Annotated in this window: 417 protein-coding genes, 16 tRNA genes, 1 other RNA gene, 8 pseudogenes and 1 riboswitch (1 of these 443 only partly in view); of the genes and pseudogenes, 229 read left to right on the top strand and 213 right to left on the bottom strand. The window is 71.7% G+C overall.

What is annotated here, in order from left to right; translation table 11 throughout:
• Positions 1-1,788, bottom strand: a 1,788-nt coding sequence (locus ACFY7H_RS03205; RefSeq protein WP_388932358.1) for a DEAD/DEAH box helicase, incomplete at its 3' end; no start/stop codon positions are given.
• Between the two features lie 335 nt (positions 1,789-2,123).
• On the opposite strand from ACFY7H_RS03205, the gene ACFY7H_RS03210 reads away from it, so the two are divergent.
• Positions 2,124-2,396, top strand: a complete 273-nt coding sequence (locus ACFY7H_RS03210) for a hypothetical protein (RefSeq protein WP_388932361.1) — start codon at positions 2,124-2,126, stop codon at positions 2,394-2,396.
• Between the two features lie 439 nt (positions 2,397-2,835).
• Here ACFY7H_RS03210 and crcB read toward each other — a convergent pair whose 3' ends face one another.
• The 3 genes from crcB to ACFY7H_RS03225 are packed head-to-tail and all read right to left on the bottom strand — an operon-like array spanning position 2,836 to position 4,030.
• The gene (gene crcB, locus ACFY7H_RS03215) at positions 2,836-3,210 is read right to left on the bottom strand and encodes a fluoride efflux transporter CrcB (protein ID WP_388932364.1); all 375 of its coding nucleotides are present in this window, start codon (positions 3,208-3,210) and stop codon (positions 2,836-2,838) included.
• A complete protein-coding gene (locus ACFY7H_RS03220; protein WP_388932367.1) occupies positions 3,207-3,683 on the bottom strand; it encodes a CrcB family protein in 477 nt (158 codons plus the stop codon). Before ACFY7H_RS03220 ends, crcB begins: the two co-directional genes overlap by 4 nt.
• The gene (locus ACFY7H_RS03225; RefSeq protein WP_030225620.1) at positions 3,680-4,030 is read right to left on the bottom strand and encodes a metallopeptidase family protein; all 351 of its coding nucleotides are present in this window, start codon (positions 4,028-4,030) and stop codon (positions 3,680-3,682) included. Before ACFY7H_RS03225 ends, ACFY7H_RS03220 begins: the two co-directional genes overlap by 4 nt.
• A 124-nt stretch (positions 4,031-4,154) precedes the next feature.
• Here ACFY7H_RS03225 and ACFY7H_RS03230 point away from each other — a divergent pair.
• From ACFY7H_RS03230 to ACFY7H_RS03240, 3 genes are all read left to right on the top strand, one after another.
• Positions 4,155-4,227: transfer RNA gene (locus ACFY7H_RS03230), tRNA-Glu, on the top strand.
• Between the two features lie 38 nt (positions 4,228-4,265).
• Positions 4,266-4,339: transfer RNA gene (locus tag ACFY7H_RS03235), tRNA-Asp, on the top strand.
• A 22-nt stretch (positions 4,340-4,361) separates the two neighbouring features.
• Positions 4,362-4,435 (top strand) — tRNA-Phe (locus tag ACFY7H_RS03240).
• A 41-nt stretch (positions 4,436-4,476) separates the two neighbouring features.
• On the opposite strand, the gene ACFY7H_RS03245 is transcribed toward ACFY7H_RS03240, so the two are convergent.
• The 3 genes from ACFY7H_RS03245 to ACFY7H_RS03255 are packed head-to-tail and all read right to left on the bottom strand — an operon-like array spanning position 4,477 to position 6,513.
• Positions 4,477-5,313, bottom strand: coding sequence for a cytochrome c biogenesis CcdA family protein (locus ACFY7H_RS03245; protein WP_388932371.1), 837 nt, complete (start codon positions 5,311-5,313; stop codon positions 4,477-4,479).
• The gene (locus ACFY7H_RS03250; protein ID WP_388932374.1) at positions 5,310-6,020 is read right to left on the bottom strand and encodes a thioredoxin domain-containing protein; all 711 of its coding nucleotides are present in this window, start codon (positions 6,018-6,020) and stop codon (positions 5,310-5,312) included. The genes ACFY7H_RS03245 and ACFY7H_RS03250 overlap by 4 nt, the downstream gene beginning before the upstream one ends.
• Positions 6,021-6,072: 52 nt before the next feature.
• Positions 6,073-6,513: a hypothetical protein gene (locus ACFY7H_RS03255; protein ID WP_388932376.1), complete on the bottom strand. Its 441-nt coding sequence runs from the start codon at positions 6,511-6,513 to the stop codon at positions 6,073-6,075.
• Positions 6,514-6,624: 111 nt separating this feature from the next.
• Between ACFY7H_RS03255 and hrpA the strand changes: the two genes are divergently transcribed.
• Both hrpA and ACFY7H_RS03265 read left to right on the top strand, forming a co-directional pair.
• Entirely contained in the window at positions 6,625-10,548 is a 3,924-nt protein-coding gene (gene hrpA, locus ACFY7H_RS03260) for an ATP-dependent RNA helicase HrpA (RefSeq protein ID WP_388932379.1), read from the top strand.
• Positions 10,549-10,619: 71 nt separating this feature from the next.
• A tRNA-Asp gene (locus ACFY7H_RS03265) sits at positions 10,620-10,693 on the top strand.
• Positions 10,694-11,305: 612 nt separating this feature from the next.
• On the opposite strand, the gene bldC is transcribed toward ACFY7H_RS03265, so the two are convergent.
• Together bldC and ACFY7H_RS03275 are read right to left on the bottom strand one after the other, a co-directional pair.
• Positions 11,306-11,512 (bottom strand): developmental transcriptional regulator BldC, encoded by a 207-nt coding sequence (gene bldC, locus ACFY7H_RS03270; RefSeq protein WP_003949541.1) that lies wholly within the window; start codon positions 11,510-11,512, stop codon positions 11,306-11,308.
• Positions 11,513-12,131: 619 nt separating this feature from the next.
• A complete protein-coding gene (locus ACFY7H_RS03275; RefSeq protein ID WP_388932381.1) occupies positions 12,132-12,971 on the bottom strand; it encodes a hypothetical protein in 840 nt (279 codons plus the stop codon).
• Positions 12,972-13,155: 184 nt separating this feature from the next.
• On the opposite strand from ACFY7H_RS03275, the gene ACFY7H_RS03280 reads away from it, so the two are divergent.
• Both ACFY7H_RS03280 and ACFY7H_RS03285 read left to right on the top strand, forming a co-directional pair.
• Complete coding sequence (locus tag ACFY7H_RS03280; protein ID WP_388932383.1) at positions 13,156-14,265, top strand: Leu/Phe/Val dehydrogenase; 1,110 nt, start codon at positions 13,156-13,158, stop codon at positions 14,263-14,265.
• A 278-nt stretch (positions 14,266-14,543) separates the two neighbouring features.
• Entirely contained in the window at positions 14,544-14,804 is a 261-nt protein-coding gene (locus ACFY7H_RS03285; RefSeq protein WP_125602468.1) for a DUF3073 domain-containing protein, read from the top strand.
• A 117-nt stretch (positions 14,805-14,921) separates the two neighbouring features.
• Here the strand turns inward: ACFY7H_RS03285 and purM are convergent, their stop codons facing one another.
• From purM to purS, 7 genes are all read right to left on the bottom strand, one after another.
• Positions 14,922-15,992: a phosphoribosylformylglycinamidine cyclo-ligase gene (gene purM / locus ACFY7H_RS03290; RefSeq protein WP_388932387.1), complete on the bottom strand. Its 1,071-nt coding sequence runs from the start codon at positions 15,990-15,992 to the stop codon at positions 14,922-14,924.
• A gap of 112 nt (positions 15,993-16,104) precedes the next feature.
• The gene (gene purF / locus ACFY7H_RS03295) at positions 16,105-17,622 is read right to left on the bottom strand and encodes an amidophosphoribosyltransferase (RefSeq protein ID WP_362582099.1); all 1,518 of its coding nucleotides are present in this window, start codon (positions 17,620-17,622) and stop codon (positions 16,105-16,107) included.
• 407 nt (positions 17,623-18,029) lie between these two features.
• The gene (locus ACFY7H_RS03300; protein WP_388932392.1) at positions 18,030-18,524 is read right to left on the bottom strand and encodes an META domain-containing protein; all 495 of its coding nucleotides are present in this window, start codon (positions 18,522-18,524) and stop codon (positions 18,030-18,032) included.
• A gap of 38 nt (positions 18,525-18,562) precedes the next feature.
• Positions 18,563-19,354 (bottom strand): sterol carrier family protein, encoded by a 792-nt coding sequence (locus ACFY7H_RS03305; RefSeq protein WP_388932394.1) that lies wholly within the window; start codon positions 19,352-19,354, stop codon positions 18,563-18,565.
• A gap of 161 nt (positions 19,355-19,515) precedes the next feature.
• Positions 19,516-21,789, bottom strand: a complete 2,274-nt coding sequence (purL, locus tag ACFY7H_RS03310; protein ID WP_388932396.1) for a phosphoribosylformylglycinamidine synthase subunit PurL — start codon at positions 21,787-21,789, stop codon at positions 19,516-19,518.
• Positions 21,786-22,490: a phosphoribosylformylglycinamidine synthase subunit PurQ gene (gene purQ, locus ACFY7H_RS03315; protein ID WP_388932398.1), complete on the bottom strand. Its 705-nt coding sequence runs from the start codon at positions 22,488-22,490 to the stop codon at positions 21,786-21,788. Before purQ ends, purL begins: the two co-directional genes overlap by 4 nt.
• A 2-nt stretch (positions 22,491-22,492) precedes the next feature.
• Positions 22,493-22,738: a phosphoribosylformylglycinamidine synthase subunit PurS gene (purS, locus tag ACFY7H_RS03320; RefSeq protein WP_042801325.1), complete on the bottom strand. Its 246-nt coding sequence runs from the start codon at positions 22,736-22,738 to the stop codon at positions 22,493-22,495.
• 349 nt (positions 22,739-23,087) lie between these two features.
• Here purS and ACFY7H_RS03325 point away from each other — a divergent pair, with 349 nt between their 5' ends.
• The 6 genes from ACFY7H_RS03325 (at position 23,088) to ACFY7H_RS03350 (ending at position 26,066) form a co-directional block, all read left to right on the top strand.
• Positions 23,088-23,405, top strand: coding sequence for an Lsr2 family protein (locus tag ACFY7H_RS03325; protein ID WP_388932402.1), 318 nt, complete (start codon positions 23,088-23,090; stop codon positions 23,403-23,405).
• 167 nt (positions 23,406-23,572) lie between these two features.
• Positions 23,573-23,644: transfer RNA gene (locus ACFY7H_RS03330), tRNA-Gly, on the top strand.
• Between the two features lie 77 nt (positions 23,645-23,721).
• Positions 23,722-23,794: transfer RNA gene (locus tag ACFY7H_RS03335), tRNA-Gly, on the top strand.
• A gap of 326 nt (positions 23,795-24,120) precedes the next feature.
• Positions 24,121-25,362 (top strand): sensor histidine kinase, encoded by a 1,242-nt coding sequence (locus ACFY7H_RS03340; RefSeq protein WP_388932405.1) that lies wholly within the window; start codon positions 24,121-24,123, stop codon positions 25,360-25,362.
• Positions 25,359-25,970: a response regulator gene (locus ACFY7H_RS03345; RefSeq protein WP_388932407.1), complete on the top strand. Its 612-nt coding sequence runs from the start codon at positions 25,359-25,361 to the stop codon at positions 25,968-25,970. Before ACFY7H_RS03340 ends, ACFY7H_RS03345 begins: the two co-directional genes overlap by 4 nt.
• 23 nt (positions 25,971-25,993) lie before the next feature.
• Positions 25,994-26,066: transfer RNA gene (locus ACFY7H_RS03350), tRNA-Gly, on the top strand.
• Positions 26,067-26,111: 45 nt separating this feature from the next.
• Here ACFY7H_RS03350 and ACFY7H_RS03355 read toward each other — a convergent pair.
• The 6 genes from ACFY7H_RS03355 to ffs all read right to left on the bottom strand — a co-directional run bounded on the left by ACFY7H_RS03355 (position 26,112) and on the right by ffs (position 34,637).
• On the bottom strand, positions 26,112-27,029 hold the full coding sequence (locus ACFY7H_RS03355; RefSeq protein WP_388932409.1) for a phosphoribosylaminoimidazolesuccinocarboxamide synthase: 918 nt from the start codon (positions 27,027-27,029) through the stop codon (positions 26,112-26,114).
• Between the two features lie 76 nt (positions 27,030-27,105).
• On the bottom strand, positions 27,106-28,575 hold the full coding sequence (locus ACFY7H_RS03360; protein WP_388932411.1) for a N,N-dimethylformamidase beta subunit family domain-containing protein: 1,470 nt from the start codon (positions 28,573-28,575) through the stop codon (positions 27,106-27,108).
• Between the two features lie 243 nt (positions 28,576-28,818).
• Positions 28,819-30,630, bottom strand: a complete 1,812-nt coding sequence (locus tag ACFY7H_RS03365; RefSeq protein WP_388932414.1) for a hypothetical protein — start codon at positions 30,628-30,630, stop codon at positions 28,819-28,821.
• 288 nt (positions 30,631-30,918) lie between these two features.
• Positions 30,919-32,172, bottom strand: a complete 1,254-nt coding sequence (gene purD, locus ACFY7H_RS03370) for a phosphoribosylamine--glycine ligase (protein WP_388932416.1) — start codon at positions 32,170-32,172, stop codon at positions 30,919-30,921.
• A gap of 60 nt (positions 32,173-32,232) precedes the next feature.
• On the bottom strand, positions 32,233-34,470 hold the full coding sequence (locus ACFY7H_RS03375; RefSeq protein ID WP_388932418.1) for a DNA polymerase III subunit gamma and tau: 2,238 nt from the start codon (positions 34,468-34,470) through the stop codon (positions 32,233-32,235).
• 68 nt (positions 34,471-34,538) lie between these two features.
• An RNA gene (gene ffs, locus ACFY7H_RS03380) (signal recognition particle sRNA small type) lies at positions 34,539-34,637 on the bottom strand.
• Positions 34,638-34,756: 119 nt separating this feature from the next.
• Here ffs and ACFY7H_RS03385 point away from each other — a divergent pair.
• Positions 34,757-34,841: transfer RNA gene (locus ACFY7H_RS03385), tRNA-Ser, on the top strand.
• Between the two features lie 381 nt (positions 34,842-35,222).
• The gene (locus tag ACFY7H_RS03390) at positions 35,223-35,756 is read left to right on the top strand and encodes a hypothetical protein (RefSeq protein ID WP_388932421.1); all 534 of its coding nucleotides are present in this window, start codon (positions 35,223-35,225) and stop codon (positions 35,754-35,756) included.
• A 111-nt stretch (positions 35,757-35,867) separates the two neighbouring features.
• Here ACFY7H_RS03390 and ACFY7H_RS03395 read toward each other — a convergent pair.
• Positions 35,868-37,629, bottom strand: a pseudogene (locus tag ACFY7H_RS03395) (tyrosine-type recombinase/integrase).
• A 68-nt stretch (positions 37,630-37,697) separates the two neighbouring features.
• On the opposite strand from ACFY7H_RS03395, the gene ACFY7H_RS03400 reads away from it, so the two are divergent.
• Genes ACFY7H_RS03400 through ACFY7H_RS03410 form a run of 3 tightly spaced genes read left to right on the top strand, consistent with a single transcriptional unit; the run spans position 37,698 to position 40,108 of the window.
• Entirely contained in the window at positions 37,698-38,306 is a 609-nt protein-coding gene (locus ACFY7H_RS03400; RefSeq protein WP_388932423.1) for a DALR domain-containing protein, read from the top strand.
• On the top strand, positions 38,303-38,872 hold the full coding sequence (locus tag ACFY7H_RS03405) for a 2OG-Fe(II) oxygenase (RefSeq protein ID WP_388932426.1): 570 nt from the start codon (positions 38,303-38,305) through the stop codon (positions 38,870-38,872). Before ACFY7H_RS03400 ends, ACFY7H_RS03405 begins: the two co-directional genes overlap by 4 nt.
• 54 nt (positions 38,873-38,926) lie before the next feature.
• Positions 38,927-40,108 carry a serine hydrolase domain-containing protein gene (locus tag ACFY7H_RS03410; RefSeq protein ID WP_388932428.1) on the top strand — a complete coding sequence of 394 codons (1,182 nt, stop codon included), beginning with the start codon at positions 38,927-38,929 and terminating at the stop codon, positions 40,106-40,108.
• A gap of 535 nt (positions 40,109-40,643) precedes the next feature.
• On the opposite strand, the gene ACFY7H_RS03415 is transcribed toward ACFY7H_RS03410, so the two are convergent.
• Positions 40,644-42,680: an N-6 DNA methylase gene (locus ACFY7H_RS03415; protein ID WP_388932430.1), complete on the bottom strand. Its 2,037-nt coding sequence runs from the start codon at positions 42,678-42,680 to the stop codon at positions 40,644-40,646.
• Entirely contained in the window at positions 42,677-45,229 is a 2,553-nt protein-coding gene (locus ACFY7H_RS03420) for a DEAD/DEAH box helicase family protein (RefSeq protein ID WP_388932433.1), read from the bottom strand. The genes ACFY7H_RS03415 and ACFY7H_RS03420 overlap by 4 nt, the downstream gene beginning before the upstream one ends.
• Before the next feature lie 648 nt (positions 45,230-45,877).
• Here ACFY7H_RS03420 and ACFY7H_RS03425 point away from each other — a divergent pair.
• Genes ACFY7H_RS03425 through ACFY7H_RS03435 form a run of 3 tightly spaced genes read left to right on the top strand, consistent with a single transcriptional unit; the run spans position 45,878 to position 48,993 of the window.
• Entirely contained in the window at positions 45,878-48,301 is a 2,424-nt protein-coding gene (locus tag ACFY7H_RS03425) for a helicase-associated domain-containing protein (RefSeq protein WP_388932436.1), read from the top strand.
• Positions 48,302-48,358: 57 nt separating this feature from the next.
• The gene (locus tag ACFY7H_RS03430; RefSeq protein WP_100202944.1) at positions 48,359-48,574 is read left to right on the top strand and encodes a type II toxin-antitoxin system VapB family antitoxin; all 216 of its coding nucleotides are present in this window, start codon (positions 48,359-48,361) and stop codon (positions 48,572-48,574) included.
• On the top strand, positions 48,571-48,993 hold the full coding sequence (locus tag ACFY7H_RS03435) for a PIN domain nuclease (protein WP_388932439.1): 423 nt from the start codon (positions 48,571-48,573) through the stop codon (positions 48,991-48,993). Before ACFY7H_RS03430 ends, ACFY7H_RS03435 begins: the two co-directional genes overlap by 4 nt.
• Positions 48,994-49,697: 704 nt before the next feature.
• Here the strand turns inward: ACFY7H_RS03435 and ACFY7H_RS03440 are convergent.
• Positions 49,698-52,286, bottom strand: coding sequence for an AAA family ATPase (locus ACFY7H_RS03440; protein WP_388932441.1), 2,589 nt, complete (start codon positions 52,284-52,286; stop codon positions 49,698-49,700).
• 212 nt (positions 52,287-52,498) lie between these two features.
• Between ACFY7H_RS03440 and ACFY7H_RS03445 the strand changes: the two genes are divergently transcribed.
• From ACFY7H_RS03445 to ACFY7H_RS03460, 4 genes are all read left to right on the top strand, one after another.
• Entirely contained in the window at positions 52,499-53,050 is a 552-nt protein-coding gene (locus ACFY7H_RS03445; protein ID WP_388932443.1) for an NAD(P)H-dependent oxidoreductase, read from the top strand.
• A 76-nt stretch (positions 53,051-53,126) separates the two neighbouring features.
• Positions 53,127-53,570 (top strand): luciferase family protein, encoded by a 444-nt coding sequence (locus tag ACFY7H_RS03450; RefSeq protein WP_388932445.1) that lies wholly within the window; start codon positions 53,127-53,129, stop codon positions 53,568-53,570.
• Between the two features lie 450 nt (positions 53,571-54,020).
• Positions 54,021-54,863: an NAD(P)H-binding protein gene (locus ACFY7H_RS03455; protein WP_388932448.1), complete on the top strand. Its 843-nt coding sequence runs from the start codon at positions 54,021-54,023 to the stop codon at positions 54,861-54,863.
• 126 nt (positions 54,864-54,989) lie between these two features.
• A complete protein-coding gene (locus tag ACFY7H_RS03460) occupies positions 54,990-55,286 on the top strand; it encodes a hypothetical protein (RefSeq protein ID WP_388932451.1) in 297 nt (98 codons plus the stop codon).
• Positions 55,287-55,319: 33 nt separating this feature from the next.
• Here ACFY7H_RS03460 and ACFY7H_RS03465 read toward each other — a convergent pair whose 3' ends face one another.
• A complete protein-coding gene (locus tag ACFY7H_RS03465) occupies positions 55,320-56,168 on the bottom strand; it encodes an aminoglycoside phosphotransferase family protein (RefSeq protein WP_388932453.1) in 849 nt (282 codons plus the stop codon).
• 397 nt (positions 56,169-56,565) lie between these two features.
• Between ACFY7H_RS03465 and ACFY7H_RS03470 the strand changes: the two genes are divergently transcribed.
• Positions 56,566-57,594: a helix-turn-helix domain-containing protein gene (locus tag ACFY7H_RS03470; RefSeq protein ID WP_388932456.1), complete on the top strand. Its 1,029-nt coding sequence runs from the start codon at positions 56,566-56,568 to the stop codon at positions 57,592-57,594.
• Positions 57,595-57,624: 30 nt separating this feature from the next.
• Here ACFY7H_RS03470 and ACFY7H_RS03475 read toward each other — a convergent pair whose 3' ends face one another.
• Positions 57,625-58,437 (bottom strand): VOC family protein, encoded by an 813-nt coding sequence (locus ACFY7H_RS03475; protein ID WP_388932459.1) that lies wholly within the window; start codon positions 58,435-58,437, stop codon positions 57,625-57,627.
• Between the two features lie 139 nt (positions 58,438-58,576).
• On the opposite strand from ACFY7H_RS03475, the gene ACFY7H_RS03480 reads away from it, so the two are divergent.
• A complete protein-coding gene (locus tag ACFY7H_RS03480) occupies positions 58,577-59,161 on the top strand; it encodes an HhH-GPD-type base excision DNA repair protein (protein ID WP_388932461.1) in 585 nt (194 codons plus the stop codon).
• A gap of 77 nt (positions 59,162-59,238) precedes the next feature.
• Here ACFY7H_RS03480 and opcA read toward each other — a convergent pair whose 3' ends face one another.
• Positions 59,239-60,162, bottom strand: a complete 924-nt coding sequence (gene opcA, locus ACFY7H_RS03485) for a glucose-6-phosphate dehydrogenase assembly protein OpcA (protein WP_388932464.1) — start codon at positions 60,160-60,162, stop codon at positions 59,239-59,241.
• 84 nt (positions 60,163-60,246) lie between these two features.
• Positions 60,247-61,908, bottom strand: coding sequence for a helicase HerA-like domain-containing protein (locus tag ACFY7H_RS03490; RefSeq protein ID WP_388932466.1), 1,662 nt, complete (start codon positions 61,906-61,908; stop codon positions 60,247-60,249).
• 88 nt (positions 61,909-61,996) lie between these two features.
• Between ACFY7H_RS03490 and ACFY7H_RS03495 the strand changes: the two genes are divergently transcribed.
• Together ACFY7H_RS03495 and ACFY7H_RS03500 are read left to right on the top strand one after the other, a co-directional pair.
• Positions 61,997-62,293 (top strand): type II toxin-antitoxin system VapB family antitoxin, encoded by a 297-nt coding sequence (locus ACFY7H_RS03495; protein ID WP_008740979.1) that lies wholly within the window; start codon positions 61,997-61,999, stop codon positions 62,291-62,293.
• Positions 62,294-62,373: 80 nt separating this feature from the next.
• The gene (locus ACFY7H_RS03500) at positions 62,374-63,057 is read left to right on the top strand and encodes a LytR C-terminal domain-containing protein (protein WP_388932469.1); all 684 of its coding nucleotides are present in this window, start codon (positions 62,374-62,376) and stop codon (positions 63,055-63,057) included.
• 22 nt (positions 63,058-63,079) lie between these two features.
• Here ACFY7H_RS03500 and upp read toward each other — a convergent pair whose 3' ends face one another.
• Positions 63,080-63,715, bottom strand: coding sequence for a uracil phosphoribosyltransferase (gene upp / locus ACFY7H_RS03505; protein ID WP_388932471.1), 636 nt, complete (start codon positions 63,713-63,715; stop codon positions 63,080-63,082).
• Positions 63,716-63,899: 184 nt separating this feature from the next.
• Here upp and ACFY7H_RS03510 point away from each other — a divergent pair, with 184 nt between their 5' ends.
• The 12 genes from ACFY7H_RS03510 to ACFY7H_RS03565 all read left to right on the top strand — a co-directional run bounded on the left by ACFY7H_RS03510 (position 63,900) and on the right by ACFY7H_RS03565 (position 73,093).
• Positions 63,900-64,862 carry a universal stress protein gene (locus ACFY7H_RS03510; protein ID WP_388932473.1) on the top strand — a complete coding sequence of 321 codons (963 nt, stop codon included), beginning with the start codon at positions 63,900-63,902 and terminating at the stop codon, positions 64,860-64,862.
• Positions 64,863-65,010: 148 nt separating this feature from the next.
• Positions 65,011-65,211: a hypothetical protein gene (locus tag ACFY7H_RS03515; RefSeq protein WP_388932475.1), complete on the top strand. Its 201-nt coding sequence runs from the start codon at positions 65,011-65,013 to the stop codon at positions 65,209-65,211.
• A 253-nt stretch (positions 65,212-65,464) separates the two neighbouring features.
• Positions 65,465-66,013 (top strand): hypothetical protein, encoded by a 549-nt coding sequence (locus tag ACFY7H_RS03520; RefSeq protein WP_388933677.1) that lies wholly within the window; start codon positions 65,465-65,467, stop codon positions 66,011-66,013.
• Positions 66,014-66,075: 62 nt separating this feature from the next.
• A complete protein-coding gene (tadA, locus tag ACFY7H_RS03525) occupies positions 66,076-66,504 on the top strand; it encodes a tRNA adenosine(34) deaminase TadA (protein ID WP_388933680.1) in 429 nt (142 codons plus the stop codon).
• Positions 66,505-66,563: 59 nt separating this feature from the next.
• Positions 66,564-66,648: transfer RNA gene (locus ACFY7H_RS03530), tRNA-Ser, on the top strand.
• Between the two features lie 83 nt (positions 66,649-66,731).
• Positions 66,732-67,025, top strand: coding sequence for a hypothetical protein (locus ACFY7H_RS03535; protein ID WP_388932477.1), 294 nt, complete (start codon positions 66,732-66,734; stop codon positions 67,023-67,025).
• 395 nt (positions 67,026-67,420) lie between these two features.
• Positions 67,421-67,582 carry a hypothetical protein gene (locus ACFY7H_RS03540; protein ID WP_164720920.1) on the top strand — a complete coding sequence of 54 codons (162 nt, stop codon included), beginning with the start codon at positions 67,421-67,423 and terminating at the stop codon, positions 67,580-67,582.
• Positions 67,583-68,051: 469 nt separating this feature from the next.
• Positions 68,052-68,864 (top strand): RNA polymerase sigma factor SigF, encoded by an 813-nt coding sequence (locus ACFY7H_RS03545; RefSeq protein ID WP_388933683.1) that lies wholly within the window; start codon positions 68,052-68,054, stop codon positions 68,862-68,864.
• Positions 68,865-69,093: 229 nt separating this feature from the next.
• Positions 69,094-69,933: an RNA polymerase sigma factor SigF gene (locus ACFY7H_RS03550; protein WP_388932479.1), complete on the top strand. Its 840-nt coding sequence runs from the start codon at positions 69,094-69,096 to the stop codon at positions 69,931-69,933.
• A 50-nt stretch (positions 69,934-69,983) separates the two neighbouring features.
• The gene (locus ACFY7H_RS03555; RefSeq protein WP_388932481.1) at positions 69,984-70,817 is read left to right on the top strand and encodes a hypothetical protein; all 834 of its coding nucleotides are present in this window, start codon (positions 69,984-69,986) and stop codon (positions 70,815-70,817) included.
• 169 nt (positions 70,818-70,986) lie between these two features.
• Positions 70,987-71,418 (top strand): MarR family winged helix-turn-helix transcriptional regulator, encoded by a 432-nt coding sequence (locus ACFY7H_RS03560; protein ID WP_388932483.1) that lies wholly within the window; start codon positions 70,987-70,989, stop codon positions 71,416-71,418.
• A gap of 13 nt (positions 71,419-71,431) precedes the next feature.
• Positions 71,432-73,093: an MDR family MFS transporter gene (locus ACFY7H_RS03565; RefSeq protein ID WP_388932486.1), complete on the top strand. Its 1,662-nt coding sequence runs from the start codon at positions 71,432-71,434 to the stop codon at positions 73,091-73,093.
• Between the two features lie 43 nt (positions 73,094-73,136).
• Here the strand turns inward: ACFY7H_RS03565 and ACFY7H_RS03570 are convergent, their stop codons facing one another.
• From ACFY7H_RS03570 to ACFY7H_RS03615, 10 genes are all read right to left on the bottom strand, one after another.
• Positions 73,137-73,784: a TetR/AcrR family transcriptional regulator gene (locus ACFY7H_RS03570; protein WP_388932489.1), complete on the bottom strand. Its 648-nt coding sequence runs from the start codon at positions 73,782-73,784 to the stop codon at positions 73,137-73,139.
• A 179-nt stretch (positions 73,785-73,963) separates the two neighbouring features.
• On the bottom strand, positions 73,964-74,731 hold the full coding sequence (locus tag ACFY7H_RS03575) for a response regulator transcription factor (protein ID WP_388932492.1): 768 nt from the start codon (positions 74,729-74,731) through the stop codon (positions 73,964-73,966).
• Positions 74,732-74,803: 72 nt separating this feature from the next.
• Positions 74,804-75,685 (bottom strand): amidohydrolase family protein, encoded by an 882-nt coding sequence (locus ACFY7H_RS03580; protein WP_388932495.1) that lies wholly within the window; start codon positions 75,683-75,685, stop codon positions 74,804-74,806.
• Positions 75,669-76,007 (bottom strand): antibiotic biosynthesis monooxygenase family protein, encoded by a 339-nt coding sequence (locus ACFY7H_RS03585; protein ID WP_388932498.1) that lies wholly within the window; start codon positions 76,005-76,007, stop codon positions 75,669-75,671. The genes ACFY7H_RS03580 and ACFY7H_RS03585 overlap by 17 nt, the downstream gene beginning before the upstream one ends.
• A 156-nt stretch (positions 76,008-76,163) precedes the next feature.
• Complete coding sequence (locus tag ACFY7H_RS03590) at positions 76,164-77,054, bottom strand: DUF2797 domain-containing protein (RefSeq protein WP_388932501.1); 891 nt, start codon at positions 77,052-77,054, stop codon at positions 76,164-76,166.
• Positions 77,051-77,485 (bottom strand): Lrp/AsnC family transcriptional regulator, encoded by a 435-nt coding sequence (locus tag ACFY7H_RS03595; RefSeq protein ID WP_388932504.1) that lies wholly within the window; start codon positions 77,483-77,485, stop codon positions 77,051-77,053. The genes ACFY7H_RS03590 and ACFY7H_RS03595 overlap by 4 nt, the downstream gene beginning before the upstream one ends.
• Before the next feature lie 403 nt (positions 77,486-77,888).
• The gene (locus tag ACFY7H_RS03600; RefSeq protein ID WP_388932507.1) at positions 77,889-78,254 is read right to left on the bottom strand and encodes a PH domain-containing protein; all 366 of its coding nucleotides are present in this window, start codon (positions 78,252-78,254) and stop codon (positions 77,889-77,891) included.
• Positions 78,255-78,673: 419 nt separating this feature from the next.
• Positions 78,674-79,432 (bottom strand): hypothetical protein, encoded by a 759-nt coding sequence (locus ACFY7H_RS03605; RefSeq protein WP_388932510.1) that lies wholly within the window; start codon positions 79,430-79,432, stop codon positions 78,674-78,676.
• Positions 79,433-80,195: 763 nt separating this feature from the next.
• Positions 80,196-80,888, bottom strand: coding sequence for an HAD family hydrolase (locus tag ACFY7H_RS03610; RefSeq protein ID WP_388932513.1), 693 nt, complete (start codon positions 80,886-80,888; stop codon positions 80,196-80,198).
• A complete protein-coding gene (locus ACFY7H_RS03615) occupies positions 80,875-81,741 on the bottom strand; it encodes a GntR family transcriptional regulator (protein ID WP_388932517.1) in 867 nt (288 codons plus the stop codon). Before ACFY7H_RS03615 ends, ACFY7H_RS03610 begins: the two co-directional genes overlap by 14 nt.
• A 153-nt stretch (positions 81,742-81,894) precedes the next feature.
• Here ACFY7H_RS03615 and ACFY7H_RS03620 point away from each other — a divergent pair, with 153 nt between their 5' ends.
• The 13 genes from ACFY7H_RS03620 to xerC all read left to right on the top strand — a co-directional run bounded on the left by ACFY7H_RS03620 (position 81,895) and on the right by xerC (position 89,284).
• Positions 81,895-82,224 carry a hypothetical protein gene (locus ACFY7H_RS03620; RefSeq protein ID WP_388932520.1) on the top strand — a complete coding sequence of 110 codons (330 nt, stop codon included), beginning with the start codon at positions 81,895-81,897 and terminating at the stop codon, positions 82,222-82,224.
• A 2-nt stretch (positions 82,225-82,226) separates the two neighbouring features.
• Complete coding sequence (locus ACFY7H_RS03625; protein WP_388933685.1) at positions 82,227-83,576, top strand: FtsK/SpoIIIE domain-containing protein; 1,350 nt, start codon at positions 82,227-82,229, stop codon at positions 83,574-83,576.
• 78 nt (positions 83,577-83,654) lie between these two features.
• Positions 83,655-83,846: a hypothetical protein gene (locus ACFY7H_RS03630; protein WP_388932523.1), complete on the top strand. Its 192-nt coding sequence runs from the start codon at positions 83,655-83,657 to the stop codon at positions 83,844-83,846.
• Between the two features lie 65 nt (positions 83,847-83,911).
• Positions 83,912-84,577: a DUF2637 domain-containing protein gene (locus tag ACFY7H_RS03635; protein ID WP_388932525.1), complete on the top strand. Its 666-nt coding sequence runs from the start codon at positions 83,912-83,914 to the stop codon at positions 84,575-84,577.
• A gap of 19 nt (positions 84,578-84,596) precedes the next feature.
• Positions 84,597-84,785, top strand: a complete 189-nt coding sequence (locus ACFY7H_RS03640) for a mobile element transfer protein (RefSeq protein WP_388932527.1) — start codon at positions 84,597-84,599, stop codon at positions 84,783-84,785.
• A 19-nt stretch (positions 84,786-84,804) separates the two neighbouring features.
• Positions 84,805-84,960, top strand: coding sequence for a hypothetical protein (locus ACFY7H_RS03645; RefSeq protein WP_388932529.1), 156 nt, complete (start codon positions 84,805-84,807; stop codon positions 84,958-84,960).
• Positions 84,961-84,972: 12 nt separating this feature from the next.
• On the top strand, positions 84,973-85,317 hold the full coding sequence (locus tag ACFY7H_RS03650) for a SpdD-like protein (protein ID WP_388932532.1): 345 nt from the start codon (positions 84,973-84,975) through the stop codon (positions 85,315-85,317).
• A 90-nt stretch (positions 85,318-85,407) separates the two neighbouring features.
• Entirely contained in the window at positions 85,408-85,593 is a 186-nt protein-coding gene (locus ACFY7H_RS03655) for a hypothetical protein (RefSeq protein WP_388932534.1), read from the top strand.
• 5 nt (positions 85,594-85,598) lie between these two features.
• A complete protein-coding gene (locus ACFY7H_RS03660; RefSeq protein ID WP_388932537.1) occupies positions 85,599-85,793 on the top strand; it encodes a hypothetical protein in 195 nt (64 codons plus the stop codon).
• A gap of 62 nt (positions 85,794-85,855) precedes the next feature.
• Positions 85,856-86,455 carry an SAM-dependent methyltransferase gene (locus ACFY7H_RS03665; protein WP_388933687.1) on the top strand — a complete coding sequence of 200 codons (600 nt, stop codon included), beginning with the start codon at positions 85,856-85,858 and terminating at the stop codon, positions 86,453-86,455.
• Entirely contained in the window at positions 86,452-87,864 is a 1,413-nt protein-coding gene (gene repSA, locus ACFY7H_RS03670; RefSeq protein ID WP_388932540.1) for a replication initiator protein RepSA, read from the top strand. The genes ACFY7H_RS03665 and repSA overlap by 4 nt, the downstream gene beginning before the upstream one ends.
• A complete protein-coding gene (locus ACFY7H_RS03675; protein ID WP_388932543.1) occupies positions 87,852-88,058 on the top strand; it encodes an excisionase family DNA-binding protein in 207 nt (68 codons plus the stop codon). Before repSA ends, ACFY7H_RS03675 begins: the two co-directional genes overlap by 13 nt.
• Positions 88,046-89,284, top strand: coding sequence for a tyrosine recombinase XerC (gene xerC, locus ACFY7H_RS03680; protein ID WP_388932546.1), 1,239 nt, complete (start codon positions 88,046-88,048; stop codon positions 89,282-89,284). The genes ACFY7H_RS03675 and xerC overlap by 13 nt, the downstream gene beginning before the upstream one ends.
• 79 nt (positions 89,285-89,363) lie before the next feature.
• Here the strand turns inward: xerC and ACFY7H_RS03685 are convergent.
• Together ACFY7H_RS03685 and ACFY7H_RS03690 are read right to left on the bottom strand one after the other, a co-directional pair.
• Positions 89,364-89,436, bottom strand: a tRNA-Arg gene (locus tag ACFY7H_RS03685).
• 355 nt (positions 89,437-89,791) lie between these two features.
• Positions 89,792-89,882 (bottom strand) — tRNA-Ser (locus tag ACFY7H_RS03690).
• Positions 89,883-90,059: 177 nt separating this feature from the next.
• Between ACFY7H_RS03690 and ACFY7H_RS03695 the strand changes: the two genes are divergently transcribed.
• The 3 genes from ACFY7H_RS03695 to ACFY7H_RS03705 all read left to right on the top strand — a co-directional run bounded on the left by ACFY7H_RS03695 (position 90,060) and on the right by ACFY7H_RS03705 (position 94,425).
• Positions 90,060-90,482: an SSI family serine proteinase inhibitor gene (locus ACFY7H_RS03695; RefSeq protein ID WP_388932549.1), complete on the top strand. Its 423-nt coding sequence runs from the start codon at positions 90,060-90,062 to the stop codon at positions 90,480-90,482.
• 119 nt (positions 90,483-90,601) lie between these two features.
• Positions 90,602-93,835: a PAS domain-containing protein gene (locus tag ACFY7H_RS03700; RefSeq protein WP_388932553.1), complete on the top strand. Its 3,234-nt coding sequence runs from the start codon at positions 90,602-90,604 to the stop codon at positions 93,833-93,835.
• A gap of 14 nt (positions 93,836-93,849) precedes the next feature.
• Complete coding sequence (locus tag ACFY7H_RS03705) at positions 93,850-94,425, top strand: antibiotic biosynthesis monooxygenase (protein ID WP_388932556.1); 576 nt, start codon at positions 93,850-93,852, stop codon at positions 94,423-94,425.
• 18 nt (positions 94,426-94,443) lie between these two features.
• Here ACFY7H_RS03705 and ACFY7H_RS03710 read toward each other — a convergent pair whose 3' ends face one another.
• From ACFY7H_RS03710 to ACFY7H_RS03780, 15 genes are all read right to left on the bottom strand, one after another.
• Positions 94,444-96,093 (bottom strand): long-chain fatty acid--CoA ligase, encoded by a 1,650-nt coding sequence (locus ACFY7H_RS03710; RefSeq protein ID WP_388932559.1) that lies wholly within the window; start codon positions 96,091-96,093, stop codon positions 94,444-94,446.
• A 276-nt stretch (positions 96,094-96,369) separates the two neighbouring features.
• Positions 96,370-96,903 carry a SigE family RNA polymerase sigma factor gene (locus ACFY7H_RS03715; RefSeq protein WP_388932562.1) on the bottom strand — a complete coding sequence of 178 codons (534 nt, stop codon included), beginning with the start codon at positions 96,901-96,903 and terminating at the stop codon, positions 96,370-96,372.
• Between the two features lie 135 nt (positions 96,904-97,038).
• Positions 97,039-98,205 carry a lipid-transfer protein gene (locus tag ACFY7H_RS03720; protein WP_388932564.1) on the bottom strand — a complete coding sequence of 389 codons (1,167 nt, stop codon included), beginning with the start codon at positions 98,203-98,205 and terminating at the stop codon, positions 97,039-97,041.
• Positions 98,202-98,591, bottom strand: a complete 390-nt coding sequence (locus ACFY7H_RS03725) for a MaoC family dehydratase (protein ID WP_388932567.1) — start codon at positions 98,589-98,591, stop codon at positions 98,202-98,204. The genes ACFY7H_RS03720 and ACFY7H_RS03725 overlap by 4 nt, the downstream gene beginning before the upstream one ends.
• On the bottom strand, positions 98,588-99,622 hold the full coding sequence (locus tag ACFY7H_RS03730; RefSeq protein ID WP_388932570.1) for an acyl-CoA dehydrogenase family protein: 1,035 nt from the start codon (positions 99,620-99,622) through the stop codon (positions 98,588-98,590). Before ACFY7H_RS03730 ends, ACFY7H_RS03725 begins: the two co-directional genes overlap by 4 nt.
• 1 nt (position 99,623) lies before the next feature.
• Complete coding sequence (locus ACFY7H_RS03735; RefSeq protein WP_388932572.1) at positions 99,624-100,598, bottom strand: bifunctional MaoC family dehydratase N-terminal/OB-fold nucleic acid binding domain-containing protein; 975 nt, start codon at positions 100,596-100,598, stop codon at positions 99,624-99,626.
• Positions 100,595-101,746 carry an acyl-CoA dehydrogenase family protein gene (locus tag ACFY7H_RS03740; RefSeq protein ID WP_388932575.1) on the bottom strand — a complete coding sequence of 384 codons (1,152 nt, stop codon included), beginning with the start codon at positions 101,744-101,746 and terminating at the stop codon, positions 100,595-100,597. Before ACFY7H_RS03740 ends, ACFY7H_RS03735 begins: the two co-directional genes overlap by 4 nt.
• A 149-nt stretch (positions 101,747-101,895) precedes the next feature.
• Positions 101,896-102,144 (bottom strand): hypothetical protein, encoded by a 249-nt coding sequence (locus ACFY7H_RS03745; RefSeq protein WP_388932578.1) that lies wholly within the window; start codon positions 102,142-102,144, stop codon positions 101,896-101,898.
• Positions 102,145-102,460: 316 nt separating this feature from the next.
• Complete coding sequence (locus tag ACFY7H_RS03750) at positions 102,461-102,862, bottom strand: DUF6344 domain-containing protein (protein WP_388932580.1); 402 nt, start codon at positions 102,860-102,862, stop codon at positions 102,461-102,463.
• A gap of 220 nt (positions 102,863-103,082) precedes the next feature.
• Positions 103,083-103,170, bottom strand: a tRNA-Ser gene (locus tag ACFY7H_RS03755).
• A 60-nt stretch (positions 103,171-103,230) separates the two neighbouring features.
• Positions 103,231-104,208, bottom strand: coding sequence for a trypsin-like serine peptidase (locus ACFY7H_RS03760; RefSeq protein ID WP_388932583.1), 978 nt, complete (start codon positions 104,206-104,208; stop codon positions 103,231-103,233).
• Positions 104,209-104,396: 188 nt separating this feature from the next.
• Positions 104,397-105,443 carry a YeiH family protein gene (locus tag ACFY7H_RS03765; RefSeq protein WP_388932585.1) on the bottom strand — a complete coding sequence of 349 codons (1,047 nt, stop codon included), beginning with the start codon at positions 105,441-105,443 and terminating at the stop codon, positions 104,397-104,399.
• On the bottom strand, positions 105,443-105,991 hold the full coding sequence (locus ACFY7H_RS03770; RefSeq protein WP_388932588.1) for a cysteine dioxygenase: 549 nt from the start codon (positions 105,989-105,991) through the stop codon (positions 105,443-105,445). The genes ACFY7H_RS03765 and ACFY7H_RS03770 overlap by 1 nt, the downstream gene beginning before the upstream one ends.
• A 119-nt stretch (positions 105,992-106,110) precedes the next feature.
• A complete protein-coding gene (locus ACFY7H_RS03775; RefSeq protein ID WP_388932591.1) occupies positions 106,111-107,016 on the bottom strand; it encodes a LysR family transcriptional regulator in 906 nt (301 codons plus the stop codon).
• A 122-nt stretch (positions 107,017-107,138) separates the two neighbouring features.
• A complete protein-coding gene (locus ACFY7H_RS03780) occupies positions 107,139-108,710 on the bottom strand; it encodes a S1C family serine protease (RefSeq protein WP_388932594.1) in 1,572 nt (523 codons plus the stop codon).
• A gap of 289 nt (positions 108,711-108,999) precedes the next feature.
• On the opposite strand from ACFY7H_RS03780, the gene ACFY7H_RS03785 reads away from it, so the two are divergent.
• From ACFY7H_RS03785 to ACFY7H_RS03795, 3 genes are all read left to right on the top strand, one after another.
• Positions 109,000-109,800 carry a glycerophosphodiester phosphodiesterase gene (locus ACFY7H_RS03785; RefSeq protein WP_388932597.1) on the top strand — a complete coding sequence of 267 codons (801 nt, stop codon included), beginning with the start codon at positions 109,000-109,002 and terminating at the stop codon, positions 109,798-109,800.
• A 183-nt stretch (positions 109,801-109,983) separates the two neighbouring features.
• Positions 109,984-110,499 carry an ATP-binding protein gene (locus ACFY7H_RS03790; RefSeq protein WP_388932600.1) on the top strand — a complete coding sequence of 172 codons (516 nt, stop codon included), beginning with the start codon at positions 109,984-109,986 and terminating at the stop codon, positions 110,497-110,499.
• A 135-nt stretch (positions 110,500-110,634) separates the two neighbouring features.
• Positions 110,635-111,609, top strand: coding sequence for a DUF5926 family protein (locus tag ACFY7H_RS03795; RefSeq protein ID WP_388932603.1), 975 nt, complete (start codon positions 110,635-110,637; stop codon positions 111,607-111,609).
• 180 nt (positions 111,610-111,789) lie between these two features.
• On the opposite strand, the gene ACFY7H_RS03800 is transcribed toward ACFY7H_RS03795, so the two are convergent.
• Together ACFY7H_RS03800 and ACFY7H_RS03805 are read right to left on the bottom strand one after the other, a co-directional pair.
• Entirely contained in the window at positions 111,790-112,350 is a 561-nt protein-coding gene (locus ACFY7H_RS03800; RefSeq protein WP_388932605.1) for a hypothetical protein, read from the bottom strand.
• 172 nt (positions 112,351-112,522) lie between these two features.
• The gene (locus tag ACFY7H_RS03805; RefSeq protein ID WP_388932607.1) at positions 112,523-113,251 is read right to left on the bottom strand and encodes a bifunctional DNA primase/polymerase; all 729 of its coding nucleotides are present in this window, start codon (positions 113,249-113,251) and stop codon (positions 112,523-112,525) included.
• A 420-nt stretch (positions 113,252-113,671) separates the two neighbouring features.
• Between ACFY7H_RS03805 and ACFY7H_RS03810 the strand changes: the two genes are divergently transcribed.
• Both ACFY7H_RS03810 and ACFY7H_RS03815 read left to right on the top strand, forming a co-directional pair.
• Positions 113,672-115,273 carry a PP2C family protein-serine/threonine phosphatase gene (locus tag ACFY7H_RS03810; RefSeq protein WP_388932609.1) on the top strand — a complete coding sequence of 534 codons (1,602 nt, stop codon included), beginning with the start codon at positions 113,672-113,674 and terminating at the stop codon, positions 115,271-115,273.
• A 167-nt stretch (positions 115,274-115,440) separates the two neighbouring features.
• Complete coding sequence (locus ACFY7H_RS03815) at positions 115,441-116,907, top strand: aminopeptidase P family protein (protein WP_388932611.1); 1,467 nt, start codon at positions 115,441-115,443, stop codon at positions 116,905-116,907.
• Positions 116,908-117,012: 105 nt separating this feature from the next.
• On the opposite strand, the gene ACFY7H_RS03820 is transcribed toward ACFY7H_RS03815, so the two are convergent.
• A complete protein-coding gene (locus ACFY7H_RS03820) occupies positions 117,013-117,516 on the bottom strand; it encodes an ATP-binding protein (RefSeq protein WP_388932614.1) in 504 nt (167 codons plus the stop codon).
• A 443-nt stretch (positions 117,517-117,959) separates the two neighbouring features.
• On the opposite strand from ACFY7H_RS03820, the gene ACFY7H_RS03825 reads away from it, so the two are divergent.
• From ACFY7H_RS03825 to ACFY7H_RS03865, 9 genes are all read left to right on the top strand, one after another.
• Positions 117,960-118,784, top strand: coding sequence for a hypothetical protein (locus ACFY7H_RS03825; RefSeq protein WP_388932616.1), 825 nt, complete (start codon positions 117,960-117,962; stop codon positions 118,782-118,784).
• A gap of 114 nt (positions 118,785-118,898) precedes the next feature.
• The gene (locus ACFY7H_RS03830) at positions 118,899-119,639 is read left to right on the top strand and encodes a YcnI family protein (RefSeq protein WP_388932618.1); all 741 of its coding nucleotides are present in this window, start codon (positions 118,899-118,901) and stop codon (positions 119,637-119,639) included.
• Positions 119,640-119,706: 67 nt separating this feature from the next.
• Positions 119,707-120,360, top strand: coding sequence for an SCO family protein (locus ACFY7H_RS03835; RefSeq protein WP_388932620.1), 654 nt, complete (start codon positions 119,707-119,709; stop codon positions 120,358-120,360).
• Positions 120,357-120,899 carry a copper chaperone PCu(A)C gene (locus tag ACFY7H_RS03840; protein WP_388932622.1) on the top strand — a complete coding sequence of 181 codons (543 nt, stop codon included), beginning with the start codon at positions 120,357-120,359 and terminating at the stop codon, positions 120,897-120,899. The genes ACFY7H_RS03835 and ACFY7H_RS03840 overlap by 4 nt, the downstream gene beginning before the upstream one ends.
• A gap of 22 nt (positions 120,900-120,921) precedes the next feature.
• On the top strand, positions 120,922-122,970 hold the full coding sequence (locus tag ACFY7H_RS03845) for a copper resistance CopC/CopD family protein (RefSeq protein ID WP_388932624.1): 2,049 nt from the start codon (positions 120,922-120,924) through the stop codon (positions 122,968-122,970).
• Between the two features lie 5 nt (positions 122,971-122,975).
• Positions 122,976-124,259, top strand: a complete 1,284-nt coding sequence (gene efeB, locus ACFY7H_RS03850; protein ID WP_388932627.1) for an iron uptake transporter deferrochelatase/peroxidase subunit — start codon at positions 122,976-122,978, stop codon at positions 124,257-124,259.
• 42 nt (positions 124,260-124,301) lie between these two features.
• Positions 124,302-125,237, top strand: coding sequence for a prephenate dehydratase (gene pheA, locus ACFY7H_RS03855; protein WP_388932630.1), 936 nt, complete (start codon positions 124,302-124,304; stop codon positions 125,235-125,237).
• A 559-nt stretch (positions 125,238-125,796) separates the two neighbouring features.
• Complete coding sequence (gene serS, locus ACFY7H_RS03860) at positions 125,797-127,074, top strand: serine--tRNA ligase (protein ID WP_388932633.1); 1,278 nt, start codon at positions 125,797-125,799, stop codon at positions 127,072-127,074.
• Positions 127,071-127,883: an HAD family hydrolase gene (locus ACFY7H_RS03865; RefSeq protein WP_388932636.1), complete on the top strand. Its 813-nt coding sequence runs from the start codon at positions 127,071-127,073 to the stop codon at positions 127,881-127,883. Before serS ends, ACFY7H_RS03865 begins: the two co-directional genes overlap by 4 nt.
• A gap of 457 nt (positions 127,884-128,340) precedes the next feature.
• Here ACFY7H_RS03865 and ACFY7H_RS03870 read toward each other — a convergent pair whose 3' ends face one another.
• From ACFY7H_RS03870 to ACFY7H_RS03885, 4 genes are read right to left on the bottom strand one after another with little or no spacing between them, the layout of a single operon-like run.
• Entirely contained in the window at positions 128,341-129,060 is a 720-nt protein-coding gene (locus ACFY7H_RS03870; RefSeq protein WP_388932638.1) for an ABC transporter permease, read from the bottom strand.
• A 14-nt stretch (positions 129,061-129,074) separates the two neighbouring features.
• Positions 129,075-129,986 carry an ABC transporter ATP-binding protein gene (locus ACFY7H_RS03875; protein WP_388932640.1) on the bottom strand — a complete coding sequence of 304 codons (912 nt, stop codon included), beginning with the start codon at positions 129,984-129,986 and terminating at the stop codon, positions 129,075-129,077.
• Between the two features lie 49 nt (positions 129,987-130,035).
• Complete coding sequence (locus tag ACFY7H_RS03880; protein ID WP_388932645.1) at positions 130,036-130,923, bottom strand: ABC transporter permease; 888 nt, start codon at positions 130,921-130,923, stop codon at positions 130,036-130,038.
• Positions 130,913-131,902 (bottom strand): ABC transporter ATP-binding protein, encoded by a 990-nt coding sequence (locus tag ACFY7H_RS03885; protein ID WP_388932649.1) that lies wholly within the window; start codon positions 131,900-131,902, stop codon positions 130,913-130,915. Before ACFY7H_RS03885 ends, ACFY7H_RS03880 begins: the two co-directional genes overlap by 11 nt.
• A gap of 210 nt (positions 131,903-132,112) precedes the next feature.
• Between ACFY7H_RS03885 and ACFY7H_RS03890 the strand changes: the two genes are divergently transcribed.
• The 3 genes from ACFY7H_RS03890 (at position 132,113) to ACFY7H_RS03900 (ending at position 135,885) form a co-directional block, all read left to right on the top strand.
• Entirely contained in the window at positions 132,113-132,982 is an 870-nt protein-coding gene (locus tag ACFY7H_RS03890; RefSeq protein WP_388932652.1) for a M24 family metallopeptidase, read from the top strand.
• Entirely contained in the window at positions 132,979-134,751 is a 1,773-nt protein-coding gene (locus tag ACFY7H_RS03895; RefSeq protein ID WP_388932655.1) for an SDR family oxidoreductase, read from the top strand. Before ACFY7H_RS03890 ends, ACFY7H_RS03895 begins: the two co-directional genes overlap by 4 nt.
• Positions 134,752-134,970: 219 nt before the next feature.
• Positions 134,971-135,885 carry a MerR family transcriptional regulator gene (locus tag ACFY7H_RS03900; RefSeq protein ID WP_388932659.1) on the top strand — a complete coding sequence of 305 codons (915 nt, stop codon included), beginning with the start codon at positions 134,971-134,973 and terminating at the stop codon, positions 135,883-135,885.
• 115 nt (positions 135,886-136,000) lie between these two features.
• Here the strand turns inward: ACFY7H_RS03900 and ACFY7H_RS03905 are convergent, their stop codons facing one another.
• Positions 136,001-136,786, bottom strand: a complete 786-nt coding sequence (locus ACFY7H_RS03905) for an aquaporin (RefSeq protein WP_388932661.1) — start codon at positions 136,784-136,786, stop codon at positions 136,001-136,003.
• Positions 136,787-136,919: 133 nt separating this feature from the next.
• Here ACFY7H_RS03905 and ACFY7H_RS03910 point away from each other — a divergent pair, with 133 nt between their 5' ends.
• The 3 genes from ACFY7H_RS03910 to ACFY7H_RS03920 all read left to right on the top strand — a co-directional run bounded on the left by ACFY7H_RS03910 (position 136,920) and on the right by ACFY7H_RS03920 (position 142,606).
• The gene (locus tag ACFY7H_RS03910; protein WP_388932664.1) at positions 136,920-137,459 is read left to right on the top strand and encodes an RNA 2'-phosphotransferase; all 540 of its coding nucleotides are present in this window, start codon (positions 136,920-136,922) and stop codon (positions 137,457-137,459) included.
• Between the two features lie 150 nt (positions 137,460-137,609).
• Positions 137,610-139,526, top strand: coding sequence for an HSP90 family protein (locus ACFY7H_RS03915; RefSeq protein WP_388932666.1), 1,917 nt, complete (start codon positions 137,610-137,612; stop codon positions 139,524-139,526).
• Entirely contained in the window at positions 139,523-142,606 is a 3,084-nt protein-coding gene (locus tag ACFY7H_RS03920) for a tetratricopeptide repeat protein (RefSeq protein WP_388932669.1), read from the top strand. The genes ACFY7H_RS03915 and ACFY7H_RS03920 overlap by 4 nt, the downstream gene beginning before the upstream one ends.
• A 63-nt stretch (positions 142,607-142,669) precedes the next feature.
• On the opposite strand, the gene ACFY7H_RS03925 is transcribed toward ACFY7H_RS03920, so the two are convergent.
• A complete protein-coding gene (locus ACFY7H_RS03925; RefSeq protein ID WP_388932673.1) occupies positions 142,670-143,572 on the bottom strand; it encodes an LLM class flavin-dependent oxidoreductase in 903 nt (300 codons plus the stop codon).
• Positions 143,573-143,849: 277 nt separating this feature from the next.
• Between ACFY7H_RS03925 and ACFY7H_RS03930 the strand changes: the two genes are divergently transcribed.
• Entirely contained in the window at positions 143,850-144,731 is an 882-nt protein-coding gene (locus ACFY7H_RS03930) for a Cof-type HAD-IIB family hydrolase (protein WP_388932675.1), read from the top strand.
• Positions 144,732-144,759: 28 nt separating this feature from the next.
• Here ACFY7H_RS03930 and ACFY7H_RS03935 read toward each other — a convergent pair whose 3' ends face one another.
• Genes ACFY7H_RS03935 through ACFY7H_RS03950 form a run of 4 tightly spaced genes read right to left on the bottom strand, consistent with a single transcriptional unit; the run spans position 144,760 to position 152,729 of the window.
• The gene (locus ACFY7H_RS03935) at positions 144,760-146,496 is read right to left on the bottom strand and encodes a GAF domain-containing sensor histidine kinase (RefSeq protein ID WP_388932677.1); all 1,737 of its coding nucleotides are present in this window, start codon (positions 146,494-146,496) and stop codon (positions 144,760-144,762) included.
• Between the two features lie 37 nt (positions 146,497-146,533).
• Positions 146,534-150,157 (bottom strand): thiol reductant ABC exporter subunit CydD, encoded by a 3,624-nt coding sequence (gene cydD, locus ACFY7H_RS03940; protein ID WP_388932680.1) that lies wholly within the window; start codon positions 150,155-150,157, stop codon positions 146,534-146,536.
• Between the two features lie 46 nt (positions 150,158-150,203).
• Positions 150,204-151,205: a cytochrome d ubiquinol oxidase subunit II gene (cydB, locus tag ACFY7H_RS03945; RefSeq protein WP_388932683.1), complete on the bottom strand. Its 1,002-nt coding sequence runs from the start codon at positions 151,203-151,205 to the stop codon at positions 150,204-150,206.
• Positions 151,206-151,223: 18 nt separating this feature from the next.
• Entirely contained in the window at positions 151,224-152,729 is a 1,506-nt protein-coding gene (locus ACFY7H_RS03950) for a cytochrome ubiquinol oxidase subunit I (protein ID WP_388932686.1), read from the bottom strand.
• A 200-nt stretch (positions 152,730-152,929) separates the two neighbouring features.
• Here ACFY7H_RS03950 and ACFY7H_RS03955 point away from each other — a divergent pair, with 200 nt between their 5' ends.
• Positions 152,930-153,298, top strand: a complete 369-nt coding sequence (locus tag ACFY7H_RS03955) for a cyclophilin-like fold protein (protein ID WP_388932690.1) — start codon at positions 152,930-152,932, stop codon at positions 153,296-153,298.
• Positions 153,299-153,311: 13 nt separating this feature from the next.
• On the opposite strand, the gene hisC is transcribed toward ACFY7H_RS03955, so the two are convergent.
• Positions 153,312-154,391 (bottom strand): histidinol-phosphate transaminase, encoded by a 1,080-nt coding sequence (gene hisC, locus ACFY7H_RS03960; RefSeq protein ID WP_388932692.1) that lies wholly within the window; start codon positions 154,389-154,391, stop codon positions 153,312-153,314.
• Between the two features lie 362 nt (positions 154,392-154,753).
• Here hisC and ACFY7H_RS03965 point away from each other — a divergent pair, with 362 nt between their 5' ends.
• The 3 genes from ACFY7H_RS03965 to ACFY7H_RS03975 all read left to right on the top strand — a co-directional run bounded on the left by ACFY7H_RS03965 (position 154,754) and on the right by ACFY7H_RS03975 (position 158,297).
• Positions 154,754-155,869 (top strand): LacI family DNA-binding transcriptional regulator, encoded by a 1,116-nt coding sequence (locus ACFY7H_RS03965; protein ID WP_388932695.1) that lies wholly within the window; start codon positions 154,754-154,756, stop codon positions 155,867-155,869.
• A gap of 214 nt (positions 155,870-156,083) precedes the next feature.
• Positions 156,084-157,331: a metallophosphoesterase gene (locus ACFY7H_RS03970; RefSeq protein WP_388933690.1), complete on the top strand. Its 1,248-nt coding sequence runs from the start codon at positions 156,084-156,086 to the stop codon at positions 157,329-157,331.
• A gap of 150 nt (positions 157,332-157,481) precedes the next feature.
• Positions 157,482-158,297, top strand: coding sequence for a hypothetical protein (locus ACFY7H_RS03975; protein WP_388932698.1), 816 nt, complete (start codon positions 157,482-157,484; stop codon positions 158,295-158,297).
• Positions 158,298-158,420: 123 nt separating this feature from the next.
• Here the strand turns inward: ACFY7H_RS03975 and thiC are convergent, their stop codons facing one another.
• On the bottom strand, positions 158,421-160,208 hold the full coding sequence (thiC, locus tag ACFY7H_RS03980; protein WP_388932701.1) for a phosphomethylpyrimidine synthase ThiC: 1,788 nt from the start codon (positions 160,206-160,208) through the stop codon (positions 158,421-158,423).
• A riboswitch (TPP riboswitch) is annotated at positions 160,203-160,347 on the bottom strand. It overlaps the preceding gene by 6 nt.
• Before the next feature lie 39 nt (positions 160,348-160,386).
• Between thiC and ACFY7H_RS03985 the strand changes: the two genes are divergently transcribed.
• Entirely contained in the window at positions 160,387-161,841 is a 1,455-nt protein-coding gene (locus ACFY7H_RS03985) for a YibE/F family protein (protein ID WP_388932704.1), read from the top strand.
• Positions 161,842-161,878: 37 nt separating this feature from the next.
• On the opposite strand, the gene ACFY7H_RS03990 is transcribed toward ACFY7H_RS03985, so the two are convergent.
• The 4 genes from ACFY7H_RS03990 to ACFY7H_RS04005 all read right to left on the bottom strand — a co-directional run bounded on the left by ACFY7H_RS03990 (position 161,879) and on the right by ACFY7H_RS04005 (position 164,221).
• The gene (locus ACFY7H_RS03990) at positions 161,879-162,328 is read right to left on the bottom strand and encodes an SsgA family sporulation/cell division regulator (RefSeq protein WP_388932706.1); all 450 of its coding nucleotides are present in this window, start codon (positions 162,326-162,328) and stop codon (positions 161,879-161,881) included.
• A 94-nt stretch (positions 162,329-162,422) separates the two neighbouring features.
• Entirely contained in the window at positions 162,423-163,169 is a 747-nt protein-coding gene (locus ACFY7H_RS03995; protein WP_388932709.1) for an IclR family transcriptional regulator, read from the bottom strand.
• Positions 163,170-163,454: 285 nt separating this feature from the next.
• Positions 163,455-163,682 (bottom strand): DUF5326 family protein, encoded by a 228-nt coding sequence (locus ACFY7H_RS04000; RefSeq protein ID WP_388932712.1) that lies wholly within the window; start codon positions 163,680-163,682, stop codon positions 163,455-163,457.
• Between the two features lie 221 nt (positions 163,683-163,903).
• Complete coding sequence (locus tag ACFY7H_RS04005) at positions 163,904-164,221, bottom strand: cupin domain-containing protein (RefSeq protein ID WP_388932715.1); 318 nt, start codon at positions 164,219-164,221, stop codon at positions 163,904-163,906.
• Between the two features lie 93 nt (positions 164,222-164,314).
• Here ACFY7H_RS04005 and ACFY7H_RS04010 point away from each other — a divergent pair, with 93 nt between their 5' ends.
• The 4 genes from ACFY7H_RS04010 to ACFY7H_RS04025 all read left to right on the top strand — a co-directional run bounded on the left by ACFY7H_RS04010 (position 164,315) and on the right by ACFY7H_RS04025 (position 167,554).
• A complete protein-coding gene (locus tag ACFY7H_RS04010; protein WP_388932717.1) occupies positions 164,315-164,695 on the top strand; it encodes a phage holin family protein in 381 nt (126 codons plus the stop codon).
• A 61-nt stretch (positions 164,696-164,756) separates the two neighbouring features.
• Positions 164,757-165,935 carry a cystathionine gamma-lyase gene (locus ACFY7H_RS04015; protein WP_388932719.1) on the top strand — a complete coding sequence of 393 codons (1,179 nt, stop codon included), beginning with the start codon at positions 164,757-164,759 and terminating at the stop codon, positions 165,933-165,935.
• Between the two features lie 182 nt (positions 165,936-166,117).
• Positions 166,118-167,014 carry a LysR family transcriptional regulator gene (locus ACFY7H_RS04020; RefSeq protein WP_388932721.1) on the top strand — a complete coding sequence of 299 codons (897 nt, stop codon included), beginning with the start codon at positions 166,118-166,120 and terminating at the stop codon, positions 167,012-167,014.
• Positions 167,015-167,074: 60 nt separating this feature from the next.
• A complete protein-coding gene (locus tag ACFY7H_RS04025; RefSeq protein ID WP_388932724.1) occupies positions 167,075-167,554 on the top strand; it encodes an NUDIX domain-containing protein in 480 nt (159 codons plus the stop codon).
• A 31-nt stretch (positions 167,555-167,585) separates the two neighbouring features.
• Here the strand turns inward: ACFY7H_RS04025 and ACFY7H_RS04030 are convergent, their stop codons facing one another.
• Positions 167,586-168,770 (bottom strand): globin domain-containing protein, encoded by a 1,185-nt coding sequence (locus tag ACFY7H_RS04030; RefSeq protein WP_388932727.1) that lies wholly within the window; start codon positions 168,768-168,770, stop codon positions 167,586-167,588.
• 141 nt (positions 168,771-168,911) lie between these two features.
• Positions 168,912-169,562 (bottom strand): HAD family hydrolase, encoded by a 651-nt coding sequence (locus ACFY7H_RS04035; protein ID WP_388932731.1) that lies wholly within the window; start codon positions 169,560-169,562, stop codon positions 168,912-168,914.
• Between the two features lie 314 nt (positions 169,563-169,876).
• Here ACFY7H_RS04035 and ACFY7H_RS04040 point away from each other — a divergent pair, with 314 nt between their 5' ends.
• Genes ACFY7H_RS04040 through ACFY7H_RS04050 form a run of 3 tightly spaced genes read left to right on the top strand, consistent with a single transcriptional unit; the run spans position 169,877 to position 172,434 of the window.
• Entirely contained in the window at positions 169,877-170,725 is an 849-nt protein-coding gene (locus ACFY7H_RS04040; RefSeq protein ID WP_388933693.1) for a GNAT family N-acetyltransferase, read from the top strand.
• Between the two features lie 17 nt (positions 170,726-170,742).
• A complete protein-coding gene (locus ACFY7H_RS04045) occupies positions 170,743-171,204 on the top strand; it encodes a GNAT family N-acetyltransferase (protein WP_388932734.1) in 462 nt (153 codons plus the stop codon).
• A gap of 54 nt (positions 171,205-171,258) precedes the next feature.
• A complete protein-coding gene (locus tag ACFY7H_RS04050; RefSeq protein WP_388932738.1) occupies positions 171,259-172,434 on the top strand; it encodes a winged helix DNA-binding domain-containing protein in 1,176 nt (391 codons plus the stop codon).
• A 33-nt stretch (positions 172,435-172,467) separates the two neighbouring features.
• On the opposite strand, the gene ACFY7H_RS04055 is transcribed toward ACFY7H_RS04050, so the two are convergent.
• Both ACFY7H_RS04055 and dnaB read right to left on the bottom strand, forming a co-directional pair.
• Positions 172,468-173,853, bottom strand: coding sequence for a serine hydrolase domain-containing protein (locus ACFY7H_RS04055; protein ID WP_388932741.1), 1,386 nt, complete (start codon positions 173,851-173,853; stop codon positions 172,468-172,470).
• A 9-nt stretch (positions 173,854-173,862) separates the two neighbouring features.
• Positions 173,863-175,326, bottom strand: coding sequence for a replicative DNA helicase (gene dnaB / locus ACFY7H_RS04060; protein WP_388933696.1), 1,464 nt, complete (start codon positions 175,324-175,326; stop codon positions 173,863-173,865).
• Positions 175,327-175,779: 453 nt separating this feature from the next.
• Between dnaB and ACFY7H_RS04065 the strand changes: the two genes are divergently transcribed.
• Complete coding sequence (locus ACFY7H_RS04065; RefSeq protein WP_388932743.1) at positions 175,780-177,117, top strand: MATE family efflux transporter; 1,338 nt, start codon at positions 175,780-175,782, stop codon at positions 177,115-177,117.
• A gap of 193 nt (positions 177,118-177,310) precedes the next feature.
• Here ACFY7H_RS04065 and rplI read toward each other — a convergent pair whose 3' ends face one another.
• From rplI to rpsF, 4 genes are all read right to left on the bottom strand, one after another.
• A complete protein-coding gene (gene rplI, locus ACFY7H_RS04070) occupies positions 177,311-177,757 on the bottom strand; it encodes a 50S ribosomal protein L9 (RefSeq protein ID WP_125594108.1) in 447 nt (148 codons plus the stop codon).
• Between the two features lie 18 nt (positions 177,758-177,775).
• Entirely contained in the window at positions 177,776-178,012 is a 237-nt protein-coding gene (rpsR, locus tag ACFY7H_RS04075) for a 30S ribosomal protein S18 (RefSeq protein WP_005315025.1), read from the bottom strand.
• A 42-nt stretch (positions 178,013-178,054) separates the two neighbouring features.
• Positions 178,055-178,642 (bottom strand): single-stranded DNA-binding protein, encoded by a 588-nt coding sequence (locus ACFY7H_RS04080; protein ID WP_388932747.1) that lies wholly within the window; start codon positions 178,640-178,642, stop codon positions 178,055-178,057.
• Between the two features lie 74 nt (positions 178,643-178,716).
• Positions 178,717-179,007, bottom strand: a complete 291-nt coding sequence (gene rpsF, locus ACFY7H_RS04085) for a 30S ribosomal protein S6 (protein ID WP_004950685.1) — start codon at positions 179,005-179,007, stop codon at positions 178,717-178,719.
• A 250-nt stretch (positions 179,008-179,257) separates the two neighbouring features.
• Here rpsF and ACFY7H_RS04090 point away from each other — a divergent pair, with 250 nt between their 5' ends.
• The 3 genes from ACFY7H_RS04090 (at position 179,258) to ACFY7H_RS04100 (ending at position 181,907) form a co-directional block, all read left to right on the top strand.
• Positions 179,258-179,581 carry a hypothetical protein gene (locus ACFY7H_RS04090; RefSeq protein ID WP_388932749.1) on the top strand — a complete coding sequence of 108 codons (324 nt, stop codon included), beginning with the start codon at positions 179,258-179,260 and terminating at the stop codon, positions 179,579-179,581.
• 141 nt (positions 179,582-179,722) lie between these two features.
• On the top strand, positions 179,723-180,841 hold the full coding sequence (locus ACFY7H_RS04095) for a lipid II:glycine glycyltransferase FemX (RefSeq protein ID WP_388932752.1): 1,119 nt from the start codon (positions 179,723-179,725) through the stop codon (positions 180,839-180,841).
• A gap of 34 nt (positions 180,842-180,875) precedes the next feature.
• A complete protein-coding gene (locus ACFY7H_RS04100; RefSeq protein ID WP_388932755.1) occupies positions 180,876-181,907 on the top strand; it encodes an alanine racemase in 1,032 nt (343 codons plus the stop codon).
• A 37-nt stretch (positions 181,908-181,944) separates the two neighbouring features.
• Here the strand turns inward: ACFY7H_RS04100 and ACFY7H_RS04105 are convergent, their stop codons facing one another.
• Positions 181,945-183,429 (bottom strand): glycosyltransferase family 87 protein, encoded by a 1,485-nt coding sequence (locus ACFY7H_RS04105; protein ID WP_388932757.1) that lies wholly within the window; start codon positions 183,427-183,429, stop codon positions 181,945-181,947.
• An 87-nt stretch (positions 183,430-183,516) separates the two neighbouring features.
• On the bottom strand, positions 183,517-186,111 hold the full coding sequence (locus ACFY7H_RS04110) for a transglycosylase domain-containing protein (RefSeq protein ID WP_388932760.1): 2,595 nt from the start codon (positions 186,109-186,111) through the stop codon (positions 183,517-183,519).
• 272 nt (positions 186,112-186,383) lie between these two features.
• Between ACFY7H_RS04110 and ACFY7H_RS04115 the strand changes: the two genes are divergently transcribed.
• From ACFY7H_RS04115 to ACFY7H_RS04125, 3 genes are all read left to right on the top strand, one after another.
• Positions 186,384-186,986 carry a PadR family transcriptional regulator gene (locus ACFY7H_RS04115; protein ID WP_249766869.1) on the top strand — a complete coding sequence of 201 codons (603 nt, stop codon included), beginning with the start codon at positions 186,384-186,386 and terminating at the stop codon, positions 186,984-186,986.
• A gap of 50 nt (positions 186,987-187,036) precedes the next feature.
• Positions 187,037-188,119 (top strand): inositol-3-phosphate synthase, encoded by a 1,083-nt coding sequence (locus ACFY7H_RS04120; RefSeq protein ID WP_388932763.1) that lies wholly within the window; start codon positions 187,037-187,039, stop codon positions 188,117-188,119.
• A gap of 103 nt (positions 188,120-188,222) precedes the next feature.
• On the top strand, positions 188,223-189,503 hold the full coding sequence (locus ACFY7H_RS04125; RefSeq protein ID WP_388932765.1) for an MFS transporter: 1,281 nt from the start codon (positions 188,223-188,225) through the stop codon (positions 189,501-189,503).
• 73 nt (positions 189,504-189,576) lie between these two features.
• Here ACFY7H_RS04125 and ACFY7H_RS04130 read toward each other — a convergent pair whose 3' ends face one another.
• Positions 189,577-191,028 (bottom strand): CCA tRNA nucleotidyltransferase, encoded by a 1,452-nt coding sequence (locus ACFY7H_RS04130; RefSeq protein WP_388932768.1) that lies wholly within the window; start codon positions 191,026-191,028, stop codon positions 189,577-189,579.
• A gap of 185 nt (positions 191,029-191,213) precedes the next feature.
• Here ACFY7H_RS04130 and ACFY7H_RS04135 point away from each other — a divergent pair, with 185 nt between their 5' ends.
• From ACFY7H_RS04135 to trxA, 7 genes are all read left to right on the top strand, one after another.
• On the top strand, positions 191,214-193,481 hold the full coding sequence (locus ACFY7H_RS04135) for a DUF6049 family protein (protein WP_388932771.1): 2,268 nt from the start codon (positions 191,214-191,216) through the stop codon (positions 193,479-193,481).
• A gap of 46 nt (positions 193,482-193,527) precedes the next feature.
• The gene (gene murJ / locus ACFY7H_RS04140) at positions 193,528-195,705 is read left to right on the top strand and encodes a murein biosynthesis integral membrane protein MurJ (protein WP_388932774.1); all 2,178 of its coding nucleotides are present in this window, start codon (positions 193,528-193,530) and stop codon (positions 195,703-195,705) included.
• A 117-nt stretch (positions 195,706-195,822) separates the two neighbouring features.
• Positions 195,823-197,538 (top strand): serine/threonine protein kinase, encoded by a 1,716-nt coding sequence (locus tag ACFY7H_RS04145; protein ID WP_388932777.1) that lies wholly within the window; start codon positions 195,823-195,825, stop codon positions 197,536-197,538.
• Between the two features lie 25 nt (positions 197,539-197,563).
• Entirely contained in the window at positions 197,564-198,265 is a 702-nt protein-coding gene (sigM, locus tag ACFY7H_RS04150) for an RNA polymerase sigma factor SigM (RefSeq protein WP_388932780.1), read from the top strand.
• Positions 198,262-199,245 carry an anti-sigma factor family protein gene (locus ACFY7H_RS04155; protein WP_388932783.1) on the top strand — a complete coding sequence of 328 codons (984 nt, stop codon included), beginning with the start codon at positions 198,262-198,264 and terminating at the stop codon, positions 199,243-199,245. The genes sigM and ACFY7H_RS04155 overlap by 4 nt, the downstream gene beginning before the upstream one ends.
• Before the next feature lie 147 nt (positions 199,246-199,392).
• Positions 199,393-200,352: a thioredoxin-disulfide reductase gene (trxB, locus tag ACFY7H_RS04160; RefSeq protein ID WP_388932786.1), complete on the top strand. Its 960-nt coding sequence runs from the start codon at positions 199,393-199,395 to the stop codon at positions 200,350-200,352.
• A 51-nt stretch (positions 200,353-200,403) separates the two neighbouring features.
• Positions 200,404-200,736, top strand: coding sequence for a thioredoxin (trxA, locus tag ACFY7H_RS04165; RefSeq protein WP_388932789.1), 333 nt, complete (start codon positions 200,404-200,406; stop codon positions 200,734-200,736).
• A gap of 93 nt (positions 200,737-200,829) precedes the next feature.
• Here the strand turns inward: trxA and ACFY7H_RS04170 are convergent, their stop codons facing one another.
• The 9 genes from ACFY7H_RS04170 to rpmH form a co-directional block, all read right to left on the bottom strand.
• Positions 200,830-201,453, bottom strand: coding sequence for a GNAT family N-acetyltransferase (locus tag ACFY7H_RS04170; protein ID WP_388932793.1), 624 nt, complete (start codon positions 201,451-201,453; stop codon positions 200,830-200,832).
• An 85-nt stretch (positions 201,454-201,538) separates the two neighbouring features.
• Positions 201,539-202,615: a ParB/RepB/Spo0J family partition protein gene (locus ACFY7H_RS04175; protein ID WP_388932796.1), complete on the bottom strand. Its 1,077-nt coding sequence runs from the start codon at positions 202,613-202,615 to the stop codon at positions 201,539-201,541.
• Positions 202,612-203,739 carry a ParA family protein gene (locus tag ACFY7H_RS04180; protein ID WP_388932798.1) on the bottom strand — a complete coding sequence of 376 codons (1,128 nt, stop codon included), beginning with the start codon at positions 203,737-203,739 and terminating at the stop codon, positions 202,612-202,614. The genes ACFY7H_RS04175 and ACFY7H_RS04180 overlap by 4 nt, the downstream gene beginning before the upstream one ends.
• A gap of 256 nt (positions 203,740-203,995) precedes the next feature.
• A complete protein-coding gene (gene rsmG, locus ACFY7H_RS04185; RefSeq protein ID WP_388932801.1) occupies positions 203,996-204,733 on the bottom strand; it encodes a 16S rRNA (guanine(527)-N(7))-methyltransferase RsmG in 738 nt (245 codons plus the stop codon).
• A 128-nt stretch (positions 204,734-204,861) separates the two neighbouring features.
• Positions 204,862-205,374 (bottom strand): protein jag, encoded by a 513-nt coding sequence (locus ACFY7H_RS04190; RefSeq protein WP_388932803.1) that lies wholly within the window; start codon positions 205,372-205,374, stop codon positions 204,862-204,864.
• A gap of 14 nt (positions 205,375-205,388) precedes the next feature.
• Complete coding sequence (gene yidC, locus ACFY7H_RS04195) at positions 205,389-206,495, bottom strand: membrane protein insertase YidC (protein ID WP_388932806.1); 1,107 nt, start codon at positions 206,493-206,495, stop codon at positions 205,389-205,391.
• A 3-nt stretch (positions 206,496-206,498) separates the two neighbouring features.
• Positions 206,499-206,780, bottom strand: a complete 282-nt coding sequence (gene yidD / locus ACFY7H_RS04200) for a membrane protein insertion efficiency factor YidD (RefSeq protein WP_388932808.1) — start codon at positions 206,778-206,780, stop codon at positions 206,499-206,501.
• Positions 206,777-207,151 carry a ribonuclease P protein component gene (gene rnpA, locus ACFY7H_RS04205; protein ID WP_388932811.1) on the bottom strand — a complete coding sequence of 125 codons (375 nt, stop codon included), beginning with the start codon at positions 207,149-207,151 and terminating at the stop codon, positions 206,777-206,779. The genes yidD and rnpA overlap by 4 nt, the downstream gene beginning before the upstream one ends.
• Positions 207,152-207,172: 21 nt before the next feature.
• Complete coding sequence (gene rpmH / locus ACFY7H_RS04210) at positions 207,173-207,310, bottom strand: 50S ribosomal protein L34 (protein WP_018547628.1); 138 nt, start codon at positions 207,308-207,310, stop codon at positions 207,173-207,175.
• A 399-nt stretch (positions 207,311-207,709) separates the two neighbouring features.
• On the opposite strand from rpmH, the gene dnaA reads away from it, so the two are divergent.
• From dnaA to ACFY7H_RS04265, 11 genes are all read left to right on the top strand, one after another.
• Positions 207,710-209,464 (top strand): chromosomal replication initiator protein DnaA, encoded by a 1,755-nt coding sequence (dnaA, locus tag ACFY7H_RS04215; protein WP_388932814.1) that lies wholly within the window; start codon positions 207,710-207,712, stop codon positions 209,462-209,464.
• Positions 209,465-210,328: 864 nt separating this feature from the next.
• Positions 210,329-211,459, top strand: coding sequence for a DNA polymerase III subunit beta (dnaN, locus tag ACFY7H_RS04220; protein WP_388932817.1), 1,131 nt, complete (start codon positions 210,329-210,331; stop codon positions 211,457-211,459).
• A 192-nt stretch (positions 211,460-211,651) separates the two neighbouring features.
• Positions 211,652-212,527 carry a phosphogluconate dehydrogenase (NAD(+)-dependent, decarboxylating) gene (gnd, locus tag ACFY7H_RS04225; protein ID WP_388932821.1) on the top strand — a complete coding sequence of 292 codons (876 nt, stop codon included), beginning with the start codon at positions 211,652-211,654 and terminating at the stop codon, positions 212,525-212,527.
• Positions 212,528-212,582: 55 nt separating this feature from the next.
• Positions 212,583-213,719, top strand: a complete 1,137-nt coding sequence (gene recF, locus ACFY7H_RS04230) for a DNA replication/repair protein RecF (RefSeq protein ID WP_388932825.1) — start codon at positions 212,583-212,585, stop codon at positions 213,717-213,719.
• Positions 213,716-214,243: a DUF721 domain-containing protein gene (locus ACFY7H_RS04235; RefSeq protein ID WP_388932827.1), complete on the top strand. Its 528-nt coding sequence runs from the start codon at positions 213,716-213,718 to the stop codon at positions 214,241-214,243. The genes recF and ACFY7H_RS04235 overlap by 4 nt, the downstream gene beginning before the upstream one ends.
• A 476-nt stretch (positions 214,244-214,719) precedes the next feature.
• Positions 214,720-216,741, top strand: coding sequence for a DNA topoisomerase (ATP-hydrolyzing) subunit B (gene gyrB, locus ACFY7H_RS04240; RefSeq protein WP_388933699.1), 2,022 nt, complete (start codon positions 214,720-214,722; stop codon positions 216,739-216,741).
• A 40-nt stretch (positions 216,742-216,781) separates the two neighbouring features.
• Positions 216,782-219,418, top strand: a complete 2,637-nt coding sequence (gyrA, locus tag ACFY7H_RS04245) for a DNA gyrase subunit A (RefSeq protein WP_388932829.1) — start codon at positions 216,782-216,784, stop codon at positions 219,416-219,418.
• Between the two features lie 3 nt (positions 219,419-219,421).
• Positions 219,422-220,078, top strand: a complete 657-nt coding sequence (locus ACFY7H_RS04250) for a DUF3566 domain-containing protein (protein WP_388932832.1) — start codon at positions 219,422-219,424, stop codon at positions 220,076-220,078.
• Between the two features lie 95 nt (positions 220,079-220,173).
• Positions 220,174-220,247 (top strand) — tRNA-Ile (locus tag ACFY7H_RS04255).
• A 144-nt stretch (positions 220,248-220,391) separates the two neighbouring features.
• Positions 220,392-220,526 (top strand): DLW-39 family protein, encoded by a 135-nt coding sequence (locus ACFY7H_RS04260; RefSeq protein ID WP_208809277.1) that lies wholly within the window; start codon positions 220,392-220,394, stop codon positions 220,524-220,526.
• A gap of 144 nt (positions 220,527-220,670) precedes the next feature.
• Positions 220,671-222,062 (top strand): hypothetical protein, encoded by a 1,392-nt coding sequence (locus ACFY7H_RS04265; protein ID WP_388933701.1) that lies wholly within the window; start codon positions 220,671-220,673, stop codon positions 222,060-222,062.
• On the opposite strand, the gene ACFY7H_RS04270 is transcribed toward ACFY7H_RS04265, so the two are convergent.
• Positions 222,059-223,246 carry a serine/threonine-protein kinase gene (locus ACFY7H_RS04270; RefSeq protein ID WP_388932834.1) on the bottom strand — a complete coding sequence of 396 codons (1,188 nt, stop codon included), beginning with the start codon at positions 223,244-223,246 and terminating at the stop codon, positions 222,059-222,061. The genes ACFY7H_RS04265 and ACFY7H_RS04270 overlap by 4 nt on opposite strands.
• A 32-nt stretch (positions 223,247-223,278) precedes the next feature.
• Complete coding sequence (locus ACFY7H_RS04275) at positions 223,279-223,827, bottom strand: DNA-binding protein (protein ID WP_362456741.1); 549 nt, start codon at positions 223,825-223,827, stop codon at positions 223,279-223,281.
• A gap of 161 nt (positions 223,828-223,988) precedes the next feature.
• On the opposite strand from ACFY7H_RS04275, the gene ACFY7H_RS04280 reads away from it, so the two are divergent.
• Positions 223,989-224,061, top strand: a tRNA-Ala gene (locus ACFY7H_RS04280).
• 81 nt (positions 224,062-224,142) lie between these two features.
• Here the strand turns inward: ACFY7H_RS04280 and ACFY7H_RS04285 are convergent.
• Entirely contained in the window at positions 224,143-225,594 is a 1,452-nt protein-coding gene (locus ACFY7H_RS04285) for an MFS transporter (protein ID WP_388932838.1), read from the bottom strand.
• A 116-nt stretch (positions 225,595-225,710) separates the two neighbouring features.
• On the opposite strand from ACFY7H_RS04285, the gene ACFY7H_RS04290 reads away from it, so the two are divergent.
• Positions 225,711-226,193, top strand: coding sequence for a MarR family winged helix-turn-helix transcriptional regulator (locus ACFY7H_RS04290; protein ID WP_388932841.1), 483 nt, complete (start codon positions 225,711-225,713; stop codon positions 226,191-226,193).
• Between the two features lie 115 nt (positions 226,194-226,308).
• Positions 226,309-226,818, top strand: a complete 510-nt coding sequence (locus ACFY7H_RS04295) for a LysM peptidoglycan-binding domain-containing protein (RefSeq protein ID WP_388932843.1) — start codon at positions 226,309-226,311, stop codon at positions 226,816-226,818.
• A 92-nt stretch (positions 226,819-226,910) separates the two neighbouring features.
• On the opposite strand, the gene ACFY7H_RS04300 is transcribed toward ACFY7H_RS04295, so the two are convergent.
• Positions 226,911-227,609, bottom strand: coding sequence for a DUF5324 family protein (locus ACFY7H_RS04300; protein WP_388932846.1), 699 nt, complete (start codon positions 227,607-227,609; stop codon positions 226,911-226,913).
• Between the two features lie 174 nt (positions 227,610-227,783).
• Here ACFY7H_RS04300 and ACFY7H_RS04305 point away from each other — a divergent pair, with 174 nt between their 5' ends.
• Both ACFY7H_RS04305 and ACFY7H_RS04310 read left to right on the top strand, forming a co-directional pair.
• On the top strand, positions 227,784-228,311 hold the full coding sequence (locus ACFY7H_RS04305; protein ID WP_388932849.1) for a peptidylprolyl isomerase: 528 nt from the start codon (positions 227,784-227,786) through the stop codon (positions 228,309-228,311).
• Positions 228,312-228,416: 105 nt separating this feature from the next.
• Complete coding sequence (locus tag ACFY7H_RS04310; protein WP_388932852.1) at positions 228,417-229,286, top strand: rhomboid family intramembrane serine protease; 870 nt, start codon at positions 228,417-228,419, stop codon at positions 229,284-229,286.
• Between the two features lie 126 nt (positions 229,287-229,412).
• On the opposite strand, the gene crgA is transcribed toward ACFY7H_RS04310, so the two are convergent.
• Entirely contained in the window at positions 229,413-229,667 is a 255-nt protein-coding gene (crgA, locus tag ACFY7H_RS04315) for a cell division protein CrgA (protein ID WP_388932855.1), read from the bottom strand.
• Between the two features lie 92 nt (positions 229,668-229,759).
• On the opposite strand from crgA, the gene ACFY7H_RS04320 reads away from it, so the two are divergent.
• The 6 genes and pseudogenes from ACFY7H_RS04320 to ACFY7H_RS04345 all read left to right on the top strand — a co-directional run bounded on the left by ACFY7H_RS04320 (position 229,760) and on the right by ACFY7H_RS04345 (position 233,758).
• Entirely contained in the window at positions 229,760-230,539 is a 780-nt protein-coding gene (locus ACFY7H_RS04320; protein WP_388932857.1) for a DUF881 domain-containing protein, read from the top strand.
• Positions 230,508-231,269: a class E sortase gene (locus ACFY7H_RS04325; RefSeq protein WP_388932859.1), complete on the top strand. Its 762-nt coding sequence runs from the start codon at positions 230,508-230,510 to the stop codon at positions 231,267-231,269. Before ACFY7H_RS04320 ends, ACFY7H_RS04325 begins: the two co-directional genes overlap by 32 nt.
• 102 nt (positions 231,270-231,371) lie before the next feature.
• Positions 231,372-231,548 (top strand): hypothetical protein, encoded by a 177-nt coding sequence (locus ACFY7H_RS04330; protein WP_030011120.1) that lies wholly within the window; start codon positions 231,372-231,374, stop codon positions 231,546-231,548.
• The gene (locus tag ACFY7H_RS04335) at positions 231,545-232,183 is read left to right on the top strand and encodes an aminodeoxychorismate/anthranilate synthase component II (protein ID WP_388932862.1); all 639 of its coding nucleotides are present in this window, start codon (positions 231,545-231,547) and stop codon (positions 232,181-232,183) included. The genes ACFY7H_RS04330 and ACFY7H_RS04335 overlap by 4 nt, the downstream gene beginning before the upstream one ends.
• A gap of 152 nt (positions 232,184-232,335) precedes the next feature.
• Positions 232,336-233,013, top strand: a pseudogene (locus tag ACFY7H_RS04340) (class E sortase); the annotation flags it as partial.
• A 13-nt stretch (positions 233,014-233,026) separates the two neighbouring features.
• Complete coding sequence (locus ACFY7H_RS04345; RefSeq protein ID WP_388932864.1) at positions 233,027-233,758, top strand: class E sortase; 732 nt, start codon at positions 233,027-233,029, stop codon at positions 233,756-233,758.
• A 61-nt stretch (positions 233,759-233,819) separates the two neighbouring features.
• On the opposite strand, the gene pknB is transcribed toward ACFY7H_RS04345, so the two are convergent.
• The 6 genes from pknB to ACFY7H_RS04375 all read right to left on the bottom strand — a co-directional run bounded on the left by pknB (position 233,820) and on the right by ACFY7H_RS04375 (position 241,851).
• Positions 233,820-235,862, bottom strand: coding sequence for a Stk1 family PASTA domain-containing Ser/Thr kinase (gene pknB, locus ACFY7H_RS04350; protein ID WP_388932866.1), 2,043 nt, complete (start codon positions 235,860-235,862; stop codon positions 233,820-233,822).
• A 156-nt stretch (positions 235,863-236,018) separates the two neighbouring features.
• Positions 236,019-237,482: a peptidoglycan D,D-transpeptidase FtsI family protein gene (locus ACFY7H_RS04355; protein ID WP_388932868.1), complete on the bottom strand. Its 1,464-nt coding sequence runs from the start codon at positions 237,480-237,482 to the stop codon at positions 236,019-236,021.
• Positions 237,479-238,903 carry an FtsW/RodA/SpoVE family cell cycle protein gene (locus tag ACFY7H_RS04360; RefSeq protein WP_388932870.1) on the bottom strand — a complete coding sequence of 475 codons (1,425 nt, stop codon included), beginning with the start codon at positions 238,901-238,903 and terminating at the stop codon, positions 237,479-237,481. Before ACFY7H_RS04360 ends, ACFY7H_RS04355 begins: the two co-directional genes overlap by 4 nt.
• A 31-nt stretch (positions 238,904-238,934) precedes the next feature.
• Positions 238,935-240,392 (bottom strand): PP2C family protein-serine/threonine phosphatase, encoded by a 1,458-nt coding sequence (locus tag ACFY7H_RS04365; RefSeq protein ID WP_388932873.1) that lies wholly within the window; start codon positions 240,390-240,392, stop codon positions 238,935-238,937.
• A 141-nt stretch (positions 240,393-240,533) separates the two neighbouring features.
• A complete protein-coding gene (locus ACFY7H_RS04370; RefSeq protein WP_388932877.1) occupies positions 240,534-241,034 on the bottom strand; it encodes an FHA domain-containing protein in 501 nt (166 codons plus the stop codon).
• Between the two features lie 10 nt (positions 241,035-241,044).
• Positions 241,045-241,851 (bottom strand): FhaA domain-containing protein, encoded by an 807-nt coding sequence (locus ACFY7H_RS04375; protein WP_388932879.1) that lies wholly within the window; start codon positions 241,849-241,851, stop codon positions 241,045-241,047.
• A 293-nt stretch (positions 241,852-242,144) separates the two neighbouring features.
• On the opposite strand from ACFY7H_RS04375, the gene ACFY7H_RS04380 reads away from it, so the two are divergent.
• The 6 genes from ACFY7H_RS04380 to ACFY7H_RS04405 all read left to right on the top strand — a co-directional run bounded on the left by ACFY7H_RS04380 (position 242,145) and on the right by ACFY7H_RS04405 (position 247,682).
• Positions 242,145-242,227, top strand: a tRNA-Leu gene (locus ACFY7H_RS04380).
• A 217-nt stretch (positions 242,228-242,444) separates the two neighbouring features.
• Positions 242,445-244,136: a sensor histidine kinase gene (locus tag ACFY7H_RS04385; RefSeq protein ID WP_388932882.1), complete on the top strand. Its 1,692-nt coding sequence runs from the start codon at positions 242,445-242,447 to the stop codon at positions 244,134-244,136.
• Between the two features lie 10 nt (positions 244,137-244,146).
• Positions 244,147-244,806, top strand: coding sequence for a response regulator (locus ACFY7H_RS04390; protein WP_388932884.1), 660 nt, complete (start codon positions 244,147-244,149; stop codon positions 244,804-244,806).
• Positions 244,807-244,874: 68 nt separating this feature from the next.
• On the top strand, positions 244,875-246,335 hold the full coding sequence (locus tag ACFY7H_RS04395; RefSeq protein ID WP_388932887.1) for a DUF2252 domain-containing protein: 1,461 nt from the start codon (positions 244,875-244,877) through the stop codon (positions 246,333-246,335).
• Positions 246,336-246,440: 105 nt separating this feature from the next.
• The gene (locus ACFY7H_RS04400) at positions 246,441-247,271 is read left to right on the top strand and encodes a J domain-containing protein (protein WP_388932890.1); all 831 of its coding nucleotides are present in this window, start codon (positions 246,441-246,443) and stop codon (positions 247,269-247,271) included.
• Positions 247,272-247,337: 66 nt separating this feature from the next.
• A complete protein-coding gene (locus ACFY7H_RS04405) occupies positions 247,338-247,682 on the top strand; it encodes a rhodanese-like domain-containing protein (protein WP_388932893.1) in 345 nt (114 codons plus the stop codon).
• Between the two features lie 24 nt (positions 247,683-247,706).
• Here the strand turns inward: ACFY7H_RS04405 and ACFY7H_RS04410 are convergent, their stop codons facing one another.
• From ACFY7H_RS04410 to paaA, 6 genes are all read right to left on the bottom strand, one after another.
• On the bottom strand, positions 247,707-248,849 hold the full coding sequence (locus ACFY7H_RS04410; RefSeq protein WP_388932895.1) for an acyl-CoA dehydrogenase family protein: 1,143 nt from the start codon (positions 248,847-248,849) through the stop codon (positions 247,707-247,709).
• Between the two features lie 114 nt (positions 248,850-248,963).
• Positions 248,964-250,064 carry a 2Fe-2S iron-sulfur cluster-binding protein gene (locus ACFY7H_RS04415; protein WP_388932898.1) on the bottom strand — a complete coding sequence of 367 codons (1,101 nt, stop codon included), beginning with the start codon at positions 250,062-250,064 and terminating at the stop codon, positions 248,964-248,966.
• Positions 250,065-250,571: a 1,2-phenylacetyl-CoA epoxidase subunit PaaD gene (paaD, locus tag ACFY7H_RS04420; protein WP_388932901.1), complete on the bottom strand. Its 507-nt coding sequence runs from the start codon at positions 250,569-250,571 to the stop codon at positions 250,065-250,067.
• On the bottom strand, positions 250,565-251,302 hold the full coding sequence (gene paaC, locus ACFY7H_RS04425; protein WP_388932904.1) for a 1,2-phenylacetyl-CoA epoxidase subunit PaaC: 738 nt from the start codon (positions 251,300-251,302) through the stop codon (positions 250,565-250,567). The genes paaD and paaC overlap by 7 nt, the downstream gene beginning before the upstream one ends.
• On the bottom strand, positions 251,299-251,583 hold the full coding sequence (paaB, locus tag ACFY7H_RS04430) for a 1,2-phenylacetyl-CoA epoxidase subunit PaaB (RefSeq protein WP_125813338.1): 285 nt from the start codon (positions 251,581-251,583) through the stop codon (positions 251,299-251,301). The genes paaC and paaB overlap by 4 nt, the downstream gene beginning before the upstream one ends.
• Entirely contained in the window at positions 251,580-252,560 is a 981-nt protein-coding gene (paaA, locus tag ACFY7H_RS04435) for a 1,2-phenylacetyl-CoA epoxidase subunit PaaA (protein ID WP_388933703.1), read from the bottom strand. Before paaA ends, paaB begins: the two co-directional genes overlap by 4 nt.
• 171 nt (positions 252,561-252,731) lie before the next feature.
• On the opposite strand from paaA, the gene ACFY7H_RS04440 reads away from it, so the two are divergent.
• The 3 genes from ACFY7H_RS04440 (at position 252,732) to ACFY7H_RS04450 (ending at position 255,532) form a co-directional block, all read left to right on the top strand.
• Positions 252,732-253,445 carry a DUF5819 family protein gene (locus tag ACFY7H_RS04440; RefSeq protein ID WP_388932907.1) on the top strand — a complete coding sequence of 238 codons (714 nt, stop codon included), beginning with the start codon at positions 252,732-252,734 and terminating at the stop codon, positions 253,443-253,445.
• Entirely contained in the window at positions 253,430-254,695 is a 1,266-nt protein-coding gene (locus ACFY7H_RS04445) for an HTTM domain-containing protein (RefSeq protein WP_388932910.1), read from the top strand. Before ACFY7H_RS04440 ends, ACFY7H_RS04445 begins: the two co-directional genes overlap by 16 nt.
• A gap of 78 nt (positions 254,696-254,773) precedes the next feature.
• Positions 254,774-255,532, top strand: coding sequence for a TrmH family RNA methyltransferase (locus ACFY7H_RS04450; protein WP_388932913.1), 759 nt, complete (start codon positions 254,774-254,776; stop codon positions 255,530-255,532).
• 140 nt (positions 255,533-255,672) lie between these two features.
• Here ACFY7H_RS04450 and paaN read toward each other — a convergent pair whose 3' ends face one another.
• Complete coding sequence (gene paaN / locus ACFY7H_RS04455) at positions 255,673-257,355, bottom strand: phenylacetic acid degradation protein PaaN (protein WP_388932915.1); 1,683 nt, start codon at positions 257,353-257,355, stop codon at positions 255,673-255,675.
• A gap of 167 nt (positions 257,356-257,522) precedes the next feature.
• On the opposite strand from paaN, the gene ACFY7H_RS04460 reads away from it, so the two are divergent.
• Together ACFY7H_RS04460 and ACFY7H_RS04465 are read left to right on the top strand one after the other, a co-directional pair.
• Positions 257,523-259,061, top strand: a complete 1,539-nt coding sequence (locus ACFY7H_RS04460; RefSeq protein WP_388932918.1) for a 3-hydroxyacyl-CoA dehydrogenase — start codon at positions 257,523-257,525, stop codon at positions 259,059-259,061.
• The gene (locus tag ACFY7H_RS04465) at positions 259,058-259,651 is read left to right on the top strand and encodes a TetR/AcrR family transcriptional regulator (RefSeq protein ID WP_388932921.1); all 594 of its coding nucleotides are present in this window, start codon (positions 259,058-259,060) and stop codon (positions 259,649-259,651) included. The genes ACFY7H_RS04460 and ACFY7H_RS04465 overlap by 4 nt, the downstream gene beginning before the upstream one ends.
• Before the next feature lie 85 nt (positions 259,652-259,736).
• Here ACFY7H_RS04465 and ACFY7H_RS04470 read toward each other — a convergent pair whose 3' ends face one another.
• Positions 259,737-260,291 carry an Lrp/AsnC family transcriptional regulator gene (locus ACFY7H_RS04470; protein WP_388932924.1) on the bottom strand — a complete coding sequence of 185 codons (555 nt, stop codon included), beginning with the start codon at positions 260,289-260,291 and terminating at the stop codon, positions 259,737-259,739.
• A 176-nt stretch (positions 260,292-260,467) separates the two neighbouring features.
• Here ACFY7H_RS04470 and pdhA (ACFY7H_RS04475) point away from each other — a divergent pair, with 176 nt between their 5' ends.
• Genes pdhA (ACFY7H_RS04475) through ACFY7H_RS04485 form a run of 3 tightly spaced genes read left to right on the top strand, consistent with a single transcriptional unit; the run spans position 260,468 to position 263,927 of the window.
• On the top strand, positions 260,468-261,601 hold the full coding sequence (gene pdhA, locus ACFY7H_RS04475; RefSeq protein WP_388932925.1) for a pyruvate dehydrogenase (acetyl-transferring) E1 component subunit alpha: 1,134 nt from the start codon (positions 260,468-260,470) through the stop codon (positions 261,599-261,601).
• Entirely contained in the window at positions 261,601-262,599 is a 999-nt protein-coding gene (locus ACFY7H_RS04480) for an alpha-ketoacid dehydrogenase subunit beta (protein WP_388932927.1), read from the top strand. The genes pdhA (ACFY7H_RS04475) and ACFY7H_RS04480 overlap by 1 nt, the downstream gene beginning before the upstream one ends.
• Positions 262,599-263,927, top strand: a complete 1,329-nt coding sequence (locus ACFY7H_RS04485) for a dihydrolipoamide acetyltransferase family protein (protein ID WP_388932930.1) — start codon at positions 262,599-262,601, stop codon at positions 263,925-263,927. Before ACFY7H_RS04480 ends, ACFY7H_RS04485 begins: the two co-directional genes overlap by 1 nt.
• Before the next feature lie 118 nt (positions 263,928-264,045).
• Here the strand turns inward: ACFY7H_RS04485 and ACFY7H_RS04490 are convergent, their stop codons facing one another.
• Complete coding sequence (locus tag ACFY7H_RS04490; protein ID WP_388932933.1) at positions 264,046-265,158, bottom strand: FAD-dependent monooxygenase; 1,113 nt, start codon at positions 265,156-265,158, stop codon at positions 264,046-264,048.
• Between the two features lie 94 nt (positions 265,159-265,252).
• Between ACFY7H_RS04490 and ACFY7H_RS04495 the strand changes: the two genes are divergently transcribed.
• Positions 265,253-265,810 carry a TetR/AcrR family transcriptional regulator gene (locus ACFY7H_RS04495; RefSeq protein WP_388932935.1) on the top strand — a complete coding sequence of 186 codons (558 nt, stop codon included), beginning with the start codon at positions 265,253-265,255 and terminating at the stop codon, positions 265,808-265,810.
• Positions 265,811-265,853: 43 nt separating this feature from the next.
• Here the strand turns inward: ACFY7H_RS04495 and ACFY7H_RS04500 are convergent, their stop codons facing one another.
• From ACFY7H_RS04500 to ACFY7H_RS04545, 10 genes are all read right to left on the bottom strand, one after another.
• Positions 265,854-266,831 carry an NAD(P)H-quinone oxidoreductase gene (locus ACFY7H_RS04500; protein WP_388932937.1) on the bottom strand — a complete coding sequence of 326 codons (978 nt, stop codon included), beginning with the start codon at positions 266,829-266,831 and terminating at the stop codon, positions 265,854-265,856.
• A 19-nt stretch (positions 266,832-266,850) separates the two neighbouring features.
• Positions 266,851-267,951 (bottom strand): potassium channel family protein, encoded by a 1,101-nt coding sequence (locus ACFY7H_RS04505; protein WP_388932939.1) that lies wholly within the window; start codon positions 267,949-267,951, stop codon positions 266,851-266,853.
• Positions 267,939-269,237 (bottom strand): molybdopterin molybdotransferase MoeA, encoded by a 1,299-nt coding sequence (locus ACFY7H_RS04510; RefSeq protein WP_388932941.1) that lies wholly within the window; start codon positions 269,235-269,237, stop codon positions 267,939-267,941. Before ACFY7H_RS04510 ends, ACFY7H_RS04505 begins: the two co-directional genes overlap by 13 nt.
• Positions 269,234-270,112: an NTP transferase domain-containing protein gene (locus ACFY7H_RS04515; RefSeq protein WP_388932944.1), complete on the bottom strand. Its 879-nt coding sequence runs from the start codon at positions 270,110-270,112 to the stop codon at positions 269,234-269,236. The genes ACFY7H_RS04510 and ACFY7H_RS04515 overlap by 4 nt, the downstream gene beginning before the upstream one ends.
• Before the next feature lie 383 nt (positions 270,113-270,495).
• Entirely contained in the window at positions 270,496-271,038 is a 543-nt protein-coding gene (locus tag ACFY7H_RS04520) for a bacterial proteasome activator family protein (protein ID WP_388932945.1), read from the bottom strand.
• Between the two features lie 82 nt (positions 271,039-271,120).
• The gene (locus ACFY7H_RS04525) at positions 271,121-273,874 is read right to left on the bottom strand and encodes an FtsX-like permease family protein (RefSeq protein WP_388933707.1); all 2,754 of its coding nucleotides are present in this window, start codon (positions 273,872-273,874) and stop codon (positions 271,121-271,123) included.
• A gap of 101 nt (positions 273,875-273,975) precedes the next feature.
• Entirely contained in the window at positions 273,976-274,728 is a 753-nt protein-coding gene (locus ACFY7H_RS04530; protein ID WP_388932948.1) for an ABC transporter ATP-binding protein, read from the bottom strand.
• Positions 274,729-274,753: 25 nt separating this feature from the next.
• Positions 274,754-275,485: a PadR family transcriptional regulator gene (locus ACFY7H_RS04535; protein ID WP_388932953.1), complete on the bottom strand. Its 732-nt coding sequence runs from the start codon at positions 275,483-275,485 to the stop codon at positions 274,754-274,756.
• A gap of 95 nt (positions 275,486-275,580) precedes the next feature.
• On the bottom strand, positions 275,581-276,084 hold the full coding sequence (locus ACFY7H_RS04540; RefSeq protein WP_388932955.1) for a hypothetical protein: 504 nt from the start codon (positions 276,082-276,084) through the stop codon (positions 275,581-275,583).
• A 237-nt stretch (positions 276,085-276,321) separates the two neighbouring features.
• The gene (locus tag ACFY7H_RS04545; RefSeq protein ID WP_388932957.1) at positions 276,322-277,971 is read right to left on the bottom strand and encodes a protein kinase; all 1,650 of its coding nucleotides are present in this window, start codon (positions 277,969-277,971) and stop codon (positions 276,322-276,324) included.
• 225 nt (positions 277,972-278,196) lie between these two features.
• Here ACFY7H_RS04545 and ACFY7H_RS04550 point away from each other — a divergent pair, with 225 nt between their 5' ends.
• Complete coding sequence (locus tag ACFY7H_RS04550) at positions 278,197-279,798, top strand: protein kinase (protein WP_388932960.1); 1,602 nt, start codon at positions 278,197-278,199, stop codon at positions 279,796-279,798.
• A 63-nt stretch (positions 279,799-279,861) separates the two neighbouring features.
• On the opposite strand, the gene ACFY7H_RS04555 is transcribed toward ACFY7H_RS04550, so the two are convergent.
• Positions 279,862-280,305, bottom strand: a complete 444-nt coding sequence (locus tag ACFY7H_RS04555; protein WP_388932963.1) for a pyridoxamine 5'-phosphate oxidase family protein — start codon at positions 280,303-280,305, stop codon at positions 279,862-279,864.
• 227 nt (positions 280,306-280,532) lie between these two features.
• Entirely contained in the window at positions 280,533-281,192 is a 660-nt protein-coding gene (locus ACFY7H_RS04560; RefSeq protein ID WP_388932966.1) for a response regulator, read from the bottom strand.
• Between the two features lie 325 nt (positions 281,193-281,517).
• Here ACFY7H_RS04560 and pdhA (ACFY7H_RS04565) point away from each other — a divergent pair, with 325 nt between their 5' ends.
• From pdhA (ACFY7H_RS04565) to ACFY7H_RS04585, 5 genes are all read left to right on the top strand, one after another.
• Complete coding sequence (gene pdhA, locus ACFY7H_RS04565) at positions 281,518-282,726, top strand: pyruvate dehydrogenase (acetyl-transferring) E1 component subunit alpha (RefSeq protein WP_388932970.1); 1,209 nt, start codon at positions 281,518-281,520, stop codon at positions 282,724-282,726.
• Positions 282,726-283,706 carry an alpha-ketoacid dehydrogenase subunit beta gene (locus ACFY7H_RS04570; RefSeq protein WP_388932973.1) on the top strand — a complete coding sequence of 327 codons (981 nt, stop codon included), beginning with the start codon at positions 282,726-282,728 and terminating at the stop codon, positions 283,704-283,706. The genes pdhA (ACFY7H_RS04565) and ACFY7H_RS04570 overlap by 1 nt, the downstream gene beginning before the upstream one ends.
• A gap of 13 nt (positions 283,707-283,719) precedes the next feature.
• Complete coding sequence (locus ACFY7H_RS04575) at positions 283,720-285,216, top strand: dihydrolipoamide acetyltransferase family protein (protein ID WP_388932976.1); 1,497 nt, start codon at positions 283,720-283,722, stop codon at positions 285,214-285,216.
• Between the two features lie 179 nt (positions 285,217-285,395).
• Positions 285,396-286,334 (top strand): GNAT family N-acetyltransferase, encoded by a 939-nt coding sequence (locus ACFY7H_RS04580; protein WP_388932979.1) that lies wholly within the window; start codon positions 285,396-285,398, stop codon positions 286,332-286,334.
• A 17-nt stretch (positions 286,335-286,351) separates the two neighbouring features.
• Positions 286,352-287,116, top strand: coding sequence for a hypothetical protein (locus tag ACFY7H_RS04585; protein WP_388932982.1), 765 nt, complete (start codon positions 286,352-286,354; stop codon positions 287,114-287,116).
• A gap of 21 nt (positions 287,117-287,137) precedes the next feature.
• On the opposite strand, the gene ACFY7H_RS04590 is transcribed toward ACFY7H_RS04585, so the two are convergent.
• Positions 287,138-287,824 carry a TetR/AcrR family transcriptional regulator gene (locus tag ACFY7H_RS04590; protein WP_388932984.1) on the bottom strand — a complete coding sequence of 229 codons (687 nt, stop codon included), beginning with the start codon at positions 287,822-287,824 and terminating at the stop codon, positions 287,138-287,140.
• A 267-nt stretch (positions 287,825-288,091) separates the two neighbouring features.
• Between ACFY7H_RS04590 and ACFY7H_RS04595 the strand changes: the two genes are divergently transcribed.
• Positions 288,092-289,507, top strand: coding sequence for a DHA2 family efflux MFS transporter permease subunit (locus ACFY7H_RS04595; RefSeq protein WP_388932986.1), 1,416 nt, complete (start codon positions 288,092-288,094; stop codon positions 289,505-289,507).
• Positions 289,508-289,514: 7 nt separating this feature from the next.
• On the opposite strand, the gene ACFY7H_RS04600 is transcribed toward ACFY7H_RS04595, so the two are convergent.
• The 3 genes from ACFY7H_RS04600 to ACFY7H_RS04610 form a co-directional block, all read right to left on the bottom strand.
• Complete coding sequence (locus tag ACFY7H_RS04600; RefSeq protein ID WP_388932988.1) at positions 289,515-289,793, bottom strand: hypothetical protein; 279 nt, start codon at positions 289,791-289,793, stop codon at positions 289,515-289,517.
• Positions 289,793-290,995, bottom strand: coding sequence for a DUF1266 domain-containing protein (locus tag ACFY7H_RS04605; RefSeq protein ID WP_388932990.1), 1,203 nt, complete (start codon positions 290,993-290,995; stop codon positions 289,793-289,795). Before ACFY7H_RS04605 ends, ACFY7H_RS04600 begins: the two co-directional genes overlap by 1 nt.
• 70 nt (positions 290,996-291,065) lie before the next feature.
• Complete coding sequence (locus ACFY7H_RS04610; protein WP_388932993.1) at positions 291,066-292,325, bottom strand: serine hydrolase domain-containing protein; 1,260 nt, start codon at positions 292,323-292,325, stop codon at positions 291,066-291,068.
• A gap of 363 nt (positions 292,326-292,688) precedes the next feature.
• Between ACFY7H_RS04610 and ACFY7H_RS04615 the strand changes: the two genes are divergently transcribed.
• From ACFY7H_RS04615 to ACFY7H_RS04625, 3 genes are all read left to right on the top strand, one after another.
• Positions 292,689-293,894 (top strand): FAD-dependent monooxygenase, encoded by a 1,206-nt coding sequence (locus ACFY7H_RS04615; RefSeq protein ID WP_388932996.1) that lies wholly within the window; start codon positions 292,689-292,691, stop codon positions 293,892-293,894.
• A 432-nt stretch (positions 293,895-294,326) separates the two neighbouring features.
• Positions 294,327-296,213, top strand: coding sequence for a C1 family peptidase (locus ACFY7H_RS04620; protein ID WP_388932999.1), 1,887 nt, complete (start codon positions 294,327-294,329; stop codon positions 296,211-296,213).
• 19 nt (positions 296,214-296,232) lie between these two features.
• Positions 296,233-296,586, top strand: coding sequence for a protease inhibitor I42 family protein (locus tag ACFY7H_RS04625; RefSeq protein WP_388933001.1), 354 nt, complete (start codon positions 296,233-296,235; stop codon positions 296,584-296,586).
• Here the strand turns inward: ACFY7H_RS04625 and ACFY7H_RS04630 are convergent.
• Entirely contained in the window at positions 296,570-297,745 is a 1,176-nt protein-coding gene (locus ACFY7H_RS04630) for a DUF418 domain-containing protein (RefSeq protein ID WP_388933004.1), read from the bottom strand. The two genes, ACFY7H_RS04625 and ACFY7H_RS04630, sit on opposite strands and share 17 nt — an antisense overlap.
• 146 nt (positions 297,746-297,891) lie before the next feature.
• On the opposite strand from ACFY7H_RS04630, the gene ACFY7H_RS04635 reads away from it, so the two are divergent.
• Positions 297,892-298,608: a GntR family transcriptional regulator gene (locus ACFY7H_RS04635; protein ID WP_388933007.1), complete on the top strand. Its 717-nt coding sequence runs from the start codon at positions 297,892-297,894 to the stop codon at positions 298,606-298,608.
• On the top strand, positions 298,605-299,960 hold the full coding sequence (locus ACFY7H_RS04640) for a nitrate/nitrite transporter (RefSeq protein ID WP_388933010.1): 1,356 nt from the start codon (positions 298,605-298,607) through the stop codon (positions 299,958-299,960). Before ACFY7H_RS04635 ends, ACFY7H_RS04640 begins: the two co-directional genes overlap by 4 nt.
• Positions 299,961-300,012: 52 nt before the next feature.
• Here the strand turns inward: ACFY7H_RS04640 and ACFY7H_RS04645 are convergent, their stop codons facing one another.
• Positions 300,013-300,840, bottom strand: coding sequence for a maleylpyruvate isomerase family mycothiol-dependent enzyme (locus tag ACFY7H_RS04645; RefSeq protein ID WP_388933013.1), 828 nt, complete (start codon positions 300,838-300,840; stop codon positions 300,013-300,015).
• Between the two features lie 139 nt (positions 300,841-300,979).
• On the opposite strand from ACFY7H_RS04645, the gene ACFY7H_RS04650 reads away from it, so the two are divergent.
• Entirely contained in the window at positions 300,980-301,777 is a 798-nt protein-coding gene (locus tag ACFY7H_RS04650) for a carbon-nitrogen family hydrolase (protein ID WP_388933016.1), read from the top strand.
• A gap of 35 nt (positions 301,778-301,812) precedes the next feature.
• On the opposite strand, the gene ACFY7H_RS04655 is transcribed toward ACFY7H_RS04650, so the two are convergent.
• The gene (locus ACFY7H_RS04655; protein WP_388933019.1) at positions 301,813-302,331 is read right to left on the bottom strand and encodes an LURP-one-related/scramblase family protein; all 519 of its coding nucleotides are present in this window, start codon (positions 302,329-302,331) and stop codon (positions 301,813-301,815) included.
• A gap of 32 nt (positions 302,332-302,363) precedes the next feature.
• On the opposite strand from ACFY7H_RS04655, the gene ACFY7H_RS04660 reads away from it, so the two are divergent.
• The 4 genes and pseudogenes from ACFY7H_RS04660 (at position 302,364) to ACFY7H_RS04675 (ending at position 305,262) form a co-directional block, all read left to right on the top strand.
• On the top strand, positions 302,364-303,179 hold the full coding sequence (locus ACFY7H_RS04660; protein ID WP_388933021.1) for a hypothetical protein: 816 nt from the start codon (positions 302,364-302,366) through the stop codon (positions 303,177-303,179).
• 186 nt (positions 303,180-303,365) lie between these two features.
• Positions 303,366-303,884, top strand: coding sequence for a DUF6879 family protein (locus tag ACFY7H_RS04665; RefSeq protein WP_388933023.1), 519 nt, complete (start codon positions 303,366-303,368; stop codon positions 303,882-303,884).
• Between the two features lie 12 nt (positions 303,885-303,896).
• Positions 303,897-304,745, top strand: a pseudogene (locus tag ACFY7H_RS04670) (helix-turn-helix domain-containing protein).
• Between the two features lie 286 nt (positions 304,746-305,031).
• Positions 305,032-305,262 carry a hypothetical protein gene (locus ACFY7H_RS04675; RefSeq protein ID WP_388933025.1) on the top strand — a complete coding sequence of 77 codons (231 nt, stop codon included), beginning with the start codon at positions 305,032-305,034 and terminating at the stop codon, positions 305,260-305,262.
• 5 nt (positions 305,263-305,267) lie between these two features.
• Here ACFY7H_RS04675 and ACFY7H_RS04680 read toward each other — a convergent pair whose 3' ends face one another.
• Complete coding sequence (locus ACFY7H_RS04680; RefSeq protein ID WP_388933028.1) at positions 305,268-305,984, bottom strand: hypothetical protein; 717 nt, start codon at positions 305,982-305,984, stop codon at positions 305,268-305,270.
• A gap of 74 nt (positions 305,985-306,058) precedes the next feature.
• Here ACFY7H_RS04680 and ACFY7H_RS04685 point away from each other — a divergent pair, with 74 nt between their 5' ends.
• Positions 306,059-307,897, top strand: coding sequence for an NHL domain-containing thioredoxin family protein (locus tag ACFY7H_RS04685; RefSeq protein WP_388933031.1), 1,839 nt, complete (start codon positions 306,059-306,061; stop codon positions 307,895-307,897).
• Between the two features lie 55 nt (positions 307,898-307,952).
• Here the strand turns inward: ACFY7H_RS04685 and ACFY7H_RS04690 are convergent, their stop codons facing one another.
• From ACFY7H_RS04690 to ACFY7H_RS04710, 5 genes are all read right to left on the bottom strand, one after another.
• Positions 307,953-309,245: a M18 family aminopeptidase gene (locus ACFY7H_RS04690; protein WP_388933034.1), complete on the bottom strand. Its 1,293-nt coding sequence runs from the start codon at positions 309,243-309,245 to the stop codon at positions 307,953-307,955.
• Positions 309,246-309,346: 101 nt separating this feature from the next.
• Positions 309,347-310,081 carry a hypothetical protein gene (locus ACFY7H_RS04695; protein WP_388933037.1) on the bottom strand — a complete coding sequence of 245 codons (735 nt, stop codon included), beginning with the start codon at positions 310,079-310,081 and terminating at the stop codon, positions 309,347-309,349.
• Positions 310,082-310,214: 133 nt separating this feature from the next.
• Positions 310,215-312,041: an acyl-CoA dehydrogenase gene (locus tag ACFY7H_RS04700; protein WP_388933711.1), complete on the bottom strand. Its 1,827-nt coding sequence runs from the start codon at positions 312,039-312,041 to the stop codon at positions 310,215-310,217.
• Positions 312,042-312,135: 94 nt separating this feature from the next.
• The gene (locus ACFY7H_RS04705) at positions 312,136-312,528 is read right to left on the bottom strand and encodes an ATP-binding protein (protein WP_388933039.1); all 393 of its coding nucleotides are present in this window, start codon (positions 312,526-312,528) and stop codon (positions 312,136-312,138) included.
• Complete coding sequence (locus ACFY7H_RS04710; protein ID WP_388933042.1) at positions 312,525-312,731, bottom strand: hypothetical protein; 207 nt, start codon at positions 312,729-312,731, stop codon at positions 312,525-312,527. The genes ACFY7H_RS04705 and ACFY7H_RS04710 overlap by 4 nt, the downstream gene beginning before the upstream one ends.
• A gap of 102 nt (positions 312,732-312,833) precedes the next feature.
• On the opposite strand from ACFY7H_RS04710, the gene ACFY7H_RS04715 reads away from it, so the two are divergent.
• From ACFY7H_RS04715 to ACFY7H_RS04725, 3 genes are all read left to right on the top strand, one after another.
• Entirely contained in the window at positions 312,834-313,751 is a 918-nt protein-coding gene (locus ACFY7H_RS04715) for a helix-turn-helix transcriptional regulator (RefSeq protein WP_388933044.1), read from the top strand.
• A gap of 16 nt (positions 313,752-313,767) precedes the next feature.
• Complete coding sequence (locus tag ACFY7H_RS04720; protein WP_388933047.1) at positions 313,768-313,899, top strand: DUF397 domain-containing protein; 132 nt, start codon at positions 313,768-313,770, stop codon at positions 313,897-313,899.
• Positions 313,900-313,990: 91 nt separating this feature from the next.
• On the top strand, positions 313,991-314,452 hold the full coding sequence (locus ACFY7H_RS04725) for an SseB family protein (protein ID WP_388933050.1): 462 nt from the start codon (positions 313,991-313,993) through the stop codon (positions 314,450-314,452).
• 25 nt (positions 314,453-314,477) lie between these two features.
• Here the strand turns inward: ACFY7H_RS04725 and ACFY7H_RS04730 are convergent, their stop codons facing one another.
• Complete coding sequence (locus ACFY7H_RS04730; RefSeq protein WP_388933053.1) at positions 314,478-314,906, bottom strand: hypothetical protein; 429 nt, start codon at positions 314,904-314,906, stop codon at positions 314,478-314,480.
• Positions 314,907-315,087: 181 nt separating this feature from the next.
• On the opposite strand from ACFY7H_RS04730, the gene ACFY7H_RS04735 reads away from it, so the two are divergent.
• The gene (locus ACFY7H_RS04735) at positions 315,088-316,092 is read left to right on the top strand and encodes a pirin family protein (protein ID WP_388933056.1); all 1,005 of its coding nucleotides are present in this window, start codon (positions 315,088-315,090) and stop codon (positions 316,090-316,092) included.
• 34 nt (positions 316,093-316,126) lie between these two features.
• Here the strand turns inward: ACFY7H_RS04735 and ACFY7H_RS04740 are convergent, their stop codons facing one another.
• Positions 316,127-318,370, bottom strand: a complete 2,244-nt coding sequence (locus ACFY7H_RS04740) for a SpoIIE family protein phosphatase (protein WP_388933714.1) — start codon at positions 318,368-318,370, stop codon at positions 316,127-316,129.
• 147 nt (positions 318,371-318,517) lie between these two features.
• On the opposite strand from ACFY7H_RS04740, the gene aspS reads away from it, so the two are divergent.
• Positions 318,518-320,335 (top strand): aspartate--tRNA ligase, encoded by a 1,818-nt coding sequence (aspS, locus tag ACFY7H_RS04745; protein ID WP_388933058.1) that lies wholly within the window; start codon positions 318,518-318,520, stop codon positions 320,333-320,335.
• A gap of 104 nt (positions 320,336-320,439) precedes the next feature.
• Here aspS and ACFY7H_RS04750 read toward each other — a convergent pair whose 3' ends face one another.
• On the bottom strand, positions 320,440-321,828 hold the full coding sequence (locus ACFY7H_RS04750) for a VWA domain-containing protein (protein WP_388933060.1): 1,389 nt from the start codon (positions 321,826-321,828) through the stop codon (positions 320,440-320,442).
• 291 nt (positions 321,829-322,119) lie between these two features.
• On the opposite strand from ACFY7H_RS04750, the gene ACFY7H_RS04755 reads away from it, so the two are divergent.
• On the top strand, positions 322,120-324,204 hold the full coding sequence (locus ACFY7H_RS04755; RefSeq protein ID WP_388933063.1) for a PhoX family protein: 2,085 nt from the start codon (positions 322,120-322,122) through the stop codon (positions 324,202-324,204).
• A gap of 47 nt (positions 324,205-324,251) precedes the next feature.
• Here ACFY7H_RS04755 and ACFY7H_RS04760 read toward each other — a convergent pair whose 3' ends face one another.
• From ACFY7H_RS04760 to ACFY7H_RS04775, 4 genes are all read right to left on the bottom strand, one after another.
• Entirely contained in the window at positions 324,252-325,508 is a 1,257-nt protein-coding gene (locus tag ACFY7H_RS04760) for a sensor histidine kinase (RefSeq protein WP_388933065.1), read from the bottom strand.
• Entirely contained in the window at positions 325,496-326,206 is a 711-nt protein-coding gene (locus tag ACFY7H_RS04765; protein WP_388933068.1) for a hypothetical protein, read from the bottom strand. The genes ACFY7H_RS04760 and ACFY7H_RS04765 overlap by 13 nt, the downstream gene beginning before the upstream one ends.
• Positions 326,207-326,298: 92 nt before the next feature.
• The gene (locus ACFY7H_RS04770; protein ID WP_388933071.1) at positions 326,299-328,296 is read right to left on the bottom strand and encodes an FUSC family protein; all 1,998 of its coding nucleotides are present in this window, start codon (positions 328,294-328,296) and stop codon (positions 326,299-326,301) included.
• 87 nt (positions 328,297-328,383) lie between these two features.
• Positions 328,384-329,211, bottom strand: coding sequence for a hypothetical protein (locus ACFY7H_RS04775; protein ID WP_388933074.1), 828 nt, complete (start codon positions 329,209-329,211; stop codon positions 328,384-328,386).
• A 163-nt stretch (positions 329,212-329,374) separates the two neighbouring features.
• Between ACFY7H_RS04775 and ACFY7H_RS04780 the strand changes: the two genes are divergently transcribed.
• Positions 329,375-329,788, top strand: a complete 414-nt coding sequence (locus tag ACFY7H_RS04780; protein WP_388933077.1) for a hypothetical protein — start codon at positions 329,375-329,377, stop codon at positions 329,786-329,788.
• Between the two features lie 65 nt (positions 329,789-329,853).
• Here the strand turns inward: ACFY7H_RS04780 and ACFY7H_RS04785 are convergent, their stop codons facing one another.
• The 5 genes from ACFY7H_RS04785 to ACFY7H_RS04805 form a co-directional block, all read right to left on the bottom strand.
• On the bottom strand, positions 329,854-330,099 hold the full coding sequence (locus tag ACFY7H_RS04785) for a hypothetical protein (RefSeq protein WP_388933079.1): 246 nt from the start codon (positions 330,097-330,099) through the stop codon (positions 329,854-329,856).
• 57 nt (positions 330,100-330,156) lie between these two features.
• Entirely contained in the window at positions 330,157-330,456 is a 300-nt protein-coding gene (locus ACFY7H_RS04790; RefSeq protein ID WP_388933081.1) for a hypothetical protein, read from the bottom strand.
• A gap of 148 nt (positions 330,457-330,604) precedes the next feature.
• Complete coding sequence (locus ACFY7H_RS04795; protein ID WP_388933083.1) at positions 330,605-331,189, bottom strand: hypothetical protein; 585 nt, start codon at positions 331,187-331,189, stop codon at positions 330,605-330,607.
• A 209-nt stretch (positions 331,190-331,398) separates the two neighbouring features.
• Positions 331,399-332,409 (bottom strand): PucR family transcriptional regulator, encoded by a 1,011-nt coding sequence (locus ACFY7H_RS04800; RefSeq protein ID WP_388933717.1) that lies wholly within the window; start codon positions 332,407-332,409, stop codon positions 331,399-331,401.
• A 129-nt stretch (positions 332,410-332,538) separates the two neighbouring features.
• Positions 332,539-332,784, bottom strand: coding sequence for a hypothetical protein (locus ACFY7H_RS04805; protein WP_388933085.1), 246 nt, complete (start codon positions 332,782-332,784; stop codon positions 332,539-332,541).
• Between the two features lie 306 nt (positions 332,785-333,090).
• Here ACFY7H_RS04805 and ACFY7H_RS04810 point away from each other — a divergent pair, with 306 nt between their 5' ends.
• The gene (locus ACFY7H_RS04810; RefSeq protein ID WP_388933087.1) at positions 333,091-333,414 is read left to right on the top strand and encodes a histidine phosphatase family protein; all 324 of its coding nucleotides are present in this window, start codon (positions 333,091-333,093) and stop codon (positions 333,412-333,414) included.
• Between the two features lie 78 nt (positions 333,415-333,492).
• On the opposite strand, the gene pucL is transcribed toward ACFY7H_RS04810, so the two are convergent.
• Together pucL and ACFY7H_RS04820 are read right to left on the bottom strand one after the other, a co-directional pair.
• Complete coding sequence (pucL, locus tag ACFY7H_RS04815) at positions 333,493-334,410, bottom strand: factor-independent urate hydroxylase (protein ID WP_388933089.1); 918 nt, start codon at positions 334,408-334,410, stop codon at positions 333,493-333,495.
• Between the two features lie 271 nt (positions 334,411-334,681).
• Positions 334,682-336,043: an aspartate aminotransferase family protein gene (locus ACFY7H_RS04820; RefSeq protein WP_388933092.1), complete on the bottom strand. Its 1,362-nt coding sequence runs from the start codon at positions 336,041-336,043 to the stop codon at positions 334,682-334,684.
• A gap of 484 nt (positions 336,044-336,527) precedes the next feature.
• Here ACFY7H_RS04820 and ACFY7H_RS04825 point away from each other — a divergent pair, with 484 nt between their 5' ends.
• Positions 336,528-336,977 carry an ATP-binding protein gene (locus ACFY7H_RS04825; protein WP_388933095.1) on the top strand — a complete coding sequence of 150 codons (450 nt, stop codon included), beginning with the start codon at positions 336,528-336,530 and terminating at the stop codon, positions 336,975-336,977.
• An 81-nt stretch (positions 336,978-337,058) separates the two neighbouring features.
• Here ACFY7H_RS04825 and ACFY7H_RS04830 read toward each other — a convergent pair whose 3' ends face one another.
• Both ACFY7H_RS04830 and ACFY7H_RS04835 read right to left on the bottom strand, forming a co-directional pair.
• Entirely contained in the window at positions 337,059-337,880 is an 822-nt protein-coding gene (locus tag ACFY7H_RS04830) for a SigB/SigF/SigG family RNA polymerase sigma factor (protein WP_388933097.1), read from the bottom strand.
• Positions 337,881-338,194: 314 nt separating this feature from the next.
• Positions 338,195-339,385 (bottom strand): MFS transporter, encoded by a 1,191-nt coding sequence (locus ACFY7H_RS04835; protein WP_388933100.1) that lies wholly within the window; start codon positions 339,383-339,385, stop codon positions 338,195-338,197.
• A gap of 96 nt (positions 339,386-339,481) precedes the next feature.
• Between ACFY7H_RS04835 and ACFY7H_RS04840 the strand changes: the two genes are divergently transcribed.
• Complete coding sequence (locus ACFY7H_RS04840; RefSeq protein ID WP_388933102.1) at positions 339,482-340,447, top strand: DUF5937 family protein; 966 nt, start codon at positions 339,482-339,484, stop codon at positions 340,445-340,447.
• Between the two features lie 25 nt (positions 340,448-340,472).
• A complete protein-coding gene (locus tag ACFY7H_RS04845) occupies positions 340,473-340,865 on the top strand; it encodes a molybdopterin-binding protein (RefSeq protein ID WP_388933105.1) in 393 nt (130 codons plus the stop codon).
• A 54-nt stretch (positions 340,866-340,919) separates the two neighbouring features.
• Here ACFY7H_RS04845 and ACFY7H_RS04850 read toward each other — a convergent pair whose 3' ends face one another.
• Entirely contained in the window at positions 340,920-341,636 is a 717-nt protein-coding gene (locus ACFY7H_RS04850; protein ID WP_388933109.1) for a TetR/AcrR family transcriptional regulator, read from the bottom strand.
• 106 nt (positions 341,637-341,742) lie between these two features.
• On the opposite strand from ACFY7H_RS04850, the gene ACFY7H_RS04855 reads away from it, so the two are divergent.
• Entirely contained in the window at positions 341,743-342,786 is a 1,044-nt protein-coding gene (locus tag ACFY7H_RS04855; RefSeq protein WP_388933112.1) for an aldo/keto reductase, read from the top strand.
• 25 nt (positions 342,787-342,811) lie between these two features.
• Here ACFY7H_RS04855 and ACFY7H_RS04860 read toward each other — a convergent pair whose 3' ends face one another.
• Together ACFY7H_RS04860 and ACFY7H_RS04865 are read right to left on the bottom strand one after the other, a co-directional pair.
• Complete coding sequence (locus ACFY7H_RS04860; RefSeq protein WP_388933115.1) at positions 342,812-343,711, bottom strand: sigma-70 family RNA polymerase sigma factor; 900 nt, start codon at positions 343,709-343,711, stop codon at positions 342,812-342,814.
• Complete coding sequence (locus ACFY7H_RS04865; protein WP_388933117.1) at positions 343,708-344,721, bottom strand: GlxA family transcriptional regulator; 1,014 nt, start codon at positions 344,719-344,721, stop codon at positions 343,708-343,710. Before ACFY7H_RS04865 ends, ACFY7H_RS04860 begins: the two co-directional genes overlap by 4 nt.
• Positions 344,722-344,860: 139 nt before the next feature.
• Here ACFY7H_RS04865 and ACFY7H_RS04870 point away from each other — a divergent pair, with 139 nt between their 5' ends.
• Positions 344,861-345,454, top strand: coding sequence for an MBL fold metallo-hydrolase (locus tag ACFY7H_RS04870; RefSeq protein WP_388933119.1), 594 nt, complete (start codon positions 344,861-344,863; stop codon positions 345,452-345,454).
• A 44-nt stretch (positions 345,455-345,498) separates the two neighbouring features.
• On the opposite strand, the pseudogene ACFY7H_RS04875 reads toward ACFY7H_RS04870, so the two are convergent.
• The 3 genes and pseudogenes from ACFY7H_RS04875 to ACFY7H_RS04885 all read right to left on the bottom strand — a co-directional run.
• Positions 345,499-345,717: pseudogene (locus tag ACFY7H_RS04875) on the bottom strand (AraC family transcriptional regulator); the annotation flags it as partial.
• A complete protein-coding gene (locus ACFY7H_RS04880; protein WP_388933121.1) occupies positions 345,717-346,127 on the bottom strand; it encodes a VOC family protein in 411 nt (136 codons plus the stop codon). The gene ACFY7H_RS04880 and the pseudogene ACFY7H_RS04875, both read right to left, overlap by 1 nt.
• An 84-nt stretch (positions 346,128-346,211) precedes the next feature.
• A complete protein-coding gene (locus ACFY7H_RS04885; protein ID WP_388933124.1) occupies positions 346,212-346,550 on the bottom strand; it encodes a DUF3040 domain-containing protein in 339 nt (112 codons plus the stop codon).
• A 154-nt stretch (positions 346,551-346,704) separates the two neighbouring features.
• Here ACFY7H_RS04885 and ACFY7H_RS04890 point away from each other — a divergent pair, with 154 nt between their 5' ends.
• Complete coding sequence (locus tag ACFY7H_RS04890) at positions 346,705-347,541, top strand: L-threonylcarbamoyladenylate synthase (RefSeq protein WP_388933127.1); 837 nt, start codon at positions 346,705-346,707, stop codon at positions 347,539-347,541.
• Positions 347,542-347,664: 123 nt separating this feature from the next.
• Complete coding sequence (locus ACFY7H_RS04895; protein ID WP_388933130.1) at positions 347,665-348,090, top strand: hypothetical protein; 426 nt, start codon at positions 347,665-347,667, stop codon at positions 348,088-348,090.
• A gap of 55 nt (positions 348,091-348,145) precedes the next feature.
• Here ACFY7H_RS04895 and ACFY7H_RS04900 read toward each other — a convergent pair whose 3' ends face one another.
• Entirely contained in the window at positions 348,146-348,484 is a 339-nt protein-coding gene (locus ACFY7H_RS04900; RefSeq protein ID WP_388933132.1) for a MerR family transcriptional regulator, read from the bottom strand.
• A gap of 699 nt (positions 348,485-349,183) precedes the next feature.
• Between ACFY7H_RS04900 and ACFY7H_RS04905 the strand changes: the two genes are divergently transcribed.
• Positions 349,184-349,543, top strand: coding sequence for a hypothetical protein (locus tag ACFY7H_RS04905; RefSeq protein ID WP_388933134.1), 360 nt, complete (start codon positions 349,184-349,186; stop codon positions 349,541-349,543).
• Between the two features lie 125 nt (positions 349,544-349,668).
• Here the strand turns inward: ACFY7H_RS04905 and ACFY7H_RS04910 are convergent, their stop codons facing one another.
• The 5 genes from ACFY7H_RS04910 to ACFY7H_RS04930 form a co-directional block, all read right to left on the bottom strand.
• Positions 349,669-349,980 (bottom strand): SCO5918 family protein, encoded by a 312-nt coding sequence (locus ACFY7H_RS04910; protein WP_388933136.1) that lies wholly within the window; start codon positions 349,978-349,980, stop codon positions 349,669-349,671.
• Positions 349,981-350,029: 49 nt separating this feature from the next.
• Positions 350,030-350,428, bottom strand: coding sequence for a CBS domain-containing protein (locus ACFY7H_RS04915; protein ID WP_388933138.1), 399 nt, complete (start codon positions 350,426-350,428; stop codon positions 350,030-350,032).
• 46 nt (positions 350,429-350,474) lie between these two features.
• Entirely contained in the window at positions 350,475-351,992 is a 1,518-nt protein-coding gene (locus ACFY7H_RS04920; protein WP_388933141.1) for a DEAD/DEAH box helicase, read from the bottom strand.
• 297 nt (positions 351,993-352,289) lie between these two features.
• On the bottom strand, positions 352,290-352,493 hold the full coding sequence (locus ACFY7H_RS04925; protein ID WP_072489439.1) for a cold-shock protein: 204 nt from the start codon (positions 352,491-352,493) through the stop codon (positions 352,290-352,292).
• Positions 352,494-352,805: 312 nt separating this feature from the next.
• Positions 352,806-353,072: a hypothetical protein gene (locus ACFY7H_RS04930; protein WP_388933143.1), complete on the bottom strand. Its 267-nt coding sequence runs from the start codon at positions 353,070-353,072 to the stop codon at positions 352,806-352,808.
• 584 nt (positions 353,073-353,656) lie between these two features.
• Between ACFY7H_RS04930 and ACFY7H_RS04935 the strand changes: the two genes are divergently transcribed.
• Positions 353,657-354,154: a DUF5994 family protein gene (locus ACFY7H_RS04935; protein ID WP_388933146.1), complete on the top strand. Its 498-nt coding sequence runs from the start codon at positions 353,657-353,659 to the stop codon at positions 354,152-354,154.
• Positions 354,155-354,223: 69 nt separating this feature from the next.
• Here the strand turns inward: ACFY7H_RS04935 and ACFY7H_RS04940 are convergent, their stop codons facing one another.
• From ACFY7H_RS04940 to ACFY7H_RS04955, 4 genes are all read right to left on the bottom strand, one after another.
• Positions 354,224-354,424, bottom strand: a complete 201-nt coding sequence (locus tag ACFY7H_RS04940) for a hypothetical protein (protein WP_388933151.1) — start codon at positions 354,422-354,424, stop codon at positions 354,224-354,226.
• A gap of 149 nt (positions 354,425-354,573) precedes the next feature.
• Positions 354,574-355,638 carry an HTTM domain-containing protein gene (locus tag ACFY7H_RS04945; protein ID WP_388933153.1) on the bottom strand — a complete coding sequence of 355 codons (1,065 nt, stop codon included), beginning with the start codon at positions 355,636-355,638 and terminating at the stop codon, positions 354,574-354,576.
• Positions 355,625-356,164, bottom strand: a complete 540-nt coding sequence (locus ACFY7H_RS04950) for a DUF5819 family protein (protein ID WP_388933155.1) — start codon at positions 356,162-356,164, stop codon at positions 355,625-355,627. The genes ACFY7H_RS04945 and ACFY7H_RS04950 overlap by 14 nt, the downstream gene beginning before the upstream one ends.
• Before the next feature lie 383 nt (positions 356,165-356,547).
• Positions 356,548-357,813, bottom strand: a complete 1,266-nt coding sequence (locus tag ACFY7H_RS04955) for an ice-binding family protein (protein ID WP_388933157.1) — start codon at positions 357,811-357,813, stop codon at positions 356,548-356,550.
• Positions 357,814-358,186: 373 nt separating this feature from the next.
• On the opposite strand from ACFY7H_RS04955, the gene ACFY7H_RS04960 reads away from it, so the two are divergent.
• The 3 genes and pseudogenes from ACFY7H_RS04960 to ACFY7H_RS04970 form a co-directional block, all read left to right on the top strand.
• Positions 358,187-358,876, top strand: a complete 690-nt coding sequence (locus tag ACFY7H_RS04960) for a helix-turn-helix domain-containing protein (RefSeq protein ID WP_388933160.1) — start codon at positions 358,187-358,189, stop codon at positions 358,874-358,876.
• 125 nt (positions 358,877-359,001) lie between these two features.
• Positions 359,002-359,421, top strand: coding sequence for a hypothetical protein (locus ACFY7H_RS04965; protein ID WP_388933162.1), 420 nt, complete (start codon positions 359,002-359,004; stop codon positions 359,419-359,421).
• Positions 359,422-359,598: 177 nt separating this feature from the next.
• A pseudogene (locus ACFY7H_RS04970) lies at positions 359,599-359,787 on the top strand (TetR/AcrR family transcriptional regulator); the annotation flags it as partial.
• 178 nt (positions 359,788-359,965) lie between these two features.
• On the opposite strand, the gene ACFY7H_RS04975 reads toward ACFY7H_RS04970, so the two are convergent.
• From ACFY7H_RS04975 to ACFY7H_RS04985, 3 genes are all read right to left on the bottom strand, one after another.
• On the bottom strand, positions 359,966-360,364 hold the full coding sequence (locus ACFY7H_RS04975; protein ID WP_388933164.1) for a VOC family protein: 399 nt from the start codon (positions 360,362-360,364) through the stop codon (positions 359,966-359,968).
• Positions 360,361-360,888 carry a cupin domain-containing protein gene (locus ACFY7H_RS04980; RefSeq protein WP_388933166.1) on the bottom strand — a complete coding sequence of 176 codons (528 nt, stop codon included), beginning with the start codon at positions 360,886-360,888 and terminating at the stop codon, positions 360,361-360,363. Before ACFY7H_RS04980 ends, ACFY7H_RS04975 begins: the two co-directional genes overlap by 4 nt.
• Before the next feature lie 76 nt (positions 360,889-360,964).
• Positions 360,965-362,203, bottom strand: a complete 1,239-nt coding sequence (locus ACFY7H_RS04985; protein ID WP_388933169.1) for an MFS transporter — start codon at positions 362,201-362,203, stop codon at positions 360,965-360,967.
• A gap of 115 nt (positions 362,204-362,318) precedes the next feature.
• Between ACFY7H_RS04985 and ACFY7H_RS04990 the strand changes: the two genes are divergently transcribed.
• Complete coding sequence (locus ACFY7H_RS04990; protein WP_388933172.1) at positions 362,319-362,825, top strand: MarR family winged helix-turn-helix transcriptional regulator; 507 nt, start codon at positions 362,319-362,321, stop codon at positions 362,823-362,825.
• 579 nt (positions 362,826-363,404) lie between these two features.
• Here the strand turns inward: ACFY7H_RS04990 and ACFY7H_RS04995 are convergent.
• On the bottom strand, positions 363,405-365,333 hold the full coding sequence (locus tag ACFY7H_RS04995; RefSeq protein ID WP_388933175.1) for a hypothetical protein: 1,929 nt from the start codon (positions 365,331-365,333) through the stop codon (positions 363,405-363,407).
• Positions 365,334-365,870: 537 nt separating this feature from the next.
• Here ACFY7H_RS04995 and ACFY7H_RS05000 point away from each other — a divergent pair.
• Together ACFY7H_RS05000 and ACFY7H_RS05005 are read left to right on the top strand one after the other, a co-directional pair.
• On the top strand, positions 365,871-367,019 hold the full coding sequence (locus tag ACFY7H_RS05000) for a magnesium and cobalt transport protein CorA (RefSeq protein WP_388933177.1): 1,149 nt from the start codon (positions 365,871-365,873) through the stop codon (positions 367,017-367,019).
• A 264-nt stretch (positions 367,020-367,283) separates the two neighbouring features.
• Positions 367,284-367,760, top strand: coding sequence for a cupin domain-containing protein (locus ACFY7H_RS05005; RefSeq protein ID WP_388933179.1), 477 nt, complete (start codon positions 367,284-367,286; stop codon positions 367,758-367,760).
• Between the two features lie 133 nt (positions 367,761-367,893).
• Here ACFY7H_RS05005 and ACFY7H_RS05010 read toward each other — a convergent pair whose 3' ends face one another.
• Positions 367,894-368,454 (bottom strand): hypothetical protein, encoded by a 561-nt coding sequence (locus tag ACFY7H_RS05010; protein ID WP_388933181.1) that lies wholly within the window; start codon positions 368,452-368,454, stop codon positions 367,894-367,896.
• Positions 368,455-368,872: 418 nt separating this feature from the next.
• On the opposite strand from ACFY7H_RS05010, the pseudogene ACFY7H_RS05015 reads away from it, so the two are divergent.
• Positions 368,873-369,458, top strand: a pseudogene (locus ACFY7H_RS05015) (hemolysin III family protein).
• Positions 369,459-369,686: 228 nt separating this feature from the next.
• Here ACFY7H_RS05015 and ACFY7H_RS05020 read toward each other — a convergent pair.
• Positions 369,687-370,043: a MerR family transcriptional regulator gene (locus ACFY7H_RS05020; RefSeq protein WP_388933184.1), complete on the bottom strand. Its 357-nt coding sequence runs from the start codon at positions 370,041-370,043 to the stop codon at positions 369,687-369,689.
• Between the two features lie 817 nt (positions 370,044-370,860).
• On the opposite strand from ACFY7H_RS05020, the pseudogene ACFY7H_RS05025 reads away from it, so the two are divergent.
• Positions 370,861-371,132: pseudogene (locus tag ACFY7H_RS05025) on the top strand (hypothetical protein).
• 36 nt (positions 371,133-371,168) lie between these two features.
• Entirely contained in the window at positions 371,169-371,528 is a 360-nt protein-coding gene (locus ACFY7H_RS05030) for a hypothetical protein (RefSeq protein WP_388933186.1), read from the top strand.
• A gap of 396 nt (positions 371,529-371,924) precedes the next feature.
• Here the strand turns inward: ACFY7H_RS05030 and ACFY7H_RS05035 are convergent, their stop codons facing one another.
• The 10 genes from ACFY7H_RS05035 to ACFY7H_RS05080 all read right to left on the bottom strand — a co-directional run bounded on the left by ACFY7H_RS05035 (position 371,925) and on the right by ACFY7H_RS05080 (position 383,621).
• Complete coding sequence (locus tag ACFY7H_RS05035) at positions 371,925-373,439, bottom strand: DEAD/DEAH box helicase (protein ID WP_388933189.1); 1,515 nt, start codon at positions 373,437-373,439, stop codon at positions 371,925-371,927.
• A 315-nt stretch (positions 373,440-373,754) separates the two neighbouring features.
• A complete protein-coding gene (locus tag ACFY7H_RS05040; protein WP_069920952.1) occupies positions 373,755-373,958 on the bottom strand; it encodes a cold-shock protein in 204 nt (67 codons plus the stop codon).
• A 593-nt stretch (positions 373,959-374,551) separates the two neighbouring features.
• A complete protein-coding gene (locus tag ACFY7H_RS05045; RefSeq protein ID WP_388933193.1) occupies positions 374,552-376,048 on the bottom strand; it encodes a hypothetical protein in 1,497 nt (498 codons plus the stop codon).
• Positions 376,049-376,162: 114 nt separating this feature from the next.
• A complete protein-coding gene (locus ACFY7H_RS05050) occupies positions 376,163-377,896 on the bottom strand; it encodes a type IV secretory system conjugative DNA transfer family protein (protein WP_388933196.1) in 1,734 nt (577 codons plus the stop codon).
• Positions 377,897-377,982: 86 nt separating this feature from the next.
• Positions 377,983-380,025 (bottom strand): peptidoglycan DD-metalloendopeptidase family protein, encoded by a 2,043-nt coding sequence (locus ACFY7H_RS05055; protein WP_388933199.1) that lies wholly within the window; start codon positions 380,023-380,025, stop codon positions 377,983-377,985.
• A 7-nt stretch (positions 380,026-380,032) separates the two neighbouring features.
• Positions 380,033-380,719: a hypothetical protein gene (locus ACFY7H_RS05060; RefSeq protein WP_388933202.1), complete on the bottom strand. Its 687-nt coding sequence runs from the start codon at positions 380,717-380,719 to the stop codon at positions 380,033-380,035.
• A 191-nt stretch (positions 380,720-380,910) separates the two neighbouring features.
• Entirely contained in the window at positions 380,911-381,300 is a 390-nt protein-coding gene (locus tag ACFY7H_RS05065) for a DUF4913 domain-containing protein (protein ID WP_388933205.1), read from the bottom strand.
• Complete coding sequence (locus tag ACFY7H_RS05070) at positions 381,297-382,487, bottom strand: hypothetical protein (protein WP_388933208.1); 1,191 nt, start codon at positions 382,485-382,487, stop codon at positions 381,297-381,299. Before ACFY7H_RS05070 ends, ACFY7H_RS05065 begins: the two co-directional genes overlap by 4 nt.
• The gene (locus ACFY7H_RS05075) at positions 382,484-383,122 is read right to left on the bottom strand and encodes a hypothetical protein (protein WP_388933211.1); all 639 of its coding nucleotides are present in this window, start codon (positions 383,120-383,122) and stop codon (positions 382,484-382,486) included. The genes ACFY7H_RS05070 and ACFY7H_RS05075 overlap by 4 nt, the downstream gene beginning before the upstream one ends.
• 40 nt (positions 383,123-383,162) lie before the next feature.
• Positions 383,163-383,621 carry a hypothetical protein gene (locus tag ACFY7H_RS05080; protein WP_388933214.1) on the bottom strand — a complete coding sequence of 153 codons (459 nt, stop codon included), beginning with the start codon at positions 383,619-383,621 and terminating at the stop codon, positions 383,163-383,165.
• Between the two features lie 272 nt (positions 383,622-383,893).
• Between ACFY7H_RS05080 and ACFY7H_RS05085 the strand changes: the two genes are divergently transcribed.
• The 13 genes from ACFY7H_RS05085 (at position 383,894) to ACFY7H_RS05145 (ending at position 397,925) form a co-directional block, all read left to right on the top strand.
• Positions 383,894-385,543, top strand: a complete 1,650-nt coding sequence (locus ACFY7H_RS05085) for a conjugal transfer protein (RefSeq protein WP_388933217.1) — start codon at positions 383,894-383,896, stop codon at positions 385,541-385,543.
• Positions 385,544-385,627: 84 nt separating this feature from the next.
• Positions 385,628-385,888, top strand: a complete 261-nt coding sequence (locus ACFY7H_RS05090) for a hypothetical protein (RefSeq protein ID WP_388933220.1) — start codon at positions 385,628-385,630, stop codon at positions 385,886-385,888.
• Between the two features lie 106 nt (positions 385,889-385,994).
• Complete coding sequence (locus tag ACFY7H_RS05095; RefSeq protein WP_388933223.1) at positions 385,995-386,549, top strand: hypothetical protein; 555 nt, start codon at positions 385,995-385,997, stop codon at positions 386,547-386,549.
• Positions 386,550-386,556: 7 nt separating this feature from the next.
• On the top strand, positions 386,557-389,550 hold the full coding sequence (locus ACFY7H_RS05100; RefSeq protein ID WP_388933226.1) for an ATP-binding protein: 2,994 nt from the start codon (positions 386,557-386,559) through the stop codon (positions 389,548-389,550).
• 51 nt (positions 389,551-389,601) lie between these two features.
• Positions 389,602-390,144 (top strand): hypothetical protein, encoded by a 543-nt coding sequence (locus ACFY7H_RS05105; protein WP_388933229.1) that lies wholly within the window; start codon positions 389,602-389,604, stop codon positions 390,142-390,144.
• Between the two features lie 118 nt (positions 390,145-390,262).
• Complete coding sequence (locus tag ACFY7H_RS05110) at positions 390,263-390,820, top strand: hypothetical protein (RefSeq protein WP_388933232.1); 558 nt, start codon at positions 390,263-390,265, stop codon at positions 390,818-390,820.
• A 59-nt stretch (positions 390,821-390,879) separates the two neighbouring features.
• Entirely contained in the window at positions 390,880-393,198 is a 2,319-nt protein-coding gene (locus ACFY7H_RS05115) for a hypothetical protein (RefSeq protein WP_388933235.1), read from the top strand.
• Between the two features lie 13 nt (positions 393,199-393,211).
• Complete coding sequence (locus ACFY7H_RS05120) at positions 393,212-393,835, top strand: hypothetical protein (protein ID WP_388933238.1); 624 nt, start codon at positions 393,212-393,214, stop codon at positions 393,833-393,835.
• Between the two features lie 29 nt (positions 393,836-393,864).
• Positions 393,865-394,491, top strand: a complete 627-nt coding sequence (locus ACFY7H_RS05125) for a hypothetical protein (protein WP_388933241.1) — start codon at positions 393,865-393,867, stop codon at positions 394,489-394,491.
• 38 nt (positions 394,492-394,529) lie between these two features.
• On the top strand, positions 394,530-395,540 hold the full coding sequence (locus ACFY7H_RS05130; protein ID WP_388933244.1) for a hypothetical protein: 1,011 nt from the start codon (positions 394,530-394,532) through the stop codon (positions 395,538-395,540).
• On the top strand, positions 395,540-396,157 hold the full coding sequence (locus ACFY7H_RS05135) for a hypothetical protein (RefSeq protein WP_388933246.1): 618 nt from the start codon (positions 395,540-395,542) through the stop codon (positions 396,155-396,157). The genes ACFY7H_RS05130 and ACFY7H_RS05135 overlap by 1 nt, the downstream gene beginning before the upstream one ends.
• A gap of 160 nt (positions 396,158-396,317) precedes the next feature.
• Positions 396,318-397,661: a WhiB family transcriptional regulator gene (locus ACFY7H_RS05140; protein WP_388933719.1), complete on the top strand. Its 1,344-nt coding sequence runs from the start codon at positions 396,318-396,320 to the stop codon at positions 397,659-397,661.
• 12 nt (positions 397,662-397,673) lie between these two features.
• Positions 397,674-397,925: a hypothetical protein gene (locus tag ACFY7H_RS05145; protein WP_388933248.1), complete on the top strand. Its 252-nt coding sequence runs from the start codon at positions 397,674-397,676 to the stop codon at positions 397,923-397,925.
• Positions 397,926-398,368: 443 nt separating this feature from the next.
• Here ACFY7H_RS05145 and ACFY7H_RS05150 read toward each other — a convergent pair whose 3' ends face one another.
• Together ACFY7H_RS05150 and ACFY7H_RS05155 are read right to left on the bottom strand one after the other, a co-directional pair.
• Positions 398,369-398,506, bottom strand: coding sequence for a hypothetical protein (locus ACFY7H_RS05150; protein ID WP_388933250.1), 138 nt, complete (start codon positions 398,504-398,506; stop codon positions 398,369-398,371).
• A 78-nt stretch (positions 398,507-398,584) separates the two neighbouring features.
• Complete coding sequence (locus tag ACFY7H_RS05155; RefSeq protein ID WP_388933253.1) at positions 398,585-399,010, bottom strand: TetR/AcrR family transcriptional regulator; 426 nt, start codon at positions 399,008-399,010, stop codon at positions 398,585-398,587.
• 36 nt (positions 399,011-399,046) lie between these two features.
• On the opposite strand from ACFY7H_RS05155, the gene ACFY7H_RS05160 reads away from it, so the two are divergent.
• The 5 genes from ACFY7H_RS05160 (at position 399,047) to ACFY7H_RS05180 (ending at position 402,667) form a co-directional block, all read left to right on the top strand.
• A complete protein-coding gene (locus ACFY7H_RS05160; RefSeq protein WP_388933256.1) occupies positions 399,047-399,340 on the top strand; it encodes a hypothetical protein in 294 nt (97 codons plus the stop codon).
• A gap of 53 nt (positions 399,341-399,393) precedes the next feature.
• On the top strand, positions 399,394-399,579 hold the full coding sequence (locus ACFY7H_RS05165) for a hypothetical protein (protein WP_388933258.1): 186 nt from the start codon (positions 399,394-399,396) through the stop codon (positions 399,577-399,579).
• Positions 399,580-400,276: 697 nt separating this feature from the next.
• A complete protein-coding gene (locus ACFY7H_RS05170; protein ID WP_388933260.1) occupies positions 400,277-401,278 on the top strand; it encodes a hypothetical protein in 1,002 nt (333 codons plus the stop codon).
• A gap of 438 nt (positions 401,279-401,716) precedes the next feature.
• Positions 401,717-402,385, top strand: a complete 669-nt coding sequence (locus ACFY7H_RS05175; RefSeq protein ID WP_388933262.1) for a DUF998 domain-containing protein — start codon at positions 401,717-401,719, stop codon at positions 402,383-402,385.
• A 66-nt stretch (positions 402,386-402,451) separates the two neighbouring features.
• Positions 402,452-402,667 carry a DUF4287 domain-containing protein gene (locus ACFY7H_RS05180; RefSeq protein WP_388933264.1) on the top strand — a complete coding sequence of 72 codons (216 nt, stop codon included), beginning with the start codon at positions 402,452-402,454 and terminating at the stop codon, positions 402,665-402,667.
• A gap of 48 nt (positions 402,668-402,715) precedes the next feature.
• On the opposite strand, the gene ACFY7H_RS05185 is transcribed toward ACFY7H_RS05180, so the two are convergent.
• The 3 genes and pseudogenes from ACFY7H_RS05185 to ACFY7H_RS05195 form a co-directional block, all read right to left on the bottom strand.
• Positions 402,716-403,516 (bottom strand): alpha/beta fold hydrolase, encoded by an 801-nt coding sequence (locus ACFY7H_RS05185; RefSeq protein ID WP_388933266.1) that lies wholly within the window; start codon positions 403,514-403,516, stop codon positions 402,716-402,718.
• Positions 403,517-403,543: 27 nt separating this feature from the next.
• Positions 403,544-404,119, bottom strand: a pseudogene (locus ACFY7H_RS05190) (RNA polymerase subunit sigma-70); the annotation flags it as partial.
• A gap of 169 nt (positions 404,120-404,288) precedes the next feature.
• Positions 404,289-404,359 (bottom strand) — tRNA-Gly (locus tag ACFY7H_RS05195).
• 468 nt (positions 404,360-404,827) lie between these two features.
• Here ACFY7H_RS05195 and dcd point away from each other — a divergent pair.
• Positions 404,828-405,415 (top strand): dCTP deaminase, encoded by a 588-nt coding sequence (gene dcd, locus ACFY7H_RS05200; protein WP_388933269.1) that lies wholly within the window; start codon positions 404,828-404,830, stop codon positions 405,413-405,415.
• Entirely contained in the window at positions 405,412-405,909 is a 498-nt protein-coding gene (locus ACFY7H_RS05205) for a phosphoribosyltransferase (RefSeq protein ID WP_388933271.1), read from the top strand. Before dcd ends, ACFY7H_RS05205 begins: the two co-directional genes overlap by 4 nt.
• A 92-nt stretch (positions 405,910-406,001) precedes the next feature.
• Here the strand turns inward: ACFY7H_RS05205 and ACFY7H_RS05210 are convergent, their stop codons facing one another.
• From ACFY7H_RS05210 to ACFY7H_RS05220, 3 genes are all read right to left on the bottom strand, one after another.
• Positions 406,002-406,958 (bottom strand): YIP1 family protein, encoded by a 957-nt coding sequence (locus ACFY7H_RS05210; RefSeq protein WP_388933273.1) that lies wholly within the window; start codon positions 406,956-406,958, stop codon positions 406,002-406,004.
• A 278-nt stretch (positions 406,959-407,236) separates the two neighbouring features.
• Positions 407,237-409,975, bottom strand: coding sequence for a (Fe-S)-binding protein (locus ACFY7H_RS05215; RefSeq protein ID WP_388933276.1), 2,739 nt, complete (start codon positions 409,973-409,975; stop codon positions 407,237-407,239).
• A 110-nt stretch (positions 409,976-410,085) separates the two neighbouring features.
• Complete coding sequence (locus tag ACFY7H_RS05220; protein WP_388933278.1) at positions 410,086-410,679, bottom strand: sugar transferase; 594 nt, start codon at positions 410,677-410,679, stop codon at positions 410,086-410,088.
• A gap of 220 nt (positions 410,680-410,899) precedes the next feature.
• Here ACFY7H_RS05220 and dnaK point away from each other — a divergent pair, with 220 nt between their 5' ends.
• The 4 genes from dnaK to ACFY7H_RS05240 are packed head-to-tail and all read left to right on the top strand — an operon-like array spanning position 410,900 to position 415,087.
• Positions 410,900-412,744, top strand: coding sequence for a molecular chaperone DnaK (gene dnaK / locus ACFY7H_RS05225; protein ID WP_388933281.1), 1,845 nt, complete (start codon positions 410,900-410,902; stop codon positions 412,742-412,744).
• The gene (grpE, locus tag ACFY7H_RS05230; protein ID WP_388933285.1) at positions 412,744-413,406 is read left to right on the top strand and encodes a nucleotide exchange factor GrpE; all 663 of its coding nucleotides are present in this window, start codon (positions 412,744-412,746) and stop codon (positions 413,404-413,406) included. Before dnaK ends, grpE begins: the two co-directional genes overlap by 1 nt.
• Before the next feature lie 39 nt (positions 413,407-413,445).
• On the top strand, positions 413,446-414,621 hold the full coding sequence (gene dnaJ / locus ACFY7H_RS05235) for a molecular chaperone DnaJ (RefSeq protein ID WP_388933287.1): 1,176 nt from the start codon (positions 413,446-413,448) through the stop codon (positions 414,619-414,621).
• Position 414,622: 1 nt separating this feature from the next.
• On the top strand, positions 414,623-415,087 hold the full coding sequence (locus ACFY7H_RS05240) for a heat shock protein transcriptional repressor HspR (RefSeq protein WP_388933290.1): 465 nt from the start codon (positions 414,623-414,625) through the stop codon (positions 415,085-415,087).
• 103 nt (positions 415,088-415,190) lie between these two features.
• On the opposite strand, the gene ACFY7H_RS05245 is transcribed toward ACFY7H_RS05240, so the two are convergent.
• Positions 415,191-416,225: a helix-turn-helix transcriptional regulator gene (locus ACFY7H_RS05245; RefSeq protein ID WP_388933293.1), complete on the bottom strand. Its 1,035-nt coding sequence runs from the start codon at positions 416,223-416,225 to the stop codon at positions 415,191-415,193.
• Positions 416,226-416,507: 282 nt separating this feature from the next.
• Here ACFY7H_RS05245 and ACFY7H_RS05250 point away from each other — a divergent pair, with 282 nt between their 5' ends.
• Positions 416,508-416,822, top strand: a complete 315-nt coding sequence (locus tag ACFY7H_RS05250; protein WP_030228709.1) for a hypothetical protein — start codon at positions 416,508-416,510, stop codon at positions 416,820-416,822.
• A gap of 181 nt (positions 416,823-417,003) precedes the next feature.
• Here the strand turns inward: ACFY7H_RS05250 and ACFY7H_RS05255 are convergent, their stop codons facing one another.
• Positions 417,004-417,408: a pyridoxamine 5'-phosphate oxidase family protein gene (locus tag ACFY7H_RS05255; RefSeq protein ID WP_388933297.1), complete on the bottom strand. Its 405-nt coding sequence runs from the start codon at positions 417,406-417,408 to the stop codon at positions 417,004-417,006.
• A gap of 159 nt (positions 417,409-417,567) precedes the next feature.
• Between ACFY7H_RS05255 and clpB the strand changes: the two genes are divergently transcribed.
• Together clpB and ACFY7H_RS05265 are read left to right on the top strand one after the other, a co-directional pair.
• Positions 417,568-420,174 (top strand): ATP-dependent chaperone ClpB, encoded by a 2,607-nt coding sequence (gene clpB / locus ACFY7H_RS05260; RefSeq protein ID WP_388933300.1) that lies wholly within the window; start codon positions 417,568-417,570, stop codon positions 420,172-420,174.
• Between the two features lie 145 nt (positions 420,175-420,319).
• Entirely contained in the window at positions 420,320-420,859 is a 540-nt protein-coding gene (locus tag ACFY7H_RS05265) for a YbjN domain-containing protein (protein WP_388933303.1), read from the top strand.
• Between the two features lie 13 nt (positions 420,860-420,872).
• Here the strand turns inward: ACFY7H_RS05265 and ACFY7H_RS05270 are convergent, their stop codons facing one another.
• Both ACFY7H_RS05270 and ACFY7H_RS05275 read right to left on the bottom strand, forming a co-directional pair.
• On the bottom strand, positions 420,873-422,024 hold the full coding sequence (locus ACFY7H_RS05270; protein WP_388933305.1) for a hypothetical protein: 1,152 nt from the start codon (positions 422,022-422,024) through the stop codon (positions 420,873-420,875).
• An 8-nt stretch (positions 422,025-422,032) separates the two neighbouring features.
• Positions 422,033-423,217 carry a pyridoxal phosphate-dependent aminotransferase gene (locus ACFY7H_RS05275; protein WP_388933307.1) on the bottom strand — a complete coding sequence of 395 codons (1,185 nt, stop codon included), beginning with the start codon at positions 423,215-423,217 and terminating at the stop codon, positions 422,033-422,035.
• 726 nt (positions 423,218-423,943) lie between these two features.
• Between ACFY7H_RS05275 and ACFY7H_RS05280 the strand changes: the two genes are divergently transcribed.
• From ACFY7H_RS05280 to ACFY7H_RS05320, 9 genes are all read left to right on the top strand, one after another.
• Positions 423,944-424,462 (top strand): DUF2617 family protein, encoded by a 519-nt coding sequence (locus ACFY7H_RS05280; RefSeq protein ID WP_388933309.1) that lies wholly within the window; start codon positions 423,944-423,946, stop codon positions 424,460-424,462.
• A 184-nt stretch (positions 424,463-424,646) separates the two neighbouring features.
• Positions 424,647-426,287, top strand: a complete 1,641-nt coding sequence (locus ACFY7H_RS05285) for a polyamine aminopropyltransferase (protein ID WP_388933310.1) — start codon at positions 424,647-424,649, stop codon at positions 426,285-426,287.
• Positions 426,288-426,341: 54 nt separating this feature from the next.
• The gene (locus ACFY7H_RS05290) at positions 426,342-427,184 is read left to right on the top strand and encodes an SRPBCC family protein (RefSeq protein WP_388933313.1); all 843 of its coding nucleotides are present in this window, start codon (positions 426,342-426,344) and stop codon (positions 427,182-427,184) included.
• A gap of 19 nt (positions 427,185-427,203) precedes the next feature.
• Positions 427,204-427,992: an aldose 1-epimerase gene (locus tag ACFY7H_RS05295; protein WP_388933316.1), complete on the top strand. Its 789-nt coding sequence runs from the start codon at positions 427,204-427,206 to the stop codon at positions 427,990-427,992.
• A 21-nt stretch (positions 427,993-428,013) separates the two neighbouring features.
• A complete protein-coding gene (gene pyrE / locus ACFY7H_RS05300; RefSeq protein WP_388933319.1) occupies positions 428,014-428,577 on the top strand; it encodes an orotate phosphoribosyltransferase in 564 nt (187 codons plus the stop codon).
• Positions 428,578-428,878: 301 nt separating this feature from the next.
• Positions 428,879-429,901 carry a class II fructose-bisphosphate aldolase gene (fbaA, locus tag ACFY7H_RS05305; RefSeq protein WP_388933322.1) on the top strand — a complete coding sequence of 341 codons (1,023 nt, stop codon included), beginning with the start codon at positions 428,879-428,881 and terminating at the stop codon, positions 429,899-429,901.
• 269 nt (positions 429,902-430,170) lie between these two features.
• Positions 430,171-430,959, top strand: coding sequence for a ScbR family autoregulator-binding transcription factor (locus ACFY7H_RS05310; RefSeq protein WP_388933325.1), 789 nt, complete (start codon positions 430,171-430,173; stop codon positions 430,957-430,959).
• Positions 430,960-431,037: 78 nt separating this feature from the next.
• Positions 431,038-431,745 carry a BTAD domain-containing putative transcriptional regulator gene (locus tag ACFY7H_RS05315; RefSeq protein WP_388933327.1) on the top strand — a complete coding sequence of 236 codons (708 nt, stop codon included), beginning with the start codon at positions 431,038-431,040 and terminating at the stop codon, positions 431,743-431,745.
• A 101-nt stretch (positions 431,746-431,846) separates the two neighbouring features.
• The gene (locus ACFY7H_RS05320; protein WP_388933330.1) at positions 431,847-433,766 is read left to right on the top strand and encodes a helix-turn-helix domain-containing protein; all 1,920 of its coding nucleotides are present in this window, start codon (positions 431,847-431,849) and stop codon (positions 433,764-433,766) included.
• Positions 433,767-433,807: 41 nt separating this feature from the next.
• On the opposite strand, the gene ACFY7H_RS05325 is transcribed toward ACFY7H_RS05320, so the two are convergent.
• Positions 433,808-434,977 carry an IS701 family transposase gene (locus ACFY7H_RS05325; RefSeq protein ID WP_388933333.1) on the bottom strand — a complete coding sequence of 390 codons (1,170 nt, stop codon included), beginning with the start codon at positions 434,975-434,977 and terminating at the stop codon, positions 433,808-433,810.
• Positions 434,978-435,251: 274 nt separating this feature from the next.
• On the opposite strand from ACFY7H_RS05325, the gene ACFY7H_RS05330 reads away from it, so the two are divergent.
• The 5 genes from ACFY7H_RS05330 to ACFY7H_RS05350 all read left to right on the top strand — a co-directional run bounded on the left by ACFY7H_RS05330 (position 435,252) and on the right by ACFY7H_RS05350 (position 440,161).
• Positions 435,252-436,376 carry a CE1758 family FMN-dependent luciferase-like monooxygenase gene (locus ACFY7H_RS05330; protein ID WP_388933336.1) on the top strand — a complete coding sequence of 375 codons (1,125 nt, stop codon included), beginning with the start codon at positions 435,252-435,254 and terminating at the stop codon, positions 436,374-436,376.
• 127 nt (positions 436,377-436,503) lie between these two features.
• Positions 436,504-436,917 (top strand): DUF3151 domain-containing protein, encoded by a 414-nt coding sequence (locus ACFY7H_RS05335; RefSeq protein WP_388933339.1) that lies wholly within the window; start codon positions 436,504-436,506, stop codon positions 436,915-436,917.
• 129 nt (positions 436,918-437,046) lie between these two features.
• Positions 437,047-437,895: a tryptophan 2,3-dioxygenase family protein gene (locus ACFY7H_RS05340; RefSeq protein WP_388933342.1), complete on the top strand. Its 849-nt coding sequence runs from the start codon at positions 437,047-437,049 to the stop codon at positions 437,893-437,895.
• Positions 437,888-439,108, top strand: a complete 1,221-nt coding sequence (gene kynU, locus ACFY7H_RS05345) for a kynureninase (RefSeq protein WP_388933345.1) — start codon at positions 437,888-437,890, stop codon at positions 439,106-439,108. The genes ACFY7H_RS05340 and kynU overlap by 8 nt, the downstream gene beginning before the upstream one ends.
• A 171-nt stretch (positions 439,109-439,279) precedes the next feature.
• Complete coding sequence (locus tag ACFY7H_RS05350) at positions 439,280-440,161, top strand: alpha/beta hydrolase family protein (RefSeq protein WP_388933347.1); 882 nt, start codon at positions 439,280-439,282, stop codon at positions 440,159-440,161.
• Between the two features lie 24 nt (positions 440,162-440,185).
• On the opposite strand, the gene ACFY7H_RS05355 is transcribed toward ACFY7H_RS05350, so the two are convergent.
• The gene (locus ACFY7H_RS05355) at positions 440,186-440,863 is read right to left on the bottom strand and encodes a macro domain-containing protein (protein ID WP_388933350.1); all 678 of its coding nucleotides are present in this window, start codon (positions 440,861-440,863) and stop codon (positions 440,186-440,188) included.
• A gap of 170 nt (positions 440,864-441,033) precedes the next feature.
• Between ACFY7H_RS05355 and ACFY7H_RS05360 the strand changes: the two genes are divergently transcribed.
• A complete protein-coding gene (locus tag ACFY7H_RS05360) occupies positions 441,034-442,668 on the top strand; it encodes an ADP-ribosyltransferase domain-containing protein (RefSeq protein ID WP_388933353.1) in 1,635 nt (544 codons plus the stop codon).
• Positions 442,669-442,689: 21 nt separating this feature from the next.
• Here ACFY7H_RS05360 and ACFY7H_RS05365 read toward each other — a convergent pair whose 3' ends face one another.
• The 3 genes from ACFY7H_RS05365 to ACFY7H_RS05375 form a co-directional block, all read right to left on the bottom strand.
• The gene (locus ACFY7H_RS05365; protein WP_388933356.1) at positions 442,690-443,193 is read right to left on the bottom strand and encodes a carboxymuconolactone decarboxylase family protein; all 504 of its coding nucleotides are present in this window, start codon (positions 443,191-443,193) and stop codon (positions 442,690-442,692) included.
• Positions 443,194-443,312: 119 nt separating this feature from the next.
• Entirely contained in the window at positions 443,313-443,942 is a 630-nt protein-coding gene (locus ACFY7H_RS05370) for a DUF6879 family protein (protein ID WP_388933358.1), read from the bottom strand.
• 179 nt (positions 443,943-444,121) lie between these two features.
• A complete protein-coding gene (locus ACFY7H_RS05375) occupies positions 444,122-445,405 on the bottom strand; it encodes an adenylosuccinate synthase (RefSeq protein ID WP_388933359.1) in 1,284 nt (427 codons plus the stop codon).
• Positions 445,406-445,589: 184 nt separating this feature from the next.
• On the opposite strand from ACFY7H_RS05375, the gene ACFY7H_RS05380 reads away from it, so the two are divergent.
• Entirely contained in the window at positions 445,590-446,507 is a 918-nt protein-coding gene (locus ACFY7H_RS05380) for a diacylglycerol kinase (RefSeq protein WP_388933722.1), read from the top strand.
• 88 nt (positions 446,508-446,595) lie between these two features.
• Here ACFY7H_RS05380 and ACFY7H_RS05385 read toward each other — a convergent pair whose 3' ends face one another.
• From ACFY7H_RS05385 to ACFY7H_RS05410, 6 genes are all read right to left on the bottom strand, one after another.
• A complete protein-coding gene (locus ACFY7H_RS05385) occupies positions 446,596-447,813 on the bottom strand; it encodes a cytochrome P450 (RefSeq protein ID WP_388933361.1) in 1,218 nt (405 codons plus the stop codon).
• A gap of 26 nt (positions 447,814-447,839) precedes the next feature.
• Positions 447,840-448,499: a response regulator gene (locus ACFY7H_RS05390; RefSeq protein WP_388933363.1), complete on the bottom strand. Its 660-nt coding sequence runs from the start codon at positions 448,497-448,499 to the stop codon at positions 447,840-447,842.
• Positions 448,496-449,824 (bottom strand): sensor histidine kinase, encoded by a 1,329-nt coding sequence (locus ACFY7H_RS05395; RefSeq protein WP_388933366.1) that lies wholly within the window; start codon positions 449,822-449,824, stop codon positions 448,496-448,498. Before ACFY7H_RS05395 ends, ACFY7H_RS05390 begins: the two co-directional genes overlap by 4 nt.
• A gap of 87 nt (positions 449,825-449,911) precedes the next feature.
• Positions 449,912-450,583, bottom strand: coding sequence for a response regulator (locus tag ACFY7H_RS05400; protein WP_388933370.1), 672 nt, complete (start codon positions 450,581-450,583; stop codon positions 449,912-449,914).
• Entirely contained in the window at positions 450,580-451,887 is a 1,308-nt protein-coding gene (locus tag ACFY7H_RS05405) for a sensor histidine kinase (protein ID WP_388933372.1), read from the bottom strand. The genes ACFY7H_RS05400 and ACFY7H_RS05405 overlap by 4 nt, the downstream gene beginning before the upstream one ends.
• Positions 451,888-451,897: 10 nt before the next feature.
• On the bottom strand, positions 451,898-452,130 hold the final stretch of the coding sequence (locus ACFY7H_RS05410; RefSeq protein ID WP_388933375.1) for an acyltransferase. Its footprint extends 979 nt past the window's final position; 233 of the gene's 1,212 nt are visible here — the last part of the coding sequence; its start codon lies beyond the right edge, outside the window; the stop codon is at positions 451,898-451,900.

Genomic DNA, 452,130 nt, shown 5'->3' on the forward strand with positions numbered 1-452,130 from the left:
ACGGAAACCACCACGGTCGCCACCACGGTTGTCGCCACCACGGTCATCGCGACGGAAGCCACCCGACGGACGGTCGTCACGACGGAAGCCGCCACGGTCACCGCCACGGTCGCCACCGCGGTTGTCGCGGCGCTCGTAGTTGCCCCGGTCGTCACGGCGCTCGAAGGTGCGCTCCTGGACGACGGGTTCGGCGACGGCCGCCACGGCAGCGGCGACCTCGGCCTCGGCGGCCTCGACGACCTCGGCGACGGCGGCCTCCGGGTCCTCACCGCGCTCGCGGGCGGAGCGGGCGACGAGACGGTCGGCCTCCTCGCGCAGCTCGGCGGCGCGACGGGTCGCGCGCTCCAGCTGCTTCGTCAGGTCGGCGACCTCGCGCTCGGCCTGCTTGGCGGCGTTGTTCGCGGAGTCGGCCTGGACCTCGGTGAGCGAGCGCGCACCGGTGATCTCGGCGACCTCCGGGTCGAAGGCGCCGGCGCCCTGGACGATGTGGCGCGAGGCGTCGACGCCCGCGTCCTCCATCAGGCGGAAGATCTGGCGGCGCTGGTGCGGCAGGGCCAGGGAGACGACGACACCGGACTTGCCGGCACGGGCGGTACGGCCCGAGCGGTGCAGGTAGTCCTTGTGGTCGCCGGCCGGGTCCACGTTCAGGACCAGGTCGATGCCGTCGACGTGGATGCCGCGGGCGGCGACGTCGGTGGCGACGAGCGCGTTGACGTAGCCGTCCTTGAAGTCGGCGAGGACGCGGGTACGGGCGCCCTGCGTCATGCCGCCGTGCAGCGCGTCGGCCTTCACGCCGGCCTCGATGAGCTGCTCGGCGATGCGGTCGGCGCCCAGCTGGGTGCGGACGAAGATGATGGTGCGGCCCTTGCGGGCGGCGATGGCGGCCGTGACCGGCGCCTTGTCCTTCGGCTTCACGACGAGGACGTGGTGGGTCATGGTCGTGACGTTGCCCTGGGCGCTGTCGACCTCGTGCGTGACCGGGTTGGTCAGGTAGCGCTTGACCAGGGTGCCGATCTCGTTCTCCATGGTGGCGGAGAAGAGCATGCGCTGGCCGCCGCCGGGGATCTGGTCGAGCAGCTCGGTGACCTCGGGCAGGAAGCCCAGGTCGGCCATCTGGTCGGCCTCGTCGAGGACGGCGACCTCGACGTTCTCCAGGGAGCAGGCGCCGCGGTTGATGATGTCGCGCAGGCGGCCCGGGGTGGCGACGAGGACGTCGACACCGCGCTCCAGGGCGTAGATCTGGTTGCCCATGGAGGTACCGCCGCAGACGACCTTCATCTTGAGGCCGAGGACGTCGCCGTAGGGCTGGAGGGCGTCCGCGACCTGCATCGCGAGCTCACGCGTCGGCGTGAGGATGATCGCGCGGGGCTTCTTCTTCTCGGTGTGGCCGCCGGCGAGGCGGGCCAGGGTCGGCAGACCGAAGGAGAGGGTCTTGCCGGAGCCGGTGCGGCCGCGGCCGAGGATGTCCTTGCCGGCCAGGGCGTCCGGGATGGTCGCGGCCTGGATCGGGAACGGGGAGGTGACGCCGTTCTGGGCGAGCTTGCGCACGACGCCCTCGGGCAGACCGAGGTCCGCGAAGGTGGTGGTGGGCTCGGCGTCGTCGGCGTCGGCCGCGTCCGCCTCGGCGGTCACGTCGGCGACATCCGCCACGTCGGCCTCGAGGGCCTCGATGATCTCGTCGCGCTCGATGGCGTCCATGGCCTCGGTGACCGCGAGGGTCTCGGCGTCGACGATCTCGGTGGAGTCGTTCTCGGGCATGACGGAACGGTCAGAACTGGAAATGGACATGCGAAATGCGAAACCTTCCGGAGTCTCGGCACGCGCCCAAACTCCGTGAATCGCAAATCGACCGCCTCAATGCGGTCAGCCACGGCTAGGGAGAGTACGCGCCACACGGCGCTCTTCGGATTCGGCGCCGGGCAATGGGATCAAACGATCTATAACCATACGCACCCTCCCGGGGGTCTGGCAAGTCGCTCCCGGGACATCGCCCCTGACCTGCGGCGATGCTCCGGGGACGAGTCGCACGAACTCCGGAAGGGCCACCCAGAACCCCGTGGATCGGGGCAGAGCGCCCCTACGCGACGCTCGACCCGGGACCCGGATCGGACGGCGACGTCGGTGTGGGTTCCGTCACAGTCGGCGAGGGCTCCGCGGTCGGGCCGGTGCCGCCGCTGGTCCCACCCGACCCGCCCGACCCACCGGACCCACCCGAACCGGAGCCGCCGGAGCCGGACCCGGACCCCGAGCCCGAGCCCCCCGACGCCGAACCGGATCCCGAGCCCCCGGCGGCCGACCCCGCACCGCCGGCCCCCGAGCCCGAACCGGAGCCGCCCGCCGCGGACCCCGAGCCGCCGGTCCCCGTACCGCCCCCGGACGGCGCCTGGCCGCCCTGACCGCCCGCGCCGCCGCCCGGACCGGCCGTGGGCGCGGGCTGCCCCGGCTTCGCGGGAGCCCCCGGGCTGGGCGAGGCCCCGGCCGCGCCGGAGGCCTTCCCGGGCTCACCCGGCTTGGCCGCCTGGTTCCCCGTACCGTCCTTCACGCCGCGCCCGCTGCCGTGGACCCCGGAACCGTGGCCGCCGCCGGCCGCCCCGGCGGGCCCGCCCGTGTCCTTGCCGCCGACCGAAGCCGCGGGCCCGGGCTTGGCGGCGTCCTCACCGACGCTCATGCAGCCGGCCGTCGCCGCCACCGCGAGGGCGGAGACGGCCAGTCTGAGGGACGCTGACAGGGAAGCGGTCAAAGGGCGCACGGGGGCACCTCCGGAGCACTGCGGCGGGGTCCGCGATGAGCGGGTCAATGAACCCAACTCCCTTTACCCCGTAAGAGACACGCCCCTTACGCGAACAGCTGTCGCGCCACCTGAGAGCCGAGCGTCACCGCGCCCAGCCCCACCAGCACCGACGCGGCGACGTTCGCGGCGGCGAGGGACCGCCGGCCGCGCTCGGCCAGCCGCAGGGTCTCGTACGAGAAGGTCGAATAGGTGCTCAGCGCCCCGCACAGCCCCGTACCGAGCAGCAGCCGCACCTGCGAGGAGCCCGCCCCGGCCAGCGCCGCCCCGGTCACCACCCCGAGCAGCAGGCACGCGGCGGCGTTGACGACGAAGGTCCCCCACGGGAAGACGGATTCGTGCCGCGCCTGCACCGCCCGGTCGGTGAGGTACCGCAGCGGCGCCCCGACGACCGCGCCCGCCACGACCAGCAGCCAGTTCACCGGTGCCCCCGCGCGAGCGCCAGCCGCGTCACCGACGCCGCCGCCCACACCGCAGCCAGGGCCGCCGCCACCGTCAGCCCGGCGTACGCCAGCGCGGTCCCGGCCTCGCGCTCGTCCAGCAGCCGGGAGAAGTCCGCGGCGTAGGCGGAGAAGGTGGTGAACCCGCCGAGCACGCCCACCCCCGCGAACGGCCGCAGCAGCGGGTGCGGCGCGCTCCGCCCGCCCTCGCTGATCAGCACCATGAGTACGCCGATCAGTGCGCAGCCCGTGGCGTTGGTCCAGAAGGTCGCCCACGGGAAGGCCCCGGGCCCGGCCGGCCACAGCAGGGCCGCCCCGTACCGCGCCGAGGCGCCCACGGCACCGCCCGCCGCGACGGCGGCGAGCACCCGGCCCTGCGGTTCGGCGCGCTGGGCGGGTACGTGGAGGTCGACGTCGGGGTCGATCGCCTCCGCGCCGGGGACGGGCCGGGTCACCCGTAACCCAGGGCGTGCAGCCGCTCGTCGTCGATGCCGAAGTGGTGGGCGATCTCGTGCACGACCGTCACCTCCGTCTCGGCGACCACGCTCTCCCGGTCCTCGCACATCCGCAACGTGGGGTTCCGGTAGATGGTGATGCGGTCGGGGAGCACTCCGGCGTACCACTCGCCGCGCTCGGTGAGCGGTGTCCCCTCGTACAGGCCGAGCAGCTCGGGATCATCGGCCGGGGGCTCGTCCTCGACGAACACCGCGACGTTGTCCATCAGCCGCGTCAGCTCCGGCGGAATGCGGTCCAGGGCCTCTGCGACGAGCTCCTCGAACTCCTCGCGCGTCATCTCCAGCACCCGGCCATTGTCGCTCCGGCGGGGCCCGCCGCCGCCCCGGGGGAAACCGTTTTGGCGATAGCTCCTCCGATCCCATATGCTTCTCACGTCCCCGACGCGCTGAAAAGTGCCCGGCGGGCCTTTAGCCCTCATCGTCTAGTGGCCCAGGACGCCGCCCTTTCAAGGCGGTAGCACGGGTTCGAATCCCGTTGGGGGTACGCAACACCATGTGCAAGACTTGCTCTTGCACAAACCAGGTCCTGTGGAGCAGTTGGTTAGCTCGCCACCCTGTCAAGGTGGAGGTCGCGGGTTCAAGTCCCGTCAGGATCGCTGAGGCTGGAAACAGTCTCGTGGCTGGGTAGCTCAGTTGGTACGAGCGATCGCCTGAAAAGCGATAGGTCGCCGGTTCGACCCCGGCCCCAGCCACAACAGGAAGGCCCCGTCCATCGGACGGGGCCTTCCGCGTGTTACCCCTCCCGCTCCTCCGCGCGGGCCGTCCGCCGCCACCGGACCAGCCCGAAGGCGAGCGCCCCCGCGCCGACCAGTGCGAGCAGCGCCCAGTCCGGTACGGCGTCCGCGAGGGCGCCCACCCGGCGCTCGACGGCGTACGAGTCGTCCACGTCCAGCAGCCCGGGCAGGGCGCTCGTCCCGTCGTAGGCCAGGAACAGCGTGCCCAGGGTGATGAAGAACAGCCCGGACAGCAGCGAGGTCGTGTGCAGTTCGAGGCGGCCCATCCGGACGGCCCGGCCGCGCAGCCAGCGCCGCCGCCCCAGGTCGAAGCGCTCCCACAGCAGGGCCAGCACGAACAGCGGTACCGCCATGCCCAGCGCGTACACGGCCAGCAGCAGACCGCCGTAGACCGGGCTCCCGCTGACGGCGGCCACGGTCAGGACGCTGCCGAGGATGGGGCCCGCGCAGAAGCCGGCCAGCCCGTAGACCGCGCCGAGGGCGTACACCGACAGGGCCGTCGTGGGGCGGATCCGGCCGGACAGCTCCGAGAGCCGCTTCGGGGCGAAGCCGAGGCCCAGGATCTGGGCGAGCCCCAGCGCGATGATCAGCCAGCCGCCCGCGAGGACGAGCAGGTCGCGGTTGCCGTGGAAGAAGCGGCCCGCGTAGGAGCCCGCCGCGCCCATCGGTACGAGGGTGCTCGCGAGGCCCGCGTAGAAGATCCCGGTGCGTGCCAGGAGCCGTGAGCGGGAGTCGATCGAGTACGCGAAGAAGGCGGGCAGCAGCAGGGCGCTGCAGGGGCTGAGCAGGGCGAGGAGACCGCCGAGCAGGGCGGCCAGGTATCCGATGCCGGTCACTGCCCGGCCGCTGCCCGCTCGGCCCTGGCGATGGCGGCCGCGAAGGCGTCCAGGGGCTGGGCGCCGGCGAGGGGCTGCCCGTTGACCAGGAAGGAGGGGGTGGAGCGGACGCCGATGCGGTAGCCCTCTTCCTGGTCCCTGCGCAGGGCGGCGGCGGCCTCCTCGCCCGCCATGTCCCGCTTGAAGCGCTCCAGGTCCGGGACCCCGGCCTCGCGGGCCAGCTCGGTCAGGCGCTCCTCGCCGAAGCCCTTGGCCTTGGCGTCCTCGGCGTACGCGGCGGCGTGGAAGGCCTTGAAGCGGTCCTGCCGGCCGGCGGCCCAGGCGGCCTTGGCGGCGGCCTCGGACTCGGCGCCGAAGATCGGGAAGTTGCGCCATTCGATGCGCAGGGTGCCGTCCTCGACGTACTTCTTCACCAGTTCGGGTTCGGTGTCGCGGGCGAACTTGCCGCAGTAACCGCACTTGAAGTCGGAGTACTCGATCAGGACGACGGGGGCGTCGGCGCGGCCCAGCGCGAGCTTGTCGCCGGCGTCGCGGCGGGCCAGGGCCTTGAGCTCGGCGGCCGGGTCGGTGCGGGGCGCGGAGGCGGAGGCGGTGTCGCGGGGCCGCTCCTCGGGGGCGGTGGCCTGCCAGGAGACCAGCCCGAGGGTGACGGTGGCGAGCGCGACCCCGGCGGAGATCAGCAGGGGCTTGCGGGACGAGCGGGACATAGGGGTGCTCCAGAGCTGCGTGTGATGAGGGGAACCGGTGGTGCGGCTCCTTCTAGACCCGCATCACGGACAGCTCCACCGGCGAGGGCGCCGGCCGGTCCGGCCCGCGTACGGGGACCCGTACGCACTCCCCCCGGTCCGGCCGCTCCCCCCCGGGCGCGGGGCGCGCCGGAGGCACCGCGGCGTGGTCCTGCCCGGGGCGGGGCGGTACGGCGGGTGCCGGGCCGTGGCCGGGGGAGTCGGGGCCGCAGGCGGGCCCCCGCCCCGGGAGCCGCTCGGCCGCCGTCTCCCGCGCCGGCCCCGCCGCGGCGCCGGCCGGGTGCGCCACCGGGACCGCGGCGGCCGCGTCCTGCCGCACGGCGATCTCGGCGCCCGCGGGCGGCGGTGCGAGCGGGCCGGCGGTGCGGGCGAGGCCCGTGAGGGCAACCGCGAGGAGGCCGAGGACCAGCGCGAACAGGGCGGCGGCCGGAGCGCGGGGAGGACGGCGGGACAACGGTGGGCTGCCTCTCACTCGCACGGCCGGGGGACTCGTCCCGAAATGGTACGGGGAGGGGCACAAATGCGTTCGCCACCCGCCCGGCCCAGGTGAGATCCTCGATCAGGTATGTCTACTTCCTTCGCCGCCCTGCAGACGCTTCTCGGAGAGATCTCCCTCCGGGACGCGCACCGCCTCGGCCGCCGCCTCGAGGGCGCCCGCCGTATCCGCAAGCCCGAGGCCAGGCAGGCCGTGCTCGACGAGATCGCCGCGGAGGCCGAGAAGGCCGCCGCGCGACTGGCCGGCCGCGCCTCGCGCATGCCGGAGGTCACCTATCCCGAGAACCTGCCCGTCAGCCAGAAGAAGGACGAGATCGCCGAGGCGATACGCGACCACCAGGTCGTGATCGTGGCGGGCGAGACCGGCTCCGGCAAGACCACGCAGATCCCCAAGATCTGCATGGAGCTGGGGCGCGGCGTCCGGGGCATGATCGGGCACACCCAGCCCCGGCGGATCGCGGCCCGTACGGTCGCGGAGCGCATCGCGGAGGAGCTGAAGTCGGAGATCGGCCAGACGGTCGGCTGGAAGGTCCGCTTCACCGACCAGGTGGACCCGGACGCGACCTTCGTGAAGCTGATGACGGACGGCATCCTGCTCGCGGAGATCCAGACGGACAGGGAGCTGCGCGCCTACGACACGATCATCATCGACGAGGCGCACGAGCGGTCCCTGAACATCGACTTCCTGCTGGGTTACCTGGCCACGCTGCTGCCCAAGCGCCCCGACCTCAAGGTGGTCATCACCTCGGCGACCATCGACCCGGAGCGGTTCTCCCGGCACTTCGGGGACGCGCCGATCGTCGAGGTCAGCGGCCGTACCTATCCGGTGGAGGTGCGGTACCGCCCGCTGCTGGAGGAGGACAGCGAGGAGAGCGACCGGGACCAGATCACGGCGATCTGCGACGCGGTGGACGAGCTGCAGGGCGAGGGGCCGGGGGACATCCTGGTGTTCCTCTCCGGTGAGCGGGAGATCCGCGACACCGCCGACGCGCTGGTCAGGAAGCAGCTGCGCTTCACCGAGGTGCTGCCGCTGTACGCCCGGCTCTCGCACGCCGAGCAGCACCGGGTCTTCCAGCCCCACACCGGCCGGCGGATCGTGCTGGCCACGAACGTCGCCGAGACCTCGCTGACCGTCCCGGGCATCAAGTACGTGATCGACCCGGGCACGGCCCGCATCTCCCGCTACAGCCACCGCACGAAGGTGCAGCGGCTGCCGATCGAGCGGATCAGCCAGGCCAGCGCCAACCAGCGCAAGGGCCGCTGCGGCCGTACCAGCGACGGCATCTGCATCCGGCTGTACTCCGAGGACGACTTCAACGCCCGTCCGGAGTTCACGGACGCCGAGATCCTGCGGACGAACCTGGCGTCCGTCATCCTCCAGATGACGGCGGCCGGGCTCGGGGAGATCGAGAAGTTCCCCTTCATCGACCCGCCGGACCACCGCAACATCCGCGACGGCGTGCAGCTGCTCCAGGAGCTGGGCGCGCTGGACCCGGCGCAGAAGGACGTGAAGAAGCGGCTCACCCCGCTGGGCCGCCAGCTCTCCCAGCTGCCCGTGGACCCGCGGCTGGCCCGCATGGTCGTGGAGGCGGACAAGAACAACTGCGTGCGCGAGGTCATGGTCATCGCGGCGGCCCTGTCCATCCAGGACCCGCGCGAGCGGCCCTCGGACAAGCAGACGCAGGCGGACCAGAACCACGCCCGGTTCAAGGACGAGACGAGCGACTTCCTCTCCTACCTGAACATGTGGCGCTACGTGCGCGAGCAGCAGAAGGAGCGCGGTTCCTCCGCCTTCCGCCGGATGTGCAAGCAGGAGTACCTGAACTTCCTGCGGATCCGGGAGTGGCAGGACATCTACTCGCAGCTGCGCACGGTCGCCAAGACCATGGGCATCCACGTCAACGAGGCCGACGCGCCCGAGACGAGCATCCACGTCTCGCTGCTGGCCGGTCTGCTCTCGCACATCGGGCTCAAGGACACCGACAAGAACGAGTACCTGGGGGCCCGGTCCGCCAAGTTCGCGATCTTCCCGGGCTCGGCGCTGTTCAAGAAGCAGCCGAAGTTCCTGATGTCCGCGGAGCTGGTGGAGACCTCGCGGCTGTGGGCGCGGGTGAACGCCAAGGTGGAGCCCGAGTGGGTGGAGCCGCTGGCGCAGCACCTGATCAAGCGCACCTACAGCGAGCCGCACTGGGAGAAGGACCAGGCGGCCGTGATGGCGTACGAGAAGGTCACGCTGTACGGCGTGCCGATCGTGGCGCAGCGGAAGATCAATTACGGCCGGATCGACCCGGAGGTGTCGCGGGAGCTGTTCATCCGCAACGCGCTGGTCGAGGGCGACTGGCGCACGCACCACAAGTTCTACGCGGACAACCGCAAGCTGCTGACCGAGGTCGAGGAGCTGGAGAACCGGGCGCGGCGCCGGGACATCGTCGTGGACGACGAGACCCTGTTCGACTTCTACGACCAGCGGATCCCGGAGCACGTGGTGTCGGGGGCGCACTTCGACTCCTGGTGGAAGCACAAGAAGCGCGAGGAGCCCGAACTCCTCGACTTCGAACGGGAGATGCTGCTCACGGAGAAGGCGGCCGGGGTCACCAAGGCCGACTATCCCGACACCTGGCGGCAGGGGCAGCTGAAGTTCCGGGTGACGTACCAGTTCGAGCCGGGCGCGGACGCGGACGGTGTGACCGTGCACATCCCGCTCCAGGTGCTGAACCAGGTCACCGACGAGGGCTTCGACTGGCAGATCCCGGGCCTGCGGGAGGAGGTCGTCACGGAGCTGATCCGCTCGCTGCCGAAGCCGGTCCGCCGGCACTACGTACCGGCGCCGAACTTCGCGACGCGTTTCCTGCGGACGGCGCATCCGATGCGGGAGCCGCTGCCCGTGACGCTGGCGCGCGAGCTGCACCGGATGGTGGGGGTGCCGGTGTCGCCGGAGGACTTCGACCTCGGCCGGATCCCCGACCACCTGAAGATCACTTTCCGGATCGTCGACGAGCGGCGCCGCAACCTCGCCGAGGACAAGGACCTGGAGGCCCTGCGGCTGAAGCTGAAGCCGAAGGCCCGCCAGGCCCTCTCCAAGGCCGCGGCCGCCACCGCCGAGCGGGCGGGCGGGGAGTCGCTGGAGCGCACCGGGCTGACCGACTGGACGATCGGCACCCTGGTGCGGGTCTTCGAGACCCGCCGGGCCGGCCAGCCGGTGAAGGCGTACCCGGCGCTGGTGGACGAGGGGACGAGCGTCTCCGTACGGCTCTTCGACACCGAGGCCGAGCAGCAGCAGGCGATGTGGCTCGGCACCCGGCGGCTGATCCTGCTGAACATCCCGGTGAATCCGGCGAAGTTCGCCTCGGACAAGCTGACCAACCAGCAGAAGCTGGCGCTGTCGCGCAATCCGCACGGTTCCATCCAGGCGCTGTTCGACGACTGCGCGATGGCGGCGGCCGACAAGCTCATCGCCGACCACGGCGGTCCCGCCTGGGACGAGGCGGGCTTCCGCCGGCTCCACGACGCGGTCCGGGCCGACCTGGTGGACACGACGGTGCGGACCGTGGCCCAGGTGCAGCAGGTGCTGGCGGCCTGGCAGGCCTGCGAGCGGCGGCTGAAGGCCACCGGCAGCCTGGCCCTGATGGCGAACGTCGCGGACGTGAAGGCCCAGCTGGCGGCGCTGATGCCGGCCGGTTTCGTCACGCTGACCGGGCTGAAGCGGCTGCCGGACCTGATGCGCTACCTGGTGGCGGCCGACCGGCGGCTCCAGCAGATGCCGACGGGCGTCCAGCGCGACACCACGCGCATGGAGAAGGTCCACGAGATGCGGGACGAGTACCTGTGGCTGCTGGAGCAGCTGCCGAAGGGCCGGCCGGTCCCGGAGGCGGTCACGGAGATCCGCTGGATGATCGAGGAACTGCGGGTCAGCTACTTCGCGCACGCGCTCGGGACGGCGTACCCGATCTCCGACAAGCGGATCGTGAAGGCGGTGGACGCGGCGGCGCCGTGATCCGGTTCGACCGCACCCCCTGAGCTGCTGTACAGTCTGTTTCGCAGCCGCGCCAGTCGGCCGCGAATCAAGGTCCTGTGGAGCAGTTGGTTAGCTCGCCACCCTGTCAAGGTGGAGGTCGCGGGTTCAAGTCCCGTCAGGATCGCAGAAACGTCAGGGCCCGCATCCCCTCGGGGGATGCGGGCCCTGACGCGTATCCGGGTGCCGTCCGCGCGTACGGCGCCCGCTCCGCCGACGGCTCCCCGCCTCGCGATCACCCGAAACCCGCCGTGCCTCTGAGCGCCCCCCTGAGGGCCCCGGCACCCCCGCGTGCGGTCCGGTCCCCGAAACGCGGCCCCGGCCCCTCCAGCGGCCGCCCAGCGGGGCCGGTGCCCCATCCGTCCGGGCCGGAAAAATCCCTCGTACGTGTGAGGCGCTCTGTACCGGACCTTCCCTTTACGAGGTGCATTGCCGGATGTACAAGAGTTATCAGCTGTGACGGGAGTCACCCTATGAGTTTTCGAGACCCGTACGTTTATCGGACCCCTACGCCCGCTCGATTTAATATGTGCAATGGCACCCACCCCGTCGGCCTCGCCGGCGACGGGATCCCGCACTGGTCCGGAGCATAAAAAAAGACCGCGCTGGACCCGGCGGAGTCCAGCGCGGTCAAACGGCATGGAGCCTGTTGGGGCAGGCCCGGCCGATGAAGCCATGTGGGTTTCATCGGATTGGGGGATCCGACACGTACCCGTTAATGCGGTGGTGCTGCGGGACCTCAGGCCTCGCTGCGCTGCTGCGGAATTCCCGCGAGCAGTGCGCGGACCTCAGCCTCGCGGTAACGGCGGTGTCCACCCAGGGTGCGGATGGACGTGAGCTTGCCAGCCTTGGCCCAGCGGGTGACCGTCTTCGGGTCCACGCGGAACATCGTGGCAACCTCAGCCGGGGTCAGCAGCGGCTCGGCATCAGGGGTGCGAGCGGTCATGAGCGGCCTCCTCGGGAGAACCGAACCATCTCGGTTCTTTCCTCTAAATTCTGCACCTTGGCCCGCGTTGCCCGAAATGGACATACGCAGGCCGAGTCGGTTATAGGACGAACGGCTTGTCCTCGGCACTACAACTACACCATCCGTCCAGCCTCGACGGCCAAACCGATGGAATTGCCCTCCGAGGTGTTCATCAGCGGCGGAAGCCGATGGACCGTCCCATAACGGACAGTCACCCCACTGTGACGATCAGTCACAGAGCGATCAGGAGCCGTCAGACCCCCCATAGAGTGCAATACCGAGCATTCCGCCCAAAGTTGGGCGGAAGGAACCCTCCCCGGACTCCTTGTCCTATTTTGGCACGAGGGTAGGGGAAGGGCGCAAGGGTGTGGATAGTGCGTTCCGTCACGCTTGAGCCAATGGCCCGTATCGGGACGTAGGTCCTGGGACTAAGACCTTAATGCGGTGATCGAACCCCTGATCTGCGTATTGCGGCCGATCGGCCGATGACAACCGATACGGGCGATACGAGGGGGGTCCGAACGGGTCCGAACGGGTGCCGAACGGGATTCGTACATGATCCCCACCGACCCCGGGTTCCGAAAGGCCCCGAGCCCACCTAGTTCGCGAAGAGCCTCTCCCGGACCGCCCGCCACCGAAGCGACAGCTCCCCGTACACCTGCGCGGCCCCCTCGTGGTCCCCCGCCCGCAGGGCCGCGATCCCCTCCGCCAGATCACGGGCCGACCGGTCCCCCGCCAGGCCGTCAGCCGGCAGCGCGTGCAGCAGCCCGCCGTAGTCCAGTTCGACCATCGACCGCGGATGGAACTCCTCCAGCCAGCCGCCGACCTCCGCCAGCCCGTCCGCCAGCGGCCCGTACCCCCGCCCCTCCGCCGCCCGCAGGGTCCGCAGCGTCCGCGCCAGGCGCCTGCGGGCCTGGACCATCGGCGTCCGGTAGCGCAGCCGCTCGCCCGGCAGGTACTCCCGCTCCTCGTCGGCCACCAGCACGAACCAGCGCAGGGGCACCTGCCACACCCCGGTACGGATCCACGGGCGCGCGTCCGGGTTCCGCTCGCGCCAGGCCGCGTACGCCTCCGCGGCCCGGCGCCGCTGCGCCGGCGGCAGCGCCGCGTCCAGCACCGGGCGAGGGAAGTCGGCGACCAGCTCCGGGAGCGCCAGCCAGCCGCGCAGCCGGGTCCGCCAGGGGCAGACCAGCAGCACCCCGTCCAGCTCCGCCGTGAAGGCGTCCCCGCTCTCGTGCACCGGGACCCCCACCACGGGGACCCGTACCAAATCCGCGAGGGACCGCCGCAGTTCGTCCTGGGCCGTCGGCGCGCCGCCGCGCCGGGCGTACGCCGCCCAGTGCGTGCGCTCGGGCTCGGTGAACGCCGTCAGGGGCTCGTACACGCGCAGGTAGGAGGCGTACGGGACGGCCGGCCCGGGCCGTGGGGATTGGCTCACGCACCCGTCCTGCCCCTTCCGGCGGTCCGGCTCACCTCCGGAGCGGCGGTAACACGGGAGTGTTCCGATCCCCGGACAGGGGGTACCCCCGCACGCCGCAGGTCTTACTCTGCTCCCAGTGCGCCCTCCCCCACCCGCAGGGCGGGCGACTTTCCGCCGCATCTCTTCCATGGGAGTCACCACCGTGACCGAAATGACCGACGGCGTCCTGCACACCCTGTTCCGTTCGGAGCAGGGCGGCCACGAGCAAGTCGTGCTGTGCCAGGACCGTGCCACGGGCCTCAAGGCCGTCATCGCCATCCACTCCACCGCCCTGGGCCCCGCCCTCGGCGGCACGCGCTTCCACGCGTACGCCTCGGACGAGGAAGCCGTCCGCGACGCGCTGAACCTCTCGCGCGGCATGTCGTACAAGAACGCCCTCGCCGGCCTCGACCTCGGCGGCGGCAAGGCCGTGATCATCGGCGACCCGGCCGTCCTCAAGACCGAGGAACTCCTGCTGGCCTACGGCCGGTTCGTGGAGTCGCTCGGCGGCCGCTACGTCACCGCCTGCGACGTCGGCACCTACGTCGCGGACATGGACGTCGTCGCCCGCGAGACCCGCTGGGCCACCGGCCGCTCTCCCGAGAACGGCGGCGCCGGCGACTCCTCGGTGCTCACCGCCTACGGCGTCTTCCAGGGCATGCGCGCCAGCGCCCAGCACCTGTGGGGCGACCCCACCCTGCGCGGCCGCAAGGTCGGCGTCGCCGGCGTCGGCAAGGTCGGCCGGCACCTGGTGGAGCACCTGCTGGAGGACGGCGCCGAGGTCGTGATCACGGACGTCCGCGAGGAGTCGGTCCGCGAGATCCTCGCCAAGCACCCCGGCGGCAAGGTCAGCGCCGTGGCCGACACCGAGGCCCTGATCCGCACGGAGGGCCTGGACATCTACGCCCCCTGCGCGCTCGGCGGCGCCCTGAACGACCACTCCGTCCCCGTCCTGACCGCCACGGTCGTGTGCGGCGCGGCGAACAACCAGCTCGCCCACCCGGGCGTGGAGAAGGACCTCGCGGACCGCGGGATCCTCTACGCCCCGGACTACGTGGTCAACGCGGGCGGGGTCATCCAGGTCGCCGACGAGCTGCACGGCTTCGACTTCGACCGGTGCAAGGCGAAGGCCTCGAAGATCTTCGACACCACCCTGGCGATATTCGCACGTGCGAAGGCCGATGGGATCCCGCCGGCCGCCGCCGCCGACCGGATCGCCGAGCAGCGCATGGCCGACGCCCTCGCCCTGCGCGCCGCCGCCCGCAAGGCGTAGCCCCTTTCGGGGACCCGCCGGGGCGCGGCGAGACGGAACTCACTGCGCTTCGGCGGGTCGGCGGCCTGGAAAGCGTTAAAATCGCAGCTGACCAGCGAGTACGGGGTGTCCCGCTGGTTCTGTGGAGAGGCGCGTCATGCGGGCGGCGTACCGTATGGCCGCGGAAGCAGGTACCGTTAAACCCCTACGGACGGTCTCTCCACGGAGAGCCCGCTCCGAACCATGAACGCGTGTCAGACTCTGGGGCCGTCGAGCCCCGTCACCGAGGGGGTCGAGCCATGGGGCGCGGCCGGGCCAAGGCCAAGCAGACAAAGGTCGCCCGCCAGCTGAAGTACAACAGCGGCGGGACTGACCTCTCGCGTCTGGCCAATGAGCTGGGCGCATCGCAGACAGAGCCGCTGCCTATCAGCGCGCCGGTCGAAGTCGATGACGATCTGGACGACGACGACCCGTACGCCAAGTACGCGGATCTGTACAACGATGACGACGAGGACGAGGACGAACAGTCCGGTCCGTCGGCGCACCGTCGCGGGGCTTGACGCAACGATCCTCTGCACACCGCGTGCGTACCAGCGGGCTGAGTCAGCCGCTGAACCCGTTCCATACGTGCCGAAACCCGGTCCAGGGCATTGCCCCGGACCGGGTTTCAGTGCTGCTCAGACCGCGTAGCTGCCGGTCAGGGCCGCGCCCTCGGCGTGGTCGCCCCGGTCGAGGATCTCGCCGGCGACCCAGGCCTCGACGCCACGGTCGGCCAGGGCGGTCAGGGCCACGTCCACCGACTCCTGCGGGACCACGGCCATCATGCCGACGCCCATGTTCAGGGTCTTCTCCAGCTCCAGCTGCTCGACGCTGCCGGCCTTGCCGACCAGGTCGAAGACGGCGCCCGGGGCCCAGGTGCCGCGGTCGACCGTGGCGTGCAGGTGGTCGGGGATGACCCGGGCGAGGTTGGCCGCGAGGCCGCCGCCCGTGATGTGCGAGTACGCGTGGACCTCGGCCGTGCGGGTGAGGGCCAGGCAGTCCAGCGAGTAGATCTTGGTGGGCTCCAGCAGCTCCTCGCCGAGGGTGCGCCCGAGCTCGTCGACGTGCTGGTCCAGGGACATCCCGGCCCGGTCGAAGAGGACGTGCCGGACCAGCGAGTACCCGTTCGAGTGAAGGCCGGACGAAGCCATCGCGATGACGGCGTCACCCGTACGGATGCGATCCGCGCCCAGCAGCCGGTCGTACTCGACCACACCGGTGCCCGCGCCCGCCACGTCGAAGTCGTCCGGGCCGAGCAGCCCGGGGTGCTCGGCGGTCTCGCCGCCGACGAGGGCGCAGCCGGCGAGGACGCAGCCCTCGGCGATGCCCTTGACGATGGCGGCGACACGCTCGGGGTGCACCTTGCCGACGCAGATGTAGTCCGTCATGAAGAGCGGCTCGGCGCCGCAGACGACGATGTCGTCCATGACCATGGCGACCAGGTCGTGGCCGATGGTGTCGTACACGCCCATCTGGCGGGCGATGTCCACCTTGGTGCCCACCCCGTCGGTGGCCGAGGCCAGCAGGGGGCGCTCGTAACGCTTGAGGGCGGAGGCGTCGAAGAGGCCGGCGAACCCGCCGAGGCCGCCGAGGACCTCGGGGCGCTGCGTCTTCTTCACCCACTCCTTCATCAGCTCGACGGCGCGGTCGCCCGCTTCGATGTCCACGCCTGCGGCTGCGTAGCTGGCACCGGTGGTCTTCTCTGTCATGACAGGAGAGAGCTTTCGTGTCGTTACTGCGGTTGGTGCGGGGCCCTGGGAACGTGCTGGTCTTCCGGGGCTGGAAGGACAGGGCCCGGCGCAGGTGGTGCTTCAGCCGGTCCTACGGGCGGCGGAGCGCGTCGGCGGCGTCGGTGCCGCCCGCGAGCTCGGTCTCCAGCAGCTGCTTGCCCAGCAGCTGCGGGTCGGGCAGCTCCATGGGGTACTCGCCGTCGAAGCAGGCACGGCAGAGGTTGGGCTTCTGGATGGTGGTCGCCTCGATCATCGCGTCCAGCGAGATGTACGAGAGCGAGTCCGCGCCCAGCGACGTGGCGATCTCGTCGACCGTCATGCCGTTGGCGATCAGCTCCGCGCGGGTGGCGAAGTCGATGCCGAAGAAGCACGGCCACTTCACGGGCGGGGAGGAGATCCGGATGTGGACCTCGGCGGCGCCGGCCTCGCGGAGCATCTTCACCAGGGCGCGCTGGGTGTTGCCGCGGACGATCGAGTCGTCCACGACGACGAGGCGCTTGCCCCGGATGACTTCCTTGAGGGGGTTGAGCTTGAGGCGGATGCCGAGCTGGCGGATCGTCTGCGAGGGCTGGATGAAGGTCCGGCCGACGTAGGCGTTCTTGACCAGGCCGGAGCCGTAGGGGATCCCGCTGGCTTCGGCGTATCCGACGGCGGCGGGCGTGCCGGATTCCGGCGTCGCTATCACCAGGTCGGCCTCGACCGGGGCCTCCTTGGCGAGGCGGCGTCCCATCTCGACGCGCGAGAGGTAGACGTTCCGGCCGGCGATGTCGGTGTCCGGGCGCGCCAGGTAGACGTACTCGAAGACACAGCCCTTGGGCTTCGCTTCCGCGAAGCGCGAGGTGCGCAGGCCGTTCTCGTCGATCGCGATGAGCTCGCCCGGCTCGACCTCGCGGACGAAGCTTGCTCCGCAGATGTCGAGGGCGGCGGTCTCGCTCGCGACCACCCAGCCGCGCTCCAGGCGGCCGAGGACCAGCGGGCGGATGCCCTGCGGGTCACGGGCGGTGTAGAGGGTTCCCTCGTCCATGAAGACCAGGGAGAAGGCGCCCTTGACCTGGGGGAGGACCTTGGCGGCCGACTCCTCGATGGTCAGGGGCCTGCCCTCGTCGTCGGTCTGGCCGGCGAGGAGGGCGGTGACGAGGTCGGTGTCGTTGGTGGCGGCCACCTGGGTGGCGCGGCCGTCCTGACGGGGGAGGTCGGCGACCATCTCGGCGAGCTCGGCGGTGTTCACCAGGTTGCCGTTGTGACCCAGGGCGATCGAGCCGTGGGCGGTCGCCCTGAAGGTGGGCTGAGCGTTCTCCCAGACGGAGGCACCGGTGGTCGAGTAGCGGGCGTGACCGACCGCGATATGACCCTGGAGCGAGCCGAGAGAGGTTTCGTCGAAGACTTGGGAAACGAGGCCCATGTCCTTGAAGACGAGGATCTGGGAACCGTTGCTCACAGCGATTCCCGCGGACTCTTGTCCGCGGTGCTGCAGTGCATACAGTCCGAAGTAGGTGAGCTTGGCGACCTCTTCACCCGGAGCCCAGACACCGAAGACGCCACAAGCGTCCTGGGGGCCCTTCTCGCCGGGGAGCAGGTCGTGGTTGAGTCGTCCATCACCACGAGGCACACCACCGAGTGTAGGCGAGATCGACCACTGGTCCGAATTGGGGACGGCCGGGAAATGTCACAGCACGGAGGGTGACGGAACGGCCCCGGCTGGTGTTCCGATCACTTTGTGCGGAGCTACGAATAAGGCGGCCGAAAGAGGCGCGGCGATGGCCTCAGAGTGACCGGACGGTCACCCTCGCGCCGCCCCGCACAAGGATCCGGCTGACGGCGCGAGCGCCGACGGACGCCCTTCCTCCCGGTCACAACTCTTTCCCGCTTTTCATGATTTCGCTCCTCCGGGCGGCGATCCCCGGTGCGATGGGTCCGGCCGCGACCGCCCGGCAGCGGCGAGGCCCGACCCCGGCGCGAAGCCCCTGTGTCTTCGTACGAGCCGACGTCGCCCCAGGCGCCGTCCGCGCGGCCGGATCACTCCGCGGACGAGGCCGCCTCGGCGGTCAGCGAGTCACCCTCAGTGGCCGTGAGGGTGAGGTTCCGACCCTGGATCCGCCAGCTGAGGGGACCGCTGCCGAAGAGGGCGGTCAGGGCCCGTTCCAGCTCGCCCGCCGGGCCCTCGCAGGCCATCCGGGTCGTGGTCAGCGGCCCCAGGGTCAGGGTGGGGCCGTCGACGGCCGCCGGGGCGCTGAAGCGGTTGCAGCCGAGGGTGCCGCTCGCCCGCCCGTCGGGGGTGAGGGTGAAGCGGGCCGCCCGGCCCTCGGGGGCCGCGGTCCCGGCGACGGAGCCGACGATCCACACGGTCGCGGTGAGCGGGGCGTCGGGGAGCGGCGCCGTCGTCGTGGCCGGCCCGGTCGGGGCGGCGGCGTCCCGGACCCGCCCGTCCGGCCCGCACGCGGCCAGGGCCAGTACGGTCAGGGCCAGTACGAGGCCCAGGGCGGCGTTCGTGAGGTGCCTGAGGGTACGCATGCCCCTGGGACGGGCCCGGTCCCGGCCCGGTTCCCCCCTCAGCCCATCAGGGGCAGCAGCGCGGACAGGTCGGCCCGCTCGCCGCTGGCGCTGACCCGGGCCGCGTCCAGCTCCGCGGCCCAGCCGGTACGGCCCGTCGCGAGCCGCACCCAGGTCAGCGGGTCGGTCTCCACCACGTTCGGCGGGGTGCCGCGCGTGTGGCGGGGGCCCTCGACGCACTGGACGACCGCGAAGGGCGGGATCCGCACCTCGACGGAACCGCCGGGCGCCTTGAGCGCGAGGGCGTCGGCGAGCAGCCGCGTACAGGCGGCCAGGGCCTGCCGCTCGACCGGGATGTCCAGTCCGGCGGCGCGGTTCAGGTCGTCGGTGTGGACCACCAGCTCCACCGTCCGGGTGACCAGGAAATCGGCCAGGGTCATGTCGCCGATCCACAGGTCCAGCACCCGGCTGCCCCGGTTCGCGTCCAGCGCCTGCGCCATCCGGGCCGCCGCCCGCTCGTACAGCTGGGGCAGCGGCTCCCCGCCGAGGGCCTCGCGGGCGGCCTCGGAGATCTTCCCGGCGAGGGAGGCGGTGGCGAACGGCCACTCGACGGCGGTCAGCTCGGCGACGGCGGCGGGCGGCCGGGCCAGGCCGGACGCCAGCGAGTCCGCGACCCAGGCGACGTGCGCGGCGAGTTCGGCCACGGACCACTCCCCGAGCCCGCTGGGCCGCGTCAGCTGCTCCGGGGTCAACTCCCCCACGGCGGCGGCGACGTGCCCGAACTGCGCGGTGATCGCGGTGCGGATCTTCGCCTGGTCGTACGTGCGCGGCTTCTTCCTGGCGGGCGGCATGCCCCGACCCTACTCGGGCCCCGGCAGCGGGCGTGGGCCTTGCGCACCTCGCCGGGGCGGTCCCGGGGCAGCCGCACACGCACGGTCGGGCGGCGCCGCCAACGCCGCGGGCCCCCGGCCGGAGGGAATCCGGCCGGGGGCCCGCGGGAAGAACGGCGGGATCAGGCCAGCAGGGCCGGGATCGTCGCCTCGTGGGCCTCGCGGAGCTCGGCCAGGGGCAGGGTGAACTCGCCCTGGATCTCGATCTCCTGACCGTCCACCACGCCGATGCGGGTCGCGGGCAGGCCACGTGCGCCGCACATGTCGGTGAAGCGGAGCTCCTCGCTGCGCGGGACGGCCACGACGGCGCGGCCCGCGGACTCGGAGAACAGGAAGGTGAACGCGTCCAGGCCCTCCGGGACCACGATCCGGGCACCGTTGCCGCCCTTGAGGCAGGACTCGGTGAGCGCCTGGATGAGGCCGCCGTCCGACAGGTCGTGCGCCGCGTCGATCATGCCGTCGCGGGAGGACGAGATCAGGATCTCGGCGAGCAGCTTCTCGCGCGCCAGGTCCACCTTCGGCGGCAGGCCGCCCAGGTGGTCGTGGACGACCTGGGACCAGGCCGAGCCGCCGAACTCCTCGGCCGTGTCGCCCAGCAGGTACAGCAGCTGGCCGGCCTCCGCGAACGCCATCGGCGTACGGCGGTTGACGTCGTCGATGACGCCGAGGACCGCCACGACCGGGGTCGGGTGGATCGCGACCTCGCCCGTCTGGTTGTAGAGGGAGACGTTGCCGCCGGTCACCGGGGTGCCCAGCTCGAGGCAGCCGTCGGCGAGGCCGCGGGTGGCCTCGGCGAACTGCCACATGACGTCCGGGTCCTCGGGGGAGCCGAAGTTCAGGCAGTTCGAGATCGCGAGCGGCTTCGCGCCGGTCGCGGCGACGTTGCGGTACGACTCCGCCAGCGCGAGCTGCGCACCCGCGTACGGGTCGAGCTTGGCGTAGCGGCCGTTGCCGTCGGTGGCCATGGCGACGCCGAGGTTGGACTCCTCGTCGATGCGGACCATGCCCGCGTCCTCGGGCTGCGCCAGGACGGTGTTGCCCTGCACGAAGCGGTCGTACTGATCGGTGACCCAGGACTTCGAGGCCTGGTTCGGGGAGGAGACCAGCGCCAGGACCTGCGCGCGGAGCTCTTCCGGGGTCCGCGGACGGGGCAGGGCGCCCGCGTCGTCGGCCTGGAGGGCGTCCTGCCACACGGGACGGGCGTAGGGGCGGTGGTAGACCGGGCCCTCGTGGGCGACGGTGCCCGGGGGCACGTCCACGATCTGCTCGCCGTGCCAGAAGATCTCCAGGCGCTCGCCGTCGGTCACCTCACCGATGACGGTGGCGATGACGTCCCACTTCTCGCAGATCTCCATGAAGCGGTCGACGTACTGCGGCTCGACGATCGCGCACATGCGCTCCTGCGACTCGCTCATGAGGATCTCCTCGGGCGAGAGCGTCGCGTCGCGCAGCGGGACCGTGTCGAGCTCGACGCGCATGCCGCCGGAACCGGCGGAGGCCAGCTCGCTCGTGGCGCAGGAGAGCCCGGCACCGCCGAGGTCCTGGATGCCCGCGACCAGCTTCTCCTTGAAGATCTCCAGGGTGCACTCGATGAGGAGCTTCTCCTGGAAGGGGTCGCCGACCTGGACGGCGGGGCGCTTCTTGGGCTTGCCCGTGCCATCGGCACTGTCAGACGCAGCGTCGAAGGTCTCGGACGCGAGGACCGAGACGCCGCCGATGCCGTCGCCGCCGGTGCGGGCACCGTAGAGGATGACCTTGTTGCCGGGGCCGGAGGCCTTGGCGAGGTGGATGTCCTCGTGCTTCATCACGCCGATGCAGCCGGCGTTGACCAGCGGGTTGCCCTGGTAGCAGGCGTCGAAGACGACCTCGCCGCCGATGTTGGCCAGGCCCAGGCAGTTGCCGTAGCCGCCGATGCCCGCGACGACGCCCGGCAGGACGCGCTTGGTGTCGGGGTGGTCGGCCGCGCCGAAGCGCAGCGGGTCGACGACGGCTACGGGGCGGGCGCCCATGGCGAGGATGTCGCGGACGATGCCGCCGATGCCGGTGGCCGCGCCCTGGTAGGGCTCGATGTACGAGGGGTGGTTGTGGGACTCCACCTTGAAGGTGACCGCGTAGCCCTGGCCCACGTCGACGACGCCGGCGTTCTCGCCGATGCCGACGAGCATGGCGTCGTTCTGGGGGACCTTCTCGCCGAACTGCTTCAGGTGGACCTTGCTGCTCTTGTACGAGCAGTGCTCGGACCACATGACGGAGTACATGGCGAGTTCGGCGCCGGTGGGGCGGCGGCCGAGGATTTCGCGGATCCGGGCGTACTCGTCCTCCTTGAGGCCGAGCTCCCTCCACGGCTGGGAGGCGTCCGGCGTCTCGGTGGCGTTCTTTACGGTGTCGAGGCTCATGCGCTGACCAGCTTCTTCAGGACCGACGTGAAGAACGGGAGGCCGTCGGTGCGGCCGGTCCCGATCAGCGGCTCGACCGCGTGCTCGGGGTGCGGCATGAGGCCGACGACGTTCCCCGCGGCGTTGGTGATGCCGGCGATGTCGCGCAGCGAGCCGTTCGGGTTACCACATCCATCAGCGGCTTCGCCGCGGACGACGTACCGGAAGGCCACTCGGCCTTCGGCCTCCAGTTCGTCGAGCGTGCGCTCGTCGGCGACGTACCGGCCGTCCATGTTCTTGAGCGGTACGGAGATCTCCTGGCCGGCGGTGTAGTCGCCGGTCCACGCGCTCTCCGTGTTCTCCACCCGCAGCTTCTGGTCGCGGCAGATGAAGTGGAGGTGGTTGTTGCGGAGCATCGCCCCCGGCAGCAGGTGGGCCTCGGTGAGGACCTGGAAGCCGTTGCAGATGCCGAGGACGGGCATGCCGGCCTTGGCCTGCTCGATGATGGTCTCCATCACCGGCGAGAACCGGGAGATGGCTCCGGCGCGCAGGTAGTCCCCGTAGGAGAAGCCGCCCGCGAGGACGACCGCGTCGACCTGGTGGAGGTCCTTGTCGCGGTGCCACAGCGAGACCGGCTCGGCCCCCGCGAGGCGGATGGCGCGCAGCGAGTCACGGTCGTCGAGCGTTCCGGGGAACGTGACGACTCCGATGCGAGTGGTCACCGTCAGGCCTCGACCTTCACGGTGAAGTCTTCGATGACGGTGTTGGCGAGGAACGTTTCGGCCATCTTGTGGATGCGGTCGAGGGCGGCCTGGTCGACCGGTCCCTCCACCTCCAGTTCGAAACGCTTCCCCTGGCGGACGTCGGCGATCCCGTCGAAGCCCAGGCGCGGCAGTGCACGCTGCACCGCCTGGCCCTGGGGGTCGAGGATCTCCGGCTTGAGCATGACGTCGACTACGACGCGTGCCACTGGCACTCCCGATGAGGTGGTTGGTGCGAAGGCGGTTCCCTCAGCGTACCCGCCCGAAATTTCTACGCGGGTAGATATCCTGTCGGCCCGATCCGCACGCCGTTTCGGCTTCACCAACGCTTCGCAAAATCCACCGGAAAACCACGCGCCCGGGATTGCGGCGGGACACGCGGGGAGAATTAACTGGGCTTCGCAATTCAATGCGAATCGCGGTACAAAGGAATCAGTCGAGACCGTGACATTTGCCGCTCCGCGACGGGTACGGTTTGACGCATTCCACCGAAACATCCACACAGGCGACATCACCGCACGTCAGCGCGCGGCGAAGCGCACGAAGGGACCGATATCCGTGGCGCAGCGCGTAGTAGTCACGATCTCCGACGACCTCGATGGCGGAGAAGCGGCGGAAACGGTCACGTTCGCCCTCGACGGTAAGTCGTACGAGATCGACCTCAATGAGGCCAACGCAAAGAAACTGCGGAAGACCCTGGCCCCCTTCGTGGCCGCGGGCCGCCGCCAGTCCCGCTCGGGGAAGGCTTTCAAGATGACGTCGATCGCCCCGGACCCGGCGGTCGTACGGGCGTGGGCCCGTTCCCACGGGCACGACGTGCCGCCTCGGGGCCGCATCCCCAAGGCCGTCTACACGGCGTACGAGGAAGCCCACTGACCCACCCCTGACCCACCTCGCGGAGCGTCGGGCGGGCGGCCACCGGTCGCCCGACGGCCGGCCCGGAGGGGTCCCCGCGACCCGGATTTGCCATGCACCCCCTCTGATCGGCTAATGTGTGGATCACGCCGAGGGGCGAGGCCGAAAGGCCCGAACCCCGAAGTCGTGCGGGTGTAGTTCAGTAGCAGAACACCCCCCTTCCAGGGGGGAGGCGCAGTGTGCAATCCCTGTCACCCGCTCTGCACGCTTTACCGACCACGGTTGTGGATCAGGTAGAGTAGTGCTCGCATCGCGACGGCCCCGGTCGTAGCGAGATGCGGACGTAGCTCAGTTGGTAGAGCACCACCTTGCCAAGGTGGATGTCGCGCGTTCGAGTCGCGTCGTCCGCTCAGAGAGCGAAGGGCCCCGATCGGAATCCGATCGGGGCCCTTCGTCATTCCCGCTTCCCGCTTCCCGCACCCTTCGTGGCGCACGTCACATTCAATGACAAATGTCATCGCGGCCCGTGACAGCGCGCACTGCCGCGAACTCCGCGCCGCCGCGAGGCTGGATCCACGGTGACGGACGAGGCGGCGTCGCCGGCCCACGAGACGGTGCGGCGGCCACCACGCTGGCCTGGATGATCGTCACGGTGTTTGCTGTCCAGCGGCGCTCCCGCGGGACAGCGCGGCCGCCAGTCACGCACGTCAGAGGAAGAGCCGGGGGGGACGGGACCGTGTCGAAGCTGACCGGGTGGTGGGGGAACCGCAGCAGTGCGGGGAAGGTCGAGCTGTACACCCGCTGGTCCTTCCACTTCTTCGTACTCGTGGAGATCGTGTCGTTCGGGCTCGTCGCCCTCACCGGCCGGGAGAACGACACTCCCCGGCCGCTCGGGGTCACGGCCTTCCTGGTGGTCTGCGCGCACGCCGTCCTCGTCGGCTTCCTCTCCTCCAGGGCGCTGGACTTCGTGTCCGGCCGCCGCGAACCGCCCGTGCGGCTCGCGGTGGTGACCTCGGCCCTCACCGCCGCGGCCGTCCTGCTCTTCCTCTTCCTGCGCCGCTTCGGCACACTCGACGAGTTCGCGGCGCCCGGTCTGGTGGTGGGGGTGAGCTGCTTCGGCTGCGGATCCCTCGTACTGACCCTGGAGAAGGTCCGGCACATGAGGTACGTGCCGCTGGCCGCCGCGGCCGGGACCGCGGCGGTCGTCGCCGCGCTGGGCCTGGACCTGGACGAGGTCGTCGGCTACTTCATCGCGGTCCTGATCGCCGGCGCCTTCCTCGCCTTCACCTGCGGGTTCTCCGGATGGCTGCTGCGCACCGTCTACGAACTCGACCACGCCCGGGAGATCCAGGCCCAGCTGGCGGTCGCCGAGGAGCGGCTGCGGTTCGGCCGGGACCTGCACGACGTGATGGGCCGGAACCTCGCGGTGATCGCCCTCAAGAGCGAACTGGCGGTGCAGCTGGCACGGCGCGAACGCCCCGAGGCCGTGGACCAGATGATCGAGGTCCAGCGCATCGCTCGCGAGTCGCAGCGGGAGGTGCGCGACGTGGTGCGCGGGTACCGCGAGGCGGACCTCGCGGTGGAACTGGAAGGCGCGCGCGGGGTGCTGAGCGCGGCCGGGATGGACTGCCGGGTGGAGTTCCGTACGTCGGCGGTACGGACGCTGCCGGGCGAGGTGCAGTCGGCGCTGGGCTGGGTGGTGCGGGAGGCCACCACGAACGTGCTGCGGCACGGGGACGCGCGCAGCTGCCTGATCCGGCTGACGGCGGCGGAGCCCGGGGACTCGGTGACGCTGCTGGTGGAGAACGACGGGGCGCCCGACGCCCCCGCCGGAATGCCCGGGTCCGGGCTGACGGGGCTGCGTGAGCGGCTCGCGGCGGTCGACGGGACCCTGCTGGCGGGGCCGGCCGAGGGCGGCCGGTTCCGGCTGCGGGCCGAGGTGCCCCTGGACACACGACGAGTGGAGGTGCGGGCGTGACCCCCGTACGGGTACTGCTGGCCGACGACGAACACCTGATCCGGGGCGCGCTGGCCGCACTGCTGGGCCTGGAGGACGACCTCGTGGTCGTGGCCGAGGCGGCCTCCGGACCGGAGGCGCTGGCGATGGCGCGGGCGCACCGGCCGGACGTTGCGGTGCTGGACCTCCAGATGCCGGGCGCGGACGGTGTGAGTGTGGCCACATCGCTGCGGTCCGAACTGCCCGACTGCAAGACCATGATCGTGACCAGTCACGGCCGTCCCGGACACCTGAAGCGGGCGCTCGCGGCGGGCGTGCGGGCCTTCGCGCCGAAGACGGTCTCGGCACAGCGGCTGGCCGAGCTGATCCGCACCGTGCACGCCGGAGGGCGTTATGTGGACCCGGAGTTGGCGGCCGACGCGATCAGCGCCGGCGACTCGCCGCTGACGGCCCGCGAGGCCGAGGTGCTGGAACTCGCGGCGGACGGGGCGCCGATCGCGGAGATCGCGGAAAGGGCCTCGCTGTCGCAGGGAACCGTGCGGAACTACCTGTCGTCGGCGGCGACGAAGCTCGGCGCGGAGAACCGGCACACGGCGGTGCGTTTGGCTCGGCAGCGGGGTTGGGTATAGTAGTTCTCGCGTTACGGCGCAGTGCGGACATAGCTCAGTTGGTAGAGCACCACCTTGCCAAGGTGGATGTCGCGCGTTCGAGTCGCGTTGTCCGCTCAGAGTGCGAAGGCCCCGATCACCGATCGGGGCCTTCGTCGTTCCTCAGGCGCCGGTGACCGAGGCCCAGGACTGGCCGGTGAGGCGCTCGTAGGCCTCGACGTACTTGGCGGACGTCTGCTCGGCGACCTCCTGCGGGAGGGCCGGCGGGGGGAGTTCGCCGTGGCGGTCCCAGCCGGAGGCCGGGGAGGTCAGCCAGTCACGGACGAACTGCTTGTCGAAGGACGGCTGCGCGCGGCCCGGCTCCCACAGGTCGGCGGGCCAGAAGCGGGAGGAGTCCGGGGTGAGGACCTCGTCGGCGGCGACCAGCCGCCCGTCCTCGTCGAAGCCGAACTCGAACTTGGTGTCCGCCAGGATGATCCCGCGTTCCCGGGCGATCTCGCGCGCCCGGGAGTACACGGCGAGGGTGGTCTGGCGCAGCATCGCGGCCGTCTCGGCGCCCGTGGTGCGCGCGACTTCCTCGTAGGAGACGTTCTCGTCGTGCTCGCCGACCTCGGCCTTGGCGGCCGGGGTGAAGATCGGGGCGGGCAGCTCGGAGCCGTCGACGAGGCCCTCGGGGAGCGCCAGTCCGCAGACCGTGCGGCTCTGCCGGTACTCGGCGAGGCCGGAACCGGTGAGGTATCCGCGGGCCACGCACTCGACGGGCACCATCTTGAGGTTCTGGCAGATCAGGGTGCGGCCGGCCCAGTCGGCGGGGGCGCCCGCGGGCGGCTCGGTGCCGAGGACGTGGTTGGGGACCAGGTCCGCGAGCTGGTCGAACCACCACAGGGAGAGCTGGGTCAGGACACGGCCCTTGTCCGGGATCTCGGTGGGCAGCACCCAGTCGAAGGCGGAGATGCGGTCGCTGGCGACCATGACGAGCCGGCCGTCCTCGTCCCGGTAGAGGTCGCGGACCTTGCCGGTGTGGAGGTGGACGAGGCCGGGCACCTGCACCGGCTCGGGCTTTTCGACGAATCCGGACACGGGGTCTCCCTGTGGTTCTGTACGAGCGCGCCCCCATTCTCCCGTACGGGCCCCCGTGCACCGGTCAGGGGGTCGCTCAGTCCCGCTTGCAGATCCGGTCGAGGAGGTTGGCCGTGGCCCGCTGGACCCGCTCGTCCACGTGCCCCGGGCGGTCGAGCGCCGGGGACCAGGCGAAGGTGCCGGACGCGAAGACCAGGGCCCCGCTCGGGGCCCGGTACAGGGAGGTCTCCTGGTGCCGCTTGGCCCCCTCGCCGTCGAAGTAGGGGGAGTGCGCGAGCAGGATCCGGTCCTGGTGCTCGGGGAGCTGGACGCGCGGGAAGTAGCGGTCGGCCTCGCCCGCCACCATCCCGTCCAGCTCGTCGTTCTCGGCGGCGCCGGTGGAGTCCCAGAGCCAGTGGGAGGCGTTGCGGACGATCAGCGGCGCGGGTTCGGGGACCCGGCCCGCGTACTGGATGCCGAGCAGCTGCTGTTCGGGGCGGTCGATCTCGCGCCACAGGCTGGGGCGGCCGGGGCCGCGGCGTTTTCGGCAGGTCAGGAGCCGGTCCTCGACGCCGGAGGGCGAGGGGGACAGCTCGACCTGCCAGTACATGGTGTTGGCGGAGAGGAAGACGAGGGAGGTGCCGTGGTCGCGGGCGCGCTCGACGGTGCGGCGCATGGGGACCGACCAGTACTCGTCGTGGCCGGGGAAGACCAGGCCCCGGTAGCGGGTCGGGTCGATGCGGCCGGCGTGCAGGTCGCGGGTGTCGGCGTAGGCGAGGTCGTAGCCGTAGCGTTCGGCCCAGCGGATGAAGTCGTAGGCGTGGCCGACGTGCAGGGGAAGGCCGGCGCCCGCGTAGGGGCGGTCGAAGGACACGGTGGTGGCGGCGTCGCGCTCGCCGAGGAGCCGGCCCTGCTCGTCCCAGGCGTGGTAGAGGCTGGCGCCGGTGCGGCCGTCCTCCGGGTAGAGGTTGTAGGCCTGCCAGGTGATGTCCGGGAGCAGGAGCAGGAGGTCGGCGGGGTGATCGTCGCGGACCGTGAAGGGGATGTGGGAGCGGTAGCCGTCGGCGGTGGTGAGGACGGCCACGTACGCGCCGATGCTCCAGTAGGAGGGGACCTGGAGGCGCCAGGAGAGCCACCAGTGGTGGCAGGAGACGGTGCGGTCGGCGGTGAGCGGGGGCGGCTGGACGATGCCGGACAGCCGGGGGCTGGTGGTGATCTTGGAGGCGCCGTCCCCGCCGTAGTGGCCGATCCGGTAGACGTCGACGGAGAACTGCTGGGGCGGGTCGACCGTGATGTGGAAATCGATGGCCTCGCCGGGGGCGACGGCTCCGGTGGAGGCGAAGCCCTTGATCTGCCGGTGGACGTCGTCGGCGGTGCGGGGGCCGCCGCGGGGGTTCTGGCCGGGGACGGCGAGCGCGGGGCCCACGTACCAGGGCACGACCTGCCCGGTGTCGTCGAAGTACACCTCGCTGCCCCGGAACCAGGGCAGGGGCCCCTGGCCGAAGGGGTCGTTCACCGCGTGCGCGAGCGCACCCGACTCCCAGCGCCGGATCTGGTCCGCACCCATACCGTTCCCCTCCCTCATCCCCCGAACGTGTGCTCCCGTTGGTCCGCGGCGGGTTTTCGGACACCCATCCGCGACCGGTCCCCAGCACATCACATAACGCACTCACTCCGTCACCGTTCGTCGTGAATTGACGTGACCGGAACGTAGCGCGCCGCCCGGGACGCGCCGGGCGCCGTGCGCGCCGGGGCGGCGCGGTGGTGCCGGTGACCGCGCGGGCCGGGGCGGCGCGGTGGTGCCGGTGGGTCAGAGGAGGCGGACGGGCTTCTCGGGGGGTACGCCGAGTTCGTCGAGCCAGTCGCGCAGGGGCTCCGGGTCCCCGTCCTCCACGAGGGAGAGCACCCGGGGGGCGAGGTCCGCGCGGCGCTCGCCGCCGACGAGCAGCACGGGCCCGTCCAGCCAGTCCAGGCCGGGACCCGCGCCGGCGGAGTCCACGGCGGCGCAGCACACCAGGGCGGTGACGTGGTCCGCCAGCAGGTCGCGGCCGCTGCGCGGGGGCTGGAGGGGAAACAGCGGCAGCGTGTCCGCGCCGCCGCGCGGCCGGGGGCTTCCGGCTCCGGCGGCGCGTTCCTCCCGGGCCAGGTCGCCGCTGAGCCGCCCGGCGAGGGCGTCTCCGGCGGCGCCGTCCCCCGAGGGGTCGGTGAGGTAGCCGAGGATCCGCTCGAGCGTCGGCCCGCCCTGGGAGGCCGGTTCACCGAGGGCGGCCCGGTCCGCGGGCCGGGCGGCGGCCGTGGTGGAGGCCGTGGCGGGGCCGGCGGGGTGGCCGGGGCCGGTGCTCGCGGACCCCGGGACTCCGGCCTGGGCGGGGGCTCCCGTGGCCGCCGGGACCGGCTCCCCCGGCGGCCGGGAGCGGTCCGGCCGGGCCGGAGCGGCCGGGGACGGTGCCGGGCCGGCCGGGACGGACAGGGCGTCCAGGGCGGCGTGCAGGCGGGCCGCCTCGGTACGCCACTTCCGGTCCACGACCTCCTGCGGGTAGGCCGTCCAGTCCACCGGCGCCCAGTCGGGTCCCGCCTCGGCGGGGCCGCCGTGGAACAGCCGGGCCGCCAGCAGGGAGGCGGCCTCGTCGACCACTCCGGGCTGCTCCAGCAGGTCGCAGGCGGGGCGCTCGCCGAGCCGCGAGGTGAACCCCTCGGCCAGCCGGTCCCGCCGGGACAGTTCGGTCAGGGCGGAGACCACCCCGACGTCGAGGTGCGCCGGCCAGCGGCCCATCCGCCAGGCCGGCAGCGCGACCCGGGTCAGCAGCCGGTCCCAGCCCGCGTAGGCGAGACCGACCTGCTCCTGGGCGACGATGCGCAGCGCGTAGTCCACGTCCTGCGCGCGGTCGGAGGCGGCCGCGGCCACCCCGCGCTCCATCTCGGCGGCGTCCGTCCGGCACAGCCGCAGCAGCAGCCGGGCCGGGCGGGCGATCCAGCCCAGCCCGCGCCTGCCGCCCACGTCCACCGCCGCGTCGAGCCCCCGTACGAAGCCGCGCGCGTCGGCTATGTCCGGGTGCGCGGAGGGACCCGTACCGGCGACGACGGGCGCGAGGACGGCCCGTAGCTCGGCGACCCGCATCCACCACAGGAACGGCGAGCCGATCACCAGCACGGGGGCCGCGCCGGGCTCGGACTCCGGGCCGCTGCCTATGCCGGACCGGCGGTGGGCCGCATGGGTGCGGTCTTCCAGCCAGCTGTCGCAGTCCGGGGTCAGCGCTATCGCGGAGGGCGCCGGGACGTCCATCCGGTCGGCGAGGTCCCGCACGAGCCGGTAGAGATCGGGGGCGGCGGCCTCGGGCAGCGGCACCGTCGGGGTCACGGCGGGACCCGCGCGCAGCACCACCGCGCCGAATATCCCGCCCGCCAGCAGCACCAGCGCGGCCACCGCGCAGACGGCCAGGGTCACCGCCGGCCAGGGATCCCCGGCCAGCCGGCCCGTCATACGGGCGGCGAGGAGCACCACCGCGACGGCGGCGGGCAGCAGCACGACGGCCATGGCTCTGCTGCGGACCCGCAGCACGGCGAGGGCCCGCGACCGCGCGGACGGCGCGCCCACTTCTGCGTTCGAACCGGTTCCGGACACGACCGGACCTCACCCCCTCTGCCCTGCGGCGGCTTTGCTCACTCCCCCACTGTGACACCCGCCACTGACATCGCAATGCCGGTGGGCCAAGTGCCGGAATGCTTGCGCCGCACCCTAGTTGGGGCGGGCGCGGCAGTCAGGCACTCCGGGGGACGATCACCCGATGGAATGGCTTTGGGTAAAGGTGGGTGCGTTCGAAGGCGGCCGGATGCAGTCGCACGCGCATACACGCGCGGGCCCGGTGCGCGTCTTCGCGCCCCCGGGCCCGCCTCGTGACAGCCGTGCTGGTCAGCGGCCTTCGGCCGCCTTGGCGGCGATGTCCGTGCGGTGCTGCGAGCCGTCCAGCCTGATCCGTCCGACGGCCTTATACGCCTTCTCGCGCGCCTGCGCCAGATCGGAACCGGTCGCCGTCACCGAGAGCACGCGGCCGCCCGCGCTGACCACCGCGCCGCCCTCGCGCCGGGTCCCGGCGTGCAGCACGTACGCGTCGGGCGCGTCCTGCGCGGCCACCTCGTCGAGGCCCTCGATCGGATCACCGGTGCGCGGGGTGTCCGGGTAGTTGTGCGAGGCGATGACCACGGTGACGGCCGCGTCGTCGCTCCAGTTCAGCGGCGGGAGGGCGTTCAGGGTGCCGTTCGCGGCGTTCAGCAGCACGCCTGCCAGCGGGGTGCGCAGCCGGGCCAGGACCACCTGGGTCTCGGGGTCGCCGAAGCGGGCGTTGAACTCGATGACGCGGGTGCCGCGGCTGGTGATGGCCAGGCCCGCGTAGAGGAGCCCGGAGAAGGGGGTGCCGCGGCGGCGGAGCTCGTCGACGGTCGGCTGGAGGACCAGTTCCATGACCTCGTCGACCAGCTTCGGGTCGGCCCACGGGAGCGGCGAGTACGCGCCCATTCCGCCGGTGTTGGGGCCCTCGTCGCCGTCGAGCGCGCGCTTGAAGTCCTGCGCGGGCTGGAGGGGCAGCACGGTGACGCCGTCGGTGACGGCGAAGAGGGAGACCTCGGGGCCGTCGAGGTACTCCTCGATGACGACCCGCTCGCAGGCCAGCGCGTGGGCGCGGGCGGCGGCGCGGTCCTCGGTCACCACGACGCCCTTGCCGGCGGCCAGGCCGTCGTCCTTGACCACGTACGGGGCGCCGAAGGCGTCGAGGGCCGCGTCGACCTCCTCGGCGGTGGTGCAGACGTAGCTGCGCGCCGTCGGCACCCCGGCCGCGGCCATCACGTCCTTGGCGAAGGCCTTGGAACCCTCCAGCTGCGCGGCCTCCGCGGACGGGCCGAAGACCGGGATGCCGGCCGCGCGGACGGCGTCCGCGACACCGGCGACCAGGGGCGCCTCCGGTCCGACGACGACCAGGCCGGCGCCGAGTTCGGTGGCGAGGGCGGCGACCGCGGCGCCGTCGAGGGCGTCGACCGGACGCAGCTCCGCCACCTCGGCGATCCCGGCGTTGCCGGGGGCGCAGTACAGCGCGGAGACGTCGGGGTCGAGGGACAGAGAGCGGCACAGGGCGTGTTCGCGGGCGCCGCCGCCGATGACGAGGACCTTCACGCCGCCCAGGGTAGCCCGGACGGCGCGGCCGGTTTCGTGCGGCCACCCAATCAGCGCGGGCTACTCATTCGTGTATTCCTCCACAACGGTCGCTCCGAGCTCGCGCACGATCAGCTCGTGTCCGGTCAGGGCGCTGTCGACGAGGTCCGGGTCGTCCTCCTCGGGTACGTCGTCCTCGGGGGCGACCGGCGGGGGCGCCTGCTGTACGGGCGGCCGCGGCGCGGAAGCCTGCTGCTGGGGCGGCGGCTGGTGGGCGGGGGCCTGCGGCTGCTGGGGCGGCGCCTGGGCCGGCCGGTCCTGGGGGGCGGGGGGCGGGCTGTGGGCAGGGGCGGCCGGGGCGGAGTAGGAGGAGTACGAGGAGGACGCGGCCGGGGCCGGGCCGCCCCCGCCCACCACGGCGTCGATCTTCCAGTTGACCTGGAACTGCTCGGCCAGGACCGCCTTCAGGACGTCCTCGCTGCCGCTGCTCGCGAAGTTGTCGCGGGCTCCGGCGTTGGGGAAGCCGAGCTGGAGGGTGGTCCCGTCGAAGCCGGTGACCTGGGCGTTCTGGCTGAGCAGGATCCAGGTGAAGCGCCGGCGGTTCTTGACGGCCTCCAGGACGCCGGGCCACATCGCCTGGACCTGCCCGACTCCACCGGCCATGTCGGCGGAGGGCGCGGCGGCCGTCGGCGCGGGCGCGGAGCCGGACGCCGCGGGGGCGGCGGCGGGCGCGGGGGCGGGGGTGGCCGGTGCCGGGGTGCCGCTGCCGGGCACGGCGGCGCTGGGCCACGCCCCGGCGGCGGGGGCCACGGGGGCGGCCGGGGCGGCGGCCCCGGGCCAGGCACCGCGCGCGGGCGCGCCGCTGCCGGGCTGCGCGGCCCCGGGCCAGGCGCCGGGCGCCTGCGCGGGGGCGGCAGCCGGGGCGGGGGCCTGCGCGGCGGCCGGGGCGGCGGCCGGAGCCGGGGCGGGAACCTGCGCGGGCGGGGCCTCCGCTGCGGCCTCCGGCCCGGGACCCCGTACGGCGGCACGCGCGGCGGCGACCCCGCCGCCGGGCCCGGCCGGGGCCATGGCGTGCGCCTCGGGGCCGGGCACGTACCCCATGACGGGCGCCGCGACGGGCGCGACGGCGGCCACGGGCGGCGCGGCGAAGGCGGCGGGGGGCCCGCTGCGCTCCAGCCGGTCGAGCCGGGCCTGGAAGGAGCGCTCGTCGTCGAAGGCGGCCGGCAGCAGCACCCGGGCGCAGATCAGCTCCAGCTGCAGCCGGGGCGAGGTGGCACCCCGCATCTCGGTGAGCCCGGCGTTGACCAGGTCGGCGGCACGGCTGAGCTCGGCGGCCCCGAACACCGACGCCTGGGCCTGCATCCGCTCCACGACATCGGCGGGGGCGTCGATCAGCCCCTTCTCCCCGGCGTCCGGCACGGCGGCCAGGATCACCAGGTCGCGCAGCCGCTCCAGCAGGTCGGCGACGAACCGGCGCGGGTCGTTCCCGCCCTCCACCACCCGGTCCACGACCTCGAAGGCGGCGGCCCCGTCCCCGGCGGCGAAGGCGTCCACGACGGAATCGAGCAGCGATCCCTCCGTGTAGCCGAGCAGGGAGGTGGCCATGGCATACGTCACACCCTCCTCGCCGGCACCGGCGAGGAGCTGGTCCATGACGGACATGGAGTCACGCACCGACCCGGCGCCGGCGCGCACGACGAGCGGCAGCACCCCGTCCTCGACCCGTGCCCCCTCGCGCCCGCAGACCTCGCCGAGGTACTCGCGCAGCGTCCCCGGCGGCACGAGCCGGAAGGGGTAGTGGTGCGTCCTGGACCGGATCGTCCCGATGACCTTCTCGGGCTCGGTGGTGGCGAAGATGAACTTGAGGTGCTCCGGCGGCTCCTCGACCACCTTCAGCAGGGCGTTGAAGCCCGCCGAGGTGACCATGTGGGCCTCGTCGATGATGTAGATCTTGTACCGGCTCGACGCGGGCCCGAAGAATGCCTTCTCGCGCAGGTCACGGGCGTCGTCCACACCACCGTGCGAGGCGGCGTCGATCTCGATCACGTCGATCGATCCCGGCCCGTTGCGGGCCAGGTCACGACAGGACTGGCACTCCCCGCAGGGGTCGGGGGTCGGGCCCTGCTCGCAGTTCAGACACCGGGCGAGGATGCGGGCGCTGGTCGTCTTTCCACAGCCGCGCGGGCCGCTGAACAGGTACGCGTGGTTGACCCGGTTGTTCCGCAGGGCCTGCATCAGCGGGGCAGTGACATGCTCCTGCCCGATGACCTCGGAGAACGACTCGGGGCGATAGCGGCGGTACAGCGCAAGGGACGACACGTCTACGAGGTTATCCGGGCCCACCGACAACAGCGGCCCGCCGACGCCCCCGGCCCGCCCGCCCGAGAACGCAAAGCGCCCCCCACGCACCCGCCAGAGCCCACTTACCCTTGCTGCCTTCCGGCCCTGGGGGAGTTGGGTGAGATAGCGCCACGTGAGGGGCTGCCCCCCACCCTAGCGGATACGACCCCCCGGAATCGAGCCGGTCCCCCGGCCGATCCGGATCGGGACCACCGATCCGGATCGTGTTCGCGAGCACCCCTCAACGTCTTGTATTGTTTGCGGCGGAGGATTCGCCTAGAGGCCTAGGGCGCACGCTTGGAAAGCGTGTTGGGGGCAACCCCTCACGAGTTCGAATCTCGTATCCTCCGCACTCGCCCACCAGGGCAAACGAAGGACCCGACCGCACAGCGGCCGGGTCCTTCGTCGTTCCGTGGTTGCAGTTTTGGTTGCAGTTGCCGCGATCCACCGGACGTCAGCAGGGCTCCTTCGCGCATCGGCTCTGTCCTACAGGGGCTGATCGCGTACCGCTCGACGGCGAGCACGGCGCCTCTCCGAGAGCAGCGCGCCAAGCGGCCGTGTCGCTATACTCCGCTCGTAGCGGCGCATCGTGCGCGCCCGCTTCCGAGCTGCAGACGCGCCCACACCGCCAGTAGCGACGAGGACAAGGGTCACCGACTCGCACGACGTTGTTCGCCCAGGTCAACCGTGATGCGGCGGTGCGTGTGGGGCTCCGTCAGCGAGGACACACGATGACCAGAGATCGCGCCCGCAAGCAGGAGATCCGAGCCCGGATGGCTCAGACGGGCGAACCGTACAGCGAAGCCCGTCGGCAGCTGACTGTAGAGATCACGGCGTACTGCCAGCAGTGCGGCGAAGAGATCGCCCCCGACGAGGGGAAGCTGTCGCTCAGCAGAGGCGAGCACGAGCGGGCGCGGGCGGCCCGTGAGGCGTTCGAGCGAAAGCGGCAGGAGCGGGTCGCTGCTGCCGCGCCCAACGACTTCCAAGCACGCATTCTCAATCCACGCGACGTTCCACCCCGAGCTCAGTGGGTGGTCTTCCACTACCGGTGCCGTCCGGCGGAGCACTGGGATGGGTACGGGTTCGAGGTAGGCCGCATGCGTACGTATCGCGAACTGATGGGCGTGATCATTCACCTGGCAGACAAGGGCTACTTCGAGCACACCGATCTACAGACAGTCCTGGCTGAGATGCACTACACGGAGCCGTGGGGGGCGGACGAGCAGAAGCGTCGTTTCCGGTCGGTCCGTCCCGTAGAGCTGTGACAGCCAAGTCCCACCAGTGGCGCCCCTCCTGATCTAGACAAGCCGGATGAGGAAGCTGGGGCCTGAACGTGAGCATGGCCGAACCATTCGATTGGTTCGGCCATGCTCAGGTCACCACTCGTCTGTATCGCCGTACTTCCCAGGGTTTCGGGCTCGGTCCACAGCCTGGGCACACGCTTCGACGAAGGCAGCTTCGACGGCTGTCTTATCCGTGCCACGCACTTGGGCCTCGACCTCCTGGCCCAAGCCGGGACGTCGGGTCGTGCGCCAAGCCGAGACGCGGTTGGTGTAGCGGTCAGTCTCGAACTCCCAAGCCGGTACTGCCCACTGCTCGGGGAGCCTGCCCGCCGCGCGTCTGCCGCCAGGAAGGAACAGGGCTCGGGCATGGAAGACCACGACCCGCTCCGGCACACAGTCGCGGATAGCGCTCCCGCCGCCGGGGCCCTGGTGTTCCCAGCGCCAGCGGTCCCATTCCTCGACTTCGGCAGTGTGGTCGGGCCAGTCCTCGCTCCACCGTGCGACGACCTCGTCGGCGTGCTCGCGGTGGAGGAAGGGCACGGGCCGCTCGCCGAGGCGGGCAACGTGGACCACCAGCTCGGCGGGAACGGGGCTCTGGCCGGCCTTCGGCGCGGCTTCCGCCTGGCCCGTGCCCCACAGGAGGCCGCCGACCTTGTCGGCAGTGTCCTTGAGGACGCGGCTGGTCAGGTGCTGGTAGCGGCGGCGCATCCGGGCGGACTTGCCGGGTTCCCAGCCCATGATGGCGTCGACGACCGCGTCGGGGACGCCGAGGATGAGCAGGACGGTGGCTGCGGTGTGGCGGGCGTCGTGGAGGCGAGCGGCGCGGACACCTGCGGCCTTCAGCAGCTCCTTCCACTTGTGGTAGTCCGTGTTCGGGTTCAGGGGCTCGCCGGTGGGCGAGGTGAAGACGTACCCCTTCTCGGTCCACAGGTCGCGGGCAAGGGAACGCTCGCGGGCCTGTTCCTCCTTGTGCTGGCGCAGCAGCTGGATCAGCTCGTCGGGGGCACCGATGGGCCGCTGGCCGGCGCGGGACTTCGCGTTTTTGGTCTCGCGCCGGGTGTTGATCTTCTGGGGGCAGTAGCCGGGCTTGCGGCCGCAGCGGTCGCCGCAGCCGTGCTTGTAGCGGGGCCGCAGCCGGCCGCGCCGTACGCGGATGACGCCGAGGTCGAAGTCGACGTCGTCCCACTGCATGCCGAGGACCTCGCCCTGCCGCAGACCCAGGGCCAGGGCGATGACCCAGCGGGCGGTGTTGCGGTGCTCGGCGGCTTCGGCGAGGAGGCGCTGGACCTCCTCGACCGTGTAAGGGTCGACTTCCTCCTCTTCCAGGCGCGGGGCCTTGGCGATCGTGGCCGGGTTGACGGTGAGGTGGGCGCGGCGGACCGCTTCGTTGAGGGCGGTGCGTACGGTGCGGTGGACCTGGTGGGCGGTGCCGGCGGCGCTGCCAGAGTCCTGCATCTTCTTGTAGAAGCGCTCCAGGTGCTCGGGCTCGAGCTTCTCCAGGCGGTGGGCCCCGAGGTTGGGGATGAGGTGGTGGTTCACCGCGACGCGGTAGCCGTCGATGGTGTTCTCCGAGACGTGCGCTGCGGCAATGTTCTCCACCCAGTGCGTCAGCCACGTCTCCAGCGTCCAGCTCTGACCGACCTTGCGGACCGTTCCCTTGTCACGCTGCCGTTCAAGCTCGCGTACGAGCTTGGTGACCTCGGGGCGGGTCTTGCGACTCACGTGACGCCGGTTCGAGTTTGCCGTTGTCCTTGATCCCGACGGTGACGTAGCCGTGCCATCGACCGTCCTTGCCCTGGAAGATTGACGAGGCGCCGTTGGGCTGGCGGGGTTTCGGTGCGGAGGCTCGCGTCACGCGGCGGCCCCGAAGTCGGTCGCCGACAGTCGGCGGGTCAGGAAGTCGTTCACCGCCTCCGCTACTGGATGCACACCGGTCTGCTGCGGGTGGACGGCGAGAAGATGTCGAAGAGCACCGGCAATTTCCTCACCATCCGCGACGCCCTCACCCGGACGGACTTCCGCACCCTGCGGCATGCCTTCCTCTCCCAGCACTACCGCTCCTCCATGGAGCTGAGTGACTCCACGCTGGAGCAGGCCCGGGGGGCACGCCGCCGGATCGAGAACTTCGCCCGGACCATCGACGCCGCGCACACGGACAGCCAGGCGAACGCCGCACGCGCCGCCGACACCTGGAGGGAGATGCGTGAGCGCCTGGACGACGACTTCGACACCCCCGGCGCCCTGGCCGTCCTCTTCCAGTTCATCCGCGAGCAGAATCGCATGGAGGAGCCGGCTGGCCCGGCCGCTCTGCGGCTGATCGAGGACGTGAACAACCTCTTCGGAACCTTCGACATCCCCGGCGCCGCCCAGAGCGATGCCGCTGTCGACGAACTCGTGAAGGAACGCGACCGGCTCCGTGCGGCGAAGAAGTTCGCCGAGGCCGACGCGATCCGAGACCAGCTCACCCAGCAGGGCGTGATCCTCGAGGACTCGCCCGAAGGCACCCGTTGGTGGAAGGAGCCCACCGCATGACCTGGAAGAGCCGCTTACCGCTCGTCGTAGAGAGCGCGATCCCCCTCAGCCTCTGCGGAGCGCTGATGGACCACGTGAAGAACCAGACCGCCCACCCGCGTACCTACCAGGGTGTCATCGACGAATCGCTACGCAAGAGCGAGTACGTCGAGATCCAGACGCACCTGGAGGAGGCGGTCATCTCGCACTGCGCCGCCCACTTGCGTAGCCACTTCGAGATCGCCCCGCAACGGATACCCACCCAGCCGGCGGTCGTCTACCGCTACGGCCCCGGCGTCGGCTTCGTCGCCCACCACGACGAGGTCACCGACATCGAACGTGAGCGGGCCCGGACCAACGGACAGCCCGTCGTCGGCGGCGACCTCACCCTCGTGATCTGGCTCAACACCCCTGACTCCTTCGGCGGCGGCGAGCTGTTCTTCGAGAACCCCGCCCAGGAGATCAAGCCGCCCTGCGGCACCCTGGTCGCCTTCCCGGCAACCCGCGACCACATCCATGGCGTGCGGCCGATCACGAGCGGCGAACGCGTCACCCTCGTCGTACGCGTCGATGCCAAATGCCTTTGAGCACGGCCCGCTTGCCCTGCCAGAGTGGGCAGCCAAGATGCCAGGATGAGTGGCATGACGACGATCGACGGTGAGGTAGCGCCCGGGTTCGAGCCGGTCCGCGAGGCGTTCATGGAGAACTTCACCCAGCACGGGGACATCGGCGCGGCCGTGTGCGTCTACTGGCACGGCCGGCCGGTGGTCGACCTGTGGGGTGGCGTCGCAGACCCCGAGACCGGCCGTCCGTGGACACGAGACACCCTGCAACTGGTCTACTCGGCGACCAAGGGAGCCACCGCGACCGCGGCACACATGCTGGTCGAACGCGGACTGCTGGACCTTGACGCGCCGGTGGCGAAGTACTGGCCGGAGTTCGCAGCGAACGGCAAGGCGGACATCCCCGTCCGTTGGCTCCTGTCCCACCAGGCCGGCCTGGTCGCCCTGGACCAACCGCTGCCGCTGGCAGAGGCACTGTCCTGGGAGCCCATGGCAGTAGCGCTGGCGGCGCAGCGTCCCCAGTGGACTCCGGGCACCGCACACGGGTACCACGGCCGAACCTGGGGTTGGTTGGTCGGCGAAGTTATCCGCCGGGCCTCCGGCCGCTCACCAAGCCGCTTCTTCGCCGACGAGATCGCGCGCCCTCTCGGACTGGACTTCTTCATCGGCCTGCCGGCGAGCGAGCGCGACCGGGTCAGCCGCATGGTGTACCGGCGACCGGCAGTTGACCTTACGACGGTGCCGGCCGAGTCGGTCCCCGAGGAGCTCCGCGAACAGGTCGCCGCCTGGCGGGACCCGAACTCCTTCAGCAACCGGGCGTTCGCGGTCACCGACCCGGCCGCGATCGACTTCGACTCGCCCGAGGTGCAGGCCGCGGAACTCCCGTCCTCCAACGGCATCGCCACCGCACGGGCCCTCGCACGCATGTACGCCGCGCTGATCGGCGAGGTAGACGGCGTGCGCCTACTCGCCGAGCAGACCCTGTCCTCGGCGATCCAGGAGCAGGCCAACGGCCAGGACCAGGTCATGGTGATCCCGAGCCGATTCAGCACCGGATTCATGCTGCCCACGGAGGGCAACCTCATGACCGGACCGAACGCCTTCGGCCACACCGGCCGCGGCGGCTCGCTCGGCTTCGCCGACCCCGCACAGGGCATCGCCTTCGGCTACACCATGAACCACATCATCAGCGGCTCGGACGATCCTCGCGCGGCTTCGCTGACCGAAGCAGTCCGGAAGTCGCTGACCAGTTCAGGGTGATCGATGGCTGCACGGGCACGTGGCCGACCCGTTCCAGGCTCGTCCCAGCCGAGCCCTTCGGAGCAGCAAACAGTGGTCTATCCAGGTGCCCAGTCACGGATCACGAGGAACGCCGCCTTGTAACCCGATGAGAGGGGAGTGTCGTGAGTCTGCTGCCGACCGCCACGAGCACCGATATGCAGGAACACCAACCCTCCGCACATCGGTGCATCCGCCGCGCTGGCACAGTCCACGACGAAGCCCTCGCGCCCCGCTCCCGTCGGCGCCTGCTCGTCCGAGCCCGCGATCCCCGTCCACCGCTGCGGTGAGAAGTCGGGGACCAGGACACCGGCGGACGGGGGCTGGTGCGCGAAATGGCCAGCCGCCAAATGGGGCCACCCCACGTCCGCCGGAAAGGTCGTATGGGCCGAACTTCCACTCCACAGTCCGGGGTGATTTAGCTCGGTGCGCCTTGGAGGAACCGAGAAGCGCACCGAGCCGCCCCAGAGTCGCTCGTCCAGGCACAGGCCGGACTAGACAGGGAGCCAAGCTGGCGTCACCCCACGGAGGGGCTGGTCTCGCCCGTTTGCCCGCCTGGCTGCTCACGCGGGCTGAACACGGCCGCCTCGAAGGCGGCCAGAGCCCCAACGGACGTCACGGGCAACTCGCGCAGGTGCCGGCGAATTGAGGCGAAGGACCCGATGAGTGCGGACCATGTCTCATGGTCACCTGGCAGTGGCACCGTGATCCGCTGAAGACCATCGATGTAGAGACGGCGACGCACCGCTCCGCGACTCTGCCGCTCAATCTCTGCCCTCCCTTGCTCGCTCTTGAGGTACATGAGCAGGTACTCGGCATCGAACGGTGCATCCTCCGTGAGCCGGAAGACCGCATAGTCAGGGCTGACCCAGCCAGCCTCCTCCTCCCGGCGGCAGAGCGCGATCGAGCCGACGTTGGCACGCATGGGGTTATAGACGAAATCGCCAGGTCGGAGCTCGCGGTAGCGACTGGTGTCGCTGGCGGTCTTGCCCTTGAAGGGTGCCAGGCCACCGGCATTGCTCACGCCCACGAAGCGGTCAGGTGTCTTACCGCCTGCTCGCGCGCCAGCTTCGACGACGAAGTTCCCGATCGGGATGGCCTCCTGGAGCGGATAGTTGTGCAGCTCGGCGTGCGTCTTGACGAGTGCTTCCGTCAGCTCACTCAGGATGCCCAGTCGCGCCTGGAGCTCTTCCAGCTGCTCGCCTGCCGTCTCTGCACCCGTGACCTGCGCCGCGTTTGGCCAGGGGACATCGAGGTCGAAGCCGCTCTCGACGAGCGCGTCGTACGCAACCTCCCAGGAGTATTCGTCCGGCTCGCCTTCGACCAGCCAACGCTCGACACCCTTGAGGACGTCTCGAGTCAGTGGATTAGTCTTGCTATAGGAGCGCTTCCCCGGCGGCGACGGCACCTGGTAATACCGAATAGTCTCGGTACGCCCGCTCATGGTAAAGAAGATGAGATTGGTGCGAATGTCTGCGGCGGCAGGGAAAACCCCTGTGGGCAGGCGCACAATGGCCGTCACGTTGAACTCGTTTACCAAGCGGCGGCGCACAGTTGAAAACGCAGTCTCAGTGCGATACAGAATACCATCTGGGAGAACGATCGCGGCCCGTCCGCCATCGCGCAGTTTGGCCATGCAATGCTGCAGGAAGAGCAATTCGGTGGCAGCGGACTTGCTCGGGAAGTTTTGTTGCACCTGAGGGTTCTCGGTGCCACCAAACGGCGGATTCGTCAGGATGACATCAAATTGGTCGCTCGGGTTGACATTGCGGATGTCCTGTTCGAGCGTGTTCCGCCGGATGATCTGCGGGTCCTCGACGCCGTGCAGGATCAGGTTCATGGTGCCGACGAGCGCGGCAATCTCCCCAGACTCCTGGCCGTAGATCGTCTCTGAGTTGAACTGTTCGCGCTGCTCTGTCGTCTTGGTGGACGGCGCAATGTGCTCGGCGCTCGCGACCAGGAAGCCTGCCGAGCCGCAGCAGGGGTCATAGACCTTCTCGCCGAGTTTCGGGTCGACGCAGCGCACCATGGTCTCAACGACCGGCCGCGGCGTGTAGAACTCACCGGACCAGCCGGCGTCGGCCGTCTGCGCCAGGAGCCACTCGTAGATGACGCTCATGGAGTGATGGTTGTCCAGAGCGTGGAAGTCGATCGAATCGACGATGGAGATGACTTCCTTAAGCGAGTAGCCCGACTTCATGACCGTGCGGACCTCGGCGAAGATTGCGGCGAAGCGCTCAGCCCGGGTGCTACCGGACAGTTCGCGGAGGTAGGGGAGTAGATCGTCGGTGACGAAGTCGATGAGCTGGTCGCCAGTGAGTTTGGAGTTCCTGGCCCAGGTGCCCCAGCGGTACTCATCCTTGATGAGCGGCTTGTAGACGGTACCGTCGATCTTGGCGACCATCTCATGGTTCTCTTCAAGCGAGTCGAAGACCTTCAGGAAGAGCAGCCAGGTGAGCTGCTCCAGGTACTTCAGGGCGTTCTTGGTGTTGTCGTCGGCCCGCATCTTGTCGGATGCTGCCTTGATCTTGGCCTGGAGTTCGGAGAGGGTCATGCGTTGCTTTCGGGCTCGAAGAGGGCGCGGGGGATGGCCCCAAGGAAGGAGGCGACCTTCTCTGGTCCGCCAAGGAGTGACGTTACCCCGAGGATGCCACCCCAGCGGGCCACGAACGGAGGCAGTCGAAAGAGTTCGCTACTGGCGATTTCTGCCACGCCTCCCAGACGGAATTTGTCCAGCACGGCCACGATGAAACCGTCGGGAAGATCGGGGAACTCGGCAACCAGCACCGGCTCAGCCGCGGTCGCTCGGGCAGATAGATTCACCGGCTCGAAGTCGAAACCGACGCAGGCTAGAAGGTCGAAGGCGTCGACATCGGCGCGTACCAGCACCAGCGACAGTAGTTCGGGAGTGACCTGCCGCATGCCGAGGTATTCGCTGAGTTCGGCACGCTTGTTCTTGTCGACCCATTTGTTCCGAAGCTCCTCGAGCGAGCTGATCCGCTCGAGGATTGAGGACTTCGCTCGCTCGAGGTACTCGTTGCTGTGTATGACGTTGCCGTTGCCGAGGTCCAGCTCTACCTCTTCGGCGATGGCCACGTCGACGCCAGAGATCCTGATCCGGAGATCGACCTGGGATGGCTTGCGCAGGGCCACTTCCAGCTCGGTGGCTTCTGCCTCTGTTGTGTCGACGCGCAGGTGCCGACGGGTGTAGCCCCTGCTGGTCACGAAGACGTCAACGACTGTGCCCGGCAACTCCTCGATACGGAATGCACCGTCGTAGTCGGTCCGAGCCTCAGCGAGCAGGCGCCCAGTCAGACGAACGGAGATCGAGGCATCGGCGATTAGTTCGCCTGTCTCGTCGTCCCTGACGACCCCGGCCACAACTAGATCACCTTCCATCGGACCAGCGACTGGGGGTGACGTGGGCAGATCCCAGTCGTCGAAGAGGCGAGTAGCGTTGGTGTAGTCGATGATCCGGAAGTACGTCTTGCCGGTGATCGGGTCGACCCGGCTTCCCCTCCCGATGATCTGCTTGAACATCGTTACTGAGCTGATCGGCCGCATGAAGACGATGTTGCGTACCGAGGGCGCGTTGACACCAGTCGAGAGCAGGTCAACGGTGGTGACGACAATCGGTTCCTTGCTGGAGGCCAACTGGAACTGCTCCAGGATGGCTCCGGCATCCCGTTCTTCGCTGACGATCCGGGCGGCGTAGAGGTTCTTTCCGGTCTCGGATCCGAGCAGGTCCTGCATCTCGCTGCGCACCAAGTCGGCGTGTTCCATGGTGACGCAGAAGATTATGGTCTTGTCGAGGGCGCCGTTCGTCCGCAGCACGCCGGCCAGGTGCTGGCACAGCAGGCGGGTGCGGTCGGGGACCACAATGGCCCGCTCGAACTCGCGCATCTCGTAGGTGTCCCGAGGCGTGGCGCCCTCCGGGACGATGAGCTCGGCACCGCGCTCAACCTCCTCCTGGATGACCAGGCTTTCGTCGACGGTGGTCTTGACTCTGAGTACCTTGTAGGTCGCGAGGTAGCCGTCGTCAATGCCGCGACCGAGGGAGTATTCGAAGATAGGGCGTGGGATACCGCCCTCATCCAGGTTTTCGCCAGCGAAGAAGGCATAGGTGTCGATGGAGTCGTCCTGCTTCGGCGTTGCGGTCATGCCCATATGGAAGGCGTCCGAAAAATACTCCAAGATCGCACCCCAGTCTCCGTAGCCGCTGCGGTGGCACTCGTCGACGATGACAATATCGAAATAGCCCTTGGGGTAGCGCTCAAAGACCTTCCCACCGCCGGGGGCGTCGGCGTAGAGCGTCTGGTAGATGGCGAAGTGGACCTCACGTGCCAACGGGACGTCGGGGCCGGATACCACTCCGCGGCGCTCCCCCAGCCCGCCAAATTCGTTGTATGCCTGATCGCGCAGGCTGACCCGGTCAGCGATGAACAAGATGCGTCGGGCGTATCCGGTGGCCAGCAGCTTGTAGGCGAAGTTGAAGGCGATGAACGTCTTGCCCGTGCCGGTGGCCAGCGAGAGCAGAGCGCGGTGGCGACCAGTGAGGACCTGCTCGATCGCGGCCGAGACTGCATGCTCCTGGTAGTAGCGCATGGCTGGCGCACCGGGAAGCGCGAAGGCTGGCTGCAGGAGCGGGTTCGGCACCTGGTCGCCGCCACGGCCCGTGACGGTCTTGCCGCGCCACGTTGCTCCGGCCTCGAAGCGCAGACGGAGCTCGTCAGGCGTCGGGAAGGCATGGAGCTGTCGCACCTGCCCCGTGCGCAAGTCTTGCTCTACGATGCCGTGCCCGTTCGTCGAGTAGGCGAATGGCGCCGCCAGATCGACGGCGTACGCCAGGGCCTGCTGGAGGCCGGCGCCTTCGGCGTGAGACTCGTCCTTGGCCTCGACGACGGCGAGGATGCAGCCGCGCGGCTCGGTGCGCAGAACGTAGTCGACGAACTGTGGATTATCGCGAACAGTCTGATCACCAAGCAGCCGCAGTTTGCCTGGGCGGTACATGTACTCCTCGTCGACCAGCCCGTCTGCCCAACCTGCAGCTGCCAGAAGCGGGTCGATCAACTGGAGGCGCGTCTCCTTCTCATTTAGGCTCACCTGCCTAGTCTGGCAGCAGGGCCTGACACCGCAGAGCGAAATCGAACATGACGGGTCACAAGACGCTGGGCAGACGCTGGCTGTCAGAGCCCGTCCCCGGTGCAGGTGGCTGCACCCCTCAACTCTCGCCGGAACCGTCTGAGCAGTGTCGCGAGTGCCGCAATCGGCACCCGTTTGCCAGGCCGTGGCTCCCTGGTCACCTCCAGGTGGCTGGCAAGGGCTGGTTGCAGTTCTGGTTGCATTCGCCTCCGTCCGGGGCCGTCCGGACTGAGGCAATCAGAACGCTCCGCCGCAGGTCAGGACGTATACGGCCCCCGCCGGACGAGCGTACGAACATTTGGAAAGCGTGTTGGGGGCAACCCCTCACGAGTTCGAATCTCGTATCCTCCGCAGCCGCCTGAACAGGCGAAACGAAGAGCCGGACCGCTGATTGCGGTCCGGCTCTTCGGCATGCCCTGGTTGCAGTTCCGGTTGCATTTATATCGCCTCAATCGGGATATTTCAGGGTCCGCGCAACACCGCCTGCGGAACGCGGTCCTCGAGGAGGGAACCGCTCCCGTTCGTCACCCGCGCCGCCGGCGTGTGCACCATGCTTGGCTCTGCACCGGGGCCGTTCCGGTGCCGCTGCCCGGTCCGACGAGGTGCCCCATGAAGTCCCGATCAACGCTGGCAGCCTGGCTGGGTTCGCTCGACGCTCCGCGCCTGGCACGCGTACTCGCCACGCGGAAAGACGCGGCGGCGGCTCCAGAACCCCGCACGGTGGGGGAGCTGGCGGACCGCCTCCAGCGCCCGGGGTCGGTGGCACTCGCCCTGCCGCCACTCACGCTGCCGTGCCTGCAAGTGGCCGAGGCGCTGGCGGCGCGGGGAGGACCGGCCTCGCGCGACGACCTGGCGAAGCTGCTGGGAGCAGAGGACGGCGAAGCCGCTCGCGGCCTGGACTTTACGCTGGAGGCACTGGCCGATCACGCCCTGGTGTGGCCGGACGGCGCAGGCGCACTCCGCATGGCCTCTCCCCTGCGGCAGGCGTGGGAGGCACCCCTGGGGCTGGACGCCCCTCTGGAGAAACTGCTGGCAGGCGCGACCTCGGAGGAGCTGCGCGCCATGCTGGTGGCACTCGGTATCAAGCCGCCGAGCACCAAGCAGCAGCGGCTGGCGGCCTTGGTGGAACACCACAGCGACCCGGAAGCCGTCGCCGAAGTCGTGGCACGGGCACCCGCGATCACCCGGGAGCTGCTTGCCCGTCGAGCGGACTCCACCGCGGGGCAGCGGCAGTTCGTCATGTTCGGGTCGCCCGGCCCCGACCTCGAACCCGGCGCGCGGTGGGCACTCGACCGGGGACTGCTGATCGTGGACCGTCACCGGTACGGTCCCGCGCGCATGCCCGTCGAAGTGGCGCTGGCACTGCGCGGGCCGGGCTGGCACGCCCCGTTCGATCCCCTTCCGCCTTCCGCGCAGTCGGTGGCCATCGGCTCCGCCGAGGTGGAGCGGGAGGCCGCAGCTGCGGCCACGGCGTTCGCCGCCCAGGCCGCATCGGTCCTGGCCGCGTGCTCCGCGTCTGCGCCGGCCAGGCTCAAATCCGGCGGGATCGGTGCCCGCGAACTGGCCCGGATCGGCAAGGCCGCCCAAGCCGACGACGCCGTCGTACGCCTCACCCTGGAAACCGCGTACCCGGCCGGGCTGCTGGGCCGAGACGGTGACCGCGTAGCACCCACCGAGACATACGACGCCTGGGCGGAACAGGAGCCCGCCGAACGACTCGCCGTACTGCTCCGGGCATGGCACCACTTGACTCTCACCCCCACCCAAGCGCGCGACGAGGACAACAAGGCACTCCCCGCCCTCGCCGGAGCACCTCCCTGCGGCGGCTGCCTGCAAGCCCGGCACGGGCTGCTCCACGCGGCGGCACAACTCCCGGCGGGACACGGCGCGACCACCGGCTCGAACCTGGGGCCGCTGGTGGCCTGGTACCGCCCGCTCGCCGACTCGTCACCTCAGGACGGGACACCGTTCGCCGCTCTGATCCGCGAGGCCGAGCTGCTCGGCGTACTCGCTCGCGGCGCACTTTCTCCCCTCGGTACCGCCCTGCTGGAAGACGACGCGGCAGCTTTGGCCGCCGCGTGCGGGCGACTCCTGCCCACGGCTACCCGAACGGCCCGGATCGGCGCCGACCTCACCGCAATCGTCACCGGCACGCCGTCCGCGCCACTCGCCTCGCTGCTGGATTCCGTCGCCGACCGCGAGACCAGCGGGACGGCCTCGGTGTGGCGGTTCAGTACCGGCAGCGTCCGCCGGGCCCTGGATGCGGGGCATCCGCCTGACGGCCTCGCAGCCGACCTGGCCGCCGTCGCCGCCGGGCCGCTGCCCCAGCCCCTGTCCTATCTCATCGCCGACACCGCCCGCGGTCACGGCCGCGTGCGCATCGCCCCCGCCGCCTGCGTCATCCACGGCGAGGAGCCGGCGCTCCTCACCGAGATCGCCGCCCACCGCAAGCTCGGCAAACTCGGCCTGCGGCAGCTCGCGCCCACAGTGCTGATAAGCCGCAGCCCGCTGGAGACGACCCTCGCCGCGCTCCGGGCCGAGGGCTACGCCCCCGTCGGCGAGAGCGCCGACGGAACCGTACGCATCGAGAAGGAACGACCGCAGAGGGCCGCCGCCGTACCGACCCCCCGAAAGGCCGGCACGGGCTCCGGCCGCCACAACGCGGTCAAGCGCACCGTGAGGACACCGGCCGGGACCGACCCGAACACCCTGGCCGTCCGCCTGCTCACCGCCCCACCCACTACCCCGGACCCCGACCCCCTCGGCAGTGGGGTCCCCTTCGGCACCGACACCGAGGAGATCGTCGCCGGGTACGCGAAGCGGCTGTCCTACACCGATGTCCGCCAGCTCGCCCATGCCGTCGACACGGGAACGCCCATCACCGTCGAATACGTCGCGACCTCCGGCAACCGCACGGTACGCACCCTCAGCCGCCTCGAACTCGACCCGCCCTACCTCGAAGCCTGGTGCCACCTGCGAGAGGACGAGCGCGTCTTCACCCTCTCCCGGATCCACAGCGTCATGCCCTCGTAGCCGTCCGTGCGCAGTTTCAGATATACTTTGCTCCATAGTTGATATCAGGAGGTGCACATGAGCCGAACCGTCATCGATCTGGACGACGAGTTGGTCGCCGACGTGGCGAAAGCCCTGGGAACGAGCACCAAGAAGGAAACGGTCAACACAGCGCTCCGCGAAGTGCTGGAAAACCGGCGCCGCGCACTGGCCCTCACCCGGCTCCGCGCCGCCGCCGATCAGGGCGCCTTCGACCTGGAGTTGTTCGAGGACAAGAGGAACTACCGGCGGTGAACGCGGCACAGTTCCTGATCGACACCAGCGCCCTCGCACGCTTCCTGACGGGAGACGCGGAGCAGTACGGCTGGGACCAGGCGGCAGCCGCCGGGCTCATCGCCACCTGCCCCATCACGGAGCTGGAATTCTTCTACAGCGCCCGGTCCGCCGCCGACCGGGCGCGCGGCATCGAGGACATCCGGCTGATCTTTGGCTGGGTCCCCGTCGACGACCGCGCTTACGACCGCGCCTGGCAGGTTCAGGAGGCCCTGACCAAGCAGGGCAAGCACCGCAGTGCGGGCGCGGTGGATCTCGTGGTGGCCGCAACAGCGGAGCTGCAGGGCCTCACGCTCCTACACCGCGACCACGACTTCGAATGCATCGCCGCCGTGACCGGCCAGCCCCTCCAGTGGTACGGCCCGGAGGGCCGTAAGTAGTCGAGCAGTGGTTGCAGTTCTGGTTGCATTCGCCCCCGTCCGGGGCCGTCCGCCAGGTAGCACCTCAGGCACTTCACCCCACGTCAGGGCGGGTACGGCCTCCGCCGGACGGCCATACGAACATTTGGAAAGCGTGTTGGGGGCAACCCCTCACGAGTTCGAATCTCGTATCCTCCGCCAGTGCCTCACCGGGCACTTGAAGGCCCCGACCGGGAAACCGGCCGGGGCCTTCCGCGTTGCGTGGTCTCAGTTCCCGTCTCCGTCATTTACGACACAGTCGGACGATCTACCGCATTCCAGCCTCGATGGCTACCCACCGTGCTCCCAAGGATTCAGCAGGAGTACGCCTGATCTCGCCAGCTGCTTGATGTTGCGGCTCACCAGCGTCCAGCCGTTCGCCGGCGCGGTGGCGGCGATCAGCGCATCGGGTGATCGATGCTGGTCCCGGCGCTCTTGAGCCTCCGGTGCAGCGCGAGGTACGCGAGCGCCTCCCGCTCTCCGACCGTGGCGAGCCGGTCTCGGTACTGATCACGGATGTCGGCGAGCGCCCGCTCAAAAGCGGGTCATCGCACCAGATCCGCAGTCCCCTGGATGCCCGCTTCGGTCTCCGCGATCGTGATGACGCGCGGCCCGCGGCCGCCCGCGGCTGGATTCTTCGGCGGACGAGCAAGGGCAGTCCCTGACGAAGGTGATCGCGAGGGCCGTCAGTCCAGGTTCAGGCGGGCCAGTTCCGTGCGGGACCGGATGCCCAGCTTCGGGTAGGCCTTGTACAGGTGGTGCTCCACCGTGCGCGGGCTCAGGAAGAGAAGGGCGGCTACCTCGCGGCTGCTGCGGCCCTCCGCCGCCAGGCGGACCACCTGGAGCTCCTGCGGGGTGAGGCGGTCGGCGAGGGCGCGGGCGGTGGGGACGGCCGGGGTGGCGGACTCGCCCGCGGCGCGGAGTTCGGCGCGGGTGCGGTCGGCCCAGGGGGTGGCCTGAAGGCGCTCGAAGATCTCCAGGGCTTCGTGCAGGCGGGCCCGGGCCTCCGCCTGGCGGCGGGCGCGGCGCAGCCACTCGCCGTGGACCAGCAGGGTGCGGGCGGCCTCGAAGGGGCGCCCGCTCTTCGCGTGGAGCGCTTCGGCCTCCGCGTACGCGTCCTCCCGTCCCGTCAGCTGCGCCTCGCAGCGCAGCGCGAGGGCCCGGGCCCAGGGCTGGCCCCCGGCCTCCGCCCAGGACACCAGGCGCTGCCACGGGAGCCGGGCGCGCTCGGGGGCGCCGAGGCGTACCGCGGCCTCGACGAGGTCGCCGGTCGCGGCCACCAGGGCCGTCATGTAGTGGGCCGGGCGGGTCCACGCCGACTCCAGGCGGACCAGGGCGTCCTCGTAGCGGCCCAGGCCCAGGTCGAGCAGGCCGAGCAGGCAGGCGACCGCGATCCCGCCGTCGACCGGCCCCCCGGCCACGGGCCGGCAGCGCTCGGGGTCTCCCTCGATCGCGGCGATCCGGGCGAGGGCCACGTCCAGTCGGCCGATGCGCTGTGGCATGCCGCAGTCCTCGGCGACGGCCCGGGCCTCGGCCACCGAGGCCTCCGCGTCGCGGTGCCGGCCCTGGATGACCTGGAGCCGGGCCAGCATCTGGAGGGCCTCCGGGAGTCCGCCGACCAGGCCGGCGCGGCGTCTGCGGGCCACTTCGGCGACGACCAGTTCCTCCGTCCGGCCGTCATCGCCGAGCAGGGCCGCGGCGTAGACGGGACGCATGCCCGGTCCGCCCTCGGCGACGGCCTCGGCGAGGGCTGCGAGACCGGCGCGGTGGTCGCCGTCCACCAGCCCGGCCATGCCCTGGACGGTGTGGTCGCCGGGGAGGAGCCCGGCGCAGGCGCGCACGGAGTCGGCGTCGCCGGAGAACCACGCGTACGTCGCCGCGGTGCGCAGCATCGACGCCGCCGGCCCGGGCTCGGCCTCCGGGGCGCCTGCGACGAGGAGGCGCGCCGCGGCGGCCTGGTCTCCGCGCTCGAACTCCACGGCGGCGCGGACCTCGGCGAGGGCCGCCCGGTCCGTTCCGGTGGTGGCGAGCGGGCCGGCCTGTTCGGCCAGTACTCCGGCCAGGCGCAGGTCCCCGGCGCCCACCGCCGCGGCGGCCGCGCGGCGCAGCATGCGTCCGCGGTCCGGCAGGGAGGTGGTGAGGGCCGCGGCACGCTGGTAGAGGTCACAGGCGATGGCGGGGGCGGCCCGGTCCCGGGCGCGGTCCGCCGCCCGGGCGACTTCCGCGGCGACCGAGGCGTCCGGTCCGAGGGCGGCCAGCGCCAGGTGGCGGGCGCGGGCGTCCGAGTCCGCGGCCAGGCCGGCCAGCTCGCGGTGTACGCGGGCCCGCTGGACGGAGGCGGCGCTCTGGTAGGCGGCGGCGCGGATCAGCGGGTGCCGGAAGGCCGGCTGGACGCCGTCGATCCGGAGCAGCCCCGACCGTTCCGCCGCCTCCAGCGCCTGCGGCCCGTTGCCGCCCAGCGCGTCGACGGCGGCCAGTACGGAGGCCAGGTCGCGGCTGCTGTCGGCGGCGGCGGTGAGCAGCAGCAGCCGGACGTCGGAGGGGAGTTCGGCGATCGTGTCGCGGAACGAGGCGAGCACCCGGTCGGTGACGTGCCGGCCGGCGGAGGGCCCTGAGGTGCGGTCGCTCCGGCCGAACTCCAGGAGTGCGAGAGGGTTTCCGTCCGCGTCCTCGAGGACCTGCTCGCGTCGCGGGGCGGGCAGCCGGTACCGGTCGAGCACTTTCGCGGCGGCCTGCCGGTCCAGGCGGGGGAGGAAGAGTTCCGGGAGACCGCGCGCGTCGAACCCTTCCTCCCGCGCGGCGAAGACGAGCGCCACCGGCTCGGCGTCGAGCCGGCGGGCCGCGAACAGCAGGGCGTCCGCGCTGCTCTGGTCCAGCCACTGGGCGTCGTCGACCACGCAGAGCACCGGGCCGGACTCGGCGAGGTGGGCGAGCAGGGTGAGCAGCGCGAGCCCGGTGGTGTACCGGTCCGCGGGGACGGCGGAACCGCCCAGTACCGTACGCAGCGCCTCCGCCTGCGGGCCGGACAGCTGCGCCACCACGTCCTGCAAGGGCCACAGCAGTTGGAGCATGGCGGCGCCGACGAGGTCGCGTTCCGCCTCGCAGCCGGTCACCCGCAGCACCGTGTGCACCGGCGCCTCCGAGACGCGGTCCAGCAGGGCCGACTTGCCGATGCCCGCCTCCCCGCGCAGGACGAGCGCGCCTCCGCGCCCCTCGCGCGCCGCGCCGAGCAGTGCGTCCAGCGCCGCTTCCTCGGTCTGCCGTCCGTAGAGCATGTGCCGCTTCCCCCCTCGCTGCTCGCGCCGCCCCTGACGGGCTTACGCAGGCGCCGGCTTACGCAGCACTGACGTGCGCAACCGCCGGCTTACGTAGCCGCTGCCAGAAACCTTACTGATCCGGCCGGTAGCCGCCCCTGCCTACTGTCGGGAGCAGCTTCGCGGTACCCGCCGCGGCCTGTCCCTCAGGTCTCTCAGCAAGGAGTCCGACCATGACCGTGCGTGTCCTCGCCCTCGTCGGCAGCCTCCGGGCCGGCTCGCACAACCGGCAGCTGGCCGAGGCGGCCGTCAAGCACGCGCCCGAGCACGTCTCCGTCGAGATCCACGCCGGTCTGGCGGAAATCCCCTTCTACAACGAGGACATCGACGTCGCGGGCGCCGTACCGGGCCCGGCGGCGGCCCTGCGGGAGGCGGTGGCCGGGGCGGACGCGCTGCTGTTCGTCTCGCCCGAGTACAACGGCACCATCCCCGCCGTGCTGAAGAACGCGATCGACTGGCTGTCCCGTCCGTACGGGACGGGCGCGATCACCGGCAAGCCGGTCGCCGTCATCGGTACCGCCCTGGGCAGTTACGGAGGGGTCTGGGCCCAGGACGAGACCCGCAAGTCCGCCGGTATCGCCGGCGCCGCCGTGCTCGAACAGGCGCGGCTCGCCCTCCCCCGCTCCCTCACCCGCTTCGCCGACACCCACCCCGGCGACGACAGCGAGGTCGTCACCGGAATCCTCCAGGTCCTCGACCAGCTCGCCGCCAAGTCGACCGTCTGAAACGTCCGGGCTGACGTACCGCAGCTCCGTCTGGCATTCACTGCGGCCGGGTCACCGGCCGGAAAGGAACACCGCCATGCTCATCCTGACTCCCCGTGAAGGCGCCGCGCCGAGGGTCTTCGGACCGGCTCCGCACGGCCAGGGCTCCCAGATCTCCCCGATCATGCTGCAGGAGGAGCTGTGGGAGCGGATGCGCGCGCTGCCGTACGTCTACATGGCGCCCACGCTGGTCTCGGTGCCGCACGCCCGTTCTCTCTTCATCCCCGAGGGCATCGGCACGGGCCCGGTGGAGGCCTTCCAGCGCGGCCGTGAGTGGGCGCACATCCACCCCCACCACGACGGCTCGCTGCACCTGACGCTGCCGCGGGACGCCGAGGCCGACGTCATCGCCGCGGGCTGGGGCGTGCACCACCCGGCGCAGCCGGTGACGCTCATCTACGGGCCCCGGACCGCGGAGGAGCTGGAGACCGTCTGGAAGATCGTCCAGTTCTCCTACCGGTACGCGGTCGGCGCGAAGTGAAGCCCCCCGGCCCGGCCGGCCGTCGGAGCCGGCGAGGCCGCCCGGCGGTGGAGCGGGGCGGAACGCGCCGGCTTCGCTGAGCGGCCGGGTCCCCAGGCAGTGTCCGCCCCCGCGCGGTGGACACTGCCTGTTCCCGTGCGGCGCTCCCGGGGCCCGGCGCTCGCGCCGGCGCGGGGCCTGCGGGAGGCGACGTACGCCGGCATCAGGCGTCGGGGCCGGGGCGTTCGCGGTCGCCCCGGCCGGCGGTGGCGTACGCGAAGCCGAGCGCCGGTGACGGCGGAGCGGGCGCCGTGCCGCGCGACCTCACGACCTCACGACCTCACGGCCTCCAGGTCGAGGACCAGGGTCCGGCCGAGGTCCTTGGTGGGAGACCGGGTTCTCGACTCTCAAGGAATTCCGTCGGACCGGGCCGCACCCTCACGACCGGCGGCCAACGAACCGGAGCACCCCATGACCATCCTCACCACCGGCGCCCGCGGCAAGGTCGGCCGGGCCGTCCTCGAACGCCTGCACTCCGCCGGTCTCACCGTCCGTGCGGCCAGCGCCTGTCCCGCCGAACTGACCGTCCCGGCCGGCGTCGGGACGTACAAGCTGGCCCTCGACCGGCCCGAGACCTTCGCCGCCGCGCTGGACGGCGTGCGGCAGGTCTTCCTCTACCCCGAGCCCGCCGGCATCCAGGAGCTGGTCGCGGCGGCCGAGGCCGCCGGCGTCGAACACGTCGTACTGCTGTCCTCGTCCTCGGTGCTCGGCCCGGACGCCGAGAACGACCCGCTCGCCGGCCACAGCCTCACGGTCGAGCGGGCCCTCGCCGCCTCCACCCTGACCTGCACCTTCCTGCGCCCGGACGCCTTCGCCAGCAACTCCTTCGGCTGGGCGTACTCCATCGGCCGGTCGCTGCCGGTCGAGCTCGCCTACCCCGACGCGCACATCGCGCCCATCCACCCCGAGGACATCGCCGACATCGCCGTGGAGGCCCTCACCGGCGACTCCCTCACCGGCCGTCGGCTCACCCTGACCGGCGGCGAGTCGCTGACCTTCCGCGGCCAGCTCGCGATCCTCGCCGACGCCATCGGCCGCGAGATCACCGTCGCGCACATCACCCGCGCCGAGGCCGAGCGGCGGATGGCCGCCCACATGCCCGCGCCGATGGTCTCCTCGCTCCTCGACCTGTGGGAGGCCGCGAACCGCGGCCCCGCGCCCATCGCCGACACCACCGCGACCCTCCTCGGACGCCCCGCCCGCACCTTCGGGCAGTGGGCCCGCGAGAACGCCGCCGCCTTCACCGGCCGCTGAGCCGGGGCCGGCGGCACGGCCGCCCTCACGCGCCCCCGCTTCACCACCGCACGCCGTATCACGGAACGTAACCGTCCCTTACCTTCGGTCATGACGACTGGTCAGACGAGAGGAACGAGGCGGGCGATGACGATGCGAAAGACGGCGCGGCTGCTGGGGGCGTGCGCGGCGGCCGCGGTACTGGCGCTCGCGGCCCCCGGCACGGCACAGGCCGCCCAGGGGGTCCTGTTCATCGACGGCGTCCGGTACGACGACCCGAGCGGCTGCTTCCCGCTGGGCGACTTCGTCCCCTCGGAGGTCGCCAACTTCACCGACGGGGTGGCCTGGGTGTGGAACGGCCCGCACTGCGACGGCCGGGTGGTGCACGCGGTCCACCCGGGCCGGATCGCGATCGGGCACGGCCTGAGCCTCTACATCGAGTGAACGGCGGGCACCGCCCCCCTACCCCGGTACCGGTCAGTCCCGCACCACGCGCCCGAGCGCCGCTCGGCCCGCCGGACCCCAGGTCCGTTTGCCGCCGGGCAGGCCCCGCTCCCACGCCCGGCCGATCTCGACGAGGCCGAGGCCCCGCAGGAGCGCCCACCCCCGGGCGCGCCGGACCGTCGCGGCGTCCACCTCCCCGTACGCGGCGAAGAAACGTGACACCGAGGCCCCGGGGAGCAGCAGCCATGCCGCCGCCAGGTCCGTCGCCGGATCTCCGGCGCACAGCTCGCCGAAGTCGACCACGCCCGCGAGCGTGCCGTCCGAGACGACGACGTTCGCCGGATGGAGGTCGCCGTGCAGCCAGACCGGCGGGCCGCCCCAGGCGGGGGCCGCCACCGCCGCGTCCCAGACCGCCCGGAGCCGCCTGCCGGTGGCGGGGGCCGGGAAGGTGCCGAGCGGCACGCCACGGCCCGGATTCGCGGGGGCGCCGTCGGGAGCGGGCCGGTGGAGGGCCCGCAGGAAGGCCGCCAGCCGGCCGGCGGCGTCGTGGCCCCGGCTGATCGGGACCCGGTCGGCGGGGTCGCCGGGGACCCAGGCGGCGACGGTCCAGGGCCTCGGGAAGAGCGCGGACGGCTCGCCGGCGCGCAAGGGCACCGGCACCGGGAGCGGCAGGTGCGGGGCCAGTACGGGCAGCCACGCGCGCTCCTTCAGGAGCAGCCCCGGAGCGCGCTCCGTACGCGGGACCCGCGCGGCCAGCCCGTCGCCGAGGCGCCACAGCTGGTTGTCCCAGCCATCGGCCACCGGACGGATCTCCAGCGCGGCGAGGTCCGGATGCTGTTCGCGCAGCAGCGCCCGTAAGAGGCGCTCGTCGATCCCGTCCATCCGCTCCCCAACTCCCCGGCTCCTGTTCCGTACGCGGGACTCCTCCCGCTCCTCACCCTCAGGACGTACGCGGGCCGCCGCGCGGTTGACGGGCTTCCGGCCCGGGCACCGGCTCGCGGTTATCCGGGGGTCGGTGGGGCCGTACGTTTCTTTTGCTACGCAGTACCGGGGGAAAACACCTTGCCCAACCCACCCAGCCCTCCCCGGCGAGGCCGCCTCACTCACACGGGTGAACAAGTCCAACTCGGCTGGATTTGGAACCGGTTGCCGGGCATATGCTCGCCCCGACCACCCCAGACATGAAGCGGCCCCCGCCGGGACGGCAATCCCGAACGAGGGCCTCACCAAGCAGGAAGTAACCGGCTTCCCCATGGCTCTCAAGCACACTAGCGTGCGCATGCGCGCGGCGTACGGCGTTCATCACTCCAACGTCCGTCACACATCCCGGTACACCGTCATCGGGAACCACCTGCTCCAGAACCCCGCCCTCTCGCTGACCGCCCGGGGCCTCGGCGCGTACATCCAGTCGCTGCCGCCCGGAACACCCATCAGCATCAAAGAGCTGGTCAAGCGGGTGCCGGAGGGGGAGGTCCGGATCGCGGCGGCGCTGCGCGAGCTGGAGGCGCTCGGCTACCTGGAGCGGGTCCGGGAGCAGCTGCCGAACGGCCGGTTCGTCACCCGTGCGGTGTCCTACAACCACCCCAAGGCCGCCGCCATGGCCCGCGCCGAGCGGCCGCCGGCCTCCCAGCCGAAGCCCGCACCGGAACCCGCGCCGGAGCCCGCGCCGGAGCCCGCGCCCGTCGCGGAACCCGAGCCCGAGCCCGCGCCCGTCGCGGAACCCGAGCCCGAGCCCATCGCGGAGCCGGAACCGGAACCACAGCCCGAAGCCACACCGCAGCCCGAGCCCGGACAGCCCGAGCCCGCACCGCGGCCGCAGCCGCTCCCGGCGCCAGAGCCGCAGCCCGACACCCCCGCCCCCGCTCCCGACGTCCCGTCGGCCGCTCCGCCCGTGGACGACGGGCCCTCCCCCGCCCGCAAGGCCGCCATGGCCCTGCTCGCCGAGCTGCGCCGCGTCGACCACCGCCTGCTGCTCGGCCAGCGGGACATCGAGCTGCTCTCCGGGAAGGCCGAGGTCTGGACGGAGCGCGGGGCGAGCAAGGAGGCCGTGATCGCCGTGCTGACGGCGAACATCCCCGACTCGGTCCGCAACCCGGCCGGACTGATCGCCCACCGCCTCTCCGTCCAGGAACCCCCGGCCCTGGCACCCCTCTTCCGCAAGGCCGCCTACGTCCCGCCCGACCCCTTCCAGAGCTGCGACACCTGCGACCGGGCCTTCCGTAGCCCCACCCCCGGCACCTGCGGCCCCTGCACCGACGGGATCTCCGTCGGCACGGCGGCGCCGTGGAGCCCCACCCCCTGGGACTGAGCCGGAGGCCGGACCGTACGGCCGTGCCGGTCAGCCGAACTCCGGCATCTCCCCGACCGTCGTCGACAGGTCGATCACCGCGAACGCCGCGCCCTGCGGGTCGGTGAGCGCCGCGAAGCGGCCGAAGGGGCTGTCCATCGGCCCGAAGTGCAGCTGCCCGCCGTGCTTCCTGGTCTTCTCGACCGCCTCGTCGCAGTTCGGCACCGCGAAGTAGACCTGCACGTACGACGGGATCTCCGGCGGGAAGTCCTCGCCCATCCGCATGCGGCCCAGCACCGGGTTCCGCGGGCCGCCGATGCTGAAGACCTTGAAGTCCATCCCGGCTGCCTCCGGGTCGTCACCGGCCTCCATCTGCTGGGACTCGTACGGGAAGACCTTCGACAGGAACTCGTCCGCCGCGTCGGGATCCCGGGTGAACACCTCCGCCCAGGCGTACGCGCCGGGCTCGCCCAGCTTCTCGAAGCCCTTGTGCTCGCCGGGCTGCCAGACCCCGAAGACCGCGCCGCTCGGCTCCCGGGCGATCGCCATCGTGCCGAAGGAGCCGACCCGCATCGTCTCCATCACCAGCGTCCCGCCCGCCGCCTTGATCTTGTCGGCGGTGGCGGCGGCGTCCCGCGAGGCGAAGTACAGACACCACTGCGAGGGCGCGTCACCGCCCGGCATCGGCGGCACCACGGCCGCGACCGCCTTGCCGTCGGAATACGCCTGCGTGTAATTGCCGTACTCGCTGCTGGCCTCGCCGAAGGTCCAGCCCAGCACGTCGCCGTAGAACTCCTTGGCGGCCTCCACATCGGTGAACATCGCGTCCACCCAGCACGGGGCGCCTTCCGGGAACTCAGCCATGGTCGATCGACTCCTGTGTCGTCTGTCGTCCAGTACGCATGCTTGCCCTGTCGATCCCACGCTAGGCGGGGGGTCTGACAATCGCGCGGCGACCGCGTGCCGCCCGCGCTGCCGGGCGGTCCCGGGGGAGGCTGGGGGCATGGACGACATCACCATCCGGCTCGCGCAGCAGCCCGAGGCCGACGCCCTGCTCGCGCGCAGCCCGCTGGCCGCGCTGACCGGCATGCTCCTCGACCAGCAGGTGCCGATGGAGTGGGCGTTCTCGGGGCCGTGGACCATCGCCCAACGGCTCGGCACCGACGACCTCGACGCGCACGCCATCGCCGCCCACGACCCCGAGGCCTTCGCCGCGCTGCTGTCGCAGAAGCCCGCCGTGCACCGCTATCCGGGCTCCATGGCCAAACGGATCCAGCAGCTGTGCGCGTACCTGGTGGAGCACTACGGCGGCGACGCGTCCGCCGTCTGGGCCGACGCCGCCACGGGTGCGGAACTGCTGGCCCGGCTGAAGGCGCTTCCGGGCTTCGGGGAGCAGAAGGCGCAGATCTTCCTGGCCCTGCTGGGCAAGCGGTTCGGGGTGCGCCCGAAGGGCTGGCGCGAGGCCGCCGGCGGCTACGGCCTGCCGGGGGTCCACCGCTCGGCGGCCGACATCACGGGCCCGGAGTCACTGGCGAAGGTCCGCGAGTACAAGCAGGCCCAGAAGGCCGCCAAGCGCTCCCCGTCCTGACGCGCGGGGCAGCCGGGCCGAGACGGCCCCCGGGGCCCCGGCAACCCCATCGGCAGCCCGACCGCGTAAGCCGGGCCCTACGCCGACCGCGCCACCCGGGCGCGCAGCACCGAGGCGTAGACCTCGTCGGCGTCGAGCCGCCGCAGTTCCTCCGCGATCAGCTCGGCGGTGCTGCGGATCTTGAGCGCGACCTTGCGGTCGGGCCAGCCGGGCAGGACCAGCGTGGCCAGCGAGCCGGTGGGGCGGTCCACGACCACCTCCCCGGCGGAGGTCTCCAGCCGGACGCGGGTGATGAGCGGCCCGGCCGTCGCCACCCGGGTCACCGGCACGCCCAGGCGGTCCTCCAGCCAGCGCGCCAGCAGCTCGGCGCTCGCGTTGTCGGCCTCGCTCTCCACCGTCGCGGCGGTCACCGGCAGCGGCCTCTGGTCGAACGCGCAGGCCAGCAGGGAGCGCCACGGCGTGAGCCGGGTCCAGGCCAGGTCGGTGTCGCCGGGGGCGTACGAGGCCGCGCGCGCGGCCAGCACGCCGACCGGGTCGGGCGCCGCCTGGGAGTCGGTGATCCGGCGCTGCGCCAGGACGCCCAGCTCGTCGCGGGCGGGATCGGCGGGGACGTCGGCCGGCCACCACGCCACCACCGGCGCGTCCGGTGCCAGCAGCGGGAGCACCACCGAGCCGGCCTGGGTGGCGAGGTCGCCGTGCAGGCGCAGCAGCACGGTCTCCCCGGACCCGGCGTCCGATCCCACGCGCAGCTCGGCGTCGAGCTGGGTCCGGCGTCGGCGTTCCGGGCCGCGCGAGGTCCGCTTGATCACCGCGATGATCCGGCACGGGTGCTCGCGCGAGGCCTCGGAGGCCGCGCGCAGCGCGTCGTAGGCGTTCTCCTCGTCGGTGACGATCACGAGGGTCAGTACCAGCCCCATGGTGTGGCTGCCCACGGCGCGGCGGGCGTCGAGGAGCGCCCGGCCGATCTTGCTGGACGTGGTGTCGGTGAGTTCGGTCCGCATGCCCCCGAGTCTGTCAGCGCCCGGCGCGGGGCCGGCAGCCGGTTCGCTCGATTCCGTCTGGAGGAGCCGCGGGGTGACGCCGGCTCAGCGGCGCCGCCGCGCCGTTCCGAAGACCGACCGCGAGATCTCCCGTCCCAGCTGCGTCCCGATCGACCGCGCCAGGGAGCGGAACAGTCCGCTCCCCACGACCTGTTGGACCAGGGAGGGTTCCGCTTCCGGCGCGCCGCGTGCGGCCTTCCCCGCCTTCCCCTCCTCCGCGGCCCGCTTCCGGGACTCCTCCGCCGCGGCGGCCGCCTCCGCCTCGGCCTCGGCGGCGGCCTGTTCGGCGGTGATCTTCTCGTACGCGGACTCGCGGTCGACCGGCTCGGCGTAACGCGCGTACAGCGGCGATGACGTGACGGCCCGTTCCAGGGCGTCGGCGCCGACCGGCGCCATCAGCGACTGCGGTGCGCGCAGCCGGGTGGCGGCCACCGGGGTGGGGGCGCCCGTCTCGCTGAGCACCGTGATGACGGCCTCGCCGGTGCCGAGCCCGGTGAGCGTCTCTTCCAGGTCGTACGCGGAGCGGGGGAAGGTCTTCACCGTGGCCCTGAGGGCCTTGGCGTCGTCCGGGGTGAAGGCGCGCAGGGCGTGCTGGACGCGGTTGCCGAGCTGGGCCAGCACGTCCGCCGGGACGTCCTTGGGGGTCTGGGTGACGAAGAAGACGCCGATTCCCTTGGAGCGGATCAGCCGGACGGTCTGGGTGACGGATTCCAGGAACGCCTTCGAGGCCCCGTTGAAGAGCAGGTGCGCCTCGTCGAAGAAGAAGACCAGTCTGGGCTTCTCCAGATCTCCGACTTCGGGCAGCCCGCCGTAGAGATCGGCGAGCAGCCACATAAGAAATGTAGAGAAAAGCTGTGGTTTGTCCTGAACTGCCGGGAGTTCCAGTACGGAGACCACTCCGCGCCCGTCGGCGGCGGTCCGGAGCAATTCGGCGGTGTCGAATTCGGGTTCGCCGAAGAATTCCGTCGCGCCCTGCCGCTCGAATGCGGTCAGGGCGCGCAGGATCACTCCGGCGGTGACCGTGGAGAGTCCGCCGATGCCCTTGAGCTCGGACTTCCCCTTGTCGGAGACGAGGAAGGCGACCACGGCCCGGAGGTCCTTGAGGTCGATCAGCTCCAGGCCCTTGGAGTCGGCGTAGTGGAAGATCAGGCCGAGGGACTGCTCCTGCGTCCGGTTCAGCTGGAGCACTTTGGACATCAGCACCGGCCCGAAGGCCGTCACGGTCGCACGGACCGGGATGCCGGGGCCGATCCCGCCGAGGGAGTAGAACTCGCCGGGGCAGCCGGCCGCCTTCCACTCCTGCCCGACCTGCGCGGCCCGCGCCGCGGTCCTTCCGTCCGCCGCGCCGGGCGCGGTGATGCCGGAGACGTCGCCCTTGATGTCGGCCAGGAAGACGGGCACCCCGTGGGCGGACAGCTGCTCGGCGATCAGCTGGAGCGTCTTGGTCTTGCCGGTGCCGGTGGCTCCCGCCACGAGCCCGTGCCGGTTGAGCATCGACAGCGGGATCCGGATCTGCCGCTCGGGCAGGCACGTCCCGTCCCAGAGCAGGGCGCCCAGGTGGAGCGCGGGGCCGGTGAAGGCGTACCCGGCGGCGATCTCGGCGGCGGCCCGACCGGACGCCCCGGCCGAGCGGGGCGGTGCGGCCGCGGCTTCCCCAGTCGGACCGGGCGGGTCCGCCGGATCGGGTGAGTCGGTGCCCTGGCTCATGTATCCCTCCCGTAATAGGCCTGTCTGCCACTTTTGCACCGCCCGGACGAGGCTGCGCCCGGAGGCACCGGCCCGGTAGGCTTTCCGTGTGATCTTCAAGCGCATCGGAAGCGGGCGGCCGTACCCCGACCACGGCAGGGAAACCACCCGGCAGTGGGCGGACGTCGCCCCGCGCCCGGTCCGGCTCGACCAGCTCGTGACCACCAAGGGACAGCTGGACCTCGAGACCCTGCTCGCCGAGGACTCCACCTTCTACGGGGACCTCTTCGCCCACGTCGTGAAGTGGCAGGGCGACCTCTACCTGGAGGACGGGCTGCACCGCGCCGTGCGCGCGGCCCTCCAGCAGCGCCAGGTCCTGCACGCACGCGTCCTCGAGATGGACTGATTGCGCCTTTCGGGTCGCCCTCACCCGATCAACTCATCATTTAGTAGGCATCATTCCGGTACGGCACTACGCTGCCGCTCATGAGCATGCTCACTCCCCCCGGCATGGGCGGAAAGTACCGCGTCACGGGAGCTGCCTACCCCCGTATGAGCCGTCCCAGGCGGCGCCGGAAGATCGTCCTCGCCCTGCTGGGATGCGTCGTGGCCCTGGCCCTCCTCGGCTACGGAGCGCTGCAGCTCATCGACGTGTTCGGCGGCGACGGCAGCGGCGAGCGGAATATGGCGGCGGCCCGCAAGGACTGCCCGACGGCCTCCGCCAAGCCCGCGGGCGCCGTGAAACCGGCCACCGCGCCCGACGCAGGCCCCGCCGCCTCCAAGGCCCCCGCGGTCGCCCTCCCGCAGCCCGGCCAGATCACCGTCAACGTCTACAACGCGACCCCGCGCTCGGGCCTGGCCAAGGCCGTCGGCGACGAGCTGAAGAAGCGCGGCTTCACCGTCGGCCACGTCGGCAACGCCCCCGCCGACTTCGACAAGAAGGTCCAGGGAACCGGGATACTGCTCGGCTCTCCGCGCACCGACAAGGCGGCCTACTCCGTCCTCGGCACCCAGCTCACCGGGCTCGCCACCCAGACCGACGCCCGTGAGGGCGCGGACATCGACCTGATCCTCGGCGACGCCTTCAAGGAGCTCAGCACGAAGGAGGACGCGGACAAGGCGCTGGCCGTCCTGGCCAACCCCGCGCCCACGCCCTCCGCGCGGTGCTGATCCCCCTCCGGGGGAAGGACTGCTACTCGGCCGAGCCGTACATGCGGTCGCCCGCGTCGCCCAGGCCCGGCACGATGTAGCCGTGCTCGTTGAGCCGCTCGTCCACGGCGGCCGTCACCACGGTCACCGGCGTGCCCGCGAGCTCGCGTTCCATGATCTCGACGCCCTCGGGCGCGGCCAGCAGCACCACGGCGGTCACGTCGTCGGCGCCGCGCTTGATGAGTTCACGGATCGCGGCGACCAGCGTGCCGCCGGTGGCCAGCATCGGGTCGACGACGTACACCTGGCGGCCGGAGAGGTCCTCGGGCATGCGCGTCGCGTACGTGGAGGCCTCCAGGGTCTCCTCGTTGCGGACCATGCCCAGGAAGCCCACCTCGGCGGTCGGCAGCAGCCGCACCATGCCGTCCAGCATGCCGAGGCCGGCGCGCAGGATCGGGACGACCAGCGGACGCGGGTGCGACAGCTTGACGCCGGTGGTCGGGCCGACCGGGGTCTCGATGTCGGACTGCTCGGTGCGCACGTCGCGGGTGGCCTCGTACGCGAGGAGGGTCACCAGCTCGTCGGCGAGCCGCCGGAACGTGGGGGAGTCGGTGCGCTTGTCGCGCAGCGTGGTGAGTTTGTGCGCCACCAAGGGGTGATCGACGACCTGCAAACGCACAACATCCTCCAAGACTCAGCCGGGCTTCGATCTGCGATCCGCGAACTGCGAGACCCTGCTACCTGCGAAAAAACGGCCGCCTGTTCGCGACCCACTGGCAAAAGGCTACGCGCTGTGCGCACCGCTCCGCGTCCGCCGCGGGCCCCGGGATGCGGAGCGCCGTGCCCCCCAGCACCCTGGACTCGTGAGCAACGGACCGGTCATCGCGGCCGTCGACGGATCCGAGCACAGCCTCCGCGCCCTGGAATGGGCCCGCGCTGCGGCGCTGCGGCACGGCACCGGGCTGCTGGTCGCCCACGTGCTGCCCGACGTCACCCAGCTGTACGCCGGCCGCCGCTCGGCGCTGCACGACCCGAACCAGCCCGAGGAGCACGCCGACCCGGTGACCGACCGCGTACGCGCCCTCTTGGAGGCCTCTCCCGAGCTGCCCCGCGAGGTCCGCTACGAGTCCCTGGAGGGCTCGGTTCCCGCGGCCCTGCGGGTGATCAGCGCCGAGGACTCGCCCCGGATGCTGGTGATGGGCTCCCGGGGGCGCGGCGGGTTCGCCACGCTGCTGCTGGGCTCGAACAGCAGGGCCGTGGCCACCACCGCGTCCTGCCCGGTGGTGGTGGTCCCGCACTCCGATCGCGACGCGGCGGCCCGTCCTGCCGGGGAGGCCGCGGAGCCCTCGGCCGGCAAGGTGGTGCTCGGGCTGCACGTCACCGAGACCCCCGAGTCGGTACTGACCTTCGCCTTCACGGAAGCCGCCGCACGGGCGACCACCGTCCAGGTGGTCTCCGCGTACGCCGTCCCGCCCGGCCCGGCCAACCTGCTCGGCGCCCCCTTCGCGGTGGTCCCGCCCGAGGCGCTCGCCGACGCGGGGGACACGGTGCCGGCCGAACGGGAGACCCTGCGGGCCCAGACGCGGCGGCTGGAGCAGCTGCGGGCCAGGTACCCGGACGTCCCCGTCGAGCAGGCCACCGAGCCCGGCAACGCGGCCGGGCGGCTGGTGGAGGCGTCCCGGTCGGCCGCGCTGGTCGTGGTGGGCCGCCACCACCCGCGCGTACGGTCCCTGCTGATCGGATCGGTGGCGCACGCGGTGCTCCAGCACGCGCACGGCCCCGTGGCCGTCGTACCGACCCTCCCGGAGGAGGACGGCGCGCCCTGACCGCCGGCGCTGTCGCGGCCCGACCCCTGACCTGGGGTGATCTGCGCGAAGGTGGCATCAAACGAGCCGGCCGGGGGAAGGTGGGAACGCGGGGGGTCTGCTTCGCGACGGCGGAGGAGGACGACCGGACCAGCCTGGGGTGGTGCCGATGCCGGAGACGCAGCCCGACGACATTGACGCGAGAGAGGCCTACGAGACGCCGGAGACGGCGGCGCAGCGCAGGGCGCGACGCGCGCAGTTCCTGCGCGATCTGAACGAGGCAAGAGAGCTGCGCGACCGGGTCCAGCCCCGGCGCGCCCGCGCGGCCCGGATGCGGCAGCAGATGCGGATGCGGACCTTCCGCTGGTGAGCGGGGGCGCGGCCGGGCGCGTCGCGGCCCGTACCGGCGGCGCCCGCACCGGTCCCCGGACCACCCCCGCGACCCGGCGTACGACCGGCGCCGCGACACGGCCGCCGTGCGGAAGACCTCTCGCAACGCCGCTGTTTCTGCCACGATGCCGATTGGGCGGGGTGCGGACGGCGGGCGTCACGGCCGTGCACACCCCAACCTCCGGCCGGGGGGACCTCCAACCGGCACGCCTATGACCAGTGGGAGAGTCACGGTGTACTTCGCCGCACTGCTCGCGCGCACCGAAGACGGGTGGGAAGCGAGCGACATGGAACTCGACGACGTCGAGTCCCTCAGTGATCTGATCGATCTCGCACGGTCCGCCGCTGTCGACGACGACACGGTGGTCGCCCTCATCGAGCAGGAGGACGCCTGGTTCGGCGTCATCCGCGTGGACGGAGAGGAGGACCCTCGGTACTTCGTCTCGAACGCCTCCGTGGCCGACCGCAGCTCCTACGGAGCGATGCTGACGAAGGAACTGCTGGGCACCGACGAGGAGGACGAGGACCTCGACGACCTGGACCTGGACGGCACCGAGGACGGCGACGGCGAACCGGTCGCCGCCTACACGGACGAGACCGACGACGAGGACGACGAGCCGCGCTCCGGCTCCGAGCCCCTGCCCGCCGGCCCCCTCGGCGACCCCCGCCTGCTGGACGACCTCGGGGTCGGCCACAAGGAACTGCTGACCCTCGACGGAGACGCCCTCACGGAGATCGCCGACGCGCTCGGCGCCACCGAAGTACTGGAGGCCGTCCGCTAGTGATCTCCGAGCACGACGTTCCGTACGGCCCCGATCCCGTACGGGATCCCTGGCGGGACTCCATGCGCCTGGCGCTGAAGGAGGCCGCCCTGGCGGTACCGGCCGGCGACGTGCCGGTCGGTGCCGTCGTGCTCGGTCCCGGCGGGGAGCTCCTCGCCACCGGGCACAACGAACGGGAGGCCGTCGCGGATCCCACGGCGCACGCCGAGGTACTCGCGCTGCGCCGGGCGGCCGCCCGGCTCGGGGAGTGGCGGCTGACGGGATGCACGCTGGTCGTGACCCTGGAGCCGTGCGTGATGTGCGCGGGCGCGCTCGTCCAGTCCCGCGTGGCGCGTCTCGTCTACGGGGCGGGGGACGAGAAGGCGGGCGCGGCCGGGTCGCTCTGGGACCTCGTGCGCGACCGCAGGCTCAACCACCGCCCCGAGGTGATCCGCGGGGTGCTGGAGCAGGAGTGCGCGCGGCAGCTCACCGACTTCTTCCGGGAGCGGTGAGCAGCGCCACGTGCTGCGGATTTGCAAACCACTCCCCACCGTGGGCTAGGATCTCTCTCGGTAGTGTGTCCGAGTGGCCGAAGGAGCTCGCCTCGAAAGCGAGTATGGGGCAACCCATCGGGGGTTCAAATCCCTCCACTACCGCTCTTGGGAGCCCCGGTTCGTACGAACCGGGGCTCTCGTGCGTCCCCGCCGTGACCGGCCGTCCGCTCGGCCGTTGACACGGCATGACCAAGACCCAGCGCATGCTCGCCGCCTTCGCCCTCGCGGGGGCCGCCGCGGGCCTCGCCGCACCTGCCGCCTCCGCCGCGCCCGTGGGCGTGACCCCCCTGGCCCTCCCGGACCTCCCGGCCGCCGCCCCGGGCATGCCCGCCGGCGCGCAGCCCTCCGTACCCGAGATCGGCGCGAGGCTCAGCCAGGGGGCCAACCAGCTCAACCAGCTGGCCGACGTGCCCGACCAGCTCACCCCGGTGATCGCGCCCGTCGAGCCGGTCCTCGGTCTCCTGGGCGCCATCCAGTAACCCCGCCGCCGGCCCCGCCTCCCCGTCCTTCCCCCGCCCCCCAGACGCGAAGAAGGCCCCGACCGGAGCCGGGACCTTCGACGGTGGGGACGGGGGAAGTGGCCATCGGGGGGACGAGCCACTTCCCCCGGTGAGGACGGACCTGCCAGTCCGAGCCGCGGTCAGGGGGAAGCCCGCGGCTCGGACCCCGCAGTGAGGTCCGGTCCCTCACCCACCGGTTTCCTGCCAGAACCGGTGGGCTCGCGTTCCATCCTGCTGCGCCCCCGACCCGGCGCTCAGCGGCAAAGGGCCCCAACCAGCGGGTCATTGGTCCTTAAAGGTCAGGTGAGTGACCAAACCTGACCGGTTAGACTCACCCGACTTTGCAGCGCCGGTTGGGGAGGCCGACACCGTTCATGGACACCAAGAAGCTCATCACGGGCGTCCTCACCGTGTTCGTCCTCTTCGTGATCATCACCCAGCCCAAGCGGGCGGCGGAGATGGTGGGAATAGGCTTCCAGGGCATCTCGGATGCGGCCTCGGGCATCGGCGAGTTCATCACCGAACTGGTGAACTGAAACCGTACGCCGAAGCGATTTCCGGACTTCCAGGTCCCCCACTCCGACGGGTGGGGGACCTTTCGCGTTCGCGGCCGGGGGAGCCGGTAAAAAGAATACGCCTAAATGCCCAACTTGCCCTCAACACGGCTATATACGGTGCTTGCACATAGTGCACATCTCTTGTGATGCTATGACCGCTTTTGACCGATGAGTTGACCGAAGGGGTGGCGTGACCGTGCCGGCCAGTACTGCGCCTCAGGTGCCTCCCCAGCAAGAGCTCCGCCCGCACGAGCCGCGCCGCCAGGAGCCGCGACCGGCGGAGCCCCGTACGGCAGAGCCGCGTACGGCCGAACCCCGTACGGCAGAGTCCCGTACGGCGGAGCCGCGCACCGAGGCGCGTCCCGGACCCGGGCCCCACGAGCCGCGCCCCGAGTCCCGCCCGCAGGAGTCCCAGCAGCCCCCGGAGTCACAGAAGCCCCTCCAGGACGTGAACGAGGCGCCCGAGGAGCCGCCGCAGGCTCCACCGAGACCCCAGGGCCGGGGCGCCGACACCCGGGCCCTGACCCAGGTGCTCTTCGGCCAGCTGAAGGGGCTGGAGCCGGGCACCAGCGAGCACCACCGGGTGCGCGGGGCCCTGATCGAGGCGAACCTCCCACTCGTCCGGTACGCGGCCGCCCGCTTCCGCAGCCGCAACGAGCCGATGGAGGACGTCGTCCAGGTCGGCACCATCGGGCTGATCAACGCGATCGACCGGTTCGACCCCGAGCGCGGGGTCCAGTTCCCCACCTTCGCGATGCCCACGGTCGTCGGTGAGATCAAACGGTACTTTCGCGACAACGTTCGTACCGTGCACGTCCCGCGCCGCCTCCACGAGCTGTGGGTGCAGGTCAACGCCGCGACCGAGGACCTCACCACCCTCCACGGCCGCACCCCGACCACCGCCGAGATCGCCGAGCGGCTGCGCATCGGCGAGGACGAGGTGCTGTCCTGCATCGAGGCCGGGCGCAGCTACCACGCGACCTCCCTGGAGGCCGCCCAGGAGGGCGACGGCATGCCCGGTCTGCTCGACCGGCTCGGCTACGAGGACCCCGAGCTGGCCGGCGTCGAGCACCGCGATCTCGTGCGCCACCTGCTGGTCCAGCTGCCCGAGCGGGAGCAGCGGATCCTCCTGCTGCGCTACTACAACAACCTGACGCAGTCCCAGATCAGCGCGGAGCTGGGCGTCTCGCAGATGCACGTGTCGCGGCTGCTCGCCCGGAGCTTCGCCCGTCTGAGATCCGCAAACAGGATCGAGGCTTAACCGGAACGGGTGGAGCCGTTACCGCGTTTCCCTACAGAATCGGCTCATTCCGCTCGGTCGCCCGTCTGTCGCTGGAGATACTTGTCGACATGGCGCTACAGCGTGTTGCCGACATGTGACATTCTGCTGGAACCGCGTTTGCCGCAGCCCCGCCTCCGGTATTCAGGTGGAGGCTGCGTTCCTCCGACGGGCGCAGAGACGCGACCGTCCGCGACCTCAAGGGGGTGGCATGTCCGTAGAACAGGGCAGCTCCAAGGTGCTCACGCTCGACAAGCGTGAGCTGCCGGCAGTGGCCGACCGCTCGGAAGCCATCGACACCCGCACCCTCTCCCGCACTCTCTTCCAGCGACTCGCCGCCCTGGACGCGGACAGCCCCGAACGGGCGTACGTACGTGACACCCTGATCGAGCTGAACCTGCCGCTGGTGCGCTACGCGGCGGCCCGGTTCCGCAGCCGCAACGAGCCGATGGAGGACATCGTCCAGGTCGGCACCATCGGCCTGATCAAGGCGATCGACCGCTTCGACTGCGAGCGCGGCGTGGAGTTCCCGACGTTCGCGATGCCGACCGTCGTGGGCGAGATCAAACGATTCTTTCGGGACACTTCCTGGTCCGTCCGGGTCCCGCGCCGGCTCCAGGAACTGCGCCTCGCGCTGACCAAGGCGAGCGACGAACTGGCCCAGAAGCTGGACCGGTCCCCGACCGTTCCGGAGCTGGCGGCCGTGCTCGGCGTGTCCGAGGAGGAGGTCGTCGACGGCCTCGCCGTCGGCAACGCCTACACCGCCTCCTCGCTCGACTCGCCCTCCCCGGAGGACGAGGGCGGCGAGGGCTCCCTCGCGGACCGGCTCGGGTACGAGGACAGCGCGCTGGAGGGCGTCGAGTACCGCGAGTCGCTCAAGCCGCTGCTCGCCAAACTCCCGCCCCGGGAGCGGCAGATCATCATGCTGCGCTTCTTCGCGAACATGACGCAGTCGCAGATCGGCGAGGAGGTCGGCATCTCCCAGATGCACGTCTCCCGGCTGCTCACCCGGACGCTCGCCCAGCTGCGGACCGGCCTGATCGGGGACTGAGCCAGGAGCGCGGGGTTCACATTTGACATGGCGTCAGGAACACTGGCGCGATGCGAACGGGATCCCGCGCTGCGCTCGCCCTCGCCCTCTGCTGCACGGCCTCCGTCGCCCTCACCGGCTGCGGCCGGGACCGGGACGGCCACGTCGTCGTGGGCGCGGTCGCCGCGGGCCCCGAGCGGGGCGCGGGAGAGAACGTGCCGCCCGGGGGCCGGGTGGAGTTCCAGCCGCTGGCATCCGCCGGATCGGCCGCCTCCGCCGAAGCCCCCGTTTCTACGCCGCCCGGCGCGCCCGGATCCCCGCCCGCCGGCGGCTCCGCCCAGGGCGGAGGGACGGCCGGCGCTCCCGGCGGCTCCGCGCCCGTCGGCGGCACCCCGCCGGACCCGGGTTCCCCGGCCACCCCGGGCGGCACCGGGGGTGCGGGCACGGGCGACACCGCCCCGGGCTCGCCCGGCACCCCGGCCCCGCCCGCCCAGCCGACCCCGCCCGGCACGCCGAGCACGCCCGGCACGCCCGTACCGCCGGCCCCTCCGGCACCGCCCGCCCCTCCGGCCCCGAAGCCGCCCGCCCCGCCGGCCACCCCGGCGCAGCTCACGCTCGGCGCCCCGGCCCGTACGGCGGCGTCCGACCGCTGGTGCGAACGCGTCACGGTGACCTTCACCAACACCGGCACCACGGCCGCCCGCTCCGGCACGGTCAGCTTCGCGACGCACGTCATCGGAGCCCTCGGCATCGACTGGGCCACGGTCACCACGACCCAGCCCCTGCCCGCCCCCCTCGCGGGCGGCGCCTCGAAGACGCAGGTCTACACGGTCTGCGTGGACGCCTGGCGGGTTCCGCTGGACATGCACGTCGAGACCCGGAAGGTCACCGCCACCTGGAGCTGACCCCGGCGGCGGAACCGGGCGACGGCGGCCGCCCCGGCTGACCGGCGGGGGCGCGCCGGCCCGTCGGCGGTTTTCCGATTCCTTTACCGCCCCCACTCCGAAATAATTTGCCTGTAGCAACCATGCGGTTCTATGGTTGCCTTAAGCAACAAGATGGGGGTGGTTCCCGGTGTCCACACCGACGGCCCAGCACACCCGCTACGAGGAGCTGGCCCGCCAGCTCACCGGAATCGGCGCGGTCAAACGCGACCTGGCCCGGACGCTGCCCGCGCACTGCCCGCCCGGCTCCGCCACCGTCCTCACCATCCTCGACCGGCACGGCGAGATGCGGCTCAGCCGGCTCACCGAGTTCATGGGCGTCGACATCTCGGTCAGCAGCCGGCACGTCGCCCACGTGGCGCGGCACGGCTGGATCGAGCGCGAGACCGACCCCGGTGACGGCCGCTGCCGGATCCTGCGCCTCACCGGCGCGGGGCGCGCCGTGCTCTCCGAGCTCGGCGCCCGCTACACGGACGCGCTGGAGAGAGCCCTGGCCGACTGGGCGGCCGAGGACATCGACGTACTGAACACCCTGCTGGCCCGACTCCGATCGAGCTTCTAGGCAAAGGAAACACATGGCTACGACCACACCCGACGGTGTGCGGGGAGGCGGCCGGTCGGAGACCACGTCCGACGGCGCACCCATGACGCACCCGCAGATCATGAAGGCGCTGTCCGGGCTCATGCTCGGCATGTTCGTGGCGATCCTGTCCTCGACGATCGTCTCCAACGCCCTGCCCCAGATCATCAGCGACCTCGGCGGCACCCAGTCCTCCTACACCTGGGTCGTCACCGCCGCCCTGCTGTCGATGACGGCCGCCACCCCGCTGTGGGGCAAGCTGTCCGACCTGTTCAGCAAGAAGCTCCTCGTCCAGATATCCCTGGTGATCTATGTCCTCGGCTCGGTGATCGCCGGCATGTCCCAGAACACCGGCATGCTGATCGCCTGCCGCGTGGTCCAGGGCATCGGCGTCGGCGGCCTCTCCGCCCTCGCGCAGATCGTGATGGCCGCGATGATCTCCCCGCGCGAGCGCGGCCGCTACAGCGGCTACCTCGGCGCGGTCTTCGCCGTCGCCACCGTCGGCGGCCCGCTGCTGGGCGGCGTCATCACCGACACCGACTGGCTGGGCTGGCGCTGGTGCTTCTACGTCGGCGTACCGTTCGCCGTGATCGCGCTGATCGTGCTCCAGAAGACCCTGCGGCTCCCCGTGGTCCGCCGCGACGTCAAGGTCGACTGGCTCGGCGCCTTCCTGATCAGCGGGGCCGTCTCGCTGCTGCTGATCTGGGTCACCCAGGCCGGGGACTCGTACGACTGGATCTCCTGGACCACCCTGGCGATGACCGGCGGCGCCGTGGTGCTCGGCCTGCTCTTCCTCCTGGTCGAGTCCCGCGCGAGCGACCCGATCATCCCGCTGCGGCTGTTCCGCAACAAGACCATCAGCCTGGCCTCCGCCGCCTCGCTCTTCGTCGGCATCGCGATGTTCTCCGGCACGGTCTTCTTCAGCCAGTACTTCCAGCTGGCCCGGAACGAGTCCCCCACCATGTCCGGCGTCCTGACCATCCCGATGATCGGCGGCCTCTTCGTCTCCTCCACGGTCTCCGGGCAGATCATCACCAAGACCGGCAAGTGGAAGGCCTGGCTGGTCTCCGGTGGCGTACTGCTGACCGCCGGGCTCGGACTGCTGGGCAGCCTGCGCTACGACACCCCGTACTGGCAGATCGCGCTCTACATGGCGCTGACGGGGCTCGGCCTCGGCATGATGATGCAGAACCTGGTCCTCGCGACACAGAACCAGGTGGCCCCCGAAGACCTCGGCGCCGCCAGCTCCGTCGTCACCTTCTTCCGCTCCCTCGGCGGCGCCGTGGGCGTCTCGGCGCTGGGCGCGGTCATGGCCAACCGGGTCACCCACTACGTGCAGGACGGGCTGGCCGCGCTCGGACCGAAGGCCGCGGCCCTCGGACACGGCGGCACCGCCGGGGGCGGGATCCCCGACCTCGACAAGCTGCCCGCTCCGTTCCGCACCGTCATCGAGTCCGCCTACGGGCACGGCGTCGGCGACGTCTTCCTGTACTCCGCCCCGACCGCGCTGCTCGCGCTGCTGCTGGTGCTGTTCATCAAGGAGGTCGCGCTGAAGTCGAAGCCGTCCCTGCACAGCCCGGCCGCCGAGGGCGGTACGGAGGCCGCCGCGGCGGGCCCCAGGAACTCCGCCGCGGACACCGCCCGGGCCGGCGCCTGAGCGGAAGGGCCCTGAGCGGCCCGGGCCGGGACCCCGACGGGGTTCAGGCCCGGGCCGCCGCCGTATGCGCGGCCTTGGCCTCGATGCCGGCGATCAGGACGTCGAGGGCGAGGGCGAACTCCGCCTCGGCCGCCCGCCGGACCGTGCCGCCGCAGCCGTTCAGGGCGCAGCCGCTCAGGAACTGGGAGACCGCCAGGTGCGCGCCCGTCCGGGCGGCGCCCACCAGGCCGGTGGCCCCCAGCAGCCGGTGCAGCGCGGCGTCGAAGGCCCGGGCGTGCGGACCGATGTTCGGGTAAGCGACGCTGAGCGGCGCCACCCACGGGTGTTCCGCCAGCAGCCGCCGGTAGCCGCGGGCGAGGGACCGCAGCCGGGCCGGCCAGCCGCCACGAGGGGGCGGTCCGGCGGGCAGCCGCTGCTGGCCCAGGGCGCTGTCCAGGGCCAGTTCGAGCAGGTCGTGCTTGGTGTCCACGTACCAGTACAGGGACATCGCGGTGACCCCCAGTTCGGCGGCCAGCCGGCGCATCGAGAACCGGCCGAGTCCCTCCGCGTCCAGCAGCCGCACGGTGGCGGTGGTGATCCGTTCCCGGTCCAGGCCCGAAGGCGCCTCGCTGCGCCGTCTGGTGGGGGCGGCGGGCCTGGCGGCCAGCCACACACTGGTCCTGGAGTCGCCCGGATCGGCCTCGGTCACCATGGAGGCGCCCTCCTCACCACAAGGGGATCAGCCCGGAATGCCCGGTCCGCCCTCTTGATGCTAGGGGGTGACGCGTGGATGGGGGGAGGATCAGGACGGGCCGGCCACGGGGGCCGTGGGGTCGCGGACGGGGGCGGCAGGGGTGCACCGGGACAGGGGCGTGCGCGTGCGCGGGACCCCTACTCGGCCGGCTTGATCAGGTAGCCGGCTCCGCGCCGGGTATGGATCATCGGGGGCAGGCCGGTGCCGCCGTCCAGCTTCCGTCGCAGGTAGGAGACGTAGAGCTCCACCACGTTGGCCTGGCCGCCGAAGTCGTAGGACCACACCCGGTCCAGGATCTGCGCCTTGCTGAGCACCCGGCGCGGGTTGCGCATCAGGTAGCGCAGCAGCTCGAACTCGGTGGCGGTCAGACGGATCTCCCGGCCGCCCCGCACCACCTCGTGGCTGTCCTCGTCGAGACTCAGGTCGCCGACGGTCAGGACCGAACCGCCCCGCGTGGCCCGCGCCGCCCCGGAACGGCGCACCAGCGCGCGCAGCCGGGCCACGACCTCCTCCAGGCTGAACGGCTTGGTGACGTAGTCGTCGCCACCCGCCGTCAGGCCCGCGATGCGGTCCTCCACCGAGTCCTTGGCGGTCAGGAACAGCACCGGGACCTGAGGGAGTTCCCGGCGCAGCAGTCGCAGGACGGCCAGCCCGTCCATGTCCGGGAGCACCACGTCGAGGACCACCACGTCCGGGCGGAACTCCCGCGCCGCCCGCACCGCGCCGGCCCCGTCACCGGCGCCCCGGACCTCGCAGCCCTCGTAGCGCAGGGCCATCGAGAGCAGCTCGGAGGGGGACGCCTCGTCGTCGACGACGAGGACCCGGCAGGGTCCGCCGTCGGGCCGCAGCAGGGCCGTCGGAGTACCGGTGGACGTGGACGCGTGGGAAGTGGTCGTCGCGGTCATGACCCCACGCTGGCGGCCGCCCCTGAGAGCGTTCTTGCGCCTGTCTGTGAATCTCCTGAGAAAGGCCGGGGCTCAGGGAGTGAGGCCGAACAGGCGGGCGCCGTTGTCGTGGCAGACCGCGCGCAGCCAGTCGTCGCCGAGGCCGAGCCGTTCCAGGGCCTCCAGCTGGTGCTCGTAGGGGTAGGGGATGTTCGGGAAGTCGGTGCCCAGCAGGATCCTGTCCCCGAGGTCGGCGAGCCGCCCGAGCTCCCCGGGCGGGAAGGCGCTGAGCCGCTCGGAGAAGTCCGTGAAGACCATGGTGGTGTCCAGGCGCACCTCCGGGTACCGGTCGGCGAGGTCGAGGAAGTCCGTGTACTCGGGCATGCCCATGTGGGCGACGATCAGCGGCAGCCGCGGGTGGCGGGCCAGCAGGCGGGCGATCGGCTCGGGTCCGGTGTGCTTGCCCGGGACCGGGCCCGAACCGCAGTGGACGACGGCCGGGATCCCCGCCTCGGCCAGCAGCCCCCAGACCGGTTCCAGCCGGCTGTCGTTGGGGTCGTAGCCGCCGACCTGGAGGTGCGCCTTGAAGACCCGCGCCCCGCCCGCCACGGCCTGCGCGGTGTACGCCGCCACGTTCTCCTCCGGGAAGAACGTCGCGGTGTGCAGGCAGTCGGGGGTGCGGGCGGCGAAGTCCGCGGCCCACGCGTTGAGCCAGGCGGCCATCGCCGGCTTGTGCGGGTAGAGCATGGAGGTGAAGGCACGGACTCCGAACTCCCGCAGCAGCGCCACCCGCTGCTCCTCCTCGTGGCGGTAGGTGATCGGCCATTCGACGCCGGTCAGCGGGCCGACCGCGTCGAAGTAGTCCCAGACCTTGTCCAGCACGCGCTCCGGCATGAAGTGCGTGTGGACGTCCACCAGGCCGGGCAGTCCGAGCCGCTCGTGGAAGGCGCGGACCGCGTCAGCCGTTGCGGGCAAAGCCGTGGCTCCGCTCGACGGTCGCGACGTGCAGGGTGTAGCTCTCGTACCAGTGGGCGCGGCCCTGCTTCATGGCCGCCTGGTGCTCCAGATCCTCCCGCCAGGCGCCGAGGGACTCGTGGTCGCGGAAGTAGGCGACGGTGATGCCGAGGCCGCCGGGGGTGCGGGCGAACTCGTAGCCGAGGAAGCCGGGGTTCTCCCGGACGATCTCGTTCATCCGGTCGTTGGTCTCCGGATAGCCGCTCTCGTCAGAGGTGCGGACATTGCTGAATACGGCCATCACGTACGGCGGTTCGAACGCCGGAACGGGCTGAATGCTCATGCCCACACCCTCGGCGGAAGACCCCTGGCGTGTCCACGAAAATCGGCCCCCGCGGGCCAAAGGGATCCAAGTTTTGACCTTGCTCCCCCGGGGTCCGTAGAGCCCGGGGTCGGAGCAGCCAGGGGCCAGAACAGCCCGGTTCGAAACAGTCCGGGGTCAGAACAGCCCGCCCTGTTCGGCCTCGGACGGCGCGGGCGCGACCACGGTGAGGGGTACGTCGGTCCGCGCCCCGTCCGGAGCGGCGGAGAGCTCCCATCCGGCCAGCAGCCGGGTGTCCACCACGAGCCCGTCCGCGAAGTGCAGGTCCGGCCCGGCGGCTCCCGCCAGCCGCCCCACGACGGTCCCGCCGGGCACCAGCTCCGTGACCAGGCGGACCGGGACCGGCAGCCCCGCCGGCGCGAAGGCCCCAGCATGGTCGGTGATCTCGCACCCCACCCGTTCCAGGGACTCCGGCCACCCGGGCAGCACGGCGGCCCGCGCGTGCAGCTCGGCGACCTCCCGGGCCCGCTCGGGCTCCGGCGGCAGCTGGGCCCGTACGGCGCGCTTGCGGGCGTACGCGATCCGGTCGGGCACCCCCAGGGCGGCCCGCAGCAGCTCCTCGGTCCGGCGCGCCGCCATCAACGGTCCGCGCCCCAGCCAGGCCCAGGTCACCGCACCCTGCTCCAGCAGCCGCACCGGCCCGCGCTCCTCGGCGGTGATGCCGACCTTCACCATCCCGGGTCCAAACCAGGCCAGGTACACGCGATAGGTGCGCGGATCGGCCGCGTTGGTGTCGGCGGCCACCGAGAAGGACCGGTCCAGCCGGGCGCACTCGAGGCACTGCGCACTCCCCGCGCGGCCCGGTACCGACCGCGTCGCGGGACACGGCGTGCGCTTCCCGGCCCGCCACACGCCCAGGCAGTGCCGCTCGCCGCGGGCGGTGAAAGCCAGCCGCTGCCCGGGGGCGAGCGGGCTGCCGCGCTCCCCGCGCCCGCACCACCCGATGGCGGGGCCCTTCGCACTCCACCGGATCCCGGTGCACCACCAGTTCCCGGCGGCGGCGGTCACAGGGGGAGCGGCCGCTCGAAGAAGGTCTCCAGGACCACCGTGGCCTGCGTGCCGCTGACTCCGTCGATGGCGTAGAGCCGCCGCAGGACGTCCTGGAGCTGCTCCGTGGTGGCCGTGCGCACCTTGACCAGCGCCGAGGCGCTGCCCGCGATGATGTGCGCCTCCTGGATCTCGGGGATGGCGGCGAAGTCCTCCGCCGACTCGCCCATCCACGCGTTGGAGTCCACCATCACGTAGGCCAGCACGCCGCTGCCGACCGCGGCCGGGTCCACGTCGACGGTGGTCCGCCGGATGACCCCGCGCTCGCGCAGTTTGCGTACCCGCTCATGGGTGGCCCCGGCCGAGAGGCCCACGGCCGCGCCCAGGGCGGCGTAGGACTGGCCCGCGTCCTGCTGGAGGCGCAGGACGAGCGCCCGGTCGATGTCGTCCACGCCGTCTTCCTTCCATGGGCCGGTCGGCCCCTTGAGCCGCTTGAGCCCGTCGGCTCTCGCAAAGACGGTACCGGCTCCTGCAATCCCACCATCACACCGAACAGAATTCGGCGCTTCATCCATCTGAGGGAATCAGGCGGGACACTTCCGACCTCACCTCCTAGAGGTCCTGGACGAGCACTTCCGCACCCGCGGCGCCGGGCCAACGGCGACGCCCACCAGGAACGGCTCTACGACGACCGCCACCGCCGAGAGGGCCCGCACACCCCGCCGGCCGCGCCCCCACCCGGAGCCGCTCCGGATCCGCCGCTGCTCTGAGTCCACCCACCCCTCGAGGCCGCCGCCGCTCCGGATCCGGATCCGCCCACCGCTCGGCCCGGACGGGCGTCCAGCCGATGTGCGGCTAGCGCGCGACGAACTGCGTCAGGATCGCCTGCATCTCGTAGATGTCGACGCCCTTGGTGAAGGTCTTCTCGATCGGCGCCGGGTTGCCGGATATCCAGATCTTCAGCTCGGCGTCGAGATCGAAATGCCCGGCGGTCTCCACCGAGAAGTGCGTGATGCTCCGGTACGGGATGGAGTGGTACTCCACCTTCTTGCCCGTCAGCCCCTGCTTGTCGACGAACACCAGCCGCCGGTCGGTGAACAGGATCGTGTCGCGCACCAGCAGGTACGCGGCGTAAACCTGCTCCCCGTGCCCCAGCAGCCGCGCGTAGTCCCGCTGCGCCGACGCCGGGTCGACGGTGTGCGCGTTCCCGAACATTCCCATGAGAGCCCCCATCAAGGTTCGAACGATCTTCGAAAACCCTAGCGGGGTGGCCGCGTGGTCCACGTCCCCCTCAGGAGCCATCCCGCCCCTGAGTTCCTCCGGGGGATCCCCTCCCCCTCCGGTACTGCCATCACATACGAAAGAGGCCCTCAGGACTTCTCCTGAGGGCCTCTCGGCTGTGCACTCGGCAGGATTCGAACCTGCAACCTTCTGATCCGTAGCTCTAGCCAGATCGGTCGGCAACGGGCATCCCGGTCACTGACCGGCACTGTAGGCACACCACCGGCCGGGAACGGTTGCTGCGGTTGCGGTACTGCGTTGCTGTACGCAGCGCCTCTGCGGTCGCACGTAACAGAGTCGTCGTGGCTACGCGGCCAAGGCCACGGGAGCCCCTGCGCCGCAAGTAGCGTAGCCGAGCGTCACACGCTAAGCCTAAAGTCTTCGATCTTCTGCCGGATTAGCTCAGTGGGATCTGCCCCAGCTTTTTTGTCGCTCAACATCTGACTTACGTCAGCATCACTCAAGACGACGATCATCTTGTCATGAAGAACCCATTGCTCGCGCAGCGTGTAGAGAAGCCGCGAGTCGGGCTCCGTTCGACTAAAGATGAGAGCGAAAAGGCCCACACCGTGGCGCTGCAGATAATTGGCTATCTGAAGAATTTCTTCTTTCTTGATTGATTCCGAATAATTCTTCGCGTCAATTACGACGTGATCGGCATGATAGCGGGTGCGTAGGTATGCCCAGAACCCATCCAAAGCATAGTTCGGAAGAATCAAGTCTCGACGGTTCACGCTGCTAAAATTCGGCCTCTCCCAAATGGGCCGCGAGAGCGGTGGACAGAAAAGGAATTCTGAAATCTCCCTGCAAAGTTCTTGGTACTTCATCCAGTTAGGGCCAGGCGCGACGTCCATAAGCTGCTTGAGCAGATCATCGGCCCGGCCTTCTATCGGGCTGCCCGCGGACGAGGCGCCCAGAAACTGTGTCGCCTCACCCGCTCGGCCAGCCTTTATCGCGTTAGCCGCCAGCCATGTGCGATCCCAGATGCTAATTCCCGATAGCCTAAACTGCTCATGAGCTTCTGGAGAAAGTTCCCCGGGGATGGCGAGGATCACCCGAGGGGGGTGCCCAACTATTTCACCGACCCGTGCACCCGTAGCGGTGAGCTGCTCGATCACTACTCTGACCCGATGTCGCGTCTGAGGGCCAGGGACCTTGCATTCCACTACATGCAATCCCATATCATTCGTGAAATGAAAATCGAATCCGAGATCTTTCAACTGGAGGCGCTCATCGGAAGTGAAGCGCCCAAGCTTTAGGTCTTCAATGATTCCGCGAAGCAATGCCTCGAATTCCAGGGCTGGGATTAGGTCTTGGTACCTCATTTACCCCCCTCTGTCTCGTCGAAGACAGTGTGTCGTAGACAAGAGTGTGCTGATGGGTAAACCGCAGAGAACGTCAGTGGAGTTTGCCACGCAGGCTGCCCCCAACTCCCATCCCGTCTGCCGTCGGCCCATGGCATGTAGAGCAGGCGCGGTGCCGGGCGTCCAGGTGGAGCGCCCAACTGGACGAACGACCTGGACGCCCGGGGCCGTGTCTGCTCGGCTTGTCCTGGGTCGATGGCAGACGGGATGGGAGTTCCCCCGCCCCAGCCACATACGGCCGGCACCCGCGAGCGGCGCCCCCGCCATCCCGGAGCCTGAGCGCCCCCGCCGGAGGCATGTCGGTGAGGGAAGAACCAGCGGCCCCCGTGGGGCTCGACTCATGCCTTTGGGCCTATCCCACTCGCAGGGGCGGGCGTCGGCGCAGCGCGCGCGGAGCGGGCCGAAGGCAGGAGCGTCGCGCGGAGCGGAGCCGGGAAGCCCGCCCGGCGGAGCGCAGCGCAGCCGGGTGCCTTGATGAGGTAGAGAAACCTGTAACAGGTCCGTGCTGCTCCCGCGGCTACGCCGTGGTGAGTGCGTCGGCGATGGTCTGCATGGAGTCCGTGACGACGTCGGCTCCAGCCTCAGCGAACAGGGCCGCCTTGTGGGGCTTGTTGGCGTAGCCGATGACCGTCGTGCCAGCTGCATGAGCGGCCTGGATGTCCGTGAGCGAGTCGCCGATCAGCGTGCAGTGCGTGACGTCCATGTGCGCCTGCTCGGCCGCCGTGATCAGCGGGAACGGGTTGGGCTTCATCAGGTGGGGCTGCCCGGAGGGTCGACCGACGATCCTGGCCACGTACTCGCCCAGGGAGTGCAGGTCCAAGAACCGCTGCACGCAGGCGGCTGAGTTGTTGCTCACCACGATCACGGCACGCTCTGACGCCCGTGCCGCCCGGAGAGCTTCTACCGCTCCAGGAGTGGGCGGACCGGCCACCGCAACTGCCTCGACCTCCGCCGCCGTCAGGGCACGCTCGACTTCATGTCCAATGGCAACGTCGGCTTCATGGGCGATGCGAAGCACTTCGATGGGGTCATCGGTCTTCGCCGCCTCCGCGCCCGCGGCAGGGTCCTTGGCCGCGAGGATGGCCGTGAGCTGCTCGGCGACCTTGGGTGCGGGCAAGCCGGCGAACACGTCGCACACGGGCCCGTCGAAGTCGAAGAAGACGACGCGCGCCTTCACGAGGATCTCCGCGAGGCGGTCATCGTGCGTCAAGGTCGAAGTCCCTTCCGATGGTCTCCCACACGCTGTCGAACCACATGCGGGCCTGCTGGACCTGCTGGGCTCCGCTGGAGGACTCGCCCTCGTTGACCGAGTGGTGGAAAAGCGTCGTGTCCTTGCCCACCAGGTCGAAGATCTCGATCGTCTCGCCCTGGGCGACGACCTTGTTCGGGCGGATCGGGTAGTACCCGAAGAACGAGTCCTCGTTGTTGATCACGTACAGCTTGAAGAACTGCGTGCCGCTGTGGACGCGGACGTCGATCCGGGTCTCGGCGACGAGCCCGAGGTGGCCCAACTCGGCGATGGCATCGCGGATGCTGCGGGTGTAGTTGACCATGATGTCGTGCATGCGGTCGCGGAGCCGCTCGTCGTCCGCCCCGTCAGCCATGCGAACCGGCGCGGCCTGCGGTACGGACATGTCCGGGACGAGTATCCGCATGACGATGCTCGACGGCGTGAGCCGGCCGACTCGGATCTTGTCCAACGGTTCCTGAAGCGCCCCGTGCAGCGTCTCGCTGGAGAAGCCGGCGAAGTCGATGGTCACGTGATCCTTGGCGAACGCCTGCTCGACGTACGGCCGCAGCCCCGCCGGCCGCTCGGTCCGGTTCCGGACGAACACGCCGCTGCCCTTGCGAGAGACCACAAGGCCCTCGTCCTCCAGGTCACGGAGCGCCCGTTGGATCGTCGCCCGCGCGAATCCGTACAGCTCCGTCAGCTTGGCGTGGGACGGCAGCTTCTCGCCGGGCCCCAGCTTCCTGGTGCGGATGGCGGCGCCAAGACTGCTGGCCACCTGCTCGTACGGGGCTCGGTCGTCGTCTGGGTCTAGGGGCTCGGGGACGAAGGTCATGGGTCGATGGTAGGGGAAACCCCTTCAGGCAGGACAGCCATGGCAGTCATGTTGTTGACATGGCTAGCCAAGTCCCCTAACTTCGAGATGTGAGCAACCTGGCTAGCCCAGTTGGTCATCCAGCTTCCTGCTGCATCTCTCAAGGAGACATCCATGCCGTCGTTCAAGGTGGACACGTCGACCGCCGTGGTGTTCGTGGCCACGGCCCCGACCCCGAAGCTCGTGAGCAAGCAGACCGGTGAGCGCGCGATGGACCGGGAGACCGGCGCCGGGCTGTCCACGGTGGGCCTGCTGATCTCGGACGATGGGGAGGGCAACCTCTACCAGGTGACCGTCCCGGAGACCGGTCTCCCCGAGGGCCTGCTGCCGGGCATGCCGGTGTCGGTGATCGGCCTCAAGGCCCGTGACTGGGAGAACACGTTCAACGGCCAGACCCGGCACGGCATCTCGTTCCGCGCCGTCGCCCTCACGGTCGGGGTATGACCATGGCCGACCTGACGCCCTTATGGGAGATCGGCCTCCCCCTGGCCGGTGCGGGCGGCGCCCTCGGATACGCCAAGGCTCGCGCGCCCCGCGTGTACTGGTCCCTCGTCGGACTGCCGATGGCGAGCGCCCGGTTCACGGTGACGTACCGGTCCACGATGGACGTGTGCGGGCTGACGGTCCAGCCGTCCCGCTTCCGGGCCTTCCTCGTCCGCAACGTCGCCCGCCGCAGCGACGTGCAGCCCGTCCCGCCGAAGATCCGCCGGTTGCGGGGCTCTTCGACCGGCATGCGGGTCACCCTGCGCCTGCCGGCCGGGCTGGAGCCCGCCGACGTGGTCGCGGCCTCTGAGCGTCTCCGTCACGCCTGGGGTGTCCACTCCGTGCACGTGGTGGAGACCAAGCCAGGGTTCGTAGAGCTACGGATGACCGGCTACGACGTCCTGCGCCGGGTGAAGATGCCACGTCGGCTCCCGTCCGGTCGGATGGTGGCGTCGGTCGCGCTGCGGGAGGACGGTACGGCGTTCGTACGGGACTACGAGAAGGTCCCGCACGCGCTGACGCTCGGCGCCAACCAGTCGGGCAAGTCCATGTACCAGCGGAACCTGATCAAGGGGCTTGCGGGCCTTCGAGTCGCCCTCGTCGGCATCGACTGCAAGCGAGGAGTCGAACAGCGTCGGTACGCACCTCGGCTCTCCGCTCTCGCCGTCACGCCGGATGAGGCATCGGGCCTCCTCAATGCACTCGTGGGAGAGATGGAGGACCGCTTCGACCTGCTGAACCAGTACGGAGCTACCGACCTCTGGGCCCTGCCCGACGAGGTCCGGCCGGTGCCGGTCGTCCTGCTCGTGGACGAGGTCGCGGAACTGTTCCTCGTGGCCACCAGGAAGGACGAGGACCGCCGGGACCAGATGGTCACGCAGTTGATCCGTCTCGGGCAGATGGCTCGTGCCGCCGGTATCTACCTGGAGATCTGCGGTCAGCGCTTCGGCTCCGAACTCGGCAAGGGCGCCACCACGCTCCGCGCCCAACTCACCGGCCGCGTGGTTCACCGCGTCAACGACAAGCAGACCGCCGACATGGGCTTGGGCGACATCGCCCCGGACGCCGTCGTCGCCGTGACGACGATCCCGGCCGATAAGCCCGGCGTCGCGGTGGCCGGCGACTCGTCCGGCGGCTGGACCCGGATCCGCACCCCCGAACTGAGCGCCGACGAGGCTGCCGAGATCTGCGCCCAGTTCGCGCACCTGACCCCGCACCTTCCCGCCCTCGCGGCGTACCGACCGGTGATCCCGGCCGCCGTCCCGGCCCACGAGCCGGTCCCGCTGGTGAAGCCGATCCCGGCGACGGACTAGCAGTCCCCTCCCTTGGTCGGCGCGACCTTCTCGCGCCAGGTCCCTACCGGCCCATGCCCGGAATCGAAAGGAACCGTCATGACCACCGCCAAGACGCCTTCGCCCCGCAAGACCCGCCTGCCCAAGCCCGCCCCGGCCGCCGAGAAGTGCGGCACCTGCGCCGGATCGGGCGAGACCACGACCACCGTCCGGGTCGGGCGCAAGCGCCGGGAGATCGGTGCCACGCAGACCGGGCTGTGCCTGGACTGCCTCGGCTCCGGCACCGCGTGACCAGTCCCCGAACCACCGGTGCCGGAGCACAGGACCCGGCACCGGCCCCCGAAAGGAGGTGACCCGTGTCCCGCTCTCTCCGCCTCGACCCCGTACTCATCCAGGCCGTCATCGCTGGCGCCCTGTCCTTCGCCCACCTGCACGACCTGGCTGCGGCGGCCGGACAGGACGGCTGGAAGGCCTGGGCCTACCCGGTGAGCGTCGACCTGCTGCTGGTCGCCGCATGGCGCCGGATGCGCACGGACACGGAGAACCGCGATGCCTGGCTCTGGTTCGCCATCGCCCTCGTCGCATCGCTCGGCGCCAACGTCGCCACCGCCGGACTGCTCGACCTGACCGACGTCCCGCCCTGGCTGCGGATCCTCGTCGCGGGCTGGCCCGCGCTCGCCTTCCTCGGCGGCACGCTCCTCGCCCATGCACCTGCCCTCGCGGTAGAGCCCGACCACTCGGAACAGCCCAAGGTCGAGCCCGCCCCGGACGTCACCGTGGAGCGCGCGCCCGAACCGGCTCCCGAGTTGCCGCCGGCGGACCCCGCTCCTGAGCACGAACCGTCGCAGGCCGCCCCGACCGCACCCGCCGTCTCGGTACCGCCCGCGCTGCTCGACCACGCCCAGAAGATCGCGAACGCCCACCAGGCCCAGACCGGGGCCCCGATCGACACGGCGACTCTACGGAGCCGCCTCGGCGTCCCGGCCGCGTTGGCGGACGCCATCGCCATCCAACTCGCCTGAAAGGAAGGGAGACAGACCCGTGCGCCCGAACCGCTTCTACCAGGTCATCCGCTTCGGCCCCGTGAGGGTCGGCAGCTACAGCGATGGCCGTGGCCGCACTCTGCACACCGCTGTGTGCACCGCCCCCGGCTGTGACTTCTCCGCCGACTACCGCAGTCGCGCCGGCGCCGAACTCGCCGCCCGAACCCACCGCTGCAACCCCCGCTGACCACGAGGAGACCCGCGTCATGGACGTACCGCTCTGGCTCGCGCTGATCGTCGTCGGCGCCCTCGGCTACAAGCTCATCCGCCCGCCGCTGTGGCTCGTGGCGGTGATCCTCCTTGGCGGATACCTGCTCGCCAACAGCTTCATGGCCCCGCTCATCGACCCGCTCACCAAGTAGGGAGACCCCGTCATGATCCGCCCGAAGATCCCGGTCAACCCGCTCCCGACCGGCCTCGTCGCCCCGCTCGTCCACCCAACCACCGGGGACATCACCCACGGCTCGACCAACACCCCGGTCTGCGACTGCCAGCACACCGCCCCGGCCCCGACTACGGACCAGCCCCGCGTCCAGCTCCCCGCGGTCCACCTGACCCCGGCCGGCCTCGTCGCCGTTGTCGCCGGTGGCGCGGGCTTGGTCCTCGTCGTCGGCGCGGTCCTGGTCTCGATGCTCCTCGCGGTCGCCATCACCGGCGCCTCGGTCGCCGTCTGCGCCGTCGTCCTGCGCTCGCTCCTCAACGGCCACAACCACCGCTAACCGGCCCCGGGACGGCTTCCACCGCCAAGTTTCCGCCGTCCCGGCGCCGTACTCCTGCCCGAACCAGACGATCCGGAAGGAAGCACCATCATGACCCAGCACACCCCTGCCCTGGCACCGGTCTGCCCTCACTGCGACGGCCACCCCTCCGTCGCCATCACCCTCGGCGGCCGCGACCGCGCCGGACACCTCCGCACCATCACCGCCCACTGCCCTGCCTGCCACGGCACCGGTACCCGCAGCATCCGTGCTCGGCAGATCACCGCCGGGCGGTGAACAGCATGAGCCTCACCCCGTCCCCCGACCGCCCGGGGCTGCACGTGAGCAAGCCGTCCCCCTCCACGCCGGCCACCGCCTCCGCGGTCTGCCACTGCGGTGCCTCGGCCACCGCCAAGGGAGACGCCCAGGTCGGCGCTCTGGTCGCCGGATGGAACACCAACCACGGCTCCGCCCACGGGAAGGGAGCCCGGTCGTGAACACCACACTCCCTAACGGCCTGAGGGTCCTGGACCTGTTCTGCTGCCAGGGCGGAGCGAGCATGGGCTACAGCCTCGCCGGCTTCGACGTCGTCGGTGTCGACCTCTCCCCGCAGCCCCGGTACCCGTTCCGGTTCATCCAGGCCGATGCCATCGACTTCGTCCGCGAGCACGGGGCGGACTTCGACTTCATCCACGCCTCGCCCCCCTGCCAGCGCTACACCCTCGCCCAGCGGATCCAGAAGCGCGATCATCCCGACCTGATCGCGCCCACCCGCGCGGCACTCGAAGCGACCGGCCGCCCCTGGCTGATCGAAAACGTCGAGGAGGCAGCCGCCGAACTGCATGCGCCGGTAACCCTGTGCGCCGCCTCCTTCGGAATGCGCACCTATCGCCATCGACTCTTCGAAACGGGGGGCGGCTTCACACTCACCCCGCCCCCGCACCAAGCGCACACCGCGCCCCTGACCAAGATGGGACGCCCTCGCGCCGAAGGGCACTTCGCTCACTACGTCGGGAACTTCTCCGGAGTCCAGGAAGCCCGCAAGGACATGCGCGTCTCCTGGATGAGCCGCGACGGCATCCGCGAATGCATCCCGCCCGCGTACACGCAGTACATCGGCAGCGCTCTGCACGCCACCCTGCTGGAGGTGGCCGCGTGACCGACACCGCCACTGCGGCGGGCCTGGACCCGGCCACCCTGAGTGATCTGCTCCGGGTGGCCGGGGACCCCAGCTTCGACCGGCTCCACGAACAAATCCGCCGCACCGGAGGATGCACCGCCCCGATCCGACTCAGCGGCGGTATCAAGCTCCTCGACCCCGCCACCCGCACCGTGATCCACGCCTACAGCACCGATGCCGAACCCGGCGGCGTCCTCCGCGTCGCCTGCGGCAACCGCCGGGCCTCCCGGTGTCCCGCCTGCGCCTGGACGTACGCCGGCGACACCTACCACCTGATCCGGGCTGGCCTCGTCGGCGCTCCCGACAAGGGCACCCCCGAGACGATCCGCAACCACCCCCGCGTCTTCGCCACCCTCACCGCCCCATCCTTCGGCCCGGTCCACAACCGACCCGGTACCCGGTCCTGCCGCTGCGGTACTCGGCACTCCGAAGACGCGCCCGCGCTCGGCACCCCGCTCGACCCGGACACCTACGACTACGCGGGCGCCGTGCTCTGGAACAACCACGCCTCTGAGCTGTGGCGGTACTTCACGATCTACCTCCGCCGCGAGATCGCCCGCCGCGCTGGCCTGACACAGAAAGCCTCCCGCCAACAGTCCCGCGTCTCCTTCGGCAAGGTCGCCGAGTACCAGAAGCGCGGCGCCGTCCACTTCCACGCTGTGGTCCGCTTCGACGGACCGGACGGGCCCGATAGCCCACCGCCCACCTGGGCCACCCTCGACCTGCTCACCGACGCGATCCGCGCAGCCGCCGCCCGCGTCCGCGTCGTCGTGCCGGCCAGCCCGAAGCACGGCGTCACCAACGACTGGGTGCTTCAGTGGGGCGAACAGCTCGACGTCCAGCCCATCGGCGCCTTCGGGGACGGGGAGGAGCTGACGGAACAGGCCGTCGCCTCCTACGTCGCCAAGTACGCGACCAAGGCCGCCGAGACCACCGGCACCGTGGACCACCCGGTCGGCAACAAGGAAGCCCTCGTCCTCCTCGGCGTTCCCGACCACCCACGGCGCCTCATGGAAGCCTGCATGGACCTGGACCGGGCCTACCCGGACCGACGGCTCAGGGCCTGGGCCCACATGCTCGGCTTCCGCGGGCACTTCTCCACCAAGTCCCGCCGCTACTCGACCACCCTCGGCGCCTTACGCCAGGTGCGCGCGGACTACCGCGCCGCCCAGCAACGCGCCTCCCTCGGCCTGCCCGACCCCGACGACCACCCGGAGGCCACCCTCCTCGTCGTCGCCCACTGGTCCTACGCCGGCCACGGCTCCACCCCCGGCGAATCCTGGCTCGCCGCCAATGTCCGCCGCGAGATCCAGCACAACCGCGAACACGCCCGTGAGACGCGGGCCGAACTGTCCGACCTGGAAGGGGAGACCGCGTGGCTGCCGTAGTCATCCAACGGAAGTGGCACACCACCGCAGAGGTTGCCGACATGCTCGGCTTCGGCCTGTCGAAGACCAAGATGCTCGTGCTCACCGGAGAGATCCGCTCCGTGAAGGTCGGTCGCAACCGGCGCATCCTTCCTGCCTGGGTGGACGAGTACGTCGAGCGCATCACCGCCGGCGCCGAAGGGTGGGCGGCATGAGCGGTAAGCGCGGCAACGGCGAAGGTTCGATCTACCCGTACAAGAACGGCTATGCGGCCTACGTCTGGGTGACCAAACCGGACGGCAAGCGCGCCCGGAAGTACGCCTACGGAAAGACCCGCGAAGAGGTCCACGAAAAGTGGCTCAACCTGCACGTGGAAGCCAAGAAGGGGCCCGTGGCCACCCGGCACCGGACGGTCTCGGCGTTCCTCGCCTACTGGCTGGAGTCGATCGTGAAGCCGAACCTGGCTCCACTGTCGTACGTCTCCTACGAGGGCTACGTGCGCCTCTACATCGGTCCACACCTGGGGACGAAGCGGCTGGACAAGCTCACCGTGCGGGACGTCCGGGAGTGGCTGACCAAGCTGGCGGCCGTCTGCCAGTGCTGCGCCCAGGGCAAGGACGCAAAGCGCTCGCCCGACAACCGGCGGTGCTGCGCCATAAAGGAGTGCTGCGAGTCGTACCCGTCGCGCCGCGTCATCCAGGGGTCCCGTGACGCGCTCAGGGCCGCCCTGACCCACGCGGTGACCGAAGAGGAGATCGGCAAGAACGTCGCCTCCCTCGTGAAGGTGCCCAAGCCCCGGCGCAAGCGGATCAAGCCGTGGTCCGTGGTCGAAGCGGGCCGGTTCCTCGCGGACGGGGTCGCCCGGGAGGATCACCTCTTCGCCGCCTGGGTGCTCGTGCTGTGCCTCGGGCTGCGGCGCGGGGAGGTCCTCGGGCTCACCTGGAAGTCGATCGACTTCGACGCCGGGGAGCTGTACGTCGATCACCAGATCCAGCGGGCCGGGCGGCAGATCCTGCACCGGGAGACCAAGACGGAGGACTCCGACGACTTCCTACCGCTGCCGGCACTCTGCCTCAAGGCACTGCGGATGCGCCGTGCCCAGCAGATTGGGGACCGCAAGGCAGCCGGGGAGCTGTGGCAGGACAGCCACGGGCTCGTCTTCACGACGAAGTACGGGACCCCGATCGAGCCGGGGAACCTGACCCGGATGTTCGCGCTCCGGGCTCGGCGGGCCGGGCTGCGGGTGATCCCGCTCCGGAACACCCGGCACACGTGCAGCTCGCTCCTGGTCGCGCTCAAGGTCCACCCGAAGGTGGCACAGCGAATCCTGCGGCACTCGCAGATCGCCATGACGATGGAGGTCTACGCCGAAGCGAGCGAGGAAGCGGTGCGGTCCGCGATCGGCAAGCTGTCCGAAGCGATGGGCGGCGCCGGCGGCTGAAGCGGTTGCTGTACTTCGCTGCTGTACGGCCCGAAACGCCAGAAGCCCCGGACTTTCGTCCGGGGCTTCTGAGCTGCTGTGCACTCGGCAGGATTCGAACCTGCAACCTTCTGATCCGTAGTCAGATGCTCTATCCGTTAAGCTACGAGTGCTTGGGCTTCCCGGGGTTTTTTTTCGCCCCGTTGGCCTTGCGAGAACAACAATACATGGACCTCGCCGGGACGCGAAATCCATTAGCTACAGCGCCTCTGACCTGCGGAAACGCTCTGGAAGAAGATCGTCCGGGCGGATCCGCGACACCGCTCCGGGCCCGGCGGGCTACCCATGAGGGGCCGCCCCAAACCCTTCCAAGGCCTGAACGCACCGACACGGCTCACGCCGACGCCCGACGCGCCTCGGGCCGCCGTGACGAACACACCGCCACTCGCCTCCCGGCGAATCCGGCGCGCACCGGTGCCCGAACGCACGGAAGCCCCGGTCCATCAGGACCGGGGCTTCGGTGAGGTGCGGAGGCGGAGGGATTTGAACCCTCGATGGGGTGTAAGCCCCAAACCGCATTAGCAGTGCGGCGCCATAGACCGGACTAGGCGACGCCTCCAGCACACCTTCGCGTACGAAGGTGCGTGCAGATGATGACACAGGCGCGGGGCCGGTCACCAATCCGCTCCCAACGGTACAAGGAGCCGGGGCCACAGGGCAAAGGCTTAAGCACGCAACGTCCGAGCCGGAATGTCGTTGGTGAGGCGTACGACGTACGGACGACCTGGAGTGCCCCATGCTGCGTCTCGCCGCCTTCGCCGTCACCTCCGCCCTGGCCGCCGCGGCTGCCGGACCGCTGCCGCCGCTGCCCCTGGGACGGCTGCTGGCCGCGCCCGACCGGCTGACCATCGAGATCTCCAAGAGCGGCAACCGCCTCGTCGACGGCACGCACCGGCTGGAGTGCCACCCCGCCGGCGGCGACCACCCCTTCGCCCAGGAGGCCTGCGCCCGTCTCGACGCCCTGTCCAAGCAGGGCAAGGACCCCTTCGCCGAGCCGGACTCCAGGAACTGCTCCTTCCAGTACGGCGGGTCGGCCGTCGCCCGCATCACCGGAACGTGGCGCGGCCAGAAGGTGGACAGCACCTTCCAGCGCAGGAACGGATGCGACATCGCCCGGTGGAAGAACCTGGAACCTGTGCTTCCGGGGGAGCATTCCTGACCTGGGACGATGCGGCGGATGCGCGCTTTACCCCGCACATCCGCCACCTCACGGCAGGGCGGTGCCCTTAGACTCCTCCCGTGACATGCCGGTAGTCGTGGTCAGGGAGGAAGCTCGTCGTGAGCAGCAGGCCATCCCGAGGCGCTGCTCGCCTCGCAGCAATACTCGACGCGCTCCCGGACGCGCTGTTGCTCGTCAACGCCAACGGCACGGTCGTCAACGCCAATTCGATCGCCCTCGAGGTCATGGAGAGCCCCGGCACCGGGCTCGTCGGCCGAGGGGTGCTCGACCTCCTGCCGGAGTTCGACTCCAAGCAGATCCCCGGTTCGATGCGCCGCCCCGGCGACCGCGAAGAGGGCCGCTCCCGGCCGAAGCGGATGATCGCGCGCCGCACCGACGGCAGCGAGTTCCCCGTGGAGGTCACCAGCGCCCACCTCGACGGCCGTGACGCCTACCGTGAGCCGCAGCCCTACACCGGCGACGAACTGCTGATGCTCGTCGTCCGGGACCTCTCCGAGACCGTGGACACCGAGGCCGAGCTGGCCCGCTCGCAGCGGCAGACCGAGATGATCCTGCGCGCCGCCGCCGAGGGCGTCGTGGGTACGGACACCGAGGGCCGCGTCGTCCTCGTCAATCCGGCCGCCGCGCAGATCCTCGGCTACCGAGCCACGGACCTCGGCAATCGCGAACTGCACGGGCTGATCCAGCACTCGCGCGCCGACGGCTCGCCGTTCCCCTTCGACGAGTCCCCGCTCGCCGACACCCTGCGCAGCGGGCGCAAGCACCGGGTCCGCGGCCAGGTGCTGTGGAACAAGGCCGGGCAGCCCGTCGCCGTCGACCTGACCACCTCGCCCGTACGGGACGGGGAGCTGCTCGTCGGCGCGGTGATGACCTTCACCGACCGCCGCCCGTACGACGCCCTCGCGGCGCGCCACGCCCAGCTGCTGGCTGTCCTCAAGGACTCCCTGCGCGGTCCGCTGGAGGAACTGCGCGGGGAGCTGGCCACGCTGGCCGCCGACGACGGGGGGCAGCTGTGGCCGGAGGCCAACCAGCTGCTGCACCATCTCGCCGCCGGCTACTCGCGCATGACCACGCTCGTGGACAACGTGCTCGAGTACCAGCGTCTGGACGCGGGCGGCGACAAGCTCAAGAAGAAGAACGTCCTCATCAACACGGTCGTCGCGGCGGGCGTCGACGGCGCGGTCGAGCTGATCGGCCCCGGGCGGGCGCAGTTCGCCGTCCATGCCCCGACCATCGAGGCCGAGGTGGACGCGGAGCGGATCGCGGCCGCCCTCGCGCACCTGATCACGGACGTCGCCGGGGTGGACGCCACCGGCAAGACCGCCCAGGGCAACGGGTACGGCGACTCCACGATCGTGGTGGCCGCGGCCCAGCGGGGCGATGTCGTACGGATCGAGGTGCGCGGCCCCTACGAGGGCGGCAACCCGGTGCACGAGCCGATCGTGCGGGGCATCGTCACCGCGCACGGCGGGGTCCTGCAGACGGTCGAGGTGCCCGGCGCGCCCGGCGGGGCATACGTGCTGGAGCTGCCGCTGGGTTCGGGCGCCGGGACGGTGACCCTGCCGGAGCCGGAACAGCAGCCCGCCCCGGAGCCCGAGGCCGCCCCCGCGACGGTCTCCGGCGGCCGGCGGGGCCGGCGCGGGGTCGACGCCTTCCTGGAGGACGAGGCCGCCGCGGCGAAGGCCGCCGCGGCACGCGAGGGCGGGAGCGCGCTCGCGCTGCCGTCGGGGCGTCGCCGGGTGGAGGGCGAAGCCCCCGCGCAGGGCGTCGTGTCCGGGCCGGCGGAACTGGCGCAGTCCCCGGTGAACCCGGCGGGGCTCGGTACCGGGCGCCGGCGCGGCCGCGACGGCGATGACGCCCCGCACGACCGGCCGGTGCCCCCGCAGGGCACCGCCATGCCCGCGCTGCCGCCCGTACCGACGGTGCCCCCGGTCCCCGTGACCGAACACCCGGCGGGCCGCCGCCGGGCGCTGGGGCCGGCCGGGGCGGCCGCACAGCCCGCGGGCCCCGTGCCGGCGGCCGGGATCCCGGCTCCCGCCGCGCCCCGCCCTGTCGCCCCCGAGGGTGGTTTCGCCCTGCCCGCCGGGCCCGCCCCGGGTTCCGCTTCCGCCGAGACCGACTCCGACGGCACGGGCGGGCGCCGTGGCCGGCGGGTACTCGGGGCCCCTGCGGCCCCCGAGCCGCCGGAGCCGGCGACCGGTGCGGAGCCCGGACCTCCGACCGGGCGGCGGCGTGCCCTGCCCTCGACCCCCGCCTGGCCGGTTCCCGCGGCCCGCACCGCTCCCGAGGACGGAGCAGCCCCCGGGCAGCCCTCGGTCCCCGGTGCCCGCCGGCCCGGCGAGGCTCCGGCGAACGGGGCGCAGCCGATCAGCGTGCACGCTCTGGGCACCCTGGGCCAGGGCATCTCCGTGGACCCGGCCGCCGCGGGCGCGGAAGGTTCCGGTTCCGGTCGGCGCCGTCGTCTCGCCGAACCCGCGCCCCAGGGGCGGGCCTTCGCCATAGGGGCACCCGAGGCGGGGGCCGCCGAGGGTCCGGAACCGCTGGACGGCCCCGGGGGTGCGGTCGAGGTGGTCAACCGGCCCGTACCGCAGCCCGTGGACGACGAGCTGCCGCCGGAGCCGCTGGACAACCCGCGCCGGCTGCTGGTGTGGCCGGCGCCGGACGCGCAGACGCAGCAGGCGCTGAGCGAGCGCGGCTACCGCCCGGTGATCGTGCACTCGCGCGAGGAGGTGGACGCGCAGATCGCGGCGTTCCCCGCCGCGCTGTTCGTCGACCCGCTCACCGGGCCGATCACCCGGACCGCCCTGCAGTCCCTGCGCCAGGCCGCGGTGGCCGCCGAGGTGCCCGTACTGGTGACGGCCGGGCTGGGGCATGCCACCCGCGAGGCGGCGTACGGCGCCGATCCCGCTGTCCTCCTCAAGGCGCTCGCGGCGCGCGACAGCGAGCAGCACCCGTCCCGGGTCCTGCTGATCGAGGAGCACGACGAGATCGCCACCGCGCTGACCGCCGCGCTGGAGCGGCGCGGTCTCCAGGTCGCCAGGGCGGGCGCGGACACCGACGCCGTGGAGCTGGCGACCCGGATGCGGCCCAACCTGGTGGTCATGGACCTGATGCAGGTCCGTCGCCGGCGGGCCGGGATCGTGGACTGGCTGCGCGGGCACGGGCTGCTGAACCGCACCCCGCTGGTCGTCTACACGACCGCCGGGATCGGTCCGGCCGACCTGCCACGGCTGGCCTCGGGCGAAAGCGTGCTGTTCCTCGCCGAGCGGGCCACCACCGCCGACGTGCAGGGCCGCATCGTGGACTTGCTGGCCAAGATCGGGACCAACTAGCGATCCTGGGGCCCATGGCCATCACCGACACGTCCGAGCGCCCCGTTCCCGCCGACAACGGGGAGGTCAACCTCCTCATCGCCCGGCAGGTGGAGCCCGGCCACGAGGAGACGTTCGAGGCCTGGGCCCACGGGATCCTGGAGACGGCCGCCGCGTTCCCCGGGCACCTCGGGTACGGGCTGTTCCGGCCCGCCACGGAGGGCGGGCCGTGGTTCCTGGTGCACCGCTTCCGCGACCAGGCGGCCTTCCAGCGCTGGCAGGACTCCTCCGAGCGGGCCCAGTGGTTCTCGAACTGCCTGGGGCACCACCACACCGAGATAGCCCGCCGTGAACTGCACGGCATGGAGACCTGGTTCGCCAAGCCGGGTACGACCCGGCCCGCGCCGCCACGCTGGAAGATGGTGATCAGCTCGGGGCTGGCCATCTTCCCGATCTCGCTGGCGGGCAACGCGCTGCTCGGGCCGTATTTGGTGGACCTGCACTTCGTGGTGCGGACGGCCGCCTTCGCGGTCGTCTTCAGCACCCTGATGACCTACGTGGCCATGCCCGCCGTCAGCCGGCTGCTGCGGGCATGGCTCACGCGCGGCTGATCCGGCGGGGCCGGTCGGCTAGCCGAGCGTGGTGACGTCCAGCTCGCCGTCGGCGTACTGCTTGCGGATCACCTTCTTGTCGAACTTGCCGACGCTCGTCTTCGGCACGGCACCGACGATCGCCCAGCGCTCCGGGAGCTGCCACTTGGCGATCGACTGGCCGAGGAACGCGCGCAGTCCGGCGTAGTCCACGGTGGCGCCGTCCTTGAGGACGACGGTGGCCAGCGGACGTTCGCCCCACTTCTCATCCGGGACGGCGACGACCGCCGCCTCGGCCACCTCGGGGTGGGCCATCAGGGCGTTCTCCAGGTCAACGCTCGAAATCCACTCGCCCCCGGACTTGATGACGTCCTTGGCCCGGTCGGTGAGGGTGAGGAAGCCGTCGGGGCTGATCACGCCGACGTCCCCGGTCTTGAGCCAGCCGTCCGCGCTGAACTTGTCCTCGGGACGGTCCGGTTCGCCGGCCGCGCCGCCGTAGTAGGAAGAGGCGATCCAGTTGCCGCGGACTTCCAGCTCGCCGGCGGACTCGCCGTCCCAGGGGAGGTGGTCGCCGTTGGGCCCCACGAGACGGGCCTCGACGCCGGCCGGGAAGCGGCCCTGGGTGACCCGGTACGGCCACTCCTCCTCGGCGCTCAGCCCGGCCGGCGGGTGTGCCATGGTGCCCAGCGGCGAGGTCTCCGTCATGCCCCACGCGTGGCAGAGGCGGACGCCGAGCTTGTCGTAGGCCTCCATCAGCGAGGGCGGACAGGCCGCACCGCCGATGGTGACCTGCTTCATCGAGGTCAGGTCGCGGGGGCGGGCGGTGACCTCGGCGAGCAGCCCCTGCCAGATGGTGGGGACGGCCGCGGCGTGCGTGGGCTTCTCCCGCTCGATCATCTCGGCGAGCGGGGCCGGCTGGAGGAACCGGTCCGGCATCAGCATGTTGATACCGGTCATGAAGGTGGCGTGCGGCAGTCCCCAGGCGTTCACGTGGAACTGCGGGACGACGACCAGCGAGGTGTCCCGGTCGGTGAGGCCCATCGACTCGGCCATGTTGACCTGCATGGAGTGCAGGTAGATGGAGCGGTGGGAGTAGACGACGCCCTTGGGGTCGCCGGTGGTGCCGGAGGTGTAGCACATGGCCGCGGCCTGGCGCTCGTCGAGCTCGGGCCAGTCGTAGTGCTCGGAGCGGCCCTCCAGGAGTTCCTCGTACTCGTGCACGCGGACGCCGAGGCCGTCGAGGGCGGAGCGGTCGCCGATGCCCGAGACCACGACGTGCTCGACGGTGGGCAGGTGCGGCAGCAGCGGGGCCAGCAGCGGCAGCAGGGTGCCGTTGACGAGCACGACCTTGTCGGCGGCGTGGTTGACGATGAAGACCAGCTGCTCGGGGGGCAGACGCAGATTGAGCGTGTGCAGGACGGCGCCCATGGACGGAATCGCGAAGTAGGCCTCGACGTGTTCCGCGTTGTTCCACATGAGCGTGGCGACGGGGTCGTCCTGCCGGACTCCGAGCTCGTCACGCAGGGCGTTGGCGAGGCGGGTGGCGCGGGCACCGATCTCGGCGAAGCTGCGGCGGTGCGGCTCGGCCTCCCCGGTCCAGGTCGTGACCTGGGACTTCCCGTGGATCGTCATCCCGTGCTGCAGTATGCGGGTGACGAGGAGTGGTACGTCCTGCATGGTGCTCAGCAAAGCGTCCTCCCGGTGAGCGCTGCGGCTCTGCGGCGGCTTTAGGGTGCAGCCGATTCTGCGCACGTACCGGTCGGCATGTCACTACCCGGGAGTACAAACAGGGCGGCCGATCATTGTGACCAACACCTCCCCAGCCGTTGTTTCACGTGAAACAGTCACGGCTCAGAAGGAAACAGCCACCCGGTTCACGTCAAAAAAGCCAGCCGTTTCACGTGAAACACCGACCCCTTTCCATGGGAAAAGCGGTCCGTTTCACGTGAAACAACGGCCGGAGCCTCAGCGCACCGGAGTGAGTTCGGGGTCCTCACGCAGCTTGACCAGCGCCCGCGAGACCGCGCTCTTGACCGTGCCGACCGAGACACCGAGCATCTCGGCGGTCTGCGCCTCGCTCATGTCCTCGTAGTAGCGCAGGACGACCATGGCCCGCTGTCGGTCGGGCAGCCGGGTCACCGCGCGCCACATCGCGTCGCGCAGCGCCTGCGCCTCCGCGGGGTCGGTACCCTCGAGCGCCTCGCTCTCCGGGATCTCGTCACAGACGAACTCGTCCACCTTGCGCTTGCGCCACTGGGAGGTGCGCGTGTTGACCAGGGCCCGCCGGACATAGCCGTCCAGGGCCCGGTGGTCCTCGATGCGGTCCCAGGCCACATAGGTCTTCGCCAGTGCCGTCTGGAGCAGGTCTTCGGCGTCACAGGCGTTGGCGGTGAGGGAGCGCGCGGTGCGCAGGAGGACGGTGCCACGGGTCCGGACGTACGCCGAGAACGACGGATACGGCGTCGGATTCGAGGCGAGCGTGCACACAGGCGTGGTCATGGCTCCACGCTAGAAGCGGCGCGGCCTCCTGGGATCGGCCCCAAGTGCCGAAGCCGGATCCCTCTCAGGTTGTACGGCCGGGCCGCACCCCACCTCCTGAAGGTGGAGGGCCCTGCCCCGCCACCGGGACCGGAGTCAGTTCCCGGTCCCAAGGATCAGGCCTGAGGTCGGCACCCCCGTACCGGCCGTGACCAGTACGTGCTCTGCTCCCGCGAGCTGGTTGACGGAGGTGCCGCGCAGCTGGCGTACGGCTTCGGCGATCCCGTTCATGCCGTGCAGGTACGCCTCCCCGAGCTGCCCCCCGTGAGTGTTGAGGGGGAGCGCTCCTGCCGCCGTGAAGTCGGCGGCCTCGCCCGGGCCGCAGAAGCCGAAGGCCTCCAGCTGCATGAGGACGAAGGGGGTGAAGTGGTCGTAGAGGATGCCCACGTCGATGTCCGAAGGCCGCAGCCCGCTGGTGCGCCACAGCTGGCGGACCACCACGTCCATCTCGGGCAGACCGGTGAGGTCGTCGCGATAGAAGGAGGTCATTGCCTCCTGGCGGCGGCCGGCACCCTGCGCGGCCGCGGTGATCACGGCGGGCTTCTGGCGCAGGTCGCGGGCCCGCTCCGCCGTGGTGACGACGAGGGCCTGACCGCCGTCGGTCTCCTGGCAGCAGTCCAGCAGCCGCAGCGGTTCGACGATCCAGCGCGAGGCCGCGTGGTCGGCGAGGGTGATGGGTCTGCCGTGGAAGTAGGCGGCGGGGTTGTTCGCGGCGTTCTTCCGTCCGGTGACCGCCACGTGGCCGAAGGCCTCGGGGGTGAGGCCGTAGGCGTGCAGGTAGCGCTGGGCGGCCATGGCCACCCAGGATGCCGGGGTGAGCAGGCCCCACGGCAGGGACCAGCCGAGGGCCGTGCCCTCCGCCGAGGGTTCACGCTGCTGGACGCCGGAGCCGAAGCGGCGGCCGGAGCGCTCGTTGAAGGCGCGGTAGCAGACCACGACCTCGGCGACTCCGGTGGTGACGGCGAGAGCGGCCTGCTGGACGGTGGCGCACGCCGCGCCGCCGCCGTAGTGGACGCGGGAGAAGAAGGAGAGCTCCCCGATGCCGGCCGCCTGGGCCACGGTGATCTCGGGGCTGGTGTCCATGGTGAAGGTGACCATGCCGTCGACGTCGGCGGGGGTGAGTCCGGCGTCGTCGAGGGCGGCGTGCACCGCCTCGACGGCGAGCTTCAGCTCGCTGCGGCCGGAGTCCTTGGAGAACTCGGTCGCGCCGATGCCGGCGATGGCGGCCCGGCCGCCGAGGTCGTCGCGGGTGCGGACGCTCATGCCCGCGCCCCCAGGCTGACGGTCACGGTACCGGTGACGTGGTGGCCGATGCGGTTAGCTCCGACGACCCGGATTTCGGCGGTGTCTCCGTCCATGGCGGTGACCGTGCCCGTGAGGGTCATGGTGTCGCCCGGGTAGTTGGGGGCTCCGAGGCGGATGGCGACCTTGCGCAGGACCGCCCGCGGGCCGAGGCGGTCGGTGATGTAGCGGCCGACCAGGCCATTGGTGGTCAGGATGTTCATGAAGATGTCCGGGGACCCCTTCGCGCGGGCGAGCTCCGCGTCGTGGTGCACGTCCTGGTAGTCGCGGGAGGCGATCGCCCCCGCCACGATCAGGGTGCGGGTGACCGGTATCTCCAGCGGCGGCAGCGCGTCGCCGACGTTCATGCGTGTTCCTCCTCGGATATGAGCGCGCCCAGTTCGGCCAGCAGCTCGCTGCCGCAGCCCAGGTAGGCGTCCAGCTGGCGGCCCCACAGGAAGTGCCGGTGGACGGGGTGGTCGAGGTCGGCGCCCATCCCCCCGTGCAGGTGCTGGCCCGCGTGGACCACCCGCTTGCCCGCCTCGGACGCCCACCAGGCCGCCGTGAGGGCGTGGTCGTGGGCCGGGAGGCCCTCGTCGATCCGCCAGGCCGCTTCGTACGCGGTGACCCGGATCGCCTCCGTGTCCATGTGGGCGTCGGCCGCGCGGAGCATGACGCCCTGGTTCGTGGACAGCGGCCGCCCGAACTGCTCACGGGTGGAGGTGTGTTCCACGGCCCGTGCCAGCGATCCCGCGCAGACCCCCGCCTGGAGTCCGGCGAAGGCGGTGCGGGCCGTGTCCAGTACCCGGCCGTAGGCCTCCCGGCCGCCGAGCCGCTCCGCGCTCGCCCCGTCCAGGGTGAGGGCCCCCGCCGACCAGGGCGCGGTCGTCTCCACCGGCCGGGCGGCGACTCCGGGCGCGTCCGTCCGTACGAGCCACAGGGACCGGCCGGTATCGGGGACCAGCACGTGGGTGGCGTCGCGCAGCCAGGGGACGACGGGCGTGGTGCCGGTGAGACGGCCGTCGGGGGTGGCGGTGAACCGGCCGCGTTCCGGGAAGGCGCCGGTGGCCACGGCCTCGCCGGAGCCGAGGGCGGGCAGCAGCCGGACCCGCTGTTCGGGGCTGCCGTGCGCGGCCACGGGCAGGACGCCGTACGCGCAGGTGGCGGCGTACGGGACCTGCGCGGTGGTGCGGCCCTGCTCCTCCAGCAGCAGCACCAGGCCGAGGAGGCCGACGTCCTCGACGGCGGCGGTCAGCCCGGCGGAGGTCAGGGCCTTCCACAGCTCGGCGTCGCTGCCGGTGCCGGCGGCGGCGAGGCGGTCGTGGGTGGCCAGGTCGCCGAAGATCCTCGCGGCCAGACCGGCCGCGGCGGCCTGTTCCTCGGTGGGGTGGAAGTCCATGTCAGCCGGCCTCTCCGCGGAAGACGGGCAGTTCGAGCGAGTCGTCGACGCGCAGGAACTCCAGCTGGACGGGCAGGCCGATGCGGACCTTGTCGTAGGGAACGCCGGTGATGTTGCTGATCATGCGGACGCCCTCGGCCAGCTCGACCAGGGCGACCGCGTACGGGCCCCCCGCCTCGGCGGGATCCTCGTGCGCGGTGAAGGCGGGGAAGGGCGGATGGTGCATGACCACGTACGAGAAGACCGTGCCGGCTCCGCTCGCCTCGACGGTGTCCCAGTCGGGGGAGGAGCAGGCGTTGCAGCCGGGCAGCCAGGGAAAGCGCGGGGTCGCGCAGGCGGTGCAGCGCTGGATCAGCAGTTTGTGCTCGCGGACCCCGTCCCAGAAGCCCTGGTTGTCGCGGTTGATCACGGGGCGCGGGCGGGACGGGGCCCCGGAGTGGCCGCGTTCCGGGAGGGGCCGGGCCTCGCGGCCGCGTTCCGGCCGGGCCGCCGGGGCGTATTTCAGGATGCGGAAGCGGTGGATGCCGGCGGGTTCGCCGTTCGCGCGGACGTTCATCCGGGTCGTCACGAAGTGGCCGGTGCCCAGCTTGGTCGTCTTGCGCGGCGAGACCGACTCGATCACGGCGTCGAAGGTCACCTCGTCGCCCGGGCGCAGCGGGCGCAGGTACTCCTGCTCGCAGTCGGTGGCGACCACGGAGGTGCAGCCCTGGTCGTCGAGGAGGGCGAGCAGCTCGTCGTAGGCGGAGGAGCGGTCGGTGTGGCCGGAGAGGCCCCCCATCGTCCAGGCCTGGAGCATGGTGGGCGGGGCGATGGCGTCCGGTCCCGTGTAGGCGGGACTGGTGTCGCCCATCGCCTCGCACCAGTGGCGGATCATCGCCTCGTTGACGGCGTCCTTGCCCCGGCCGGCGGTGGCGGCGGGCCGCCCCTCGAAGGCTCTGAGCCGCTCATGGAACCGGTCGCTCTCCCCGCCGGTCATCGCTTCCTCCCCTTCATTCCGAGTCGCATCGTGGCGACGATCTCCCGCTGTACCTCGCTGACCCCGCCGCCGAAGGTGTTGATCTGGGCGGCCCGGTTCATCCGCTCAAGCTCGCCGCCGGCGAAGGCCTGCGGTCCGCGTAGGAGGGCCTCCTCGCCCACCGCCTCCTGGCAGATCCGGTACACCTCGACGGTGGACTCGGTGCCGAGGAACTTCACTCCGCTGGCGTCGCCCGGGGCGAGGGTGCCCGCTGCGACGTCCTGGACGAGGCGCCAGTTGAGGAGGCGTACGGCGGCCAGCCGGGCGTGTGCCTCGGCGAGCCGGGACCGCACCCAGGGGTGGTCGGCCGGGCGCTCGCCGGTGGCGGGGTCCCGGGTGCGGGCGTGGCGCAGCGCCTGATCGTAGAAGTCCTCGGCCTGCATGCCGATGGCGGCGAGGGCGACCCGTTCGTGGTTGAGCTGGTTGGTGATGAGGCTCCAGCCGCCGTGTTCGGGGCCGACGAGGTTGCCTTCGGGGACCCGGATGCCGTCGTAGTACGTCGCCGTGGTGGTGAGGCCGCCGACGGTTTCGATCGGGGTCCAGGCGAAGCCGGGGCTGTCGGTGGGCACCAGGATGATCGATATGCCCTTGTGCTTGGGGGCCTGTGGGTCGGTGCGGCAGGCCAGCCAGATCCAGTCGGCGTTCTGGGCGTTCGAGGTGAAGATCTTCTGTCCGTCGATCACCCATTCGCCGCCGTCGCGTACGGCCCTGGTGCGCAGTGCGGCCAGGTCGGTGCCGGCCTCAGGCTCCGAGTAGCCGATGGCGAAGACGGTCTCGCCGCGCAGGATCCGGGGCAGGAAGTAGTCCTTCTGGTGCTGGGTCCCGTACTTCATGAGGGTGGGGCCGACGGTGTTGAGGGTGACCATGGAGACGGGGGCGCCGGCCCGGTAGGCCTCGTCGAAGAAGACGAACTGCTCGTCGGGGCCGCGGCCCTGGCCTCCGTAATCGACGGGCCAGCCGAGGCCGAGCAGCCCGTCGGCGCCGATGCGGCGCAGCAGTGCGCGCTGGGCGGCCGGGTCTTCGGGCACTCCGCCGGGAAGCAGGTTCCGGAAGTACGCGCGCAGTTCGGCGCGCAGTCGTGCCTGGCCTTCGGACGGGGCGAGGTGCACGGCGCTGGCCTCCCGGCATCACATCGGACGAATAAAACTGACTGTCCGTCAGATTTACCGTTGATGTCAAGGTCGCGACCGCCCGCGGGCGGGACACGCGCGGGCGCCCGTATGACCGGACCCCAGCGGGTCCGGTCATACGGGCGCCCTCATCGGTCAAGCGGCGACGGCGGTGCTGCCTGCCACCAGGGGAGGAAAGCCACCGCGACGTTGGAGTCGGCCGGGTGGATCGCCGTGGACGCGGAGCGGTTGACCTGCGCGGAGTTGATTTGGTTCGACGCCCCGGAGCCGGTGGCCACCTGCTGCGAGGTGGAGTTGCCCACCGAATCCCCGGCGAACCACCCCACAACCTGCCGTTCCCCCGCAAACATGACCAATATCGGATAAACCTCGTTCACGCCCCTACTACCCCACGCGGCGCACCAGCATCGTGCGAACCCGCCACGCACATGAGGCGAATCGTTCCGCCAGACCGGCCCGCCCCGGACATGCCGAAAAGGGCCGCTCCGTCCGGGAACCCCACCGTCTCCCGGTCCTGCGGCCCTGCTTTACCAGCCTTCACACCCCCGCACGCCCCGGCCGAACGCCGGTGTGACCACTGCGCCCCACTCCCGGAGGCGCTGCGCGACGCTTCCGCGCCGCATCCTGCCGTTCCTTCTGGTCCTGCCGTTCCCGCTGTTCCTGCTGCGCGGCAGCTCCTGCTGCCGCTCCCCGCTAGGCGGCGAGGGAGAGCCGACCCCGGCCAGCGGCGGGAACGCGAGCCGCGACGGTGACGGCGGCAGCGTCCGGAGCGAGGGCCGGGGCAGCGGCGGGGACGGCATCAGCGGCGAGGGACGCGGCGGTGGTCGAGCGCCGGACGGACGGGGCCTTGCCGTGGGCCTCGGCCCGGATCCGCTGCTTGATCGTCGGCGGGAGCGAACCGCCCCGCATCATCGCCCGCCACGTCCGCCGCGCCACCACGCCCGGCCGCCGGCGCACCGCCGGAGCCACGGGGGCGGCGACCGCTTCACGGGCGGCCACCCGCGCCGCCTTCCCACCGAGACCGAGTGCGGCCAGGAGCGCCACGAGCGCGGCGAGGACGGTGGTCCAGATCGAGGCGATGCTGCGGTGCGTCATGACGGGCCCTCCATTGCGGGATGTTCCGACGGGCGGATCTGCATACATTCGTCATGATGTGGTCGCAACCGCACGACCCCCACCACGCGCGCCGATCTTCCGACAAACACCACCCGGAAGGCCCAGGGGCGGCCGCCCGCCCCGACGGGACAGCACCTCACACCGAAGGGGCGCCCCGGAATCGGGACGCCCCTTCTTGGTCAGCGCATGCGCTGAGGTGTGGCGGTGGGTGTGGGATTTGAACCCACGGTGACTCGCGCCACGACGGTTTTCAAGACCGTTCCCTTAGGCCGCTCGGGCAACCCACCTGGCCGGTACAGAGTACCGGGATGTGGGGGTGGGTGGGGTGGGTGTTCCGGGCGGCCGGGTCAGGAGGTCTGGGCCTTGTCGTAGGCCGCCTTCGCCTCGTTGCCGAAGTAGGGCCCGAACATCGTGTTCGGCAGGAAGGTGTAGCCGAAGCTGTTCACCGAGACCTGGGTGCCGAGGCCCGTGGACTCGTTGAAGTCCTGGAACCAGGGGCCGCCGCTGGAGCCGCCCGTCATGTTGCACGCCATGCTGTGGTCCTTGGTCAGCAGGAAGTCCTTGCCCGTGCTGGCGCTGCAGTAGACGAGCTTGGTGCCGTCGTAGGGGGCGGCCGCGGGGAAGCCGAAGGAGTACATCCGCTTGTTGTAGCCGCCGTTGAACAGGAGGCCCTGGGCGCCGACGACCTGGCTGAGCTTCTGGCCGTTCAGGGGGGCGACGACGGCGAGGCCGACGTCCATGTTCATGTCCTCGTTCGCCGCCCACTGGTCGGTGGCGAAGGTCTTGGTCGCCGGCCACTGGCCGTACGGGGCGTTGCCGTTGTCGTACGCCGGCACGAAGATCCAGTTGGTGTGCCAGGCCCCCTGGTACTTCACGCAGTGGCCTGCGGTGATCACGGTGCTGCCGTTCTGGCTGGTGATCGAGTCGCCGGAGCAGGAACCAGTGCGGCCCTGGAAGGTGAAGAACACCCGGCCCGAGGTCTTCACCACGGCCCCGCCGCCCGTCCAGGCGCCGCCGGGCTGCGGGAACGCCATGACGGACGTGGGTGAGGTCGGGGGTATCCGGGTCGGGAGGGCCGTCGTCATGGGCGCCGTCGTCGTGGGGGCCTTTGCCGTGGGCGCCGTACGCGCCCCTCCCGGGGCCGCCGTCAGGTCGAGCGGGGTGGCCTGACGCATCCGCTCGGCGGTCCAGAAGCCGGGGGTCTGCACGGGCCGGTACGAAGAGGGCGACTCGGCGGCCGCCGAGGGGGAGGCCGCCGTCAGGGCGCCCGCGAGCAGGGCACCCGCGGCGAGGAGGACGGATGCCGCCGTGCGATGACGATTCACGCAGACTCCTTCTGCCGTGCCCGTGCCGGAGCGGCCCGGGCAGGGGTGGGGGTGAAGAGCTGTCGGTGCGGATCGGCTGTTCGACTTGCGGGGGCAGGGTCGCACGGGTTCCCGGAGATGTCAGCGGGCAGTCCGGACGTTCGGTCGGTTCCGGCCACGAAATGGCCAACTCGCCCTGCATACATCCGTCATGTGGTCGCGAGGACCCCCGCGTACGAGACCCCCGCCACGACCACCCAGGCCCCGAGCCCGAGCACTGCGGCGCGCCCGCCGGTACGGGCCAGGGTCGGCAGGTGGACCGCGCTGCCCAGCCCGAACAGGGCCGCCGCCAGCAGGGCCTCTTGCGCCGTGTGGGCCCAGTCCAGCGCCGCGCCCGGCAGCAGGCCCGTCGCGCGCAGTGCGGCCGCCACCAGGAACCCGGCGACGAACAGCGGCACCGGAGCCGGACGCCGCCCCGAGGACGTGCGTACGCCACGCCGCCGGGCCCGCATCGAGAGCGCCACCGCCGCCACCAGTGGGGCGAGCAGGGCCACCCGCATCAGCTTGACCAGCACCGCCTCGCCGAGCGCGCCGGGACCCGCGGTCTGGGCCGTCGCCACCACCTGGCCGACATCGTGGACGCTCGCCCCCACCCATCGCCCGAAGGCCAGCTCGGAAAGCCCCAAGGGGCCTTGGAGGAGCGGGAGTACCGCGATGGCCAGCGTCCCGCACAGGGTGACCAGCGCCACCGAGGCGGCCACGTCCTCCTCGTCGCTGCCGGACACCTCGCTCACCGCGCCGATGGCCGAGGCCCCGCAGATCGAGTACCCGGTGGCGATCAGCAGGGGCTGGTCCCCAGGGAGCCCCAGGCGGCGGCCGAGCCAGACCGTGCCGCAGAAGGTGGCGGCCACCACCGCGCACACCATGGCCACCGTCGACCATCCCAGCCGCAGCACCTGGTCCAGGCCCAGACCGAGGCCCAGCAGGACGATGCCGATCCGCATCAGCCGCCGACCGGCCAGGGACAGGCCCGGGCGGGCCGGTCCGCGCACGACGGTCCGTACGCCGGGAAGGTGGGCCACCGCGATCCCGAGCACCACCGAGACGGTCAGCATCGGCACGCCAGGGAGCAACTGGTGCACACCCCATGCCCCCAGCACACCGGCTGCGGCCATCCCCAACCCCGGCCAAGGGGTGGGCGTTTCACGTGAAACATGGCGGACCGCCTCGCTCTGGGGGCGGTGGAGGAGGGCCATCAGTCGACGGGGAGCGTGTAGACGCGACGGATGCTGCTGCCCAGGCGGGAGACGTCGGCACCGTAGACGTGGATCGATATCGCCTTGTCGGTACAGGAGTTGCGCACCTTGTGGATGTCCCCGGGCGGCGCGAAGCCGCAGACCTCACCCTGGGCGTTGACCACGTCCTCGGTGGCCACCAGGCGGGCGGCGTCCGCGCCGGGCGCGAGCCGGTAGCGGCGCTCGCTCTCCTCGCCCTGGTGCACTCCGGCCACGCACCACGAGACGTGGTCGTGGATACAGGTCTCCTGGCCGGGCATCCAGACCAGGGCCACGACCGAGAAGCTGCCGTCGGGCTCGGCGTGCAGGATGTGCTGCCGGTAGCGCTCCGGGTCGCCCTCCTGCTGCTCGGCGGTCAGCAGGTCGGCCGTGCCCAGGTGCGGGGCGAGCCGCTCACCGACCAGGTAGGCGGTCAGGTCGGGGGCCAGACCCCGGTCGACGACGCTGCGGATCTCACTGACGAGGGCGGCCATCCTCGTGGTCGTGCGGGCCGGCGTGGTGGTGGTCATACAAGCAGCGTCCGTCGGCGCATCCATCACGTCCAACGACAGTTATGACCTGAAATCCCAAGCAGAGGTTATGGATCCGGCGGACGGAGATCCTCGGGTCGGGGCGGGGAGTCGTCGGGTCAGCAGCCGACGCGGTTGGACGCGGCCCTCTTCAGCTCGTCGAGCACCACCGCCGTGGCCGGTATCCGCAGGTGGTCTCGGTAGACGTACGCGGCGATGTGGCGGCGGGCGGCCGGCTCCAGCACGCGCCCGCAGACCCGGCTGAGGGAGAGGGAGGGGAGCACCAGGGCGGGCATCATCGCCACGCCCAGCCCCTGTGCGACCAGGCTCTGGACCACCAGGTTGTCGTCGGTCGCGAAGCGGATGTCGGGTACGAATCCCAGCTCGGCGCACTCGTGCAACAGGTTCGCGCGGCAGCGCGGACAGCCCGCGATCCAGCGCTCCTCGGCGAGGTCGGCGAGGTGAACGGCCCGGCGGCGGGCGAGCGGATGGCCTGTCGGCAGCAGCACCGTGAGCTGGTCCTCCAGCAGCCTGACCTCGGCCACCTCCTCCGGGATCTCCTCGTGCAGGCCGGGGTAGGTGAAGGCCAGGGTGATGTCGCACTCGCCCCGCTGGAGCCGGCGCAGGGACTCCGGGGGCTCCCCTTCCAGCAGCTCGACCTGGACGCCGGGGTGGTCCTTGGCGAGGCCGCTGAGGGCTTCCGGGACGAGAGTGACGTTGGCGCTGGGGAATCCGCAGACCCGCACCCGGCCGGTACGCAGCCGCGTGTACGCCTTCAGCTGGGCCTCGGCGGCGGAGAGGCTGCCGAGGATGGACTCGGCGTGGCGGGCCAGGGACTCACCGGCCTCGGTGAGCTTCATCCGGCGGCCGACGCGGGTGAACAGCGGGGTGCCGACGGCCCGTTCGAGCGCCTTCATCTGCTGGGTGATCGCGGGCTGGGTGTAGCCCAGGACGCGAGCGGCCGCCGAGTACGAGCCCGCGGCGACCACTTCATGGAATGTCCGTATGTGCCGTGAATCGAACACGAGCGAAGCATAAGCAGATATTGGGAGGGGCCGTAGGCGGAATCCCGGCCACGGCCCCTCCCATCAAGCCACTGTCGAGCGGCTCCTCACCGCCTCGTCCACTCGTCCGCGGCTGCTCGCGGCTACTTGTCGCCGACGCGCGAGCCGAGCGTGATGTCGACCGTGGTCGGCTTGCCGGCGCGCAGGTAGGTCAGCTTCACCGTGTCGCCCGGCTTGTACGTCCAGATCAGGCTGATCAGGGTCCGGCCGCTGTCGACCGGCCTACCGCCGAACTCGGTGATGATGTCGCCGGGCTTCAGGCCCGCCTTGCCGGCCGGGCCGTTGGGGTCGACCAGCTCGTTCGGGGGCGCGCCCTGCTCGGAGATCTTGGCGCCGTCCACCTTGGACTGGAGGTCCACGGAGACGGAGATCACCGGGTAGACCGGCTTGCCCGTCTTGATCAGGGACTCCGCGACGTTCTTGGCCTGGTTGATGGGGATGGCGAAGCCGAGCCCGATGGAACCGGCCTGGCCGCCGCCGAATCCGCCGTTCCCGGCTGACTGGATCGCCGAGTTGATGCCGATGACCGCGCCACGGCCGTCGAGCAGCGGCCCGCCGGAGTTGCCCGGGTTGATGGAGGCGTCCGTCTGCAGGGCGCTCATGTACGAGCTCTTGCCGCCGGAGCCGTCACCGGAGGCCACCGGGCGGTTCTTGGCGCTGACGATGCCGGTGGTGACCGTGTTCGACAAGCCGAAGGGGGCGCCGATCGCGATCGTGGGGTCGCCGACCGCGACCTTGTCGGAGTCCCCCAGCGGCAGCGGCTTGAGGCCCGCGGGCGGGTTCTTCAGCTTGAGCACTGCCACGTCGTAACCCTCGGCCCGGCCCATCACCTCGGCCTCGTACTTCTTGCCGTCGGAGAAGGTCGCGGACAGCTTGCCGCCGTTCGCGGCGGAGGCCACCACGTGGTTGTTGGTGAGGATGTGGCCCTGCTGGTCGTAGACGAAGCCGGTGCCCGTCCCGCCTTCGCCGTCACCGGCCGAGGCCTCGATGGTGACGACGCTGGGCAGGGCGTTCGCGGCGAGACCCGCGACGGAGCCGGCGTCGCGCTTGAGGTCCTTCGGGGTGTTGCCCGCGGTGATGGTCGTGGAGCCGAAGCCGCCGCTGTCGTTCCGCTCGGCCGCCCAGTAGCCGACGCCGCCGCCGACGCCGCCCGCGAGGAGGGCCGCCGCCAGGACGGCCGCGACGAGGCCGCCCTTGCCCTTCCGCTTGGGCGGCGGGGTGCCGTCGGTGGTGAGCGGGGCGCCCCAGGCGCCGCCGCCGTGACCGCCGTGACCGCCGGTCGCACCGTACGCGGGGACCGCGGGCGGCGGCGGGGGCCAGGCTTCGGCGCCGTACGCCGTCTGAGCGGCGGGGGCCTGGGCCTGCGGGTGCCCGTATCCGTAGGCGGGGGGCGCGGAAGGCGGCGCCGCCGGGGTGGGCGGCAGCTGCTGGGTGTGCTCGACACCCGGCGCGGGGGCGGGGGCCGGGGCCTCCGGGGGCCGGCCGGGCGCACCCTCCGTGGCCACCGCGGCGGCCACGGGCGCGGCCGGGGCGGCAGGAGCCTCGGGCGCGGCCGGGGCCTTCGCCAGGTCGGGGGTGGAGGCGGCCGGCGCGGGGGGTACGGACGGGGCCGCGGGGGGTGTCGGGGCCGCGGTGCCCTCGTTCTCGGTGCTCACAGCGCTCTCTCCTCGTCACACACGGCTTGCAGGCTTACACGGCTGCACAGGCTCTGGGCGTCTCAGGCCCTGGTCATATCAGGCGAAACCGGCCCGACGCCCACCTGGCATCGGTCCGACTGAACGTTCGAGGTGCCGTACAAGTTCCAGAGTGAAGCCTTTCCCATGACCCGTCAGGGCACTGTAAGCCGGACCTGTGCATCTCCCTCCATCCTTTATATCCGACATATCAGACGCACCCCCAGGACTCACCCCGACGCCGGAGGCTCCTCGGTGGCACCATGACCGGGTGACCCACGCATTGCCGAGCCCCATCCAGGTCGTCGCCCACCGCGGCGCCTCGGAGGACGCCCCCGAGCACACCCTGGCCGCGTACCGGAAGGCCATCGAGGATGGTGCCGACGCCCTCGAATGCGACATCCGGCTGACCGCCGACGGACACCTGGTCCTGGTCCACGACCGCCGCGTGAACCGCACCTCCAACGGCCGTGGCGCGGTGTCCGCCCTCGAGCTCGCCGATCTCGCCGCACTCGACTTCGGCTCCTGGAAGGACCGCGAGGAGTCCCCCGACTGGGACGCCGACCCCGAGCGCACCTCCGTGCTCACCCTGGAGCGGCTGCTGGAGCTGGTGGCCGACGCCGGCCGGCCCGTCCAGCTCGCGATCGAGACGAAGCACCCCACCCGGTGGGCCGGCCAGGTGGAGGAACGCCTCCTCTTCCTCCTCAAGCGCTTCGGGCTGGACGCCCCGCCCGCCGAGGGCCCGCACCCGGTCCGGGTCATGAGCTTCTCCGCCCGCTCCCTGCACCGGGTCCGCGCGGCCGCGCCGACGGTGCCGACCGTGTACCTGATGCAGTTCGTCTCGCCGCGGATGCGCGACGGGCGGCTGCCCGCCGGAGTGCGGATCGCCGGCCCGGCCATGCGGATCGTCCGCAACCACCCCGGCTTCATCCGCAAGCTCCAGGCCGCCGGGCACTGCGTACACGTATGGACAGTGAACGCTCCTGAAGATGTTCAGCTATGCGCTGATCTGGGTGTAGAAGCGATCATCACGAACAGGCCACGCCAGGTTCTGTCACAACTCGGGCGCTGACGTCCCGATTTGCCCACCTGTCACACCCGTCCCGGGCGTGACAGGGAGTGCACCGGCGCATCCGCTCCGCATCCGACGGTCACGAATGCGTCAGGACGGGGTCAGAGGGCCTCCTCACGGCGGTTTCCGGTCCAGGCCATTGGGGCATCCAGACCATGGCGTGGGGCTAAGGAGGTTCCGGGGGTGGCGTTGGTGATGGCACAGGAAGTGCCCACGTCGTCGTGCATGGACATACGCCATGGTCCTGCGGGCGTGGGTGAGGCGAGACACCGGATGCGCGAACAACTGCGCATGAGCGGCCTTTCCGAATCGGTCGTGGACGATGCCGAACTGATCCTTTCCGAACTGCTCAGCAACGCCTGCCGACACGGCAGGCCGCTGGGCCGGCGCGAGATCGGAGACGGGGAAATACGCGCCGCGTGGCGCGTCGACACGGCGGGGCGGCTGACGGTCGAGGTCACGGACGGCGGCGGCCCCACCCGCCCGATTCCGGCCACGCCTTCGGTCACCGCGCACGGCGGCCGGGGGCTGAACATCATCAGCGCCCTGGCCCAGGACTGGGGTGTCCGGGACGGAGCGGCGGGTGAGGTCACCGTATGGGTGATCGTCGCCCGGGGGCCCCGGCACGAGGATTTCGCTACGCGCGTCACTGCCCCGGCGATGGACTTCGTATCGGCCTTCGACGATCTGGATCCGTGAAGCGGATCCCCGGCGGCCGTCCGGGAGCGCACGCCGACCGTGCTCCCGGCCGCACCCCACCGGTTCCGGCGGTACGAACGGCTAGGCTCGCGCCCAGAGACACCGCCGTACCGCCGCAACCGGGAGACACCCACGATGGCCAAGAAGCGCCCCGCCGCGAAGACCGCGAAGCCCCAGCTCGAGAACGGGGAGATCCCGGTCGTCGGCGCGCGCGAGCCCTGCCCCTGCGGGTCCGGGCGCCGCTACAAGGCCTGCCACGGCGCGGCCGCCTCGCACGCCGCGACCGAGCACGTGCAGCGCCCGTTCGAGGGGCTGCCGGGCGAGTGCGACTGGGTCGCGCTGCGCGAGCTCGTCCCCGCGGCCACCGTCCCGCTGACCCTCAAGGGCGGTCTGCCCGAGGGCGTCCCCTCCGTCACGCTGGTGACCGTACTGCCCATGGCCTGGCCGGCGCTGCGGCGCGAGGACGGCTCGGTCCTGCTCGGCCTCCAGAACGAGTCGAACAGCGGCGACCTGTCCCGCGACATGGCCGACACCCTCGAGCGTGCGCTCGTCGCCGAGCCGGGCACCCCGGTCCCCGCCCGCCGGGTTCCGGCCGAGGGTCCCCGACTTCAGGATCTCCTCGACCTGGACGGCGTTTTCGAGCCGGTTGTGCACACGGGCTTCGAATTCTGGATTCCGGAGGCGGAGAGCGCCCAGAACGCCTCCCCGGAGATCGCCGCCTCGCTGGAACGCGCCAACGCCGCCGCCATCCCGACCGTCAAGCTGACCGGCGTGGACGCGGCCTACTGGTGCGAGACGCCCGACAAGAACCACCTGCGCTGGGTCATGCCGCACGCCGAGGAGAAGCTGCTCGACGCCCTGGCACGGCTGCACGCGGCGGGCACGTCCTCCCTCGGCGAGGGCACGAAGCTCGTCGGTTCCTTCCGTGCCCACGGCCTCGTCGTCCCGGTCTGGGACCTGCCCACCGGGGTCTCCGCGGAGGACGTGGAGAAGCCCGCCGCCGAGTTCGCGGAGCGGCTGGCCGCGGCTCTGTCCACCGACGCACCGCTGACCTCCGACGAGCGCCGGGCGCGCGGCGGGCTCACCAACCGCCAGGTCACGCTCAGCTGACGCGAGGACAGCCACGGGCCCGGTGACTGGGGTCACAACTCCCGCTAATCGCCTGCAAATCGATGTCTGAATATCAGAGATCGAATTTGCGAACAGGCGATCTCTTGTTACCGTTCTTGTAGCCCGGTCGCTGGTGCATCCCCCGTCGCCAGCGACCGGGCCTTGTCTTTCCGGTGGCGCTCAACCTTCGCCCGGGCCCGGTGAGTTGCTCCCGGACCGCAGCAACAGCCGCCCTTCTTCATCCGGAACTGCAAACTCCGCTACAGCCGAGTACTCCTCCGGAGCCCCGGCGGAATCCGCCCGGGGCGTCTCGCACAGCCCGGGCTCGTCCCCCGCGCCCACCGCGCAGCGGATCTGCACGGTCCGGCCGGCGGGCCCCATCACGGTCAGTACGGCGTCCAGCGCCTGCCCGCCGGTGTTGCGGTAGTAGCTGCGGCCCCAGGTCTTGCCCGCGCTCTCCAGGATGCACGTCTGCGCCTCCAGCCCCTGCGGAGCGGAGAGTTCAGGCCCGCACCGGGAGTCGGTACGCGGCTGCTCGGCAGGCCCGTGCCGCGCCGGCGCCGTGGCGGGCCGCGCCCCGTCCGGCGTACCGGAGGCATGGGAAAGGCCGAGCGACGAGAGCAAACCCCCGCCTTTTCCGTCACTCTGACCGGCGAAATCCGGCCCGGCGATCGCTCCGGCCAGGGGAAGCGACAAGATGATCAGCACACCGGCGCCGATACCGATCAGGCGGAGATTCATTCGCCGAAGATAGCGACGCGGGAAAGGGGCGCGGAGATGCCCGCGCCCAATTCCCTTGGAAACTCGTCGCGCTGGCACCCGTACGAGTGACGCGACGGCCTCCCGGACACCCGGAGCCGGCCGGGCACCGGGGGCGGGCCGGGCACCCGGAGCGGGCAGCCGGGCCGCCCCTTCAGTACGCCAGTCGGCTGCCGCCGCCGGGCGCACCGCTGCTCGCCTCGACGAGCGCGTCCACGACCGCCTCGACGTCCGGCAGCCACATCCCGCGCGGACCCGCCTCCGGCACGGGCTCCCGCTCCCAGCGGACCTGCCCGCCGCCGCTGGCCGTGGACGGCGGCAGCAGCAGGTAGCCGCCCTCGCCGTGGAAGCGCAGCGAGGAGGGCACGTGGTCCTTTGCGTAGAGGAGTTCGCCGAGCCGCTCCAGCGAGTACGGGGCCACCAGCAGGGACCACCGGGTGGGCGTGGCGACGACCGGACCGAGCCGCATGCCCTGCGCGTCCAGCCGTACGACGGCCCGCGCGGCCGCACCGGCCGGGAGGCTCACCGCGCACGGCGCGTTCCCGCCGGTGGCCAGCAGCACCGGAGCGGCCGGCCGCCTGGTCCACCACCAGGTCACCATCCGGGCGTCGGTCGTGGCCGCGAGCAGCCCCGGGTCGAAGGGGTGCGCGCCGGGCACCACGCAGTCCGGGTCCGGGCAGGCGCACCGCGCGCTGTCGGCGCCGGCCCGGCCGACGCCCGGCAGCACGGGCCAGTGCCAGGCGGTGGCGCAGGTCAGCGCCCCGTCCAGCAGGGAGGCTGCCGGCGCACCGTCCACGGCTGCCACGGCCGGGCGAGAGGCGGCCCGCGGGAATTTCAAGCGATCGCGGAGCCGCTGGAGACGCCTTCCGAGGATCTCGCGCATGAGCGCTCGTTCCTTTCCGTTGAACGCCGAAGGGCCACATCACACCATGTAACCGGTGTTTCACCACACGTACACGTTTCGCGTCACTGTCCGCCGGAAGCGGGTTCACACGGTTCGTGCAGTTTTCTTACGGGTCCGTCAAACGTCCGGGCGGGGACCCGGAGCGAGCGGTCCGGTCGACCCGCACGGTCTCGAAACCGGCTGCCGCCGCTAAGGACGGCCGGCCTCGCCGGGCGGTTCCCGGCGGTGCCGGGAGGCGTCAACTGACCCCGGGCACCATCGAGTACGTACCCGGAGCCCCTGGAGCGCCCGTACAGTCGATCGCAAAAACCGTCTGCGCGGCGCTTTTTCCGGCCAAGTTTTAGCCTTGGCTGGACAGTGAGTTGCCGCCCCACGGACACCAGTATTCCCGCCTGGGCAATGCTGGACATCGATCCTCGTGTGCGTGTAGATGTGGATCCATTGATGGCGGCGCAGCACGATCTGGGGGTTTGCGATGCTATATGGCGAATCGCACCAGGTGGAAAGGCGGACGCCATGAGCGCCCCGCATCTGCCGAAAGTGGCTGGAATCGATCCAGCAGTTACAGCGTCAGCGCACACTGCGGCGCCCGCGCCCGGCTCCACTCCCGCAACATCCACACCCCAGGCCGCGCCGGGACCTTCCGGCTCCGCTTCCGCCAGGACCGCACCCGCCCCCGGCGCCTCGCCCCCGGCGAGCAGCGTCATCCAGGACCGGCTGGCGGGCATGGTCTCCGATCTCACCACCCTCCACGAGCTCACCGAGCGCCTCGCCCGGGCCGCTGACCTCGACTCCTCCCTCCGGGAATTCCTGCGCGCCGGAGCCGCCCTCGTCGGCGCGCGCCGCGGACTGGTGGTCCTGGAGCCCTCCGACGGCCTCGGCCCCGCCACCACCATCGGCCTCGGCCTGGGCCGCGCGGACCTCGGGCACATCGAGACGGTCCCGCGCAGCGCCACGTCGTACGGCCGGATCCTGGACGGCCTTCCCGACGCCCACGGCGGTTCCGAAGTGCTGCCGGAGCCGGGCACGGCGGCGGTTCCCGGCGCCGGTGGCCAGGAGGCCCCCGTCGACCCCCGCCACCGGGAGGTCGCGGCCCGGCTCGGTTATGCCGCGAGCTACGCGCTCCCGGTGAACGCCGATGCCGCCGGCCGGCTCGGTGCCGCCGTCTGGCTGTACGACGAGCAGGCCAAGCCAAGCGACCGCCAGCGCGACCTGGCCGGGCTGTACGTCCGGCACGCCGCCGAGCACCTGGCCCGGATGGTGGAGGTCACGCGCTCGCGCGACCGGCTCGCCACCATCGCCGAGGAACTGCTGCCCAGCCGGCTGCCGCGGATCCCCGGGGTGCAGCTCGCCGCCCGGCACCGCAGCGGGCCGCGCGGCGGCGGCGACTGGTACGACGCGCTGCCGCTGCCCGAGGGCGCGATGGGGCTGGCCGTCGGGTCGGTCACCGGCTCCGGCCCGAGCGCGGTCGCGGCGATGGGGCGGCTGCGGGCCTCGCTGCGCGCGTACGCCGTGATGGAGGGGGAGGACCCCGTCGCGGTCCTTTCCGATCTGGAGCTGCTGCTGCGCCTGACCGAGCCCGCACGCTCGGCGACCGCGCTCTTCGCGTACTGCGAGCCCGCGGCCCGCAAGATCCTCCTGGCCGGGGCGGGGCACACGCCCCCGCTGCTCATCGGCGCGCGCCGGACCGAGTACGTGGAGACCTCCCTTTCCGCACCGCTGGGGATGCTGGCGTGCTGGGAGGCGCCGAGCGTGGAGATCGAACCCGCGCCCGGAGAAACGGTGCTTCTCTACACCGACGGGCTGCTGCGGCGCACCGGCGACACCATGGACCGGGCCTACGCCCGGCTGCACGCGGCGGCGGCGGGGGTTCCGCGCGCTGCGCGGGAGGACCCGGCCGCCATCTGCGAGCACATCCTCAAGACGGTGCTTCCCGAGGAGGGGGTCGGCACGGCCGAGGAGTCCGAGGACGTCGTACTGCTCGCGGCCCGGTTCGACTGAGGCCCGCGGCTCGGGGCCGCCCGCGGCAGCTCACGGAGGGCTGCGCCCGGTGTGCGCGCCCGGTTTGACTGATATGTCACAAGTCGAGCCGGGAGCCTTCCCTTCGCACATACGATGGACGGGGTCCGCACCCGGTCCTTGCATGTCGTAGCAGCTGAGGAGAAGACGTGGCTGACGAGCTCACCCCGGAGACCCCGGAAGAAGAGCAGCCCCAGAAGAAGCACAAGCAGCGCAAGAACGGGCTGTACCCGGGCGTCAGCGACGAGCTTGCGGAGAACATGCGGACCGGCTGGGCCGACACCCAGCTGCACGGTCTGGAGCCCATCGCCCAGGCCGGCCACACCGCCGACCGCCGCGCCGCGCTGTCCGCGCGCTTCCCCGGCGAGCGCCTGGTCGTTCCGGCGGGCCGCCTGAAGACCCGCTCGAACGACACCGAGTACCCCTTCCGCGCCTCGACCGAGTACGCGTACCTCACCGGTGACCAGACCGAGAACGGCGTCCTGGTCCTGGAGCCCACCGGGGAGACCGGTCACCAGGCCACCATCTACCTGCTGCCCCGCTCCGACCGCGAGAACGGCGAGTTCTGGCTGTCCGGCCAGGGCGAGCTCTGGGTCGGCCGCCGCCACTCCCTCGCCGAGGCCGAGCAGCTCCTGGGCATCCCGGCCAAGGACGTGCGCGAGCTGCCCCAGGCCCTCACCGAGGCCACCGGCCCGGTCCGCGTGGTCCGCGCCCACGACTCCGTCATCGAGTCCGCCCTCACCGACAAGGTGACCAAGGAGCGCGACGAGGAGCTGCGCGTCTATCTCTCCGAGGCCCGTGCCGTGAAGGACGCCTTCGAGATCGGCGAGCTGCAGAAGGCCGTCGACTCCACCGTCCGCGGCTTCGAGGACGTCGTGAAGGTGCTCGACAAGGCCGAGGCGACCTCCGAGCGCTACATCGAGGGCACCTTCTTCCTGCGCGCCCGCGTCGAGGGCAACGACGTCGGCTACGGCACCATCGCCGCCGCCGGCGCCCACGCCTGCACCCTGCACTGGGTCCGCAACGACGGCGCGGTCCGCTCCGGCGACCTGCTGCTGCTCGACGCCGGCGTGGAGACCCACTCCCTCTACACCGCCGACGTCACGCGCACGCTGCCGATCAACGGCACGTACAGCGACATCCAGCGCAAGATCTACGACGCGGTGTACGAGTCCCAGGAAGCCGGCATCGCCGCCGTCAAGCCCGGCGCCAAGTTCCGCGACTTCCACGACGCCTCGCAGCACGTCCTGGCCGAGAAGCTGGTCGAGTGGGGCCTGCTGGAGGGCCCGGTCGAGCGTGTCCTGGAGCTCGGACTGCAGCGCCGCTGGACCCTGCACGGCACCGGCCACATGCTCGGCATGGACGTCCACGACTGCGCGGCCGCGCGCACCGAGGCGTACGTCGAGGGCACTCTGGAGCCGGGCATGTGCCTCACCGTCGAGCCCGGTCTGTACTTCCAGGCCGACGACCTGACCGTGCCGGAGGAGTACCGCGGCATCGGCGTCCGTATCGAGGACGACATCCTCGTGACCGAGGACGGCAACCGGAACCTGTCGGCCGCGCTGCCCCGCACCTCGGTCGAGGTCGAGGCGTGGATGGCGCGGCTCAAGGGCTGACGCCGACGCCCGGGCGTACGGGGTACGGACGCGGTACGGACGCACGAGGCACGGGCGGGCATGCGAGTGGGCGGGAACCGGATCCGGTTCCCGCCCACCGTCGTCCTACGAGACCCTCAGCAGAGCGTCGTCGCGCCACTTCAGCGTCTTGTCGAAGCTCACCACGGCGCCGCGGCCCGGCCGGTTGCGGAAGCGGACGTGGTCGGAGAGCTGCTCGATCAGGTGCAGTCCCCGGCCGTTCTCGGCCAGGCGGGGGGCGCAGGACCCGGTGCGGGCCACGGCCGAGGGCGGGAATCCCGGGCCCGAATCGGTCACCTCGATGCGGCAGCGGTCCCCGTCCAGGTAGGCCGTGACGTGGTACGCCTCAGTCCCGTCCGCGACCCCGGCCTCCGGCGTCCCGCCGAGGCCTCCGCCGGGGTGCCCGCCGGGGAAGCCGCTGCGGCCGCCGTGCTCGACCGCGTTCGCGCAGGCCTCGCTCAGCGCGACCGACAGGTCGTGGCAGATGTCCGGATCCACCCCCGCGGTCTCCATCGTCCCCAGCAGCAGCCGCCGGGCGAACGGCACGCTCGCGGCTTCGCGCCTCAAGTGGAGAGACCACCAGATGCTCATACGGATACCTATTGCCGCCCGTACCGGCCCGTAAGCGCACGGGAGCCGGCACAGCCCTCATTCGGCCGATGCGCGGTTTCCCGGCGGCGGTGTACGCGCGACGCCGTGCGGGCGGCGGCACCGGACCGGTCCGGCACCCGCAGCGGGGGGCCGGACCGGGGGCGCCCTCCCGGGCCGAGCCCCTCGGAGTGCCGTCGTCGGCGGGGTCGCCATGCCGTCGGAGCACGGTCGGCACGGGACGCCCGGGCGTCGGCGGCGTCGGCGGCGTCGCCACGCCGTCAGCGCGCCGTCGGAGCGCGGTCGGAGCGCGGTCGGTACGGGGCGGCCGGCTGACACCGCCCTGACCCGGGACGAACCGGGCGCCGACCCGAGACCGGAACCCAAGGGTCCCTCCAGCACCTGCCGTAGGCAGGGCACCACCTCAGTGCGATGATGGCCCGGCCATGACTGCCACCCACACGACACGCCCCGGAGCAGGTCTCCGGATGACCCGGGCCGCGGTGTTCACCGCGGTCTGCGTCGTGCTGTCCGCAGCCGGCCACGCCGTGGCCTCCTGCGCGACCGTGCCGTGGTGGGCCCTGGCCCTGGCCTTCGTCGCCGTCTTCGCGGTCGCGGCTCCCCTCGCGGGACGCCCTCGACCGCTGCCCCGCATCGCCGCCGGGCTGGCCGTCGGCCAGCTGGGGCTGCACACGCTGTTCGGGCTCGGCCAGCACGGCGCCAGCGCCACCGGAGCCGCCCGGGCACCCGCCGGCGACGGTGACGCCTCGCTCGCGGCGCTCGCCGCCCAGCTGGTCTGCGGGGGCAACTCCGTACCGCTGAGCGCGGCCGACGCCCGACGGATCCTGGAGGCCGCCGGACTGGACCCGGCCGCCGTGGTCGCCCAGGCCGCCGCGCAGGGCCACCCGGCCCACGCCCACCTGGCGGTGGGCGCCGCGGCGCCGGCGACCGGCCTGTTCAGCCCGGCCATGCTGATCGGCCACCTGCTGGCCGCGCTCGCGGCCGGCTGGCTGCTGTCCCGGGGCGACGCCGCGCTGTGCCGGCTCGTCGAACTGTCCCGGCTCTCCGCCGAAGCCGACCCCGTACGTCCGCTGCGCGCCGCGCTGGCCTTCGTACGCGCCCTCGCGGCCGGACTCCCCGGCGCCCCCGCGCGCGGCCCCCGGGCACGCCGGAGCGCCGACGTCCCCGCCGCCCCGACCGGCCGGGACGCACTGCTGCACACCGTGATCCGGCGCGGCCCGCCGGCGACGGCGCTCGTCCTCGCAGCCTGACGCGACACCCCGTCCGCTCCCCGGGACACCCGGCCGGAGCACCGGTGCCGCGACCTCCGCGCGCGCCCGTACGCGGAGCCACTGTCACCACTGCTTCCGTGGAGTGTTCACGCCATGAAGACCTCTCGCGTCTCCTTCGCCGCCGCCCTCACCGCCGGCGCCGTCCTCGCCCTGTCCGGTACCGCCTTCGCGCACGTCAGCGTGCAGCCCGGCGAGGCCGCCAAGGGCGGCTACGCGACGCTCAGCTTCAAGGTCCCCAACGAGCGGGACAACGCCTCGACCACCCAGCTCGAGGTCAACTTCCCGGCCGACCAGCCGCTCACGTCCGTCATGCCGCAGGAACTGCCGGGCTGGACGTCCACCGTCGAGAAGACGAAGCTCGACAAGCCGCTGACCGTGCACGGCAAGCAGATCAACGAGGTCGTCACCAAGGTGACCTGGACCGGCGGGAAGATCGAGCCCGGCAAGTTCCAGCAGTTTCCGGTCTCCGTCGGCAAGCTTCCCGAGAACGCCGACAAGATGGTCTTCAAGGCGATCCAGACGTACGACAACAACGAGGTCGTCCGCTGGATCGAGGAGCCCAAGGAAGGCGCCCCGGAGCCGCAGACCCCCGCGCCCGTACTGAAGCTGACCGCCGCCAAGGGCGGGGACGGCCACAACGACAGCGCCGCCAAGCCGGCTGCCGACGGGGCGAAGAACGGCGACGCCAAGGCCGCGAAGGACGAGAAGGACGGGCACGACGAGGCCGCGAAGAGCGCCTCCGACACGACTGCCCGCACCCTCGGCATCGTGGGCATCGTCGTCGGTCTCGCCGGCGTCGCCTTCGGCATCGCCTCGCGCCGCCGCGCCTCCTGAGGCGACGGCCCGCCGCTCCACGCCGTAGCACGACATCCGTCATCCCCGATCCCAGGGACATTTCCTCATGCGCACCACACGTGTGACGGTCGCCGCCCTCGCGGTGGCGACCGCGCTCGCCCTCACCGCCTGTGGCAGTGAGACCGCTCAGAAGACCGGTTCGGTCACCCAGATCTCCGGCCAGGCCAAGGCCGGGGCCGCGACCGTCCTCGACCGCCCCTTCGACAAGCCGGACCTGGTCCTCACGGACACCACCGGCAAGCCGTGGAACCTGCGCGAGCAGACCAAGGGCCGGCCGACGCTCATCTACTTCGGCTACACCAACTGCCCCGACGTGTGCCCGCTGACGATGAGCAACGTCGCGGTCGCCAAGAAGGCACTCCCCAAGGCGGACCAGGACAAGCTCCAGGTCGTCTTCGTCACCACTGACCCGGAGCGGGACACCCCTGACTCCCTCGGCGCGTGGCTCAGGGCCCAGGACCCGTCCTTCACCGGACTGACCGGGGACTTCGCCACCATCCAGGCCGCCGCCCGATCTCTCGGCATCGGTATCGAGGCCCCCAAGAAGGAGGCCGACGGCACCGTCGTCTCCATGCACGGGGCCCAGGTCATCGCGTTCTCGCCCAAGACCGACGAGGGCTACGTCCTCTACGGCGAGGGCACGACCGTCGACGACTACACCAAGGACCTGCCGAAGATCATCAAGGGAGAGAACCCGTGAACGCCCGCACCATCCGCACCATCGCCGCCGCCCTCTCCCTGACGGCAGCGCTCGCCATATCGGGCTGTTCCTCCTCCGACCCGGATTCCGGCTCCGCCGCCTCGGCCGGCACCAAGGCCTCCGCCGACACGAAGGCCCCCGCCGGGACGGAAGCCGGCAAGCCCGCCATGACGGTCAGCGGGGCCTTCATGCCCGAACCGGTCAACGACAAGATGGCCGGCGCTTTCATGGTCATCAAGAACGACTCGAAGACCGCCGACAAGCTGGTCTCCGTCACCAGCCCACTCTCGGACGATCTCCAGATCCACGAGACCAAGGACCAGAAGATGCAGCAGGTCCAGTCGATGGAGGTGCCCGCGAGCGGCGAGCTGCGGCTCCAGCGCGGCGGCAACCACATCATGTTCATGGGGCTCAAGAGTCAGCCGAAGGTCGGCGAAAAGATCACCATCGAGCTGCGCTTCGAGAAGGCCGACCCGGTCAAGGTCGAGCTGGACGTCAAGGAACGGACGTACAACGCGCCGAACTCCAATGCCCACTGACGGACTGAGGAACTGACACGCCATGACGGCCACCGCCCCCGCTCCTTACCCGGCCCGCGCCCGGGCCACGGCACTCCTGCCGCGCCTCGCGCTGGTTCTCGCAGCCCTGCTGGCCACCCTGTTCACCACGGCAGGCCCGGCCGCGGCGCATGCGGCACTCACGGCGAGCGACCCCCAGGACGGGGCGGTGGTCGCCACGGCGCCCGCCCAGATCACCCTCTCCTTCTCGGAGCAGGTCGCCATGGGTGACGACTCGATCCGCGTCATGGACCCCCAGGGCAAGCGCGTCGACACCGGCGAGCTGAGGGACATGTGCAGCGGGTCCGTCATCCGTTACGGCACTGCCCTGCACTCGGGCCTGCCCAACGGCACGTACACCGTCGCCTGGCAGGCCGTCTCCGCGGACAGCCACCCGATCTCCGGCGCCTTCACCTTCTCCATCGGAGCCCCGTCGGCGACCAGCGTCGCCCTTCCCACCCAGAAGGTGGGCGGCGGCCCCGTCGGCATCGCCTACGGCATCGCCCGCTACGCCGCCTACGCCGGGTTCACCGTCCTCGTCGGCGGTGCCGCGTTCATCCTGCTGTGCTGGCGCCGGGGCTCCGCGGAGCGCCCGCTGCAGAAGCTGGTGGTGCGCGGCTGGGTCACCCTCACCGCGGCCACCCTGGCGATGCTGGTGCTGCGTACCCCGTACACCGGGTCGGGGAAGTTCGCCGACGCCTTCGACCTCGACGGACTCAAGGCCGTCCTGGACACGAAGACCGGCGCCTCCTTCCTCTCCCGGCTGCTGCTGCTCGGGGCGGCCGCGCTCTTCGTCGCCGTGCTCTTCGGTGCCTACGCCCGCCGTCAGAAGGTCTCTCCCGACCTGACGGGGGCCGACGGTTTCGAGGGCCGGGCCGAGGACGAGAAGGAGACGAGCGACCTCGCCTTCGGGCTCGGCATCGGCGGGACGGTCGTGGCCGGCGGCATCGCCGCCACCTGGGCCCTCTCCGAGCACGCCTCCACCGGCATCCAGCCCGCGATCGCGATGCCGGCCGACATCCTGCACCTGCTGGCGATGGCCACGTGGCTCGGCGGCCTCACCGCCCTGCTGATCGCCCTGCACAAGGTGCCGGACATCGAGCGGGACGCCGTCCAGCGGTTCTCCCGGGTCGCCTTCGTCAGCGTCCTGGTCCTCGCCGTCACCGGCGTCTACCAGTCCTGGCGCCAGGTCGGCAGCTGGTCCGCCCTCACCGGTACCAGCTACGGCAGGCTGCTGCTGATCAAGGTCGCGCTCGTCGCCGTCCTCATCGGCGTTGCCTATCTCTCGCGGAAGTGGACGGCTCGGCTGGGGGAGGTCCGGGCCGAAGAGCCGGCGAAGCTGCTCGCGGGAGCCGATGTTTCACGTGAAACGGCGACCGGTACCAGTGCAAACAATTCCGCCGAAGCCGGAGCAGCGGGAGAGGCCGAAGCTGTTGAAGGGGCCGAGGGGGCCGGCTCCCACGCCGCCGACTCCGACCCCAAGCGGGCCGCCCAGCTCGCCCGACAGCGCGCCGCCCGGGAGAAGGCCCGCGAGACCCGCGTCCGCGATGCCGATCCGGGCCGTGCCGGCCTGCGCCGCTCCGTACTCGCAGAGGCCGGTGTCGCCGTCGTGCTGCTGGCCGTCACCACCGTCCTGACCAGCACCGAACCCGGACGGGCGGTGGAGCAGGAGGCCGGCCGGGGCGGAGCCGCCACCACCGCCGTACCCAACCGCCCGGTCAAGATCACCCTGCCCTTCGAGACCGGCGGCCAGAACGGCAAGGGCACCGTCCGGCTGGAGCTCGACCCCGGACGGGTCGGCGCCAACACGCTCCACCTGTTCGCCGACGGCCCCGACGGCAAGCCCATGGACCTCCCGGAGGTCAAGATCGCCTTCACCCTCCCGGCCAAGGAGATCGGTCCGCTTCCCCTCACCCCGGACCGGGCCGCTGCCGGACACTGGACCGCGTCCGGGGTCCAGCTGCCGCTCGCGGGCGAATGGCGCATCGACGTGACCGTCCGCACCTCCGACATCGACCAGACGACCGTCCAGAAGAACGTGAAGATCGGCTGAACAGCGTGACCGACAGCTCCACCAGCACCCCCGACATCGAGATCTCCCGGCGCCGACTGCTGGGCACGGTCGGCGCCACCGGCGCCGCCGGGCTCGCGCTCGGCGCCACGGGCGGCGCGCTCGTACGGTCAGCGGTCTCCGACTCACCGGCCGGCTCCCCCGGAGCCGCCGGTTCCCTCGCGTCCCTCGGCGCCACCCAGGTCGCCTTTCATGGGGACCACCAGGCCGGAATCACGGATCCGCTCCAGGCCAAGGGCCACGTCCTCGCCTTCGACCTGGCACCGGGCGCCGGCCGCAAGGAGGCCGCCGCACTGCTGCGCCGCTGGTCCGACACCGCCCGGCGGCTCATGGCGGGCGAGCCCGCGCCGACCGCCGACAGCGGGATCGCGCTGGACGCGGGGCCGTCCTCCCTCACACTCACCTTCGGCTTCGGCCACTCCTTCTTCGACCGCACCGGCCTCACCACCCGGCGCCCGGTGGCCCTCGATCCGCTGCCCGACTTCTCCTCTGACCGGCTCGACCCGCAGCGCAGCAACGGCGACCTGTGGGTCCAGATCGGCGCCGACGACGCACTGGTCGCCTTCCACGCCCTGCGCGCCGTACAGAAGGACGCCGGGGAAGCCGCCCGCGTGCGCTGGCAGATGAACGGCTTCAACCGGTCCCCCGGTGCCACCGCCTCGCCCATGACCGCCCGGAACCTCATGGGCCAGGTCGACGGCACCGGGAACCCCCGGCCCAAGGACCCCGACTTCGACAAGCGGATCTTCGTACCGGACGCCGGTCCCGGACCCGCCGAGCACTCATGGATGGCCGGGGGCTCGTACGCCGTCGTCCGCCGGATCCGGATGCTGCTCGACGACTGGGACAAGCAGTCCCTCGACCGGCAGGAGCAGGTCATCGGCCGGACCAAGTCCACCGGAGCGCCGCTGACCGGCGGCGACGAGAAGACGGCGATGGCCCTGGACAAGCTCGGTCCGGACGGCAAGCCGGTCATCCCGTCCAACGCCCACGCCCGGATCTCCGCGCCCGCGCAGAACGGCGGGGCGGCGATGCTCCGGCGGCCCTTCTCCTACCACGACGGAATCGGCCCCGACGGCGCGCCCGACGCCGGCCTGCTCTTCATCTGCTGGCAGGCAGACCCCCTGCGCGGATTCGTCCCGGTCCAGCGCAAGCTCGACCGCGGTGACGCCCTGTCGGAATTCATCCGGCACGAGTCCAGCGGGCTGTACGCCGTACCGCCCGGGCCGCGCGACGGGGAGTACGTCGGGCAGCGCCTGCTCGAAGGGTGAACAGCGCCGCACCGACGGGTGGCACGGCATTAGGCTGACCGCATGTCGGCCACCCGCTTCACCTATCTCGGTCCCGAGGGCACTTTCACCGAAGCCGCCCTGCGCACGCTGCCGGAAGCCGCCACCCGGGAGCTCGTCCCGATGGTGTCGGTGCCGGCCGCCCTGGACGCCGTACGCAACGGCGAGGCCGCGGCGGCGCTGGTGCCGATCGAGAACTCGGTGGAGGGCGGGGTCACCGCCACGCTGGACGAGCTGGCCTCCGGCGAGCCGCTGATGATCTACCGCGAGGTGCTGCTGCCGATCGCGTTCGCGCTGCTGGCGCGACCCGGGACGAAGCTGTCGGACATCAAGACCGTCACGGGGCATCCCGTCGCCCAGCCGCAGGTGCGCAACTGGCTGCGGACGCACCTGCCCGACGCCGTGTGGGAGTCGGCGGCCTCCAATGCCGACGGTGCCCGACTGGTGCAGGAGGGCCGGTTCGACGCGGCCTTCGCGGGCGAGTTCGCCGCGGCCACCTACGGGCTGGAGGCGCTGGTCACCGAGATCCACGACGCGCAGAACGCCGAGACCCGCTTCGTGCTCGTCGGGCGGCCCGCCCGGCCGGCCGCTCCCACCGGCGCCGACAAGACCTCCGTCGTGCTGTGGCTCGGCGATGACCACCCCGGTGCCCTGCTGGAACTGCTCCAGGAGTTCGCCGTCCGCGGGGTCAACCTCATGCTGATCCAGTCCCGTCCGACCGGCGAGGGCATCGGCAACTACTGCTTCGCCGTCGACGCCGAGGGCCACATCTCCGACCGCCGGGTCAGCGAGGCGCTGATGGGGCTGAAGCGCACCTGTCCCCAGGTCCGCTTCCTCGGTTCCTATCCGCGTGCCGGTGTCGCGCTGAGCGAAGTGCGGGCCGCTCGGCCGGGAACGTCCGACGGCGACTTCACCGAGGCCTCCGACTGGCTGACTCGCTGCCTCGACGGCCGGGCGTAGTCCTCCGTCCACTGTCCACAGAGTTATCCACAGGTCGAGACGGCGGCCTGGGGACAAGTCGACAGAGCGGCGCGACAAGGTCGACATATCGGCCGGGCGGCGCAGGTTTCGCGCTGGGGAGCGGCAGGTGAACGGCGTCACCCCCCTATCACCGATCAACTCTTTGGGGCGAGCCATTCCCACCCGAATGAGTGTGTGAGGGTGGTTTGAACCCTGATCGGCCGAGACCGGTCCCGGGCCCCTATTGATCTAATTCGATGTCCACAGATCCGGCACACAGCCTGTGGACAAGAGCGGCTCCGGGGGAATTCCTGTGGACAAGGGTGCTCCTCCACCCACCCTCCCGCCCTGCTCAGGCACCTCGCGACGGTTGCCGTTGTGCCCCATTTCGGAGAAAGGACCGTTTTTATCGATGGACCCACAAGGGCTGGATCCAGCCGCCGCGCGAGCGCAGGACGAGCACCGCTCGTGCCATTTCCATTCGCCTCAATCGGGACATAGCGACACGCAGCGTGATATCGGTGTGAGCCCGGGAAGCCCAGCCCGGTAGCCTGGAGGGGTGATTGACCTCCGGCTGCTCCGTGAAGACCCCGACCGTGTCCGCGCCTCGCAGCGCGCCCGTGGAGAGGACGTCGAGCTCGTCGACGCACTGCTCTCCGCCGATGAGCGCCGCAGGTCCTCCGGCATGCGCTTCGACGAACTGCGCAACGAGCAGAAGTCGCTCGGCAAGCTCATCCCCAAGGCCTCTCCGGAGGAGCGGGCCGAGCTGCTGACCAAGGCCGAGCAGCTGAAGCAGGACGTCAAGGCCGCCGAGGCCGAGCAGAACGAAGCGGACGAGGCTGCCAAGCAGCTCCTGCTCAAGCTCGGCAACATCGTCCACGAGGACGTCCCCGTCGGCGGCGAGGAGGACTTCACCGTCCTCGAGACGCACGGCACCATCCGCGACTTCGGCACCGAGGGCTTCGAGCCCAAGGACCACCTGGAGCTCGGCGAGTCCCTGGGCGCCATCGACGTGGAGCGCGGCGCCAAAGTGTCGGGCTCGCGCTTCTACTACCTCACCGGCGTCGGCGCCCTGCTCGAGCTCGCCCTGGTCAACGCGGCGATCGCGCAGGCCACCGAGGCCGGCTTCATCCCGATGCTGACCCCGGCGCTGGTCCGCCCGCGCGCCATGGAGGGCACCGGCTTCCTCGGCCAGGCCGCCGAGAACGTCTACCACCTGGAGAAGGACGACTACTACCTGGTCGGCACCTCCGAGGTACCGCTCGCCGCGTACCACATGGACGAGATCATCGACGCCGACAAGCTGCCCCTGCGGTACGCCGGCTTCTCCCCGTGCTTCCGCCGCGAGGCGGGTACGTACGGCAAGGACACCCGCGGCATCTTCCGCGTCCACCAGTTCGACAAGGTCGAGATGTTCTCGTACGTCGCACCGGAGGACGCCGAGGCCGAACACAAGCGGCTCCTGGAGTGGGAGAAGCAGTGGCTGACCAGCCTGGAGCTGCCGTTCCAGGTCATCGACGTCGCCACCGGCGACCTGGGCGCCTCCGCCTCCCGCAAGTTCGACTGCGAGGCCTGGATCCCGACCCAGGGCAAGTACCGCGAGCTGACCTCCGCCTCGAACTGTGACGGCTTCCAGGCCCGCCGCCTGGCGATCCGCTACCGCGACGGCAAGAAGACCGCTCCACTGTCCACACTGAACGGCACCCTGTGCGCCGTCCCGCGCACCATCGTCGCCATCCTCGAGAACCACCAGCAGGCCGACGGCTCCGTGCGGGTCCCCCCGGTGCTCCGCCCCTACCTGGGTGGCCGCGAGGTCCTGGAGCCGATCACCAAGTGAGCCCCGCTCCGTTCCCGTACAAGCTCGTCGCGACCGACCTCGACGGGACGCTGCTGCGCAACGACGACACCGTCTCGGAGCGCACCCGTGAAGCGCTCGCCGCGGTCACCGCGGCGGGCGCGGCGCACATCGTCGTCACCGGCCGTGCCGTGCCCTGGACCCGGCACGTGCTGGACGACCTCGGGTACCGCGGGATCGCCGTGTGCGGGCAGGGCGCCCAGGTCTACGACGCGGGGGCGCACCGGCTGCTCACCTCGGTGACCCTGGACCGGCAGCTGGCCGGCCTGGCCCTGTCGAAGCTCGAGGCCGAGGTGGGGCCGCTGGCCCTGGCCGCCAGCCGCGACGGGGTGGAGGGCGAGGTCCTCTTCGGCCCCGGCTACCAGGTGCAGGGAGGCCTGCCGGCGCTCTACCTGGAGGACACGGCCGAGGTCTGGACCGCCCCGCTGAACAAGCTGTACATCCAGCACCCCGGGATGGGCGAGGACGAGCTCGTCAGGGTGGCCCGGGAGCTCGTCGGCAACCTCGTGGACATCGTCATGGCGGGCCCGGGGATAGTGGAGATCCTTCCGCTGGGCCTGAGCAAGGCCACCGGCCTGTCGCTCGCCGCGCGGCGCCTCAAGGTCAAGGCCTCCGAGACCATCGCCTTCGGCGACATGCCCAACGACATCCCCATGTTCGGCTGGGCCGCGCACGGTGTCGCCATGGCCAACGCCCACGCGGAGCTGAAGGCGGTGGCGGACGAGGTGACGACCTCCAACCAGGAGGACGGCATCGCCGTGGTCCTGGAGCGCCTGCTGGGCGCCGCGTAGGAACGGGGACACAGCTCCCGGGAACGCAGCATCCCGGGACCGGATGTACGAGAGGTCCGGGACGGCCCGCGCCGCGAGGCGCGCTCGAAGTGGCCGTCCCGGACCTTTTGTTACTCCCCGCACCACTCACTGTGCCCCCGCCGGACGGCCCGTACCAGCGAATTTCGCCCGTCCGCCGCAGATCCGGAGGCGTCGTCGGCATGCCGGTGAGGCGCGTGTTTCACGTGAAACGTCGTGCGGGGAGACGGGGGTCAGGCTTGTGTTTCACGTGAAACAACGGCCGTCACCGGCGCCCGTAGTGGTCCCGCCGGGCGAGGACCGTATCCAGGACCACACGGGCCTGGACGCCTCAGGCTCGGGGCGCTCGATCATGCACCCGATGATGCCTGGCGAAGCTGTGCCCCGCCTGGCCGGTGGGCCGGGCGGGGCACGGTTTTCGACGGGGTCGGCGGCGCTCCTACTCCTCGCCGGCGATGGTGAGGCGGCGCAGCTTCTGGCCCGCGTACAGGGTGGCTCCGACGGTGACCGCCAGGAGCAGGAGCACCGCGGTGGGGAGGCCGACGCCGGCGTCGACGTACCCCTGTCCGGCGACCTTCTCGGCCAGGGCCAGGGCCCACTGCTGGACGCTGAGCGTCTTGGCTCCGGAGACCAGGCTTCCGAAGAGGGACTCCCAGATCAGCGCGTAGACGAGGCCGAAGACGACCGCGTGCCGGCTGACGGTGCCGAGCAGCAGGAACAGGGCGCTGTAGGCGATCGAGGCGACGAGGGCCGCGACGGTGTAGGCGATGGCGATCTGCTGGCCGTTGCCGTTGAGGATGAGGCCCGCGATCAGGGTGGGGATCGCGGAGAAGGCCATCGTGACCGCGATCGCGACGATCAGCTTGGTCATGATGATCGTCGGACGCTTCACCGGCTTGGAGAGCAGGTACACGATCGAGCCGTCGTCGATCTCGGGGCCGATGGCGCCGGTGCCGGCGATGACGCCGATCAGCGGGACCATCGTGGCGAGGGCGAAGCCGCCGAGGAGGTCGGCCGCCACCTTGTCGTCCACCCCGGTGAAGAAGCGGACGGCGAGCGAGATGACGATCAGCAGCGCGGGGAGCGCGAAGAGGATCAGCGCACGGCGGCGGCCGAGCAGGGCGCGGTAGGTGAGCCGGGCGACGGTGGGGTTGTACATGGGTGCCAGCTCCTTCAGGCCGCGACGAGGTAGGAGAAGACCGACTCGAGGGACTCGTCGGAGGGCGAGACCGTCATCAGCCGGATGCCGTGCGCGCGGGCGACCCGCGGCAGCAGCTCGGTGAAGCGCCCGAAGTCGACGGCCTGGATGCGCAGGGCGCCTTCCTGGAGGTCGACCTCGATGCCGGCAGTGGACGGGTCGGCGATCAGGGCCGCGGCGAGGGCCCGGTCGTCGGAGGAGCGGACGAGGTAGCGGTGCGGGCGGTCCGTCATCAGGCGGCGGATCTTGCGGAAGTCGCCGGAAGCGGCGTGCCGGCCGGCGACGACCACCTCGATGTGGGAGGCGAGCTGCTCGACCTCCTCCAGGATGTGGGAGGAGAACAGGACGGTGCGGCCCTCGTCGCCCATCCGACGCAGCAGGTCCATGAGCTGCATGCGCTGGCGCGGGTCCATGCCGTTGAAGGGCTCGTCGAGGAGGAGCACGGACGGGTCGTGGACGAGGGCTGAGGCCATCTTCACGCGCTGGCGCATGCCCTTGGAGTACGTGGAGATCTTGCGGTCCTGGGCGTACTCCATCTCCACGGTGGCGAGGGCCCGGGCGGCCGCCGCGTCGTCAAGCCCGTGCAGTTCGGCGTTGGCGACGACGAACTCCCGGCCGGTGAGGAAGTCGTACATCGCCTCCCGCTCGGGTACGACGCCGATCTGCTTGTACACCTGCTCATTGCGCCAGATCGGAGCTCCGTCGAGGGTGACGGTGCCCGTGGAGGGGGCGAGGAAGCCGCCCATCATGTTGATGAGGGTGGACTTGCCCGCTCCGTTGGGGCCGAGGAGTCCGGTGACGCCGGGACCGATGCGCATGGTCACGTCGTTGACCGCGACGACGTTCCCGAACCAGCGGGACGTGTGGTCGATGTCGATGATGGTCATGGGCGCGGCCCATTCCTTAGGGGGGTGGTGGTGGGCGACGGGTGGGAGGTCACAGCCCGGCCTTCCGGTAGCGGGCCATCAGGGCTGCGTAGGAACCGATGATGAGGCCGAATACGACGAGCAGGTACACGACGCCGGTGGCCGCGGAGGGCCCTTCGCCGCCCGGGAAGGCGGAGGTGGCGCCGAGGAACGCGGTCTGCACTCCGTCGATCAGGGAGACCGGGGAGAACAGGCCCATCCACTCGATGGCGCCGTTGTTCCCCGTGGAGTAGGCGACGGCCTGGATGGTGGAGACGGCCCCGTACGGAATGAGCAGCAGGGCGATGACGGCGGCCACGCCGAAGCCGCGGCGCGGGGTGAGTGCGGCCATGACCAGGCCGAGGCCGGCGAAGAGCAGCGACAGCAGCAGTACCGACACCAGTCCCTGCCCGAATCCCTTTGTCTGGTGACCGAAGTCGAACTTCGCCAGCAGCGAGCCGATCCACATGATCAGCAGCGGGGTGGCGGTGAGGATGAAGAGGGCCGATGCCATGGCGGCGTACTTGGCCACCACGTAGTCGACCCGCTCGATGGGCCGCGAGAAGTACAGCGGCACCGTCTTGAAGCGCAGGTCCCGCGAGACCGACTGGGGGGCCTGCGAGGCGAGGTAGAGGCCGATGACCACCTGTGTGGTCAGGGCGTACGTCGTGTACTTGATCGGCAGGTCGCTGGATCCGGGGACCGCGATGGCCACCGCGACGATGATGAGCGCGGGTACGCACATCACCGCGAAGAGGATCATCGGCAGCACCTTGGACTTCGCGGAGCGGCCGAGGCCGTAGGCACCGCGCAGGGACTGCGAGAACAGCGAGGTACGGGCGTAGCCGCGGCCGAGCCGGGGTCCGTCGTAGGACCGGTAGCCGATGTTGTGGATCTGGGTCGAGGTCTCAGGCGCCATCGGAGCCGGCTCCCTTCGGGTGGGCGGGGGACGAGGTCCGGTCGCTGTCGCGGAAGACCTCGGCGATGTGGTGGCGGCGCTGTTCCATGCGGACCAGGCCGAGGCCGAGGTCGGCGACGGTGTCGCGGACGGTGTCGTACGTGTCCTCGCCCATGGCCTCGACGAGGAGGATGTGGCCGGCTCCGGGCAGGCCCTGCTCCTCGCCCGCGTGGAGGCTGACGCCCGCGGCGGTGAGCGCCTTGCGGAGGGCGGCCGTGCCGTCCGGGTGGGCGTCGGAGTCGGTGACCTCGACCGCGAGGGTGGTCGTGGTCTGGGTGAAGTCGCTGGTGGAGCTGGAGCGCAACAGCTTCCCGCCGTCGACGACGACCACGTGGTCGCAGGTCCGCTCCAGCTCGCCGAGGAGGTGGGAGGTGACCAGGACCGAGATGCCGAAGTCGGTGTGGACGCGGCGGATCAGGCCGAGCATCTCGTCGCGGCCGACCGGATCGAGGCCGTTGGTCGGCTCGTCGAGGAGGACCAGCTGCGGGTCGTGGACCAGCGCCTGCGCGAGCTTGACCCGCTGCTTCATGCCGGTGGAGTAGCCGCCGATGGGGCGGTAGCGCTCCTCGTACAGCCCGACGTGACGCAGCGTGTCGGCGGTCCGCTCACGGGCGGCGGTCGGCGGGAGCCCCGACATGCGCGCCATGTGGACGACGAACTCGGTGGCCGAGACGTCGGGTGGCAGGCAGTCGTGCTCGGGCATGTAGCCGACCCGCTCGCGGATGGCGCTGCCGTGCGTGGCGACGTCCAGTCCGAGCACGGCGGCGCGGCCCTCGGTGGCGGGAGAGAGTCCCAGCAGGATCTTGATCAGCGTGGACTTGCCGGCTCCGTTGGCGCCCACGAGCCCGGTCACGCCGGGCCCGATGTCCAGGGAGAGCCGGTCGAGGGCGGTCACTCGGGGGTACCGCTTGCTCAGGCTTTCGGTCGCGATGACAGTCACGGCTTCGACGTTAGTGCTGCGGTGCCCGCGGATCGTCAGACCTGGAGCGGGAACGCGTATCAGCCTTGAGGACTACGAACCCTGACGGAAGGCTGATGCGACCGGGGTTTTCCACAGGTGCGTGCACGGGCCTTGACGTGGTCTCCAGGCATTGTCACATTCATCAGTGTCAAGTTTCGGGAGCGTCGGGCTACAGGGACGGACGGCGGCATGACTGGGGACACCAAGCAGCGCACCGCGCACGATTCAGGGCAGCTCTCCGCCGGGCTGCGCGGCTTCAGAGAGGTCCAGCGGCTCGCGTACGAGTGCGCGGAGACGGTGGCGGCGCAGCTGCGCCCGGGGGTGACCGAGCGCGAGGCGGCGCGGATGCAGCGCGACTGGCTGCGCGAGCGCGGGGTGCGGGACTGGTTCCACCTGCCCTTCGCCTGGTTCGGGGACCGGACCGCCTTCACGCACTTCAAGATCCCGCTCCAGTTCTTCCCGACCTCGCGGCGGCTGGAGCCGGGGATGCCGTTCATCCTCGACATGGCGCCTGTGTACCGGGGCTACGCGGCCGACATCGGCTACTCCGGCAGCCTTGGCCTCAATCCGGTGCAGGACCGGCTGATGTCCGACCTGCGCCCGCACCGGGAGCTGATCCTGGAGCAGGTGCGCGAGCGCCGGCCGCTGCGGGAGATATACGAGAACGTGGAGCGGCTGATGACGCGGCAGGGGTACGCCAACCGGCACCGGGCCTACCCCTTCGGCGTCATCGCGCACAAGATCGACCGGGTCAAGGAGCGGCGCTGGTCCCCGACCGTGTTCGGCTTCGGCAGCCAGTCCCTCAAGGGGCTGGCCTCCGACGCCCTGCACGGGCACCGGGAGGGCTGGTCACCGCTGTGGAGTCCGTACCACTTCTCCGACCATCCGCCGCAGCCCGGGCTGTGGGCGGTGGAGCCGCACCTGGGCTTCCGGGGCACGGGCGCGAAGTTCGAGGAGATCCTGGTCGTCACCGACTCCAGGGATCCCGCGGAGAGCGCGTTCTGGCTGGACGACGACCTGCCGCACGTGCGGCGCTGGGCTGAGGAGAAGGCGGCATGAGCGGAACGGCACTGGAGGGCGCGCGCGAGCGCCGCGTGAGCACCGGCGGGATCGAGCTGTGCGTCGTCGAGCTCGGTGAGCCGGACCGGCCTACCGTGCTGCTGGTGCACGGCTACCCGGACAGCAAGGAGGTCTGGTCGGAGGTCGCCGAACGGCTCGCGGCCCGCTTCCACGTGGTGCTGTACGACGTACGCGGCCACGGGCGCTCCTCGGCTCCGGTGCCGCTGCGCGGGGGCTTCACCCTGGAGAAGCTGACCGACGACTTCCTCGCCGTGGCGGACGCGGTCAGTCCGGACCGTCCGGTGCACCTGGTCGGGCACGACTGGGGCTCCGTCCAGGGCTGGGAGTTCGCCACGGTCGCGCGTACCGAGGGCCGGATCGCCTCCTTCACCTCCATGTCGGGGCCCTCCCTCGACCACTTCGGGCACTGGATCAAGCAGCGGATGACGCGTCCCACCCCGCGGCGTGCCGCCCAACTGCTGGGTCAGGGCGCCAAGTCCTGGTACGTCGGCGTGCTGCACACGCCGGTGCTGCCGGAGCTCGCCTGGCGCGGGCCGCTCGCCAAGCGCTGGCCGAAGGTCCTGGAGCGGTTCGAGGGCATCCCGGCCGGCCCCTACCCGACGGCCTCCCTCGCCTCCGACGCCGCGCACGGCGCCTGGCTCTACCGCGACAACGTACGGGCCCGGATGAGCCGTCCCCGCACCGACGCGTACGCGCACGTACCGGTGCAGCTGATCGTCGCGACCGGGGACGCCTTCCTCTCCGAGCGGCTCTACGACGGCCTGGAGCACTGGGCGCCGGATCTGGTGCGGCGGACCGTGCCCGCGAAGCACTGGCTCCCCAGGACCCGGCCGGACCAGGTGGCGGCGTGGATCACCGACTTCGTCACCGCCCGCGAGGAGCCCGCCGCACGGGCGCCGGAACTGCGTGCGCCGGGCAGGTACGCGGACCGGTTCGGGGGGCAGCTGGTGCTGGTCACCGGAGCCGCCAGCGGGATCGGGCGGGCCACGGCGTTCGCGTTCGCCGAGGCCGGCGCCCGGGTCGTGGCCGTCGACCGGGACGGGGAGGGTGCGGCCCGTACGGCCGAGATGGCACGGCTCGTCGGCGCGCCCGAGTCATGGGGCGAGTGCGTCGACGTCAGTGACGAGCAGGCGATGGAGAAGCTCGCGGCGAAGGTCGCCGCCGAGTACGGGGTCGTCGACGTGCTGGTCAACAACGCGGGTATCGGTCTGTCGGGCTCCTTCCTGGAGACCGGCTCCGAGGACTGGAAGAAGGTCCTCGACGTCAACCTGTGGGGGGTCGTCCACGGCTGCCGGATCTTCGGGAGGCAGATGGCCGAGCGTGGGCAGGGCGGCCACATCGTCAACACCGCCTCCGCCGCCGCCTATCTCCCGTCGAAGTCGCTGCCCGCGTACAGCACCTCCAAGGCCGCGGTCCTCATGCTGAGCGAGTGCCTGCGCGCGGAGCTGGCATCCAAGTCGATCGGGGTCTCGGCGATCTGTCCGGGCATCGTCAATACGAACATCACCGCCACCGCCCGGTTCGCCGGGGTGGACGCGGCGGAGGAGAAGCGCCGCCAGGAGCGCTCCTCGCGGCTCTACGGACTGCGCAACTTCCCCCCGGAGAAGGTCGCGGACGCGATCCTGCTGGCCGTGGTGAAGAACCGGGCCGTGGTACCGGTGACCCCCGAGTCCAAGGCCGCCCTGTGGATGTCCCGCTTCGCACCCAATACCCTGCGCCGGCTCGCGAGGCTGGAGCCCCGGCTGTGAAGCCGTCGCGCCGCGGGCGGGTCCGCGAGGCCGGAGCGCCGGGTGGGAGGCCGGTCGTCGGCGGGCCGGGCACGGGCATACCCGGCTCCCGCGGGCGGTCGTACCATCCCACGCAGGAGGGCTCGCTGCTCGAGGCGGTCGAGTACCTGGCGGCGTCTCCTGCCGCCCGGACCGCGGCGGGCGCGGTCGGCCGAGCCGCCATGTCGTAGGGAGCCGGGATTGTCCGATCAGGCGGTAGCCGAGTACCGGATCGAGGATCTGGCCCATCACAGCGGGGCAACGGTGCGCACGATCCGCGCGTACCAGGACCGCGGCCTGCTGCCGAAGCCGGAGCGCCGGGGACGGTCCAACGTCTACCGGGACACGCACCTGGCGCGGCTGCGCCAGATCGCGGACCTGCTGGACCGCGGCTACACCCTGGCCTCCATCAAGGAGCTGCTGGAGGCCTGGGACGCGGGGCGCGGGCTGGGCGGCGTGCTGGGCCTGGTCGCGGAGGTGCACGGGCCCTGGACCGACGAGGAGGCCGACCGGATCAGCCGGGAGGACCTCAACGCGCGGTTCGGCGGCCTGCCCGACGACGAAGCGGTGGACGAGGCCTGCGAGCTGGGGGTCCTGGAGCGGATCCCGGGGCGTCCGGACGAGTTCCTCGTGCCCTCGCCGCAGGAACTGGCGGTGGCGGCCGAGCTGTACGCGGCGGGGGTGCCCCTCGGGGCCATCACCGGGCACCTGCGGGAGCTGCGCGGGCAGGTCGAGTACATCGCCTCGCGCTTCCTGGAGTTCACCACCGAGCACGTGTTCGCCCGCTACCTCGGGCAGGTGCCGCCGACGGACGCGGACGCGGCGGAGGCAGCGACGATGGTGCGCCGGCTGCGGCCCCTGGCCCAGCAGACGGTCGACGCCGAGCTGGCGCGGGCGATGCGGCTCTTCGCGACCCGGCACCTCCAGCGCCATCTGGGGGCGCCCGGTGCGGTGCAGCCGACCGGCCCCGCCCCGGTGGCCCTGCCCGCCGCGACGGTACGGGCGGTGCAGGAACTGGTGGGTCCGGACAACGTGTCGGAGTTCGTCCGGGCCGCGACGGAGCGGGAGCTGCAAGCCCGGACGATGAACGATCTGGCAAGCCGGGGCGGCCGGTAACGCTCGATCGGTAGTCCACAGGGGGCCCCGGGGGCGAATCGCTCAGATGTCACCGAAACCCGCTGAAACGGCTGTGGACAACCCCCTTGCACCTGTGGGCAACGCAGGCGATCGGCTAGACGATGACCTCGAAGGCCCCGCCCGTACGGGGCATATCGGCCACCACGACCTCCGTCTCGGGCTGCCCGGAGCGCGGCGCTCCGGTGCCGCCGTCGTGGCGCTCGCGCCCGTAGAGGAGTACGGCCAGGGCAAGTCCGAGAACGCCGCCGAGCAGCTGCGCCACTACGAACCCAGGCAGGGACTGCGGGGCGATGCCGGTGAAGGAGTCGCTGAAGGCGCGCCCGATGGTGCCGGCGGGATTGGCGAAGGACCCCGACGAGGTGAACCAGATCGCGGCGGCGATGTACCCGGCGACCGCGGCCGGGATCAGCCTCGGCCGGCCGATGCGCCCGAGGCCCTGGATGACCAGGACCAGTCCGGCGGTCGCGATGATCTCGCCGATCAGCAGATGACCCCCGTCGCGGACCTGGGTGGAGAAGGTCCCGGGGGTGCGGCCGAACATCGTCTCCGCCAGCACGGCACCCGCGATGGCGCCGGCGGTCTGGGCGGCGGTGTACGCGAAGGCCTCCCGCGCGTCGAGCCCCTCGCCCCCGGTGCGCCGCGCCCACCAGGCGGTGAGGGTGACGACCGGGTTCAGATGGGCGCCGGAGAGGGGGCCGAACAGGGTGATGATCAGGCCGAGGCCGATCGCGGAGGCGAGCGAGTTGGCGACGAGGGCGACACCGGTGTCGCGGCTGAGGTTCGCGGCCTGGATGCCCGAGCCGATCACCACCACGAGCAGGCCTGCGGTGCCGATGAGCTCGGCAGCCACACGCCGAAGCAGTGAGGCCTTATTGGTCATAGTTTCTCCCTCTGGATACGTCGTGATGCGGAAAATGTATTCCGTATCTTGGAAACGCGATAGAGGGGCGCCCGGCCCGCGCGCGCGTGGAAAATCGCTGCTCGGAACCCCTTCGAGCCGTCAAGCTGGGCACATGGATGACCGACGCACCGTGAAGGTGTCCAGATACGTCTCGAAACACCTGCGCCACCAGCCGGAACGGATCGGACTGGTGCTCGACCCCCAGGGCTGGGTGGAGATCGACGACCTCCTGCGGGCCGCCGCGGAACACGGATTCCCCTTCACCAAGGCCGAGCTCGACCATGTCGTCGCCACCAACGACAAGCAGCGGTTCGCCGTCAACGGCACCCGCATCCGGGCCAACCAGGGTCACACCGTCGCGGTGGACCTGGGCCTGCCGGAGGCCGAACCGCCCGCGTACCTCTACCACGGCACCGTCGCCGCCTCCCTGGACTCGATCCGCGCCGAGGGCCTGCGCCCCATGGCCCGCCACCACGTACACCTCTCGCCCGACCGCGAGACGGCGACCCGGGTCGGTGCGCGCAGGGGCCGGCCGGTGGTCCTTGCCGTGGACGCCGGGGCGATGCGAGCGGCCGGGCACGTGTTCCGGATCAGCACCAACGGGGTGTGGCTGGCGGAGGCCGTCCCGCCGGAATTCCTCCGCTTCCCCTGACGGGCCGGGGCCGCCGGGGGCCGCCCGGTCGGAGCGGAATTCACCGAGTGATTGTCGGATCGTCCACCTACTCTGTTCCTCGTTCCGGCATCAGTGAGGGGGGTACCTCGCGATCGCCGACCACCACGCGAGCAAGCGAGCTGATGCCCGATGACATCCGTGTCTCCTTCCCCGTCCGAATTCCCCGCCGCTTCACCAGCCGAGGGCGCCGTCAACAACTTCCAGGTCGACCTGCGCGGCCTGGTCGACCTGCTCTCCCACCACCTCTATTCCAGCCCCCGCGTCTACGTGCGCGAACTCCTCCAGAACGCCGTCGACGCCGTGACCGCCCGTCACGCCCTCGAACCGGGCGCGGAGGTCCGCATCCACCTGTCCGCCACCGCCGGCCGCATCACCATCGAGGACTCCGGCATCGGCCTGACCGCCGCCGAGGCCCACTCCCTCCTCGCCACCATCGGCCGCAGCTCCAAGCGCGGCGGCAACGGTGCCTCCGCCGCCGAACTGCAGGGCCTGGAGACCACCCGCCGGCAATTCCTGGGCCAGTTCGGCATCGGCCTGCTCGCCTGCTTCGTCGTCGCCCGGCAGATCCGGGTCGTCACCCGGTCCGCCCGCGACCCCCAGGCGGCGCCCGTCGAGTGGCTGGCCACGGACGACGGCTCCTACACCGTGCGCGAACTGCCCCACGACGCCCGCCCCGAGCCCGGCACCACCGTCCACCTGGAAGCCCGCCCGGGTTCCGAGGAGTGGACCGAACCGGCCCGGGTCGAACGGCTCGCCCGCGACTACGGCTCCCTGCTCCCCCACCCCATCACCTTCGACGACGGCACCGGCAGCGCCCCCCGGCCCATCACCGACCGGCCCGCCGTTTGGGACCGCGCCCACCCCACCCCGACCGCCCGGCGCGTCGCACTCGCCGGGCACTGCGCGCAGCTCTTCGGTTTCACCCCGCTCGACAGCATCGACCTCGACCTGCCGGTGGCCGGAGTGCGCGGAGTCGCGTACGTACTGCCCGAACCGACCAGCCCCGCCCACCGGGCCGGCCACCGCGTCCACCTCAAGGGCATGCTGCTCACCGACCAGGCCGACAACCTGCTGCCCGACTGGGCCTTCTTCGTCCGCGCGGTCCTCGACACCGACACCCTGCGGCCCACGGCCTCCCGCGAGAACCTCTACGACGACGAGACCCTCGCCGCCGTACGCGAAGCGCTCGGCGCCCGCATCCGCTCCTGGCTGGCCGAGCTCGCCGCGACCGAACCGGAGCGTCTGGCCGCCTTCCTGAGCGTCCACCACCTCGGCGTGAAGTCCCTCGCCCGGCACGACGCCGAACTGCTCGGGCTGATGCTGCCGTGGCTGCCGTTCGAGACCAGCGACGGACCGATGAACCTGGAGGAGTTCACGGCGGCCCACGCCGAGATCCACTTCACGCGGACCGTCGAGGAGTTCCGCCAGATCGCCCCGATCGCGGCGGCGCACGGCCTCGGCGTCGTCAACGCCGGCTACACCTACGACGCCGACCTGCTCGCGCTGCTGCCCTCTGTACGCCCCGACCTGAAGGTCACCGAGCTGGACGCGGGGGCCGTCACCGACCGCCTCGACCCGGTCCCCACCGCCGCCGAACTGTCCCTCGCCTCCTTCCTCTCCACCGCCCGCACCCGCCTGGAACCCCAGAGCTGCGACGTGGTGCTGCGCGCCTTCCAGCCCGTGGCCGTACCCGCCCTCTACCTCGACGACCGCCAGGCTCGTCAGGAGCGGGACCGGACCACCGCCCTCGAGTCCGCCGACTCCCTGTGGAGCGGAATCCTCGGCTCGCTGCGCGGCTCCGGCCCGCGCGCCCGCCTCGTGCTGAACCACAACAATCCCCTGGTCCGGCGCATCGCGGGGCTTACCGACCCCACGCTCGCCGGCACCGCCGTCGAATCGCTGTACGGCCAGGCGCTGCTGATGTCCCAGCGGCCGCTGCGCGCGGCCGATTCGGCCCTGCTCAACCGGGCCTTCATCGGGCTCCTGGAATGGGCGACCCACTCCGCCGACACCCCGACCGGCAAGTCCCAGGAGGACGAGAAGTGAGCACCCTGACCCCTGAGGAGATCCGGCGCGCCCTGCGCGAGAACCGCGGCCTGCCCCACGGCGCCGCGCGCAACGCCCAGGCAGAGGCACTGACCGCCGCCGCCGAGGTGTGCGGTGACACCGAGGTGTTCCGGATCGCGCTGATCAACCAGATCGACTCCTACGAGTACAGCGCCGAGCGGAGCCGGATGGTGGTCCCCTTCGCCCGCCTGCTCCAGGAGTACGACCGCGACCCGTCGGCGTTCACCCCGGACGACGCCCACTCCCTCTTCTGGCGCTTCAAGTGGGTCTCGGGCCAGATCATCAGCTCCCCCGACGTACCGGTCTCCTCCGTCACCGGCTACCTCGACGACATGGAGAAGCGCTACCGGATCGCCGGCTACAGCGAGCGGGCGGTACGCCAGTCCGAGTACTTCCTCGCGGACGCCATCGGCGACGACGAGCGCGCGGAGCGGGCCATGGCCCAGTGGCGGGCGGCCGACCGCGACGAGATGAGCGACTGCCACGCCTGTGAGACGAACTCCCAGGGCGTGTTCTGGGCGACCAAGGGCGAGCACGCCAGGGCGATCGAAGTCTGGGGCCCCGTACTGAACGGCGAGCAGACCTGCATGGAGGAACCGCACCGGGTCCTCGCCCGGTCCCTGCTCCCCCTGCTGCGCCTCGGCCGCACCGACGAGGCCCGCTCGCACCACCTGCGCGGCTATCGGATGGCCCGGGGCAAGGAGAGCCTGCTGCGCGCGATCGGCCAGCACATCGAGTTCTGCGCCCTCACCGGCAACGAGGCACGCGGCGTGGAGATCCTCGCCGAGCACGGCGCGCACCTGCGGCCGCTCGTGGACGTCAGGACGCAGATGGACTTCTACGCGGGAGTCGTCGTCCTGCTGCGGCGGCTCGTCGACCTCGGCCACGCAGCCGACCCGGCGGTGCCGTACGGGGGCTCCGCGCGCACCGTCGGGGAGCTGCACGGCATCCTCCGCGAGGAGGCCCTCGGCATCGCCGGGCGGTTCGACGTGCGCAACGGCACCACCCGGGTCTCCGAACGGCTCCTGGAACGGCTCTCGCAGGCACCGCTGGCCGACGTACTGCCCTTGGGCGTGCGCAGTGCCGCGCTGCCGCAGCCGACGGCGGCGACGGCGGCACCGGCCGCCGCGGCCGTGCCCGTGAGCGCCGCCGAGTTCGCCGGGCTCGTCGAGCGGGCCCGCGACGCCCGCGACGCGGGCCACCCGGACGCGGACGGGCTGTGGGCCGAGGTGGCCGTACGGATCTCCGCGCTGCCGGAAGCGGAAGTGGACCCGCTGCTGCGCGCCGAGGTGGCCGACCACCGGGCCCTGACGGCCGCTCGGGCCGGAGCACCCGACGCGGCGGAACTGCTGACGGCCGTCCGAGACGGGTACCGCGCGCTGGGGCAGGCCGAACGCGCCGCCCTGGCCGAGCTGCGGCTGGCGAGCGCGGCCGCGCAGGCCGGGGCCGCGCCGGAGGAGGTCCGCGCGCAGCTGGCGGCGGGACTGCGCGCCGCCGAGGCACTGGACGCGGCGGAACCGCTGCGGGCCCGCAGGATCGCGGTCGCGGAACTGTCCGCACTGCGGCTGGAGCCGTACCTGCGCTCGGCCGAGGCCGCCCGGGAGCACGCCGAGGAGCACGTGGACGGTCACGACCACGGGCACGACCACGGCCACGGCCACGGCCACGGGGACGGCCACGGGGACGGACACACGGACGGTCACGGCCACGGGGAAGGTCACGACCACGGCCACGGCCACGAGCTGCCGACGGCCGAACTCGCCTCCTTCGTCTCCTCCTACGGGCAGGCCCTCCCGGACCTGGCGGCCGAGGCCGAGGAGATGCTGGGCCGTCTGTCCCTCTCCCAGGGCGACAACGACCGGGCCCTGGAGCTGCTGGCCTCCGCCGCGGACCGGGCGGTCGGAGCGGGCCGGCCGTGGCAGGCGGTGGATCCCCTCGTACTGCGGGCCGGTGTGCTGCTCTCGCTGGGACGGCCCGAGGAGGCCGAGGCGGCCGCGCGGTCCGGCCTGGAGCACTCCGCCGAGGAGACCGACCCCGAGCAGCAGGGCCTCGTACACCTCACCCTCGCGGACGTCCTGCTGCGCGGGCGGGACACGGTGGCGGAGGCCGCCGAGCATGCCCTCGCGGCGGCGCACTGGTTCGACCAGGCCGGTCTGGCCGCCGACGGCGGGGCCCAGGCGCGGCGGATGCTGGCCCAGGCCTACGCCCGGGACGGCCGGACCGCCGACGCGGCGGAGGTGCTCCAGTCGGCGCTGCCCGACCTGCTGGAGCACGGCGAGGGACAGGCCGTCTCCGCGAGGGACTTCCTGGGGAACCTGCTGCGCGATCTGCGCGAGCCCCGGGCCGCCGCGGAGCAGTTCCTGCAGGCCGCCGAACTGGTGAAGGACTGGGAGGACCCGCGGCCTCAGGCGCGGTTCGCGCAGGCGGCCGCCGACTGTCTCTCCGACACCGGCCTGGACGAGGAGGCCGTCGCCGCGTACCGGCGCGCCCTGGAACTGCGCCGGCTGACCGGCGACGCGGTGGTCTCCGAGGTCCGGATCCTGCGCTCGCTGGCCTGGCTGGGGATGCGCGAGGAGGTCACCGAGGAGACCGCGGCAGCCGCCCGGGCCCTGATGGACGAGGCCGCCGAAGTCCTGGAGAAGGCCCTGGCGGCCGACGGCTCCGGGGATTCGGAACTGCTCTCCGAACTCGCGCAGACCTGGCACCAGCTGGCGCAGGTGCTGGACCGGCTGGTGAGCGCCCTTCAGCCGGAGGGGGCGGGGGAGCCCCCGGCGGGGAACGCCCTGAGCCCGGCCGCCGTCGAGGCCCTGCGGCTGGAGGAGATCCGGCTGTGGGAGCGCGCGGCCGAGCTGTACGCGAAGCTCGGGCTGGATAACCTCCAGGACCGCTTCCAGTGCCTGAACAACGCCGCCTGGACCCATCACGAGCTGGGCCGTCCCGCCGTGGGCGCCGCCCTCATCTCGGCCCTGCTGGAGGAGGTCGAGACCCTTCCCGAGGGCATGGCTCCGGAATGGGTGGCCCCTCAGGCCCGGCGGATCATCACGCAGCTGACGGCCTGATCCCCTGACCGGCCCGGCCGGAGCCCGTCACGCGACGGGGCCCGGCCGGGCCGGTGGGGTGCCTCAGCCGTCCAGCTGGGCGAGCCCCTCGGTGGCGATCCGCTCGAAGACGGCCTCGTCGGCGGCGAAGTCGGAGTCCGGGATCGGCGCGTGGATGACCAGCTCGGTGAAACCCAGCTCGCGGTGTCGGCCCGCGAAGTCGACGAACGCGTCCACCGACTCCAGCATGGTGCTGCGCTCCGGGGTGAAGCCGGTCAGCAGCACCTTCTCGATGGAGTCCGAGTCCCGTCCGATCCCCGCCAGGGCCTTCTCAAGACGCCCGTGCTGGACGCGCAGGGCCTCCAGCGACTGGTCGGGCGTGCCCTCGAAGACCTTCGGGTCACCGGCGGTCACCCAGGCCTGGCCGTGGCTCGCCGCCAGCTTCACCCCGCGCGGGCCGGTGGCCGCGACGGCGAACGGCAGGCGCGGGCGCTGGACGCACCCGGGAATGTTGCGTGCCTCGTGGGCGGAGTAGAAGGTGCCGTGATGGGTGAGCGCCTGCTCGGTGAGCAGCCGGTCGAGCAGCGGTACGAACTCCGCGAAGCGGTCCGCCCGCTCGCGCGGGCTCCATTCCTCCTGTCCCAGCGCCGTCGCGTCGAAGCCGTTGCCGCCCGCGCCGATGCCGAGGGTGATGCGCCCGCCCGAAATGTCGTCCAGCGACATCAGGTCCTTGGCCAGAGTGACAGGGTGGCGGAAGTTCGGCGACGTTACCAGGGTTCCGAGGCGGATCCGCTCGGTGACGGAGGCGGCAGCGGTCAGGGTGGGCACTGCGCCGTACCAGGGGCCGTCGCGGAAGGTCCGCCAGCTGAGGTGGTCATAGGTGTAGGCGGTGTGGAACCCGAGGCGCTCGGCCCGCTCCCACTGGTCACGGCCTCCCTCGTGCCACGGACGTACCGGCAGGATCACAGTGCTCAGGCGCAGAGTCATGCCTGCGAGCGTACGGTGGTCCGTGGCTCGTACACCAACCACGCCTGAACCATCAGGGGCCTCGGGCGTGCGTTCCGGGTGCCTGTTCCACGTGAAACATTTGCCGGAGCCGCACGATCCGGGCCTGTTTCACGTGAAACACCTGCCGGAGCCGCAGCACCCGGGCCTGTTTCACGTGAAACATCCGTCAGGTCCGCCGGTTTCGCCCTCTGCACCCCGCGGCGCAGTCCCGGGGGAGGAACCTGTCTTCTCGATCATGGTTCGGCGGCAGGGGCCCATGGGTGAAGATGGAGCGGTGACCTCGGCTTCCCAGCGCCCGGACGGGCCAACCCCCGTACCCCGGCTCATCGCCACCGATCTCGACGGCACCCTGCTGCGCGACGACAAGTCCGTCTCGCTCCGCACGGTCGCCGCGCTCGCCGCTGCCGAGGAGGCCGGGATCGAGGTCTTCTTCGTCACCGGCCGCCCGGCCCGCTGGATGGACGTGGTCAGCGACCACGTCCACGGCCACGGCCTGGCGATCTGCGCGAACGGCGCCGCCGTCGTGGACCTCCACGCCGGACGGGAGTTCGTCCAGGTCAGGGCGCTGCCCCGGGCCACCGCCCGCACGGTCGTGACCACCCTGCGGGAGGCTGCTCCCGGCACTTCCTTCGCGGTCGAGATGACCACCGGCATCAACTACGAGCCGGGCTACCCGCCGTTCTTCCAGGACCCGGGGGCCACCGTCGCCACCGCCGAGAAGCTGCTCCACGAGGAGCCCGAAGACCGTGCGGCGCCGGTGTTGAAACTGCTCGCTCACCACGCGGATCTCGCCCCGGACGAGTTCCTCGCCCTGGCCCGGTCCGCCGCCGGCGCCTACGCGTCGATCACCCGCTCCAGCCCGACCGCATTGCTGGAGATCAGTGGGCTCGGCGTGTCCAAGGCCAGCACGCTGGAGCTGTGCTGCGCCGAGCGCGGCATCTCCTCCGCCGAGGTCGTCGCCTTCGGGGACATGCCGAACGACGTGGAGATGCTCCGCTGGGCCGGGACCTCGTACGCGATGGGCAACGCCCACCCGGATGTGATCGCGGCCGCGTCCGGCCGTACGGTCGCCAACAACGAGGACGGGGTCGCCGTCGTCATCGAACGCATCCTGGCCGCACACGCCGCACGCGACTGAGCTGCCCCGCCGGGCCGCCCGCCACGGCTCACAGCGGGGCCTCCCACACCAGGGTGGTCCCGCCACCGTCCTCCCCGATGCCCGGTCCGTACCAGCTGGACCCGCCGAGCGACTCCGCCCGGCGGCGCAGGTTCCGCAGCCCGCTGCGCCGGCCGCCCTCCGGCATGCCCACCCCGTCGTCGGCGACCTCCAGCCGTACCCCGGGCCGGCCCTCGGGCAGGCTGACGGTGGAGTCGACCAGCACCTCGATCCGGGACGCGTCCGCGTGCCGGAACGCGTTCGACAGGGCCTCCCGCAGGGCGGCGATCAGGTTCTTGCCGACCAGCTCGCCGACGGCCGTGTCGACCGGGCCGACGAAGCGGTGCGCGGGCTTGAAGCCCAGCGGCACGGCCGCCATGTTGATCTCCCGCAGCACGCGGGTGCGCAGACCCGACGGCGCCTCCGCCGGGCCCTGCTGGAGCGCGAAGATGGCGGTGCGGATCTCCTGGATCGTCACGTCCAGCTCGTCCACGGCCTTGCCCACCCCGTCACGGACCTCCGGGACGACGGAGCGGCGCTGTGCGCCCTCCAGCATCATCCCGGTGGCGAACAGCCGCTGGATGACGAGGTCGTGCAGGTCCCGGGCGATCCGGTCGCGGTCCTCGAACACCGCGAGCCGCTCCCGGTCGCGCTGCGCCTCGGCCATCATCAGCGCCAGGGCTGCCTGGGAGGCGAACTGCGTGGCCAGGGTGCGCTCTGCCTCGGTGAAGGGCCTCTCGCCCCGGGACCTCGGGGTGACCAGCGCACCCAGCACCCGCCCGCCACTGTGCAGCGGCAGCATCATGCAGGGGCCGTACTGGCTGGTCAGCCTGCTGGTCATGCGGGGGTCGGCGGCGGCGTCCTCCACGAAGACCGGCTCGCCCCGCAGCAGCTCCTCGACCACCGGGCTCTCCGCGGGAACGACCACGCCGAGCGAGGTGGCCGGGTCGTCCGCGGAGACCGCGACGATCTCCATGCCGCCTTCCTCGGCCGGCAGCATCACGATCCCGGCGGCGGAGTCGGCCAGACGGCGGGCCTGTTCGGCCACCACCGCGAGGGCGTCGTCGGCGTCCCCGCCGGACAGCAGGGCGGTGGTGACGGCGACCGAGCCGTCGATCCAGCGTTCGCGCTGGGTGGCGGCCTCGTACAGCCGGGCATTGCCGATGGCGATGCCCGCCTCCGTGGCCAGCACCCGGACCATGTGGACGTCGTAGTCGCTGAACTCGACGCCGCCGTTCTTCTCGGCGAGGTAGAGGTTCCCGAAGATCTCCCCCTGTACCCGGATCGGGACGCCGAGGAAGGTCTTCATGGGCGGGTGGTGCGCGGGGAACCCCGCCGCCCGGGGGTCCTTCGTCAGATCGGCGAGCAGCACAGTGTCGGGATGGGAGATGAGGGCGCCGAGCAGACCGCGCCTGCCGTCCGGGCGGTGCCCGATCCGGTCTGCCAGCTCGCCGCTGACGCCGAAGGTGACGAAGTCCGAGAGCCCCGGGCCGTCCGTGTCGACGACCCCGATCGCGGCGTAGCGGGCGTCCGCGAGTTCGGCGGCCGTCTCGCAGATGCGGTCGAGAGTGGAGTGCAGTTCGAGGCCGGTACCGACCGAGCGCATGGCTTCCAGCAGCTGCGGGACGCGCGCGGTCAGCTCGGTGGACAGCCCGTGCAGGCTGCGCGTCGCCTGGGCGGCGGCCTCCAGGGGATCGTGTGCGCCCCCACCGGACTCCGGTGATTCCTGCGACTCCTGCACTGACATGCTCTCGAGCCTAGTTAGTCCCGTTTAGGAGGGAAAGTCAGCCCCCGGTACGGGCGAGGGACCGATCCGCCTCCCGTTCCCGCTCCAGGAGGCGCCGCAGCGGCCCCTCGACCGCCGCCAGCTCGGCGTAGCCGCCCCGCTGTACGACTTCTCCCCGGTCCAGGACGAGTACCTCGTCCACCGCCGTCAGCCCGGCGAGCCGGTGCGTGATCAGTACGGTGGTCCGGCCCTCGGTGGCCGCCAGCAGATCCGCCGTCAGGGCGTCCGCGGTCGCCAGGTCCAGGTGCTCGGCCGGCTCGTCCAGGACGAGGACGGGGAAGTCCGCGAGCAGTGCCCGCGCCAGGGCCAGCCGCTGACGCTGCCCGCCGGAGATTCGCTCCCCGTGCTCTCCGACCAAGGTGTCCAGCCCGTCCGGAAGGCCGTCGGCCCACTCCAGCAGCCGGGCCGCGGCAAGCGCCTCGCGCAGCTGCTCCTCGCCGGCGTCCGTACGGGCCAGCCGCAGGTTCTCGCGCACCGAGCTGTCGAAGAGGTGCGCGTCCTGGGCGCACAGGCCCACGATCCGGCGTACGTCGTCGCCGTCGAGCGCGCGCACGTCCGTCCCGCCCACGGTGTACGTGCCTTCGCGCGGGTCCAGGAACCGCAGCAGGACCTGCGCCAGCGTGGTCTTGCCCGAACCCGACGGCCCGACGACGGCGATGCGCCGACCGGCCTCCAGGGTCAGGTCCAGCCCGTGCAGCGCGTCCCGCTCCTGCCCGGCGTGCCGGGCGGCGAGCCCCGTCAGCCGCAGCGGGAACGGTGAGGCCGGCAGCGCACCGGGCTCGGCCGGCTCCGTGACGGGCACCGGGGCGTCGATGACCTCGTACACCCGCTCGGCACTGCGCCGTACCCGCTGGCGGTACTGGACGGCCAGCGGGAGCCCGCTGACGGCCTCGAAGGCGGCGAGCGGGGTCAGCACCACCACCGCCATGGCCACCCCGGACAGCCTGCCGTCCGCGACCGCCTCCGCACCGGCGAGGGCGGCGCACACCACCGTGAGCCCGCACACCAGGGCGGACAGCCCACCGCCGAGCCCGGTGGCCGCGGCCCCGCGCGAGGCGATCCGCGTCAGCACGCCGTCGCTCTCCCGGGCCCGCTTCTTCCGGCCGGCCAACGCCCCCGCCACCGTCAGTTCGGCGGTACCGGTCAGCAGGTCGGCGACCCGGGTGGCGAGTTCCCCGCGAGCGGGAGCCAGCCGCCGCTCGGCACGCCGCGCGCAGGCCCCGCTGAGCAGCGGCACCCCGACCCCGGCCGCGAGCAGCCCCGCTGCGAGCGCGGCCCCCGCCTCCGGCAGCATCCAGGCGGTGAACGCCACCGACCCGGCGCCGACCAACACCGCGGTGCCGACGGGGAGGAGCCAGCGCAGCCAGTAGTCCTGGAGCGCGTCGGCATCTGCCACCAGCCGCGACAGCAGGTCCCCGCGCCGCTGCTCGCGCAGTCCGGCGGGGGCGATCCGCTCCAGCCTCCGGTACACCGAGACCCTCAGGTCGGCGAGCATCCGCAGGACGGCGTCGTGCGACACGAGCCGCTCGGCGTAGCGGAAGACGGCCCGTCCGATGCCGAAGGCCCGCGTCGCCGTGACGGCCACCATCAGGTACAGCACCGGCGGCTGCTCGGAGGCCCTGGAGATCAGCCACCCGGAGACGGCCATCAGCCCGACGCTGCTCCCCACGGCCAGCGCCCCGAGGAGCAGCCCCAGCCGGAACCGGCCCTGCCAGGCCGCGGCCACGGCCCGCACTCGCCGCAGCGGGTCACCGCCCGAGCCGGCACCGCCGGCGTTCCCGCCGCCCCGGCCGCCTTCGGTCCCTTCGGGTGCGGCTCCGAGGATCCACTCGCCGGGGCCGGAGTTCGCCGCCGCCCCGCGCGAGGCCGTCCCGGCCGCGGCGTCCTGGGCCGCACCGGCGGAGACGCCCACAGCCGACTCCGCCGCGCCGACCCCGGCCGTCTCCGCCGCCGCGCCGGATGCCGCGACGGGCCGGGCCGGGGCACCCGCGCCCACCGCCACCACCCGGTCCGCCACCGCCAGCAGCGCCGGCCGGTGCACCACGAGCAGCACGGTCCGCCCGGCCGCGAGTCGGCGTACGGCGTCCACTACCGCGGCCTCGGTCTCCCCGTCCAGGGCCGCGGTCGGCTCGTCCAGCAGCAGCACCGGCCGGTCCGCGAGGAACGCCCGGGCCAGGGCCAGGCGCTGGCGCTGCCCGGCGGACAGCCCGGCCCCGCCCTCACCGAGCAGGGTCCGTGCCCCGGCCGGCAGGGCCGAGACGAACTCCCACGCCCCGGCGTCGCGCAGTGCCGTCTCCACCGCTTCGTCAGTGGCCCCGGGCCGGGCCAGGCGGACGTTCTCGGCGATGGTGCCCGCGAACAGGTGCGGCCGCTGCGGCACCCACGCGATCCGCTCCCGCCACTGTCCGAGGGAGAGTTCCGACAGATCCGTGTCCCCTACGCGCACCCGCCCGGCCGTCGGCGTGACGAAGCCCAGCAGCACGTTCAACAGCGTGGACTTGCCCGCTCCGCTCGGCCCGGTGACGGCCACGCACTCGCCCGGTCCGACGACGAGCGAGACGGGTCCGGGCGAACTCGCGCCACGTCCCTCGTACCGGACCTCGACCCCGTCGAGCGAGATCCGCAGTCCCGTGGCCGGCACGTCGGCGCCGCCGCCCGGTGCCGGGACGGGGGTCTCCAGGACCTGGAAGATCTCTTCCGCGGCGGCCAGCCCCTCGGCCGCCGCGTGGTACTGCGCGCCGACCTGCCGCAGCGGCAGATAGGCCTCCGGCGCGAGGATCAGGATGACCAGCCCGGTGTACAGGTCCAGCTCCCCGTGTACGAGCCGCATGCCGATGGTTACCGCGACGAGCGCCACCGACAGCGTGGCGAGCAGTTCCAGCGCGAAGGAGGAGAGGAATGCGATGCGCAGGGTACGCATCGTGGCCTGGCGGTAGTCGTCGGTGATCTTGCGGATCGACTCCGCCTGGGCCTTGGCCCGTCCGAACACCTTCAGTGTCGGAAGGCCCGCCACCACGTCGAGGAAGTGCCCCGACAGCCGGGACAGCAGCCGCCACTGGCGGTCCATCCGACTCTGGGTGGCCATGCCGATGAGAATCATGAACAGCGGGATCAGCGGCAGGGTGACCACGATGATGGCCGCCGACACCCAGTCCTCGGTGACGATCCGGGCGAGGACCGCCACCGGGACCACCACGGCGAGCCCCAGCTGGGGCAGGTAGCGGGAGAAGTAGTCGTCCAACGCGTCGACGCCGCGGGTGGCCAGGGACACCAGGGATCCCGTGCGCTGTCCACTGAGCCAGCCGGGGCCCAGCCCGGTGGCCCGGTCCAGCAGCCTGCCCCGCAACTCGGACTTCACGGCCGCGCTCGCCCGGTGCGCGGCCAGCTCCGTGAGCCAGGCAACCAGCCCGCGCCCCAGCGCCACCGCCGCGAGCAGCAGCAGTGGCGTCCGGAGCGCGGCACCGTCGAGTCCCCGCTCGAAGGCTCCGACCACGATCTCGGCGATGAGCATCGCCTGACCGACGACCAGCCCCGCCCCGGCCAGTCCGAGGGCCACCACCGCCCCCAGGAAGAGGCGGGTGGAACGGGCGTACCGGAGCAGGCGCGGGTCGATCGGTTTCACGTGAAACATCCCCTCTGCAGGGTCGGGCAGGAGTGACGCGCGGGGCTCAGTGCGCGTCGACGATGTGCTGCGTGCCGATCCGCTTGCGGAACACCCAGTACGTCCAGCCCTGGTAGAGCAGGACCAGGGGCGTGGCCACGGCGGCGCACCAGGTCATGATCTTCAAGGTGTACGGGGTGGACGAGGCATTGGTGACCGTGAGGCTCCAGGCCTCGTCCAGCGAGGACGGCATGACGTTCGGGAACAGCGTCAGGAAGAGCATCGCGACGGCTGCCGCGATCGTGATCCCGGACAGGGCGAACGCCCAGCCCTCCCGGCCCGCCAGGTTGAACCCGAGGGCCGCGACCAGCGCGAGTACAGCGACGGCCATCGCGACCAGGCTCCACGCGTCCCCGCGCGAGGCCTGCGTCCAGATCAGGAAGACCAGGGCCAGCACCGCCGTCACCACACCCAGCCGGGTCGCCAGCGCACGTGCCCGCTGCCGGATGTCCCCGACGGTCTTCAGGGCGGCGAAGACGGCGCCGTGGAAGGTGAACAGGGTGAGGGTGACCAGGCCGCCGAGGACCGAGTAGACGTTGAGCAGGTCGAGGACGTTCCCGACGTACTCCATGTTCCGGTCGATCTTCACGCCCCGCGCGATGTTGGCGAAGGCCACGCCCCACAGGAAGGCGGGGATCAGCGAGGTCCAGAAGATCGCGTGCTCCCAGTTGGCCTGCCACCGCTCCTCGGACCGCTTGTGGCGGTATTCGAAGGCGACGCCCCGGACGATGAGGCACCCCAGGATGAGCAGGAGCGGCAGGTAGAAGCCGGAGAAGAGGGTCGCGTACCACTCCGGGAAGGCGGCGAAGGTGGCACCGCCCGCGGTGAGCAGCCAGACCTCGTTGCCGTCCCAGACGGGGCCGATCGTGTTGATCAGGACCCGCTTCTCCGTGCGGTCCCGGGCGAGGAGCTTGGTCAGGACACCGATGCCGAAGTCGAAGCCCTCCAGGAAGAAGTAGCCGGTCCACAGGACGGCGATCAGTACGAACCAGACGTCGTGAAGTTCCATGGTGTGGTCTCCTCAGCCTCAGTACGAGAAGGCCATCGGCCGGTCGGGGTTCTTGTCGTCCCCGCCGATCCTGGTGGGCGGGTTGAGATCGGCCTCGGTCAGCTCGGGCAGTCCGGCCTTGACGTACTTCACCAGGAGCCGGACCTCGATCACCGCGAGCACCGCGTAGAGCAGCGTGAAGCCGATCATCGACGTGAGCACCTCGCCCTGCGAGACGTTCGGCGAGACCGCGTCCCTGGTGCGCAGCACTCCGTAGACCACCCAGGGCTGGCGGCCCATCTCGGTGAAGATCCAGCCCCAGGAGTTGGCGATCAGCGGGAAGAGCATGGTCCAGAGCGCGACGATCCAGTACATCCGGGAGAACCGGGGGCCGAGCGGCTTCTTGGTGAGGACGAGATGGGGGACCTCGTCCTCACCGGTGCGCAGCGCCGGCGGCAGCAGGAACCGCTTGCGGGTCAGCCACAGCCCGAGCATGCCGATCCCGAGCGAGGCCATGCCGAAGCCGATCATCCAGCGGAAGCCCCAGTACGCGACGGGAATGTTGGGTCGGTAGTCGCCGGGGCCGAATTTCTCCTGCTCGGCCTTGTTGACGTCGTTGATGCCGGGGACGAAGGAGCTGAAGTCGCCGTTGGCGAGGAAGGACAGCACGCCGGGGATTTCGACGGCCACCTTGTTGTGGCCCTTCTCCACGTCTCCGTAGGCGAAGACGGAGAAGGGAGCCGGCGCCTCGCCGTCCCAAAGGGCCTCGGCGGCGGCCATCTTCATCGGCTGCTGCTTGAACATCACCTTGGCGAGCAGGTCACCGCTGATCGCGGTGCCCATACCGGCGATGATCATGACGACCAGGCCGAGCCGCAGCGAGCTGCGCATCACCGGGACGTGCCTCTTGCGCGCGAGGTGGAAGGCTGCGATGCCGACCATGAACGCGCCGCCGACGAGGAACGCGGCCGTGATGGTGTGGAAGAACTGGGTGAGCGCCGTGTCCTGGGTGAGGACCGCCCAGAAGTCGGTGAGCTCGGCCCGACCCCGCTCCCCGTTGAGGCGGTAGCCGACCGGGTGCTGCATCCAGGAGTTGGCCGCCAGGATGAAGTAAGCGGACAAGACGGTGCCGAGGGAGACCATCCAGATGCAGGCCAGGTGGATCTTCTTCGGCAGCTTGTCCCAGCCGAAGATCCACAGGCCGATGAAGGTCGACTCGAAGAAGAAGGCGATCAAGGCCTCGAACGCCAGCGGGGCACCGAAGACGTCCCCCACGAATCGCGAGTAGTCGGACCAGTTCATACCGAACTGGAACTCCTGGACGATGCCGGTGACGACGCCCATCGCGATATTGATCAAGAAAAGCTTGCCCCAGAACTTGGTGGCCCTGAGGTACTTCTCCTTCTCCGTCCGGACCCACGCGGTCTGCAGGCCGGCGGTCAGCGCGGCGAGCGAGATCGTGAGCGGCACGAAGAGGAAGTGGTAGACGGTGGTGATGCCGAACTGCCAGCGAGCCAATGTCTCAGGCGCCAAAGCTAGGTCCACGTCGTCTTCTCCTTGTCGTCGCCGTGGTCACAGCGGGCAGTCTGCCTGGCGGGTTCCCTCCCATACCGGGAGGAAGCAGGACACGCTTGTGAACGCGTTCACATTCACAAGCATTATGACGCACCCCCTGCGGCCGGAATCAGCCGGGGTCCCCTTATCGACCACTAGCCAAGGATTTCAACGGATTGTTGAATATGGCTATGCAGATTCGAATCTCCTGGCCCGCGGGCCTGCTCACCGCGACCCTCGACGACACCCCGACCAGCAAGGCGCTGGCCGCGGCCCTGCCGATCTCCGCCTCGGCCAACACCTGGGGCGAGGAGGTCTACTTCGACACCGGGGTATCCGTGGCCCTGGAAACCGACGCCCGGCAGGTCGTCGAGCCGGGCACGGTCGCCTTCTGGACCGAGGGCGACGCGCTCGCCCTGCCCTACGGCCCCACGCCCATCTCGCGCGGGGGCGAGAGCCGCCTGGCGAGCCCCTGCAACGTGCTCGGCTCGTTCGACGGCGACCCCCGCCTCCTGGCCACCATCCGCGACGGCGACCCCGTCCGCGTGGAACTCGTCTGACGACCGACCCTGACTACAGCTCCTTGAAGAACGCCTCCGCCGCGTGCAGGAAGAGGTCGTTCGCCTCGGTCTCACCGATCGTGACCCGCAGGCCCTCGCCCGCGAAGGGCCGGACCACCACACCGGCCTTCTCGCAGGCCGCCGCGAAGTCGGCGGTCCGCTCCCCCAGCCGCATCCACACGAAGTTGGCCTGGGTGTCCGGAACCGTCCAGCCCTGCGCGAGCAGCGTCTCGTGCACCCGGTTGCGCTCGCACACCAGCGCCCCGACCCGGCCCATCAGCTCGTCCTCGGCCCGCAGCGACGCGACCGCCGCGTCCTGGGCGAGCTGGCTGACGCCGAAGGGAACCGCCGTCTTCCGCAGCGCCGCGGCCACCGGCTCGTGCGCCACCGCGAAGCCGACGCGCAGGCCGGCCAGCCCGTACGCCTTGGAGAACGTCCGCAGCACGGCCACGTTCGGGCGGTCGCGGTAGAGCTCGATGCCGTCCGGAACGGCCGTGTCGCGCACGAACTCCCGGTATGCCTCGTCCAGCACCACCAGGACGTCCGACGGCACCCGGTCCAGGAACCGCTCCAGCTCGGCGCGGCGCACGGCGGTGCCGGTGGGGTTGTTGGGGTTGCAAACGAAAATAAGGCGGGTCCGGTCGGTGATTGCCGCGGCCATTGCGTCAAGGTCGTGGACGTCCCCCTCGGTCAGCGGCACCTGCACCGACTTCGCGCCGGAGATCTGCGTGATGATCGGGTAGGCCTCGAAGGACCGCCAGGCGTAGATGACCTCGTCACCCGGGCCGGCCGTCGACTGGATCAGCGACTGGGCCACGCCCACCGAGCCGGTGCCCGTGGCGATGTGCTCGACCGGCACCCCGAAGCGCTCCGCCAGCTCGTTCACGAGACCCGTGCACGCCATGTCGGGGTAGCGGTTGAACCGGCCGGCGGCCGCGACCGCGGTCTCCAAAACCCCGGGAAGCGGCGGATACGGGTTCTCGTTCGAGGACAGCTTGAACGCGACGGCCCCGCCCGCAGCCGCGGGCTTGCCGGGCTTGTAGGTGGGGATGCCGTCCAGCTCGGCGCGCAGCTTCGGGCTCTTCTCGCTCACCGCAGGTCCTCCTCGACCGTCCCGTCGACGTCTCCGTCGACTCAATACTGCTCACCTTATGAGGATTCCGCCGATCCGAGAATGGCGGGCGCCAGGAACACAGGGGGAGCGCACGCATATATGCGCGCGCCGGTGGCCTGCGCCGTGGCGCGCGTCCCTCGTGCAGGTGAGTTGAGAGCGGCCCAGGACGGCTCCGTTTTGGCATGCTCGTACCCGTCCACAAGCCCCACCCTCGGGACATAGTGGTAAGTACCTTCAATTCCAAGGTCATTGGGGGTGGCGAACCGTGCAGAATCGTGCCTGTCAACGCGTGCATATGCACCTGAACCACCCTGCCCCGTGAGCCCTACTATCGGCTCGCCATGACAGCAGCAGGGAAGCATCAGGTGAGCCGGACCGAGACCACCCGGCGGGTCGGCGGCCGACAGAGCCGGGCCGGAATCAGGGACGTGGCCGCCGCGGCGGGCGTGTCCATCACAACCGTCTCCGACGCGCTCAATGGCAAGGGGAGGTTGCCGGACGCCACCCGCCGCCACGTTCGCGAAGTCGCCGACCGGCTGGGGTACCGCCCCTCCGCCGCGGCACGCACGCTCCGTACCGGCAAGTCGGGCCTCATCGGCCTGACCGTGACCACGTACGGGGATGAACCTTTCACCTTCACCGAATTCGCGTACTTCGCCGAGATGGCGCGGGCCGCCACCTCCGCCGCGCTCGCCCGCGGCTACGCCCTCGTCATCCTGCCCGCCACCTCACGACACGACGTCTGGTCCAACGTGGCCCTCGACGGCACCGTCGTGATCGACCCCTCCGACCATGACCCGGTCGTCAGCGAGCTGGTCCGCCAGGGCCTGCCCGTGGTCTCCGACGGCAGGCCGGCGGGCACCCTCCCCGTCACCGCCTGGGTGGACAACGACCACGAAGCCGCCGTACTGGGCCTCCTCGACCACCTCGCCGCCGCCGGCGCCCGCCGCATCGGGCTGCTGACCGGAACCACCACCGACACCTACACCCGGCTCTCCACGACCGCCTACCTCAACTGGTGCGAACGCGTCGGCCAGGACCCCGTCTACGAGTCCTACCCCGCCCACGACCCGTGCGCCGGCGCCGTCGCCGCCGACCGGCTCCTCGCCCGCCCCGACCGTCCGGACGCCGTGTACGGGCTCTTCGACCCCAACGGCACCGACCTGCTCGCCGCCGCCCGGCGCTACGGGCTGCGCGTCCCCGAAGACCTGCTCCTCGTCTGCTGCAGCGAATCCACCGTCTACGCCAACACCGAACCGCCCATCACCACGCTCTCCCTCAAACCCCGCCGCATCGGAACCGCCGTCGTACAGCTGCTGATCGACGCTATCGAGGGAGTGGGCACCGGACGCCCCGTCGAGCAGGTCGTGCCCACCGAGCTGATCATCCGTACCTCCTCTCAGCGCAGAACGCCCCGGACGACCGTCAGCCCACCGCGCACACCGGCCCAGGACTGACCTCCGCACCCTCACATGGGCGGGGCCACGGCCCCGCCGAGGATTTCAACAACACTGAAATCGGGAGAAAAGGGCAGGAAGGAACGGCTCCGGCCAGGATTCACCACCCCTGGTGCGTCACAGAGCGCGAGCCGCATTCCTATGATGGGCGCACGACATCACGGACCCTCCGCCCAGGAGGTGAGGGGGTCCGCAGGTGTACGGCAGCGCGACGGTGGTGGAGGGGTCGATGACTCAGGGGGCCGGTCAGGGACCCGCGATGCGGACGGACACGCTGCGGGACTTCCGGGTGCCGGTCACCGAACCCGCGCCGTACACCGTGCCGGCCGCGCTGGCCGGCGAGCCCCCCGTGTACGGCGAGTACCCCGCGTACTACGAGGAGAGCGCGCCCCTCGCGCCCCCCCGGCCCGGGTACGCCCCCGACCGGCCCGCCGCGGCCCCCCACGCCCGCCCCGGCACGGACACCGTCCCGCAGCAGCGCGCCGCGGGCGACGTCGAGTACGAGGACGCCGACGGCGCTGACGACGGCTACACGCCCACGCAGCGCGACCTCCCCGTCATCGGCCGCGGCGCGCCGACCGGGCCCGGCCACACCGTGCAGGTCCAGTACGTCCCCCAGGAGGCCCCGGGCTCCGGTCCCGGCCCCCTGTACGTCGTCGGTGACGTCCACGGATACCTGGACGAGCTGATCAGCGAACTCCAGGCACAGCACCTCATCGACGCCGAGTGCCGCTGGTCCGCCGGCAACGCCCGGCTCTGGTTCCTCGGCGACTTCACCGACCGCGGCCCCGACGGCATCGGCGTCATCGACCTCGTCATGCGGCTCTCCGCCGAGGCCGCCGCCGCCGGCGGCTACTGCAAGGCCCTGATGGGCAACCACGAGCTGCTGCTCATCGGCGCCAAGCGCTTCGGCGACACCCCCGTGTCCTCCGGCGCCGGTACCGCCACCTTCCAGGCCGCCTGGCTGCTCAACGGGGGCCAGCGCGCCGACATGGAGCGCCTGGAGGACGTCCACCTCCAGTGGATGTCCCGCCTCGACGCGGCCACCCTGCAGGACGGCCACCTGCTCCTGCACTCCGACACCACCGCGTACCTCGACTACGGCGACTCCATCGAGGACGTCAACGACACCATCCACGAGCTGCTCAACCGCAACGACGCCGACATCACCTGGGACCTCTTCCGCAAGTTCACCAAGCGGTTCGCCTTCCGCGACGAAGAGACCGGCCCCCGGGCCGTACGGGAACTCCTGGCCACCTACGGCGGCGGCCGCGTCGTCCACGGCCACAGCCCCATCCCCTACCTGCTCGGCGAGGTCGGCACCGAGGACGGCGACGACTCCCACGGCCCCGAGGCCGTGGACGGGCCGCACGTGTACGCCGACGGGCTGGCCATCGCCATGGACGGTGGCGTGACGATGGCGGGCAAGCTGCTCGTCGTTCAACTACCTCTGCGCGACTGAGCGTTCTCGGAGCGGGGTATTTCAGCAAAGCCCTTGTCACGGCGTGGCAGGGGCGCTCTACCATCGCTCTATCCGTAGCAGGCTCTCCTCCGTTTACGCCGGGATCCACGGATCTACGCGGGCATACCGGCACGTACGGAGCATCGGGGGATGCACATGACCAGCGCTCCGCACCTGCTCACCGAAGACCGACCGGAGTTCGATCGGCTCCTCGACGAGGCGCTGCGCACCGCGGACCAACGGCCCGAACTCGCCACTCTGGGCGAACGGCTGAACGCCGAACAACTGCGCACCATGGCCCAGGCCGCCACCACACTGCTGACCGCCGCGGCGGCCGCCGAGTACGACCACTACGTGAAAGTGCGGGAGGAACTGCGCGACGCGGTCCTGTCCGCCCCGGGAACGAGCACCGAGGACGGCGCCGAGGGCCAGGACGACGGGGCCGGCGTGAGCGCGGTGGTCGGCGTCCTGGCACCAGTGCTGGCGGGCACCGCGATGCTGATCTTCCTGCTGGTGGGATACGGCCTCAAGATGATCGAGCCCGCCCCGGCCTTCGCCGAGACGATGCTGACGGCGGGCTGGCTCTTCGGCGGGCTCACCGTGGTCGCCCTGCTCTTCGCGGTGATCGCGCTGCTCGTGACGGCCCTGCGCAACAGCTCCACGGAGGTCGCGGCGGAGGAGAGCGTGTCGATACCGGACGAGCTCTCCCGCGCCCGGGAGGCCTGGCGCAACGCGCTGCTGGAGCGGGGCATCGTGCCCTTCCTGCGTGACGCCCTGGCCGACCCCACCGCCGGACCGGGCTACCCCGTGCCGCGCACCCCGGGCGCCGGGCGCATCCCCAGCCTGGGCTACACCCCGCCGGACTTCACCAGCCCCGGCCCGCCCTCCGAGGGACCCCGCCCCGGCTACAGCTCGCCGGACTTCACCAGCCCGGACTTCGGCGGCACGGGCCACGCCCCGGACTGAGGCCACAGAAGTCGCCCCGTTTCACGTGAAACATCCACCCGTATTCACCGGGCGCCCCGCCTCAGCGGAGGGCTGACCGACGACTCCCCCCGGAACCCCGTCGGTCAGCCCTCCGCACACGGATCAGTCGGCCAGCGGCAGGTAGACCCGGTTGCCCGAGGCCGCGAACTCGGCGGACTTCTCCGCCATGCCCGCCTCGATCTCATCGGCCTTCAGGTCACCGCCGTGCTCGCGGCGGATGTCCTGCGAGATCTTCATCGAACAGAACTTCGGACCGCACATGGAGCAGAAGTGCGCGGTCTTGGCCGGTTCCGCCGGGAGCGTCTCGTCGTGGAACTCACGGGCGGTGTCCGGGTCGAGGGCCAGGTTGAACTGGTCCTCCCAGCGGAACTCGAACCGCGCGTCCGACAGGGCGTCGTCCCACTCCTGGGCACCCGGGTGACCCTTGGCCAGGTCCGCCGCGTGCGCGGCGATCTTGTACGTGATGACCCCGGTCTTCACGTCGTCCCGGTTGGGCAGGCCCAGGTGCTCCTTGGGCGTCACGTAGCAGAGCATCGCGGTGCCCCACCAGGCGATCATCGCGGCGCCGATGCCCGAGGTGATGTGGTCGTACGCGGGCGCCACGTCCGTGGTCAGGGGGCCGAGCGTGTAGAACGGCGCCTCCTCGCAGATCTCCTGCTGGAGGTCGATGTTCTCCTTGATCTTGTGCATCGGGACGTGGCCCGGGCCCTCGATCATCGTCTGGACGTTGTGCCGCTTGGCGATGGTGTTCAGTTCGCCCAGCGTCTTCAGCTCCGCGAACTGCGCGGCGTCGTTGGCGTCCGCGATGGAGCCCGGGCGCAGGCCGTCGCCCAGCGAGTAGGTGACGTCGTACGTCGCGAGGATCTCGCAGAGCTCCTCGAAGTTCGTGTAGAGGAAGTTCTCCTTGTGGTGCGCCAGGCACCACGCGGCCATGATCGAGCCGCCGCGGGAGACGATGCCGGTCTTGCGACGGGCGGTCAGCGGCACGTACGGCAGCAGCACGCCGGCGTGGACCGTCATGTAGTCGACGCCCTGCTCGGCCTGCTCGATGACCGTGTCCTTGTAGATCTCCCAGGTCAGGTCCTCGGCCCGGCCGTCGACCTTCTCCAGGGCCTGGTAGAGCGGCACGGTGCCGATCGGGACGGGAGAGTTGCGCAGCACCCACTCGCGGGTGGTGTGGATGTTGCGGCCGGTGGAGAGGTCCATGACCGTGTCGGCGCCCCAGCGGGTCGCCCAGGTCATCTTCTCCACTTCCTCCTCGATCGAGGAGGTGACGGCGGAGTTGCCGATGTTGGCGTTGACCTTCACCAGGAACCTCTTGCCGATGATCATCGGCTCGATCTCCGGGTGGTTCACGTTGGCCGGAAGCACCGCGCGGCCCGCGGCGATCTCCTCCCGGACGACCTCGGGGGAGACGTTCTCGCGGATCGCGACGTACTCCATCTCCGGGGTGATCTCGCCCCGGCGGGCGTACGCGAGCTGCGTGACGGCGGCGCCGCCGCGGCCCCGGCGGGGCTGGCGCGGGCGGCCCGGGAAGACCGCGTCGAGGTTCTTGAGGCCCCCGCGCGGAGAGGTGTGCTTGATGCCGTCGTCCTCGGGACGGACGGGGCGCCCCGCATACTCCTCGGTGTCACCGCGGCCGATGATCCAGTGCTCCCGCAGCGGGGGCAGGCCCCGGCGCACGTCGGTCTCGATCTGCGGGTCGGTATACGGCCCGGACGTGTCGTAGAGCGTCACGTCCTTGCCGTTGGTGAGGTGGACCTGGCGGACCGGCACCCGGATGTCCGGGCGGGAGCCCGGCAGGTATCCCTTGTGCCAGCCGGGCTGGCGCTCGGTCTGGCCGTCGGCGTTCTGGCCGGCGGCAGGCGTGCGTGCGTCCTGAATGGTCATGAGACCTGATCTCCCTACGCCGGCATTACCCGGTAACAGGTTCGGCGGTCGGCGCAGCCTCCTCCCGTACGCATTCTCATGCGCGTACGGTGATCAGCGCCCTCTCAGCCCGGTGCTCCGAGCTCCCGCGTTGTGCAAAGTAGCCCCCACGTTAGCGTCGTGTGTGGCGTGCTGAACAGTGGGCCCCCTCATCTCTTGCGATGATCTGCCGGTGACGTCCTCGCCGCAGCCCCCCCACGAGCCCACCGAGCCCATGGGCCACACCGGCCCCGAGCACGCGTCCCACGGGGATGCTGCCGCGCCCTCCCACGGGCACTCCTCCGGCCACAGCCACGGGCACAGCCACGGCCACGGGCCGGCGGCTCCGGTCTCCAAGCACCTGCGCAAGGTGATCGCCGCCGTACTGATCCCCTTCGCCGCCGCCGTCTTCATCGGCATGGCCGTGCTCTGGCCCGGCGGCGCCCCCGCACACGAGCGCACCGGGGTGGGCTTCGACCGCCAGACCGAACAGGGCACGGTCGTCGCTCTCGCGAAGGTGGACTGCAAATCGGTCAACGCCTCGCAGGTCCCTCCCACGGGCGACACCTCCACCCCCGAGGGGCGCGAGGCGCAGGCCGCCAGGACCGGCGAGTGCAAGAAGGCCACCATCGAGGTGACCAGCGGACCGGAACGGGGCCGGGCCTTCTTCGAGATCGTCCAGCCCGGTGCGCCACGGCAGTTGGAGAAGGGCCAGGAGGTGGTGGTGGCGTACGCGCCGGACGCGCCCCGGGACCTCCAGTACTCGGTGATCGACCTGAACCGGAAGTTCCCGATGGCGCTGCTGGCCGGCATCTTCGCCGTCGCGGTCGTCGTGGTGGGCCGGATGCGCGGCCTGTTCGCCCTCATCGCGCTCGTCGTCAGCTTCGGGGTACTGACGCTCTTCATCCTCCCGGCGATCCTGCAGGGCTCGAACCCGCTGCTCGTCGCGGTCATCGGGGCCAGCGCGATCATGCTGATCGCCCTCTACATGTGCCACGGGCTGACGGCCCGGACCTCGGTAGCCGTCCTCGGCACGCTGGTCTCGCTCCTGCTGATCGGCCTGCTGGGCTCGCTGTTCATCGGCTGGGCCTTCCTGAGCGGCAACACGGACGACAACACCGGGCTGATCCACGGGCTCTACCCGAGCATCGACATGAGCGGCCTGCTGCTCGCGGGCGTGATCATCGGATCGCTCGGCGTACTCGACGACGTGACCGTCACTCAGACGTCGGCCGTCTGGGAACTCCACCAGGCGGACCCGGCGATGGGCCCGCGCGCCCTGTACCGGGCCGCCATCCGGATCGGCCGCGACCACATCGCGTCGGTGGTGAACACCCTCGTGCTGGCGTACGCGGGCGCCGCTCTGCCACTTCTACTGCTGTTCTCGATCGCCAACAGCAGCATGGGGACGGTGGCCAACAGCGAGCTGGTCGCCGAGGAGATCGTACGGACCCTCGTCGGTTCCATCGGGCTGGTGGCCTCGGTGCCCGTGACCACCGCCCTGGCGGCGCTGGTGGTCTCCGCCGACCGGCCGGGGGCCGCGGGTGGCATGGCCGCGGGACCGGCCGCCGGACCGGCACGCGGCGGCCGGGGCCGGCGCCGGCGCAAGCGCTGAAGGTCTCGGCGACGGCGGGACCTTCCGGCCCCGCCCCTCAGCCGGCCTTCCGCTCGTCCTGCTGCGACTCGGCGAGGATCTTGCCGAGCGCCTGGTCGAGGCTCTCCTCGAAGTCGCCCAGACTGCGCTCCTGACCGAGCGGAACGAGCCGGTCGGTCCGGTCGAGGAAGGCGACGAGCGGCCCCGCACCCGCGCGGAAGAGGGCCCGGTCCCCGCCGACCTGGAGACGGATGTGGACGTCGGACAGCTCCTCGGGGTCGGTGGGCGCGATGTGCACGTCACCGTCACCGCTCGGCTTGTTGATGCCGTCGAGGAGCAGTTCCCGGCCGAACGCCCAGGTGACGGGCGCGTCTCCGGGAAGGTGGAAGGTAAGGCGCACCGCGTAGGGGTCACGGGCGTCGTACCGCAGCTCCACCGGGATCCGGAATGCGAGTTCCTCGGAAACGAGGAAGCTCATCATGACCTCTGCCTGTACCGATTCGTGCATTGCCTACCCCTGTAGTGGAAGTGGCCAGGAATGATCCCCCAAGGCCTCTTGACAAGGGTGGTGGAAGCGACAGCAGATCACAAGGAGTGAGTTTTCAGATACTGATAGAGAACGAGAGGGTGCTCAACAGCGCGCCTACTTCACTCCGTAGTCGATCGACAGCAGAGAGCAACCGCTCTTCTTGGTGCAGGGGGAGAGAAATGGCCACTGTCGCGGCGATGTCGCCGACGGTGATCGGGATGGCCGCGCACACCGTGCCCAGGGCGTACTCCTGACGCTCGATCACGGGCTGCGTCCGTTCCCGGGAGCCGATCCGCTGCTCCAGGGCGTGCACGTCCCGCACGGTGTAGGGCGTGATGCTCTCGACCGGGTGCCGCTCGTAGTAGTCCTTGCGCGTCTTCTCGTCGAGCTGGCCCAGCAGGCACTGGCCGATGGCGTGGGCGTGGCCGGTCGCGCGGACGTCGGCCCATTCCTCGCAGACGGGGTTGGCGGGGGTGTCCGAGACACCCACGATCTCGATCTCACCCTCGCGGAACACCGCGAAGTAGACGGGGGCCCCGACCGTGTCACGGAAGTGCGCGAGCGAGTCGAGGATCATGCTGCGACGTTTCTGCTGGAGCCCACCGCCCGCCAGCCGGCCGGCCGCGTCACCGAGTACGAACACCCCGCTCTGCCGACGCAGATAACCCTCGTGCGTCAGCGTGCGCAGCAGGTGGTACGCGGTGGGGAGCGGGAGCCCGGCCTCGCGCGCCAGCTGTTTCGCCGGAGCTCCCCCGCTATGGGACCCGGCTGCTTCCAGCAGCCGCAACGCCCGCTGCACCGAACCGATCAGGGTCGGCACACCGGGATTGTGAACCGAAGACAAAGCTCACCCCCAGGCGTGGCGGCGGGCCTCGGGGTGGGCCCGCCCTGCGGGGGCCGCCCCCGCGTGTGCCGTGGCTCCTGGGGGTCGTGCCCAGCAGTTGCCCCGACGCGACCGCCCGTTCCGAGCGGAGGGATCGGCGCCCAGGGAACGGCACAGATTGCCACTGTATCCACCGGTTCCCGGCGTGTGGGCGGTTTGGCCGGTCCCGTTCCCCCGCCTGGGTCAATCCCCTTACCCGTTGGGGGTGGGGCGGGCCTGGTGCTACCAGTCGCTGGAGGAGGCCTTCGACCCACTGCCGGTGAACTTCTTCACCACGAACACCAGCCCGCCGACGAGGGCGACGAAGAGCAGCAGCTTGAAGGCGAACGAGATCAGCGTGCCGAGGATCGAGGTGATCACTCCGCCGAAGACGAAGAGCGCCAGCAGCGGAACGGCGACCCACTTCACCCACCAGGGCATACCCGCGAACATCGCTCGGATCCCGTCCATGTTCCTACCTCTTCCTCGTCCGTGCCCCGTGACCCCGTGAGCCCGCGCTTCATGAGCTGAGCCGGTCATCTCGTGAGTCCGTGCGTCCGTTTCTTGCCTCGCTCTCGATGCTAGGAGCCGGCCGCGCCGCACAGGGGGCCTCGAGCCCCCGGAACCCCCTGACCCGCCCCTTAGGGGGTTCCGGGGCACGACCCTCAGTCCGGCGGCCACCCGACCCGTGCTCAGCCCTCCGGCGGGGAGAAGACCACCATCACCTTCAAAGGCTCGGTGATGTGGTGGAACTTGTGCGGTACCCCCGCGGGGACGTAGACGACGCTGCCGTTCGCCACCACCGTCGTCTCCTCCCCGACCGTGATGGATGCCCTGCCGCTCACCACGAAATACACCTCGTCCTGACGGTGCGGCTGCTGCGGGTCGCTCTGCCCGGCATCGAGCGCGTACAGCCCGACCGACATGTTCCGTTCCCGCAGGAACTGCAGATAGGCGCCGTCGTTGGCGGCCCGCTCCGCCTCGAGCTCGTCCAGTCGGAAGGCCTTCATCTTCGCTGTGCCCCTTGCTCTTGCCCGGTGGTGCCCCGGGATCCGCCGGTCTGCCGATGCCCGGCCCGGATCTTCTCTGCCACGATCAGACACATGACGAATTTCGTAGTCAAGACGCTCGCCAACGCGGCGGCCCTGGCCGTCGCCATCTGGCTGGTCTCCGGGATCACGCTCGACGACGGCAGCAGCACCGGCCGCCGCGCGCTGACGCTGATCCTGGTCGCTCTGGTCTTCGGGCTGGTCAACCTCATCGTCAAGCCGGTCGTGAAGCTGCTCTCGTTCCCGCTGTTCATCCTCACGCTCGGTCTGTTCACCCTGGTCGTGAACGCCCTGATGCTGCTGCTCACCTCCTGGCTGGCCGAGCAGTTCGACCTCAGCTTCCACGTGGACGGCTTCTGGACCGCCGTACTCGGCGGCCTGATCATCTCCGTCGTCTCCTGGGCCGTGAACCTGGCCCTGCCCGACAAGAACTGAGCGGGCCGCCGAACACCGGTCCGCCGGCCGCCGTACGCACCGCTGTGAAGGAGCACACCCCGTGAACGAGCACACCCCCGGCGGGACCGCCGGACCGCCGGCCGCGTCCGGCGCGTACGGCGACGGCACGCGCGCCGTACGCGCCGGGCTGCCCGAGCCCGTCAAGAACGAGCCGCCGCTGCCCGGACCGGTGTTCGCCGCCCACTTCCACCTCCCGGGCGAGGTCTCGGGCCCGTACACCTACGGCCGCGACACGAACCCCACCTGGACCCTGCTGGAACGGGCCATCGGCGAACTGGAGGCACCGGATGAGGAAGGGGCCGAGACCATCGTCTTCGCCTCCGGGATGGCGGCCGTCTCCGCCGTCCTGCTCTCACAGGCCCGCACCGGCGACACCGTCGTCCTGCCCTCCGACGGCTACCAGGCGCTGCCCCTGGTCCGCGAACAGCTCGAGGCGTACGGAGTCCACGTGCGCACCGCGCCGACCGGCCAGGACGCGCAGCTCGCCGCCCTCGACGGGGCCCGGCTGCTGTGGATCGAGACCCCGTCCAACCCGGGCCTCGACGTGTGCGACGTACGCCGCCTCGTGCGGGCCGCGCACACGGCGGGCGCCCTGGTCGCCGTCGACAACACCCTGGCGACCCCGCTCGGACAGCGGCCCCTGGAACTGGGAGCGGACTTCTCCGTCGCCAGCGGCACCAAGGGGCTCACCGGCCACGGGGACCTGCTGCTCGGCTACGTCGTCTGCCGCGACCCGGACTTGGCCGCGGGCATCCGCCGCTGGCGCAAGATCGTCGGAGCGATCCCGGGGCCCATGGAGGCCTGGCTGGCCCACCGCTCCCTGTCCACCCTCCAGCTGCGGGCCGCACGCCAGTGGGGCAACGCGCTGGCGGTGGCCGAGGTGCTGGCCGACCGGCCCGAGGTGACCGGGGTCCGCTACCCGGGGCTCGCCTCGGACCCCTCCCACAAGACGGCCTCCCGGCAGATGCGCGGCTTCGGCTCGGTGGTCTCGTTCGTCCTCCCGGACCGCGCGCACGCGGAGCGCTTCATGACCGCTCTGCACCTGGTCGAGGACGCCACGAGCTTCGGCGGAGTCCGGTCCACCGCGGAGCGGCGCGGACGCTGGGGCGGTGACGCCGTGCCGGAGGGCTTCATCCGTTTCTCCGCCGGGGCCGAGGACCCCGAGGACCTGGTCGCGGACGTGCTGCGGGCCCTCGACTCGGCGGCCGCCGGGGCCTGAGCGGCGGAGGAAGAAGGAATGCGGTCCGAGCCTCCCCCCTGGTGGCTCGGACCGCGCCGGGTTCCCCGCGAGAAGAACCACGCTGACAAGGCTAGTTGACTCAGCGTCAGAGTCCAATCACGGTAACGACAGGGGCCTATCGGCATATTTATAGTTGAAGGCCCCCACCGAGAGGGGCCGCCATGGACCTGGCCCTGCTGCGCACCTTCGTCGCCGTGCACCGGGCCGGCTCGTTCACCCGGGCCGCCACGCTCCTCGGGCTGTCACAGCCCGCCGTCACCTCACAGATCCGCACCCTGGAACGGCAGCTCGGCCGGCCCCTGTTCCACCGGCGCGCCCGGGGCGTCACCCCCACGGCCGTCGGCGACGAGCTGGCCCACAAGGCCGCCCCTCACCTCGACGCGCTGCTCCGGATCGCCGAGACCGAGCGGGAGGCCGCCGGAACCCTGCGGACCCTGCACCTCGCCGGGCCCCCGGAGTTCCTCTGCCTGCGCGTACTGCCCGCGCTCGCACCCCTGGTCGGCCAGGGCCAGAGTCTGCGCACCGCCCTGTTGCCCGGCTCCGAGGAAAACCTCGCCGGGCTGGCCGCCGGGCAGCACGACCTGGTCGTCACCACCTCCCGTCCGCGCGGCGGCCCCTTCACCGCCAGCGTCCTCTGCGACGAGGAACAGGTGCTGGTGGCCGCGCCCTACTGGGCCGCCCTGGCCGACCCGGCCGCACTGAACGCTTCGGGCCCCGCGGCGCTCGACGGGATCCCGGTCGTCGAGGTCCACGAGAGCCTGCCGCTGGTCACCCGCTACTGGGCCACCGTCTTCGACTCGGTGCCCGACACCGCCGCCACGGTGGTGGCCCCCGACCTGCGGGCGGTCCTGGAATGCGTCCTGGCCGGCGCCGGACTCGCCGTCCTGCCCCGCTACCTGTGCCAGGACGCCCTCGACCGCGGGGAGGTCGTCTCCCTGCTGGATCCCGCCGTCCCGCCGCTGCGCACGTGGTTCCTCGTGGTCCGGGCGGGCAGCCTGGCGCTCGCCCACCTGGCCCGGGCCCACGACCGTCTGCTGCGCGCCGCCGCGCACTGGTGAGCCCCTCGTTTCCGGCCGCTGACGCGTTTCAGACGGGCGGGCGCGGGCCACTCTTCTCCCATGACCGAACGTCCCGTGGTCAAACGCACCGCCCGCGCGATCCTGCTCGACGGTGACGACCTGATCCTCATCAAGCGCACCAAGCCAGGCGTCGACCCGTACTGGCTCACGCCGGGCGGTGGCGTGGAGGCCTCGGACCGCACCGTCGTCGACGCCCTCCACCGAGAACTCCACGAAGAACTCGGCGCCAAGATCACCGATGTGGTGCCGTGCTTCGTCGACACCGTCGAGCACATCACCACCGGGGGAGTGACCGGGGTGAAGGTCCAGCACTTCTTCGTCTGCCGCCTCGAATCGATGGACCCCGGCCAGCGGCACGGCCCGGAAGTCGACGATCCCCAGGGCGAGTACGAGATCGTCCGCGTGCCCTTCAGCCGGGTCGGCATCGCGGCCGTCCACCTGGTTCCGCTCTCCCTGCGCCACTACCTCGACGGCAACATCGAGGGGGTCCGCGCCATGCACGCCCCCGACCTGGGCTGACGGCTCCCGGGAGCGGGCGGCTGTGTACGTCTCAGCCGGCCACGCCCGCCAGCTCCTCGAGGGCGTCGTAGCGGATGCGCTCTCGGGGGATCCCAATCCGCTTGAGCGCGTCCACACCGTTGCGGATCATCGCGGGCGGTCCCGAGATGAAGGCGTCGTACGAGCTCCAGGGCCCGTGCTCACCGACCGCATGCGGCAGCTGTCCGGCCAGCCCCTCGCCGACCACCGGGCGCACCGACAGCCACGGGTGGGAGCGCTGCAACCCGAGCAGGGTGTCCTTGTCATAGAGGTCGTGATCGCTGCGCGCCCCGAAGAAGACCTCCATCGGGCGCCGCTCACCGTGCTCGGCGACGTCCTCGATCAGTGCCTTGATCGGGGCGATGCCGGTACCGCCGCCCAGGCACAGCATCCCGTTGTCGGTGCTGTGGTCCACTACCATCGAACCGGCCGGCGGGCCCAGCCGCAGGACGTCGCCCGGCCGGGCGTGCCGTACCAGGGCGTTGGACACCCAGCCCGCCGGGACGGCCTTCACGTGGAAGGACAGCAGCCCGTCCGCGCGGGGCGCCGAGGCGAAGGAGTAGTGCCGCCAGACCCGCGGCCACCACGGGGTCTCCAGACTGGTGTACTGGCCGGCGAGGAAGGGGTACGGCTGATCGGGGCGGACCGTCAGCACGGCGATGTCCGAGGTGCGCAGGTCGTGCGAGACCACCTCGGCGTGCCACCAGGCCGGTGCCCTGGCCTCGTCCGCCGCCGCCGCGTCGATCATCGTCTGCGAGATGGCGGTGTACGCGCGCACCCATGCCGCCTCGGCCTCCGGTCCCCAGGTGAGTTCCGCGTACCGGGCCAGCGCGCCGATCAGCGCCTCTCCGACCGCCGGGTAATGGGCCGGCACGGTGCCGTACTTGCGGTGGCCGGCGCCGAGCCGCTTGAGGTACGGGGTCAGTACGGCCGGGTCGTCGATGTGCTCGGCGGCGGTCAGCAGGGCCTTCAGCAGCCGATCGCGCTGGACGTCCATGGCCGCGGGGAACAACTCCCGGACCTCGGGGTGGCTCGTGAAGACCAGCGCGTAGAAGTACGAGGTCACCTTGTCCGCGACGGGTGCGATCTCGGCCAGGGTGCGGCGGATGAGGACGGCGTCCGGGGAGGGCTCCGTCGCACCGCCCCCGGCGGGTATCCAGCCCGTCGGTCTGGCCGATCTGGGGGGCGGAGCGTCCATGCGGTGCCTCGCTTCGAGCATCTCGGTCGGGTCTCACACACCACGGCCTCGAATCCGTGGTTCCGGGATTCACAGCGTGCCAGTCGGCGGGGTGCGCGGCGGGAGAATGGAAAAAACGGTGTTTCGAACCCCCATTTCCCCTTAAGATTCCTCGACTTCCGGGCGTGCCGCGCCCAAGAGCTGGTACGCCTCCCGGAGGTCGCGGCCCTCGTAGACATGGGTGGCCCGCTCGGCCAGGTACGGGCGCGCGTTGACCGCGACCGAGCGCGGCACCACCTCGAAGAGCACCGCGTCGGTCATGGAGTCCCCGTACGCGACGCAGGCGCTGCGGCCCACCCCGAACCGCGCGCACAGCTGGTCCGCGACCTCCACCTTGCGCTCGGGCGTCAGGATCCCGGTCACGTCGACGGGCCGGGTGAAGGGCACCTCGGGAAAGACCGAGCCGTGAGCGGCGTGCGCGCCCCACTCCAGCAGCAGTTCCACGAAGAACGAGGGGGACAGCGAGATCACCGCGCAGTAGTCACCGCGGCCCCGGATCTCCGTCCAGACCTCCTGGATCCCCGCCAGCCACGGTGCCCCGTCGAAGGCCGCCCGGACGTGCGCCGGCGTCAGCTCGGCCCACAGCTCCCGGGCCGCCACCGAGAACTCGTGTGGGCCGATCTTCCGCGCGCTGAAGGCCTGCTCCAACGCGGCGATCTCGGTGTCCACCCCGAGCTGCCGGGAGATCTCCACCGGCGCGGCCGAGCCGTACATCAGGGTCCCGTCGAGATCGAACAGGTGCAGCGAAGTCATAACCGCCGAGGCTAGCGGCTCCGTTCCGCCGGGGCACTCCCTCGGCGGCCGCCGGAGAAAGGGCGGGCCCTGAGGCGCGGCCGCGGCCGGCGCGGTGGCCCAGCCATGTTTCACGTGAAACAGGCCATGTGCGACACGAGCGGAGGCGGGCAACACCCCGTGCGCGAGACGGGCGTGTGTGAAACGAGCCGGTGTTTCACGTGAAACATCGGCTGACGGATCTCCGAATTCCCTGGACTCCTCCCGAGCCGGTGATCCACTCTGGGCCGGTGACACCACCACAGCTCATCGACCTGCCGATCCGCACACTGACCATGGCAGATCTCCGGCACTGCGCCGACCTGTCCGAGGACCGCGGCTGGCCGCGCGAGGACCACAAGTGGGGGCTGCTCCTCACCGCCGGCGACGGCTACGGCATCGACGCCCCCGACGGCCAGGGGCTTGCCGCCGCCTGTGTCGTCACCCGGTACGGAGACACCGGCGTGAAGCCCGATCTCGCCGCCATCGGAATGGTCCTCGTCGCCGACCGGTACGCCCGCAAGGGCCTGGGCCGGCGCCTCATGAGGCACGTGTGCGACGACCTGCTCCCCGGCGTCCCGCTCACCCTGCACTCCACCCCCTACGGACGCCCGCTCTACGAGGAGCTCGGCTTCGGCGTCACGGGCCGCGCGGAGATGCTCCGAGGCGCCTTCCGCCCCGAGCAGGACGGCCCGGCCGACGGCCCTGCCGGGGCCCGTGTCCGGCCGGCCGCCGCCGAGGACCTCCAGGGAATCGTCCGGCTGGACACGGAGGTGTTCGGGACCGACCGGACCCACCTCATCACGCGGCTCCCGGCATTCACCGACAGGCTGCTCGTCGCCGAGGACCCCTCCGGTGCCCTCATCGGCTACGCCGCGATCTGGCCCAACATGGACACCCATGTCGTCGGCCCCCTGATCGCCCGCGACACCGCCGTCGCCAAGGCCCTGGTCGCCGCATTGGCCGCGGGCACCGACCGGGACCTGCGCACCGATGTGGATGTGCGCCACGAGGAACTCCTCACGTGGCTCAAGGCGCGCGGCATGGAGTCCGTGGCCTTCAACGCCGTCATGACCCGAGACATCCCAGGCCTGCCCGGCGACTGGTCCCGCCGCTGGGCGCCGCTCACCGTCGCCGCCGGCTGAAACGAGGACACCTGCCCATGACCGACGCACCCGAGCTGACCATCCGTCCGGCCACGGAGGCCGACCTTCCCGAGATCGTCGCCATGCTCGCGGACGACCCGCTCGGCGCCACCCGCGAGTCACCCGACGACCTGACCCCGTACATCGCGGCCCTGAAGCGGCTGACCGACGACCCCCACCAGCACCTCGTCGTCGCGGTCCGCGGCGACCGCGTCGTGGGGACGCTCCAGCTCACGATTGTTCCCGGACTGTCCCGCAAGGGCGCCACCCGTTCCATCATCGAGGGCGTCCGGGTCCACGCCGACGAACGCGGCAGCGGCCTGGGGACCCGGTTCATCGAATGGGCCGTCGAGCGGTCCCGGCAGGAGAACTGCCGGCTGGTCCAGCTCACCTCGGACGTGACCCGCACCGACGCCCACCGGTTCTACGAGCGGCTCGGTTTCACCCCCTCCCATGTGGGGTTCAAACTCGAGCTCTGAGCAGCCCCGGAGCGGGCCGGGCCGCTGTCGGTGGCCCGGCCTACGATCGGGAGGATGAGCCGCAGCCTCCCCCTCATCACCACCGCCGAGCGCCGCCGCCGTCTGGGCCGGCGGCACCGTCTGGCTCCCTCCGCCCGCGCCCGAACCACAAGCCAGGCCGCGGACGCCGTCGTCGCCCTGCACGCCACGGACGCCGCGACCGTGTACCTGTCCGTCCGGGCCCGGCTTGCCGAGGGCGGGCCCGACACGGTCGAGCAGGCCCTGTACGAGGACGTCAGCGTGGTCCGCATGCTCAGCATGCGCAACACCCTCTTTGCCGTCTCGGCGGGCTTCGCCCCGTACGTGGACGCGGCCACCGCCCGGGGAATCGCGGTGAAGGAACGCAGGACCCTCCTCAAGCACCTGGAGGAGGACGGCCGGGGCCTCGACGCCGACTGGCTGGCGCATGCCGAGGCCGCCGCCCTCGAGGCGCTCGACGCCCGGGGCGCTTCCACGGGCGGCCAGCTCTCCGCGGCGGTACCCGCCCTGCGGCAGAAGATCACCATCGCCCGGGGCAAGAAGTACGAGGCCGAGACCGGCGTGGCCACCCGCGTCATCCGCCTCCTGGCCGCCGACGGCCGCATCCGGCGGGACCGGCCGCGCGGGACCTGGACCTCCAGCCAGTTCCGCTGGGTCCACACCCAGCCCTGGCCCTCCGTGCCCGTCGCCGAGGCGCGGGCGGAGATCGCCCGCCGCTGGCTCCACGCCTACGGCCCGGCCACCGAGGCGGACCTCAAGTGGTGGACCGGCTGGAGCCTCACCGACGTACGCACGGCGCTGGCCGCCGTGGGGCCCGAGCAGGTCCGCCTCGACGACGGCGGAACGGGGCTCGTCTGCCCGGGTGACACCGGGTCCGAGCCGGCCCCTGAACCGTGGGCCGCACTGCTGCCCGGCCTCGACCCCAGCGCCATGGGGTGGGCGGACCGGGGCTTCCACCTCGACCCCGCCCACCGTCCCGCCCTGTTCGACTACGCGGGCAACATCGGGCCGACCGTGTGGTGGAACGGCGAGATCGTCGGCGGCTGGGCCCAGCGTCCTGACGGGGAGATCGTCTGGCGGCTGCTGGGCAGCCCCGGCCGGGCCGCCGAGGAGGCGGTCGCGGCCGAGGCCGCCGCCCTCGCCGACTGGGTGGGCGACGCCCGTGTCACCCCCCGCTTCCGCACCCCGCTGGAGCGCGAACTGGCCGCCTGAACACCGCGGCCGAAGGGGCACGGCCCGGAGGCGTCAGCCGATGCCCCGCCAGCCCTGCGGGTCCACCCCGCCGGGCACCGGGGCGCCAGGGTCGTAGGGCTCGCGCGTGAAGACGAACGAGGCGAGGTCGAGGTGGCTCACGGAGCCGTCCTCACGCCTGACCGCCCGCAGCGTCTCGCCCGCGTAATACCCCGTCAGACCGGTCCAGCTGCCGTCCGGCTCGGCACGGAAACGGGCCGCCCGGCCGGTGGCCCCGACCGGGCTCAGTTCCAGGGACCCGTCCCAGTTCAGCCGGAGGACCTGCGCCGAAGTACCCCAGTACCAGGGGCCGCACAATTCCAGCGGCACCTGGTCGTCCTCCTTGAACGGGCGCCACGGCTCGGGGATGCGCGGCTCCGCCTCCGCGACGATCGCGATGAGATCGGTGGCCACCGTCGAGGCCGGCAGGCCCGACGTGCAGTTCGACAGTACGACCGCGGCCACGTCGTCCGCCTCGCTGAACCAGAGTCCCGCGACGAACCCGGGCAGCGAACCGCCGTGCCCGGCCAGCCGGCGCCCGCCCTGGTCCGCCAGCTGGAGGCCGAGCCCGTATCCGAGTTCGGCCATGCCGGGCTCCGGAGGAGCCGCGGAGGTGCGCATCTCCCGTGCGCTCTCGGCGCTCAACACCCGGTCGTCGCCCCGCATCAGCAGCCGCGCGAACCGGGCCAGGTCACCGGTGGTGGACCACAGCTGACCGGCCGCGGCCATCAGCCCCAGGTCCTCGGACGGCTCCGGCATCATCACGTCCGCCCACGGGTGCACCGCCCAGCCGCCCGCGTGCGGGGCCTGCGGCTGCGCGCTCGTACGGTTCAGGCCCAGCGGTTCCAGTACCTCGGCGCGCAGCACCTCCTCCCACGGCTTCCCGCGGAGCGCCTCGACGAGCGAACCGAGCAGGGTGTAACCGGGGTTGGAGTAGTGGTGCCGGGTACCCGGCACGTGCCTGAACGGCTCGGCCCCGAGCACGTCGGCGAGCTCCGGCCGCAATGCGGCCGACGAGCGCTCCCACCACTCACCGGGAGTCTCCGCCCCGAGACCGGAGGTGTGCGCCAGCAGCTGGCCGATGGTCACCTCGTCCGCACCGCTGCCGGGGAGGTGCTTGCCCAGCGGGTCCGACAGGTCCAGCAGGCCTTCGTCCCGCAGCCGCATCACCAGGACGGCGGTGAAGGTCTTGGTGATCGACCCGATCCGGTACTGCACGTTCCCGTCCGGTCCGTGGCCCTCGACGGAGGTCCGGGAGCCCTCCCAGACCACCTCCCCGCCGCGTACGACGGTCGCCACCAGCGAAGGGGTCCGCCCCTCGCGCTGTGCGACGGCGATCCGGTGCCGGAGGGCACGCCGGGTGGCGGGGAGCAGTTCCAGGTCTTCAGAGAGCGCGTCCATGATCGGATGCTACGTGTTGGCCATGTCCACGAACCGCGAATAATGGCCCTGGAAGGCGACCGTGATGGTGGCCGTCGGACCGTTTCGGTGCTTGGCGACGATGAGGTCCGCCTCGCCGGCGCGGGGCGATTCCTTCTCGTACGCGTCCTCGCGGTGCAGCAGGATCACCATGTCGGCGTCCTGTTCGATCGAGCCGGATTCACGCAGGTCGGAAACCATCGGCTTCTTGTCGGTGCGCTGCTCGGGACCACGGTTCAGCTGGGAGAGCGCGATCACCGGCACCTCCAGCTCCTTGGCCAGCAGCTTGAGGTTTCGGGACATGTCGGAGACCTCCTGCTGGCGGCTCTCGGGACGGCGCGAGCCGCCCGACTGCATCAGCTGCAGGTAGTCGATGACGACGAGCGAGAGGTCGTTGCGCTGCTTGAGCCGGCGGCACTTGGCTCGGATCTCCATCATCGACAGGTTGGGGGAGTCGTCGATGTACAGCGGGGCGGCCGAGACGTCCGGCATCCGGCGGGCGAGCCGCGTCCAGTCGTCGTCGGTCATGGTGCCGGAGCGCATGTGGTGGAGCGCCACCCGGGCCTCCGCCGAGAGCAGACGCATGGCGATCTCGTTGCGGCCCATTTCGAGGGAGAAGATGACGCTCGGCAGGTTGCTCTTGATCGAGCAGGCGCGGGCGAAGTCCAGCGCGAGCGTCGACTTGCCCATGGCGGGTCGGGCGGCGATGACGATCATCTGGCCCGGGTGCAGGCCGTTGGTCAGGGAGTCCAGGTCGGTGAACCCGGTCGGGACGCCCGACATCTGGCCGGAGCGCGAGCCGATCGCCTCGATCTCGTCGAGCGCGCCCTCCATGATGTCGCCGAGCGGCAGGTAGTCCTCGGAGGTCCGCTGCTCGGTGACGGCGTAGATCTCGGCCTGGGCGCTGTTGACGATCTCGTCGACGTCTCCGTCCGCCGCGTAGCCCATCTGAGTGATCTTCGTGCCGGCCGCGACGAGGCGGCGCAGGACGGCCCGCTCGTGGACGATCTCCGCGTAGTACTCGGCGTTCGCCGCGGTCGGTACGGACTGCACCAGGGTGTGCAGGTACGAGGCGCCGCCGACCTTGCTGATCTCGCCGCGGCGGGTCAGCTCGGCGCCGACCGTGATCGGGTCGGCGGGCTCGCCCTTCGCGTACAGGTCGAGGATGGCCTGGTAGATCGTCTCGTGCGAGGGGCGGTAGAAGTCGTGCCCCTTGAGGACCTCGACCACGTCCGCGATCGCGTCCTTGGACAGCAGCATGCCGCCGAGCACGGACTGCTCGGCGTCCAGGTCCTGCGGCGGGACGCGCTCGAAGCCGCCCCCTCCGCCGTCCCAGGAGCCGCCCTCGCGGCCCCGGTCCTGCTGGTCGTCCCCGCGGCCGCGGCCCTCGCCGCTGCGACGCGGACGGGCGGGCAGACGGTCACTGGGACCGCTGTCGGCCCAGGGGTCGTCCATGGGCTCGGGCATGCTCACCGGGCCGCCTCCTCCGTCCGCGAACGCGGACCCTCGCCGTGGCACTCTTTCTACGCCACGGCTCTGACATATGGGACACCCGAAGCGGCTCTGGGCGCGTCGGGCAACGCACAACGGTAGGGCCGCGAGCGGCGTCAGCCAATCTTGTTATCCACAGGCTGTGTGGATGAGATGTGGACGACCGAGCCAATGCTGTGGGTAAGTCGCCCGAAGCTGTGCACAGAGCGGGGGACGACGCTGTGGACAAAATCACCTGACCCACCCGCGCACCCCCTTTGACCTGGACTTTCGCTACCCGCTGAGCCCGGGGAAGAAAATTCTTGGCCACTGTCTCAAGATCGCCCCCGACGGGCCGGAAAGAACGCCCAAGTCAGCGGCTTAGTAAGGGTCCTAAGGGCCTTGCATCCATTACCTGTGGAAGATTAGATTGAGCACATGACACAGGCCTCCACCACCACGAAGACGACCGCGAAGCGGTACGACCGCGAGATCCTCGCGCTCGCAGTGCCGGCCTTCGGCGCACTCGTGGCCGAGCCGCTCTTCGTGATGGCCGACAGTGCCATCGTGGGACACCTCGGCACCCCCCAGCTGGCCGGCCTCGGCATCGCGGCGGCGCTGCTCACCACCGCCGTGAGCGTCTTCGTCTTCCTCGCCTACGCCACCACCGCCGCCGTGGCCCGGCGCGTCGGCGCGGGCGACCTCCCGGCAGCCATCCGGCAGGGCATGGACGGCATCTGGCTCGCCCTGCTGCTCGGCACCGCCGTCCTCGTCGCAGTCCTGCCCACCGCCCCCGGCCTGATCTCCCTCTTCGGGGCCTCGGACACCGCCGCGCCGTACGCCGTCACCTACCTGCGGATCTCGGCGCTCGGCATCCCCGCGATGCTCGTGGTCCTGGCGGCCACCGGCGTCATCCGCGGCCTCCAGGACACCCGCACCCCGCTCTACGTGGCCATCGGCGGCTTTGCCCTCAACGGCGCCCTCAACGTGGCCCTGGTCTACGGCGCGGGTCTCGGCATCGCGGGCTCCGCCTGGGGCACGGTCACCGCCCAGTGGGCCATGGCCGGCGCGTACCTCTTCGTGGTCGTCCGAGGCGCCCGGCAGCACGGCGCCTCTCTGCGGCCCGACGCGGCGGGCATCCGCGCCTGCGCCCAGGCGGGAGTGCCGCTGCTGGTCCGCACCCTGTCCCTGCGCGCCATTCTGATGATCGCGACAGCCGTGGCGGCACGGCTGGGAGACGCCGACATCGCCGCCCACCAGATCCTGCTGTCCCTCTGGAGCCTGCTCGCCTTCGCCCTGGACGCGATCGCCATCGCCGGCCAGGCCATCATCGGCCGCCACCTGGGTGCCGGTGACACCGAGGGGGCCCGGGCCGTGTGTCGCCGGATGCTGTTGTGGGGGGTCGTCACCGGCGTCGTGCTGGGCCTGCTGGTCGTCCTGGCCCGTCCGGTGTTCATCCCGCTGTTCACCAGCGACCCGGCGGTGGAGAACACCCTGCTGCCCGCCTTGCTGGTCGTGGCCCTGAGCCAGCCCGTCTGCGGAGTCGTCTTCGTCCTGGACGGAGTGCTGATGGGGGCCGGTGACGGCCGGTACTTGGCGTGGGCGATGCTGTTGACCCTGGCCGTCTTCGCGCCGGCCGCGCTCCTGGTCCCGGCTCTCGGCGGCGGTCTGACCGCGCTCTGGTGGGCCATGACCCTGATGATGCTGGTCCGGATGGTTACCCTCCAGCTCCGCGCCCGTTCGGGCCGCTGGCTGGTCGCAGGAGCGACCCGATAACGGCCGCCGATGTTTCACGTGAAACAGGAGGCAGCCCCGCGTGAAACCGGAGGCATTTCACATGGACGGCAGGCCGTTTCACGTGAAACATCGGGCGTCTTCACCTGGGAGCAGGCCGTTTCACGTGAAACATCGCCTCCCGGGAACGACGAAGGGCCGCACCCCGGAGGGTGCGGCCCTTCATGCGCTGCCCTTAGGCGGCGACGACCTCGATGCCCACGTTCGCGACGACCTCGGCGTGCAGACGCACGGAGACCTGGTACGAACCGAGGGTCTTGATCGGGGAGCCCAGCTCCACGCGACGCTTGTCGACCTTCGGGCCACCGGACGCCTCGACCGCGGAAGCGATGTCGGCCGGGGTGACGGAACCGAAGAGGCGACCGGCGTCACCCGCGCGGGTGGCCAGACGGACCTTCACGCCCTCGAGCTTGGCCTTGACCTCGTTGGCCTGCTCGATGGTCGCGATCTCGTGGATCTTGCGGGCGCGGCGGATCTGCGCCACGTCCTTCTCGCCACCCTTGGTCCAGCGGATCGCGAAACCACGCGGGACCAGGTAGTTGCGAGCGTAACCGTCCTTGACGTCGACGACATCGCCGGCGGTGCCGAGGCCAGAGACCTCGTGGGTCAGGATGATCTTCATTAGTCGGTCACCCTTTCCTTATCGCGCGGTGGACGTGTAGGGCAGCAGCGCCATCTCACGGCTGTTCTTGACGGCCGTGGCGACGTCACGCTGGTGCTGCGTGCAGTTGCCGGTAACGCGGCGGGCACGGATCTTGCCGCGGTCGGAAATGAACTTCCGCAGCATGTTCGTGTCCTTGTAGTCCACGTACGCGGTCTTGTCCTTGCAGAACGCGCAGACCTTCTTCTTAGGCTTGCGCACAGGCGGCTTCGCCATTGTGTCTCTCCTGTGTGATCAAGAAGTTTGGAAGGAGCTGCCCTAGAAGGGCGGCTCGTCCGAGTAGCCACCGCCGGAACCGCCGGAGCTTCCGCCCCAGCCGCCCCCGCCGCCGCCCTGCTGGCCGCCGGCCGGCGCACTGGACGCCCACGGGTCGTCGGAGGGAGCTCCGCCGCCCTGGGGACCAGTGCTGGGGGCTCCGCCCCAGCTTCCGCCGCCGCCCTGCTGCTGACCGCCGCCGCCGTATCCACCCTGGCCACCGCGACCGGTGGTCTTGGCGACCTTGGCCGTGGCGTTCTTGAGGCTGGGGCCGACTTCCTCGACGTCCAGCTCGTAGACCGTGCGCTTGACACCCTCACGGTCCTCGTAGGACCGCTGCTTCAGCCGGCCCTGCACGATGACGCGCATGCCTCGCTGAAGGGACTCGGCGACGTTCTCAGCCGCCTGCCGCCACACCGAGCAGGTCAGAAACAGGCTCTCGCCGTCCTTCCACTCGTTGGTCTGACGGTCGAAGGTGCGGGGGGTGGACGCGACACGGAACTTCGCGACCGCCGCACCCGAGGGGGTGAAGCGCAGCTCGGGGTCGTCGACGAGATTGCCGACGACCGTGATGACGGTCTCGCCTGCCATGGATGGAAACCTCTCGGCGGGGATTGCTGCTGGGCTGCTGTGCTACTCGGTCCCGATTACCGCTGAACCTGAGTTCAGTGGGTCTCGGGGCGAAGGACCTTGGTCCGGAGAACCGACTCGTTCAGGTTCATCTGGCGGTCGAGCTCCTTGACGACCGCAGGCTCGGCCTGCAGGTCGATGACCGAGTAGATGCCCTCGGGCTTCTTCTTGATCTCGTAAGCGAGACGACGACGGCCCCAGGTGTCGACCTTCTCGACCTTTCCGTTGCCCTCACGGACGACGGAGAGGAAGTTCTCGATCAGCGGGGAGACAGCGCGCTCCTCGAGATCGGGGTCGAGGATGACCATCACTTCGTAGTGACGCATGTGGAACCCACCTCCTTTGGACTCAGCGGCCACGGTCGTTCCGTGGCAGGAGGGTCGTGATGCGTGCCGCACGGCGTCCGAGAGCAGACACCGCGCAGACCGTACAGACTACCTGCTCGCCTCCTTCCGGTTGAAATCCGGCGGGAGGAGGCCACACTCTGTATGCGTCGGGTGTGCTCGGTGCCTCGCCCCCGCCCCAGGTCGGAGGCGCGCCGCGCACCGCTCTGCGTCAGCCAGGAGGTGCCTTCCGATGGCACAGGCCATGCATCGCCAGTCCCCGCCCCCGCCGATCTCGCTCTTCTCCACCGACGGCAAGTCCCATCCGGTCCAGGACACCCTGATGGTGGTCACCCTGGTCCTCGGCGCCGTGGCGTTCGTCACTGCGTTCTTCCACGATCTGCACCTGCTCACTTCCTGGGCCGGGCTGATCGGGATCGGGACCGGGCTGTACGGACAGTTCATCTCCGCCACCACCCGCGAGCGCTTCGTGCTGATCATCGGCCTAGGCGCGTCTGCCATCGGCTTCATGCTCGGAATGGCCCACGGCGGCCTCTTCGGCGGCTGGCTGGGCTGACCGGGCGACCTCCGGGACGGGGCGCCGTCCTTCCTCCGGCCCAGGCACCGGCCCGTACCGGCCTGTCCCCCAGATGGGTGGCGCCACCGTCGCAGTAGGCTTCGCGCCATAGCAGCGAAGCCGCCGGAGGAGACACCCCGCATGAGCCTGTCCCTGAGCACCATCAGCCGCGAGCAGCATCTGGCGTACCTCCAGAGCCTGCCGTCGGCTAGCCACTGCCAGGTCCCGGCATGGGCCGACGTCAAGAACGAGTGGCGTTCGGAGAACCTCGGCTGGTTCGACAAGAACGGCGAACTCGTCGGTGCCGCGCTCGTGTTGTACCGCCAGCTGCCCAAGGTGAAGCGCTACCTCGCGTACCTCCCCGAGGGCCCCGTCATCAACTGGTACGCCCCGAACCTCGAGGAGTGGCTCCAGCCGATGCTGGCCCACCTCAAGCAGCAGGGCGCCTTCACCGTGAAGATGGGCCCGCCCGTCGTCATCCGCCGCTGGAATTCGGCCGCCATCAAGGCCGGCATCCAGGACCCCGAGGTCAAGCGCCTGCGCGATGTCGAGGCCTCGTACATCGAGCCCCGCGCCTTCGAGGTATCGGACAAGCTGCGCCGCATGGGCTGGCAGCAGGGCGAGGACGGCGGTGCCGGTTTCGGCGACGTCCAGCCCCGCTACGTGTTCCAGGTCCCGCTGGCCAACCGCTCCCTGGACGACGTCCTCAAGGGCTTCAACCAGCTGTGGCGCCGCAACATCAAGAAGGCCGAGAAGGCCGGCGTCGAGGTCGTCCAGGGCGGTTACGAGGACCTGCCGACCTGGCAGTACCTGTACGAGATCACGGCTGAGCGCGACAAGTTCCGCCCGCGCCCGCTCAGTTACTTCCAGCGCCAGTGGACGGCCCTCAACTCCGAGGACCCCAACCGCATGCGGCTGTACATCGCCAAGCACGAGGGGGAGCCGCTGGCCGCCGCCACGATGCTCACCGTCGGCCAGCACGTCTGGTACTCGTACGGCGCCTCGGCCAACCACAAGCGCGAGGTCCGTCCCTCGAACGCGATGCAGTGGCGGATGCTGCGCGATTCGTACGCGCTGGGTGCCAGCGTCTACGACCTTCGCGGCATCTCTGACACGCTGGACGAGAACGACCACCTGTTCGGCCTGATCCAGTTCAAGGTCGGTACGGGCGGCGAGGCCGTCGAGTACGTCGGCGAGTGGGACTTCCCGCTCAACAAGGTGCTCCACAAGGCGCTCGACATCTACATGTCGCGCCGCTGACCCAGCTGTTTTTCGAGAGAGGTTCCGGACGGGCATGGCGCTCACGCTCTACGTCGACACCGCGCGCTGGCGTGCGCACCAGAAGCAGATCACGGACCAGTTCCCCGGTCTGATCCCGGTCTGCAAGGGCAACGGCTACGGCTTCGGCCACGAGCGGCTGTGTGAGGAGGCGACCCGGATGGGCGCCGACATCCTGGCCGTCGGGACGACGTACGAGGCCGCGAGCATCAAGGACCACTTCGGTGGCGACCTGCTCGTCCTCACCCCCTTCCGGCGGGGCGAGGAGCCGGTGCCGCTGCCGGACCGGGTGATCCGCTCGGTGTCCTCGGTCGACGGGGTCCGCGGACTGGTCGGGGCCCGCGTGGTCATCGAGTGCATGAGCTCGATGCGCCGCCACGGCATCTCCGAGCAGGACCTGGGCCTGCTCCAGTCGGCGATCGAGGACGTCCGGCTGGAGGGCTTCGCCCTGCACCTGCCGCTGGACCGCCCCGACGGCTCGGACGCCGTCGAGGAGGTCATCGGCTGGATGGACCGGCTGCGCGCCGCCCGGCTGCCGCTGCACACCATGTTCGTCAGCCACCTGCGGGCCGAGGATCTGGCACGGCTCCAGCAGCAGTTCCCGCAGACCCGGTTCCGGGCGCGCATCGGTACCCGGCTGTGGTTGGGCGACCACGACGCCACCCAGTACCGGGGCTCGGTCCTGGACGTCACCCGGGTCGCCAAGGGCGACCGCTTCGGCTACCGCCAGCAGAAGGCCGCCTCGGACGGCTGGCTGGTCGTGGTCGCGGGCGGCACCTCGCACGGAGTGGGCCTGGAGGCCCCCAAGGCCCTCCACGGGGTCATGCCGCGCGCCAAGGGCGTCGCACGGGCCGGTCTGGCCACCGTCAACCGGAACCTGTCGCCCTTCGTCTGGGCCGGCAAGCAGCGCTGGTTCGCGGAGCCGCCGCACATGCAGGTGTCGATCCTTTTCGTGCCCTCGGACGCGACCGAGCCGAAGGTGGGCGACGAGCTGGTGGCCCACCTGCGCCACACCACGACGCAGTTCGACCGGGTGCTCGACGCCTGAGCCGCCGCCCGGGGGAGTGACCGGGCCGGCGGCCCGGTCAGTCCTTGACGTCCACCCCCCAGGCGACCCGCTGTCCTTCCGAAGGCGCCGCGTACCGCGGCGCCTTCGCCTTGTCCGAGAGGGTGAAGACGTCCTCGGCCCCGTCCAGGACACCGCCGGAGGGGTCGTCCGAGCCGTCGCGGCGGACGACGTCGCGCTCGGGCAGCAGGACGTCCCGTACGACGACGGCGCAGAGGTACAGGGTGGCCAGCAGGTGGGCGGCGATGGCCAGCTGGTAGCCCTCCACGGGCAGGCCCTGGTGCTTGTCCCCGCTGCTCGTGTAAGCGAGGTAGAACCAGATCCCCAGGAAGTACGCGACCTCGCCCGCCTGCCAGATCAGGAAGTCACGCCAGCGCGGCCGGGCCAGGGCGGCGAGCGGGATGAGCCACAGCACGTACTGGGGTGAGTACACCTTGTTGGCCAGGATGAAGGCGGCGACGACCAGGAAGGCGAGCTGGGCGAAGCGCGGGCGCCTGGGGGCCGTCAGCGTGAGCAGTCCGATGGCGAGGCACAGCAGCAGGGTCAGCCCGGTCGCGTAGGTGTTGGCACCTTCGAGGGGGTTGCCGGTGCGCTGGGAGATCAGCAGCCAGACGGAGCCGAAGTCGATGGGCCGTTCCTGGCTGAACTCGTAGAACCGCTTCCAGCCGTCCCAGGCGAAGTACATGACCGGGGCGTTCACGAGGAGCCAGGAGACGGCCGCGCCGAGGACGGCGGCGCCGTACGCCCGCCACTTCCCGGCCCGCCAGCAGAGTACGAAGAGCACCCCGAGCAGCAGGACCGGGTAGAGCTTGGCCGCGGTCGCCAGGCCGATGAGCACGCCGGCGAGCAGGGGCCGGCTGCGCGACCACATCAGCATCGCCGCGGCGGTGAGGGCCACGGCCGGCAGGTCCCAGTTGATGGTGGCGGTGAGCGCGAAGGCCGGTGCGAGGGCGAGGAGCAGGGCGTCCCACGGCCTGCGGCGGTGGGTGCGGGCGACACAGACGGCGATGACGGCGGCGCAGGCCATCAGCATGCCCGCGTTGACCATCCAGTACATCTGCTCGCGGTGCTGGATGGAGCCGGAGGTGGGCGTCATCCACGACGCGACCTGCATGAAGGCTCCGGTGAGCACCGGGTACTCGAGGTACTGCATGCCCCCGTACTTGGGGTCGGTCACGATGTCGGGGAACTTGTCGAGGTACGGCACCATGCCCTCGGCGAAGCCGCGGGCGGAGTACAGGTGCGGGATGTCGGAGTAGCAGGCGTGGGTGTACTGCGAGGCCGCCCCCCGGAACCAGGCCCAGTCGTAGCAGGGCATCTTCTGCACCATGCCCAGCGCGAACATGCCGAGGGCCACGAGGACCACGACGCGGACCGGGTTCAGCCAGTGCCCGCCCAGCCGGGCGTGGCGGCCGGCCGGTCCCCCGATGAACTCGCTGCCGGCGGTGGCGACCTCGTCCTGCTGCGTGGGCGGTACGGGCCGGTCCTCGTGCACCTTGGTCATGGCGCCCATCCTGCCGTACCGCGCCGCGCACGGGGGAGGGCCGCCGCACGGTGTGCGACGGCCCTCCGGGTGGGGACGGGGGCGGGATCAGCCGGAGGCGCCCATGATGCTTCCCCAGCTGGTCGACCCGCCCGGCCGGCCGGGGCGGGGGGTGGTCGGGGACGGCATCGTGCTGGTGCCGCCGTCCGGGAAGCCGCCGGTGGTGGTTCCGCCGTCGGCTCCCTCGTTCTGACCGCCGGTGACCGTCGGGTCGCAGTTCAGGTTCCAGTGCCTCGGCTTGCAGGACGGCTTGCCGTTGCCGGACGGCGACGGGGACACCGACGGAGAGGTGCTGGGCGAGGGCGATGCCGAGACGGAGGGCGACGGTACCGCCGAGGGCGTGGGCTGCGGGGCTCCGGCCGCGTCCGCGATGACGCCGGTGTCCTCGGCCTCCGGGAAGTCCTTGACCGGGGTGCCCTTGAGTGCCTCGCGCATGTACTCGGTCCAGATGGCCGCCGGAATGTCACCACCGTGGATGGAGTCGACCCCGCCCACGTGGTTCATGGACATGAGCTCCTTGTTCTTGGAGGTCGGGTCGTTGCGGAAGAGGGTGACCGAGGTGGACAGCTCGGGGGTGTAGCCGACGAACCAGGCCGACTTGTTCTGGTCGGTGGTTCCGGTCTTGCCGGCCGCGGGCCGTCCCAGCTTCTTCGCCTTGGTTCCGGTGCCGTTCTCGACGACGTTGCGCAGCACCTTGGTGATGTTGTCCGCGATGGAGTCGTCCATGGCGCGGGACTCCTTGGGCGGCTCGAAGCCGGGCACCACCTTGCCGTCCTTGACGACCTTCTTCACGGAGAAGGGCTCGCGGTGGGTGCCGGAGGCGGCGAAGGTGGCGTAGGAGTCGGCCATGCGGATGGCGCTGGGCGTCGAGGTACCGAGGGCGAAGGAGGCGTTGTTGTTCTTGTCCATCGACTCCTCGAGGATGCCGGTGGACTTGGCGACCTCGCGGACCTTGCTGTGGCCGACGTCGAAGACGAGCTGGGCGAACGGCACGTTGATGGACTTCTCCATCGCCTCGTTGAGGGTCACGTAGCCGTAGGGGTACTCGCTCTCGTTCTTCTGACGGAACGGCGTGCCGTCGTTGGCGAGCAGCGGCTTGCCTTCCCGGTTGTTGATCACGGTGAGGTCGTTGGCGTTGTACTTGCTGTCGACCGAGATGCCCGAGCCCTTGGAGTTCTGCGTGCCGTACTGCATGGCGGCCGCGAGGACGTACGGCTTCCAGGTCGAGCCGACGGGGACGCCGGAGGTGTTGGCATTGTTGGCGAAGTACTTGTGGTCCCAGCCGGGGCCGCCGTACAGGGCGACGATCGCGCCGGTCTTCACGTCCACGGAAGCGGCACCGACCTGTACGAAGGTGTCGTACTGGGGCCGCTTCTTCTCGTCGAGGAAGTCTTTGCGCGTGTCCTCGACCGCCTTGACCAGGGCGTCCACCCTGGGCTTCTCGAACGTGGTGGTGATCGTGTAGCCGCCGAGCGCCATCTTCTCGGCGGTGATGCCGGTGGTCTTCATGACGTACTGCTTGGCCACCTCGACCAGGTAGCCCGTCTGGCCGGACATGCCGCGGGCCTGCTCGGAGTCCACCCGGGCGGGGAACTCCCGGTACTTGTCCCGCTCGGACTGCGCCATGCGCCCCACCGCGACCTCGCGGTCGAGCACCCACGCCCAGCGGAGCCGGGCGCGCTTCTCGTTGGCCTCCGGGGTGGCGGCCGGGCCGATGCCGCCGTCGGGGTTGTAGAGGTTGGGGCCCTTGAGCATGGCGGCGAGGAAGGCGCTCTCGGACGGGTTGAGGTCCTTGGCGTCCTTGCCGAAGTAGGCGCGGGCGGCGGCCTGGATGCCGTAGGCGTCGCGGCCGTAGTACGCGGTGTTGAGGTAGCCGGCGAGGACGACGTCCTTCTCCTCGGTGACACCCAGCTTGATCGCGATGAAGAGCTCGGTGACCTTGCGCTTGAGGGTCTGCTCGGAGTCGAGGTACGTGTTCTTGACGTACTGCTGGGTGATGGTCGAGCCGCCCTGGGTGGAACCGCCCGTGGCCATGTTCACCACGGCCCGTGCGATACCCATCGGGTCGACGCCCTTGTCCGTCTCGAACGACTCGTTCTCCGCCGCGATCACCGCATTCCGCATGGACAGGGGAATCTGGTCGATCGGGATGATCTGCCGGTTCGTGGTGCCGCCGGTAGCGACCATCTGGGTGCCGTCCGCCCACTGGAAGACGTTGTTCTGCGCCTTCGCGGCCTTGTTCGCGTCCGGGGTGCCCACGCTGGCGATACCGATGCCGGCGCCCGCGAAGATCACTGCGAAGAAGCCCAGGAAGGTCCCGGAGACCAGCTTCCAGGACGGTACGAAACGCTCCCAGCCGACCTTGCCCGCGCGCGGGTAATCGATGAACCGGCTACTCCCCTTTCCGCCTCTGCCCCCCTTCCCACCTGCGCGTCCGTGTCCGGCCGCGCCCCGCTGGGCGGCTCGGCGGGCATCGGAACGGCCTCCGTGCGCACCGTGCTCCGCATACGGTCCGCCGGGCGGTGACGCGGGGGCGCCATGACCGGGTCCGGCGCCCCTGCCGGGGCGCTGCGATACGGCCCTGCGGGACGCGGCGCGGCCGCCGCCCTGGGGCTGCGGCGGTTTACGGCGGTGCTCGCTCATCGAACGACTACTCCTCGGGCAGGCGAGTGGCCTGGAAGCGGCAGATGATTCCGGTTCCCCCCGGTGGTCCTCCCGCACAGCCTACGCACGGCCAAAACCCAACCAGTGCCGAAGTTCACCCCAAATCAGGCAACTTGCGTCGTACGAATCGGTGATGTGACGCCGGTCACCACGTCACCGCTTGTCGCTGGGAGCGGCCCGTTCTATCGTCTGGATGTATCGAGCCGATACATCAGCTCGACATAAACTCCGGGGCAGAGAGGGGCAGGCGGATGAGCAGGCGCTCAGGCATCCTCGAGTTCGCCGTCCTCGGCCTGCTCCGTGAATCCCCCATGCACGGTTACGAGCTCCGCAAGCGGCTCAACACCTCGCTGGGAGTGTTCAGGGCGTTCAGCTACGGGACTCTCTACCCCTGCCTCAAGACTCTGGTCGCAAACGGCTGGCTGATCGAAGAACCGGGGAACGCCCCGGAAGACGCTCTCGCCGCTTCACTCGCAGGGCGCCGCGCCAAGATCGTCTACCGGTTGACGGCAGCAGGTAAGGAGCACTTCGAAGAGCTCCTGTCCCACACCGGCCCAGACACCTGGGAGGACGAGTCCTTCGCCGCCCGCTTCGCCTTCTTCGGCCAGACCGAACGAGACGTGCGCATGCGGGTACTGGAGGGCCGCCGCAGCCGGCTGGAGGAGCGCCTGGAGAAGATGCGCGCCTCGCTCGCCCGTACACGGGAGCGCCTGGACGACTACACGCTCGAACTGCAGCGGCACGGTATGGAATCCGTCGAGCGTGAAGTGCGCTGGCTCAACGAGCTCATCGAGAGCGAGCGGGCGGGACGGGATCGGCGACGATCCGGACCGCCCGACGAAACTGCAAAGTGAGGCCTGTATTTCGCAGGCCTCGTTCCGAGAACAAACAGGGAGCAACCGGAATGGGTTCGGTTCGCGTAGCCATCGTAGGCGTGGGCAACTGCGCCGCCTCGCTGGTGCAGGGCGTCGAGTACTACAAGGACGCCGACCCGGCGTCGAAGGTCCCCGGTCTGATGCACGTCCAGTTCGGCGACTACCACGTGCGTGACATCGAGTTCGTCGCCGCGTTCGACGTCGACGCGAAGAAGGTCGGCCTCGACCTCTCGGACGCCATCGGCGCCAGCGAGAACAACACCATCAAGATCTGCGACGTCCCGAACTCGGGCGTGACCGTCCAGCGCGGCCACACCCTGGACGGCCTGGGCAAGTACTACCGCCAGACCATCGAGGAGTCCGCCGAGGCTCCGGTCGACGTGGTCCAGGTCCTCAAGGACCGCCAGGTCGACGTCCTGATCTGCTACCTCCCGGTCGGTTCCGAAGCGGCCGCGAAGTTCTACGCCCAGTGCGCCATCGACGCCAAGGTCGCCTTCGTCAACGCCCTCCCGGTCTTCATCGCCGGCACCAAGGAGTGGGCCGACAAGTTCACCGAGGCCGGTGTCCCGATCGTCGGCGACGACATCAAGTCCCAGGTCGGCGCCACCATCACGCACCGTGTGATGGCGAAGCTGTTCGAGGACCGCGGTGTCCGTCTCGAGCGCACCATGCAGCTCAACGTCGGCGGCAACATGGACTTCAAGAACATGCTCGAGCGCGACCGCCTCGAGTCGAAGAAGATCTCCAAGACGCAGGCCGTCACCTCGCAGATCCCCGACCGTGAGCTCGGCGAGAAGAACGTCCACATCGGCCCGTCCGACTACGTCGCGTGGCTCGACGACCGCAAGTGGGCCTACGTCCGCCTCGAGGGCCGCGCCTTCGGCGACGTCCCGCTGAACCTCGAGTACAAGCTCGAGGTGTGGGACTCCCCGAACTCCGCCGGTGTCATCATCGACGCCCTGCGCGCCGCGAAGATCGCCAAGGACCGCGGCATCGGCGGCCCGATCCTCTCGGCCTCCAGCTACTTCATGAAGTCCCCGCCGGTCCAGTACTTCGACGACGAGGCCTACGCGAACGTCGAGAAGTTCATCAAGGGCGAGGTCGAGCGCTAGTCACCCCAAGGGTCCTCCGGACACCTGGTCTTCGACCGCTCTTCCACCGAGGGTCCCCGGACAAAGTGTCCGGGGACCCTCGGTGTGTGTGACCCTTGCCCTCATGCCCGTCGTAGGTGATCTGCGCATACTCCTGCGCCTGAGGGACTTCCGGAACCTGCTCGCCGTACGGCTGTTCTCCCAGGCCGCCGACGGCGTCTACCAGGTCGCGCTCGCCACCTACGTGGTCTTCTCCCCCGAGAAGCAGACCTCTCCCGCGGCCATCGCCTCGGCCATGGCGGTACTGCTGCTGCCCTATTCGGTGATCGGACCCTTCGCCGGGGTGCTGCTGGACCGGTGGCGGCGGCGTCAGGTCTTCCTCTACGGCAACCTGTTGCGGGCTCTGCTCGCCGGTGTGACCGCGCTGCTGATACTCGTCCAGGTCCCCGACTGGCTCTTCTACGCCTCGGCCCTGTCCGTGACCGCGGTCAACCGCTTCGTTCTGGCCGGGCTCGCCGCGTCCCTGCCCCACGTCGTCCGCACCGACCAGCTGGTCACCGCCAACGCGCTCTCACCCACCGCCGGAACGCTCGCGGCGGTCGCCGGCGGGGGCCTGGCCTTCCTCGTCCGGATCCTGGCCTCGGGGTCCAACGCCCTCGTCGTCCTGCTGGGTGCCGCCCTCTACCTGTGCGCGGGCCTGGTCGCGCTGCGCCTGGCCATTGGCCTCCTCGGGCCCGACCACCGGAGCGGGCCCGACCATCCCTCGCTCGCCCAAGGGATCGCCCTGACCGTGCGCGGCATGGCGGAGGGCTTGCGGCACCTGGCCGGCCGCCGGGAGGCCGCGCGTGCGCTGACCGCGATGACCCTGATGCGGTTCTGCTACGGCGCGCTGACGGTGATGCTGCTGATGCTCTGCCGCTACTCCTGGTCGGACAACGAGTCCGACGGGCTGGCCCTCCTCGGGATCGCCGTCGGGGTCTCCGGGGCCGGGTTCTTCGCGGCTGCCCTCGTCACGCCCTGGCTGGTGAACCGGCTCGGACCGCTGGGCTGGATCGTCGTCTGCTCGGCGGTCTCGGCCGTGCTGGTGCCCGCACTCGGGCTCTTCTTCGCGCCCGGGCCCATGCTCGCCGCCGCCTTCGTCCTCGGCCTCGCCACCCAGGGGGCCAAGATCTCCACCGACACGGTCCTGCAGTCCCGGGTGGACGACGATTTCCGGGGACGGGTGTTCTCCGTCTACGACGTGCTCTTCAACGTCGCCTTCGTCGGGGCGGCCGCGGTGGCGTCCCTCATGCTGCCCGCCGACGGCCGGTCCGTCGCCCTGCTCATCAGCGTGGCCCTGCTCTACGCGGCCACGGCAGGAGTCCTGCGGCGGGGCGGCGTTTCACGTGAAACGCCGCCCCACTGACAGCCCTGGGAGAGCCCGCGTCCATGTGAAGCAGCGATGTTTCACGTGAAACACCGCCGCAGTGGATCACACGTCAGGCCTGCGGAGCCTGATCCGCCCACCATTCCTTGAGGGCCGCGACCGCCTCCTCGCGGTCCATCGGCCCGTTCTCCAGCCTCAGCTCCAGCAGGTGGGCGTACGCCTTGCCGACCATCGGGCCCGGGCCGATCTCCAAGATCTCCTGGATCTCGTTCCCGTTGAGGTCGGGCCGGATCGCGTCCAGTTCCTCCTGCTCCTGGAGCTGCGCGATCCGCTCCTCCAGGCCGTCATAGGTCCGGGAGAGCGCATTGGCCTTGCGCTTGTTGCGCGTGGTGCAGTCCGACCGGGTCAGCTTGTGCAGCCGGTCCAGCAGCGGACCCGCGTCACGGACGTAGCGCCGGACCGCCGAGTCGGTCCACTCCCCGTCCCCGTAGCCGTGGAACCGCAGGTGCAGCTCCACCAGCCGGGACACGTCCCTGACCATGTCGTTGGAGTACTTCAGCGCCGTCATGCGCTTCTTGGTCATCTTCGCGCCCACCACCTCGTGGTGGTGGAAGGAAACGCGGCCGTCGCTCTCGAAACGGCGGGTGCGGGGCTTGCCGATGTCGTGCAGCAGGGCCGCCAGGCGCAGCACCAGGTCCGGGCCGTCCTCCTCGAGGTCGATGGCCTGCTCCAGGACGATCAGGGAGTGGTCGTAGACGTCCTTGTGCCGGTGGTGCTCGTCGCGCTCCAGCCGCAGGGCCGGCAGCTCCGGCAGGATCCGGTCGGCGAGGCCGGTGTCCACCAGCAGTCCCAGGCCCTTGCGGGGGTACGCGGACAGCAGCAGCTTGTTCAGCTCGCCCTGCACACGCTCGGCCGAGACGATCTCGATCCGGTCGGACATCGCCTTCATGGCCGACACGACCTCGGGGGCGACCTCGAAGTCCAGCTGCGCGGCGAACCGGGCGGCGCGCAGCATGCGCAGCGGATCGTCGGAGAAGGAGTCCTCCGGCGTGCCGGGCGTCCGCAGCACACCGGCGGCGAGGTCCTCCAGGCCACCGTGCGGGTCGACGAACTCCTGCTCCGGAAGAGCGAGTGCCATGGCGTTGACGGTGAAGTCCCGTCGGACCAGGTCTTCCTCGATCGAGTCGCCGTAGGAGACCTCGGGCTTGCGCGAGGTGCGGTCGTACGCCTCGGAGCGGTAGGTCGTCACCTCGATCTGGAACCCGTCGCGCTGGGCCCCGACGGTACCGAAGGCGATGCCGACGTCCCAGAGCGAGTCCGCCCAGGGCCGCATGATCTTCAGGACGGCCTCGGGACGCGCGTCGGTGGTGAAGTCGAGGTCGTTGCCGAGACGCCCGAGCAGCGCGTCGCGGACGGACCCGCCGACCAGGGCGAGGCGGAAACCCGCCTCCTGGAACCGGCGGCCGAGCTCGTCGGCGACAGGAGCGACCCGCAGCAGTTCACTGACCGCGCGGCGCTGCACCTGACTCAGGGCACTGGGGTTGTCTTCATTGGCGTTCGGCACAACAGAAAAGGGTACGTGGCCCGCCCGGCGCGGGCTCCCCCGTTTCACCGGCACCCCGCCGAGGGCCGCCCCGAAGCGGAACCGATCATGTGGAGCAAGGCGCGGCACTCGCGCACAGCGCTCCTCGTTACCATGCGTGGACGCAGAACCGACGACCACTGACACTTCGAGGGACGGGCGAACGCGTGGCCGAGGCGGCAGAAATCCAGGGGACGGCCTCCGTCCCTGCCCGGCGCCGCTGGCTGCGGCGGGCAGTCGTCCTGCTCAGCGGGACGCCGGTGCTGGCCGCCCTGGTCTACGCCCCCGCACCGGCCGCCCAGGCATCCGAGTCCTCGGTCGACGTCCAGCTGACGGAGGTGTCGCCGAGCGCTCCGGTCAAGAGCGACACGCTCACCATCACCGGCACCGTGGTCAACAACGGCTCGGAGACGATCAAGAACGCCCACGTGGGACTGCGGGTCGGGCCCAGGCTGGGTGACCGGTCGGCGATCGGTGAGGTGGCGGACCGCAAGGGCTTCCGGCCCGGTGTGGACCCGGGGGAGATCGACTCGGCCTTCGCCGTGAAGATCGACTCGCTGACCTCCAAGGTGGGCCGGCAGTTCACGATCAAGGTGCCGGTCAACAAGCTGGAGCTGGGCGCGGACGGGGTGTACCAGCTCGGCGTCTCCCTGTCCGGGTCGACCGACGGCCGCCCGCACGAGCAGGTTCTGGGCATCCAGCGGACCTTCCTGCCCTGGCAGCCGGACCCGGCCGCCAAGCGGTCCTCCCTGACCTACCTGTGGCCGCTGATCTCCACCACACATGTCACGGCGGAGACCGGCTCGGACGAGCTCCAGACCCCCGTCTTCCTCGACGATTCCCTCGCCGAAGAGCTGCGGCCGGGCGGCCGGCTGGAGCGGATGGTCGCGCTCGGCAAGGACCTGCCGGTCACCTGGGTCATCGACCCCGACCTGCTCACCGCGGTCGACGCGATGACCAAGGGCTATCGCGTCCGCAGCCCCGACCCGAACGGCAAGCCCGTACAGGGCAGGAACAAGGCCGTCGCCGAGCAGTGGCTGAGCGCCCTGGAAACGGCCGTACAGGGCAAGAAGGTCGTCGCGCTGCCTTTCGCCGACCCCGACATCGCCTCCCTGGCCCACCGCGGCAAGGACGTCTCGGGCACGCTGGGGCAGCTGCGGCCGGCCACGGACAAGGCGAAGCAGGCCGTCGAGACGGTGCTGCACGTCACCCCGTCCACCGACTTCTCCTGGCCGGTGGACGGTGCCATCGACCCGTCGATCGTGAACGTCGCCACCTCGGCCGGCGCGCACCACGTCCTCGCCCGCAGTGACAGCCTCCAGGAGACGGGCGCCCTCGGCTACACCCCGTCGGCCGCCCGTCCCATCGGGGCGGGCACCACCGCCGTGGTGGCCGACGCGGAGCTCTCCACCGCCTTCGAGGGCGATATGGCCACCGCCGGGAACTCCACGCTCGCCGTCCAGCGGTTCCTGGCCCACAGCCTCGCCCTGAACCTGCAGAACAGCGCCGAGCAGCGCAGCTACGTGGTCGCCCCCCAGCGCCGGCCGACCGCCAGCCAGGCGGATTCGATGGCCGTCGCCCTGCGCGGGCTCCAGGCGGCCCGCTGGACCCAGCCCTCCGACCTGGAGGCGGCGGCCGCTGCCAAGCCCGACCCGGGCGCCGCGACCCAGGTACCGGGCGCGGGCGAGTACCCGGAAGCCCTGAGCAAGCAGGAGCTTCCGGTCTCCGCCTTCGAGAAGATCCGCACCACGCAGACGACCCTCGACCACTTCAAGGTCATCCTCTCGGCGCCGGACCGCGTCGAGATCCCCTTCGGCAACACCATGAACCGGGAGATGTCCACCTCCTGGCGGGGCCGCCCCGAGGAGGCCGCCGCCTACCGCGAGCAGGTCCAGTCGTACCTGGTCGGGCTGACCGACAAGGTCAAGGTCATCCCCAAGTCCAACGCCACCCTGTCCGGCCACAGCGCGACCATCCCGGTCAGCGTCCAGAACAGCCTCGTCCAGGACGTCCAGAACCTCGTACTTCGGGTGAAGTCCGCCAACCCCACCCGTCTGATGTTCGGCGACAGTGGCGAAACAGAAGAGGAAGTCACCGTTCAGGGCGGACACAGCCAGACGGTAAAGTTCACCGCCAACGCCACCGCGAGTGGTCCGGTCGAGGTCACAGCACGCCTTTTCACCAAGGACGGCGTGCCGTACGGCAAGGAACGCAAGTTCACGGTCGAGGCCACCGAGATCACTCCCACCGTCATGCTCGTCATCGCCGGCGGTGTGCTCCTCCTCGTTCTGGCGGGCATCAAGATGTACGCCAGCCGCAAGCGCGTCGCCGCACGCGCGGCCGCGGAGGAGAGCACGCAGCCGAGTGACGAGTCCACGGACACCGGACCGCAAAGCGCTGAGGGGTCCGGCACGGGTGAGACAGTGGACCGTTGAGCGATGCCGTGGCCGGTCGGCCTGGGGACGATGAGGTGGGGTTGCGATGAACGCGCCGTACGACGGTGACCGCGCGCAGGGCACTGGCGGGCCCATGCCCTCCCAGGGCACTGCCCCGGGCGCTCCGGTGCCCGGACAGGTTCCGGCGCCCGCGCCCGCGCCGGACCACGACCCGTACGTCCAGGACGCCTACGACTACGACCCCTACCGGTCGCAGGACCTGTCGGCCCAGGACCCCGTGACGGAGGCCCTCTACGACCGGGCCTCGCACCCCCCGCCGCCGCCGGGCACCTACCAGGAGCCCGGTCCGCTCTACGCGGCCCCACAGGCCCCCTCGCACGGCCCCGACCCGCGCGTGTGGGCCCAGACCCCGCCGCCCGAGCCGGACGGCCCCTCCCGCCACCTGCCCTACGGCGACCGCACGACGACGACGCAGTTCGTCGGAGTGGACTCGCTCGTGACCAGCGCGTCGGAGGAGGACCCCGAGACCGACGCCTTCACGCACCTCTACCGGGACCAGCAGGCGGTTCCCGGCGCCCCCGTGGAGGAGGCCCCGGTAGCGGCCCCCGCGCCGAGCAAGCCCGCGGGCAAGGCCGCCGGCCTCCTGAAGTCGAGCGCCCTGATGGCGGCCGGCACGATCGTCTCCCGCATCACCGGCTTCGCGCGCACCCTGGTGATCGCCGGCGCCATCGGCGTCGCGTCCCTCAACGACTCCTACCAGGTCGCCAACACCCTGCCGACGATGATCTACGTCCTCGTCGGCGGCGGCGCCCTCAACGCGGTCTTCATCCCCCAGCTCGTCCGGGCCATGAAGAACGACGCCGACGGCGGCGAGGCCTACGCCAACCGCCTGCTGACCCTCGTGGTGGTCCTGCTGGGCGCGGTCACCACCATCTGCGTGTTCGCGGCCCCGCTCTTCATCGGCATGATGTCGCAGAAGATCGCCGACAACCCGCAGCGCATGGACATCGCGGTGGCCTTCGCGCAGTACTGCCTGCCCACCATGTTCTTCATGGGCGTGCACGTGGTCCTCGGTCAGATCCTCAACGCCCGGGGCCGGTTCGGCGCGATGATGTGGACCCCGGTCCTCAACAACATCGTGGTCATCGCCACCTTCGGCGCCTTCATCTGGGCCTTCGGCGGCTTCACCGCCACCGGGGTCTCCGAGGCGACGATCACCCCCGAGGGCGTCCGCCTGCTGGGCATCGGCACCCTGCTCGGCCTCGTCGTCCAGTCCCTGGCGATGCTGCCCTACCTGCGCGACGCCGGCTTCAAGATGCGGCTGCGCTTCGACTGGAAGGGCCACGGCCTCGGCAAGGCCGCCGGTCTGGCCAAGTGGACGTTCTTCTTCGTCCTCGCCAACCAGCTCGGCCTGGTCGTCGTGACCCAGCTCGCCACCTGGGCCGGTGAGATCGCCGACAAGCAGGGCCACGGCGGTACCGGCATCACCGGCTACAACTACGCCCTCCTGCTCTGGCAGATGCCGCAGGCCATCATCACCGTCTCCGTCATGACGGCCGTGCTGCCCCGCATTTCGCGCTCGGCCCACGACGGCGACGCCGCAGCCGTACGCGACGACATCTCCTACGGCCTGCGCACCTCGGCCGTCGCGATCGTGCCGTGTGCCTTCGCCTTCCTCGCACTCGGCGTGCCGATGGCGACGCTGCTCTACGCCAGCACGGGCGCCGACGACGCCACCAACATCGGTTTCATCCTCATGGCCTTCGGCCTCGGCCTGATCCCGTACTCCGTGCAGTACGTGGTCCTGCGCGGCTTCTACGCCTACGAGGACACCCGGACCCCCTTCTACAACACCGTCATCGTGGCCGCCGTCAACGCGGGCGTCTCCGCCCTGGCCTTCTTCGTGCTGCCGGCGCGCTGGGCCGTCGTCGGCATGGCCGCCGCCTACGGCCTGGGCTATGCCGTCGGTGTCGGCGTGGCCTGGCGCCGCCTGAAGGCCCGCCTCGGCGGAGACCTCGACGGGGCCCACGTGATGCGTACGTACACCCGTCTGATCGGCGCGTGCGTCCCGGCCGCCGCCGCGGCGGGCGCCGCCGCCTACGGGGTCACCCGGTGGCTGGGCAACGGAGCCCTCGGTTCCCTCGCCGCCCTGGTCGCGGGTGTCATCGCCCTCGGCGCCGTGTTCCTCCTCGCCGCCAAGCGGATGCGGATCGAAGAGCTCAACTCCATGGTCGGAATGGTCCGCGGACGTCTGGGGCGCTGATGCGCACAACCGTCACCCCCCTTCGTGTGTCGTGCATAGCGGCGGACTGTGGGCACAATTGGCATGGCTTCGCAGACTGGCCGACAGCGCGCAACGGATGGGGAGGCAGGGACGACGGTGGCGGAACGTAGCACGGCTGCCGTCGACGTGGCCGACAACAGCGGCGAGCAGCCGCTGGCCGCAGATGCGGCCAAGGCCACGGCCGACGGGGTGGACGCCCAGAACGGAAAAGCCTCGGACGGACCCATGCCCGAGAAGGACGGCGAACGCAGAAGTGCGGCGCCCACGGCCGCGCCGGAACTCCACAGCGGGCACAAGCTCGCGCGGCGCTACCGGCTGGAGGAGTGCGTCACCCGTCTGGACGGGTTCAGCAGCTGGCGGGCCATGGACGAGAAGCTACGCCGCGCGGTGGGCGTCCACCTGCTGCCCGCCGACCACCCCCGGGCCCGCAGCGTCCTGGCCGCCGCGCGTTCCTCGGCCCTGCTCGGTGACCCCCGCTTCGTCCAGGTCCTCGACGCCGTGGAGGAGAACGACCTCGTCTACGTCGTCCACGAGTGGCTGCCCGACGCCACCGAACTGACCTCCGTCCTCGCCGACGGCACCCTCGAACCCCACGAGGCGTACCAGCTGGTCAGCCAGGTCTCCCAGGCCATGGCCGCCGCCCACCGCGAGGGCCTGGCCCACCTGCGCCTGACGCCCAGCGCGATACTGCGCACCTCCTCGGGCCAGTACCGCATCCGCGGCCTCGCCGTGAACGCCGCCCTGCGCGGCATCACCAGCGACACCCCGCAGCGGGCCGACACCGAGGCCATCGGCGCCCTGCTGTACGCCGCCCTCACCCAGCGCTGGCCGTACGAGAACGACGCCTACGGCCTGCGGGGCCTGCCCAAGGGCGTCGGCCTGCTCGCCCCCGACCAGGTCCGGGCAGGCGTCCACCGGGGTCTCGGCGAGCTCGCCATGCGCGCCCTCGCCAACGACGGGGCCACCGCGTCCCGGCAGGAGCCCCCCTGCACCAGCCCGGAGGAGCTGGCCAAGGCCGTCGCCGCGATGCCCCGCATCCGCCCGCCCGAGCCCGTCTTCACCGCGCCGCCGGAGTACCAGCACACCACCTACCAGCAGGGCACCTACGGCAGGCCCGTCTCCGCCGGCCTGTCCTCCACGCAGGCGGTCTCCTCCGTCCCCCCGCCGCCGTTGCAGAGCCGCACCGGCCGTGCCCTGAAGTGGGGCGTCGCCGCTCTGCTGATCGTCGCCCTGGGACTCGGCAGCTGGCAGCTCGCCGACACCCTCCTCCGCGGTAAACCGGACGGCGGCGACAACACCCAGACCCAGCAGCAGGGCCCCAACGACACAGCGCAGAAGAAGGAGCCCGCACCGCTCTCCATCAAGGACGCCAAGGAGTACGCGCCCGACGGCACCCCGCAGAACGCCAACAGCGTCGGCATGACGTACGACGGGGACGGTTCCAGCTACTGGCGGACCAAGAGCTTCTCCGACGGCCCCGAGTTCAAGATCAAGGACGGCGTCGGGATCGTCTACGACCTCGGCTCCGAGCAGGACGTGAGCGAAGCGTCGATAGCGCTGAAGTACCAGGGCGACCGCAACACCCTGGCCCTGTACGCCACCGACGCCCTCAGCCCCCAGGGCAAGGTCGGCTCGATGAAGAAGATCGCGGGCACGACCACCAAGAGCAACAACGTGAAGCTGACCGCTGAGAAGCCGGTCAAGACGCGCTACGTCCTCGTCTGGATCACCGCCATGCCCTACGCCCCCGACGAGGACTACAGCAAGGCCGGTTACAAGCAGGGCATCACGGACGTGAAGTTCAAGGGCTGACGCGAGGCAGGGAGGGGGCTCACCGTTGGACGATTCCGCGACCGGCGAGCGCGGCGACCAGGATCTCCTGGCCCTGCACGTCGCGGGCGATCCCGACGCCTTCGGCGAGCTCGTGCGGCGCCACCGCGACCGGCTCTGGGCCGTCGCGCTCCGCACGCTCGGCGACCGCGAGGAGGCCGCCGACGCCGTCCAGGACGCCCTGGTCTCCGCCTACCGGGCCGCCCACACCTTCCGGGGCGACTCCGCCGTCACCACCTGGCTGCACCGGATCACCGTCAACGCCTGCCTCGACCGGGCCCGCAAGGCCGCCTCCCGCCGGACCGCGCCCCTCGACGACACGGACCGCCTGGAGCGGCTCCTGGAGCCCCACGAGTCCGCCGAGGCCCCCGCAGAGCGCCAGGACCTCCACCGCCAGCTCCTGGCCGCCCTGGCCACCCTCCCCGCGGAGCAGCGGGCCGCCCTCGTCCTCGTCGACATGCAGGGGTACCCCGTCGCCGAAGCCGCCCGCGTCCTCGACGTCCCCACCGGCACCGTGAAGAGCCGGTGCGCCCGCGGCCGGGCCAAACTCCTCCCGATGCTCACTCATCTGCGCGCGGATGCCGGGGGTAACAGCACCTCGGAGCGGGGAAGGAACCGGACGCCGGGGACAGCCGTCCCACCTGCGGCAGACCCCAGGAATCCCCAACCGGATCCAGACGCTGTGAAGGGCGGAGGTGGACGACCGTGAGCCCCACGACCGGCACGACCGGCACTGCCGGCACGACCTGGCACCCGGAGGTCTCGGAGATCTCCGACCTCACCGAAGGGCTGCTGCCCCCCTCCCGCACCGCCGAGGTGCGCAGCCATCTCGGCGGCTGCGCCCTGTGCGCCGACGTCCTCGCCTCCCTGGAGGAGATCCGGTCCCTCCTCGGCACCCTGCCGGGGCCGCCGCGCATGCCGTCCGCCATCGCCGGCCGGATCGACGCGGCCCTCGCCGCCGAGGTGCTCCTCGACTCGAAGGCCTCCCGGACCGAGGCGGCCACCCCCGACCCGCATCCCGCCGACGCTGTTTCACGTGAAACGGTGTCGGCGGCCGTCGGCCGCTCCGGCCGGACCGAGGCCCACCGGCCCACTGGTCACCCGTCCGGCCCAACCGGTCCCGGCCGTCGCCGCGCCCGGCGCCGTATCGCCGTCCTCAGCGGTCTGGCCGGGGCGGCCGCCTGCGCGCTCGGCGTCTTCCTGTTCACCGGGCTGGGCGGTACGGGCTCGCACGACACCGCCACGCGCAACGACACCGCGAGGGCCTCCGCAGGCTCCTCCACCCCGGGTGAGTACACGGCTCAGGGACTCCGCCAGACCGTTCGGCAGCTCCTCGCCGGAGAAGCCGCGGGAAACGCCCCCAAGACCGCGCCGGGCGAGGCCAACAAGTCCCTGGGTCTGGAGGACACCTCCCCCGGCCTGGCCCCCGCCGACCGGCTCGCCTCACCGCAGGCTGAGCCGGACCAGACACCGGTCCCGCCCTGCGTCCAGCGGGGAACCGGCCGCACGGATGCCCCGGTCGCCGCTGAACGCGGCAGCTACCAGGGCACTCCCGTCTACCTCGTCGTGCTGCCCCACCCGGGCGACCCCGCCCGGGTGGACGCCTACCTCGTGCCCGCGGGCTGTGCGGACAATGCGGCGCCGACCCCGGACAAGCCCCTGCTGACCAGCACGTATCCCCGCAACTGACGGGCTCGCGGGGTGGTGACCCGCGCGTTGGGGGACTGGAGGGGACAAGCGGGGAATGTGCGCGCCGTAGGATCCGTTGGGTGGGGTGAGAGTCCGCACCGGCCCCCGGTAGGCAGCACGAAGTCCGCAGAGACGAGGAAAGAACCCGTGAGCGACGTACGAAACGTGATCATCATCGGCTCCGGGCCGGCCGGTTACACGGCCGCCCTGTACACCGCACGCGCTTCGCTCAACCCCCTGGTCTTCGAAGGTGCCGTCACCGCCGGCGGCGCACTCATGAACACCACCGAGGTCGAGAACTTCCCCGGCTTCCGGGACGGCATCATGGGTCCGGACCTCATGGACAACATGCGCGACCAGGCCGAGCGCTTCGGCGCCGAGCTCGTCCCGGACGACGTCGTCGCCGTGGACCTGACCGGTGAGATCAAGACCGTCACGGACACCGCCGGTACGGTGCACCGTGCCAAGGCCGTCATCGTCACCACCGGTTCCCAGCACCGCAAGCTCGGCCTGCCCAATGAGGACGCCCTCTCCGGTCGCGGTGTCTCCTGGTGCGCCACCTGCGACGGGTTCTTCTTCAAGGACCAGGACATCGCCGTCGTCGGCGGTGGTGACACCGCGATGGAGGAGGCCACCTTCCTCTCCCGGTTCGCCAAGTCCGTCACGATCGTCCACCGCCGTGACAGCCTGCGCGCCTCCAAGACCATGCAGGACCGCGCCTTCGCCGACCCGAAGATCAAGTTCGCCTGGGACAGCGAGGTCGCCGAGATCCACGGCGAGCAGAAGCTCTCCGGCCTCACCCTGCGCAACACCAAGACCGGTGAGACCTCCGAGCTGCCCGTGACCGGCCTGTTCATCGCTGTCGGACACGACCCGCGCACCGAGCTGTTCACCGGCCAGCTCGACCTGGACGACGAGGGCTACCTCAAGGTCGACGCCCCCTCGACGCGTACCAACATCACCGGTGTCTTCGGCGCCGGTGACGTCGTGGACCACACCTACCGTCAGGCGATCACCGCGGCCGGCACCGGCTGCTCCGCCGCCCTCGACGCGGAGCGCTTCCTCGCGGCCCTCGCGGACGCCGAACCGGTGACCGCGACCGTCTGATCCTCGCTCCGTCCCCACACCCCACACCCCGCAGAAGAGAAGGAGGCCGCTGTGGCCGGCACCCTCAAGAACGTGACCGACGCGGACTTCGACGAAGTCGTCCTGCGCAGCGACAAGCCCGTGCTGGTCGACTTCTGGGCCGAATGGTGCGGCCCGTGCCGCCAGATCGCGCCTTCGCTGGAGGCCATCGCCGCCGAGCACGGCGAGGAGATCGAGATCGTCAAGCTCAACATCGACCAGAACCCGGCCACGGCTGCCCGGTACGGCGTCATGTCCATCCCGACGCTGAACGTCTACAAGGGTGGCGAGGTCGCCAAGACCATCGTCGGCGCCAAGCCGAAGGCCGCCATCCTGCGTGACCTCGAGGACTTCATCCAGGCCTGACGGCCCAGGAGACCCACCCAGCGGTAGCGGGTTCACGTGAAACGGGACCGCCCCTCCAGGGGCGGCCCCGTTCCGCGTTTCCCACCCGCCTGCTCACAGCGGGCGCAGCGCCGGTTCCTTGCGGGCCCGGGCTCCGCCCAACAGGCGGTCCAGGGCCAGCTCGACGTCTTCCTTCCACGACAGAGTCGTGCGCAGCTCCAACCTCAGCCGGGGGTGCGCCGGGTGAGGGCGTACGGTCTTGAACCCCACCGACAGCAGATGGTCGGCCGGCAGCAGACAGGCGGGCCCCTCCCACCGTGCGTCCCCGAACGCCTCGATCGCCTTGAATCCGCGCCGCAGCAGGTCCTTCGCGACCGTCTGGACCATCACCCGCCCCAGGCCCTGCCCCTGATACCCCGGCATGATCCAGCCGGTGATCAGCTGTACGGCATCCGGAGACACCGGGCTCGTCGGGAAGGATGCGGCCCTCGGCACATAAGCGGGCGGGGCGTACAGCACGAACCCCACCGGGACCTCGTCCACGTAGACCACCCGGCCACAGGATCCCCAGTCCAGGAGGACGGCGGAGATCCAGGCCTCCTTCTCCAGCTCGGGAGTGCCCGCCTTCACCGCGGCCTCGCCGGTGACGGGATCCAGCTCCCAGAACACGCAGCTCCGGCAACGCTTGGGCAGGTCCTGGAGGTTGTCCAGCGTGAGCGGTACCAGCCGACGACCCATGACCACATCGTAAGCACTGCCCCCTGCTTCTTCGAGTGTGGACATCTCGAAGAAGCAGGGGGCAGCGAGGGGAACAAGCCGGGTACTACTCCCCGGAGAGGCCCTGTTCGAGAACGCGACCCTCACCCGGTGCCAGGGTCCCCAGGATCCGCTCAAGGTCCTCCATCGACGCGAACTCGACGGTGATCTTGCCCTTCTTCTGGCCCAGATCCACCTTCACGCGGGTTTCGAACCGGTCCGACAGACGCGTGGCCAGCTCGCTCAGCGCCGGAGACACCCGGGTCCCGGCCCGCGGGCCCTTGGGCTTCACGGCACTCGACGGCTCCGAACCCATCAGCTGCACGATCTCCTCGACCGAACGCACCGACAGGCCCTCGGCCACGATCCGCTGGGCGAGACGATCCTGCTCCTCCGAGTCCTCCACCGACAGCAGCGCCCGCGCGTGCCCGGCAGACAGCACTCCCGCGGCCACCCGGCTCTGCACCTTGGGCGAGAGCTTCAGCAGCCGCAGGGTGTTCGAGACCTGCGGACGCGAACGTCCGATCCGGTCCGCCAGCTGGTCGTGGGTGCAATTGAACTCCCGGAGGAGCTGGTCGTACGCGGCAGCCTCCTCCAACGGGTTCAGCTGGACCCGGTGCAGGTTTTCCAGAAGGGCGTCCAGCAGGAGCCTGTCGTCGTCCGTCGCCCGGATGATCGCGGGGATGCGATCCATTCCGGCCTGACCGCAGGCCCGGAAACGCCGCTCGCCCATGATCAGCTCATAGCGCCCGGGCTCCGTCTCCCGGACCACCACGGGCTGGAGCAGGCCCACCGTCTGGATGGAGGAGACCATCTCCTCCATGGCCTCCTCGTCCAGCTGCTCCATGTTGCGCGGCTGGCACGGGTTCGGCGAGATCGAGTCCAGCGGAAGCGCGGCGAATCTCGCCCCCGGCACTCCCTCGACCGTCGGCTGCGGAGCCTCCTCTTCGGCCCGGAGCGGTGTTTCACGTGAAACATCCGCCTGCACCAGCGCGGCGAGCTTCGCCGCGGCGATCCCCCGCTCCGACGGCAGCACGGGAAGCGCCGACGGAGACGTCGACCCCGTACTCATCACCGGCTCCTGAGGAGCGGCCGGGATCAGCGCGCCGAGCCCCCGCCCCAGACCCCTACGTCGCTCGCTCACTGGATCCCCTCCGCCACACTCTGCGTGCTGTTCATGCCCGCGCCCACATGGGCGTGCTGGGCGTCGTAATGGATTCCGGCTCCCCGCAGCGCCATCTCCCGCGCCGCCTCCAGATAGGAAAGGGCGCCGCTGGAACTCGGGTCGTACGTGAGGACCGTCTGCCCGTAGCTCGGAGCCTCCGAGATCCGCACCGACCTCGGGATGCTCGTGCGCAGCACCTCCTTGCCGAAGTGGGTGCGCACCTCGTCCGCCACCTGCGAGGCCAGTCGCGTCCTGCCGTCGTACATCGTGAGCAGGATCGTCGACACGTGCAGGCCCGGGTTCAGGTGGGCGCGCACCAGGTCGACATTGCGCAGCAGCTGTCCCAGGCCCTCCAGTGCGTAGTACTCGCACTGGATCGGGATCAGCACCTCCGCCCCGGCCACCATGGCGTTCACCGTCAGCAGGCCCAGGGAGGGCGGGCAGTCGATGAGGATGTAGTCGAGGGGCTGCTCGTACGCCTGGATCGCCCGCTGGAGCCGGCTCTCACGGGCCACCAGCGACACCAGCTCGATCTCCGCGCCCGCGAGGTCGATCGTGGCGGGGGCACAGAACAGCCCCTCCACCTCCACCACCGGCTGGACGACCTCCAGCAGGGGCCGGCTGTCCACGAGCACGTCGTAGATGGACGGCACCTCGGCGTGGTGGTCGATACCCAGGGCGGTGGAGGCGTTCCCCTGCGGGTCGAGGTCGATGACCAGGACCCGGGCACCGTGCAGGGCCAGGGAGGCCGCCAGGTTCACGGTCGTCGTGGTCTTGCCGACGCCGCCCTTCTGGTTGGCCACGACCATGATCCGGGTCTGCGCCGGCCGCGGGAGGGCGGCACCAGTGCGCCCGATGGCCTCGATCGCCTGCTGGGCGGCACGGCCGATCGGGGTGTCCTCCATGTCGTCGTTGTCCACCAGGGACGGGGAGGACGTGTCTCCCCCGGCTACCGCCGGGGGTGCTCCCAGTGGAACACCCTCACCAGGCGATTCAGAGCGGGGACCGGGGACCGGATCGGCCATCGGCCCCGCGAGGTTGGCGTCGGACCGCACGGTGTCACTCTCCTCGGCAGCGGGCTCGCGATGAACAGAGCCTGCCATGCCACCCGGGTCGCGAACCAGCGGGGCCCGTTCTCCTGTGGATGAATCCACCGTTGTGGACAACTCCGTCACCCCCGCGTCCTTACGGTCGCGGGGGGCCGCAGCAGCACGGCCGCGGCTGATGATTCCGTGCAGCAGAGAGCGACGTTTCACGTGAAACACGATGCCCGGACGGAGTCTTCAGCCCGCTACGACACTCCGAAATCCATACCTATAGGGCCCAACCCACCCCGAACGACACCACCGGCGCCGCGGATCACCGACGCCTGCGCGTCCGTCCCACCCGCGCGGCCTTAGCCCGCTTGGCCGCGAACCTCACTCCGCCGGGGCTTTCTCCGACCTCCACCCGGACCACCGTGGACAGGGGGTCGACGACGCCCTCGCCCACGTGGAGCACCGAGGTCTTCACCACACCGAGCTTGGTCAGCGCGACCTTCGCCGCGACCAGCTCCTCCTCGGCGGTGTCTCCCTTCAGCGCCAGCATCTCCCCGTAAGGACGCAGCAGGGGCACGCCCCATCCCGCGAGCCGGTCCAGCGGGGCCACGGCACGGGCCGTCACCACGTGCACCGGCTGGAGCTTGCCGAGCATTTCCTCGGCCCGGCCGCGCACCACGGTGACGTGGTCCAGCCCGAGGAGCTCCACGGCCTCCTGGAGGAAGGTCGTCCGGCGCAGCAGGGGTTCCAGAAGAGTGATCTTCAGGTCCCGCCGCACCAGGGCGAGCGGGATACCGGGCAGGCCGGCACCCGAGCCCACGTCGCACACCGTGACGCCCTCCGGCACCACCTCGGACAGCACCGCGCAGTTCAGCAGGTGCCGCTCCCACAGCCGGGGAACCTCACGCGGCCCGATCAGGCCCCGCTTGACCCCCGCGTCCGCCAGCAGCTCCGCGTACCGCACAGCTTCCGGGAAAAACTCACCGAACACCGCGCGCGCCTGTTCGGGCGCCGGGGGCGCCTCTTCAGGCGCTGCGGGAAGCTCCGCTGCCTCCGTCACGGGGACCGTCCTTCCGTACAGAACCGCTCACGCCAGAACCGTGTCGTTCCACCGTGTCGTTCAACTGCCAGGCTTACAAACTTCGGCCCCGCCTGCGACACAGGCGGGGCCGAAGCACAACATTCCGGTCAGGCCGGGAGCACAACGACGAAGCGCTGCGGCTCCTCGCCCTCGGACTCGCTCTTCAGACCGGCGGCCGCCACGGCGTCGTGGACGACCTTGCGTTCGAAGGGGGTCATCGGGGCCAGCTTCAGCGCCTCGCCCGAGGCCTTCACGTCCGCGGCGGCCTGGGCGCCCAGCGCCGCCAGCTCCTCGCGCTTCTTCGCCCGGAAGCCCGCGATGTCCAGCATCAGCCGGCTGCGGTCGCCGGTCTCCCGGTGCACGGCGAGACGGGTCAGCTCCTGGAGCGCCTCCAGGACCTCGCCCTCGCGGCCCACGAGCTTCTGCAGGTCACGGCTGGAGGAGTCGCTGACGATCGACACCGCGGCGCGGTCGGCCTCGACGTCCATGTCGATGTCGCCGTCCAGGTCGGCGATGTCCAGCAGACCCTCAAGGTAGTCGGCCGCGATCTCACCCTCCTGCTCGAGGCGGGTCAGGGTGTCGCCACTCTCAGCGGCGGCGGTGGTGGTGCCTTCCGTCACGGGAGGGACTCCTTCTACTTCTTGGAGGGCTTGCTGGGGGGCGTCTGACGCTTCGACTTCGGCTGCCGCTTCGGCTGCTGCCGCTTGGTGGCGACACCGCCGCTCGCCGCGTCCGAGTCGGCCGTGGCCTCAGAACTCTTGATGACGGAACCGTCCGGCTGCGCGGCCATGCCCTGCTTCGTCAGCGCGGTGATGAACTTCCGCTCGTTGTCGTTGCGGTCCGGGCCCTTGGCCACGATCGCCGCCACGACCTTCTTCTTGCCCCGGCCCTTGACGTTGCCGTGGGTGCTGACGTGCTTCAGCAGGCGGGTCAGGTACTGGTCCTGGGCCTTGCTGCCCGGCGTCGGGTTCTGGTTGATCACGTACATCTGCTGGCCCATGGTCCACACGTTGGTGGTCAGCCAGTAGACGAGGACACCGACGGGGAAGTTGATGCCCATCACGGCGAAGATCACCGGGAAGATGTACATGAGCATCTTCTGCTGCTGCATGAAGGGCGTCTTGACCGAGAGGTCGACGTTCTTCTGCATCAGCTGGCGCTGCGTGTAGAACTGCGACAGCGACATCAGGATGATCATGATGGCGGTCACGATGCGCACGTCGGTGATCGAGGCGTTCAGGCCCGCGACCTTGTCGGCGGAGTCCGTGAACTTCGCGGCCAGCGGGGCACCGAAGATGTGGGCCTGCCGGGCGCTCTCCAGCAGCGACTGGTTGATGACACCGACGGTCTTGCCGTTGGCGATGCTCGCGAGCACGTGGTAGAGCGCGAAGAAGAACGGGGACTGCGCCAGGATGGGAAGGCACGAGGAGAGCGGGTTGGTACCCGTCTCCTTGTACAGCTTCATCATCTCTTCGGACTGGCGCTGCTTGTCGTTCTTGTAGCGATCCTGGATCGCCTTCATCTTCGGCTGGAGCGCCTGCATGCCCCGCGTCGCCTTGATCTGCTTCACGAAGAGCGGGATCAGGCAGATACGGATCAGGACCACCAGGGACACGATGGACAGGCCCCAGGCCCATCCACTGTCCGCACCGAAGACCGCCCCGTACAGCTTGTGGAACTGGACGATGATCCACGACACGGGTGTGGTGATAAAGCTGAACAGACTGGCAATCGTGTCCACTAATCAGGCTCCTTGAGCATTGCGAGATCTACGCAACGCACTGCGCAGCTGCTCGTGCCAACGCGGGCGTTTCCGGGGTGGGACATGATCCACACCGCCCGGGGACCACGGATTGCACCGCACGATCCGCCAGGCGGTCAGAGCCGTCCCCTTCACCGCACCATGCCGGTCGATGGCCGCGAACCCGTAGTGCGAACACGACGGGTAATAGCGGCACACCGGCCCGAGCAGCGGACTGATCGTCCACTGGTACAGCTTGATCAAAGCGAGCAGCGGGTACTTCATCGAGCCACGCCTCCCAGCAGCCGCGCCAAGGCGGCGTCCAGGTCGCGGGCCAGCTCGTCGACGCCGGCGTCAGCGGCTCCGGGCAGGGCCCGCACCACCACCAGGCTACCGGGGGGCAGCTGAGCCAGCCGATCACGCATGAGATGGCGGAGCCGGCGCTTGACCCGGTTGCGGACGACGGCGATGCCGACAGCCTTGCTGACGACGAAACCCGCACGCGGCGAGGGATGTGCATCCCCCGGCTCGTGCGGGTCCGTGGCACCGCTTGTACGTAGGTGGACGACGAGGAACGGGCGACCGGCCCGGCGTCCTCGACGCACCGCGCTCGCGAAGTCCTCGCGCCGCCTCAGCCGATTTTCGGGAGACAGCACGACGTCACGACCTGCGCGTTGTTACGCGGAAAGGGCGGCGCGGCCCTTGCTGCGACGGTTCGCGAGGATCGCGCGACCGGCACGGGTACGCATCCGCAGGCGGAAGCCGTGGGTCTTGGCACGACGGCGGTTGTTCGGCTGGAAGGTGCGCTTGCTCACTCGGGGGCTCCAGAGAATGAATCGTTGTGGCGGTACATCGCCTGGCTGTCACCGTGCGCCCACGAGGAACTCGCGTGTTCGCCCGAGTGGACACCGCTAAACGATCACAAAGCGTGATCTTCGCCCATCGGTAGGCAGGCGGCAGCAGCCATCGACAACTCGACCTCGTTACGGTACGCGCGGCTACGCCATCCGGTCAAACCGAGCGCCCCTGCCCCACACTGTGCACAGGCTGTGGACAACGACTTGAACCCTACCCACCGGCCTGACTACCGTTGACTGATCCCGGATTTTTTGTCCCGACCGTCCCAAAGAACCACACATTCGTGGGACGGGACCTGTGAGAGAGCGTGCTCTGTGGCTGACGTACCTGCCGATCTTGCCGCAGTGTGGCCACGCGTGCTCGAGAAGCTGCTCGGGGAGGGCCAGCAAGGGATCGAGCCCAAGGACAAGCAGTGGGTGGAACGATGCCAGCCGCTGGCCCTCGTCGCCGACACCGCCCTGCTCGCCGTTCCCAATGAATGGGGCAAGCGCGTCCTCGAGGGCCGCCTCGCCCCCCTCATCAGCGACGCCCTGAGCCGGGAGTGCGGCCGTCCGATCCGCATCGCCATCACGGTCGACGACTCGGCGGGCGAGCCCGCCCCGCCGGCCCCGCCCGCCTCCTCCCCGCGCGAGGGCTACGAGCCGTACGGCGGCCAGCGCCCCGGCGCCGGCCCCGGCGAGGACCTGCCCGCCGCCCGCCCCGCCTACCCGGACTACCAGCAGCCGCGTCAGGAGCCCGGCTCCTGGCCCCGCGGCGGCCAGGACGAGTACGGCTGGCAGCAGCAGCGCCTGGGCGGCTTCCCCGAGCGCGACCCGTACGCCTCCCCGCAGCCCGGTTACCTCCAGCAGCCCGACCAGGGCGGCTACGACCAGGGCGGCTACGAGGGGCAGAAGTACGAACCCCAGAAGTACGACCCGCAGAAGTACGAGCAGCCCTCGTACGAATCCCAGCCGTACGAGCCCCAGGGCTACGAGCAGCAGTACGAGCAGTCGCCCCCGCGCTCCGCGCCCGGCCGGCCCACCCCCGCGCCGCCGCCGTCCGCGCCCTCCGGCGGCTCCACCTCGGGCCCGCTGGAGCCGACCGCCCGGCTGAACCCGAAGTACCTCTTCGACACCTTCGTCATCGGCGCCTCCAACCGCTTCGCGCACGCCGCCGCCGTGGCCGTGGCCGAGGCGCCGGCGAAGGCGTACAACCCGCTGTTCATCTACGGGGAGTCGGGCCTCGGCAAGACGCACCTGCTGCACGCCATCGGGCACTACGCGCGGAGCCTTTACCCCGGCACCCGCGTGCGGTACGTGAGCTCGGAGGAGTTCACCAACGAGTTCATCAACTCCATCCGCGACGGCAAGGGCGACGCCTTCCGCAAGCGGTACCGCGAGATGGACATCCTGCTGGTCGACGACATCCAGTTCCTCGCGAGCAAGGAGTCGACCCAGGAGGAGTTCTTCCACACCTTCAACACGCTCCACAACGCGAACAAGCAGATCGTCCTGTCCTCGGACCGGCCGCCCAAGCAGCTCGTCACGCTGGAGGACCGGCTCCGCAACCGCTTCGAGTGGGGCCTGATCACGGACGTCCAGCCGCCCGAGCTGGAGACCCGGATCGCGATCCTGCGCAAGAAGGCCGTCCAGGAGCAGCTCAACGCCCCGCCGGAGGTACTGGAGTTCATCGCCTCCCGCATCTCGCGCAACATCCGCGAGCTGGAGGGGGCGCTGATCCGCGTCACCGCCTTCGCGAGCCTCAACCGGCAGCCGGTGGACCTCGGGCTCACGGAGGACGTCCTCAAGAACCTGATCCCGGGCGGCGAGGACAGCGCCCCCGAGATCACCGCCTCCGACATCATGGCGGCCACCGCCGACTACTTCGGGCTGACCGTGGACGACCTGTGCGGGTCCTCCCGCAGCCGCGTCCTGGTCACCGCCCGGCAGATCGCCATGTACCTGTGCAGGGAGCTGACCGACCTGTCGCTGCCCAAGATCGGGGCCCAGTTCGGCGGCAGGGACCACACCACCGTCATGCACGCGGACCGCAAGATCCGCGCCCTGATGGCGGAACGGCGCTCCATCTACAACCAGGTCACGGAGCTCACGAACCGCATCAAGAACGGCTGACGCGGGCCCCGCGGGGGCCTGCTGGCGGCCCCTCAAACCTCACGACAGGGCGCTTCCGGCTCGAACCGGGGGCGCCCTTCCTCGTCCGTGCGCCCTTGCTCTGTTCGAATGCGCCCCCAGGAGGGACCGTCATCCACAGATTCCCGGGTTTTCTTCCGTCCACAGGCTGAGGACAGTCCCCGTCGCCCACAATCTGTCCACAGGGGTGCGGGTTGAGACCCCATCAGGGCAGGTCAGGTGCCTGTGGAATTGTGAGCAACCGTCATCCACAGCCTGTGGACAGAAAAATCGTCCACAGGCTCATCCACTCCTCTGTCCACCGCCGACCCACAGGTTCCCGCATCCTGTGCACAGGTTCCCGGCGGTTCTCCACACCGTTGTCCACTGTTCGGCAACGCCACACCCGAGCTCACCGCCCCGAGTGAAAGCGGTCACACGGATGTCGACGTTTGCTCTGTGGACCTCTGGGGAAAAGCTGGGGACACACCTGTGGAGTAGTGGGGGTCTCCTGGGGACGGCCTGTGCAGAACTTTCCGTTCTCCACAGAGACACCGGGTTGTCCACCGGTCCCGCCCACAGGGTGTGGGGATAAAAAACGCGGGCTGACCTGCGAGAACGGGCTTATCCACCGTTTCCACAGGCCCTACTACTACCCCCATGGAGAGTTAGGCCGGTTTCGGTTTTCAAGCAGGGCCTGTGCACAACTCGCCGCTCGGCCGCCCCGCCTCCTCGCTCCCGACTTGACCGCCAGCCGCGACGGCTGTCGGCGCCGTACGTCAGACTGGTCCCCGGCATCGGTCGAGGCATCGACGAGCCGACGACGAAGGCCGGCAGACGAGCGAGCAACAGCAGGAGGCGGTTCCGGTGAAGATCCGGGTGGAGCGCGACGTACTCGCGGAGGCGGTGGCCTGGGCTGCACGCAGCCTCCCGGCCCGGCCGCCGGTGCCCGTACTCGCGGGCCTGCTGCTGAAGGCCGAGGACGGCACCCTGTCCCTCTCCGGCTTCGACTACGAGGTCTCGGCCCGCGTCTCCGTCGAGGCGGACGTGGAGGAGGACGGCACCGTCCTCGTCTCCGGCCGGCTGCTCGCCGACATCTGCCGCGCCCTCCCCAACCGCCCGGTGGAGATTTCCACAGACGGTGTACGGGCGACCGTGGTCTGCGGCTCCTCCCGGTTCACACTCCACACCCTGCCTGTGGAGGAGTACCCGGCGCTGCCGCAGATGCCGACCGCGACCGGCACCGTGCCCGGCGAGGTCTTCGCCTCCGCCGCCGCCCAGGTGGCCATCGCCGCCGGCCGCGACGACACGCTGCCCGTGCTGACCGGTGTCCGCATCGAGATCGAGGGCGACCGCGTCACCCTGGCCTCCACCGACCGCTACCGCTTCGCGGTCCGCGAGTTCCTGTGGAAGCCGGAGAACCCGGACGCCTCGGCCGTGGCCCTGGTGCCCGCCAAGACCCTCCTCGACACCGCCAAGTCCCTGACCAGCGGTGACACCGTCACCCTGGCGCTCTCCGGCTCCGGCCAGGGTGAGGGTCTCATCGGCTTCGAGGGCGCGGGCCGCCGCACGACCACCCGCCTGCTCGAGGGCGACCTGCCGAAGTACCGCACCCTCTTCCCGACGGAGTTCAACTCCGTCGCCGTGATCGAGACCGCGCCGTTCGTCGAGGCCGTCAAGCGCGTGGCCCTGGTCGCCGAGCGCAACACCCCGGTCCGCCTCAGCTTCGAGCAGGGCGTGCTGATCCTGGAAGCCGGTTCCAGCGACGATGCACAGGCTGTGGAGCGCGTCGACGCGAACCTCGAGGGCGACGACATCTCGATCGCCTTCAACCCCACCTTCCTGCTGGACGGCCTGAGCGCGATCGACTCGCCCGCCGCGCAGCTCAGCTTCACCACGTCGACCAAGCCCGCCCTGCTCAGCGGCCGGCCCGCGGTGGACGCGGAGGCCGACGAGGCCTACAAGTACCTGATCATGCCGGTCCGCCTCTCCGGCTGACCGCTCCGCCGCACGCCGGCACCGGGCCCGGTCTCGCAGCCGCGAGTGCCGGGCCCGGCGCCGTCCGGAGCGGCCCGTCGCCACGGCCCGGCGTAGGCTCGGATCCGGCGGGCGGCCCGGAAAGGCCACCGGAGACCACCGGTGCCGGGAAGCCCCTGTACAGACGGCCCCAACGCTTAAGGAACCCACCTGATGGAGCTCGGTCTCGTCGGTCTCGGCAAGATGGGCGGCAACATGCGCGAGCGCATCCGCCGCGCAGGCCACACCGTCATCGGATACGACCGCAACCCGGACCTCGCCGATGTCCACAGCCTCCGGGAGCTTGTGGACGGCCTGCAGGCCCCCCGCGTCGTGTGGGTGATGGTCCCGGCAGGAGCGGCCACGCAGTCCACCGTCGACGAGCTGGCCGAGCTGCTCTCCCCCGGCGACATCGTCGTCGACGGCGGCAACTCGCGCTGGACCGACGACGAGAAGCACGCCGAGGAGCTGAAGGCCAAGGGCATCGGCTTCGTCGACTGCGGCGTCTCCGGTGGCGTGTGGGGCCTGGAGAACGGCTACGCGCTGATGTACGGCGGGGACGAGAAGCACGTTGCCGCGGTCCAGCCGATCTTCGACGCCCTCAAGCCCGAGGGTGACTTCGGCGCCGTGCACGCCGGCAAGGTCGGAGCCGGCCACTTCGCGAAGATGGTCCACAACGGCATCGAGTACGCCATGATGCAGGCCTACGCCGAGGGCTGGGAGCTCCTGGAGAAGGTCGACTCGGTCACCGACGTCCGCGAGGTGTTCCGGTCCTGGCAGGAGGGCACGGTCATCCGCTCCTGGCTGCTGGACCTCGCCGTCAACGCGCTGGACGAGGACGAGCACCTGGACGGGCTGAAGGGCTTCGCCCAGGACTCGGGCGAGGGCCGCTGGACCGTCGAGGCGGCCATCGACAACGCGGTCCCGCTGCCGGCGATCACCGCCTCGCTGTTCGCCCGGTTCGCGTCCCGCCAGGACGACTCGCCGCAGATGAAGATGATCGCCGCGCTGCGCAACCAGTTCGGCGGCCACGCGGTCGAGAAGAAGTAGCAGCACCCAGCACCACAGAGCACAGCAGCAGGAAGCCGGGGGAGGTCGGCGCCGTATGCATGTTTCGCATCTCTCATTGGCCGACTTCCGCTCGTACGCCCGGGCCGAGGTACCCCTCGCCCCGGGCGTCACGGCTTTCGTGGGACCCAACGGCCAGGGCAAGACGAACCTGGTCGAGGCCATCGGCTACCTCGCCACCCTGGGCAGCCACCGGGTGTCCTCCGACGCCCCGCTCGTGCGGATGGGCGCCGACCGGGCGATCATCCGGGCCGCCGTCACCCAGGGCGAACGCCAGCAGCTGGTCGAGCTCGAACTGAACCCGGGCCGCGCCAACCGCGCCCGCGTCAACCGGTCCTCGCAGGTCAGGCCCCGCGACGTGCTGGGCATCGTGCGCACCGTGCTGTTCGCCCCGGAGGACCTGGCCCTCGTCAAGGGCGATCCCGGGGAGCGTCGCCGCTTCCTCGACGAGCTCGTGACGGCCCGCTCGCCCCGGATGGCGGCCGTCCGCTCCGACTACGAGCGGGTGCTCAAGCAGCGCAACACCCTTCTGAAGTCCGCCGCGATGGCCCGTCGGCACGGCGGCCGCTCCATGGACCTCTCCACCCTCGACGTCTGGGACCAGCACCTCGCGCGCGCGGGCGCCGAGCTGCTCGCCCAGCGCCTCGACCTGATCGCCACCCTGCTGCCGCTCGCCGACAAGGCGTACGAGCAGCTCGCGCCCGGTGGCGGCCCGCTCGGGCTCGCGTACAAGTCCTCGGCCGGCGAGCCGGTCGACACCGGCGCGGCGCGGACCCGCGAGGAGCTCTACGAGGTGCTGCTCGCCACCCTGTCCGAGGTCCGCAAGCAGGAGATCGAGCGCGGGGTGACCCTGGCCGGCCCGCACCGGGACGACCTCGTGCTGCGCCTGGGCGAACTGCCCGCGAAGGGGTACGCCAGTCACGGCGAGTCCTGGTCGTACGCCCTGGCCCTGCGCCTGGCCTCGTACGAGCTGCTGCGCTCGGAGGGGGCGGAGCCGGTGCTGATCCTGGACGACGTCTTCGCGGAGCTGGACGCGCGCCGCCGCGAGCGGCTCGCGGAGCTGGTGGCGGGCGGCGAGCAGGTGCTGGTGACGGCGGCGGTGGACGATGACGTTCCGGGCGTGCTGACGGGCATGCGCTTCGGGGTGTCCGGCGGTGAGGTGACCCGGCTGTGAGCGAAGCGGAGCGGCACGAACGCAAGACCCCGGAGCCGTCCGGGGTGGATCTGGCCCGCCAGGCCCTCGCGGCCGCGCGCGAGCAGGCCCGCGCGCGGGGCAACGCGGTGAGCGGGCGGGGGCGCCGGCAGCAGCCGGGGCTGCGCTCGGGCGCCCGGGCCGACGGCCGGGACCCGATGCCGCTGATGGCGGCGCTGGACCGGCTGCGCACGGAGCGGGGCTGGGAGATGCCGATCGCCGTGGCCGGGGTGATGGAGCGCTGGGCGGAGATCGTCGGCCCGGAGATCGCCGCGCACTGTGAACCGGAGCGCTACGAGGAGCGTGAACTCCTCGTACGGTGCGATTCCTCGGCCTGGGCCGCGCAGCTGAAGCTGCTGGCCCCGCAGCTGGTGGCGCGGCTGAACGCGGACCTCGGCCAGGGCACGGTCCGGCTGATCAAGGTGCAGGGCCCCGGCGGCCGTCCCAAGCGGTACGGGCCGTGGCGCGCCCCGGGCAGCAGCGGGCCGGGCGACACGTACGGCTGAGCGGGCCCGGGCCCTGCCGTCGGCCGGGTACGGCGGCCGACGGCGGCCGGGTACGGGCCCGAGGCGGTCCCGGCCGGCCGGCGACGGGTCCGCGTACGCCCGCACAACGGCTTGCCGGGGGCTTGCGCGGTGCCCCGCGGCGGCCTCTCGGCGGCCTGGCGGAGCCCCGTGCGGCGGCCCGGGCGGAGCCTGCCGGCGGGGGCGGCGCGGGTGGTGTCCCTCACGGTAGTGGAAGGTTGACAGCCCGAAGCGCTGGATGCCCGTGTGAGCCTCTTTGAGCCCCTGCCCGGATATGGGGAGTCGGAAGGTGGAGGTTCAGGGCGGCACATGCGGACTCAGGTACCGGCAAACCCCCATTCATGTCAGTGGTACCGGTAGACTGGAGTAAATCCCGCCCGTTCGCGGGATCACGCATACAACGCAGATCGACGCGGCCGCTCCGCCGGTGCACCAGCTGGTCCGGAGTACGGGCTGCGCTGTGCCAGAAAGGGCGCTTCGTGGCCGATTCCGGCGACTCCAACGAGAAGAATTACGACGCCAGTGCGATCCAGGTCCTCGAGGGCCTGGACGCGGTCCGCAAGCGGCCGGGTATGTACATCGGCTCGACCGGTGAGCGCGGTCTGCACCACCTCGTCTACGAGGTCGTCGACAACTCGGTCGACGAGGCGCTGGCGGGCCACGCGGACACCATCGACGTGACGATCCTCGCCGACGGCGGGGTGCGCGTGATCGACAACGGCCGCGGCATCCCGGTCGGCATCGTGCCGTCCGAGGGGAAGCCGGCCGTCGAGGTCGTCCTGACGGTCCTGCACGCGGGCGGCAAGTTCGGCGGCGGCGGCTACGCCGTCTCCGGCGGTCTGCACGGCGTCGGCGTCTCCGTCGTGAACGCCCTGTCGACCAAGGTCGCGGTCGAGGTCAAGACGGACGGCTACCGCTGGACCCAGGACTACAAGCTGGGCGTGCCGACGGCCCCGCTGGCCAGGAACGAGGAGACCGACGAGCACGGAACGTCGGTGACGTTCTGGGCTGACGGCGACATCTTCGAGACCACCGAGTACTCCTTCGAGACGCTGTCGCGGCGCTTCCAGGAGATGGCCTTCCTCAACAAGGGCCTGACCCTGACGCTGACCGACGAGCGCGAGTCGGCGAAGGCCACGGCGGGCGCCGACGACCCGGAAGCGGACGCGGCCGAGCCCCAGGCGCGCACGGTGAAGTACCACTACGAGGGCGGCATCGTCGACTTCGTGAAGTACCTCAACTCGCGCAAGGGCGAGCTGATCCACCCGACCGTCATCGACATCGAGGCCGAGGACAAGGAGCGGATGCTCTCGGTCGAGATCGCGATGCAGTGGAACTCGCAGTACACGGAGGGCGTGTACTCCTTCGCGAACACGATCCACACGCACGAGGGCGGTACGCACGAGGAGGGCTTCCGTGCGGCGCTGACGGGCCTGGTCAACCGGTACGCGCGGGACAAGAAGCTGCTGCGCGAGAAGGACGACAACCTCGCGGGCGAAGACATCCGCGAGGGTCTGACGGCGATCATCTCCGTCAAGCTGGGCGAGCCCCAGTTCGAGGGCCAGACGAAGACCAAGCTGGGCAACACGGAGGCCAAGACCTTCGTGCAGAAGGTCGTCCACGAGCACCTGAACGACTGGTTCGACCGCAACCCGGTCGAGGCCGCGGACATCGTCCGCAAGTCGATCCAGGCGGCCACGGCGCGCGTCGCGGCCCGCAAGGCCCGCGACCTGACCCGCCGCAAGGGGCTGCTGGAGAGCGCCTCCCTGCCGGGCAAGCTGTCCGACTGCCAGTCGAACGACCCGACCAAGTGCGAGATCTTCATCGTCGAGGGTGACTCCGCCGGCGGCAGCGCGAAGTCCGGCCGCAACCCGATGTACCAGGCGATCCTGCCCATCCGCGGCAAGATCCTGAACGTCGAGAAGGCCCGGATCGACAAGATCCTCCAGAACACCGAGGTCCAGGCGCTGATCAGCGCCTTCGGCACGGGTGTGCACGAGGACTTCGACATCGAGAAGCTCCGCTATCACAAGATCATCCTGATGGCGGACGCCGACGTCGACGGCCAGCACATCAACACCCTGCTGCTGACCTTCCTGTTCCGCTTCATGCGGCCGCTGGTCGAGGCGGGTCACGTGTACCTGTCCCGCCCGCCGCTGTACAAGATCAAGTGGGGCCGCGACGACTTCGAGTACGCGTACTCGGACCGTGAGCGCGACGCCCTGGTCGAGCTCGGCAAGCAGAACGGCAAGCGGATCCGGGAGGACTCGATCCAGCGCTTCAAGGGTCTGGGCGAAATGAACGCCGAGGAGCTGCGCGTCACCACCATGGACGTGGACCACCGCGTGCTCGGCCAGGTCACCCTGGACGACGCGGCGCAGGCCGACGACCTGTTCTCGGTGCTGATGGGTGAGGACGTCGAGGCGCGGCGCTCCTTCATCCAGCGCAACGCCAAGGACGTTCGCTTCCTCGACATCTGAGTCGGCTCAGCTGACCGCCTGAAAGGATTTCTGACCAGCAATGGCCGACGAAACCACCCCCACCGCAGAGAATCCCGCGGAGGAGCAGCCCGTGCTGCGCATCGAGCCCGTCGGGCTCGAGACGGAGATGCAGCGCTCCTACCTCGACTACGCGATGTCCGTCATCGTCTCGCGTGCGCTGCCCGACGTGCGGGACGGCCTCAAGCCGGTCCACCGCCGTGTGCTGTACGCGATGTACGACGGCGGCTACCGGCCCGAGAAGGGCTTCTACAAGTGCGCCCGCGTCGTCGGTGACGTCATGGGCACCTACCACCCGCACGGTGACTCCTCGATCTACGACGCCCTGGTCCGCCTGGCCCAGCCGTGGTCGATGCGCATGCCGCTGGTGGACAGCAACGGCAACTTCGGCTCCCCGGGCAACGACCCGGCGGCCGCCATGCGCTACACCGAGTGCAAGCTGATGCCGCTGGCCATGGAGATGCTCCGGGACATCGACGAGGAGACCGTCGACTTCACGGACAACTACGACGGCCGCAACCAGGAGCCGACGGTCCTGCCGGCGCGCTTCCCGAACCTGCTGGTCAACGGCTCGGCCGGTATCGCGGTCGGCATGGCCACCAACATCCCGCCGCACAACCTGCGCGAGGTCGCGGCCGGCGCCCAGTGGGCGCTGGAGCACCCCGAGGCCACGCACGAGGAGCTGCTCGACGCGCTCCTGGAGCGGATCAAGGGCCCGGACTTCCCCTCCGGTGCGCTGGTCGTGGGCCGCAAGGGCATCGAGGAGGCGTACCGGACCGGGCGCGGCTCCATCACGATGCGCGCGGTGGTCGAGGTCGAGGAGATCCAGAACCGCCAGTGCCTGGTGGTGACGGAGCTTCCGTACCAGACCAACCCCGACAACCTCGCGCAGAAGATCGCGGACCTGGTGAAGGACGGGAAGATCGGCGGCATCGCCGACGTGCGCGACGAGACCTCGTCGCGCACCGGCCAGCGCCTGGTGATCGTCCTCAAGCGCGACGCCGTCGCCAAGGTCGTGCTGAACAACCTGTACAAGCACACCGACCTGCAGACGAACTTCGGCGCGAACATGCTGGCGCTGGTGGACGGGGTGCCGCGCACCCTGTCGATCGACGCGTTCATCCGCCACTGGGTGCAGCACCAGATCGAGGTCATCGTCCGACGCACGCGCTTCCGTCTGCGCAAGGCGGAGGAGCGGGCCCACATCCTGCGCGGCCTGCTCAAGGCGCTGGACGCGATCGACGAGGTCATCGCCCTCATCCGGCGCAGCAACACGGTCGAGATCGCGCGCGAGGGCCTGATGGGCCTTCTGGAGATCGACGAGATCCAGGCCAACGCGATCCTCGAGATGCAGCTGCGCCGCCTGGCGGCCCTGGAGCGGCAGAAGATCGTCGCCGAGCACGACGAGCTCCAGGCGAAGATCAACGAGTACAACGCGATCCTGGCCTCGCCGGAGAAGCAGCGCTCGATCGTGAGCGAGGAGCTCGCGGCGATCGTCGAGAAGTACGGCGACGACCGGCGTTCCAAGCTGGTGCCCTTCGACGGGGACATGTCCATCGAGGACCTGATCGCCGAAGAGGACATCGTCGTCACCATCACGCACGGCGGCTACGTCAAGCGCACCAAGACCGAGGACTACCGCTCGCAGAAGCGCGGCGGCAAGGGCGTGCGCGGCACGAAGCTGAAGCAGGACGACCTGGTCGACCACTTCTTCGTCTCCACCACGCACCACTGGCTGCTGTTCTTCACGAACAAGGGCCGCGTCTACCGGTCCAAGGCGTACGAGCTCCCGGACGCCGGCCGTGACGCGCGCGGGCAGCACGTGGCGAACCTGATGGCCTTCCAGCCGGACGAGAAGATCGCCCAGGTGCTCGCGATCCGCGACTACGAGGCGGCGCCCTACCTGATCCTGGCCACCAAGGGCGGCCTGGTGAAGAAGACGGCGCTCAAGGACTACGACTCCCCCCGCTCGGGCGGCGTCATCGCCATCAACCTCCGGGAGACCGGTGCCGACGGCACCGACGGCACCGCCGACGAGCTGATCGGCGCGGAGCTGGTGTCCGCCGAGGACGACCTGCTGCTCATCAGCAAGAAGGCCCAGTCGATCCGCTTCACGGCGACCGACGAGGCCCTGCGTCCGATGGGCCGTGCCACCTCGGGCGTGAAGGGCATGAGCTTCCGCGAGGGTGACGAACTGCTCTCCATGAGCGTTGTCCGGCCGGGTACCTTCGTCTTCACCGCCACCGACGGCGGCTACGCGAAGCGGACGGCGGTGGACGAGTACCGAGTCCAGGGCCGTGGCGGTCTGGGCATCAAGGCGGCGAAGATCGTAGAGGACCGCGGTTCGCTGGTCGGCGCGCTGGTGGTCGACGAGACGGATGAGATCCTCGCCATCACGCTCGGCGGTGGTGTGATCCGTACGCGCGTCAACGAAGTCAGGGAGACCGGCCGTGACACCATGGGCGTCCAGCTGATCAATCTGGGCAAGCGCGATGCCGTGGTGGGCATCGCCCGCAACGCCGAGGCCGGTCAGGAAGCTGACGAGGTCGACGAGATCGAGTCGGAGATCGAGTCGGAGATCGACGCCGCGGCGGCCGACGCACCGGCCGCCGGGGTGGCCGAGGGCACGGAGCCCTCGGCCGGGGAGCACGAGGAGTAAGTCGTGAGTGGAGCCACGGGCGCCGGACCGGCCAAGACTGGAGCGAACGGTGCCCGTGGCCCCGCCGCGGACTCCCAGGGGGGAACCGTGACGGACACCCGAGAACCGGAACCCAAGCCGAAGGCGCAGGACAAGACGCAGGACAAGGCCATGGCCACGGACCAGGCGCAGGAAAAGGCCAAGGACCAGCCGAAGAAGCAGCAGCCCCAGAAGGCCCCGCAGGCCTACGCGGCGCCCTCGGGCCCGGGTGCGCAGCGCGGGGCCGCCCAGGCGGTCCGTACGGCCCCCAGGACCCGCAAGGCGCGGCTACGGGTGGCGAAGGCCGACCCGTGGTCGGTGATGAAGGTCAGCTTCCTGCTCTCCATCGCCCTGGGCCTGTGCACCGTCGTCGCGGCGGCGGTGCTGTGGATGGTCATGGACGCCATGGGCATCTTCTCGACCGTCGGCGGCACCATCAGCGAGGCGACCGGCTCGAACGAGGGCAACGGGTTCGACCTCCAGTCGTTCCTGTCGCTGCCGCGCGTGCTGATCTTCACGTCGGTGATCGCGGTGATCGACGTGGTGCTGATGACGGCGCTCGCGACGCTGGGTTCCTTCATCTACAACCTGTCGGCGGGCTTCGTGGGCGGCGTGGAGCTCACGCTGGCCGAGGACGAATGACCCGCTGACTGACCTGCGGCGAAGGCCGCGGGGAGCGGATTTTGGCTCGACCGCGTCTGTGCGCTAATCTTCAGGAGTCAGCGCGCAGCGCGGATGGGGCTATAGCTCAGTTGGTTAGAGCGCATCCCTGATAAGGATGAGGCCACAGGTTCAAATCCTGTTAGCCCCACAGAGTCGAAGACCCCCAGGCCAAGGCCTGGGGGTCTTCGTCGTTGGGCCGTCAGGGGGAGTCCCAGGTAACCGATCGGTATCGGTCGGTGTGTATTGTTGGCCGCCAGAAGTCCCCAACGTCTACGAAAGACGAGGTCGCGCCGTGAAGAAGCTGCTCCTGGTCGCACTGGCCGCCATCGGCGGGCTCCTCGTGTACCGCCAGATCCAGGCGGACCGCGCCGAGCAGGACCTGTGGACGGAGGCAACTGACTCCGTGCCCTCTGGTTCCGGTGTGTGAGCCCCACGATTGATTCCATGAAGCCCCGGCCGCCGCTGCTGCCGGGGCTTCATGCTGTTCCGGGGGCGTCCCGCGGATCCGCTCCCGGGAGAAGTTCAATTACGCAAAGATGTGACTTGCTGTAGCAAATTCGGGGTGGGTGTGATGGTTCGGGTACGGCGGACGCGGCGGGCGCCGCTGGCCGGGGCGGCGGCCCTGGGGCTGGCGGCCTGGCTGGTGTGGCTGCCGGGGACGGCGTACGCGGTGCCGGCTGCCGGACCTGCTGCCGGACCTGCTGCCGGACCGTCAGGCGGGCCTTCCACCGGGCCTTCCCGGTCCGGGCGGGCGTTGCCGGAGTACCGGCCCGCGGCGGGTGCCGAACCGGTCCGGGGCACGCCCTCGACGGCGGACGCCCCGCTCCTTGACACCGGCACGTTCTACGAGGACGCCCTCGCCCCGGGCGAGCGCTTCTACCGGCTCGGCCTGGACGACGCCTCCACCGTGTACGTCTCCGCCGTGCTGCACCCGCCCGCCGGGGCGAAGGCCGGCTACGGCGACGACCTCCAGGTCGAGATCATGACCAGCGCCGGCCGGGCCTGCCCGCCCGGCCCCGGCCGGGCCTCCTTCGGCTACGACGCGGTGCCGCTCGGCGCGGTCGGCCAGCGACGGCTGGCGGAGGACGCCGAGTGCCAGGGCGCGGGCACGTACTACGCGAAGGTCACCCGGAGCGCGGGCAAGGACTCCGACCGGGCGGGATGGCCGGTGGAGCTCCTCGCCATGCGAGAGCCGGCCCCGGCCGCCGGCACCGCCCCCACCGCCGCGCCCAGCGTCCGGCCCTCGGCCTCCCCGGCCCTGCCGGGCGCGGACCCGGTGCCGCGTACCGGAGGAACCGGCTTCAACGACGCGCGCGCCCTGGACTCCGGGGTCTGGCGCGACGACCTGCGCCCCGGGCAGACCCGGTTCTACCGGGTGCCGCTGGACTGGGGGCAGCAGCTGGGGGTCGGCGCCGAGATCGCCAAGGCGCGGATGACCAAGGACTACGGCTCCGCCTCCAACGGGCTCACCGTCTCGCTGTACAGCCCGTACCGGGGACTCGTGGAGTCCGGGGACACCTCGTACGACGGCAGGCAGGCGGCCGTGACGCTGCCGAAGACCGCTCCGGTGGCGTACGGGAACCGCTTCTCCGACGTGGCCGCGGTACGGCCCCTGGGGCTCGCCGGGTGGTACTACGTCGCCGTCACCCTGGGCGGGAAGGTCGCGGAGTTCACCGAGGACGCGACCCCGGTGCCGCTCACGCTGCGGCTGGCCGTGACCGGCGGTCCGGTCGGGGCGCCGGTCTACGGGGAGAGCCTGACGGCCGCCGGCTTCGGGGTCGGCCCGGCCGACCGGGCCGCCGCGAAGGAGGGGCTCACCGCCCCCGAGGCGGCGGCCGCCCGGGACGCCACCTCGGCGATGCGGGTCGTGGCCGGGGCCGGTTTCGGCACGGGGACGGTGCTGCTGCTCGTGCTCGGGGGCTGGATCCTGCTGGCCCGGCGCGGCGGAGCCCGCACGGCCTAGAGCTGCGTCAGCGCCCAGACGCCGACCGCGAAGCACAGCAGGGCCGCCGTAAGGAGGCCGGCGGTGACCTTCGCCGGGGGCGGTGCGATCCCGCCGGAGCGGGCCGGGGAGGACGCGGGCGGTGCGGCGGCCGGGGGCGCGGTCGGCGCGGTCGGCGCGGCGGCCGGGGCCGGGGGCGCGGGGGACGGGAGCGGCGGAGTCGCGGCGGGTGGCGCCAGGTGGAAACCGCTCGTGCCCTCGGCCCCCTCCGCCCCGTACGCGGCCGGTGGCGGTCCGAAACCCGCCGGGGCCGCGGGAGCGGCCGTCACGGGCCCCTGGGGGCCGAAACCGGCCGGAAGCGGCCCGAGTTGGTCGAACACCTCCACCGGGTCCTCCTCGGCGGCGGGCTCGGGCAGCAACTGGGCGGCCTCGGCAAGGGCCTTGCGCGCCCCCGTGGCGGTCCGGAAGCGGCTGTCCGGGTCGGGGTGCAGGAGGTTCGAGATCACGCCCCACAGCGGCGCGGGGACGCCTTCGGGGGCGTCGGGGATGCCGTGCTCCCGCCAATGCTCCACCAGCGACTGGGAGTCGGGCTTGCGGCCCCGCAGCAGGTACAGGGCGACCAGGCCGACGGCGAAGAGGTCGGCGGGGAAGTCGGGCTCGGCGCCCCGCAGTTGCTCGGGCGCGAAATAGCCGGGCGTGCCGACGACGTAGTCCGTCTCCGTGAGCCGGGGCTCGCCCTTGCGCATGGCGATGCCGAAGTCGGACAGCCGCAGGTGCGGCCGCCCGGTTCCAGTGGCCTCCATCAGGATGTTCGCCGGTTTGATGTCGCGGTGGACGACGCCCTCCGCGTGCACCGCCGCCAGCCCCGACAGGAGCTGGTCGAGCAGGACGCACACGAACCGCGGCGGCAGCGGCCCGTAGTCACCGATCACATGGGCGAGGGAGCCGCCCGCGACGAGGTCCATGGTGAACAGGACCTTGTCGTCGTCCGCCGCCCAGCTGGCCGGCGCGAGGACGTGGGGGTGGTCGATGCGCAGGGCCTGCTCGCGCACGAACCGCAGGAGCATGTGCGCATCGCCCTGGAGGAGGACCTTGGCGGCGACGTACCGGCGGCGGCGCTGGTCCCAGGCCCGCCAGACGGCGCCGGCGCCGCCGCGCCCGATCGGATCGACCAGCTCGTACCGGCCGGCGAAGACCTCACCCATCGCTGCGCCCGTCCCCCGTCAACCCGTGTGTGTCAGTTCTGGTGGGCCTCGTAGTGGGACACCGCCTCGGAGGTGCGGCCCGCCCCGTAGACCCGGAGGAACTCTGCCAGTTCGGGGTGGGTGGGTGCGAGCGTGTCCGCCGCCTCGATGATGTCGCCGGCCGCGGCGACCGAGCGCAGCAGCGACTGGATCTCGCGGACGACCCGCTTGACGGTGGGGGCCCCCGAACCGGTGCTGGTCTGCCCGCTGTTGCTGAGGACGGAGCCGCCCTGGGTGTGCTTGATCTCGTCCATCCGGTCGGTGGCCTCGGCGGCGCTGACGCTGCCGTCGGCCACCTGGCCCGCGAGGTCCTGGAGGGCCTGGACCCGCTGGACCACGGCCGGGTTGCCGATCTTGGCGCGCTGTCCGCTCATCAGCTGGGACAGCATCGGCGCCGAAAGCCCGAGCACGGCAGCGAGGCGGGCCTGGTTGAGACCGAGGTCATCTATGAGCCGCCGGAACAGTGCGCCGAGCGGCTCCCCGTACCAACTGCGCTGGAGTTCCCGGGCTCTGGCCGTGGCCTCCTGCTGTACTGCGTCCACTCTTCCTACTCCCCTTCGCTGGTGCGAACCTCGCGAGCATCTTACGGAGCGTGGTCGCGGGGCGGGAGTCCCCATCATTTTGCGGGATGCGGGGGTGCACCGGGTACTCTGTCCTGCGGAACGGACACTCTCTTCCCGGGGAGGTCCGCGTCCGGTTGCTCGGGGCCTTAGCTCAGTTGGTAGAGCGCTGCCTTTGCAAGGCAGATGTCAGGAGTTCGAATCTCCTAGGCTCCACTTCAAGAAGACCCCCTGACCAGCGTGAATGCCGGTCAGGGGGTCTTTTGCGTACGCGCGCTCCGGCTCCGGGGCGCGGTGTCAGCGCGTGCGCGCGGGGCGCGGGAGGGCGGCCGCGAGGGCGGTGGCGGCCAGCAGGAGGGCGGCGCCGACGGCGAAGGCCAGCTGGTAACCGGAGGTGAGGGCCTCGGGCCGGGCACGGCCGGCGGCGGTCAGGGCCTCGGTGCGCGAGGCGGCCAGGGTGGAGAGGACGGCCACGCCGAGGGCCATGCCGATCTGCTGGGTGGTGTTGAACAGGCCCGACGCCAGCCCGGCGTCGCGCTCGCCGGCTCCCGACATCCCCAGACCGGTGAGCGCGGGCAGGGCCAGGCCGAAGCCCGAGGCCAGCAGCATCACGGGCAGCAGGTCGGTGAGGTAGTCGGCGCGCACCGGGAGGCGGGTCAGCAGGGCGAGACCGGCGACCAGCAGGGCGAGGCCGGTGAGCAGGACGCCCCGCTCGCCGAAGCGGGCGATCAGCTTCGCCGCCCCGCCGAGGGAGACGCCGCCGATGGCCAGCGCGGCCGGCAGCATCGCGAGGCCGGTCTCCGCCGCCCCGTAGCCCTGGACCTGCTGGAGGTAGAGGGCGACGAGGACCTGGAAGGAGAACAGCGCGGCCACCATCAGCATCTGGACCAGGTTCGCGGCGGCCACGGTGCGCGAGCGGAGGATCCGCAGGGGCATCAGCGGGGCGCGGGCCTTGGTCTGGCGCAGCAGGAAGGCGGCGACCAGGACCAGGGAGAGCGCCCCGAGGCCGAGGGTGTGCGCGGAGGCCCAGCCGTGCTCCTCGACGCGTACGACGGCGTAGATGCCCGTCATGAGGGCGGCGGTGACGAGTACCGCACCCGGTACGTCGGCCCCCGCGCGCAGTCCCAGACCCCGGTCGGCGGGGAGCGCGGGCAGGGCGGCCAGCAGGGTGGCGATCCCGATGGGCAGGTTGATGAAGAAGATCCAGTGCCAGTCCAGGGCATCGGTGAGGACGCCGCCCAGCACCTGTCCGAGGGAGGCTCCGGCCGCTCCGGTGAAGGAGAAGACGGCGATCGCCCTGGCGCATTCGCGGGGCTGGTCGAAGAGGGTGACCAGGATCCCGAGGCCGACGGCGGAGGCCATGGCGCTGCCCACGCCCTGGAGGAAGCGGGCCGCGATGAGCAGGGCGGGGGAGCCGGCGAATCCGGCGAGCAGCGAGGCGGCCGTGAAGACGGCGGTGCCCGCGAGGAACATCCGCTTGCGGCCGATGAGGTCGCCGAGCCGGCCGGCGAGCAGGAGCAGGCTGCCGAAGGCGATCAGGTAGGCGTTGACGACCCAGCTGAGGTCGGCGGGGGTGAAGCCGAGGTCGTCCTGGATGGCCGGCATGGCCACGGTGACGATGCTGCCGTCGAGGACGGTCATCAGCATGTCGGTGGAGAGCACGGCGAGGGCGGTCCGGCGCGGGCGCGGCGGCCGCGGCCGGCCGTCCCGGGCGGTCGGGGCGGGGGTTTCCGTAACGGCGGTGGTCATGGGTCTCTCCGGTCGTCGGCGGGCCTCGGTGAGCCGTTGGCGGGCAAGTGGTGCGACCGTAGCAGATAGTTTTGTTGCAGACTATTTTTTTCGGATCGAGTTGCTAGGCTGGGCCCATGACCGCGATGGGATCCACCCGGACCGAGCCCGACCTGTCCTTCCTCCTGGACCGCACCAGCCATGTCCTGCGCACCCGCATGGCCGCCGCCCTCGGCGGGATCGGACTGACCGCCCGGATGCACTGCGTCCTGGTGCACGCGCAGGAGGAGGAGCGCACGCAGGCCCAGCTCGCCGAGATCGGCGACATGGACAAGACGACGATGGTGGTGACGGTCGACGCCCTGGAGAAGACCGGACTGGCCGAGCGCCGGCCCTCCACCAAGGACCGGCGAGCCCGCGTCATCGCGGTCACCGAGAAGGGGGCCGCCCTGTCGCTGGAGAGCCGGCGGATCGTCGACCAGGTCCACGCCGACGCCCTCGCCGACCTCACCGAAGAGGACCGCGCGTGTCTGCTGCGGGTCCTCGGCCGCCTCGCGCAGGGGCCGCTGGGCGTGCCCGCCGAGAGCCCCCGCCCGGCCCGCCGGGCCCGGCAGCGGTAGCCGGCGGGGCGGGGTCCCCCGTACGGACCGGTCGCGGGGCCGAACGGCCGAGGGTGACCGACAGTGGGGTGAGGCCATGAGGCCAGGGGGCAACAGCACGCCGGAGGCGCACGCAATGGGACTCTTCGATTTCCTGAAGTCGGACAAGAAGAAGGAACACGAGGCCGCCGAGAAGGCGAAACGGCAGACGGAGCGGCCGGGGCCGAAGACCGGCTCCGACGCGGGCTCCAAGTACGCGGACTCCTACTCGGACGCCGCGTCCGCGACCAGGGCGGCCGCCGAGCGGATGGCCGCCGCCGCTCCGCCCAAGGCGCCGCCCGCGGCGTCCAAGCCGACGGCGCCCGCCACCCCGAGCCCCGCCTCGGCCGCGCACAAGGCGGTGCCGGTTCCCCCGAAGGCGGTTCCCCCGAAGCCGGTGCAGCCGAAATCCGTGCCCGCCAAGCCCGCGCCGGCCGCCAAGAAGCGCACGTACACCGTCAAGCCGGGCGACTCCCTCTCCGCGATCGCCCGCCACGAGCTCGGCAACGAGGCCCGCTGGCGCGAGCTGTACGCCATGAACCGGGGCGTGGTCGGCTCCAACCCGGACCTCATCCGCCCCGGGATGGTGCTGACCCTGCCCGGTTAGGCCGTGGTGTTGGCCTCACAGCGGCCGCCACGAAACGAAGGGGCCCGGATCCGTCGAGCGGATCCGGGCCCCTTGTGCCGCGCGGGCGGACGTCAGGCGTTCTTGCCGCCGTTCGCCTCGCGCTCCTTCTCCGCCAGCTCCTTCTCCGCCAGCTCCTCGTCGAGGCCGGCCGGCGCCGCGTCCTGAGCCGACAGCTCGGTGGCCGCCGGAGGTTCCACCAGCCAGTCCGGGCTCGACTGCTGGTCCCACCACTTCCACGCCGCGAAGGCGCCGCCCGCCAGCAGCCCGACCAGCGCGGCACCCTTGACCCACCGGCCGCACCGCGCCCGGCGTTCGTGCCGCCGCACCAGGCGCCGCACCTCCTTCGCCGACACCTGCCCGCGCAGCGCCGCGAGCGCCGCCGTCGAGCGGGACGCGGCCTCCTCGGCCACCGGCCGGCTCGCCGCGATCGCGCTCTCGATCCGGGGCGCCGTGTAGTCGGCCGCCTGGCGCGCGGCGACGCGCGTGTGGTGGACGGCCTTCACCGCGGCCCGGTCCACGTTCGGGGGTACGTGCGTGCGCGCCGCCTGCATCCTCGGATGGAGGTGGCTGTCGTACGCCGCGCGCGCGTGCATCGAGGCCTGGCCGGCCGCGTGCGAGACCTTCGGCGCCAGTCGCTCGTTCGCCTCCTGGGCGTAGTGCGCGGCCGCGTCCATGGCGGTTCCCGCGTACGGCGCCACCACTTCCGCTGCGTACTTCACGGCGTCCCTGGCGTTCTCGGCGGCCAGGCGCACGCTGTCCTTGCGGGTCACGGGATCCTCCTCCTCGGTGGCGGACACAGTTCACCTTTCCACCCTTTGTCGGATCATGCCTGTCACCGCGCTGCCGACGCATGCGTGACAGGGCATACGGGTGGAGGATTTCCGTGGCGTTCTGCCCTCCGTGGGAGGATCGGGCCGACAGTGATGACTAGGGAAGGCAGACCCGTGGCCGAGAAGCTCTACGCCACCCTGAAGACCAACCACGGCGACATCGAGATCGAGCTGCTGGAGAACTTCGCTCCCAAGACGGTCCGGAACTTCGTGGAGCTCGCCACGGGCGCGCGTGAGTGGACCCGTCCCACCGACGGCCAGAAGACCACCGCCCCGCTCTACGACGGCACCGTCTTCCACCGCGTCATCAGCGGCTTCATGATCCAGGGCGGTGACCCGCTCGGCAACGGCACGGGCGGTCCCGGCTACCAGTTCGCCGACGAGTTCCACCCGGACCTGGCCTTCACCAAGCCCTACCTGCTGGCCATGGCCAACGCCGGCCCGGGCACGAACGGCTCGCAGTTCTTCATCACGGTCGCCCCCACGGCCTGGCTGACCCGCAAGCACACCATCTTCGGCGAGGTCAGCGACGCGGCCAGCCGCAAGGTCGTGGACGCCATCGCCTCCGGCGCCACCAACCCGCGCACCGAGCGGCCGCTCGACGACGTGATCATCCAGTCGGTCTCGGTCGAGCGCCGCTGACCCGCGGGGCGGCGGGGCGGGAACCTTTGGGCCCCGCCCGTCCGTAGTCGATGTGTACTGGACCGGCGGGGCGCAGGCCCCGCCCGCCGCCGACCGAGGGGACCGATGGACACCGACCGTCTGCCGGGCTGCTACCGCCACCCGGACCGCGACACGGGCATCAGCTGCACCCGCTGCGAGCGGCCCATCTGCCCGGAGTGCATGATCAGCGCCTCGGTGGGCTTCCAGTGCCCCGAGTGCGTCAGGGGCGGCTCCGGGACCGGGCACTCCCCGGCGGCCAACGCCCCGCGCACGGTCGCGGGCGGGCTGGTGACCGCCGATCCCCAGCTCGTCACCAAGATCCTCATCGGGATCAACGCGGCGGTGTTCCTCGCCGTACTGGCGGTGCCGGGGCTGGCGGTGCGGCTGGAGCTGCTCGGCCGCTACGTCGAGTACTTCGGGGCGCCCGTCGAAGGGATCTCCACAGGGCAGTACCACCGGCTGCTGACCTCGGTGTTCCTGCACGTCGAGTGGTGGCACGTCTTCGGCAACATGCTCGCCCTGTGGGTGATCGGCGGGCCGCTGGAAGCGGCCCTGGGCCGCGCCCGCTACCTCGCGCTCTACCTGCTGTCGGGGCTGGGCGGCAGCGCCCTCGTCTACCTGCTGACCGCGCCGAACACCCCCACTCTCGGGGCCTCCGGCGCCGTCTGCGGCCTGCTCGGCGCCACCGTCGTGCTCGCCCGCCGACTCCGCTACGAGCTGCGGCCGGTGCTGGTGACGCTCGGGCTCATGCTGTTCGTGACCTTCGCGCCCATCGGCCTGTCCGTGTCGTGGCAGGCGCACATCGGCGGCCTGGTGACCGGCGCACTGGTCGCCCTGGGGCTGCTCGTGCCCGCCGCGGGGCGCGGGCGGGCACTCGTCCAGACGGCGACCTGTGCGGCGGTGTTCCTGCTGGCCGTGGCGCTCGTGGTCGTCCGGACGGCTGCACTCACCTGATCACACCGGCGTCAACTCTCCACAGAGTTATCCACAGATCTTCTGCCTTTTCCTCAGGTGTGGATGACGCTGTGGATAACTCATGGGGAGAGCTTGCGCCGAGCTGCGCCGGTATGGTGCGTGGCGCTACTTCCACTGGGTGGAGACACCGAAACCGGCCGCGATGAATCCGAAGCCGACCACGATGTTCCAGTTGCCCAGCGCCTCCACCGGCAGCTGGGTGTCGGTCACGTAGAAGACCACGATCCACGCGAGACCGATGAGGAAGAAGGCCAGCATGACCGGGGCGACCCAGCTGCGGTTGGTCAGCCTGATCGCCTGCGCCTGCTTCGCCGGCGGCGGCGTGTAGTCGTCCTTCTTGCGGATACGTGACTTCGGCACGAGGGGCTCTCCTGTCGATGCGCTGGGGGACCTTGCCTGCCCCGGGCGTCCGTTAGCGTAGTGGACCTCTGGCGTTGAAGGAGAAGGGTACGTTGCGCGATTCCGACGACTCCTCCACGGGTGCCCCCCGCCGCCGGGCCAGGCCGGCCCGGCTGCTGACGGCCGCCGTCTTCGCCCTCGCCGGGCTCATCTTCGTCACCAGCTTCAACACTTCCAAGGGTACGAACATCCGCACGGATGCCTCCCTCCTGAAGCTGTCCGACCTCATCCACGAGCGCAGCGCCAAGAACGCCGAGCTGGAGAAGAGCGCCGCCGGCGCCCGCGCCCAGGTGGACGCCCTCGCCGAGCGCGACAACGGCAGCACCAAGGCCGAGGAGGCCAGGCTCGCCGCCCTGCGCGCCGCCTCGGGCACCGAGGAGCTCACCGGCAGGGGCCTGACCGTCACCCTCAACGACGCGCCGCCCAACGCCACCGCGCGCGTCCCCGGTGTCCCCGAACCACAGCCCAACGACCTGGTGATCCACCAGCAGGACCTCCAGGCCGTGGTCAACGCCCTGTGGCTGGGCGGCGCCGGCGGCATCGAGGTGATGGGGCAGCGGCTGATCGCCACCAGCGCGGTCCGCTGCGTCGGCAACACCCTGATCCTCCAAGGCCGCGTGTACTCGCCCCCCTACAAGATCTCCGCCGTCGGCGACCCGGGCGCGCTGCGCAAGGCCCTCGCCGCCTCCCCCGCCATCCAGAACTACCAGCTGTACGTCAACGCGTACGGGCTCGGCTGGAAGGTGGACGAGGAGAAGAGGCTGACACTGCCCGGCTACTCGGGCACAGTGGACCTCCACTATGCGAAGCCGCTGGAGTCCGCCGCGTCCTGACGTCGTACTGCGCCTGGTGGTACGGACGGTCAGCGAGGTGTGCCTGACGGCCGGGACGCTGATCGTGCTGTTCGTGGCGTACGTCCTGCTGTGGACCGGCGTCAAGGCCGACCGCGCCGCGCAGGCCGAGCGGGACCGGCTGCACGACCGCTGGGCGGCGTCCGCCCCGGCCGCCGCCCCCGCCCCGGCACCGGGTTCGGCTCCCGATTCGGCTCCCGATGCGGCTGCGGGTTCGGCGGGGCCCCCGGCAGGGCAGGAACCGGCGCCCTACCCGCCCGGCCGCGCCTTCGCCGAGCTGTACGTCCCCCGCTTCGGCAAGGACTGGAGCAGGCCCGTCCTGGAGGGAACCGACCCCGAACCGCTGAAGAAGGGCCTGGGCCACTACACCGGCTCGGCCCGCCCCGGCGGCGACGGCAACTTCGCGGTGGCCGGGCACCGGCGCACCTACGGAGACCCCTTCAAGGACGTCCCCCAGCTGCGCCCCGGGGACACCGTGACCGTCCGGGACGCCACCGGCTGGTACACGTACACCGTCCGGGCCGCACCGCTGCGCATCCTGCCCACCGAGACCGGGGTGGTCGCCCCGGTGCCGCGCCGCTCCCCCTTCGCCACCCCCGGCAAGTACCTCACCCTGACCACCTGCGAACCCGAGTGGGGCCACAGCCACCGGCTGGTCGTCTGGGCGGAGCTCACCGGCACCCGGGCCGCGGGCCCCGCCGGAAAGGGGTGATTGCCCCGCTGACCCCCGCCGCGGGCCCCAGGCCCTTAGGCTGTTGCGGTACCGCCCCCGCGGTACGAGGAACCAACGTGGACGACGAAGGAAACAGACGGAATGTACGGCTGGATCTGGCGGCATCTGCCGGGCAACGCGTGGGTGCGCGCGCTGATCTCTCTCGTACTGGTCCTGGCGGTGGTGTTCGTGCTGTTCCAGTACGTGTTCCCGTGGGCCGAGCCGCTCCTTCCGTTCAACGACGTGACGGTGGACGAGGGATCGGGAGCCACTCCGTGAGCGCGCGCATTCTGGTTGTCGACAACTACGACAGCTTTGTCTTCAATCTGGTCCAGTACCTCTACCAGCTCGGCGCCGAATGCGAGGTGCTGCGCAACGACGAGGTGGAGCTCGCGCACGCCCAGGACGGCTTCGACGGCGTCCTCCTCTCGCCCGGGCCCGGTACCCCGGAAGAGGCGGGCGTCTGCGTGGACATGGTCCGGCACTGCGCCGACACGGGCGTCCCCGTCTTCGGCGTCTGCCTCGGCATGCAGTCCATGGCGGTCGCGTACGGGGGCGTGGTGGACCGCGCGCCCGAGCTGCTCCACGGCAAGACCTCGCCCGTGGTCCACGAGGGACTCGGCGTCTTCGCCGGACTGCCGTCGCCCTTCACCGCGACCCGCTACCACTCCCTCGCGGCCGAGCCGGGGACCCTGCCCGACGTGCTGGAGGTGACCGCGCGCACCGAGGACGGGATCATCATGGGCCTGCGGCACCGGGAGCACGATGTGGAGGGCGTCCAGTTCCACCCCGAGTCGGTGCTGACCGAGTGGGGGCACCGGATGCTCGCGAACTGGCTGGTGCGCTGCGGTGACGCCGGCGCCGTCGAGCGGTCGGTGGGGCTGGCCCCGGTGGTGGGCAAGGCCGTCGCGTGACGGCGGTCGCGCCGTCCGTGCCCAGCGAGGGCCGGGCCGCGCGGCGCAAGGCAGCGCAGGAGGCCGCGAAGCGCTCGCACGCACGCGCCCGCAGGCGCGGCGGGAGCGGCCGGGGCCGCAGGCGCGCCCGTCCGCGCTCCGGCGGTCCGGTGGTGGTGCTCAGCAGGGCCGCCGGCGAGCTGTTCATCACCGCCGGGGTGGTGATGCTGCTCTTCGTCACCTACCAGCTCTGGTACACGAACGTCCTGGCGGAGCGGGCGGCGGACGGTGCCGCGGGCTCGCTCGAGCAGACCTGGGAGCGCCCGCCGGGAACGGGCGGGCCGCCCCCGGCGACCGCCTTCGAGCCCGGCCAGGGCTTCGCGATCATGCACATCCCGAAGCTGGACCTCAAGGTGCCGGTGGCCGAGGGGATCAGCAAGGCGAAGGTCCTCGACAAGGGGATGGTCGGGCACTACGGCGAGGGTGCGCTGAAGACGGCGATGCCCTCCGACCGGCAGGGCAACTTCGCGGTCGCCGGACACCGCAACACCCACGGGGAACCGTTCCGCTACATCAACCAGCTGGTTCCGGGGGACGCGATCGTCGTGGAGACCCGGGACGCCTACTACACCTACCAGGTGACCTCCGCGCTGCCGCAGACCTCCCCGGCCAACGTGGCGGTGATCAAGCCGGTGCCGGAGGGCTCCGGATTCACCGAACCGGGCCGGTACATCACGCTGACGACCTGCACCCCGGAGTTCACCAGCACCTACCGGTTGATCGTATGGGGCAGGATGGCCGATGAACGCCCCCGAAACCAGGGCGCCCCGCCCGCGCTGACCAGCCCGTAAGGACGAACCCGCAGTGTCTCGTGCCCGTCGCCGCTCCGCAAAGCAGCCCGCCGACCGCAGTGTGGTCGCCGGGGCCCTGAGTCTGCTGGGGGAGCTCCTGATCACGGGAGGCCTGGTCCTGGGCCTGTTCGTGGCGTACTCGCTCTGGTGGACCAACGTCCTCGCCGACCGGCAGGCCTCCGCGCGCGGCGACGAGATCCGCCAGCGCTGGCAGAGCCCCGCGCCCTCGGCGAGCGCCCCCGCCCGGCCGGGTGCCCTGAACACCGAGGACGGGATCGGCTTCCTGCACGTACCGGCGATGAAGAACGGCGAGGTGCTGGTCAAGGAGGGCACGGCACCGGACGTCCTGAACGACGGCGTGGCCGGGTACTACACGGAGCCGGTGAAGTCCGGGCTGCCCTGGGACGCCGAGGGCAATTTCGCGCTGGCCGCGCACCGCGACGGGCACGGGGCGAAGTTCCACAACATCGACAAGGTGAAGAACGGCGACTCGATCGTCTTCGAGACCAAGGACACCTGGTACGTCTACAAGGTCTTCGCCGAGCTGGCCCAGACCTCGAAGTACAACACCGGCGTGATCAACCCGGTCCCGAAGGAGTCGGGCAAGACCTCCCCGGGCCGCTACATCACCCTGACGACCTGCACGCCGGTCTACACCTCGAAGTACCGGTACATCGTCTGGGGCGAGCTCGTGCGGGCGGAGAAGGTCGACGAGAAGCGCACCAAGCCGGCCGAACTGCGCTGATCCACCAGGCTGTTTCACGTGAAACAGCCTGTCGCGGTGGCCGGGCGGGTAACCCGGCGCCCTAGCGGCGGTTGCCGCCGGTCAGGCCTCCGAAGAGGCCTCCGCCGTCCTGCTGGCCGCCGTCCTGCGGTTTGGCGGTGCGGACGTTGATCACCGTGCCGCCAGGCACCTGGCTGCCGACGGGCGGGTTGGAGTCGATGACCACCGCGTTGTCGTCGGTGGACCCCGCCAGGACCGCGCCGAAGACCAGGTTGTTCGCCTGGAGCGTCAGCTTGGCCTGGGCCACCGTCTGCCCCGTGAGCGGGGGCACCACCGTCGGCGCCGCCGAGGCGGCCTTGGAGATGCTGACGTTGACCGGGGTGTCCTTGGCGAGCTCGATGCCGGGCTGGTACTGCTGCGCGACGACCGTCTGGGGCGGGGCTCCCGGGGAGTCCACCTCAGTGGTGCTGCCGAGCTTCAGCTTGGCGTCCGAGAGCGCCTTGGCCGCGGCCGCCTTGTTCATGCCCTTGAGGTCGGGGACGACGCCCTTGGCGACTTCCTTGGCGACCTGGAGGGTGATCACCGAGCCCTGCTCCGCCTGGCTGCCGCTCTTGGGGTTCTGGTCCACCACGGTGCCGGGGGAGGCGTTGTCGTTCTCGACGAGCTTCTTCTCGACCTGGAACTTCTTACCCTTGAGCGTCGACTCGGCGTCCTCGAACTTCAGACGCAGGACATCGGGGACCGCGACCTTGGGGGCGCCCGTGGACACCTTCACCTTGATCGTGGTGCCCTTGTCGACCTTGGTGTCGGGGGCCGGGTTCTGCGAGCAGACGTTGCCCTTGGGCTGGTCCGCGCAGGGTTCCTCGCCCTCCTTCTCCACCGGGAGGCCCATGTTCTTGCCGCTGCCCTGCGCCTGCTCGAAGGTCTGGCCGACGAGCTTGGGCACGGCCGGGCGGTTGTCGGCGGTCTCGCTGAAGAGGGTCCGGCCGATCAGGATCGCGCCGACCAGGACGAGGACGGCGGCCAGGGCCAGCAGGATCGTCGAGGCGCGGCTCTTCTTCTGCTGGCGGCGGCCGTGACCCTGGTCGTAGCCGCCGTGGCCCTGGTTGTCGTACCCGTAGCCGCCGTCGCCGCCCCCGGGGGGCATCGGCGGCATCATCGAGGTCTGGCCGGCGTCCGGGGAACGCAGGGCGGTGGTGGGCTGGTCGTAGCCCTGGTGTCCGTAGCCGCCCTGGTCCGGGTAGCCGTAGCCGGCGGCGCCCATGGCGGCGGTCGCGGCGACGGGCTGGCCCTCGAGGCAGGCCTCGATGTCGGCCCGCATCTCGTCCGCGGACTGGTAACGGTAGTCCGGGTCCTTGACCAGGGCCTTGAGGACGATGGCGTCCATCACCGGCGTGATCTCGGGGTCGAAGTTCGACGGCGGCTGGGGCTCCTCGCGTACGTGCTGGTACGCGACGGCCACCGGGGAGTCGCCGACGAACGGGGGCCGGACGCACAGCAGCTCGTAGAGCAGGCAGCCGGCGGAGTAGAGGTCGGAGCGCGCGTCGACCTGCTCGCCCTTGGCCTGCTCCGGGGAGAGGTACTGGGCGGTGCCGATGACCGCGGCCGTCTGCGTCATGGTCATGCCGGAGTCGCCCATGGCCCGGGCGATGCCGAAGTCCATGACCTTGACCTGGCCCGTGCGCGTGAGCATCACGTTGGCGGGCTTGATGTCGCGGTGGACGATGCCGGCGCGGTGCGAGTACTCGAGGGCCTGGAGGATGCCGATGCACATCTCGAGGGTGCGCTCGGGGAGCAGCTTGCGGCCGGAGTGCAGCAGCTCGCGCAGGGTCGAGCCGTCGACGTACTCCATCACGATGTACGGGATGGAGATGTTGTCGACGTAGTCCTCGCCCGTGTCGTAGACGGCGACGATCGCGGGGTGGTTCAGCGACGCGGCCGACTGGGCCTCGCGGCGGAACCGGGCCTGGAAGGACGGGTCGCGGGCGAGGTCGGCACGCAGGGTCTTGACGGCTACGGTACGGCCGAGCCGGGTGTCGTGACCGAGGTAGACCTCGGCCATGCCACCACGGCCGAGCACGTGGCTCAGCTCGTACCGGCCGCCGAGGCGACGCGGCTCTTCCATAACGTTGCAGCCCTCTCCGTCAGTCCCGACCGCACCGGCGTGCGGTCCGGCGGTGTGCTGTTCGCGGCAAGGCTACCGGCCGATCGTCGGTGATCGGTTCGTGACCACAGGCTGATATCGGACCGGTACCGAGCGCTCGGATCCTGTCTCGGCTTCTCATCCCTTGCTCTTCAGGACGGCTTCCATGACGGCCCTGGCGACCGGCGCGGCCAGGCCGCCGCCGCTGATGTCCTCACGGTCGGCGCTGCTGTCCTCGATCACGACGGCCACGGCCACCGGGGAGGTGCCGTCGGGGAGCTCGGCGTAGGAGATGAACCAGGCGTAGGGGCGCTTGGCGTTCTTCTCTCCGTGCTGGGCGGTACCGGTCTTCCCGCCCACCTTGACGTTCTTGATCTGAGCCTTGGTTCCGGTGCCGTTCTCCACGACGTTGACCATCATCTGCTGGACCTTCTGCGCGGTCGCGGCGCTGAGGGGCCGGCTCATCTCCGACGGCTCGTGCTTCTCGATCGTGTCGAGGTTGGGCGCGGTCAGCTCGTCCACCATGTACGGCTTCATCAGCTTGCCGTCGTTGGCGATAGCGGCGGTGACCATGGCCATCTGGAGCGGGGTGGCGGCCGTGTTGAACTGGCCGATGGAGCTCTGCGCGTTGCCGTCCCGGCCCATGGTCTTGTCGTAGACGCTGGCGAAGGCGCGGACCGGGGTGTCGATCTTGTCGTTGTTGAAGCCGAACTTCTGGGCCGTGTCGACCATCTTGTCGCGGCCGACCTTGTCGCCGAGGTTCGCGAAGACCGAGTTGCAGGAGACCTGGAGGGCGAAGTTCAGCGTCGCCTTCTCGCAGCCGGTCGCGTGGTTGACCATCGGGGTCCGCGTGCCGGGCAGGATGTACGGCTCGGGGGTGTCCGTGGGGGCGTTGATGTCGGTGACGACGCCGTGCTCCAGCGCGGCGGCGGCCGTGACCACCTTGAAGGTGGAGCCCGGCGGGTACGTCTCGCGCAGGGCGCGGTTGACGAGCTTCTTGTCCTCGGAGTCCTTCAGCTCGACCCAGGCCTTCTCGTCGGCCTTGGAGTTGCCGGCGAAGCTGGACGGGTCGTACGAGGGGGTGCTGACCAGGGCCAGGATGGCGCCGGTGCGCGGGTCGATCGCGGCGACGGCCCCCTTCTTGCTGCCGAGCTGGTCGAAGGCGGCCTTCTGGGCGGCGGCGTTCAGGGTGGTGATGACGTTGCCGCCCTGTTTCTTCTCACCCGTGAACATGCCGATGGTGCGGTCGAAGAAGAGCCGGTCGTCGTTGCCGGTGAGGATGCCGTCGTCCAGCGACTCCAGCTGCGTGGAGCCGAAGGCCTGCGAGGCGTAGCCGGTGACGGGTGCCCACAGCGGGCCGTCGGTGTAGGTCCGCTTGAACTTGTAGTCGCTGCCGTCGGTGACGGCGGAACCGGTGATCGGCTGGCCCTGGACGATGATGTTGCCGCGTTCGGTGGCGTACTGGGCGATCTGGACCCGGCGGTTCTCCTTGCGCGTGCTGAGTTCCTCGGCCTGGACGTACTGCAGCCAGTTGGTCCGGATCAGCAGCGCGAGGACGAGCAGCCCGCAGAACAGCGAGATGCGGCGCAGGGGCTTGTTCATGACGGGCGGACCACCTGGGTCATCTCGGAGTCGGGGGACGGGGCGGGGGCCGGGGCAGGTCGGCGCGCGGTGTCGCTGATCCGGATGAGGATGGCGATGAGCACCCAGTTCGCGAGGACGGAGGAACCGCCGGAGGCGAGGAAGGGCATGGTCATGCCGGTGAGGGGGATGAGGCCCATGACACCGCCCGCGACGACGAAGATCTGGAGGGCGAAGGCACCGGAGAGCCCGATGGCGAACAGCTTGCCGAAGGGGTCGCGGGCGGCGAGGGCGGTGCGCACGCCCCGCTCGATGATCAGGCCGTAGAGCAGGAGGAAGGCCATGACGCCGGTGAGGCCGAGTTCCTCGCCGACGGTCGAGAAGATGAAGTCGGAGTTGGCGGCGAAGCCGATCAGGTCCGAGTTGCCCTGGCCCCAGCCGGTGCCGAGCACCCCGCCGGAACCGAAGCTCATGATCGACTGACCGACCTGCTCGCAGGCACCGGAGGTGCTGTAGCAGGCGAAGGGGTCCAGCCAGGCGGTGACGCGGGCCTTGACGTGGCTGGCCGTGGCGCCGACGACGGTGGCGCCGCCGACCGACATGAGCAGACCGATGACGATCCAGCTGGTCCGCTCGGTGGCCACGTACAGCATGATCACGAACATGCCGAAGAAGAGCAGCGAGGTGCCGAGGTCGTTCTCGAAGACGAGGACGAGCAGGCTCATCGCCCAGATCATCAGGATCGGGCCGAGGTCGCGCCCGCGCGGCAGGTAGAGGCCCATGAAGCGGCGGCTGGCCAGGGCCAGGGCGTCGCGCTTGACCATCAGGTAGCCGGCGAAGAAGATCGCGATGACGATCTTGGCGAACTCACCGGGCTGGATCGAGAAGCCGCCGACGCTGATCCAGATCTTGGCGCCGAAGACGTCCGCGCCGAGGCCCGGGATGACCGGCAGGATCAGCAGGACCAGGGCACCGGCCATCGAGATGTACGTGAACCGCTGGAGCACGCGGTGGTCCTTCAGGACCAGCAGCACGACGGAGAACAGGGCGATGGCGAGCGCCGTGTACATCATCTGGCGCGGCGCGGATTCCGAGAAGTTGCCGAAGCTGCGCTTGGCCAGGTTCTGCAGCCGCTCCGACTGGTCGAGGCGCCAGATCAGGACCACGCCGAGCCCGTTGAGCAGCGTCGCGATCGGCAGCAGCAGCGGGTCGGCGTACTTGGCGTAGCGGCGTACGACGAGGTGGGAGATCCCGGCGAGGACGGCGAAGCCGAGTCCGTAGAGCAGCATGCCCGGGGGCAGCTCGCCGTGGATCGACAGGCCCACGTTCGCGTAGGCGAAGATCGGGATGACCACGGCGAAGGCGAGCAGCAGGAGCTCGGTGTTCCGCCGGCTCGGCGCCTCGATGGCGCCGATGGTGGTCGTGTTGGTGACAACGCTCATGGTGTGGCAGGCCCCCTGTGCCCGCGTATGTCTACTGCTTTTCGCACTGACCGACGACAGCTTGCTCCGCGGGAGTCAGGCTGGGGCCGGGCGTCTGGTTGCCCTGGGCTTCGGAAGCGCGGCGGGCCTCGTCCTGCTTGCAGGCGGAGACCTGGGTTCCGAGCTCTTCGATCTTCTTGCGCGCGCCCTCGAGGCTGTCCTCGCTGATGGTGGCCTCGACCTGCTTGCGCTTGAAGGGCGGCAGGTACTTCAGTTCGATCTCGGGGTGGTCCGTCTCCACCTGCGAGAGGTGGATCCAGGCGAGGTTCTGGCTGATGCCGCGGTACAGCGCGACGTGGTCACCCTTGACGCCGACGTAGTACTGCGTCTGCGTCCAGCGGTGCGCCGCGTAGAGGCCGCCGCCGACGACACCGGCCACGAGCAGCAGGATCAGCGTGCGCGTGGTCCACTTGCGCCCTTTGCCGCGCCGCTTGCGCGGGTGGTCGTACGTGTCCTCGTACGAGCCGTCGGCGTCGTAGGCCTCGGCTTCGCCGAAGCTGCCCAGCGCGCCGCCCTGGCTCTGGTCGGGGTATCCGTAGCCGGTGGCTTCGCCGCTGCCGGGAGGGCCGAAGGCACCGGCGGGCGGCGGGGCCTGGCGGCCGAGGCCAGAGGCGCGGCCGGCCGGGGTCTGCATGGCGTTGCCGTCGAAGAGCTGGTGCTGGTTCTCGGCCACCGCGCCGACGACGACCGGGGTGTCGTTGAGCTGGGCGGCCATGGTGTCGCCGCTGTCGGTGTCGAGGACGTCCGCGACGATGCAGGTGATGTTGTCCGGACCGCCGCCGCGCAGGGCGAGCTGGATCAGGGACTGCACGGTCTCGTGCGGGCCGTGGTAGTCGGCGAGGGTCTCTTCCAGGGTCTGGTGGGAGACCACGCCGGACAGGCCGTCGGAGCAGATCAGGTAGCGGTCGCCGGCCCGGACCTCGCGGATGGAGAGGTCGGGCTCCACGACGTCGCCGCTGCCGAGCGCCCGCATCAGGAGGGAGCGCTGCGGGTGGGTGGTCGCCTCCTCCTCGGTGATCCGTCCCTCGTCGACCAGGCGCTGCACCCAGGTGTGGTCCTGGGTGATCTGCGTGAGGACGCCGTCGCGCAGCAGGTAGGCGCGGGAGTCGCCGACGTGGACCAGGCCGAGGCGCTGGCCGGTCCACAGCAGGGCGGTGAGCGTGGTGCCCATGCCCTCCAGCTGGGCGTCGTCCTCGACCATCACGCGCAGCTGGTCGTTGGCGCGCTGCACGGCGATGCCGAGGGCGGTGAGGATGTCGGAGCCCGGGACGTCGTCGTCGAGCTGGACGAGCGAGGAGATGACCTCGGAGCTGGCGACCTCGCCGGCTGCCTGGCCGCCCATGCCGTCGGCGACGGCGAGGAGCCGGGGACCGGCGTAGCCGGAGTCCTCGTTGCCCTCGCGGATCATCCCCTTGTGCGATCCGGCGGCGAACCGCAGGGACAGACTCATGCGCACCTGCCCTGTCGACGCCTCGGGGTACAACCGGTCTCGAGCCACACTGCCCACCCTCCGGTCGGGAGCGCGCTCGGGTCCGTGTCCCCGGTGGGACGGACCGCCGCGGCTCGCTCGCTCCGCTCGCTCATTCTCGTACTACTTCCGCAGCTCGATGACGGTCTTGCCGATGCGGATCGGGGCGCCCGGCGGAATGGGCGTCGGGGTGGTCAGCCGGGTCCGGTCGAGATACGTGCCGTTCGTGGACCCGAGATCCTCGACGATCCACTGGCCGTCACGGTCGGGGTAGATCCTGGCATGCCTGCTGGAGGCGTAGTCGTCGTCCAGCACGATCGTGGAGTCGTGGGCGCGGCCCAGCGTGATCGTCTGGCCGGCGAGGGCCACCGTGGTGCCCGTGAGGGTGCCCTCGGACACGACGAGCTTGGTCGGCGCGCCCCTGCGCTGGCGCTGCTGGGGCGGCGCGGACTGCCGCCCCGTCTGCTGCGGTGCGCCCGCGGCCGCCCCGCCGCGGCGTGAGCCGCGCTGGGTGACGCGCGTACCGAAGAGGTCGCTGCGGATGACCTGAACGGCCACGATGACGAACAGCCACAGAACGGCCAGGAAACCCAACCGCATGACCGTCAGGGTCAGCTCTGACATTGCCCCCGCTTCACCCTTCGGCTTGCCGGTAAATGATGGTGGTACTGCCCACGACGATCCGCGAGCCGTCGCGGAGCGTAGCGCGGGTGGTGTGCTGTCCGTCCACCACGATGCCGTTGGTGGACCCGAGATCCTGGATCGTCGGGGGTGTTCCGGTCCGGATCTCACAGTGCCGGCGGGAAACGCCGGGGTCGTCGATCCGCACATCGGCCTCGGTGCTTCGGCCGAGTACGAGCGTGGGGCGCGAGATCTGGTGGCGGGTGCCGTTGATCTCGATCCAGCGGCGTACGGCGCCAGGGGCACCGGGAGCCGCGGGCGCGCCGCCGGGGCGGGCTCCGGGGCCGCCCGGGGGCGGGCCCGGAGGCATGGGCGGGGCACCGGCCGGCGGGTAGCCGTACCCGCCCTGCCGGCCCTGGGCGGGCTGCGGGGAGTCCTGGGAGGTGCTGGAGGCGAGGGTACGGCTGCGGACCCGGTAGAGGCCGGTGTCCAGGTCGTCCGCCTTCTCCAGGTGCACCTTGATGGGGCCCATGAAGCTGTAGCGCTGCTGCTTGGCGTAGTCGCGCACGAGGCCCGCGAGTTCGTCGCCGAGCTGGCCGGAGTAGGGGCTCAGGCGCTCGTAGTCGCCGGCGCTGAGCTCCACGATGAAGTCATTGGGTACGACGGTCCGCTCGCGGTTCCAGATGGTGGCGTTGTTGTCGCACTCCCGCTGGAGGGCGCCGGCGATCTCCACCGGCTGGACCTCGGACTTGAACACCTTGGCGAAGGTGCCGTTCACCAGACCTTCGAGTCGCTGCTCGAAACGCTTCAGGACTCCCATGGGGCACCTCCTCCGTCGTTGTCGCCCTGTACTGCTTACTGATCGTATCCACGCGTGGCGGATTCGGGTGGTTCCCCTTCGGTCCTGCGCGCATGAGTGTTGGTGCTCACAAGGGATCGTAGGGGTGCTCCGGGGACAGTGTCCCGCACCGGGAGCGGACAGTGGGAGTGGCCGTCCCGGTCGTCGTGTGGAGGGGCGGGGAAAGCGATTTCAATCCGCCCCGTCTGACGTGCTAATGTTTCGACGTCGCCAGGGGAACGGCCCGAAAGGGAAGAACCACTGGGGCGCCGCTCGGGCGAGTGGCGGAACGGCAGACGCGCTGGCTTCAGGTGCCAGTGTCCTTCGGGACGTGGGGGTTCAAATCCCCCCTCGCCCACATCGGGGAAGCCCCGATCCGGAATCCGGATCGGGGCTTCTCGCATGTCCGGCTCCATCGTCCGGCCGCCCCCTTGCCCCTCCCCCCTCTTCTCCGTCCCCTTTCTCGAAGTGCTTCGCCATCGGCTTCCTCACTCCGGTCCCCCGCGACTTTCGTCGTGCCGCGCGCGACGAAAGAAGGCCGCCGGCGGCGGGGGCCGGTGTCTAGGGTCGGGCGTGTGGATGCCAAGGCGAGGACACGTGCGGGCTGGGACTGGCTGAAGGGGCCGGAGCCCTGGACCCGGCGCGCGCTGGCCGCGGACCTCACGATCGCCGCCGTGATGGCGCTGCTCGGCATCGGTGTCGACGAACTCAGCAACAGCTCGGGACTGAAGACGGTCCTCGGCGTCGTGACCGTGGTGTCGTTGACGCTGCTGCGGCGGCGGCTGCCGGCGGTCACGCTGGTGGTGGGCTCCGCCGCGAGCGGGCTGCTGCCCGGGGTGTTCCTCGTGACGGTGCTGCTGGGCTGGTCCGCGGGCCGGCGGATCATCGGCGTGGGCCGGGCGCTCGGTGCCTTCCTGCTGGCCTTCCTCGCCGCGGTCTGCCTGACCTTCGTCGACCAGGGGACGCAGACGCAGCCGTTGCTGGTGGTCGTGTTCTCCACCCTGCTGTTCCTCGCGGCGACCGTCATGCCGGGTCTGGCCAGCCGCTACTGGCACCAGCGCCGGACCCTGCTGAGCGCGCTCCAGGAGCGCAACGACCAGCTGCTGCGCGAGCGGACCATGGTCGCCGGGCAGGCCAGGCTGCGGGAGCGGCAGCGGATCGCCCAGGACATGCACGACAGCCTGGGCCACCAGCTGGCGCTGATCTCGGTGCACACCGGGGCGCTGGAGGTGGATCCCGCGCTCACCGACCGCCAGCGCGAGGCGGTGGGAGTGCTGCGGCAGGCCTCGGTGGCGGCCATGCACGAGCTGCGGGAAGTCGTGGGGATCCTGCGCGACGGCGTGGAGGCACCGGCGCCGGCGGAGGAGGCGCAGCCGGCCGCACGGGGGGTGGCCGGTATCGCGGGCATCGTGGAGGCGGCGCGGGCCGCGGGGACCGACGTACGGCTGGGCACGGCGGGGAAGCCCCGGCCGCTGGTCGCGGCCTGCGACCACGCGGCGTACCGGATCGTGCAGGAGGCGCTGACCAACGCCTACAAGCACGCTCCGGGGTCGGCGATCACCGTGGAACTCCGGTACGAGGACGACTCCCTGGTGGTGGAGATCGCCAACGGTCCGGCGGCCGGGCGCGGTTCGGGCGGCGAGGTCGTCTCGGGCGGACAGGGGCTGACGGGGCTGCGGGAGCGGGCCCGCCTGGTCGGCGGCATGGTGCACGCGGGAGCGACCGACGGCGGCGGGTTCCGGGTGGCGGGAGTGCTGCCGTACGGGACGGAGCCGGCCGGGCTCGTCGAGGACGTGGCCGACGACTTCGGCCAGCGGTCGCAGGCCCGGGCGCTGGCGCTGAAGGGCGCGCCGCCGATGGACTGGGCCGCGCTGGACCGCGAGCTGACGGTGCCGGTACGGACCCGGGCCGGCGGTGTGGCGATGGGCTGCGGGATCGCCGTGGCGGCACTGGTGCTGCTGATCATCGTGATGGGCGCCGCGGTGGTGATGCTGGTGGGTTCGGCGGACAAGGCGATGATCAGCGAGGAGGAGTACGACGCGGTCCACGTGGGCGAGTCCGAGCATGCCGTGCGGTCGCGGCTGCCGGACGGGAACAGCGTGCTGACGTCGGGGATGGACCGCAAGGGCCCGCAGCGGCCGGAGGGCTCGGACTGCCTGGCGCTGATCTCCAGCGACTCCTCGAAGCTGACCGAGGACACCGTTTTCCGGTTCTGCTTCCGGGACGGCAAGCTCGTGGACAAGCAGGCGTACGAGGTCGAGCAGTAGGAGCGCGCGGGTGACAGCCAAGGTGATCAGAGTGGTGATCGCTGACGACGAGCCGCTGATCCGGGCCGGGATCAGGATGATCCTGACCTCGGCTCCGGACATCGAGGTCGTCGCCGAGGGGTCCAACGGCCGGGAGGCGGTCGAGCTGGCGCTGTCCCATGCCCCGGACGTGCTGCTGCTGGACATCCAGATGCCCGTGATGGACGGGCTCACGGCGCTGGGCGAGGTGGTGCGGGCCGCCCCGGCGGTAAGGGCGCTGGTCCTGACCACCTTCGGGGAGAAGGAGAACGTCCTGCGGGCGCTGAGCCAGGGCGGAGCCGGGTTCCTGCTGAAGGACTCGGCGCCGGGTGAGCTGATCGGCGCCGTGCGGGCGGCCGCGGCCGGGGACGCGTACCTCTCGCCCGGCGCGACCCGGCACGTGGTGGACCAGCTGGCGGCCGGTCCGGCCGCGGGACGCGGCGAGGAGGCACGGCGGCGGGTCGCGGAGCTGAGCGAGCGGGAGCGCGGCGTGCTGGCGCTGCTGGGGGAAGGCCTGTCCAACGCGGACGCCGGGCGCAGGCTCCATATGAGCGAGGCGACCGTGAAGACGTACGTGAGCCGCATCCTGGCGAAGCTGGCGTGCGAGAACCGCGTTCAGGCCGCCCTGCTGGCCAGGGACGCCGGGCTGTAGGTACGGTCTGCCGGACTTGACCGGCCACGCGGTGGCCGGTGTGGCGCGAACAGGGCGGGGCAGCGCGGATGGTGGCGATACCGGGGCAGTACGCGGCGGCTGAAGCGGCGGGCGCGGAGGCGGGTGGTCCGGCGGGGTGGTCCGGCGGGCGGATCCCGCGCGTCGAGGGCTTCGCGCCTCGGAGCGCGGTCGGCTCGCCCAAGGAGGCCGGGAAGGCGCTGCGGCTGCGCGTACCGCGCGCGGCGCACGCGCGGTTCGAGCCCCCCGCCGGGCGCCCGGACGCCGTGCGCGCGGTGGAGGAGTCCAACGTGGGGCGGGTCGCCGAGCTGACCCCGATACGGGTGGGCCGGATGGCCGCGAACCCCTTCGCCTTCCTGCGCGGGGCGGCCGGACTGATGGCGCACGATCTGTCCGGCGGCCCGGTGACCGGGGTGGGCGCGCAGATCTGCGGTGACGCCCACGGGGCCAACTTCGGCCTGTACGGGGACGCGCGCGGCCGGCTCGTGATCGACCTGAACGACTTCGACGAGACCGTCTTCGGCCCGTGGGAGTGGGACGTGAAGCGGCTGGCGACCTCCCTGGTGCTGGCCGGGCGCGTGGCGGGGGCCGACGAGGACACCTGCCTGGCGGCGGCGCGGGACGCGGTGGGCGCGTACCGGCGCACGATGCGGCTGCTGGCGAAGCTGCCCGCGCTCGACTCGTGGAACGCCATCGCGGACGAGGAGCTGGTCTCGCACACCGACGCCCGGGACCTGGTGGGCACGCTGGAGCGGGTCTCGGAGAAGGCCCGCAACAACACCTCCGCCCGGTTCGCGGCCCGGTCGACGGAGGTCCTGGCCGACGGCGGGCGACGCTTCGTGGACGCGCTGCCGGTGCTGCGCCGGGTCGGGGACGAGGAGGCCGCCGCCGTGGCCGCCTCGCTGGGCCCGTACCTGGCGACCCTGTCGGGGGACCGGCTGCCGCTGCTGGCCCGGTACGCGATCCACGACGTGGCCTTCCGGGTGGTCGGCACGGGCAGTGTGGGCACCCGCTCGTACGTGGTGCTGCTGCTGGACCACCGGGGCGAGGCGCTGGTGCTCCAGGTGAAGGAGGCGCGGCCCTCGGTGCTGCTGCCGTACCTGCCCGGGCTCGGCTTCCACGCGGCGCCCGAGGAGCACGAGGGGCGTCGGGTGGTGGCCGGGCAGCGGCGGATGCAGGTGGTCTCCGACAGCCTGCTGGGCTGGACCACCGTCCAGGGGCGTCCGTACCAGGTCCGGCAGTTCCGCAACCGCAAGGGAAGCGTGGACCCGGCGGCGCTGGCCGTGGACCAGTTCGACGACTACGGCCGGATGACCGGTGCCCTGCTGGCCCGGGCGCACGCGCACAGCGCCGATCCCCGGTTGCTGGCGGGGTACTGCGGCAAGAACGAGGAGCTGGACGAGGCGATCGCCGGCTTCGCCGTGGCCTACGCCGACCGGAGCGAGGCCGACCACGCGCACCTGGTGGCGGCGGTGCGCTCGGGACGGATCGCGGCGGAGTTCGGGGTCTGAACCGTCCGCTCCGGCGGGACGGCGGCGGGGCGGCGGCGGGCGGGGTGGCGGTCCGGGATGTGTTTCACGTGAAACACGCGCCGGGGCGGGCCGTAGGCTGGCCGGGTGAGCGAGCAGACCGAACACACCGCACCCGAAGAGCCCGCCGTTCCCGCTGACGAGCGGCCCGAGGCGCGGCTGGAACGCGCCGTGCGCGCTGCCGAGCAGGCACTGATCGAGTTCGAGATCGCGGTGGAGACCTTCCGGGTGGAGGTCGAGAACTTCTCCCGGCTGCACCACCAGAAGCTCGGGCCGATGTACTCGCGCCTCGACGAGCTGGACGCGCTGATCGCGGAGGCGAAGGCGGCCCGCAGCGGCGATCCCGAGGACCTGCGGCGGGCCCAGGAGGCCCGCTCGCTGGTCATGCCGATGCCGGGGGTGGAGGAGCTGTTCCACGACTGGCTGGGCTCGGACGGCCTCTCCGACGACGCCGCCGCGATGCTCACCGACCGGTCGGTGCGGCCGCCGCAGCGGGTACGGCCCACCGAGGAGGTGCGCCGCCTGTACCGGGAGCTGGTCCGCAAGGCCCATCCGGACCTGGCGCAGGACGAGGCCGAGCGGTCCCGCCGTGACGCGTTCATCGCCCGGGTCAACGCCGCCTACGGGCGTGGTGAGGAGCGGCTGCTGCGCGAGCTGGCCGAGGAGTGGGAGGCCGGCCCGGCGCCCGAGGAGGCCGGCCCGGGCGAGAGCGAGGAGCTGTACGCCCGGCTGGAGTGGCTGGCCCAGCGCAAGGAGCTGCTCTCGCTGGTGGCCAAGGAGCTGGAGGACAGCGCGATCGGAGCCATGCTGCGGATGGCTCCGGACGACCCGGACCGGCTGCTGGAGGAGATCGCGGAGCAGTTGCTGGCGCAGGTCTCGGAGCGCGAGGCGGAGCTGGCGTCGTACAGCGCCGGATGAGCCCGGCCCGGCCGGGGCGTCGGATAGGTTGGCAGACCAGATCCGTGAAGAGAGAAGGCGACTGTTATGAACCTCGGACCGCTTCCCTCGGTGGACGCCGCGTCGGTGCCCGCCGATGGCTTCGTCCTCGACGTCCGTGAGGACGACGAATGGGCGGCCGGGCACGTCGAGGGTGCGCTGCACGTCCCGATGAGCGACTTCGTGGCGCGCTTCGGCGAGGTCACGGAGGCGGTCGCGGACGGCCGCACGGCGTACGTGATGTGCCGGGTGGGCGGCCGTAGCGCGCAGGTCACCCAGTACCTGGTGCGCCAGGGCATCGAGGCCGTGAACGTGGACGGCGGGATGCAGGCGTGGGACCGCGCCGGGCGCCCGATGGTGGCGGACGGCGGGAACCCGGCCTTCGTGCTCTGACCGCCCTCCGTGTTCTGAGGGGTGTCAGCCGAGGGGGTGGGCGGCCAGCAGGTCGCCCAGGGCCTCCTCGTGCGCGGCGGCCGGGCCGAGCTGGAGCTCCAGCTGCTTGGCCCAGGCGTGGTAGCGGTGGAGCGGGTAGTCGGTGTCGGCACCGAAGCCGCCGTGCAGGTGCTGGGCGGTCTGTACGACCCGGCGTACGCCCTCGGAGGCCCAGATCTTGGCGACGGCGACGTCCCCGGCGCTGGGCAGCGGCCCGCCCGCCCCTCCGGTCGCGGCGTCGAGCCGCCAGGCGGCCTGCCAGAGGGTGGCTTCCATGGCGCGCAGGTCGATGTAGCGGTCGGCGGCCTGTACCGCGACGGCCTGGAAGGTGGCGACGGGGAAGCCGAACTGCTCCCGCTTGCCCGTGTACTGGCTGGTCATCGTGAGGGCGGCCTCGCCGAGGCCGAGGGCGAGGGCGCAGGTGCCGGTGGCCAGGAGCTGGTGGAGCCGGTCCCAGGCGCCGGGCGCGTCGATCACGTGGGCGGCGGGTGCCCGGACCCCGTCCAGGGTGAGTTCCGCGAGCCGCTCGCCGCTGGTGGAGTACTGGTCGGCGAGCGTGAGCCCCGGGGAGACGCGGGGCAGGAGGGCGAGGACGGCCCCGCCCCCGCCGCTGTGGGCGGGTACGGCGATCCAGTCGGAGCCGTGGGCCCAGGCCACGGCGGTCTGCACCCCGTCGAGGAGCCAGTCGGGGCCCTCGCGGCGCGCGGTGACGGCGAGCTCGGCGGGGTCGTGGCCGGTGCGGCCGTGCGCGGCGGCGGTGAGGACGAGGGTGCCGCTTCCGGCGCCGGGCAGCAGGGCGGCCGCCAGCCCGGGGCTGCCGTGGGTCTGGACGGCCATGGCGGTGGCGCAGTGCTCCAGCAGCGGTACCCGGGCCAGCACTTTGGCGGCCTCGCGCAGCACGAGGCACAGGGCGATGGTGTCGAGGCCCGCACCGCCGTGTTCCTCCGCGAGGACGAGGCTCAGCAAATCGGAGGCGGCGAGCCTGTTCCACAGCGGCCGGTCGAACCCGTCCGCGACGGCGCCGGACGTGAGGGCAGGGCTGGGGACGCCGTCGGGGGCGACGTCGGCGAAGACGGCCCTGGCGGCCTCGACGGCGGCCTGCTGTTCCTCGGTGAAGGCGAAGTCCACTGCCTGTCCTCCTGTGCGCGTCCACTCCGGATCTGACGGGGCGTCAAGATAGAGCAGCGGGCGGCAATTGGACAGGCCCCCGGCACCCCTGAGGGGTGCCGCGGGGTCAGGGGCCTAACGGTCGAAGTCGATCTCCACTTCCTCCGTCATGGCGTGGGACTGGCACGCCAGCACGAACCCCGCCTCGGTCTCCTCCGCCTCCAGCGCGAAGTTGCGGTCCATCCGCACCTCACCGGAGACCACGAAGGCCCGGCAGGTGCCGCAGACCCCGCCCTTGCAGGCGTACGGGGCGTCCGCGCGGTTGCGCAGCACGGTGTCCAGCAGGGACTCGCCGTCCTGGACGGGCCAGGTGCCCGAGCGGCCGTCGAGCCGGGCGGTCACCCGGCCGCGGGCCGGAGCCGCGACGGTGCGGGCGGGGACCTGCGGGGCGGTGTCCTCGACGTGGAAGATCTCCTCGTGCACCCGCGTCCGTACGACGCCCAGCGCGCCCAGGGCCCGCTCCGCGCCGGTCACCAGCCCGTAGGGACCGCACAGGAACCAGCCCGTGACCTCCGCGACCGGCAGCAGCGCGGGCAGCAGGGACACCAGCCGGGCCTCGTCGAGCCGCCCCGAGGGCAGCCCGGCCTCCTGCTCCTCGCGGGACAGGACGGTGACCAGCTGGAAACGGTGGGGGTAGCGGTCCTTGAGGTCGGCCACCTCCTCCAGGAACATCGTCGAGGCCGCCGTGCGGTCGCTGCGCACCAGGCAGAACCGGGCGTCGGGCCGGGCCGCCAGCAGCGAGGCGGCGATCGACAGCACCGGGGTGATGCCGCTGCCGCCGACGATCGCCGCGTAGTGCGCGGCCGGCGGGGCGGCGGCCGGGTCCAGCACGAACCGCCCGGCCGGGACCATCACGTCCAGCACATCCCCGGCGGCGACCTCCTTGTGCGCGAACGTGGAGAACTCGCCGCCCTCCACCAGGCGCACCCCCACCCGCAGCTGGTCCGGTCCGGGGCCGTCGGGGGCCGGGGCGGCGGAGCAGATCGAGTAGGTGCGGCGGACCTCGGTGCCCTCGGCGGCGCGGCGGCGCAGCGTCAGGTGCTGTCCGGGGAGATGGTGGTAGTCCTCGCGCAGTTCCTCGGGAACGCGGAGGGTCAGTGCCACCGAGTCGTCGGTGAGCCGGTCGACTTCCGCCACCGTCAGCGGGTGGAACGCGCCGTGGCGGGGTGCGGCCATCTACAGCTCCTTGAAGTGGTCGAACGGTTCGCGGCAGGCGACGCAGCGGCGCAGCGCCTTGCACGCGGTGGAGGAGAAGCGGCTGAGCAGCTCGGTGTCCGTCGAGCCGCAGTGGGGGCAGCGGACCGACAGCGTGAGCGGCACCGGTCCGCCGGCGGAGTGCGGGCGGGGCGGGGCGATGCCGAACTCGGCCAGCTTGCGGCGGCCTTCCGCGCTGATGTCGTCGGTGGACCAGGCGGGGGCCAGGACCGTGGTGACCCGCACCTCGGGTATGCCGTGGGCGGTGAGGGCCCGCTCGATGTCGGCGGACATCGCCTCGATGGCCGGGCAGCCGGTGTAGGTGGGGGTGAGGACCACCTCGGCGTGGCCGTCCTCGTGCATCCGCACCCCGCGCAGGACTCCCAGCTCGGCCAGGGTCAGCACGGGCAGTTCGGGGTCGGGGACGGAGCCCGCCAGCTCGGCCAGCTCCGCCTCCAGGCGGGTGGTTCCGGCCCCGGCGCTCACCACGACGCTCCGGGGTGGCTGCGGTGCAGGTGCTGCATCTCGGCGAGCAGCCGCCCGAACGGCTCCGTGTGCAGCCCCTCGCGGCCGGCTCCGGCGGCCCAGGCGCCCGTACGCGGCCCCTCGGGCCGCGTCAGCCCCGCCCGGTCCAGTACGTCGCCCAGCGCGGCCAGCCAGCGGGCCTCCAGGGCCTCCATGGCGGCCCGGTCCAGGCCGAGCCCCTCGACCGGCTGGAACATTTCCCCGGTGAACTTCCACAGGGCGTCGAGCGCCGTGCGCATCCGGGTCCGGCTCTCCTCGGTGCCGTCGCCGAGGCGCAGCGTCCACTGCTCGGCGTGGTCCCGGTGGTAGGCGGTCTCCTTCACGGCCTTGGCCGCGAGCGGGGCGAACGGTCCGTCCCCGGCGGCGAGCTCCGTGTACAGCTCGTGCTGGTAGAAGGAGAAGTAGAGCTGGCGGGCGATGGTGTGGGCGAAGTCCCCGTTGGGCTGTTCGACCAGCTGGAGGTTGCGGAAGGAGCGCTCCTCGCGGAGGAAGGCCAGCTCGTCCTCGTCGCCCGCCATGGACAGCAGGAGGCGGGCCTGCCCGAGCAGGTCCAGGGCGATGTTGGCCAGGGCGACCTCCTCCTCCAGGACGGGAGCGTGGCCCGCCCACTCGCCGAGGCGGTGGGAGAGGATCAGCGCGTCGTCGCCGAGGGCGAGGGCGGCGGCCGCGGTAAGGGTGTCGGTGCCGGCGCTCACAGGTGGCGCACCCCCTCGGGGATCTCGTAGAAGGTGGGGTGCCGGTAGGGCTTGTCGGCCGACGGGGCGAAGAACGGGTCCCGCTCGTCCGGCGAGGAGGCGGTGATCTCGGTGGAGGGCACCACCCAGATGGAGACGCCCTCGTTGCGCCGCGTGTAGAGGTCGCGTGCGTTGCGCAGGGCCATCTCCGCGTCGGGGGCGTGCAGGCTTCCCGCGTGCGTGTGCGAGAGGCCGCGGCGCGAGCGCACGAACACCTCCCACAGGGGCCAGTTCTGCGTCATGCCTGTACCTCTCGTCCGGTGCTGGTGTGCTTCGCGGCGTAGGCGGAGGCGGCCTCGCGGACCCAGGCGCCTTCCTCGTGCGCCCTGCGCCGCTGGCTGATCCGCTGTTCGTTGCAGGGGCCGTTGCCCTTGAGGACGTCCCAGAACTCGGCCCAGTCGATGGCGCCGAAGTCGTAGTGCCCGCGCTCCTCGTTCCACTTGATGTCCGGGTCGGGCAGGGTCAGGCCCAGCGACTCGGCCTGCGGGACGGCGATGTCCACGAAGCGCTGGCGCAGCTCGTCATTGGAGTGCCGCTTGATCCGCCAGGCCATCGACTGCGCCGAGTGCGCCGACTCGTCGTCCGGCGGGCCGAACATCATCAGGGAGGGCCACCACCAGCGGTCGACCGCGTCCTGCGCCATGGCGTGCTGGGCCTCGGTGCCCCGCGAGAGGGCGAGGAGCAGCTCGTAGCCCTGGCGCTGGTGGAAGGACTCCTCCTTGCAGATCCGGACCATGGCGCGGGCGTAGGGGCCGTAGGAGCAGCGGCAGATCGGCACTTGGTTGGTGATCGCCGCGCCGTCCACGAGCCAGCCGATGGCGCCGACGTCGGCCCAGGTGAGCGTGGGGTAGTTGAAGATCGAGGAGTACTTCTGCTTGCCCGAGTGCAGCTTGTCGAGCAGCTCGTCGCGGCTGGTGCCGAGGGTCTCGGCGGCGCTGTAGAGGTAGAGGCCGTGGCCCGCCTCGTCCTGCACCTTGGCCATCAGGATCGCCTTGCGCCGCAGGGAGGGCGCGCGGGTGATCCAGTTGGCCTCCGGCTGCATGCCGATGATCTCGGAGTGGGCGTGCTGCGCCATCTGCCGGACCAGGGAGGCGCGGTACTCCTCGGGCATCCAGTCCCGAGGCTCCACGCGCTCGTCCGCCGCCACCGCGGCGTCGAAGTCGGCACGGAGCTGTGCGCCGAGGTCCGCGGACTGCCCGTCCACCGCGCCGTCCACCATGCCTGACGTGCCCGTTTCCGGGGTCACTGCGACCATCCCGGTCCCCTGTCAGAGTGTGCCGTCCGCCCGACCGACCGATCGTTCGGTTCATCCTCTTCAATGGTGAGACGGCGGCCCGTAGGGTGTCAACCTCTGTGGGCAACCCTGTGGACGCCGGATGATCGGGACGGGATGGATTCGAACGAGCGCGAGCCTGCGGAAGGAGCACTTCCGCCGCCCGCCGCTGCGGTGCCCGCAGCCCCGTCGCGCGCGCCCGGGCTGGCCGGTCTGTCCGCCCCGTACCGGGTCCTGGCGGCCCTCGCCGCGGCGGCCCTGGGCGTCGGCGCCTGCCTGCACCTGGGGCTGGTCTTCCTGCACGTCGCGCCCTCCAACACCGTCAGCAAGCAGCACGCGCGGCTCGTGGACGGCTGGATCTATCCCGAGTTCGAACAGAACTGGAAGCTGTTCGCGCCCAACCCGCTCCAGCAGAACATCGCCGTCGAGGTCCGCGCCCAGGTCCGCACCGCTGACGGCGGCCTCGTCACCCGCGACTGGCGCGACCTGTCCGCCGAGGACGGCGCGGCGATCCGGCACGGCCTGCTGCCGAGCCACACCGAGCAGAACGAGCTCCGCAGGGCCTGGGACTTCTTCACCGGCTCCCACGACGAGGACAACAAGCCCGACGGCGAGCGCGGCGAGCTGTCCGAGCAGTACCTGAAGCGGATCGCCCTGACCCGGCTGACCGCCGGGACATCGGTCGGCAAGCCCCCCGAGACGCCCGACGGCGAGCGGATCGTACGGATCCAGCTGCGCTCGGCGACGCGGTCCGTGGCCGCGCCGCCCTGGAGCGAGGAGAAGACCGACACCCAGACGTACTACCGGGAGCTGCCGTGGTGGAACGTGTGACGGGCGCCCTCGCGCGGGCGGTCGCCAAGGCCACCGGGCAGGCACTGGGCCCGTACCAGAGCGCCGTCGTGCGCATCGGCTTCGCCGCGACCTGGCTGTTCTTCCTGCTGCGGGAGTTCCCCAACCGGCACGAGCTGTACGGGCCCGACGGACCGTGGAGCTGGCAGCTGGCCGAGCGGCTGATCGCCTCGAACCGCGCCTTCACGGTGCTGATGTGGTCGGACTCCGCGCTGTGGTTCGAGAGCGTGTACGCGCTCTCCGTGCTCGCGAGCGCGCTGCTGCTGCTGGGCTGGCGGACGCGGGCGACGTCGGTCCTCTTCATGGTCGGGGTGCTGTCGCTGCAGAACCGCAGCGTCTTCATGGGCGACGGCGGGGACAACGTCATCCACCTGATGGCGGTCTACCTCGTGCTGACGCGCTGCGCGCGGGTCTGGTCGCTGGACGCGCGCCGGGCCCGGCTGCGGGGCTCGGCCACGGCCGGGGCGGCGGGGCCCGTGCTGTGGACGGTGCTGGGGGCCCTGTTCGCGTACGGGGCGCTCGCCGGACACCTCGGCGCGCTCTGGCTGACCGCCTTCTCGGTGCTGTGGGCGGGAACGGCGCTGTGGTGGCTGGCCGACCGCCACGAACCGGAGGGAGAGCGGCGCGCGACGCTCGACGTCCTCGCGAACCTGCTGCACAACGCCGGGATGCTGGTGATCGCGGCGGAGGTCTGCCTGATCTACGCGACCGCCGGCTGGTACAAGATCCAGGGCTCGCGGTGGCAGGACGGGACCGCCCTGTACTACCCGCTCCGCCTGGACTACTTCACCCCCTGGCCCTGGCTGTCGGACGTGATGGCGGGCAGCGGGCTGGTGGTGATGCTGCTGACGTACGGGACCGTCGCGGTGCAGGTGGCCTTCCCGTTCGCGCTGTTCAACCGGCGGGTCAAGAACGTGCTGCTGGCGGTGATGATGCTGGAGCACGCCGGGATCGCGGTGCTGCTGGGGCTGCCGTTCTTCTCGCTGGCGATGATCGCCGCCGACGCGGTGTTCCTGCCCACGGGGCTGCTCGTGTGGATCGGGGCGCGGGTGGCCGGTGCGTGGGCGGCGGCCCGGGCGCGGGCGGCGGACGGGACCGGCGTACCGCTGCGCGGAGCCCCGGCCCCGGACACCGCCCCGGACACCGCCCCGCTCCCCGGGGCCCCGCCCCGGACCCCGGTGGCCGCGCCCCGCGGCCCGGTCGCCGGGACCGCGCCCCCGGAGTCCGGCTGAGGTGCCCGCTCCGGGGCCGCGCCGGGCCGATGGCCCCTTCGCGGCGGCTCCGGCGGCGGGCGTCGTAGGGTCGGGGGCATGAGTGAGCGGCAGGGTTCCGGTGAGGTCCAGCGGGAGTGGCGCGAGTGCGCCGACCGGGATGACGTGGTGCTGCTCGACGGGTTCCACGCGCTGAAGCACGCCCTGCGCTTCGGCGCCGAGGTGCTGGCGGTGGTCGCCGACGAGCCCGGTGCCGTACGGGAGCTCGCCGCCGGGCTGGCCCCGGACGTGGAACCGGAGGTGGCCCGGCTCGTGCGGCGGGCCCCGCTCAAGGAGCTGCTGCCCCGCGCGCACCCCACCGGGGTCGCCGCGCTCGCCGTACGCCCCGGCCGGGAGGCCGGACGGGCCGCGCTGGCGAGGACGCCCCGGCCGGCCCCCATCGTGCTGCTGGACCATCCGCGCAACCTGGGCAACGTCGGCGCGGTGGTCCGCCTCGCCGCCGGCTTCGGGGCGACGGGCGTGGTGACCCGGGGCGACCTGGACCCCTGGCACCCCAACGTGGTCCGGGCCGGGGCCGGGCTGCACTACGCGACCACCGTGGACCGGATGGAGCTGGAGGAGCTGCCCGCCGGGCCGGTGTACGCGCTCGACCCGGAGGGGGAGGACATCCGCGCCCTCACGCTCCCGGACGACGCCCTGCTCGCCTTCGGCTCCGAACGCCACGGCATCTCACCCGAGCTCCGGGCGCGCGCCGACCACCTGGTCTCCCTGCCGATGCGGCCCCAGGTCTCCAGTTACAACCTCGCCACCAGCGTGGCCATGACCCTCTTCCACTGGGGCGGCCCCGCCGCGCGGTGACAAGCGGGGCGCCGGGCCGCCCGCGCCTCCGCCGGCCGCCCGCGCGCGGGACGCCCCCGGGCCGGGCCGGCACGGGGGCGCGGCATCGCGTACGGGCCCGGCCGGCGGGCGGGCCCGTACGCGGTGGCGGGCGGTCGCCGTCAGGCCTGGCGGCGGACCTCCACCACGCGGAAGCGGTTCGCGACGAACGCCCCGTCGCACAGCGCGGCGTTGGCCGCAGGGTTCCCGCCGGAGCCGTGGAAGTCGGAGAAGGCCGCGGTCTGGTTGACGAAGACCCCGCCGGTCAGGTTCAGCGACAGCTGCGCCGACTCCTCCAGGCAGACCTCCTCCACGGCCCGCTCGGTGTCCGCGGAGGTGGTGTACGCCCCCACGGTCATGGCGCCCTTCTCCCGCACCGTACGGCGCAGCAGGTCGAGGGCGTCCGCGGTGGAGTCCACCGCCACCGCGAAGGAGACCGGGCCGAAGCACTCGGAGAGGTAGGCCGCCTCCGGGTCCGGCTTCCCGGCGTCGAGCTTCACGATCACCGGGGTGCGCACGACCGCGTCGGGGAACTCCGGGTTCGCCACCTCGCGGGAGGCCAGCGCGACCTCGCCGAGACCGGCCGCCGCCTCCAGCCGGGCCTTGACGTCCGGGTTCACCAGGGCGCCCAGCAGCGCGTTGGCACGGGCGTCGTCGCCGAGCAGGCCGCCGACCGAGGCGGCGAGGTCGGCCACGACCTCGTCGTACGACTTGTGGCCGGCGTCCGTCGCGATGCCGTCGCGGGGGATCAGCAGGTTCTGCGGGGTGGTGCACATCTGGCCGCTGTACAGCGACAGCGAGAACGCCAGGTTGGACAGCATCCCCTTGTAGTTGTCGGTGGAGTCGACGACGACGGTGTTGACGCCCGCCTTCTCCGTGTAGACCTGCGCCTGACGGGCGTTGGCCTCCAGCCAGTCACCGAACTCGGTCGACCCGGTGTAGTCGATGATCTTGATCTCGGGGCGGACGGCCAGCGTCTTGGCGATGCCCTCGCCCGGCCGCTCGACGGCCAGCGCGACCAGGTTCGGGTCGAAGCCCGCCTCGGCCAGGACCTCGCGGGCCGCCTTCACGGTCAGCGCCAGCGGCAGCACGGCGCGCGGGTGCGGCTTGACCAGGACGGCGTTGCCGGTGGCGAGGGAGGCGAACAGGCCCGGGTAGCCGTTCCAGGTGGGGAAGGTGTTGCAGCCGATCATCAGCGCGATGCCGCGCGGTACGGCCGTGAAGGTCTTGCCGAGCTCCAGCGGGTCCTTCTTGCCCTGCGGCTTGGACCAGGCGGCCTGCCCGGGGACCCGGGTCTGCTCCTCGTACGCGTACGCCACGGCCTCCAGGCCGCGGTCCTGCGCGTGGGGGCCGCCGGCCTGGAAGGCCATCATGAAGGCCTGGCCGCTGGTGTGCATGACCGCGTGGGCGAACTCGTGCGTCCGCGCGCCGATCCGGGACAGGATCTCGATGCAGACCAGGGCGCGCGTCTCGGGTCCGGCGTCGCGCCAGGCGCCCATGCCGGCCCGCATCGCGGGCAGCAGCACGTCCGGGTCCACGTGCGGGTACTCCACGCCCAGCTCCGGGCCGAACGGCGAGACCTCGCCGCCCGCCCAGCCGTCGGTGCCGGGCTGCCCGAGGTCGAAGCGGGAGCCGCGGACGGCCTCGAAGGCGGCGAGCCCGTCGGCCGGGGCGCTCTCCCCGTAGGCCTTGGGGTGCTCGGGGTGCGGGGACCAGTAGGCGCGGCTGCGGATGGCATCCAGCGCCTGGTCCAGGGTGGTCCGGTGCTTCTCGGTCAGCTGGGGGACGGTGAGCTCGGCGGCCATCAGGGACCAACTCCTCGTTGAGCCGGGCGGGATCAGGCTGGTTCGCAGACTGGGATCGGGCGGGGGCGGGTGAAGAAGAGCAGACTGGAGTTAGAGTAACCGAACGATCGGTCGGTACAAGAGGGCCCGGCGGACCTGTGGACAACCGCGTGCGGGAGGATCAGGACATGACAGCAATCGAGCGGGCTCGCACTGTGGCGGTCATCGGCGCCGGGACCATGGGACAGGGCATCGCGCAGGTCGCCCTCCTCGCGGGTCATCCCGTCCGCCTCTACGACTCCGCGCCCGAGCGGGCCCGCGAGGCCGTCCAGACCGTGGCCGGCCGGGTCGAGCGGCTGGTCGCCAAGGGCCGGCTGGACCGGGCCGAGGCCGACGAGGCCGTCCGCCGGCTCGCTTCCGTCGACGCCCTGACCGGGCTCGCCCCCGCCGCCCTGGTGATCGAGGCGATCGTCGAGGACGTGGCCGTCAAGCGCGAGCTGTTCACGGCCCTCGAAGCGGTGGTTCCGCAGGACGCGCTGCTCGCGACCAACACCTCCTCCCTCTCCGTCACCGAGCTCGCCGCCGGCCTGGAACACCCCGGGCGCTTCCTCGGTCTGCACTTCTTCAACCCGGCTCCGCTGCTCCCCCTCGTCGAGGTGATCAGCGGCCACGCGACCGACCCGGCCGCCGCCGAGAGCGCGTACCGCACCGTCCTGGGCTGGGGGAAGACGCCGGTCCGCTGCGCCGACACCCCGGGCTTCATCGTCAACCGGATCGCCCGCCCCTTCTACGCCGAGGCCTTCGCGGTGTACGAGGAGCAGGGCGCCGACCCCGCCACCATCGACGCGGTCCTGCGCGAGAGCGGCGGCTTCCGGATGGGCCCCTTCGAGCTGACCGACCTGATCGGCCAGGACGTCAACGAGGCCGTCACCCGCTCCGTCTGGGACTCCTTCTTCCGCAGCCCCAAGTTCACCCCCTCGCTCGCCCAGCGCCGGCTGGTCCAGTCGGGCCGCCTCGGCCGCAAGACCGGACACGGCTGGTTCCCGTACGCCGGGGACGCGCAGGCGCCCGCTCCGCACACGGCGGGCCCCGAGGAGGCGCCGGAGAAGGTCACCGTCGTCGGCGACCTCGGCCCGGCCGCCGCCCTGGCGGACCTCATGGAGGAGGCCGGGATCCCGGTCACCGCCACCGGGCACGGGGGCCCGTACATCCAGCTGCCCGGCGAGGGCCAGCTGGTGCTCGCCGACGGCAAGACCTCGGTCGAGTTCACCGACGTCGTCTACTTCGACCTCGCGCTCGACTACCGCGACGCGACCCGGATCGCGCTGTCCGCCGGCGAGGACACCTCCGAGCGCACCCTCGCCGAGGCGATCGGGCTCTTCCAGAAACTCGGCAAGAAGGTCTCCGTCATCGGTGACGTCCCCGGCATGATCGTCGCCCGGACCGTCGCGATGCTGATCGACCTCACCGCCGACGCGGTGGCGCGCGGGGTGGCCTCCGCCGAGGACATCGACACCGCGATGCGGCTCGGCGTCAACTACCCGCTGGGTCCCTCCGAATGGCACGCCCGGCTCGGCCGCGACTGGGCGTACGACCTGCTGCACCACCTCGACGAGCGCTGCCCGGGCGGGCGTTACGCTCCCTCGCTCGCACTGTTCAAGCTGGGCTACGCCGCCGGCGAGGACGAGGACGGGGACGGGGACGACAACGGGGAGGGCACCGCGTGACCACGGCCAGGCGGGACACCTACACCCCGGAGACGCTCCTGTCCGTCGCCGTGCAGGTCTTCAACGAGCGCGGTTACGACGGCACCTCGATGGAGCACCTCTCCAAGGCGGCCGGCATCTCCAAGTCCTCGATCTACCACCACGTCGCGGGCAAGGAGGAGCTGCTCCACCGCGCCGTCAGCCGGGCCCTGGACGGCCTCTTCGCGATCCTGGAGGAGCCGGGCGCCGTACGGGGCCGCGCGGTCACCCGGGTCGAGTACGTCACCCGCCGCACGGTCGAGGTCCTGGTCGCGGAACTGCCGTACGTCACCCTCCTGCTGCGGGTGCGCGGCAACACCCGCACCGAGCGCTGGGCGCTGGAGCGGCGCCGCGAGTTCGACCACCAGGTCGCGGAACTCCTCAAGGCCGCCGCCAACGACGGGGACCTGCGCGCCGACGTGGACATCCGGCTCGCCACCCGTCTGCTGTTCGGGATGGTGAACTCCCTGGTCGAGTGGTACCGCCCGCACCCGGGCACCACCCCCGACCAGCTCGCGGACGCGGTGGTCAGCATGGCCCTGGACGGCCTGCGCACCACCCCGGCCCCGTAGTACCGGCCGGCGCCCCGGCCGCGCGCCGGGGGCCGTGCGGCCCGCCGCCGGGGCGGCCGCGCGGCCTGCGTGAGGGCGGGGCCGGTCAGTCCTCGGCCAGGGACGGGCCGGCGGACGGGCCCGGGTCCAGCAGATCCGTTTCCTCGAACACCAGCAGCGTCCGCGTGGACAGCACCTCCGGGATGGCCTGGAGCCGGGTCAGGACCAGCTCCCGCAGGGTGCGGTTGTCCGGGGTGTGGACCAGCAGCAGGACGTCGAAATCCCCGCTGACCAGCGCGATGTGCGCCGCGCCCGGGAGCTCGCGCAGCTTCTCGCGCACCGTCCGCCAGGAGTTCTGGACGATCTTCAGCGTGATGTAGGCCGAAGCGCCCTGGCCCGCGCGCTCGTGGTTGACCCGGGCCGTGAAGCCGCGGATCACCCCGTCGTCGATCAGCCGGTTGATCCGCGCGTAGGCGTTGGCACGCGAGACGTGCACCTGCTCGGCCACCGACCGTATCGACGCCCGTCCGTCCGCCTGGAGCAACCGCATGATCGAACGGTCGATGGGGTCCAGGGGGCGGGGCGGGACAGGTGGGCCTGACGGTGCGCCCCCCGGTGGGACCGGTGCGGAACCCGCTCCGGCCATTTGTTCATCCGGCATTGCCCACTGCCTCCCTCTCCTGGACGTCCTGCACCCATCCCAGGGCCCCGCCGCCACTTTGTCCACAGCCTGGAGCCGCCTGTAGCCAAATTGCGCCAACGACCGAACAATCGGTTGGTGAGGCGCCTCACACGTGGCGTCCCCAGCCCGCTTCCCACGAGGAGGTGTACGCCGCCATGACGGTCCAAGAGCTGCCCGGTGCCGGTGCGTCGCACCACGTCACCCCGCCGCCCGCCTGGAGGCCCCGTATGGAAGCCGCTCCGCTGCTTCCGGACCCCGAGCCCTACCGGGTGCTGGGCACTCCGGCGGCGGAGGGGCTCGACCCCGCCCTGATGCGCCGGTACTACGCCGAGCTGGTGCGGGGACGCCGGTACAACGCGCAGGCCACCGCGCTGACCCGGCAGGGCCGTCTCGCCGTGTACCCCTCCACCGTCGGGCAGGAGGCCGCCGAGATCGCGGCCGCCCTGGTCCTGGAGGAGCAGGACTGGCTCTTCCCGAGCTACCGCGACACCCTCGCCGCCGTGGCGCGCGGACTGGACCCCGTACAGGCGCTGACGCTGCTGCGCGGCGACTGGCACACCGGTTACGACCCCCGCGAGCACCGCATAGCCCCCCTGTGCACCCCCCTCGCCACCCAGCTGCCGCACGCGGTCGGCCTGGCGCACGCCGCGCGGCTGCGCGGTGACGAGGTCGTCGCGCTCGCCATGGTCGGCGACGGCGGCACCAGCGAGGGCGACTTCCACGAGGCGCTGAACTTCGCCGCCGTATGGCAGGCCCCGGTGGTCTTCCTCGTCCAGAACAACGGCTTCGCGATCTCCGTACCGCTCGCCAAGCAGACCGCCGCTCCCACGCTGGCCCACAAGGCCGTGGGTTACGGGATGCCCGGCCGGCTGGTCGACGGCAACGACGTCGCCGCCATGCACGAGGTCCTCACCGAGGCGGTGAAGCGGGCCCGCTCGGGCGGCGGACCGACCCTGATCGAGGCCGTCACCTACCGGATGGAGGCCCACACGAACGCGGACGACGCCACCCGGTACCGCACGGACGCCGAGGTCGAGGCCTGGAAGGCGCACGACCCGGTGGACCTGCTGGAGCGCGAGCTGACCGCGCGCGGGATCCTGGACGCCGAGGGCATCCAGGAAGCGCGCGACGCGGCCGAGGCGATGGCGGCCGACCTGCGCGAGCGGATGAACGCCGACCCCGTGGTCGACCCGATGGACCTGTTCGCGCACGTCTACGCGGAGCAGACCGGCCGGCTGCGCGAGCAGGCCGCCGTGCTCCGAGCCGAGCTGGAAGCGGAGGGAGAGTGATGACGACCGTTGCCGCGAAGCCCGCGACGATGGCGCAGGCGCTCACCCGTGCCATGCGCGACGCCATGGCCGAGGACCCCACCGTCCACGTGATGGGCGAGGACGTCGGCGCGCTCGGCGGCGTCTTCCGGATCACCGACGGGCTCATGAAGGAGTTCGGCGAGGACCGCGTCACGGACACCCCGCTCGCCGAGGCCGGAATCCTGGGCACCGCCGTCGGCATGGCCATGTACGGGCTGCGGCCGGTCGTGGAGATGCAGTTCGACGCGTTCGCCTACCCCGCCTTCGAGCAGCTCCTCTCCCACGTCGCGAAGATGCGCAACCGCACCCGGGGCAGGATGCCGCTCCCGATCACCATCCGCGTGCCCTACGGCGGCGGGATCGGCGGCGTCGAGCACCACTGCGACTCCTCCGAGGCCTACTACACGGCCACCCCCGGGCTCACCGTCGTGACCCCGGCGACGGTCGAGGACGCGTACGGGCTGCTGCGCGCGTCGATCGCGAGCGACGACCCGGTGGTCTTCCTGGAGCCGAAGCGGCTCTACTGGTCCAAGGCGCAGTGGTCGCCGGAGGCACCCGCGGCCGTCCCGGGCATCGGGCAGGCCCTGGTGCGCAGGGCCGGCACGAGCGCCACCCTGATCACGTACGGTCCCTCGCTGCCGGTCTGCCTGGAGGCGGCCGAGGCGGCCCGCGAGGAGGGCTGGGACCTGGAGGTCGTTGACCTGCGCTCGCTCGTCCCCTTCGACGAGGAGACCGCCGTCGCCTCCGTACGCCGCACCGGGCGCGCGGTGGTGGTCCACGAGGCCGGCGGCTTCGGCGGGCCGGGCGCGGAGATCGCCGCCCGGGTGACGGAGCGCTGCTTCCACCATCTGGAGGCGCCGGTGCTGCGGGTGACGGGCTTCGACATCCCGTACCCGCCGCCGATGCTGGAGAAGTACCACCTGCCCGGTGTGGAGCGGATCCTGGACGCCGTGGCCCGCCTGCAGTGGGAGAGCTGATGCCGCAGGTATTCGAGTTCAAGCTGCCCGACCTCGGTGAGGGGCTGACCGAGGCGGAGATCGTGCGCTGGCTGGTGGCCGTGGGCGATGTCGTCGCCATCGACCAGCCGGTCGTCGAGGTCGAGACGGCCAAGGCGATGGTGGAGGTGCCCTGCCCCTACGGCGGCGTGGTCACCGCCCGGTTCGGCGAGGAGGGGGAGGAGCTGCCGGTCGGCGCTCCGCTGATCACCGTGGCGGTGGGTGCGGAGCCGGCGTCCGCCGGGGCCGCGTCGGCCGCGGAGGCGGATGCCGAGGGCTCGGCCAACGCGCCCCGGCCGCTGATCGGGTACGGCTCCGACCACTCCCGCCCGGCGCGTCGGCGGCGGGTGCGACCCGTCACCGCCGCGGTGTCGGCGCCCGTCGCGGCGCCCGCCCCGGTCGCGGCCGCCCCGGTCGAGGCGGCCGCCCCGGTGGTGTCCGCCGGGCCGGTGCCCGTCATCTCGCCGCTGGTGCGCAAGCTGGCCCGGGACAACGGGGTCGACCTGCGGTCGCTGCGCGGATCGGGGCCGGAGGGCCTGATCCTTCGGGCCGACGTGGAGGCCGCGCTGAGGGCCCCCGAGCCCGTGGCCGCCGTTGCCGCCGCGCCCGTGTCGGCGCCGGCGGGGGAGCGGATCCCGCTCAAGGGGCTGCGGGGCGCGGTGGCGGAGAAGCTCTCGCGCAGCCGGCGCGAGATCCCCGAGGCCACGTGCTGGGTCGACGCGGACGCCACCGAGCTGATGGCGGCGCGCGCCGCGATGAACGCCGTGGACGGGCCCAGGATCTCGGTGCTGGCGCTGCTGGCCCGGATCTGCACGGCCGGACTCGCCCGGTACCCGGAGCTCAACTCCACGGTGGACCTCGCGGCCAACGAGATCGTCCGGCTCCCGGCCGTGCACCTGGGCTTCGCCGCGCAGACCGAGCGCGGGCTGATGGTCCCGGTGGTCCGGGACGCCCACACGCGCAGCCCGGAGTCGCTGTCGGCGGAGTTCGCCCGGCTGACCGAGCTGGCCCGGGCGGGGAAGCTCGCCCCGTCGGACCTGACCGGCGGCACGTTCACCCTGAACAACTACGGGGTGTTCGGCGTGGACGGCTCCACGCCGATCATCAACCACCCCGAGGCGGCCATGCTCGGTGTGGGCCGCATCATCCCGAAGCCGTGGGTGCACCGGGGCGAGCTGGCCGTCCGTCAGGTCGTGCAGCTGTCCCTGACCTTCGACCACCGGGTTTGCGACGGCGGCACGGCGGGCGGCTTCCTGCGGTACGTGGCCGACTGCGTGGAGAACCCGGCGGTGCTGCTGCGCGGCCTTTAGGCCGTTTCGCCGTCTTCCTCGCCGGCAGCCTCGGCGAGGCCCGGCCCGGGCCGGGCGGGTCCCTGGTGGCACGGCCCGGGCCGTCGGAGCCCTCCCCGGCCGGGGGTGGCTGCCCCGGTCAGTGCCGCGTAGGAAGGGCCGGGGCGGTCCAGGCGGTGTGCCGGAGCATCGCGCGGACGCTCGCCCCGGAGGGGGCCAGCCGCAGCGCCGTGTTGCGGGCGGTCACCGCGAGGGGGTGGGCCAGCCGGTGGCCCAGCCGGCCGGCCCGGCGGGCCGCGCGGGCCACCGCCTCGGCGCGCGGCCGCCGCACGGCGTCGTAGCGGTTCAGGGCCGCCTCCACGGTCGGTCCGGCGGCCAGTTCCGCCGCCAGCACCACCGCGTCCTCCAGCGCCTGGCAGGCCCCCTGGCCGAGGTTCGGGGTCATCGCGTGCGCGGCGTCCCCGAGCAGCGCCACCCGCCCGACGGCGTACGAGGGCAGCGGGGTCACCAGCTCGTGGACGTCGTGGTGCAGCACGTCCTCGGGCCGGGTCGCCGCCAGCAGCTCCGGCACCGGGCTGTGCCAGCGCCCGAAGCGGTGCCGGAGCGCCGCGAGCGGGTCCGCGTGCCGCAGGCCCGGCGGCGCCGCGAGCACCGCGTGCCATTCGGCGCGGCCGTCCGCGAACGCGATGTGCCCGAACTCCGCACCCCGGCCCCAGGTCAGCGCGAAGTCGCTGTCCGTCCGCACGGGTGCCCCGGTGATGGCGCGCAGCACCGTCGACCCGCTGTAGCGCGGGCCCGGGTGCCCGGGGAAGAGGCGTGCGCGGATGCCGCTGCGCACCCCGTCGGCGGCCACGACCAGGTCCGCGCCGGGACGGGCGGGCGTCCCGTCGAGGGTGCCCACTCCCGTCCGCAGGCAGGACGCCGGCAGGGCCTCGCGCAGCAGCCGGTGCAGGGCGGCGCGCGGGAGGCCGGTCATGAGGACGGCCTCCCCGTCCAGGCGGGAGAGCCACCGCCCGTCGGGAGTGCGGGTGCCGCCGGTGTACTGGCGGCGCGCGGCCTTCCGTACGTCCGGGCCGACGCCCAGCGTGTCCAGGGCGCGGATCCCGTTGGCGGCGAGGGAGATCCCGGCCCCCGCGTCGTCGAGCACGGGGGAACGCTCCAGCACGGTGACGTCCCAGCCCGTGCGGTGCAGCCCGATCGCCGCCGCCAGTCCGCCGATGCCCCCGCCGATGACCAGTGCCGTCCGGCTCATCACGCACCTCTTTTCTACACCTGTAGAAGCGTTGGGGGTGCAGCGTACCCGGCACCTTCTACAGCTGTAGAAGGCGGGGTGTACAAATGAGGGGGTGAGCGAAGAACGACGAACCCTCCTGGCCGACGCCGCCATCGAGGTCCTGGCCGACCTGGGCATGCGCGGGCTGACCCACCGGGCCGTGGACCGGGCCGCCGGGCTGCCGCCGGGCACCACCTCGGCCTACCTGCGCACCCGGGCCGCCCTGCTGACCGCGCTCGTACGCCGCCTCGTGGCCCGGGACCAGGCCGAACTCCAGGCCGCCGGGGAGCGGGCCCCGCTCCCCCGCACCCCGGCCGAACTGACCGACGGCCTCGCCGCGCTGACCACCGCCCGGCTCACCGGCGAAGGGCGCCGGCGGTCACTGGCCCGCTACGCCTGCGCCCTGGAGAGCGTCCGCGACCCGGAACTGCGCGAGATCCTCGTCCCCCGCGAGAACGCCGGGCGCGACACCGTACGGGCCTTCCTGGCCGCGTACGGCGTACCCGACCCGGAGGCCCGCACCCTCACCCTGCTGGCCTGCGTGGACGGCCTGGTCCTCGACCGTCTGCCGACCGGCACCGAGGTCCCCCGCGAAGCCCTGGAAGGGCTCGTCGCGGCGGCCCTGCGCTGAAGCCGCGGGGCGGCCGGCACGGCGCGGCCGGCGCGACGCGGCGTCAGACCGTCAGCAGCAGCTTGCCCACGTGGGTGCCGGCCTCCATGACCCGGTGGGCCTCGGCCGCCTCGGCGATCGGGTACGCCGCGTGGACCACCGGGCGGACCCGGCCGGCGGCGATCAGGGGCCACACGTGCTCCCCCACGGCCGCCATGATGGCCGCCTTCTCCTCCAGCGGGCGGGTGCGCAGGGTGGTCGCCGTGATCGCCGCCCGCTTGGCCAGCAGGGTGCGCAGGTCCAGCTCCGCCTTCACCCCGCCCTGGAGGCCGATCACCGCGAGCCGGCCGTTCACGGCCAGTGCCTCCAGGTTCCGCGCGAGGTACTTCGCGCCGATGATGTCCAGGATCACGTCCGCCCCGGCCCCGCCGGTCGCGGCCCGCAGCTCCTCCACGAAGTCCTGCTCGCGGTAGTCGATCAGGATGTCCGCCCCCAGCTCCGCGCAGCGCGCCAGCTTCCGCTCGCCGCCCGCCGTCACAGCCACCCGCGCGCCGACGGCCTTGCCCAGCTGGACGGCCATGGTGCCGATCCCGCTGGAGCCGCCGTGCACCAGCAGGGTCTCGCCCGGACGCAGCCCGGCCACCATGAAGACGTTGGACCAGACCGTCGCGACGACCTCCGGCAGCGCGGCCGCCGTCACCAGGTCCACCCCCTTCGGCACCGGCAGCAGCTGCCCCGCCGGGACGGCCACCCGCTCGGCGTACCCGCCGCCGGACAGCAGCGCGCACACCTCGTCACCCACCGCCCAGCCCGAGACACCCGGCCCGAGCGCGACGACGCGCCCGGAGCACTCCAGGCCGGGATGGACGGAGGCACCCGGCGGGGGGTCGTAGAAGCCCTGCCGTTGCAGGACGTCGGCGCGGTTCACGGCGCTCGCCGCGACCTCGACGAGCACCTCCCCCTCGCCCGCCACCGGATCGGTTACTTCGGCCCAGACCAGGGCCTCGGGGCCGCCGGGCCGCTCGATCGTGATCGCATGCATGGCGCGGAATCTACCGGGCCTACTCCACCGGGCCCAGGGTGACCTGGGGGCCGGCCGGGGGTACGGCCCGCACGATGGTGATCACGCGGTCGGTCAGCTGGAGCGGACTCGCGTGCGGGTCGTCGTACGCGAGCAGCCGGTGTCCGCGCAGGACGCTGACGACGAGGTCACCGGTGTCGCGGACACTGCGGCCCACCTCGGCCTTGGTGACGGGTCGTTCGATCAGGTCCAGGCCGCTGCCCTGCTGGATCAGGTCCTCCATCACGGTGCCCGCGCTGGGGCTGAGCACCGACAGGCCCAGCAGCCGTCCCGCCGCGCTGGCGCTCGTGATGACCGCGTCCGCGCCGGACTGCTTCAGCAGCGGTGCGTTCTCCTCCTCGCGGACCGCCGCCACGATCTTCGCGCCCCGGTTGAGCTGCCGGGCCGTCAGGGTCACCAGGACGGCGGTGTCGTCCCGCTGAGTGGCGATGATGATCTGACGGGCCTTCTGGAGCTCGGCCCGCAGCAGTACTTCCGAGCGGGTGGCGTCACCGACGACGCCGGTGAACCCCTCGGAGTTGGCGATGTCGATGACCTTGGCGCTGGGGTCCACGATGACGACCTGCTCCCTCTGGAGGCCGGTCGCCAGCAGCGTCTGCAGGGCGGAGCGGCCCTTGGTGCCGAAGCCGACGACGACCGTGTGCTCACGCAAGTTCTTCCTCCAGCGGTTCAGCCGCCACTCTTCGCGGGTCCGTTCGGTGAGGACCTCCAGGGTGGTCCCGACCAGGATGATCAGGAACAGCACGCGCAACGGGGTGATCAGCAGGACGTTGACCAGCCGCGCGCTGTCGCTGTGGGGGACGATGTCGCCGTAGCCCGTGGTCGACAGGGTCACGGTCGCGTAGTAGACGCTGTCAAGGAGGTCGACCTTCCCGTTGGCGTTGTCGTGGTAGCCCTCGCGGTCGAGCCAGACGATCAGCACCGTCAGGCACAGGACGAAGAGGGCCATCAGCAGTCGCCGGGTGACCTGCCGCAGGGGCTTCTCGACGACCCGCTTGGGGAGTTTGACGCGGCGTGAGACGAGCTTCTCGTCGGCGCCCCGCGCCATGGCGTCCTGGCCGTGGAGTTTCACGTGAAACATCCTCCCGCGGCCCAGGGCAGATCGAGGATCTCCAGGTCCTGCCCCGACCGGGCACCGTGCGGTGGTACGACGGCCAGCGCGTCGGCGCCCGCCAGCCCGCGCAGCATCGCCGGGCCGTTGTAGCGCAGCGGTACGGCGTGTTCGTCGGTCAGCAGCACCGGCACCAGCCGGGTGTCGTACGGGTGGCCGGGCACGTCGCCCTCCACCGGCACCGTGTAGCGGGGCCGCTGGCGGCGGCCGGCGAGGGCGCGCAGCAGCGGCTCGGCGAGGGTGAGCAGCCCGGACACGGCGGCGAGCGGATTGCCGGGCAGCCCGACCACGTGCTGGGCCTCCTCCCGGTCGCCGAGGCGGGCCAGCAGCATCGGATGCCCGGGGCGCACGGCGACCCCGTCCACCAGCAGCTCGGCCCCGGCGCGCTTCAGCACGGGGTGGACGTGGTCGACGGGGCCGGAGGCGGTGCCGCCGGTGGTGACGACCACGTCGGCGGTGGAGCCGGTGACCGCCTCCAGCAGGGCCTCGGCCCCGGCCGGGTCGTCGCCGAGCCGGCGCGTGCCGGTGACCTCGGCGCCGAGCCGGCTGAGCCAGGGGCCGAGCATGGGGCTGAGGGCGTCCCGGATCAGGCCGTCGTGCGGGCGCCCCTCGGTGAGCAGTTCGTCGCCGAGGACCAGGATCTCCACGCGGGGCCGGGGCCGGGTGACCAGCTCGTCGTACCCGGCGGCGGCGGCGAGGCCGAGCACGGCCGGGGTGACGAGCGAGCCGACGGGCAGCAGCAGGTCGCCCGAGCGGCACTCCTGGCCGCGCGGCCGGATGTCCTGCCCGGTGTTCACGGGCCGGTCGGCGTAGAGCTGGGTGCCGGACTCGCGGGCGTGCTCGCTGCGGATCACGGCGGTGGTGTCGACGGGGACCCGGGCGCCGGTGGCGATCCGTACGGCCTCGCCGTCGGCGAGCGGCTCGGGCGGCTCGTTCCCGGCGAGGATCCCGTCGCCGGGGCGGACGCGCCAGGGGCCGGGGCCCGCCACGGCCCAGCCGTCCATGGCCGAGGTGTCGAAGGACGGCAGGTCGCTGAGGGCTTCCAGGGGCGCGGTCAGCACTTCGCCGAGCGCGTCCGCGAAGCGCACCCGGTGGGTGCGGGCGGGCACGGCGGTGCCCGCCCGTGCGGCGGTCTCGCGGGCGCGCAGCCAGGGGGCGGCGCGGTGGCCGCCGGCGCCGCCGGAGCCGGAGTCGGGGTGGCGGCTGACCAGGGCGAGGGCCTCGTCCAGGGCGCCGTCGGCGTCGGTACGGGTCATCCGGAGCCGGTCTCCTCGGGGTGGGGGTTCTGGGCCTCGGCGGCCCAGCGCAGTGCCAGGTCGGCGGCCTTGCGGGAGGCTTCCGCGACGGCCTGGACGGGGTCGGCGCCGGTGGCCTCGGCGCGGGCGGCCGCGTAGCCGACGAGGAACGTCGTCAGCGGGGCCGCGGGCCGGGCCACGCCGTGGGCGGCGTCACGGGCGAGGTCGAGCAGGGTCGCGACGTCGACGGCGACGTCGTCGATCCCGAGTTCGCTCTTGGCGGCGGTGATCCAATGCTCCAGCACGCTCCCATGCTCCCTGATCCGGGCGCGGGCCGCTGCGAGGTCCTCCCAGGTGTCGCAGTCGAAGGAGGCCAGGGGCGCGGCGGAGACCACCCGGGTCAGGTGGAGTTCGGCGGTGAGGGCGCGCAGCGGGAGGCCGTGCAGGGTGCCGTGCTCGGTGGCGAGCAGGGCGATCTCACGGTGCAGGGGCTCGGTGCGGTAGGCGGCGACGAGGGGCTGGTCGCGGCCGTCCGCGTCCCGCAGCAGGGCGCCGTCACCCGGGCCGTCGGCGGCGGCCGTGAGCAGGGCCCGGACGGTGTCCCGGTCCAGGAAGGGCAGATCGGCGGAGAGTACGAGGACCAGCCCGGCGCTGGTCCGGCGGATCCCGGCGTCCAGCGCGGCCACGGGTCCGCCGCCGGGCGGGTCCTCGCGGGTCCAGCGCACGGGGCGGGCCGTCGCCGTCCGGGCGCCGACCACGACGGTCTCGGCGGCGTCCGCGCAGGCCGCCAGGACACGGTCGAGGAGGGTGCGGCCGCCGACGTGGAGGGTGGGCTTGTCCGCCCCGCCGAGGCGCCGGGCGGCGCCGCCGGCGAGGACGATGGCGTCGTAGCTCATGCCCCTGAGTATGCGCGGCCCATATCGCGGCCGTCACCGCCCACTTAGGGGGTGCCCGACGGATCCCGCCCGGCCCCGGCCGCCCGGCCCCGGCCGCCCGGCCCCGGCCCGCCAGGCTCCGGCCCGCCCGGCCCCGGCCCACCCGCCCGGCCCCGGCCCACCCGCCCGGCCCCGCGGCTCGCCGCGCCGTCGCCCGTCGCCCGTGCCCCGGGCCGGTCCGGCCCCGATCCGCCGGACACGCACCGGCCCCGCCCGGCCCGCCCCGCGAGGCGCGGCCCCGGAACGGACGCGGGCTCCGTCCGGCGGTGGCCGGACGGAGCCCGTGGCAGCGGTGGGGCGGCCGGTGCGGCGCCCCGGTCGGCACCGCGCGAGCGGTGCCGGGATCAGAGGTACGGGCCGGAGCGGACCGCGCCGTGGGGGCCGTCCTCGCTGTCGTCGTCGTGCGAGCTGCCCGGCGGGAGGGCCCGGCGCATCTGTTCCAGCTGGGCCCGCGCCGCCATCTGCTGCGCGAACAGGGCCGTCTGGATGCCGTGGAAGAGGCCCTCCAGCCACCCCACCAACTGGGCCTGCGCGATGCGCAGTTCCGCCTCCGAGGGGACCGTTTCCTCGGTGAACGGCAGGGAGAGCCGCTCCAGTTCCTCGACCAGTTCCGGCGCGAGGCCGTCTTCGAGTTCCTTCACCGACGCCGCGTGGATGTCCTTCAGACGGACCCGGCTGGCCTCGTCCAGAGGGGCGGCGCGCACTTCTTCCAGAAGTTGCTTGATCATGCTGCCGATGCGCATGACCTTGGCGGGCTGTTCGACCATCTCCGTCACCGGGACCTCGCGCGACTCGTCATCGGTGCCGCCGACCGCCATCCCGTCCTGGCCCACGATCAGCACGTGCGGGGGGCTGTCCTGCGACCGTTCACTCCTCGGCATCTCCATGCCGTCATTCTCTCGCACACCTGCGTCTCATCACGGTGTGCCCCCGTACGGGCGTGATCCACCCTGTACGGGGGCAGTGACCTCAGCCCGCCGCCCGCCGGGCCAGCGCCCCGCTCGACCTGGTGACCAGCGCGGCCAGCAGCGCCGCGCCCAGCGGTACGAGGACCAGCAGGCCCGCCAGCGTCTCCCACGGCACCGCGATCGGTACGTACAGCTCGGTGTCGAGCGCCGAGGCGTTGCCCGTTTCGATGCCGTACCGGATGAGCCGCAGCTGTTCCCGCTCCTGGGTCAGCCGCAGCCCGACCGCCGGCAGGATCCCGGCCGCGGAGCCGAGGACCACGCCCATCAGGGCCACGACCCCGCACTGGAAGCCGCTGAGCGTGCGCCGTACGCGCGGGGCCGCACCGACCGCCGCGAGGGTCTTCAGGTCGGCCTCCGAATCGGCCTGGGCCAGGCCCGTCGCGATACCGGCGGCACCGATGGTGACCAGACCCGCGAACACCCCGAGGATGAGCAGGCCCAGGGTGTGCTGCTCCTGGTAGCCCTCCTCCAGCTTGAGTTCGGCGTCGGCGCCCATCCGGTCGATCTCCCCGTCCATCCGCTGCCGTTCCTCGGTGGCCGCCTTGCGGTCGAGGCTGAAGTACGAGCCGACGGGGGCCGTCGCGATACCGGCGGCGCGGGCGGCGGCGGGCGGCAGGACCAGCTCGACGCCCCAGGCGTTGGCGGTGTCGGGCGCCTGGTGGACGGTGAGGACCTTGTCCTGGCCGGGCGGTTCGGCGCGCCGCTCGGCGGCCTTCTCGGCGGCGGCCGCATCGGTGACGACCCGCAGGGTGACCTTCCCGTCCTTGACCTGGTTCCGGTTGAAGGAGACGGGCCTGCCCTCCTTCAGCGCGGCCGCGGAGCCCGGGTCGCCGACGGCCAGGACCCGCATCAGCTTCTCGTCGGCGACGACGGTCAGGAAGGGGGTGGGGAAACGCTTCTCCGCGCAGCGCGGGTCCTGCCGCAGCTCCCGTAGCCGGTCCGGCGGGAAGGAAGCCGCCCCGTGCTCGGCCTCGGAGATCGGACAGCGCTGTTCCTTCGGGACGATGACCTCGACCCGTCCGCAGACCTGCGTCCCTCCCCTGGAGGAGCAGTTCGGGTTGCCCACGACCAGCCGGTCCACGTCGGCCCGTACCGCCACGGGCAGGGTCTTGGAGAGGGTGTCGCGCAGGGCCGGCATGTCCTTGTGACCGCTGTTGTCGCGGCTCGTCAGATACCCGGCCCCGGAGGGGAGTTCGGCCACGTACTCGTGCCGGTACTGGACGTCGCGGCTGTGCTGGTAGGTGGAGACCGCCACCGTCCCCGCGACGGCGGCCAGTACGGCGGCCACCGCCGGGGCCGTACGCCCCCGGTTGCGGACGGCGTCGCGCAGGGCGAGCCGGGGCGACAGCGGCAGCCATCGCCCGAGCCGTCCGAACAGGCCGACCAGCAGCGGAGTGAGGGCGACGACACCGAGCTCGGCGAGCGCACTGCCGCCCATCACGAAGGTGGTGCTGACCCGGTACCGGCTCCCGTACACGACGATCACCGTGCCGCCGGCGATGGCGAGCACCCCGATGAGGGGCAGTACCCGGCCGGCGCGGCGCACCCCGCGCCGGCCGGTGAGGGAGGACAGCACCGTCTGCCGGGAGGCGGTGACGGCGGGGGCGACCGCGGCCAGCAGGCCGGTCACCACGGCGAGCAGGGCGATGCCCAGCAGTTCCAGCGGTCGGGCCTCGAAGCCGCCGAAGCGGGCGCCGAGCTTCTCCTCCAGCAGGGGCCGCAGTCCCAGCGTGAGGGCCACACCGGTCAGCGTGCCGATGACCGCGGCCACCGCGCCGAGCACGATGCCGCCGGAGAGGACGACGGCCCGGATGTGCCGCCGGTCGCCGCCGTTGGCGCCGACCAGGCCCAGCTGGCGGCGTGAGCGCCGGGCGCCGACCGCGAAGGCGGGTCCGGCGAGCAGGCAGATCTCCAGCATGGCGAGGCCGACGACGGTGACCAGTGCGGACTGCTCGGTCACCCCGCCCTGCTCCGGCAGGGTGAACTGCTCCTTCGGCTGCTGCTTGAACAGCGGCACCTCGGAGTCGGCCGGCGGGTGCAGGGCGACGGCGCGGGAAAGAACGAGCGCGCCCCGCTTGTTGACCTCCGTGACCATGTTCCACGTGAAACCACCGCCGCCCACCGAGACGAGGTAGGACGACCGGGGAGTGATCCCGGGTGCTCCGGTGGCCTTGAGCGCCTTGTCGAGCGGGTCGAGCACGGTGCCCGGCAGGGCGAGCAGTTCCGGGTGCAGGAGCTTGTCCGGGATCTCGTACGCGCCCACGATCCGGTACGGCACCTGGGAGCCGCGCGGGGTCGTGGAGGAGCCCACGGACAGGCCCGAGGCCTTCAGGAAGGCATGGGTGGCGACGACCTCGCCCGGGCCCTCGGGCATGCGCCCCCGGCCGAGCGTGATCAGGCCCCGGGTCAGCGGGTCGCGCACGTCCAGCTCGCGCAGGTCGGTCCCCAGCAGCCCGTGCGCGGTGTGCATCTTGGCGAAGCCCTTGCTGTCCTCGACGGCCCGCACCCCGGGCGGGAGCGCCGACTTCAGCGGCTGCCGGTCCTCCTCCCGGCCGGGGCGGTACTTCTCGTAGCCGCCGACCGGCGCGTACTGCTCGCCGTTGGGGTGCTGGTAGATGGCCGCGTCCAGGCCGGCGGGGCTGATCCGGGCGTCGGCGGCGCCGAGCTCACGGGTCATCCGCTGGTCGGTGGAGAGCTGGGCACTGCGGAAGGTGAGGTCGATGGCGCTCATCCCGATGACGGGCAGGGCGAGCATCGCGAGAACCAGGGCACTGCGGCCCTTGGCGCGCCACGCGTCGCGGCGGGCGATGCGCAGGGCGGCGATCCAGGAGTGGTACCAGGCGGTGAGGGGGAAGGTCACAGGCCGGCCGCCCGCCCGGGGAGCAGCGAATCGGCCTGGCTGCGCAGGGTCTCGTCGACGACGCTGCCGTCGCGCAGGAAGACGACCCGGTCCGCCCAGGCGGCGAAGCGGGGTTCGTGCGTGACGAGGACACCGGCCGCGCCCGCGTCGCAGCGGGCGCGCAGCAGCGCGAGCACGGACTCGCCGGTCTCGGAGTCGAGGGCGCCGGTGGGCTCGTCGGCGAGGACCAGGCGGCGTTCGCCGACCAGGGCGCGGGCGATGGCCACGCGCTGCTGCTGGCCGCCGGACATCTCGTCGGGGAAGCGGTCGGCGAGCTGCGGCAGGCGTATCTCCTTCAGTGCGGCGATGGCCGCGCGGCGCGCCTTCCGGGCGGATGTCCCGTCGAGTTCGAGGGGCAGGGCCACGTTCTCGGCGGCGGTGAGGGCCGGGATCAGGTTGTAGTCCTGGAAGACGTAGCCGATGCTGCGCCGGCGCAGTGCGGCCAGCTGCCTGCGGGAGGCGGTGGTGATGTCGACGCCCTCGACGAGGACGCTGCCGCTGGTGGGGGTGTCGAGTCCGCCCGCGAGGGTGAGCAGGGTGGACTTGCCGGAGCCGGAGGGGCCCATGACGGCGATGAGTTCGCCGGGGTGGACGTCGAGGTCGACCCCGCGCAGGGCGTGCACCTCCGTGGCGCCGGTGCCGTGGGTGCGTACGAGTCGGTTCAGCTGGAGTACGGGGTGTGAGCCGTGGTGCTGGTGCTGGTCGGGCATGAGGGATCCCCCCTGGATCGTTCGTTCAGCCGCGCCGCGTGCGGGCGGCAGGGCTGGTGGGGCCGGCGGGGCCGGTGGCGCCCGGGCTGGTGGCGACCGCGGACACCGCGGACACCGCAGACACCGCGGACACCGCGGGCTTCGAGTCGACGCCGGACGTGCTGCCCGCGCCCGGCGTTTCGGGTCCCGGGCTGGCCGCGTCCGCGGGGCCGAGCGCGGCCAGCCGGACGAGCCGGGACTCGCAGTGGTCGAGCCAGCGCGCCTCGGCCTCGGTCTGGAAGATCAGCTGTTCCAGGACCAGCAGCCAGGCCAGGTCGTCGCGCTCGCGCGCCTGCCCGCTCTCGATGGCGGTGAGGGCCCGGGCCTTGAGCCGGGTGTAGTCCTGCATCGCCTTGAGCGTGGCGTGCCGCTGGGCCTGGATGACGGCGCGGATGTCCACCCCGGGTGCGCCCACGGCCATGGCGAGCTTGATGGACAGTTCGTCGCGGGGCGGGTTGGTGCGGTCGACGGGGCGCTCGTACCAGTCGTGCAGTTCGGCGAGGCCGCCTTCGGTGATGGCGTAGAGGGTGTGGCCGGCCTCGTCCTCGCCGCCGGGGGCGACGAGCCCGTCGCGCTCCAGACGGGCCAGGGTCGTGTAGACCTGCCCGACGTTGAGCGGCCAGGTGGAGCCGGTGCGGGATTCGAATTCGGTGCGCAGCTGGGAGCCGTAGCGGGGGCCCCGTTCCAGCAGTGCGAGAAGGCCGTGACGGATCGACATACTCAGTATGTATACCGAGTATGCTCGCGGATGCAAGCGCCCCCGGGCCCCCCGGGGCCGCCCCCCCGGGCCGGTCGCAGAGCTGGCGGGACCCGCTACCGGCCCCGTCGCAGCCGCATGCCCATGTACCCGAGGCCCAGTCCCATCAGGGCCAGCCCGGTGCCCAGCGGGAGGAGGTCCGCTGCCAGGTCCGCGGCCCGTTCGTTCTGATCGGTGCCCAGCGCGGTGAGGGGGGCCGTAGGGCTCGGGGCCGCGCTCGGCGGCGGCGTGGCCGGCCCCGGGCGCTCCGGCAGGGGGTGCGCCGGAGGGACCGGGTGCGTCGGGCGGACCGGGCGCACCGGGCGGGAGACGGCGGCGAAGCCGGGGCCGACCGGTTCGTCGGCGGGCCGCCCGGGGCGCTCCCGCCCGACGCCCGCTGGGCTGCCGGCGAGCTCCTCGTACGCCTCTTCGGGTACTTCGGCCACCCGGCCGGGGCGTTCGGGCGCGGCGACGGCCGGGGCGCGGGCGGGGGCGGCGCTCGCGGGCGCGGTGGCCAGCAGCGCGGCGGTGGCCAGCGTGGCCGCGGCGGTCCAGTGCGGCAGGCGGAGGCGTGGAGTCACGGGGTGCCCCTCCCCTTCCATGCGGCCCGGACGCCCGATGCCGGACGTCGCACTCAGGCTTGCATAGTGGGGCGAAGCGGGCATGCCGGGTGGCCCGTCAGGGTGCCCCGGACGCCGGTACCACCGGTCCGGCGGTACGCGGCCGCGCACCGGGCGCCGCGGCCGTGGCGGGGGCCGCCGCGCGGCCGTGGCGGCGGCCCTGGCGCCCGCGCGCCCGCCGCCGCCGGAGTACTCCCCCTACTGCGGGTTGCCGGTGGACACGACCAGCGTGAACTCCGTGCCCTCCTTGGCCACGTCGGTCCCGGAAGCCGGCAGCTGCTCCAGGACGGTGTCCTTGCCGTAGACGGCCTCGTCGCGATCCTGGATGGTGAACCTCCAGCCCGCGGCCTGGATGCACTCCTTGACCGAGCGCAGGTTCTTGTACCGGAAGTCCGGGGCCACGACCTTGGTGGCGTCCTTGTAGGACTTCGTCGGGCTCTTGCACTTCTCCACGTCGATCGTGCGCGAGGGGTCCGGGCCCTTGTGGCCGGCCACCGTCGAACCGGACGCGGACGCTGACGCCGAGGCGGACGGGGACGCGCTCTTGCCCTTGTCGTCGTCCATGTTCAGCACCGCGATCAGGCCGCCGATGGCCAGCAGGGCCACCGCCACGGCGCCGACCACGACCGGCGTGTTCCGCTTGCCGCCGCCCGAGGAGGCCGCCGGGGCGGGCGTGGGCGAGATGGTGAACGGCGGCGGCGTCTGCGGCGCGTACTGCTGCTGCGCCATGGGCGCGGTGGTGTGCGGGTACGCGTAACCGCCCTGCTGCTGCGCCTGCTGAGGCGCGTACGGGGACGGCGGCGGGGTCTGGGCCTGGTACGGCTGCTGGAGCGACTGCGGCGGCGGCGACTGGAAGCCGGAGTCCACCGGCGGGAAGACGGCCGAGCCGACGCCCGCCCCGCTGCCGCCGACGGCGGCGTTGGGGACGATGGCGGGAGCCCCCGTGTGACCGGCCGACATCACGCGCATGATCTCGTCGCGCATGGCCGCGGCCGTGGGGAAGCGCTCGTTCGGGTTCTTCTTCAGCGCCCGCGCGACCAGTGCGTCCATCGCAGGGGTGATCGACCGGTTGACGGCCGACGGAGCCACCGGCTCCTCCTGGACGTGCGCGTACGCGATGGCCAGGGGCGAGTCCGCGTCGAAGGGGATCCGGCCCGTCAGCAGCTGGAACAGCATGATGCCCACGGAGTACAGGTCGGAGCGGGCGTCCACGCCGCGCCCCAGCGCCTGCTCGGGCGAGAGGTACTGGGGGGTGCCGACGACCATGCCGGTCTGCGTCATCGAGGTGACGCCCGACTGCATGGCGCGGGCGATGCCGAAGTCCATCACCTTGACGACGCCGCGCTTGGTCATCATCACGTTGCCGGGCTTGATGTCGCGGTGGACCAGGCCCATCTCGTGACTGGTCTCCAGGGCCGCCAGCACGTCGGCCGTCACCTTCAGGGCCTTGTCCGCCGGCATGGCGCCGTACTGGCGCACGTCCGCGTCGAGGACCGAGCCGAGCGGCTGCCCCTCCACGTACTCCATGACGATGTACGGCATGACCGTCTCGTCGCCGCCGCCGGAGCCGAAGGTGACGGTTCCCTCGCCGGTGTCGAAGACCGAGACGATGTTGGTGTGCGACAGTTTCGCAACAGCCTGCGCTTCACGCCGGAAGCGCTCGCGGAAGGACGCCTCGCGCCCGAGTTCGCTGTGCAGGGTCTTGATCGCGACCTGGCGGTCGAGCGCGGAGTCGTACGCGAGGTAGACCGAGGCCATGCCCCCCTCGCCCAGCAAATCCCTTAGCTGATAACGGCCACCGGCCAGGGAGCCGCCTGCGTACCGGCCCTGCGTGCCGTCCTGGCTCATGACTGTTGCTTCCCCTCGGGCTGTTTCCCTACGCGTCTGGCTGAGCGCATGTCGCGCCCAGTCTGCCGGAGGGCAAGCACACGTCAAGCCGGTGCCCGCTGCGTGACCACGGGCCTACGGGGCGTCTGTGGCCGAACGGTGACCGGTTCGGAGGCTGTAGCGTTCATCGGAGCACCCGATGGGACCCACCGCTAGAGCGGGCGAGAGAGACGACGGCGAGGACTGATGGCACCCGAACCCGAGGGAAACGGCGCCGGGATGGCCGACGGTCCTGAGCACTGGGGCGCGGGCGGTCTCGTGGGGGACGGCCGTTACCGGCTGACCCACCGCCTGGGCCGCGGCGGCATGGCGGAGGTGTTCGCCGCCGAGGACGTACGGCTGGGCCGCACCGTGGCCGTCAAGCTGCTCCGTGCCGACCTGGCCGAGGACCCGGTGTCCAAGGCCCGCTTCACCCGTGAGGCGCAGTCGGTCGCCGGCCTCAACCACCACGCCGTCGTCGCCGTGTACGACTCGGGCGAGGACCGGGTCGGTCCGAACGTGGTCCCGTACATCGTGATGGAGCTGGTCGAGGGCCGCACCATCCGGGACCTGCTGATCAGCGCCGAGGCCCCGGGTCCCGAGCAGGCGCTCATCATCGTCTCCGGGGTGCTCGAAGCCCTCGCGTACTCGCACCAGCACGGCATCGTGCACCGCGACATCAAGCCCGCCAACGTCATCATCACCGACACCGGCGCGGTGAAGGTGATGGACTTCGGCATCGCCCGCGCCCTGCACGGCGTGCAGTCGACGATGACCCAGACCGGCATGGTCATGGGCACCCCGCAGTACCTCTCGCCCGAGCAGGCCCTCGGCAAGGCCGTGGACCACCGCTCCGACCTTTACGCCACCGGCTGCCTGCTGTACGAACTCCTCGCGCTGCGGCCCCCCTTCACCGGCGAGACCCCCCTGTCGGTGGTCTACCAGCACGTTCAGGACGCGCCGGTGCCGCCCTCGCAGCTGCCCGAGGGCGGCTCCATCCCGCACGAACTCGACGGCCTGGTCATGCGGTCGCTGGCCAAGGACCCGGACGACCGGTTCCAGAGCGCCGAGGAGATGCGGGGGCTCGTCCAGTACGCGCTCCAGATGCTCCAGGACCAGGGCGCGAACACCGGCACCTGGAACACCGGCCCCGTCACCATGGCGCTCCCGCACGGCCAGCCGGGCGGCGCGCCCACCTCGGCGATGGGGCCCGCGCAGAACGGCGGCCCGCGCCGGCAGTACCCCGCGCACGCCACGACCTCGCAGTTCCAGCAGCCGATGGTCCCCCCGCTGAACCCGGACGACGGCACGGCGTTCCCCGGCGGCGGCAACCGGGGCCACGGCGGCGGCCAGGGCGGTCACGGCGGCTACGACGGCTACGACGACCGGCGGCGCGGCGGCGCGTGGAAGGCGTGGCTCTTCGCGGTGCTCGCGGTCCTCGCGATCGCCGGCGGGGTGGCGTACGCCATCAAGAGCGGCGGTCTCGGCGGCGGTGGTGGCGGCAACAAGCCGAAGACGACCGTGAGCACGCCCGGCGCCTCGCAGAGCAGCGGCGGCAGCACGGAGCAGACCCCGTCGACCACTCCGAGCGCGGAGACCGGCCGCTCGCACACCGACGAGACCTACCAGCCGGCCCCGAGCCGCAGCAAGTACACGCCGAGCAACACCCCGTCGGCGCCGAGCACCGCGCCGTCGACGCCGAAGACGACACCGCCGGTGGAACCGACCGCGAAGCCCTCGCCCCCGACGGACCCGCCCACCAAGCCGACGGCGCCCACGGGCGGCGGGAGTCCCGCCGGCGACGAGTGACAGCCCAGGAAAAGGGCCCGGAGGAAGTAATTCCGCCGGGCCCTTTCCCTTGCCGCGGGCAGGTCACAGGGCGTGTTGGTACGGCCGGTCCGGAGAACCGGCGCGGCATTCCGGAACCGGGTTGCCGGTCAGGGTGTGCACGGATACGAGCTGGGGTTCGATGCGCATGTGGACGGGGTCGAAGACCTCTCCGTCCACGAAATGCGGCGCCGGTCCGAATAGTTCCAGTTCCGCGGTGGACGGCTCGACGAGTTGCGCCGTACCGGTGAACTGCACCGTCCACAACGCGGCCTCGCCGGAATGGAAGTTGTCCGCCCCATAGGCGACGACACTGCCGGCGCACGCCCGGTGGTAGCCGAAACCGGCGTGCATTCTCAGCACGACCCTGCCGTCCACCACGATGTGGCGGGCGACCGCGAGGAAGGGGAGGGCGCGCATGCTGGTGGCGACCCGGCCGTACGGCACGCGGCGCAGCAGTTCGATGGCGTGGAGTTCCTCTGGGGACATGCAGCCACTGTCGGGCACCGGCGGAGCGCCCGGAAAGGGGATCCCGCCCCGATGATCGAGGACGTTGGTCCCGAATCGCACCATCCACCCCGGGCGGGGACGCCACGGCGCGGCCGCGGGGCGGCGCGCTCGGGAACCGCTCGAAGAGCGGTGCGGGCGCGGTCGAGCGGGGGCGGGCGGGGACGCACCGCCGTGCCGGCCGGCACCGGGCCGGCCCGACGCGCGCGCTAGCGCCGCTCCGCCTGGAGGCGGGCCACGTACGCGGCGGCCTGCGAGCGGCGCTCCATGCCGAGCTTGGACAGCAGGCTGGAGACGTAGTTCTTGATGGTCTTCTCGGCCAGGTGCAGCCGCTCGCCGATGACCCGGTTGGTCAGGCCCTCGCCGATCAGGTCGAGGATCTTGCGCTCCTGCTCCGTCAGGTTGGAGAGCCGGTCGTCACCCTTGCCGTTCTTGCCGTCGCGCAGCCGCTCCAGCACGCGCGCGGTGGCCACCGGGTCCAGCAGCGACCTGCCGGCCGCCACGTCGCGCACGGCGCTGAGCAGCTCGTTCCCGCGGATCGCCTTGAGGACGTAGCCCGAGGCGCCCGCCATGATCGCGTCGAAGAGCGCCTCGTCGTCGGCGAACGAAGTGAGCATCAGGCACTTGACGTCCTCGTCCTGCGAGCGCACCTCGCGGCAGACCTCGACACCGCTGCCGTCGGGGAGGCGTACGTCGAGGACGGCGACGTCGGGACGGGTGGCGGGGATGCGGACCAGCGCGTCGGCGGCGGTGCCGGCCTCTCCGACGATCTCGATGTCCTCTTCGACCGACAAAAGCTCATGAACGCCCCGACGTACCACTTCGTGGTCGTCCAGGAGAAATACCTTGATTTTTCCGTCTTCGCGCACGAACTCATCTTCACACACTCACCTCTTCCCTGGCGGGGTTACCCGGGATAACGTGCCGTTGTTCCGGCCCCCTGCAAGGCTGTGACCAGTGGATGTTCCCCAGGCGGCCGATTTACTTGGATATCCAAGCAAAATCGCAGGTCAAACGGGGTTTCGCAGTTATGCGTCGCACTGGGTAACGTGCTGTGCGCAGGGCACTCGCCGGGGCACCTGTCACGCCTGAATCCGTCACATGCCGTGCACCCACCCCGTGTGCGGGTACGGATACAGGTGAGCCGCACTGGTCCCCGGAGAACCCGGGTGCCGGACCGACGGAGGAGCACACGTGACCGTGGAGAGCACTGCCGCGCGCAAGCCGCGACGCAGCAGCGGCACCAAGCGGGCGGCCGGCGCGGCGAGCGCCCGCAAGACCGCCGCTGCCACCGCACAGCCGCACGACGCCGAGCCTCAGCTCGTACAACTGCTGACGCCCGAGGGTGAACGGGTCGAGGTCGAGGGCAACCCCGACATCGCCGAGTTCGCCCCCTTCGTCGCGGACATCACCACCGAGGACCTGCGGGCGCTGTACCGCGACATGGTCCTCACCCGCCGCTTCGACGGCGAGGCGACCGCCCTCCAGCGCCAGGGCGAGCTGGGCCTGTGGGCCTCGCTGCTGGGCCAGGAGGCCGCGCAGATCGGCTCCGGCCGGGCGCTGCGCGACGACGACTACGTCTTCCCGACCTACCGGGAGCACGGCGTGGCCTGGTGCCGTGGCGTCGACCCGACGAACCTGCTCGGCATGTTCCGCGGTGTGAACCACGGCGGGTGGGACCCGAACACCAACAACTTCCACCTGTACACGATCGTCATCGGCTCGCAGACGCTGCACGCCACCGGCTACGCGATGGGCGTGGCCAAGGACGGCGCCGACTCGGCGGTCATCGCGTACTTCGGCGACGGCGCGTCCAGCCAGGGCGACGTGGCCGAGGCCTTCACCTTCTCGGCCGTCTACAACTCCCCCGTGGTGTTCTTCTGCCAGAACAACCAGTGGGCGATCTCCGAGCCGACCGAGCGCCAGATGCGCGTGCCGCTCTACCAGCGCGCGCAGGGCTTCGGCTTCCCCGGCGTCCGCGTCGACGGCAACGACGTGCTGGCCTGCCTGGCGGTCACCCGCTGGGCGCTGGACCGCGCCCGCCGCGGCGAGGGCCCGACCCTGGTCGAGGCGTTCACGTACCGCATGGGCGCCCACACCACCTCCGACGACCCGACCAAGTACCGGCTCGACGAGGAGACGGCGGCCTGGGAGGCGAAGGACCCGATCCTGCGCCTGAAGACCCACCTGCTGGCTTCCGGGGGCGCCGACGAGGCGTTCTTCGAGGAGCTGGAGGCCGAGAGCGAGGCCCTCGGCAAGCGGGTGCGCGAGGTCGTGCGCGCCATGCCCGACCCCGACACGATGGCGATCTTCGAGAACGTCTACGCGGACGGGCACGCGCTCGTCGACGAGGAGCGCGCCCAGTTCGCCGCCTACCTCGCGTCCTTCGAGGAGGGTCACTGATGGCTGTCGAGAAGATGTCGATCGCGAAGGCGCTCAACGAGTCCCTGCGCAAGGCCATGGAGACGGACCCCAAGGTCCTGGTCATGGGCGAGGACGTCGGCAAGCTGGGCGGTGTCTTCCGCATCACCGACGGGCTCCAGAAGGACTTCGGCGAGGAGCGGGTCATCGACACCCCGCTCGCCGAGTCCGGCATCGTCGGCACCGCCATCGGCCTGGCCCTGCGCGGGTACCGGCCGGTCGTGGAGATCCAGTTCGACGGTTTCGTCTTCCCCGCGTACGACCAGATCGTCACGCAGCTCGCGAAGATGCACGCCCGCGCGCTCGGCAAGATCAAGCTGCCGGTCGTCGTGCGCATCCCGTACGCCGGCGGCATCGGCGCCGTCGAGCACCACAGCGAGTCCCCGGAGGCGCTCTTCGCGCACGTCCCGGGCCTGAAGGTGGTCTCGCCGTCGAACGCGAGCGACGCGTACTGGATGCTCCAGCAGGCGATCCTCAGCGACGACCCGGTGATCTTCTTCGAGCCGAAGCGCCGCTACTGGGACAAGGGCGAGGTCGACACCGAGGCCATCCCCGGCGAGCTGCACAAGGCGCGCGTCGCCCGCTCCGGCACCGACCTCACCCTGGCCGCGTACGGCCCGATGGTGAAGGTCTGCCTGGAGGCCGCCGCCGCGGCCGCCGAGGAGGGCAAGTCGGTGGAGGTCGTGGACCTGCGCTCGATGTCGCCCGTCGACTTCGACGGGCTCCAGGCGTCGGTGGAGCGGACCCGCCGGCTCGTGGTCGTCCACGAGGCGCCGACCTTCCTGGGCATGGGCTCCGAGATCGCCGCCCGCATCACGGAGCGGTGCTTCTACCACCTGGAGGCCCCGGTGCTGCGCGTGGGCGGTTTCCACGCCCCGTACCCGCCGGCCCGCCTGGAGGACGAGTACCTGCCGGGCCTGGACAGGGTGCTCGACGCCGTCGACCGCTCGCTGGCGTACTGAGGAGAGCCCCGCCATGACGATCCGCGAATTCAAGATGCCCGACGTGGGCGAGGGCCTCACCGAGGCCGAGATCCTCAAGTGGTACGTCCAGCCGGGTGACACGGTCACCGACGGGCAGGTCGTCTGCGAGGTGGAGACGGCGAAGGCGGCCGTCGAGCTGCCGATCCCCTTCGACGGGGTGGTGCACGCGCTGCTCTTCGAGGAGGGCGTGACGGTCGACGTCGGCCAGGTCATCATCTCCGTCGAGACCGGTGACCCGGCGGGCACCGCGGCCGAGGCCCCGGCGGCGGCAGCCGCCGCCGCCCCGGAGGCCGCCGAGGAGCCGGCGGCCGCGGCCCGGCAGCCCGTGCTGGTCGGGTACGGGGTCTCCCAGGCCTCGACCAAGCGCCGCCCGCGCAAGGCCCCCGCGGCCGTCGCCGGGCAGAACGGCACGGCCGCCCCGGCCGCCGCGCCCGCAGCGTCCGCCGCCGCTCCGGCCGTGGTTCCGGCGCAGCCGGCCCCCGCCGCCGCCCAGGGCGCGGCAGCCCCGGCCGCCGCCCCGCAGAACGGCACCGCGGTGCCGTCGGCGGAGCGTCCGCTGGCGAAGCCGCCCGTGCGCAAGCTCGCGAAGGACCTCGGCATCGACCTGGCCGCGGTGGTCCCCACCGGCGACGGCGGGGTCGTGACGCGGGAGGACGTGCACGCCGCCGCGGCGGCCGCGCTCGCCCCGCAGGCGGCGGCCCCGGTGACGGCCCCGGCGGCAGCGCCCGCGGCGGCCCCCGCACCGGCTGCGGCCACGGCCGGGACGGCGCCGGCGTTCGAGGCGGGAGCACGGGAGACCCGTATCCCGGTCAAGGGCGTCCGCAAGGTCACCGCCCAGGCCATGGTCGGCTCCGCCTTCACCGCGCCGCACGTCACGGAGTTCATCACCCTCGACGTGACGCGCACGATGAAGCTGGTCCAGGAGCTGAAGGAGGACCCGGACCTCGCCGGTCTGCGGATCAACCCGCTGCTCCTGATCGCCAGGGCCGTCCTCATCGCCGTCCGCCGCAACCCGGAGGTCAACGCCTCCTGGGACGAGGCGGCCCAGGAGATCGTGCTCAAGCACTACGTCAACCTGGGGATCGCGGCGGCCACCCCGCGCGGCCTGATCGTCCCGAACATCAAGGACGCCCACGCCAAGAGCCTGGCGGAGCTGTCGACGGGTCTGTCGGAGCTGGTCGCCACGGCCCGCGAGGGCAAGACCTCCCCGGCCGACATGCAGAACGGCACCCTCACCATCACCAACGTGGGCGTCTTCGGCGTCGACACCGGTACGCCCATCCTGAACCCCGGCGAGTCCGCGATCCTCGCGGTCGGCGCGATCAAGCTCCAGCCGTGGGTCCACAAGGGCAAGGTGAAGCCGCGTCAGGTCACCACCCTGGCGCTGTCGTTCGACCACCGGCTCATCGACGGCGAGCTCGGCTCCAAGTTCCTCGCCGACATCGCGGCGGTCCTGGAACACCCGCGCCGGCTGATCACCTGGTCGTAGCGCACACGACCGTGCCGTGAGCGGTCCGGCCCGGTCGAGGCCCGTGCCGCCCGCCCGCGGCGCACGCGCCGCACCCGCCGACGGCCGGTCCCCTCCCGGGGGACCGGCCGTCGGGCGTCGGGCCCCGGTCGGCGGGAAACCCCTGGCCACCGCCATGTGGCGGTGTGATCATCTGGCTGATGAGATTTCGCGCTGCCACAGCAGACCCCGCAGACCTCGACCGCGCCCTGGCCCACCCGGCCGACGGCCCCGTCGCCGCCCTCACCCCCGCCCGGATCCGCGAGGAGTTCGCGGCGAACCGGATGCGCCCCGAGTGGACCTGGTTCGCCGAGGACGCGGACGGCCGGGTGCTGGCCCGCGCCCTGTGGTGGGGGCGCGCCGACAGCGAGCGGCCCGTCGCCCTCGACTGCCTCCAGGTCGCCGGCACGGTCGCCGACCCGGCCGCCCTGGCCGCCGCGCTGCTGGAGGCCGGTCACGCCGCCTTCGGCAAGCGCCCGGGTTACAACGTCTCCCTGCCGCGCGGCTGGCGCGCCGACCCCGGCCTGGCCGCGGCGGTGGCGTGGCGGCAGGAGGCCGCGTACCGGGCCGGACTGACGCGGGAGATCGAGCGGCTGCGCTACGAGTGGACCCCGGCCGCCGGGACGGCGGAGCCGACGGGCCGGCTCGTCTTCCGCGAGGGCGGCGACGAGGAGTTCCTCGACGTCTTCGCCCGGCTCTCGCGCGGCAGCCTCGACCTGGCCACCCGGCACGAACTCGACAGCATGAGCGAGGAGGAACTGGCCCGCGAGGACTTCGAGTTCTACCGAGACTGCCCCGGCGAGCGCTCCTGGTGGCGCCTGGCCCACCTCCCCGACGGCACCCTCGCCGGGATGGCCCTGCCCTCCGCGACCCCCTACCACCGCAACGTCGGCTATCTGGGGATCGTCCCCGAGCAGCGCGGGAAGGGCCTGATCGACGAGGTCCTCGCCGAGATCACCCGCTTCCACGCCTCCGAGGGCGCCGAGCGCGTCACGGCGACCACCGACACCGTCAACATGCCGATGGCCGCGGCCTTCGACCGGGCCGGCTACGAGGTCACCGAGATCCGTCTCGTCCTGGAGGCTCCGCCCGGGAACTGAGGCGGTAGCCTCCCGGGATGCCGATCGCCGAGTTGCAGGTGTACGACGTGGAGGAGGCCGACGTCACCGGCGGGGTGTGTCTCGTACGGTGCGTCGGCGGGGTGGCGCGGGCCGGACAGGTGTACGCGGCCGGGCAGTCGCGGGTCTGGCTGCGCGCGATAGAGCGGTACGGGCGCGACGTCGGCTCCTTCGACGCCGGGCACACCGCGCGGGTCCGCCTCGCGGGCGCCGTCGTCGCGCTGCTGAGCCGCGGCCAGGTGCTGACCTGCGTACCGCCGGACGGGCACGGCCTCGCGGAGCTGGAGGCCTGGCTGGCCACCGCGCCGCCGCTGACGGACGATCCGCGCCCGCGCACCCTGCGCGGCCTCGCGGTGGGCGGGATGCGGGACGCGCTGCTGCCGGACGCGACGCGGCTGCGCTGGGGCCGGGTGGCGCAGGCGGCGGCGTACCGCTGCGCGGCGGCGGAGGGCGCGTCCGATCTGGTCCGGGGGATCGAGCTGGCCTTCGTACGCGGCTACCTGCTCCGGGAGTTCGGGCCCGGCCCGGGCGGCGACCCGGCCGCGGTGTGCCGGGAGTCGCTCGCGCTCGTCGACCTCACTCCGGAGCAGGCTGCCGCGCGGGCGCGCGTCTGGCGCGAGCTGCCGCGCGCGGAGATCGTGCACCTGCGCCACCTCAAGATCCTGCTGCGGTGGACGGGCGCCGCCCGGCCGTACCTGGTGGACGGCGATCCGTCGGCGGTGGCGCTGGACGCCTGGTCGCGGGTCCGTCCAGTCCTGCCCTAGACCCGGTCCGGGCGGGGGTCGTCATCCGGCCCGGTAGGCGCGCAGGAAGGCCGATACCCCGCCGGTCAGCAGCCGGTCGGTCTCCTCCTCGGACAGGGGCAGGAGGCCGTAGTGGGACTCCTGCACGATCTGCTGGGCGGACAGTGCCGTGAAGTGGGTGCCCGCCAGTTCGGCGTCGCCGTGGACGTCGATCAGCCCGGCGGCGGCGAGGCCCTCCATGGCCTCGGCGAGGGCGCGGGCGACCGGGCGCGGTCCGGCGTCCTTCCACGCCTCCAGCACCTCGGCGGGCACGTGGTTGACCTCGGCGTGGATGTGCCGGACCAGCGCGAAGTGATCGGAGTGCTCGAACATCGTGCGGACCAGCGCGCGGGCGAGGGCCGTCAGATCGCGTTCCAGATGGTCCGGGTGGGGCGGCCGCGCGGGGTCGAGCAGGGCGCGCACCTTCGCGGTGTGGGCGTCGCGCACCTCGCCCGAGGTCCAGGTGACGACGGTGGCGAAGAGCTCCGCCTTGCCCCCGGGGAAGTGGTTGTAGAGGGTCCGGGTGGAGACGCCGGCGGCCTCGGCGAGCGCGTCGACGGAGGCGCGCGCGTACCCCTCGCGCCCGAAGAGGGGACAGGCCGCTTTCGCCAGGGCGATCCGCTTCGCGAGCTTTCGCGGCGGGACGTCGCGCTGTACGTCTTCTGTCCGGGTGCCGTCGCTGGCGGACACGCCTGCCTCCTTCATTTTTTACAACGAGCGTTGCAGTACTTACAACGCACGTTGTAGCTTACCGGGGTGGAGGCCGCACCGGGCGGCACTCCGCTGTCCAAGGGAGATCATCATGTCTGCCGCCGAAACAGTCCCGGACGAGCCGCTGCGCGCGGCCGTCGCCCCGAGCGCCGCCGGGAACCCGCCCGGACGTCCGGACCGGCGCGGGCGGGCCCCGCGGACGGCACGCGCCACGCGGCCCCACGAGGCCCGAGGGAGCCGGACGCCGTGACCGCAGCCCCCGCCTCCGCTTCCACCGTCCGCCCCGAAGCCCCGCCCGCCGCACCGGGGCCGTTAGGGAAGACCGTCGCCGTCGTCATCACCGGCTCGATGATGGCGGTCCTCGACATGACCATCGTCAACGTGGCCCTCGGCCGGCTCTCCGACGCCTTCCACGCCCCGCTGGAGACCATCCAGTGGACCGCCACCGCCTACACCCTCGCGCTGGCCGCCGTCATACCGGCCGCGGCCTGGGCCATGGGCCGGATCGGCGCCAAGCGCACCTACCTGACCGCCCTCGTCCTCTTCACCCTGGGCTCCGTGCTCGCCGCCTGCGCGTGGAGCGCGGGCAGCCTGATCGCCTTCCGCGCCCTCCAGGGGCTGGGCGGCGGACTGCTGATGCCCGTCGGCATGACCATGGTCATGCGGACCGCCGACCGGGCCCGGATGGGACGGGCGATGGCCCTGCTCGGGCTGCCGATCCTCGTCGGACCGGTCGCCGGCCCCGTTGTCGGCGGCCGGCTGATCGACTCCGCCCCCTGGCAGTGGATCTTCCTGATCAACCTGCCCGTCGGAGCGGCCGCCCTGCTGCTCGCGGCGAAACTCCTGCGGCCCGACGGCCCCGCCGACCCGGCGTCGGCGCCCCGGCTGGACGCCGCCGGGCTGCTGATGCTCTCCCCGGGCCTGGCCCTGCTGCTGTTCGGGCTGACCCGGGCCGGCGAGGGCGGCGACTTCACCGCCCCCGGCGTACTGCTGCCGACCCTCGCCGGCGCGGCCCTCGCCGCGGGCTTCGTACGGCGTGCCCTCAGGGTCCGCGAGCCGCTGCTGGACCTGCGGCTGCTGCGCGACCGCACCTTCGCCGCCGGGATCACCACCCTCGCCCTCTTCACCTGTGGCTACTTCGGGTCCATGCTGCTGGCCCCCATGTACTGGCAGCAGGCGCGCGGCATGAGCGCCGGCACGGCCGGGCTGCTCGTCGCCCCCGTCGGGCTCGCCGTCGGCCTGGTCATGCAGATCGCCTCGCGGCGCGTCGACAAGGTCTCGCCGCGCGGCCTGATCGCCGCCGGCGCGGTGGTGGGTGCCCTCGGCATGCTGGCGTCGGCCCTGCTGACCGGCACCCCCGGGGCGCCGGTCTGGCAGGTGGTCGGCGCGGCGGTGGTCATGGGAGTCGGCTCCGGCATGGTGCTGATGCCGGCGATGACCACCGCGAGCCGTGACCTGCCCGGCGGGCGGATGGCCGCGGCGAGCACTGCCCTGAGCATCAACTCCCAGCTGTGGGCCTCCGTGGGGACGGCCCTGCTCTCCGTCCTCCTCGGCGGAACGGGCCCCGGCCCGTCCGGCTTCCGCCTCGCCTACGGAGCCGCGGCGGTGCTGCTGGCGCTGTCCGTGATCCCGGCGCTGCGCCTGCCGGGCCGGCGGGCGTAGCCGCGCCTCAGGCCTTCGCGGCGTAGCCGAGCACCTTGGACGGGGTGATGCGCACGACGACGCGTACGGCTCCGTCGGAGGCGTCCTGGTACTCCTTGCCGCCGCCCGGGCCCAGGTACTCCTCGGCGATGCGGACGGCGACCGCCCGGCCGGTGTCCTCGGTGACGGTGGCGGTGCCGCGCATCTCCGCGTACAGGTACGGGTCGGCGAGGTCGAAGACGGTGAGGCCCGCCCGGGCGTCGCGGGCGATGTTCCGCTCCTTGCGGCGGCCGCGCTCGAAGTCCATCAGTCCCAGGGGATGTTGCGGTACGGGCTCGCCGGATCGGTGGTCAGGGTGAGGTGGGTGGCGAGCGAGGAGCCGTACCAACGCCCGAACTCCTCCTCGTCGAAGTGCAGGCAGCGCCCCAGCGCGTACCCGGCGGAGAACTCCTCCCACGACCGGTACGCGCTCCGGGCGGCCGCGCCCGCCCGGAGCACCGCGCGTTCGGCGTCCTCCAGGGTGCCGTAGCGGGTGGCGACGCCCCAGCGGGCCATCTGGGAGGCCCGGCCGTGGTCCCAGGCGTGCACCGAGCGCACCCAGCCGTCCTCGGGGAGCAGCCCGTCGGCCCGGAAACGCTGCTCGTAGCGGGCTATCCGGCCGATGAGCCGCCGCACCCCCGCGATCTCCCCCTCGACCTCCGCGACGGGGCGCGGGGCGGCGACCGTCACCCCGTCGGGGGTGAGCTGCGGCTCGGCGGCGATCTCGGCGCCGCGCCGCAGGCTCGCCTCGGCGGCGTGGCGCCAGTGCTCGACGTCGACGGGGCCGGCGAAGTCGGAGGCGAGGAGGCGGCGCACGCGCAGCGCGTACTCCCAGACAGGGCTGACGATCTCGGCGTTCAGCATCCGCTGGAGCACCTCCAGCCAGCCGGCGGTGCCGGTGACGCCCCACGCCTTGAGCAGGCGCTCGCGTTCGTGGGTGTAGCCGTCGCCGTGGTGGGCGAGGGCGTTCCAGAACTCACCGTTGGACACGGCGAGGTGGGCCCCGAGGGCCAGCCCGTGCGCGACGGGACCGTGCAGCGGCCCGCCGCTGTGCAGGGCGTGCAGGGTGCCGGGGGTGAGCCCCCAGGTGGGCGCGGCGTCCCAGTGCGCGCGCCAGCGGGCCCGGTCGGCGGGGGTGGTGGTCAGGTACGCCTCGGCGGGCGTGCCCGGGTTCACGGCGAGGTGGGCGGGGTCCCGGTGGTCCCAGGCGTTCGCGAACCAGGCGAGGCTCTGGCGCAGGAACACGGTGTGCGCGTCGGGGACGGGGAGGACGCCCCGGGTGTACACGGCGAGTCCGGCCGGGCCGGGGTGGAAGCGGGCCGCCCGCGGATCGGCGTCGACCTGGGCCCTGGGCTGGGGCAGGAACAGCTCGGCGCGGGCGAGGGCGTCCAGGTACGCGGACCAGTCGCCGCGCCGCTTCGCCTCGTACAGCTCCCTCTCGATCGCACTCGGCGCCGTCCAGCCATCCATACGGGGACCCTATACGGGCCCCGGGAGGCCGCCTCGGGTGCGCGGTAGCGGTGTGCGGCCGGAGGGGGCGTCAGCCGTGCCTCGGGGCGGTCGGCTCGTGGCCCGGGTAGACGTGGTCCGGAGTGACGATGCCGGTGATCGCCTCGCCGAAGAGGGTGCTCGGTTCCTGACCGTCGTGCAGGACGTCGGTGTTGAGGATGACGACCAGGGTCGCCCGCTCCTCCGGGAGGTAGACGCCGAGGCTTTCGTAGCCCGGCAGCGACCCGTTGTGGCCGATCCAGCCCTGGACGTCGAAGATGCCCAGGCCGTAGCCGGCGCCGGGAATGCCGGCGGAGGTGGTCTTCAGGCGCTCCGCCTGTGTCGCGGGCTTCAGGAGGGTGCCGGTGGCCAGGGTCTTCGCCCAGCTGCGCAGGTCCTCCATGGTGGAGATCATCGCGCCCGCCGCCCACGCCCAGGACGGGTTCCAGTCGGTCGAGTCGACGATGTCGCCGGAGGCCGACTGGTCGGTGTAGCCCTGCGCGTGCGGTTCGGGGAAGTCCGCGTTCGTGGGGAAGAGAGTGTGGTGCAGCCCCGCCGGTTCGATGACCTGCTCGCTGATGACCCGCTGGAGCGGCTGACCGGTGACCTTCTCGATGACCAGGCCCAGCAGGATCAGGTTGGTGTTGGAGTACTGGAACTTCGCGTTCGGCTCGAACTGGACCGGGTGCCTGAACGAGTAGTCCAGCAGCTGCCGCGGGGTGAAGGGACGCGTGCCGCCGGTGGTGAGCGCCTTGCCGAACTCTTCGTCCTCGCTGTAGTTGAAGAGACCGCTGCGCATGCCGGCCAGCTCGCGCAGGGTGATGCGGTCGCCGTTCGGCACGCCGGAGACGTACGTGCCGATGGGGTCGTCCAGTCCCGCCTTGCCCTGGTCGACCAGCCGGAGCAGGGCGGTGACGGTGAAGGTCTTGGTCTGGCTGCCGATGCGGGTGTAGAAGTCGGTCCGCATCGGCGCGCCGCTCTCCTTGTCGGCCACTCCGAACGTCCTGACGTAGCTGCCCTTGCCCGGCGCCCACAGCCCCACGATCACGCCGGGCACCTTCGCCTCGCGCAGGGTGTCCCGGATCGCCGCGTCGAGCTTCGCGGCGACCGCGGGCGTGAGTTCGGGGAAGTCCCGGCCGGCGTCCGGCGAGGGCGCGGACCGCGCGTCGGGTACGGCGGGCGCCGCGGCGGCGGTGCGGGCAGGGGCGGACGTCCCGTACGCGGGACCCGCGGCGACCGGGGCGATGAGCACACCGGCGGCGGTCACGGCCGTGCAGGCCCGGCGCAGCCGGATACGGGCGGTCGGCGTCATGGCACGGCCTCCTGTTGTCCGAGGAACCCGAGACCCCGAGGTCGCGACAAGGCAACGTACCCAGCCTAGGACCGCCGCCTCCGCTCCGCCCGGTGGACGGCAGGGCGCGGTACGGGCGGTGGTGCGGGAGGCGTCGGGAGACGCGTCGGAGCGGGACGGGGCAAGGGGGCGCCGCGTCCCGCTCCGAAGGTGATCGAGTATCCGATCGGGCGTCGCCGCAGTCCTTCCTGAGCCGCGGCGACCCGGTTCATGCTGGTCGCCGCCGCTGACGTACCGCTGACGTTTCGCTAACGCCCGCCGCGGCGGGCGGTCCGCTCAGTAGGCTGGTCGCCCAGTGCGACTCGGCGGCGGCAGGGGGCGGTCATGCGGGGCGGAACGGTCGCGGTGGTCGGCGGGAGCATCGCCGGGTGCGCCTTCGCCTCGGCGGCGGTACGGGCCGGGGCCGAGCGGGTCGTCGTACTGGAGCGCACGCGCGGGCGGCTCGCGGACCGGGGGCTCGGACTGTGCGTGCACGACGAACGCGCCGCCGAGCTGGCCGCCGCCGGGGCGCTGCCCGGCGGGATCCCCGCGCACCGGCTGCTGCGGCGGCGGTGGGTGGTGCGCGACGCGGGGGCCGGGCCCGGCGGACGGCTCGTCTGGGAGCAGCCGTTCCCGTTCCACTCGTACCACTGGGGGCTGTTGTGGCGCGGGCTGCGCGAGGCGACGCCGCGGGAGGTCGTGTACCGGCAGGGCGTGACCGTCGCGGGCGTGGCCGGGGACGCGGACGCGGCCGAGGTGCGGCTCGGGGACGGCTCCGTCGAGCGGTACGACCTGGCCGTCGGCGCGGACGGGTACCGGTCGGTGGTCCGGGAGGCGGTGGCGCCGGGAGCACGGCCGCGCTACGCCGGGTACGTGTGCTGGCGCGGCAACTTCGACGCGGCCGCACTGGCGGGCGACGGCTCGCACCCCGACGCGGTGACCACGGTGTGCTACCCCGGCGGGAGCTGCGTCGTCTACCGCATCCCCGGTCCCGGCGGGCCGCGCGTGAACTGGGTGCTCTACGCGTCGCCCCCACGGGACGGGCAGCTGCGCTTCGACGACCCGACCAGCTTCCCGCCGGGCGCGCTCACCCCGCGCCTGCTGGAGCACCTGCGGGCCCTGCTGGAGCGGGAGTTCCCGCCGTACTGGGGCCGGGCGCTGGCGCTGACCGACCCGGCGGACACCTTCGTACAGCCCATCTACGACCTGGAGACCGCGAGCACCACCGCCGGCCGGCTCCTGCTCGCCGGGGACGCGGCCACGGTGGTGCGCCCGCACAACACCAGCGGCGCCGCCAAGGCGCTCCAGGACGCCACCGCCTTCGGGGCCGCGTGGGCCGGGGCGGACACGTGGGAGGAACTGCTGCGGGCCTACGGGGCGGCCAGGGGGCCGGCCGGCCGGGAACTGGTCGCGCTGGCACGCCGGCTGGGGCGTGCCCAGGTGGAACGGACCCCGGACTGGGCGCGGATGAGCCGGGGCGAGGCGGAGGGGTGGTGGCGGGCCCAGCTCGCGGGGGCCCCGGGCATCGGGGGCCAACCGCTGCCGCGCTGACCCCGCCGCGGCACGGCCTGCTGCGCGGAGCTGCTCCCCGCCCCGCCCTTCCACCGTTCCCCGGGGCTCCGCCCCGGGACCCGCTTCCGGGGCTGCGTCCCGGGCCACGGGCTGCCCCCGGGCCCTGGCTTGGGGCTGCGCCCAGGGCCCGTTCCGGGGGTGTGCTCCGGGTCCCGGTTCCCCGCAGCGCCCGCCGGCCCCGCCCCTGGGGCTGCGCCCTGGGCCCGCTTCCGGGGTGTGCCCCGGACCCGGTTCCGGGGCGCAGCCCCGAACCCCCGCTTCCGGGGCTGCGCCCCCTCGCGCCGTCCCGGAGGGCGAACCCGCGTACGACCCCCGTGCCACCGCGCGACCGCGCGGCCCCCCTTGACGGGGAAATGCGCCGGGGAGACGCTCCCCGGGCTCATGACCGAGGTTGCAGCTGGGGGGCCGGGGATGCAGGAGGAGTCTGTCCAGACGGTGGGGGAGCTGCGGGCGCGGCTCGCGGGGCTCGGGGCGCGGTGGAGCGTCAGCGAGCACCTGTCGGACGGCGACCCCGTGCCGCGGCCCGCGCTCGGGCTGGAGCCGGGGCTGAACCTGACGCCCGCCGCGGAGGCGGGTCCGGTGGACCTGCGGGCGCTCGTGGGGAGACCGAGCGGCAACCCGCACCTGACCCGGCGCCGCGCCGCCCACGGGCTGCTCCCGGGAACGGCCGGCGGCGGCCCCGGCCGGCCCGCCGCCGTCGACTGGCGCGACCGGTGGGGCCGGCCCTGGCTGACGAAGGTCAAGGACCAGAACCCCTGCGCCGCCTGCTGGGCCTTCGCCGCGTCCGGGCTCGTCGAATCGATGGCCCGGATCGAGCACGACGTATGGGCCGCGCGCTCCGAGGGCGACGTCCACGGCGGCCTGAAGTCCACCTGCGGGCAGGGCGGCAACCCGGAGAGCGCGCTCGACTGGATCAGGGACAACGGCGGTCTCGCCGACCCGGACTGCCTGCCGTACAACCCCCCGCCCCCCGGTCTGCCCGCCGAGCGGCGCGACGCCTGGCGCGCCGAGTACACGCCCGGCTGGGACCGCTCGGGCCGCACCGTCCGCATCACCGACTACGTACGCCTCGGCGACGTCGAGCAGCAGAAGGTGTGGCTGGACACGGTCGGCCCGCTCACCGCCTGCTTCGACGTCTACGACGACTTCTTCGGGCTCGGCTCCGGCGTCTACCACCGCACCAGCGAGCGGCTCGCGGGCGGCCACTGCGTCCTGGTGGTCGGCTACGACGACACGGCCGGCTGCTGGCTGTTCAAGAACTCCTGGGGGACCGGCTACCACGTCGGCGGCTACGGCCGGATCGCCTACGGCGAGGCCAACATCGACCACTGGGCCAAGTGCGGCCTGCGCGGCACCAACGTGGACCCCTGGAGCAAGCGCCGCCTGCACGCGGGCAGCGTCTACGAGAGCGGCAACGGCCGGGCCCACCGCAACTTCGAGATGGCGGCCACCGCGGGCGGCGGCCGGCTCCAGCACTGGTGGCGGGAGGGCGACGCCCCCTTCGCCTGGTCCCGGGGCGGGACCTTCGCCTCCGACGCCTCCGGCCAGCCCGCCTTCACCGGCAGCACCTACAACCGCAACATGGAGTCCCTGCACGTCACCACCGGCGGCCGGCTGCGCCACTGGTACTACGAGCAGGCCTTCGGCGTCTGGCGTGACGGCGGCGCCTTCGGTCCCGGGGACGCGGCCATCGGCTCGACCCCGGCGTTCATCCAGAGCGACTACGGCAGTCCGGGCAACTTCGAGGTGGTGGTCCGCACCGCCGACGGCCGCCTCAACCACTGGTGGCGGATCAACGGCGCCCCCTGGACCTGGCACGACGGCGGCCGCTTCGCCTCCGGCATCGCCCACTACGGCCCCGCCCTCGTCCAGACCCGCTCCCGGACCCTCGACCTGGTCGCCGCCCGTACCGACGGCCGGATGCAGCTGTGGTGGCGCGACGACCCCAACGGCTTCGTCTGGCGGGCCGGGGAGGTCTTCGGCGGTGGCGCCGGCTCGGCGCCCTGCCTGATCGAGGGCCCGTACGGGGCCGCCGACGAGGACACCGCCGGGAACTACGAGCTGTGCGTGGCCCGCGTCGACGGCCGGGTCGAGCACTGGTGGCGGGGGAACGCGGCCGGCGCCCCCTGGGCCCGCGGCGCCGTCTTCGGGCACGACGTGCTCGCGGTCACCGGGATGCTCCAGGGCAGCTTCGGGTTCAACCTGGAGGTCGTCGTCCTGCGCACGGACCGCCTGCTCCAGCACTACTGGCGCGACGGCGCGGGCTGGCACGAGGGGGCGGTGATCGGCCCGGCGTGACGGACCAGGGAGGCAGCCGGTGGAAGTACGCGGGATCACCCTCGCCGCGGGAGAGTCGTACGAGCTGCGGCTCACCGGGCGCGGGGCGCGCGGGTACGTGTGGACCTGGCAGGTCACCGGCAACGCCGACGCCGTCTCCGTCACGGAAGTGCCCGAGGTGCCCGAAGTGCCCGAAGGGCCACGAGCGGCGGTGGTTCCGGACCCGTCCGCGGCCGTCCCGCCCGGTGCTCCGCTGGTCCGGACGTACGCCGTCCGGGGCCGCCGCCCCGGCGGGCGGGCCCGGATCCGCTTCGCGCAGATCCGCCCGCCCTACCCGCAGGAGGCCCCGTACGACGAGTTCGTGCTGGACGTCGAGGTCACCGGCGCGGCCTGAGCGCCCAGTGCTGTACGGCCTCCAGCGGACCCCGGTCGAAGTACCGCAGCCAGAGCCGGGACGCCGCGACCAGGGTCAGGCTCACCGCCGCCCACAGGCCCATCACCCACCAGGGCCCGCTCCCGGCGAACCGTCCGGCCAGCCCCAGCCCGAAGCCGTAGCAGAGCAGTACGCACAGCAGGTTCTGGCCGACGTAGCAGGACAGGGCGGTGCGCCCGACCGAGCCGAGGGCGCCCGCGCCGGGGACGGCGAAGCGGTCGAGGGCCCGGCCGATCAGGCCGATGTACCCGACGGCGACCAGCGGGGCGATGGCGTAGCGGCCCAGGACGAAGAAGTCGGGGCCGCCCAGCGCGGCGGCGATGCCCAGCGGCAGTCCGAGGCCGAGTCCCCAGGCGGCCATCAGGCCCCGGATCCGGCGCCCGCCGGCGGTCGGGCCGAAGGCGCCGGCGCGGTGGAGCCGGACACCGAGCAGGAAGAGGAACACCAGCAGCCCGAAGGTGAAGACGGGTTCGATGCGCAGGGCGAGGGCGTTGTCGAGCCGGAAGCCGATCTGCCGGGCCCAGCTGCCGTGCGCGTACAGCCGCACGGCCCGGGGGTCCACGGTCCCGGGGGAGTCCGGCGTGACCACGTACCCGAGCGTCAGCAAGCCGACCAGGGCCAGGTGCACCCCGGCCGCGCCCCACATCGCGACCCGCCGCACCCGCTCGGAGCGTGCCAGCAGCCAGGCCACCAGCAGCGCGGTGACGGCGTACCCCATCAGCACGTCCCAGGCGAAGACCAGGACGAAGTGGACGGTCCCCTCGATGAAGAGGAACGCGGCCCGCCGCGGGTAGCGGCCGGGCCACCGCTCGCCCCGGCGCGCGGCGGAGTCGTACTGGATGGCCAGGCCCACCCCGAACAGGATCGTCAGCAGGGAGAGGAACTTCCCGTCGGCCAGGAAGCGGAAGACGGTTTCGGCAACGGTGGCGGCGGAGGGATCGCCGATCGGGTCGGGCAGGTCCAGGCCGCCCTGGAGGACGCCCCATTCGGAGCCGGGCGAGGCGAAGATCCACACGTTGGTCATGAGGGTGCCGAGGATGGCGGCGCCGCGCAGGACGTCGAGCAGGGGCAGGCGGGCCGCGGTCGTGTCCGCCCGGGATGCGAGGAGGGTGTCGGCCATGTCCCCAGCGTCCCGGGCGCGAGGGCCCGGTTCGTCCTGCCGGTGGAGGAACGCGGGCTACATCCTTCGGTGCAGCCGTGGGCCGCCGGCGTCCACATCGCGGACGGGGCAGATCGTTGCGTCCTTCATGTATCTATCCTGTGCGCATGCCCTCAGCCACCCGCGCCACCACGGCCGCCGACCGCGTCTACCGGCACGTCAAGCAGGGTGTGCTGGACCGCCGTTACGAAGGGGGGATCCTCCTCACCGAGGGCGAGCTCGCCGGGGCGGTCGGCGTCTCCCGCACCCCGGTCCGCGAGGCCCTGCTGAGGCTGGAGACCGAGGGCCTGCTGAGGCTGTACCCGAAGAAGGGCGCGCTGGTGCTGCCGGTCTCCGCGCAGGAGATCGCCGACGTGGTCGAGACCCGGCTGCTCGTCGAGGAGTTCACCGTACGCAGGGCCGTGCCGGCCCCGCCCGCCCTGCTGGAGCGGCTCGCGGAACTGCTGGAGGAGCTGCGCCGGTGCGCGGCCCGGGGCGACCTCGCCGCGATGACCACCGCCGACCGGTGCTTCCACGCCGAGATCGTCCGCAACGCCGGGAACGAGATCCTCAGCCGGCTCTACGACCAGCTCCGCGACCGGCAGCTGCGGATGGGCGCGGCCCTGCTGCACGCACACCCCGAGCGGGTGGAGCGCACGCTGGACGAGCACGCGGAGGTCCTGGACGCCCTGCGGGCCGGGGACGCGGAGGCCGCCGCCGCGGCGGTACGCCGCCACGTGGGCCGGGTCGGGGCGCTGGTGCGGGGCTTCGACGGCCGTGACGCCGGTGACGGCCGCGACGGCCGTGACGCCAGTGACGGTCGTGACGGCGGTGGGGAGCGATGACCGGCGATCCGCGCGGCGGCCGCACGGCCGTCGCCGTCTGGTGCATCGGCGTCGCCGTCTACTTCGTCGCCGTCATCTTCCGCACCAGCCTCGGCGTGGCCGGCCTGGAGGCGGCGGACCGCTTCCACGTCAACGCCTCCGCCCTCTCCACCTTCTCCCTGCTCCAGCTGCTGCTCTACGCGGGCATGCAGGTCCCCGTCGGCCTGATGGTGGACCGGCTCGGCACCAAGAAGGTGCTGACGCTGGGCGCCGTCCTCTTCACCGCCGGGCAGCTCGGCTTCGCCCTCTCCCCGTCGTACGGCATGGCGCTGGCCGCCCGCGCCCTGCTGGGCTGCGGTGACGCGATGACGTTCATATCCGTGCTGCGGCTCGGCACCCGCTGGTTCCCCGCCCGGCGCGCTCCGGTGATGGGGCAGCTGGCCGGGCTGGCGGGGATGGCCGGCAACCTGGTCTCCACCCTGGTGCTGGCGCCCGTCCTGCACGGCCTCGGCTGGGTGCCCGCCTTCGCGGGCAGCGCGGTGGCGGGGCTGATCGTCCTCGTCCCCCTCGTCCTGTTCCTGCGCGACCACCCCGAGGGGCACGGGCCCGCGCCCGTCAGCCCGGGCACGGGGGGCTTCGTACGCCGCCAGATCCGGGAATCCTGGCGGGAGCCCGGCACCCGCCTCGGCCTGTGGGTGCACTTCACCACCCAGTTCCCCGCGATGGTCTTCCTGCTGCTGTGGGGCATGCCGTTCCTGGTCGAGGCGCAGGGACTGCCGCGGACCACCGCGGGCGGGCTGCTGACCCTGGTCGTCGCCTCGAACATGGCCTTCGGCCTGGTCTACGGGCAGCTCATCGGACGCCGCCCGGCCGCGCGCCTCCCGCTGGCGCTGGGCACGGTCGGCGTCACGGCACTGCTGTGGGCGTCGGTCCTGGCGTACCCCGGCGACCGGGCGCCGATGTGGCTGCTGGTCACCCTGTGCGTGGTGCTCGGCACCTGCGGACCCGCCTCGATGATCGGCTTCGACTTCGCCCGGCCCGCGAACCCGGCCGAACGCCAGGGCACCGCGTCCGGGATCACCAACATGGGCGGCTTCCTCGCCTCCATGACCACCCTGCTGGCGGTCGGCATCCTGCTCGACGCCACCGGCCACGACTACCGGACCGCCTTCTCGTCGGTGTTCGTGGTGGAGCTGCTCGGCCTCACCCAGATCCTGCGCCTGTACCGGCGGGCCCTCGCCCGGGAACGCGAAGCCTCCGCCCCGGAACGCGACGCCCCGGAACGCGACGTCCCGGAACGCGACGCCCCCGGTCCCGCGGCGCCGCCGGCCGGGGAGAGCCGCCGGAAGTCCGTCCGGCCGACGCCCCGCTGACCCCGCGAGCGTGCGCCTCCGCCCGGCCGCGTACTCCCGGCCCTACCGGGTCCTACGGGGTCACGGCGAAGGACCGGAGGATGGCGGCGGCCAGCTCGGTGTCGCCCTCCACCTTGACCCGGTCGGCGACCGTGCGCGGCCGGACCCGGCCCGCGGCCAGCCGTACGTACGTCTCCCAGTCCATGGCCAGCGACACCGCCGGGCCCAGCGAGGGGGTCTGGTCGAGGGTGGCGCGGCCCGCCGCGTCGACCCGTACCGTCCGCAGGAACTCCACCGGCCCGTGCACGTCGATGACGACCGCCGAGTCCGGCGGCGCGCCCGCGCCCTTCGCGACCACCTTCGGCAGCCCCGCGAGCAGGATGTCCCGCGCCACGAACGCGCCCGGCGAATCCCAGTTCCCCGGCACGCCCAGCGCGGCCCGCAGGTCCTGCTCGTGGATCCAGGTGTCGAAGGCCCGCAGCCGCAGCGCGAACTCCAGCGTGATCTGGTTGCCCTGCGGCCCGCGCACCATCGTCGTGGCCGGATCCCGCTTCTCGTTCCGCAGCTGGCGCTGGCGCCGGATGACCGTGTACTCCAGCTCCGAGGTCATCTCCGGGGCGGTGTGGTGGCGGCGTACGTCGACCGGTACCTCCATGTACCGGGTGAACTCGTCCACCACGTGCCGCAGGTCGCGCGGCAGCGTGTGGATCGGCCGGGGATCGCCGAGCATTTCCAGCTCAAGGCCGATGATGTGGGACACGACGTCGCGCACGGACCATCCCGGGCAGGGCGTCGGAAGGTTCCACCGGGCCTCCGGGAGGGGGAGGACCAGCTCGGTTATCGCCTCGATGGAGTGGGTCCACGCGTCGGCATAGGGCTCAAGGCTGGGATGGACGGTCAACGGGACCCCTCGATGGCTGTTCAGTGGCGCGTTGTGGACTATTCCCAAAACTACGCTGCCGATGAGCACCCGGGCAGCGCTTTCGTGTGACGATCGTAGGCCTTGAGTTGACCGGCTGACATGCCAGGACGGTGGTAGCGTGCGCGCCTCGCTGATTCAAATCGCGGTGAACGAAGCGGAGTCGGTGGCTTCCCGGCGCCAGCGGGCCGCCGATCTCGTACGGGAGCAGAGCGGCTCCGATCTCGTGGTGCTGCCGGAACTGTGGACCGTGGGCGCCTTCGCCTACGAGCAGTTCGAGACGGAGGCAGAACCGCTGGACGGCCCGACGTACGAGGCCATGTCCAAGGCCGCGCGCGACGCCGGGGTCTGGCTGCACGCCGGGTCGGTCGTGGAGCGCGCCGGTGACGGCTCGCTCTACAACACCGCCCTCGTGCTGTCCCCGTCCGGTGAGCTCGCCGCCACCTACCGCAAGATCCACCGCTTCGGCTTCGACCAGGGCGAGGCGGTCCTGATGTGCGCCGGCGACACCCTGACCACGGTGACCCTGCCGGAGCAGACCCTCGGCCTCGCCACCTGCTACGACCTGCGCTTCCCGGAGCTGTTCCGCGGCCTCGTCGACGCCGGCGCCACCACGATGGTCGTCGCCGCCGGCTGGCCGGCCCGGCGGCGCGAGCACTGGACCCTGCTGAACCGGGCGCGGGCGGTGGAGGACCAGGCGTACGTACTGGCCTGCGCGACGGCCGGTACGCACGCGGGCGTGGAACAGGCCGGGCACAGCCTCGTCGTGGACCCCTGGGGCGAGGTGCTGGCCGAGGCGGGCCCGGGCGAGGCCGTCCTGACGGTGGACCTCGACCCGGCGAAGGTGGCCGCCACCCGGGAGCAGTTCCCCGCCCTGAAGGACCGCGCCCTGGGCCTCCACCCCCCGGTCCGCCCGTAACGCGGGGACGGTGGCGGACCTCGGGAACTCCCGGCTCAGCCGTCGGGGGTCCCTTCCCCGCCGCCCTCCTCCCGTTCCTTTTCGGCCATCCTGATCACGCACACGGCGAGCGCCACCAGCAGCGCCGCGTCCGCGTCCTCCCGTACCACGTCGACGGCGTACGTCTCGCGGATCCGGTACCACTGGCGGGAGACCAGCGCGAGCAGCTCGCCCTCGTACTCGACCTTGAACTCGCGGTCCAGGATCCGCCCGCTGACGTCGAGTTCCGTGCCCTCGGCCATGGTCACGCGGAAGTGGTTGCGCAGCAGCGACAGCCGCTTGCGCCGGATCACCGCGAGGCGCCGGCCGTCCCGCTCCAGGGTCATCGCGTCCCGCAGGGTGAAGAGCTTCTCCCGCAGGGTGAGCAGGATCCGCCCGTCGGGGTCCTTCAGCTCCAGGGTGTCGCGGAAGCGCAGCGCCTTCCCGTCGACCAGGAAGGCGTGCCGGCCCTCCTCGTCCTCGATCCAGTAGTCGTCCCCGATGGCCAGCAGTTTGTCCCGAACGAGGTATTTCATGTGCTGATCGCTGCCCGGGATAGCTTGACCCCATGCCCACCACGCGTCTTCTCTACGTGACCGACCTGGCCTACCCCGCGCGCGGCCGCCGCTACGGCGACGAGGACGTCTTCCTCACCGCCCGCCTGCGCGAACACTTCCACCTGGCCCTGTGCCACCCGCTGGACGCGGAGGCCCTGATGCCCGGCTTCGACGCCGTCGTCATCCGCAACAGCGGCCCGGTCCTGGGCTACCGGCAGGCCTACGACGCGTTCCGCGCGGCTGCGCTCGCCACCGGGACCCGCGTCTACAACCCGCTCACCGGGCGGGGCGACATGGCCGGCAAGCAGTACCTCCTCGACCTGACGGCCGCCGGGCTCCCGGTCATCCCGACCGTCGACGACCCCGCCCACCTGGACCGCCTGCCGAGCACCGGCACGTACGCGGTCAAGCCCAAGCAGGGCGCCGACTCCATCGGCCTCACCTTCACGGCCACCCCGTCCGGCCCGGCGGGGGAGATCCTCATCCAGCCGCGGATCGACTTCGCGTACGAGGTGTCCTTCTACTTCGTCGACGACGCCTTCCAGTACGCCCTCCACGCCCCGGACCCCGCCCGCCGCTGGGAGCTCACCCCCTACGAGCCGACCCGCGAGGACCTGGCCTTCGCCCGCCGCTTCATCGACTGGAACACCCTCGACCACGGCATCCAGCGCGTGGACGCCTGCCGCGCCCCGTCCGGTGAACTGCTGCTGGTCGAGCTGGAGGACCTGAACCCGTACCTCTCCCTGGACCTGCTCCCGCAGCACACCCGCGACTCCTTCGTGGAATCCCTGACCGCCTCGCTGCGCTCGTTCACCGCCATGGCCTGAGCGGCGGCCCTCACGGGGGAGGTCTGGAGCCGGCCGGTGTCGAGCCCGATCCCGAACGGCTCCGGCAGCCGTACCGGTGTCCCGAACGGGTGCGGACCGTCGACCAGGAGGCGGGATGGATCATCAGGCTCCCTGCGGTGATGCTGAAGTACATCCCGCGCCCGGACGAGAACGGAGAAGCCGGAAGTGCAGCAACCCGCGCGTAACGCACTGGCCCGCGCGCAGCACTCGGCCGTGCATCTTGAGTTGCGTGACAGCTACATGCTCGATGATTCGGAGTTCCTTGCCTGGCAGCAGGGCAAGCGGCTGGACCCGGCTGATCGGTCGTCGTGGTGGGGCGGCTGGCACGACGTGGTGAGCGCTGCCACGGCGCGCGGCGTGGTGGTCCGCCGGGTACGCATCGTGTCCGAGCCGATCAGTGACTACGTGCGCTACGAGTACGACTGCACCTTCACCAATCTCGCTGCGGGCGAGTTGGTCCGGTGGCTGCCCCGCCGGCAGACGACGGACTTGGCGTTGCCAGGCACGGACTTCTGGGTCTTCGACGGCAGCCAAGCCCTCTTCCACCACTTCACCGGAGAGGGTCAGTTGGACGAGGACGGGCGGGAGTACACCGACGATCCTGCGCGGGTCCATCTGTGTGCCACGGCGTTCGAGGCCGTCTGGCAACGAGCCATCCCGCACGAGGAGTACAAGCCGCGCTGACCGGTCACCATCATGGCTGTCTCTCCTTCTTCGAGTGCCCAGCATGCCCGGCAGGCTCTGGCGAACCGACTCACTGAGCTTTGCCGGGACTCCGGCCTGAACGGGCGCGATCTCGCCCGGCTCTGCGGATGGCACCCGTCCAAGTCATCCCGGATCATGAACGCCCGTACGCCTCCGACCGCCGACGACATCCGGGCTTGGTGCCGCGCGTGCGGGGCCGAAGGGCAGACGGACGACCTGATCGCCTCGCTGCGAACGGTCGAAGGCATGTGGGTCGGGTGGCGGCGCATGGAGCGCACTGGGCTCAAGCAGGCCTAGGAAGCCCGTCTCCCGCTCTTCGAGCGAACCCGCCGGTTCCGCGCCTACTCCTCGTGGTTCGTTCCGGGCCTGATCCAGACCTACGGCTACACGGAAGCCGTCTTGCGTGCCGTTCAGCGGAGGCGGGTCGAGGTCGATGACGTGGCCGATGCCGTCGCCGTGCGCATGGAGCGTCAGCGCGTCCTCTACGAAGGCGACCGCCGGTTCGCGTTCCTGGTCGAGGAGTCGGTCTTGCGTAACGGTCTCGGTGGGCCGGACGTGCAGGAGGAACAGCTCAGCCACCTGCTCACGGTCGGCTCCCTGCCCAGCGTCAGCCTGGGCGTGGTGCCCACTCGGGCCGATCGGCACCACATGCCGGTGGAAGGCTTCTGGATCTTCGACATGGCACAGGTCAACGTCGAGCTGGTCTCCGGCTACCTCACGCTGACCCAGCCGAGCGAGGTTGCCGCGTACGCGGACACATTCACCGAACTGGCCGAGATGGCCGTCCATGGGGCGAAGGCCCGCGCACTCATCACCAGCGCCATTCAGACCCTCGGGTGACGACCGTGCAACCTCATGCAATCTCATGGGAGTTGCAGCTCCCCCGTTCCTAGCGTGGTCGCTACACGGACGACACGAGGAGCGGGGCCGTGAAGACGATCACGTATGCGCAACCCCCGGTAGAGCTGCCGTTGCGAACAAACCCGGACCCCGCACCGGCGGCCGGCTGCGGGGTCTGCGCCGCCCTGGCCGTACAGCGCCGGGAAGCCCGACTCGCGGGCGACCACTCCACGGCCAGTGATTGCAACGTGGAGCTTCGGAACCACTCGCACCCCGGGGAAGCGGCATGACCGTGAGGGCCGTGCTCCGGTATGTCAGCTACGTCATGCACCGCCACCCCTCGGCGGAGACGACGACCACGGCGCGGTGCCTGAACCCGGACTGCCAGTGGACTGCCGCGCCGACCGGGAACGCGGACGTGTGCACGGACGTGTGTATCAAGCACACGGGCCGGACCGGTCACATGACCTTCGTGCGGGAGTTCTCGGAAGTCGCCGTGGTCGAGCGTGCCCAGTGAGGGCGTCAGTCACCGACCTGGTGTTCCACGCGGTGGCGGATGTATTCGTCCGGATGGGACCGGGCTATCGCCACGGCCGCGTCCACAAGGCCGTGCAGCTCCGGCGGATAGGCCGACTTCCGGAGCGGCAGGCCCGGCAGGATGCAGCGCCGGACGTCCAGGTGCTCGTTGCTCACGAACTCGCGTAGCGCGGTTTCGTACCACTCGGCCCCCACGGTTGGGGCGTCGTCGGGCTCCGCCGGACCGGTGGCTGCGGGGTGCTCCGCCCGTACGGTGGGCATACGCAGGGGTAGAGCCGACCAGTACCAGGCATTCGCCGCGCCCGCCCGCTCGAGGTCCGTGCCCGCCCGCAGGTATCCGAGCAGCGAGGCCTGGACCCGCTTGTGCCCGAACGCGTTCAGCGCCGGCTCGAGGAAGTGGCGGTTGAAGCTCGGGTCGGGGTCGTAGATGGCTGCCTTGATCAGCGTCTCGAAGGACTCCTCGGAAAGGATCAGGTCCCGGCGGCAGGCCTTGTACAGCGCCGTCCGAGCATGGTTCACCCAGGTTCGTGGATCGCCGGGCTGCGGCTCGTGAGCGACATCGAGCCCGAGGACCCGGACGACCTCCGCCACGCATCCGGCGAACACCTCTCTGCGCTCCTCCACGGGCCCCGGCAGCGCCATGAACCCCTGCACCGTCCGCGCCGTCTCACCGGCAGTCGTCTCGTCCTCGTCCGTGGCCAACCTTCGCTCCCCTGTCGTGGGTCCTGCCGTACGCGTGTGATCCGACGTTCATAGCAGGATGGCAAGCTTGAAGGATGAACGATGCTGCTCCGGCGCCCACCCCCGCGCCCGCACCCCGCAAGCGTGCCCGTGTCCGTGCCCCCGAGCTGACCGGCAAGGGCGGCTGGCTGAACACCGGAGGCAAAGAGCTCACCCTCGCCGACCTGCGCGGCCGCGTCGTGATCTTGGATTTTTGGACGTTCTGCTGCATCAACTGCCTCCACGTCCTCGACGAGCTGCGCGAGCTGGAGGAGAAGCACCGGGACACCGTGGTGATCATCGGGGTGCACTCGCCGAAGTTCGTCCACGAGGCCGATCACGCCGCCGTCGTCGACGCCGTCGAGCGGTACCAGGTCCACCACCCCGTGCTCGACGACCCCGAGCTCGCCACCTGGAAGCAGTACGCCGTGCGGGCCTGGCCCACGCTCGTGGTGATCGACCCCGAGGGGTACGTCGTCGCGCAGCACGCCGGTGAGGGGCACGCGCACGCCATCGCGCGGCTCGTCGAGGAGCTGGAGGCCGAGCACGAGGCGAAGGGGACCCTGCGGCGCGGGGACGGGCCGTACGTGGCGCCCGAGCCCGTCGCCACCGACCTGCGGTTCCCCGGCAAGGCGCTCGTGCTGCCCTCGGGGAACCTGCTGGTCTCCGACTCGACGCGGCACCAGCTCGTGGAGCTGGCCGCCGACGGGGAGAGCGTCGTACGCCGCATCGGCAGCGGCGAGCGCGGTTTCGGGCCGGACGCCTTCAGCGAGCCGCAGGGACTCGCGCTGCTGCCCGACGGGCGGGTCGTGGTCGCCGACACCGTCAACCACGCGCTGCGCGTCTTCGACCCCGGGACGGGGACCGTCGAGACCGTCGCCGGGACCGGACGGCAGTGGTGGCAGGGGTCCCCGGCCTCCGGGCCGGCGCTGGAGGTGGACCTGTCCTCGCCGTGGGACGTCGCCTGGTGGCAGGGCAGGGTCTGGATCGCCATGGCCGGCGTGCACCAGCTGTGGACCTGGGACCCGGAGACGGGGACCGTCGCGGTCGCCGCCGGGACCACGAACGAGGGGCTCGTCGACGGGCCGGCCGCCGAGGCCTGGTTCGCGCAGCCGTCCGGGCTCGCGGCCGCCGGGGACCGGCTGTGGATCGCCGACTCCGAGACCAGCGCCCTGCGGTACGTGGAGCGCGAGGGGGACGGGTACGCGGTGCGGTCCGCCGTCGGCACCGGTCTGTTCGACTTCGGGCACCGGGACGGGGACGCCGGGCAGGCGCTGCTCCAGCACCCGCTCGGGGTGACCGCCCTGCCGGACGGTTCGGTCGCGGTGTGCGACACGTACAACCACGCCCTGCGCCGCTACGACCCCGCGACCGGGCAGGTCTCCACCCTCGCCACCGACCTGCGCGAGCCCAGCGACGCCGTCCTGGTGGGCGAGGACATCGTGGTGGTGGAGTCCGCCCGGCACCGGCTGACGCGGCTGCGGCTCCCGGAGGAGGCCGTACGGGTCGACGCCGTCGCGCACCGCACGCAGCGCGCCGCGACCGAGGTGGCGCCCGGCACGCTCCGCCTCGACGTGGTGTTCCAGGCCCCGGCCGGCCAGAAGCTGGACACCCGCTACGGGCCGTCCACCCGGCTGCTGGTGTCCTCGACGCCGCCGGAGCTGCTGGCGGAGGGCGAGGGCGCCGGTACGGACCTGTTCCGGGACCTGGTGCTGGACCCCGCCGTCACCGAAGGGGTGCTGCACGTGTCGGCGATGGCCGCGTCCTGCGACGACGACCCGGAGAACGAGTACCCGGCCTGCCACGTCCACCAGCAGGACTGGGGCGTCCCGGTCGTCGTCACGGCCGCCGGCGCCGCCCGCCTGCCGCTGGTGCTGGCGGGCATGGACGCCTGACGGCGCGTCGTCCGGCGGCCCGTCGGCCCGGCCCGCGGGGCGCTTCCCGGGGGGCTCAGCCCTCCAGGAAGGCCAGCAGGGCGTTGGCGAGGAGGAACGGGTCGTCGGAGCCGCACAGTTCGCGGGCCGAGTGCATCGACAGGATCGCGACGCCGATGTCCACGGTCTGGATCCCGTGGCGGGCGGCGGTGATCGGGCCGATCGTGGTGCCGCACGGCATGGAGTTGTTGGAGACGAACGTCTGCCACGGCACCCCGGCCCGCTCGCAGGCGGCGGCGAACACCGCGCGGCCGCTGCCGTCGGTGGCGTAGCGCTGGTTGACGTTGACCTTCAGGATGGGGCCGCCGTTGGCGCGCGGGTGGTGCGAAGGGTCGTGCCGCTCCCCGTAGTTGGGGTGGACGGCGTGCCCGGTGTCCGAGGAGAGGCAGATGGTGCCGGCGAAGGCGCGGGCCTTGTCCTCGTACGATCCGCCGCGCGCGAAGACTGAACGTTCCAGCACGTTGCCCAGCAGGGGGCCGTCGGCGCCGGTGTCCGACTGGGAGCCGTTCTCCTCGTGGTCGAAGGCGGCCAGGACCGGGATGTGGTCCAGGCCCTCGGAGGCGGAGACGGCGGCGAGCGCCGCGACGCCGGCGTGCACCGACAGCAGGTTGTCCATGCGCGGCCCGGCCAGCAGTTCGCGGTCGCGGCCCAGGTAGGCGGGCGGCTCGATCGAGTGGACCATCAGGTCCCAGCCGGCCACGGAGCCCTGGGGCAGCTCCTCTTCCTCCTCCAGGAAGGAGATCAGGTCGCCCTCGCGGGCCTCGCCCAGACCCCAGACCGGCTGCATGTGCCGCTGCTTGTCGAGCTTGAGTCCGTCCGTGTTGACCGACCGGTCGAGGTGCACGGCGAGCTGCGGGACGCGCAGCAGCGCGCGGTCCACGTTCACCAGCCGCTCGGTGCCGTCGCGCAGGGTCAGCCGCCCGGCGAGGCCGAGGTCGCGGTCCAGCCAGGTGTTGAGCAGGGTGCCGCCGTAGATCTCCACCGCGATCTGGCGCCAGCCCTGCGAGCCGGTGTCCGGTACGGGCTTCACCCGCAGGTTGGGGGAGTCGGTGTGCGCGCCGATGATCCGGAAGGGGGTGTGCGCGGCCGCGCCCTCGGGCACGTACCAGGCGATGAGCGCGCCGCCGCGCAGGACGAACCGGCCTCCCGTGCCCGAGTCCCAGGCGTCCGATTCCGACAACTGCCTGAAGCCCGCCTTTTCCAGCCGCTCCGCCGCGTTCGCCACGGCGTGGTACGGCGACGGACTGGCCGTCAGGAAGGTCATCAGATCGTCGGTGTGGCCGCGGTCGAAGCGGGCGGGAGAGCTCATGTGGTTCACCTTAACGACGGTCGTGTTCGTCATGGCCGGGCAGCGGCGGATGGCCGAAAGGACGAGGACCGCGGGGGGATTGTCCCGTGGTCCCGTCGTTCTCAGCCCGGCGGACGTTCGAATCTGCGCTGCAGTTGTCTACGCTCGCCCCGGCGGATGCGCGGAAGCATCTCGGGGGTCTGCGGCGGGCGCTGCGCGCGTCTTTTGCGTCCGGCGCAGAAGATACAGGCCTCGCCGGGAGGGGCATCGGGGTCGATGGGTGCGCCGGGGTGTTCGGAGCATCCGGAGGCGTTGCGCGGCCGGGACAGTTCGCGGGCCACGATGAAGGCCCGGTGGAGGTCGTCGGCGATGCGTACGAAGTCCTGGTCGGGGGAGCCGAGCGTGAGGTGGAAGCGCTGCTCGTCGATCACGCGCAGGTAGTGGCGCAGGACGTCGAGGGTGTACGGGGGCTCGGGGACCGGGTACCCGAGGCGCCGCTGTTCGCCGGCGGGGGCGGGGCCGGCGGCCCGGCCGCCCTGGAGGCGCCGGCCGAGGCGGCGGCGGTCGTTGCAGATGAGGCAGCGGCCCCAGCCCTCGGGCGCCTCGGGGTCGAGGGCGCCGTTGGGGTGCTCGGGGCAGCCGGTGTAGCTCTTGGCGGGGGCCAGGCCGGCGGCCGTCTGGAAGGCGACGTAGAGGGCGTCGGCCACGGGGTCGTACTCGGCGGGGTGGGCGCCGTCGTAGAGGTCCTTGATCCTGTCGCCGAGCGCGCCCACGTTCGCCTGCAGCTCCTTGAGGGCGTACGGCCGCCCGGTGGGGACGGAATACCCCCTGCTGCTGTGCTGCTCCTGTGGACTCATGTCTACGAGCGTCCCATGAACCACCGACAACGCCGAAACGGTCCGACGGCAGTGGCCGGACCCTCCGCGGGGAGGGTCCGGCCACTGTGCGTACGTACACCGCGTACGGCTGTGTCCGGCGGGGCGGTGTGCCTTAGAAGGCGGCCTCGTCGAGCTCCATGAGGGAGTTGTCGACGGCCTCGGCCAGCGCGCGCTGGACCGAGACGCCGGGCAGGACCTGGCCGGCGAAGAACTTCGCGGCGGCGATCTTGCCGGTGTAGAAGGGGACGTCCTTGGCGGAGGCGTCCTCCAGCTTCTCGGCGGCCACGGCCGCGCCCTTGAGCAGCAGGTATCCGACGACGACGTCACCGGAGGCCATCAGCAGGCGGGTGGTGTTCTGGCCGACCTTGTAGATGTTCTTGACGTCCTCGCCGGTGGCGGTGAGGTCGACGATCATCTGGCCGACGATGGCCTCGAGGTCGACGGCGGCCTTGGCGAGGGCGTCGCGGGCGGGGGCGAGGTCCTCGCCGCCGGGGCCCTCGGCGAGGAACTTCTTGATCGTCTCGGAGAGGATGTTCAGCGAGGCGCCCTGGTCGCGGACGATCTTCCGGAAGAAGAAGTCCTGGCCCTGGATGGCCGTGGTGCCCTCGTAGAGGGTGTCGATCTTCGCGTCGCGGATGTACTGCTCGATCGGGTACTCCTGCAGGTAGCCGGAGCCGCCGAAGGTCTGCAGGGACTGGGCGAGCTGCTCGTAGGACTTCTCCGAGCCGTAGCCCTTGACGATCGGCAGGAGCAGGTCGTTCAGGCCGATCTCGGCGGAGGCGTCCTCGCCGGCGGCCTGCTTGACGGCGATCTCGTCCTGGACGGAGGCCGTGTAGAGCACCAGGGCGCGCATGCCCTCGGCGTAGGCCTTCTGCGTCATGAGCGAGCGGCGCACGTCGGGGTGGTGCGTGATGGTGACCTTGGGCGCGGTCTTGTCCATGAAGTTCGCGAGGTCCGGGCCCTGCACGCGCTCCTTGGCGTACTCCAGGGCGTTCAGGTAGCCCGTCGAGAGCGTCGCGATGGCCTTCGTGCCGACCATCATGCGGGCGAACTCGATGATCATGAACATCTGGCGGATGCCGTCGTGCTTGTCGCCGATCAGCCAGCCCTTGGCGGGGTGCTGGTCGCCGAAGGTCATCTCGCACGTGTTGGAGGCCTTGAGGCCCATCTTGTGCTCGACGTTGGTGGCGTAGACGCCGTTGCGCTCGCCCAGCTCGCCGGTCTCCCAGTCGAAGTGGAACTTCGGGACGAGGAAGAGCGACAGGCCCTTGGTGCCGGGGCCGTGGCCCTCGGGGCGGGCGAGGACGTAGTGGAGGATGTTCTCCTCCATGTCGTGCTCACCGGACGTGATGAAGCGCTTCACGCCCTCGATGTGCCAGGAGCCGTCGGCCTGCTGGATCGCCTTGGTGCGGCCGGCGCCGACGTCCGAGCCGGCGTCCGGCTCGGTGAGGACCATGGTGGAGCCCCAGCGCTTCTCGACGGCGATCTGCGCGATGCGCTTCTGGGCCTCGTTGCCCTCCTCGTGGAGGACGCCCGCGAAGGCCGGGCCGGAGGAGTACATCCACACGGCCGGGTTGGAGCCGAGGAGCAGTTCCGCGTACGCCCAGATGAGGGAGCGGGGCGAGGTGGTGCCGCCGATCTCCTCGGGCAGGCCCAGGCGCCAGTACTCCGAGTCCATGAAGGCTTCGTAGCTCTTCTTGAAGGAGGCCGGCACGGGGGCGGTGTTGGTGGCCGGGTCGAAGACCGGCGGGTTGCGGTCGGCGTCCGCGAAGGACTCCGCGAGCTCGTTCTCCGCGAGGCGGGCGATCTCGGACAGGATGCTCTTGGCGGTCTCGGTGTCCATCTCCTCGAACGGACCGGTGCCGTACTGCTTGTCGCGTCCGAGCACCTCGAAGAGGTTGAACTCGATGTCGCGGAGATTCGACTTGTAGTGCCCCATGGCGACGGCTCCGTTAAGGCTCGGGGAGACAGGTTCCTCGTACATACCAATCGGTAACGTAATGATGCTACCCGTGAGTAATAAGGCGCAACCCCTACGGCGTGGAGTGTGACGGCTCTCTCGGCAGCTCGCACCACACGGTCTTGCCGTCGCGCCCCCGGCTCACCCCCCACCGCAGCGACACGGAGGCCAGCAGGGCCAGCCCGCGTCCGGACTCCTCCGTGTCGCAGGCCTGCCGCGGCAGGGGCCGGGTGCGCGGATCGGGGTCGGTGAGCTCGACCCGCGTACGGGTTGCCCTTCCGCTCCCGCTGATCCGCAGGGTGACCGGGGTGCCCTCGCCGAGGTGGGCGATCACGTTGGCCAGCAGCTCGCTGACGCAGAGCTCCGCGTCGGGGCTGGCGTCGGCCCCGAGGTGCTCGCGCACGGCGTGCCGGAGCATGCCGGCGGCCTTGGGGACGGCGAGCAGCCGGATGGTCAGGTCGCTCACCGCTCGTCCAGGGCGGCCGTCAGGAGCCGCGCGGTGGCGACGTTGCAGTTGCCGAGGGTGATGAGGGGTGGGGTGCGGTGGCTACTGGCGTAGGAGGGGAGGTGGAGGTCGAGGGAGGGGAGGGTGATCCCGTGCGCGGCGAGGGCGGCACGGAGGTGGTTGAGGGCGTCGAAGGCTTCGCGGTCGTGGGCGTGGTTGGTCATGGGGGCCTTCCTGTTCCGGCCTGTGCGGACTGTGATGAACCGCTCACAGCCTGGCGTGGGTCGGCGTACCGTTGGAAGGGTTTCGGTTCCACGGTGTGAGGTGTGGAAAGGGCGGTCCCTGTGGCGGCACGGAAGGAACTCGACGGCTCGGCGAGCGTCCCGTCGTTCTACGGCAATGAGCTGCGTTGGAGGAGGGAGGCGGCCGGGCTCACCCTCCAACAGGCCGTCGCGGGAAGCTTCTACGGGGTTAGCTACCTGAGCGAGATCGAGCGCGGCCATCGGCGTATGCCACTGGACCTGGCGCAGCACGTCGATCGGTTGCTGAAGACGGACGGGTTCTTCGCACGGCGCTGTGAGGACGTGCGTAAGGCCCGGGCGGATCTGCACGCTCCGTACTTCGCGGACGCCGTCGAAATGGAGGCGCATGCGCGGGACATCGAGGAATGGAGCCCCATGCTCATCCCGGGCCCCCTGCAACTGGAGCCCTACATCCGGGAGGTGATCCACGCGTTCAGCCCCATGGACGACGAGCTGACCGTGCGGAGCAAGGTCGCCGCGCGTAGGGCTCGGTCCTGGGCCATCGAGGAGCCCGAAGGGCCGGTGTCATGGGTCGTCTTCCACGAGTCGATCCTCCGGCACCCGGTCATCGGGGACGAGGTGATGGCGGAGCAGCTGGACCACGTTGCGGCCGTGGCGCGCCGCCGTCGCTACGTTCCACAGATCCTTCCGTGTAACGCGGGCATGCACCCGTTCCCGATGGGATCGACGTTCCTGATGAGCTTCAGTGATGCCCCGCCGGTCATGTACACGGAGGGTCCGTACAGCGGCCAGATCATCGACGATCCGGGCGTCGTGACGCAGTACCAGCAGGCCTACAACCGCCTTCGGGCGGCAGCCCTGCCGCCCAAGGTTTCGCTCAGGATGATTGAGGAAGCAGCGGAGGAGTACGGAAATGGCACGCATGCACGTCGACGTGAGCGCAGCCGTCTGGCGGAAGAGCAGCTACAGCACGGCACCTGAGGGGCTTTGCGTCGAAGTGGCCGACGAGCTCGCCGGGGTCGTCCCCGTGCGAGATTCCAAGGTCCAGGGCGGGCCCGTCCTGCTGGTCGCGGCTGGCGCGTGGGTGCCGTTCGTGCGGGCCCTGCGGGCCGGGCCCCTCGCGGGCTGAGCCGTGGGCCGGTGGGCGGCGGCCCCGCCCCGGGCCCGGGAGTGGCCCGTACCCGCCCGTGCCGCGCCGCAGGCTCGGTAGGCTTCGCCTCATGTACGGCTACGACCAGAACCCGGGCGCCCAGCAGCAGGGCTACGCGCAGCCCCAGGCCCCGCAGGGATACGGGCAGGCGCCGCCGCTGTACCCCGAGCCGTCCCCGCCCTCCCTCGCCGACGCGGTCCGGGCCTTCACCACCGGGCAGCTCGCCGCCGAGGACTTCCAGCAGATCTTCGCGACCTCCAAGGTCTACTGCCCGCGCGGCGAGACCCCCGGGTTCCTGGCGCTGCACAACACGCAGCACCCGGTCATCCCGATGTTCACCACGCTCAAGGAGCTCCGCCGGTACGCCGGCAAGGAGTCCAAGTACTTCGTGATCACCGGCGCCGAGGTGATCGACCTGCTGCCGACCGGGTACGGCTTCGTCCTCGACATGGAGGGCGACCACCGGATGGTGTTCGACGCGAAGGCCGTCGAGCAGATGGTCGACTTCGCCATGCGCCGCATGTACGGCTGAGAAGTCCCGCGGGCCTCGGCCCGTCTCACCGCCCCCGGGCCGCCGCCGCGCGCCGCCGCCACAGGATGATGCCCGCGGCCGCCGCCGCCAGGGCGGCCAGGCCGTACGCGTACAGCAGGGCCGGGTCCGGGCGGTGCGCCAGCGAGAGGCGGATGCCGGCGAACACCGGCAGGGCGACCAGGCTCCAGCGGCCGTCGTAGTCGATCCCCGAGGTCCCCCACTGCAGGAGCAGGGAGGCCGTGAAGGTCAGCGCCGCCCACGCGATCAGGTAGGGCCAGGGCGAGCCCGGCAGGGGTTCCATCGGCAGTCCGGTGGCCGCCCAGCGGTGGGCGGCGTACCCGGCGGCCGTCATCGCCGCCGTCATGGCCGTGGCCCGGGTGAGGGCGCGCAGCCACGCGGGCGGGTTCCATCGCCGCCCGGGGGTGGCCTCGGTGTCGGGGGTGCTGGTGTCCATGCCCTGTCAGACCGCGCCACGGACCCCTGTGGTTGTCAGGTACGGGCAAAAATCCTCGGTTCGCGGGACATGCGGCCCGAAGTGATCGCAACGGGAATGCGCGGGCCGGCTGCGCCGTTCCCCCTGGCGTGGCAGAAAGTTCGAGTTTCAACTAAACTCGAAGCAGAAGGAGGTCCTGACCATGCCCGCAGTGACTGTTGAGAACCCGTTGACCCTTCCGCGCGTGGCCGAGCCGCAGACGGCCGCCGCCCGCAAGGTGCTCGCCGTGACCACGGCTCCGGGGGGATTCGAGGGCGAGGGCTTCCCGGTGCGCCGCGCCTTCGCGGGGATCAACTACCAGTACCTCGACCCGTTCATCATGATGGACCAGATGGGCGAGGTGGAGTACGCGCCCGGCGAGCCCAAGGGCACCCCGTGGCACCCGCACCGCGGCTTCGAGACCGTCACCTACCTGCTCGACGGGACCTTCGTCCACCAGGACAGCAACGGCGGCGGCGGAGTCATCAACGACGGCGACACCCAGTGGATGACCGCCGGGTCGGGCCTCCTGCACATCGAGGCCCCGCCGGAGCACCTCGTCGTCAGCGGCGGGCTCTTCCACGGCCTCCAGCTGTGGGTGAACCTCCCTGCCTCCGACAAGATGATGCCCCCGCGCTACCAGGACATCGGCGGCGGCAAGGTCAAGCTGCTGACCACCCCCGACGGCGGCGCGCTGCTCCGCGTCATCGCCGGTGAGCTGGGCGGCCACGAGGGCCCCGGCATCACCCACACGCCGATCACGATGGTCCACGCGACCGTCACGCCGGGCGCGCAGCTCACCCTGCCGTGGCGCGAGGACTTCAACGCCCTCGCGTACGTCATGGCCGGGCGCGGATCGGTGGGCACCGACCGCAGGCCCGTCCACACCGGGCAGACGGCCGTCTTCGGCGAGGGCGGCTCCCTCACCGTGCGGGCGGACGAGTCCCAGGACTCCCGCACCCCGGACCTGGAGATCGTCCTGCTCGGCGGCCGGCCGATCCGGGAGCCGATGGCGCACTACGGGCCGTTCGTCATGAACACCCGGCACGAACTCCAGCAGGCCTTCGACGACTTCCAGGCGGGCCGGCTGGGCCGGATCCCCACCACCGCCCGGACCGGCCTGGGCCACCGCGGGGCGGGCGCGGCCGACCCGGAGGAGACGGCCTGAGGCCTCCGGCCTCCGGGGAACGGCGGGGCCGGGCCTACCCGGCCGCCGCGGCGTCGTCCCCGGCCGGGGAGCCGTCGGCCGGCTTGGAGCGCTCGTACAGCTCGAACCAGATCGACTTGCCGGCGCCCCTGGGGTCGACGCCCCAGGTGTCGGCCAGCATCTCCATCAGCAGCACCCCGCGCCCGCTGGAGGCCATCTCCCCGGGGTGCCGCTTGTGCGGCAGTTCGTCGCTGCCGTCGGCGACCTCCACGCGCAGCCGGCGGGTGCCCAGCTCGCCGGCCGCCTCCGCGACCAGCAGCGCGTCGCCGTCGGTGTGCACCAGCACGTTCGTCACCATCTCCGAGACCATCAGCTCGGCCGAGTCCACCTGCTCCGGGTCCGCCCAGTCGTGCAGCAGCTCCCGGATCTGCCGGCGGGCGCCCGCGATCCGCTCCGGCTCCGCCTGCGCCACGGTCAGCACCGTGCGCCGGGCGGGCCGTACCGGGTGCGGCACGTCCGTCCCGCAGCCGCGGCCCGCGCCCTCGCGGCAGAGCAGCACCACGGCTATGTCGTCCTCGCGGCGGTCGGCCAGCGGTCCCGTGGTGTGGTGCGAGGACGGCCCGTGCACGGCCTGGACCAGCAGGTCGGCGAGGCGCTCCAGGTGGCCGGCGGTGAGTCCGGCGCCACCGGACGCGCCGGCCCCGTACGTCTCCGCGTCGGCCTCCAGGACCGCCCGCAGCCGCGCCCAGCCGGTGTCGAGGTCGTGGCCGCCGGTCTCGATGAGCCCGTCGGTGCACAGCATCATCGTTTCGCCGGGCTCCAGGGTGAACCGGGTCGTCGGATAGTCGGTGTCGGGGACGATCCCGAGCGGCAGTCCGCCGGCCGTCGGCCGCATCAGGACGGTGCCGTCCGTCATCCGGACCACCGGATCGGGGTGCCCGGCCCGGGCCACCTCCAGCGTGCCGGTCTCCGGGTCACACTCCGCGTACAGGCAGGTCGCGAAGCGGGGGCTGAGGCAGTCGGGCTCGCCGCCCGGGCCGCGTCCACCGGCCTCCGCCTCCCCCTCCTGCTCCTGCGAGGAGCAGAGCCCGGCCAGGAAGCGGGAGGCCCGGGAGAGCACCGCGTCCGGCCGGTGGCCCTCGGACGCGTAGGCCCGTACGGCGATCCGGAGCTGGCCCATCAGCCCGGCGGCCCGTACGTCGTGCCCCTGGACGTCGCCGATGACCAGCGCGAACCGGCCCGAGGGCAGCGGGATCATGTCGTACCAGTCGCCGCCGACCTGGAGCCCGCCGCCGGTGGGCACGTAGCGCGCGGCGAGCGTCATACCGGGGATCTCCGGCCCGAGCTGCGGCATCATCGACCGCTGCAGCCCGGTGGTGAGCTCCCGCTCGGACTCGGCGACGCCGGCCCGCTGGAGGGCCTGGGCCAGCATCCGGGCGACCGTCGTCAGCACGGACCGTTCGTCGGGGGAGAAGGTCACCGGCTGCTTGAAGGCGGCCATCCAGGCGCCCATGGTCCGCCCGGCCACGATCAGGGGCAGGAAGGCCCAGGAGCTCCGGCCGAAGGGCCGGGCCAGCGGCCAGGTGACCGGGAAGCGCCGCTCGTAGTCCTCCGGTGTGGGCAGGTAGATCGCCCGGCCGGTACGGACGACCTCCGCGGCCGGGTAGCCGGTCGCCAGGCCCATGTCGGTGAAGGGGGCCTCGTCGCCGGGGTCGTGCCCGTGGTGGCCGATGACCGACAGCCGGTCGCCCTCCACCCCGAAGACGGCCAGCCCGTCGGGGCTGAAGCCCGGCATGGACAGCGAGGCCGCCACCCGCAGCACCTCGGCCGTGGACCGCGCCTCGGCGAGCGCCCGGCCCGCGTCGAGGAGGAAGGCCTCCCGGGAGCGCCGCCAGTCGCCGGTGATCGGGGTGTGGGCGGCGGTGGTGCCGGGCTGCGGCTCGGCGATCTCCTGGATGGTGCCGATCAGCTCGTAGTCGAGGCGGCCGTCGGGCGTACGGTTCTCCACGGGTTTGGAGCGGCTGCGCACGGTGCGCAGCACGCGCCCGTCCTCGTCCATGATCCGCAGCCGTGCCTCGGCGAGGGTGCCCTCGGCGACGGCGAGGTTCACGATGCCGTTGATCTCGTTCCAGTCGACCGGGTGGAAGCGCGAGCGCGCGGCGGCCTCGGGCAGGACGACGGGCTCGGCGGGCAGCCCGAGCAGCCGGGCGGCCTCGCTGTCGAGGGTGACCGTCCCGGAGGCGTTGTCCCATCGCCACAGGCCCGTCGCGATGGCGGCCAGGACGTCCTCGGTGCGCACCCGGTCATCTTTACAGGTCATCGGACGGGGCTGCCTGTTCAGGACCCTCTCCGGACCCTCTCCGGGCACGCCCGCGCGGTGCCCGGCCCGGGCGGTAACCTTGGGAGGGTTGAATCCACCCTGGTATCGCGTAGAACTGGATGACTGATGCATCGGTACAGGTCCCACACGTGCGGCGAGCTCCGTGCCTCTGACGTCGGCACCGACGTCCGGCTGAGCGGCTGGCTGCACAATCGTCGAGACCTGGGCGGCATCCTCTTCATCGATCTGCGCGACCACTACGGCATCACGCAGCTCGTCGCCCGCCCCGGCACCGCCGCCGCCGACGTCCTGGACAAGCTGTCCAAGGAGACGGTCGTCCGCGTCGACGGCAAGGTCGTCTCCCGCGGCACCGAGAACGTCAACCCCGACCTGCCGACGGGTGAGATCGAGATCGAGGCCTCCGAGGTCGAGGTGCTCGGCGCGGCCGGCCCGCTGCCCTTCACGATCAACACCGACGACGGTGTGAACGAGGAGCGCCGTCTGGAGTACCGCTTCCTCGACCTGCGCCGCGAGCGCATGCACCGCAACATCATGCTGCGCTCGGCGGTCATCGCGTCCATCCGCTCGAAGATGGTGGCCCTCGGCTTCAACGAGATGGCGACCCCGATCCTCACCGCGACCTCGCCCGAGGGCGCCCGTGACTTCGTCGTCCCGTCCCGCCTGAACCCGGGCAAGTTCTACGCCCTGCCGCAGGCCCCGCAGCAGTTCAAGCAGCTGCTGATGATCTCCGGCTTCGACCGCTACTTCCAGATCGCGCCCTGCTTCCGCGACGAGGACGCCCGCGCGGACCGCTCGCCGGGCGAGTTCTACCAGCTCGACGTGGAGATGTCCTTCGTCGAGCAGGAGGACGTCTTCCAGCCGATCGAGAAGCTGATGACCGAGCTCTTCACCGAGTTCGGCGGCGGCCGCCCGGTCACCTCGCCGTTCCCGCGGATCCCGTTCCGCGAGTCGATGCTGAAGTACGGCAACGACAAGCCCGACCTGCGTGCCAAGCTGGAGCTCGTCGACATCACCGACGTGTTCGAGGGCTCGGAGTTCAAGGCGTTCGCCGGCAAGCACGTGCGTGCGCTGGCCGTCCCGGACACCGCGGGCCAGCCGCGCAAGTTCTTCGACGGTCTCGGCGAGTACGCGATCTCGCTGGGCGCCAAGGGCCTGGCGTGGGTCCGCGTGGGCGAGGACGGTTCGCTGACCGGCCCGATCGCCAAGTTCCTCACCGAGGAGAACGTCAAGGTCCTCGGCGAGCGTCTGGGCCTGGCGCCCGGGCACGCGGTGTTCTTCGGCGCGGGCGAGTTCGACGAGGTCTCCAAGATCATGGGCCCGGTCCGGGTCGAGGCCGCCAAGCGCGCCGGCCAGTTCGAGGAGAACGTCTTCCGCTTCTGCTGGATCGTCGACTTCCCGATGTACGAGAAGGACGAGGAGACCGGCAAGATCGACTTCTCGCACAACCCCTTCTCCATGCCCCAGGGCGGCATGAAGGACCTGGAGGAGAAGGACCCGCTCGACATCCTGGCCTGGCAGTACGACATCGTCTGCAACGGCATCGAGCTGTCCTCCGGCGCCATCCGCAACCACGAGCCCGAGGTCATGCTGAAGGCCTTCGAGATCGCCGGTTACGAGGCCGAGACCGTCGAGCGCGAGTTCGCGGGCATGCTGCGCGCCTTCCGCCTCGGCGCCCCGCCGCACGGTGGCATCGCCCCGGGCGTCGACCGCATCGTGATGCTGCTGGCCGACGAGCCGAACATCCGCGAGACCATCGCCTTCCCGCTCAACGGCAACGCCCAGGACCTGATGATGGGCGCGCCGACGGTGCTGGAGGAGTCCCGCCTGCGCGAGCTGAACATCGCCCTGCGCAAGCCGGTCGAGACGAAGGCGGCCGACGCCAAGCCGGTCGCGGAGGCCGTCCACCCGGACGCCGCGCGCTAGGCGGACCTGTCGCAGCCGCTCCTGTAGCGGGAAGGGCCCGGGATCCGAGGATCCCGGGCCCTTCGTTCTGCCTTCGTCCGCTGCCTTCGTTCTGGCCGCCGCGGTCAGAACCGTTCGAGGACGCCCTTGAGGAGGGCGGCGGAGGTCAGCTCCGCGGGGGCCGGGCCGGCGTGGAAGAAGCCGGCGTTCTCGGCGTCCAGCTTGCGCAGGAAGTCGAAGGCCTTCGCGTCGTGGTCGCCGAACGCGACGAACTGCCAGTGGACGCCGGGGGCGGCGGCCGCGGCGTCGGCGATCGCCTGCCGGGCGGGACGGACGTTGTCGGGCGCGCCGTCGGTCTGGAACACGACCAGGGCCGGGCCCGTGCCGCCGTCCTTCCGGTAGCGCTCGACCACGGCCTCGACGGCGACGTGGTAGCTGGTGCGGCCCATCCGTCCCAGCTCGGCGTGGCGGGCCTCCACCCAGTTCGCGTCGTGCGCGTCGAGGGTCAGCTCGGCGGTGCCGTCCAGCTCGGTGGAGAAGAACACTGTGTGGACGGTGGCCTCCTCGTCCAGGTGCGCGGCCAGGGCGAGGGCGTGGTCCGCGAGGTACTGGGCGCTGCCGTCCTTGTAGAAGCCGCGCATGGAGCCGGACCGGTCCAGTACGAGGTACACCTTCGCGCGGGCCCCGGCCTTCCCCTTGGCCCGCAGCACCTGCCCGGCGGCCTTGTACGCCCCGGCGATCCCGGCGGCCCGCCGCCGTACCGCTGCCGCGGCGATGGCGGGCCCCTGCTCCGGCTGCTCGGGGTCCGGCTGCTCCGGCGCTCCGGCGGCGACCGGGTCCGCGGCGCCGGGCTCCGGCTCGGCGGCGGCGGCCGGCTGCGGCTGCGGTGCCTCGGCGGCGGGCTCGGCCTCGGGCTCCGGCTCGGCGGCGGGCGCCTCCTGGGCCTGCGGCGCGGCGTCCTGGGGCTCGGGCTCGGCGGCGGGCTGGGGCGCGGGCTCGGCGGCGACGGCGACCGGCTCGGCGACCGGCTCGGCCTCGGCGGGCTCGGCCTCGGCGGTGGCGGCCTCGGGCTCGGCGGCAGCCGGCTCGGCCTCGGCGGCCGGCTCGGTCTTGGCCTCGGCCTCAACGGCCTGGGGCTCCGCCTCGGCGGCGGGGGCGTCCTGCGCACCGGCCTCGGCTCCGGCGGGCTCGGCGTCCGCGGACGCGGCCGGTTCGGCAGGGGTGCCGGGGGTCGTGGGGGCCCCGGCGCCCTCCGGGGCCGCCGGAGGCACGGGGCGGCGGGCCTCCGGGACCGTGGGGTCCGCCGTCGGCGCCGGGGCGGCGGTGAGCAGCGTGCCCGGCTCGCGGTCGCGGGGCGCGGACTGCGGCGGGACGGTCGGGTTGTCGAAGGACGCCGCCACCAGTTCGGCCGCCACGTCCAGGGGGGTGCGTTCGGCCTGGCTCGGGACGGCCGCCGAAGGGGCGTCGGACGTCTCGGGGACCGGCTCCTCGGTCCGTCCGAATACCTTGCGCAACAAGCTCCGAATACCCATGGGCCAGGCCTTTCGCATGAGTGCGTGCGTCATTTGTCCGTGCTGCGCGGTTGATCCCTGCCCAGAGTGGACACGTAAGGTTATCGGCCGCCCGGCTGGAACTTCGGCAGGGGCGCCTTTCGTGGCGCCCGGCTGTCCACCCAACCGTGGCCCTTACCCGAACTTCCCCTCCGCCGTGCCGGGTTCATCCACCGTTCATCCCCGCGCCGCCGCATCGGCGCAACCCGCGCCTAGCGTCACCGCTGATTCGTACCGACACCGGAGGACACCCTCGTGCGCAAGCTCCTGCCGTTCATCGGCAACCCGCATGGCAGCGGCCGTTCCGCTCTCACCTGCCGCTACCGCTGCGGCGACGCATGCTTCCACGAGGTGCCCAACACCAGTGACAACGAGTACGCCGGCGACATCATGGCCCGGGCCTACTCCCGCCGCTCGATGCTGCGCTCCGCCGCGGTCGTCACGGTGGCCACCGCCGCCGGCACCGCCGTCACCCTCGGTGCGGGCGGCGGCCAGAGCGCCAGCGCCGCCCCCGTGCCCGGGGACGAGGCCAGGCGCGCGGGCGAGGCCGCCCGCGGCCTGCGCTTCAAGCCGGTCGCCCCGAACACCGACGACAAGGTCACCGTCCCGGAGGGCCACGAGCAGAACGTGGTGATCCGCTGGGGCGACCCGATCCTCAAGGGCGCCCCCGGCTTCAACCCGGACAAGCAGACGGCCGCCGCCCAGGCCGGCCAGTTCGGCTACAACAACGACTTCCTGAGCCTGCTCCCGCTCGGCGGCGGCTACGAGCGCCAGCAGCTGCTGGTGGCCAACCACGAGTACACCGACGAAAACCTCATGTTCAAGGGGTACGACCCGGCCAACCCGACCCGCGAGCAGGTCGAGATCGCCTGGGCCGCGCACGGCCTGTCCGTGGTCGTCGTCCAGGAGGACCACCGCAGCGGCAAGCTGACCGCCGTCTCCCGCCACCAGCTCAACCGTCGTCTGACCGCCACCAGCGAGTTCAGGATGGCCGGCCCGGCCGCGGGCAGCGCCCTGCTGAAGACCTCGGCCGACCCCACCGGCACCAAGGTGCTCGGCACCCTCAACAACTGCGCCGGCGGCACCACTCCGTGGGGCACCACCCTCCACGGCGAGGAGAACTTCAACCAGTACTTCGGCAACGCCGGGCAGGTCACCGACCCCACCCAGGCCGCCCGCCTGAAGCGCTACGGCGTGACCTCCGGTGCCACCGAGCGCAAGTGGGAGCGGTTCGACAAGCGCTTCGACGTCGCCCAGGAGCCCAACGAGTCCCACCGCCACGGCTGGGTCGTCGAACTGGACCCGTACGACGTGAACTCGGTGCCCCGCAAGCGCACCGCGCTCGGCCGCTTCAAGCACGAGGCCGCGCAGCCGCGCCTGACCGAGGACGGCCGTCCCGTCGTCTACATGGGCGACGACGAGCGCTTCGACTACTTCTACAAGTTCGTCTCGTCGAAGCGGATGAAGAAGGGCGACTCGCGCGCGGCGAAGGAGCACAACCTCACGCTCCTCGACGAGGGCACCCTGTACGTCGCCAAGCTGACCGGTGACTCCCCGGCCGCCCAGATCGACGGCTCCGGCAAGCTGCCCGCCGACGGCGAGTTCGACGGTTCCGGCGTGTGGATCAAGCTCGCGACCGGCAACGTTTCGCACGTCGAGGGCATGACCGCCGAGGAGGTGTACGTCTTCACGCGCCAGGCCGCCGACAAGGTGGGCGCCACGAAGATGGACCGCCCCGAGGACGTCGAGCCGTCCCCGCGCACCGGCCGCGTGTACGTCGCGCTGACCAACAACACCGACCGCGGCAAGCCCGGCAAGGCCGAGGGCGCGACCGAGGCCAACCCGCGCAACCTGAACAAGCACGGCCAGATCCTGGAGCTCGCCGAGAACTTCGACGACCCGGCCGGCGACGGGTTCGCCTGGCGGCTGTTCCTGGTCGCCGGTGACCCGAACGACCCGGCGACCTACTTCGCCGGCTTCCCGAAGGACAAGGTCAGCCCGATCTCCTGCCCGGACAACGTGGCTTTCGACCCGCACGGCAACCTGTGGATCTCCACCGACGGCAACCAGCTCGGCTCCCACGACGGCCTGTTCGGCGTCGCGACCGCGGGTGAGCGCCGAGGCGAGCTGAAGCAGTTCCTGACCGTCCCGCGCGGGGCCGAGACCTGCGGCCCGATCATCCAGGACAAGCGCGTCCTCGTCTCGGTGCAGCACCCGGGCGAAATCGACGGCGCGTCCGTGGAGAAGCCGCAGTCGGTGTGGCCCGACGGGCCGGGCAAGCTCGTCCGCCCGGCGGTGGTGTCCGTGTGGCGCAAGGACGGGAAGAACATCGGCGTCTGACCGCCCCGGTGCGGAGGCTGACCGGCCGGCCGTCGTCCCCCGGCCGGTCAGCCCGCCTCCGGCAGCCGTCCCACCGGCAGCCGGAGCGTCGTCAGCGCACCCCCGTCCGGGGCGTTGGCGAAGCTCAGCCCGATCTCCAGTACCGCCGCATGGCCCGCCGCGATCGTCAGGCCCAGTCCGTGGCCGCGGCCGCGGCCCGGGTCCCCGGTGCGGAACCGCTTGGGACCCCGCTCGATCAGCTCGGCGGGATAGCCGGAGCCGTGGTCGCGGATCACCACCACCGGGCCGTCGACGGTGACCTCCACCGGCGGCCGCCCGTGCTTGTGGGCGTTGGCCAGCAGGTTGGCCAGGATCCGGTCGAAGCGCCGCCGGTCGGTGAAGACCACCGCGTCCCGCAGGATCCGTACCTCGGCGGGCAGCCCGGTCCCGGCGACGGCCCGTTCCACGGACCGGCCCAGCTCCATCCGGGCCAGGTCGGCGCGCTCCACCCCGGAGTCCAGGCGGGAGATCTCCAACAGGTCCTCGGTGAGCAGGTGCAGGGCCTTGAGCCGGTCGTTGATCATCTCTTTCGGCCGGCCCTCCGGCAGCAGCGAGGCGGCGGCCAGCGAACCGGTCAGCGGGGTGCGCAGCTCGTGCGCCACATCGGCGGTGAACCGCTTCTCGGCATCCAGCCGCTCCTGGAGCGAGGCGGCCATCGAGTCCAGGGCCAGCGCGACGTCCCGTACCTCGTCGCGGTAGCGGCGGCGGCCGGAGCCGGTGTCCACGGCGAGACCCACCCGGGCGTCCAGGTCCCCGGAGCTGATCCGGCGGGCGACGGCGGCGACCGTCACGAGCCGGCGGCTGATCCGGTCGGCGAGGAACACGCCCGCCAGGGCCACCGCCCCGGCCGCGAGCGCCGAGGAGGCGAGGATCGCGGTGTCGATGTCGCGCAGCCGGTCGCGGGTGGCGCCGTACGGGATCCACACCGCCAGCGCCTTCCGGTCGGCGGGGGCGGCGGCCCACATGACGGGCTCGCCGTCGTGGGTGCCGACCATGCTGCCGGTCCGTCCGCGTGCGACGAGCTCGCGCAGCGGGCTGGGCAGGCCGGGCGGGTCCAGGGCGACGTTCACGTCCCCGTGCGAGGTGCCGTACTCGTAGTGGCCGAGGGCGTGGTCGAGGTCCCGTTCGACGTCCTTGCGGACCTCGCCGACCACCTGCCGCGAGACCACGTTGTGCACCAGGATCCCCAGGGCGGCGGCCACCGCGCAGCACACCAGGGTGATGGTGAGGGCGATCTTCCAGCGCAGGCTGCTCAGCGGGCGCATCGGATCCGTCCCTCGCCCAGCGGGACGTCCGAGATGGCCGGGCAGTCGTCGAGGGTGAGCTGGGACAGGCTCATACTGCGGGCCTGGGGGTCCCACACGTAGTCGGAGACGGAGATGTAGGCGGGGTTCGAGGTCGGCTCGCGGACCGCGAGATGCTCGGCGGCGACCTCCACCCCTTCGAGCACCGCGCGCCGGGACAGGATCCGGGTGATCCGGCCGTCGCCCCGGACGGTGTAGACGCGCAGTTCGCTGACCCGGCCGTCCACGTCGAGGGCGGTGATCAGCTCCTCCTTGCCGTCTCCGGTGAGGTCGTGGAGGACTCCGGGGCGGACGGGGCAGTACGGACCGCCGTCCACAGCCTGTGTGCAGAGGGCGAGCCGCTGGACGGCGCGGGGATCGACGAGCCGGCCCGTGCCGGCGTCGGCGGCGGCGGCCGAGGTGATGTCGGCCCGTACGACGGCCAGCGCGTCCACCCCGCGCATGCCCGGCCCCTTCGGCTCGGGGAGCCCGGGCACCACGGCGGCCGCGCCGGGCTGCTGTCCGGGGCCCGGCGGGTCGGGGCGGTAGGCCTTCCACAGGCTCTGCGGGGCGTGGGCGGTGCCGAGGTCGCCGGCGCTGCGCAGCCCTTCCGCGTCGGCGCAGCCGGCCGTGGCCGCCAGGAGGGCGGCGAGGGCGGCCAGGCGGTGGGGGCTGCGCATGTACCCGATGCTGCCCCGCCACCGGCCTCCCGGCCCGGTCACTGCTCCATCCGGGCGGCCCTTCCGTGCGGCGGCCCGGCGCGTCAGGCGCCTCAGGCAGGGCGGTGGGAGATGGCGCGGGCCGCCGCCAGTTCCTGCCGTACGGGGGCCAGGACTCCGGTCTCGTCGTCCTCCGGGGGCGTGTCCACGCGGACCGGGACGGGGCTGCTGCGGACGTCCCCGGCCAGTTCGCGGAGCTGCCGCGCGATCCGGTCGACCTCGTCCGCCGAGGGCGGGGCGGCGCCGTGGTTGACGCGGACCCGCGCGGCGGTGGTGGCGTCCACGATGCGTTCCAGGGCCACCACCAGCGGCCACCAGGCCGCGGCCCGGGCCCCGGTGGGCGGGGGCTCGGTCAGGGCCCGCTGGAACTCGCTGCGGACCCCGGAGAGGTCGCGGTAGATGCGGCGCCGGGCCTGGAGGCGGGACTGCCGGGCGGCCCGCAGCGCGGCCTCGTCCGCGACGGGGGCGAAGGCGTGCTCCACGTACCGGGCGGCGTCGTCGACGGCGTCGGCGAGCCGGTCCCCGATCCGGGTGTGCCAGCTCTCGGGCCACAGCAGGTAGCCGGCGACCAGGGCGATGGCGCAGCCGATCAGGCTGTCGAGGAGCCGGGGCAGGATGAGGTCGAAGCCCTCGTGGTTGAGCTGGTCCGACAGCAGCAGGATCACCGGGGTGATGGCCGCGGTCTGGAAGGCGTACCCCTTGACGGAGAACACCGGGATCAGCGCCGCGAGCACCACCATCACCGGTACGTCCCACCAGCCGCGCGGCACCTCGGAGAGGACGGCGGCGGCGAGGACGAGCCCGGCGGCCGTGCCCAGGGCGCGCAGGACCGCCCGGGAGAAGACGGAGCCGAAGTCGGGCTTGAGGACGAAGGTGACGGTCAGGGCCACCCAGTAGGAGCGTTCCACCTCGATCAGGGAGACGAGGGACTGGGCGAGGCCGATGCACAGGGCCAGGCGCAGCCCGTACCGCCAGGAGGCCTCGGACAGCATCATGTCGCGCACCCCGCGACGGGCCCGCACGCGCAGGGAGGCCGGCCGGCCGAGGCGGTCGTCGACGTTGTACGGGTCCGGCTCGGCGAGGTGCACGATGACCGCCGCGTGCCGCAGCGCGGAGTCGATGGCCCGCTCGGACGGGGTGTGCGGGGCGGGCAGGTCCAGGACGGGGGTGCCGGTGCGGCCCTCCTCGACGGCCGCGGCCAGTTCCCGTACGGCCGCCGGGATCCCGGGCGCCGGCGGGCGGCCCCGCAGGTGTACGGCGGGCGCGGCCTCCACGAGCGGGATCAGCACGTTCAGCTGGGCCAGCATCCGCACCAGGGAGGGGCTGCGCCCGTGCACCCGGGCGCGGCGGCCCAGGACGAGGTCGTAGGCGTGGTCGAGGGCCTGCGTGACCTGTCGGCGGCGTTCGTCGTACGCGGCCTGGGGTCCGCCGCAGGCTTCGAGTGCGTCGGCCAGCGCCCGGTAGGCGGCCGCGACGGCGGACCGTTCGGGCCGGCGGCCGCGTACGGGCCAGCCCAGCAGGGTCAGGGCGAGCACGAACAGGCCGCCGGTGGTGAGCAGCAGCGGCGCGGTCCACCAGGGCTGGGGCATCGGCAGACCGGCCCCGACGACGGCGTTGAGCAGGAGCAGCAGCCCGGACACGGAGGCGACCGTGCCGATCGAGGAGATCATCCCGGAGAGGAGGGCGATCAGGGTGAGGACGGCGACGGCCAGCCAGCCGCGCCCGTAGACGAGGGTGCCGAGGGCGACCCCGACGGCGCCGAGTGCCTGCGGGACGGCGATGTTCAGGACCCGCATCCGGTAGGCGTCGGCGGTGTCACCGATCACCCCGGCGAGGGCGCCCATGGACACGAGGGCCCCGTACTCGGGCTCGTCGAGGGCGAAGCCGACGGCGAGCGGGGCGGCCATCGCGATCCCGGCGCGGGCGGCCGCGGCCCAGGGGATGCGGCCGCTGCTGGGCCGCAGTCCCGCGAGCAACCAGGCGGGGGGAGCCAGGGGGCGGGGGCGTGGCCGGCCGGGCGGTATGTGCTCGGTGCGTCGTTGGGTGGTCATTCCGCTTCCGTGTCGCCGCTCTTCCGTGTCACCGCTCGCGAATCGGTCGTTCTGGGGAGTTCTGCGGAGGATGGGTACCTTCCGAGCTTATGGGGTGCGGCGTAGCCGGCCCATCAGCCATGCGGTCAGCGCGGTGGCCAGTCCGAGGGCGAGGACCACCCAGGCGGTGGTCCGCAGGAAGGCGGTGAGCGCGTCGTACACGGCCGCGGCGGCGGGCCGGTCGATGTCGGCGGGCAGGTCGTCGAGGGTGATGCGGCGGCAGACGCCCACAGCCGCCCACAGCAGCAGGGCTCCGGCCGCGAGCCCGGCGCCGGTGGCGAGGAGGGCCCGCCGGCGCCGGACGGCGACGGCCACGGCCGCCACGGCGAGCAGCACCGTGAGCACGGGAAGCCATACTCCGGCGATCTGGAGGGCGTGGAACCCCTCCCGGAGTGCGCCGAGGTTGTCGTACTCCATGACCTTCACGGAGAGGTGGGTCTCCGGGATGCGGTCGGCGAAGGGCACGTCGTCCGCCACCAGTTCCTCCTTGACCTGCGCGATCACGGGTGCGAGGTCGACGGTGACGGCGTCACCGCGGCCGGTCTCCAGGGCGTCGAGGAAGGCGGTGTGCGCCGCCCGGTTCGCGGCCTCCCAGGCCGTCCGGTAGGCGGGGGTACCGGTGAAGGAGTGCAGGGCCTCGCCGATCAGGGCGTCGACGGCGCCCTGGAAGGGGCCCGCGTCGATCTGCCCGGAGAGGGCCCGGGTGGCCTGGGCGGCGACCACCTCCTGGACGGCCGGGTCCTTGGCGAGCGGGGCCATGGCCGCGGTGTAGTGGTCGGCGTCACCCAGCCGGCGGTCGCCCCAGTACGCGACCGCGCTCGCGGGCACGAGCAGGGCCACGAGCACGATGAGGGCCGCCGACAGGTAGGTGCGCACGTCACCAGGGAAAGCGGACGCGGCGTGCGGCGCTACCCCCGCTGCTGCGTCCGGGGGCCCGGATTCCCTCCCGGGACCGGGCGGGAACCGCCCGGACGGGTGATCCACTTGCCGGTCCCGGGTGCCGGGTGTGCCCTTGAGGGTGGAAGAGAGGAGCCCCGCCATGGCACATGCGGCACCCACCGCCCACCGGCGGCACCGCCCGATGACGTCGGCGGACGCGCGGCGGCACACCGACCGCGGCGCCCTGATCCGCGCGCTGCTCATGGGCCTCGTCTACGGGGTCTGGGCGGCCTTCATCCAGCGTCAGACGGGTCCGGTCGACGCGGGCAACGTGTTCTACGGGATCCTGTGCGGCGCGGTCTTCGCCGCCTGCATGTTCGCGCTCGCGCGGGTCGGCCCCAGGCTGGGGCGGGAGGTGCACGCCACCGCGTACGGGGTGTTCGGCGGCATCGCCGTCGGCTACCTCCACAGCCTGACCCACGCGTCCGTGCTCCGTTCCACCGTGATCGGCCTGTTCGTGGCGCTGGGCGTCGGGCTCACGGCGTTCTACCGGTACTACACGCGCGAGGACTGAACTGGGCCCGGCGCCGGTTCCCGCACCCGCTGGGAGGGCGCGGGAACCGGCGCCGTCATGTGTCGTTACGCCGCCGAACCGGCGGTGTCCTGCCGGGGTTCGCTCCCCGCGCCGGCTGCCGCCGCGGCGCCGGTCTTCGGCGCGCCGGCGGTCGCGGGCTGCGGGACGCTCCGGTCGGCGTGGCGGTCGGCGGCGTGGGGGTCGCCGGCCGGGCGGTCCGGGGCGGCGGCCTCCTGCCGGGCCGGCGGCGAGAAGCGGGCGACCTCGGCGCGGAGCATGGCGTTCAGGGCGGCGTACGGGTCGATGGGCATGACGGAACCTCACGGTGGCTCGGGGGTGTGGGGGGTCGTTCACGCTGCTCGGCCCGCTCAGCAGCGCAGGACCATGCTCCGTACCGTCCGCCGGGGCAGGGCGGGCGCGGCCGTCCCGTACGAGGCCGCACGGGCGGCCTGACCCGCGTGTTTCACGTGAAACATCCGCTGCGGCCACCGCCGTACGGCCGGGGCCGCGCGCACGGCCGTCCGCAGCGCGGCCCGGCCGACGGCGTCCCCTGCCGGATCCGACTGTCCCTCGGTGGGGTCGGCCGGTGCCGAGGAGGCGGGGCGGGACTCCCCGCCGGCCGTGGCCGTCGTCACCGGACCGGCGCCGAACAGACACAGCAGAGCCACGCAGGCCACTGTCAGGGCCCGCGCCAGTGGCGTCCGCGCGTACCGCGCACCGTTCATGGGGCCTGCATCCCCCGACACGCCGTACGGCTCTCCGTTGATCCGCGAGAAGCCGCCGACCGGGGGACGAAGACACCCCCCAACGGCCGACTCAGCCGGTGCGCCGGGGACCCGTCAGCCGGGCCAGGACGGAGGTCTCGCCGCTGACCAGCCGCAGCCGGGCGATACCGGTGTCCCCGGCCGGCGCCGCGACCGGGTGCGGGGAGACCCGCTCGACGGTGAACACCGCCGTACGGTGGTCCGCGCGCGGGATCTCGATCACGCGGCCGCGCCGCAGTCCGGCGAGGGGGATCCCGTGGCCGGTGACCACGGCGGTGCCGGCGGATCCGGGAGCCGGGCCGTCGGTGTCCCAGCCGGCCCTGCCCTCACCGTCCTGCGGGCCCGTGGCCAGCGGGAGGTCCACCCCCAGAGCGGGGATGCGCAGCCGCAGCGGCCGTGAGGCCCGCATCGGCGGGGCGGACACCGTCCGGCGTTCCGCTCCGGGAGCCCGCGCACCGGCGTGCTCCAGCCCGCGTACGAGGCGGCGGTGCCCGGACAGGCCCAGTGCCCGGGAGGGCAGCGCGTCGGTGACGCTCGCGGTGGCGGGCTCCGCGCCCGCGCTGCCGCGCAACAGGCCGATCCCGGTGCAGAGCAGAGTGACCGTCAGGGCGGCGGCGGTCCACCGGGCGCGGGACATGGCATTCCTCCTGTCCGGCTCGGGCGGCCGGTCCTGGGAGCAGTGGACCGCTCCCCGTCCGCCCGCACATCGCCGCCCGCTCCGCAAATGACGGCGCGTCACGTGCCCTTCGCCGCCCGGCCCTCCCGTCCTCGCAGCTGGCGGAGGGTGTGCCGGCCGTGCACGCCCGACTGGGCGGCTACGCCCGAAGGGGTGAGGGGTGAAGGCGGTTACAGCGCGCGGGCGGGCCAGTCCAGCAGCCGGGCTCCGATGACGGCCGTCTGGAGGGTGTAGCGCTGCACGGGGTCCCCCGGGTCGGTGCCCGTCAGCCGGTGGATCCGCTCCAGCCGGTAGGTCAGCGCCCGCACGCTCAGGTTGAGCCGCCGGGCCGCCTCCGCCGCCACGCACCCGGAGTCGAAGTACGCGGTCAGGGTGTCCAGCAGGGGCGCCGCCCCGCCCCGCCCGGCCCGCAGCGGCCCGAGCGCGGTCAGCACCAGTTCGGCCATCGCCGCCCGGTCGCGGGTGAGCACCGGGAAGACCAGCAGGTCGGCGGCGCGCAGCAGCGGGCCGCCGAGGCCGAGCCGGTCCGCGACGCCGAGCGCGTCCAGGGCCTCCGCGTACGAGACCGCGGCCCCGCCCGGGCCCGGATGCGGGCGCCCGACCGCGACGAGCGCCCGGCCTGCGGACTCGGTGTGCAGGAGCTGCGCGAAGTGGGCCAGTACCCCGTCCTGGTCGCCCGGCGCCACGCAGACCAGCCGGCCGTCCTTGGTGGCGAGCAGGAAGGCGCGGTCCCCGGAGCGCCGGGCGAGGGCCGACTCCAGCCGGTGCTGTTCCGGGCCCCCGTCCTCGTACGGCCCGGGGCCGCGTGCGACGGCCACCGCGTGCGTCGGCGCCGGGCGCAGTCCGAAGCGGGCGGCGCGTTCACCGAGGCGGACGGGGTCGCCGCCGGCGAGCAGCAGGTCGTCGACGAACTCCCGGCGGGCCGCCGTTTCCCGGTGCGCGGCCGGCCCGTGGGCCCGTTCGTACCCTTCGGCGAAGGCGTCCACGGCTTGTTCGACCGCCGCCAGCAGGTGGTCGGGGGCGGGGCGTCCGGCGAGGGCGGTGCGGGTTGCGGCGAGGTGGGCGCCGATGAGGTGCCGCAGGCCGTGACCGGCCCCGGCGGCCTGCTCGCCGAGTGCCCGGCGGGCGTCGAGTTCCGCGCGGTCCGGGCCCCGGCCGGTGGCCGAGACGCCCGCGAGCATGCGTACGTACCCGTCCAGATACTCCTCGGGTATGTCCCGCCCTGACCCCACACCAGCTCCCCGGCTCGTCCGACCCCCATTCTCACCCGGATCAAGATCAACTACTGGCCGGGGAGGAGGCGGGGGTGCTCAGACCACCACCAGCGCCACCGTCGCCGCCCCCATGAGGGCGGCGGCGAGGTGCATCGCGGAGTGGCCGTAGTCCCCGAACCAGAGCTGGCGGGCCAGTCCGCCGAGGGCGGCCAGGGCGCCGATCACGCCGATCTGGGCGAGGAGGGTGGCGGCGGTGAAGGGTGCCAGGATCAGCAGTACCGAGTTCAGCCAGAACGGCGCGGCGCCGGTCCAGCCCCGCCATTCCCGGATCGCGGACTGCATCGCCGGCTCCCACCTCCACACCCGTCGCACGCGCAACAGGCGTGTCTCGCTCAACTCATCGGCTGTACAGCCTCCTTGGGTGCGGCTGCCGGGGCAAGTGCGCGTTCGGCTAGAAACCCGAGGGACCAGGCCGAAAGTCGTCCACCGCGTCACCGGGACGGCGAGCGGCGCGAGACGGAACGCTCCCGCCCGTGACGCGGGCCTACGCTCCGCGCATGGCATCCGTACGCGTACACCTCACCACCCCGCCGCTCGACGACGCCGCCCGTCGGGGACGGTTCGGGTACGGGGAGCCCTGCCCGGGCCATGAGGGCCTGGCCGCTCCGGCCACGGGGGACTGGGCCCCGCAGCTGGCTCACCGACCCGGAGTACGCGCCCCCCGGCGGCGGGGAGCCGCTGGCCTCGCTCCTCAGCCGGACGGGTGCGTACCTGCGGGTCCTGGGCCCCGGACGGCACCACGCGGTGGTCGCGCAGGCTGTCGTACGCGCGGCCGTGGTGGCCGCCCTGGAGCTGCCGGCGGCGGCGTTCTGGTGGCTCGACGTACGGCCCGACACGGTGACGGTCCTCAGCGGGCGGACGGGCCGCTGGAACCTCCTGGTGGGACGGCCCGCGGCGGAGGACCGGGGGTGAGCCCAGGCGGGAAGCAGGACGGCCCGGACCCCGCGACGCGGTCCGGGCCGGCTGGACGGCCCCGCGGCCGGAGACGGATCAGGCGACGATCCAGTCGGAGGTCGCGATCACCGGCTGCACGCCGTCACGGTGGACGGTGCCCTCGATCAGGCCGTACATGCGGTCCGCCGCGAAATAGACCTCGTTGTCGTTCTTGAGGCCGAAGGGCTCCAGGTCCACCAGGAAGTGGTGCTTGTTGGGCAGGTTGAGGCGCACCTCGTTGACCTTGGGGCAGTTGTCCAGCACCCGCTCGGCCATCTGGTTCAGGGTCTGCTGGAGCGAGTAGGAGTACGTCTCCGCGAAGGCCTCGAGCATGTGCTTGCGGACCTTCTTGTACGACTGGTCCCAGTCGTACCCCGCGTCGTCGCCGGCCAGCGCCGAGTGGGCCCAGCGGGCGGTGACCTTGGTCGCGAGGATGCGGTCGTACGCCTCCTTGAGCGTCGTGTACTCGTCCTTGATGTAGCCGTGGAACTCGGAGTTGGTCGAGTTCATCACCGTCAGGTCCTTCAGACCCGAGATCACCTGGAGACCGGTGGTCTCGCTGTAGGTGACCTGCGCGGTGCGCACCTCCTGGCCCTTGCGGACGAAGGAGTGCTGCTCCTTGCGGGTCGGGACGGGGATCCGCTCCCAGGCGAACTCCTCGATGCGGATCTGCGCCTCGCGGATCGGGGCCTGGGAGGAGACGAAGTGCTTCGCGAGGAGGATGCCGAAGGCCTCGGGGGAGGCGATGCCGTGTTCCTTGCCGAAGGCGTACACCGTGTTCTTGGTGGTGTCGGTCGGCAGGCAGTTGGCGTTGTCACCGGTCAGGTGGACGTCGCGGAACTCGCCGCGCAGGGCCACCGAGACGTTCAGGTCGCGGATCTCGTGCCAGGATCCGTCGTTGCCCTTGCGGGTGACCACGACGATGCGGTTCTCGGCCTTGCCGTACTGGTTCTGGCCCAGGACGTGCTTGCTCATGCTGTCTTCCTTCGGGTACTCGGGAACACGGAGTCCGTTGGTCTGGATCCCGTACGCCCGGCGTCCAGCGCCCGCCCTCCTCGAAGGACGTCCCGCTCCCCGCCGTTCGGCCCCGCAGGACCGCCCCGGGACTGACGTGCATCCCGGTCCGTAGGTGCTGAGTAGTACTGAAGTACTGACGGGATTGCACCATGTGTGCGGCGGGTTGACCACCGCACGGAACCTCCCAACACCAGCACCCACGGATTGGGCGACCGCACAAGCTCGCAGGTCAGGCCATGTGCGCGTCCGCGACGGACAGGGCCTCGTCCAGGATCGCCAGCCCCTTGGCCACGTCCTGCTCCGCGATGTTGCAGGGCGGTGCGAGGTGGATGCGGTTCCCGGCGAGGAGGGGCCACAGGCCGGCCTTCTTCAGGGCCGCGCCGAAGGCGGCCATCGGCGCGTTGTCGGCACCGGAGGCGTTGTACGGGACGAGCGGCTCGCGCGTCTCCCCGTCGCGTACGAGTTCCAGCGCCCAGAAGGTGCCCATGCCGCGGACCTCGCCGACGGACGGGTGCCGGCCGGCGATCTCGCGCAGTCCGGGCCCCAGCAGCTCGGCACCCGTGCGGGCGGACTGCTCGACGATGCCCTCCTCGGCCATGGTGTTGACCGTCGCGACGGCGGCGGCACAGGCCAGCACGTGCCCCGAGTACGTCAGCCCGCCCGGGTACGGCCGGCGCGCGAAGGTCTCGGCGATGGCGGCGGAGATGGCGACGCCGCCCAGCGGCACGTAGCCGCTGGTGATGCCCTTGGCGAAGCAGAGGAGGTCCGGGGTGACGTCCCAGTGGTCGGCGGCGAACCAGGCGCCGGTGCGGCCGAATCCGACCATGACCTCGTCCAGGATGAAGACGATGCCGAAGCGGTCGCAGAGCTCGCGCACGCCCGCCAGGTAGCCGGCCGGGGGCACGAGCACGCCGGGGGCGCCGCCGACGGTCTCCAGGATGATCGCGGCGATGGACTGCGGCCCCTCGAAGACGATCGTGTCCTCCAGGTGGCGCAGGGCCCGCTCGCACTCCTCGGCCTCGGTGGTGGCGTGGAAGGGCGAGCGGTAGAGGAACGGTCCCCAGAAGTGGACGACGCCCGCGGTCGCGGTGTCGTTGCCGAAGCGGCGGGCGTCACCGGTGAGGTTGATCGCGGTGCTGGTCGCACCGTGGTACGAGCGGTACGCGGACATCACCTTGGGCCGGCCGGTGTGCAGCCGGGCCATGCGTACGGCGTTCTCCACGGCCTCGGCACCGGCGTTGGTGAAGAAGATCTTGTCGAGGTCGCCGGGGGTGCGCTCGGCGATGAGGCGTGCGGCCTCGGAGCGGACGTCCACGGCGAAGCCGGGCGCGAGGGTGCAGAGCCGGTGGGCCTGCTCGGCGATGGCGGCGGCCACCTTGGGGTGCTGGTAGCCGATGTTGGTGTAGACGAGCGAGCTGGAGAAGTCGAGGTAGCGGTTGCCGTCGTAGTCCCAGAAGTACGAGCCCTCGGCGCCGGCCACGGCGAGCGGGTCGATCAGCTCCTGTGCCGACCAGGAATGGAAAACGTGCTTCCGGTCAGCTTCTTTGACTGCGTCTTTCACGGCGGCGGTGGCATCGGCTTCTGCGTTCATATATCGAGGGTAGTTGTCCATGATGTGGACGCCAGGGTGCCTCGGGTACGACACCCCGCGCGGGCGACTTGACGGATCCCGGGCCGTGTTCTCGACGGGTCCGGGCGGCGCGCATAGCGTCCCCCGGACCGGCCGCTCCACGGGGGAGAACGGCGGGAAACCCATGGTGGGAGCCCTTCGCGGGTCCGCGCGCCGCCGGGGGCGCCTGAAGAGCCGCCGCCCGGCCGCCCTGGACGCGCCGGTCCCGGCGCCTTCGACGGGCCTTCGAGGCCCCTTCGAGACCGCGCCCCTCCGGACCCGCCGCGTGCGGGCGCCGGGCGGCCGGTGCCGGGCGGCGGCGGAGGGCCCCGCCGTGACCTCTCACCGCCGCGCGTCGTGCTTCCGGTGCACACTCGGCAGTAGCGTGGTGCCCGTGCGGGATTTGTCCGTCCCGGCCGGGGGTAGGTGCGGCGCCGGGGGAGCGGTGGCGGAGACAGGAGAGCCTGTGGCGGAGCAGACGCGGCGGCTGGTCCTGGGCGGTGCCACGACAGGGGTCGTAGCCCGGTGCCGGGACTTCACGCGACGGGCCCTCACCGACTGGTCGTGGTCCGAGGGCTCGGAGGCCGAGGAGGACGTGCTCCTGCTGGTCTCCGAGGTGGTCACCAACGCCTGTCTGCACGCGGGCGGCCCGCGCGAACTGGTGCTGCGGCACAGCCCCGGCCTGCTGCGGGCCGAGGTCAGCGACGACAACCCCGAACCGCCCGTGCGCCGGGCGACGCGCGACCGCTCCCGGCCGGGCGGGCACGGGCTGATCCTGCTGGAGCGCCTCGCCAAGAGCTGGGGCTCGGTGCCCGCCGCGGACGGCCGCCCGGGCAAGACGGTCTGGCTGGAGATGACGGCCCCCGGGTCCGCGGTCGCCGCCCCCGCGGCCGACGGAGGCCCGGCAGGGGCCTGAGCCTGCCCCCCGAGCGGCAGCCGCCCCGGGAGGGGGCCTGAACGCCCTGCCGCCCGAGCGGCGGCCCGCGCGAGGCCAGGTTTACGCGTCGGTGAGGAGGCCGCCGCGCAGGCGGGTCAGGGTGCGGTTCAGCAGCCGGGACACGTGCATCTGGGACAGGCCCAGCCGGGCCCCGATCTCGGACTGGGTCAGCTCCTGCCCGAACCGCAGCGACAGCAGCTCCCGCTCCCGGGCGGGCAGCTCGGCCAGCATGGGCTTGAGCGACTCCAGGCACTCGATCCGGTCGTACGCGGGCTCCTCCTCGCCGATCGAGGACCGCTCCGCGGCCGGGTCGCGCTCGGAGTCCTCCTGCACGGGCGCGTCCAGGGAGCGTGCGGAGTACGCGCTGGCCGCCTTGCGGCCCTCGCTGAACTCCTCCGGCGTGACGTGCAGCTGCTCGGCCATCTCGGCGTCGGTCGGCTCGCGCCCGAGGTCCTGCTCCAGCGCGTCGTGGGCCTTCGCGCTGTCGATCCGCAGCTCCTGGAGGCGGCGGGGGACCTTGACCGCCCAGCTGGTGTCACGGAAGAACCGCTTGATCTCCCCGCTGATCGTGGGCATCGCGAAGGTGGTGAACTCCACCCCCCGCCCGGGGTCGAACCGGTTGATGGCCTTGATGAGGCCGATCGTGCCGACCTGGACGATGTCCTCCATCGGCTCGCTGCGGCCGCGGAAGCGCCTCGCGGCGTACTTCACCAGGCTGAGGTTCAGCTCGACCAGCGTGTTGCGGACGTACGAGTAGTCGGCCGTTCCCTCGTTCAGCTCCGCGAGGCGGTGGAACAGGGCGGTGGACAGCGCCCTGGCCTCGAGGGTGGCCGCGTCCATGCGGTCCTTGCTTTCGGTGTGGTCGCGCTCGGTACGGTCCATTGTTCTGCGCTCCTCCGACGGGCGGTCCCGGGTCGCGGGGCCGAGTCATGCGCTGTGGGCCCTCACCATCCAGGTGGATATACCCGGCCAAACCGGCGCATACCCGCCCTTTTTTAGGTCCTGTGTTTCACGTGAAACCACGCCCCGGACGAAACCCCTGGTCACCGGGGCAGCACCGGCCCCGCGACGGCCTCCGACACCGCGCCGGGGAGGAGCAACCGGCCGGTACCGAGTCGCGTGCGAGGAGCTCCCCCGTGGGCTCCCCGCACGCGACTCGGTACCGGCCGGATACCGCCTCCGCCGTCCCGGCGCCCCTACGCCGCCAGCTCGTGCTCCACCCGGGCCGCGACCCGGTGGCGCAGCAGCACGACCGCCGCCGAGCAGAGCAGCCCGCCGACCAGGGCCGTCCACCACAGGGCCGCCGGGCCGGCGCCCGCGTACAGCGTCACGCCCAGCGTCAGCGCGGCGAAGCGGGCGACGCCCCAGGTCCAGCTGAAGGCGCCCTGGTAGCGGCCGCGGGCGTCGGCCGGGGCGAGGCCGGCGATCACCGAGGCCGCGATCCCGGCGACGACCACCTCGCCGAGCGACCAGACGACCACCGAGGCCGTGTAGCCCGCGAGGGTGTCGGCGAGCCCGGTCGCGGCCACTCCGGCGGCGATCAGCACGCTGCCGGCCGCGTGCACCGGCAGCTGCGGCAGCTTGGTGAGACGGGCGGTCACCAGCGGCTGCAGGCCCACCACCAGGACCGCGTTGACGGCGGCCATCGCCCCGTAGGCGGCGGGGGACAGCCCGCTGTCGCGCATGGACAGCGGCAGGGCCACCTCGGTCAGCGAGTACACGAACAGCTGGACGCCGAAGACCGGCAGCAGCACCAGCATCAGCCGGTCGCGCAGCACGACCCCGTAGCCCAGGGTCTGTGCGGTCCCGTCCGCCGGGGCCTCCCGGCGCGGCTCGCGCAGCCGGGTCGCGACGACGACCGCGTACACCAGCAGGGTCCCGGCGTCGACGGCGAAGAGCAGCCAGTAGCCGTGGGCGGCGAGGAAGCCGCCGAGCACCCCGGCGACGGCCGTCCCGATGTTGACGCCCCACCCGAACAGCGCGTACGCCCGCTGCCTGCGCTCCCCGTCGACGGTGTCGGCCATCAACGCGTACGTGGCCGGGCCGACCGCCGCCGAGGCCGCGCTCAGCAGCAGGGCGGCCGCGCCCATCGTCAGCACGCCCGGCGCGAGGAAGAGCGCGCCCTGTGCCGCCGCGGCGCCCAGCAGCCCGATGAGCATCGTCGGACGGCGCCCGATCCGGTCGGCCAGCACGCCGCCGAGCGCGGGTCCGAGCAGGTTGCCCGCGCCGAGCGCGCCGAGGACGTACGAGGTCTCGGTGCCGGTGATCCCCCGGTCGGCCAGCAGGAACACCAGGAACGGGGTGACCAGGTGGCCGAGCCGGTTGACGACGGTGCCGGCGAACAGGGTCCAGACGGTGGGCGGGAGTCCGCGGAAGGTGGAGAGCATGCGAGGAGCCTGCACGCCCGCCCCGCCCTCCCGAACTGATTAAGCTCAGGCCGAATCCAAGGGGCGGGACGAGGGGGCGCGGCCGTGCGGACGGGCTTGAGTTTTTCGGCGGGGGACCTGGCGCAGACCCGGTTCGCGGTCTCCCCGATGTGGGAGGTCGTCACCAGCTTCCGGCGGCTGCTGGACCCCGCCCCGCCGCACCTGCACCGGAGCTGGGCCGCGCAGGTGCGGCCCCGGATCGCGCGAGCGGGCCTGGGGCGGGGCTGGCTGGCCGAGCTGGTCCCGGCGCGCGGCTACCTGGCGGACTTCCTGAACCCGACCCCGCCCGGGCCCTTCCCGGAACTGTCCGCGGAGCTGCGGGCCGTCCGCGCGACCCGGCCGGAGCAGGTGCGCACCGACCTCGCCGGGCTGGGCGCGGGGGCGGACTCCTCGCCCCGCCTGAGGCAGCTGCTGGAGGAGCCGGAGGCGGCGCTGGAGAAGGTCGCGGCGGAGATCGAGGTGTACTGGGAGCTGGCTCTGGCGCCCTACTGGGCGCGCATCCGCCAGGTGCTGGAGGCGGACGTGTTCCACCGTGCCCGCCAGGTCGCCGAGCACGGGACGGCGTCCGTATTGAACGAGCTGCACGAGTCCGTGTGGTGGGACGCGGACACCCTGCGCCTGGTCCGGGCGCACTGCGGGCTGAGCCGCGACCAGTCCGGTGCCGGCCTGCTGCTGGTGCCGTCGGCCTTCGCCTGGCCGCGCGTCCTGACCCGGGCGGTGGCCCCCGACCCGCCCCAGCTGGCCTATCCGGCGCGCGGCGTCGGCACGCTGTGGGAGCCGCGGACCTGCTCCTCCGCCGACGCGGTGGCCGGGGTGCTGGGGCGCTCCCGCGCGCTGCTGCTGGCGGAGCTGGACACCCCGGCGTCGACCACGCAGCTCGCGCGGCAGTGCGGACTGTCCGCGGCCGGGGTGTCGCAGCACCTGACGGCCCTGCGCAACGCGGGTCTGGTCACCGCCCACCGGGCGGGCCGTTCGGTGCTGTACGCGCGCACGGCGATCGCGGACGCCCTCCTCACGGCCTGACCGGGCACCGCCTACGCTGCGGTGCATGGAGTCGTACACGATCGGCCAGGCGGCCCGGCTGCTCGGCGTCAGCAGTGACACCGCCCGCCGCTGGGCGGACGCCGAGCGCTTCCCGACCCGGCGCGAGGGGAACCGCAGGATCGTCGACGGGCCGGACCTCGCGGCGTTCTGCGTCGAGGTGGCGCAGGAGACCGGGGAGGACGGGGAGGGCCCGTACACCTCGGCCCGCAACGCCTTCCCCGGCATCGTGACGGGCATCAGGCTGGGCTCGGTCGCGGCGCAGGTGGAGATCCAAGCGGGCCCGCACCGGGTGGTGTCGCTGCTGACCCGGGAGGCGGTGGAGGAGCTGGGCCTGGAGGTCGGCATGCGCGCCACGGCCCGGGTGAAGTCCACCAGCGTCTTCGTCGACCGCGCCTGACCGGGGGCCGGAGCGCCCCGGGCCGGACCGCCCGGAAGACCCGGACGTGACGGCCTACGGGGTCCGTACGAAGGCCCCCGCGCGGGCCGCCGCCACCGCCGCCAGGGCCGCCCGCCGGGCCGCGGCCTCGTCCAGCGGGGCGTCGCTGGTCAGCAGCCGGTAGTACAGCGGGGCGGAGACGGCGCGGACCACCTCGGCGGCGTCGGTGCCCCGCGGCAGTTCGCCCCGTGCGACGGCCTCCTCGACGCAGGGCGCCCACTCCGCGACCCGGACCGCGTAGAAGCGGTGCAGGGCCTCGGCCGTCCGGGCGTCGCCCGTGGCGGCGGCGATGACGGCCTTGAACAGGGGGCCCTGGCGCGGGTCGGACAGGGTGCGCCGGACGAGTGCGGCGTTGGCCAGCAGGTCCTCCTCCAGCGAGCCGGTCTCGGTGCGCGGCAGCGACTGTTCGGCCATGTCCGTCAGCAGGTCGGCGACCAGCCCGGCCACGGTGCCCCAGCGCCGGTACACGGTGGTCTTGCCGACCTCGGCCCGCCGGGCGACCTCGGCGAGGTCCAGTGCGTGGAAGCCGTGCTCGGCCAGCATGTCCCCGGCCGCGTCCAGCACGGCGGCCCGTACCCGGGCGGTCCGGCCCCCGGGGCGCACGGTCCCCGGCCCGGCGGACGTGTCCCCGGTGTCCCCGGCGAACCCCGCGTCCCCGGCGTCCGCCGCGGCCCCGTCCGCCGTCTCCCCGGCGTCCCCCGCGTCCCCTCGGGCAGCACTCGGCAATGTCATAACGGGTCCTCGGTTCCATTAGCGGTGTCCAGCTGTTACGTTGGGACCACCTTAAAGGGTCTGCGGTGCCATTACCGCTCGGGCCCGCTCTCGGGAGGACTCCGTCATGGAATACAGGCAGCTCGGCGCGTCCGGCCTCAAGGTCCCCGCCCTCAGCTTCGGAGCCGGCACCTTCGGCGGCCGGGGCCCCGTCTTCGGCGCCTGGGGCAGCACCGACGCCCAGGAGGCGCGCCGGCTGGTGGACATCTGCCTGGAGGCGGGCATCACCCTGTTCGACACCGCCGACGTCTACTCGGCGGGCGCCTCGGAGGAGGTCCTCGGCCAGGCCGTCAAGGGCCGCCGGGACCAGGTGCTGATCTCCACCAAGGCGGGCCTGCCCACCGGTGACGGCCCGGGCGAGTACGGAACCTCCCGCTCCCGCCTCATCGGGGCGGTCGAGGACGCCCTGCGCCGGCTCGGCACCGACCGGATCGACCTCTTCCAGCTGCACGGCTTCGACGCCGCCACCCCCGTCGAGGAGGTGCTGGCCACCCTCGACCAGCTCGTCCGCTCCGGCAAGGTCCGCTACGTCGGCGTCTCCAACTTCGCGGGCTGGCAGCTGATGAAGTCCCTGTCCGCGGCCGAGAGGCACGGCTTCCCCCGCTACGCGGCCCACCAGGTGTACTACTCCCTCGTCGGCCGGGACTACGAGTGGGAGCTGATGCCGCTCGCCCACGACCAGGGCGTCGGCGCGATGGTGTGGAGCCCCCTCGGCTGGGGCCGCCTCACCGGCAAGCTGCGCCGCGGCAGCCCGCTGCCGGCCGGCAGCCGGCTGCACGAGACCGCCGACTACGGCCCGCCGGTGGAGGACGCACACCTCTACGACGTGGTCGACGCCCTCGACGGGATCGCGCAGGAGACCGGCCGGACCGTCCCGCAGGTGGCCATCAACTGGCTGCTGCGCCGCCCGACCGTCTCCACCGTGCTCGTCGGCGCCCGCAACGAGGAGCAGCTGCGGCAGAACATCGGTGCCGTCGGCTGGGAGCTGACCCCGGAGCAGGTGGCCCGGCTCGACGCCGCCAGCCACCGACCGGCTCCGTACCCGTACTTCCCGTACGAGCGCCAGGAGGGCTTCGCCCGCCTCAACCCCTCGCTGCTGGCGCGCGGGTGACCGTACCGGCCGGCGGCCGGGGCGCTCACTCCTCCAGCGCGCCGCCCCACTCCAGGCGGGCGAGGCGCTCGGGGTCGGTGAGGATGTCGAGGGCGGTGATCAGTCCGCCCCGGATCGTGAAGGCCATCACCGACACCGGGCGGCCGTCCTCCGCCAGGGAGAGCACCCCGGGGGTGCCGTTGACCAGCACCGGGCGCCCGGCGCGGGCGAACCGGGCGAACGTGATCGCCTGCGAGGCCACCTCCGCCGCACCGCGCCGCAGCAGACCGGGCAGCAGCGCGCCGCCGTCCGAGCGGGCCACGACATCGGGGTCCAGGACGGCGACGAGGGCGTCGAACTCCCCGCCCCGGGCGGCCGCCAGGAACGCGTCGACGACCTCCTGGCGCCGGGCCGGGTCCGAGTCGGGCGCCGGCGCGGCCCCCTGGACGCGGCGCCGAGCCCGGCTGGCGAGCTGGCGCGTGGAGGCCGCCGTCCGGCCGAGGACCGGGGCGATCCCCTCGAAGGGCACGGCGAACAGGTCGTGCAGGACGAACGCGAGCCGCTCGGCCGGCGAGAGGGTGTCCAGTACGACCATCAGGGCCATGCCGACCGAGTCGGCCAGCAGCACCTGCTGCTCCGGGTCGGCCCGGCCGGGCAGGCCGATGACCGGATCGGGCAGCCGGACCGGCCCGTCCCCGGCCTCCAGCGGCTCCTCCCGCCGCGTGGTGCGCGACCGCAGCATGTCCAGGCACACCCGCCCGACCACCGTGGTCAGCCAGCCGCCCAGATTGGCGACCTCGCCGGCGTCGGAGCGGTTCAGCCGGAACCAGGCCTCCTGTACGGCGTCGTCGGCATCGCTGAGCGAGCCCAGCATCCGGTAGCCCACCGCACGCAGGTGCGGCCGGTGCTCGTCGAACCGCCGTGCCAGATCGTCCTTCGCGTTCACCTGTCCGGTCCCCCCGTAGTGATGTCGGCCTGTTCCAGGGGACGTTGACCCCGCGCCGGGGTACGGCTGAAGGCCCTGCGGTAGGAGCGGGGCGGCACCCCGCGGCGCCGCACGAACTGCTCGCGCAGGACCGCCGCGCTGCCGAAGCCGACCAGCCGGGCTATCTCCTCGACCGGCAGGTCCGTGGTCTCCAGCAGCTCCTCGGCACGGCTGAGCCGCAGCCCGAGCAGCCAGGCGTGCGGGGTGGTGCCGGTCGAGGCCGCGAAGCGCCGGGCGAAGGAACGCCTGCTCATCAGGGCCCGGCGGGCCAGCTCGGCCACCGGCAGCGGCTCGTGGAGGTGCGCACGGGCCCACGCCAGCACCTCGGCGAGCTTCTCGTCCCGGCAGTCCTCCGGGACCGGCGTCGCCAGGTACTGGGCCTGTCCGCCGTCGCGGTGGGACGGCAGCACCAGGTCCCGGGCGATGGCGTTGGCCGTGGCGGCGCCGTACTCCCGCCGCAGCAGGTGCAGGCACAGGTCGAAGCCGGCGGCGGCGCCCGCGCCCGTGACGATCCGGCCCTCGTCCACGTACAGGGAGTCGGGCTCGACGCCGACCGCCGGATGCCGCTCGGCCAGCAGGCCGGCGAACCGCCAATGGGTGGTGGCCCGGCGCCCGTCGAGCAGCCCGGCCGCGGCGAGCGCGAAGGCCCCGACGCAGTGCGCGGCCACCAGCGCGCCCCGCGCGTACGCGGCGGCCAGCGCGTCCAGCACCGCGGACGGCGGCGGCGTGCGGAAGCCGGCCCAGGGCAGGGCGATCACCAGGTCGGCCGAGGCCAGCCGGTCCAGGCCGTGTTCGACCATCAGCGGCAGCCCGACGTCGCTGCGCACCGCGCCGGGCCGGTCCGTGCAGAGGGCGAAGTCGAACCGGGGCAGGCCCTGGCCGCGCTCGTCGAACACCTCGGAGACGATCCCGGCCCCGAGCATCCCGACCCCGGGCGGGGCGTACGCGGCGACGGACACGAAGGGCGGCATGCGGGCAGTCTGGCACGCGCCCCGCGCACGGCCCCCAGCGCGTCCGGGGCGCACTCCCCCGCCCGCGTGGCACGATTCCCGCGATCAGTGGCAGTACGGCCACTCGTGAAGTGCCGCGTCTCCGCCAAGACTTGGGGGCATGACGAACGCACCGCTCGGCCGCAGCGCCCGCTTCCGCATCCTGACCACCGGCTACACCCTCTCCACCGGCCCCGGCGTGGCCGCCACGGTCTCCTACGCCCGCGACGGGGACCGCCACGTGATCGTCGACCCCGGCATGGTGGCCGGCCGCGACCGGATCCTCGGCCCGCTCGCGGAGATGGGGCTCGGCCCCGACGACATCACCGACGTGGTGCTGAGCCACCACCACCCCGACAACACGATGAACGTCGGCCTGTTCGGCCACGCCCGCGTCCACGACCACAAGGCGATCTACGAGAACGACCAGTGGACCGACCGCGACGCCGAGGGCTACGAACTGACCCCCGCGCTCCGCCTCATCCGCACCCCGGGCCACAGTCGTGAGGACATCACGCTGCTCGCGGGCACCGACGAGGGCGTCGTGGCCTTCGTGGGCGACCTGTGGTGGCGCCCCAACGGCCCGGTCGACGACCCGGTCGCCCCGGACCACGACGTCCTGCGGGCCTCCCGGGAGCGGGTGCTCGCGGCCGCGGACGTGATCGTCCCCGGCCACGGCCCCGCCTTCCCGGCGGACGACAGCGCACCCCTGTAGAGGTGCCCGCCGGATCAGCCGGCCGTCTCCGCGCGGGCGGCGGCGCGCCGCGCGGTCACGTACGCGTACGGCGAGCGGCCGTAGGCGAGCCGGAACTCGCGGCCGAGCTGCCCGGCCGGCATGTCCACGGCCCGCGCGAGGGCCAGGACGTCCAGCGGCCGCGCGTGCTCCCGGTCGATCCGGTCCCGGACCCGGCGCAGCCGCGCGAGTTCCCTCAGGTGCTGTGCCTCGGTGAGCGCGCGCGCCCAGCCGGGGCGGCACATCAGCGCAGTTCCTGGATCCGGACCAGGTTGCCCGCGGGGTCGCGGAAGGCGCAGTCGCGCACGCCGTAGGGCTGGTCGGTGGGCTCCTGGACCACTTCGGCGTCGGCGGCCCGCACCTTCTCGAAGGTGGCGTCCAGGTCGCGGGTGGCCAGCAGGATCCAGCCGTAGGTGCCCTTGGCCATCATCTCCAGGATGGTGCGCCGCTCGGCCTCGGTGATCCCCGGGTCGACGGCGGGCGGCGCCAGCAGGATCGACGTACCGGGCTGGCCGACGGGGCCGACGGTGATCCAGCGCATCGTGCCCTGGCCGACGTCGCTGCGGACCTCGAAGCCGAGGACGTCCCGGTAGAAGGCCACGGAGGCGTCCGGGTCGGTGTGCGGGAGGGCGGTGGTGTGAATGGTGATGTCCATGCCCGCAACGGTAGGCGCGGGGTCCGGGGCGGCGCTTCTCGAATCCTGACCGGTCCCGCCCGGTCCGGCCTGGTCCGGTCCGGTTCAGTTCCTCCTGGCAGCGGCCGCGGCCCTGGCGTTCATCCGGCGGCGCCCCCACGAGCAGCCCAGCCGCAGCAGCCGGACCGCGGTGAGCACCCACACGCCGGCGAAGAGCCACAGCAGGGCCGGCGAACCCGTCGCCACGGCCCGTACGAAGAGGGACGCGCAGAGGAGGACCAGCAGGGACGTCCACAGGCCCTGCCGGCTCCACGTACCGCTCCACGGTCCGAGTCCGCGGCGCAGGGTACGGAGCCTGCGGTCGAGGCGGGCGTCGGACCGCAGGTCGCCCTCGATGCCGTCGAGGATCATCCGCTCGTGTTCCGAGAGCTCGGGGCCGTCCATGGCAGACCTCCCGGGGTGTTCCGTACCCCCGCCACTGCGCCTACCCGCGGGGTCGCCGCCTACACCCCGGCGCGGCGTCCCACCCGGATGGCCGGTGACGTATCCGGGGCCTTCTCGTTGCCGCTCGTAAAGGATCACGTTGCGGAGGCCGGCAGTGAACGGACAGCGGACGAGGACGAACGGACGGCGACTGGTCCTGGACGACGCCGAGGACGTACGGGCCGCGGCGGGCGCGCTGGCGGAGGGGTGCGCGGTGGCGCACGGTTTCGGCAACCTCTACGCCGTGACCGCCGGTGCCGACCGTGCGGCCGTCGAGCGGGTCAGCCGGCTGAAGGGCCGCCCCGAGGGGCAGGTCGCCAGTGTCACCACGGTCCGCGAGCGGGTGCTGTCGCTCTTCGACTGGAGCCGGGTCCCGGCGGCCCTGCCGCGCCGGCAGCTCGGCCAGCTCGTCGAGGAGCTGTTCCTGCTCGGCCCGTTCGGCTTCCGCGGCCCCGCCGCCGCACACGTCCCGCGGCACCTGACGGAGGTCCGGGACGGGGTGGCCACCGTACGGCTCGTCGGACCGGGCTACCGCTGCCCCTCCAACGGCTTCCTCGCCGAGGCGCTGGAGCGCACCGGCGGCGCCCTGCTGTCCATCACCTCGGTGAACCTCTCCCGGCACCTGACCGGCGCGGAGCACGAACCGGCCCACTGGCGCGCCGAGGGCGTGGTCGCCGACTTCGGCCACCGGCCCGACGTCCGGATCCTCGTCCACGACGACGAGCCCGCGGCTCGCCGCCGCTACCCCCACCACGCCCCGACGCCGGCCACGGTGCTCTCCTTCCACCACGCGCCCGGACGGGGCCGCTCGGGACTGCCCGCGCTCACCCTCGAACGGCACGGCTCGCTGTCCGCCGACCACACCCGGGCGATCGCCGCCAACCACGGCTTCGCCCTCGTGTCCGCCCCCCGCGCCGGGCACCGCCTCCCGGCCCGCGCGTACGCGGACTGACGGGCGGGGAGGGCGGCCCGGAAACCGGGTCGGCCGGGGCGCCTCACATTTCGCGGAGCTGCGTCGTCGGACCGGCGAGAGATCACCGATCCACCGCCGCGAGGCAGAAGAGGGGGCCGCGTCATGGCCACACGTACGACGGCAGTACCGGGCGGGTTCACGTTCCAGAGGGCGGCGATCGCCCTGCAGACCTTGGCGCTGTTCTTCCAGGCGCTCACCGCCGGACTGCTGCTGTCCTCGTCGTACGGCGAGACGCTGCACGGCGTCGGCGCGCGCGTGATGTACGGGGCCTCGATGCTGTACGTGCCGGCCGCGGTCCTGGCGTGGCGGCCGGGCGGCGGCTCGCCGCGGCCGGTCCTGTACGCCTGCGGCTTCCTCGTCCTGGCTTCGGTGCAGGTGGTGCTGGGCATCGCGCGCGTGCCGTCGCTGCACGTGCCCCTGGGGGTGCTGATGTTCGGCCTGAGCGTGCTGGACCTGGGCCGGGTGCTGTCGTCCCCCGCTCGCCGGGGCGCACCGGCACCCGGCGGCAGCGGAGTCGAGCACCGGTGAGCCGTCCTCCGGCGGGGCGGCGGCCGGGCCGCTGCCCGGGACGGGCGGGCTCACTTCAGGCGGAGGCCGGCGGTCCGGACGATTCGGCGGCGCGACGGTATTCGGCGTTGATGCGCTGGGCTTCTTCGAGCTGGTCCTCAAGGATGATGATGCGGCACGCGGCCTCGATGGGCGTGCCCTGGTCGACGAGCTCACGGGCGCGGGCGGCGATGCGCAGCTGGTAGCGGGAGTAGCGGCGGTGGCCGCCCTCCGAGCGCAGCGGGGTGATGAGGCGGGCTTCTCCGATGGCGCGGAGGAAGCTCTGGCTGGTGCCGAGCATTTCCGCGGCCCGGCCCATCGTGTAGGCGGGGTAATCGTCGTCGTCGAGACGTCCGTACGAGTCGTCTGCTGTCATTTGCACCTCTCTGTGAAACGCGTCGAGGGGCCCTGGTGCCGTACGGCACCAGGGCCCCGAAGGAACTACTACACCACCTGCCGGCCCTGATACTGCGCCGGCGTTCTGTGTCCGCGGATCCGACCTGGCTGCTGTCGGAGGCGCGGGGATCGCTGTTGCCTGACCGGAGACCACCTCACTATCGATGTCCTGCGGTACCCGGGCTCGACTTCGTCCCGGGCGATCCTGATGGCGTGGGTTCCTCCGTTCTTCCTCTTGATCACTACCTACCACGGGGGTACTGCGTACTGCGAACTCGTACCGCGAACTGCTCGCGGGACCGCTCCTGCCATGACTGCGGTCCCGCCGTGGCGGCCCCTGATCACTGCGGGCCACCCGGTCCGGCGGTCAGTCCCGTCGCCGTCCTGCGAAAACCTGGCTTCGGAACTCCACCACCGTACCGCTCCGCACATACTGCTGACCGGCAGTTCGTCTCTGCCAGGCCTCTTTGTCTCTCTGGGCTACGAGAGAAACCATAGCCAGCCCACCGGTCAATGTCTACTCCGGCGAGTGCAGATTTTTGCCCGTCCGGCGGTGAGGAAATCGGCAGCGCCCGGAGAGGGGCACGGGAGGTCGGGGCCGTCGCCGCCGGTCGCGGTGGTGGCCGGAGTGCGCGACCGCACTCCGCGGGCCCCGCGCACGGGCATAGGATCGGCTTTCATGTCGAAGCCTGACGAGCTGCTCGTTGACGTCGCCACCCTGGTGGAGTCCGGGCAGAGCAATCAGATGTCCCTGACCGTGGTCACCGGCGGAACTGTCATCACCGGCCGGCTGGCTCCCGAGGCCGTGTGGCGGCAACGGGTGTCGGAGGTCCTGGCCGACTCGTCCAGCCTGGGCGAGTTCTCCGGCGTCTTCACCGCCAGGACGCGGAGCGAAGGACCGCCCACGCACCTCCACTTCCACATGGCCCGGATTCTCCAGGGCACGGTGGGGATCCCGGAGACGGGGGGCATGTACCGCGTCTCGATCGAGAACGTCAGCGCCTGGACCATGGGCGACTTCAGCTACTCCGATCACTGACCCCGCGTCGCGCGCAACCCCACCCGTACGCGAGAGGGCCCCACCGGCGTGTGCCGGTGGGGCCCTCCTGGCTGTCCGGGGTCGGCTCGCGCTCCTCCCCGGCTCGTGGCCGTACTGTCAGACGGTCACGCGATCGCCGGGACGCCGAGCATCGCGGAGGCGTGCTCGAACGCGTCGGCGGCCCGCGTGGGCGCGGGGCTGCGCGGCAGGCTCCGGCAGGTGAACCCGAGCTTGGTCAGGGCCCGGACGACTTCGGCGGCGCTGAAGTCGCGGCGGTCCTGGCGGGTGATGACCTGGCCGACCTGCTTGACCGGGTAGGTGCGGCGGCCGACGATCACCGACTCACCCGTCACCTCCTCGGGCTTGATGCCCTTCATGGAGGCCAGGACACCACTCTTGGTGAGTTCGAACGGGAAGCGGGCGATGACACAGCGCACGATGCCTCACAGGGGAGAAGGGGAGATGGTTCCGCCGCGGTGAGGCGGCTCAGCGGACGGGGGCGAGGAGCCCCCGGGCACTGTCCTGGCCGTCCCCCGGGCACCGGGCGACGAGCGGGCGGTGGCGCGGGGCGCGCCCGGCCGCCGGGGTGGCCGGCGGGGCGGAGGGCCCGCCGTCGCCGGTGAGGTCGCGCAGCCGGAGCCGGTCCGAGTAGGCGGAGCTCGCGCGGACGGCGGTGAGCTGCGCCCGCGTGACCAGCCCGGTGCACACGCCGTCGTCGTCGGTGACGCTCAGGTGGCCGGTGAGGGCACTGGCCATGACGGACAGGGCCACCTCGACGGTCATGTCGTCATGGACCCGCGGTCCGGTCGTGTCCATGGCTTCGGCCACCGGCAGGTGCAGCGGGGCGGCGTTCGCCGGGCGGGGTTGCGTCTGGACCAGCGTCACGACGTGCCTCCTGCAGAGATGGATGAACCTTCGGATCACGCGGTGTTCAGGCCGCCGCGTCGAACGCGGCCTGCCTCGCGCCCAGGCGCCGGGACGTCGAACCGGGGCCGCGCCGGCCGCGGGCGGACGACGTGCCGCGCTTCGGCCGTGCGGGCGCCGGCGCGGTGATCGTCACGGGGATGCCGGAGGGGGTCCGGGCGCCGGTGATCCGGCTGAGCGCTTCCTCACCGGAGCGGACCTGGGTGGTCAGGGGGGTGATGCCGGCGGCCGCCATGAGGCGGGTCATGTCGCGGCGCTGGTTGGGGGTGACGAGGGTGACGACGCTGCCGGACTCGCCGGCGCGGGCGGTACGGCCGCCGCGGTGGAGGTAGTCCTTGGGGTCGGTCGGCGGGTCCACGTTGACGACCAGGTCGAGGTTGTCGACGTGGATGCCGCGGGCCGCCACGTTGGTGGCGACGAGGACGGTGACGTGTCCGGTCTTGAACTGGGCGAGGGTGCGGGTGCGCTGCGGCTGGGACTTCCCGCCGTGCAAGGAGGCGGCGCGGACCCCGCTGTCGAGGAGTTCCTGGGTGAGGCGGTCCACGGCGTGCTTGGTGTCCAGGAACATGATCACCCGGCCTTCGCGGGCCGCGATCTCCGTCGTCGTCCGCTGCTTGTCGGCACCGTGGACGTGCAGGACGTGGTGCTCCATCGTGGTCACTGCGCCCTGGGAGGGATCGACGGAGTGCACGACGGGGTCGGTCAGGTAGCGGCGGACCAGGAGGTCGACGTTGCGGTCGAGGGTGGCGGAGAACAGCATTCGCTGACCCTCGGGGCGTACCTGGTCCAGGAGGGCGGTGACCTGCGGCATGAAGCCCATGTCGGCCATCTGGTCGGCCTCGTCCAGGACGGTGATGGCGACCTGGTTCAGCCGGCAGTCACCCCGGTCGATGAGGTCCTTGAGGCGGCCGGGAGTGGCCACGACCACCTCGGCGCCACCGCGCAGCGCGGTGGCCTGCCGGCCGATCGGCATCCCGCCGACGACGGTGGCCAGGCGCAGCCTCACGGCGCGGGCGTAGGGGGTCAGGGCGTCGGTGACCTGCTGGGCGAGCTCCCGGGTCGGGACCAGGACCAGGGCCAGCGGCTGATGCGGTTCGGCACGCTGACCGGCGGTACGGGCCAGCAGGGCCAGGCCGAAGGCCAGGGTCTTGCCGGAGCCGGTACGGCCGCGGCCGAGGACGTCGCGGCCCGCGAGGGTGTTGGGCAGCGTCGCGCCCTGGATCGGGAACGGGACGGTCACGCCCTGCGCGGAGAGCGCGGCCAGGAGCTCCTTGGGCATGTCGAGGTCGGCGAAGGCCTCGACGGAGGGCAGCGCCGGGGTGATCGTCTTCGGCAGGGCGAACTCGCCCGACGCCGAGGAGCCGCGCCGGCCGTAGCCGGCGGAGCGGCCGGGAGCGCCGGAACGGCTCGGGGCGGACGAACCGGAGCGGCCGCCCCGGACGGGTGCCGCGCCGGAGTCGTACGAGTGGCCGCCGGTGTGGCGGCGGCTGCGGGAGGAGCGGCTGTTCGTGCGTGCGGGGTTCATTCAGAACCTTCCTGGATACGGTACGCATCAAGGAATTCCCGCAGTGGAAGAACGGTGCGGAGAATCGCAGGCACGGACCGAATGGAATGCGAAAGCGAACGCGGATCACGGGGAAATTCGTGTCGGCGCGGGGGGACGGGGATGGCGCACGGAAATGGATCCGGCGCACCGGCGGAGCGGGTGAGGCTCCGGGGAGGCTGTTCCCTCGGATCCCGGGTGGAACCACTGCGGAAAAGCGTGCAGCTGGGGCCCGCACCCCGAGGGATGCGGGCCCCAGCTGCAAAATGTGCGTGAGCGTCAGGCAGAAACGATGTTCTCGGCCGTCGGGCCCTTCTGGCCCTGCGCGATGTCGAAGGACACCTTCTGGCCCTCCTGGAGCTCACGGAAGCCCTGGGCGGCGATGTTCGAGAAGTGGGCGAACACGTCAGCGCCGCCACCGTCCTGCTCGATGAAGCCGAAACCCTTTTCCGCGTTGAACCACTTCACGGTGCCAGTAGCCATGTCATATCTCCTTTGGGCATTGCCTCGGAATCCGCGCTTTACGGATGCCGTGTCGCCGCGATGATGCCCCGACCGGAAAATGACCGGAAATACGAAGCGCTTCCGTCCGGCCGTAGCCGGGCGGAGGCGCTTGAAGTTTTTGGGTACCAAAACTGCAACTGACTTCGACAGTAGCACGCCATGACCGATCGCGTGGGTCGAACATTTTCCCCGGCGTGGTGCCCGTAAAAACTCTCCCTGCGGCGGCCGTCAAATTCTCCGGCCGCGAAGACAGGTATTCATTCCCGGCGGGGAGGGTCCTGCCGGGGCCGGTCAGTTCTCCTCGGCCCGGGCGCCGACATCGGTGGAGGATCTGCTGGTGTCCAGCCAGGAGCGGGCGGGCCCGGCGACGGCCTCGGTGTCGACGGTGAGGTGGAGCCGGGTACCCCCGCCCGGGGCGGGGTAGCTGCGCTGTTCCGTCGCGTCGAAGCAGCGGCGCAGTACTTCCGCTACCGCGCGGGCCGCCTCGGGGCTGGCGGCGACGATCCGGACCTCGGCGTTTCCGGCCACCGGGAGCGCTTCTGTCTCGTGGGGGTCCAAGGGGGGTGTCCTTCCGTCAGGGGCGGTGATCACCGCCGGGTGTTCCCGGGTACGGGGAGGGCCCGTCGCCCTCAGACGAGGTGCCCGGAGCGCACTGTGCGGGCCCCGCCCTCGGCCTCCCGGACGTCCTCCTGGTTCCCGGCATCGCGTATGCCGCGGCCGATGGCGGCCTCGTTGGCCACCCGCGTGCCGGCGGTCAGGACACTGCCGCCCGGAGCTCGCCGGCGAGGTCGCGGGGTGCGGTCCGGTCGGTGGCGGTGGTCATGGTGCGACCTGCCCCCGGGCCGCCCGTCGGCAGCCCGGTTCTTCGTGATCCCCGGAAACGACACCCGCGCGGAGCCGGTGTGCGAAGTGCTCCCGGTGCTCCCACTGTACGCTCGCCCGGCACACTCCCACCCGCCGCGACCAGGCATTTTCCGAGGGCGGTGCCGGGGCGTTCGGGCCGGGCGGCGATCCGGCGGCGGGGGTACCGTGAAGAGGACGGCAGTGCCGCGTCCGCCGGCGGGCGCCACCACGGGTCTCGGCGCCGGTCCGGGCCGGACGTGGCCGTACTCCGCGGACTTCCGCAGACGGGCGGACCCATGATGGCTGACGCCGACACCCCGCGCACGTCCCCGATGCTGCTGCCGGACGCGATCCATTCCGCGGTCCGGCCCGGTACGGCCCTGCTGCGGCTGGCGACCACGCACACCCGGGAAGGAGTCCTGGACGGCGCGTGGTGGCCGCGTTCGCGCGACGTCGAGAGCGAGCTCCCCGCGCTGATCGGCGCGCTGACCGAGCACCTCGGACCCATCACCCGCGTGGCCCTGGACGCCTCGGCCTGGAACGGCCTGCCGGCCCGTCTGGTCGTCGACGACCGCGTCGTCCACCTCGACACCGACCCCGTCGGAGACGACACCGTCCTCATCACCCGCGGCGACAAGGACCACTTCGCGCTGCTGGTGGTACCGCCCGGCACCACGCCGGACGCCGCACGCGCCGCCATGGCCCGCGCGGTCCGCGCCGACAACGTCACCTCGGCCGCCGAGATCCTCGTGGCGCCCGGGCCCGCTCCCGAATCCGGGCAGGGGGAACCCGCATGATCCGGAGGGCGGACATCCGTGAGCGGCGCACCCAGGACGTGGTGGGCGGCCCCCGGGACGGTCTTCCGGTCACATCGACTCGTCGTGGAGGTCTTCTTCGCGCAGCAGGTCGTCCTCACCGCGGCGAGGGGTCTCCTTCCGCCCCTGCTCTCGTCCCCGTTCACGGGACTGCTTGCCTGGCTGGGGGTGCGCGGGGTCGCCGGGACGCTGGTGCCCCTGTGCCTCGCTCCCGTTGCCCGGCTCCTGACGCTTGTGCCGCGCACCGCCCATGACCGTGACTCCTTCTGTCGTGCGGGGATCCGTCGTGCGGGGATCGTCGTGCGGGGGATCGGATCCCTCCCGGACCACGCTCACACGCACCGTGGCGGACCGCATCACGTCGACTCCGATACGGGGCACCCGGGTGACGGCCCAGGGGTTCAGCCGGCCGGACCGGGCTGGTTCGGCACCAGGGCGGATTCCCTCCGGAACCGGAGCCGCGTCGTCCAGGAGCCTCCCGGCGGGAAGGTCTTCGGCCACAGGCTCCCCAAGGACCGGTAGAAGCGGTCGGGAAGGAACACGGCGTCCGCGACGATCATCACTCCGGAGAAGACCGGAAGCCCCAGGAGGACCGCGATCCCGAGGTGCAGGCTCACCAGCATGAGCAGGACGGGGTACTTGAGCCTGCCGAACAGGACGAACGGGAACGCGACCTGCAGCAGCACCGTCAGGTAACCGGCGATGGCCACCGCGACCGGGTGTTCGTCCAACAGGAGGGACAGCGCGGGCCACGGGCGGAAGAGGTCGAGGTTCAGCACGTAGTGGAGGGCGGTGCCGTTGCCCCAGGAGCCGCCCTGCACCTTGTAGAGGCCGGCGCATCCGTAGAGGAAGCAGACCTGGGCGGCGATGACGAACATGCCGCAGTTGTGCAGCACGGTGCTCGCGGTGTCGCGGAACTCGCGGAACCGGCGCCGGTGCCGGTCGCCGTCCACCGCCGCGCCCGCCTTCCTGCGTGCGTCCAGCGACCAGCGGCGGCCGCACGCGGTGAAGACGAGGTACACGGCCATGAGGAGGAAGAGGTTGTCGCCTCCGTCCGTCATGAAGACCGCCCGGGCGTGGAACGACGCCACCACGACCGCGAACAGCACGGACACCGCTCTGGTGCGCCATCCCAGCATGAACAGGGCGGACGTCACGACGGCAGCCGCGTAGCAGGTCTCGAAGTACGCCCGGCTGTCGGACAGCGTGAGGACGCTGAACCACTCGGTCTGGTCGAACAGCTGCCGGGCCAGCGCGGGCGTCCAGGGCGATCCCGGGCCCCAGATCTCGTCGCGGTGCGGAAACTCGCGCAACAGGAAGACGAGGTAGAGCAGCCCGTACCCGATGCGCAGGACCGCGGCGGCGTACAAGGAGACCGGCCGGTCGACGAGGAGGGCGATGAGCATGCTCATCCGGTCGAGTACGCGCTGCCCTGCCGGTGCCGGTGCCGGGTCAGTCCGTTCCATGGGGGGCCACCTTCCACCAGGGCAGGTAACGGGTGTCGATGGGGGCGGCCGGGCGGGCAGCGCCCGAGGCCGTCGGAGCGGCGACGGGGAGCGTGATCACCCGAAGCTGGATGGAGTCGAAGGGGCCGCGCCGGTGGGCGGCGACGCGGGCCGCCGCGATGTTGCGCAGGTACGTCCGCATCATGACGGCACGCTCCGAATGCGGCTCGTCGTCACCGCCGAACGCTTCGAGGTAGGAACTCCAGGAGCGGCGGAGCATGTTCTGCGCCGTGTGGCTCGGGAAGGCGTTGTGCTCGACGGCGGACTTGTCCACGGCGCTCAGGTCGAACCAGCCGCTCGTCCGCACGCTGCCGTCAGGGGCGGTGTGCCTGGTCCTCGCCGAGATCTGCCGGTTGACCGACTCCGGGTCCGGGGCGAAGAGGCGCCAGTTCTGCTCGAAGAGCGGATAGACCCATGCGTTGACCGGCCCGCTGTACAGCTGTGAGACGACGTTCGCCGGAGCCACGTGCAGGAAGACCACGAGCACATGGATCAGCGTGGCCGCCAGGCACAGCACGATGACGGCTGCTGTTCCCGGCCCGGGCGGCGGGCGTCGCGCCCCGCGGTCACCCGAGACCGATTCCGGACCACCGTCACGGCCCTTCCCCGCCGGCTCGGCTCCTGAGTGCTCCGTTCCCTCCACGTCCGCTGAAGTGACGCCACTCGGCACGACCCCACCCGGCCTTCCCATCCCGACTGTTCATCCATCCGATCCTTCCGGCTTGCGCGAGCGGCGCGCGGCGGAACCGAGGACGGTCCGCCGCGCACCCCCGTCCTACTGGTGTGTCACGCGTGACCGCCTGGCCGTGCAGGCCCCCGCGGGAGCCACGCGCGACTCACCGTCCTCGGTCCGCCCTGTGTGCGGAGTGTTCACCCGTCGCGGCCCGGGCCGTCGTGCTCGCCGTGCTGATCCCCGTGGTCGGGCCGGCCCGGCTTTTCGTGCCCGTCGTGTCCGGGTCCGCCGGGGCCGTCGTGACCGGGGCCGCCCGGGCCGTCGTGCCCGTCGTGTCCGGGTCCGCCGGGGCCGTCGTGCCCGTCGTGTCCGGGCCATCCGGGCTTGTCCGGCCAGCCGGGCCATCCGGGCTTGCCGGGCTTGCCGGGGGGCGGCTTGGGAATGCCGCCGGTCACGCCACCGTTGGTCCCGCCCGTCGTCGCGCCCGTGACGCCACTCGTGGTGGTACCCGAGATGAGACCACCGCTCGTCGTCACGCCGCCGAGCACGCCGCCGAGAAGACCGCCGTTGGTGCCACCCGTCGTCGTGCCCCCGAGAACGCCGCCGAGGACGCCACCGGTCGTGGTGCCTCCCGTAGTGGTGCCACCGGTCGTGGGGCCGCCGGTCGTCGTGCCACCCGTCGTCGTGCCACCCGTCGTCGTGCCGCCGGTGGTGCCGCCGGCACACGATCCGCGGTTGATCACGTTGGTGTCCATGGTCACCGCGCCGTCGCGGGCCAGCGCCCGTCCGTCGATGTCCGCACCCGTGGTCAGAGTGATGGAGGTGAGGGCCATGATGGTGCCGATGAAGTCGGTCTCGGTGCCGAGCGTGGCCGAACTGCCGATCTGCCAGAACACGTTGCACGGCGAGGCCCCGTTGATGAGGGACACGCTGCTGGAGCTCGCCGTCGTCAGTGCCGAACCGACCTGGAACACCCACACGGCGCTGGGGTCGCCCTGGGCGTCCAGGGTGAGCGTGCCGGTGAGTCCGAGGGTGGACGGGGCGGTGTACACACCCGGAACCAGCGTCAGGCCTCCGGCGTCCGGGGGAAGGATCGCGTCCGTGGACTGCCCGGCGGCGTTGTTGTACGCCACGACCAGGTCGCTCTTGGCCTGGAGGCCCACGGGGTCGACCGGGCCGGCGTGCACGGTGCCGTTCACGGTGCCGGGCGGAAATCCGCTGATGGCGGTCCCCGGGCTCACCCCGAGGTCGCCGGTGATCACCGAGGGGCCGGTGTTGGTGATTTCCGAGCCGGCCAGCACGGCGAAGCTGGCGGCTGTGCCCAGAGGTACGGGTGTTGCGATCGCATGCGCCCGGATCGGCGTCACGGCGACCACGGCAGAGGCGATCACCGTGGCCAGTGCCGTCGCGATCCAGACAGGCGTCGTGCGCTTGAGCGCCGCGCCAGAGATTTTCAGCGTCATCGAGGGGCCAACTCCTGTGAATGGATGGTGGCGTATCTGATGGTCTCGGCCGCATAGGGCCGTCTCACTGCCGCTGGCATATTACGCAGCAACCTGCAAAAGGCCTGGGATTTGTCCGGCGATTTCTTCGCCCTCCGGCATTCGCCTCTACGGGTGAATAGTGCAAGCAGCCGAACGGATTTAATGGGCCGTGTGGGGAAATGGTGATCCCGCGTGTCCGCGGCCCGGGCGGTGAGGATTCGTGAGGCGACGATGCCGGCGAGAGTGACCGAATCCGGTGCGAGACACGGTGCCGAGGCGGCTCCAACTGCCCCCCGCCCCATGGCAGTCTGCTCGCCGGAGCAGGTTCTCGGAGCGGAGGAACGCACACCCCGTGGGCGTCAATGACAACCCCACCGTCAGCAGGCGCCGACAGGGATCGGAACTACGCCGGCTCCGGCAGACCAGCGGCATGACGACGCGGCAGGTGGCGGAGCGCCTGCTGATCTCGCAGCCGAAGATCAGCCTTCTGGAGAACGGCCGCCGCCTCGTCAAGCCCCGCGACGTCCGCGATCTGTGCCGGTTGTACGCGGTCCAGGACACGAGGCTCGTCGACGACCCGATGCGGTTGGCCCGGCCGTCACCCGCCTCCAGGTACGGCTGCGACGCCAGCGCCGGCTGGCCCCCCGGCAACCCGCTGCGCTTATGGGCCGTGCTGGACGAAGCGGCACTGCGGCGTGTCGTGGGCAGCCGCGAGGTCATGCGCGAACAGGTGGAGCATCTGAACAGCCTCGGTGCCCAGCCGCACGTCACCGTGCAGGTCCTCCCTCACGAGGTGGGGGCGCACCCGGGCGTGTCCGGACAGTTCTCGCTGCTCGAATTCTCCGACGCCACCGATGTGAGCGTGGTGGATCTGGAGAGGTTCACCAGTGACCTCTACCTGGAGAAGCAATCCGATGTGCATCTCTTCGGCGATATGTATGCCCATTTGCAGGTCCAGGCGCTCAGCCCCGACAGCACCCGCGAGTTCCCGGCCGAAGTGGTGAAGACATACGTCGGCACGGAATTCCGGGCGGCGCCCTGAGGAGCGGTGCCGGGTGGGTCGTAGGCGCCCCCGGCGTGGGGGCCGTGCGACGACGCGGGTGTGTGGCTTCCCGGGCGGGACGGTCCTACCGTGGAGAAGCAGCCACCAGACCTCTGGAGCGCGCCATGCTCGTCATGTTCGGACTCGTCCTCCTGATCGCCGCGCTGGTCGTCGGCGTGGCCGGTGTCCTCACCAACGACGGCACCGCCCACCAGCTGACCAGCGGATTCTCCGTATTCGACTACCACGTCACCGGCTCCACGGGCACCCTCTTCCTCTACGGCATCGTCGTGGGGGCAGTGGCCCTGCTCGGGTTGAGCCTTGTCGTGGCCGGTGCCCGCCGTGCCTCTCACCGCAGCCATGACGCACGCCCCGGACGCGGGGCGCGCCGGGGGACAGCCGCCGCCGACTACGACGACCGCGCAGACGTCGTGAACCGGCGTGACACCGGCGGCCCAGAGGTGTCGGGTGTGCGTGAGCCCCACCCGGAGGGCGAGCGCCGCAGGCGGCTCAACCCGTTCAGGCATCGACCGGAACCCCGGTAGCCCCGCCACATGCCGGCCCACGACCTCCGAAGGGTGGCCGGCGATGGGTAAGGCGATGGGCAGGGGCAAGAAGACCGCGCACAAGGCGGGGAGCGGGCGCCGCCGGCGCGACGGCGTTGCTCCCTGCCGTGTCCCTATGCGTCGGCCGCGGCGGGGTCGAGGGAGTCGACGTCGGTGGGCCTGGCCGACCCGGGCGCCGACGCGCGCACGGAGGCGATCAGCCTGCTGGCGATGACGGCGACCATGGGCACCAGCATCCTCGTGGGCCAGCGGAGTCCGGAGGCCACGGTCGCGGTGCTCCGTCACCACCTGGACCGGATCTTCACGCCCGCCGGGACGCCCGGGAGGGGAACGGGACGGGCCTGACGCCGGGGGCGCCGCCCGGGGCCGACGGGCGGATGGGATGTGGACGACGTGCGTTCCGAGGGCCGGCCGGTCCGGCACGGCGGGGACGCGCGGGACGGCGAACGTGCGCTCCGGCCGTCATGCGGGTCGGCCGGGCGGCACGCGGAGGGCGCCCGCTCCGGTCGGCACCGGACGCCGTTCATCCCCAGGTGCGTGAGCACAGCACGAGGCGGTAGCCGTCCGGGTCGGCGACCGTGACCCCGTGCTCGTCCCAGTACGGGTTGTGGGCCGGGAGCCGGGTGCCGCCGGCCTCCGTGAGGCGGTCGATCAGGGCGTGGTCCACCGGCTTGCCGAGGTAGACGACGAACAGGTCGTCCACCGTCGGGGTCGGCTCCATCGGGTTGTCCGGGTCGTGCGTCAGCTCGAAGTGCCAGGTGCCGCCGGCCGGGCCGAGCATCAGCAGGTCGTGCTCGCCCGGCACGCGCTCGGTCGTCCGCCACAGGACGGTCAGGCCGAGGCCGTCCTTGTAGAAGCGTTCGGCGGCGGCGAGGTCCCGCGAGGGCCGTGCGACCCGGATCGGGGTCGCGGAGTCGATCACGCGGAACGCTCCAGGGCGGCACGCCAGACGGGGCTGTCGACATAGTGGTTGTCGAAGCGCTCCGAGGACTCGGCGATCTCCTTCGGGTCCGCCTCGCCGCGCATCACCCGGCCGAGCAGGCGCAGGTAGTCGAACCTGCCCATGCCGGGGGTGAAGACGAAGAGGACGTCCGCCTCACAGCCCGGGGCGGCCGCGAAGGCGTGCGGCGTGTGGGGCGGCACCGCGAGGAAGTCGCCCTCCTTCAGGATGGTGACCTCCTCGCCCACCAGAACCTGCAGGGCTCCGCTGATCACGAAGAACAGTTCTGTCGCCCGGGTGTGGAAGTGGGCCGGCGCTCCCACCGCGCCCTCGGCGAAGGTGGACCGGTAGCTCGTGATGCCGCCTTCCGTGCCGTCAGAGTCGGCCAGGAGGGTCATCACGCTGCTCGGGTCGGCACAGGTCTCGGCATCCGCGTGGCGGGTGAGCACCGCCGCCGGAGGAGTCTGGGACGCGGGCACGGCGGGTGTCGCTTCGTTCATGATCATGATCCTAGGGTGGTGGGTGGTGGGTGGTGGCCGTACAGGTCGTCACGGGTGTCGCGTCGGAGGCCGGGCGGGCCTTTCAGCCGCCTGGTGCGACCAGGACCGCGATCGCCGGGCCGAAGGCGCCGCCGAGCTGGTAGCAGAGGTTGAACAGCCCTATCGCCGTAGGGCGTTGGGCGGGCGGCGCGGCCCGGGTGGCGTACACCGCGAGCGTCGCCTGGCCCGCGCTCGTCGCGAGGACGGCGAGCGCCGCGACCGGCAGGAGCAAGGGCGGCCAGGGGGTCAGTGCCGCGGTGAGCGGGGCCAGTGCTCCGGTCGTGAGCAGGACGGTCAGCACGCGCGGGCGGCTCATCCGGGCCGAGGCGGCGGCCAGCGCCATGGAGAGCACCGAGCCCGCGAGGAGGGCGACCAGCTGACCGGTGCCTATGGCGGCGATCGGCCAGTCGGTACGGTCGCGCAGCAGCTGGGGGACGGTGAAGAGCAGCGTGAAGTACGAGGTGGCCAGGGTGCAGGCGAGCGCGGCGGAGGGGACGAACGTCCGGCTGCGCAGCAGCGATGCCGGGACGAAGCCCGTGGGGCGGGACCGGATGTGCAGGGCCAGCAGCACGGCCATGACCGACGAGGCGGACACCGCCGCGAGCGGGTAGCGCGGGATGAGGACCAGGGCCGTCGCCGTCAGGGCCAGCAGGCCGGCTCCCCGGCCGTCGAAGGGGGTGCTCTGTCGCGGGGCGGACAGGTCGGCGCGGCGCATGACGGCGGGAACGGCGAGGAGCGCGACCGCCCCGACGGCGAGGGACACCCGCCAGGAGGCCGAGTCCGCGATCGTCGAACCGAGCAGCGGCCCGACCGCCCCCAGCGTTCCGAAGCCCGCCGAGATCACGCCCATCCGGCGGACCGAGCCGGCCAGGCTCATCGCCGCGGTGACCAGACCGGCGCCGCCCGCCGCCTGGGCCGCCCTGCCCGCCATGGCCACGGGCAGCCAGGGCGCCACGGCGACGACCGCGGTGCCGGCCACGACCAGGACCGCGCTCAGCCGGAGCACGCTGCCCAGCCCGCGGCGGCGCAGCAGGCCCGCCATCAGCGGGGTGCCGACGGCGATGGCCCAGGCGAACACGGTCACCAGCCAGGTCGCCGTGGCGGTGCGGACGCCGAGCGAGCCGGCCATGCCGGGGAGGATCAGGACCGGGCTGTTGGCGCTCGCGGCGAGCGGAGTGGCCAGCAAGGCCAGCCATACGACGGGGACATGGCGCCGATGAGCCGGCGCGTCGGCCGCGGAGGGCGGGGTCCGCACGGCGTGGCGGGGCAGGGTCGGGGACACCGGCTCACTCCTGTCGTTCAGCCTTGATAATCTCAACGTTGAGATAAAATCAGCTCGACTCTCTCAGCGTCAAGTATCTGAACGTTGAGAAGATGTCCATTGAGAGGAGTACCGGATGAGCGACGCCGTGGACGCGATCATCGGTCAGTGGGTCAAGGAGCGCCCCGACGTGGCGGAGGACCTCTGGCCGGTGGAACTCTTCGCCCGGATCCAGCGGCTGGCCCGGGTCGTCGACAAGTCCGCCAAGGCTTCCGCCGCCGCGCACGGAGTGGAGCACGGCGAGTTCGACGTGCTCACCACGCTGCAGCGCTCCGGGCCGCCCTACGCCCTCACGGCCGGGGCCTTCCTCAAGGCATCCATGGTGACCTCCGGTGCGATCACCAACCGCATCGACAGGATGGAGGCCAAGGGCCTGGTCGAGCGGGTGCGCGAGGACGACGACCGGCGCACCATCAAGATCCGCCTCACGGAACACGGACACGAGGTCACCCGGGCCGCCTTCGCCGACCATCTGGCGAACTACGCACGGCTGCTCGTCGACGTGGACCGCGACCTGGTCGCGAAGACCGCCGAGGGCCTCCGGCAGGTACTGGAGACCCTCGGCGACACCAGCATCAAGTGACGGCCGTCCCCGTTTCGGCCTAGGCCGTCTCTTCCGGATCTTGCTCCCCCAGCTACCGCTGGGAGGTGCCCCCAGACCCGCGACGTCTGGCACGGCACCTCGCCGCGTTGTCGGCACAGCCGAGTACGTCCAGTGCGCGCGCTGTGCCTCCGCCTTGCGAGGCACCGCACCAGACGCCGCGGGCTTGACCGGCAAGATCCGAAAGAGACAACCTAGGGGCAGGCTCAGGAGGCGGCGGGGCTCCATGACTCGAAGTGGAACGCGCTGATGAAGCAGTCCCTGGGCTGCTGGATCGCGAAGGTGACGCAGTCGAGCAACGACTGGGCCGCGACCGGAGATCGCCCATCGCGCGCGACGGCGTCCCACTCCGGGGACAGGATGTCGCCGGAGCTGTCGAAGTCGGGCGGGAACAGGGAGATGACCGGACCCCCTGGGGCCGCAGCCGCCGCGACAGCGCCTCGGTGAACCCGCGTGGGTGTTCTTGGCGGCGTAGTACGCCTCGTGGGCACTGGCGTGCCGTCGCGTCTGGAGCGGGAGACCGCCTTGCGCCGCTGAGCCCGGGACCCCTGCGCGGGCCGTCTACGCCCGGTCGGCCTCCCCGCCGGAGCGGCTGCGCCGATGGAGTGCCGCGGCTGCCGCCCACTGGTGCCCGAGGGCCCGGATGCGCTGCCCCGCCGTGTGCACACTGGCGGTACAGCGGTAGTGCTGCTCGGAGCGTTGCAGCACTCCGATGCGGTCCGAGGCCAGGAACTCGAGGGCTTCCACGACCGCGTCCGCCCCGACGCGGTACCCGCGGGTGCGGAGCTCGCGGCGGACCGAGGTGAGGTCGAGCCAGCCGCCCTCCTCGAGCGGGTCCTCCGCCTCCACGTTCAGGATGTCGACGAGCGCGTACTCGAGCCGGCCACGGATCTCCTGCGCCTCCCACTGCCCGCGCAGGGCGTCTCCGCGCGCGGCCGCAGGAAGGGCCGGATCGACGAGGACCTCCAGCTGGGCCAGGGTGAGGGGAGTCTGTTCCTGCCGGCGGACGGCTTCGGCGAGCAGTCCGGTGTCGATGACGGCGATCCGGGGGTCGTCGTCGGCCTCCTTGAGCATGCGACGTTCGAATCCCGGGCCGATGAGAAGGTGAACGTGCGCCCCGATCTCCGCCCGGTGTTCCGCCAGACCGAACAACGGCTGGTTCACCACGGGACCCGTGGATGACGTCTTCGCCTCGACGGCCAGGATCCGGGAGTCCGCGCCGATGCCGAACCGAACGATGCCGTCCACGGTTCCGTTGCCGCCGACGTGCTTGCCGGGCATGCCGAGGTAGCCCAACGCGACCACCGCGGCCTTCTCCAGTCGCTTGGGGTTCGCACTGTCCCGTGCCGCGCTCTCGAGTTCCGCCGCGATGTCCGACGCCCGCCCGGCGGACCGCTGTGTGCCGCCGGAAGGACCTCCGCCGTCCGGGCTCGCGCCCTCGACGTCGTCGGCCGGTGTCCATGATGGGGAGTCGTCCGCGGGGAGGCAGGGCAGCGACGCCATGAACGCCCGCCCGAGCGCCGTCGTACGGTAGGCGGTCTGGGAGAGCCGGGTGACGAGTCCGCAGGCCTCCAGCAGGTTCAGCCGGGTGTTGACCGCGCTCCGGGACAGCGGCTTCTCACGGTTGGGCAGGTAGTGCACGCTCCGCTCCGCGAGCCTGCCGGTCGTGGTCCGGTCCGCCGTGTCGAGCTCGCCCAGTACCTCACCGAAGAAGGCGATGGCAGCGTGAACGGTGCGTGCGAGGTCCAGAGGTTCCCCCGATTCGACCCAGGCGACGGCGGCCGGCGTGGCGGCCCAGCTCTCCGACGATGTCCGCTCGATGAGGCCGAGAGCCTTCAGCGCGTCCTTCGCGGTACGTGCCGTGGCTGCCGTTCTAACCTTGGGGAAGGTGCTCTGCACGAACCGTACGAACTCCGCGTCGCTGATCGACGGCATGGACGCCTCGATGAGCACCTGGAGCGAGTCGAGCGCGCCGCCATGGGCGGAGGTGCCGGGTATGTAGAGGTTCGCGCCGTCCCCCCGTGCCCGGAGAGCCGTCTCGTCGAGCCGTTCGACGAGGCGGGCGACAGCTCTGGCGGGGGGAGCGAGCTGTACGACGGTGCCGGTGCCGTCGGGCTCGGGCCTGCCCAGGGTGATGCCCGCCAGGAGGCGCCGTCCGGCTTCGGTCAGGTGGACATGCCGGTCGAACAGTTCGACCATCCCCGTGACCGCGAGCCAGGAGGTCCGATCGCGTACGGGGGCCGGGGTGTCCCACTGGAGGTCGAACTCCTCACGGGCCAGGTCGAGCAGCTGCTCATGCGTGCGCGGTCCGGAGGCGAGGGCGTCCAGCGCCTCGCCCACGAACCTGACGTTGTGGTGCAGAGCGCCCACCAGCACAGCCGGGTCGCCACTTCGATGCCATGCGAGGGCGGCGGTGCTCGGCCGGAACGCCGACTCCTCGCGGGAGAGCAGTCCGGCCCGGACGAACCGCTGGAGCTGGTGCCGCGTCAACCGGCCGCCCTCGGGCAACGACACGTGATCGCCGGAGGCCGGTCCCCTGTCGGCGGACAGCTCTCCGACGAGCGCGCGCAGCGTATCGAGCCAGGAAGACCGTGCGCCCGGCAGCACTGGCATACCTGTTGACCGTTCCGCCCAAGCCCGGGGCCGTACGAGATCTCCCATGGCCGTGCACACTAACCGCACGGTGGCGGTGGCGTCCTGGCCTTTGGAGAGAATCCTGACAGGTATCACGCGAGTCATTCCGCGTATGGCGTCGGCCCGTGCCGACCGGGTCGGCCGCGGTGGTCAGGGGTGCGTGCCGGGTGATCACCGGTCCGGAGCGTTCACCCGGCGGGTATACCCTGCTCGATGGCCTATGTCCCGTGCGTACCGAAAGGAAGGTGAGATCCACGATGTGTGGTGAACCTCCCAGTCGCGTGCCGCGGGACACCGCCACGACCTGCCCCTAGGCGGATCGGAAGGCGGTGTCGGCGGCGTGCCCCGTGCATCCCCAACGCCTCTCCTCCCCGCCTGCGGAAGGACTCCGTCGTGTCCGAGCGCCGTCCCCTGCGTGCCCTGCGCGCGTTCAAGAAGCCCGCCAAGCGTCCCGCCCCTCCCCGCCCCACCGCTGCCCGGCCCGGACCGGCCGCGGCGGCCGAGCCGCGGGCGGCCCGCGGGTCCAGCGTCATCACTGCCGCGATCTACCGCGACGGCGTGCGCACCAGCACCCACGACTCGCTCACCGAGACCTTCGGCACACTGCGCGAAGCGGACGGCGGCATGGCGTGGATCGGCCTGCACCGGCCGACCGAGGCCGAGCTGCAATCCGTGGCGGAGGAGTTCGACCTGCACCCCCTGGCGGTGGAGGACGCCCTGGAGGCCCACCAGCGCCCCAAGCTGGAACGCTACGGCGACACCCTCTTCGTCGTCCTGCGCGCCGCCCGGTACCTGGACGACGCCGAGGAGGTCGACTTCGGCGAGCTGCACGTCTTCGTCGGACCCGACTTCGTGATCACCGTCCGCCACGGCGCCGCCCCCAACCTGGCCGCCGTCCGACGCCGCATGGAGGACGCCCCGGACCTCCTCAAGCAGGGCCCCGAAGCGGTGCTGTACGCGATCCTCGACGCGGTGGTCGACGGCTACGCGCCCGTGGTGGCCGGCGTGGAGAACGACGTCGACGAGATCGAGACCGAGGTCTTCCGCGGCGACCCCAAGGTCTCCCGCCGCATCTACGAGCTCTCCCGGGAGATGGTGGAGTTCCAGCGCGCCACCCGCCCGCTGAACCGGATCCTCGAAGGACTGTCCGCCGGGTTCGAGAAGTACGGCATCGACGAGGAACTGCGCCGCTACCTGCGCGACGTCGCCGACCACGCCACCCACGTCAGCGAACGCGTCGACGGTTTCCGCCTGGCGCTCCAGGACATCCTCGCCGTGAACGCCACGCTCGTCACCCAGCAGCAGAACGAGGAGATGAAGGCGCTCGCCCAGTCCAGCCACGCGCAGAACGAGGAGATCAAGAAGATCTCCTCCTGGGCCGCCATCCTCTTCGCCCCGACCCTGGTCGGCACGATCTACGGCATGAACTTCGAGAACATGCCCGAGCTCAAATGGGCCGCCGGCTACCCCTTCGCCCTGGCGCTCATGGGCGTGGTGTGCGTCAGTCTGTACGTGGTCTTCAAGCGCAGGGACTGGCTCTGAACCGGTAGGGAGGGAGACGGACCGGAGCCGTGTCGCCCGGTCGCTCCGTGGGTCGGCGCGTCGACCGCCGCGGAATCCGGCCTAGTCCCCGCCAGTGACCCGGGTCTGGGGTTTGGCGTTAGGTCGCTGGGGGCGTCCTGGTCCGACGATGCCGCCATTGTCGGTATCCGATGCCCGGCGGGCTGTGCTGGAGTCCGCGGACGGGGTATGTGGGCCGACGCTAGACCGCGACCGTGTAACGCCTCCGTCGACCGGGAGAGAAGCATGACCATCAAGGACATCGGGCCGGAACCTCAAAGCTTCGACCTCGAGGAGGCGACGCTCGAGAACACGAGCTATCGCGCGGTCGCCTGGTCCGGGAAGTACCTTCAACTGACCCTCATGTCCATTCCGGTGGGTGAGGACATCGGCTTGGAGGCGCACCCGGAGACCGACCAGTTCCTCCGGCTCGACGCGGGCCGGGGCCGCGTCCAGATGGGCCGCACGAAGGATCGACTCGACTTCGACCGGGAGGTCGAGGACGGCTGGGCGGTCTTCGTGCCCGCCGGCACCTGGCACAACGTCACCAACATCGGTGACGAAACCCTGCAGCTCTACGCCGTGTACGCGCCGGTCCACCACGCTTCGGGCAAGGTCCATGGGACGGCCGCCGACGCGGAGCGCGACGAGGACTCGGGCAACGACGAGCCGCCGAACTGGTCGGTCCAGCCTGCCCGGCAGCCATCGGACGAGCACGCCTGACCGGCGAGGCCTATCGCGCCGGCAGGGACGCGTCAGCGGTGCGGCGTGAACTTGACCGGGAGAACAAACAAGCCCCAGGTCGCTGACCTGGGGCTTCGCTGTGGCTGACCGCGGTAACGGGTGATGCTGCCGGTCAGATACTTGTCCATGCCTCGAGGAAGGCTTTTCGCCCGGCCGGATCGGCTGATTTGTGGTCCGCGTGCAGGACGCGCCAGGCCGTGAGTTCGAGGTCCCGGAGCCACAGTTCGCCGATGACCTGCGTTTTCAGGTCGGGGAGGTGGTCGGACTCGGCAAGTGCCTGGCCGATGACCTCTCCGGCTGCGATGCGCTGGGGCGGCGTCATCTCGTCGACAGCCGAAAGGATCTGCCCGGCCAGACCGGTGCCTTCTCCGGACAGGGAACTCAGCACGAAGGCCTTGATGTTGGCGGGCAGTAGGTAGAGAGAGCCCGAGGACCTCCACAACTCCGACCAGAAGCGTTCTCCGGCCGCGGTGGGAGCGGGGAGAGCGGCCAGCAGCCCGAGGAGGTGTGCGGTGGCCGCGTAGCCGTCGGAGTGGGCCGATGCGACGACGGCGATGTCCGCGACGCGCTCCACATCGATGTGGCCGGCTTCGAGGCGTGGGTCCAGTCCCAGCCGCTGTTCCAGCTGATGGGAAAGGGGGACGGATGCGTGGGAGCGGAACTCGGGAAGCATCGGCGTTCCTTGAACGTAGGAGAGCGGAGAGACCCGTTCGGGAGCCCTGATCGTTCCCATGGCCCGTCGAATTACACGACTTCCAGGGCCCCGGTTGGTGGCAGACCGTCAGGACCGGAACCATGGGGCGGCTGAACCGGCCACGTCAGGCGAAGCCGGTCCGGCGGTCTGCGGCAGACCTCCGGGTTTGCCGCTCCGGGCAGGCTCCTAGCATGAACACATGGCGGCCAGTGATGCCCAGCAGTCCGAGTCAGGACGGGAAGCAGCGTCCCGAGGCGACGCCGAAGCCGGTCGTGTTCATTCCGCACCGACGGTCGGAGGACGCGAGGACTCCCACCCCGTTGCCGACCTGGTCGAGCGGGCGGCCGATCTGGTGGAGCCGATCAAGCCCAAGCTACGAGGCTGGCTTCACGCAGGAATGGTCCCCGCATCGCTGGCTGCGGGCATCGTCCTCATCTGCCTGGCAGGGACACCGCAGGCCGCTTTGGCCTGCAGCGTGTACTCCGTCACCGCCTGGCTGCTCTTCGGGACGAGTGCCGTCTACCACCTCGGCACCTGGTGACCACTCGGTGAGGCCGTTCTGCGCCGCCTCGACCACGCCAACATCTTCCTGATCATCGCAGGCACCAGTACCCCGCTGGCCGTGCTCCTTCTCCCCCCTGACCAGAGGTCCGTCCTCCTGTGGATCGTGTGGACGGGCGCGCTGGCGGGAATCACCTTCCGCGTCCTGTGGGTCGGAGCTCCCCGCTGGCTGTACACCCCCTGCTACCTGGCGCTGGGCTGGGCACCGGTGCGTTACCTGTCCGACTTCCTGCACAGTGGAGGGGAGGCCGTACTCGCCCTGATCGTGACCGGCGGGCTCCTCTACAGCGGGCGCGGTGGTGTACGCCCTCCAGCGCCCCGACCCTTCACCCCGCTGGTTCGGCTATCACGAGGTGTTCCACGCCCTGACCGTGGCAGCATTCGCCGCGCACTACATCGCCATCTTCCTCGTCGCCTGCTGACCATGACGATGTCCTGCTGCGCGCCCGACCGGCCCCGCGGGGCCGACGCGTCGCCGGTCGGCTCCTTCCAGCACTGGAACCGGCGACGCGCGTCGGCGGCGACACCTTCGACCATGTCGCCGATCGGGACACGTCAACGCGCGACACCCCTGGGCCGGGGACCTGAGACATGCTTGGACCGGCACGGCACCGACCAGGACAAGCGCCGGGGTGACGGGCACACTCACCTCAGGCCGAGGCCGAGGCCGAGACCGAGACCGACAGACAGGACGATTCGGCTACGCGGTGGTATTCGGCGTTGATGCGCTGCGCTTCTTCGAGCTGGTCCTCGAGGATCACGATGCGGCAGGCGGCCTCGATGGGGGTGCCCTGGTCGACGAGTTCCCGGGCGCGGGCGGCGGTGCGCAGCTGGTAGCGGGAGTAGCGGCGGTGGCCGCCCTCGGAGCGGAGCGGGGTGATGAGGCGGGCCTCTCCGATGGCGCGGAGGAAGCCGTGGGTGGTGCCGAGCATCTCGGCGGCCCGGCCCGTCGTGTAGGCGGGGTAGTGGTCGTCGTCGAGACGGCCGAACGAATCGTCTGCTGTCATCGCACCTCACTGCGAAACAGGGGGAGAAAACGGGTGAGAACGTGCGGAGGGGCCCTGGTGCGTACAGCACCAGGGCCCCGAAGGAACTGCTACACCATCTGCCGGCCCTAGTCCTGCGCCGGCCTTCTGTGTCCGCCGACCCGGCCAAGCTGCTGCCGGGAGTGCGGGGATCGCGGTTGCTTGACCGGAGACCACCTCACTATCGATGTCCTGCGGTACCCGGGCTCAGACTTCCGCCCGGGCGATCCTGATGGTGCTCTGCTCCTCCGTTCTTCCCTCGGTGATCAACTGCTTGCCCAACGGGAGATACTGCTCACTGCGGGGTACTGCACTCACTGCTGTACTGCTGGAACTGCGTTACTGCTTGCCCTGCTGGTACTACTTCTTTTGCGAACTGCTCAGTGACCTCACCCAGCGCCACTCTTCGGCAGCCAGCCCCGTTGCCCATCCTGCATCTGCTCTGGCTTAGAACCCCACTGCCGAACTTCCCGGTGCGCGCGCCCGCAGCCGACGCCTTCACCGAGGTGCTGCTCACTGACTTCACTGCTGGCACTGCGAACTGCGCTTACTGCGGTACTGCTTGTGGCGGCCCCTGATCACTGCGGGCCACCCGGTCCGGTCGTCAGCCCCGTCGCCGTCCTGCATCTGCTCTGGCTTCGAAACTCCACCACCGCACCGTCCTGCGCACTGCAAATGCGGGTACTGCTGCCCGGCAGTTCGTCTCTGCCAGGCCCTACTGTCTCTCTGCGTTACGAGAGAAACTGTAACGACGCCACAGGTCAATGTCTACTCCGGCGGGTATAGATTTTCCGGTGTGCTGAGGACAGCTAGCGTCCGCGGTCGGCCCAGCAAGCCGGTAGCGGCTCGCACTACAGGTCAGGCGATGGCCGCAGAAGCCGCGGACACCGTGGTCTTGGTCGTGTCCGAGCTCGTCACGAACGCCCTGCGCCGAGCGTGCGCACCTTGAACGGTGGCACCGGGGGGTTCGGCCGGTCCCTGGTCAACCGACTCGCCCGAGCGACGGCGGTCACCCGTCCGGCCTCCGGCGGGAAGACGGTGAGTGCCCTTCCCGCCCGGCGCGACCTCTGAAGCGGGCGGAAGGACCGGTGAATAGAATCGGCTCTCATGTCGAAGCCTGACCAGCTGCTCGTTGATGTCGCCACCCTGGTGGAGTCCGGGCAGAGCAACCAGATGTCCCTGACGGTGGTCACCAGCGGTGCCGTCATCACCGGTCGGCTGGCCCCCGAAGCCGTGTGGAGACAGCGGGTGTCGGAGGTCCTGACGGACTCGCCCCGTCTGGCCGAGTTCTCCGGCGTCTTCACCACCACGACTCGCCGGGACGGGCCGCCAACCCATCTGCACTTCCATGTGGCCCGCATCCTGCAGGGCACGGTGGGGATCCCGGAGACGGGTGGGATGTATCGAGTCTCGATCGCGGATGTCAGTGCCTGGACCGTGGGCGACTTCAGCTACTCCGACCACTGACCCCGCGCCGCGCAGAGAAAGCCGTCGGTACGAAGGAGGGCCCGACCGGCACGTGCCGGTCGGGCCCTCGTCGCTGTGGCCGTCCCGGCTCGCGCCGGTCCTGCCCGGTCAGACGGCAACGGGGTGCCCGAGCATCGCGGCCGCCTTCAGGAGCGGGCTGAGGGCGCGCGTGGGCACGGAGGCCCGGAGGAGGCTGCGGCAGGTGAAGCCGAGCTGGGTCATGGCGCGGAGGCATGGGTGATCAGCCCGGTGCACAGACCCTCCTCGTCGCAGACGAGCAGATGGTCCGCGCGGGCGCTGGTCATGACGGCCGGGGCCACCTCGACGGTCATGTCGTCACAAACCTGTGGACCGGCTGCTTCCTGGCGTCCAGCGTCAAAAGGTGCCTCCTGCTTCTCAGGCCGCCGCGTCGAAGGCGGTCTGTCGCAGGCTCGCGCGCCGGGCAGCCGAGATGGGCCGGCGCCGACCGCGGGAGGCCGTGTTGCGCTTGGGTCGCTCGGCCACCGGTGCGGTGATGGTGACCGGGATGCCGGAGGGTGCTTGGGCGCCGGTGATGCGGTTCAGGGCTTCGTCGCCGGGGCGGACCTGGGTGGTCAGGGGGGTGATGCCGGCGGCCGCCATGAGGCGGGTCATGTCGCGGCGCTGGTTGGGGGTGACGAGGGTGACGACGCTGCCGGACTCGCCGGCGCGGGCGGTACGGCCGCCGCGGTGGAGGTAGTCCTTGGGGTCGGTCGGCGGGTCCACGTTGACGACCAGGTCGAGGTTGTCGACGTGGATGCCGCGGGCCGCCACGTTGGTGGCGACGAGGACGGTGACGTGTCCGGTCTTGAACTGGGCGAGGGTGCGGGTGCGCTGCGGCTGGGACTTCCCGCCGTGCAAGGAGGCGGCGCGGACCCCGCTGTCGAGGAGTTCCTGGGTGAGGCGGTCCACGGCGTGCTTGGTGTCCAGGAACATGATCACCCGGCCTTCGCGGGCCGCGATCTCCGTCGTCGTCCGCTGCTTGTCGGCACCGTGGACGTGCAGGACGTGGTGCTCCATCGTGGTGACCGCGCCCTGGGAGGGATCGACGGAGTGCACGACGGGGTCGGTCAGGTAGCGGCGGACCAGGAGGTCGACGTTGCGGTCGAGGGTGGCGGAGAACAGCATTCGCTGACCCTCGGGGCGTACCTGGTCCAGGAGGGCGGTGACCTGCGGCATGAAGCCCATGTCGGCCATCTGGTCGGCCTCGTCCAGGACGGTGATGGCGACCTGGTTCAGCCGGCAGTCACCCCGGTCGATGAGGTCCTTGAGGCGGCCGGGAGTGGCCACGACCACCTCGGCGCCACCGCGCAGCGCGGTGGCCTGCCGGCCGATCGGCATCCCGCCGACCACGGTGGCCACGCGCAGCTTGACCGCCCGGGCGTAGGGGGTGAGCGCGTCGGTGACCTGCTGCGCGAGCTCGCGGGTCGGGACCAGGACCAGCGCGAGCGGCTGACCCGGCTCGGCGCTCTGGCCGGCGGTACGGGCCAGCAGGGCCAGGCCGAAGGCCAGGGTCTTGCCGGAGCCGGTACGGCCGCGGCCCAGGACGTCACGGCCCGCCAGGGAGTTCGGCAGCGTCGCGCCCTGGATCGGGAACGGAGTGGCCATGCCCTCACGGGTGAGCGTGGTGAGCAGCTGGGCCGGTATGTCGAGGTCGGCGAAGGCCTCGACGGCGGGCAGCGCGGGGGTGATCGTCTTCGGCGGTGCGAACTCGCCCTGGATCGCGGCGGGCCGGCGGCCGTAGCCGCCCGAGCGGCTCGGACCTCCGGAACGGCTCGGGGCGGACGAGCCGAAGCGGCTGCCCCGCCCCCAACCGGCGCCGGTGCCGAAAGCGGGGCCGCCGGTGCGGCCGCGGGTGCGAGAAGAGCGCTCGTTCGTACGTGCGGGGTTCATGCGGAACCTTCCCTGATGCGGCACGTATCAAGGAATTCCCGCAGCGTAGGAGCGGCGCACGGAATTGCGAGAACGGGCCGAATGGAATGCGATAGCGGATCTGGCGGACAGGAATCTGTCGGGCTCAGACGCTGAAATAAGGTGGCGTCATGCGGACGCGGCAACCAAGGAAAAAAATCGGGTGCAGTCCGAGAGGGCCAGTCGGCCGGATCTCTCAATGCTTGATACCGCGGGTGAACGCACCGCGGGAAACGCATGCAGCTGGGGCCCGCACCCCGAGGGATGCGGGCCCCAGCTGCAGAATGTGTGTCAGCGTCAGGCGGGAACGATGTTCTCGGCCGTCGGGCCCTTCTGGCCCTGCGCGATGTCGAAGGACACCTTCTGGCCCTCGTTCAGCTCGCGGAAGCCCTGGGCGGCGATGTTCGAGTAGTGGGCGAACACGTCAGCGCCGCCACCGTCCTGCTCGATGAAGCCGAAGCCCTTTTCCGCGTTGAACCACTTGACGGTACCAGTAGCCATGTCATATCTCCTTTGGGGCAATACATCAACGTCTGCACTGTGCGGACGCCGTGTCGCCGCGATGATGCCCCGCCCGGAAAATACCGGGAAATACGAAGCGCTTCCTGCGGCCCGAGGGTCGGCTGGAGGCGCTTGAAGTTTCTTGGGTACCAAAACTGCAACCGAGATCGACACTAGCACGCTCCGGCGGATTGTGTGCGTTGAATATTTCTGCCTGCCGTGCGGCGGTAGAAACCCTCCCCGCGGGGTCCGTTAAATTCTTCGGTCGCGGTGACAGATATTGATTCACCCCCGAGTGCGGCGTTTTCACGTTCGCCGTCGGCTGCAGGATGCGGTCTGCCGACGAGGCGGTGCAGGCGCCAGACGCTGGACGGCGGCGGCCACGCTGTGCGGTTCGTGCGCGGAGCGTTGGGGGCGGGGAGCGCCGAGGCCGCTGCCGCCAAGGCCCTGCCGATGCGGCGGCAGTCGGCCGGCCTCCCGCTACGGACACCCAGCCGCTCGGGCCCCCCATCAAGACATCGAGTGCGGCGGGGCTCTGACAGTCCGGCCTCGCGTGACGTTCTCGTGGGCCGATGTGCCTGAACCGGCGGTGCCTACTGCTTTTCGGCGACCCGGCGGAGCAGGGCAATCGGTTGGTCGACCGACGTCGACCTGGTCTTCATTCCGTAGGGCTCCTGCTCGTCCTCGCTGAGTACTTCGCGGCTGTCCGGGTCGCGGGCGATGTGGACCTGCATGTAGGGGATGGTGTCTCCCCGAGCGAAGAGTTCACCCTCGCGCCATTTCGGGATGACCCACCACATGGCCGCCCAGTCGGGAGCCTGCGTCATGTTCATGATCGCGCTGCTGCGATAGATCCTCGAGCGGTAGCGAAAGAAGTCATCGCCGGGGCTCGCGAGCCAGGGTGGGGCGTCCCAGACGTGCTTTCGATCGGCGGAGTCCACGTCCCACGAGTACTCGATTGACTGCGGGTAGCTGTTGGCGAGCTTGCAGCGGTCGGCCCGGATGAACGAGATCGTCGCGGCCAGCTGGACGCGACCCTGACCGGATTCCTTCAGCGGCACTTCGATGACGGCCTCCTTCGAGAAGTCGTCACCGGGGTCGAGGCGGCTTCCCGCGGAGGTGATCTGTCCTGCCGCGAGCAGGCGGGCCGGGGCGTTGTAGTCCTCGTGCCGGTGGGTGTCCCAGCCGTCGCCCAGTTCGTCCCGCCATCTCGTCAGCCCGGTGCCCTTCTCACGGAAGGCGCTCGGCCAGATCGTGGCCGCCCACTGCGTTCCGACGACGAAGATGCTGATGGAACCCTCGTTGCGGAACGTGAGGTGCGCCGGTACGTACAGGCTGGTGCGGGCGGCGTTCAGGGTCGGTTTCCCGAAGGAGACCATGAAAGGGACCTCGGGCGGGGCGACGTACGGGGTGTACATGGCGGAGTACGCCACGCTCGCGGAACCGATGAGCGCTGACAGGGCGACTCCGGTCGCGAAGCTCTTCGGGTGGGGGATCCCCCGCCAGACCTTGTGCCGGCTCACTTCCCACAGTGCCCAGACGGACCACACCACCAGGGAGACCCAGAGCCAGAACAACCCGGCGTGATAGCCGCCCTCCCACTGCAGGATCAGGAACATCAGACTGGTCACGGCCACGATGACGACCCCCAGCAGGACGCATTGCCCCGCATACCGGGTGGCGCGCTTGCCCCAGTAGTCGAAGACCGCCGCAGCCGCGACCGTCTCTACCAGCGCGCCGGCCAGGAACACCACACCCATGACCCGCCCGCCGAAGGTCAGTGCTCTGAGGGTGTCCGTCAGCCCCACCCGGAAGAGCACGACGGCGGATACCAAGAGTCCGAGGATCATGAGACAGACTTGGATGCGCCTCCACCAGGGACGGTCCGGCCACAGGTCCAGGTCGGCCCGCCATCGGACCTGTCCGGGATGGCCGAGGTCGATGTCCGCCGGCACCCCCGCTCGCCGCAACACGCGCCGGAGGTCCCGGGGTGACCATGCCCGACCCACGGTCTTCCCTGCGACGCCGACCTCGCGCAGCCCCCGGTCGTCGGGCGCGTACACGATGACCTGCGGTCCGCTGGACGTCATGTCATCAGGATCGGCGTGGTACGGGAGGGCCGCAGCCGGCATCGGCATCCGGGTGACCCTGTGGCCATGGCAACAGGGCGGCGGCGGGACCGTCGGGAGGGCATCGGGCGGTGCTCAGGCGGCGCCGGGGTCGTACATGGACAGGGAGGCCTTGACCTCGCGGGCGTATGGGCCTTCCCACCAGGGGATCGTCTCCACCAGGACCGGTTTGGTGCCCGAGGCCAGGACGAGGGCCCGGCCGGGGGGCATCGAGCCCAGGTCGGAGACCTGCAGGACGCGCTCGCGGCGGACCGACTCGTTCACCGTGCGGTTGCCGGACCAGCCGCCGAACTCGGACTCCCGCGTCGCGGAGTACTCGCGGAGCTCGTACTCGCCCGCGAGCTCCGAGAGGTCGCCGAGGAAGCGGGTGTCGGAGACACCGCCGCCGTAGACCCGGATGTTCGCGGCGGACCAGAGCTTCTCCATGCCGCGGTCCCCCCACACCTCGACGCCTTGGGCCCAGGACTGGAGGATGGTCATCAGGACGATGCCGCGCGAGCCGTAGTGCGAGTAGAGGTCGGGCAGCGCGCGCCAGCGGCAGACGTTCGCCGCCTCGTCCAGAACGCCGACCATCGGGAGCGAGAGCCGGCCGCCGCGCTGGGTGGTGGCGTACTCCTCGGCCGCCTCGACGACGGCCACGGTCAGGGCCGTCACCAGCGGCCCCGCGGAGTCACTGCCCTCGCGGGAAAGCGAGTAGAGCGTCGAGCGGGTGCGGACGAACTCGCGGGGATCGAACTCGGGGCGGTCGTCGGTCGGGCCGAGCGGGGTCACCCACTTGTTGACCTCGGGGTTGATCAGGCAGGACGCCATCTGCTGGGCGACGCCGTAGATGCCGCTGCGCTGCTTGTCGGGAGCCGTGATCACGCCGTTCAGGGAGTCGGCGGGCATGACGTGCCCGGCGCCGCGCAGGATGCGCTCGGGGGTGTCGTCCTTCGGGTTGGACAGCCAGGTGTAGATCTGGGTGATGGGGGTCTTGGCGGTCGCCGCCGCGAGCAGCAGGTTGGCGAGGAGGTCCTGGCCGGCCGGATCGAAGAACGCGTCGGTGGAGGCGTCGGCGTCGCGCGAGCCCGAGGCGAAGTGGTCGGCCAGCTTGCGGGCCTTGGCCACGTCGGTGACGTACGAGAGGGGGTTCCACCACCAGGCCGGCGGCTCCTGGGCCACCTGCTGCGGGTCGAAGACCCACACCTGCCCGTGGGCCTGGCGAGGTCCGCGCGTGCCGTCGACGATGTCGCGCTTGTTGGAGGTGACGAGCACCGCCCCCGGGGCGGACAGGATCGCCGGGATGGCGCGCCGGGTCGTCTTGCCGGTACGCGGGCCCCAGATGTCGACGTGCATGTCCTCGAAGGAGCCGAACAGCGGCTGCCGGCCCTTCACCGACCGGCCGATGAAGACGCCGGGCACTTCGGCCTGTACGCCGAGGCGGGCCGCGGTCGCGGCAGCCCCCTTCATGGTGAGCTTGCCGAGCTCCGCACCGTCCGTCATGTGCTTGGCGGCCCGGTCCACGTCGGGCTTGTCGCGCAGCCGCCGGTGTATCCGGTACCCGGCCGTGACGAGGCCCGCGAGCAGCAGCGCTTCGGCGGCGGCGATGGCGCTGGCCGCGCCGCCCGGCCAGGAGTAGTCGCCCTTGGCCAGGGCGATGGCGAAGGAGAAGGGGTTGCCCGGGGGCTCCGGCTGTTCGGTGAACGCCGCGCCGAGGCGGGCCGCGAGCCAGGCGGCGGACAGGAGGGCCAGGACGCCGACGACGAGGAGGACGATCTCGATCGTCCAGTCGTCTTCGGCGCGCGGCTTCTTCTGTGGTTCGGGGGCCATGGTCAGGGCGTTCCTTCCGCCGGGCCCGGGGTGGACGTCGGCATCTCGTTCGGTCGGTGGTCCGGGGCGCTGTGCGCGCCGCTGGTCTAGGGGAAGCTCCCGGCCGTGGGCACCCGGTAGACGCCCGTGATCTCGCCCTGCCACTCCCAGTTGCTGAACTCGACGTTCTTGCCCGGCCGCGGGGCGTGCAGGATGGTGTGCTTGGCGGCATCCCAGACGATGCCGACGTGCTCGGAGCGATTCGGGCCGCTGGGCTGGAAGAAGATCACGTCCCCCGGCTTGGACTGGCTCAGGTCGACCTTGTACTTCGCGAGGTTGGGCTGCTGGTCGTAGGTGGTGTAACCGAGGTTGATCTTGCCGCCGCTGGCTTGGTAGTACATCCACTGCGTGAAGCTGGAGCAGTCGAAGGACGTCGGGTGGTCACCCTGGAGGCGGGGGGCGCCCCACTTGTAGGGCTTGCCGATGCCGCGCTGGGCCCAGCCGAGCGCCGCGCGGACGACCGTGTCGTCGACGTCGGGCAGGGGTCCGGTCGAGCCGGCGCCGTCCGGCGGGACGGCCGTGCCCTTGCCGTTCTCGGCGCAGCTGCGGTAGTCGGCGTCCTTGCCGTTGCCGCTGCCTCCGGGAACGCCGCCGTAGTCCGGGCTGGCCGTGATCTTGCCCGCCAGCCATGCCGCCGGGTCGATCTGGCCCGGGCCGTTGTCCTGGCCACTGCGGAAGGGGTCGTCTACGCCCGGCATCAGCACCTCCCAGTGGAGGTGCGCGCCGGTCACGTTGCCCGTTTCGCCGACCTTGCCGATCTGGTCACCGCGCTTGACGGTGTCGCCCATCTTCACGGAGATGCTGCTCTGGTGGGCGTACAGGGTGATGACGCCGTTGGCGTGCTCCAGACGCGTCTGATTGCCGTACGCGCCGCCGCTGGCGACCTTCACGACCTTGCCGTCGGCCGGGGCGTGGATCGGGGTGCCGGTGGGCGCTTCCAGGTCGACCCCGGTGTGGTAGCCGAGGCTCCAGTGCGGGCCCTCCTGGTGGTACTTGGTGCCGGGCTTGTACGAGCCCTCCTTCATCGGCCACTGCCAGTCCTTGCCGCTGGTCGTCGCGGGCGGGTCGTCCGGGCGGAACGGGGCCGCGAGCGGACGGGAGAAGCCCATCGGTGCCATGGCCGTCGTCGTGCCGCCCTGCCCGCCTCCGGCGAGGGGCGGGGTGGACCAGCTGCGGGGGCCCTTGGAGCGGATGCTCAGCGCCTCGCTCGGCTGGGCGTCGTTGCCGACGGGCTCGGGGATGTCCGAGGTCTTGCCCAGGACCGGGAAGGAAGGATTCTTCTCGACGGTGGCCTTCAAGTGCGCGTACCAGCGGTTGATGAGGTCCTTGTCGCTGGTGAGGGTGCCGCGGTAGCGGGCGGCCTGGGTGAGGACCACGCGGGGGTAGACGGTGTTGGTCTTGAGCGAGCCGGAGTAGCCGAGCAGCGCGTCCCAGGCGTTGGTCTCCGCCTTCAGGGCGTGCATGTAGTTGGCCGCGGCGAAGGCCAAGTCGTCGATGCTGTAGCGGTCCTTCTGGCCGTCGCCGTTGCCGTCCTCGCCATACTGGCCCCAGGCCCAGTCACCGAACTGCAGCAGGCCCTTGTAGCCGAAGCCGTTGTCGCCGCCGGGCGCCGCGGACTTGTCCTGGCCGTACCTCGTCTCCTGGTACATCTGCCCGGCGATGATCGTCCAGTCGAGGCCGTCGTAGCGCGCGGCCGCCCGCATCGAGGCGAGGATCATCTTCGGGGGTATCTCGTCGCGGGCGGTGTCGCTCGGCATGTACATCTTGCCCGCGGGCATGATCGGGTTCGTCGCGGCCTTGTCGCCCGTGTTGCCCGCTCCCGCGTTCTCCCCGTAGTTGCCGCAGGCCGCCTGGGCGGCGCCGCCGCCGAGGCCGCCCACGAGGGCCATGATCAGGAGCATGACGAGGAAGACGATGCCGAGGGTCGGCATCGAGCCGACGCCGGCGATGATCAACACCCACTTGAGGTTGCTCTTCTTCCCGCCTCCGCCTTTGCCGCCCTGTCCCGAAGCGACCTGGGCCGCGCTCTTGGCGGCCTTCGCCACCTTGGCCGCCTTTGACGCCGCCGCCAGTACGGCAGGAGCCACCACGGGTGCCTCACCCTCCCTTGGGCTCGGGCGCGCCCACGTTGCCCAGGCCGTAGATGTCGAAGCCGTTCACCTGCCACTTGCCGCCGCTCTTGCGGGCGCTCACCAGCCAGGTGTTGGTCTCGGTCTCGGTCTTGCGACCGTCGCTGGAGCGGGTCGCGGTCACTTCCACCACGCTGGAGATCGCCTGGCCGCTGCCGCGCGTGAGCTCGTCGGCGATCAGCGCGTCACGGCGTACGAAGGCCTGCCCCGCGGAAGAGCACTTGCTCTGCTGGCAGACGGCCCAGGCCTTGTCGACCGGCAGCACGGTCAGCTTCTTCATCGTCTCGCCGCCGTCGGTGAGGGCCAGCAGACGGGGCGCCCAGGAGGCCGCGTTGTCGGTGTACTTGAAGGTGTTGAGGCCCGCCATGTAGTCGGCCATCGCGCGGTGGGCCTCCGCGAGGTCGGCAGGCTGGACGATGGGGGGTACTCCGGCGGCCGACCCGGACTGCGGCGCGGCCGCTCCGGCCGCGGGACCGGCGCCCGTGCCGGTGGCCGCGCCCGTGCCTCGTGTGGCGGACGCCTTGGGCTTGGCGTCGGCCGCGGGTTCGTCCTCGCCGCTGAAGACGGTGAGCACGACGAGGCTGCCGACCAGCAGGACACCCAGTAGTGCCAGCGCCAGTACCGCACTTCGCTTGTTCTCGGCGGGTGAGTCCACCGTCCCGGCCCTCCCTCAGTCAGGTCGCCGAGACACCGTAGGTGGCGGGACGGCCAGGGGAGCGCGGGTTTTCCTCGCGGGGAAATCCGAGGAAAGTGAAGGGTTCGCTGTGAGGAAAAGGGGCCGGCCAAAGGGTCGTTGACGGACGTGGGGAAACGGTGAGGATCGCGCCGTGCCTCCTCACCGGTTCCTTACAAGGGCTGGGCCTCGGGGTCGTACTCCTCCAGCGGGAGGGGGTCGAAGGGGTACGGCGTGTGCCCGCCCACCTTGGGGGAGCAGGCCGCGAACGGGCCGAGGTCCGTGTCCATCAGCACCCTCAGGTGCGGGTCGGCGTGGTGCAGCCACCACGTCGACAGGCCGAGGGTGGGCTCCAGGCGCAGCTGTTCCCAGGCGAGCCAGAGCGCGGAGAGGCGTGCGCCGGCTTCGGGGTGCTCCCACCAGCGGGGGCACCAGGTGGCGGAGGAGCCGTTCAGGCGGCGGCGGACGGTGGGGGCGAGGAACTCGCTGACGAACGCGAAGACGTCCGGGAAGAAGAGCTCGACCTCCTCGCCGGGCGCGGGTACGTCTGCGGGGCCGGTCACAGGTCGGTCTCCGGGGCCTTCGGGGCGGCCTCGACCGCCGGGTTCATCACGCCGTGCGTGCTCGCGACGGCCGGGGCGGGACGGGGCGGTACGACGAGGGTGCGGGGGAGGGTCGCCCCGTGCAGGAACGAGGCGCCGGGCACGGGTACATGGGGCGTGGGCGGGGCGGGCGCCGTGGGCGCCGACGCCGGCTGGTCCGGCGCGGGTTCGGTGAGCTCGGGATCCTGGAACGTGAGGCGGCCCCCTGGCTGTCGGGGCTCCGGCGCGGTGAGCTCGGGTTCAGTGATCTCCGCCTGGGGCGGGGCCAGTTCGGCGTAGCTCTCCACCGCGTTCAGCTTCGCGACCGCCGCGGCGTGCGCCCGCTTCAAGTGCTCGGGGACGTCGATGGCGGCCAGCTTGCCGGCGAAGGAGGCGGGGGACTTGTCTTCTCCCTGTGCGTGGTCCTCCCTCCGCAGCTGGCACCGTACAGCCGGGTCCACCATGAGGTCGCGGATGTCCGCCGGCAGGTGCCCCTGGTGGGGGAAGTCGACCAGGAAGTCCACGTTCTCCTTGCCGACTCCCTCCGGTCCGAGGACCCGCTTCAGCTCCGTCGCACCCAGGACGGAGCCTTCGCCGATCTCGGCCGCGAAGACCAGGACCTGGCCTTTGGCCGCCGCGACGTAACGATCCGAGACGCGGGGCCAGATCTCGGCAGTGGTCTTCCGCAAGTCCGCTTCGCTCACGCCGTAGTCCGACGTGAGCACCTCGGCCATGAAGCTGTTGCCCAGGTAGTACCCGTCCATCCGGCCTGCTGCCGGAGTGTCCTCCAGAACCTGGTACCCACGTGTTTCGCCACACGCCTGGGCCAGGAACCGGTGCTTTATCTCCCGGTCCATGCCCGCCGGCTGAGACTGCCAGGACCAGAGCGCCCGGTCATCGCCCCGGTCAGGGCGGGTGACCTCCTCCTCCTTGGCGACGCTCCGGATGAAGGACATCAGGTCCGGGAGTTCGTTCTCGCCCGCAGGCTCGATGCCTTCCCGCAGGGCAAGCTCCCTCTGCCGGTCATGGGCCGCCTGCCGGTCCGCGAACATCTTGGCGACGATCTTGCGCGCGTCCGCTCGCGAGCGCGGTTCCCCGGCCTTGTGCTTGGCCTCGAGTCGCTGCGCGAGCTCGATCTCTTCCCGCGTGAGCGGTGCGACTGGGCTCATCGATCACCTGCGAGGAACTCGAGCGGTGCGTAGACGTCCACGGAGATGGCCGAGCCACCGGGGCCGCCGTCCGTGGTCCAGGCCTGGAACGACACCGACTGGCTCAGGGTGATGCAGGGCTGCCCGGGGACAGCCGCCTCCGGCGCCCAGTAAGCGAACCGGAACGGGTTGCGGCTCAGCGCCCGTTCCTCCCGGTCGCGCCAGTAGGCGGGATGGGGAGGCTCGGGGAAGTCGGGGGCGTCCCACTGCCCGGACCAGGTCGGGGCACCCAAGGCGGCCTCGGCGGCCTTGAGGTAGGTGGACCACACTTCCGCCGCTGCCGTGTGTACGTCCGGGTTCTCCTTCCCGGAGCCTGCGGTGACGTGCCATCCCTGGTGTCTGAGGCTCGCGAGGGGGCTCCAGTCGCCGCCCAACACCGGGAACAGCGTCCAGTCTCCTCCGCTGCGCGTGCGGACCCAGAGGCTGCGCTCGGTCGTCTGAGGCTCCCAGCCGTAGCGCTCGCACCATGCGTAGAACTCCGCCGTCCCGCCCTGCGGCGGGCCCGCCCAGACCGAGGGCCAGTCGTTGACGGCCGCCACGGCCGTCAACTCGGCCGTGAGGTCCTGCGGCGTCCGGCCGGTCGTCTCCGTCAGCATGCTGGTCTCCTTCGTCCGTGGTGGGTTTGACCGTATCCGGTCAGGACAGCAAGATCCCCAGCACGAACACGGCCACCACGGTCGCGCCCATGATGAGGCGGACCTTCGGGTCCTCGCGCTCCCACAGCTCGTGGACCACGGCCCAGCCGGTCAGGCGTGCCGCGCGGCCGTTGTGGATGCTCGGGGCCTCAGCCGTCTCTTGAGGCTCCGCGTCGTCCTCGGGCTCGTCGGCCTCGGAGTCGTACAGGACGTCCGCCCCCGTCACCCCCTGCTGCTCCTGCGCGACCACCACCAGGCCCTCCAGGAGGTCCGGCATGGTGTGCGGCGTGAGGGGGTACGCGACCGTGCCGTGCGGGGTGCGCAGGCAGAGCTTCGACTGCCAGGGGTTTCCCGGCTCGTAGCCGGAGATCCAGGCGTGCCCGGCCTCCACCAACGGCGGTTCGGGGGCCTCGGGGGCGGTGCCCGCGTCCTGCCACGGGTGAAGCTTCTGCTCGCTCAACTCTCGTCCTTCGGGAGGTCGGGGACGGCTCCGCACCCGCGACTGGGGCACAACCCGGCATTGTGACGGAGTCGTGGGCGGGTGGCCGCGCCGTCGCCCCTCGGTTTTCCTCACAGGGATTCCTTATTTTTTCCTCACCTCTCCCCGCGAGGAAAAGCGAGAGGGGAATGTCAGCTCGATTTGCCACACTGCCGTCCGCACCTGGTCTCGCCAGGGCCCGCCGCACGCCCGACCGGCGGACGGGGATCACACGCGGGGAGAGAGCCGACTCGATGACGGACCACAGCAGTTCTGCGGACGGGATCGGCGAGGACCGGCCCGCCGGGCACCCCGCACAGCAGGCGCCGGGTCCGTACGACTCCCCGGCCGTGCCCCAGCTCTCCGCCGAGGCGGCCCGCAGCCAGGTGGCCGCCGCGTGGGTGCGCGTGGCCCCGCAGTCCAACGTTCCGCCGGGTCAGGCGGCCGTACCGAGCCTGCCGCCGCGCGCGGACCGGCCCGCCGCCGAGTCGAAGAGGGACAAGCGGGAGCAGGCGAAGGCCGAGCGCAAGGCCGAGTACGAACGCAAGAAGGCGGCCCGCAAGGCCGAGTACGAGAGCAAGAAGGCCGCACGCGAGAGCCGCAAGGGGGGCGGCAAGGCTTCCGTCCCCGGGATGCCGGCCGCTGCCTCCGCACCCGCTGCCGCCGCGGCCCCGTCCGCCGCACCCGCTGCCGCCGCGGACCCGTCCGCCGCCGTGACCGCGCCCGGCCGTAGCGGCGCCAAGGGGCCGGAAGCCCGGTTCGAGGTGCCCCGCCCCGGCGGTCGGCTGCCCTCGAACGGCAGGAGCACGCACGTCGCCCTGCGCGCGACCCTGATGATCACCGCCTGTGCCTTCGCACTCGGGTCGTGCGGTGTCACCGGCCTGGTCATCGGCAGGTCATCCGTCTCCGTGAAGCCCGCCGCCCTGGACGGGCAGGACCTGAGCCGCTACCGCCTCACCGACTTCCCGGTCCAGTCGGCGGCGGTCTTCGCCGAGGAGTACGCGTCCCTCTGCATGACGTACTCGCCGGAGAACACCGACAAGCGCCGCGAATCCCTCTCCCGCTACATCTCGGCCGGCGTCGACCGTGACTGCGGCTGGAACGGGAAGGGCAAGCAGCAGGTCAAGCAGGCGAACTGGGACGGGACCGTCGAAGAGCTCCCCGAGTACGGGAAGAACGGCCGGTACCTCAACATCCAGGTCACCTACACCGGCGGCCGCACCACGACCCTCTCCGTACCGGTGTACGTCAAGGACCTCGCCGGTGCGTCCGGGCTGCGGGTCGTCGGCAACGTCGGCGAGATGCCGCTGCCGATCCGCGACACCGCGCCCGCGCTGGAGAAGGGCGAAGAGGTCATCGACCAGGAACTCTCCACCCAGCTCAGGGACCAGGTCCTGGCCGGCTACTTCAAGGCGTGGGCCGCGTCCGACACCACCGCCCTGACCCGCTTCACCACCCCCGACGCCACCCCCGCGGCGGTCTCGGGCCTGGCCGGCGTGCTGAACTCACCGGTGGTCCAGGAGGTCCAGGCGCTGGCGCCCGAGGGCACCGAAGCCGGCAAGAAGGTCACGTACAGCCAGGGCCAGGCGGTCCCGGCACGGGTGACGGTCCTCTGGGGCGGCGGAGGGGCCGACGACGCGAAGGCGGAGGTGGCCCTGAAGCGCTCGTACCGGGTGACCGTGGTGAACACGGCGCAGGGCTGGTTCATCAAGGACATCCGCGGCGGTGTCATGGACCCCACGGGCGGGCGGGCGGACACACCCGGCACCGCCTCCCCGAGCGCCACCCCGGCCTCCGGAGCGAGCGCCCCGCCGGCCCCGTCCGCCTCGGCCTCCCCGTCCGGCCCGGCCTCCCCCGGCGCCTCCCCATCGCCCAAGCCGTCAGCTTCCCCGTCGGCCCACTGACGCGTCATCGCGCAAGGCGGCGTACCGACCCTCCTGCACGACGCGACACCCATCCGTACGCCCCTCACAAACGAAGGACACGCCATGATCCTGGCAGCAACGACCCTCGAAGGCATGTTCGGCAAGATCCAGGGGATCCTGGCCGGCCTGGGCCTCACGGTGGCCTCCTGCGCCCTCCTCATCCTCGGCATCCGGATGCTGCTGTCGATGAAGCGCGGCGACGGCATGCGCGAGGCCTTCCAGGGCTTCGGCATGATCGCGCTGGCCGCGTTCATCATCGGTGGCGCCGCGGGCCTTGCCGGAATGCTCATCAGCCTCGGCGAGCAGATCGGCGGCAAGGGCTGATCCCGGGGACGGGCCGTGAGGAACGGAACCCGGCCCGCGACCGTAGACGTGCCGCCCGCGATCGCGGCGCGGAGCACGCAGCCACACCAGAGAGGGGGACCGACTGATGACGCAGGACACGCCGGACGCACCGGCGCCCATGGTCGCCTACGACCACACCGATCTGCTGAACCGGCCCAAGCGCATCTGGAACTGGGGCAACATCCCGCTTCCCGGTCTGCTCCTGCCCGCCCTGGGCGCCGCCTTCGGTTTCGGCGTGCTGTGGTTCGTGCTGCTGCTGACGCTGTCGGCCCTCCTGCCCTTCCTGGGCCTGTCGCTCATCACGTCGGTCCTGTACCTCGGGCCGCCGGTCGCCGTCTACTTCGTCTGGGGCCGGCCGCTGCCCTCGTCCCTCACCCTCAGCCAGCAGGTGGTGGTGTGGGCCGATTACTGGATGCAGCCCAAGCGCCTCCAGGGGCTGGCCGCGGACCGCGAGCCGGAGGAGCTGCACTGGCAGGTCATCCTCTGGCAGCCGGGCGCGAGCCGCTGGCACAAGCGGTACGACGCGGCACTCGTGACGGCGGCCCTGCACGGCTCCTCGTACGCCGCGTCCGCTCCACCCCCGGTCGCGCCCTCACCGAGCGCACCCGCCGAGACCGCAACCACCGAGACCGCAGGATGACTCCTCCATGTTCGTGCTGATCTTTTTTGGCGGGGCGGTCGCCTTCTTCCTGATCGCCATGCTCCTCGCGTCCACTTCCTCGAAGAAGAACGCCGGGGCCAAGAACGGCGGCTCCGGCAGTCCGGGGAAGCCGGGCGGCGGCTCCTCCCGCGGCCAGGCCCCGGCCAAGCGGCGCGAGGAGATGCGGCTGCCCTACCGGTACGCCGACGACATGATCTTCGTCCACGGGGACTCCGTCTGGACCGGCATCGTCCTGCCCACGGCCATCGACGAGTACCTCAACGCCGTCGAGCTCCAGGCCATGGCCGAGGCCCCGGCCCGCGCGCTGCTCAACCTCGCCCGCGGCGACCGCAACGTCGAGTGCCACTACCGCAAGGTGTACCGGCCGATCACCGCCCAGGACTGGGCCGAGCAGCTCAACGCCGTTGCCTGGGAGCCGACGGAGAACTACAAGGCGTACAACTTCCGCAAGGCCGAGTACCAGGAGCGCATCGGCGCGCAGCGCGAGCGCAACATCCTGCTGGTCAAGCTGGGTTCGATGAAGCGGAAGTCCGGCAACGACCACGGGGTGCTCCCCGGCGGGGACGACCCGGTCGAGGAGTCGGGCGTCACGCGCTCGGTGCGGGACGCCGCCGACGCGGCCGCGGCCGGTGCCACGGGCGTGCACGACGAGTACCTGTCGCCGGAGCTGCTGGCCCGGTGGACCCAGGTCGCCCGCGAGATCCACGAGGGCCTCGAGGGGCTCGGCGGCAGCCCGCTGAGCCGCGAGGAACTGGTCTGGCTGATCCGCAAGCCGCTCCACGGCGACCTGCCGATTCCCGCCGAGCCGGTGCTCGGCAGCCGGGCCTGGGGCCCCGACCAGTTCGACCTGGTCGTCGACTTCTCCGGGGAGAACCGCAAGACGCACATCGTGCTGCACCAGTACGACGAGATGACCGGCGAGCGGCGCACCAGCTACACGACCACCCTCGTCGCGGCCAGCTGGCCCACCGAGACCCGATTCCGGCAGTCCACCGCGTGGGCCCGCTACGCGGCACAGCACGTCGACTTCCCGGTCGAGATCGACATGCGGTTCACCCTCATCCCGTACCTGAAGTTCCAGGACCGGGCGAAGAAGATCAGCGGCAACCTCGTCGACGAGATGAACGACATGGCCAACTCCGGCCGTGCCCCCGGCACCCAGCTCGCCGCCCAGGTCACCCGTGCCCAGAACCTCGTCGACGACGTGGAAGAGCACAAGATGCCGGGCATGGAGGCGCAGATACGCTTCACCATCTCCGCCCCCGACCTCACCGAGCTCGAGCGACGCCGCCGAATCCTGGAGATGCAGTTCAAGCAGGACCTGAAGGTCACCCTGCTGCGCCCGAGCCGCCAGCAGTGGCGCCTCCTGCAGTCGCAGCTGCCGGGTGACGCGCCCAAGCTGCCGATCGCGCCGTACCTGCGGCTCCAGGAGGTCGAGCAGCTCGGCGCCGGGCTGCCCACGGCCGGCACCGAGCTGGGCGACAACCCCGAGCGCCGGTCGGGCAAGCAGCTCGGCTGGGTCGGCAACCTGGTCGGCTGGGCCGGCAAGACCCCGGTCCACTACTCGCTGCACGTCGGCCCTGCCCGCAACGACGGCGGTGGCGTGGCCATCGTCGGCGCGTCCGGTGGTGGCAAGTCGTCGCTGGCCCTGCAGAAGTTCTACGAGGAGTCGGAGTCGGGCGTGCGCTGCCTGGTCATCGACCCCAAGACGGACTTCGCCCAGCTCTGCTACTACCTGGCCTTCGGATCCCAGGTCAACGACCCCGACTTCCCCCTCGACGCCGAGGCGGGCCTCCTCGGCACACCGCAGAGCCGCTTCCAGCCGGTGAACCCGGAGTTCTGGGCCGAGACCGAGGTCGTCGACCTCCTCAAGGGACAGGCCGGCGTGCTCGACCCGTGGGTGGTCGCGCGCGACGTGCCCTCCGGGCGGCTGCTCGCCGAAACGATGCTGCGCGGTTTCCTCGGGGACGAGGACTACCAGCGGGTGCGCCTGCCCGTCATCGAGGCGATGGCCACGGTGGTCGGCTGGTACAACTCCGCGATCCGGCAGGCCACCGAACAGGGCCTGAGCGCCCGCGACGCCGAGCGGCAGGTGCCCCGGCCGACGCTGTGGCAGGTCGTCGACGAGGTCGTACGCGCCTACGACGACGCGGTGGCGAGCGGGGACCGCGAGGCCGTCAAGGACCTCAAGCTCGCCCAGATGCTGCTCACCGAGCTGCGTACCCTGCCGTACGCGCGACTCGCCTTCGCGGAGAAGCCACAGACGCTGTCCGCGATGCGCAAGCGCCGCACGGTGATCACCCTGCGCGGTTTCCAGACCCCGGCCTCCTCCGACCCGCGCAGCTGGAACCCGGCCGAGCGGCTGGCCGCGACCGCGCTGATGGCGGTCGTGGAGCTGGGCAGCCAGATGCTCGACGTCGGCTACGAGAAGAACCCCGTGACGGGCGAGGTCGGACTGAGGCCCAAGGCGCTGTTCGTCGACGAGGCGTACGTCGTCACCGCGACCGAGAGCGGCCGCGACCTGATGCGGCGCGCGCTCAAGCAGGGGCGTTCGTACCTGGCGGTCATCGTGCTGATCACGCAGCAGGCCATCGACCTCGTCCAGATCGAGGACTCCGAGGCCCGCAGCGGTGGCGCCAACCAGATCCACACCGTCTTCGCCTTCAAGCAGAAGTCCGCCCAGGAGGCCTCGATGGTGGCGCCGCTGCTCGGCCGGCCGGAGAGCGACACCAAGGTGTCCGACTCCCTCCAGGAACTGCGGACGGGTGTGTGCCTGCAGCGGGACGTGGACAAGCGGGTCGGCACGGTCGCGGTGGACCTGGTCTTCCAGGAGATCCTCGCCGCCACGGACACCAACGGCACCACCCGCCCGGGCCGCCAGTCCATCGACCCGCCGCTCAGCGTGTGGGACTGGACCTTCATGCAGGAGGCCGCCCGCGAGGAGCGGCCGGCCGCTGCGGAGCCGGCTGCCACACGGTAGCGGCGCGCCTCAGACATCCACTTGCGCTTCCCCCGTACTCCAGGAGTGACCATGCGTTTGACCAAGACCTTCACCGCCGTGACCGCGGCCGTCGGGCTGACGGCACTGACCGGCTGTGGCGGGCAAGGGGAGGGCGGGCCGCTGTCAGCCCTGGGCCTGCCGAAGGCGGAGAGCATCGCCGGTATCGAAAGGCTGATCAACAACGGCGGCACCTGCCGCGAGCTCGAGGCGGGCCGCATGGGGAAGGACGCCGACAAGCGCCTCAAGGAACCCTCGTTCGCCGTCAAGGAGACGGCGACCTGCAAGGACGAGCGGGGCAAGTACGCCACCCTGCTGCTCCTGTCCGACATGAAGAAGTTCCAGGAGGCGAACCAGAAGGCCCTGCAAGGCGACGCGGACTTCGACACGGGCTATTTCGTCGGGCAGGACTTCGCGGTCATATCCGGCAGCGACGACGGCGCCAAGGGCCTGAAGCAGGCCGGGCTCTTCCTGATGTCCTGCAATGCCAAGTTCAGGGCCGAAATCCCCAGCGGCTACAAGGTCAACGAGGACCTCGTCAAGGGTTGCTTCGTGACCGACCACCTCCCCTCGTAGCCCACAGGCCGTTCCAGCCCGCGCCCCGTCGAAGAGCGGCCGGCCGAGGCGGAGCCGGCTGCCTCGCGGTAGCGGCGCGCCTTCAGCCCAGCACCACCCACCTATCCCAGGAGACCCCATGCGCACGTCCAGGACCCTTACCGCCGCAGCCGCTCTCACCGCGCTCGCGGCCCTTACGGGCTGCGGCGGTGAGGGAGAGGCCGAAACCGGAAGCGGCGGCAAGAGCCTGCCGAAGGCGAAGGACGTCGCCGCGATGGAGCGCTTCGTCAACCAGTACACCCAGTGCAATGACCTGGAAATGAACCCGCCGGAGAAGCGGCACGGCGGCACGGCGTTCGAAGCCGTCCCCAAGGGCGCCGAAGCGGGCGTGAAGGAACAGGTGTACTGCGATGCCGAGAAGGGGCACATGGCCCTGGTCGCCATCTCCGACATGAAGAAGTTCCAGCAGGCGCTCAAGGCGAACGCCGACGCCGGCAAGGAGGGCGATGCGATCGCCTTGGTCGGGGCGGACTTCGCCGTCATTCCCAACGAGGGCGGCGGCCTGCGCGAGCTGAAGTCCTCCGGACTCCTCGTCGCCTCCTGCAACGCCAAATACAACAGCGAGATCCCCAGCGGCTACATGAAGCGCGATGCCAAGGTCGCGGGCTGCATCCTGACGGACTACCTCCCCGCGTAGCCCACCCCGCCGCCTCCCCACTCGTCCGATGCGGAACTCCAGAAGGAAGCTGATTGCCCGTGCGCCGTAGCGCCAAGCCACGTGGAGATCTCTCCGCCCGCCCCTCGCCCCTCGAACGGGTGAAGGCGGCCGGGCGTGCGGTGCGGATCGGCGCATTTCTGATGTTCGCGCTGTTCTCGTTGACCATGGCCGTGCCCGGCCCGGCACGCGCCATTGACTTCGCCTGTTCCTTCACGGGCGACGACAACTACCAGATGGACAACCCGGGCCACATCGAGTCGGTTTTCCCGGCCGTCAAACAGTGGGAGAAGTCGCGCCCCAAGACCCTCAACGACACCACGGGTCTGTTCGACGGGGCTGCCGAACTGCCCCAGGGCTACGAGTACTACACGATGTACGAGCTCGCCGGCATGCGTGGCATGAACTGGTCCATGACCATGCGCGGCCGGGGAGACGCCTCCCAGGACGAAGGGTTCCTGGATTTGAACGCCAACGGCGCGGACACCTGTTCTATCATGGACTTCGTCAACAACGGCATAGCAGACACGGTGTTCGACCTCACCAAGCTGCTCACCCGCGCGGGCATTTCCATCAAGGAGTACGCCTCCAACCCCAGCCCGCTCGCCGGTCTGTACGAGGGCCGCAACAATGTCGTGACGACGCTCAAGAACAACCTATTCGTACCAGCGGTTCCCGTCATGATCGCTCTCACTGGCTTCTGGGTGTTCGGCAAGTGGCGCAAGAATCAGATGCGAGAGGCCTGGTCGGGCATCGGCTGGGCGTCCTTGACCACCATCGCCGTTGTAGTCATGCTCACCGGCGGGAACTTCGAGAAGTTCATCGATACGGCCGACTCCGGCATCGCCCAGGCCAACGCAGCGCTCAGCGAGGCGGTTCTCAGCGGACTCTCCGGAAGCGCACAGCCCCCCTGCGACCTGCCGGCAAACAAGCAGGTGGAAAACCGGGGCGTCCGCATCAACAGCTGCGCCATGTACGACACGCTGGTGTTCCGTCCTTGGGCCTTGGGTCAGTTCGGCGAAGCCGGCACTGACTGCATTTTCCGGCAGAAAGAGGGCAGCATCAAGGACGGTGTGTGCGCCCCGACGTCGCACGACGACAAGTGCTATTGGGGCGTCAAGGGAAGCGCGCGCTGTGAGGACCTCCGCATTCGCCAGCTGGTGTCCCAGGCCCGGACCAACAAGGAGATCGGCAAGGACCTCAAGAAGTACGAGGACGAATGGATCCCCATCCGCTACGACATCGCGGGAGGTAAGGGATCGAACAACAGCAAGGCGGACCAGTACATCTACCCGGTCACCTTCGACCAGTGGGCCGGCAGAAACGCCGGGGACCGGATCGGGATCGCCTTCTATTCGCTGATCGCCGCGCTGATTGTCGCCATCATGGTGATGGTGCTCAGTGCGCTCACCCTGTTGTGGCACGCCGTGACGCTCATCATGATCATCATGCTGCCGCTGATCGCCACGTTGGGTATCCACCCTTCGCAGCAGAAACTGCTCAAGGGCTGGCTCCAGACGTTCATCCACAGTTTCGTTCTCAGAGCCGGCTTCGGCGTTGTCCTGACCGTGCTGCTCGTGCTGTACCAGATGATCCTGCCGTCCAGGATCTCCCTCGGTATGCAGCTGCTGATGCTGCTGCTGGTCACCGTCGCCGTCGTGATGATGCTGAAGAAGCTGCTGTCGGGGGCCTACAGTCCGCAGATCGCTGGGGCAGAGGATTCCCTGGGCGTCGGGGACATGGCGAACACGGTGGGCGGCAAGCTGGGCCAGTACGCCCCTGGGGCCGTGGTCGGCGCCGCGAAGGCGACGGGCCGTGTCGCCGGCGGCACGGCGAAGGTGGCGAAGAAGGGCACGCTGGCCGCTGCACGGACCTACGACAACAAGAAGAACGACGGTCGGTGGCAGAAGGAAGGCAAGCTTTCCACCCCCCAGCCCTCCAAGCGTGAACAGCGCAAGACCGCTTACCAGACCGCAACGGTCCAGAAGGACCAGCTCGCGGAGCAGTACGCGGCAGTCGAGGCCAAGCGAGAGCGGCAAGCCGCAGAAGCTGACCAGGCCCAGAGCAGCGGCGGCCGTCTCGTCGGCGGTGGTACGCCGTCGGCCTACGTGCCGCGGCCGCAGCCCGCACCGCCCCTGCCGGCACCGGCACCGGCCCCCGCGCCCGCCGTTCCCGCGCAGCAGGACCCCCTGTCCTCACGGGGCCGGGTCAACACGCCGGACAACGGACCCGCGCGCCAGCAGTCGCGTGTGCCCGCGCCCGCGCCCGAGCCGCGCGCCACGCCGACACCGCCCGCCCCGCCGACGCTGCCCACCCCGCCGCCGCCGCGGGACGGCGGTGACGGCCGGGTGTCCCAGTAGGAAGACCTGAGCCATGACAAGCATCATCACCGACCACCCGTCTCAGGAGCTCGCCGTCGAGCTGGGCGCGCTCCTGCAGGTGGACTGGCGTGCCGTGTGGCCAGGCGTCCCGGACGGTGAGGCCGAGCGCGCCGAGTGGTGCGCGGGCTTCGGCTGGGAGCCGCTGTGGTCCCAGTCGGGCCTGTGGGTTCGTACGCGGCGGGGCGGCCGCCTGCACCTGGCCTCACGGGCCGGCCTCGGCCGGCCCGTGACCCGGGCGTCGTACACGGTCTGGAAGGTCGCGGAGGGTGCGCCCTCCGACGGTGAGGCGGTCCTGGCCACCGCCCTCGACCGCTACGCGGCCCACCTCGCCCGTGTGACCGCCGCGTTGGGCGCACCGGGCTGGGAGGGCGCCTGGGACAGCCCGGACTTCCCGGAACCGCCCGCGCCGGGCCGGTGGGGGGACGCCGAGGAGCGGCGGGAGCTCCGCGCCCCGTACCGGCTGGCCCAGTGGAGCTACCCCAATCCGCTGGCCCCGGTGATCGTGCTCGCCCTGGACCACCGGGAGGGCGGGTATTCGGGGGGTGGGACGATCTCTCTCACCTTCCACGGGCCGGCCGACCCGAAGGCCCTCGACGGCCCCGGTTGGCTGCTGTGACGTACGAGACGCGAGAAAGCGAGCACGACATGGGAACGCCCTTCGAACCGCCGGTGAACCGCACCCCGCAGGAACTCGTCACCGAGCTGCGGGGGCTGACCGACGTCCACTGGGAGACGGTCTGGAACGGCCCGCCGCTGCCCAGCCAGGGGTTGGACGAGTGGTGCGCCCAGTTCGGCTGGACGCCGACCCAGTTCGAGTACGTCCTCAACGTGGTCACGCGGACCGGGGGCACGATGACGCTGAACGCGCTGGGAGGCAGCTGGGCGCCCGTGCAGAGTCTGTCGCACTGGGTGTGGGGCTCGTTGTCCGTCACCCCTGAGGACAACGCCCAGGTGCTGAACGAGGCCGACGAGGCGTGGCCCCTCTACCGCGACGCCGTGTCCTCGGTGCTCGGCGCACCGGCCTGGGACGGCGCCTGGGACTCGACGGACTTCCCCGACGAGCTCGGAGAGTACGCCGTGCCCAAGCTGGAGAGCCGCCTCAAGTACAAGCGCCCCTACCGCATCGCCTACTGGGAGCTCAACGCTCCGGACGGCGCACTCGCCAGCCTGACCATCACCCCCGCGACGGGTACCGCCGACGGGTCCCGTCCCGGAGCGGTCAACATGAGCCTCGACGTGTATCCCCGTCCGTTGAAGGCCGGGCGACGGTGAGCTCGGAGCCGATACCGGAACACATAGCGGAAGGCGCCTTGGCGCGGGCCCACGCCCGTGAGCTGGCAGCCAAGGACGCCCGGCTCGACCCGGACGCCGTGGTGGAGCAGATCTCGGCTTCCGCCGTGGCGGCAGGGCTGAAGGACATCGTGCTGGACGACGGCAAGTCGCTGCTGTCCAAGGAGAGGCAGTACATCGACGCCCTCGCGCGGGACAAGGCGAAGCTCACTCCGCCTGAAGGGGCCAGGCCGATCAGCGCCTTCTGGTCGCACGGCCTCGAGCACCCGGACGCGCCGAAGAACGACAAGGGCGTGCACTTCCTGTCCCAGCGCTTCATCGCGGAGCAGTGGGCCGCCGAGCAGAACACGATCAGCGCCGGCTCCGCCCAGACCCTGGAGACGACCCAGGGCGGCCGCGAGCTGGATGGCATGTTCCTGTGGGAACCGGCGATCATCCGGGCTCTCGGTGGTGAGAAGGCGGGCTTCGGCCCGGGCTACGCCAAGGCCAAATGGGACGAGATCTCCGCGACGTACGGCGGGCTGGCCGAAGGCCGGGTGGTGGTCTTCGCGGACGTCGGCAACACCCGGGCGGTCCTGCACCAGAAGGAGCTCGGCACGCTCTGCCGGAACGAGAACGTCGGCCTGCACAACATCCACTTCGTGTACGAGGCCCCCCAGTCATGGCCCGAGGTGACCCGGGCCGAGGCCGGCACGAACGCCGTGCGGGCCGTCGCGCAGTTCGACAACAAGGACCTCCCCCGCTACATCGACCCGTACGCCTTCGCGGCCGACACCCCCGAGGCCCGCAAGGCGAAGATCGACAATCTGATGGAGGCCGTGGCCCCGGCCCAGGCACAGGCCCCCGCCGTCGAGGCGCCCGAGCCGCAGGCCGCGCCGAAGCGCCTGCCCAGCCCGCTCTGGCAGATGGGCTTCCAGCAGCCGACCACCATCACCCGGCGCGAGACCGCCGGACCGGCCTCCGGAGCTGAAAGCGCGGGCGCTCCGGCCCTCACCCTCCGCGCCCCCGCAACAGGTATGGACGGTCCGTGATGACCCCGCGCCCCTCCCTCGACTCCTTCCGCCGCCTGCTCCGTCAGGAGCGCGACGACGCGTGGGCCGTGCGGCTGCTCCGCCGGATCGTCTTCGGCATCGCCGGCGCCTACACCCTCTTCATGCTCGCCTCGACCAGCATGGCCTCGTTCATCACGATGGCCGCGCTGCTGGCCCTCGCCGCGCTGGTGTGGCTGCTGCGCCGTCGCGGCCAGCTGCTGCTCGGTCTCGCCTCGACCATCGTCACCGCCGCGATGACCGGCTACCTGGCGGCCGCGGGCGACATCGCGCGTGGCTCCTCCGGCGGACTTCTCAGCGGCCAGGCGGTCTTCGGCTACTGGGCGCTCGGCGGTATGGCGCTGCTGGGTGCCTGGATGCTCAAGCGTCCCAGGGGGCGCCGGGGCGTGACCGTCGTACTGGCCGACGTACTGCTCGTCGGTGCGTCCGGGGTGGGCATGGTGGCGCCGCTGTACGGCGTACCCCTTGGATTCCTTGGCGTCGTAGGCGTTCTGATGCTTCGTAGCGGAACGTTCTCCGGCGTTAACCGGCGTGAACCCAGGCTGGAGCGCCGGGGTCTCCGCCGGATCGCGGCAGCCGCTGACACGGATGCGCGGTGAACTGGTGGCCCGGCATTTCCGTTGTGTAATAAGTGGCACACAGCAGGTGGTACGGCTTTGCCGCTGCCAATTGCCCTACTCTAGAGTCCCCGTTGGTCACAAAGAACATCGGGGGACTTCTTTCATGGCGAGGACAGCGATGAGAACCCGGCCGGCATCGATGCTGCCGGTCACCACGACGCTTCTGCCTTGCCAGCGGCGGCCCGACATCTTCGCGGAGCCGCTCCTGACACGTCCGTCCGCGGGTGCTCCGGAACTTCCCTTCCGCATGCGGCGGAGCCAGGCCCTCACCCATGCGGCCCGGCAGCTGTGCTTCTCCTGCCCCGTGTGGGCCGCATGCCTGCAGGGCTCTGTCGTCCGGTCCGATCCGGGCGGCTACGCCGCCGCCACCACGGAGCAGGACCGGCGCTGGATCCGCAGGTGGCTGCACATCGGCGACAGCCGGGGACGCTTGACCGCCACCGCGTCCGCCACGGGCGACGGCCGCGGTGAAGCGGTTGAAGCAGCCGCGGTACTCGACGCGTTCAGCGCCCTCCAGGAGCACCGGGCACGCCGGCCATCGGGTTCCGGCCAGGGGCCGGTTCCCACCCAGCGGCAGGAACCGGCACAGCACTTCCCGGCGGACCGCCGACCGCGCACCGACACGGACGAGATATCGAAGGCGGGCGCTCCGGCCCTGTCGGGAGCACGGATCGCCTACTCGCTCGCCGACCCGGCCCTGGCCATACAGAAGGCCGTGCTCGGTCCGCTGGCGTCCGCCACGCTCCCCATGCTCAAGGTCACCGAGCAGCTCGCCGGGATGCTCGCGTTCATTCCGTCCGCCGCCGTGGCGCCCGAGTTCCTCGCCGCGGTCACCCGGACCCGCATGAGCCTGGAGTCCTGGCGTGCGGCAGCAGGCGACGAGACCGCCTACGAGGTGACGGACAGCGCCCTGACCGGTTCCGTGAGCATCGAGCTCGCGACCAACGACCCCGTCGCCGCGCTGCGGCAGGACATCTTCGAGCCCCTGCTGCGCCGCCTGGCCGACTCGCTGCACCATGTGGAGGCCATCACGGCGGTGCTCGTCCCCGCAGCCCACACCGCGGACCCGGCCGCCGTCGCCCACGCCCGGAATCTGGCGGCCGTACTGGAAGCGGTGCGCGAGCTCGGCTCCCACCTGGAGCGCTACCAGCCCCTCACTCCGCGCCAGGACCACGGCGAGGGCCACGCGGGCATCCAGTGCGACAATCGCCCGCACCACTCCGCCACGTGGGCGGGCGGGTCCGGTCCCTGGGGCGTCCCCAGCCTGCGGCGCGCTGTGGAGACGGCGGTCTCCTCCTTCCCGGGTCACTTCACCAGCCGCGACGTGGTCGGGGCGCTTCCCCCGGGCGCCTACCAGGACGCGGGGAAGTCGGTCAGCAACGCCCTGTCCGCCATGGTCAAGGCGGGCCGACTCCTACGGGTCTCGCGCGGCACCTACACCGCGAACCGGCCGTCCACCGGCGAAGCCGTCCCGAACTCCTGAAAGGCAGTGGCCGTGCAGCCCACCCCTCCGGTCGCGGAAGTCCGCGTCTTCTCCCACCACGCGGGCCTGATCGACGAGGTCCCCGTGACGGCCCCGCCCTTCGGCAACATCCAGGACGTCGTCATCGGCATCCTCCAGCAGCGCGCCCAGCAGCTCGGCTTCCCGACCCCCGCTGTGATAACCGACGACCGCTACGGCGGTGCGGTCCGCCTCCTCATCCACCCCGACGGCAGCACCGAAGCCCTGCCCGACGCCCACCCCTGACCGCGGTTCCGCAGGATGCGTCCACGCCCCGTCGCTTCCCTGGCCCACGAAGGTCTCGGAAACGGCCCTGTCCGGGCAACGGGCCACCTCGGCAGCCGGACCGGCGCCGATCCGCGCGGCGCCGGAATCCGCGGTACTGCCTGGAATCCGGGTCGATGCGACATCAGCCGGCGGTATCGAGTCATGGGTACGGGCGGCCCGTGACAGGTCGAAGGTCCAGCTGAGACAGGCTCGTGGAGCCTGATGCCTTGGGGCCGGGCGGCAGAACGCCGCCTGTCTGACTGCCTCGTCGGCCCCCTTGCTGACCGCTGTTTACCGTCCCGACTGGCACGTTGTGGCACGACCCCCCATGCGGGGACAGGAACCTGCCCCTCGAAGTCCGTCGTAGCAGTTGCTCTCCGCGAGGTCCGCTGTCGGTGCCGGCCGGCGCGGGAGCCGTCGTCTTACGGGCTGTCCGCCTCGTGTTCCCTGATCGCTGCCTCTACCAGGGCGCGCGCCGCCCAGGTGATGGCCTCCTCCTCGGCCTCCGGGCCGAGACCGCGGACGTTGCGCAGGGCGATCTGCGCCTCCCAGCCGACCACGATGGTCAGGGCCGAGATCAGCCGCTGGTACGACTCCTGGCTCAGGGTGTCGCGGAGCGGTTCGCAGGCCTGCTCCAGTCACTGGATCCGGCGGGGGCCGCGGCGCGGTCCGGTCGGCTCCGGAGTCTCGCCTGCCGGTTGATCGACGGTCAGGCGGATCAGTCGGCGGCCGAGGGGAAGCGACTGCGATGAGTACTTCAACAGCGTCCTTATGAGGGCGTCCACCCGGCCCGCGGGGTCGCCGGCCAGTGCGGGGTCGTTCAGCGCTTCCTCGACCGGGGGCTCGTTGAGCGCGCCGGCGGTCGCGTCGATCAGCAGGTGGTCGAGGCTCGGGAAGTACGCGTAGACCGTGCGCCGCGACACGTCGGCGGCGGCCGCGATCTCGTCGATGGACGGCGTCGCTCCGCCGGCGCTCAGCCGGACCGCCGCGTCGACGATCGCCTTGCGGGTGCGGCGGCGCTGCGCTTCACGGCCGCCGCGGCGGACCGGATCGTCACTGGTCATCGTGGCCTCTCGCTCCCGGAGCGGGTCGGTGGGGTCTTGACGCCCCCCTCGGCGGCGCCGTCGGGCCTGCCGCTGCGGATGAGTTGCCAGGCCGCGATGCCGATGGGCGCGCGCGCCGCCGACACGGTGTGGTTCAACATCGACGGCCGCCTGGGCGCGAAGCTCAAGGAGGCGGTGTGCACGGGCGTCGTCAAGCACCTGGCCGACGAGGCGGGCAAGCCCGGCGCGTACCGCCTGCACCGCGTCTCGGGAGGCGCCACGCGCCAGCGACTGCTCCAAGCCAAGCAGGCGGGGCAGGCCGAAGCGCCGGTGGCAGTGGCCGCGCTGTGAGCATCGGGGCGCAAGGCGACGACAGGGTGACGTTCGGCCGTTTCCACGATGCCGTGAACAGCGGCGATCTGGAGGTCATCTCGAAGACGATCGACGAGGTCGTCGAGCCGGACGTGCTGTTCCACGCGCCGATACCGACAGCTGTGATGGGGGCGCAGGCACTCAAGCACGTGTGCTTCTCCCAGATGCGGCAGCCCGGCATGCTTCCCGGAGCCGGCCAGGGGGGAGGCGCCGACTGAGCGAGCCGACGATGGGGCATGAGCACCCTTACCGCCCAGCACCAGCAGGCAACCCGGCACTCTGTTGTCGCAGTTGCGGCACGTGCATGGCGTGCGTGCCCGGGAGGTCTGGGCAACAAACAATGCCCCAGGTCGCTGACCTGGGGCCTTGTCGTGGAGCGGATGACGGGAATCGAACCCGCGCTATAAGCTGGGGAATCTATGGCGCGGAAATTGTTCGTATGGGTTCTGACCGCTGTTGACCGCTCCTAAGGGCACGGTTGGGGCACGCCCCGACGATGGTGGCCACGAGCGGGCTGAGTCGCCCGGGATGCCTACGAGTCGGCGCCGCGGGTCGGCGGCTGTCGCCCCCGGACTGCTTTCGCATCCGTTCAGCCGCATGGGCTCGTCGACCGGGCCATGGGGTCCCATCCTTCTTGGTCACCGAGGCCGCGCAGCCAGAAGGCCTGGCCGGCCTCGGCTTCCACCAGAAGCTGTGCGGGTCGCCTGTCGTCAAGTGAGGCCCGCAAAGGTGCGCTGGCGAGGGAGCGGAGGCGGTCGAGTCCGTGGATGTCCGTGCCAGTGCCTGTCATCCGTGGTCGGTCGTCATCCGCACTGTCAACTGCCCGTCATTACCCCTGAGGTAATCGTTTTCTCTGGCGCTTTCGAAGAATCTTGATCAATCGAAGCGATCAAGCGATCACGAACGGGGAACGACATGAACATGCGGCGGTACACGCGCACCGGAGTGTTCGCGGCGGCCACTCTCCTCGCAGGCCTCACGTTCGGTGCCGCGCCGGCCACCGCCACCGCCGAGGGCAGCGAGTGCGCCGAGGTCCGCGAGAAGGTAGACCGGCTCGAAGGGCGGATCACCTCGAACGCCTGCGCCTTCATGAAGCGGCAGATCGTCTTCGGCGAGGCTCCCAGCGTCCAGACCTACCTGGACATCTTCGACGAGGAGGCCAGCCTCTGGGAGGCCGGCGGCAAGCCCCAGCGCGGCCACGAAGTGATCGGAGCCTCGATCAGCAACTCACTCCGCCTTGTGCCGGACCTCCGCTACCGCGGCACGAACGTGGTCGCCGACGGCGCCGTGATGATGTTCGGCCAGCAGAACACGGTCACCCTCAAGGGCCACAAGGTCAGCTACCCGCAGATCGCCCGCAACGTCCTCGGCGATGACGGCAAGACCATCCAGGCCCGCCGCTACTACGACCGCTACGAGCTGTTCCAGGTCTTGCCCGAGTCTCAGCGGCCCCGCCCCCTCTTCGCCGGCATCGCCGACCCGGCCGGCCCCGGCCCGCGCGGAGCGGCCCCCGACCGGTTCCACGCCCAGGAAATCCCCGCCCGCCTCGCCGCCTGGAACAGCGGGGACGCTGCCGCGCTGGCCGCCCGTACCGGCAACGCCAAGCTGGCCGGGCCCGGCCTGGACCGGTCGCTGACCTCCCAGGAGGGCAAGACCGCCTACCTGCAGCGGCTGTTCGAGAACGCCGACGTCGAGTTCAAGGCGGGCCAGGTCGCCTTCGGCCGCACCACCACCTACGTCGAGTGGCATGGCACGATGACCGACCGCAACGGCACCGACCCCAAGGGCACCGACATCCCCTTCGGGATCGTCGAGCGCATTGGCCCGAAGGGCGAGTGGGAGCTCTACTTCGACACCCTGCCGGTGATCGCGGACGAGGACGAGATCCGCGGCCTGTTCAAGGCGCTCGCGAGCTAGGTGCGGTCGTGCACCGGCCGCTCCCTGAGCTGGCCTCCGGCCCGCCGGAACAACTGCGGTTCAGTGTGAACTAAGGATGTCGGTGGTGAGACAACGAAGAAGGCCCAGGTCATTGACCTGGGACTTCTTGCGAGAGCGGATGACGGGAATCGAACCCGCGCCATAAGCTTGGGAATCACCCGGCACTTGGGCACGCAAAGGGCATCTGACCCGCGGGAACTTCCGTTCAGGCTCGCTACCTGGCCGTTGCCTCGACCCCCTTGTTGTCCGCTGGTTACCGCGTCTACTGGCACGTTGTGGCACGCCCTTCTCGGCGGCGCGAGCGCGGGGGAACCGTTCCGGATCATGTGTGATCCAGTGCACATCGCCGGGAGCGATGACTTCTCCCCTTGCCGTCGGTCATATGAGCGAGACCACCGAGGCAAGGAAGGCCCCGCTATGACCCACACGCTGACCGCCCCCAACGACATCGCCTTCGCCGCTCCCGCACCGCGCCCGGCGGCGCGGTGGGCGGTGGCCGGCGGCATGTTGGCGGGCCCGCTGTTCCTGGCGGCCGGACTCGCCCAGGGCGTGGTGCGGGACGGCTTCGACTTCACCCGGAACGCGATCAGCCAGCTCGCCCTCGGCGAGTCCGGGTGGATCCAGACGTTGAACTTCCTGCTCGCAGGCGCGCTGTTGCTCGCCGGGGCGGCGGGATTGCGGCAGGTACTGCGCGGCGCACCGGGAGGGACCTGGGGCCCGGTCCTGGTCGGCGCCTTCGCCGTTTCCTTCTGGGTCGCCGCGGTCTTCCCGGCCGACGCCGGGGCGGGCTTCCCTGCCGGTGCCCCCGAGGCGACCGTGATGAGCGGGCACGGCGCCGTCCACATGTTCGGCGGAATGGCCGGCTACCTCGCCCTGTCCGCCGCGTTCGTCGTCCTGGCCCGTGCGCTCGCATCCCGGGGTCTGCGGGGCTGGGCCGTCGCGACCCGCCTCGTACCGGTGGTCGTCCTCGCGGGTTTCATGGCCTCGGCCGTCTCCGTCCTGGCCTTCACCGCCGGTGCGGGACTCGGCCTGCTGTGGCTGACCGCAGTGGCAGCCCGGCTGGCCGGCACCCCGGTGAACCACTAGCGGACCGCCTCTCCCCTGGCATCATCGACACCATCAAGATCATTTCGATACGGAACGAGAGCACCCATGACCGACGCCGTGAAGGGTCCTGCCAGCTATTTCCCGTCCATCGAGAAGAAGTACGGCCGTCCGATCGCCGAGTGGAAGGACCTCATCCGCACTTCCCCGCTGACGAAGCACATGGAACTCGTCAACTGGCTCAAGTCCGAGCACGGCCTGGGCCACGGTCACGCCAACGCCCTCGTCGCCCACACGCTCGCCGAGGAGAACACCGGTCAGTGAACGGGATCGTGGTCCCGCAGCCCGGGCTTCTGGCTGGCTGGCGGGAGATCATGTGACGTCCTCAAGGAACCCATGGAGTACGCGCCTCAGGACGTCCGGCCGCTCCAGATGAACGTCGTGTCCCGTGCCGGGGACGCTCAAGGCCACGGTCTGCGGCCGTCGCCGGAGCATCTCGTCGATCTCCTCGGGCGGGATGATGCCGGACCGGCCGAGGACGGCCAGGGTTGGGCAGGCCACCCTCGACCACTCGTTCCAGAAGGACCGTTGGGCGTTCTCCGCCACCGACGCGACCATCACGTCGTAGTCGAAGCGTGGCCACCAACCGCCGTCGCGTTCCTTCAGGCCGGCCGCCCAGCCCTCGCCGACCGGACCGCCGCCGAGGAATGCGACGGCGGCTTCCCGCGACGGGAACGGCCTGGGCCAGGAATCGAGCCAACTCGATATCTCTTCCTGCACGTTCCGGTTCGGCCCACCCGGCCCCGCCTCCACCAAGACGAGCGCGCGGAACAGCGCGGGGTGTGCGGCGGCGGCGAGCATGGCCGTGTGGCCGCCCAGCGACTGACCTACCAGGACGGGCTGTTGGAGGCCGAACTGTTCGAGTACGGCGACGACATCCGCGACGTACGCGGCACGTGAGACATCCCGCGGGCGGCGCTCGCTGGCACCGTGGCCGCGCTGGTCGACGGCGATGACGCGGTACCGGGGGCTCAGGTCCCGGGCGATGGCGTCCCATTCGCCCGCATGCCCGGCCAGCCCGTGCAGCAGGACGACAGGCACCCCAGATCCGCCCCAGTCACGGCAGGAAATACGGACGCCCTCACGGATGACGGTGTGCTCTGACCAGGTCACTTACAGGGTCCTTCAGATGGTGGATCGGGCAGGGGCACTGGGGTCGGCGACGGGGCCGCGGTGCGCGGCGAGGGTGGCTCTGGCCCGCTGCAGAGCGCTGTTGACCGAGGCGACGGTCGAGCCGTGCAGCTCAGCGACTTCGCGGGCCGAGAAGGTCAGCACGTCCCGGAGGATCAGCGTGGCCCGCTGTTTGGGCGGCAGGTGCTGGAGCGCGGCGACGAACGCCAGCCGTACCGACTCACTCGCAGCCGTCGCCGCCTCGGGGTCCCCGCCGGGACAGGGCTCGATCCACAGGGCGGCCTCCTCCGGCGCTCCCGGGGGCGAGGCTCCGGGGGAAGGCTCTGAGAGGTCCATCGGCTGGGCCCGCCGCCTGCCCGCGGCCAAGGCGTCCAAGCACACGTTGGTAGCGATTCGGTAGACCCACGACCGCAACGACGAACGTCCCTCGAACTGCTCGACGTTCCGCCAGGCCCGGACCATCGTCTCCTGCACGGCGTCCTCGGCCTCGGCGTACGACCCCAGCATCCGGTAGCAGTACCCGGTCAGTTCTCCCCGATACTTCCCAAGCCCGTCCGTCGCCCCTCGCGCCACGGTGTCCCGCATGCCGCCCCCCTCAGGCCTCGCAGGGTCGACTCCCTTGCCAAGGCTGCGGCAACGATACGCACGACGAAGATCCAGATCACCTGAGAGGCCCCCGTCGGGGGCTTGAGTCTCCCCGACAGGTCTAGACAACGACGAAGCCCCAGGTCGCTGACCTGGGGCTTCGCAGAAGAGCGGATGACGGGAATCGAACCCGCGCTATAAGCTTGGGAAGCTCATGTTCTACCATTAAACTACATCCGCAAGTGGGCCAGCTGCCTGGATCCCTACCGTTGCACACTGTACCCCATGATCGACCCCCGGTGAATTCACCCGTCGGGGTCGTTCTCGTTTCCGGGGTGCAGGAGGGTTCGTGGGGGCGGGAGTTGGGGCGTACCGTGGGGGTGCGGAGCGGCGGCTGGAGTGGGTCCCGATCATCCCCTAATGTGGCGATTCATCGCAGTACGGCTCGTTGGGGAAAGGGACTCGATGGAGCACACAGTCGTCCGCTGTGCCGAAGGGCATGTTTTCAACACCGCTTCGTTCCCGTTGCAGCACCTCGGTGCCGGCCGGATCGGCCCCGGGCGGCTGCTGCGCTGTCCGCGGTGCGCGCGGCTGCGGCACGCGGTGCCCGTCGGCGGCGTCAAGCGCTAGGGCGGCGGGCCGGTAGTCACGGGCGCGCGGGTTCCTTCCCGATTGGGGCGGCCCGCGCGCTCTGCGTATCCTCGGGACGTGCTTCTCTCCGACAAAGACATCCGGGCCGAGATCGACAGCGGACGGGTTCGCATTGACCCGTTCGACGAGTCGATGGTGCAGCCCTCCAGCATCGATGTGCGTCTCGACCGGTTCTTCCGGGTCTTCGAGAACCACCGCTACGCGCACATCGACCCCGCCGTCGAGCAGCCCGACCTGACCCGCATGGTCGAGCCCGAGGGCGACGAGGCCTTCATCCTGCATCCGGGTGAGTTCGTGCTCGCCTCGACGTACGAGGTGATCTCGCTGCCCGAGGACATCGCCTCCAGACTGGAGGGGAAGTCCAGCCTGGGCCGCCTCGGTCTGGTGACGCATTCGACGGCCGGTTTCATCGATCCCGGGTTCTCGGGTCACGTGACCCTGGAGCTGTCGAACCTGGCCACTCTGCCGATCAAGCTCTGGCCGGGCATGAAGATCGGGCAGCTGTGCATGTTCCGCCTCAGCTCGCCCGCGGAGTTCCCGTACGGCAGCGAGCGGTACGGATCCAGGTACCAGGGGCAGCGCGGGCCGACCGCCTCGCGTTCCTTCCAGAACTTCCACCGCACCCAGGTGAGGCACGAGGCATGAGCGAAGTACGCGAGAACCTGAGCTACGAGGGCTTCGGCCGGGCCGTTCGCGAGCTGGCGCAGACGATCGCCGACGACGGCTACGAGCCCGACATCATCCTGAGCATCGCCCGCGGCGGGGTGTTCGTCGCCGGCGGCCTGGCGTACGCGCTGGACTGCAAGAACATCCACCTGGTGAACGTGGAGTTCTACACCGGTGTGGGCACCACGCTGGAGATGCCGGTCATGCTGGCGCCCGTGCCCGAGGCGATCGACTTCACCGACAAGAAGGTCCTCATCGCCGATGACGTGGCCGACACCGGGAAGACACTCAAGCTCGTCCACGACTTCTGCCTCGGCCACGTCGCCGAGGTGCGCTCCGCCGTGATCTACGAGAAGTCCCACTCGCTCGTGCAGTGCGAGTACGTGTGGAAGCGCACCGACGACTGGATCGAGTTCCCCTGGTCCGTCCAGCCGCCCGTGGTGAAGCGCGAGGGCCAGGTCCTCGACGCCTGATGTGCTAGTACGGAGTACGGAGTACGAGGAAGGGCCCGCCGCGCGACTCGCGCGGCGGGCCCTTCCTCGTACGGGTGCGTACCGGGCGGCGGCTAGAGCGTGCCCAGCTTGATCATCGAGAGCAGTGCGACCAGCTGGATCGCGGACGCGCCCAGCGCCTTCTGCCAGGGCAGGTCGTGCGACTTGCTGACCATCGAGGTGAAGAGCGCACCGGCCGCCAGCCAGGTCACCCAGCCCAGCACCTGCACCACCATGTTGTCGCCGCCCAGGAACACCGCCACCAGCAGGCGCGGCGCGTCCGTGATGGACATGACCAGCATCGACAGGCCCACCGTCGGCTGCCACGCGCCGTCACCGCCCAGCTGGCGGGCCAGGGTGTGGGTCACCGCGCCGAGGATCAGGCCGCAGAGGACGAAGGCCACGCCGGCGCTGAGGATGATCGGGATGACCTGGGTGAGGGTCGCCTTGATGGCGTCCTCGCGGGCCTTGTCGAAACCGAAGACCGCGAGCATGCCGTAGACGAAGGTCACGACCAGCGCAGGACCCCAGACGGCGTAGTCCCGCATCTGGAAGAAGGTCGGCCCCGGCCGCAGCACGATGCCGCGCAGCAGGTCCTTCCAGTGCAGCCGCGGCCCGACGGGGGCCGCGGAGGCCGCGCCGGCCTGGTACGTCGCGCCCTGGCCGTATGGGTCCTCGCCGACCGAGAACGCCTGGGTGTGGCCCGGGTCGTTCGCGTACGAGGACCCGTGCGGGGCCGCGTACGGGGCGTGCGGCGGCTGCGGCTGGGCGTACTGGCCGTGCTGGCCGTGCTGGCCCGCGGGGCCCGGCTGGCCGTACGGGTCGAAGTACTCCGGCTCGCCGTGGTCGCCCGTGGCGCCCTGGCCCGGCCAGTGCTGCTGCGGCGGCGGGCCGGCGGGCGGGTAGGGCTGATGGCCGTACGGCGTCTGCGGCGCTTGCTGCTGACCGTACGGCTGCTGCCGCGGGGTGTGCGGGGGTTGCTGCGGGGGGCGGTTGTCGTCCCTGCCGCGTCCGATCCTGAATCCAGCCACGTGATCGAAAGTACCTGCTCCGCCGGGCGGCCGTGGCCGGGCCACCGGAACCGGCGGCCTTTGCGGCTGACCTGTGACATCCCCTAGGGGGAGTGGGGGGAGGGGGATTTGGGCTGTTGTGCGGGCTTGTGGGTCGGTTCGCTGCGCGGCCGACGGAATGCGTACGTATCGGGGCCGTAGATCGAACCGGCCCTTGCCCCTCCCGGAACGCGGAACGGCCGGTCCCCCGTACGTACGGGGAACCGGCCGTCTCGCTCGCTGTCCTGGCGGGCCTGCGGTTACTTGGCCGCCTCGGACTTCGTCCCGCCCTTGTCCTCGGCCTCGGGAGCCTCGGGAGCCTCGGCCTCGTCGGCCTTGGGCTCGGCGTCAGCGTCGGCCTTCGGCTCGGTCTTCGCCGCGATGTCGGCCTCCGGCTTCGCCGGGGCTGCCTCGGGCTCGGCGGCCTCGGCGTCGGTGTCGGCCTTCGGCTCGGCCTCGGAGGCCTCGGCCTTCGGCTTGGCCTCGGCCGGAGCCTCGGTCACCGTCTCCGCCTCGGCCTTCGGCTCGGCCTCGGCCTCCACCGGAGCGGCCTTGGGCTCGGTCTCCGCCTCCGCCTTGGCAGCCGCCTCGGCTGGAGCGGCCTCCTCCTCGGCAGCGGCCTCGGCTTCCGCCTTGGCCTTCGCCTTGGCTTCCGCCTCTTCCTTGGCCTTCGCCTCGGCAGCCGCCTCGGCTTCCGCCTTGGCCTTCGCCTCGGCTTCGGCAGCCGCCGCGGCAGCCGCTTCGGCCTCCGCAGCGGCGGCCGCCTCGGCCAGCTCCTCCTCCGTCGGCTCCGGGGCCTTCACCGACTCCAGCAGCAGCTGCGCCACGTCCACGACCTGGACGGATTCCTTCGCCTTGCCGTCGTTCTTCTTGCCGTTCACCGAGTCGGTCAGCATCACCAGGCAGAACGGGCACGCCGTCGACACGATGTCCGGGTTCAGGGACAGGGCCTCGTCGACGCGCTCGTTGTTGATGCGCTTGCCGATCCGCTCCTCCATCCACATCCGCGCGCCACCGGCGCCGCAGCAGAAGCCCCGCTCCTTGTGGCGGTGCATCTCCTGCTGACGCAGCCCCGGCACGGCCGACATGATCTCGCGCGGCGGCGTGTAGACCTTGTTGTGCCGGCCCAGGTAGCAGGGGTCGTGGTACGTGATCAGGCCGTCGACCGGCGTCACCGGCGTCAGCCGGCCCTCGTCGATCAGGTGCTGGAGCAGCTGCGTGTGGTGGATGACCTCGTACTCGCCGCCCAGCTGCGGGTACTCGTTCGCGATGGTGTTAAAGCAGTGCGGGCAGGTGGAGACGATCCGCTTCGCAGACTTCGGCTTCTTCGTCGACGGGTCGTCGTCGTCCTCGCCGAAGGCCATGTTCAGCATGGCCACGTTCTCCTGGCCCAGCTGCTGGAACAGCGGCTCGTTGCCCAGACGGCGCGGCGAGTCACCGGTGCACTTCTCGTCGCCGCCCATGATCGCGAACTTGACGCCGGCGATGTTCAGCAGCTCCGCGAAGGCCTTCGTGGTCTTCTTCGCCCGGTCCTCCAGGGCACCCGCGCAGCCGACCCAGTACAGGTAGTCGAACTCCGAGAGGTCCTCCGCGTCCTTCCCGATGATCGGGACCTCGAAGTCGACCTCCTTCGTCCACTCCACGCGCTGCTTCTTGGCCAGGCCCCAGGGGTTGCCCTTCTTCTCCAGGTTCTTGAGCATCGTGCCCGCCTCCGACGGGAACGCGCTCTCGATCATCACCTGGTAGCGGCGCATGTCGACGATGTGGTCGATGTGCTCGATGTCGACCGGGCACTGCTCCACGCACGCACCGCAGGTGGTGCAGGACCACAGCACGTCCGGGTCGATGACGCCGTTCTCCTCGGCGGTGCCGATCAGCGGGCGCTCGGCCTCGGCCAGGGCCGTGGCGGGGACGCCGGCGAGCTGCTCCGCCGTGGCCTTCTCGTTGCCCTCCATGTCCTTGCCGCCGCCCGCGAGCAGGTACGGCGCCTTCGCGTGCGCGTGGTCGCGCAGCGACATGATGAGGAGCTTCGGGGACAGCGGCTTGCCGGTGTTCCAGGCGGGGCACTGCGACTGGCAGCGGCCGCACTCGGTGCAGGTGGAGAAGTCGAGGATGCCCTTCCAGGAGAACTGCTCGACCTGGGAGACGCCGAAGACGTCGTCCTCGCCGGGCTCCTCGAAGTCGATCTCCTTGCCGCCCGAGGTCATCGGCTGGAGGGCGCCGAGCGCCGTCGAACCGTCGGCGTTGCGCTTGAACCAGATGTTCGGGAAGGCGAGGAAGCGGTGCCAGGCCACACCCATGTTGGTGTTGAGGCCGACGGTGATCGCCCACGTCATGGTGACGCCGAGCTTGATCATGGCGGTCAGGTAGACGAGGTTCTGCAGGGTGCCGTGGTCGAGTCCGTTGAACGCGGCGACGAGCGGGTACGAGGCCCAGTACGCCGCCTCGTAGTGGTCGACGCCGTGGATCGCGCCTTCCAGGCCGCGCAGGGTCATGATCGCCAGGCCGATGGTGAGGATCACGTACTCGACGAAGTACGCCTGGCCCGCCTTGGAGCCGGCGAAGCGCGACTTGCGGCCGGCCCGCGAGGGCAGGTTCGCGAGGCGGATGCCCATCAGGGTCAGGATGCCGAGCGTCGTGAACAGCGCGATGAACTCGGTGTAGAGCTCGTAGGGCAGCCAGCCGCCGAGGACGGGCAGGACCCAGTCGGCCTGGAAGAGCTGGCCGTACGCGGTGACGATCGTCAGGCCGAGGGTCAGGAAGCCCACGGCGACGAACCAGTGGGCCACGCCGACGACGCCCCAGCGGTTCATGCGGGTGTGGCCGACGAACTCCTTGGCCAGGGTCAGGGTGCGCGCCGTGGGGTCGTCCGTGCGGCTGCCCGCCGGTACGGGTTGGCCGAGCTTCACGAACCGGTAGATCTGCGCCACGGCTCGGGCGATCAGCGCGACGCCGACCACGGTCAGGACCAGCGACACGATGATCGCGGCGAGTTGCATGGGAGGGCTCCTCGGGCGGGACTTACTAAGCGGTAACTTATTGAGTCAAGGCTTGAGGTTACCCAGTTCCCGCGCCGCACTGTAGGTGAGCGTGCGGTGATCTGTGTCGCTCAGGCTTGCCTCTGTCGGTAGGCCGCCCGAGGGGTCTTCGCGAGGATCGCGAGATCCATCCCCAGCCAATGGCTCTCCACATAGTGCCGGTCCAGCAGCACCATCTCCTCCCAGGGTAGGTCGGAGCGGGCGCTGACCTGCCACAATCCGGTCATTCCGGGACGTACGAGCAGCCGTTCGGGGTGGTCGGTACGCGGCTCCGGGCGCGGCCCGACCAGCGACATCTCCCCGCGCGCCACGTTGAGCAGCCGCGGCAGCCCCTCCAGCGCGCACCGCCGCACCAGCGCGCCCGCCCGCCCCGCGTCCTCGGTGCGCAGTCGCCAGGCGCCGAACGGCCGCCCGCCGAGCCCGAGCGCGGGTTCGCGTACGAGGACCCGCGCGCGGGAAGCCGCGTACAGGGCGGCGGCCGCCACCAGCAGCGGGGCGGCGCACACCGCCAGCAGCAGCGCGGCCCCGATCAGGTCGCAGACCCGCTTGGCCGGCGGCCGGGCCGGCCACCGCGGCGGGAGCCGGAGCCACAGCCGCAGCCCCGGCGGGAGCCGGAGCCACAGCCGCAGCCCCGGCGGGGCGGGGAGGGGGAGGAGCGAAGGCATGCCAGCACGCTGCCGGACGCCCGCGGCGGCCCGGCCGCGCCGCGCGGCGCGCCCCGGGTCCGGAACCCGTTCGGGCGTGCCCCGCGGTAGGGGCCGCGGGGTGGGCGTGAGCGTAGGGGGAGCCTAAAGGTTGAGCCCCCTCGGCTCACCTCTGTTGACGCTCGCTCGGCCTTGGGGCATCCTTGAGTCTGTTCCACTCAAGTCAGCTGGAGGAATCGAAATGGCACGTGCGGTCGGCATCGACCTGGGCACCACTAACTCCGTCGTCAGCGTTCTCGAAGGCGGCGAGCCCACCGTCATCACCAACGCCGAGGGTGCCAGGACCACGCCGTCCGTCGTCGCCTTCGCCAAGAACGGCGAAGTCCTCGTCGGCGAGGTGGCCAAGCGCCAGGCGGTCACGAACGTGGACCGGACCATCCGCTCCGTCAAGCGCCACATGGGCACTGACTGGAAGATCAACCTGGATGGCAAGGACTTCAACCCGCAGCAGATGAGCGCCTTCATCCTGCAGAAGCTGAAGCGCGACGCCGAGGCGTACCTGGGCGAGAAGGTCACGGACGCGGTCATCACCGTCCCGGCGTACTTCAACGACTCCGAGCGCCAGGCGACGAAGGAGGCCGGCGAGATCGCCGGTCTGAACGTCCTGCGCATCGTGAACGAGCCGACGGCCGCCGCCCTGGCCTACGGTCTCGACAAGGACGACCAGACCATTCTCGTCTTCGACCTCGGTGGCGGCACCTTCGACGTGTCGCTCCTGGAGATCGGCGACGGTGTCGTCGAGGTCAAGGCCACCAACGGTGACAACCACCTCGGTGGTGACGACTGGGACCAGCGCGTCGTCGACTACCTGGTGAAGCAGTTCCAGAACGGCCACGGCGTCGACCTGTCCAAGGACAAGATGGCGCTCCAGCGTCTGCGCGAGGCCGCCGAGAAGGCGAAGATCGAGCTGTCCTCCTCCACGGAGACCTCGATCAACCTGCCCTACATCACGGCCTCCGCCGAGGGTCCGCTGCACCTGGACGAGAAGCTCACGCGCTCGCAGTTCCAGCAGCTCACCGCGGACCTGCTCGACCGCTGCAAGACCCCGTTCCACAACGTCATCAAGGACGCCGGCATCCAGCTGTCCGAGATCGACCACGTGGTCCTGGTCGGCGGCTCCACCCGCATGCCGGCTGTCGCCGAGCTCGTCAAGGAGCTCACCGGCGGTCAGGACGCCAACAAGGGCGTCAACCCGGACGAGGTCGTCGCCATCGGCGCCACCCTCCAGGCCGGTGTGCTCAAGGGTGAGGTCAAGGACGTCCTGCTCCTCGACGTGACCCCGCTGTCCCTCGGCATCGAGACCAAGGGCGGCATCATGACCAAGCTCATCGAGCGCAACACCACGATCCCGACCAAGCGGTCGGAGATCTTCACGACGGCCGAGGACAACCAGCCGTCCGTGCAGATCCAGGTCTACCAGGGTGAGCGCGAGATCGCGGCGTACAACAAGAAGCTCGGCATGTTCGAGCTGACGGGCCTGCCGCCGGCCCCGCGCGGCGTCCCGCAGATCGAGGTCTCCTTCGACATCGACGCCAACGGCATCATGCACGTCACGGCCAAGGACCTCGGCACGGGCAAGGAGCAGAAGATGACCGTCACCGGCGGCTCTTCGCTCGGCAAGGACGAGGTCGACCGCATGCGCCAGGAGGCGGAGCAGTACGCGGAGGAGGACCTGCGCCGCAAGGAGGCCGCCGAGTCCCGCAACCAGGGCGAGCAGCTCGTCTACCAGACGGAGAAGTTCGTCAAGGACAACGAGGACAAGGTCCCGGCCGACGTCAAGGCCGAGGTCGAGGCCGCCGTCACCGAGCTGAAGGAAAAGCTCAAGGGCGAGGACACCGCCGAGATCCGCACCGCGACCGAGAAGCTCGCCGCGGTCAGCCAGAAGCTCGGCCAGGCCATCTACGCCGACGCCCAGGCCACCCAGGCCGCCGGTGACGCGGGCCAGGCCGGCGCGGCGGACGCCGCCGACGACGTGGTCGACGCCGAGATCGTCGACGACGAGAAGCCGAAGGGCGGCGCTGCCTGATGTCGGAGGAGACCCCGGGTTTCGACAAGGAGCCTGAAGTCCCCACCGGCGCCGGCGCTGACGACGCGGAGCCGAAGGCCGCCGACTCCTCCACGGAGGGCGAGGCGGCCCCGGCCGGGGACAAGGCCCAGGATGTGGCGCTGCTGGCGCAGCTGGACCAGGCCCGTACCGCGCTCGGCGAGCGCACCGCGGACCTCCAGCGGCTCCAGGCCGAGTACCAGAACTACCGCCGCCGCGTGGAGCGGGACCGGGTCGCCGTCAAGGAGATCGCGGTCGCGAGCCTGCTGACGGAGCTCCTCCCGACCCTGGACGACATCGGCCGGGCGCGGGAGCACGGCGAACTGGTCGGCGGCTTCAAGTCGGTGGCCGAGTCGCTGGAGACCGCCGCCGCCAAGATGGGGCTGCAGCAGTTCGGCAAGGAGGGCGAGCCCTTCGACCCGACGATCCACGAGGCCCTGATGCACTCGTACGCGCCGGACGTCACGGAGACGACCTGCGTGGCGATCCTGCAGCCGGGGTACCGGATCGGCGAGCGCACGATCCGCCCCGCGCGGGTCGCGGTGGCCGAGCCCCAGCCGGGCGCGGCTCCCGCCGCGAAGTCCGAGTCCGGTGACGGCGACACGCCGTCCGACAAGGACACGGATGCCCCCGACGAGGGCTGACGCACACCATGTAGGGATCCGAGAGGAGGGACACCCGGGATGAGCACGAAGGACTTCGTCGAGAAGGACTACTACAAGGTCCTCGGTGTCCCGAAGGACGCCACCGAGGCCGAGATCAAGAAGGCGTACCGGAAGCTCGCCCGCGAGTTCCACCCGGACGCCAACAAGGGCGACGCCTCGGCCGAGGAGCGCTTCAAGGAGATCTCCGAGGCGAACGACATCCTCGGCGACGCCAAGAAGCGCAAGGAGTACGACGAGGCCCGCGCGCTGTTCGGGAACGGCGGCTTCCGCCCGGGCCCGGGCGGCGGCGGCTCGTTCAACTTCGACCTGGGCGACCTGTTCGGCGGTACGCAGCAGGGCGGCCAGGGCGGCTTCGGCGGCGGCCTGGGCGACGTCTTCGGCGGCCTGTTCGGCCGCGGCGCCGGCACCGGTGCGGGCCCCCGCACCCAGCCGCGCCGCGGTCAGGACATCGAGTCGGAGGTCACCCTCTCCTTCACGGAGGCCGTGGACGGCGCGACCGTCCCGCTGCGGATGTCCTCGCAGGCCCCCTGCAAGGCCTGCTCCGGCACCGGCGACCAGAACGGCACCCCCCGGGTGTGCCCGACCTGCGTCGGTACCGGCCAGGTCTCCCGGGGCAGCGGCGGCGGCTTCTCGCTGACCGACCCCTGCGCGGACTGCAAGGGCCGCGGCCTGATCGCGGAGACCCCCTGCGAGGTGTGCAAGGGCAGCGGGCGCGCCCGCAGCTCCCGCACCATGCAGGTCCGGATCCCGGCGGGCGTCTCCGACGGCCAGCGGATCCGGCTGCGCGGCAAGGGCGCGCCGGGCGAGCGGGGCGGCCCGGCGGGCGACCTGTACGTGGTGGTGCACGTCGGCACGCACCCGGTGTTCGGCCGCAAGGGCGACAACCTCACCGTGACGGTCCCGGTGACCTTCGCGGAGGCCGCTCTTGGCGCCGACATCAAGGTGCCGACCCTGGGCGGCCCCCCGGTCACCCTGAAGCTCCCCCCGGGCACTCCCGGCGGCCGCACCATGCGGGCCCGCGGCAAGGGCGCCGTCCGCAAGGACGGCACCCGCGGCGACCTGCTCGTCACGGTGGAGGTCGCGGTTCCGGCGGAGCTGTCGGACAAGGCCCGCGAGGCCCTGGAGACGTACCGGGACGCGACCGGGTCCGAGGACCCGCGCGCCCTCCTGTTCGAGTCCGCGAAGGGAGCATGACATGGACGGCCGCCGACGACAGCCCCGCTTCGGCGAGGGGGCGTACCAGCTCACCGACGAGACCCCGGTCTACGTGATCTCGGTGGCCGCCCAGCTCTCGGGCCTGCATCCGCAGACCCTGCGCCAGTACGACCGCCTCGGCCTGGTCTCCCCTGACCGTACGGCCGGCCGTGGCCGGAGGTATTCGGCCAGGGACATCGAACTGCTCCGCACGGTGCAGCAGCTGTCCCAGGACGAGGGCATCAACCTGGCGGGGATCAAGCGGATCATCGAGTTGGAGAACCAGGTGGCCGCGCTCCAGCAGCGCGTCGCCGAGCTGTCCGCCGCCGTGGACGGTGCGGCGGCCGCCCTCCGGGCCCGCGAGGCCCAGGTGCACGCCTCGTACCGCCGCGACCTGGTCCCGTACCAGCCGCCGGTGCCGGGCAACGCACTGGTCGTCTGGCGCCCCAAGCACACCGGCGACTGACCACCGAGCGCCCTGAAGGCCCCGTCAGCCCCTCCCGTCGCGGAGCGGGCCCCGACGGGGCCTTCGCGCGTCACGGGCGCTCTGAGGGCCCGTACGGCCCGCCTCAGCCCTCGGGGAGCTCCGCCGGGGGGTTGGCGCTGTGCAGGATCCCGGACTGGGCGATGAGGTAGCCCAGCTGGGCCCGGCTGCCGCTGCCCAGGGCGGCGGCCAGCTTCGCGATGTGCGCGCGGCAGGTGCGTACGTTCATTCCCAGCCGGCGGGCGATCGCCTCGTCCACGTGCCCCTCGATCAGCAGCTGGGCGATGGACCGCTGGACTCCCGAGATACCATCCGGGTGGTGCGTGTAGGTGACCTCCTCGCCCAACGGCACGGCCCTGCGCCACAGTTGTTCGAAGACCTTGATGAGGTAGTCCACCAGTCCCGGGTGCCGCAGTTCCAGGGCCACCCGCCGGTCGTCGCTGGCGGGGATGATGGCCACGGTGCGGTCGAAGATCATGAGACGCTCTATCAGCTCCTCCAGTGTGCGGATCTCCACCTTCCCCGTGGAGATCCGGTCCACGTAGGCGAGCGTGCCCTGGCTGTGCCGCACGGTGTGCTGGTAGAGCGTCCGGATGCTCACCCCGCGGTCGATCATCGGCGTGGCCCGCTCCAGGGACTCGCTGAGGACGAAGGTGGGGCGGGCGCCACCCGGCTGGACCGTCAGGGCCTCGGTGTGGCACTCGGCGGTGGCCAGGTCGATGGCGGCGTTGATCTGGTCGAATCCCTCCAGCACCGTGATGGCGTGGGTGTTGGCGGGGCTCTGCGCGCTGATGGTGAGGAACGGCTCGAATGCATCGGTGAGATCTACGGCGGTGCGTCTGCGCTCCTGGATCTCGCGTTCGATCGGATGGAGCCGCTGGGCCAGTGCGATGGACGGCGGAACCGCGCGCAGCTGGTTCGCGTCGTCCGGGTCGGGTCGCAGCAGTGCGAATTCGAGCAGGCAGGGGGCGTTTACGGCCTCGCCGCGGGCCACGCGGCCGGTGCTCAGGGCGGCCGCGTACAGTCGCGCTCCCTCGCTGCACATCTCGGTGACGGGGTGGTGATGTGTCGGGTTTATGTCGCTCTTGGGCAAATCTCCACCCCCCAGGGTCCTGAACATGTAAGAACATGATGCATCGTCCCTGTGGCACTGACGTGCCTGAATGAGCCATCGTCTGTCAGTGCGGGGGAGAGGATTCCATCAAGTGAGGACGAAGCCGACCATGTATAAGAGAATGCTTCGCTCGGCGCTTGCCGTTGTTTTCTCCGCCGTCGCGGTCTTTGGAGCAGTCGTCGCCGTCAGCGGTGACGAGGGAAGCGCTCAGGCTGGTGCCAGCTCGTTGGCCGGGACGGCGGCCGAGAGCGATTTCGGCTGGAACAGCACCCCTGCGAAGGCGTCCTGATGACCCCCGACGACCGCGACTTCCGCCGCGAAATGGCTTCCGCCTACCGTTCCGGGTGGCAGTTCATCGACCTCGCCACGGCGATCCCCTACGCCGGCGACTCGCTGATGGTCACCCTTTTCGGCCAGCCGATAGTCGTCGTGCGCGAGGAGGACGAGGACGTCCGTGCCTACCGCTGCCTGCGCCGCCCCCGGGGCGCACCGCAGCCCGTCCGCTGCGAAGTGCGGTACGGCATGGTCTTCGTCAACCTCGACCAGCGTGACCACCAGCTCTTCGAACCCGATATCACCACCGCCACCCCCCGCAGTGCCTGAGGCGATTCCCCCGTCGTTGCAGATCGCTCCAGGTGCTACCCCCACACAACGGCGCCATCGTGGACCTGACCACGATGGCGCCGTTGTGATGTGCGCGTCCAGTGGTTGAACCGGACAATCGCCCGAGGATCCGTCGGGAAACGCTCGAAGGCTCCCGCCGCCCGCCGCCCGCCGCCCGCCCTCAGGCCCGGCCCATGGCCCGGTCGAGGGTGATCTCCAGGACCACCCGGTCCGGGTTCGGCGAGGGCATCCGCCCGTACCGCTCCGCGTAGCGCGCCACGGCCTCGGCGACCGACGCCTCGTCCGTACGGACGACCGCGCGCCCCTCCAGGGTGGCCCAGCGCTTGCCCTCCATCTGGCAGACCGCCGCCCGCGCGCCGCCGCCGGGCGCCGCCAGGACGTTGCGGACCTTCTTGCTGTGCTTGTTGCTGATCACCCGTGCCAGCCCCGCCTCGGGGTCGTAGGTCACGCCCACCGGCACCACGTGCGGGGTGCCGTCCGGGCGCGGGGTGGTCAGGGTGCAGACGTGCCGCTCCCGCCAGAAGGCGAGGTACTCGGGCGTCGGGTTGAGTACGTCATGGGACATGGGCGGAAGCGTACGCCCGCGGACCGGCCGATCCGGCAGGAGAACTTCCTTGAGTGGAATAGACTCAACTTTGCGGATGCTGAATCTGTCAGAGTCCGCACGCCGCAGCCCGTCGCGTGCGAAGCGCCCCGTAGGCCCGCAGGAGAGGAGAAACCGAGAATGGACGCCGAGCTGACCAACAAGAGCCGCGACGCCCTGAACGCGGCCACGAGCAGGGCCGTCAAGGACGGCCACGCCGACCTGACCCCCGCGCACCTCCTGCTGGCCCTGCTCGCCGGCGAGGACAACGAGAACGTCACCGACCTGCTCGTCGCCGCCGACGCCGACCAGGCCGCCGTCCGCGCCGGGGCCGAGCGGCTGCTCGCCGCCCTGCCCAGCGTCACCGGCTCCACCGTCGCGCCCCCGCAGCCCAGCCGCGACCTGCTCGCCGTACTGGCCGAGGCCGACGCCGAGGCCGGCCGCCTGGGCGACGAGTACCTCTCCACCGAACACCTCCTCATCGCCATCGCCGCCAAGGGCGGACCGGCCGGTGAGGTCCTGTCCGCCCAGGGCGCCACGGCGAAGAAGCTGCTGGACGCCTTCCAGAACGCACGAGGAGCACGGCGGGTGACCACCCCCGACCCCGAGGGCCAGTACAAGGCCCTGGAGAAGTTCGGCACCGACTTCACCGCCGCCGCCCGCGACGGCAAGCTCGACCCCGTCATCGGCCGCGACCACGAGATCCGGCGCGTCGTCCAGGTCCTCTCCCGCCGCACCAAGAACAACCCGGTGCTCATCGGCGAGCCCGGCGTCGGCAAGACCGCCGTTGTCGAGGGCCTGGCCCAGCGCATCGTCAAGGGCGACGTCCCCGAGTCCCTCAAGGGCAAGCGGCTCGTCTCCCTCGACCTCGGCGCGATGGTCGCCGGCGCCAAGTACCGCGGCGAGTTCGAGGAGCGGCTCAAGACCGTCCTCGCCGAGATCAAGTCGAGCGAGGGCCAGATCATCACCTTCATCGACGAGCTGCACACCGTCGTCGGCGCCGGGGCCGGCGGGGACTCCGCCATGGACGCGGGCAACATGCTCAAGCCCATGCTGGCCCGCGGCGAGCTGCGCATGGTCGGCGCGACCACCCTCGACGAGTACCGCGAGCGGGTCGAGAAGGACCCGGCGCTGGAGCGGCGCTTCCAGCAGGTGCTGGTCGCCGAGCCCACCGTCGAGGACACCATCGCGATCCTGCGCGGGCTCAAGGGCCGCTACGAGGCCCACCACAAGGTCGTCATCAACGACAGCGCCCTCGTCGCCGCCGCCACCCTCTCCGACCGCTACATCACCTCCCGCTTCCTCCCCGACAAGGCCATCGACCTCGTCGACGAGGCCGCCTCCCGGCTCCGCATGGAGATCGACTCCTCTCCCGTGGAGATCGACGAGCTCCAGCGCTCCGTCGACCGCCTGCGGATGGAGGAGCTGGCCCTGAACAACGAGTCCGACCCCGCCTCCCGTGAACGCCTCGACAAGATCCGCAAGGACCTCGCGGACAAGGAGGAGGAGCTGCGCGGCCTCACCGCCCGCTGGGAGAAGGAGAAGCAGTCCCTCAACCGCGTCGGCGAGCTCAAGGAGCGCCTGGACGACCTGCGCGGCCAGGCCGAGCGCGCCCAGCGCGACGGCGATTTCGACACCGCCTCCAAGCTGCTCTACGGAGAGATCCCGCAGCTGGAGCGCGAGCTGGCCGCGGCCACCGAGGCCGAGGCCGCGGCCGAGGCGTCGAAGGACTCCATGGTCAAGGACGAGGTAGGGCCCGACGACATCGCCGACGTGGTCGGCGCCTGGACGGGTATCCCGGCCGGCCGCCTCCTCGAAGGGGAGACCCAGAAGCTCCTGCGCATGGAGGACGAGCTGGGCCGCCGCCTGATCGGCCAGACCGAGGCCGTACGGGCCGTCGCGGACGCCGTGCGCCGCACCCGCGCCGGCATCGCCGACCCGGACCGGCCGACCGGCTCGTTCCTCTTCCTGGGCCCGACGGGTGTGGGCAAGACCGAGCTGGCCAAGGCCCTCGCGGACTTCCTCTTCGACGACGAGCGGGCCATGGTCCGCATCGACATGTCGGAGTACTCCGAGAAGCACAGCGTGGCCCGGCTCGTCGGCGCCCCGCCCGGCTACGTCGGCTACGAGGAGGGCGGCCAGCTCACCGAGGCCGTCCGCCGCCGCCCGTACAGCGTGGTGCTGCTGGACGAGGTCGAGAAGGCCCACCCCGAGGTCTTCGACATCCTGCTCCAGGTCCTCGACGACGGCCGCCTCACCGACGGCCAGGGCCGGACGGTGGACTTCCGCAACGCCATCCTGATCCTCACCTCCAACCTGGGCAGCCAGTTCCTGAGCGGGCACGGCCCGGGTGAGCCCGTCACCTCGGAGGAGCGCAAGAAGGAGCAGGTCCTCGACGTGGTCCGGGCGAGCTTCAAGCCGGAGTTCCTCAACCGCCTCGACGACCTCGTGGTCTTCTCCGCGCTGACCCGCGACGAGCTGACGCACATCGCGGAGCTCCAGATCGCCCGGCTCGCCAAGCGCCTCGCCGACCGCCGGCTCGCCCTGGACGTCACCCCCGCGGCCCTGGCCTGGCTGGCGGACAAGGGCTACGACCCGGCGTACGGAGCCCGGCCGCTGCGCCGCCTGATCCAGACGGCCGTCGGCGACCGCCTCGCGAAGGAGATCCTCTCCGGCGAGGTCCGCGACGGCGACACCGTACGGGTCGACGTGGCCGGCGACGGCCTGCTGGTCGGCCGGGCCGCTTAAGGGTCCGCCCCCGGACGGGTGAGCACCGTCCCGTAAGGGCCGCCGCGCCCCCGTGTCCGCCCGGAGCGGATCGGGGGTGCGGGGCTGGACACGGGACGGGCGAGATGGGGGAGGATGGCGGTATCCGCACGAAGGGAAGTACACGGTGAGCATCGACCCGGCCTCGATTCCGAACTTCGGGGGTAAGCCCGAACCGCAAGGCCAAGGACCGGCGGGCCCCGTCGTCCCCGACCAGGACCTGGTCAAGCAGCTCCTGGAGCAGATGGAGCTGAAGTACGTCGTCGACGACGAGGGCGACCTCGCGGCGCCGTGGGAGGACTTCCGCACCTACTTCATGTTCCGCGGCGAGGGCGAGCAGCAGGTCTTCTCCGTCCGGACCTTCTACGACCGTCCGCACGCCATCGACGACAAGCCGCAGCTGCTCGAGTCGATCGACGACTGGAACCGCCGCACCCTGTGGCCCAAGGTCTACAGCCACACGCACGACGACGGCTCCGTCCGCCTGATCGGCGAGGCGCAGATGCTGATCGGCACCGGCGTCAGCCTGGAGCACTTCGTCTCCTCCACGGTCAGCTGGGTCCGCGCGTCGATCGAGTTCGACAAGTGGCTGCTCGAACAGCTCGGCCTGGAGAAGGAGGTCGACTCCGCCGAGGGCGACGACAAGAAGGAGGAGGACGGCGAGTAGCCGTCCGTCCCCCTTACAGGGGTACCCGCGCCATCAGGAGCAGGTACGCCCCGTAGCCGTACGAGAGCCCGGCCAGGCCGGCGGTCACCGCGACCGCCGTGCGCGGCCGGGCTTTCGCCAGTGCGGCCGCCACCGGCAGCAGCAGCGGGAACGCGGGCAGCAGGAACCGCGGCTTCGACTCGAAGAAGCCCGCCCCGCCGAAGGTGATCACCAGCAGCGTCCCGGCGTACACCAGCAGCGGCAGCGGCGTCCGGTCCAGTACGGCCAGCACCGCGAGCAGCCCGGCGGCGGCCAGCGCGGCCAGCGTCACCCCGGCCGGGATGGTCACCGGCCCGCCGGACAGCGCCCGCCAGGCCGTCTCCAGGGTCCCGCCGCCGAAGTCGAAGCGCGAGCCCCACTGCCGCTGCACGGTGAAGTAGCCGAGGGGGTCGTGCCGGTGCGCCCCGACGGCGACGACGTACGCGGCCCAGCCCGCGGGCGCGAGCAGCCCGGCCGCCCACACCGCGGGCGCGCGGTTGCCCCGTACCACCAGCTCCCGCAGGGCCAGCACCGTCACGGCGGCGGCCACGGCGATCCCGGTGGGCCGGGTCAGTCCGGCGAGCGCCGCCAGGGAGGCCGCCCACAGCCAGCGCTCCCGCAGCAGCGCGTACAGGGACCAGGCGGCCAGGGCGCACAGCAGCGGCTCCGTGTAGGCGAGGCTCAGCACCACCGCGTGGGGCAGCGCCGCCCACAGCGCGACCAGCAGCACCCCGGCCCGCGCCCCCAGCAGCAGTTCCCCGATCCGGTACACGCCGACGGCGGCCACCGCCGCGGCCGACCAGGCCACCGCGAGCCCCGCGACGGGGCCGCCGCCGAGGAGGTCCACCAGCAGCGGGTACAGCGGGAAGAAGGCGTAGTCGCTCTGGATGGAGTCGGAGGCGGGCCACATCTGGGTGCGGCCGTAGCCGTGGGCGGCGATGGAGAGGTACCAGAAGGAGTCCCAGGAGCCGCCGAGCACCTTCACCGGGTTCCGGCCGTCCCACCAGGCGCCCAGGGCGATCACCAGCACCCCGGCGCTGCGCACCGCGGCGAACACCCCGAGCGCGAGCCCGGCCGGCCGGGCCGCCCCCGGTCTTCGGCCCGTGCGCGCGGGGGCGGGCGGGATCCGTCCCGTCGTCACGCCCATGCCGTGCCCTACAGCTGCCGGAGGCGGTCCACGGCCTCCTGGAGGACGTGGGTCTGCTTGCAGAAGGCCCAGCGGACCTGGGTGGCCCCGGCGGACGTGTCGTCGTAGAAGACCTGGTTGGGGATGGCGACCACCCCGCAGCGCTCGGGCAGGGCGCGGCAGAAGGCGAGGCCGTCCTTCTCGCCCAGGGGCGAGATGTCGGTGGTGACGAAGTAGGTGCCCTGCGGGCGGAAGACCTCGAACCCGGCGGCGGCCAGCCCGTCGCAGAGGAGGTCGCGCTTGGCGGCGAGGTCCGCGCGGAAGGCGTCGAAGTAGGAGCCGGGGAGGGCGAGGGCCTCGGCGACGGCGTACTGGAAGGGGCCGGAGGAGACGTACGTCAGGAACTGCTTGGCCGAGCGGACCGCGGAGACCAGCGCGGGCGGGGCGGTGACCCAGCCGACCTTCCAGCCCGTGAAGGAGAAGGTCTTGCCGGCGGAGGAGATGGTGACGGTGCGTTGCCGCATGCCGGGCAGGGACGCCAGCGGCACGTGCCCGCCCTCGAAGACGAGGTGCTCGTAGACCTCGTCGGTGACGACCAGCAGGTCGCGTTCCACGGCGAGTTCGGCGATGGCGGCCAGTTCCTCGCGGGTCAGGACGGTGCCCGTCGGGTTGTGCGGGGTGTTGAGCAGGAGCAGCCGGGTGCGGGGGGTGACGGCGTCGCGCAGGGCGTCGAGGTCGGGGCGGAAGCCGGGGGCGCGCAGGGTGAGCGGGACGCGGACCGCGCCGGCCATGGCGATGCAGGCGGCGTAGGAGTCGTAGAACGGTTCCAGTGCGATGACCTCGTCGCCCGGTTCGAGGAGGGCGAGGAGGGAGGCGGCGATGGCCTCGGTGGCGCCGGCGGTGACGAGGACCTCGGTGTCCGGGTCGTAGGACAGGCCGTAGAAGCGCTGCTGGTGGGCGGCGATCGCGGTGCGCAGCTCGGGGATTCCGGGGGCCGGCGGGTACTGGTTGCCGCGGCCGTCGCGGATCGCCCGTACGGCGGCTTCGGCGATCTCGGCGGGGCCGTCGGTGTCGGGGAAGCCCTGGCCCAGGTTGATCGACCCGGTGCGGGCGGCCAGCGCCGACATCTCCGCGAAGATCGTGGTGCCGAAGGAGGCAAGGCGGCGGTTGAGGAAGGGGCGGCTGCTGCTCGCGGGTGCGCTCATGGGCGCCATCCTGCGGGGAACCTCTGGAGTTGCTCAAGTGTGCTTTCGAGGCGTTGGCGCGAGGGCATCCCCCCTGCACGCGGGCCACGGGGGTGCCGCGACCCGGGCGACCGGGGTGTGAGGAAGGGGGCGGGGCCGTGGTCCTTGTCCTGGTTCTCGTGGTGGCGGCGGTCCTGGGGATCGTCCTGTTGGTGACGCACTTCTCCGGGCCGGGGGGCAGCGGTTCCGGAGGTTCCGGCTCCGGCTCCAGCTGGTGGGCGGGCGGCGGAGGGTCCTCGTCGTCCTGCGGTTCCTCGTCGTCGTCCTGCGGTTCGTCCTCCTCGTGCGGGTCCTCGTCGTCCTGCGGTGGCGGAGGCTGCGGGTCCAGCTGACACTGGTACGGGTGCCGCGGGCGGCGAACCGGACGGTGCGGGGAAGCGTGCGCGGATGCGGTGTGGAAGGGGCGCCCGCAGGGGACAACTTCCCTCGGGCGTCCGCTTGTTCGGGCCGGCACTACGGCGTACGGGCGGCGTCGTGTTGAACACGTGAACCGTGAAGCCCCCGGGGGGATGTAAACCCCGTCAAGTTGGGTAAAAACGCTGTGAGTGCCGTGCCTTTCATGATTCCCTCGGTTGAGTAGACCAGTCCCCGGACCTCTCCGGGACTTCCTGTGGACCCGTGCCGGTGTCCCCCCACCCGTTGACTACCGCTGGCGGGCCCCGGCCCATCTCCCTCGCGCGTTTGCGGAGCCGACTCATGCTCACGACCCTCCAGACCACCTACACCGACACGCGTGCCGCCGATCTCGCCTGGGCCCTGGGACGCGACCGGCTGCCCGCCCTGGCCGTACTGAACCTCCAGCTCGCGGACGCGAAGGTGGAGTTGCGCCTGCTCGGGGCTTCTCACCAGGTGCTCCTGGAGGAGGGCGAGGTGCTCTGCTCGGAGACGGTCGCCTGTATGCCCGGCAGCAGTACGCCGCTGCCGCTCGGCGTGGCGAAGCGGGTGGGCGACTACGAGTACGAGTTCGCCGCGCGGGTCGAAACCCTCTCGCGGGGCTCCTTCGCGGGACGGGCCCAGGAGCTGCTCGCACTGGTCGCGGACCACCCCAACGGGCTAGCCGGCACCTTTCCCGGTGATCCGCACGCGTTCACCGCGATGCTCGCGCAGCGCCACGAGGGCCAGGTGCGCTGGCGCACCTGGCACGCGTACCCGCAGGAGGGGCAGCTGGTGGCCACCCGCACCCGGGTGGGCGTACGCATGGGCGCGCCCGTCTAGTGGCCTCGGACTCAGGTCACTAGGGGGGTCTTCGGCGGATCACGGCCGGGCCGGGGCCCGTGCCAACGGCCGGGCGGTATCGCGGGCAGGGTTACCCCGATTACTCCAACTGGTCTGCCCGACACGCCAGTTACACCCATGTGGGTGACAGGGTGTGGGTGGGCGGTGACGTACGGTTCGCTGCATGATCGACCGTTCCGCCCCCCGCGGGCTGCTCCCGGCGGCGGAGCCGCGGGGCGTGCAGACCGTCCATGCCGCCCTGCCCGTACGCCCCCGGACCGGCCGACTCCTCGTGCTGGCCACGGTGTTCGTCTGCGCGGCCTGCGGGCTCGTCTACGAGCTGGAGCTGCTCGCCCTCGGCTCGTACCTCATCGGCGACTCCGTCACCCAGGCGTCGGTCGTGCTGTCCGTCATGGTCTTCGCCATGGGCGTCGGCTCCCTCCTCGCCAAACGCCTGCGCCGCCGGCCCGCGCTCGGCTTCGGTGCCATCGAGGCCGCGCTCGCCCTGCTCGGGGGCTTCTCCGCGATGGCCCTGTACGCGAGCTTCGCCTGGCTCGGCGAGTCCAGGACCGCGCTCGTCGCCTTCTCCTTCGGCATCGGAGTGCTCATCGGCGCGGAGATCCCGCTGCTGATGGTCCTCATCCAGCGCATCCGCAGGCAGGACGCCGGCGGAGCCGTCGCCGACCTCTTCGCCGCCGACTACGTGGGCGCCCTCGTCGGCGGGCTCGCCTTCCCCTTCCTGCTGCTGCCCGTGCTCGGCCAGCTCACCGGGGCCATGCTCACCGGCACGGTCAACGCCGTCGTCGGCGGCGGACTCGTCCTGTGGCTGTTCCGCCACGACCTCAGCAGACGCTCCCGCTGGCTGCTGGTCACGGCCAACGCGACCGTACTCGCCCTGCTCGCCTGCGCCACCGTCCTCGTCGACGACTTCGAACGGGCCGCGCGCACCGCCGTCTACGGCGCGGAGGTACGGGTCGCCGCGCAGACCGGGGTGCAGGAGCTGGTGCTCACCGGACCGTCCACCGGGTCCCCGCGCTCCCTCGACCTCTTCCTGGACGGCCGGCTGCGGGTCAGCGGCTACGACGAGTACCGCTACCACGAGGCCCTGGTCCACCCGGCCATGACCGGCCCGCACGCCCGCGTCCTGGTCCTCGGCGGCGGCGACGGGCTCGCCGCCCGCGAGGTGCTGCGCTACCGGGACGTCGCCTCCGTCACCGTCGTCGAGCTCGACCCCGGCGTGGTCCGCCTCGCCCGCACCGACCCGATGCTCTCCGCGCTCAACGCCCGGGCGTACGAGGACCCGCGCATGGACGTGGTCACCGAGGACGCCTTCCGCTGGCTGCGGGGACCCGCCGCCCGGCGCCGTTTCGACGTCATCCTCTCCGACCTGCCCGACCCCGGCATCACCCCGAGCACGAAGCTGTACTCGCAGGAGTTCTACGGGCTCGCCGCGCGGGCCCTGACGCCGGGCGGACGCATCGCGGTGCACGCCGGCCCCCTCACCACGAGGCCGCGTACGTACTGGACCGTCGAGTCCACGCTGCGCGCGGCCGGGCTGCTCACCACCCCCTACAGCACGGGCGGCCGGCTCTCCGGCTTCGCCGCCGGGCCCGACCGCACCCAGGGCGTGTCCGACGCCCCGCCGCCGGACTGGGGCTTCGTGCTCGCCGCCCATGACCGGGTGCCCGAGCTGCGCGTGGACCGCGACACCCCCGCCCTGCTGGCCGTGTCGACCCAGGGGCTGCGGGACGCCGCCCGGGACGCCGCCCGGGTCCGGCCGGCCGGGCTCCCGCCGTCCACGCTGCCGCATCCGCGATACCACTGAGCCGGGGCGTCGTGTCCGTGTGCACGGGCGGGTCCCGTCGGTAGGCTCGACCGCATGGAGCATCAGGTGTTCGTTCCGGTACCGGTAGAAGACGTCCGCGCCGTGCTGCGTGATCCCGCCCGGGTGGCCCGCTGCGTCCCCGGGCTCCAGCAGGACGCCGACACCGCTGCCGGGCCGCCGGCCGGGCGGCTCAAGGTCCGGGTCGGCGGGCACACCGTGACCTACCGGGGCGTCCTGTCCCTCGTCGAGCGGGACCCCGACCACTTCGCCGCGGAGGGCGAGGGGACCGAGGTCCGCGGCAGCGGCGCCGTCAGCCTCGCGCTCGTGCTGCGGCTGGTGCCGTACGACGGCGGGACCCGGCTGGAATTCAGCGGCGGGGCCACGGCGGACGGCCGGGCCGCCGCCTTCGACCCGCAGGCCACCGCCACCGCCGCCGGGCGGCTGCTCGACCGCTTCGCCGCCAACCTGGCCGGCGTGGCCGGCGCCGCGGGCGACCCGGTGGCCGAGGCCGAGGAGGCGGAGGAGGCGAAGGCGGCGGAGGCGGAGTCCGGCCCGTCGGTCTTCGACACCGAGGTGCCGCCGCCGTCGCTCGACCCCTTCCGCGACGGCGATTTCACCGAGTTCGCCTCCTTCGACGGGGCGGGGAGGGAGGAGGAGCCGGACGCGGGCCCCGCCGGCCCCGGACGCCCGCCGGCCGAGGCGGCCCACGCCCGCCGCACGATGATCGGCCGCAGCGCGGAGGAGGTCGACCACGCGCCCCCGCGCGGCCGCTACGCCCCGGTCCCGGCCCCGTCCTCCGCCACCGGCCAGAACGGCCTGCGCTGGATCGCCCCGGCGGCGGCCCTGGCGCTGGCCTCGGCGGTCGTGGTCGGAAGGGCGTTGCGCCGGCGCCGTTGACGCGCCGTAGGGTCGCCGTATGACTACGCAACTGAGCGCCGGGGGCGCGGAACTCACCATCGATCAGGACAACGGCTGCAGGGTCGGCAGTCTGCGCGTCGACGGCATCGAGCTGCTGCGTCAGGGCCCGAAGTTCGGGTCCTTCCCGATGGTCCCCTGGTGCGGGCGTACGGCGAACGGCCGGTTCCATGACGGCGCCAAGGTCCACCAGATGCCGCTCAACCATCCGCCGCACGCCCTCCACGGCTTCGCCCGCGACGCGCCCTGGAAGACGGCCTCCGTCGACGGCACCACCGCGGCCTTCACCTACGACCTCGTCGACCCCTGGCCCTACGCCGGGCGGGTGACGCAGGTCTTCGAGCTGGGCGAGGACGCGCTGACGATCCGCATGGGCGTGGAGACGTACGAGGACTCCTTCCCGGCGCAGGCGGGCTGGCACCCCTGGTTCAACCGGGTCCTGACCGACGGCGGGGAGCCGGCCCGGATCGGCTTCGACCCGGCCTGGCAGGAGGAACGCGACGAGGACCACATCCCCACCGGCCGCCGCATCGACCCGAAGCCCGGCCCCTGGGACGACTGCTTCGGGATGCCCTACGGGGTCGACGTCACCCTCACCTGGCCCGGGCAGCTGGACCTGAGGGTGACCAGCCCCGCCGAATGGGTGGTCGTCTACGACGAGCAGCCGGAGGCCGTCTGCGTCGAGCCGCAGTCGGGCCCGCCGAACGGACTGAACACCCTCCCGCGCCTGGTCACACCGGTGGACCCGCTGGAGATCTCCACGACGTGGGCGTGGCGCCGGCTCGGCTAGCCCGCACTTAAGCTCGTTGTCATGAGTGACGTCAACGAAGTAATGCCGTCCGGCACACGCGATGCGCTTCTGCAGCAGATCAAGGACAAGGCCGTCGTGCACGGCAAGGTGACGCTTTCCTCCGGCAAGGAGGCCGACTACTACATCGACCTCCGCCGGATCACCCTCGACGGCGAGGCGGCCCCGCTGGTGGGGCAGGTCATGCTGGACCTCACCGCCGACCTCGAGTTCGACTGCGTCGGCGGCCTGACCCTGGGCGCCGACCCGGTCGCGACCTCGATGCTGCACGCCTCCGCCGCGCGCGGCGAGCGTCTCGACGCCTTCGTCGTCCGCAAGGCGCAGAAGGCCCACGGCATGCAGCGCCGCATCGAGGGCACCGATGTGAAGGGCAAGCGCTGCCTGGTCGTCGAGGACACCTCGACCACCGGCGGCTCCCCGCTGACCGCCGTCGAGGCGGTCCGCGAGGCCGGCGGCGAGGTCGTCGCCGTCGCCACCATCGTGGACCGTGGCGCGGCCGACGCGATCGCCGCGGCGGGCCTGCCGTACCTCACCGGCTACCGGCTCGGGGACCTGGGTCTCGCCTGAGCCCTCCCGCGCGGGTCCGGCCGTCTCGGATCGTGGGCGTGAAGGGGCGGCGGCCGGCCGTGGGCCCGGGGCGGGAGAACGCGCGGCCACGGTCCCGGAGGTCGACGCTCCGGTCCTGACCTGCGCCTTTCCGGACGGCCGGGGTGTTTCACGTGAAACGCTCCGGCCGCCGCGCTGAGCGAGGGGTGACAGGCGGGGTGGAGTGTCGCGCCGAGTCTGGAAAGATAGGCGCGACGGCGACGTCGCCCCCAGGTCAGGGCCCGCAATAAGCACACTCCCCGCACATCCAAGGAGCGGACAGATGCCCATCGCAACCCCCGAGGTCTACAACGAGATGCTCGACCGGGCGAAGGCAGGCAAGTTCGCCTACCCGGCCATCAACGTCACCTCGACCCAGACCCTGCACGCTGCCCTGCGCGGCTTCGCGGAGGCCGAGAGCGACGGCATCATCCAGATCTCCACCGGCGGTGCCGAGTTCCTGGGTGGCCAGTACAGCAAGGACATGGTCACCGGCGCGGTCGCCCTGGCCGAGTTCGCGCACGTCGTAGCCGCCAAGTACGACGTCACCGTCGCGCTGCACACGGACCACTGCCCCAAGGACAAGCTGGACGGCTACGTCCGTCCGCTCCTGGAGGTGTCCGCCGAGCGCGTCGCCCGCGGCCTGAACCCGCTCTTCCAGTCGCACATGTGGGACGGCTCCGCCGAGACCCTGGCCGACAACCTGGCCATCGGCCAGGAGCTGCTCGCCAAGGCCGCCGCCGCGAAGATCATCCTCGAGGTCGAGATCACCCCGACCGGTGGCGAGGAGGACGGCGTCAGCCACGAGATCAACGACGAGCTGTACACCACCGTCGACGACGCGATCCGCACCGCCGAGGCCCTCGGCCTGGGCGAGAAGGGCCGCTACCTGCTCGCCGCCTCCTTCGGCAACGTGCACGGCGTCTACAAGCCGGGCAACGTCGTCCTGCGGCCCGAGCTGCTCAAGGACCTCCAGGCCGGCGTCGCGGAGAAGTTCGGCAAGGCCTCTCCGTTCGACTTCGTCTTCCACGGCGGCTCGGGCTCCACGCCCGAGGAGATCGCCACCGCGCTGGAGAACGGCGTCGTGAAGATGAACCTCGACACCGACACCCAGTACGCCTTCACCCGCCCGGTCGCGGACCACATGTTCCGCAACTACGACGGTGTCCTGAAGGTCGACGGCGAGGTCGGCAAGAAGTCCACCTACGACCCGCGCACCTGGGGCAAGCTGGCCGAGGCGAGCATGGCCAAGCGCGTCACCCAGGCCTGTGCCGACCTGCGTTCCACGGGCACCAAGCTGAAGTAGGCGGCGAGGACCCGAAAGGGTCCGCCGGGACCTGAAGGGGTCCGCCGGTCCGTCAGGGACCGGCGGACCCCTTTGCCGTACCCCGTGGATCCGGCTCGGCACGGCAGGGGCCCGGCAGGGTCCGGGGGGATCCGGCGCGGATTGGGTACGGATTCGCCCGAGGTGACATACGCCGGTGGACGGGGCAGGCGGCGATGGTGTGGAATCTAGGCAGAGAAACGTACCCGCCGGGATGTAATGCCGGCGGGCCAGGAGAGGCGACGCCGGCGATGAAGACAGTGCGACCCCAGGTGAAGCAGGACCGGGCGGTGCGCACGCGTCGGGCGATCCTGGAGGCGGCGGCGCTGGTGTTCGAGGAGTACGGCTACGACACGGCCAAGCTCTCGGACATCGTCAACCTCGCCAAGGTCACCAAGGGAGCGCTCTACTTCCACTTCGACTCCAAGGAAGGCCTGGCCCAGGCCGTCATCGACGCGCAGAACGAGTCGCAGCCGCAGATGCGGCCGCAGCAGTACAAGGCGCAGGAGTTCGTGGACATCGGCATGGTCTTCTCGCACCAGCTGCGGCACGACGCGCTGATGCGGGCCAGTGCCCGGCTCACGCTGGACCACGCCGGCCGCGGCCTCGACCGCGTGACCCCTTACCAGACCTGGATCGAGCTGCACGTCCCGTTGCTGGAGGAGGCCCAGCGGCGCGGGGAACTGCTGCCGAACGTGGACCCCTGGATCCCGGCCCGCCTGATCGTGGGCGCGTTCGCGGGACTGAACACCATGTCGTACACGCTGGGGCTGGACCTGGACGCCCAGGTCTCGGAGCTCTACACGCACGTGATGCCCGGCGTGGTGGTCCCGGCCGTGGCGATCCGGCTGGACACGGCCCCCGGGCGCGGGGCGCGGGCGCTGTACGGCCCGCAGGGCGCGCACGAGTGCCGGTACGGCTGCCCGGGCGGCGTGCCGCCCCTGGAGGGGAAGGCGCCCGAGGAGGCCCGCGGGGCCGCCGAGGGAGTCCGCGCGGCCGCCGAGGAGGCGCGCGCGGCCGCCGAGGAGATCTCCGCCTGAGGCCGGTCCGGCCCGCCCCCTTCCCAAAAAGATCCTTCCGGGTATGATTTTTCTGCTCGCCTGCCCAGGGAGATCACTGTGGACATTGAGGTACTCGGCGCACCACGGGTCACCGAGAACGGTGTGCCCATCACGGCCCCCACGCCGGAGTCCCGGCATGTCCTGGCGGTCCTCGCCGCCTGTCCCGACCGGGTCGTGCCCGCTTCCGTCCTCGCGGACGAGCTGGCCCGCCGCGTCCCGCCCGAGCACGCCCACGCCGCCCTGCACACCGCCGTACGCCGGCTGCGCGAGCGGTTCGCGGAGGCACTGGGCACCGGCTCGGTACGCACTCCCGAGACCGTGCTGTCCACGCGACCCGGCGGGTATCTTCTCGACACCGGCGGCGGCCGCTGCGACGTCCGCGAGTTCGAGCGCGAGGCGGGCGCCGGCTACCGGGCCATGGGGCGGGGCGACGCCGCGCAGGCCGCCGCGAGGCTCCGCCGGGCACTGGACCTGTGGACCGGCCCCGTCCTGGACGGCATCGACGCCGGGACCTGGCTGCGCCGCCGCATCGCCTGCCTCGACGCCGACCGGCTCTCCGTGCTCGGCCAGTGGGTCGAGGCGGAACTCGCACTGGGACGCCACCGCGAGCTGCGCCTCGCGCTCGCGGGTCTGCGCGGCGCGGGAGCGTGCCGCCCCGGCGACGCGTACCTGGCGGCCCTGCACCGGGCCGAGGCCCGCGTCGAGGCCGTCCGGACGGCCCGCCCGGCCCGCGGGCTCACCCTGAGCTGTGGTGCCCGCACCTGACCCGGCGTCAGGTGCGCGGGCCGCTGCTTGACCCCTCGCCCGGCGGAACCTAGGTTCGGGTCCGGGGACGGAAAGTGGCTGGTCGGGTGGGGGGCGGCGGTATGCGCGGGGACGGGGGCGGTCCGCTGGCCGTACTGGAACTGCTCGCTGGGGACGCCCCGCAGAGCCGTTACGAGGCCCTGCTCGCCGAGGCCCGCGGCGCGGGCGCGGACGAAGCCGAACTCGCGGCCCTCACCCGGGCCGTGGAACTCGCCCGCTCGGTACGGGCCCGCGCGAGCAGGGCCAGACAGCGCGAGGCCGCCCTCACCGCCCTCGTCGACACCGCCCACGACCTGACCTCCCCGTACGACATCGACGGCCTGCTGCGTCTGATCACCCGCCGGGCCAGACGCCTCCTCGGCTTCGACATGGCCTGGCTGTCGCTGAGCCGCCCGGACGGGTCCGCGTACGTACGCACCTCCGAGGGCGAGACCACCGCGCTCAACGTCGGCCTCGAACTCGGCACCGGCCGCGGCCTCGGCAGCATCGCGCAGGCCCGCCGCTCCCCGGTGTGGACCCCGGACTACCTCGCCGACACCAGCATCGCGCACGCCCCCGGCATCGACGCCGTCGTCGAGGCGGAGGGCCTGCGCGCGATCATCGCGGTCCCGCTGCGGCGGGGGGACTCCACCCTCGGCGCCCTCTACGGATCCGACCGCTCCGTACGGGAGTTCACCCCGGACGAGATCGGCATCATGCTCTCCCTCGCCGACCTGGCGGCGGTCGCCATCGAGAAGGCCCGGCTGCTGGAGCAGACCCGCGACGAGGTCACCGAGCTGGAGGCCTACGGCTCGCGCACCCACACCGCCCTCACCCGGGTCCGCTACCTGTGGGAGTGCCACGCCCGGCTGGCCGGGCTGGTCCTGGACGGCGCCGGTCTCGCCACCGTCGCCCGGGCCACCGCCGACGCGCTGGACGGCGTGCTCCAGGTGCGCGACCCCGGCGGGCGGCCGCTGACCGCGACCGGGGAGCTGCCCGGCCTGGACGAGGAGGCGGTGACGAAGGGCGCCCTCCAGGCCCTCACCGACCGGCGTCCGGTGCGGCTGCCCGGCGACCTGTGGCTGGCCCCGGTACTGGCGGGCGCCGAGGACCTCGGGGTGCTGCTGCTCAGCGCCTCCGCGCCGCTCGCCGAGGAGGACGTACGGCTGCTCCAGCTGTCCGCCCAGTCCGTCGCCTCCCTGATGCTGATCCAGCGCGGCACGGCCGCCGCCGAGGGCCCCGTCCACGACGAACTCCTCGCGGACCTGCTGGACCGGCCCCACTCCGTCGACCTGCACCTGCTGGAGCGCACCCGCCGGCTCGGCATCGACCTGGACCGCCCGCACGTGGTGGTCGTCGCCCGGCCGGAGGGCGGTGAACTGGGCAAGGCCGTGGCCTGGGCGTCCTCGTACGCCTACCGGACGGGCGGGCTCAAGGGCGTCCGGCGGGGCTGCATCGTCCTGGTCCTGCCCGGCACCGACGCCTCCGCCGCCGCGCACCGGGCCTCCGGGGAGCTGTCGCCGCTGCTCGGCCACGCCGTGTCCACCGGGGCCGCCGGACCCACGGGGAGCCCGGGCGAGGTGGCCCGCGTCTACGCCGAGGCGGTGCGCTGCCTGGACGCGCTGACCGCGCTCGACGGGGTGGGCGGCACCGCCTCCCTGCGCGAACTGGGCTTCCTCGGCATGCTGCTGTCCGCCGACCACGACGTGGAGTCGTTCATCGCCGGGACCATCGGCCCCGTCCTGGAGTACGACGCGGACCGGCTGACGGAGCTGACCCGCACCCTGGAGGCGTACTTCGCCTCGGGCGCCAGCCCCACCCGCGCCGCCGAGGCCCTGCACGTGCACCCGAACACCGTCTCCCGCCGGCTGGACCGCATCACCGAGCTCCTCGGCCCCCGCTGGCAGGAGCCCGCGGGCGCCCTGGAGATCCAGATGGCCCTGCGGCTGCGCCGGACCCGCACGGTCCTGCACGACCGCCGCGCCGCCGCCGACCGGGCCTGAGGCCCCGTATCCGCTTCGCGGACCCTGCCGGGGGCGGGGTCTCACGCCGCCGCGTAGTGCTCCGTGGCGGTCAGGGCACGGGCCGCGTGCGCGACCGAGGCCAGTGTGACGTGCCGGTGCCAGCCCGGCAGGGCCCGGCCCGCGAAGTCCCGCAGACCCGCCTCCCGTCCGCTGTGCTCGGCGGCGAAACCGACCCGCCGGCCCTGCTTCGTCAGCCGCAGCAGCGGGCCCACGGGGAGCCGTACCAGGTCCGTCAGCCACAGCTGCGCCGGAGGGCGGCGCGGGTCCGTCCACTCGCCGACCAGCAGCAGGTGACGGCGGCGGGCCGGGGAGGGGTCGGGCATCATCACCCGCACCGCGACCGCCAGGGTGCTGCGGTGACGGCCCCCCGGCAGCGTCGGGTCCGGGTCGGTCCACTCCACCGGGGTGCACAGCCCCTTCACCGCCTGCAGGACGTCCCGCGCGGGGCGCGCCCCGGCGCCGTGGCCCGGCAGCGCCGGGTCGGTGACCAGCAGCGGAGTGGCCGGGCCGATGCGGGCGATGACGGGCAGCCCGGCCTCCGCGAAGCGGTTCATGGTGGAACGGCTGCCGATCCGCTGGATGTCGAGCACCACCGGGCGCTGGATCCCGCTGCGCCGCACGGTCTCGATGACGGCGGCCGCCGCGGACTCCTCGTACGCGGCCTGCGCGTCGGCCGGCTCCAGCGGTTCGGGGCCGTCGCCCTCCGGCAGGTGCATCCGCCACCCGACCGGGGTGACCAGCCCCGCCGAGGCGAACCAGGTCCCGAAGGCCTGCTGCCCCCGGAACATCTGCCCCTGGTGCGGGTCGAAGCGGTGCGCCACCCCCACCGAGTGCTCCCCGCCCTTCGGGATCGCCAGCGGCTGCGCCACCCACGCGGTCAGGGGGGTGGCCGCCTGGAGGAACCCGGCGAGCGAGGCGCGGATCGGCTCCCAGTCCCAGGTGGAGCCGGAGATGAAGTGGTGCATGCTCTGCTCCGCGGCACCGCCCCCGAACTGCCCCGCGATCCCGCGCATCGACTTGCGGCCGGGCAGCGCCAGCAGCCCCCGCACGTACTGCCGGCCCTTCTCCCGCTGGTCCTTGCGGCGCAGCGAGCACAGGACCGCGGAACACAGGTCGTCGGCCGCCTCGTGGACCGGGTCCCGCCGGACCGGCACCGCCGTTCCCGTCCCCCTGCTGTCGATGCTGCTCATGACCGCTTTCACGACATGCCCCCCTCGGCCTGCGTCCACTGCGCCTCTACCGTCCGCCGAGCACCCCTCTTCCGGGGAGGTGCGCCGGCCACCGCACTTCGCCGGATCGTGGTGGGGCCGCCACACCCCGCCGGACTTGACGGACTGCCCGGGCGGACCTGGCCGGACCCCCGCGCATCGGGCACGGTCGGATCGCGGGGCCCATGGGCCGCGGTGCCGGGCCCGCCCCGGCGCGGTGCCCCGCACGGCGGCGGTGCGACACGGGAGGGGCGGGGTGCAGTTCGGCGTCTTCTCGCTCGGTGAGGCCGTCCCCGATCCGTCGACCGGCCGCACGCCGACCGAGCACGAGCGGATCCGGGCCATGACCGCCCTCGCGGTGCGGGCGGAGGAAGCCGGCCTGGACGTCTTCGCCACCGGCGAACACCACAGCCCGCCCTACGTGACCTCCTCGCCGTCGACGCTGCTCGGCTACCTCGCCGCGCGCACCCGGCGGCTGATCCTGTCGACCGCCACCACCCTGGTCACCACCAACGACCCGGTCCGCGTCGCCGAGGAGTACGCGCTGCTCCAGCACCTGGCGGGCGGCCGCCTCGACCTGATGACGGGCCGGGGCAACACCCCGAACTGCTATCCCTGGTTCGGCCAGGACCTGCGCGAGGGCATCGCGCTGGCCCGGGAGAACTACGCCCTGCTGCACCGCCTGTGGCGGGAGGAGGACGTCGACTGGCGGGGCCGTTTCCGGGCCCGCCTCGACGGCTTCACCTCCGTGCCCCGCCCGCTGGACGGCGTACCACCCTTCGTGTGGCACGCGTCGGTGCGTTCGCCGGAGATCGCGGAGCAGGCCGCGTACTACGGCGACGGCTTCTTCGCGGACAACCTGTCCGCTCCCGTCGAGCAGTGCGCGCGCCTGGTGGAGCTGTACCGCGCCCGGTACGAGGAGCACGGCCACGGCACCGCCCGGCAGGCCGTCGTCGGGCTCGGCGGGCAGGTCTTCGTACGGGCGCGCTCGCAGGACGCGGTGCGCGAGTTCCGCCCGTTCTACGACCGGTCCCGGTTCCACGGCGGGCGCTGGTCCCTGGAGGAGTGCGCGGCCCGGACCCCGCTGGCCGTGGGCAGCCCCGACCAGGTCATCGAGAAGGTGCTCACCTTCCGGGAGGTCTACGGGGACTACCAGCGCCAGCTCTTCGCCGTGGACCACTGCGGGCTGCCACTGGACGCGGCCCTGGAGCAGGTCGACGCGCTGGGCGAGCGGATCGTGCCGGTCCTGCGCCGGGAACTGGCCGCCTCCCGGCCCGCGGGCGTGCCCCCGGCTCCCCGCCACCCGGCGGCCGTGCCGGCCGCGGGCCCGGAGCGGCGTGCCGACCGGGGGGCGTGCGCGGCTTCCCGGACCGGCGCGTGATCCGGTCCTCACCGCCGCCGGCCGCGCTGCCCGGCCGCGGGCCGCGCTGCCTGCCGCTGCCCGGCCGCGGCCGTTTCCCCGCCGCCCGGCTTCGCCGCTGGGCGCCGTCGTCGGCCAGACTGGGCCCATGTCGATTCACCAGAACCTGCTCGGGGGCCCCGCCCCCACCCACCTGCCCGACGAGCCCGCGCCCCGCGAGGCGCTCGCCGCCGGTACCGACCCGGCCGAGGTGGCCGCCGCGCACCCCTCCTCCTCGCTCGCCTGGGCCGCCCTCGCCGACCAGGCGTACGCCGCCGGCCGGACGGTGGAGTCGTACGCGTACGCCCGTACCGGCTACCACCGCGGCCTCGACGCGCTGCGCCGGGCCGGCTGGAAGGGCCACGGCCCCGTGCCGTGGGAGCACGAGCCGAACCGCGGCTTCCTGCGCGCCCTGCACGCGCTGGCGCGGGCCGCCGGGACCATCGGGGAGAAGGAGGAGTACGAGCGCTGCTCGACCTTCCTGCGGGACTCCTCGCCGACGGCGGCGGACACGCTCGCATAACGCTGTCGAGGCTCGCCCTAGAGGGCCTCCGGGTCCCCTGCTTATGATGCGTGGCAGGGGACCGGGGCTCCACTTACCTCACCGGAAGGAGCGGACCGCTACCCGGAAGCACGTGTCGAGGAGACAGAAATGTCGCACGCCCTTGATGCCTCCGGAGCCGGTTCGGACACCCCGAACCTCGACTTCGACGGCACGACTCCGTACGAGGACTACGTCCAGGCGGACGTCCTCACCCACCTCCAGCACCTGCGCTCGGACGACCCCGGCGAGATGGTGTTCCTGGTGACCACCCAGGTCATGGAGCTGTGGTTCACGGTCATCGTCCACGAGTGGGAGACGGCCGCCCGCGCACTGCGCGAGGACGACGTCCCCGTCGCGATGGACGCGCTGAAACGATCCCTCCGCGAGCTGGAGGCCCTGAACGCCTCCTGGCGGCCGCTGGCCCAGCTCACCCCCGCGCAGTTCAACGCGTACCGCGCCGCCCTGGGCGAGGGTTCCGGTTTCCAGTCGGCGATGTACCGCCGGATGGAGTTCCTGCTCGGTGAGAAGTCGGCGTCGATGCTGGTCCCGCACCGGGGCGCGCCGCGGGTCCACGCCGAACTGGAGAAGGCCCTCCACGAGCCCAGCCTGTACGACGAGACCCTGCGCCTGCTGGCCCGCCGCGGCCTTCCGGTCCCCCGGGCGGTCCTGGACCGGGACCTCGCCCTGCGGTACGAGCCCTCCGCCGAGGTCGAGGCCGTCTGGACGGCCCTCTACGCGGACCCGTCCGGCCCGCACGCCGACCTGCACCGCCTCGGCGAGGTGCTGACGGACGTCGCCGAGCTGGTCTGGCGCTGGCGCAACGACCACCTGGTCGCGACGCGCCGGGCGATGGGAGCGAAGACGGGAACGGGCGGCTCGGCCGGGGTGACCTGGCTGGAGAAGCGCGCGTCGAAGAACGTCTTCCCCGAGCTCTGGACGGCCCGCAGCCATGTCTGACCCCGGCCTGAACCCCCTGAACCCCATACCGGAGCTCCAGGAACGGGCCGCGAGGCTCGACGCGGAAGACGGGCTCGGCAAGCTCCGCGCGCGCTTCACCCTCCCCGAGGGGGTCGTCTACCTCGACGGGAACTCCCTCGGCGCGCTGCCGACGGGCGTTCCCGGCGCCGTGGCCGACGTCGTGCGGCGCCAGTGGGGCGAGCTCCTCATCCGCTCCTGGGACGAGAGCGGCTGGTGGACCGCCCCGCAGCGGATCGGCGACCGCATCGCCCCGCTGATCGGCGCCGCCCCCGGCCAGGTGACCGTCGGCGACTCCACCAGCGTCAACCTCTTCAAGGCGCTGGTCGGCGCCGCCCGCCTGGCGGCGCCCGGCCGGACCCGGATGCTGGTCGACGCCACCACCTTCCCGACGGACGGCTACATCGCCGCGTCCGCCGCCCGGATGACCGGCCTCGAAATCGTCCCGGTCGATCCGGCCGACGCGGCCGGCGCCTTCGGCGACGACACCGCCGTGGTGCTGCTCAACCACGTCGACTACCGCACGGGCCGGCTGCACGACCTGCCCGGCCTCACCGGCGCCGCGCACGCCGCGGGCGCGCTGATCGTGTGGGACCTGTGCCACAGCGCCGGAGCCCTGCCCGTCGGCCTCGACGCGCACTCCGTCGACCTCGCGGTGGGCTGTACGTACAAGTACCTGAACGGCGGCCCCGGTTCCCCGGCCTACATCTACGTGGCCGAGCGGCACCAGGGTGCCTTCGACTCCCCGCTGCCCGGCTGGAACGGCCACGCCGAGCCCTTCGCGATGACTTCGGAGTACGTCCCCGCCGAGGGTGCGGCCCGGGTGCGCGTCGGGACCCCCGACATCCTGTCCATGCTGGCGCTGGAGTCGGCCCTCGACGCCTGGGAGGGCGTCGACATCGAGGCGGTGCGCGCCAAGTCCCTCGCGCTGACCGACTTCTTCCTCGAGTGCGTGGCCGCGTACGTCCCGGACGGGCGGGTCGAGCCGGTGACCCCGGCCGAGCACGGCCGGCGTGGCAGCCAGGTCTCGCTGCGGGCCGCGGGTGCCCGCGAGGTGATGGCCGAGCTCATCTCCAGGGGGGTCGTCGGGGACTTCCGCGCCCCCGACGTCCTGCGGTTCGGGTTCACGCCGCTCTACGTCGGTTTCGCCGACGTGGAGCACGCGGCGCGCACACTGGGTCACATTTTCGGGTGACGCGGTAGCGAAACGTCACACCACGGGGCGGGCGGGGCTACGGCTCCGCCCGCCTCCGTGCGGGCCCGATCCGGCGGCTGGTGGTGCGTGCGGGCCTGGTACGGTCCCGCTCTGTCGGAACACCGGAACAACTGTCCCCCCTGTCCCACGCGTTACCGAGAGGTCGAGCCGATGACGGACCCCGCAGTCGAACGGGACGCCGCCGAGGCCGCCTCGGCCTTCGCCCACCCCCCGGTCGCGCCCGAGGCGAGCGCCGCGTACGGGGACCACCCCGACCAGGTCATCGACTTCTACGCCCCCCGGGGCGAGGGGCCGGCGGGCTCCGCCCCGCTGGTCGTGGTTTTGCACGGCGGGGCCTGGCGGGCCCGCTACGACCGGCAGCACATCACCCCCTTCGCGGCCCTCCTCGCCCGGCGGGGCTTCGCCGTCGCCAACGTGGAGTACCGGCGCGGCAGCTCCCTGCCCCACCAGGACGCCGGGGGGCCGGTGGCCGGGCGCTGGCCCGAGACCTTCGACGACGTGGCCGCCGCCATGGACGCCCTGCCCGGCCTGGCCGCGGCAGCCCTGCCCGCCGCCGACTCCCGCCGGACGGTGGTGACCGGCCACTCGGCGGGCGGTCAGCTCGCGCTGTGGGCGGCGGCGCGCCACGTCCTGCCGTACGGCGCGCCCTGGCGGCTGTCCGCCCCGCCGCCGCTGCGCGGTGTGGTGGCGCTGGCCCCGATCGCGGACTTCGGAGTGGCGGAGGAACTCGGCGTGTGCGGCGGCGCGTCGGCGCAGCTGCTGGGCGGCGGGCCGGAGCACTGGGAGGCCCGGCTGCCCTTCGCCGATCCGGCGGCGCTGCTCCCCACGGGCATCGCCACCACCGTGGTGCAGGGGCGGGAGGACATCGTGGTGCCGCCGGCGGTGGCCGAGTCGTACGTGGCCGCCGCCGCGAAGGCGGGCGAGATGGTCGGCCTGACCCTGGTCGAGGGCGTCGGCCACTTCCCCCTGATCGATCCGGCGGCGGACGCCTGCGCGGTGGTCGCGGAGGAGATCTCCCAACTCGCCTGGTAGCCGCCCGGGGTGGGGAGCGGCCGGTCAGCGACGGGACGCGGTCCGCTGCGGCGGGGTGATGCGGACCCGCTTCCCGGCCGGGGCGCTCTCTATGCCGTCCAGCTGCGCGGTGATCGTCGCGCGCAGGTCGTCGTAGTCCTCGAAGCGGTGGTCGTTGAAGAGCGTGTAGCCCGTCCACATCAGGTTGGCGCAGACCCGCGCCGGCACGCGGCCGGTCCGGGCGCCCATGCCGACCAGCGCCACCGAGCGGATGCTGCCGGGCCGCGTCTCGTTCTGCTGGTGGATCGCCTGGAAGGCGGCCGCGCAGGCCAGGGCCACGTTCAGGGTCTCGCTGACGTTCTGCGAGGACGCCTCCATCGTCGGCGTCGAGATCAGGAACCGCGGGGTGACCGCCCCGGACGGCACGCACACCGCGCTGCCCACGGGGAGACTGCCCCCGAACCGGTCGCGAATCGCCCGCTGCACGCGCAGCTGGATGCCGGCGCCCAGGAACCGCTTGACGGCCGCGTCGACCCCGCCGTCCATCCGGCCCCGGGAGTTGGTCGGGCTGACCCACGCGTCGACGTCCTCGTCGAGGATCGATCCCCGGCGGATCTCGATCCCGGGGGTGTCGGCGAAGGCGGCCCGCCACGCCTCCACCACACCGGCGTTGACGTCGGTCAGTACGACCCTGAGCGCAGGCTGCACGCGGTCCTCGGTCATCATCCACTCCTATCGGGAATCGGTCTTTCCGACCGCTCACCACGTTAGCGGCGACCACTGACAATCGGTCTTCGCGCAGGCCGTGGTGACGGTCGGTCAGCGTTGTCAGTGCCCGCTGCTAGCCTGCGGAAAGATTCGAAGTCCGGCTCGACATTTCGGAGTTCCTCACCATGCCCGAAAGCAACTCCCCGGCTCCCGCCGCACAGCCCGATCCGAATGACCCGCTGGCCCTGGCCGAATTGTTCAAGGGCGGCGGCGAACCGTGGTTTCCGCTGCTCAAGCCGGTCATCGAGGCGCAGCCGAACGCCGCCGCGTTCATCGGTGCGGGCCGCGGTCCGGACGTCGTGCCCGTCCGTGAACTGACCTTCCAGGCGCTCAAGCCGAATCCGCCGCACAAGTGGAAAGTCGTCGTCTTCGGGCAGAACCCGTATCCGCGGCCGGAAAGCGCCACCGGCATAGCGATGTTCGACAACACCTTCCACGACTGGAAGGACAGCCAGTTCGGCAGGGTCGTCAGCATTCGCTGCATCATCAAAGCGGCGGCTATGTGGAAGCACGGAATTCCGAAGAAGACCCCGATCGCCGACATACGCGCGCTCCTGAAGGAGCGGGACACCGTGCAGCCGCCGGAATGGTTCCAGGCGATGCTCACCCAGGGCGTGCTCCTGCTGAACGCGGCACTCACCGCGGAGTGCGGCGGGGCGCGGGGCGGGGCCGATCCGCACACCGCCTTCTGGCGGCCGGTCGCCGAGCGGATCGTCGAGGAGATCCTCAAAGCCAAGCAGGACGCCGCCGAGGAGGACCGCGGCGTCGTCTTCGCCTGGTGGGGGGCGCACGCGCGCAGCCTGAAGAAGGTCGTCCTCGAGCTCCAGACGAAGTACCCGGCCGTCGAGGTCCGGCACATCGACCACGCCAATCCCGCGGCCCAGGGCGACATCTTCTGCGACGGCGACCACTTCGCGACGGTCAACGACGCCCTCGCGTCCGTGGGCGCGGACCCGGTCGACTGGCTGCCGGCCAAGGGGTGGAACGAGCGGGCAGCCGCCGGGACCGGCGGGACGGGCGGCGAGGACGTCGCCGCCCGCATGGGCGCCTTCATCGCGTCCACGATGGAACTGCACCAGCTGTATCTGGAGCGCCTCGCCAGCGTCAAGGACGAGGGGCTCGTACTCCCCGCGATCACCGGCGTGTTCGACACCCCGCTCATGGAGTTCCGGGACGCCGTCGCGGCCGTCGCCGAGCTGCTGCCCGGTCTCGGCGGCCACGTCGACCGGTCGTACGAGTTCGGCAAGGCGCGGGCGGACGGAGCGGCCGGCGGGCTGTCCGCCGACGCGGTCTCCGCCCTCCACCTCTACACCTGCGAGTCCGCGTTCTACCGGGAGATCAACGCGGCGCTGCGCTCCCCGGACCGCTCGCGCCTCGTCCCGTACCTGCCGTACCTGCGGCTGCTGTTCGCGGCGGTCTCCGGGCTGCCCGCCCGCACGGAGCCGCTGTACCGCGGTGTCGCGCTGGACCTGCGGGCGCAGTACCCGCTGGGCCGCACCGTCACCTGGTGGGGCGTGTCCTCCTGCACGCCCAAGCTCGGCGTGGCCCGGGGGTTCCTCGGCAGCCGCGGCAAGCGGACGATGTTCGAGGTGGTGCCCGCCCGGGCGGTGGGCATCCGCGACTTCTCCGCGTTCACCGAGGAGGAGGAGTTCATCCTCTCCCCGGGGACGCAGCTGAAGGTCACGGACGTGAAGACCGAGCGCGGCGGCCTGTGCACGGTGCGGCTGACCGAACTGGACGACCAGACCCTTGTGTCCTGACCCGGCGGCGGCCTCCGGCCGTCAGTCCCACTGCTGGTCGGCGAGGGAGGCCACCGGCTGGGGCTTGCCGATCACGGCCACGGCGATGAAGAAGCCGATCTGGCCGATCGCGATGGTGAGGGTGGCCAGCGCCTTCTCGTCGTAGTGCTTCGCCACCTCGGCGTACAGCGCGTCCGGGACGCGTTCCTCGCCGTGCGGGGCGGGCTGGAGGGTGGCCTCCACCAGCGCGAGCGCGGCACGCTCGGCCTCGGTGAAGTAAGGGGCGTCCTGCCAGGAGGAGACGGCGGTGATGCGCTCCTCCGTCTCCCCGGCCTTGCGGAGGAAGGCGGTGTTCAGGACGGTCAGGTAGGTGTTGCGGACGATCTGTCCGGCACGCAGGTGGACCAGGCTGATCGTGGTGCGCGGCACCGAGCGGTTGCCGGTGGCGCGGAAGAGGGCGGCACTGATGTCGCTCAGCTCGGGCACGAACTCGCCCGGGTCGGACATCCGCGAGACCGGGGTGGCGGTGGCGGAGGTGTTCGTCATGGCTGCTGTTCTCCTTCGGCCGGTGTCTTCACCGCACTGACGGACGGGAGAGCGCGGATGTGACAGATCCGGGGCGGAATTCGGGAAACCAGTCCCGGAAGGCCGATCCGGGAAGGTCTTCAGGCCGCCGGGGGCGGCGGCAGGTGCGCGACGGAGTGGGTGAAGTACGTCCGCAGGTCCTCGGCCCTCGCGTAGGCCCGCCTCACGTACACCTCCCAGGGCTTGACGATCGCCGGGTCCTCGTACCGGCGGCTGCCCGTGTGGACGCCGGCGGGGGTGTGGAGGACCTCGTACAGGACACGGCCGTCCAGGATCACGATCTCCGGCAGCGGACCGCCGCCGGACGCCTCGGTGAAGGAGAACTCCTCGGCGGACAGCACCCGCGTCTGGTGTCCGGCCTCCGCGCGCATGTGGAGCCAGTGCAGCTGCCACTGCACGTACGGGGACAGCGGCTCCTCCACCACCCGCAGCCGGCGGAAAGGCGAACCGTTGCGGCTGTCGTCGTCGGCGGCCCGGCGCGCGGTGGTGCGCTCCGCCTCGATCAGCCGGAGCACCTCCCGCCAGTCGCCCCGGCGCAGCGCCTCCCGGGCCGGGTCGCCGGTCTCCTCGAAGTGCTGGAGCCGCTCCAGCCGCCAGGAATCGCCGTTGCGGATCGCCGCGCGGCGGGTCCGCAGGTCCTCGGCGTAGGCGTCGGCGTCGAGCGCCTCGCCTCGGGTCGCCGGGAGCGCCGGCGCGCGGAGATCGTGCATGGAATCCCCAGCCCTGGGTGACGAATGCGCCGACTGTACCGAACGTGATCCGCCGGATGCGGAACGTGTTGGCGCGGTCTGCCGAATCGTGTCTTCAGGCCCGGGGCACGCCGAAGGGGCGGGGAGCGCGGTGCGCCCCCCGCCCCTTCGGACGCGGTCGGCCGTCGTGGCCGTCCTCGTCAGAGGAACGAGTTGATCTCGATCGTCTCGGTGCGGCCGGGGCCGACGCCGATCGCCGAGATCGGTGCGCCCGACATCTCCTCCAGCGCCTTCACGTAGTTCTGCGCGTTCTTCGGCAGGTCGGAGAAGGTCTTGGCCTTGGTGATGTCCTCGGACCAGCCCGGGAGGGTTTCGTAGATCGGCTTCGCGTGGTGGAAGTCCGTCTGCGAGTACGGCAGCTCCTCGACGCGCTTGCCGTCGATCTCGTACGCGACGCAGACCGGGATCTCCTCCCAGCCGGTCAGCACGTCCAGCTTGGTGAGGAAGAAGTCCGTCAGGCCGTTCACGCGGGTGGCGTAGCGGGCGATCGGCGCGTCGAACCAGCCGCAGCGCCGGTCGCGGCCGGTGGTCACACCGCGCTCGCCGCCGATGCGGCGCAGCGCCTCGCCGTCCTCGTCGAACAGCTCGGTCGGGAACGGGCCCGCGCCGACGCGGGTCGTGTAGGCCTTGAGGATGCCGATGACGCGGCTGATCTTCGTCGGGCCCACGCCGGTGCCGGTGCAGGCGCCGCCGGCGGTCGGGTTCGAGGAGGTGACGAAGGGGTACGTGCCGTGGTCGACGTCGAGCAGGGTGCCCTGGCCGCCCTCGAAGAGCACGACCTTGTCGTCGTCGAGCGCGTTGTTGAGGATCAGGGTGGTGTCGGCGACGTAGCCCTTGATCTGGTCCGCGTACTGGAGCATCTCCTCCACGATCGCGGAGGCCTCGATCGCGCGGCGGTTGTACAGCTTCGCGAGGAGCTGGTTCTTGCCCTCGAGGGCCGCTTCGACCTTCTGGGTGAGGATCGACTCGTCGTAGAGGTCCTGGACGCGGATACCGATGCGGTTGATCTTGTCCGCGTACGTCGGGCCGATGCCGCGACCGGTGGTGCCGATCTTGCGCTTGCCGAGGAAGCGCTCGCCGACCTTGTCGAGGGTGACGTTGTACGGCGTGATCAGGTGCGCGTTGCCGCTGATGAGCAGCTTGGAGGTGTCGATGCCGCGCTCGTTCAGACCGCGCAGCTCGGAGAGCAGGACGGCCGGGTCGACGACGACACCGTTGCCGATGACCGGGGTGCATCCGGGGGAGAGGATGCCGGACGGGAGAAGGTGCAGCGCGTACTTCTGGTCACCTACGACCACGGTGTGGCCGGCGTTGTTGCCACCCTGGTAGCGCACTACATAGTCAACGGATCCACCGAGCAGGTCGGTGGCCTTTCCCTTGCCCTCGTCACCCCACTGAGCTCCGAGCAGCACAAGAGCGGGCACAGGCGTACACCTCTTCCGGATGGGGCATGTCCAAGGTCAGGGGGCGTACGACGATGTACACCGCAGGCTGAGCCGTCGGACCGGTACCCCGGAATAGACGAAGGCCCTGGCGCAATAGCGCAAGGGCCTCTTGCACAAAGATGCTACCCGAGGAAGGACCGAGGTGTCGGCTCCAGAGCCCGCCATGAGCCATGCGGGCGCGCCGGTAGGCGGCCTGCTCGTGCTCGTCGACCCGGTCGCCCGCCGTCTTGACGGCGAGTCCGTGCGAATCGCGAAGGATGTGTTGTCAGCGGGAGCCGCGGCGAAAATCTGCCTCCCGGATTCGCAGGAGGAATTTGCGCGGGCCCTCGCCCGCCGGGGTCATAGGCGGCCGGTGATCGTGGGGGACGACCGGGCGCTGGTGCGGGCCGTGGGGCTGCTGCACCGGGAGCCGGAGCCGGGGGACGGGGTGGTTTCGCTGGTCCCGGTGGGGGCGCCGGGCTCCCTGGCGCTGGCCCGTTCGCTCGGGGTGCCGCTGTCGGCGGTGCTGGCGGCCCGGGCGGCTCTGGACGGAGTGGCCCGGCCGCGGGACCTGCTGGTGGACGACGGCGGCGGCGTGGTGCTGGCCGGGCTGCGGATCAGTCCGCCGGTGCAGGCCGTGTGGCGGGGCGGGGGCTACCGCTCGCTGCTGCGGACACTGCTGCCGGGTCCGGCGGCGCCGGTGCGGCCGGTGCACCGGCTGCGGGTCGAGGTGGACGGGGTGGTGCTGGCCGACGGGGACCGGCCCGTGGAGGACGTGGCCGTACGGACCGCCGGGGGCGGGGCGGGGCCGGCGGAGGTGGTGGTCCGGCTGGCGGGCGCGCCGCCACTGACGGGCCGCGCGGAGACGGTCACGGTGTCCGGGGTGTCTGGTATGTCCGGGTACTCGGGGGTGCTCGGGGTGCCGGGGGCATCCGGGATGTCCGGATTTTCCGGGGCGCCTGGGGCGTCTGGGGCGTTCGGGGCGTCCGGTGCGTCCGGGGAGGACTTCCGCTACCGGGCCGACCATGCCCTGGCCGGCCCGGTGCGCCGGCGTACGTGGACGGTGCGGCGGGCCGCGTGGTCGCTGACGCTGCCCCGGTGAGGCGGCGTACGGCCGGGCCGCGGCGGAGCGCACCCGGTGGGCGCCCCTCCCGGCGCGGCCGGGCTCCGCGCTGCCCCGGCAGGCGGTCCTAGAACTCCACCAGCAGCTCCCGCAGGCCCCGGATCACATAGCCGTCCTGCCATCGCGGCTCCCGCACGAGCCGCATCGGCGGGCCGTCCGCGTCGAGCAGCGCCCCGAAGGAGGCCGCCAGCTCCAGCCGGGCCAGGGGCGCGCCCAGGCAGTAGTGGATCCCGGCACCGAAGGACAGGTGCGGATTGTCGGACCGCTCCAGGTCGAGCGCGTCCGGGTCCCCGAAGCGCGCCGGATCCCGGTTCGCGGACCCGAAGAGCAGCGCCACCTCGGCTCCGCGGGGGATGACGGTGTCCCCGACCTCGATGTCGTCGAGCACCCAGCGCTCGAACATCTGGAGGGGCGTGTCGTAGCGCATCAGTTCATCCACAGCTGTGGACAACTTTTCCGCGCCCGCCGCTCCGGGGCGCGCACGCAGCGCGGAAAGCTGCTCGGGATTGCGGAACAGGGCCCACCAGCCGTTCACCGTGGTGTTCACGGTCGCCTCGTGCCCGGCGTTCAGCAGGAGGACACAGGTCGAGATCATCTCCTGCTCGCTGAGCCGGCCCTCCTCATCGTGGGCGGCGATCAGCCCGGAGATCAAATCCGCGCCGGGCTCCTTGCGGCGCTCGGCGATCAGCTCCCGCAGGTACGCGCTGAACTCCACGCTCGCCGTCACCGCCCGCCGCGCGGTCTCCGCGTCGGGCCGCAGCTCGAACATCCCGCAGATGTCCGCCGACCAGGGTCTCAGCAGCCCCCTGTCCGCCTCCGGGACCCCGAGCAGCTCCGCGATCACCGCCACCGGCAGCGGCTCGGCGACGGCCGTGAGCAGGTCCCCGCCTCCGGCGTCCCGCAGCCCGTCCACCAGTTCCCGGGCCAGCCGCTCGACCGACGGTGCCAGCTGCTCCACCCTGCGCGGGGTGAACGCCTTCGACACCAGCCGCCGCACCCGGGCGTGCGCGGGATCCTCCAGGTCCAGCAGGCCGTTCCCGTTGAGCACGTGGAACGGTTCGTGCTCCGGCGGCGGAGCCTCACGCCCGAACTCCTCATGGCTGAACCGGTGGAGGTACGTCCTCCCCAGCCGCCGATCCCGCAGCAGGGCGCTCACATCGGCGTAGTGCGGCACCAGCCACTGACCCGTCGCCTCGCACCACACCGCCCGCCCCTGCTCCCGCAACTCCCGGTAGGCGGGGTACGGATCGGCGACGAAGGCGGCATCCCACGGATCAAAAGCCATCCCCGCAGCCTAAGCGCTGCCCCTCGCTAAGCGGGCGTCACCAACCGGGTCTCGTAGGCGTACACCGCGGCCTGGGTCCGGTCCCGCAGCCCCAGCTTCACCAGGATCCGGCTCACATGCGTCTTGATCGTGGACTCCGCGACCAGCAGCCGGTCCGCTATCTCCCCATTGGACAGACCCTGTGCGATCAGCACCAGCACCTCCGTCTCCCGCTCCGTCAACTCAGTGACCCCCGACGGATCCGCCGTCCTCCGCACCTCCGAAAGCTTCGAGAACTCCGAGATCAGCCGCTTCGTCACCGACGGGGCCAGCAGTGCCTCCCCCGCCGCCACCACCCGCACCCCCTCCGCCAGCTGCCGGGCGGAGGCGTCCTTCAGCAGGAACCCGGACGCCCCCGCCCGCAGCGCCTGGTACACGTACTCGTCGAGGTCGAAGGTCGTCAGGACCAGCACCTTCGCGTCCGAGTCCGCCGCCACGATCTGCCGTGTCGCCTCCAGACCGTTCAACTCCGGCATCCGGATGTCCATCAGCACCACGTCCGGCCGCAGGGCCGCCACCTGCGCGATGGCCTGCCTGCCGTCGACGGCCTCTCCGACGACCTCGATGCCCTCCATCGCGTTCAGCAGGACGGAGAAACCCTCACGGACCATCATCTGGTCGTCGACGATCAGCACCCGGATCGTCATGCCGGCTCCTCCTCGGACTGGGGCCGGCTGCGCACCGGTATGAAGACGGCCACCTCGTACCCGCCCGCCGCGGTCTCCCCGGCCGTCATCTCCCCCTCCAGCATCGCCACCCGCTCCCGCATCCCGGTGATGCCGTGCCCGGCTCCCGGCGAAGGCCGGACGTCACCGGACGCCGGGCCGTTGACGACCCGTATCCCCAGGCCGCCCAGTACGTACGACACCTCCACCCCGGCCACGGCACCCGGAGCGTGCCGCAGGCTGTTGCTCAGGGCCTCCTGGATGATCCTGTACGCCGACAGCTCCACGCCCTGCGGCAGCTCGCGCACCGCACCCGTGACGGTCTTGTCCACCCGCAGCCCCGCCTCCCGCACATTGGCCAGCAGCCCGTCCAGGGAGGCCAGCGTCGGCTGCGGGGCGTCCGGCGCCTCGTAGTCCGCGGACCGCACCACACCCAGCACCCGGCGCAGCTCCGTCAGCGCCGCCACCGCGTTCTCCCGGATGGTGACGAAGGCCGCCTCCAGCTCCGGCGGCGGATTCTTCACCCGGTACGGGGCCGCCTCGGCCTGGATCGCCACCACCGACATGTGGTGCGCGACCACGTCGTGCAGCTCCCGCGCGATGGTCGTCCGCTCCTCGAGCAGGGTCCGCCGGTCCCGCTCCACGGCCGTCTCCTCCTGCTGGGCGATGACCGCCCGCCGCGCCTCCTTGCGGGTGTTGCGGACCGTCACCGCCAGCAGGGCCACCGCCGAGAAGAAGGCCATCGGCGCGACCGTGGTGCCGTCCCAGTCGCCCACCAGGACCGGCAGGACCGTCCCGTACAGCAGGGTGATGACCCACATCCACCCGGCGGCCCGGGGCCGGACCCGCACGGCCACGAAGGTCATGACGGCCAGGGTCGCGAGAAAGGTGCTCGGCGACCAGGGCCAGGTCATGGTCCGGTCGGAGACCATCGACAGGGCGGTGGTCACGGCCAGCACCACCCAGAACGCGCCCGCGGGCCGCACCAGGGTCATCAGCACCGGCGCCGCCGCCAGCAGCCCCAGCAACAGGAACTGGAGCGGCGGCCCGCCGTACGAGCTGTCGGTGCTCGCGAGCACGGTCACGAAGAACGCCGTGGCGACCACCACCGCATGCGGCAGGTAGGCCGCCTTGGCGCGTATCCCCTGGGGCAGCCGGCGCACCAGCGGCCCGTCCGTACGCATCAGGGGGAGCGGCCGGTAGGCGAAGGCATCGGTGAGCAGGTCGTCCCGCAGGCTCTGGATCAGGCCCGAAGCCAGCCGCAATTCGGGGGACCGGGGGGTCACCCCGGTGGTCGTCTCGGTCATGTCCAAACCGTAGGCCGCCGCCCCCCTCGACCGCGTCGCCGCTGAAGGGGATATAACGGCCTCCCCCTCAGGTACTACACGGAACCCTCAGTAGCCCGCCGGGCGGACCAGCCCCGTCTCATAGGCGAACACCGCGGCCTGGGTCCGGTCCCGCAGGCCGAGCTTCAACAGGATCCGGCCCACATGGGTCTTCACCGTCTGCTCGGCCACCACGAGATGCGCCGCGATCTCCGCGTTGGACAGGCCCTGGGCGATCAGCGACAGGACCTCGGTCTCCCGCTCCGTCAGCTCCTCGATCCGCGCCCTGGACGGTGCGCGCGGAGCGCCCAGCCGGGAGAACTCGGTGATCAGCCGCCTCGTGATGTTCGGTGACAGCAGGGCCTCCCCGGCCGCGACCACCCGCACGGCCTCGGCGAGCTGGTCGGCGGAAGCGTCCTTCAGCAGGAAACCGGACGCGCCCGCGCGCAGCGCCTCGTACACGTACTCGTCCAGGTCGAAGGTGGTCAGCACCAGGACCTTCACCGCCGAATCAGGTGCCCCCGTGATGACGGAGGTGGCCTCGATACCGCCCATGCCCGGCATGCGGATGTCCATCAGGACCACGTCCGGCGCGAGTTCCCCGGCCTTCGTCACGGCGTCCGCGCCGTCCACGGCCTGGCCGACCACCTCGATGTCGGTCTCGGCGTTCAGCAGGACGGTGAAACCCTGTCTGACCATCATCTGGTCGTCGGCGATCATCACCCTGATCGGAGTGCTCATACGTCCTTCTTCGTCTCGGAGGGCGAACCTCCTGGCGGATCCAGCGGGAGGACGGCGCTCACCTCGTACCCGCCGTCGGGCCGCGGGCCCGCGGCCAGCTCGCCCCCCAGCATGCCCGCCCGCTCCCGCATGCCGAGCAGCCCGTGCCCCGCTCCGGGCGAGGGCGGGGACGGCCGGGTCGGGGCGGAGTTCGCGACGCACAGGTGCAGATCGCGTGGCCCGTAGGCGATGCCCACCTCCACCCGGGAACCGGGGGCGTGCCGAAGGCAGTTGCTCAGAGCCTCCTGCACGATCCGGTAGGCGGTGAGCTCCACACCGGGGGCCAGCGGCCGCCGTATGCCCGCGATCTCGGTGGTCACCTCCAGCCCGGCTCCCCGCACGTTGGCCACGAGGCCGTCGAGCTCGGCGAGGGTGGGCTGCGGATGGTGCGGGTTCGCCGGATCGTCGGCCTGCTCGGAGCGCAGCACTCCGAGGACACGGCGCAATTCGGTGAGGGCCTCCAGCGCGTTCTGCCGGATGCCCGCGAGGTTCTCCTTCAGCTCCGCCGACGGGTTCTCCACCAGGTGCGGGGCGACCTGCGCCTGGATGGAGATCACCGACATGTGATGGGCGACCACGTCGTGCAGCTCGCGGGCGATCCGGCTGCGCTCCTCCAGCAGCGTCCGCCGCGCCCGCTCCTCCTCCGTCAGCGTCTCCTGTGCGACGAGCCTGCCGCGGGCCAGCCGGGTCGCCCGCAGGGCGTATCCGAGGAGCCCGGCGAAGCCGAAGGCGAGGCCGGACAGGAAGAAGCTGCTGGCGCTCCGCTCCGGCCTGAAGAGCAGTTCGGCCAGGCCGGTGAAGGCCAGGGAGATGGCCACGACCGCTCCGGTCACCCGGGCCGGTACCCGCAGGGCGACCAGCAGGACCAGCGGGACGAAGGAGAGCACGGCGCCCGGCATCCAGGGCCAGGTCTGCCCCTGCCCGACGTGATCGTGGATCGCGTAGGCGATCACTCCGGTCGTGATCAGACCGAGCCACCAGGCGGCGACCGGCCGCGACAGCGCGAGCCCGATCGACAGTCCCGTCATGAGGGACATGACCACTGGCGGTCCGCCCGTGACGTGGTAGTGGTCGAAGAGCTGCTGGTTGGTCAGGAAGCCGAAGAAGACGGCCAGGTACACGACCACCACCTGCGGCAGCCGGCTCAGCCACCGGGGCCGCGACATCTTCGGGAGCGGATCCCGCCGCAGGGTGAACAGTTCCTGGAGCAGGGCGCCGCCCTCAGCGGTGGACGGCTCGGCGGGCGGGACGGATCGCTGGGTCACACGGGCCAGACTAGGCATGGGCGGCCTCCCGGTCGGACGGCCGCAGGGGGCCGCGGGGCCGCGACGCCGGCCCGGTGCGGACCGTCCGCGGGGCCCGGCGGCCGCGCGGCCGCTCGTGGATGTGGAAAGCGGCCCAGCAGACGGCCAGGGCCGCCGCGAACACCGGAAGCCACAGCAGCCGGGCGGCTATCCAGCCCGCCGTACCCGGCACCGTGTGCAGGCCCGGCAGGTCGGACGAGACCA

The organism is Streptomyces sp. NPDC012794 (genome assembly GCF_042901085.1).
Lineage (GTDB): Bacteria > Actinomycetota > Actinomycetes > Streptomycetales > Streptomycetaceae > Streptomyces.

Bases quoted from the DNA above. Each gene is read 5' to 3' on its own strand.
- murJ (WP_388932774.1), top strand. From the start codon at position 193,528: ATGAACGCGCCGTACGACGGTGACCGCGCGCAGGGCACTGGCGGGCCC.
- ACFY7H_RS05075 (WP_388933211.1), bottom strand. From the start codon at position 383,122: ATGCTGACGGAGACGACCGGCCGGACGCCGCAGGACCTCACGGCCGAG.
- ACFY7H_RS04065 (WP_388932743.1), top strand. From the start codon at position 175,780: ATGACACAGGCCTCCACCACCACGAAGACGACCGCGAAGCGGTACGAC.
- ACFY7H_RS04535 (WP_388932953.1), bottom strand. From the start codon at position 275,485: ATGTCGATCCGTCACGGCCTTCTCGCACTGCTGGAACGGGGCCCCCGC.
- ACFY7H_RS03905 (WP_388932661.1), bottom strand. From the start codon at position 136,786: ATGACCAATAAGGCCTCACTGCTTCGGCGTGTGGCTGCCGAGCTCATC.
- ACFY7H_RS04820 (WP_388933092.1), bottom strand. From the start codon at position 336,043: ATGAACGCAGAAGCCGATGCCACCGCCGCCGTGAAAGACGCAGTCAAA.
- ACFY7H_RS05005 (WP_388933179.1), top strand. From the start codon at position 367,284: ATGACCATCAAGGACATCGGGCCGGAACCTCAAAGCTTCGACCTCGAG.
- ACFY7H_RS05385 (WP_388933361.1), bottom strand. From the start codon at position 447,813: ATGGCTTTTGATCCGTGGGATGCCGCCTTCGTCGCCGATCCGTACCCC.
- ACFY7H_RS04180 (WP_388932798.1), bottom strand. From the start codon at position 203,739: ATGGCAGGCTCTGTTCATCGCGAGCCCGCTGCCGAGGAGAGTGACACC.
- ACFY7H_RS03715 (WP_388932562.1), bottom strand. From the start codon at position 96,903: ATGACCACGCCTGTGTGCACGCTCGCCTCGAATCCGACGCCGTATCCG.
- ACFY7H_RS04690 (WP_388933034.1), bottom strand. From the start codon at position 309,245: ATGAGCTCTCCCGCCCGCTTCGACCGCGGCCACACCGACGATCTGATG.
- ACFY7H_RS04965 (WP_388933162.1), top strand. From the start codon at position 359,002: ATGCTCGTCATGTTCGGACTCGTCCTCCTGATCGCCGCGCTGGTCGTC.
- ACFY7H_RS03440 (WP_388932441.1), bottom strand. From the start codon at position 52,286: ATGCTCTACGGACGGCAGACCGAGGAAGCGGCGCTGGACGCACTGCTC.
- ACFY7H_RS04575 (WP_388932976.1), top strand. From the start codon at position 283,720: ATGACGATCCGCGAATTCAAGATGCCCGACGTGGGCGAGGGCCTCACC.
- ACFY7H_RS03465 (WP_388932453.1), bottom strand. From the start codon at position 56,168: ATGGACGGGATCGACGAGCGCCTCTTACGGGCGCTGCTGCGCGAACAG.
- ACFY7H_RS03875 (WP_388932640.1), bottom strand. From the start codon at position 129,986: ATGACCATCATCGACATCGACCACACGTCCCGCTGGTTCGGGAACGTC.
- ACFY7H_RS05125 (WP_388933241.1), top strand. From the start codon at position 393,865: ATGGGAACGCCCTTCGAACCGCCGGTGAACCGCACCCCGCAGGAACTC.
- ACFY7H_RS04355 (WP_388932868.1), bottom strand. From the start codon at position 237,482: ATGAACAAGCCCCTGCGCCGCATCTCGCTGTTCTGCGGGCTGCTCGTC.
- ACFY7H_RS05120 (WP_388933238.1), top strand. From the start codon at position 393,212: ATGACAAGCATCATCACCGACCACCCGTCTCAGGAGCTCGCCGTCGAG.
- ACFY7H_RS05400 (WP_388933370.1), bottom strand. From the start codon at position 450,583: ATGAGCACTCCGATCAGGGTGATGATCGCCGACGACCAGATGATGGTC.
- ACFY7H_RS05040 (WP_069920952.1), bottom strand. From the start codon at position 373,958: ATGGCTACTGGTACCGTCAAGTGGTTCAACGCGGAAAAGGGCTTCGGC.
- ACFY7H_RS04770 (WP_388933071.1), bottom strand. From the start codon at position 328,296: ATGACCACCCAACGACGCACCGAGCACATACCGCCCGGCCGGCCACGC.
- ACFY7H_RS03645 (WP_388932529.1), top strand. From the start codon at position 84,805: ATGGACGTACCGCTCTGGCTCGCGCTGATCGTCGTCGGCGCCCTCGGC.
- ACFY7H_RS05255 (WP_388933297.1), bottom strand. From the start codon at position 417,408: ATGTCCCATGACGTACTCAACCCGACGCCCGAGTACCTCGCCTTCTGG.
- ACFY7H_RS04550 (WP_388932960.1), top strand. From the start codon at position 278,197: ATGGCACCCGAACCCGAGGGAAACGGCGCCGGGATGGCCGACGGTCCT.
- ACFY7H_RS03825 (WP_388932616.1), top strand. From the start codon at position 117,960: ATGACTGCCACCCACACGACACGCCCCGGAGCAGGTCTCCGGATGACC.
- ACFY7H_RS03405 (WP_388932426.1), top strand. From the start codon at position 38,303: ATGACCTGGAAGAGCCGCTTACCGCTCGTCGTAGAGAGCGCGATCCCC.
- ACFY7H_RS03490 (WP_388932466.1), bottom strand. From the start codon at position 61,908: ATGAGCCAGGGCACCGACTCACCCGATCCGGCGGACCCGCCCGGTCCG.
- clpB (WP_388933300.1), top strand. From the start codon at position 417,568: ATGGACGCCGAGCTGACCAACAAGAGCCGCGACGCCCTGAACGCGGCC.
- ACFY7H_RS05045 (WP_388933193.1), bottom strand. From the start codon at position 376,048: ATGACGTCCAGCGGACCGCAGGTCATCGTGTACGCGCCCGACGACCGG.
- ACFY7H_RS05280 (WP_388933309.1), top strand. From the start codon at position 423,944: ATGCTCACGACCCTCCAGACCACCTACACCGACACGCGTGCCGCCGAT.
- ACFY7H_RS04870 (WP_388933119.1), top strand. From the start codon at position 344,861: ATGACGAACGCACCGCTCGGCCGCAGCGCCCGCTTCCGCATCCTGACC.
- ACFY7H_RS05170 (WP_388933260.1), top strand. From the start codon at position 400,277: ATGAACATGCGGCGGTACACGCGCACCGGAGTGTTCGCGGCGGCCACT.
- ACFY7H_RS03765 (WP_388932585.1), bottom strand. From the start codon at position 105,443: ATGGCCCTCCTCCACCGCCCCCAGAGCGAGGCGGTCCGCCATGTTTCA.
- ACFY7H_RS04660 (WP_388933021.1), top strand. From the start codon at position 302,364: ATGCCCACCACGCGTCTTCTCTACGTGACCGACCTGGCCTACCCCGCG.
- ACFY7H_RS05155 (WP_388933253.1), bottom strand. From the start codon at position 399,010: ATGACCAGTGACGATCCGGTCCGCCGCGGCGGCCGTGAAGCGCAGCGC.
- ACFY7H_RS03770 (WP_388932588.1), bottom strand. From the start codon at position 105,991: ATGACCACCACCACGCCGGCCCGCACGACCACGAGGATGGCCGCCCTC.
- ACFY7H_RS05395 (WP_388933366.1), bottom strand. From the start codon at position 449,824: ATGACCGAGACGACCACCGGGGTGACCCCCCGGTCCCCCGAATTGCGG.
- ACFY7H_RS05370 (WP_388933358.1), bottom strand. From the start codon at position 443,942: ATGCACGATCTCCGCGCGCCGGCGCTCCCGGCGACCCGAGGCGAGGCG.
- ACFY7H_RS05295 (WP_388933316.1), top strand. From the start codon at position 427,204: ATGACTACGCAACTGAGCGCCGGGGGCGCGGAACTCACCATCGATCAG.
- ACFY7H_RS04310 (WP_388932852.1), top strand. From the start codon at position 228,417: ATGGACACCGACCGTCTGCCGGGCTGCTACCGCCACCCGGACCGCGAC.
- ACFY7H_RS04405 (WP_388932893.1), top strand. From the start codon at position 247,338: ATGAACCTCGGACCGCTTCCCTCGGTGGACGCCGCGTCGGTGCCCGCC.
- ACFY7H_RS05010 (WP_388933181.1), bottom strand. From the start codon at position 368,454: ATGCTTCCCGAGTTCCGCTCCCACGCATCCGTCCCCCTTTCCCATCAG.
- aspS (WP_388933058.1), top strand. From the start codon at position 318,518: ATGCATCGGTACAGGTCCCACACGTGCGGCGAGCTCCGTGCCTCTGAC.
- ACFY7H_RS05030 (WP_388933186.1), top strand. From the start codon at position 371,169: ATGTCGAAGCCTGACCAGCTGCTCGTTGATGTCGCCACCCTGGTGGAG.
- ACFY7H_RS03455 (WP_388932448.1), top strand. From the start codon at position 54,021: ATGACCATCCTCACCACCGGCGCCCGCGGCAAGGTCGGCCGGGCCGTC.
- fbaA (WP_388933322.1), top strand. From the start codon at position 428,879: ATGCCCATCGCAACCCCCGAGGTCTACAACGAGATGCTCGACCGGGCG.
- rplI (WP_125594108.1), bottom strand. From the start codon at position 177,757: ATGAAGATCATCCTGACCCACGAGGTCTCTGGCCTCGGCACCGCCGGC.
- ACFY7H_RS04805 (WP_388933085.1), bottom strand. From the start codon at position 332,784: ATGCAGTCCGCGATCCGGGAATGGCGGGGCTGGACCGGCGCCGCGCCG.
- ACFY7H_RS04110 (WP_388932760.1), bottom strand. From the start codon at position 186,111: ATGAGCGAGCACCGCCGTAAACCGCCGCAGCCCCAGGGCGGCGGCCGC.
- ACFY7H_RS04115 (WP_249766869.1), top strand. From the start codon at position 186,384: ATGAGCAGGCGCTCAGGCATCCTCGAGTTCGCCGTCCTCGGCCTGCTC.
- ACFY7H_RS04830 (WP_388933097.1), bottom strand. From the start codon at position 337,880: ATGGACCGTACCGAGCGCGACCACACCGAAAGCAAGGACCGCATGGAC.
- ACFY7H_RS04555 (WP_388932963.1), bottom strand. From the start codon at position 280,305: ATGTCCCCAGAGGAACTCCACGCCATCGAACTGCTGCGCCGCGTGCCG.
- ACFY7H_RS04865 (WP_388933117.1), bottom strand. From the start codon at position 344,721: ATGCCGCCCTTCGTGTCCGTCGCCGCGTACGCCCCGCCCGGGGTCGGG.
- ACFY7H_RS04695 (WP_388933037.1), bottom strand. From the start codon at position 310,081: ATGAGTCCACAGGAGCAGCACAGCAGCAGGGGGTATTCCGTCCCCACC.
- ACFY7H_RS04725 (WP_388933050.1), top strand. From the start codon at position 313,991: ATGTACGGCTACGACCAGAACCCGGGCGCCCAGCAGCAGGGCTACGCG.
- ACFY7H_RS03820 (WP_388932614.1), bottom strand. From the start codon at position 117,516: ATGAGCATCTGGTGGTCTCTCCACTTGAGGCGCGAAGCCGCGAGCGTG.
- ACFY7H_RS03470 (WP_388932456.1), top strand. From the start codon at position 56,566: ATGCGCGCGGCGTACGGCGTTCATCACTCCAACGTCCGTCACACATCC.
- ACFY7H_RS04620 (WP_388932999.1), top strand. From the start codon at position 294,327: ATGCAGGAGGAGTCTGTCCAGACGGTGGGGGAGCTGCGGGCGCGGCTC.
- ACFY7H_RS05220 (WP_388933278.1), bottom strand. From the start codon at position 410,679: ATGCCTTCGCTCCTCCCCCTCCCCGCCCCGCCGGGGCTGCGGCTGTGG.
- ACFY7H_RS03665 (WP_388933687.1), top strand. From the start codon at position 85,856: ATGGGCTACAGCCTCGCCGGCTTCGACGTCGTCGGTGTCGACCTCTCC.
- ACFY7H_RS04040 (WP_388933693.1), top strand. From the start codon at position 169,877: ATGGCAGATCTCCGGCACTGCGCCGACCTGTCCGAGGACCGCGGCTGG.
- ACFY7H_RS03535 (WP_388932477.1), top strand. From the start codon at position 66,732: ATGACCAAGACCCAGCGCATGCTCGCCGCCTTCGCCCTCGCGGGGGCC.
- ACFY7H_RS04415 (WP_388932898.1), bottom strand. From the start codon at position 250,064: ATGGCCGCACCCCGCCACGGCGCGTTCCACCCGCTGACGGTGGCGGAA.
- ACFY7H_RS03450 (WP_388932445.1), top strand. From the start codon at position 53,127: ATGCTCATCCTGACTCCCCGTGAAGGCGCCGCGCCGAGGGTCTTCGGA.
- ACFY7H_RS04955 (WP_388933157.1), bottom strand. From the start codon at position 357,813: ATGACGCTGAAAATCTCTGGCGCGGCGCTCAAGCGCACGACGCCTGTC.
- ACFY7H_RS04265 (WP_388933701.1), top strand. From the start codon at position 220,671: ATGGTTCGGGTACGGCGGACGCGGCGGGCGCCGCTGGCCGGGGCGGCG.
- ACFY7H_RS04295 (WP_388932843.1), top strand. From the start codon at position 226,309: ATGGGACTCTTCGATTTCCTGAAGTCGGACAAGAAGAAGGAACACGAG.
- ACFY7H_RS04285 (WP_388932838.1), bottom strand. From the start codon at position 225,594: ATGACCACCGCCGTTACGGAAACCCCCGCCCCGACCGCCCGGGACGGC.
- ACFY7H_RS05355 (WP_388933350.1), bottom strand. From the start codon at position 440,863: ATGACCGAGGACCGCGTGCAGCCTGCGCTCAGGGTCGTACTGACCGAC.
- ACFY7H_RS04375 (WP_388932879.1), bottom strand. From the start codon at position 241,851: ATGGGAGTCCTGAAGCGTTTCGAGCAGCGACTCGAAGGTCTGGTGAAC.
- ACFY7H_RS04685 (WP_388933031.1), top strand. From the start codon at position 306,059: ATGAACGATGCTGCTCCGGCGCCCACCCCCGCGCCCGCACCCCGCAAG.
- ACFY7H_RS05035 (WP_388933189.1), bottom strand. From the start codon at position 373,439: ATGAACCCCGCACGTACGAACGAGCGCTCTTCTCGCACCCGCGGCCGC.
- ACFY7H_RS03925 (WP_388932673.1), bottom strand. From the start codon at position 143,572: ATGACTCTGCGCCTGAGCACTGTGATCCTGCCGGTACGTCCGTGGCAC.
- ACFY7H_RS04530 (WP_388932948.1), bottom strand. From the start codon at position 274,728: ATGCCCGACCAGCACCAGCACCACGGCTCACACCCCGTACTCCAGCTG.
- ACFY7H_RS03300 (WP_388932392.1), bottom strand. From the start codon at position 18,524: ATGCGTACCCTCAGGCACCTCACGAACGCCGCCCTGGGCCTCGTACTG.
- ACFY7H_RS04800 (WP_388933717.1), bottom strand. From the start codon at position 332,409: ATGCTCGCGGGCGTCTCGGCCACCGGCCGGGGCCCGGACCGCGCGGAA.
- ACFY7H_RS04635 (WP_388933007.1), top strand. From the start codon at position 297,892: ATGCCCTCAGCCACCCGCGCCACCACGGCCGCCGACCGCGTCTACCGG.
- ACFY7H_RS04630 (WP_388933004.1), bottom strand. From the start codon at position 297,745: ATGGCCGACACCCTCCTCGCATCCCGGGCGGACACGACCGCGGCCCGC.
- ACFY7H_RS04470 (WP_388932924.1), bottom strand. From the start codon at position 260,291: ATGCCGGATGAACAAATGGCCGGAGCGGGTTCCGCACCGGTCCCACCG.
- ACFY7H_RS04845 (WP_388933105.1), top strand. From the start codon at position 340,473: ATGGAGTCGTACACGATCGGCCAGGCGGCCCGGCTGCTCGGCGTCAGC.
- ACFY7H_RS04980 (WP_388933166.1), bottom strand. From the start codon at position 360,888: ATGATCATGAACGAAGCGACACCCGCCGTGCCCGCGTCCCAGACTCCT.
- ACFY7H_RS04170 (WP_388932793.1), bottom strand. From the start codon at position 201,453: ATGGGTCGTCGGCTGGTACCGCTCACGCTGGACAACCTCCAGGACCTG.
- ACFY7H_RS03360 (WP_388932411.1), bottom strand. From the start codon at position 28,575: ATGGGTGCGGACCAGATCCGGCGCTGGGAGTCGGGTGCGCTCGCGCAC.
- ACFY7H_RS03935 (WP_388932677.1), bottom strand. From the start codon at position 146,496: ATGTCAGTGCAGGAGTCGCAGGAATCACCGGAGTCCGGTGGGGGCGCA.
- ACFY7H_RS03720 (WP_388932564.1), bottom strand. From the start codon at position 98,205: ATGAGCGTCCGCACCCGCGACGACCTCGGCGGCCGGGCCGCCATCGCC.
- ACFY7H_RS05275 (WP_388933307.1), bottom strand. From the start codon at position 423,217: ATGGCGCCCATGAGCGCACCCGCGAGCAGCAGCCGCCCCTTCCTCAAC.
- ACFY7H_RS03735 (WP_388932572.1), bottom strand. From the start codon at position 100,598: ATGACCGGCGGGGAGAGCGACCGGTTCCATGAGCGGCTCAGAGCCTTC.
- ACFY7H_RS04460 (WP_388932918.1), top strand. From the start codon at position 257,523: ATGACAGCAATCGAGCGGGCTCGCACTGTGGCGGTCATCGGCGCCGGG.
- ACFY7H_RS03910 (WP_388932664.1), top strand. From the start codon at position 136,920: ATGGATGACCGACGCACCGTGAAGGTGTCCAGATACGTCTCGAAACAC.
- ACFY7H_RS04610 (WP_388932993.1), bottom strand. From the start codon at position 292,325: ATGACGCCGACCGCCCGTATCCGGCTGCGCCGGGCCTGCACGGCCGTG.
- ACFY7H_RS04765 (WP_388933068.1), bottom strand. From the start codon at position 326,206: ATGCGCAGCCCCCACCGCCTGGCCGCCCTCGCCGCCCTCCTGGCGGCC.
- ACFY7H_RS05140 (WP_388933719.1), top strand. From the start codon at position 396,318: ATGCTGCCGGTCACCACGACGCTTCTGCCTTGCCAGCGGCGGCCCGAC.
- ACFY7H_RS04000 (WP_388932712.1), bottom strand. From the start codon at position 163,682: ATGGACGGGATCCGAGCGATGTTCGCGGGTATGCCCTGGTGGGTGAAG.
- ACFY7H_RS03620 (WP_388932520.1), top strand. From the start codon at position 81,895: ATGCCGTCGTTCAAGGTGGACACGTCGACCGCCGTGGTGTTCGTGGCC.
- ACFY7H_RS03480 (WP_388932461.1), top strand. From the start codon at position 58,577: ATGGACGACATCACCATCCGGCTCGCGCAGCAGCCCGAGGCCGACGCC.
- ACFY7H_RS03835 (WP_388932620.1), top strand. From the start codon at position 119,707: ATGCGCACCACACGTGTGACGGTCGCCGCCCTCGCGGTGGCGACCGCG.
- ACFY7H_RS03515 (WP_388932475.1), top strand. From the start codon at position 65,011: ATGCCGGAGACGCAGCCCGACGACATTGACGCGAGAGAGGCCTACGAG.
- ACFY7H_RS03880 (WP_388932645.1), bottom strand. From the start codon at position 130,923: ATGGCGCCTGAGACCTCGACCCAGATCCACAACATCGGCTACCGGTCC.
- ACFY7H_RS03890 (WP_388932652.1), top strand. From the start codon at position 132,113: ATGACTGGGGACACCAAGCAGCGCACCGCGCACGATTCAGGGCAGCTC.
- gyrA (WP_388932829.1), top strand. From the start codon at position 216,782: ATGGCCGACGAAACCACCCCCACCGCAGAGAATCCCGCGGAGGAGCAG.
- ACFY7H_RS04730 (WP_388933053.1), bottom strand. From the start codon at position 314,906: ATGGACACCAGCACCCCCGACACCGAGGCCACCCCCGGGCGGCGATGG.
- ACFY7H_RS04370 (WP_388932877.1), bottom strand. From the start codon at position 241,034: ATGTCAGAGCTGACCCTGACGGTCATGCGGTTGGGTTTCCTGGCCGTT.
- ACFY7H_RS03805 (WP_388932607.1), bottom strand. From the start codon at position 113,251: ATGCGCGAGATCCTCGGAAGGCGTCTCCAGCGGCTCCGCGATCGCTTG.
- ACFY7H_RS03975 (WP_388932698.1), top strand. From the start codon at position 157,482: ATGCACATGACCAGCGCTCCGCACCTGCTCACCGAAGACCGACCGGAG.
- ACFY7H_RS05070 (WP_388933208.1), bottom strand. From the start codon at position 382,487: ATGAGCCCAGTCGCACCGCTCACGCGGGAAGAGATCGAGCTCGCGCAG.
- ACFY7H_RS03445 (WP_388932443.1), top strand. From the start codon at position 52,499: ATGACCGTGCGTGTCCTCGCCCTCGTCGGCAGCCTCCGGGCCGGCTCG.
- ACFY7H_RS05340 (WP_388933342.1), top strand. From the start codon at position 437,047: ATGTCGCACGCCCTTGATGCCTCCGGAGCCGGTTCGGACACCCCGAAC.
- ACFY7H_RS03565 (WP_388932486.1), top strand. From the start codon at position 71,432: ATGGCTACGACCACACCCGACGGTGTGCGGGGAGGCGGCCGGTCGGAG.
- ACFY7H_RS04545 (WP_388932957.1), bottom strand. From the start codon at position 277,971: ATGAGCCAGGACGGCACGCAGGGCCGGTACGCAGGCGGCTCCCTGGCC.
- ACFY7H_RS03425 (WP_388932436.1), top strand. From the start codon at position 45,878: ATGAAGTCCCGATCAACGCTGGCAGCCTGGCTGGGTTCGCTCGACGCT.
- ACFY7H_RS04450 (WP_388932913.1), top strand. From the start codon at position 254,774: ATGAGTGAGCGGCAGGGTTCCGGTGAGGTCCAGCGGGAGTGGCGCGAG.
- ACFY7H_RS04675 (WP_388933025.1), top strand. From the start codon at position 305,032: ATGACCGTGAGGGCCGTGCTCCGGTATGTCAGCTACGTCATGCACCGC.
- ACFY7H_RS04935 (WP_388933146.1), top strand. From the start codon at position 353,657: ATGGCTGACGCCGACACCCCGCGCACGTCCCCGATGCTGCTGCCGGAC.
- ACFY7H_RS04505 (WP_388932939.1), bottom strand. From the start codon at position 267,951: ATGTTTCACGTGAAACTCCACGGCCAGGACGCCATGGCGCGGGGCGCC.
- ACFY7H_RS05285 (WP_388933310.1), top strand. From the start codon at position 424,647: ATGATCGACCGTTCCGCCCCCCGCGGGCTGCTCCCGGCGGCGGAGCCG.
- ACFY7H_RS03630 (WP_388932523.1), top strand. From the start codon at position 83,655: ATGACCACCGCCAAGACGCCTTCGCCCCGCAAGACCCGCCTGCCCAAG.
- pknB (WP_388932866.1), bottom strand. From the start codon at position 235,862: ATGGAAGAGCCGCGTCGCCTCGGCGGCCGGTACGAGCTGAGCCACGTG.
- ACFY7H_RS05350 (WP_388933347.1), top strand. From the start codon at position 439,280: ATGACGGACCCCGCAGTCGAACGGGACGCCGCCGAGGCCGCCTCGGCC.
- ACFY7H_RS05100 (WP_388933226.1), top strand. From the start codon at position 386,557: ATGTTCGTGCTGATCTTTTTTGGCGGGGCGGTCGCCTTCTTCCTGATC.
- ACFY7H_RS03600 (WP_388932507.1), bottom strand. From the start codon at position 78,254: ATGGGAATGTTCGGGAACGCGCACACCGTCGACCCGGCGTCGGCGCAG.
- ACFY7H_RS03930 (WP_388932675.1), top strand. From the start codon at position 143,850: ATGGGTGAAGATGGAGCGGTGACCTCGGCTTCCCAGCGCCCGGACGGG.
- ACFY7H_RS04615 (WP_388932996.1), top strand. From the start codon at position 292,689: ATGCGGGGCGGAACGGTCGCGGTGGTCGGCGGGAGCATCGCCGGGTGC.
- ACFY7H_RS04030 (WP_388932727.1), bottom strand. From the start codon at position 168,770: ATGGACGCTCCGCCCCCCAGATCGGCCAGACCGACGGGCTGGATACCC.
- ACFY7H_RS05360 (WP_388933353.1), top strand. From the start codon at position 441,034: ATGCCCGAAAGCAACTCCCCGGCTCCCGCCGCACAGCCCGATCCGAAT.
- ACFY7H_RS03285 (WP_125602468.1), top strand. From the start codon at position 14,544: ATGGGGCGCGGCCGGGCCAAGGCCAAGCAGACAAAGGTCGCCCGCCAG.
- ACFY7H_RS05290 (WP_388933313.1), top strand. From the start codon at position 426,342: ATGGAGCATCAGGTGTTCGTTCCGGTACCGGTAGAAGACGTCCGCGCC.
- pdhA (WP_388932925.1), top strand. From the start codon at position 260,468: ATGACGGTCCAAGAGCTGCCCGGTGCCGGTGCGTCGCACCACGTCACC.
- ACFY7H_RS04795 (WP_388933083.1), bottom strand. From the start codon at position 331,189: ATGTCCCGCGCCCGGTGGACCGCCGCCGCCCTGACGGTCACTCTGCTC.
- ACFY7H_RS03625 (WP_388933685.1), top strand. From the start codon at position 82,227: ATGGCCGACCTGACGCCCTTATGGGAGATCGGCCTCCCCCTGGCCGGT.
- ACFY7H_RS04925 (WP_072489439.1), bottom strand. From the start codon at position 352,493: ATGGCTACTGGCACCGTGAAGTGGTTCAACGCGGAAAAGGGTTTCGGC.
- ACFY7H_RS03915 (WP_388932666.1), top strand. From the start codon at position 137,610: ATGACATCCGTGTCTCCTTCCCCGTCCGAATTCCCCGCCGCTTCACCA.
- opcA (WP_388932464.1), bottom strand. From the start codon at position 60,162: ATGCGGACCGAACTCACCGACACCACGTCCAGCAAGATCGGCCGGGCG.
- ACFY7H_RS04090 (WP_388932749.1), top strand. From the start codon at position 179,258: ATGGCACAGGCCATGCATCGCCAGTCCCCGCCCCCGCCGATCTCGCTC.
- ACFY7H_RS05380 (WP_388933722.1), top strand. From the start codon at position 445,590: ATGAGCCATGCGGGCGCGCCGGTAGGCGGCCTGCTCGTGCTCGTCGAC.
- ACFY7H_RS04525 (WP_388933707.1), bottom strand. From the start codon at position 273,874: ATGCTCGCCCTGCCCGTCATCGGGATGAGCGCCATCGACCTCACCTTC.
- ACFY7H_RS03810 (WP_388932609.1), top strand. From the start codon at position 113,672: ATGCTGGACATCGATCCTCGTGTGCGTGTAGATGTGGATCCATTGATG.
- ACFY7H_RS04945 (WP_388933153.1), bottom strand. From the start codon at position 355,638: ATGGAACGGACTGACCCGGCACCGGCACCGGCAGGGCAGCGCGTACTC.
- ACFY7H_RS03965 (WP_388932695.1), top strand. From the start codon at position 154,754: ATGACAGCAGCAGGGAAGCATCAGGTGAGCCGGACCGAGACCACCCGG.
- ACFY7H_RS05270 (WP_388933305.1), bottom strand. From the start codon at position 422,024: ATGGGCGTGACGACGGGACGGATCCCGCCCGCCCCCGCGCGCACGGGC.
- ACFY7H_RS04905 (WP_388933134.1), top strand. From the start codon at position 349,184: ATGTCGAAGCCTGACGAGCTGCTCGTTGACGTCGCCACCCTGGTGGAG.
- ACFY7H_RS04780 (WP_388933077.1), top strand. From the start codon at position 329,375: ATGGCACATGCGGCACCCACCGCCCACCGGCGGCACCGCCCGATGACG.
- ACFY7H_RS04760 (WP_388933065.1), bottom strand. From the start codon at position 325,508: ATGCGCCCGCTGAGCAGCCTGCGCTGGAAGATCGCCCTCACCATCACC.
- ACFY7H_RS04510 (WP_388932941.1), bottom strand. From the start codon at position 269,237: ATGACCCGTACCGACGCCGACGGCGCCCTGGACGAGGCCCTCGCCCTG.
- ACFY7H_RS03575 (WP_388932492.1), bottom strand. From the start codon at position 74,731: ATGACCGCGACGACCACTTCCCACGCGTCCACGTCCACCGGTACTCCG.
- ACFY7H_RS04395 (WP_388932887.1), top strand. From the start codon at position 244,875: ATGGTGGCGATACCGGGGCAGTACGCGGCGGCTGAAGCGGCGGGCGCG.
- ACFY7H_RS05205 (WP_388933271.1), top strand. From the start codon at position 405,412: ATGAGCGAAGTACGCGAGAACCTGAGCTACGAGGGCTTCGGCCGGGCC.
- ACFY7H_RS04600 (WP_388932988.1), bottom strand. From the start codon at position 289,793: ATGGACTTCGAGCGCGGCCGCCGCAAGGAGCGGAACATCGCCCGCGAC.
- yidD (WP_388932808.1), bottom strand. From the start codon at position 206,780: ATGAAGTACCCGCTGCTCGCTTTGATCAAGCTGTACCAGTGGACGATC.
- ACFY7H_RS03870 (WP_388932638.1), bottom strand. From the start codon at position 129,060: ATGTACAACCCCACCGTCGCCCGGCTCACCTACCGCGCCCTGCTCGGC.
- ACFY7H_RS04050 (WP_388932738.1), top strand. From the start codon at position 171,259: ATGAGCCGCAGCCTCCCCCTCATCACCACCGCCGAGCGCCGCCGCCGT.
- ACFY7H_RS03475 (WP_388932459.1), bottom strand. From the start codon at position 58,437: ATGGCTGAGTTCCCGGAAGGCGCCCCGTGCTGGGTGGACGCGATGTTC.
- ACFY7H_RS05105 (WP_388933229.1), top strand. From the start codon at position 389,602: ATGCGTTTGACCAAGACCTTCACCGCCGTGACCGCGGCCGTCGGGCTG.
- ACFY7H_RS04035 (WP_388932731.1), bottom strand. From the start codon at position 169,562: ATGACTTCGCTGCACCTGTTCGATCTCGACGGGACCCTGATGTACGGC.
- ACFY7H_RS05240 (WP_388933290.1), top strand. From the start codon at position 414,623: ATGGACGGCCGCCGACGACAGCCCCGCTTCGGCGAGGGGGCGTACCAG.
- ACFY7H_RS03750 (WP_388932580.1), bottom strand. From the start codon at position 102,862: ATGACGCACCGCAGCATCGCCTCGATCTGGACCACCGTCCTCGCCGCG.
- ACFY7H_RS03800 (WP_388932605.1), bottom strand. From the start codon at position 112,350: ATGAATCTCCGCCTGATCGGTATCGGCGCCGGTGTGCTGATCATCTTG.
- ACFY7H_RS05110 (WP_388933232.1), top strand. From the start codon at position 390,263: ATGCGCACGTCCAGGACCCTTACCGCCGCAGCCGCTCTCACCGCGCTC.
- ACFY7H_RS04290 (WP_388932841.1), top strand. From the start codon at position 225,711: ATGACCGCGATGGGATCCACCCGGACCGAGCCCGACCTGTCCTTCCTC.
- ACFY7H_RS03650 (WP_388932532.1), top strand. From the start codon at position 84,973: ATGATCCGCCCGAAGATCCCGGTCAACCCGCTCCCGACCGGCCTCGTC.
- ACFY7H_RS05250 (WP_030228709.1), top strand. From the start codon at position 416,508: ATGACCCCCGACGACCGCGACTTCCGCCGCGAAATGGCTTCCGCCTAC.
- kynU (WP_388933345.1), top strand. From the start codon at position 437,888: ATGTCTGACCCCGGCCTGAACCCCCTGAACCCCATACCGGAGCTCCAG.
- ACFY7H_RS04570 (WP_388932973.1), top strand. From the start codon at position 282,726: ATGGCTGTCGAGAAGATGTCGATCGCGAAGGCGCTCAACGAGTCCCTG.
- recF (WP_388932825.1), top strand. From the start codon at position 212,583: ATGCATGTTTCGCATCTCTCATTGGCCGACTTCCGCTCGTACGCCCGG.
- ACFY7H_RS04360 (WP_388932870.1), bottom strand. From the start codon at position 238,903: ATGAGCGTTGTCACCAACACGACCACCATCGGCGCCATCGAGGCGCCG.
- ACFY7H_RS03415 (WP_388932430.1), bottom strand. From the start codon at position 42,680: ATGACCCTCTCCGAACTCCAGGCCAAGATCAAGGCAGCATCCGACAAG.
- ACFY7H_RS03390 (WP_388932421.1), top strand. From the start codon at position 35,223: ATGACCAGAGATCGCGCCCGCAAGCAGGAGATCCGAGCCCGGATGGCT.
- ACFY7H_RS04580 (WP_388932979.1), top strand. From the start codon at position 285,396: ATGAGATTTCGCGCTGCCACAGCAGACCCCGCAGACCTCGACCGCGCC.
- dnaJ (WP_388933287.1), top strand. From the start codon at position 413,446: ATGAGCACGAAGGACTTCGTCGAGAAGGACTACTACAAGGTCCTCGGT.
- ACFY7H_RS04900 (WP_388933132.1), bottom strand. From the start codon at position 348,484: ATGACAGCAGACGACTCGTACGGACGTCTCGACGACGACGATTACCCC.
- ACFY7H_RS04655 (WP_388933019.1), bottom strand. From the start codon at position 302,331: ATGAAATACCTCGTTCGGGACAAACTGCTGGCCATCGGGGACGACTAC.
- ACFY7H_RS03845 (WP_388932624.1), top strand. From the start codon at position 120,922: ATGACGGCCACCGCCCCCGCTCCTTACCCGGCCCGCGCCCGGGCCACG.
- tadA (WP_388933680.1), top strand. From the start codon at position 66,076: ATGCGCCTGGCGCTGAAGGAGGCCGCCCTGGCGGTACCGGCCGGCGAC.
- bldC (WP_003949541.1), bottom strand. From the start codon at position 11,512: ATGACCGCTCGCACCCCTGATGCCGAGCCGCTGCTGACCCCGGCTGAG.
- ACFY7H_RS05245 (WP_388933293.1), bottom strand. From the start codon at position 416,225: ATGTTCAGGACCCTGGGGGGTGGAGATTTGCCCAAGAGCGACATAAAC.
- ACFY7H_RS03695 (WP_388932549.1), top strand. From the start codon at position 90,060: ATGCTGCGTCTCGCCGCCTTCGCCGTCACCTCCGCCCTGGCCGCCGCG.
- ACFY7H_RS04330 (WP_030011120.1), top strand. From the start codon at position 231,372: ATGTACGGCTGGATCTGGCGGCATCTGCCGGGCAACGCGTGGGTGCGC.
- ACFY7H_RS05135 (WP_388933246.1), top strand. From the start codon at position 395,540: ATGACCCCGCGCCCCTCCCTCGACTCCTTCCGCCGCCTGCTCCGTCAG.
- ACFY7H_RS03500 (WP_388932469.1), top strand. From the start codon at position 62,374: ATGAGCATGCTCACTCCCCCCGGCATGGGCGGAAAGTACCGCGTCACG.
- pyrE (WP_388933319.1), top strand. From the start codon at position 428,014: ATGAGTGACGTCAACGAAGTAATGCCGTCCGGCACACGCGATGCGCTT.
- ACFY7H_RS04125 (WP_388932765.1), top strand. From the start codon at position 188,223: ATGCCCGTCGTAGGTGATCTGCGCATACTCCTGCGCCTGAGGGACTTC.
- ACFY7H_RS03730 (WP_388932570.1), bottom strand. From the start codon at position 99,622: ATGGACTTCCACCCCACCGAGGAACAGGCCGCCGCGGCCGGTCTGGCC.
- ACFY7H_RS04025 (WP_388932724.1), top strand. From the start codon at position 167,075: ATGACCGAACGTCCCGTGGTCAAACGCACCGCCCGCGCGATCCTGCTC.
- ACFY7H_RS04480 (WP_388932927.1), top strand. From the start codon at position 261,601: ATGACGACCGTTGCCGCGAAGCCCGCGACGATGGCGCAGGCGCTCACC.
- ACFY7H_RS03795 (WP_388932603.1), top strand. From the start codon at position 110,635: ATGGCCAAGAAGCGCCCCGCCGCGAAGACCGCGAAGCCCCAGCTCGAG.
- ACFY7H_RS04080 (WP_388932747.1), bottom strand. From the start codon at position 178,642: ATGGCAGGCGAGACCGTCATCACGGTCGTCGGCAATCTCGTCGACGAC.
- ACFY7H_RS04045 (WP_388932734.1), top strand. From the start codon at position 170,743: ATGACCGACGCACCCGAGCTGACCATCCGTCCGGCCACGGAGGCCGAC.
- ACFY7H_RS03555 (WP_388932481.1), top strand. From the start codon at position 69,984: ATGCGAACGGGATCCCGCGCTGCGCTCGCCCTCGCCCTCTGCTGCACG.
- ACFY7H_RS04700 (WP_388933711.1), bottom strand. From the start codon at position 312,041: ATGGGGCACTACAAGTCGAATCTCCGCGACATCGAGTTCAACCTCTTC.
- ACFY7H_RS03400 (WP_388932423.1), top strand. From the start codon at position 37,698: ATGCACACCGGTCTGCTGCGGGTGGACGGCGAGAAGATGTCGAAGAGC.
- ACFY7H_RS04855 (WP_388933112.1), top strand. From the start codon at position 341,743: ATGGAATACAGGCAGCTCGGCGCGTCCGGCCTCAAGGTCCCCGCCCTC.
- ACFY7H_RS03725 (WP_388932567.1), bottom strand. From the start codon at position 98,591: ATGAACGTCGGCGACGCGCTGCCGCCGCTGGAGATACCGGTCACCCGC.
- ACFY7H_RS03955 (WP_388932690.1), top strand. From the start codon at position 152,930: ATGCAGATTCGAATCTCCTGGCCCGCGGGCCTGCTCACCGCGACCCTC.
- ACFY7H_RS04735 (WP_388933056.1), top strand. From the start codon at position 315,088: ATGCCCGCAGTGACTGTTGAGAACCCGTTGACCCTTCCGCGCGTGGCC.
- gnd (WP_388932821.1), top strand. From the start codon at position 211,652: ATGGAGCTCGGTCTCGTCGGTCTCGGCAAGATGGGCGGCAACATGCGC.
- ACFY7H_RS03585 (WP_388932498.1), bottom strand. From the start codon at position 76,007: ATGAGCATTCAGCCCGTTCCGGCGTTCGAACCGCCGTACGTGATGGCC.
- dnaB (WP_388933696.1), bottom strand. From the start codon at position 175,326: ATGGACGACCCCTGGGCCGACAGCGGTCCCAGTGACCGTCTGCCCGCC.
- ACFY7H_RS05050 (WP_388933196.1), bottom strand. From the start codon at position 377,896: ATGGCCCCCGAACCACAGAAGAAGCCGCGCGCCGAAGACGACTGGACG.
- ACFY7H_RS03305 (WP_388932394.1), bottom strand. From the start codon at position 19,354: ATGCCGCCCGCCAGGAAGAAGCCGCGCACGTACGACCAGGCGAAGATC.
- ACFY7H_RS04095 (WP_388932752.1), top strand. From the start codon at position 179,723: ATGAGCCTGTCCCTGAGCACCATCAGCCGCGAGCAGCATCTGGCGTAC.
- pucL (WP_388933089.1), bottom strand. From the start codon at position 334,410: ATGAGCAAGCACGTCCTGGGCCAGAACCAGTACGGCAAGGCCGAGAAC.
- paaB (WP_125813338.1), bottom strand. From the start codon at position 251,583: ATGACGCAGAACTGGCCCCTGTGGGAGGTGTTCGTGCGCTCGCGCCGC.
- ACFY7H_RS04835 (WP_388933100.1), bottom strand. From the start codon at position 339,385: ATGCTCTCCACCTTCCGCGGACTCCCGCCCACCGTCTGGACCCTGTTC.
- grpE (WP_388933285.1), top strand. From the start codon at position 412,744: ATGTCGGAGGAGACCCCGGGTTTCGACAAGGAGCCTGAAGTCCCCACC.
- ACFY7H_RS04520 (WP_388932945.1), bottom strand. From the start codon at position 271,038: ATGGAGATGCCGAGGAGTGAACGGTCGCAGGACAGCCCCCCGCACGTG.
- ACFY7H_RS03250 (WP_388932374.1), bottom strand. From the start codon at position 6,020: ATGTCCCGCTCGTCCCGCAAGCCCCTGCTGATCTCCGCCGGGGTCGCG.
- ACFY7H_RS04850 (WP_388933109.1), bottom strand. From the start codon at position 341,636: ATGACATTGCCGAGTGCTGCCCGAGGGGACGCGGGGGACGCCGGGGAG.
- ACFY7H_RS04010 (WP_388932717.1), top strand. From the start codon at position 164,315: ATGACGAATTTCGTAGTCAAGACGCTCGCCAACGCGGCGGCCCTGGCC.
- ACFY7H_RS04885 (WP_388933124.1), bottom strand. From the start codon at position 346,550: ATGGACGGCCCCGAGCTCTCGGAACACGAGCGGATGATCCTCGACGGC.
- dnaK (WP_388933281.1), top strand. From the start codon at position 410,900: ATGGCACGTGCGGTCGGCATCGACCTGGGCACCACTAACTCCGTCGTC.
- rpsF (WP_004950685.1), bottom strand. From the start codon at position 179,007: ATGCGTCACTACGAAGTGATGGTCATCCTCGACCCCGATCTCGAGGAG.
- ACFY7H_RS04270 (WP_388932834.1), bottom strand. From the start codon at position 223,246: ATGGGTGAGGTCTTCGCCGGCCGGTACGAGCTGGTCGATCCGATCGGG.
- ACFY7H_RS05095 (WP_388933223.1), top strand. From the start codon at position 385,995: ATGACGCAGGACACGCCGGACGCACCGGCGCCCATGGTCGCCTACGAC.
- ACFY7H_RS04515 (WP_388932944.1), bottom strand. From the start codon at position 270,112: ATGAGCTACGACGCCATCGTCCTCGCCGGCGGCGCCGCCCGGCGCCTC.
- pheA (WP_388932630.1), top strand. From the start codon at position 124,302: ATGTCGGCCACCCGCTTCACCTATCTCGGTCCCGAGGGCACTTTCACC.
- hrpA (WP_388932379.1), top strand. From the start codon at position 6,625: ATGTCTACTTCCTTCGCCGCCCTGCAGACGCTTCTCGGAGAGATCTCC.
- ACFY7H_RS04325 (WP_388932859.1), top strand. From the start codon at position 230,508: ATGCGAAGCCGCTGGAGTCCGCCGCGTCCTGACGTCGTACTGCGCCTG.
- ACFY7H_RS05180 (WP_388933264.1), top strand. From the start codon at position 402,452: ATGACCGACGCCGTGAAGGGTCCTGCCAGCTATTTCCCGTCCATCGAG.
- ACFY7H_RS03410 (WP_388932428.1), top strand. From the start codon at position 38,927: ATGACGACGATCGACGGTGAGGTAGCGCCCGGGTTCGAGCCGGTCCGC.
- ACFY7H_RS04005 (WP_388932715.1), bottom strand. From the start codon at position 164,221: ATGAAGGCCTTCCGACTGGACGAGCTCGAGGCGGAGCGGGCCGCCAAC.
- ACFY7H_RS03460 (WP_388932451.1), top strand. From the start codon at position 54,990: ATGACGATGCGAAAGACGGCGCGGCTGCTGGGGGCGTGCGCGGCGGCC.
- ACFY7H_RS03895 (WP_388932655.1), top strand. From the start codon at position 132,979: ATGAGCGGAACGGCACTGGAGGGCGCGCGCGAGCGCCGCGTGAGCACC.
- cydB (WP_388932683.1), bottom strand. From the start codon at position 151,205: ATGGAACTTCACGACGTCTGGTTCGTACTGATCGCCGTCCTGTGGACC.
- ACFY7H_RS04880 (WP_388933121.1), bottom strand. From the start codon at position 346,127: ATGGACATCACCATTCACACCACCGCCCTCCCGCACACCGACCCGGAC.
- ACFY7H_RS03705 (WP_388932556.1), top strand. From the start codon at position 93,850: ATGGCCATCACCGACACGTCCGAGCGCCCCGTTCCCGCCGACAACGGG.
- ACFY7H_RS03570 (WP_388932489.1), bottom strand. From the start codon at position 73,784: ATGGTGACCGAGGCCGATCCGGGCGACTCCAGGACCAGTGTGTGGCTG.
- ACFY7H_RS04485 (WP_388932930.1), top strand. From the start codon at position 262,599: ATGCCGCAGGTATTCGAGTTCAAGCTGCCCGACCTCGGTGAGGGGCTG.
- ACFY7H_RS04605 (WP_388932990.1), bottom strand. From the start codon at position 290,995: ATGGATGGCTGGACGGCGCCGAGTGCGATCGAGAGGGAGCTGTACGAG.
- ACFY7H_RS03615 (WP_388932517.1), bottom strand. From the start codon at position 81,741: ATGACCTTCGTCCCCGAGCCCCTAGACCCAGACGACGACCGAGCCCCG.
- ACFY7H_RS04105 (WP_388932757.1), bottom strand. From the start codon at position 183,429: ATGACCAAGGTGCACGAGGACCGGCCCGTACCGCCCACGCAGCAGGAC.
- purM (WP_388932387.1), bottom strand. From the start codon at position 15,992: ATGACAGAGAAGACCACCGGTGCCAGCTACGCAGCCGCAGGCGTGGAC.
- ACFY7H_RS04940 (WP_388933151.1), bottom strand. From the start codon at position 354,424: ATGGGCGGTGCGCGGCACAAGCGTCAGGAGCCGGGCAACGGGAGCGAG.
- thiC (WP_388932701.1), bottom strand. From the start codon at position 160,208: ATGACCATTCAGGACGCACGCACGCCTGCCGCCGGCCAGAACGCCGAC.
- ACFY7H_RS04920 (WP_388933141.1), bottom strand. From the start codon at position 351,992: ATGAACCCCGCACGCACGAACAGCCGCTCCTCCCGCAGCCGCCGCCAC.
- ACFY7H_RS04055 (WP_388932741.1), bottom strand. From the start codon at position 173,853: ATGGACGCGCTCTCTGAAGACCTGGAACTGCTCCCCGCCACCCGGCGT.
- ACFY7H_RS05090 (WP_388933220.1), top strand. From the start codon at position 385,628: ATGATCCTGGCAGCAACGACCCTCGAAGGCATGTTCGGCAAGATCCAG.
- ACFY7H_RS05310 (WP_388933325.1), top strand. From the start codon at position 430,171: ATGAAGACAGTGCGACCCCAGGTGAAGCAGGACCGGGCGGTGCGCACG.
- ACFY7H_RS04020 (WP_388932721.1), top strand. From the start codon at position 166,118: ATGGACCTGGCCCTGCTGCGCACCTTCGTCGCCGTGCACCGGGCCGGC.
- ACFY7H_RS04100 (WP_388932755.1), top strand. From the start codon at position 180,876: ATGGCGCTCACGCTCTACGTCGACACCGCGCGCTGGCGTGCGCACCAG.
- ACFY7H_RS04785 (WP_388933079.1), bottom strand. From the start codon at position 330,099: ATGCCCATCGACCCGTACGCCGCCCTGAACGCCATGCTCCGCGCCGAG.
- ACFY7H_RS03540 (WP_164720920.1), top strand. From the start codon at position 67,421: ATGGACACCAAGAAGCTCATCACGGGCGTCCTCACCGTGTTCGTCCTC.
- ACFY7H_RS05365 (WP_388933356.1), bottom strand. From the start codon at position 443,193: ATGACGAACACCTCCGCCACCGCCACCCCGGTCTCGCGGATGTCCGAC.
- ACFY7H_RS04640 (WP_388933010.1), top strand. From the start codon at position 298,605: ATGACCGGCGATCCGCGCGGCGGCCGCACGGCCGTCGCCGTCTGGTGC.
- ACFY7H_RS04120 (WP_388932763.1), top strand. From the start codon at position 187,037: ATGGGTTCGGTTCGCGTAGCCATCGTAGGCGTGGGCAACTGCGCCGCC.
- purL (WP_388932396.1), bottom strand. From the start codon at position 21,789: ATGAGCCTCGACACCGTAAAGAACGCCACCGAGACGCCGGACGCCTCC.
- ACFY7H_RS04710 (WP_388933042.1), bottom strand. From the start codon at position 312,731: ATGACCAACCACGCCCACGACCGCGAAGCCTTCGACGCCCTCAACCAC.
- rpsR (WP_005315025.1), bottom strand. From the start codon at position 178,012: ATGGCGAAGCCGCCTGTGCGCAAGCCTAAGAAGAAGGTCTGCGCGTTC.
- ACFY7H_RS04895 (WP_388933130.1), top strand. From the start codon at position 347,665: ATGGCCACACGTACGACGGCAGTACCGGGCGGGTTCACGTTCCAGAGG.
- ACFY7H_RS03830 (WP_388932618.1), top strand. From the start codon at position 118,899: ATGAAGACCTCTCGCGTCTCCTTCGCCGCCGCCCTCACCGCCGGCGCC.
- ACFY7H_RS04990 (WP_388933172.1), top strand. From the start codon at position 362,319: ATGAGCGACGCCGTGGACGCGATCATCGGTCAGTGGGTCAAGGAGCGC.
- ACFY7H_RS05390 (WP_388933363.1), bottom strand. From the start codon at position 448,499: ATGACGATCCGGGTGCTGATCGTCGACGACCAGATGATGGTCCGTGAG.
- ACFY7H_RS03430 (WP_100202944.1), top strand. From the start codon at position 48,359: ATGAGCCGAACCGTCATCGATCTGGACGACGAGTTGGTCGCCGACGTG.
- ACFY7H_RS03655 (WP_388932534.1), top strand. From the start codon at position 85,408: ATGACCCAGCACACCCCTGCCCTGGCACCGGTCTGCCCTCACTGCGAC.
- ACFY7H_RS05020 (WP_388933184.1), bottom strand. From the start codon at position 370,043: ATGACAGCAGACGATTCGTTCGGCCGTCTCGACGACGACCACTACCCC.
- ACFY7H_RS04585 (WP_388932982.1), top strand. From the start codon at position 286,352: ATGCCGATCGCCGAGTTGCAGGTGTACGACGTGGAGGAGGCCGACGTC.
- ACFY7H_RS04440 (WP_388932907.1), top strand. From the start codon at position 252,732: ATGGATTCGAACGAGCGCGAGCCTGCGGAAGGAGCACTTCCGCCGCCC.
- ACFY7H_RS04490 (WP_388932933.1), bottom strand. From the start codon at position 265,158: ATGAGCCGGACGGCACTGGTCATCGGCGGGGGCATCGGCGGACTGGCG.
- ACFY7H_RS03660 (WP_388932537.1), top strand. From the start codon at position 85,599: ATGAGCCTCACCCCGTCCCCCGACCGCCCGGGGCTGCACGTGAGCAAG.
- ACFY7H_RS03550 (WP_388932479.1), top strand. From the start codon at position 69,094: ATGTCCGTAGAACAGGGCAGCTCCAAGGTGCTCACGCTCGACAAGCGT.
- ACFY7H_RS05175 (WP_388933262.1), top strand. From the start codon at position 401,717: ATGACCCACACGCTGACCGCCCCCAACGACATCGCCTTCGCCGCTCCC.
- ACFY7H_RS05335 (WP_388933339.1), top strand. From the start codon at position 436,504: ATGTCGATTCACCAGAACCTGCTCGGGGGCCCCGCCCCCACCCACCTG.
- ACFY7H_RS04810 (WP_388933087.1), top strand. From the start codon at position 333,091: ATGAGGGCCTGGCCGCTCCGGCCACGGGGGACTGGGCCCCGCAGCTGG.
- ACFY7H_RS05215 (WP_388933276.1), bottom strand. From the start codon at position 409,975: ATGCAACTCGCCGCGATCATCGTGTCGCTGGTCCTGACCGTGGTCGGC.
- ACFY7H_RS04500 (WP_388932937.1), bottom strand. From the start codon at position 266,831: ATGCATGCGATCACGATCGAGCGGCCCGGCGGCCCCGAGGCCCTGGTC.
- ACFY7H_RS03990 (WP_388932706.1), bottom strand. From the start codon at position 162,328: ATGCACGAATCGGTACAGGCAGAGGTCATGATGAGCTTCCTCGTTTCC.
- paaN (WP_388932915.1), bottom strand. From the start codon at position 257,355: ATGGCCGCCGAGCTCACCGTCCCCCAGCTGACCGAGAAGCACCGGACC.
- paaA (WP_388933703.1), bottom strand. From the start codon at position 252,560: ATGGTGGACGGCGCGGTGGACGGGCAGTCCGCGGACCTCGGCGCACAG.
- ACFY7H_RS05085 (WP_388933217.1), top strand. From the start codon at position 383,894: ATGACGGACCACAGCAGTTCTGCGGACGGGATCGGCGAGGACCGGCCC.
- ACFY7H_RS05320 (WP_388933330.1), top strand. From the start codon at position 431,847: ATGCGCGGGGACGGGGGCGGTCCGCTGGCCGTACTGGAACTGCTCGCT.
- ACFY7H_RS05325 (WP_388933333.1), bottom strand. From the start codon at position 434,977: ATGAGCAGCATCGACAGCAGGGGGACGGGAACGGCGGTGCCGGTCCGG.
- ACFY7H_RS04365 (WP_388932873.1), bottom strand. From the start codon at position 240,392: ATGAGTCTGTCCCTGCGGTTCGCCGCCGGATCGCACAAGGGGATGATC.